This window comes from Methylomonas fluvii (assembly GCF_014850975.1).
GTDB lineage: Bacteria > Pseudomonadota > Gammaproteobacteria > Methylococcales > Methylomonadaceae > Methylomonas > Methylomonas fluvii.
The window spans coordinates 1,035,722-1,497,094 of the sequence record NZ_JACXST010000003.1 but is presented as its reverse complement, the minus strand read 5'-3'; the positions used below and the strand labels follow the sequence as shown (position 1 = coordinate 1,497,094).

Annotated in this window: 413 protein-coding genes, 2 tRNA genes and 6 pseudogenes (2 of these 421 only partly in view); 228 read left to right on the top strand and 193 right to left on the bottom strand. The window is 51.9% G+C overall.

Annotated elements, in window-relative coordinates:
- A protein-coding gene (locus EBB_RS24405) for an RNA methyltransferase (protein WP_192396231.1) crosses the window boundary here: on the bottom strand, window positions 1–455 show its 5' portion. The gene continues 271 nt to the left of window position 1, outside the view; the window shows 455 of its 726 coding nt (coding positions 1–455); the start codon lies at window positions 453–455; its stop codon lies off the left edge, out of view.
- A 90-nt stretch (window positions 456–545) separates the two neighbouring features.
- Between EBB_RS24405 and EBB_RS24400 the strand changes: the two genes are divergently transcribed.
- The 3 genes from EBB_RS24400 to EBB_RS24390 all read left to right on the top strand — a co-directional run bounded on the left by EBB_RS24400 (window position 546) and on the right by EBB_RS24390 (window position 3,288).
- Window positions 546–1,340 carry an inositol monophosphatase family protein gene (locus EBB_RS24400; protein ID WP_033155453.1) on the top strand — a complete coding sequence of 265 codons (795 nt, stop codon included), beginning with the start codon at window positions 546–548 and terminating at the stop codon, window positions 1,338–1,340.
- An 86-nt stretch (window positions 1,341–1,426) separates the two neighbouring features.
- The gene (locus EBB_RS24395) at window positions 1,427–2,335 is read left to right on the top strand and encodes an NAD(P)-dependent methylenetetrahydromethanopterin dehydrogenase (protein ID WP_192396230.1); all 909 of its coding nucleotides are present in this window, start codon (window positions 1,427–1,429) and stop codon (window positions 2,333–2,335) included.
- A 47-nt stretch (window positions 2,336–2,382) separates the two neighbouring features.
- Window positions 2,383–3,288 carry an NAD(P)-dependent methylenetetrahydromethanopterin dehydrogenase gene (locus tag EBB_RS24390; RefSeq protein ID WP_192396229.1) on the top strand — a complete coding sequence of 302 codons (906 nt, stop codon included), beginning with the start codon at window positions 2,383–2,385 and terminating at the stop codon, window positions 3,286–3,288.
- A 43-nt stretch (window positions 3,289–3,331) separates the two neighbouring features.
- On the opposite strand, the gene EBB_RS24385 is transcribed toward EBB_RS24390, so the two are convergent.
- Window positions 3,332–3,970, bottom strand: coding sequence for a response regulator (locus EBB_RS24385; protein WP_192396228.1), 639 nt, complete (start codon window positions 3,968–3,970; stop codon window positions 3,332–3,334).
- Between the two features lie 163 nt (window positions 3,971–4,133).
- Here EBB_RS24385 and EBB_RS24380 point away from each other — a divergent pair, with 163 nt between their 5' ends.
- On the top strand, window positions 4,134–5,843 hold the full coding sequence (locus EBB_RS24380) for a proline--tRNA ligase (protein WP_192396227.1): 1,710 nt from the start codon (window positions 4,134–4,136) through the stop codon (window positions 5,841–5,843).
- Window positions 5,844–5,914: 71 nt separating this feature from the next.
- Here the strand turns inward: EBB_RS24380 and EBB_RS24375 are convergent, their stop codons facing one another.
- Window positions 5,915–6,085, bottom strand: a complete 171-nt coding sequence (locus EBB_RS24375; RefSeq protein WP_192396226.1) for a rubredoxin — start codon at window positions 6,083–6,085, stop codon at window positions 5,915–5,917.
- A 236-nt stretch (window positions 6,086–6,321) separates the two neighbouring features.
- Entirely contained in the window at window positions 6,322–7,626 is a 1,305-nt protein-coding gene (locus tag EBB_RS24370; RefSeq protein ID WP_229427638.1) for a DUF3422 family protein, read from the bottom strand.
- A gap of 1,089 nt (window positions 7,627–8,715) precedes the next feature.
- On the opposite strand from EBB_RS24370, the gene mepK reads away from it, so the two are divergent.
- A complete protein-coding gene (mepK, locus tag EBB_RS24365) occupies window positions 8,716–9,693 on the top strand; it encodes a peptidoglycan L,D-endopeptidase MepK (RefSeq protein WP_192396224.1) in 978 nt (325 codons plus the stop codon).
- Window positions 9,694–9,758: 65 nt separating this feature from the next.
- On the opposite strand, the gene EBB_RS24360 is transcribed toward mepK, so the two are convergent.
- From EBB_RS24360 to EBB_RS24350, 3 genes are all read right to left on the bottom strand, one after another.
- Window positions 9,759–11,534 carry a L,D-transpeptidase family protein gene (locus EBB_RS24360; protein ID WP_225587741.1) on the bottom strand — a complete coding sequence of 592 codons (1,776 nt, stop codon included), beginning with the start codon at window positions 11,532–11,534 and terminating at the stop codon, window positions 9,759–9,761.
- Window positions 11,535–11,739: 205 nt separating this feature from the next.
- Window positions 11,740–12,414, bottom strand: a complete 675-nt coding sequence (locus EBB_RS24355) for a transaldolase family protein (protein ID WP_192396222.1) — start codon at window positions 12,412–12,414, stop codon at window positions 11,740–11,742.
- Between the two features lie 62 nt (window positions 12,415–12,476).
- Window positions 12,477–12,725 carry a Rho-binding antiterminator gene (locus EBB_RS24350; protein ID WP_192396221.1) on the bottom strand — a complete coding sequence of 83 codons (249 nt, stop codon included), beginning with the start codon at window positions 12,723–12,725 and terminating at the stop codon, window positions 12,477–12,479.
- A gap of 78 nt (window positions 12,726–12,803) precedes the next feature.
- On the opposite strand from EBB_RS24350, the gene EBB_RS24345 reads away from it, so the two are divergent.
- Window positions 12,804–13,979, top strand: coding sequence for an acetyltransferase domain-containing protein (locus tag EBB_RS24345; protein ID WP_192396220.1), 1,176 nt, complete (start codon window positions 12,804–12,806; stop codon window positions 13,977–13,979).
- A gap of 544 nt (window positions 13,980–14,523) precedes the next feature.
- Here EBB_RS24345 and EBB_RS24340 read toward each other — a convergent pair.
- From EBB_RS24340 to EBB_RS24325, 4 genes are all read right to left on the bottom strand, one after another.
- Window positions 14,524–15,663 carry a DEAD/DEAH box helicase gene (locus tag EBB_RS24340; RefSeq protein WP_192396219.1) on the bottom strand — a complete coding sequence of 380 codons (1,140 nt, stop codon included), beginning with the start codon at window positions 15,661–15,663 and terminating at the stop codon, window positions 14,524–14,526.
- Window positions 15,664–15,873: 210 nt separating this feature from the next.
- Window positions 15,874–16,239: a sirohydrochlorin chelatase gene (locus EBB_RS24335; RefSeq protein WP_192396218.1), complete on the bottom strand. Its 366-nt coding sequence runs from the start codon at window positions 16,237–16,239 to the stop codon at window positions 15,874–15,876.
- A gap of 9 nt (window positions 16,240–16,248) precedes the next feature.
- Window positions 16,249–16,866, bottom strand: a complete 618-nt coding sequence (locus EBB_RS24330; RefSeq protein ID WP_192396217.1) for an SOUL family heme-binding protein — start codon at window positions 16,864–16,866, stop codon at window positions 16,249–16,251.
- Between the two features lie 24 nt (window positions 16,867–16,890).
- Window positions 16,891–17,307 (bottom strand): thiol-disulfide oxidoreductase DCC family protein, encoded by a 417-nt coding sequence (locus EBB_RS24325; RefSeq protein ID WP_192396216.1) that lies wholly within the window; start codon window positions 17,305–17,307, stop codon window positions 16,891–16,893.
- A gap of 1,210 nt (window positions 17,308–18,517) precedes the next feature.
- On the opposite strand from EBB_RS24325, the gene ppgK reads away from it, so the two are divergent.
- From ppgK to EBB_RS24305, 4 genes are all read left to right on the top strand, one after another.
- The gene (gene ppgK, locus EBB_RS24320) at window positions 18,518–19,261 is read left to right on the top strand and encodes a polyphosphate--glucose phosphotransferase (protein ID WP_192396215.1); all 744 of its coding nucleotides are present in this window, start codon (window positions 18,518–18,520) and stop codon (window positions 19,259–19,261) included.
- 522 nt (window positions 19,262–19,783) lie between these two features.
- Complete coding sequence (locus tag EBB_RS24315) at window positions 19,784–20,251, top strand: (2Fe-2S)-binding protein (protein WP_192396214.1); 468 nt, start codon at window positions 19,784–19,786, stop codon at window positions 20,249–20,251.
- A complete protein-coding gene (locus EBB_RS24310; RefSeq protein ID WP_192396213.1) occupies window positions 20,248–22,602 on the top strand; it encodes a xanthine dehydrogenase family protein molybdopterin-binding subunit in 2,355 nt (784 codons plus the stop codon). The genes EBB_RS24315 and EBB_RS24310 overlap by 4 nt, the downstream gene beginning before the upstream one ends.
- 127 nt (window positions 22,603–22,729) lie before the next feature.
- The gene (locus EBB_RS24305) at window positions 22,730–22,900 is read left to right on the top strand and encodes a hypothetical protein (protein ID WP_192396212.1); all 171 of its coding nucleotides are present in this window, start codon (window positions 22,730–22,732) and stop codon (window positions 22,898–22,900) included.
- Between the two features lie 64 nt (window positions 22,901–22,964).
- On the opposite strand, the gene EBB_RS24300 is transcribed toward EBB_RS24305, so the two are convergent.
- Window positions 22,965–23,810 carry a PA4780 family RIO1-like protein kinase gene (locus tag EBB_RS24300; RefSeq protein ID WP_192396211.1) on the bottom strand — a complete coding sequence of 282 codons (846 nt, stop codon included), beginning with the start codon at window positions 23,808–23,810 and terminating at the stop codon, window positions 22,965–22,967.
- A 315-nt stretch (window positions 23,811–24,125) separates the two neighbouring features.
- Here EBB_RS24300 and EBB_RS24295 point away from each other — a divergent pair, with 315 nt between their 5' ends.
- The 4 genes from EBB_RS24295 (at window position 24,126) to EBB_RS24280 (ending at window position 29,338) form a co-directional block, all read left to right on the top strand.
- On the top strand, window positions 24,126–25,661 hold the full coding sequence (locus tag EBB_RS24295) for a phytoene desaturase family protein (RefSeq protein WP_192396210.1): 1,536 nt from the start codon (window positions 24,126–24,128) through the stop codon (window positions 25,659–25,661).
- A gap of 12 nt (window positions 25,662–25,673) precedes the next feature.
- Window positions 25,674–27,257 (top strand): aldehyde dehydrogenase family protein, encoded by a 1,584-nt coding sequence (locus EBB_RS24290; protein WP_225587873.1) that lies wholly within the window; start codon window positions 25,674–25,676, stop codon window positions 27,255–27,257.
- Complete coding sequence (locus EBB_RS24285; RefSeq protein ID WP_192396208.1) at window positions 27,257–28,756, top strand: phytoene desaturase family protein; 1,500 nt, start codon at window positions 27,257–27,259, stop codon at window positions 28,754–28,756. The genes EBB_RS24290 and EBB_RS24285 overlap by 1 nt, the downstream gene beginning before the upstream one ends.
- A gap of 168 nt (window positions 28,757–28,924) precedes the next feature.
- Complete coding sequence (locus tag EBB_RS24280; RefSeq protein ID WP_192396207.1) at window positions 28,925–29,338, top strand: RNA recognition motif domain-containing protein; 414 nt, start codon at window positions 28,925–28,927, stop codon at window positions 29,336–29,338.
- 29 nt (window positions 29,339–29,367) lie between these two features.
- Here EBB_RS24280 and EBB_RS24275 read toward each other — a convergent pair whose 3' ends face one another.
- The 6 genes from EBB_RS24275 to EBB_RS24250 are packed head-to-tail and all read right to left on the bottom strand — an operon-like array spanning window position 29,368 to window position 38,997.
- Complete coding sequence (locus EBB_RS24275; RefSeq protein WP_192396206.1) at window positions 29,368–31,032, bottom strand: diguanylate cyclase; 1,665 nt, start codon at window positions 31,030–31,032, stop codon at window positions 29,368–29,370.
- Window positions 31,033–31,037: 5 nt separating this feature from the next.
- Entirely contained in the window at window positions 31,038–31,484 is a 447-nt protein-coding gene (locus EBB_RS24270) for a response regulator (protein WP_192396205.1), read from the bottom strand.
- Window positions 31,474–33,660, bottom strand: a complete 2,187-nt coding sequence (locus tag EBB_RS24265; RefSeq protein ID WP_192396204.1) for a CHASE domain-containing protein — start codon at window positions 33,658–33,660, stop codon at window positions 31,474–31,476. The genes EBB_RS24270 and EBB_RS24265 overlap by 11 nt, the downstream gene beginning before the upstream one ends.
- Window positions 33,657–35,843 carry a PhnD/SsuA/transferrin family substrate-binding protein gene (locus EBB_RS24260; protein ID WP_192396203.1) on the bottom strand — a complete coding sequence of 729 codons (2,187 nt, stop codon included), beginning with the start codon at window positions 35,841–35,843 and terminating at the stop codon, window positions 33,657–33,659. The genes EBB_RS24265 and EBB_RS24260 overlap by 4 nt, the downstream gene beginning before the upstream one ends.
- A gap of 47 nt (window positions 35,844–35,890) precedes the next feature.
- Window positions 35,891–38,302, bottom strand: coding sequence for an ABC transporter permease (locus EBB_RS24255; RefSeq protein ID WP_192396202.1), 2,412 nt, complete (start codon window positions 38,300–38,302; stop codon window positions 35,891–35,893).
- A complete protein-coding gene (locus EBB_RS24250; protein ID WP_192396201.1) occupies window positions 38,299–38,997 on the bottom strand; it encodes an ABC transporter ATP-binding protein in 699 nt (232 codons plus the stop codon). Before EBB_RS24250 ends, EBB_RS24255 begins: the two co-directional genes overlap by 4 nt.
- Before the next feature lie 88 nt (window positions 38,998–39,085).
- On the opposite strand from EBB_RS24250, the gene EBB_RS24245 reads away from it, so the two are divergent.
- The gene (locus EBB_RS24245) at window positions 39,086–39,658 is read left to right on the top strand and encodes a methyltransferase family protein (RefSeq protein WP_225587740.1); all 573 of its coding nucleotides are present in this window, start codon (window positions 39,086–39,088) and stop codon (window positions 39,656–39,658) included.
- 43 nt (window positions 39,659–39,701) lie between these two features.
- Here EBB_RS24245 and trxB read toward each other — a convergent pair whose 3' ends face one another.
- Window positions 39,702–40,658 (bottom strand): thioredoxin-disulfide reductase, encoded by a 957-nt coding sequence (trxB, locus tag EBB_RS24240; RefSeq protein WP_192396200.1) that lies wholly within the window; start codon window positions 40,656–40,658, stop codon window positions 39,702–39,704.
- Window positions 40,659–40,829: 171 nt separating this feature from the next.
- On the opposite strand from trxB, the gene EBB_RS24235 reads away from it, so the two are divergent.
- From EBB_RS24235 to EBB_RS24225, 3 genes are read left to right on the top strand one after another with little or no spacing between them, the layout of a single operon-like run.
- A complete protein-coding gene (locus EBB_RS24235) occupies window positions 40,830–43,136 on the top strand; it encodes a DNA translocase FtsK (protein ID WP_192396199.1) in 2,307 nt (768 codons plus the stop codon).
- Window positions 43,137–43,141: 5 nt separating this feature from the next.
- On the top strand, window positions 43,142–43,336 hold the full coding sequence (locus EBB_RS24230) for a hypothetical protein (protein WP_192396198.1): 195 nt from the start codon (window positions 43,142–43,144) through the stop codon (window positions 43,334–43,336).
- 15 nt (window positions 43,337–43,351) lie between these two features.
- Window positions 43,352–43,612: a SemiSWEET transporter gene (locus EBB_RS24225; protein ID WP_225587739.1), complete on the top strand. Its 261-nt coding sequence runs from the start codon at window positions 43,352–43,354 to the stop codon at window positions 43,610–43,612.
- A gap of 14 nt (window positions 43,613–43,626) precedes the next feature.
- Here the strand turns inward: EBB_RS24225 and EBB_RS24220 are convergent, their stop codons facing one another.
- Window positions 43,627–43,818: a hypothetical protein gene (locus EBB_RS24220; protein WP_192396197.1), complete on the bottom strand. Its 192-nt coding sequence runs from the start codon at window positions 43,816–43,818 to the stop codon at window positions 43,627–43,629.
- A gap of 98 nt (window positions 43,819–43,916) precedes the next feature.
- Here EBB_RS24220 and cobO point away from each other — a divergent pair, with 98 nt between their 5' ends.
- From cobO to EBB_RS24180, 8 genes are all read left to right on the top strand, one after another.
- Window positions 43,917–44,453 carry a cob(I)yrinic acid a,c-diamide adenosyltransferase gene (cobO, locus tag EBB_RS24215; protein ID WP_192396196.1) on the top strand — a complete coding sequence of 179 codons (537 nt, stop codon included), beginning with the start codon at window positions 43,917–43,919 and terminating at the stop codon, window positions 44,451–44,453.
- Window positions 44,454–44,515: 62 nt separating this feature from the next.
- Window positions 44,516–44,923, top strand: a complete 408-nt coding sequence (locus EBB_RS24210) for a ketosteroid isomerase-related protein (protein WP_033155416.1) — start codon at window positions 44,516–44,518, stop codon at window positions 44,921–44,923.
- Window positions 44,924–45,029: 106 nt separating this feature from the next.
- Window positions 45,030–45,392 (top strand): hypothetical protein, encoded by a 363-nt coding sequence (locus EBB_RS24205; RefSeq protein ID WP_192396195.1) that lies wholly within the window; start codon window positions 45,030–45,032, stop codon window positions 45,390–45,392.
- A gap of 356 nt (window positions 45,393–45,748) precedes the next feature.
- On the top strand, window positions 45,749–46,069 hold the full coding sequence (locus EBB_RS24200) for a cold shock domain-containing protein (protein ID WP_192396194.1): 321 nt from the start codon (window positions 45,749–45,751) through the stop codon (window positions 46,067–46,069).
- 67 nt (window positions 46,070–46,136) lie between these two features.
- Window positions 46,137–46,772: a DedA family protein gene (locus tag EBB_RS24195; RefSeq protein WP_192396193.1), complete on the top strand. Its 636-nt coding sequence runs from the start codon at window positions 46,137–46,139 to the stop codon at window positions 46,770–46,772.
- A gap of 18 nt (window positions 46,773–46,790) precedes the next feature.
- Window positions 46,791–47,861 carry an AI-2E family transporter gene (locus EBB_RS24190; protein ID WP_192396192.1) on the top strand — a complete coding sequence of 357 codons (1,071 nt, stop codon included), beginning with the start codon at window positions 46,791–46,793 and terminating at the stop codon, window positions 47,859–47,861.
- Between the two features lie 8 nt (window positions 47,862–47,869).
- On the top strand, window positions 47,870–48,643 hold the full coding sequence (locus EBB_RS24185) for a DUF3530 family protein (RefSeq protein WP_225587864.1): 774 nt from the start codon (window positions 47,870–47,872) through the stop codon (window positions 48,641–48,643).
- 24 nt (window positions 48,644–48,667) lie between these two features.
- Complete coding sequence (locus tag EBB_RS24180; RefSeq protein ID WP_192396190.1) at window positions 48,668–48,904, top strand: TIGR02647 family protein; 237 nt, start codon at window positions 48,668–48,670, stop codon at window positions 48,902–48,904.
- A 7-nt stretch (window positions 48,905–48,911) separates the two neighbouring features.
- On the opposite strand, the gene EBB_RS24175 is transcribed toward EBB_RS24180, so the two are convergent.
- Window positions 48,912–49,277 (bottom strand): DUF6164 family protein, encoded by a 366-nt coding sequence (locus EBB_RS24175; protein WP_192396189.1) that lies wholly within the window; start codon window positions 49,275–49,277, stop codon window positions 48,912–48,914.
- Window positions 49,278–49,352: 75 nt separating this feature from the next.
- Here EBB_RS24175 and EBB_RS24170 point away from each other — a divergent pair, with 75 nt between their 5' ends.
- Window positions 49,353–51,056: a fused response regulator/phosphatase gene (locus EBB_RS24170; RefSeq protein WP_192396188.1), complete on the top strand. Its 1,704-nt coding sequence runs from the start codon at window positions 49,353–49,355 to the stop codon at window positions 51,054–51,056.
- A 5-nt stretch (window positions 51,057–51,061) separates the two neighbouring features.
- On the opposite strand, the gene mutM is transcribed toward EBB_RS24170, so the two are convergent.
- The 4 genes from mutM to EBB_RS24150 are packed head-to-tail and all read right to left on the bottom strand — an operon-like array spanning window position 51,062 to window position 54,181.
- Window positions 51,062–51,877, bottom strand: a complete 816-nt coding sequence (gene mutM, locus EBB_RS24165; RefSeq protein WP_192396187.1) for a bifunctional DNA-formamidopyrimidine glycosylase/DNA-(apurinic or apyrimidinic site) lyase — start codon at window positions 51,875–51,877, stop codon at window positions 51,062–51,064.
- Window positions 51,878–51,884: 7 nt separating this feature from the next.
- On the bottom strand, window positions 51,885–52,508 hold the full coding sequence (gene hflD, locus EBB_RS24160; RefSeq protein ID WP_192396186.1) for a high frequency lysogenization protein HflD: 624 nt from the start codon (window positions 52,506–52,508) through the stop codon (window positions 51,885–51,887).
- 1 nt (window position 52,509) lies between these two features.
- The gene (locus EBB_RS24155; RefSeq protein ID WP_192396185.1) at window positions 52,510–52,947 is read right to left on the bottom strand and encodes a rhodanese-like domain-containing protein; all 438 of its coding nucleotides are present in this window, start codon (window positions 52,945–52,947) and stop codon (window positions 52,510–52,512) included.
- 28 nt (window positions 52,948–52,975) lie between these two features.
- Window positions 52,976–54,181 (bottom strand): EAL and HDOD domain-containing protein, encoded by a 1,206-nt coding sequence (locus EBB_RS24150; protein WP_192396184.1) that lies wholly within the window; start codon window positions 54,179–54,181, stop codon window positions 52,976–52,978.
- Window positions 54,182–54,301: 120 nt separating this feature from the next.
- On the opposite strand from EBB_RS24150, the gene EBB_RS24145 reads away from it, so the two are divergent.
- From EBB_RS24145 to EBB_RS24135, 3 genes are read left to right on the top strand one after another with little or no spacing between them, the layout of a single operon-like run.
- On the top strand, window positions 54,302–54,511 hold the full coding sequence (locus EBB_RS24145; RefSeq protein WP_192396183.1) for a heavy-metal-associated domain-containing protein: 210 nt from the start codon (window positions 54,302–54,304) through the stop codon (window positions 54,509–54,511).
- Window positions 54,512–54,566: 55 nt separating this feature from the next.
- A complete protein-coding gene (locus tag EBB_RS24140; RefSeq protein ID WP_192396182.1) occupies window positions 54,567–56,816 on the top strand; it encodes a heavy metal translocating P-type ATPase in 2,250 nt (749 codons plus the stop codon).
- A 9-nt stretch (window positions 56,817–56,825) separates the two neighbouring features.
- Window positions 56,826–57,383, top strand: coding sequence for a Uma2 family endonuclease (locus tag EBB_RS24135; protein WP_192396181.1), 558 nt, complete (start codon window positions 56,826–56,828; stop codon window positions 57,381–57,383).
- A 44-nt stretch (window positions 57,384–57,427) separates the two neighbouring features.
- Here EBB_RS24135 and EBB_RS24130 read toward each other — a convergent pair whose 3' ends face one another.
- Genes EBB_RS24130 through EBB_RS24115 form a run of 4 tightly spaced genes read right to left on the bottom strand, consistent with a single transcriptional unit; the run spans window position 57,428 to window position 61,628 of the window.
- The gene (locus EBB_RS24130) at window positions 57,428–59,044 is read right to left on the bottom strand and encodes a methyl-accepting chemotaxis protein (RefSeq protein WP_192396180.1); all 1,617 of its coding nucleotides are present in this window, start codon (window positions 59,042–59,044) and stop codon (window positions 57,428–57,430) included.
- Between the two features lie 15 nt (window positions 59,045–59,059).
- Window positions 59,060–59,641: a hypothetical protein gene (locus EBB_RS24125; protein ID WP_192396179.1), complete on the bottom strand. Its 582-nt coding sequence runs from the start codon at window positions 59,639–59,641 to the stop codon at window positions 59,060–59,062.
- Window positions 59,642–59,652: 11 nt separating this feature from the next.
- Window positions 59,653–60,159: a cytochrome c3 family protein gene (locus EBB_RS24120; RefSeq protein ID WP_192396178.1), complete on the bottom strand. Its 507-nt coding sequence runs from the start codon at window positions 60,157–60,159 to the stop codon at window positions 59,653–59,655.
- A 2-nt stretch (window positions 60,160–60,161) separates the two neighbouring features.
- Window positions 60,162–61,628 (bottom strand): hypothetical protein, encoded by a 1,467-nt coding sequence (locus EBB_RS24115; protein ID WP_192396177.1) that lies wholly within the window; start codon window positions 61,626–61,628, stop codon window positions 60,162–60,164.
- 371 nt (window positions 61,629–61,999) lie between these two features.
- On the opposite strand from EBB_RS24115, the gene EBB_RS24110 reads away from it, so the two are divergent.
- The 3 genes from EBB_RS24110 (at window position 62,000) to lpxB (ending at window position 65,261) form a co-directional block, all read left to right on the top strand.
- Window positions 62,000–62,938, top strand: a complete 939-nt coding sequence (locus EBB_RS24110) for a Gfo/Idh/MocA family protein (RefSeq protein ID WP_192396176.1) — start codon at window positions 62,000–62,002, stop codon at window positions 62,936–62,938.
- A gap of 12 nt (window positions 62,939–62,950) precedes the next feature.
- Window positions 62,951–64,048 carry a DegT/DnrJ/EryC1/StrS family aminotransferase gene (locus tag EBB_RS24105; protein ID WP_192396175.1) on the top strand — a complete coding sequence of 366 codons (1,098 nt, stop codon included), beginning with the start codon at window positions 62,951–62,953 and terminating at the stop codon, window positions 64,046–64,048.
- A 61-nt stretch (window positions 64,049–64,109) separates the two neighbouring features.
- On the top strand, window positions 64,110–65,261 hold the full coding sequence (gene lpxB / locus EBB_RS24100) for a lipid-A-disaccharide synthase (RefSeq protein WP_192396174.1): 1,152 nt from the start codon (window positions 64,110–64,112) through the stop codon (window positions 65,259–65,261).
- A gap of 71 nt (window positions 65,262–65,332) precedes the next feature.
- Here the strand turns inward: lpxB and tgt are convergent, their stop codons facing one another.
- Window positions 65,333–66,442 carry a tRNA guanosine(34) transglycosylase Tgt gene (gene tgt, locus EBB_RS24095; protein ID WP_192396173.1) on the bottom strand — a complete coding sequence of 370 codons (1,110 nt, stop codon included), beginning with the start codon at window positions 66,440–66,442 and terminating at the stop codon, window positions 65,333–65,335.
- A 298-nt stretch (window positions 66,443–66,740) separates the two neighbouring features.
- Between tgt and EBB_RS24090 the strand changes: the two genes are divergently transcribed.
- Genes EBB_RS24090 through EBB_RS24070 form a run of 5 tightly spaced genes read left to right on the top strand, consistent with a single transcriptional unit; the run spans window position 66,741 to window position 76,964 of the window.
- Entirely contained in the window at window positions 66,741–67,841 is a 1,101-nt protein-coding gene (locus tag EBB_RS24090; protein ID WP_192396172.1) for a response regulator, read from the top strand.
- 7 nt (window positions 67,842–67,848) lie between these two features.
- Entirely contained in the window at window positions 67,849–68,769 is a 921-nt protein-coding gene (locus EBB_RS24085) for an ATP-binding response regulator (protein ID WP_192396171.1), read from the top strand.
- 17 nt (window positions 68,770–68,786) lie between these two features.
- A complete protein-coding gene (locus tag EBB_RS24080; RefSeq protein ID WP_192396170.1) occupies window positions 68,787–71,108 on the top strand; it encodes a PAS domain-containing protein in 2,322 nt (773 codons plus the stop codon).
- Window positions 71,105–73,753, top strand: coding sequence for a PAS domain S-box protein (locus EBB_RS24075; protein ID WP_192396169.1), 2,649 nt, complete (start codon window positions 71,105–71,107; stop codon window positions 73,751–73,753). The genes EBB_RS24080 and EBB_RS24075 overlap by 4 nt, the downstream gene beginning before the upstream one ends.
- A 52-nt stretch (window positions 73,754–73,805) precedes the next feature.
- Window positions 73,806–76,964: a response regulator gene (locus tag EBB_RS24070; RefSeq protein ID WP_192396168.1), complete on the top strand. Its 3,159-nt coding sequence runs from the start codon at window positions 73,806–73,808 to the stop codon at window positions 76,962–76,964.
- A gap of 113 nt (window positions 76,965–77,077) precedes the next feature.
- Here EBB_RS24070 and bfr read toward each other — a convergent pair whose 3' ends face one another.
- The 13 genes from bfr to pta all read right to left on the bottom strand — a co-directional run bounded on the left by bfr (window position 77,078) and on the right by pta (window position 91,729).
- Window positions 77,078–77,548, bottom strand: coding sequence for a bacterioferritin (bfr, locus tag EBB_RS24065; RefSeq protein WP_192396167.1), 471 nt, complete (start codon window positions 77,546–77,548; stop codon window positions 77,078–77,080).
- 234 nt (window positions 77,549–77,782) lie between these two features.
- Entirely contained in the window at window positions 77,783–78,757 is a 975-nt protein-coding gene (locus tag EBB_RS24060) for a CobW family GTP-binding protein (RefSeq protein WP_192396166.1), read from the bottom strand.
- A gap of 189 nt (window positions 78,758–78,946) precedes the next feature.
- Window positions 78,947–79,942 carry a CobW family GTP-binding protein gene (locus tag EBB_RS24055; RefSeq protein ID WP_192396165.1) on the bottom strand — a complete coding sequence of 332 codons (996 nt, stop codon included), beginning with the start codon at window positions 79,940–79,942 and terminating at the stop codon, window positions 78,947–78,949.
- Window positions 79,943–79,952: 10 nt separating this feature from the next.
- Complete coding sequence (gene folE2 / locus EBB_RS24050; RefSeq protein WP_192396164.1) at window positions 79,953–80,741, bottom strand: GTP cyclohydrolase FolE2; 789 nt, start codon at window positions 80,739–80,741, stop codon at window positions 79,953–79,955.
- A 43-nt stretch (window positions 80,742–80,784) separates the two neighbouring features.
- On the bottom strand, window positions 80,785–82,470 hold the full coding sequence (locus tag EBB_RS24045) for a formylmethanofuran dehydrogenase subunit A (RefSeq protein ID WP_192396163.1): 1,686 nt from the start codon (window positions 82,468–82,470) through the stop codon (window positions 80,785–80,787).
- A 10-nt stretch (window positions 82,471–82,480) separates the two neighbouring features.
- A complete protein-coding gene (locus EBB_RS24040) occupies window positions 82,481–83,197 on the bottom strand; it encodes a DUF1826 domain-containing protein (RefSeq protein WP_192396162.1) in 717 nt (238 codons plus the stop codon).
- 10 nt (window positions 83,198–83,207) lie between these two features.
- Window positions 83,208–83,993, bottom strand: a complete 786-nt coding sequence (locus tag EBB_RS24035; protein ID WP_192396161.1) for a ZIP family metal transporter — start codon at window positions 83,991–83,993, stop codon at window positions 83,208–83,210.
- On the bottom strand, window positions 83,990–84,259 hold the full coding sequence (locus EBB_RS24030) for a hypothetical protein (protein WP_225587738.1): 270 nt from the start codon (window positions 84,257–84,259) through the stop codon (window positions 83,990–83,992). Before EBB_RS24030 ends, EBB_RS24035 begins: the two co-directional genes overlap by 4 nt.
- A complete protein-coding gene (zigA, locus tag EBB_RS24025; RefSeq protein ID WP_192396160.1) occupies window positions 84,228–85,445 on the bottom strand; it encodes a zinc metallochaperone GTPase ZigA in 1,218 nt (405 codons plus the stop codon). Before zigA ends, EBB_RS24030 begins: the two co-directional genes overlap by 32 nt.
- Before the next feature lie 82 nt (window positions 85,446–85,527).
- Window positions 85,528–87,558 (bottom strand): TonB-dependent receptor, encoded by a 2,031-nt coding sequence (locus EBB_RS24020; protein ID WP_192396159.1) that lies wholly within the window; start codon window positions 87,556–87,558, stop codon window positions 85,528–85,530.
- A gap of 287 nt (window positions 87,559–87,845) precedes the next feature.
- Window positions 87,846–89,051 (bottom strand): acetate/propionate family kinase, encoded by a 1,206-nt coding sequence (locus EBB_RS24015; protein ID WP_192396158.1) that lies wholly within the window; start codon window positions 89,049–89,051, stop codon window positions 87,846–87,848.
- A 24-nt stretch (window positions 89,052–89,075) separates the two neighbouring features.
- The gene (locus EBB_RS24010) at window positions 89,076–89,603 is read right to left on the bottom strand and encodes a DUF2380 domain-containing protein (protein WP_192396157.1); all 528 of its coding nucleotides are present in this window, start codon (window positions 89,601–89,603) and stop codon (window positions 89,076–89,078) included.
- Window positions 89,600–91,729 (bottom strand): phosphate acetyltransferase, encoded by a 2,130-nt coding sequence (pta, locus tag EBB_RS24005; protein WP_192396156.1) that lies wholly within the window; start codon window positions 91,727–91,729, stop codon window positions 89,600–89,602. The genes EBB_RS24010 and pta overlap by 4 nt, the downstream gene beginning before the upstream one ends.
- 250 nt (window positions 91,730–91,979) lie before the next feature.
- Between pta and EBB_RS24000 the strand changes: the two genes are divergently transcribed.
- Complete coding sequence (locus tag EBB_RS24000; RefSeq protein ID WP_192396155.1) at window positions 91,980–92,624, top strand: FHA domain-containing protein; 645 nt, start codon at window positions 91,980–91,982, stop codon at window positions 92,622–92,624.
- A 4-nt stretch (window positions 92,625–92,628) separates the two neighbouring features.
- Window positions 92,629–93,018 (top strand): PilZ domain-containing protein, encoded by a 390-nt coding sequence (locus EBB_RS23995; protein ID WP_192396154.1) that lies wholly within the window; start codon window positions 92,629–92,631, stop codon window positions 93,016–93,018.
- A 23-nt stretch (window positions 93,019–93,041) separates the two neighbouring features.
- On the opposite strand, the gene EBB_RS23990 is transcribed toward EBB_RS23995, so the two are convergent.
- The 5 genes from EBB_RS23990 to EBB_RS23970 are packed head-to-tail and all read right to left on the bottom strand — an operon-like array spanning window position 93,042 to window position 97,212.
- Window positions 93,042–93,521: a protein disulfide oxidoreductase gene (locus EBB_RS23990; RefSeq protein ID WP_192396153.1), complete on the bottom strand. Its 480-nt coding sequence runs from the start codon at window positions 93,519–93,521 to the stop codon at window positions 93,042–93,044.
- The gene (locus EBB_RS23985) at window positions 93,521–94,255 is read right to left on the bottom strand and encodes a M48 family metallopeptidase (RefSeq protein WP_192396152.1); all 735 of its coding nucleotides are present in this window, start codon (window positions 94,253–94,255) and stop codon (window positions 93,521–93,523) included. Before EBB_RS23985 ends, EBB_RS23990 begins: the two co-directional genes overlap by 1 nt.
- Window positions 94,252–94,923, bottom strand: a complete 672-nt coding sequence (locus tag EBB_RS23980) for a transglutaminase-like cysteine peptidase (RefSeq protein WP_229427636.1) — start codon at window positions 94,921–94,923, stop codon at window positions 94,252–94,254. Before EBB_RS23980 ends, EBB_RS23985 begins: the two co-directional genes overlap by 4 nt.
- Window positions 94,910–96,814, bottom strand: a complete 1,905-nt coding sequence (locus EBB_RS23975) for a bifunctional diguanylate cyclase/phosphodiesterase (protein WP_192396151.1) — start codon at window positions 96,812–96,814, stop codon at window positions 94,910–94,912. Before EBB_RS23975 ends, EBB_RS23980 begins: the two co-directional genes overlap by 14 nt.
- Window positions 96,815–96,819: 5 nt before the next feature.
- On the bottom strand, window positions 96,820–97,212 hold the full coding sequence (locus EBB_RS23970) for a group II truncated hemoglobin (protein WP_033155379.1): 393 nt from the start codon (window positions 97,210–97,212) through the stop codon (window positions 96,820–96,822).
- 125 nt (window positions 97,213–97,337) lie between these two features.
- Here EBB_RS23970 and EBB_RS23965 point away from each other — a divergent pair, with 125 nt between their 5' ends.
- On the top strand, window positions 97,338–98,006 hold the full coding sequence (locus EBB_RS23965) for a Bax inhibitor-1/YccA family protein (RefSeq protein WP_171695947.1): 669 nt from the start codon (window positions 97,338–97,340) through the stop codon (window positions 98,004–98,006).
- 195 nt (window positions 98,007–98,201) lie between these two features.
- Here the strand turns inward: EBB_RS23965 and EBB_RS23960 are convergent, their stop codons facing one another.
- Complete coding sequence (locus tag EBB_RS23960) at window positions 98,202–98,342, bottom strand: hypothetical protein (protein WP_155931185.1); 141 nt, start codon at window positions 98,340–98,342, stop codon at window positions 98,202–98,204.
- 364 nt (window positions 98,343–98,706) lie between these two features.
- On the opposite strand from EBB_RS23960, the gene EBB_RS23955 reads away from it, so the two are divergent.
- A complete protein-coding gene (locus tag EBB_RS23955) occupies window positions 98,707–99,273 on the top strand; it encodes a globin family protein (RefSeq protein WP_192396150.1) in 567 nt (188 codons plus the stop codon).
- A gap of 121 nt (window positions 99,274–99,394) precedes the next feature.
- Here the strand turns inward: EBB_RS23955 and EBB_RS23950 are convergent, their stop codons facing one another.
- The gene (locus EBB_RS23950) at window positions 99,395–100,774 is read right to left on the bottom strand and encodes an L-serine ammonia-lyase (protein ID WP_192396149.1); all 1,380 of its coding nucleotides are present in this window, start codon (window positions 100,772–100,774) and stop codon (window positions 99,395–99,397) included.
- 255 nt (window positions 100,775–101,029) lie between these two features.
- On the opposite strand from EBB_RS23950, the gene EBB_RS23945 reads away from it, so the two are divergent.
- The gene (locus EBB_RS23945) at window positions 101,030–101,392 is read left to right on the top strand and encodes a hypothetical protein (protein ID WP_195880907.1); all 363 of its coding nucleotides are present in this window, start codon (window positions 101,030–101,032) and stop codon (window positions 101,390–101,392) included.
- A 126-nt stretch (window positions 101,393–101,518) separates the two neighbouring features.
- Here the strand turns inward: EBB_RS23945 and glnA are convergent, their stop codons facing one another.
- Both glnA and EBB_RS23935 read right to left on the bottom strand, forming a co-directional pair.
- The gene (gene glnA / locus EBB_RS23940) at window positions 101,519–102,928 is read right to left on the bottom strand and encodes a glutamate--ammonia ligase (RefSeq protein ID WP_192396147.1); all 1,410 of its coding nucleotides are present in this window, start codon (window positions 102,926–102,928) and stop codon (window positions 101,519–101,521) included.
- Between the two features lie 164 nt (window positions 102,929–103,092).
- Window positions 103,093–104,316 carry a porin gene (locus EBB_RS23935; protein WP_225587737.1) on the bottom strand — a complete coding sequence of 408 codons (1,224 nt, stop codon included), beginning with the start codon at window positions 104,314–104,316 and terminating at the stop codon, window positions 103,093–103,095.
- Window positions 104,317–104,877: 561 nt separating this feature from the next.
- Here EBB_RS23935 and EBB_RS23930 point away from each other — a divergent pair.
- From EBB_RS23930 to EBB_RS23910, 5 genes are all read left to right on the top strand, one after another.
- Window positions 104,878–105,216, top strand: a complete 339-nt coding sequence (locus EBB_RS23930) for a P-II family nitrogen regulator (protein WP_020485491.1) — start codon at window positions 104,878–104,880, stop codon at window positions 105,214–105,216.
- Between the two features lie 22 nt (window positions 105,217–105,238).
- Window positions 105,239–106,642 carry an ammonium transporter gene (locus tag EBB_RS23925; protein WP_101055169.1) on the top strand — a complete coding sequence of 468 codons (1,404 nt, stop codon included), beginning with the start codon at window positions 105,239–105,241 and terminating at the stop codon, window positions 106,640–106,642.
- Window positions 106,643–106,823: 181 nt separating this feature from the next.
- A complete protein-coding gene (locus EBB_RS23920; RefSeq protein WP_020485493.1) occupies window positions 106,824–107,162 on the top strand; it encodes a P-II family nitrogen regulator in 339 nt (112 codons plus the stop codon).
- 157 nt (window positions 107,163–107,319) lie between these two features.
- Window positions 107,320–108,588, top strand: coding sequence for an ammonium transporter (locus EBB_RS23915; RefSeq protein ID WP_192396456.1), 1,269 nt, complete (start codon window positions 107,320–107,322; stop codon window positions 108,586–108,588).
- Window positions 108,589–108,672: 84 nt separating this feature from the next.
- Window positions 108,673–109,437: an inositol monophosphatase family protein gene (locus EBB_RS23910; protein WP_192396146.1), complete on the top strand. Its 765-nt coding sequence runs from the start codon at window positions 108,673–108,675 to the stop codon at window positions 109,435–109,437.
- Here the strand turns inward: EBB_RS23910 and EBB_RS23905 are convergent.
- Window positions 109,416–110,630, bottom strand: a complete 1,215-nt coding sequence (locus tag EBB_RS23905) for a glycosyltransferase (protein ID WP_192396145.1) — start codon at window positions 110,628–110,630, stop codon at window positions 109,416–109,418. The two genes, EBB_RS23910 and EBB_RS23905, sit on opposite strands and share 22 nt — an antisense overlap.
- 356 nt (window positions 110,631–110,986) lie before the next feature.
- Between EBB_RS23905 and EBB_RS23900 the strand changes: the two genes are divergently transcribed.
- Together EBB_RS23900 and EBB_RS26800 are read left to right on the top strand one after the other, a co-directional pair.
- Window positions 110,987–111,493, top strand: coding sequence for a Calx-beta domain-containing protein (locus EBB_RS23900; protein ID WP_192396144.1), 507 nt, complete (start codon window positions 110,987–110,989; stop codon window positions 111,491–111,493).
- A 305-nt stretch (window positions 111,494–111,798) separates the two neighbouring features.
- Window positions 111,799–112,712 (top strand): annotated as a pseudogene (locus tag EBB_RS26800) (autotransporter outer membrane beta-barrel domain-containing protein).
- A gap of 72 nt (window positions 112,713–112,784) precedes the next feature.
- Here the strand turns inward: EBB_RS26800 and rpe are convergent.
- From rpe to EBB_RS23870, 4 genes are all read right to left on the bottom strand, one after another.
- Window positions 112,785–113,456 (bottom strand): ribulose-phosphate 3-epimerase, encoded by a 672-nt coding sequence (rpe, locus tag EBB_RS23885; protein ID WP_020485499.1) that lies wholly within the window; start codon window positions 113,454–113,456, stop codon window positions 112,785–112,787.
- A 105-nt stretch (window positions 113,457–113,561) separates the two neighbouring features.
- Entirely contained in the window at window positions 113,562–115,952 is a 2,391-nt protein-coding gene (locus tag EBB_RS23880; RefSeq protein WP_192396138.1) for a sensor domain-containing protein, read from the bottom strand.
- 20 nt (window positions 115,953–115,972) lie between these two features.
- Window positions 115,973–116,674 (bottom strand): response regulator, encoded by a 702-nt coding sequence (locus EBB_RS23875; protein WP_192396137.1) that lies wholly within the window; start codon window positions 116,672–116,674, stop codon window positions 115,973–115,975.
- A 28-nt stretch (window positions 116,675–116,702) separates the two neighbouring features.
- Window positions 116,703–121,823 (bottom strand): AAA family ATPase, encoded by a 5,121-nt coding sequence (locus EBB_RS23870; protein WP_192396136.1) that lies wholly within the window; start codon window positions 121,821–121,823, stop codon window positions 116,703–116,705.
- 97 nt (window positions 121,824–121,920) lie between these two features.
- Here EBB_RS23870 and EBB_RS23865 point away from each other — a divergent pair, with 97 nt between their 5' ends.
- Window positions 121,921–122,487, top strand: a complete 567-nt coding sequence (locus tag EBB_RS23865) for a thioredoxin family protein (RefSeq protein WP_192396135.1) — start codon at window positions 121,921–121,923, stop codon at window positions 122,485–122,487.
- Window positions 122,488–122,612: 125 nt separating this feature from the next.
- Here EBB_RS23865 and EBB_RS23860 read toward each other — a convergent pair whose 3' ends face one another.
- Complete coding sequence (locus EBB_RS23860; protein WP_192396134.1) at window positions 122,613–124,193, bottom strand: methyl-accepting chemotaxis protein; 1,581 nt, start codon at window positions 124,191–124,193, stop codon at window positions 122,613–122,615.
- Between the two features lie 213 nt (window positions 124,194–124,406).
- On the opposite strand from EBB_RS23860, the gene EBB_RS23855 reads away from it, so the two are divergent.
- From EBB_RS23855 to EBB_RS23845, 3 genes are read left to right on the top strand one after another with little or no spacing between them, the layout of a single operon-like run.
- Window positions 124,407–125,444, top strand: a complete 1,038-nt coding sequence (locus EBB_RS23855; protein ID WP_192396133.1) for a YjgN family protein — start codon at window positions 124,407–124,409, stop codon at window positions 125,442–125,444.
- Window positions 125,445–125,446: 2 nt separating this feature from the next.
- Entirely contained in the window at window positions 125,447–126,460 is a 1,014-nt protein-coding gene (locus EBB_RS23850; RefSeq protein WP_192396132.1) for a M48 family metallopeptidase, read from the top strand.
- A 49-nt stretch (window positions 126,461–126,509) separates the two neighbouring features.
- Window positions 126,510–126,923 carry a Dabb family protein gene (locus EBB_RS23845; protein WP_192396131.1) on the top strand — a complete coding sequence of 138 codons (414 nt, stop codon included), beginning with the start codon at window positions 126,510–126,512 and terminating at the stop codon, window positions 126,921–126,923.
- A gap of 55 nt (window positions 126,924–126,978) precedes the next feature.
- Here EBB_RS23845 and EBB_RS23840 read toward each other — a convergent pair whose 3' ends face one another.
- The 8 genes from EBB_RS23840 to amrB all read right to left on the bottom strand — a co-directional run bounded on the left by EBB_RS23840 (window position 126,979) and on the right by amrB (window position 135,611).
- The gene (locus EBB_RS23840; RefSeq protein WP_192396130.1) at window positions 126,979–127,533 is read right to left on the bottom strand and encodes a cytochrome b; all 555 of its coding nucleotides are present in this window, start codon (window positions 127,531–127,533) and stop codon (window positions 126,979–126,981) included.
- Window positions 127,534–127,641: 108 nt separating this feature from the next.
- A complete protein-coding gene (locus tag EBB_RS23835; protein ID WP_192396129.1) occupies window positions 127,642–128,271 on the bottom strand; it encodes a bifunctional 4-hydroxy-2-oxoglutarate aldolase/2-dehydro-3-deoxy-phosphogluconate aldolase in 630 nt (209 codons plus the stop codon).
- A gap of 90 nt (window positions 128,272–128,361) precedes the next feature.
- Window positions 128,362–129,807: a decarboxylating NADP(+)-dependent phosphogluconate dehydrogenase gene (gnd, locus tag EBB_RS23830; protein ID WP_192396128.1), complete on the bottom strand. Its 1,446-nt coding sequence runs from the start codon at window positions 129,805–129,807 to the stop codon at window positions 128,362–128,364.
- Window positions 129,808–129,949: 142 nt separating this feature from the next.
- Window positions 129,950–131,770, bottom strand: a complete 1,821-nt coding sequence (gene edd, locus EBB_RS23825) for a phosphogluconate dehydratase (protein ID WP_192396127.1) — start codon at window positions 131,768–131,770, stop codon at window positions 129,950–129,952.
- 104 nt (window positions 131,771–131,874) lie between these two features.
- Window positions 131,875–132,585 (bottom strand): 6-phosphogluconolactonase, encoded by a 711-nt coding sequence (pgl, locus tag EBB_RS23820; protein WP_192396126.1) that lies wholly within the window; start codon window positions 132,583–132,585, stop codon window positions 131,875–131,877.
- 31 nt (window positions 132,586–132,616) lie between these two features.
- A complete protein-coding gene (gene zwf, locus EBB_RS23815; protein ID WP_192396125.1) occupies window positions 132,617–134,083 on the bottom strand; it encodes a glucose-6-phosphate dehydrogenase in 1,467 nt (488 codons plus the stop codon).
- Window positions 134,084–134,287: 204 nt separating this feature from the next.
- Entirely contained in the window at window positions 134,288–134,845 is a 558-nt protein-coding gene (amrA, locus tag EBB_RS23810; protein WP_192396124.1) for an AmmeMemoRadiSam system protein A, read from the bottom strand.
- Complete coding sequence (gene amrB / locus EBB_RS23805; protein ID WP_192396123.1) at window positions 134,832–135,611, bottom strand: AmmeMemoRadiSam system protein B; 780 nt, start codon at window positions 135,609–135,611, stop codon at window positions 134,832–134,834. Before amrB ends, amrA begins: the two co-directional genes overlap by 14 nt.
- A gap of 154 nt (window positions 135,612–135,765) precedes the next feature.
- Between amrB and amrS the strand changes: the two genes are divergently transcribed.
- Window positions 135,766–136,848 carry an AmmeMemoRadiSam system radical SAM enzyme gene (amrS, locus tag EBB_RS23800; RefSeq protein ID WP_192396122.1) on the top strand — a complete coding sequence of 361 codons (1,083 nt, stop codon included), beginning with the start codon at window positions 135,766–135,768 and terminating at the stop codon, window positions 136,846–136,848.
- A gap of 16 nt (window positions 136,849–136,864) precedes the next feature.
- Here the strand turns inward: amrS and EBB_RS23795 are convergent, their stop codons facing one another.
- Window positions 136,865–137,659 carry an EAL domain-containing protein gene (locus EBB_RS23795; protein ID WP_223146912.1) on the bottom strand — a complete coding sequence of 265 codons (795 nt, stop codon included), beginning with the start codon at window positions 137,657–137,659 and terminating at the stop codon, window positions 136,865–136,867.
- A 328-nt stretch (window positions 137,660–137,987) separates the two neighbouring features.
- Between EBB_RS23795 and EBB_RS23790 the strand changes: the two genes are divergently transcribed.
- The 9 genes from EBB_RS23790 (at window position 137,988) to EBB_RS23750 (ending at window position 150,696) form a co-directional block, all read left to right on the top strand.
- Entirely contained in the window at window positions 137,988–138,815 is an 828-nt protein-coding gene (locus tag EBB_RS23790) for an OmpA family protein (protein ID WP_192396121.1), read from the top strand.
- 23 nt (window positions 138,816–138,838) lie between these two features.
- Entirely contained in the window at window positions 138,839–139,387 is a 549-nt protein-coding gene (locus tag EBB_RS23785; protein WP_051669630.1) for a V4R domain-containing protein, read from the top strand.
- Between the two features lie 33 nt (window positions 139,388–139,420).
- A complete protein-coding gene (locus EBB_RS23780) occupies window positions 139,421–139,834 on the top strand; it encodes a roadblock/LC7 domain-containing protein (protein ID WP_033155353.1) in 414 nt (137 codons plus the stop codon).
- Window positions 139,835–139,854: 20 nt separating this feature from the next.
- Entirely contained in the window at window positions 139,855–140,304 is a 450-nt protein-coding gene (locus EBB_RS23775; protein WP_192396120.1) for a roadblock/LC7 domain-containing protein, read from the top strand.
- 285 nt (window positions 140,305–140,589) lie between these two features.
- Window positions 140,590–143,052, top strand: coding sequence for a TonB-dependent siderophore receptor (locus EBB_RS23770; protein WP_192396119.1), 2,463 nt, complete (start codon window positions 140,590–140,592; stop codon window positions 143,050–143,052).
- A gap of 221 nt (window positions 143,053–143,273) precedes the next feature.
- Entirely contained in the window at window positions 143,274–143,792 is a 519-nt protein-coding gene (locus EBB_RS23765; RefSeq protein WP_229427635.1) for a TOL_0243 family YfiR-like periplasmic protein, read from the top strand.
- Between the two features lie 3 nt (window positions 143,793–143,795).
- Complete coding sequence (locus EBB_RS23760; protein WP_192396117.1) at window positions 143,796–147,095, top strand: PAS domain S-box protein; 3,300 nt, start codon at window positions 143,796–143,798, stop codon at window positions 147,093–147,095.
- A 6-nt stretch (window positions 147,096–147,101) separates the two neighbouring features.
- On the top strand, window positions 147,102–149,804 hold the full coding sequence (locus EBB_RS23755; protein WP_192396116.1) for an EAL domain-containing protein: 2,703 nt from the start codon (window positions 147,102–147,104) through the stop codon (window positions 149,802–149,804).
- A gap of 52 nt (window positions 149,805–149,856) precedes the next feature.
- The gene (locus EBB_RS23750) at window positions 149,857–150,696 is read left to right on the top strand and encodes a class I SAM-dependent methyltransferase (protein WP_229427634.1); all 840 of its coding nucleotides are present in this window, start codon (window positions 149,857–149,859) and stop codon (window positions 150,694–150,696) included.
- Between the two features lie 23 nt (window positions 150,697–150,719).
- On the opposite strand, the gene EBB_RS23745 is transcribed toward EBB_RS23750, so the two are convergent.
- From EBB_RS23745 to EBB_RS23730, 4 genes are all read right to left on the bottom strand, one after another.
- Window positions 150,720–152,729 (bottom strand): TOL_0244 family TonB-dependent receptor, encoded by a 2,010-nt coding sequence (locus tag EBB_RS23745; RefSeq protein ID WP_192396115.1) that lies wholly within the window; start codon window positions 152,727–152,729, stop codon window positions 150,720–150,722.
- Window positions 152,730–153,182: 453 nt separating this feature from the next.
- Window positions 153,183–153,866, bottom strand: coding sequence for a Fe2+-dependent dioxygenase (locus tag EBB_RS23740; protein ID WP_192396114.1), 684 nt, complete (start codon window positions 153,864–153,866; stop codon window positions 153,183–153,185).
- Between the two features lie 3 nt (window positions 153,867–153,869).
- Complete coding sequence (locus EBB_RS23735) at window positions 153,870–154,580, bottom strand: PepSY-associated TM helix domain-containing protein (protein ID WP_192396113.1); 711 nt, start codon at window positions 154,578–154,580, stop codon at window positions 153,870–153,872.
- Between the two features lie 118 nt (window positions 154,581–154,698).
- Window positions 154,699–156,891: a TonB-dependent receptor gene (locus EBB_RS23730; protein WP_192396112.1), complete on the bottom strand. Its 2,193-nt coding sequence runs from the start codon at window positions 156,889–156,891 to the stop codon at window positions 154,699–154,701.
- 434 nt (window positions 156,892–157,325) lie between these two features.
- Between EBB_RS23730 and EBB_RS23725 the strand changes: the two genes are divergently transcribed.
- Both EBB_RS23725 and EBB_RS23720 read left to right on the top strand, forming a co-directional pair.
- Window positions 157,326–157,535, top strand: a complete 210-nt coding sequence (locus tag EBB_RS23725) for a hypothetical protein (protein WP_192396111.1) — start codon at window positions 157,326–157,328, stop codon at window positions 157,533–157,535.
- Window positions 157,536–157,587: 52 nt separating this feature from the next.
- The gene (locus EBB_RS23720) at window positions 157,588–157,833 is read left to right on the top strand and encodes a hypothetical protein (RefSeq protein ID WP_192396110.1); all 246 of its coding nucleotides are present in this window, start codon (window positions 157,588–157,590) and stop codon (window positions 157,831–157,833) included.
- Window positions 157,834–157,899: 66 nt separating this feature from the next.
- Here the strand turns inward: EBB_RS23720 and EBB_RS23715 are convergent, their stop codons facing one another.
- From EBB_RS23715 to EBB_RS23675, 9 genes are all read right to left on the bottom strand, one after another.
- Window positions 157,900–160,008, bottom strand: a complete 2,109-nt coding sequence (locus tag EBB_RS23715; protein ID WP_192396109.1) for a peptidase domain-containing ABC transporter — start codon at window positions 160,006–160,008, stop codon at window positions 157,900–157,902.
- Window positions 159,995–162,757 (bottom strand): M16 family metallopeptidase, encoded by a 2,763-nt coding sequence (locus EBB_RS23710; protein ID WP_192396108.1) that lies wholly within the window; start codon window positions 162,755–162,757, stop codon window positions 159,995–159,997. The genes EBB_RS23715 and EBB_RS23710 overlap by 14 nt, the downstream gene beginning before the upstream one ends.
- Before the next feature lie 471 nt (window positions 162,758–163,228).
- Window positions 163,229–163,633 (bottom strand): hypothetical protein, encoded by a 405-nt coding sequence (locus EBB_RS23705; RefSeq protein ID WP_192396107.1) that lies wholly within the window; start codon window positions 163,631–163,633, stop codon window positions 163,229–163,231.
- Window positions 163,634–163,725: 92 nt separating this feature from the next.
- A complete protein-coding gene (locus EBB_RS23700) occupies window positions 163,726–164,019 on the bottom strand; it encodes a hypothetical protein (protein WP_033155337.1) in 294 nt (97 codons plus the stop codon).
- A gap of 224 nt (window positions 164,020–164,243) precedes the next feature.
- Window positions 164,244–164,450, bottom strand: a complete 207-nt coding sequence (locus EBB_RS23695; protein WP_192396106.1) for a hypothetical protein — start codon at window positions 164,448–164,450, stop codon at window positions 164,244–164,246.
- A gap of 442 nt (window positions 164,451–164,892) precedes the next feature.
- On the bottom strand, window positions 164,893–166,041 hold the full coding sequence (locus EBB_RS23690) for a cupin domain-containing protein (RefSeq protein ID WP_192396105.1): 1,149 nt from the start codon (window positions 166,039–166,041) through the stop codon (window positions 164,893–164,895).
- 8 nt (window positions 166,042–166,049) lie between these two features.
- Window positions 166,050–167,294 (bottom strand): HlyD family secretion protein, encoded by a 1,245-nt coding sequence (locus EBB_RS23685; protein WP_192396104.1) that lies wholly within the window; start codon window positions 167,292–167,294, stop codon window positions 166,050–166,052.
- A gap of 660 nt (window positions 167,295–167,954) precedes the next feature.
- Window positions 167,955–170,165: a TonB-dependent siderophore receptor gene (locus EBB_RS23680; RefSeq protein ID WP_192396103.1), complete on the bottom strand. Its 2,211-nt coding sequence runs from the start codon at window positions 170,163–170,165 to the stop codon at window positions 167,955–167,957.
- A 353-nt stretch (window positions 170,166–170,518) separates the two neighbouring features.
- Window positions 170,519–171,490: an SH3 domain-containing protein gene (locus tag EBB_RS23675; protein ID WP_192396102.1), complete on the bottom strand. Its 972-nt coding sequence runs from the start codon at window positions 171,488–171,490 to the stop codon at window positions 170,519–170,521.
- Window positions 171,491–171,579: 89 nt separating this feature from the next.
- On the opposite strand from EBB_RS23675, the gene EBB_RS23670 reads away from it, so the two are divergent.
- Both EBB_RS23670 and EBB_RS23665 read left to right on the top strand, forming a co-directional pair.
- Window positions 171,580–171,756: a hypothetical protein gene (locus tag EBB_RS23670; RefSeq protein WP_192396101.1), complete on the top strand. Its 177-nt coding sequence runs from the start codon at window positions 171,580–171,582 to the stop codon at window positions 171,754–171,756.
- On the top strand, window positions 171,747–171,956 hold the full coding sequence (locus tag EBB_RS23665) for a hypothetical protein (protein WP_192396100.1): 210 nt from the start codon (window positions 171,747–171,749) through the stop codon (window positions 171,954–171,956). Before EBB_RS23670 ends, EBB_RS23665 begins: the two co-directional genes overlap by 10 nt.
- Window positions 171,957–171,971: 15 nt before the next feature.
- Here the strand turns inward: EBB_RS23665 and EBB_RS23660 are convergent, their stop codons facing one another.
- From EBB_RS23660 to EBB_RS23580, 17 genes are all read right to left on the bottom strand, one after another.
- Window positions 171,972–172,787, bottom strand: a complete 816-nt coding sequence (locus EBB_RS23660) for a heme ABC transporter ATP-binding protein (RefSeq protein WP_192396099.1) — start codon at window positions 172,785–172,787, stop codon at window positions 171,972–171,974.
- Window position 172,788: 1 nt separating this feature from the next.
- Window positions 172,789–173,883: a FecCD family ABC transporter permease gene (locus tag EBB_RS23655; protein ID WP_192396098.1), complete on the bottom strand. Its 1,095-nt coding sequence runs from the start codon at window positions 173,881–173,883 to the stop codon at window positions 172,789–172,791.
- Window positions 173,880–174,782: a heme/hemin ABC transporter substrate-binding protein gene (locus EBB_RS23650; protein ID WP_192396097.1), complete on the bottom strand. Its 903-nt coding sequence runs from the start codon at window positions 174,780–174,782 to the stop codon at window positions 173,880–173,882. The genes EBB_RS23655 and EBB_RS23650 overlap by 4 nt, the downstream gene beginning before the upstream one ends.
- Window positions 174,783–174,936: 154 nt before the next feature.
- Window positions 174,937–175,473 (bottom strand): HugZ family pyridoxamine 5'-phosphate oxidase, encoded by a 537-nt coding sequence (locus EBB_RS23645; protein ID WP_192396096.1) that lies wholly within the window; start codon window positions 175,471–175,473, stop codon window positions 174,937–174,939.
- An 82-nt stretch (window positions 175,474–175,555) separates the two neighbouring features.
- The gene (locus EBB_RS23640; RefSeq protein ID WP_192396095.1) at window positions 175,556–176,557 is read right to left on the bottom strand and encodes a ChuX/HutX family heme-like substrate-binding protein; all 1,002 of its coding nucleotides are present in this window, start codon (window positions 176,555–176,557) and stop codon (window positions 175,556–175,558) included.
- 122 nt (window positions 176,558–176,679) lie between these two features.
- Entirely contained in the window at window positions 176,680–177,420 is a 741-nt protein-coding gene (locus tag EBB_RS23635; protein WP_192396094.1) for a PEP-CTERM sorting domain-containing protein, read from the bottom strand.
- Between the two features lie 146 nt (window positions 177,421–177,566).
- Window positions 177,567–177,815: a hypothetical protein gene (locus tag EBB_RS23630; RefSeq protein WP_192396472.1), complete on the bottom strand. Its 249-nt coding sequence runs from the start codon at window positions 177,813–177,815 to the stop codon at window positions 177,567–177,569.
- An 11-nt stretch (window positions 177,816–177,826) separates the two neighbouring features.
- On the bottom strand, window positions 177,827–180,367 hold the full coding sequence (locus EBB_RS23625; protein WP_225587735.1) for a TonB-dependent hemoglobin/transferrin/lactoferrin family receptor: 2,541 nt from the start codon (window positions 180,365–180,367) through the stop codon (window positions 177,827–177,829).
- A gap of 266 nt (window positions 180,368–180,633) precedes the next feature.
- A complete protein-coding gene (locus tag EBB_RS23620) occupies window positions 180,634–180,864 on the bottom strand; it encodes a hypothetical protein (RefSeq protein WP_192396471.1) in 231 nt (76 codons plus the stop codon).
- Complete coding sequence (locus EBB_RS23615) at window positions 180,864–181,988, bottom strand: PepSY-associated TM helix domain-containing protein (protein WP_192396093.1); 1,125 nt, start codon at window positions 181,986–181,988, stop codon at window positions 180,864–180,866. Before EBB_RS23615 ends, EBB_RS23620 begins: the two co-directional genes overlap by 1 nt.
- Before the next feature lie 12 nt (window positions 181,989–182,000).
- Window positions 182,001–184,202, bottom strand: a complete 2,202-nt coding sequence (locus EBB_RS23610; protein ID WP_192396092.1) for a TonB-dependent siderophore receptor — start codon at window positions 184,200–184,202, stop codon at window positions 182,001–182,003.
- A 265-nt stretch (window positions 184,203–184,467) separates the two neighbouring features.
- Window positions 184,468–184,890, bottom strand: a complete 423-nt coding sequence (locus EBB_RS23605) for an ExbD/TolR family protein (protein WP_192396091.1) — start codon at window positions 184,888–184,890, stop codon at window positions 184,468–184,470.
- A complete protein-coding gene (locus EBB_RS23600; protein WP_192396090.1) occupies window positions 184,890–185,630 on the bottom strand; it encodes a MotA/TolQ/ExbB proton channel family protein in 741 nt (246 codons plus the stop codon). Before EBB_RS23600 ends, EBB_RS23605 begins: the two co-directional genes overlap by 1 nt.
- Before the next feature lie 3 nt (window positions 185,631–185,633).
- A complete protein-coding gene (locus tag EBB_RS23595; protein WP_192396089.1) occupies window positions 185,634–186,419 on the bottom strand; it encodes an energy transducer TonB in 786 nt (261 codons plus the stop codon).
- An 82-nt stretch (window positions 186,420–186,501) separates the two neighbouring features.
- Window positions 186,502–186,672 carry a hemin uptake protein HemP gene (hemP, locus tag EBB_RS23590; RefSeq protein WP_223146911.1) on the bottom strand — a complete coding sequence of 57 codons (171 nt, stop codon included), beginning with the start codon at window positions 186,670–186,672 and terminating at the stop codon, window positions 186,502–186,504.
- 58 nt (window positions 186,673–186,730) lie between these two features.
- Window positions 186,731–187,012, bottom strand: a complete 282-nt coding sequence (locus EBB_RS23585) for a hypothetical protein (protein ID WP_225587732.1) — start codon at window positions 187,010–187,012, stop codon at window positions 186,731–186,733.
- A 426-nt stretch (window positions 187,013–187,438) separates the two neighbouring features.
- A complete protein-coding gene (locus EBB_RS23580; RefSeq protein ID WP_192396086.1) occupies window positions 187,439–188,314 on the bottom strand; it encodes a LysR substrate-binding domain-containing protein in 876 nt (291 codons plus the stop codon).
- A gap of 284 nt (window positions 188,315–188,598) precedes the next feature.
- Between EBB_RS23580 and katG the strand changes: the two genes are divergently transcribed.
- Entirely contained in the window at window positions 188,599–190,821 is a 2,223-nt protein-coding gene (gene katG / locus EBB_RS23575; RefSeq protein WP_225587730.1) for a catalase/peroxidase HPI, read from the top strand.
- Window positions 190,822–191,135: 314 nt separating this feature from the next.
- Here the strand turns inward: katG and EBB_RS23570 are convergent, their stop codons facing one another.
- Window positions 191,136–191,786: a DUF2076 domain-containing protein gene (locus tag EBB_RS23570; protein ID WP_192396085.1), complete on the bottom strand. Its 651-nt coding sequence runs from the start codon at window positions 191,784–191,786 to the stop codon at window positions 191,136–191,138.
- Window positions 191,787–192,253: 467 nt separating this feature from the next.
- Between EBB_RS23570 and EBB_RS26250 the strand changes: the two genes are divergently transcribed.
- The 4 genes from EBB_RS26250 to EBB_RS23550 all read left to right on the top strand — a co-directional run bounded on the left by EBB_RS26250 (window position 192,254) and on the right by EBB_RS23550 (window position 198,929).
- Entirely contained in the window at window positions 192,254–194,419 is a 2,166-nt protein-coding gene (locus EBB_RS26250) for a sensor domain-containing protein (RefSeq protein WP_192396084.1), read from the top strand.
- A complete protein-coding gene (locus tag EBB_RS23560; protein ID WP_192396083.1) occupies window positions 194,346–194,909 on the top strand; it encodes an EAL domain-containing protein in 564 nt (187 codons plus the stop codon). The genes EBB_RS26250 and EBB_RS23560 overlap by 74 nt, the downstream gene beginning before the upstream one ends.
- 117 nt (window positions 194,910–195,026) lie before the next feature.
- The gene (locus EBB_RS23555) at window positions 195,027–195,656 is read left to right on the top strand and encodes a biliverdin-producing heme oxygenase (RefSeq protein WP_192396082.1); all 630 of its coding nucleotides are present in this window, start codon (window positions 195,027–195,029) and stop codon (window positions 195,654–195,656) included.
- Between the two features lie 24 nt (window positions 195,657–195,680).
- Window positions 195,681–198,929, top strand: coding sequence for a bifunctional diguanylate cyclase/phosphodiesterase (locus EBB_RS23550; RefSeq protein WP_192396081.1), 3,249 nt, complete (start codon window positions 195,681–195,683; stop codon window positions 198,927–198,929).
- Between the two features lie 417 nt (window positions 198,930–199,346).
- Here EBB_RS23550 and EBB_RS23545 read toward each other — a convergent pair whose 3' ends face one another.
- The gene (locus EBB_RS23545) at window positions 199,347–200,360 is read right to left on the bottom strand and encodes an IS110 family RNA-guided transposase (RefSeq protein WP_192392543.1); all 1,014 of its coding nucleotides are present in this window, start codon (window positions 200,358–200,360) and stop codon (window positions 199,347–199,349) included.
- Between the two features lie 228 nt (window positions 200,361–200,588).
- Between EBB_RS23545 and EBB_RS23540 the strand changes: the two genes are divergently transcribed.
- Both EBB_RS23540 and EBB_RS23535 read left to right on the top strand, forming a co-directional pair.
- Complete coding sequence (locus EBB_RS23540) at window positions 200,589–201,305, top strand: YebC/PmpR family DNA-binding transcriptional regulator (protein ID WP_171695887.1); 717 nt, start codon at window positions 200,589–200,591, stop codon at window positions 201,303–201,305.
- A gap of 204 nt (window positions 201,306–201,509) precedes the next feature.
- Window positions 201,510–201,665 (top strand): hypothetical protein, encoded by a 156-nt coding sequence (locus EBB_RS23535; RefSeq protein ID WP_165385973.1) that lies wholly within the window; start codon window positions 201,510–201,512, stop codon window positions 201,663–201,665.
- A gap of 151 nt (window positions 201,666–201,816) precedes the next feature.
- Here the strand turns inward: EBB_RS23535 and tfpB are convergent, their stop codons facing one another.
- On the bottom strand, window positions 201,817–203,598 hold the full coding sequence (gene tfpB / locus EBB_RS23530) for a type IV pilus assembly ATPase TfpB (RefSeq protein WP_192396080.1): 1,782 nt from the start codon (window positions 203,596–203,598) through the stop codon (window positions 201,817–201,819).
- A 236-nt stretch (window positions 203,599–203,834) separates the two neighbouring features.
- Here tfpB and EBB_RS23525 point away from each other — a divergent pair, with 236 nt between their 5' ends.
- Window positions 203,835–204,800, top strand: coding sequence for an MlaA family lipoprotein (locus EBB_RS23525; RefSeq protein WP_192396079.1), 966 nt, complete (start codon window positions 203,835–203,837; stop codon window positions 204,798–204,800).
- Window positions 204,801–204,947: 147 nt separating this feature from the next.
- Here the strand turns inward: EBB_RS23525 and EBB_RS23520 are convergent, their stop codons facing one another.
- A complete protein-coding gene (locus EBB_RS23520) occupies window positions 204,948–205,238 on the bottom strand; it encodes a hypothetical protein (protein ID WP_192396078.1) in 291 nt (96 codons plus the stop codon).
- A 316-nt stretch (window positions 205,239–205,554) separates the two neighbouring features.
- Between EBB_RS23520 and EBB_RS23515 the strand changes: the two genes are divergently transcribed.
- Window positions 205,555–205,944 (top strand): hypothetical protein, encoded by a 390-nt coding sequence (locus EBB_RS23515; protein WP_192396077.1) that lies wholly within the window; start codon window positions 205,555–205,557, stop codon window positions 205,942–205,944.
- Window positions 205,945–206,007: 63 nt separating this feature from the next.
- Window positions 206,008–206,805, top strand: a complete 798-nt coding sequence (locus EBB_RS23510; protein WP_192396076.1) for a flagellin — start codon at window positions 206,008–206,010, stop codon at window positions 206,803–206,805.
- A 108-nt stretch (window positions 206,806–206,913) separates the two neighbouring features.
- Here EBB_RS23510 and EBB_RS23505 read toward each other — a convergent pair whose 3' ends face one another.
- Window positions 206,914–209,625 (bottom strand): cation-translocating P-type ATPase, encoded by a 2,712-nt coding sequence (locus EBB_RS23505; RefSeq protein ID WP_192396075.1) that lies wholly within the window; start codon window positions 209,623–209,625, stop codon window positions 206,914–206,916.
- 194 nt (window positions 209,626–209,819) lie between these two features.
- On the opposite strand from EBB_RS23505, the gene EBB_RS23500 reads away from it, so the two are divergent.
- On the top strand, window positions 209,820–210,977 hold the full coding sequence (locus EBB_RS23500; protein WP_192396074.1) for a hypothetical protein: 1,158 nt from the start codon (window positions 209,820–209,822) through the stop codon (window positions 210,975–210,977).
- A gap of 36 nt (window positions 210,978–211,013) precedes the next feature.
- Window positions 211,014–211,979, top strand: coding sequence for a magnesium/cobalt transporter CorA (gene corA, locus EBB_RS23495; protein WP_192396451.1), 966 nt, complete (start codon window positions 211,014–211,016; stop codon window positions 211,977–211,979).
- A gap of 58 nt (window positions 211,980–212,037) precedes the next feature.
- On the opposite strand, the gene EBB_RS23490 is transcribed toward corA, so the two are convergent.
- Window positions 212,038–212,583: a peroxiredoxin gene (locus EBB_RS23490; protein ID WP_192396073.1), complete on the bottom strand. Its 546-nt coding sequence runs from the start codon at window positions 212,581–212,583 to the stop codon at window positions 212,038–212,040.
- A 315-nt stretch (window positions 212,584–212,898) separates the two neighbouring features.
- Between EBB_RS23490 and EBB_RS23485 the strand changes: the two genes are divergently transcribed.
- The 4 genes from EBB_RS23485 to EBB_RS23470 all read left to right on the top strand — a co-directional run bounded on the left by EBB_RS23485 (window position 212,899) and on the right by EBB_RS23470 (window position 218,680).
- On the top strand, window positions 212,899–216,162 hold the full coding sequence (locus EBB_RS23485) for a bifunctional diguanylate cyclase/phosphodiesterase (RefSeq protein ID WP_192396072.1): 3,264 nt from the start codon (window positions 212,899–212,901) through the stop codon (window positions 216,160–216,162).
- Window positions 216,163–216,281: 119 nt separating this feature from the next.
- Window positions 216,282–217,259 (top strand): FtsH protease activity modulator HflK, encoded by a 978-nt coding sequence (hflK, locus tag EBB_RS23480; RefSeq protein ID WP_192396071.1) that lies wholly within the window; start codon window positions 216,282–216,284, stop codon window positions 217,257–217,259.
- Complete coding sequence (hflC, locus tag EBB_RS23475; protein ID WP_192396070.1) at window positions 217,256–218,221, top strand: protease modulator HflC; 966 nt, start codon at window positions 217,256–217,258, stop codon at window positions 218,219–218,221. The genes hflK and hflC overlap by 4 nt, the downstream gene beginning before the upstream one ends.
- Before the next feature lie 105 nt (window positions 218,222–218,326).
- Entirely contained in the window at window positions 218,327–218,680 is a 354-nt protein-coding gene (locus EBB_RS23470) for a hypothetical protein (protein WP_192396069.1), read from the top strand.
- Window positions 218,681–218,699: 19 nt separating this feature from the next.
- Here the strand turns inward: EBB_RS23470 and EBB_RS23465 are convergent, their stop codons facing one another.
- The 4 genes from EBB_RS23465 to EBB_RS23450 are packed head-to-tail and all read right to left on the bottom strand — an operon-like array spanning window position 218,700 to window position 220,941.
- A complete protein-coding gene (locus EBB_RS23465) occupies window positions 218,700–218,873 on the bottom strand; it encodes a rubredoxin (protein WP_192396068.1) in 174 nt (57 codons plus the stop codon).
- A 17-nt stretch (window positions 218,874–218,890) separates the two neighbouring features.
- Entirely contained in the window at window positions 218,891–219,394 is a 504-nt protein-coding gene (locus tag EBB_RS23460; protein ID WP_192396067.1) for a YqiA/YcfP family alpha/beta fold hydrolase, read from the bottom strand.
- A 23-nt stretch (window positions 219,395–219,417) separates the two neighbouring features.
- Complete coding sequence (locus tag EBB_RS23455; protein ID WP_192396066.1) at window positions 219,418–219,633, bottom strand: DUF2905 domain-containing protein; 216 nt, start codon at window positions 219,631–219,633, stop codon at window positions 219,418–219,420.
- A gap of 15 nt (window positions 219,634–219,648) precedes the next feature.
- Window positions 219,649–220,941, bottom strand: coding sequence for a hypothetical protein (locus EBB_RS23450; RefSeq protein WP_192396065.1), 1,293 nt, complete (start codon window positions 220,939–220,941; stop codon window positions 219,649–219,651).
- A gap of 382 nt (window positions 220,942–221,323) precedes the next feature.
- Here EBB_RS23450 and EBB_RS23445 point away from each other — a divergent pair, with 382 nt between their 5' ends.
- From EBB_RS23445 to EBB_RS23410, 8 genes are all read left to right on the top strand, one after another.
- A complete protein-coding gene (locus EBB_RS23445; protein WP_192396064.1) occupies window positions 221,324–223,081 on the top strand; it encodes a L,D-transpeptidase family protein in 1,758 nt (585 codons plus the stop codon).
- 68 nt (window positions 223,082–223,149) lie between these two features.
- On the top strand, window positions 223,150–223,521 hold the full coding sequence (locus EBB_RS23440; protein WP_192396063.1) for a hypothetical protein: 372 nt from the start codon (window positions 223,150–223,152) through the stop codon (window positions 223,519–223,521).
- Between the two features lie 168 nt (window positions 223,522–223,689).
- Window positions 223,690–224,154, top strand: a complete 465-nt coding sequence (locus EBB_RS23435) for an SRPBCC family protein (RefSeq protein WP_192396062.1) — start codon at window positions 223,690–223,692, stop codon at window positions 224,152–224,154.
- Between the two features lie 91 nt (window positions 224,155–224,245).
- A complete protein-coding gene (locus EBB_RS23430; protein WP_192396061.1) occupies window positions 224,246–224,788 on the top strand; it encodes a hypothetical protein in 543 nt (180 codons plus the stop codon).
- A 308-nt stretch (window positions 224,789–225,096) separates the two neighbouring features.
- On the top strand, window positions 225,097–228,729 hold the full coding sequence (gene nifJ, locus EBB_RS23425; protein ID WP_192396060.1) for a pyruvate:ferredoxin (flavodoxin) oxidoreductase: 3,633 nt from the start codon (window positions 225,097–225,099) through the stop codon (window positions 228,727–228,729).
- Window positions 228,722–229,735 (top strand): dihydroorotate dehydrogenase-like protein, encoded by a 1,014-nt coding sequence (locus tag EBB_RS23420; RefSeq protein ID WP_192396059.1) that lies wholly within the window; start codon window positions 228,722–228,724, stop codon window positions 229,733–229,735. The genes nifJ and EBB_RS23420 overlap by 8 nt, the downstream gene beginning before the upstream one ends.
- Window positions 229,736–229,744: 9 nt before the next feature.
- Window positions 229,745–230,104, top strand: a complete 360-nt coding sequence (locus tag EBB_RS23415) for a DUF4186 domain-containing protein (protein WP_192396058.1) — start codon at window positions 229,745–229,747, stop codon at window positions 230,102–230,104.
- Window positions 230,105–230,117: 13 nt separating this feature from the next.
- Window positions 230,118–231,548 carry a glutamate-cysteine ligase family protein gene (locus tag EBB_RS23410; RefSeq protein WP_192396057.1) on the top strand — a complete coding sequence of 477 codons (1,431 nt, stop codon included), beginning with the start codon at window positions 230,118–230,120 and terminating at the stop codon, window positions 231,546–231,548.
- Between the two features lie 157 nt (window positions 231,549–231,705).
- Here the strand turns inward: EBB_RS23410 and EBB_RS23405 are convergent, their stop codons facing one another.
- Together EBB_RS23405 and EBB_RS23400 are read right to left on the bottom strand one after the other, a co-directional pair.
- A complete protein-coding gene (locus EBB_RS23405; protein WP_223146909.1) occupies window positions 231,706–232,062 on the bottom strand; it encodes an Imm51 family immunity protein in 357 nt (118 codons plus the stop codon).
- Between the two features lie 93 nt (window positions 232,063–232,155).
- A complete protein-coding gene (locus tag EBB_RS23400; RefSeq protein ID WP_192396056.1) occupies window positions 232,156–232,713 on the bottom strand; it encodes a hypothetical protein in 558 nt (185 codons plus the stop codon).
- Window positions 232,714–232,775: 62 nt separating this feature from the next.
- Between EBB_RS23400 and EBB_RS23395 the strand changes: the two genes are divergently transcribed.
- From EBB_RS23395 to EBB_RS23350, 9 genes are all read left to right on the top strand, one after another.
- Complete coding sequence (locus EBB_RS23395) at window positions 232,776–233,816, top strand: M14 family metallopeptidase (protein WP_192396055.1); 1,041 nt, start codon at window positions 232,776–232,778, stop codon at window positions 233,814–233,816.
- Window positions 233,817–233,919: 103 nt separating this feature from the next.
- A complete protein-coding gene (locus EBB_RS23390) occupies window positions 233,920–235,290 on the top strand; it encodes a hypothetical protein (protein WP_192396054.1) in 1,371 nt (456 codons plus the stop codon).
- Between the two features lie 9 nt (window positions 235,291–235,299).
- Entirely contained in the window at window positions 235,300–236,781 is a 1,482-nt protein-coding gene (locus EBB_RS23385) for an N-acetylmuramoyl-L-alanine amidase (RefSeq protein ID WP_192396053.1), read from the top strand.
- A 236-nt stretch (window positions 236,782–237,017) separates the two neighbouring features.
- A complete protein-coding gene (locus EBB_RS23380) occupies window positions 237,018–238,160 on the top strand; it encodes a response regulator (protein WP_192396052.1) in 1,143 nt (380 codons plus the stop codon).
- Window positions 238,161–238,209: 49 nt separating this feature from the next.
- The gene (locus EBB_RS23375) at window positions 238,210–242,136 is read left to right on the top strand and encodes a PAS domain S-box protein (RefSeq protein WP_192396051.1); all 3,927 of its coding nucleotides are present in this window, start codon (window positions 238,210–238,212) and stop codon (window positions 242,134–242,136) included.
- A 350-nt stretch (window positions 242,137–242,486) separates the two neighbouring features.
- The gene (locus tag EBB_RS23370) at window positions 242,487–243,413 is read left to right on the top strand and encodes a LysR substrate-binding domain-containing protein (RefSeq protein ID WP_192396050.1); all 927 of its coding nucleotides are present in this window, start codon (window positions 242,487–242,489) and stop codon (window positions 243,411–243,413) included.
- Window positions 243,414–243,644: 231 nt separating this feature from the next.
- Entirely contained in the window at window positions 243,645–244,160 is a 516-nt protein-coding gene (locus tag EBB_RS23365; RefSeq protein WP_192396049.1) for an RNA polymerase sigma factor, read from the top strand.
- A 68-nt stretch (window positions 244,161–244,228) separates the two neighbouring features.
- Window positions 244,229–245,440, top strand: a complete 1,212-nt coding sequence (locus tag EBB_RS23355) for a FecR family protein (RefSeq protein WP_225587728.1) — start codon at window positions 244,229–244,231, stop codon at window positions 245,438–245,440.
- Window positions 245,441–245,826: 386 nt separating this feature from the next.
- Entirely contained in the window at window positions 245,827–248,343 is a 2,517-nt protein-coding gene (locus EBB_RS23350) for a TonB-dependent siderophore receptor (protein ID WP_192396048.1), read from the top strand.
- 1,216 nt (window positions 248,344–249,559) lie between these two features.
- Here the strand turns inward: EBB_RS23350 and EBB_RS23345 are convergent.
- Together EBB_RS23345 and EBB_RS23340 are read right to left on the bottom strand one after the other, a co-directional pair.
- Entirely contained in the window at window positions 249,560–250,981 is a 1,422-nt protein-coding gene (locus EBB_RS23345; protein WP_225587726.1) for an Nramp family divalent metal transporter, read from the bottom strand.
- 122 nt (window positions 250,982–251,103) lie between these two features.
- On the bottom strand, window positions 251,104–252,066 hold the full coding sequence (locus EBB_RS23340) for a helix-turn-helix transcriptional regulator (RefSeq protein WP_192396047.1): 963 nt from the start codon (window positions 252,064–252,066) through the stop codon (window positions 251,104–251,106).
- 322 nt (window positions 252,067–252,388) lie between these two features.
- Between EBB_RS23340 and EBB_RS23335 the strand changes: the two genes are divergently transcribed.
- Both EBB_RS23335 and EBB_RS23330 read left to right on the top strand, forming a co-directional pair.
- Complete coding sequence (locus EBB_RS23335) at window positions 252,389–252,847, top strand: hypothetical protein (protein WP_192396046.1); 459 nt, start codon at window positions 252,389–252,391, stop codon at window positions 252,845–252,847.
- 9 nt (window positions 252,848–252,856) lie between these two features.
- On the top strand, window positions 252,857–253,417 hold the full coding sequence (locus EBB_RS23330; protein ID WP_192396045.1) for a PEP-CTERM sorting domain-containing protein: 561 nt from the start codon (window positions 252,857–252,859) through the stop codon (window positions 253,415–253,417).
- Between the two features lie 99 nt (window positions 253,418–253,516).
- On the opposite strand, the gene EBB_RS23325 is transcribed toward EBB_RS23330, so the two are convergent.
- Window positions 253,517–253,723 carry a DUF1289 domain-containing protein gene (locus EBB_RS23325; RefSeq protein WP_033155285.1) on the bottom strand — a complete coding sequence of 69 codons (207 nt, stop codon included), beginning with the start codon at window positions 253,721–253,723 and terminating at the stop codon, window positions 253,517–253,519.
- Window positions 253,724–254,142: 419 nt separating this feature from the next.
- Here EBB_RS23325 and EBB_RS23320 point away from each other — a divergent pair, with 419 nt between their 5' ends.
- On the top strand, window positions 254,143–256,542 hold the full coding sequence (locus tag EBB_RS23320; protein ID WP_225587725.1) for a TonB-dependent receptor plug domain-containing protein: 2,400 nt from the start codon (window positions 254,143–254,145) through the stop codon (window positions 256,540–256,542).
- Between the two features lie 348 nt (window positions 256,543–256,890).
- Here EBB_RS23320 and EBB_RS26245 read toward each other — a convergent pair.
- A pseudogene (locus tag EBB_RS26245) lies at window positions 256,891–257,484 on the bottom strand (transposase); the annotation flags it as partial.
- 214 nt (window positions 257,485–257,698) lie between these two features.
- Here EBB_RS26245 and EBB_RS23305 point away from each other — a divergent pair.
- The 11 genes and pseudogenes from EBB_RS23305 (at window position 257,699) to EBB_RS23255 (ending at window position 271,197) form a co-directional block, all read left to right on the top strand.
- Window positions 257,699–258,643 (top strand): substrate-binding periplasmic protein, encoded by a 945-nt coding sequence (locus EBB_RS23305; protein WP_192396041.1) that lies wholly within the window; start codon window positions 257,699–257,701, stop codon window positions 258,641–258,643.
- Window positions 258,644–258,679: 36 nt separating this feature from the next.
- Window positions 258,680–259,345, top strand: a complete 666-nt coding sequence (locus tag EBB_RS23300; RefSeq protein ID WP_192396040.1) for an ABC transporter permease subunit — start codon at window positions 258,680–258,682, stop codon at window positions 259,343–259,345.
- A gap of 7 nt (window positions 259,346–259,352) precedes the next feature.
- Window positions 259,353–260,099, top strand: coding sequence for an amino acid ABC transporter ATP-binding protein (locus EBB_RS23295; RefSeq protein ID WP_192396039.1), 747 nt, complete (start codon window positions 259,353–259,355; stop codon window positions 260,097–260,099).
- A gap of 17 nt (window positions 260,100–260,116) precedes the next feature.
- Entirely contained in the window at window positions 260,117–260,953 is an 837-nt protein-coding gene (locus EBB_RS23290; RefSeq protein ID WP_192396038.1) for a class I SAM-dependent methyltransferase, read from the top strand.
- A gap of 48 nt (window positions 260,954–261,001) precedes the next feature.
- Window positions 261,002–262,963, top strand: a complete 1,962-nt coding sequence (locus EBB_RS23285; RefSeq protein ID WP_192396037.1) for a hypothetical protein — start codon at window positions 261,002–261,004, stop codon at window positions 262,961–262,963.
- 2 nt (window positions 262,964–262,965) lie between these two features.
- Complete coding sequence (locus EBB_RS23280) at window positions 262,966–264,210, top strand: hypothetical protein (RefSeq protein WP_192396036.1); 1,245 nt, start codon at window positions 262,966–262,968, stop codon at window positions 264,208–264,210.
- Complete coding sequence (locus EBB_RS23275) at window positions 264,207–264,962, top strand: hypothetical protein (RefSeq protein ID WP_192396035.1); 756 nt, start codon at window positions 264,207–264,209, stop codon at window positions 264,960–264,962. Before EBB_RS23280 ends, EBB_RS23275 begins: the two co-directional genes overlap by 4 nt.
- A 186-nt stretch (window positions 264,963–265,148) precedes the next feature.
- Window positions 265,149–267,035 carry a hypothetical protein gene (locus tag EBB_RS23270; RefSeq protein ID WP_192396034.1) on the top strand — a complete coding sequence of 629 codons (1,887 nt, stop codon included), beginning with the start codon at window positions 265,149–265,151 and terminating at the stop codon, window positions 267,033–267,035.
- Window positions 267,036–267,040: 5 nt separating this feature from the next.
- Window positions 267,041–268,372: an OmpA family protein gene (locus tag EBB_RS23265; protein ID WP_192396033.1), complete on the top strand. Its 1,332-nt coding sequence runs from the start codon at window positions 267,041–267,043 to the stop codon at window positions 268,370–268,372.
- Window positions 268,373–268,672: 300 nt separating this feature from the next.
- On the top strand, window positions 268,673–270,019 hold the full coding sequence (locus EBB_RS23260) for an IS5 family transposase (protein ID WP_225587194.1): 1,347 nt from the start codon (window positions 268,673–268,675) through the stop codon (window positions 270,017–270,019).
- Window positions 270,020–270,171: 152 nt separating this feature from the next.
- A pseudogene (locus EBB_RS23255) lies at window positions 270,172–271,197 on the top strand (IS630 family transposase).
- On the opposite strand, the gene EBB_RS23250 reads toward EBB_RS23255, so the two are convergent.
- The 10 genes from EBB_RS23250 to chrA all read right to left on the bottom strand — a co-directional run bounded on the left by EBB_RS23250 (window position 271,129) and on the right by chrA (window position 280,400).
- Entirely contained in the window at window positions 271,129–271,689 is a 561-nt protein-coding gene (locus EBB_RS23250) for an EAL domain-containing protein (protein ID WP_225587723.1), read from the bottom strand. The pseudogene EBB_RS23255 and the gene EBB_RS23250 sit on opposite strands and share 69 nt — an antisense overlap.
- A 46-nt stretch (window positions 271,690–271,735) precedes the next feature.
- Window positions 271,736–273,082: an IS5 family transposase gene (locus EBB_RS23245; protein ID WP_225587194.1), complete on the bottom strand. Its 1,347-nt coding sequence runs from the start codon at window positions 273,080–273,082 to the stop codon at window positions 271,736–271,738.
- A 97-nt stretch (window positions 273,083–273,179) separates the two neighbouring features.
- Window positions 273,180–273,572, bottom strand: a complete 393-nt coding sequence (locus EBB_RS23240) for a hypothetical protein (RefSeq protein ID WP_192396032.1) — start codon at window positions 273,570–273,572, stop codon at window positions 273,180–273,182.
- 298 nt (window positions 273,573–273,870) lie between these two features.
- Complete coding sequence (locus EBB_RS23235) at window positions 273,871–274,332, bottom strand: c-type cytochrome (RefSeq protein ID WP_192396031.1); 462 nt, start codon at window positions 274,330–274,332, stop codon at window positions 273,871–273,873.
- Window positions 274,333–274,367: 35 nt separating this feature from the next.
- The gene (locus tag EBB_RS23230) at window positions 274,368–275,078 is read right to left on the bottom strand and encodes a cytochrome b/b6 domain-containing protein (protein WP_192396030.1); all 711 of its coding nucleotides are present in this window, start codon (window positions 275,076–275,078) and stop codon (window positions 274,368–274,370) included.
- Between the two features lie 18 nt (window positions 275,079–275,096).
- Window positions 275,097–275,990, bottom strand: a complete 894-nt coding sequence (locus tag EBB_RS23225) for a dienelactone hydrolase family protein (RefSeq protein WP_192396029.1) — start codon at window positions 275,988–275,990, stop codon at window positions 275,097–275,099.
- A gap of 158 nt (window positions 275,991–276,148) precedes the next feature.
- The gene (locus EBB_RS23220) at window positions 276,149–276,559 is read right to left on the bottom strand and encodes an ExbD/TolR family protein (protein ID WP_171695287.1); all 411 of its coding nucleotides are present in this window, start codon (window positions 276,557–276,559) and stop codon (window positions 276,149–276,151) included.
- A complete protein-coding gene (locus EBB_RS23215) occupies window positions 276,559–277,335 on the bottom strand; it encodes a MotA/TolQ/ExbB proton channel family protein (protein ID WP_192396028.1) in 777 nt (258 codons plus the stop codon). The genes EBB_RS23220 and EBB_RS23215 overlap by 1 nt, the downstream gene beginning before the upstream one ends.
- A 20-nt stretch (window positions 277,336–277,355) precedes the next feature.
- A complete protein-coding gene (locus tag EBB_RS23210) occupies window positions 277,356–278,165 on the bottom strand; it encodes an energy transducer TonB (protein WP_192396027.1) in 810 nt (269 codons plus the stop codon).
- An 858-nt stretch (window positions 278,166–279,023) separates the two neighbouring features.
- Window positions 279,024–280,400, bottom strand: coding sequence for a chromate efflux transporter (chrA, locus tag EBB_RS23205; RefSeq protein ID WP_192396026.1), 1,377 nt, complete (start codon window positions 280,398–280,400; stop codon window positions 279,024–279,026).
- 466 nt (window positions 280,401–280,866) lie between these two features.
- Here chrA and EBB_RS23200 point away from each other — a divergent pair, with 466 nt between their 5' ends.
- The gene (locus EBB_RS23200; RefSeq protein ID WP_192396025.1) at window positions 280,867–281,229 is read left to right on the top strand and encodes a hypothetical protein; all 363 of its coding nucleotides are present in this window, start codon (window positions 280,867–280,869) and stop codon (window positions 281,227–281,229) included.
- 46 nt (window positions 281,230–281,275) lie between these two features.
- Here EBB_RS23200 and EBB_RS23195 read toward each other — a convergent pair whose 3' ends face one another.
- A complete protein-coding gene (locus tag EBB_RS23195; protein WP_192396024.1) occupies window positions 281,276–281,875 on the bottom strand; it encodes a hypothetical protein in 600 nt (199 codons plus the stop codon).
- Between the two features lie 165 nt (window positions 281,876–282,040).
- Here EBB_RS23195 and EBB_RS23190 point away from each other — a divergent pair, with 165 nt between their 5' ends.
- Window positions 282,041–282,181 (top strand): hypothetical protein, encoded by a 141-nt coding sequence (locus EBB_RS23190; RefSeq protein WP_192396023.1) that lies wholly within the window; start codon window positions 282,041–282,043, stop codon window positions 282,179–282,181.
- Window positions 282,182–282,277: 96 nt separating this feature from the next.
- On the opposite strand, the gene EBB_RS23185 is transcribed toward EBB_RS23190, so the two are convergent.
- From EBB_RS23185 to EBB_RS23175, 3 genes are all read right to left on the bottom strand, one after another.
- On the bottom strand, window positions 282,278–283,138 hold the full coding sequence (locus tag EBB_RS23185) for a carbon-nitrogen hydrolase family protein (RefSeq protein ID WP_192396022.1): 861 nt from the start codon (window positions 283,136–283,138) through the stop codon (window positions 282,278–282,280).
- A complete protein-coding gene (locus EBB_RS23180) occupies window positions 283,131–283,736 on the bottom strand; it encodes a GNAT family N-acetyltransferase (protein WP_192396021.1) in 606 nt (201 codons plus the stop codon). The genes EBB_RS23185 and EBB_RS23180 overlap by 8 nt, the downstream gene beginning before the upstream one ends.
- A 125-nt stretch (window positions 283,737–283,861) precedes the next feature.
- Window positions 283,862–284,170 (bottom strand): DUF6156 family protein, encoded by a 309-nt coding sequence (locus tag EBB_RS23175; protein ID WP_192396020.1) that lies wholly within the window; start codon window positions 284,168–284,170, stop codon window positions 283,862–283,864.
- 278 nt (window positions 284,171–284,448) lie between these two features.
- On the opposite strand from EBB_RS23175, the gene EBB_RS23170 reads away from it, so the two are divergent.
- The 3 genes from EBB_RS23170 to EBB_RS23160 all read left to right on the top strand — a co-directional run bounded on the left by EBB_RS23170 (window position 284,449) and on the right by EBB_RS23160 (window position 287,852).
- A complete protein-coding gene (locus EBB_RS23170) occupies window positions 284,449–285,804 on the top strand; it encodes a (Fe-S)-binding protein (protein ID WP_192396019.1) in 1,356 nt (451 codons plus the stop codon).
- Window positions 285,805–285,808: 4 nt separating this feature from the next.
- Entirely contained in the window at window positions 285,809–287,515 is a 1,707-nt protein-coding gene (locus tag EBB_RS23165) for an AAA family ATPase (protein WP_192396018.1), read from the top strand.
- Window positions 287,516–287,660: 145 nt separating this feature from the next.
- Entirely contained in the window at window positions 287,661–287,852 is a 192-nt protein-coding gene (locus tag EBB_RS23160) for a hypothetical protein (RefSeq protein WP_192396017.1), read from the top strand.
- 558 nt (window positions 287,853–288,410) lie between these two features.
- On the opposite strand, the gene EBB_RS23155 is transcribed toward EBB_RS23160, so the two are convergent.
- The 5 genes from EBB_RS23155 to EBB_RS23135 all read right to left on the bottom strand — a co-directional run bounded on the left by EBB_RS23155 (window position 288,411) and on the right by EBB_RS23135 (window position 292,050).
- Window positions 288,411–289,010, bottom strand: coding sequence for a hypothetical protein (locus tag EBB_RS23155; RefSeq protein ID WP_192396016.1), 600 nt, complete (start codon window positions 289,008–289,010; stop codon window positions 288,411–288,413).
- A gap of 43 nt (window positions 289,011–289,053) precedes the next feature.
- The gene (locus EBB_RS23150) at window positions 289,054–289,809 is read right to left on the bottom strand and encodes an N-acetylmuramoyl-L-alanine amidase (protein ID WP_192396015.1); all 756 of its coding nucleotides are present in this window, start codon (window positions 289,807–289,809) and stop codon (window positions 289,054–289,056) included.
- 173 nt (window positions 289,810–289,982) lie between these two features.
- Entirely contained in the window at window positions 289,983–290,249 is a 267-nt protein-coding gene (locus tag EBB_RS23145) for an RnfH family protein (RefSeq protein WP_223146921.1), read from the bottom strand.
- A 4-nt stretch (window positions 290,250–290,253) separates the two neighbouring features.
- Entirely contained in the window at window positions 290,254–290,691 is a 438-nt protein-coding gene (locus EBB_RS23140) for a type II toxin-antitoxin system RatA family toxin (RefSeq protein ID WP_020481596.1), read from the bottom strand.
- On the bottom strand, window positions 290,692–292,050 hold the full coding sequence (locus EBB_RS23135) for a sodium-dependent transporter (protein ID WP_192396013.1): 1,359 nt from the start codon (window positions 292,048–292,050) through the stop codon (window positions 290,692–290,694).
- 100 nt (window positions 292,051–292,150) lie between these two features.
- On the opposite strand from EBB_RS23135, the gene smpB reads away from it, so the two are divergent.
- The 14 genes from smpB (at window position 292,151) to EBB_RS23065 (ending at window position 304,860) form a co-directional block, all read left to right on the top strand.
- Window positions 292,151–292,636 carry an SsrA-binding protein SmpB gene (smpB, locus tag EBB_RS23130; RefSeq protein WP_020481594.1) on the top strand — a complete coding sequence of 162 codons (486 nt, stop codon included), beginning with the start codon at window positions 292,151–292,153 and terminating at the stop codon, window positions 292,634–292,636.
- Between the two features lie 5 nt (window positions 292,637–292,641).
- Entirely contained in the window at window positions 292,642–293,208 is a 567-nt protein-coding gene (locus EBB_RS23125) for a hydrolase (protein ID WP_192396012.1), read from the top strand.
- Between the two features lie 15 nt (window positions 293,209–293,223).
- Entirely contained in the window at window positions 293,224–294,249 is a 1,026-nt protein-coding gene (locus tag EBB_RS23120; RefSeq protein ID WP_192396011.1) for an FAD:protein FMN transferase, read from the top strand.
- Between the two features lie 52 nt (window positions 294,250–294,301).
- Window positions 294,302–295,063, top strand: coding sequence for a DUF2231 domain-containing protein (locus EBB_RS23115; protein ID WP_192396010.1), 762 nt, complete (start codon window positions 294,302–294,304; stop codon window positions 295,061–295,063).
- Between the two features lie 119 nt (window positions 295,064–295,182).
- Window positions 295,183–295,803, top strand: a complete 621-nt coding sequence (locus EBB_RS23110) for a phosphoribosylanthranilate isomerase (protein WP_192396009.1) — start codon at window positions 295,183–295,185, stop codon at window positions 295,801–295,803.
- Between the two features lie 5 nt (window positions 295,804–295,808).
- Window positions 295,809–297,011 carry a tryptophan synthase subunit beta gene (trpB, locus tag EBB_RS23105; protein ID WP_192396008.1) on the top strand — a complete coding sequence of 401 codons (1,203 nt, stop codon included), beginning with the start codon at window positions 295,809–295,811 and terminating at the stop codon, window positions 297,009–297,011.
- Window positions 297,008–297,811 carry a tryptophan synthase subunit alpha gene (gene trpA / locus EBB_RS23100; protein WP_192396007.1) on the top strand — a complete coding sequence of 268 codons (804 nt, stop codon included), beginning with the start codon at window positions 297,008–297,010 and terminating at the stop codon, window positions 297,809–297,811. The genes trpB and trpA overlap by 4 nt, the downstream gene beginning before the upstream one ends.
- 24 nt (window positions 297,812–297,835) lie before the next feature.
- Window positions 297,836–298,777: an acetyl-CoA carboxylase, carboxyltransferase subunit beta gene (accD, locus tag EBB_RS23095; RefSeq protein WP_192396006.1), complete on the top strand. Its 942-nt coding sequence runs from the start codon at window positions 297,836–297,838 to the stop codon at window positions 298,775–298,777.
- A gap of 11 nt (window positions 298,778–298,788) precedes the next feature.
- A complete protein-coding gene (gene folC, locus EBB_RS23090; protein WP_192396005.1) occupies window positions 298,789–300,054 on the top strand; it encodes a bifunctional tetrahydrofolate synthase/dihydrofolate synthase in 1,266 nt (421 codons plus the stop codon).
- Between the two features lie 11 nt (window positions 300,055–300,065).
- On the top strand, window positions 300,066–300,908 hold the full coding sequence (locus EBB_RS23085) for an SPOR domain-containing protein (RefSeq protein ID WP_192396004.1): 843 nt from the start codon (window positions 300,066–300,068) through the stop codon (window positions 300,906–300,908).
- Window positions 300,909–300,950: 42 nt separating this feature from the next.
- On the top strand, window positions 300,951–301,469 hold the full coding sequence (locus EBB_RS23080; protein ID WP_192396003.1) for a CvpA family protein: 519 nt from the start codon (window positions 300,951–300,953) through the stop codon (window positions 301,467–301,469).
- Between the two features lie 12 nt (window positions 301,470–301,481).
- A complete protein-coding gene (purF, locus tag EBB_RS23075; RefSeq protein ID WP_192396002.1) occupies window positions 301,482–302,993 on the top strand; it encodes an amidophosphoribosyltransferase in 1,512 nt (503 codons plus the stop codon).
- Window positions 302,994–303,004: 11 nt separating this feature from the next.
- Complete coding sequence (locus tag EBB_RS23070) at window positions 303,005–304,195, top strand: O-succinylhomoserine sulfhydrylase (RefSeq protein ID WP_192396001.1); 1,191 nt, start codon at window positions 303,005–303,007, stop codon at window positions 304,193–304,195.
- An 86-nt stretch (window positions 304,196–304,281) separates the two neighbouring features.
- Window positions 304,282–304,860: a PilZ domain-containing protein gene (locus EBB_RS23065; protein ID WP_192396000.1), complete on the top strand. Its 579-nt coding sequence runs from the start codon at window positions 304,282–304,284 to the stop codon at window positions 304,858–304,860.
- A gap of 140 nt (window positions 304,861–305,000) precedes the next feature.
- Here the strand turns inward: EBB_RS23065 and grxC are convergent, their stop codons facing one another.
- Both grxC and EBB_RS23055 read right to left on the bottom strand, forming a co-directional pair.
- Window positions 305,001–305,255 (bottom strand): glutaredoxin 3, encoded by a 255-nt coding sequence (grxC, locus tag EBB_RS23060; RefSeq protein WP_033158647.1) that lies wholly within the window; start codon window positions 305,253–305,255, stop codon window positions 305,001–305,003.
- 43 nt (window positions 305,256–305,298) lie between these two features.
- Window positions 305,299–305,958 (bottom strand): class II aldolase/adducin family protein, encoded by a 660-nt coding sequence (locus EBB_RS23055; RefSeq protein ID WP_192395999.1) that lies wholly within the window; start codon window positions 305,956–305,958, stop codon window positions 305,299–305,301.
- Between the two features lie 45 nt (window positions 305,959–306,003).
- Between EBB_RS23055 and EBB_RS23050 the strand changes: the two genes are divergently transcribed.
- From EBB_RS23050 to EBB_RS22995, 12 genes are all read left to right on the top strand, one after another.
- Window positions 306,004–309,375 carry a mechanosensitive ion channel domain-containing protein gene (locus tag EBB_RS23050; protein ID WP_192395998.1) on the top strand — a complete coding sequence of 1,124 codons (3,372 nt, stop codon included), beginning with the start codon at window positions 306,004–306,006 and terminating at the stop codon, window positions 309,373–309,375.
- Window positions 309,376–309,459: 84 nt separating this feature from the next.
- Window positions 309,460–309,918: a transcriptional regulator NrdR gene (nrdR, locus tag EBB_RS23045; protein WP_064037024.1), complete on the top strand. Its 459-nt coding sequence runs from the start codon at window positions 309,460–309,462 to the stop codon at window positions 309,916–309,918.
- On the top strand, window positions 309,908–310,999 hold the full coding sequence (ribD, locus tag EBB_RS23040; RefSeq protein WP_192395997.1) for a bifunctional diaminohydroxyphosphoribosylaminopyrimidine deaminase/5-amino-6-(5-phosphoribosylamino)uracil reductase RibD: 1,092 nt from the start codon (window positions 309,908–309,910) through the stop codon (window positions 310,997–310,999). The genes nrdR and ribD overlap by 11 nt, the downstream gene beginning before the upstream one ends.
- A 4-nt stretch (window positions 311,000–311,003) precedes the next feature.
- Window positions 311,004–311,264, top strand: coding sequence for a hypothetical protein (locus EBB_RS23035; protein WP_192395996.1), 261 nt, complete (start codon window positions 311,004–311,006; stop codon window positions 311,262–311,264).
- A gap of 37 nt (window positions 311,265–311,301) precedes the next feature.
- A complete protein-coding gene (locus EBB_RS23030; RefSeq protein WP_192395995.1) occupies window positions 311,302–311,958 on the top strand; it encodes a riboflavin synthase in 657 nt (218 codons plus the stop codon).
- Window positions 311,955–313,067, top strand: coding sequence for a bifunctional 3,4-dihydroxy-2-butanone-4-phosphate synthase/GTP cyclohydrolase II (ribBA, locus tag EBB_RS23025; protein ID WP_033158642.1), 1,113 nt, complete (start codon window positions 311,955–311,957; stop codon window positions 313,065–313,067). The genes EBB_RS23030 and ribBA overlap by 4 nt, the downstream gene beginning before the upstream one ends.
- Before the next feature lie 62 nt (window positions 313,068–313,129).
- Window positions 313,130–313,606 carry a 6,7-dimethyl-8-ribityllumazine synthase gene (gene ribH / locus EBB_RS23020; protein ID WP_192395994.1) on the top strand — a complete coding sequence of 159 codons (477 nt, stop codon included), beginning with the start codon at window positions 313,130–313,132 and terminating at the stop codon, window positions 313,604–313,606.
- Window positions 313,606–314,049, top strand: coding sequence for a transcription antitermination factor NusB (nusB, locus tag EBB_RS23015; protein ID WP_192395993.1), 444 nt, complete (start codon window positions 313,606–313,608; stop codon window positions 314,047–314,049). Before ribH ends, nusB begins: the two co-directional genes overlap by 1 nt.
- A complete protein-coding gene (gene thiL, locus EBB_RS23010) occupies window positions 314,049–314,981 on the top strand; it encodes a thiamine-phosphate kinase (protein WP_192395992.1) in 933 nt (310 codons plus the stop codon). Before nusB ends, thiL begins: the two co-directional genes overlap by 1 nt.
- Window positions 314,965–315,477 (top strand): phosphatidylglycerophosphatase A family protein, encoded by a 513-nt coding sequence (locus EBB_RS23005; protein ID WP_192395991.1) that lies wholly within the window; start codon window positions 314,965–314,967, stop codon window positions 315,475–315,477. The genes thiL and EBB_RS23005 overlap by 17 nt, the downstream gene beginning before the upstream one ends.
- 176 nt (window positions 315,478–315,653) lie before the next feature.
- Window positions 315,654–316,484, top strand: coding sequence for a heme-binding protein (locus tag EBB_RS23000; RefSeq protein ID WP_192395990.1), 831 nt, complete (start codon window positions 315,654–315,656; stop codon window positions 316,482–316,484).
- A 119-nt stretch (window positions 316,485–316,603) separates the two neighbouring features.
- A tRNA-Met gene (locus EBB_RS22995) sits at window positions 316,604–316,680 on the top strand.
- Between the two features lie 132 nt (window positions 316,681–316,812).
- Here EBB_RS22995 and EBB_RS22990 read toward each other — a convergent pair.
- From EBB_RS22990 to EBB_RS22975, 4 genes and pseudogenes are all read right to left on the bottom strand, one after another.
- A pseudogene (locus EBB_RS22990) lies at window positions 316,813–317,745 on the bottom strand (IS5 family transposase).
- Window positions 317,746–317,941: 196 nt separating this feature from the next.
- On the bottom strand, window positions 317,942–318,220 hold the full coding sequence (locus EBB_RS22985; RefSeq protein WP_192395989.1) for an addiction module antidote protein: 279 nt from the start codon (window positions 318,218–318,220) through the stop codon (window positions 317,942–317,944).
- A 2-nt stretch (window positions 318,221–318,222) separates the two neighbouring features.
- Window positions 318,223–318,522 (bottom strand): type II toxin-antitoxin system RelE/ParE family toxin, encoded by a 300-nt coding sequence (locus tag EBB_RS22980; RefSeq protein WP_192395988.1) that lies wholly within the window; start codon window positions 318,520–318,522, stop codon window positions 318,223–318,225.
- Between the two features lie 46 nt (window positions 318,523–318,568).
- A complete protein-coding gene (locus EBB_RS22975) occupies window positions 318,569–319,540 on the bottom strand; it encodes a tyrosine-type recombinase/integrase (protein ID WP_192396447.1) in 972 nt (323 codons plus the stop codon).
- Window positions 319,541–319,609: 69 nt separating this feature from the next.
- On the opposite strand from EBB_RS22975, the pseudogene EBB_RS22970 reads away from it, so the two are divergent.
- Window positions 319,610–321,222 (top strand): annotated as a pseudogene (locus EBB_RS22970) (IS3 family transposase).
- Window positions 321,223–321,405: 183 nt separating this feature from the next.
- On the top strand, window positions 321,406–321,888 hold the full coding sequence (locus tag EBB_RS22965) for a FlhC family transcriptional regulator (protein ID WP_192395987.1): 483 nt from the start codon (window positions 321,406–321,408) through the stop codon (window positions 321,886–321,888).
- 1,191 nt (window positions 321,889–323,079) lie between these two features.
- Here EBB_RS22965 and EBB_RS22960 read toward each other — a convergent pair.
- A tRNA-Ser gene (locus tag EBB_RS22960) sits at window positions 323,080–323,169 on the bottom strand.
- A 75-nt stretch (window positions 323,170–323,244) separates the two neighbouring features.
- Between EBB_RS22960 and EBB_RS22955 the strand changes: the two genes are divergently transcribed.
- From EBB_RS22955 to fae, 5 genes are all read left to right on the top strand, one after another.
- Complete coding sequence (locus EBB_RS22955; RefSeq protein ID WP_192395986.1) at window positions 323,245–324,345, top strand: ATP-grasp domain-containing protein; 1,101 nt, start codon at window positions 323,245–323,247, stop codon at window positions 324,343–324,345.
- A gap of 5 nt (window positions 324,346–324,350) precedes the next feature.
- A complete protein-coding gene (gene mch, locus EBB_RS22950; protein ID WP_192395985.1) occupies window positions 324,351–325,334 on the top strand; it encodes a methenyltetrahydromethanopterin cyclohydrolase in 984 nt (327 codons plus the stop codon).
- 88 nt (window positions 325,335–325,422) lie between these two features.
- Window positions 325,423–326,325, top strand: a complete 903-nt coding sequence (locus EBB_RS22945) for an ATP-grasp domain-containing protein (protein ID WP_192395984.1) — start codon at window positions 325,423–325,425, stop codon at window positions 326,323–326,325.
- Window positions 326,319–327,185: a triphosphoribosyl-dephospho-CoA synthase gene (locus EBB_RS22940; RefSeq protein ID WP_192395983.1), complete on the top strand. Its 867-nt coding sequence runs from the start codon at window positions 326,319–326,321 to the stop codon at window positions 327,183–327,185. Before EBB_RS22945 ends, EBB_RS22940 begins: the two co-directional genes overlap by 7 nt.
- Before the next feature lie 85 nt (window positions 327,186–327,270).
- Window positions 327,271–327,786, top strand: coding sequence for a formaldehyde-activating enzyme (fae, locus tag EBB_RS22935; protein WP_020482207.1), 516 nt, complete (start codon window positions 327,271–327,273; stop codon window positions 327,784–327,786).
- Window positions 327,787–327,842: 56 nt separating this feature from the next.
- Here the strand turns inward: fae and EBB_RS22930 are convergent, their stop codons facing one another.
- Window positions 327,843–328,526: a HisA/HisF-related TIM barrel protein gene (locus EBB_RS22930; RefSeq protein WP_192395982.1), complete on the bottom strand. Its 684-nt coding sequence runs from the start codon at window positions 328,524–328,526 to the stop codon at window positions 327,843–327,845.
- Window positions 328,527–328,546: 20 nt separating this feature from the next.
- Between EBB_RS22930 and EBB_RS22925 the strand changes: the two genes are divergently transcribed.
- The 5 genes from EBB_RS22925 (at window position 328,547) to EBB_RS22905 (ending at window position 333,266) form a co-directional block, all read left to right on the top strand.
- Entirely contained in the window at window positions 328,547–329,542 is a 996-nt protein-coding gene (locus EBB_RS22925; protein WP_192395981.1) for an ATP-grasp domain-containing protein, read from the top strand.
- A gap of 9 nt (window positions 329,543–329,551) precedes the next feature.
- On the top strand, window positions 329,552–330,598 hold the full coding sequence (locus EBB_RS22920) for a hydantoinase/oxoprolinase family protein (RefSeq protein ID WP_192395980.1): 1,047 nt from the start codon (window positions 329,552–329,554) through the stop codon (window positions 330,596–330,598).
- Between the two features lie 79 nt (window positions 330,599–330,677).
- Window positions 330,678–332,051, top strand: coding sequence for an aminodeoxychorismate synthase component I (pabB, locus tag EBB_RS22915; RefSeq protein ID WP_192395979.1), 1,374 nt, complete (start codon window positions 330,678–330,680; stop codon window positions 332,049–332,051).
- Window positions 332,048–332,614, top strand: coding sequence for an amino acid kinase family protein (locus EBB_RS22910; protein ID WP_192395978.1), 567 nt, complete (start codon window positions 332,048–332,050; stop codon window positions 332,612–332,614). Before pabB ends, EBB_RS22910 begins: the two co-directional genes overlap by 4 nt.
- Window positions 332,607–333,266 carry a DUF2959 domain-containing protein gene (locus EBB_RS22905; protein ID WP_192395977.1) on the top strand — a complete coding sequence of 220 codons (660 nt, stop codon included), beginning with the start codon at window positions 332,607–332,609 and terminating at the stop codon, window positions 333,264–333,266. Before EBB_RS22910 ends, EBB_RS22905 begins: the two co-directional genes overlap by 8 nt.
- 1 nt (window position 333,267) lies before the next feature.
- Here the strand turns inward: EBB_RS22905 and EBB_RS22900 are convergent, their stop codons facing one another.
- Complete coding sequence (locus EBB_RS22900; protein ID WP_192395976.1) at window positions 333,268–333,702, bottom strand: DUF6694 family lipoprotein; 435 nt, start codon at window positions 333,700–333,702, stop codon at window positions 333,268–333,270.
- A gap of 115 nt (window positions 333,703–333,817) precedes the next feature.
- Here EBB_RS22900 and EBB_RS22895 point away from each other — a divergent pair, with 115 nt between their 5' ends.
- Window positions 333,818–335,557: a GTPase gene (locus EBB_RS22895; RefSeq protein ID WP_192395975.1), complete on the top strand. Its 1,740-nt coding sequence runs from the start codon at window positions 333,818–333,820 to the stop codon at window positions 335,555–335,557.
- Complete coding sequence (locus tag EBB_RS22890) at window positions 335,538–337,121, top strand: GTPase (protein ID WP_192395974.1); 1,584 nt, start codon at window positions 335,538–335,540, stop codon at window positions 337,119–337,121. The genes EBB_RS22895 and EBB_RS22890 overlap by 20 nt, the downstream gene beginning before the upstream one ends.
- Before the next feature lie 591 nt (window positions 337,122–337,712).
- Here the strand turns inward: EBB_RS22890 and EBB_RS22885 are convergent.
- On the bottom strand, window positions 337,713–338,183 hold the full coding sequence (locus EBB_RS22885; protein ID WP_192395973.1) for a hypothetical protein: 471 nt from the start codon (window positions 338,181–338,183) through the stop codon (window positions 337,713–337,715).
- A gap of 333 nt (window positions 338,184–338,516) precedes the next feature.
- Between EBB_RS22885 and EBB_RS26240 the strand changes: the two genes are divergently transcribed.
- The gene (locus EBB_RS26240; RefSeq protein ID WP_225587721.1) at window positions 338,517–338,855 is read left to right on the top strand and encodes a hypothetical protein; all 339 of its coding nucleotides are present in this window, start codon (window positions 338,517–338,519) and stop codon (window positions 338,853–338,855) included.
- A 92-nt stretch (window positions 338,856–338,947) separates the two neighbouring features.
- Here the strand turns inward: EBB_RS26240 and EBB_RS22875 are convergent, their stop codons facing one another.
- From EBB_RS22875 to EBB_RS22865, 3 genes are read right to left on the bottom strand one after another with little or no spacing between them, the layout of a single operon-like run.
- Complete coding sequence (locus EBB_RS22875; protein WP_192395972.1) at window positions 338,948–340,453, bottom strand: cbb3-type cytochrome c oxidase subunit I; 1,506 nt, start codon at window positions 340,451–340,453, stop codon at window positions 338,948–338,950.
- Window positions 340,454–341,059, bottom strand: a complete 606-nt coding sequence (locus EBB_RS22870; protein ID WP_192395971.1) for a c-type cytochrome — start codon at window positions 341,057–341,059, stop codon at window positions 340,454–340,456.
- Window positions 341,052–341,390 (bottom strand): hypothetical protein, encoded by a 339-nt coding sequence (locus EBB_RS22865; protein ID WP_192395970.1) that lies wholly within the window; start codon window positions 341,388–341,390, stop codon window positions 341,052–341,054. The genes EBB_RS22870 and EBB_RS22865 overlap by 8 nt, the downstream gene beginning before the upstream one ends.
- Window positions 341,391–341,500: 110 nt before the next feature.
- On the opposite strand from EBB_RS22865, the gene EBB_RS22860 reads away from it, so the two are divergent.
- Window positions 341,501–341,947, top strand: a complete 447-nt coding sequence (locus tag EBB_RS22860; protein WP_192395969.1) for an Rrf2 family transcriptional regulator — start codon at window positions 341,501–341,503, stop codon at window positions 341,945–341,947.
- 44 nt (window positions 341,948–341,991) lie between these two features.
- On the opposite strand, the gene EBB_RS22855 is transcribed toward EBB_RS22860, so the two are convergent.
- Genes EBB_RS22855 through EBB_RS22845 form a run of 3 tightly spaced genes read right to left on the bottom strand, consistent with a single transcriptional unit; the run spans window position 341,992 to window position 346,713 of the window.
- Window positions 341,992–342,630, bottom strand: coding sequence for an MBL fold metallo-hydrolase (locus EBB_RS22855; protein WP_192395968.1), 639 nt, complete (start codon window positions 342,628–342,630; stop codon window positions 341,992–341,994).
- Window positions 342,631–342,689: 59 nt separating this feature from the next.
- Entirely contained in the window at window positions 342,690–343,880 is a 1,191-nt protein-coding gene (gene odhB / locus EBB_RS22850) for a 2-oxoglutarate dehydrogenase complex dihydrolipoyllysine-residue succinyltransferase (protein WP_192395967.1), read from the bottom strand.
- A complete protein-coding gene (locus EBB_RS22845; protein ID WP_192395966.1) occupies window positions 343,870–346,713 on the bottom strand; it encodes a 2-oxoglutarate dehydrogenase E1 component in 2,844 nt (947 codons plus the stop codon). The genes odhB and EBB_RS22845 overlap by 11 nt, the downstream gene beginning before the upstream one ends.
- A 139-nt stretch (window positions 346,714–346,852) precedes the next feature.
- Between EBB_RS22845 and EBB_RS22840 the strand changes: the two genes are divergently transcribed.
- Window positions 346,853–347,548, top strand: a complete 696-nt coding sequence (locus tag EBB_RS22840; RefSeq protein WP_192395965.1) for a DUF2914 domain-containing protein — start codon at window positions 346,853–346,855, stop codon at window positions 347,546–347,548.
- A gap of 62 nt (window positions 347,549–347,610) precedes the next feature.
- Window positions 347,611–347,928 carry an H-NS histone family protein gene (locus EBB_RS22835; protein ID WP_192395964.1) on the top strand — a complete coding sequence of 106 codons (318 nt, stop codon included), beginning with the start codon at window positions 347,611–347,613 and terminating at the stop codon, window positions 347,926–347,928.
- A 9-nt stretch (window positions 347,929–347,937) separates the two neighbouring features.
- Here the strand turns inward: EBB_RS22835 and EBB_RS22830 are convergent, their stop codons facing one another.
- The 4 genes from EBB_RS22830 to nadB all read right to left on the bottom strand — a co-directional run bounded on the left by EBB_RS22830 (window position 347,938) and on the right by nadB (window position 353,304).
- The gene (locus tag EBB_RS22830; protein WP_192395963.1) at window positions 347,938–348,714 is read right to left on the bottom strand and encodes an alpha/beta fold hydrolase; all 777 of its coding nucleotides are present in this window, start codon (window positions 348,712–348,714) and stop codon (window positions 347,938–347,940) included.
- Window positions 348,707–349,723, bottom strand: a complete 1,017-nt coding sequence (locus tag EBB_RS22825) for a M14 family zinc carboxypeptidase (RefSeq protein ID WP_192395962.1) — start codon at window positions 349,721–349,723, stop codon at window positions 348,707–348,709. The genes EBB_RS22830 and EBB_RS22825 overlap by 8 nt, the downstream gene beginning before the upstream one ends.
- A gap of 14 nt (window positions 349,724–349,737) precedes the next feature.
- A complete protein-coding gene (gene olsF / locus EBB_RS22820) occupies window positions 349,738–351,459 on the bottom strand; it encodes a bifunctional ornithine lipid synthase OlsF (RefSeq protein WP_192395961.1) in 1,722 nt (573 codons plus the stop codon).
- A 189-nt stretch (window positions 351,460–351,648) separates the two neighbouring features.
- Window positions 351,649–353,304, bottom strand: a complete 1,656-nt coding sequence (nadB, locus tag EBB_RS22815; protein WP_192395960.1) for an L-aspartate oxidase — start codon at window positions 353,302–353,304, stop codon at window positions 351,649–351,651.
- A 127-nt stretch (window positions 353,305–353,431) separates the two neighbouring features.
- Here nadB and rpoE point away from each other — a divergent pair, with 127 nt between their 5' ends.
- The 11 genes from rpoE to EBB_RS22760 all read left to right on the top strand — a co-directional run bounded on the left by rpoE (window position 353,432) and on the right by EBB_RS22760 (window position 364,436).
- Complete coding sequence (rpoE, locus tag EBB_RS22810) at window positions 353,432–354,022, top strand: RNA polymerase sigma factor RpoE (protein ID WP_192395959.1); 591 nt, start codon at window positions 353,432–353,434, stop codon at window positions 354,020–354,022.
- Between the two features lie 10 nt (window positions 354,023–354,032).
- Window positions 354,033–354,539 carry a sigma-E factor negative regulatory protein gene (locus EBB_RS22805; RefSeq protein ID WP_192395958.1) on the top strand — a complete coding sequence of 169 codons (507 nt, stop codon included), beginning with the start codon at window positions 354,033–354,035 and terminating at the stop codon, window positions 354,537–354,539.
- Window positions 354,540–354,543: 4 nt separating this feature from the next.
- Window positions 354,544–355,488: a MucB/RseB C-terminal domain-containing protein gene (locus tag EBB_RS22800; protein ID WP_192395957.1), complete on the top strand. Its 945-nt coding sequence runs from the start codon at window positions 354,544–354,546 to the stop codon at window positions 355,486–355,488.
- A gap of 43 nt (window positions 355,489–355,531) precedes the next feature.
- Complete coding sequence (locus EBB_RS22795) at window positions 355,532–356,935, top strand: DegQ family serine endoprotease (protein WP_192395956.1); 1,404 nt, start codon at window positions 355,532–355,534, stop codon at window positions 356,933–356,935.
- 289 nt (window positions 356,936–357,224) lie between these two features.
- Window positions 357,225–357,365 (top strand): hypothetical protein, encoded by a 141-nt coding sequence (locus EBB_RS26235; protein WP_225587719.1) that lies wholly within the window; start codon window positions 357,225–357,227, stop codon window positions 357,363–357,365.
- A 40-nt stretch (window positions 357,366–357,405) separates the two neighbouring features.
- Complete coding sequence (locus tag EBB_RS22785) at window positions 357,406–358,662, top strand: hypothetical protein (RefSeq protein ID WP_192395955.1); 1,257 nt, start codon at window positions 357,406–357,408, stop codon at window positions 358,660–358,662.
- Window positions 358,655–359,719, top strand: coding sequence for a hypothetical protein (locus EBB_RS22780; RefSeq protein WP_192395954.1), 1,065 nt, complete (start codon window positions 358,655–358,657; stop codon window positions 359,717–359,719). Before EBB_RS22785 ends, EBB_RS22780 begins: the two co-directional genes overlap by 8 nt.
- On the top strand, window positions 359,706–360,440 hold the full coding sequence (locus EBB_RS22775) for a hypothetical protein (RefSeq protein ID WP_192395953.1): 735 nt from the start codon (window positions 359,706–359,708) through the stop codon (window positions 360,438–360,440). Before EBB_RS22780 ends, EBB_RS22775 begins: the two co-directional genes overlap by 14 nt.
- A gap of 184 nt (window positions 360,441–360,624) precedes the next feature.
- Complete coding sequence (locus EBB_RS22770; protein ID WP_225587718.1) at window positions 360,625–361,152, top strand: hypothetical protein; 528 nt, start codon at window positions 360,625–360,627, stop codon at window positions 361,150–361,152.
- Window positions 361,153–361,512: 360 nt separating this feature from the next.
- Window positions 361,513–362,787 (top strand): cyclic di-GMP phosphodiesterase, encoded by a 1,275-nt coding sequence (locus EBB_RS22765; RefSeq protein WP_192395951.1) that lies wholly within the window; start codon window positions 361,513–361,515, stop codon window positions 362,785–362,787.
- Window positions 362,784–364,436, top strand: a complete 1,653-nt coding sequence (locus EBB_RS22760) for a PAS domain-containing sensor histidine kinase (RefSeq protein ID WP_192395950.1) — start codon at window positions 362,784–362,786, stop codon at window positions 364,434–364,436. The genes EBB_RS22765 and EBB_RS22760 overlap by 4 nt, the downstream gene beginning before the upstream one ends.
- A 421-nt stretch (window positions 364,437–364,857) precedes the next feature.
- Here the strand turns inward: EBB_RS22760 and EBB_RS22755 are convergent, their stop codons facing one another.
- Entirely contained in the window at window positions 364,858–365,340 is a 483-nt protein-coding gene (locus EBB_RS22755) for a hypothetical protein (RefSeq protein WP_192395949.1), read from the bottom strand.
- A gap of 676 nt (window positions 365,341–366,016) precedes the next feature.
- On the opposite strand from EBB_RS22755, the gene EBB_RS22750 reads away from it, so the two are divergent.
- Both EBB_RS22750 and EBB_RS22745 read left to right on the top strand, forming a co-directional pair.
- Window positions 366,017–366,817 carry an Lcl C-terminal domain-containing protein gene (locus EBB_RS22750; RefSeq protein ID WP_192395948.1) on the top strand — a complete coding sequence of 267 codons (801 nt, stop codon included), beginning with the start codon at window positions 366,017–366,019 and terminating at the stop codon, window positions 366,815–366,817.
- Window positions 366,818–366,926: 109 nt separating this feature from the next.
- Window positions 366,927–367,244, top strand: a complete 318-nt coding sequence (locus tag EBB_RS22745; protein WP_225587717.1) for a four helix bundle protein — start codon at window positions 366,927–366,929, stop codon at window positions 367,242–367,244.
- Window positions 367,245–367,479: 235 nt separating this feature from the next.
- On the opposite strand, the gene EBB_RS22740 is transcribed toward EBB_RS22745, so the two are convergent.
- Window positions 367,480–367,902 carry a hypothetical protein gene (locus EBB_RS22740; RefSeq protein WP_192395946.1) on the bottom strand — a complete coding sequence of 141 codons (423 nt, stop codon included), beginning with the start codon at window positions 367,900–367,902 and terminating at the stop codon, window positions 367,480–367,482.
- A 9-nt stretch (window positions 367,903–367,911) separates the two neighbouring features.
- Window positions 367,912–368,217 carry a hypothetical protein gene (locus tag EBB_RS22735; protein ID WP_192395945.1) on the bottom strand — a complete coding sequence of 102 codons (306 nt, stop codon included), beginning with the start codon at window positions 368,215–368,217 and terminating at the stop codon, window positions 367,912–367,914.
- A gap of 201 nt (window positions 368,218–368,418) precedes the next feature.
- Here EBB_RS22735 and EBB_RS22730 point away from each other — a divergent pair, with 201 nt between their 5' ends.
- A complete protein-coding gene (locus EBB_RS22730; protein ID WP_192395944.1) occupies window positions 368,419–369,042 on the top strand; it encodes a hypothetical protein in 624 nt (207 codons plus the stop codon).
- A gap of 81 nt (window positions 369,043–369,123) precedes the next feature.
- Here EBB_RS22730 and pntB read toward each other — a convergent pair whose 3' ends face one another.
- Window positions 369,124–370,512, bottom strand: a complete 1,389-nt coding sequence (gene pntB, locus EBB_RS22725; RefSeq protein WP_192395943.1) for a Re/Si-specific NAD(P)(+) transhydrogenase subunit beta — start codon at window positions 370,510–370,512, stop codon at window positions 369,124–369,126.
- Window positions 370,513–370,522: 10 nt separating this feature from the next.
- Window positions 370,523–372,079 (bottom strand): Re/Si-specific NAD(P)(+) transhydrogenase subunit alpha, encoded by a 1,557-nt coding sequence (locus tag EBB_RS22720; protein ID WP_192395942.1) that lies wholly within the window; start codon window positions 372,077–372,079, stop codon window positions 370,523–370,525.
- 158 nt (window positions 372,080–372,237) lie between these two features.
- Between EBB_RS22720 and EBB_RS22715 the strand changes: the two genes are divergently transcribed.
- The 4 genes from EBB_RS22715 to EBB_RS22700 are packed head-to-tail and all read left to right on the top strand — an operon-like array spanning window position 372,238 to window position 375,762.
- Window positions 372,238–373,164 carry a GGDEF domain-containing response regulator gene (locus EBB_RS22715; protein WP_192395941.1) on the top strand — a complete coding sequence of 309 codons (927 nt, stop codon included), beginning with the start codon at window positions 372,238–372,240 and terminating at the stop codon, window positions 373,162–373,164.
- A 3-nt stretch (window positions 373,165–373,167) separates the two neighbouring features.
- Window positions 373,168–374,094: a hypothetical protein gene (locus EBB_RS22710; RefSeq protein WP_192395940.1), complete on the top strand. Its 927-nt coding sequence runs from the start codon at window positions 373,168–373,170 to the stop codon at window positions 374,092–374,094.
- Window positions 374,091–374,768, top strand: a complete 678-nt coding sequence (locus EBB_RS22705; RefSeq protein WP_192395939.1) for an HAD family hydrolase — start codon at window positions 374,091–374,093, stop codon at window positions 374,766–374,768. Before EBB_RS22710 ends, EBB_RS22705 begins: the two co-directional genes overlap by 4 nt.
- Before the next feature lie 34 nt (window positions 374,769–374,802).
- On the top strand, window positions 374,803–375,762 hold the full coding sequence (locus EBB_RS22700; protein ID WP_192395938.1) for a beta-ribofuranosylaminobenzene 5'-phosphate synthase family protein: 960 nt from the start codon (window positions 374,803–374,805) through the stop codon (window positions 375,760–375,762).
- A gap of 8 nt (window positions 375,763–375,770) precedes the next feature.
- Here EBB_RS22700 and soxZ read toward each other — a convergent pair whose 3' ends face one another.
- Both soxZ and EBB_RS22690 read right to left on the bottom strand, forming a co-directional pair.
- Window positions 375,771–376,082 carry a thiosulfate oxidation carrier complex protein SoxZ gene (gene soxZ / locus EBB_RS22695; RefSeq protein ID WP_192395937.1) on the bottom strand — a complete coding sequence of 104 codons (312 nt, stop codon included), beginning with the start codon at window positions 376,080–376,082 and terminating at the stop codon, window positions 375,771–375,773.
- A gap of 1 nt (window position 376,083) precedes the next feature.
- Window positions 376,084–376,542: a thiosulfate oxidation carrier protein SoxY gene (locus EBB_RS22690; protein ID WP_192395936.1), complete on the bottom strand. Its 459-nt coding sequence runs from the start codon at window positions 376,540–376,542 to the stop codon at window positions 376,084–376,086.
- Between the two features lie 122 nt (window positions 376,543–376,664).
- On the opposite strand from EBB_RS22690, the gene EBB_RS22685 reads away from it, so the two are divergent.
- Window positions 376,665–376,859 carry a hypothetical protein gene (locus EBB_RS22685; RefSeq protein WP_033156590.1) on the top strand — a complete coding sequence of 65 codons (195 nt, stop codon included), beginning with the start codon at window positions 376,665–376,667 and terminating at the stop codon, window positions 376,857–376,859.
- Window positions 376,860–376,956: 97 nt separating this feature from the next.
- On the opposite strand, the gene EBB_RS22680 is transcribed toward EBB_RS22685, so the two are convergent.
- From EBB_RS22680 to nagZ, 3 genes are read right to left on the bottom strand one after another with little or no spacing between them, the layout of a single operon-like run.
- On the bottom strand, window positions 376,957–377,697 hold the full coding sequence (locus EBB_RS22680) for an S-methyl-5'-thioinosine phosphorylase (protein WP_192395935.1): 741 nt from the start codon (window positions 377,695–377,697) through the stop codon (window positions 376,957–376,959).
- Window positions 377,694–378,239: a hypoxanthine-guanine phosphoribosyltransferase gene (locus EBB_RS22675; RefSeq protein WP_192396445.1), complete on the bottom strand. Its 546-nt coding sequence runs from the start codon at window positions 378,237–378,239 to the stop codon at window positions 377,694–377,696. The genes EBB_RS22680 and EBB_RS22675 overlap by 4 nt, the downstream gene beginning before the upstream one ends.
- Window positions 378,232–379,248 (bottom strand): beta-N-acetylhexosaminidase, encoded by a 1,017-nt coding sequence (gene nagZ / locus EBB_RS22670; protein ID WP_225587716.1) that lies wholly within the window; start codon window positions 379,246–379,248, stop codon window positions 378,232–378,234. Before nagZ ends, EBB_RS22675 begins: the two co-directional genes overlap by 8 nt.
- Window positions 379,249–379,310: 62 nt before the next feature.
- Here nagZ and EBB_RS22665 point away from each other — a divergent pair, with 62 nt between their 5' ends.
- Entirely contained in the window at window positions 379,311–379,718 is a 408-nt protein-coding gene (locus EBB_RS22665) for a flagellar basal body-associated FliL family protein (protein WP_229427632.1), read from the top strand.
- 500 nt (window positions 379,719–380,218) lie between these two features.
- Entirely contained in the window at window positions 380,219–381,295 is a 1,077-nt protein-coding gene (locus EBB_RS22660) for a PA0069 family radical SAM protein (protein ID WP_192395933.1), read from the top strand.
- 7 nt (window positions 381,296–381,302) lie between these two features.
- Here EBB_RS22660 and EBB_RS22655 read toward each other — a convergent pair whose 3' ends face one another.
- The 4 genes from EBB_RS22655 to EBB_RS22640 form a co-directional block, all read right to left on the bottom strand.
- On the bottom strand, window positions 381,303–381,674 hold the full coding sequence (locus EBB_RS22655) for a hypothetical protein (protein ID WP_192395932.1): 372 nt from the start codon (window positions 381,672–381,674) through the stop codon (window positions 381,303–381,305).
- Window positions 381,671–382,033 (bottom strand): NifB/NifX family molybdenum-iron cluster-binding protein, encoded by a 363-nt coding sequence (locus EBB_RS22650; protein WP_192395931.1) that lies wholly within the window; start codon window positions 382,031–382,033, stop codon window positions 381,671–381,673. Before EBB_RS22650 ends, EBB_RS22655 begins: the two co-directional genes overlap by 4 nt.
- A 156-nt stretch (window positions 382,034–382,189) precedes the next feature.
- The gene (locus tag EBB_RS22645; protein ID WP_192395930.1) at window positions 382,190–383,584 is read right to left on the bottom strand and encodes a DUF6513 domain-containing protein; all 1,395 of its coding nucleotides are present in this window, start codon (window positions 383,582–383,584) and stop codon (window positions 382,190–382,192) included.
- Window positions 383,581–384,117 carry a flavoprotein gene (locus tag EBB_RS22640; RefSeq protein ID WP_192395929.1) on the bottom strand — a complete coding sequence of 179 codons (537 nt, stop codon included), beginning with the start codon at window positions 384,115–384,117 and terminating at the stop codon, window positions 383,581–383,583. Before EBB_RS22640 ends, EBB_RS22645 begins: the two co-directional genes overlap by 4 nt.
- A gap of 226 nt (window positions 384,118–384,343) precedes the next feature.
- Between EBB_RS22640 and EBB_RS22635 the strand changes: the two genes are divergently transcribed.
- Window positions 384,344–385,945, top strand: coding sequence for a nucleotide-binding protein (locus EBB_RS22635; RefSeq protein WP_192395928.1), 1,602 nt, complete (start codon window positions 384,344–384,346; stop codon window positions 385,943–385,945).
- A 9-nt stretch (window positions 385,946–385,954) separates the two neighbouring features.
- Here EBB_RS22635 and EBB_RS22630 read toward each other — a convergent pair whose 3' ends face one another.
- Complete coding sequence (locus EBB_RS22630) at window positions 385,955–386,656, bottom strand: ComF family protein (RefSeq protein WP_192395927.1); 702 nt, start codon at window positions 386,654–386,656, stop codon at window positions 385,955–385,957.
- Between the two features lie 68 nt (window positions 386,657–386,724).
- Between EBB_RS22630 and bioB the strand changes: the two genes are divergently transcribed.
- From bioB to EBB_RS22580, 10 genes are all read left to right on the top strand, one after another.
- The gene (bioB, locus tag EBB_RS22625; RefSeq protein WP_192395926.1) at window positions 386,725–387,714 is read left to right on the top strand and encodes a biotin synthase BioB; all 990 of its coding nucleotides are present in this window, start codon (window positions 386,725–386,727) and stop codon (window positions 387,712–387,714) included.
- The gene (bioF, locus tag EBB_RS22620) at window positions 387,714–388,874 is read left to right on the top strand and encodes an 8-amino-7-oxononanoate synthase (RefSeq protein ID WP_192395925.1); all 1,161 of its coding nucleotides are present in this window, start codon (window positions 387,714–387,716) and stop codon (window positions 388,872–388,874) included. The genes bioB and bioF overlap by 1 nt, the downstream gene beginning before the upstream one ends.
- Complete coding sequence (gene bioH / locus EBB_RS22615) at window positions 388,871–389,632, top strand: pimeloyl-ACP methyl ester esterase BioH (protein ID WP_192395924.1); 762 nt, start codon at window positions 388,871–388,873, stop codon at window positions 389,630–389,632. Before bioF ends, bioH begins: the two co-directional genes overlap by 4 nt.
- On the top strand, window positions 389,629–390,417 hold the full coding sequence (bioC, locus tag EBB_RS22610; RefSeq protein WP_192395923.1) for a malonyl-ACP O-methyltransferase BioC: 789 nt from the start codon (window positions 389,629–389,631) through the stop codon (window positions 390,415–390,417). Before bioH ends, bioC begins: the two co-directional genes overlap by 4 nt.
- Window positions 390,414–391,109, top strand: a complete 696-nt coding sequence (gene bioD, locus EBB_RS22605; protein ID WP_192395922.1) for a dethiobiotin synthase — start codon at window positions 390,414–390,416, stop codon at window positions 391,107–391,109. Before bioC ends, bioD begins: the two co-directional genes overlap by 4 nt.
- A gap of 54 nt (window positions 391,110–391,163) precedes the next feature.
- Window positions 391,164–391,559 carry a bacteriohemerythrin gene (locus EBB_RS22600; protein WP_033156576.1) on the top strand — a complete coding sequence of 132 codons (396 nt, stop codon included), beginning with the start codon at window positions 391,164–391,166 and terminating at the stop codon, window positions 391,557–391,559.
- 253 nt (window positions 391,560–391,812) lie between these two features.
- On the top strand, window positions 391,813–392,943 hold the full coding sequence (coxB, locus tag EBB_RS22595; RefSeq protein ID WP_192395921.1) for a cytochrome c oxidase subunit II: 1,131 nt from the start codon (window positions 391,813–391,815) through the stop codon (window positions 392,941–392,943).
- 53 nt (window positions 392,944–392,996) lie between these two features.
- Window positions 392,997–394,613, top strand: coding sequence for a cytochrome c oxidase subunit I (gene ctaD / locus EBB_RS22590; protein ID WP_192395920.1), 1,617 nt, complete (start codon window positions 392,997–392,999; stop codon window positions 394,611–394,613).
- 155 nt (window positions 394,614–394,768) lie between these two features.
- Entirely contained in the window at window positions 394,769–395,311 is a 543-nt protein-coding gene (locus EBB_RS22585; RefSeq protein WP_192395919.1) for a cytochrome c oxidase assembly protein, read from the top strand.
- Window positions 395,312–395,322: 11 nt separating this feature from the next.
- Complete coding sequence (locus EBB_RS22580; protein WP_192395918.1) at window positions 395,323–396,198, top strand: cytochrome c oxidase subunit 3; 876 nt, start codon at window positions 395,323–395,325, stop codon at window positions 396,196–396,198.
- Window positions 396,199–396,261: 63 nt separating this feature from the next.
- Here the strand turns inward: EBB_RS22580 and EBB_RS22575 are convergent, their stop codons facing one another.
- Window positions 396,262–396,519, bottom strand: a complete 258-nt coding sequence (locus EBB_RS22575; RefSeq protein WP_192395917.1) for a twin transmembrane helix small protein — start codon at window positions 396,517–396,519, stop codon at window positions 396,262–396,264.
- Window positions 396,520–396,608: 89 nt separating this feature from the next.
- On the opposite strand from EBB_RS22575, the gene EBB_RS22570 reads away from it, so the two are divergent.
- The 6 genes from EBB_RS22570 to EBB_RS22545 are packed head-to-tail and all read left to right on the top strand — an operon-like array spanning window position 396,609 to window position 401,978.
- Window positions 396,609–397,352 carry an SURF1 family protein gene (locus EBB_RS22570; RefSeq protein WP_192395916.1) on the top strand — a complete coding sequence of 248 codons (744 nt, stop codon included), beginning with the start codon at window positions 396,609–396,611 and terminating at the stop codon, window positions 397,350–397,352.
- Entirely contained in the window at window positions 397,345–397,932 is a 588-nt protein-coding gene (locus EBB_RS22565; RefSeq protein ID WP_192395915.1) for a redox-active disulfide-containing membrane protein, read from the top strand. The genes EBB_RS22570 and EBB_RS22565 overlap by 8 nt, the downstream gene beginning before the upstream one ends.
- Window positions 397,933–397,936: 4 nt before the next feature.
- Window positions 397,937–399,901, top strand: a complete 1,965-nt coding sequence (ftsY, locus tag EBB_RS22560; RefSeq protein WP_192395914.1) for a signal recognition particle-docking protein FtsY — start codon at window positions 397,937–397,939, stop codon at window positions 399,899–399,901.
- A gap of 19 nt (window positions 399,902–399,920) precedes the next feature.
- Window positions 399,921–400,577 carry a cell division ATP-binding protein FtsE gene (gene ftsE / locus EBB_RS22555; RefSeq protein ID WP_192395913.1) on the top strand — a complete coding sequence of 219 codons (657 nt, stop codon included), beginning with the start codon at window positions 399,921–399,923 and terminating at the stop codon, window positions 400,575–400,577.
- 2 nt (window positions 400,578–400,579) lie between these two features.
- Complete coding sequence (ftsX, locus tag EBB_RS22550) at window positions 400,580–401,542, top strand: permease-like cell division protein FtsX (protein ID WP_192395912.1); 963 nt, start codon at window positions 400,580–400,582, stop codon at window positions 401,540–401,542.
- Between the two features lie 4 nt (window positions 401,543–401,546).
- Window positions 401,547–401,978 (top strand): YcgN family cysteine cluster protein, encoded by a 432-nt coding sequence (locus EBB_RS22545; protein WP_192395911.1) that lies wholly within the window; start codon window positions 401,547–401,549, stop codon window positions 401,976–401,978.
- 93 nt (window positions 401,979–402,071) lie between these two features.
- Here the strand turns inward: EBB_RS22545 and EBB_RS22540 are convergent, their stop codons facing one another.
- The gene (locus tag EBB_RS22540) at window positions 402,072–402,431 is read right to left on the bottom strand and encodes a hypothetical protein (RefSeq protein WP_371741626.1); all 360 of its coding nucleotides are present in this window, start codon (window positions 402,429–402,431) and stop codon (window positions 402,072–402,074) included.
- A gap of 1 nt (window position 402,432) precedes the next feature.
- A complete protein-coding gene (locus EBB_RS22535) occupies window positions 402,433–402,618 on the bottom strand; it encodes a hypothetical protein (RefSeq protein ID WP_192395910.1) in 186 nt (61 codons plus the stop codon).
- A gap of 566 nt (window positions 402,619–403,184) precedes the next feature.
- Between EBB_RS22535 and EBB_RS22530 the strand changes: the two genes are divergently transcribed.
- Window positions 403,185–403,724, top strand: coding sequence for a copper resistance protein NlpE (locus EBB_RS22530; protein WP_192395909.1), 540 nt, complete (start codon window positions 403,185–403,187; stop codon window positions 403,722–403,724).
- 102 nt (window positions 403,725–403,826) lie between these two features.
- On the opposite strand, the gene EBB_RS22525 is transcribed toward EBB_RS22530, so the two are convergent.
- Window positions 403,827–404,363, bottom strand: a complete 537-nt coding sequence (locus EBB_RS22525; protein WP_192395908.1) for a gamma carbonic anhydrase family protein — start codon at window positions 404,361–404,363, stop codon at window positions 403,827–403,829.
- Window positions 404,364–404,443: 80 nt separating this feature from the next.
- On the opposite strand from EBB_RS22525, the gene EBB_RS22520 reads away from it, so the two are divergent.
- The 4 genes from EBB_RS22520 to EBB_RS22505 all read left to right on the top strand — a co-directional run bounded on the left by EBB_RS22520 (window position 404,444) and on the right by EBB_RS22505 (window position 408,404).
- Window positions 404,444–405,454, top strand: coding sequence for an SPFH domain-containing protein (locus EBB_RS22520; RefSeq protein WP_192395907.1), 1,011 nt, complete (start codon window positions 404,444–404,446; stop codon window positions 405,452–405,454).
- Window position 405,455: 1 nt separating this feature from the next.
- The gene (locus EBB_RS22515) at window positions 405,456–406,127 is read left to right on the top strand and encodes a TFIIB-type zinc ribbon-containing protein (protein WP_192395906.1); all 672 of its coding nucleotides are present in this window, start codon (window positions 405,456–405,458) and stop codon (window positions 406,125–406,127) included.
- Window positions 406,128–406,608: 481 nt separating this feature from the next.
- Window positions 406,609–407,811, top strand: a complete 1,203-nt coding sequence (locus EBB_RS22510) for an AAA family ATPase (protein ID WP_192395905.1) — start codon at window positions 406,609–406,611, stop codon at window positions 407,809–407,811.
- A complete protein-coding gene (locus EBB_RS22505) occupies window positions 407,808–408,404 on the top strand; it encodes a DUF4276 family protein (RefSeq protein ID WP_192395904.1) in 597 nt (198 codons plus the stop codon). Before EBB_RS22510 ends, EBB_RS22505 begins: the two co-directional genes overlap by 4 nt.
- Before the next feature lie 899 nt (window positions 408,405–409,303).
- On the opposite strand, the gene EBB_RS22500 is transcribed toward EBB_RS22505, so the two are convergent.
- The 6 genes from EBB_RS22500 to EBB_RS22475 all read right to left on the bottom strand — a co-directional run bounded on the left by EBB_RS22500 (window position 409,304) and on the right by EBB_RS22475 (window position 416,761).
- Window positions 409,304–409,876, bottom strand: a complete 573-nt coding sequence (locus EBB_RS22500; RefSeq protein WP_192395903.1) for a chorismate--pyruvate lyase family protein — start codon at window positions 409,874–409,876, stop codon at window positions 409,304–409,306.
- 3 nt (window positions 409,877–409,879) lie between these two features.
- Window positions 409,880–411,967, bottom strand: a complete 2,088-nt coding sequence (recG, locus tag EBB_RS22495; RefSeq protein WP_192395902.1) for an ATP-dependent DNA helicase RecG — start codon at window positions 411,965–411,967, stop codon at window positions 409,880–409,882.
- Between the two features lie 40 nt (window positions 411,968–412,007).
- Window positions 412,008–412,403, bottom strand: a complete 396-nt coding sequence (ridA, locus tag EBB_RS22490) for a deaminase RidA (RefSeq protein WP_192395901.1) — start codon at window positions 412,401–412,403, stop codon at window positions 412,008–412,010.
- Window position 412,404: 1 nt separating this feature from the next.
- Window positions 412,405–414,588 (bottom strand): RelA/SpoT family protein, encoded by a 2,184-nt coding sequence (locus EBB_RS22485; RefSeq protein ID WP_192395900.1) that lies wholly within the window; start codon window positions 414,586–414,588, stop codon window positions 412,405–412,407.
- A gap of 5 nt (window positions 414,589–414,593) precedes the next feature.
- Window positions 414,594–414,833 carry a DNA-directed RNA polymerase subunit omega gene (rpoZ, locus tag EBB_RS22480; protein WP_020482113.1) on the bottom strand — a complete coding sequence of 80 codons (240 nt, stop codon included), beginning with the start codon at window positions 414,831–414,833 and terminating at the stop codon, window positions 414,594–414,596.
- Between the two features lie 476 nt (window positions 414,834–415,309).
- Window positions 415,310–416,761, bottom strand: a complete 1,452-nt coding sequence (locus EBB_RS22475) for a M48 family metalloprotease (RefSeq protein WP_192395899.1) — start codon at window positions 416,759–416,761, stop codon at window positions 415,310–415,312.
- Between the two features lie 127 nt (window positions 416,762–416,888).
- Between EBB_RS22475 and tusD the strand changes: the two genes are divergently transcribed.
- The 7 genes from tusD (at window position 416,889) to EBB_RS22440 (ending at window position 421,741) form a co-directional block, all read left to right on the top strand.
- Entirely contained in the window at window positions 416,889–417,278 is a 390-nt protein-coding gene (gene tusD / locus EBB_RS22470; RefSeq protein WP_026604410.1) for a sulfurtransferase complex subunit TusD, read from the top strand.
- 7 nt (window positions 417,279–417,285) lie between these two features.
- Window positions 417,286–417,642, top strand: a complete 357-nt coding sequence (gene tusC / locus EBB_RS22465; RefSeq protein WP_192395898.1) for a sulfurtransferase complex subunit TusC — start codon at window positions 417,286–417,288, stop codon at window positions 417,640–417,642.
- A gap of 91 nt (window positions 417,643–417,733) precedes the next feature.
- Complete coding sequence (locus tag EBB_RS22460; protein WP_192395897.1) at window positions 417,734–418,318, top strand: PilZ domain-containing protein; 585 nt, start codon at window positions 417,734–417,736, stop codon at window positions 418,316–418,318.
- A gap of 41 nt (window positions 418,319–418,359) precedes the next feature.
- Window positions 418,360–419,349 (top strand): bifunctional biotin--[acetyl-CoA-carboxylase] ligase/biotin operon repressor BirA, encoded by a 990-nt coding sequence (birA, locus tag EBB_RS22455; protein WP_192395896.1) that lies wholly within the window; start codon window positions 418,360–418,362, stop codon window positions 419,347–419,349.
- Window positions 419,346–420,086, top strand: a complete 741-nt coding sequence (locus EBB_RS22450; protein ID WP_192395895.1) for a type III pantothenate kinase — start codon at window positions 419,346–419,348, stop codon at window positions 420,084–420,086. The genes birA and EBB_RS22450 overlap by 4 nt, the downstream gene beginning before the upstream one ends.
- A complete protein-coding gene (locus EBB_RS22445; RefSeq protein ID WP_192395894.1) occupies window positions 420,083–420,838 on the top strand; it encodes a hypothetical protein in 756 nt (251 codons plus the stop codon). Before EBB_RS22450 ends, EBB_RS22445 begins: the two co-directional genes overlap by 4 nt.
- 390 nt (window positions 420,839–421,228) lie before the next feature.
- Window positions 421,229–421,741, top strand: coding sequence for a hypothetical protein (locus tag EBB_RS22440; protein WP_192395893.1), 513 nt, complete (start codon window positions 421,229–421,231; stop codon window positions 421,739–421,741).
- 170 nt (window positions 421,742–421,911) lie between these two features.
- On the opposite strand, the gene EBB_RS22435 is transcribed toward EBB_RS22440, so the two are convergent.
- From EBB_RS22435 to EBB_RS22415, 5 genes are all read right to left on the bottom strand, one after another.
- Window positions 421,912–422,547 carry a hypothetical protein gene (locus tag EBB_RS22435; RefSeq protein WP_192395892.1) on the bottom strand — a complete coding sequence of 212 codons (636 nt, stop codon included), beginning with the start codon at window positions 422,545–422,547 and terminating at the stop codon, window positions 421,912–421,914.
- A 238-nt stretch (window positions 422,548–422,785) separates the two neighbouring features.
- The gene (locus tag EBB_RS22430; protein WP_192395891.1) at window positions 422,786–424,936 is read right to left on the bottom strand and encodes a c-type cytochrome; all 2,151 of its coding nucleotides are present in this window, start codon (window positions 424,934–424,936) and stop codon (window positions 422,786–422,788) included.
- 687 nt (window positions 424,937–425,623) lie between these two features.
- Window positions 425,624–427,153: a tetratricopeptide repeat-containing sulfotransferase family protein gene (locus EBB_RS22425; protein WP_225587715.1), complete on the bottom strand. Its 1,530-nt coding sequence runs from the start codon at window positions 427,151–427,153 to the stop codon at window positions 425,624–425,626.
- A gap of 219 nt (window positions 427,154–427,372) precedes the next feature.
- The gene (locus EBB_RS22420) at window positions 427,373–428,188 is read right to left on the bottom strand and encodes a VPLPA-CTERM sorting domain-containing protein (RefSeq protein WP_192395890.1); all 816 of its coding nucleotides are present in this window, start codon (window positions 428,186–428,188) and stop codon (window positions 427,373–427,375) included.
- Window positions 428,189–428,250: 62 nt separating this feature from the next.
- Window positions 428,251–429,108 (bottom strand): hypothetical protein, encoded by an 858-nt coding sequence (locus EBB_RS22415; protein WP_192395889.1) that lies wholly within the window; start codon window positions 429,106–429,108, stop codon window positions 428,251–428,253.
- A 927-nt stretch (window positions 429,109–430,035) separates the two neighbouring features.
- On the opposite strand from EBB_RS22415, the gene EBB_RS22410 reads away from it, so the two are divergent.
- The 7 genes from EBB_RS22410 to EBB_RS22380 all read left to right on the top strand — a co-directional run bounded on the left by EBB_RS22410 (window position 430,036) and on the right by EBB_RS22380 (window position 440,053).
- The gene (locus EBB_RS22410; RefSeq protein ID WP_192395888.1) at window positions 430,036–430,527 is read left to right on the top strand and encodes a TlpA family protein disulfide reductase; all 492 of its coding nucleotides are present in this window, start codon (window positions 430,036–430,038) and stop codon (window positions 430,525–430,527) included.
- Window position 430,528: 1 nt separating this feature from the next.
- Window positions 430,529–430,768: a DUF4266 domain-containing protein gene (locus tag EBB_RS26575; protein ID WP_192395887.1), complete on the top strand. Its 240-nt coding sequence runs from the start codon at window positions 430,529–430,531 to the stop codon at window positions 430,766–430,768.
- On the top strand, window positions 430,755–434,090 hold the full coding sequence (locus EBB_RS22400) for a DUF3570 domain-containing protein (protein WP_192395886.1): 3,336 nt from the start codon (window positions 430,755–430,757) through the stop codon (window positions 434,088–434,090). The genes EBB_RS26575 and EBB_RS22400 overlap by 14 nt, the downstream gene beginning before the upstream one ends.
- 421 nt (window positions 434,091–434,511) lie before the next feature.
- Window positions 434,512–435,309, top strand: coding sequence for a hypothetical protein (locus EBB_RS22395; protein WP_192395885.1), 798 nt, complete (start codon window positions 434,512–434,514; stop codon window positions 435,307–435,309).
- A gap of 623 nt (window positions 435,310–435,932) precedes the next feature.
- A complete protein-coding gene (locus EBB_RS22390; RefSeq protein WP_192395884.1) occupies window positions 435,933–436,850 on the top strand; it encodes a hypothetical protein in 918 nt (305 codons plus the stop codon).
- Window positions 436,851–436,979: 129 nt separating this feature from the next.
- Entirely contained in the window at window positions 436,980–439,238 is a 2,259-nt protein-coding gene (locus EBB_RS26570) for a cytochrome c peroxidase (RefSeq protein WP_192395883.1), read from the top strand.
- Between the two features lie 92 nt (window positions 439,239–439,330).
- Window positions 439,331–440,053 carry a VPLPA-CTERM sorting domain-containing protein gene (locus tag EBB_RS22380; protein WP_192395882.1) on the top strand — a complete coding sequence of 241 codons (723 nt, stop codon included), beginning with the start codon at window positions 439,331–439,333 and terminating at the stop codon, window positions 440,051–440,053.
- Here the strand turns inward: EBB_RS22380 and EBB_RS22375 are convergent.
- The 3 genes from EBB_RS22375 to EBB_RS22365 form a co-directional block, all read right to left on the bottom strand.
- Window positions 440,050–440,340, bottom strand: a complete 291-nt coding sequence (locus EBB_RS22375; protein ID WP_192395881.1) for a hypothetical protein — start codon at window positions 440,338–440,340, stop codon at window positions 440,050–440,052. The two genes, EBB_RS22380 and EBB_RS22375, sit on opposite strands and share 4 nt — an antisense overlap.
- Window positions 440,289–441,635: an IS5 family transposase gene (locus EBB_RS22370; protein WP_225587194.1), complete on the bottom strand. Its 1,347-nt coding sequence runs from the start codon at window positions 441,633–441,635 to the stop codon at window positions 440,289–440,291. The genes EBB_RS22375 and EBB_RS22370 overlap by 52 nt, the downstream gene beginning before the upstream one ends.
- Before the next feature lie 134 nt (window positions 441,636–441,769).
- Window positions 441,770–442,165 (bottom strand): hypothetical protein, encoded by a 396-nt coding sequence (locus EBB_RS22365; RefSeq protein ID WP_192396470.1) that lies wholly within the window; start codon window positions 442,163–442,165, stop codon window positions 441,770–441,772.
- Window positions 442,166–442,180: 15 nt separating this feature from the next.
- On the opposite strand from EBB_RS22365, the gene EBB_RS22360 reads away from it, so the two are divergent.
- Window positions 442,181–442,333: a hypothetical protein gene (locus tag EBB_RS22360; protein WP_192395880.1), complete on the top strand. Its 153-nt coding sequence runs from the start codon at window positions 442,181–442,183 to the stop codon at window positions 442,331–442,333.
- A 10-nt stretch (window positions 442,334–442,343) separates the two neighbouring features.
- Here EBB_RS22360 and EBB_RS22355 read toward each other — a convergent pair.
- Window positions 442,344–443,615, bottom strand: a pseudogene (locus tag EBB_RS22355) (IS256 family transposase).
- An 899-nt stretch (window positions 443,616–444,514) separates the two neighbouring features.
- Here EBB_RS22355 and EBB_RS22345 point away from each other — a divergent pair.
- Window positions 444,515–445,624: a hypothetical protein gene (locus tag EBB_RS22345; protein ID WP_192395878.1), complete on the top strand. Its 1,110-nt coding sequence runs from the start codon at window positions 444,515–444,517 to the stop codon at window positions 445,622–445,624.
- A 123-nt stretch (window positions 445,625–445,747) separates the two neighbouring features.
- On the opposite strand, the gene EBB_RS22340 is transcribed toward EBB_RS22345, so the two are convergent.
- From EBB_RS22340 to EBB_RS22325, 4 genes are all read right to left on the bottom strand, one after another.
- Complete coding sequence (locus EBB_RS22340) at window positions 445,748–446,719, bottom strand: 2-hydroxyacid dehydrogenase (protein WP_192395877.1); 972 nt, start codon at window positions 446,717–446,719, stop codon at window positions 445,748–445,750.
- Window positions 446,720–446,775: 56 nt separating this feature from the next.
- On the bottom strand, window positions 446,776–447,627 hold the full coding sequence (locus tag EBB_RS22335) for a hypothetical protein (protein ID WP_192395876.1): 852 nt from the start codon (window positions 447,625–447,627) through the stop codon (window positions 446,776–446,778).
- A gap of 137 nt (window positions 447,628–447,764) precedes the next feature.
- Window positions 447,765–448,301 carry a hypothetical protein gene (locus tag EBB_RS22330; RefSeq protein ID WP_192395875.1) on the bottom strand — a complete coding sequence of 179 codons (537 nt, stop codon included), beginning with the start codon at window positions 448,299–448,301 and terminating at the stop codon, window positions 447,765–447,767.
- Between the two features lie 337 nt (window positions 448,302–448,638).
- On the bottom strand, window positions 448,639–449,805 hold the full coding sequence (locus tag EBB_RS22325) for an aminotransferase class V-fold PLP-dependent enzyme (RefSeq protein ID WP_192395874.1): 1,167 nt from the start codon (window positions 449,803–449,805) through the stop codon (window positions 448,639–448,641).
- A gap of 207 nt (window positions 449,806–450,012) precedes the next feature.
- On the opposite strand from EBB_RS22325, the gene EBB_RS22320 reads away from it, so the two are divergent.
- The 4 genes from EBB_RS22320 (at window position 450,013) to EBB_RS22305 (ending at window position 457,582) form a co-directional block, all read left to right on the top strand.
- Complete coding sequence (locus tag EBB_RS22320) at window positions 450,013–450,966, top strand: HpcH/HpaI aldolase/citrate lyase family protein (protein ID WP_192395873.1); 954 nt, start codon at window positions 450,013–450,015, stop codon at window positions 450,964–450,966.
- A 146-nt stretch (window positions 450,967–451,112) separates the two neighbouring features.
- Complete coding sequence (locus tag EBB_RS22315; RefSeq protein WP_192395872.1) at window positions 451,113–452,330, top strand: malate--CoA ligase subunit beta; 1,218 nt, start codon at window positions 451,113–451,115, stop codon at window positions 452,328–452,330.
- 25 nt (window positions 452,331–452,355) lie between these two features.
- Window positions 452,356–453,243: a succinate--CoA ligase subunit alpha gene (gene sucD / locus EBB_RS22310; protein ID WP_192395871.1), complete on the top strand. Its 888-nt coding sequence runs from the start codon at window positions 452,356–452,358 to the stop codon at window positions 453,241–453,243.
- 118 nt (window positions 453,244–453,361) lie between these two features.
- Window positions 453,362–457,582, top strand: coding sequence for a DEAD/DEAH box helicase (locus EBB_RS22305; RefSeq protein ID WP_192395870.1), 4,221 nt, complete (start codon window positions 453,362–453,364; stop codon window positions 457,580–457,582).
- Between the two features lie 142 nt (window positions 457,583–457,724).
- Here EBB_RS22305 and EBB_RS22300 read toward each other — a convergent pair whose 3' ends face one another.
- Window positions 457,725–458,054 carry a hypothetical protein gene (locus tag EBB_RS22300; RefSeq protein WP_192395869.1) on the bottom strand — a complete coding sequence of 110 codons (330 nt, stop codon included), beginning with the start codon at window positions 458,052–458,054 and terminating at the stop codon, window positions 457,725–457,727.
- 173 nt (window positions 458,055–458,227) lie between these two features.
- Complete coding sequence (locus tag EBB_RS22295; protein WP_192395868.1) at window positions 458,228–459,508, bottom strand: NAD(P)/FAD-dependent oxidoreductase; 1,281 nt, start codon at window positions 459,506–459,508, stop codon at window positions 458,228–458,230.
- Window positions 459,509–459,632: 124 nt separating this feature from the next.
- Between EBB_RS22295 and EBB_RS22290 the strand changes: the two genes are divergently transcribed.
- Window positions 459,633–460,832: a cation:proton antiporter gene (locus EBB_RS22290; protein ID WP_192395867.1), complete on the top strand. Its 1,200-nt coding sequence runs from the start codon at window positions 459,633–459,635 to the stop codon at window positions 460,830–460,832.
- Between the two features lie 15 nt (window positions 460,833–460,847).
- On the opposite strand, the gene EBB_RS22285 is transcribed toward EBB_RS22290, so the two are convergent.
- Window positions 460,848–461,373, bottom strand: the 3' end of a protein-coding gene (locus tag EBB_RS22285; RefSeq protein ID WP_192395866.1) for a phytoene desaturase family protein. Its footprint extends 1,028 nt past the window's final position; the window shows 526 of its 1,554 coding nt (coding positions 1,029–1,554); its start codon lies beyond the right edge, outside the window — the gene reads right to left on this strand; the stop codon is at window positions 460,848–460,850.

The window sequence follows — 461,373 nt, the reverse complement described above, 5'->3', positions numbered from 1 at the left end:
ACAACTTGCACTGCCGCCGCCAAGTTCAGCGAGCTATATTCTGTATTGCACGGAATCCGCAACAAATAATGACATAAGTCCAATTCATGGTTTTTTAATCCAGAGTTCTCACGGCCGAACACCAAGGCTATATTTTGCTCCGGCAATGCACCCACCCATTTTTCGGCAGTTTGCCTGGCAGTCAAACTTGGCCAGCTGATGGTTCTATCGCGTGCGCTGGAGCCCAATACCACCTGGCAATCGGCAATAGCATCTTGCAAAGAATCGAAGACAGTTGCCGATCTAAGTACATCGTCAGCCCCAGATGCTCTGGCCGTGGCATCGGCATGCGGAAAGCATTTTGGAGATACCAAGCGCAGTTGATCCATCTGCATATTTTTCATGGCTCTAGCCACCGCGCCGATGTTGCCGGGATGGGAAGTCTCCACTAAAACCACTTTAAAATGTGATAGCAATGCCCGGCCTCTGCGGCTAAAAAAGCAGCGATTCTAGCAAAATTTGCTATGCTATCCGAGTTTTCTAACTGCTCATTTTCAATTCGATCTATGCACCCGATGCTTAATATTGCCGTCCGCGCAGCGCGGAACGCCGGCGACCTAATCCAACGCTCTTCACAAAATATCGAGAAACTCACTATCGATCAAAAAAGCCGTAATGACTACGCTTCCGAGGTTGATCGGGCCGCCGAGCAGGAAATTATCAAAGTCATTCGCGCCGCATTTCCCGACCATGGCATTCTGGCCGAAGAAAGCGGCGAACATAAAGGTAACGACTACACCTGGATAATCGATCCTTTGGACGGCACCACTAATTTTTTACACGGCTTTCCGCAATATGCCGTGTCTATCGCGTTAAAAAACAAAAATAAACTCGAGTTGGGTGTGATTTACGATCCCAGTCGCGACGAACTATTTACTGCCGAACGCGGCGGCGGGGCGATGTTGAATAATCGCAAAATCCGAGTGACCAAACAAAGCAGTATGCGCGGCGCCCTGATTGGTACGGGTTTTCCGTTTAAAACCATGGAAAACATAGAGCCCTATCTAGGTATGTTCAAAGCCGTCTGCGCAGATTCTGCCGGTATCCGCCGCGCCGGAGCCGCCGCGCTGGATATGGCTTATGTGGCCTGCGGTCGTCTGGATGCGTACTGGGAAATCGGCGTTAAGGAATGGGATATTGCCGCCGGGGTATTGTTGGTTCAGGAAGCCGGCGGTGTCGCCACGGACTTTTCCTTTAATGACAAATACTTACAGTCCGGCAATATCATTGTTGGTAACCCCAAGATGCACCAATTGATGTACCACGCCATCGAGCCGCATGTGCCGGCGCGCTTAAAATAATGCGCAATTCGGCATTTAGCCTAGAATTGTTATCGTCTTGCCTTTTCTTTTATACTTACCGGCTAATCAAATTATAAGAGGCCATCATGGAAAAACCCTTTATCCTGCACATGCTGACTACAGCCAAGAACTTAAGCCCGTTCGACGTCAATATGGCGATGGACGCCGGCTGGATTTCAGCAATCCCCTACATCAACGTTGAACCCAGCGAAGTCAGGGGCTTGGTCCAAGATGCTATTTTTTCGCGCAGCCCGAAAGGCCTGTTGCGCACCGCCATCTTTATTGGCGGCCGGGAGACCAAGCAAGCAATGGATATGTTGAAAATGGCCAAGAATTCTATGGTCCCGCCTTTCGAAGTATCAGTATTCGCCGATCCTAGCGGCGCGTTCACTACGGCAGCCGGTATGGTCGCAGCAGTTGAAAAAGAATTGGCTGAAAAATTCGACACCACCTTGGAAGGTAAAAACGTGATCGCTCTGGGCGGGACTGGTCCAGTCGGTCAAGCGGCTGCGGTGATTGCCGCTCAAGCGGGCGCTAAAGTCAGAATTATCGGTAGGCAACTCGATAAAGCCGAGCGCACCGCAGAGCTATGCAGCGAAGAATTTGGTGACGGCAAAATTACGGTGCTGGCAGGCGCAGACGCGGATAAGGCCGAATACATGAAAACCGCTGATGTGGTTTTTGCAACCGGTGCGGCCGGCATCGAATTGCTCAGCACCGAGTTAATCTCCAAAGCTGCGCAATTGAAAGTAGCCGCCGATGTCAACGCGGTACCGCCAGCCGGTATTGCCGGTGTGGATGCGTTCGATAACGGCAAACCGTTAGCCGGATCCACCAGCGGTGCGGTAGGCATAGGCGCACTGGCGATAGGCAACATCAAATACCAAGCGCAAAGCCGTTTGCTGAAAAGAATGCTGGAAAGCGATCAACCGCTATTCTTACATTTCGAACACGCTTTTGAAGTCGCTCGCGAATTCATCAAATCGTCTAAGTAATTAGCTAAGCTCCCCAAAGTCTGCCTATCACAGAGGGTAAGGTAAAAATGGCAAAACGCAGCATACTTCACATGTTCGACCCGATGCCAAACAACAGTCCGTTTGACATTAACATGGCACTCGACGCAGGCTTTGATGTGCTGATGCCGTATTCCAACGTCAAATTGGAGACCATTCACAATTTGACCCAAGATGCGATTTTTTCGCGTAGTCCTTCGGCCAGTAAAAAAACCGCGATCTTTATCGGCGGCAGGGATATGGGCATGGCTATCGATATGTTGCAAGCCACCAAGCCGGCCATGGTGCCGCCGTTTGAGGTTTCAGTATTTGCCGATCCCAGCGGAGCTTGCACCACCGCAGCAGCTTTGGTGGCGTGTGTGGAAAAAGCGCTGAAACAATATCATGGCAAGGAATTGAAAGGCAGCAAGGCGGTTGTGTTCGGCGGCACCGGCCCGGTCGGTATCGCTACTGGCGTGATAGCGTCGTTGCAAGGCGCGGAAACAATCTTGGTGGATCACTTATCGATTGATTCCGCAAAAGACGCAGCCAAACAATACAATCGGCGCTTTGGAGCCACCATGAGCGGCGGGGTTGCTAGCAATGACGAGGAAAAGGCCGCGTTAATAGCGGATGCAGATTTAGTATTCTGCACGGCAAAGGCTGGTATTCGAGTTATCAATGCGGCCGTTCTGGCGCAAGCCAAGCAGTTGAAAGTAGCTGGTGATGTCAATGCCGTACCGCCTTCCGGCATAGAAGGCATAGGGTTAAATGATTTATCGGCACCATTAAGCTTGGCAAATCAAGCGACAAATGCGGTCGGTGTCGGTGCGCTGGCGATAGGAAATGTTAAATATCAGCTACAACATGAATTGTTGAAAATGATGCTGGAAGCTGAAAAGCCGGTCTTTCTGGATTTCCGGGAAGCCTTTACCAAGGCCCGCACCTTAGTCTGACTATTCTAGGGATGTGCGGCAAACAACCGCACATCCCCGATCATTAAATGGCATCAAGATAATTAAATTTGACCGCCAATCTGGTCAATTCCACATCGTTTTTTATATTCAACTTGCGATACAAGCGATAGCGATAAGTATTGATGGTCTTGTCGCTCAGTTGCAAAGCCTCCGACATTTCCTGAATACTCCTACCACGCAAAATCAGACGCACCACTTCAGCCTCACGCTGGGAAAGCTGTAAAAAAGGCGACACATCCGCGCCTGGCAAAAACTGAAAAGCCAAATTACTGGCCACATCCTGGCACAAGTAGCGCTTGCCGGAAATTACCGATTTAATCGCCGCCACCATTTCGCTGACTGGCGAAGCCTTGGATACAAAGCCGACCACACCCAATTTCAGCAGCTGTTGCGGTATGGGGCCGTCGTTATGCACTGATAAGGCAATGATTTTAACCGATGGCCGCGATTGCAGTATGCGCCGGCACGCTTCAAACCCGCCTATGCCGGGCATATTAATGTCCATCAAAATGACGTCAGGCGGCTCTTGCTCGACAATCCGCAAAGCCTCCTCGCCACAATTACATACGGCGACCACCACAATATCCTTTTCAGCTGCCAACAAAGCTTCTATGCCGCTTCTGACAAGCTCATGATCATCAACCAGCAATACTTTAATCATAACTTCCTTTTTCTGGGGCTTCTATCAGGTCAAGTTTCCCAAATTTCATCAACAACAGCAATGCTAAAAGTTAGTAGGATAGACCCAAATAGCGTCGTTGATTCGTGGTTTTGGCGTTTAGCCGTTAAAATAGCGGTTTTGATAAAACAACCTCAGGGCCAATATGCGCACTTCCCAATTTCCTCTTAGTACCGTCAAAGAAATACCGGCCGACGCCGAAATAGCCAGTCATAAGCTGATGATACGCGCCGGCTTGATCCGCAAACTTGCCGCCGGCGTCTACACCTGGCTACCGTTGGGTTTGCGGGTATTGCGTAAAGTTGAGCATATTGTACGTGCGGAAATGAATAAAGCGGGTGGCCTGGAAGTGCTGATGCCGGCCTTGCAACCTGCGGAGCTATGGCAAGAAACGGGACGTTGGGAGAAATACGGGCCGGAATTGGCGCGGCTGAAAGATCGCCACGACCGCGAATTTTGTCTGGGCCCGACGCACGAGGAAATTATTACTGACCTCGCTCGCCATGAGTTGAAAAGCTACAAACAGCTGCCAGTAACGTATTACCAAATTCAGAGCAAATTCCGCGATGAAATCCGTCCGCGTTTCGGGGTTATGCGCTCGCGCGAATTTATCATGAAAGATGCTTACTCGTTCCATCTCGATCAGGAATCGTTACAGGCGACTTACGACGTAATGTATCAAGCCTACACCAACATATTTAACCGGTTTGGTTTAAAATTCCGGGCCGTGATAGCCGATTCCGGCTCAATTGGCGGCGCGGTTTCCCACGAGTTCCATGTGCTTGCCGAATCCGGTGAAGACGCGATAGCCTTTTCCACCGCCAGCGACTATGCCGCGAATGTCGAAAAAGCCGAAGCTCTGATGCCGGAAGGGGCACGCGCCGAGCCGACTCAAACTAAGGCTTTGGTTGATACACCAAATCAACATAGCATCGAAGACGTCAGCCAATTTTTTAAAATCGATGCCAAGCAGTGTCTGAAAACCTTGATTGTCAGAGGTGAGGACGCCAGCTTGGTTGCCCTGCTGCTGCGTGGTGATCACGAATTAAACCCGATTAAAGCCGAAAAAATCGATGGTGTACTGTCGCCATTGCAATTTGCCAGCGATGAAGAGATTCTCGGCGCTTGTCGCTGCAAACTCGGCTCGATAGGTCCTATCGGCCTGAGCATAAAGATAATCGCTGACCGCAGCGTTACGCTGATGTCCGACTTCATTTGCGGCGCCAACCAAGACGGCAAACATTATCAAGGTGTCAATTGGCGGCGCGATTTAGCTTTGCCGGAGCAGATTGCGGATTTGCGCATGGTGGTCGAAGGCGATCCGAGTCCGGACGGCAAAGGGCAAATTACCATCGCTAGAGGCATTGAGGTGGGGCATATTTTCCAGCTAGGTACCAAATACAGCGAAGCGATGAATGCCGCGATTGTTAACGAAGCCGGCAAAAACCAGATCATGATCATGGGATGTTACGGCATCGGTATTTCAAGAGTGGTCGCGGCGGCCATCGAGCAAGGCCACGATGAGCGCGGCATTATCTGGCCTAACGAACTGGCGCCATTTCAAGTGGCGATTTGCCCGATGAATATGCATAAGTCTGATCGTTTGATTGATACGGTCGAGAAAATCTATAAAGATTTAACGGATGCCGGTATCGAAGTGTTGCTGGACGACAGAAAGGTTCGAGCGGGATTCATGTTCTCGGATATGGAGCTGATCGGCATTCCACACCGGATTGTCATCGGGGACCGCGGCCTGGATAGCGGTACCGTCGAATATCAAGGCCGAATGGACAAAGAAAGCCAGAATGTTGAATTCGACAAACTCGTCGATTTTATTAAGAACAAACTCGCATAGCTTCCGTCAGATTAATCAAACGAAAAAGGGCGCAAATCGCGCCCTTTTTTATTTACTGCGCTAGACGCTTATTAACGTACCAGAGTAAACATAGATTTTATCGCACCGCATTTAGGGCAGCCCCAATCTTCTGGAACATCTTCCCAACGTGTGCCAGGGGCCACGCCGTTGCGCGGATCGCCCAACTGCTCGTCGTAAATGTGGCCGCAGGTTTTACATTTGTATTTTCTATACTCTGCCATTGATAGATTCCTCGAATTGTAATCATGGGTTAAAGAAAGCCCGGCGATTGTAGCCGATGCTTCGCTCACAAAAAACCACGAAGATTTGGAGGGGATTGTTAGGGTTATCTGAAAGTTGTCCTGTCGGGCTTAGCTTGTCGACTCTTAAAGCGATCTAATGGCATGATTTTGATAAATATTATTTTATCCTGTTCAACACTGGGCCGATTTAGGGCGTGCCTTCAATGGAATGGTATTCATTCCGTGGTATTGGCAATGATCTTGTGAATTCGTTTAGTGCTTATGCCGATGATGACCAAAATAAACGGAATCGATGCGCCTTCCACCAATTCGGCGTCCACATGCCATCCTAAACTGTGCAACGCTTCGGCGATTTTGCCGATCAGGCTTGCTGCGTAATAGGTAATAGCTACCATCGAAATGCCTTCCACCATTTGTTGCATGCGTAACTGCATTTTTGCGCGCAGGGCCATGGAGGATAACAGGCCCTGGTTTTGCCGCTCGATAATAATGTCGACTTTGGTGCGTAACAACTGGCTGGCATTGCTGACGCGTTCGGAAACCAGAGTGAAGCGGTGGGATACGGAATTGCAGGTATGCATCGCTGGCTCCATGCGCCGTTTCATGAATTCGCCCAAGGTTTGAATGCCCTGAATCCGCACTTCGCGCAAGTCTTCCAGGCGTTGGCCGACCAATTGGTAGTAAGCGCTGGCTGCGGCAAAGCGAAATTGATGAGTGGAAATATGGTTCTCCACTTCAGCCGCCAATGCCGTTAACTCATCCAGCAGTTTGGCGTCATCGTTGTCCGGCTGGGTCATCGAATTAGTAATGGTATACAGCTGCCGATCAGCTTTTTTTAATTCCGGATACAGTTTACGCGCGATCGGAAACGCCAACAGAGCCATCACGCGGTAAACTTCAATATCGAACAAGCGATGCAGCAAGCGGCCAGCCTGCGCGGTTCTCAAGTTTTGATTAACCACCAAGAAACGGCTAAAGCCATCGACATGAATCCGGAAATCGGTAAATACGGCTGCCGCGCCGCCAGTTACTTTTGAGCCGACGATTGGGTTGCCGGCAAAGTAGGTGGTTAACGGGGATAAATCCATTTCATCCTGATAATTAACTTCCTCTGCGGAAACGATGCTGGCGTGTGCCGCAACAATCACTTTTCCGCTGATCTGCGATAACCAATCGACCGGGACTTTTTTTAAAGCAGGGGCTGCAAATGGCTCTGTGGCTATGTCATAGGCATAAAAGCTATAGGTACTGAATTCGCCGTGTTGCTCCCAACTCATCTGAAAAGCGTCAAAGCTGGCGCTAAAGTGGTCTGCATCCAGGTCGGGTGGTGCAGTTCCAAACCGTTCGCAAAGCGCTTTCAAATGCCGACGTTCCTGCATTTTTTCGTCGCTTGATAACGACAACGCTAGGTAACTGGCTCTGACGGGCAAGCTGAGAATAGACGAGGCCCTAGCATGGACTTCGTTATGTAATATAAATCGTTGCGGATGATTTTCCGGGATTTGAAATAGAGTAGTCACAAGTAAATTGGGTAGCATCAAAGGTTAGCGTATATCGCTTTTGCCGATGAATATAACGTAGAGACGGGTAGGTTGCCACTGCCTAAGCGAATGCGGGCAATGGGCTATAAAAAACCTGCATCAGAACTTGCTGACGCTCATATCCAAATGTCCTGATAAAGCGGCTTGTGCCAAGCTAATGACTGATATGGGTTAGGTGTCGAGATTGCTAAGTCTACTGCTGTTGGCACAGGCCGGCTATTGGATCGCGATGCTTCACGAGTTTGAGTAATCGGTAGCGGCTTTTATGTCCGCCGTTGCGTATTACTCCAATTTGGTGAATTTGCTTACAAAACTGATTTGGCAGTTTTGTCCTGTTATTCCGGATGCAAAACTCCTTTGATGATGTAAGTAAGAGTCGTACATTGCGCTGCCATCGTGCGAATGAAAGTTTATAAAAGGGTCGTAGCCTTTTTGGGAAAAAAAGGAATGACAGAGCTGTTGAGACAGTGTCAGTTGATTTTGGGGTTTAATTAGTTTTTCCATGTCGTTCTCCAATGATTTGCAGTCGAGATACCATACGCTTTCTAGCAAAAAGCTTCTGTGACAAGCGGTTCGTAGTTAAAAATATTTTGTGTTTTTATCAAAAAAATGGCAAGAAAACAGCTCTATTCACAAAACTGGCGCTTTCGTTTTACGGGGTAGTTTGTCTTTACCGCTCATATTTAGCGGCTTAATTTTCAAGTCAGCTTTTACGCTACCATACGGGCAGGAATTGAGTATTTCGACATGGTGGGGCTTGAGTGTATTGGCATATCAAAGGGGTTAAATTGTTCGCGTTTGTCGGCTATTGCTGGTGTTTTTACAGCGGTCGGTAAAATGCTAACAGCGCGAATAGTAAGCGGAGAAAGCGAGATTTTAAGCGGTATTGAGTGGCAATTTGATGCGGATTGAATGTTCGCAAACGTCTCCTTTGCAAGTAATCCTTGTGGCAAAATGTCGGCAAAAGCGAATTTGAAATGTGACAGAGTGCTATAATTACAAAAGCCCGTTAGGCATTAGCCTTCGGAATCATCACTATCCGAATGATGTTGAATCAGGAGATTATGGATGCTGAGACATAATTTAGAAAATCAAGACAATAAGCAAGACGACGTAGAGCTGTCTCGACGCAGCTTCTTTGGGCGCTTGGCTGTTGGTGCGGTTTTATCTATTGCGATGCCCGGCGTAGTTCATGCTGCGAAAAGCGTAGCGGTAAAAGCGGATAAAAACCATCGATTGGAGAAGTCGGCAAGGAGCGCAGTGCGCTTGCCTAAACATGGAGCCATTCAAGCGACCAAGGCTGTTCGTCAACCTGGCAAATTAACTAAAAGTGCTGGCGGCAACAACCTTAGACCTGTTTCTGGCGAGCATGGACGCCTGCATACCGCCCATGCAGAACGCCGCTCCCTGCATGAATCTCGCGTACGAGATATTTATACCGGCAAAAAGCAACACGTAAACACGGCGTCCTACCATGCCAATCGACATGGTAATCAGGGCGGTAGAGTGCAGTCTATTATTCAGCCGGCGCCAAGAGAATCATTCATGGAGCCTAGCCAAGATTCGTTGTTCTTGGCTGATCACGGGCGTTTTGCGACTCACCGGGCCTTGGCTTTTCAAAATCCGCATACTGGGGACAAATTGAGCCTGACGTATTTTGAAAGAGGTCGCTACCTTAGCGATGCCTTGGATGAAATCAGCTTTTTGTTGCGCGATTATCGCACCGACGATGTGCATCCCATCGATCCGGAGCTATTGGATCAGTTACACGATTTGAAACAAATTTTGGGTTTAAATCAACCCTTTGATGTTATCTGTGGTTATCGTTCGCCATTGACCAACGCTAAACTGCATGCCGAGAATTCCGGTGTGGCGAATAATAGCTTTCACATGCATGGTCGGGCAGTGGATATTCGCATCGAGCGCTTCGATCTTCGGCGTATTCATAGTGCGGCACTGGCTATGCACCGTGGCGGCGTTGGCTATTACCCTGAGTCAAACTTTATCCACCTGGACACCGGAACCTTTAGAACCTGGAAGTTATAGAGTCGTTCGCTCATAAAAAAAGCGCCATTTGCGGCGCTTTTTTTATGTCTGCTCGATTTTCCGGCTTATGGATTGGTTCCGACGTCTGTACTTTTGCTCATCACTAATTGATTATTTGGTGTCGAACTGGCCGTCGTCGGCGCATGGATTTTGTCCAAGGCCTTTTTAAGCTGCTCGTCCTGGCCATAAACGTCCGGGTAGAAACGTAACTGGTTTTGATGATCGACAAATGTAGTGCCGTAATAAAACAGTACCGGTACGGCGCGTTTTAGCGTCACGTGCCGGGTTTTAGGGGCCGACATTGCTTGCTTGATAGATTCTTTGTCCCAGCCGGCCTGATCGCCCAAGACAAATTCGGCTAATTGTTCCGGCGCCGATACCCGCACGCAACCATGGCTTAAATCCCGACGTGGGCGGTTAAATGCGGCATGGCCGGGGGTGTCGTGTAAATACACATCGGCGGTATTTGGAAATACGAACTTAACCCGTCCTAACGGATTTTTCTTGCCAGGCCGCTGGCGTGCGCGCAAATAACTGCCACCGCCTTTCTCGTCACTGTTTTGGTGTCTTACCAGTTCTATTTCCTGGCTGGCTAAATAGCCTTGGTTATTGGCTGCTTTTGGCAGAATTTCTTTTTCATAAATAGTTTTTGGAATGTTCCAGTAAGGCATAAATTCCAAATATTTCATTTCTTCCCAAAGTACCGGCGTTTGGTTGCTCGGGGACTTACCGACTACTACTTTCATGTTCAGCGGGTTGGGATCGTCAACTGAATTGAACGCCCATAGCTCAAATGCCGGGATGTTAACCACAATCATCGGCCCGTCGGTGGTGTCCGGAATCCAGCGCGCGCGTTCCATGGCTAGTGCGAGCTGGGCGATTTTTTCGCTCGAAGATTGATTGAATAATGCCGCAGTGGCCGAGCCAATCACGCCATCGGCCGTTAAGCCTTGTTGTTGCTGAACTTTTTTGACGGCGGCAACCAAATCGTTGTCGTAAGTTTTACTATCGGCGGCGCTATTATTGTCCAGTAAGCCCATGTCCCGTAGCCGTTGGCGCAAATGCACGATATGCGGATGTTTATCGCCGGGACGTAGCATTTTGCCGGGCTTGAATTCCTGAGCCCCGGTTTGATTTCCCAACTGCTGCAAGCGGGTGAAAATTTGTTTGAGTTGTTGGTATTGCTTGGTTTTAGGCTCAAACTGACCGACTACCTCGGTCAATGTTTGCGCTGCCAAGTATTGTTTCAACAAGCCAGCCAAGTCCAAAGTGGGTTTGGGGGCGATGTGTACCGGATACTCAACATCGCGCGGATCCACTTGCCCGTGCCGCAAATCGTGTAGATAACGCACCAAAGACACGGTCAAAGCCACATCGTATCCCGCAACGGCCGCACTATCGGGATTTGGTTCATTGATCAGCTGCTTCAGGTGGTCAACATCATAATTGGCAGGATTCAGCGCATCGTTGGATGCGTTGTTTAATATGCTCAACAAATCGTTAAGGTTTTTTTCCGAGCGATTTGCGGTAAACCAGATCGGTTGAAATTGAGTACTCAGATAGATTTGGCTAACAAGCTCGCTAACGCGGCTAAAATCGGCGCGTAACAACAGGGGGTGTCTTTTACTTAGCAGAATGGCGCCAATTGGATTGTCGGCGGGGATAGGATTAACGACTTCGGGAACGCTGTTTATAGAAGGCAGACTGGTTTCCGGCACTGTAGCCGGCATATCTGCGCTCCATGCCAGCTGCTCTGTTCCCGCATAATAAATACAGGCCGCCAACGCTAACCTGGCATACCTATGGCGCGAATTTCTTAGGGCGTGCGATTGAGTTGTCATGGTTACACGAATAGGGTTCGGATTTGGTGTTTATTGTATGCTTTGCGGTTAATACAGGCCGAAAAGCTAATCAATATAATATTAGTCTAATTGTACCCTGTTATGACAACAATTGACGCGAAAAGCTTGCCAAAGCTTTGTAATGTGCGGTATCAGGAGAAGGGCGAGTTTGTTTACAGAGTTCCCCACATCTCCTCACTCCACGTTAGCTTTCAAAAGACAGTTTATCGGCAAATGCTGCTTGCCAGTCGTGGCTGAATTTCTCAACGGCGGTGTCGGTAGCTGGAGTAGTCAAGATTTGCTGAGCAATGTCCAGCGGTAAGGTCACTGCACCAGCACCAAGTTTTAACACCTGCAAAACCTGATTGACGTTTTTGAAGCTGGCAACCAAAAGTTTGCTGGGCAATTGGTAGCGGTCGATTAAAGCCTGTAAATCGCTGACTACAGCAATCCCGTCAAAGCCTTGATTGTCGATCCGGTTGAGATAGGGCGCCAGGTAGTCCGCGCCATGCAGCGCAGCAAGCATCCCTTGCTGGACGTTGTAAATCGCAGTGGCTAATAGCGGGATATTATCTTTTTTCAGCTGTTTGATAGCACTCAAACCAGCAGCATGCGCGGGTATTTTGACGATAATGTCCAACGGCAATTCATGAAGTTTATGCGCTTCCGCAATGATACCGTCAACCGAGTTACTAAGCACTTGCACATGAAACCGCGCCTGTGGGCCGATGATGTCTGTCAGCGCGGGCAGCAGTTCCTGTAGACCTATACCGCTGGCCGCCATAATCGACGGATTGGTGGTAACGCCCGCCAAGGGCAAAGCTGGGCAAAGGTTTTTGATGCCGGCGACATCGGCGCTGTCTAAATAAATTTCTAACATGGAACAAGGCGTCTAGTTTTGCGGATGAAAGCGGCCAGTATAACCACTGCTGTTGCTTATCTTTAGAAAATTACCTCCGTAAATCGCGCGTTCGATGTGAGTACTTGCAGTTTTGCCAGTTGATCCAGCGCGATTTTCCCGGCGGGACTATCTTCTAACAATAGAAATTCGTGTCTTTCTTCGGTCACTACATTTAATGCTCGACCCTCGACGATTCTTTGGTCCTTTAATGTCAATCTAACCTGATAGCCGTAAAGACAGGCAATTTCGACATAGTCGTGCAAATCGCAAGCGATCCGTGATTCGCTCATGGCATCTCCCCTTGAGTTTTTTGTTCATAGATCTTACCCTCGGCGTTTTCGATAGCCAATCATCTGGGGAAAATTATTTTGAATAGCGATTCATCTTCAAGACGCTTTGCGTCTATCGACATTTTGCGCGGCTTGGTCATGGTATTGATGACCCTGGATCACACTCGCGATTTTTTCAGCGACAGTCATTTTAGCCCCACCGATCTGGATAAGACCTCAGTGGCCTTGTTTCTGACCCGTTGGATCACGCATTTCTGCGCGCCGGTGTTCGTGTTTTTGGCCGGTACCAGCGCGTATCTGTGGCAGAGTCGTAGGGGAGCGGATGCACCGCTGAGCCGGTTTCTGCTGGAGCGTGGTTTGTTGCTGTTGGTTTTGACCTGCACCGTGGAAGCCTGGTCGTGGAATTTTCGCGCCGACCTGCGGCATATTGACGGCGGCGTGTTATGGGCAATTGCCTGGTCGATGATCGCCTTGGCCGGGCTGGTGAAGTTGCCGTTGGCTTGGTGTGTGGCCTTCGGTGCGGCCATGATAGTGGGGCATAATGCCTTCGATGCCGTCAAGCCTACCGAATTGGGTGGTTTTGGTCCCTGGTGGGCCGTGTTGCATACCGGTGACGATGTGCCGTTCGGTGACGGCTGGCTATTAAATCCTTATTATCCGTTGATTCCGTGGATAGGGGTGATGGCGGTTGGCTTCGGTTTTGGACAGTTATTGATTAACAATGCCTGGCGCAAACGGCGCCGGCTGTTTGCTTTAGGTCTAGCCCTGATGGGGTCGTTTTTGGCTTTGCGTTTCAGCAATGTTTACGGCGACCCCAAACCATGGCAAAGCTATCCGGACCCGGTGTTTAGCGTATTGTCGTTTATCAACTGTCATAAGTACCCGCCGTCCTTATTGTATCTGTTAATGACCTTGGGGCCGGCGTTGCTGGTCTTGGCGCTTACTGAGGGCAGGTCGGTGGAACGCTTCGGTGTTTTGCAAGTATTCGGCAGGAACCCATTATTGTTCTATCTGCTGCACTTGTACCTGATTCATGGTCTGGCAGTATTGGTGGCAGTGGCCACAGACGGACCGGTATCGGCAATAATCAGCGGCGGTATTTGGTCGCCGGAGCTGCCGCAAGACTACGGCTATGGTTTGCCGGTGGTTTATGGTATTTGGGTGTTGGTGGTGCTAACGCTGTATCCGGTTTGCCGAAGTTTTGAAGCCTTAAAAGCCCGCAAGCCTGATTGGCGTTGGCTCAAATACCTGTAATCTGCGTGGCGTATTTTCACTAGAAGAAGGCTGACCATCTGCGGCCGCAATTTTCCATTGAGTTTTCCCGGCAAGTTTGCCAGCCGCCAAATAGCTGTGCCCCGTGCTCTATAAAATTTTAAAGCGTTATTAAGACGGCGTAGTTTCCTTATTCTGCTTTTGTTTGTTCAACTGAGTTAAAAAATAGCTTTGATAATTCCAGCCGGGACGAGGAGGTGGTGGTTGGTGAGCGAACGGCATGATAAACCTCTGGTGGTGCATTGATTAGGGATAAAAGTGCTCCCGCCGGCTCAGCAACGATGCGCTCTGTTGCTTTGATCGAGCTGGCGGGAGCATTAACTAGGAAATATTGAAACTAATACACTGCGAGCGAGAATCTACCAGCGAAAAGCCGACAAGCAAGAGCGGGTAAGATTTTACTGCGATGAAATACAGTCCAATATGTATCGCCGTTCTGTCGATAAAGTGACTGACGGAACAGCGATGCTTCCTAGGTTTATACACTCACCAATATGAACGGCTGGCGAGCGGGGATTGAATTAACTTAAGCCGCAGCGAAGCCGTCTATCTGCTCGCGGGGTATCTGCAGGCCTATCAGTTTTTCCACCAGGCGCAAGGCCTGATATTCGTCTTGCGACACCAGCGAAACCGCCTGGCCGTTTTGTCCAGCCCTGCCGGTTCTACCGATGCGATGCACATAATCGGCGGAAGAGCGTGGCAATTCGAAATTAACCACATGCGGCAATTGGGCGATGTCGATGCCGCGTGCTGCCACGTCGGTAGCCACCAATACGCGAATGTCACCGGCTTTGAAACCGGCCAAAGCGCTGGTTCTGGCGCCCTGGCTTTTGTTGCCGTGTATCGCCGCGGCCCTAATATTGGCGGTGTTCAGCTTTTCGGTGAGTTTATTCGCGCCGTGCTTGGTGCTGGTAAACACCAGTACTTGTTGCCAATCTTTGGTTTTGACCAAGTGAGTTAACAGCGCGGTTTTGGCGGTTTTACTGACCGTATAAACCCGTTGTTCAATGGTCTCGGCAGCGGCGTTTTCGACAGCCACTTCAATTTTGACCGGGTCGACCAGTAAGTCGCCGGTTAGCTTGCGAATGTCCGCAGAAAAAGTCGCGGAAAACAAAAGGTTCTGGCGTTTTTTCGGCAGCATGGCCAGAATTTTGCGGATGTCTTTGATAAAGCCCATGTCCAGCATGCGGTCGGCTTCGTCTAGCACCAACATCTCCACCTTATCCAATTTCACGGCGTTTTGACTCACCAGATCCAGCAGACGGCCCGGTGTGGCGGTCAAGATGTCCACGCCGCCGCGTAAACGCATCATTTGCGGATTGATCTTCACACCGCCGAATACTACTTCCGACTTTAAGCGCGGTTGCTGATGCGCGCCATATTTAGCAACAGACTCTGCAACTTGCGCGGCCAACTCGCGGGTAGGGGTTAGGATCAGTGCGCGCACAGGCCGATTGCGGCCATAGTCGGTTTGCGCCAAACGATGCAAGATCGGTAAGGTAAAGCCGGCGGTTTTGCCGGTGCCAGTTTGCGCGGCGGCGAGTAAATCGCGGCCAGTTAATACGGCGGGTATGGCTTTACTTTGAATAGGGGTAGGGGTGGTGTAGCCGGAATCGGCAATTGCTTTAATTAAAGCCTCGGATAAACCGAGATTGGAAAATGGCATTAAGGATCTCAAAGGGGAAAAATAAGGGGAGAAATCTGTGTTCGGCAGTGCTGCTGTCGCGATGTCCGCCCGGGGACTAAGGGAATTACATATTGAAGATGAACTTTCAGAGCGCAGTCTATCACGGTTAATGGTTTAAGGTTAGGAAACCCGTGTTAGCTTGATTGGACGGTTGTTCGCGGTGGTGAAATTGATCTGCAAAAGCCGTGTTCAAATAGCCAAACTGGCTAGATCGAGTACTATCCCGCGGATTTTTTCTGCCGCGCCCAAATGATTGGCAATGCGTATGTCGATTTGCGGATGTATATCGCGAATCCTTTGCACTTGTTCGGGAATATCGATGCTGACGTGGCGTCCTGCCGACAGGAAATAAGGCATTACGACAATCTGCTGCGCGCCCTGGGCTATTTGTTGGTGTAAGCCTTGCGCAATAGTGGGTTCGGCGATTTCCAGAAAAACACAGTCTATTGCGGCGAAGCGAGTAGTCATCAGCCGTAGTTTTTCTATCAGCTCGCGAATCTCACGATTGGAATCCTCCCGACGGCTGCCGTGCGCTACCACCAATAAATGTGTCACTGGACAGCCTTATTCGATGTCAATATGAATTTCGTTGCGACGCAGGGCTGGCAGCGTCCAAGGCGGGTCGTATGCTGCCGAACGTGCGGCAGATAGGGAAGTGAGCTGTTGTTGTTTGATCCAGGCCATCAGTAGTTGGCTTTTTTCATTGATTTTTTCCAAAGTCAGACTGCCCGAGTAGCGCAACACCGCGACTTTTTTTGCGGGTAAAGCTTTTATAGTCACTTGGGGATCGATTGGCTTGGGTAAGGTTTCCAGGCTATAGCCGGCCGGCATCACAAAAGCCATCGTCCATTTATTATCGACTGCCTGATGCAACACTGGCGCGGTCATCGCGATGTGTTCGCCGGCATTTTCTCTAAACACCGGGGCGGTCATGGCCATCTGTTGCTTTTGCTGATTTCCACCAAAAATATAGCCAGCCAAGCGATTGAAACCGATGTTGCCGGCTTGCGCGTAATCGGCGTCGATGACGGTTTCGGCAATCAGCAAGGGTAGATATCGCCTGATTTGCACGTCTCCCTGTTCCGAGAGTAATTGGTATTGCGGTTCTGCGCTGCTTCTAATGCCCATCACCGTGCATCCAGTCAAAATCAGGCTGCCGAGTAGTGCTAAGGGGTTTTTCATATAAATCAGTCTCGTCAAATAGAGTCATGTTTTTCCATGACCGGAGCGAATACTGCAACTGGCATCTTGGCAGGGTTTGGCGCCGAACAAGGTGCCGAAACGTAAACGGTGCCTGGCAAACCATGCATACAGACGGTCAAACAGCGGTTTTAGCAGAGGCCAGCGGGTAGGCGCCATCAGCCATCCCAAGCCGACAGCGCTGTAAGCAGCGTAAAACACCGGCATGCCCTTGATTAGGCAGCCATCGGCATTCACGCCATGAATTTCAGCCATCAATTCGTCCAACGATTTGCCATAGTGCGCCGGATTAAAACCCTCGGCACGAATATCTTGCAAACCCAGTTTGTTTTGCTTGTTTCGCGACTGCAACCAGGTCACTTCCCTCCTGCAAATGGGGCAGCGACCGTCGTAAAGTAGCGTTAATTCGTGTTGGCTATTCATGAGGCTGTTTCGGGAAGTGGTGCTAGCGAGTTTGTTTTATCCCGGCTGGCAACTCAATAGCCCTGCAGGTCTGTATTGATTTGTTTTTTTATTTTCACAATGTTTGCGCAGCTTATATTCGCTCCGGCAAAAAAGTCCCCTCGCGATGCGTGACTCGCGCAGTCGGCGAGAAACTCGCATCGAAGGGGATTGCGGGCTATGTAGCACCCCTCTGAGGACGGAACGTGTGTCAGGAACCAACAAATTTAGCACTCCGCAATTTACCAGCAGATGTGGTGGAAGCAAGGGGGCGAATGCTAAAAAAGGCAGGGTGATCTCGCCACATTCCCGCTTTCTGGGCGGCAGTGACAAAAACGATGTTGATAGGCTATTCCAGCGATAGTTCCCGTTTTATTGTTTATGAAAAGGGAATTATGAATAACTTAAATGGCTAATTGTAAATTTTCGACAGGGGATTATAGTGAAGCCGTAGTTTAAAGCCACTGCAAACGGTTGATGCGGAGCAGATAAACACTTCAGGTAGGCCTAGGAAAAACGTTTTTGCCTATGTTGACTGCTGGTATTTGGAACTTTTCGATGGTTGAGTTTGTTATATCTAGGCTGTCGTTCGCTGCTGCGACTGTCTTCAGTACTTTGATTTTTGTTGGACCCGCTAGTGCTTTATGTTTTATGTGTGACCTCCCTCGTAAGCAGTGACTCCGGCACTGCACATTCTATAGCCTCTATCGTGGTATTCGGTAGAGGCTTTTTTTTACCTACATGACGGACTATTTGCTCCGTACGTGGTAAATCGCGTAGCCGGCAAAAAACATGGTTAAAAGGTAAATTGTCACTGTAATCATTTTGTACTCCTGGTTATCTTTATTGTTGTGCGGCATTTATAACAGAAATCCGGGTAAATAATCCGGTAATTGCTTTGGCGACAGTTTTCGCGCGTTAGTGTTGTCGGCGGTGATCGCGGTTTTCCACAAAAACTGTGGATAAGCTTGTTGGTATGCTGGTAAAAGTCAGCGCAAGTCGCTGTATTTAAGCAGGCGCTCGCAAATTGGCTAATAATTGATCACGGTTACTTGATTGACCAAGTTCTCAGCGCCGGAAATCGATGGCTACGAGCTCGGTTTGCCGATCACGTTGACGGAAATTTTTCTGAGCCCTTAGCCGCTGTTCGCCTAGAATGTCCAATCTGCATGGCAAACTTTCAGGATATTTTATGCAAATTCTTGGTGTGGATATTGGCGGTTCGGGTATTAAAGGTGCGATTGTCGATACCTTGACGGGTGAACTGGTGTCCGAGCGGCATCGGATCGATACGCCGCAACCTGCAACCCCCGAGGCGGTAGCGGCGGTGCTGGCGCAATTGGTATTGCATTTTGGCTGGACTGGCCCCATAGGTTGCGGTTTTCCGGCAGCGATTCAACAGGGCGTGGTGCGCACGGCCGCGAATATCTCCAAGGCCTTTATCGGCACCAATATCGATAAATTGTTTTCAGAAGCCACCAACTGTGAATGTCACAACTTAAACGATGCCGACGCGGCAGGTATTGCGGAAATGCATTTCGGCGAGGGCGCCGGCCAAAAAGGCGTGGTTCTGTTGATTACCATCGGCACCGGTTTGGGGACCGCGCTGTTTACCGATGGCAATCTGCTACCTAATACGGAGCTGGGTCATGTGTATTTGGAAAATGGTCTGGAGGCAGAGCGCTTCGCATCCGATGCCGCCCGTAAACTGCAAGATCTGGGTTGGAAAGCTTGGGGCAATCGCTTCAGCATTTATTTGAATACGATGGAAAAACTGTTCTGGCCCGATCTGATTATTTTAGGCGGCGGTGCGAGTAAAAAATTCGATAAATTCAAAGAACAGATAGGCATAAAAACGCCGGTCAAGCCGGCGGCTTTTTTAAACCAGGCCGGTATTGTCGGCGCGGCTTTATTTGCTAAATCGAAAGTTGCCTGATCGATGGGGTTTAAGGATAAAACCAAAGGGCAAAACAAGCACTTTTCAAGTAGCGCTAATATTTTTTACCCTCGATAAATTCTGTTTTCAAGTCACCTTGACTATCGAATTACCCGCGGTAAGCTGGTTTTCATGAGGTTGCTGGCAGTGAAAAATTCATTTTTTCCGTGAGAGCAATCAGACAAGATACTCGGCAGCCTCATATTTTCCATATGTAGTAAAAGCTAATTTTCTGACTTCTTGCCTTGCAAGCTTGTTGGAGATTAGTGCAAATCATGGGTGGTGCTGGTGACGCAAGCTTCTAGGTCGGGAGATAGCTAGAGGCCCGTCATCAGTATCATTCCTGGTGGTAGCAATATCCCACAACACCCCGCAATCCACTCTTCTGGCTATCTATTATTTCGATGCAAAGCGTCTTTACGCCCCAATCCTGCCCGTGTACCATGCTGCGAACTATCGCGCCGATGTTGTTGATGGATGTGCCGGCGCCGTTATCAACCGCCGACTGAAGCGAGAACACTCATGACAACGCTCAATATCAACGGTAAAAGCCGCAAGATAAATCTGCCCTCTGACACACCACTGCTTTGGGCGCTGCGCGACCAATTAGGGTTGACCGGCACCAAGTACGGTTGCGGCATGGCAGTGTGCGGCGCCTGTACGGTGCATATCGACGGTGAGCCAACTCGCGCTTGTGTCACGCCTATTTCGGCTGCGGTGGGTAAAAAAATTGTCACTATCGAAGCCATAGAACAGGATCAGACCGGTAAGAAAGTCCAGGATGCTTGGTTGAACCTGGGCGTGCCGCAATGCGGCTATTGCCAGGCCGGGCAAGTGATGGCCGCTACGGCCTTGCTCAAAAACCATCCGCAACCCAGCGATGCCGACATCGATAAAGCCATGAGCGGCAATCTATGCCGTTGCGGCACTTATCCGCGGATTCGCGCCGCGATCAAGCAGGCCGCCGGCTTGCCGGAGGTGCAATCATGAAAAACGCAGCCGAATTTCTGCAAACCAATACCGAGCAAAACGATACCGACGATTATTTGATCGACAACGTCAGCCGCCGGACTTTCATCAAGCAGTTCGCCTTGAGCGGCTTTGTGTTGGCCGTTGGCCTACCTACTTTGCTCAGAGCGGACGAAGCCGCCGCGCCGGCAGCCTCCGGCAAGTTTGGCGCCGATGCAATGCCGCACGGTTGGGTGGATAATCCTTTGGTTTTTGTGGCCATCGCCGCCGACGGTGCGGTAAGCATCATCTGTCACCGTTCCGAGATGGGGCAGGGCATACGCACCAGCTTGCCGATGGTGGTGGCTGATGAGCTGGAAGCCGATTGGTCCAGAGTGCATGTCGTGCAGGCGCCCGGCGACGAAAAACGCTTCGGTAATCAAGACACCGACGGTTCCCGCAGCATGCGCCACTTTTTCATGCCGATGCGCCGAGTCGGCGCGGCTGCCAGACAAATGCTGGAAGCTGCGGCAGCAGCGCGTTGGCGCGTGCCGGTAACAGAAGTCCGCGCCGAACAACACCGGATACTGCACATCCCCAACGGCAAAACCTTGGGTTACGGTGAATTAGCCAAAGCGGCGGCGAAATTGCCGGTGCCAGACCGCGACAGCTTGCGTTTGAAGAATTCGACGGAATTTCGTTACATCGGTAAAGGCCGGCAAGGCATTTACGATGGCCGCGATATTGTGTCCGGACGCGCCATGTATGGCATAGACACCCAGTTGAAAGGTCTGCTGTACGCCGTTGTGGCGCGGCCACCGGTATTGGGCGGCAAGGTTTTAAAATATGACGCCAGCGCCGCGCTGAAGGTGCCGGGGGTTGTCAAAATTGTGGAACTGCCCAGCAGTCCGCCACCAGCCGAATTCAATCCCTTGGGCGGCGTCGCGGTGATTGCCAGCAATACCTGGGCGGCTATTCAGGGCCGCAACGCCTTAAAAATCGAGTGGAATGACGGCGAACATGCCAGCTACGATTCACTAGCCTACAAAGCCGAACTGGAAGCCGCCGTCCGCCAACCAAGCAAAGTGGTGCGCCAGCAAGGCGATGTCGATGCCGCATTGCAAGGCGCGGCCAAACGCCTGGAAGCGGAATATTATTTACCGCATCTCGCTCAGGCACCGATGGAGCCGCCGGCAGCGACGGCCCGTATCAGCAAGGGCCATTGCGAAATCTGGACTTGTACCCAGGCACCGCAATTAACCCGAGATAAGGTTGCCAAATGGCTGAAACTGCCGGAAGACAAAGTGACGGTGAATGTCACGCTGTTGGGCGGTGGATTCGGCCGTAAATCCAAGCCCGATTACGTCATCGAAGCGGCCTTGTTGTCGCAAGCGATGCAAGGCAAACCGGTGAAAGTGACCTGGACCCGCGAGGACGATTTGCATCACTCTTATTTCCACACGGTGTCCTTGGAGCGTTTGGAAGCGGGTTTGGATGCGCAAGGCAAACCGGTAGCCTGGTTGCATAGAACCGCGGCACCGAGCATTTCATCTACTTTCGGACCGGACAGCAAGCAACAGATGCCGGTGGAATTGGGTATGGGTGTAATCAACGTGCCGTTTGCTATCGACAATTTACGCATCGAAAATCCGCCGGCCGCGGCGCATACCCGTATCGGCTGGTTTCGCTCGGTATCCAATATTCCGCACGCGTTTGCCGTGCAATCTTTCGTTGCTGAAATGGCGGCGGCAGCGGGACGCGATCATCGGGATTTTCTGCTGGATTTAATCGGCCCGGCGCGGCGTATCGATCCGACCAATTTGGGCGACACCTGGAATCACGGCGAATCGCCCGCGCTTTATCCGGTCGATACCGGCCGGTTGCGCCGCGTCATCGAAACGGTCACCCGCGAAGCCAGTTGGGGCCGTCAGCTACCCAAAGGCCAAGGCTTGGGGCTGGCCGCGCATTACAGTTTTGTGACTTATGTGGCTGTCGTCGTGGAAGTGGCGGTGGATGAGGCCGGCAAATTAAGCATTCCTAGAGTCGATGTGGCGGTGGATTGCGGACCGCAAGTCAATCCGGAGCGGATTCGTGCGCAGATCGAGGGCGCTTGCATCATGGGTGTCAGCTTGGCGACGCTCGGTGAAATCAGTTTTAAAAACGGCGCCGTGCAGCAAGACAATTTTCATGCGTACCAACTCACGCGCATCGACGACGCGCCGCGTGAAATCAAAGTACATCTGCTGCCGCCTGCGGAATTCGATACACCCTTGGGCGGGGTGGGCGAGCCGGGCGTGCCGCCGATTGCCCCAGCACTATGCAATGCCATTTTTGCGGCAACCGGACAGCGGATTAGGCAGTTACCGATAGCCGATCAGCTGCTGAAAGACTGATAAGTTATGTGTATGGCGGTGAGCTGAATTAGCTCGCCGCGCCCGTTTAAAGCTTTGGTAAAACCGGTCGATAACCGGATGCCAGCCGAAACATGGCGGGTACTATTCAATCAAGAGGAGATATATCATGTCATCCGTATCGGGAGTAGGTTCATCACCGTATTTCCCTATCACCAACCAAGCGAAACAGCCCGCAGCCAATCAGCAAGCAGCAACGCCGCCCGTGCAAGCGGTTGTGAAAGACACAGATGGCGATAATGATGCAAGAATAGGCAGCAAAATCGACACCTATGCCTGATAGCGTTAGCGGTGCCAAGCAGTAAGAAAAAGCCGGGTAACACCGGCTTTTTCTTTTTCAGGGGCTATGGGGTTTGTAGAAAACGCTGCTTGGCTTCGTTGTCTTCGCGAGCGGCGTCTATCTCACGGATCACGCTACGCAGATCGGCTGGTTTATTACTGTCTTCGAAATGTCCGGTTAGGTTGGTTTCCGGATGCAAATCGCCGCTTTGATACAGCTTCCACATTTCCTTACCAAAATTAGTTGTCAACAATTCCGGCGCGAACTGGCCGAAGTAGGCGGCCATATTGGCAACGTCGCGCTCCAGCATTGCGCGGGCATTGTTATTGCCGGCCGCGTCCACCGCTTGCGGTAAATCGATAATCACCGGACCGTCACTGCCGACCAGTACGTTGTATTCCGACAAATCGCCATGCACCAGACCATCACAAAGCATGCGCACGATCTGGCCGATCAGAAAGGCATGGTATTCGCGGGCCAGCTCTGCCGGCATTTCCAGATCGTTCAGTCTAGGCGCCGGGTGGCCGTCGGCATCGGCGACCAATTCCATCAACAGGACGCCGTCAATGAAATTATAGGGTTTCGGCACTCTGACGCCGGCATCCGCCAGGCGATATAAAGCCGTCACCTCGGCGTTTTGCCAAGCCGATTCCTGTTCTTTACGGCCATAGCTACTGCCTTTTTCCATCGCGCGGGCGCGGCGGCTATTGCGCACTTTGCGGCCTTCCTGGTAAAGCACGCTTTTTTTAAAGCTACGCTGGTCGGCTTCTTTATAAACCTTGGCGCAGCAGATTTCCGCGCCGCAACGCACCACATACACGGCTGCTTCCTTGCCGCTCTTCAGCGAGCCTATGACCTCGTCGATCAGGCCGCTATCGATTAGGGGTTCAAGTCTTTTCGGTGTTTTCATACTGCCTATTATGCCGCGCTCGCACGAATATCGCGCAAAACTTCCGCCAATCGATCCACTTTTAGTGGCGAGAATAAGCTTTCTCGTTTTTTTGGGCTCAAATCAATAACCGGCGATTCAAAGACCATCCACTGAATCGCTGTTGAATTCTCTGTGGCTCCAACCTTAGGTTAAATCGGGTTTTTCGGGCTTGCGTAGGGTCTGCGGGTGCGGGTGGTTTTACTTTGGTGTTGGCGAATAGGTCGCTTTTTGACATTTTGCTGTTACATTAGCGCTTTTATAAAACGACTCGGCAAGCACCGCTCATCTCATATCATGGCAGATTCAAAACATATCATCATCGTTGGCGCCGGCCCCGGCGGCTTGTGCGCCGGCATGTTACTCAGCCATCGCGGCTTTAAAGTTTCCATTTTTGACAAACATCCCAACGTCGGCGGCCGCAATCGGGCTATCACGATGGATGGCTTTACCTTCGATACCGGCCCGACCTTTTTATTGATGAAGGGCGTTTTGGACGAAATGTTTGAGTTGTGCGGCCGGCGCAGCGAAGACTATATGCAGTTTATGCCGCTGAGTCCGATGTACCGGCTGTTGTATGACGACCGCGAGATTAATGTGTTTTCGGACCGGGAAAACATGCGCGCCGAATTGGAACGGGTTTTCGACGAAGGCAGCGCCGGCTACGAACGTTTCATGGACAACGAACGCAGCCGCTTCAATCGTTTGTACCCGTGCATTACCCGCGATTACTCGAATTGGTCTTCGTTCTTCTCGCTGGATTTGATCAAGGCTTTGCCCTGGCTGGCGTTTCCAAAAAGCGTGTTCAACAACCTGGGCCAATATTTCGATAAGGAAAAAATGCGCCTGGCGTTTTGCTTTCAATCCAAGTATCTGGGCATGTCGCCGTGGGAGTGCCCGGCTTTGTTTACGATGTTGCCGTACCTTGAGCATGAATATGGCATTTACCATGTGGCCGGCGGTTTGAATAAGATTGCGACGGCGATGGCGCAAGTGGTGACCGAGTCCGGCGGCGAGATTCATCTGAATGCCGAAATCGCCTCGTTGATCGTTGAAGACGGCGCGACCAAGGGCGTGAGGTTGCAAAACGGCGAGGAAGTGCGCGGCGACGAAGTGATCGTCAATGCCGATTTTGCCCACGCTATGACGCATTTGCTGGAACCCGGCACCTTGCGCAAATACGATCATCAGGAATTACAAAAGCGCGAGTATTCCTGCTCGACCTTCATGCTCTATTTGGGCCTGGACAAACTATACGATTTGCCGCATCACACCATCGTATTTGCCAAAGATTACCGCACCAACATCCGCAACATCTTCAGCAACAAAACCTTGACCGAGGACTTCTCGTTTTACGTGCAAAACGCCTCGGTCAGCGATGCCAGCCTGGCGCCGGCCGGTAAGTCGGCCTTATACGTGCTGGTGCCGATGCCGAATAACGATAGTGGCGTTGATTGGCAAGCCCATTGCGCCGATGTGCGCGAGCAAGTGCTGGATACGCTGGGCGCGCGTCTGGGTTTGAGCGATCTTCGTGAGCATATCGAATGCGAAAAAATCATCACTCCCGGCACCTGGGAAAGCGATGAACACGTTTATAAAGGCGCGACGTTCAGCCTGTCGCACAAGTTCAGCCAGATGCTGTACTGGCGGCCGCATAACCGCTTCGAAGAACTGGATAATTGTTATCTGGTCGGCGGCGGCACCCATCCGGGTAGCGGTTTGCCGACTATTTACGAGTCGGCGCGGATTTCCTCGAATCTGATTTCCCGCAAACACCGGGTGCAGTTCAAGGAAATTCAACAAAGCGCCTGGCTGAAAAAAGCCAAGGGCTAAGCGGTGGCGACGATGCAGGCCGTTTCGCCGGTCGATGGCCGGGTGCTGGGCGACTTTCCGGTTAGCGATGCTCAGGCGATTCAGCAGCAGATGCTTGCTGCGCGTGCTGCGGCGCAAATCTGGGGCAGGCGACCGGTAGCCGAAAGGGCGAAAACTCTAGCCAAGCTGGTGCCTTTATTAATGGCCGAGCTCGACTCGATTTGCGAGCTAATCAGCCTGACCACCGGTAAAGTCCGCACCGAAGCCCTGTTGGGTGAGATTTACCCGGTTTTGGATTTGGCCCGCTATTACCAAAAGCACGCCGCCAATATCCTGTGCTATCAAGGCATTCCCACATCACCCTTTGCCTTTCCCGGCGCCACTGCCGGCATCGAGCGGCGGCCCTACGGCGTGGTGGCGGTGATTTCGCCGTGGAATTATCCGTTTCAACTGTCGGTCGGGCCGATGTTGACGGCCTTGTTTGCCGGCAATGCGGTGATCCTGAAACCCTCCGAATTAAGCTTGCCGGTTGGGCAGCTGATTTTCGATTTATTCAAGCAACTGGATTTACCAGGAGGCTTGGTGCCGTGGTTGATCGGCGACGGCGAAACGGGTGCGCAACTGATCGATGCTGGTCCGGATTTGGTGTTTTTTACCGGTGGCCTGAATAGCGGTAAAGCCGTCATGCAGCGAGCCGCGCAACACCCGATTCCGGTGTTGCTGGAATTGGGCGGCAAGGACCCGATGCTGGTATTCAACGACGCGGCATTGCAACGCGCGGCCGATGCAGCCTTGTACGGCGCGTATTGCAACAGCGGCCAGGTCTGCGTTTCGGTGGAGCGCTTGTATGTGCAGCAGGATTGTCACGACGAATTTTTAAGCTTGTTGCTGCAAGGCGTCGGGCAATTGCAAGTCGGCCACGGCCCGCACGGCGACTTGGGCGCGATGACCAGCGAGAGGCAAATTGCACTTGTCGAGGCGCATTACCAGGACGCCATCGCCCAAGGCGCGCAAGCCTCCGGGCCGCTGGAGCGGCAGGGTAATTACCTTAAACCCGTCGTGCTATGGAATGTCCATCACGGCATGCGGGTAATGCGTGAGGAAGGCTTCGGTCCCTTGCTGCCGGTGATGGCCTTCAGCGATGAAGCCGACGCCATCGGTCTGGCCAACGATAGCGAGTTTGGTTTGAATGCCAGCATCTGGAGCCAGGACATAGCCAAAGCCGAGCGGGTCGCCGGCCAACTGCAAGTCGGCAATTGGGCGGTCAACGACGTTATCAAAAATATCGGCCATCCCGGTCTGCCGTTCGGCGGCGTGAAAAAAAGCGGCTTTGGCCGTTATCACGGCGCGGAAGGTTTGCGCAATTTCACCTATCCGGTCGCCGGCATGACCAGTCGCAGCCATTTGCCCAAGGAACCTAATTGGTTTCCGTATTCGGAGCAACGCTACCAGGATTTCAAAGGCTATATGGACTTTGTCTACGGCGAGGGTTCGCTGTGGCAACGCATCAAACGCAACTGGCCAGCGTTGCAAGCTTTTCGCGAATATTCAGCGTTCGATTTAACCCAGCGCTGGCAAAATCTTAAATTACTGTTGTCATGGAAACGGGACTACTGATGAAGCAAAACAATAACAATAAACGCGTCGTGGTGATCGGCGCCGGTTTGGGTGGTTTATCCGCAGCGATTTCTTTAGCCAGCGAAGGTTTTGCGGTGGAATTGGTCGAGAAGAACGACAAGGTCGGCGGCAAACTGAACATCATGACCAAGGATGGCTTCACTTTCGATTTGGGACCGTCGATTCTGACTATGCCGCATATCTTCGAGGCCTTATTTAGCAAAGTCGGTAAAAACATGGCCGATTATGTCGGCATCGAAAAAGTCGAACCGCACTGGCGCAATTTCTTCGAAGACGGCACGCACATTGATTTATGTGAAGACCCGGAAAATCAGCGCCGTGAGCTGGACAAACTGGGGCCAAATACTGCTGCCGAGTTTGCCAACTTTATGGCCTATTCCAAAAAACTGGGTACTGAAACAGAGGCTGGCTACTTCGCGAAGGGCCTGGATACCTTCTGGGAATTGCTGAAGTTTTACGGCCCTATCCGTGCCTTGAATTTCGACGTATTCCGTTCGATGGATCAGGGCGTGAAACGCTTTATTTCCCATCCCAAACTGATCGATATCCTGAATTATTTCATCAAATACGTCGGCTCTTCGCCTTACGATTCGCCGGCTTTGATGAATTTGATGCCCTACATTCAATACGAATATGGCTTGTGGTACGTGAAAGGCGGCATGTACGGCTTGGCGCAGGCCATGGAAAAGCTGGCTATCGAGTTGGGCGTAACCATCCGCTTAAACAGCGAAGTTGAGGAAATTCAATACCAAGCCGGTAAGGCTACCGGCATTAAACTGCAAGGCGGCGAAGTGCTGGCTGCGGACATCGTGGTGTCGAATATGGAAGTGATTCCAGCTATGGATAAGCTGCTAAATAGCTCGCCGGCTGAATTGAAAAAGATGCAGCGCTTCGAGCCGACCTGTTCGGGCTTGGTGTTGCATTTGGGCGTCAATCGGCTGTATCCGCAGTTGGCGCATCATAATTTCTTTTATTCCGATCATCCGCGCGAGCATTTCGACGCGGTATTTCATAGCGGCAAATTGTCGGACGATCCGACGATTTACCTAGTCGCGCCCTGCAAAACCGATCCCAGTCAGGCGCCGGCCGGTTGCGAGATCATTAAAATCCTGCCGCACATCCCGCATATCAACCCGGACAAACCGCTGACCGCCGACGATTATTGGGCGCTGCGCGAACGGGTGCTGGTTAAATTGGAGCGCATGGGTTTGACCGATTTACGCCAACACATCGTTACCGAAGAATACTGGACGCCGCTGGATATTCAGGCCAAGTATTATTCTAATTTAGGCTCGATTTACGGAGTGGTTTCGGATCGCTGGAAAAACCTGGGCTTCAAGGCACCGCAACGCAGCAAGCAATTAAGCAATCTGTATTTCGTCGGCGGTAGCGTCAATCCGGGCGGCGGCATGCCGATGGTGACCTTGTCCGGGCAATTGGTGCGGGATAAGATTTTGGCGGACCTGGGGCAGGTTTAGCCCCAGGCAGACAAAAAATTCGGATTTGCATAAGCCGGTTAAATTTAAGCCTACACTTATGCGGCGTTTGCATAGCCTGGGGTTAGCCCGGTATAAACGCATTCGGGCTGGAAGAGCTGTATTTATGCGCTTTTGGCTTATTTCTTATGCCTACTGTTAGCTAGATTTATGCTGCTTTTTTTTCGGAATATCCCGGCACCGACCCGGCCCAACGAATTGTATTCTTACGTGGCGATGGCTGTCAGTGAAGATTTAATAGAACAGGCCAAGCAAGTAATCACCGTCGACGTGATGGTGATTCGGGACAAGCGCAGCAATCAGCTCGAGCATCACGGCCTGGTGTCGGTGAATTCGGATGAAGCCGGCATTCGTGCTATCAAGAATCTGAATAGCCTGTTGTTTAACGGCTGCGAGGTTTTGGTGCGAGTTTACAAGCAGCGTGACGTCAAAAATGACCGGCGCCGCACTGGGTTGCCGGTGCCGCAGGATATTATCGACAAACGCATTCAGGATCGGCGTCGCGGCGCTAGCGTGGAAATTTATGTCGATTTTTCAAATGTGTTCTATCCAATCACGCTTTAAAGGCGCTTTGCCGTTTGGGCATTAGACCGCTAAAGCCAGACGCGCACGCAGTTCCGGCCATTTTCCTTAGCGGTGTATAGCGCTTTATCGGCCTTGGTCAATACGCAATCGGCCGTACCACTATCGGCATGCATTAAGGCAATCCCGATACTGACGGTTATCGGAATTGTATGCTTATCCATAAGCAACGGTGTATCGGCCAGCACCTTACGTAAACGTTCGGCAATGATCATGGCGGGTTCGGCGTCGGTCTCAGGCATGAATATCGCGAACTCCTCGCCGCCAATCCGGCCCACCACATCGATCTGACGCAATTCCGCGCGCATAATGCCGGCAAAGTGCTGCAACATCGCGTCGCCGGTGGGGTGTCCGTAACCGTCGTTAATCTGCTTGAAATGATCCAGGTCCAGCATTAATACCGCTACCCGGTGATTATTGCGCTTTACCCTGGCAAATTCATTTTCCAGACGGGCCATAAAGTGCCGACGATTTAAAAAACCGGTCAAGCCGTCGGTCGTTGCCAATTCCCACAGTTCGGTTTGCATCCTTTTACGTTCGCTGACATCCTGCTTAACGCCGACGAAATGGCGTATGCAGCCTTGCTGATCCGTGACCGGGGAAATTACCAGCTCTTCGTCATACAGTTCGCCATTTTTACGCCGGTTGACGATTTCGCCGCGCCAGGTGTTTCCCGACAGTATGGTGTCCCATAAATTGTGATAAAAGGCCGGGTCTTGCTTGCCGGATTTGACCAGTTCGTTGGGCCGCATACCGATAGCTTCGTGGCGGCTAAACCCGGTCAGTGTTTCAAAGGCTTTATTGGCCCATTCGATATTAGCATTGACGTCGGTAATCACTACACCGTGTTCCACCGTTTCCAGGGCTGATACCAGTAAGTGGTCGCGCAACTCCGACGCCTTGCGTAAGCTGATGTCCTGATGGATACCCACCGCGCGTATCGGTTGACCATGAAAATCCCACTCCAGCACGCGGCCGGTATCGTGCACCCAAACCCAATGGCCATCCTTGTGAAGTAAGCGATGTTCAACAGAGTAAAGGTCGGTTTCGCCGCGCAAATGCGGTTCCAGAGAAGCTGTGACTAACGGCCAATCATCCGGATGCACCAAGCGTTTCCATATGTCTATATCGGATCCGACTTCGTCAAGCGTGTATCCCAGCATCGAGGCCCAGAGGTCGTTGTAAATCACCTTTCCGCTGGGAATATGCCAATCCCATAAACCCAGATTGGCGCCCTGCAAGGCCATGCCCATCCGTTGTTCGGACTCGTGAAGCCGTTTTTCCAAGCTGATCCGAGTCAGCGCGTAGCGTATCGCCCTGACCAGGCTGTCGGTATCAATGTTGGTTTTGATCAGATAATCCTGCGCGCCGCAGTCCAGAGCCTTTAGAGAAAATTCGGTATCGTCGTGCCCGGTCAGCACGATAATCGGCAGCACTCGGGTCGCTTTGCGGATGCGTCTGACGGTATCCAAGCCGCGCGAATCCGGTAGGCTTAAATCCACCAGGACCACATCGATCTTTTGTTGGGCTATGATTTGTTCGCCATCCGCCAAATTTTCGCGCCAGATCAGTTCGAAACGCAGATTAGGCGAGGCACGCAAATATTGCCGAACCAGGTTGGCATCGCCCGGTTCGTCTTCAATTAATAAAACGCAGCAATTTGTCGCTTCAGTCATAGTGATTACTTGCTTGGTAAGCGCACGACATTGAACCAATAGCCTTCGATTTGCCGAACAGCCGCGATAAATTGTTCGACATCCACCGGTTTGGTGATGTAACTGCTGGCGCCAAGTTGGTAGGTTGCCACTACGTCGCGCTCAATATCGGAAGTGGTCAGGACAATGGCCGGGATGCTGGAGAAGTCCGGTTCCGACTTGATTTTAGCCAGAAGCTCGCGGCCGTTCATGCGCGGCATATTCAGATCCAGCAAGATCAAATCCGGGCGCGGCACGTCGGCATAGTCGGCGCCTTGCCGCCGCAAAAACGCCAGCGCTTCGACACCGTCCCAGACATGATGTAAATTGCAACGCACCCGGTTTTCCTTGAAACTCATTTTCACCAGATGGGCGTCGGCGGGTTCGTCTTCCACCAGCAACACATCGAACAGCGGCGTTGATTTATCCGTCATGCTTATTTCCTTCGATATTGGGTAGCTCGAACACCACTGCCGTACCGTTCTGCGCGGTACTTTCTATCCAAATTTTGCCGCGACAACTGCTGAGGATGCGGCGGGCTATCGACAAACCGATACCGGTGCCGGCCTCGTTGTCGCGATAATGCAGGCGCTCAAAAATTTCGAAGACCCGTTGCCGGTATTCCGCATCGATTCCGTCGCCGTTATCGCGCACATAATAACGATTTACGTCCAGATCGGATACGCCGCCAATTTCGATGTGTAAGGGGTGTTTAGGATGGGCTGGCTTGCCGTGCTTGAGGGCATTGTCCAAAAGTAATCTAAAAAGCTCGGCCATGCGGGGAAGATCGATATAGGCATGCGGTAATTCACCGACGCTGACGCTTGCGCCGGCAATCGCTATCTTGTCCGCAAATGCTTGGATAGCTGCTTCTGCAGCGGCTTTGGCGTCCACAAGAGTTATTTTGTCGCGGGCTTGATCGGCGGTGACATAAAGTTGAATGTCACGTACCAGACCGAGTAAACGCTGGGCGTCGCGTTCCAGATAATCCAGGCTGCTATTAATGTCTTCGTCGCCTAAAGCTTCCGGATACGCCTTTAATGAGTTGCGCAAGCGTTGCGTAAAGCTGCCGAAGCGGCGAGTTGGCTCCATCAAGTGATGGGCGGAAATTTCCGCGAAACGGCTCAGATCGGCGTTGCTGGTTTCCAAAGCCATGCGAATTTGTCTGGGTTCGGTAATGTCGATGCATGAGCCGATGTAACCGACGAATTCGCCGTGGTCGTCGTAACGGGGAATGCCGGTGTCGAGCAACCAGCGATATTCACCATCGTGGCGTTTCATCCGATATTCCATGCTGAACGGCTGCTGTTTTTCAAAGTGTTGGCTGTAGTGGTTTAGACAAAACTCCAGATCATCCGGATGTACCGTTTCTGACCAGCCATTACCCAATTCTTGTTCAATACTGCGCCCGGTAAAGTCCAACCAGACTTTGTTGAACCAGTAACAGAGCTTATTGGGTCCGGACAGCCAGATTAGCACCGGCGCGGAATTGGCCATGGCCCGGAACCGGCTTTCACTCTCCCGCAATTCGGCGGTCATACTCTGTGCCAGGGCCTGCGCCCGGCTGCGACTGTTCACTAATTGCCAGGTTAGCAAACTTAGCAGCAGGCTGAGGCTCACACTACTGCCGGCGATAATGAATGGCTTGTCTTGATCGACACGCGCTTGGAAATTTGCTTGAGCATGAATGAATAAGGTCCACGGGTGACAAGCCAGCACGATTTGTTGTTTGCGCGTCAATGTTGGCGGGGTATTGGCCGGCGGTGCCGCGCCGTACATGCGGCTTTCTTCGTTTAAGGTTTCTCCGTCGAATATTTCCAACCCCAAATCGCTTTCCAGTTCGCCGCCAATCCCGGCCATTAAGTCCTTGGTGCGGAATGGCGCGTAAACCCAACCCAGTAGATTGGTGCGGCGCTGCTCCAGCGTGTCGTGCGGCACGTCCTTTTTATAAACTGGCAGGTACATTATAAAACCGGCTTGCACGTCTTGGACGGTCTCCTGCAATAAGATTACTTTGCCGCTGATGCCCAGGCTGTTGTTGTCGCGGGCATAGCTCATCGCGCGGTTTCGAGTTGGCTCAGAGAACATGTCGAAACTGAATGCGCGTAGATTGCGGCCGAAAAACGGTTCCAGATAAATGACCGACGTGTAAAAATCCCGCTCGCCGACGGGATGGATGTCGTAATCGGCGAAGCCCTGTTTGCGCATCTGGGCAACATGCCGGTCTTTCTCGGTTTTCGGTATCCACAGGGAAAAGCCCACGCCCTGGATGCCGGGAAAGCGTTGGTCAAGGTTCAGTGCGGATACATATTCCCTATATTCGCTGCGTTCTACCAGCCCTGATGCCGCAAACAACCCCCTGGCGCCGTATAACATTTGCTCGTAAGTTTGTAATCGTTGCTCAATACTTTGCACCAATTGCCGGACGCGGAAATCGAAATAGAGCTGGCGTTCGTGTTCCAAGTCTTCAACCGCAATCAGCCAAGCCTGGTAACTGGTCAGCAATGTAATGAGCAGGACTGCTATCGTCAGCCAGTGGCTGTAATACCGCGGTTTGCTCAGGCTTGAGCGTGGCAGGGCGCCAACCGAGGTTTCTGGGTGCTTATTCATGCCGGCTGACTGTCGGTTGCGGGGGTATAGCCCAAGGGAATTTCAAACGTAAAACAGGAACCCTGGCCTTCGCCGGCCGAATCCACCCAAATTTTGCCGTTGTGATGCTCGATTATCCGCCGGCACAAAGCTAGGCCCATACCGGTGCCTTCGAAACGCGTGCGGGCTTGCAGGCGGCTGAAGAACTGAAACAGCCGATCAAATTGCCCGGGGTCTATACCGATGCCGTTGTCGCGCACGCTGAGCCGCCAAAAGCCGTCGCCGACCTCGGAGTTAACATCAATAATGGGAGCTTGGTATTCTTGGCGATAGTGCAGCGCGTTAACCAGCAGGTTTTGTAGTAAGCGGCTCAGTTCGTCGCGGCTGGCATACAGGATAGGCCAATCGCCTTGGCAACGGATGTTGGCTTGGCATTGTGCCGCCATGGGTTCGACGAACTGCAACACTTCATCGCGGATCGCGTCGCTGGCAATCCAGGATTTTTGTTGGGTCTTGCGGCCGACGCGCGAATACTCCAACAGCGAGACGATCATCGCATCCATGCGTTTGGCGCCTTCCAAGGCAAAATTCAGATTTTGCCGCGCGTCTTCATCCAATGACTCCCTGAGATTGCGTTCCAAAAATTGCAAATGGCCGGAGACCATGCGCAAGGGCTGCCGCATATCGTGGGAGACGCTGTAAGCGAATTGTTCCAGATCGACATTGGAACGCAACAAAGCATCGTGGCTTTGCCTTAATTCTTGTTCTATCTGTTTATGTTTGTCGATATCGACGTGCGTACCCAGCATCCGTTGCGGTTTGCCTTCCGGTGAGTGCGCTACCACCATGCCCTTGGCGAGTATCCACTTATAGCGTCCATCCTTGCAGCGCATGCGAAACTCCACCCAATACAATTTATTCTTGCCGTCGAAGTAGTCAGACAGGGTTTGCAGCACCCGGTCGGTATCGTCCGGATGCAGGCTGGCGCGCCAGGCATCGAAGTTATTGGCGAATTCATCCGGTTGATAACCCACCATCGATTTCCAGCGCGGCGAGAAAAACACCTCGCCGCTGACGATGTCCCAATCCCATACCCCTTCGTCGGCGCCTTCCAGGGCAAATTTCCAGCGATATTCGCTATCCGCCAGCCGTATATTCTGTTCGCGGACTCGGCGCCGTTCCGCCACCAGATAACGGTTTACCCAGAACAAACTCAAGCTGAGCAACACAACCAGCATGACACCGGCGCTGAGTGCCAGTATTGGTGTAGGGTAGCGTTGCCAAATATCCGTCAATGTGAATGACGGAACGGCGTCGAACGGCTTGGCGCGCACGTTCCGTAGTAATTGTTCCACCGAATTGTAATCGGCCGGGATGGTGAAGCCTTCAATCCCCGGAATATGGTCGGGGCCCATCAGAAACAAACTACCGGCGACTTTTTTGGCCAGCGCGCGGTCTACGTTGGGCATGGCTAAAAACGGCCACTCGGGATAAAGCGCAGTCGATAGCAGCTTGAAATCACTAGAGGGTTGGGCGTTGAGGATTTTGATTTGCCGCAGATCAAGCTTGCCATTTTTGGCCAAATCCTCCAGAACCCCGGTGCGGACAAATCCTATATCGGCTTGCCCGGACAATACGGCGGCCGTTACCGCATCGTGCGGCATACCTGTGATGACCAATTGGGATGCCTTCACTATGTCTATGCCGGCTTGGGCGGCTTCGTAAGCTTGCATTTGAAAGCCGCCCAGGGAGTCTTGACTGGTAGCGGCGATTTTTTTGCCGCGCAGGTCGTCGAGCGCGTTCAGATCCGCGCGCTCAGCCCGCGCAAAGATCACGCCGCCGAACTTATCCTGAGAGCCGCCGTTCTCGTGTCTGAGCAATGTCGCCAGCGGTGCTGAAAAACTGTGTTGATAGCTAATATGGACATAGTGGCCGGGATTGGTCAGCAAAAAGTCCAATTGTTTACTGTCCACTCTGGCTTCCAGTTCGTCGTAGTTCAAAGCTTCGACGACGAATTCGCGCTCCGGTATGGCCTGGTGCAAGATGCTGCTCAGTGCTTGCCATTGTTCCAGGGTTTGCGGCTTGGGCCGATAGGCCAATACGCCGATGCGCACCGGTGCGTCGGCCAGCGCTGTAAAGCTGGCTAGCAAGCAACAGCTCAGTAGCAGAAATTTAATCCGGTTAATCAAAGCGTTTGTAATCATTAATAAACGGTCACTGCTCATTTAGGTAAAACCCAATACTACGCTGTTCAGTGTCCCAAGCATTCTCTAATGCTTAGGCGGGTTGCCTTGCGCGCCGGCCAGAAGGCGGCTATCCAGGCCACTGCTAACATAATCATCAGCCAGTACAGAATAGCCCACAGGTCGAAGCGAAAATCCAGTTGTATGCCAAGCATAGTTCGTCCGAGTTGTTTCGCTAGCGGTTCGGCGGCCAGATATGCCAACGGAATACTCAGTAACCAAGCCATGCCGCCATGCAGCAGGCCTTCCAGTAAAAACATGCGGAACACTTTTTGGGAGGGCGCGCCGATGGCGCGTAATACGCCAATTTCGCGAATGCGCTGCAACACGCTAATTGCCAAGGTGCCGGACAAACCAATGCCGCCGACCGCCGCAATCATGCAGGCCAGGCCCAGCAGGGTGTTCAGTACTGATTTGAACTGGTTGCGGGTAAATTGGCGTTGTTCCAGTTTGGCAAGTGTGGTGTAAACATCCAGTTGTATGTCATGGTCCTGAAACTGTTGTTGCAAGTTGCGTAGGTAGTCGGCCTCCTGATGCGGGTCAGCGACCGGCGCATCGAGCAGTGCAAACGATGCCATTTCCCGGTTTTTGGTAATAACTCGCAGGGTTTCCAATGGTGCATAGACCGGTTCCACCGCATAGCTATTGCCGGCCAACCAACGATAGACGCCTATCACTTGCCATTTCTGGTGATCGGCGCCTAGCGCGACGTCCAGCATATCGCCGGCTCGGACAGCGTTCAGCGCGGCCGTATCCGCACTCAGCACCATTACGCGCTGGCCGGCGTCGCTGGCTTGCAACCAGCGTCCGGATTCAATCAGCGGTTGATACATGGTCGAGTTTGCCGGCAATGCCAGCATCTGCAGGCCCAGGCTGCCTTTTTGCGGCAAAGCTAGGCCGTCCTTGGCAATTTGTATGCTGGATCGTTGCCAGAATTCTATTTGTTCCGTGCCGGGCACCGCTGCGGCGATGTCGCGAATTGTTTGTTCGGATTGGTCTTGGGTAAAGCCGAGCCGCACGGCATAACGGCTGCGGGCCATTTCCCGATCCAGCGTTAAGTTCAGCGAGGCGATCAGGCTGGTCAACACTAAAAACATCACACCGGCGCAGACCAATACGCTTTGCGTCAAGACCAGCCTGGCTTTGCGGCGGAACAAATTCCCTAAGGCTGCGGCCGATAAAGTTGGCAGAAAGCGCGCGCCGAACTTCTCTATTAGCAGATCGCAACGGTTGTAGCCAAAATCGGCGCCCACGCCGTAACTGGCGATTGCCGCACGCACCGTCATGGCCGCACCGCGCAGAATTGGCGGCAAACCCGCCAGCAAGGGCGCCAGCAGGCCACCGAGCAGCATGTAATTGACGGCGGGCACGGACACGGCAAACGCGCCGCAATCGATATTGAATAAAGCCAGCAGTCGGCAGGCACTGAAGTAAGCGGCGGCTAGGGCGGGTGGTACGGCGAAAACGATCGCCGCCAACGATAAAAATAGGATTTCCAACAGGTACAGTTTGGCAATCGTGACGGTCTTGGCGCCCAGCGCTTTCATGACGCCGATCTGGTCGGTTTGCTGGGTAATGTGAGCCGATACCGTGTTTAAAATCAATACGCTAGCCAGGGCTAACGAGACCAAGGCCATGATTTGCAGCACACCGTTGATCCCGGCTAAAAACGGCCGGCCCCAATGTTGTTCCGGGTCTTGCAACAAGGTGACGTTGACGCTGATATGCCGCTCGCTCAGCAGGCTACGAATGTGCCCGGCAACACTGCGAGCGGCCTCGCTGCTGTATGGTTCGGCGATTTGCACCAACAATTGCCGGAAACTGTGTGCTGGAATGCCGAATTGGGCGGCTTGGGCGGCGCCGGCAAAAAAATGCACTTGGCCGCCGAATTTGGGCGGTTTTACAAAGGGATGGCGGACGATACCGCCGATAGGCCAGGTTTGCGGCCCTTGGGTGGTTTCGAATTCAATGTCGCCGCTTGGTATGCCGCTGGACAGGGCCGACAGGTTTTCTATCGCTACTTGATTAGCGCTCGGCCAATCGCCGGATTGCAGCGCGGTTTTGTCGAAATGTTGCTTGTCGTAGTTGGGGCGGATAATTAGCGTACCCAATTGCCAGTCGGGCTCGCCGGGTCGGCGGAAATGCACGCTCAACGGCGTCAGCGTATCGACGCCGGCTACGCCAGGTATAGCCTTGATGGGCTCCAACACACTGATGTCGGCGTCATTGCGTAAAATTAGATTGATATGCGACGGTTGCGATTGCCGATGTGCGGCATCCATTTTGCTCAGCAGTAAATCGATCATGCCGAATAAAGTCCCGACACAACAGACGCCGACGGCGATGCTGATAATCGCCAAGGCAGTGCGGCTTTTGGTCAGCCATAAGTCGGCCCAGACTTTATGCCAAAGCGTATTCACCTGCTGCCTACCGGCTGACTGTCGGCGTGGATTCGTCCGGAACGAATTTCCAGTTTGCGGCTGGCGGCATCGGCTAGGGCCTCGTTGTGGGTGACCATCACCAAGGTTTTGCCTTGGTCCCGCAGATGCGCAAACAAATCGAACACCGAATCGGCGGTGGCGGCATCCAGATTGCCGGTGGGTTCGTCGGCGACGATCAGCGGCGGGTCGTTGGCCAGCGCGCGAGCAATCGCCGCCCGTTGTTGCTGGCCGCCGGACACCTGGCTGGGCAAGCGCTCCGCCGTATCGGCCAGGCCGACCAGTTCCAACAAATACATGGCCCGCTCACGGCGCTGTTGCTTGTTTAACGAGCCGAGAAAGTCCATCGGCAGCACTATGTTTTGCAGCAGATTCAAGGTAGGCAATAACTGGAAAAATTGAAACACGATGCCAACATTGGCGCCGCGCCAGATGCTGAGTTTTTCGTTGCTGAGTGTTTGCAGCTCCGTGCCGTTGACGATGACTTGGCCTTGGCTGGGATGGTCGATGCCGGTCAGCAGGTTTAATAAGGTGGATTTGCCGTTGCCGGAGGGGCCGACGATGGCCACGAATTCGCCGGGGTAAATATCCAGATTGATGTCGTGCAATACGGTTTGCAGCGTGCCGGCTTGCGGATAATCCTTATAAACCTGTTTCAGTTCGATGATCTTTTTCATAACAGCCGGCAAATTGCGGTATGTTACACGAGGCGCGGGTATCCTGGCATGCCCGTCATTCCACGCACACTGCGCCGGAGGGCGATTAATGACATCGGTACGGATTTTGTGGCTATTGCTGTGCTTGGTTTGGATGGCGGCGGAAATTGGTTTGGCTCGCCGTACTGCGCTGCAAGCCGGGCCGGTCGTGAATACGGAGCGGCGTTCGCAACGCATCTTGTGGGGTAGCGTGCTACTGAGTCTGGCGCTGGCATTGTGGTTTAAAAATCTAGCGTTGGCGCCAATCGCCCTGAAGTATTTGCCCAGACAAATCCTGGCAATGCTGTTGTTTGCCGCGGGGCTTTACCTACGTTATCGGGCCGTCATGCAACTGGGCCGGTTTTTCACGACCAACGTGGCGATACAGCAAGAACACCGGCTGATAAAGGGCGGGCCTTACCGCTGGGTGCGGCATCCGGCCTACACCGGTTTGTTGATAGCCTTATTCGCCGCGGGTGTGGCGATGGGCGATTTTATTGCTTTGGCATTATTGCTTATGCCGACGGCATGGGCGTTTATTCGACGCATCGAGATTGAAGAACGGATGTTGCTGGCGGAGTTCGGTCCGGGTTATGCCGATTTTTGCCGGTCTACTTGGCGGCTATTGCCTTTGATATATTGAAAACGTATTGGGGCGGTCTTAACCACCCCAATCGGGGACAAGCCTAGCCGGTTAATTCGTCCAGATATTTTTCTACATCCAAAGCCGCCATACAGCCGGCGCCGGCTGAGGTGATGGCTTGTTTGTAATGTGAATCCATCACGTCGCCAGCCGCGAACACGCCGGGAACGCTGGTTGCAGTAGCGTTGCCATGAATGCCGCTGTTGACGACGATATAGCCGTGCTCCATTTTCAATTGGCCGGTAAAAATATCGGTGTTGGGAGTGTGGCCGATGGCGATAAATACACCGTGCACGTCCAGATCTCTGGTGCTACCGTCCTGCGTGCTCTTGATACGCAGACCGGTGACGCCCATGTCGTCGCCCAGTACTTCGTCCAACTCGTGATTCCATTCGATCCGCACGTTGCCCGATTTGGATTTTTCGATCAGTTTGTCCGACAGGATTTTTTCGGAACGGAATTTGTCTCGTCTGTGTACCACAATCACCTCGGAGGCGATGTTGGACAAATACAGTGCTTCTTCCACAGCAGTATTACCGCCGCCGATCACCGCGACCGGTTTGTTCCGGTAGAAGAAGCCGTCGCAGGTGGCGCAGGCGGAAACACCTTTGCCTTTGAAAGCCTCTTCGGACGGCAGACCCAGATATTTCGCCGAAGCGCCGGTGGCAATGATCAATGCATCGCAAGTATAAACGCCGGCATCTCCGGTTAGCGTAAACGGTTTTTGCGACAGATCGGCGGTATGGATATGGTCGAAAATGATTTCGGTATTGAAGCGCTCGGCATGCAAGCGCATCCGTTCCATCAAGTCCGGGCCTTGCAAGCCTTCCACGTCGCCGGGCCAGTTGTCCACTTCCGTGGTAGTGGTCAATTGGCCGCCTTGCTGCATGCCGGTGATCATCACCGGATTCAAGTTAGCGCGCGCGGCGTAAACGGCTGCGGTGTAACCGGCCGGGCCGGAACCTAGGATTAAGAGTTTGCAATGTTTTGCGGCAGCCATTATGTCGAGTCTCCATGCGGGTTAGGGTAGGAAAATTATAAGGGCATTCCCCCCGCGATAAAACCGATTTACCAACGGGTTTTTAAAGGCGTGGCCGGTTAAGCTAATGTTAAATCGATTTACTTCATCTATAATCATGTTTTGTGACGCTTTTATTGTGAGCCGACAACTATGGTTGCTGTTGTGGAAGAGAGAGCCGCGCGAGGCTATCGCGAAATTGCATTACTCGGTCTTTCGAGTTGTGCGCTGTTTTTTTTAATTGCCCTAGTCACATTTAATTCCAACGATCCGGGTTGGAGTCATAGCACTTCCTACCAATCTATCGGCAATGCCTGCGGATTGTTCGGCGCCTGGCTGGCGGATTTTGCGCTGAGCTTCCTGGGTTTGATGGCCTACCTGATCCCGATTGTGATTTTTTGGTATGGCTACATGCTTTATCAAGGTTCGAATCAGCCGCGGGGCAACCAATGGCTGATGGTGGCGCGCTCGGGCGGTTTTATCGCCACGATGATTTCCGGTTCGGCGATTTTGTTCATGCATTTGCATTTTCTACGCACTAAGATGGATTTGCCGGAGAGCCCCGGCGGTATTTTGGGCCGGGAAGTCGGCGACGCCTTGGTGCATCTGTTAGGCAATTCCGGCTCAACCTTGCTGTTGCTAGCCATTTTTATGACCGGCGTTACCTTGTTCACCGGTTTGTCCTGGCTAATGGTGATGACCTTGATCGGCAAATGCGCGATGACGGCTTGCTCGGTCGTGGGCCGGCAAGCGGTTGCCGCGCCGGAACGCTACCGATCCGAAAGAGCCGTGCGCCCCGAGACGGTGAAGGACGCCAAAAAGCCACGCAATCAGCCCGAAACCAAAGCCGAGGAACGCGCTAAAAAGCCGCAGATTCAAGTGTTGGAAACCGCGCAAGCTTCGGCGGCCGCCGCGGTTAGGCCTCTGCGCCGAAAAGACAGCAAGCCGGTCGACGACATGGAGCCCGGTGCTTATATCAACGCCTTGCCCACCTTGTCTTTGCTGGACAAGCGTGAAATCAAAGTGAAACGCTATTCCAAACTTGAGCTGGAAGAAATTTCCCGCCAAGTCGAGGACGTATTGCAGGATTACGGTATCGCCGCCGAAGTGGAAGCGGTATTGCCGGGACCGGTGATTACGCGTTTCGAATTGCGTCTGGCGGCCGGTGTGAAAGTCAGCCGTATCAGCAGCCTGGCCAAGGACTTGGCGCGCGGCCTGTCGGTGACCAGCGTGCGTATCGTCGAGATTATCGAGGGCAAATCGGTGATTGGTTTGGAGATTCCCAACCAAGAGCGGGAAATGGTTTCGCTACGCGATTTGCTGGTGTCGGACGAATTCGAGCGGGCTAAATCCAAGCTCAGCATTGCGATGGGCAAGGACATTTCCGGAACGCCGGTGGTGGCCGATCTCGGCAAAATGCCGCATGCGCTGGTGGCCGGTACCACGGGTTCCGGTAAATCGGTGGCCATCAACACCATGATTCTGAGCTTGCTGTACAAGGCCAAGCCCGAAGATGTGCGAATGATCATGATAGACCCGAAAATGCTGGAGTTGTCGGTGTACGAAGGCATTCCGCATTTGCTGACGCCGGTCGTTACCGATATGAAAGACGCCCAAAACGCCTTGCGTTGGGCCGTGGCGGAAATGGAGCGCCGCTACAAATTGATGTCCAAGGTTGGTGTGCGAAATCTGGCCGGTTATAACCAGGCGGTCAGGGAAGCGGAAGCGGCCGGTCAGCCGATTCGCGATCCTTTATTCCGGTCGGAAACGCCGGTAGCCCTGGAAGATTATCCGCTGCTGGACACGCTGCCCAGCATCGTCATCGTCATCGACGAGTTGGCCGACATGATGATGGTGGTCGGTAAAAAGGTCGAGGAACTGATCGCCCGTCTGGCGCAAAAAGCCCGTGCCGCCGGTATTCACTTGGTATTGGCGACGCAACGGCCATCGGTGGACGTGTTGACCGGCTTGATCAAAGCCAACGTACCCACGCGGATTTCCTTCCAGGTGTCGTCGCGGATCGATTCCCGGACCATTATCGACCAAGGCGGGGCGGAAGCCTTGCTGGGTAACGGCGACATGTTGTTCCTGCCGTCCGGCACCAGTATCCCGTTGCGCGCTCATGGTGCGTTTGTGGACGACCATGAAGTGCATCGCGTAGTGGAGTTTTTGAAGAAAACCGGTCCGACCAATTATTTGGACGAAATCACCCAGGAACGTACCGATAGTGGCGAAGTCGCCGGTTTGGATAGCGAGGACAGCGAGTCCGATGCGTTGTACGACGAAGCCGTGGCGTTTGTCACCGAATCGCGCAAAGCGTCCATCTCCAGCGTGCAACGCCGCTTCAAGATCGGTTACAACCGCGCGGCGCGCATCATAGAGGACATGGAAAACGCCGGCGTGGTCAGCATGCCGGAAACCAATGGCTCCCGCGAGGTACTGGCGCCACCGCCGCGGTAATTGGGATGAGTATTGTCATTATTGCTTTGCTGGTCATCGCAACTGTTTCGGGCTTAGGTGGCTGGTGGTACAGCTCGAAACAGACCCTGGAAACGCCGGTCAGGATAATGTTGTTCGTTGGTTATTTTTGGCTGTTGGCTTTCGCGCAATTCCTACTGATAGCCCTGAGTTATTTTGGCTGGCAGCGACTTGCAAACTGATTTTTCGGCATAATTATGATCCCCGACCTGATCGGCTATTTGGCGGCAACCTTGACGACCGCCTCTTTTCTGCCGCAAGCAATCAAAACCTTCAAAACCCGCGATACGGAGTCCTTATCGCTAGGCATGTACAGCATGTTTACGTTAGGGGTGTTGCTTTGGTTAATTTATGGTATCTATTTGCTGAACATAGCGATCATAGTGGCCAACGCCATTACCTTTTTGCTGGCAGCGGCTATTTTGGGCTTTAAAATTCACAATCTGCTGCGTAAATGAAAATGCCGTATCAGTCATGTCTTCCAGAGCTTCCAGCCATATCGAAATAAAAGCCAAAACTCCGCCGCCAATGACAGCAGTGCTTTCATGGAGAAAATTCGCCCGAATACCGGGGTTTCGAAGTCTGTTTTTGGGAGCACCGGTTTGTTTAACTTTGGTTTTTCTGCTTTGCGCCAGCGGGCTCCCTTTACCTGATAGATTGTCATACCCCATTCTTGCTTCTGTCTCTTAGCGGCTACTAAGTTGTTACAATGCCCGGCCAACTGAACAAGCGGCTGCTAAATCGGCCAGAGAAGCATAATTAATGAAAACCAGAGATAGAAGGCACGGTGTCGTACTGGTACACACCGGCGAAGGTAAGGGAAAGTCCTCAAGTGCGTTTGGCATGGTATTCCGCGCCGCCGGTTGGGGCATGAAAGTCTGTGTGATTCAATTTATCAAAGGCCAATGGCAAACCGGTGAGCAACGCGCTGCGACGCGATTCGAAGAAATCGAATGGCACGCTTTGGGTGACGGTTTTACCTGGGATACCAAAAATCCGGAGCAGGATATAAAAACCAGCCGGGAGATTTGGGAGTTTGCCCAACAAAAAATTCTCTCCGAAGAATTTGATTTGGTGATCCTCGACGAAATCAATTACTGCTGCGGCTATGGTTGGATAAGTGGTCAGGAAATCGCCGATTTTATTAAAAACGACAAACCGGCCTGGCTGCATCTGGTAATGACCGGCCGGAATGCGGCGCCGGAAGTGATTGAAGCTGCCGACACGGTCACCGAGATGACCCGAATCAAACATGCTTTTGCCGCCGGCATCAAAGCCGAGCAGGGCGTCGAATTTTAAGCTGAAAAAAAACCGGTCTTCTGGCAGAATTGCCGGTTTTTAATCTAGGCATCAAGACCACTATGCAACAAGCAAAAAAACTTATCGAACAGTACTATCAAGCATTCAACAGCGGCGACATGGATACCTTTCTGAGCTTGTTGACCGACGATGTGGTACATGACATTAACCAGGGCGATCGCGAGCAAGGCAAGGCCGCTTTTGCTGAGTTCATGAAAAAAATGAATCACCACTACAAAGAACAGTTGGTGGATATGGTGATCATGGCTAACGAAGATGGCACGCGCGGTGCGGCCGAATTTGTGGTGTTGGGCGAATACCTGAACACCGACGAAGGCCTGCCGGAAGCCAATGGTCAAACCTATCGTTTGCCGGCCGGCGCGTTTTTCGACATCCGTGACGGTAAAGTAGCGCGCATCACCAACTATTACAACTTGGGCGATTGGATCGCACAGGTGGATCCGCAGTAAGGCTTTTGTCTGGCGCATTGCCGATACCGGTCAATTGGCATAGAATCCGAAGGGTGACAATTCGGATTCGCCGAAAAAAATAACTACAAAACAGAGGAGAGCAATAATGGGTGAAACACAGAAATTGATGATCGCTGTCGTGGGGGTGTTTGTAGCCGGTTTTATCATGGTGGGCGTTAGCAAGGATCAATCCAACGAGGAAAAAGAGGCAGCTTCGCAAATTCGTACGCTGGTGGCTATGCAGGAAATGGCTACGCAAAAATGTCCTAAATTGATCGAAAACAAAACCGGAACTCAGGTTTATTTTCCGTCCAAAACCGATACGGACAAAACCACCTATGTCACGATGGAATGGGTAGGCGAGAAAGACTCCAACTTCAAAACCGCATCCTGCACCTTGCATTTGGCATTGGGAGGCGTCTCGAAGCTGATTATTGATGACAAGGTTTTGATTGATAAGAAATTTTAATTAGAGGCGGCGTTTTGCGCGATAGCTGGAAACGTCGTCTTGTCTCCAATCGGATCGGTTAGCGGTGAAAGCTATCGTTAGCCGATTTGTCAGTGTTTTTCTGAATATCGACGCCGGGTGTGGTCGTCGTCTTCTTCGCAAATTAACCATCCAAACAAAACCGGCAATACCGTCGACCGTGTGCCTGTCACGTTGGCAGGTAAAACAGCTAACGCATCATAGGAGGGGATGTTAGGTTCGCCGGGAATCGCAAAGTCAGGTGGCGTAATCGATCAGAAGCGCGCAGGCCGGGTTTGATGTTTTCGGGATGTTTCAGACTAAATACACAAAAATAATAATTAACTAGAGGTGAAAAGATGGCGGATACGACCATCCTGAAAGGTGTTTTAAAAACCTGGAAAGACGATAGAGGTTTTGGCTTTATTCAGCCGGATAACGGCGACAAAGATATTTTTGTACATATTTCCTCTTTAAAAGGCATGGCCCGCCGTCCGGTACGCGGCGATGTGTTGTTTTATGAAGTCGCCCGCGACACCGGCGGTAAATTAAAAGCCGTGAATGCCCGCATCGAAGGCGTGGCTTACGAGCAAAAATCCGCCAAGCCTAAACTGTGGTTGTGGCTGCTGGCGTTGGTGCTTGGTTTGGTAAGCGCAGCGGTAGCGGCTTATTTTTTATAACGCGCCGAAAAGCTGTCATTGGTAGCAGATACTATTGACCGAGATTTTTTAACCAAAAGAGCAAAACATGGACTGGCTACACTATTTAACCGACATTCTGCTGCACATCGATAAACATTTGGCCAATATCATCAGCGACTACGGCACGCTGACCTATGCCATTTTGTTTTTGGTTATTTTTGTCGAGACCGGTTTCGTAGTAATGCCGTTTTTGCCCGGTGACTCCCTGTTATTTGCCGCCGGTGCCTTCGTGGCGATGGATGCTTTCAATTTGCCGATATTGCTCGGCGTCTTGGGGGCGGCGGCGGTGCTGGGTGATACCGTCAACTATTGGATAGGCCGCAGCATTGGTCTGCGCGCTTATTCGCTGAGTTGGGTAAACCGTGAACATCTTGACCGCGCCCAGGCGTTTTACGATACCTACGGCGGCAAAACTATCGTATTGGCTCGCTTTGTGCCTATCGTTCGCACTTTTGCACCGTTCGTGGCCGGGATAGGGAAAATGCCTTACAGCACTTTCATTTTGTATAACATTATCGGCGGAGTGGCATGGGTGTTGATCTGCGTGTTTGCCGGCTATTTCTTCGGCAATATTCCGCTGGTGAAGAAGAACTTTGAGTTAGTAGTGTTAGGCATCGTGCTGATTTCGATCTTGCCGATAGTCCTGGAAGTTTGGAAAGCCCGTAAACAAGCCAAGCACTAAGGTCGCATGATGGTAGAGATGAACGATTCGCAAAAATGGTTTGTACTGGCATTTATATTGGCGTTCGGCGGCCTGTTGTATGTATTGGCGCCGGTGCTGATGCCTTTTGCGTTTGCGGCCATTCTCGCCTACCTAGGCGATCCGGTCGTGGATAGGTTGGAAACTTTGCAATTCCGCGGTTGGCGTTTAAATCGGACGCTGGCGGTCGTGGTGGTTTTTTCCGGCATCATTTTTTCGATAGCGGCGTTGTTGATCGTCATCATTCCTGCCCTGGAATATCAAATCAGCGAATTCATCGACAAACTGCCGTCTTATTTAAACTGGATAAACAAATCGGTCGTGCCGGTTTTGCAAAAATATCTGGGACGCACGATTAGACCGTTGCGCGAAGATCAATTGATTAATCTGATCAAGAGTCATTGGCAAGACGGCGACGGCGTTGCCGAGAACCTGATTCAATCGGTCTCCCATTCCGGTGCGGTGATCGTTGGTTGGGTGATGAATCTGGTCTTGATTCCGGTAATTACCTTCTATTTACTGCGCGATTGGGACGATTTGGTGGCGCGGATTCACGATTTGTTTCCACGTCGCTTTGCCGGGACCGTCGCCAAACTGGCTAGCGAAGCCGACGTGGTGTTGGGTGCTTTCATGCGTGGCCAGTTTTATGTGATGCTGGCGTTGGGCGTGATATACAGCGTCGGCTTGTGGTTGGTGGATCTGGAGTTGGCCTTGGTGATAGGTATGCTGGCCGGCTTGGTCAGTTTCGTACCGTATATGGGCGCCATCACCGGTATCGTCTTTGCCTGTATCGCAGCCTTGCTGCAATTTCAGGATGCGATGCATTTGCTGCCGGTGTTGATGGTTTTTGCGGTGGGGCAGAGTATGGAAGGCATGCTGTTGACGCCGTGGTTGGTCGGAAACAAAATCGGTTTACACCCGGTAGCAGTGATGTTTGCCGTGCTGGCTGGTGGACAACTGTTTGGGTTTTTAGGCGTCTTGTTGGCCTTGCCGGTGGCGTCGGTGATTATGGTGCTGTTGCGGCATATCCATGAGCGTTATACCTTCAGCGGTTTTTACAGCAAGGGTTAGTGTTTGCTATGCGCAATGCGTCGTTATTCACGGCATTATTGCTAGTTTCGACATCGGTGTTTGCGACCGATAGCCGCAGAGAGCAGGACTTTGCGACAGCCATTCAGCAACAATTGTCCATGGGGCAGGCGATTTGGTTAAAATCCGCCGACAAAACATTTCTGGCGATCTTCACGGAAGCCGAAAAGACCGACAATAGCCAGGTGGCAATCGTACTGCACGATATGGGCGAACATCCCGATGCCAAGCCCTTGATCCATCGCTTGCGAACCACGTTGCCGATGCATAATTGGGCTACGCTTGCCTTACAAATGCCTGTCAGGGAAAGCGGCGCGCAGGCTGAAGACTATTACCCGCTGTTCGAAGAAGCACATGGACGCATTGATGCGGCTGTGGAGCATCTGCTGAAAAACGATGCGAAACATATCGCGATTGTCGGCTACGGCATGGGCGCTTTGATGGCCGCATCCCGCCTAGCCGATAAACCCAATGACGTGGCGGCGCTGGTATCGATTAGTTTGCCGTTGCCGCCAACGACCGCAACACAGGCGCAAAGCCTCGATTTGATTAAAAAAGTGCAATTGCCTTTTTTGGATGTGTATGCCGAGTTTGATTTAGCGGCAGTGCTCGATAGCGCCCGGCAACGGCGTATGGCCGGCAAGGATAATCCGGTGTATCGGCAGATAAAAATGGATGGCGAGGATCACGGCTATCAACAAGATTACGATTTGCTTGTAAAGCGCGTATACAGTTGGCTGACCACGACGGTCAGCGAAGATTAATAATTATTACAAAGGGTGTAACACATGCTTTTAACCGACGAATTGGTCGCGGAAATTAAATTTTTATCCTTGTTCAATCTGGAGTCCGTACAAGAAGGTGTCAAGGTGCATGGCAATGCCGAGCCGGTATTGATTGCGGCGGCGCAACGTCTGTTCGACAAAGGTTTGGTCACTCAACATGACGGCGGGTATTTGACCGACCTGGGTATAGAAGTGGCGGAACACGCCCAGCGGATGCTGACGATATTGCTGTCTAACTAACAACGATTCAGAGGCCCAGTTCAAACAACCATTTCAAGGACACGTAAAAAATCAGGGCAATGACCAGGCTATAGCCGAGAAATCGGATGGGTTTGTTCAGATTGTGGCGGAAAAAGCCCTGGTGTTCGCCTTGCGCCTTTAATTGCCGGTAAAGTGCGCGTTGGTTTATGGCGCGTTCTTGTTGGTATTCGTTGAATAATTGTCTGGCTTTATCGATGTCATCGTGTTGATAAAGCCAGATAGCCGGCATGGAAATGCCCCAGTTGCCTGCTGACGTTTCGTAAAATTCAATATCGTTGTCGGCCAGTAACTGTCGAACATCGTCCGCTTCGTCCGTGGGTACGCCTCTTAGCGAGAAAAATAAAATCGTCATAGCCAGCCGCATGGTGTTAGAAGCGCAGATTATAAATCAATAAGCGTTAATAGAGAGCCGAGCACTATCTTCAGAATGAATCATCCCAGCCCATTTCCACTGCCTGCTCAAACCTCTGTTGTTTTGCTGGAGGATGCTGGAGCAAACCCAAGTGCGGATAGTTTGCAGGGCGCGCTGCGCGCGCAGGATTTTCGCTGCGCGGTAGCGTCGAGTGCGGAAGAGGTGACGGAGCTGCTGACAAATGCGCCGGTGGATTTACTGATTATTGCCTGTCGAGATTGGCCTTGGCGGCAGGTAGCCGATATGCGCGATGCAGTGTATTCTTACTTACCCATCATACTGATTGCCGATGATTTAACCGACACGCTGCTGGACCATTGCGCCGCGGTTGAGATCGACGCAGTCATTTGTCGACCGGTCAATCAGCATTTATTGATGTTAAAAATACGGTCGTCGTTAAAACTGCGCATGTTGTATCAACACGAGCACGCGCAAAAAACGCAGTTGCTCGACTATTGGCAGATATCCGACCTGGAACATGAAGTCGCGGCCAAACTGTTCAACGATGTGTTAAAAGCCGACTTTCTGGAAACTGAAGCCGTGGAAGTGGTGATGTCGCCTATGGCCTTGTTTAATGGCGATTTGGTGTTGGTTGCCAAAACGCCGGAAAATCATTTGCATGTGCTGTTGGGCGATTTTACCGGCCACGGTTTGTCGGCATCGATAGCGGCCACGCCGCTGGCCGATATTTTCTATGGCATGACGCGGAAAGGTTTCGATATTAACGAAATCGTTACCGAGATTAACGCCAAACTGTATCGGATGTTGCCGATTAACCGCTTTTTGGCGGCGTCGGTGGTGGCGCTGTATCCCGAGTCGTCGTCGATGAAAAGCATTACCTGCGGGCTGCCAGAGCATTTTTTAGTCAATCATGCCGACAACAGTTTTTTGGCGATACGCTCTTTGAATATTCCGCTGGGTATTCAGCCTTCGATTGACATCGAAGAACAACTGCATCGGGTAAGCGAGAGCCAGCGTTTATATTTGCTCACAGACGGTATTTTTGAGGCGGAAAATGCCGAAGGCGAGCTTTTCGGCGGGGAACGCATTCTTAAGGCTATCCGGCAAAGTAAATCCGACGACATCAAAAACTTGCAGGCCAGCCTAGAGGCTCACACTGGTGGTGCGATTCAGAAAGATGACAATACCCTGGTTATATTGAGCTGTGCGGTCGATAGCGTACCCTGGGGGCGTCGAGAAGTGCGGCCGCCCCGGCAGCGGATTGCCGCGACGGCCTGGAAGCAGGTGATGGAGTTTGACATCGATAGTTTGCGCCTGATCAATCCGGTGCCGGTTATGGTCAACACCGTCATGGAAATCCAGGGTTTACAGAATTATCGCCAGGATATTTTCATGATAGTCAGTGAATTGTTCGCGAATGCGCTGGACCATGGCGTGTTGGGCTTGGATTCCGCTTTGAAGAGCAGTCCGGAGGGCTTTATGCGCTTTTACGCGATGAAGGATGAGCGCTTGCAACAGCTCCAGCGCGGCAGAATCCGCTTATCTTTTATCCATCACGCGACCGAGTGCGGTGGTCGCTTGATCGTTAAAGTCCTCGATAGCGGCAATGGCTTCGATTGGCGGCGGCGCAGCCGCGTGCAGAAATGTGATGAGGCCTACTGCGGTCGCGGCATTATCATGTTGGAGACTTTATGCAGCAGTCTGGTTTATCACGGTTGCGGCAATCGGGTAACCGCCGTTTTCGATTGGCAGCATTAACGGGTTTAGCGTTGGCAATTGCCGCAATAGTAGCTGGCGCGTTGCCCAATTTTGAGTTGCTGAATCGGTTCCTCGCAGCGCAGACAGGCTTGTCCGCCACGACCGTACACATTTAAAGATTGTTTGAAATAACCGGGTTTGCCCTCGGCATTGCTGAAGTCGCGCAATGTGGTGCCGCCTTTATCGATGGCTTGTTGTAATACGGTTTTGATTGCCGTCACCAAGGCTTCGCACGCCGATGTATCCAGTTCTCCGGCGGAGCGCATCGGTTTGACGCCTGCTAAGAACAAGGCTTCACTGGCATAAATATTGCCTACCCCCACCACGACATGGCTGTCCATAATCAAGGATTTGATCGGTACGGCGCGGTTTGCCGCGCGCTGCCGCAAATAGTTGGCATCGAATGCCGTCGAGAGCGGTTCAGGCCCCAGCGTCGCCAGCAAGGGATGTAACATCGGGTCTTCGGCAGTCCATAAGGCCGCGCCGAATCTGCGCTGATCGTTAAAGCGCAGTACCGTATCGTCGGCAAAAATGAAGTCGATGTGGTCGTGCTTGCGAACGGCTTGCTCGGGCGTGGTGATGCGCAAATTCCCCGACATGCCCAGATGCAGGATCAGCGTACCGCGCCCCGTGCCGAGCAATAAATATTTACCGCGCCGTTCGACAGCGTCCAGGCGTTGGCCCGGCAAATCGGTAGTCAGGGACTCAGGAACCGGCCAACGCAACTGCGGATGACGCACAATCACGGCTTTAAAGGTTTTGCCGGTAATATGCGGCGCTATGCCGCGCCGACTGGTTTCGACCTCGGGTAATTCCGGCATGATTGCGTCAGATTTGGGTGAGTAAAAACTGGGCTTCGTCCTGGATTTTTTTACGGAAGAACAATAACTTCCAACGGCTACCACCGCATTGCCGCCACAATAAAGTGGCGCGTATGCCAGCCAACAGCAGGGCGCGTATTTTATTTACAGTGCTTGGGTTGCCCAGATATTGCTGATCGCCTTGCACCATGATCCGCGGCTGCAGAGTACTGATTGTGTTGTGATACACATCGGCCAGATTGGCCAGCACATTTTCATGCAGCACGCCGAAATGTTCGGCTTGAGCTTGCGCCTTGCTGATGCCGGCCTGTATGGTTTTTTGCATGTCCGGCTGTTTGTTCAACTGCTTTTGCAAATAGACAATCTGTGCCGCGTATCGGGCCTGTTCCGGACTGGCCAGCACTCGGCTGCCGAGTTGGGTCGTGAGTTGTTGTAAGCCGTGTTCGATACCGATCAAACCACCGTACACATCGATCACGCTGTCCGCGTCTATTTTCAGCAAACTAGCGATGCTGGCTTCCAGCGCGGCGTTTGGGCAAGTGCCGGTGCCGGCAAGCTGATGTACCAAGGAGCAGGCCTGGGCGATGCCGGCTAGCGCGATGGTTTGGTTACTGAGCGTTTTCAGGGACATATTACTTACAGGCTTTAGTCAAACAATCGGCTTTAACCGGGTGGCCGTTTTTAATCCATGACTGGATACCGTTGGATAAATGATAAACATTTTTCATGCCCAACTGCTCGGTGAGGATTTGGCCGATCTTGCCGCTCCGGTTTCCGGAACGGCAGACCAAAATAACCGGTTGCTCGGGTGACGATTTCAGTTTTTCTAAATCGGCTAACCATTTTTCCTGGTCGAAGTGGCCGTTGCCGTCAAAGGATTCCAGTTTTTGGCTGTTGGCGATGACACCGGTCGCTTGCCATTCCGGCGCAGTACGCACATCCACGACCAGCGCATTGTGGTTTTGCTGCATATTTATTAGTTGTTCCGCCGTTATTTTGCCGAGTTCGGTGGCGTAAAGAGGGGTGGCGAACAGACAGGCTAGCCAGAATAAAGTCAATCTCAGTGTCATGGTGATGTCGGTATTTTAGGTAAATGGCTTAAGCGGCCAAGAAAGGTAATATGCGGGTCGCCCACCAATCTATGCTCTCCAGATAAATATTGGCGATGCGCTCGGGACTAATCTCGCGAAAGGTGGTAAGTCCGGGCTCCCAACGCTCGTAGGCGATGCAGAATTGTAACGCTTCCCCGGCCTTGCCGCGATAATTCAAAACCGCGTTATCAATATCTTCCGCCAGCGGCAATTGCTCCATTACTTTGGTTACCGGTATGTCGAGCAGGCTGTCCAGTCCGGAAAGCATGCCAATCAAAAAATAATGTTCCTGATCGTCCTTAAGTTCGCGCGCGATCAGTTCGCACATTTTGGCGCGGATCAACACGTTCTGCAGCACCGAGGATGATTTTTCCGACATGGACGATAAGGTCAGAATGTTCACCCAGCGTTTGATCTCGATCAGTCCCAGGCAAGCTATGGCGTGCTGAATGGATTCGATTTTTTGCGGCAGGCCAAAAAACGCGGAATTTAAATAATGAAGCAATTTAAAACTCATCCCGACGTCTTGCGAGATAATCTTGCCGATTTCCGCAAAACTGGCGTCCGCCTTGTTCACGGCCGACAGTAATTGGATGGCGGCGGTTTGGCTGACGCCCAGCCGTTTACCTTCCACAATATTGGGTTTACTGAAGAAAAAGCCTTGAAACAGCTCGCAGCCCCACTCGCGCAAGGTTTCAAACTCCTGATGCGTTTCGACTTTTTCCGCGAGCAATTTGAGTTTATAGGGTTTTAGCTGTTCAATCAGTTGCCGGGTGCCGTCCAGGCCGTCCGCCATCACATCCAGCTTGATAATGTCGGCAAACTCCAGCAACGGCAGCCACTCCGGCGACAAGACGAAGTCGTCCAGCGCGATGGTATAGCCCAGTTGCGATAATTCTTTCAGGTTGGCGACAATGTTGTCATCGATGGCAACGCTTTCCAACACTTCAATGACGATGCGCTCTTTAGGTAAATGCAGCGGCGTTTTATCGAGTATGTTTTGCGTGGTGAAATTAATGAAGGCTTTGTGGGGGCCAACCAGTTCGTTCAGGCCGATTTCCAGCAGCGTATCGGTAATAACTTGATTTGTGGCGTTGGCGGCACCATCTTTCAAACTGAGATCGAAATCTTTACCCCTGAATAAAATCTCGTAGGCGAAAGTGTCCAGATGGCGGTCCAGTATTTGCTGTCGGCCAATCAGAAAATCTGTCATTTATTTACGGGCTCCCGATCATTGCACTATCATGCGAATAGGTCGCGCCTTATACCATGTTCAAACAGTTTAAGTCGAGAATGGCCGGCCAGTCTTAATTTCAATCATAAGGAGATCAACATGTCCGAATCAGCAACGTTAACAGTAAGCGGTATGAAATGCGGCGGTTGCGAGAGCAGCATCGTCAGTAAAGTATCGGCGATTGCCGGCGTGGTAACGGTGCAGGCCTCGCATAAAGACAAACGGGTCGAGGTCGAATTTGATCCGGCGCAAACCGACTTGGATGAAATCGAAGACGTTATCGTCGACGCCGGTTTCAAGGTCGAATAAAACCGCATCGGCGTTTGCCTACGGATCAACACGATATTGCTCGGGAATCCTCATCATGACTTTAGATCAATCGACTAATCAGCAGCAGGAAATACGCCTTTCCATACTCGGCATGCGTTGCGCCGGTTGCGTTAGCGCGGTGGAAACAGCCTTGCAATCGGTGCCGGGGGTTGCGTCCGTCGCCGTCAATTTTGCCGACCACTCTGCCACCGTCGGCGGTGATCCCGATCATCAAGCCATGAAGCAGGCCTTAAAATCAGCCGGCTACGATGCGGCGGTGATGGAAGGGTTGGAAGACCCGAGCGAAGAGGAAAAGCAAGAAGAAGAGCGTTATCGCGATTTGCTGCGCAAGGCTGGAGTGGCCGGTGTATTGGGTCTGCCTTTGATGCTGGGCGCACATCTCGACTGGTTCCCAGTGATGGGCAGTGCAGCCGGCACGGTGTTTTGGTCCGAGGTGGCCTTGCTAACGTTGGCGGTAATGTTTTATTCCGGCGGGCATTTTTTTCATAGTGCACTGAAATTGCTGCTCGTTAAGCAAGCCAATATGGACACCCTGATCGCACTGGGTACCGGCTCGGCGTGGTTGTATTCGTGTATTGTTATCGATTATTCCAGTCAGCTGCCTTCGCTGTCCGCGCATGCATACTTCGAGGCCTCGGCAGTGATTTTGGCGTTTATCAATCTGGGCAGTGCGCTGGAAACTCGAGCGCGGGGTAAAACCTCGGCGGCGATACGCGCATTGATTGGTTTGCAACCCCGCACCGCTCGGGTGGTGCGCGAGGGCCAAGAGATTGATATTCCTATCGAACAAGTTGGTCTGGGCGAAACCTTACGGGTTAGACCTGGTGAAAAAATCGCCGTGGACGGGGTGGTATTGGAAGGCCACTCGACTATCGACGAATCCATGCTCACCGGCGAATCGATGCCGGTTGAGAAAATGGAAGGCGCCAGCGTCGCCGCCGGTACCATCAATCAGCAAGGCAGTTTTTTATTCAGCGCGACGCGCATCGGCCGCGATACGGCTTTGGCGCAGATTATTCAAAGTGTGCGGCAAGCGCAGAACAGTAAACCGGCGATTGCCAAACTGGCCGACAAGATTTCCGCGGTCTTTGTCCCCATCGTGGTGGTTATTTCCGTTTTGACTTTTCTAATCTGGCTAAGCATTGGTCCCGATCCGGCTATGGGTTACGCATTTGTTACGTCCATGACGGTATTGGTGATCGCTTGTCCGTGTGCGTTGGGTTTGGCGACGCCGATTTCGGTGATGGTCGCGGTCGGCCGTGCCGCGCAAATCGGCATATTGATACGCAAGGGCGAAGCCTTACAAAGCGCGGGCAAGCTGACTTGTCTGATTTTGGATAAGACCGGCACCGTCACCGCCGGTAAGCCCAGTCTGGCTGAAGTGATCGCTTTTGGAGATGTCGACGAAGCTCAGGTGTTGCAGTATGCCGCCAGTCTGGAATCGGGCTCCGAACATCCCTTGGCCGCAGCGATACTGGCGGCCGCCGAACAAAAACAGCTTAAGTTGGAGAAGGTCAGAAAATTTCAGGCAGTGGCCGGGCATGGTATCGTCGGCCGAATTGCGGATCGGCAATGCCTGTTCGGCAATGCCGCGTTGCTGGTGGAGCATGGCATCGACGATAGTAAGCATCGCGATAAAATGGCCGAGTTGGCGTCAAAAGGTCAGACACCGATGTTTTTGGCGGTGGAAAATTCGGTGGTTGGCATTGTCTCTGTGGCCGATCCGATTAAACCCGATTCCGCGGCCGCGGTACGGCAATTACGGCAACAAGGTATTCGCGTGCTGATGGTGACGGGCGACAACGAGATCACCGCACGAGCCATCGCCGCGCAAGCCGGAATCAGCGAAGTCCGAGCGCAAGTCTTGCCGCAAGACAAAGCGGCCGTAGTCGAGGCTTTGCAACAGCAAGGCGAAATTGTCGGCATGGTCGGCGACGGTATCAACGACGCGCCAGCTCTGGCGCAGGCCGATGTCGGTTTTGCGATCGGTACCGGTACTGATGTGGCTATCGAAAGCGCCGACATCGTGTTGTTGCAAGGCTCGTTGTTAAAAGTATCCGAGGCGATGGCGCTGTCGAAATTGACCGTTGCCAATATCAAGCAAAATCTATTAGGGGCGTTTTTTTATAACACCATCGGCATTCCGGTTGCCGCCGGTTTGCTGTATCCGTTATTTGGCTTGTTACTTAACCCGATGATAGCTGGCGCGGCGATGGCTATGTCATCGGTCACGGTCGTCAGCAACGCCAACCGTTTGCGCTGGATTAAATTGGATGTTCAGTAGGAGCTAAGAATGAATAGCGTACCTAAATTGTCGGTACAAACCTTCAGTGTCGCCGACTATACGGGATGGCCGGACGACGAACGCTGGGAGTTAATTGACGGCGTTCCTTACAACATGAGTCCTGCGCCGAGTATCAAGCACCAAAATGTGGTGATGACTATTGCCGCGAAGTTAAAAGCCGAGTTGAAAGGTAAGCCCTGCAAACCTTTCATAGCACCCGTGGACGTTATTCTCTCCGAACATGACGTCGTGCAACCGGATTTGTTAGTGGTCTGCGCCCTGGAAAAAATCGGCGAAAAAGCCATACACGGTGCGCCGGATTTGGTGGTAGAGGTTTTATCCCCCAGCACGGCGCTGAAGGATATGCGTGAAAAGAAAGCGCTCTACGAGCGTGCCGGTGTGAGGGAGTATGTGGTGATCGACCCGTTGGAAAATTATGTGCAACGTTTTTTTCTGGGCGCGGACGGCCGCTATGCCAATGCCGACGTTTTTGGGGTTGAGGAAGATTTGCCCCTGTTGAGTTTGCCGGAGTTGATTCTGCCCTTGGCGGAGGTATTTGAGTTGTAACGCGCTATGGGCTTGCAGCCAAACCAAATAGCGCGCTGGGTTGCTTACAGTTTGAACTGGGAAATCGTGGTATGTAAATTACCGGCGATTTTTTGCAAATGATGGGCTTCTTGCGCGGTTTGCTCGGCGTCCTTCGAGTTGTTGATGGTGACGTCATTAATTGAATTGATGTTTTGATTAATGTGCTCGACGACGATTTTTTGTTCTTTTACCGCGTCGGAAATATGCGTGTTCATCGTGGAAATTTGCGCCACCATGCTTGAGATATTATCCAGCAACTCGCCGGTACTTTCGATGACTTCAACGGTCTCCTTTGCCTGATTTCGGCTTTCCGACATGGCTTTCACCGCTTCCCGCGAGCCTTGCTGTAAGCGTTCTATCATCGCTTGAATTTCATGCGTGGAATCCTGGGTTCGGCTGGCCAGTGTCCGCACCTCGTCCGCCACTACCGCAAAACCACGGCCTTGTTCGCCGGCTCTGGCGGCCTCAATGGCGGCATTGAGCGCCAATAAATTGGTCTGGTCGGCGATGCTCTGAATCACATCCAGCACCGAGCTGACATTCACGCAGTTTTGCTCGACATTACCGATTACGGTGCTGGCCCTGTCGATATTGTTAGACAGCGCATGAATAGATTGCACGGTATTGGTCACCACCGCCTTGCCATTGTTGGCGGCCACGCTGCTTTTCTGCGCCGTTTGGGCGGCGTTAGCGGTGTTGTTGGACACTTCGGTCACTGTCGCGGATAGTTCCGTTACCGTCGCCGCGACCTGGTCCGTGCCCATCTGCTGTTTCAAAATATCCTCTTGCACCCGCTCGGACATTTGGCTTAAGCGGTTCGAGGCAGTGTTTAATTGATCGGATTCCTTCGCCACTTGCCGCATCAAGCTGTGTAACACGCTTAAAAATTCGTTGAACTGGGTAACGATAATGCCGACTTCGTCGCTGCCTTCGTGCGGAATGCGCCGTGTCAAATCGCCGCCGCCCTGTCTGAGCAGATACAGCGATTTTTGCAGCGCGGTCAATGGCGGTTCTATTTTGAAATAAAGCATGCTCAAACAGACCATCACAAACAGTAGCAACCCGATGGAAAACGCAATGCGCGATAGGCTGTAATCGTGCAAGGACGAACTTAATTGTTGCTTGGCGAGTGCAAGCTCCCTGTCAAGTTGTTCAGTAATTCTGATTAATTCTTCGGTCAGCGTAGCGGCTGTATCGTCAAGACCGGAGACCGGCGCTTTCATGGTGACGGTGCCTGCTTCGGTTCCCAACTTAATATAATCCCACGCCATCTTTACGCCGGCATCGTGCATTAATTGAATTTCCCGTTTCAATGTTTCGACTTGCGCGCGTAATGCCGGGTGAGATTGTTCGGCTTTGTCCAGATTTAAAAATGCAGCGTCCAGGTTTTCTTTGGCTTCGGCAAAGCCGCCGTCATCATGCGTGGCGCCGACGTCGGTCAGAAATTGTTGAATCTGCACTACATGAAAACGCACATGAGACAAATAATCTGAGGTGTTTTGTTTCTGAGTGGCTGCCTGCAAGTTTTCATCTATGGATTGAAACGCGTGCCACAGAGACAACACAAACAATAGATTGGCAAATGCCAAGGCGGAAGCAATTAAGATCAGTGAAGATTTGATCGAGGTATTTTTAAACATGAGATTTGATGATAATTATTTTTCAAGTTTTTCTAAATCAGTCACCAACGCCGCCATTGCCGAAACGGCATGGTGCTGAGCTTCTGACAGCGCGTCGCCGTTGTTTAAGGCGTACAAACCGATCTGCCGGTTGAGTTCGGCAATCAAACGTGCGCGGTGGTCGCGGCGACTGCGTAGTTTGGCAACCATATTCGAGAACGACACCGCCAAATCCTGTAGCTGATCGTGTTCCCGCAAATGTGTGACGGTATCGAGCTTGCCGTCGCCGACCTCTTGACAGAGTGTTTCGAAGCGATATAAGGGGCCGGCGATTTTGTGCGAGGCGTAGAGTACAGAGCTCACGGCGATGCCGCCTGCAATTAAAATGGCCACCAAGTTGCCGATCAAAATCGATACACCCAGGCGTTCCGCCGCATTAACGATATTGGCGTGCGCCGATTGGGATTGGGCTTGCAGATCGCCGCCGGTCATCCAATAAATCAGTAGGGCCGAACATAATCCGGCCAGTAATATCAGTGCAAAAGCGCCGAGGATGAAACGGCCTTGAAAATCCTTTTTGATAAAAATTTGGCGACGTTTGGTAACGGTATTGTTCATTTTCAGGAACCTTAGTTGACGTTGTGACAAGTTAAACAGAGCTCGCCGTCGCTGTTGTTACGGCGGAGTAAAAAGCTTTTTTTCAGCCTTTCGGCGTTCATCAGTTTATCCATGAAACTGTGGCTGGCTTGCGGCCGGTCGCTATCCAGCTTGCCGTGCGTGTAGTGGCAGGTCAGACAGGTAATGTCGTTTTCCTCGTTAAGCGGCAAGTCGGCGGGTACCGGAAAGTCGATATTCAAGCCCACTTTGTGGCCTTGGTTGGGATTATGGCACGAGGAGCACATGGCTACGCCGTCCTTGCTAAAGGTGGCTTGATCGGCTGTTATGTTTTTGCTGTGTAAAATGCCGTCCTCTTTGATTTCCGGCGTCGTGGTATGGCAATTACTGCACCCCGCTTGCGGCGATTGCTTGGAAATAAGGTGCGGATTGTCGTCGGCGGTATGTGCGCCGCTGACGAACAATAACAAAAGTGCGCCGGTGCCACCGGCCAATAAGTATTTGTATGGGAGCTTGTTCATAGTTAAAAAGACATGACGATTTGGGCTATGCCCAGTTTTCTGTCGAAATAACGCTCGGCTGTTTCCGTGCCCAACGAATCGTTGTATTCAAATTTGACCCGCAAATGATCGCTAAATTTATAGTTAAAGCCCAGGCTAAGCATGGAAATGTCGTTGATTGCCACGGTGCTGCCATCGAAGTCCAGGCCAAGGTCTTGCGAAGGCTGCCAGCGGCTGTAGCGGGCGAACGCCACGATCGGCTGTTTGCTTAGGCTTTCCAAATCCACGGTCAGCGTGGAGTGGTAGCCCACTTGGTGGCCCTTGCCGAACGGGTTGGTGTTTGGATCGGGGATGATGACAGGCAAGGGGTTACCATCCACGTCTTGTTCCAAAAACACCTGTTGATGTGCGTTCAGCAGCATGAATTCGTTTTGTAAACGCCACATGCCGTAGCCGATACTCAGATCCGCGCCGTAAACGGTATTACGGATGCGGTTTTCGCCATCGAACTCGCTCAGATGGGAGACACCTATTTCAATACCTTCCGGATTGGCGTTGTGGATCTTGTAGGTATTTTGTCCCATAGCCAAGCCGACCCGGCCGCCGACGGTATGGCCGTCGTTGGCGTACAGCGCGTCAGTCCAGAATACCGAGTAGTTGAATATATCCCAGGCCCCGTAGGAACGAATACCGTCGGCATTGTAGCCGCCCAGTTGCATGCGGGAGGTGGTCAACGGCGCGGTAACGGTGATGCGGTCCTTGTTGGCGAAGTTTTGGTAATCGTTGCCGAACGGTAAGTCGAAGCGGCCGGCCTGGATGTGCAGACCTTTGTTATTGAAAATCCGGCCACGCGGCGGGATACGATCGTTAAACATATGGTAGTCGACTAGTGCGACGGCGATACCGGCCATCGTGCTGCCGCCACTCAACGCGCCGGGGCCGCTGTTACCGCAGAATACCGCACCGGGCGCACCATAGTCGGCGTTGGATGAGTTGCCGCATAACACTAAAGCCGAGCTGGCACCGAAATGGTCATCATGTACATAGTCCAGGTCCAGTTCCACCGAGCCAACGCTGAAAGTTTGATCCGTGGAATTCCCGGTTTTGGCGTTGATGTCGAAAAAGCCGCTCATTTGCAGGCCGTTGGCTTCGGCCGCTTCTTTTAAGGCAGTAATTTTTTTGTCCAGAGCCTGGAGTTTGGTGTCCACGGTTGGCTCAGGTTTGCCGTTCGCAGCAGTTTTTACCGGTGCCGGAGCTGGTTCGCCGGCCTTAGCGACTGCCGGGCTTGGCGTTGCCGCTATAGCACTGCTTCTTTCTTGTTCCAGTTGTTTGATACGGGCTTCCAGTTGTTCGATTTTCTGGTCTTTTTCCTTCAGCACGCCTTGCACAATCTGGCGGATATGTTCGTCTTCCGCAGCGGTTGCATGCGCGTTGGCGTGGGCTGCCAGGCTGAGCAGGGCGATAGCTATTCGCTGGTTTCTTAGGTGCATATCTGTCTCTGGGTGTAAGCTTAGGACTACATTTGTTTCAGAATCTTCGTATCCAGGCAAGGTTAGTTGCTTTTGTTGGCATTTCAAGTTGAAGTATGTGGCTGGCCTTATTCACCCGGCCCTATTTATTCCCGGTGCCACGTTCGGGCTGAGTTCGTCAAAGCCTGGGGTGGTTTGTCTTTCGATAGACTCACTACCCACAAGGGCACAAAGGCGAATGGTATTTGAGGGCCGGGTTAATCATTCGCCGATCCGTTTGTGAATGATGGTGCAGCTTATTCAACACAGAATCTGATGTTACAATGAACGGTTTTATGCCCGGCGCGCGTCTGTCAATGGCTGGGAAACCGCGAATCAAGCTTAGGTCGTTTATGAATAAACTGAAATGTGCCGTGATAGGTGCCGGATATTTAGGAAAATTTCATGCGGAAAAATACGCATCGTTAAAGGATTGCGAGTTGGTGGCGGTGGTTGACATCAATGCCGAGGCGGCGCAACAAGTTGCCGAAAAAAACGGCGCTCAAGCTTTGACGGATTACCATGAATTACTCGGCAAAGTCGATGCGGTTAGCGTTGTGGTGCCCACCAGCTACCATCACAGCGTCTCCAAAGACTTTCTGAATGCCGGTGCGCATGTGTTGGTGGAAAAGCCGATCACCGTTACCGTGGAAGAAGCCGACGAACTGATTGCGATTGCCAAGGAAAAAAACGTCATTCTGCAGGTCGGACATTTGGAACGATTTAATCCGGCCGTGCGCGGTTTGGAGAAAATGGAAGACAAACCGCTGTTCATCGAATCGCATCGCTTGTCGCCGTTTAATCCGCGCGCCAACGACGTTAGCGTCGTACTGGATTTGATGATTCACGACATCGACATCATCATGGCTCTGGTCGATTCGGAAGTGGAAAAAATCGACGCCAGTGGTACCGCAGTGTTGACCCAAGGCACCGATATCGCCAACGCCCGCATTACCTTCAAGAACGGTTGCGTAGCGAATGTCACCGCCAGCCGCATCAGCATGAAAATGGAACGCAAGATGCGCATGTTCCGCCCTTGTTCGTACATCTCGGTAGACTTTCAGAACCGGGTTTTGATCAAACATAAGACCGGCGATAAAGAAATGTTTCCGGGCATCCCGGAAATCGTCACCGAGGAATCGGTATTTGAAAGCGGCGACGCCTTGCTCGATGAAATTAAACATTTTGTCAATTGCATCAAGACCGGCGAAAATCCGTTGGTTCCCGGCGAAGCAGGCCGTAAAGCCCTGGCTACCGCGATAGAAATCACTAAATTTTTAATCCATCGATAAAGGGCTGACACTATGATCCCCATGGTCAATCTGCAAGCGCAGTATGCGGAAATTCAAGATGAAATCGTCGGCGGTTTCACCGAAACCCTTAACAACTGCGCGTTTATCCTGGGGCCGAATGTACAGGCGTTCGAGAAAGAAGCCGCTGCCTATCTGGGCGTTAAACATGCCATCGGCTGCGCGTCGGGTACCGATGCATTGCATTTAGCCTTACTGGCCGAAGGCATAGGTGCCGGTGACGAAGTCATTACCAGCGCGTTTACCTTTATCGCCACCGCCGAAGCGATCAAATATGTCGGCGCCAAACCGGTGTTTGTCGACATCGATCCGGGCACGTTCAATATCACTCCGGAAAATATCGAAAAAGCCATTACGGCCAAAACCAAGGCGGTGATGCCGGTGCATTTATTCGGCCAACCCGCCGATTTGCCGGCGATTAAAGCGATTTGCGATAAGCATGGTTTGAAACTAATCGAAGACTGCGCGCAATCCTTCGGTGCCACCGTCTACAACAAGCAAACCGGCAGTTTCGGCAATGCAGCCGGTTTTAGTTTCTTTCCCAGTAAGAACCTGGGCTGCTTCGGTGACGGCGGTTTAGTGACGACCGATTCCGACGCGACCGCCGCCAAGATCAAGCAATACCGCAATCACGGGTCGGACGTCCGCTACTACCACGACGTGATAGGCTACAACAGCCGACTGGACGAGCTACAGGCGGTAGTATTGCGCGCCAAATTAAAACGCATCGATCAATACAACTCAGCTCGTCGCCATGCAGCGCATTTGTATTCTGATCTGATGGCCGATTTGCCGTTGACTACGCCGTATGAAGACGGCATTGGTGTGCATGTCTATCATCAATACACCTTGTTGTCTGACCGCCGCGACGAGGTGATGGCAGCCTTGCAAGCGCAGAAGATTGGCTGCGCCGTCTACTATCCGGTACCGCTGCATCAACAGAATGTGTTTAAAGAAGAGTGTGCCGGCCTTTCCCTGCCGGTTACTGAGTCAGTTGCGGCGCGTTGCTTCTCTTTACCGATTTGTTCCAATCTGAGCGACGATACCGTCAAGCAAATTGTCAGCGTGATTCGCGGCGTTTTCCAAGCGTAAATTCCAAAACACGTTAATGTAGGGTGGGCTAAGTACAGCGTAGCCCACCAACTGTTCCCAAATGACCAATCAATCTGCCTACACGGTGCTGTTTAGCGCCGGCGAATCCTCCGGCGACCAACACGCCGCCAATATGTTTCTGGAGCTGAAAAAGCGCTGCCCGGCGATGCGCGGCATAGGCATGGGTTGCAGCAAAATGCGCCAGGCCGGTATCGACGTGCGCTACGATTCGGCCGGCATCGGCGTGATCGGTTTGGTGGAAATTTTGAAGCACTACGGCGAGATCCGCCGCGCATTGAACTTACTGAAACAAATCATTCGCGATGAAAAACCGGATTTACTGGTTTGCGTCGATTACAAGGAATTCAATTTAAGATTGGCGCGTTTTGCCAAGAGTCAGGGCGTAAAAGTGCTGTTTTACGTCAGCCCACAGGTTTGGGCCTGGCGGCCGGGCAGAGTGAAAACTTACGGCAAGGCCATCGACATGATGGCGGTGATTTTTCCGTTCGAGACCCGCTATTACGAAGCCGAAAATGTCCCGGTCCGTTATGTGGGCCATCCCTCGGTAGATAAGGTCCATCCGCAGCGCAGCCGGTCTGAGGATTTCGAGTTGTTCGGCCTGGACCCCAATCGGCCTGTCGTCGGCATACTTCCCGGCAGCCGAGGCAACGAGATCAAACGCATCCTGCCGGTGATGCTGGCGGCGGCGGCTATATTGGCGGCGCAGCGACCGGAATTGCAGTTTGTCTTGCCGCAAGCCGATTCGATCAGCGATGCGGCATTGGCCGCGCATTTCGGAAACACTTCGCTAGCCGTTAAGGTGATCAAACAGCAGCCTTATGATGTCATCCAATGCTGCGACGCGGTGATGACCACTTCCGGCACTGCTTCGCTGGAAATTGCCTTACTCGGCGTGCCGATGGTCATCGTTTACCGGCTGGCTGCGTTTAGCTATTGGCTGGGTAAGCGCTTGGTAAAAATCCCATTTATCGGGCTGCCGAATATCATTGCCGGCAAGGCCATTGTTAAGGAGTTGATCCAGGAACAACTGACCCCGGAAAGTTTGGCCGCCGAGATTCTGCAACTGTTGGGCGACGGCGAATATCGGCAGCGCTGTATTTCGGCGTTGCAGGCCGTCAAACACCAGCTTGGCGAGGGCGGCGGCTCAAAAAATATGGCGCAACTGGCCTTAGAGATGTTGGGCGGTGCCTAGCCGCTCAACACGGATAAAACATCCGGTGGCTTGCCGGCAAACCACCGTATTTTGATGCGTAACGGCTGCTTTTAAAGCGGTCCGCGGCTGTCGCGCTGGTCGTAAAACGCAGCAACAAATTCATCGAAAGTCTGTCCTTCAATGGCGTCCCGCAAACCTTGCATCAACTCCAAGTAGTAGTGCAGATTGTGGATGGTGTTGAGCCTGGAGCCCAGCATTTCCTTGCACTTGTCCAAGTGCTTTAGATAAGAGCGCGAGTAATTCCGGCAGGTGTAGCAACTGCAATCTTCGTCCAAGGGCCGCGTATCAAATTGGTATTGCTGGTTGCGGATTTTGATGACGCCGTGGCGGGTGAATAAATGACCGTTGCGGGCGTTGCGGGTCGGCATCACGCAGTCGAACATGTCGATGCCGCGCCTGACGCCTTCCACTAAATCTTCCGGGGTGCCGACGCCCATCAAGTAACGGGGTTTGTCCACCGGCATTTTCTGGTGGATCGCATCCAGCGTCGCTAGCATTTCGTGCTTGGGTTCGCCGACCGACAGGCCGCCGATGGCATAGCCGTCAAAGCCGATATTGGTCAGACCTGCTATCGATTCTTCGCGCAATTGCGGATACATACCGCCTTGCACGATGCCGAATAAAGCGGACGAGTTGCCTTCGTGCGCGCGCTTGCTGCGTTCCGCCCAACGCAAGGACAAGCGCATGGAGTCAGCGGCTTCTTGATAGGTGGCCGGGTATGGGGTACATTCGTCAAAAATCATCACGATATCCGAGCCGAGATCGCGCTGCACCTGCATCGATTCTTCCGGGCCCATGAAGATTTTGCTGCCGTTGACCGGCGATTTAAACGTCACACCTTGTTCGCTGATTTTGCGCAATGCACCTAGACTGAATACCTGAAAACCGCCGGAGTCGGTCAGAATAGGCTTTTGCCAGCGCATGAAGTCGTGTAGGTCACCGTGGGCTTTCATCACCTCCATACCGGGTCGCAGCAGCAAATGAAAGGTGTTGCCGAGAATGATTTGTGCGCCTAGCGCGTTTAAATCTTCCGGGGTTAGCGATTTTACCGTGCCGTAGGTGCCGACCGGCATGAAGATCGGTGTTTCCACCACGCCGCGGGCAAAAGTCAGTTGGCCGCGGCGGGCGTGACCATCGGTGGCTTTGAGTTTGAATTCCATGCAAATCCGGCAAATGAAAAAAGGCGGAATTATCGGTCCTTTTCGTTCCGCAAGCCAGAGGAGTTGTCGTTTTGAGTTCAATAAGCGAGAGTAGTGGCTTTTGTCCCCTGAGAAAACTTGTTGGTGTTGGATTGTGTTATAAATTTGAGGCACTAGCCGCAGCTTTTCTATCGAAATACCTAACGTTCGGAAATTCCGTTTATCATCGGGATATTGTTCATTTCACTATATAAGCTTGCAAAATTGATGAATTTTCTTCAGGCCATAACAACAATAATCGGCCGTTCTCGGGAGAAGTATGTTGGATACTAAAAGCAAAACCATTTTGGTAGTCGATGATTCTCCGGAAAATCTCACCGTCATCAGCGAATTACTGCAACCGCAATACCGCGTGCGAGTCGCTACCTCCGGGCAAAGAGCGTTGCAGATGGCCGCCAATCAGCCTTATCCCGACTTGATTCTGCTTGACGTGATGATGCCGGGCATGGACGGCTACCAAGTCTTCGAGCATCTGCGCGCCGATCCCATTACGCGCACGATTCCGGTGATATTCGTCACAGCGATGGACAGCATGGAGTCCGAGCTGCATGGATTGGATGTCGGCGCGGTCGATTACATTACCAAACCCATTCTGCCGCCCATCGTTTTAGCGCGGATCCGCACCCAGCTGGAGTTAAAGCAGGCCAGAGATTGGTTGCGCGACGAAAACACCTACCTGGAAATGGAAATAGCGAAAAGGATGAGCGAAAACGAGTTGATCCAAAAAGTCAGCATTCGCGCCTTGGCGCATCTGGCGGAAATTCGCGATCCGGAAACCGGCAACCACATCCTGCGTACCCAAGGATACGTGCAGCATTTAGCGCTTGCATTGCAGAGCCATCCGCGTTTTTTCGCGACATTGACCGATCATTACATCGAATTGCTGACGCGCTCCGCGCCGCTACACGATATTGGTAAAGTCGGTATACCGGACGCGATCCTGCAAAAGCCAGGTAAACTCACTCCCGAAGAATGGGCGGTGATGAAGACCCACGCCAAATTGGGCAGCGATGCGATAGAAATGGCCGAACGGGATGCCACGCGCTCGGTGGAGTTTTTGATTTTGGCGAAGGAAATTGCGCATTGGCACCATGAAAAATGGGATGGCAGCGGCTATCCGGAGGCGTTGGCCGGCGATGCCATTCCGGTCTCCGCGCGGATTATGACATTGGCGGATGTATTCGACGCCTTGATTTCCCGGCGTGTTTACAAAGAGCCCATGGCTTTCGCTGAAGTCAAGGCTATTATTGCTGAGGGTCGTGGTCGCCACTTTGATCCGGATATAGCCGATGCATTTTTAGCGGATTTCGATTCATTCTGCGCTATTGCCCAACGCCATCTCGATTCAATCCCGGAGTAAGTGAGTCATGACGCAACACGCTCGTATATTGTTGGTTGAAGACGAGGAAATCATCGCAATCATCATCCGGGATTTACTCGCCGCCGAGGGCTTTCAGGTGACGGTTTGCGCCAATGGCTGCATTGCCTGGGAAACATTGCAGCACGACCGGATGGGCTACGACTTGGTGCTGTTGGACCGGGGCTTGCCGGGGATGAATGGTATGGAATTACTGCGATTGATTAAGGGAGATCGTATTTTGGCTGCCATGCCAGTGATTATGCAGACCGCCCGTAGCGACAAAAGAAGCATCCAGGAAGGGCTGAGTCAGGGGGCGTATTACTATCTGACCAAACCGATTCAACCGGAAATCTTGATCGCCGTCATCAATGCCGCACTGCAACAACGCCGTGAGTTGCAGGAAATGTCCGAAACAGTGAATCGCGCCGGGCGTCCTTTAACACTAGTGCATTCCGCCGTATTTCGTTTTCGCGATCTCGATGAAGCGAAGGTGTTGAGTCACTGTTTAGCCCAATCCTGCCCGGAGCCGGAACGCGTAATTCAGGGTTTGCAGGAGTTGATGGTCAATGCGGTCGAGCACGGTAATCTGGGGGTTTCCTATGCAGAAAAAGGTGAACTGATGCTGGCGGGAGTCTGGCTGGAGGAAATTCAAAGACGTTTGACACTCCCGGAATTCAGCCGGCGTTTTGTTACTGTGCATTTCCAGCGTCTGCCGGATAAGCTGGTGTTTACCATTCAAGACCAGGGTGATGGTTTCGATTCCCAGGACTTCCTGGATTTTTCCCCGGAACGGGTGTTCGATTTGCATGGCCGCGGTATCGCGATGGCCAGATTGATGAGCTTTGATCGTCTGGAATATCAAGGTAACGGCAATACGGTAACGGCTGTGGTCAACGGCGTGTCCTTTTTGTGCGGCTTCGACAATTAATTAGACTTTGCAAGCCCATGCTGTCGAATAACGATCCATCAAACTCAGCGCAGGTCAGCCGCAAAAGCGTCTTAGCCGTCGTGCTGGTATACGCCATCTTCGCCGCCAGCTGGATTTTGGTATCGGACCAATTGGTACACCACTTATTCAAAGACCCGGACCAGCTTACGCTAGCCAGTATGCTGAAAGGCTGGGTTTATGTACTGGTGACTTCTCTATTACTCTACGGTTTGATGCGGCGCTGGTTTGGCCGAAACAGCGAACCACAAATCGTTCCCCCGGCACCGCGAAGCCAATTGTTGTCGCTGGGCTTATTGATAGTCGTGATTCTGGCTTTGATGGCCGCCAGCGCGGCGCTGACCATCGAGCAACACACCCAAGAAGAGTTCGGCAGGCTGCAGGCGGTCGCCGGCCTCAAGTCCAGGCAAATCAGCGACTGGCTGACTGAACGGCGCGGCGACGCGGATTTTATCCAAACCAGCGAATTTATCATCGACTTGTATCACCGCTGGCAGATTGATGGGGATCTGCAAAGCGGCGAACGCCTGCAAGGCCGGTTGGAACAATTTCGCAAAAGCTGGGGAGTCACGGCTATCAGTCTGCTTAGACCTGATGGCGAACGCTTATGGCGCTCCGCGAAGGCCCCAGCCACTCTGTTGCCGGAGCCGCTGAAGCTTGTAGAGTTGTCGACAAAATCTAGGCAAATCCAATTAGTTAATCCTTACAGAGATGATAGCGGGCGCGTCCTGCTGGATTTGGTCGTGCCGCTGACAGCGCAGCCGATAGCGCCGCCGCTGATTGTTTTACATATCGATCTCAGTGAATGGTTGTTTCCGGTTCTGGAGAGTTGGCCTGTGGCGAGCGGCAGCGGCGAAACCTTGTTGTTTCGGCGTGCCGGCGATGACATTCTCTATCTGAATCCGCTGCGTTTTCGCCCGGATGCGGCAGCTTCGCTGCGTCTGTCGCTTAACACGCCGAACTTGTTGGCCGGTAAGGCGCTGCAAAGTCAGGTCAGCCTCGACAATATCCTGGAAGCCAAGGATTACCGTAATGTCTCCGTCATCGGTTTGGTACAGGCCATCAGCGGCACCGACTGGCTGTTACTGACTAAGTTAGATAAAGTCGAAATCTACACCAAGGCCAGAAGCGAAGTCGTCTGGATTATTTGCGTCGGTAGTTTGACTATTTTTATCGTCTGCGCCGGTTTTTATCTGTTGCGGCAGAGTCAGAGCCTGGCCTTGGCCACGGCGGTGCAGAAGGCGCAAGCGGAGCGTCTGCGGGCGCTTGATTTATTAGCCGCCATCTCCGATTTATCGGTGGACGCGATCTATGCCAAAGACCTTGACGGCCGGTATATTTTGTTCAATACCGCCGCCGCTAATTTTGTCGGCAAGCCGGTCGAGGAAGTCATCGGTCAGGACGATAGCGCGCTATTTCCTCAGCACCAAGCCGAGCGCATAGAAGCGTTTTGTCGCCGGGTAATGGCGGAAAATATCACGTTGACGGATGAAGAAGTGCTGGATACACAATTCGGATTGAGAACTTTCCTGAGCACCAAAGGCCCTTTGTGCGATGCGAACGGTAAAACCGTCGGGGTGTTCGGTATCTCGCGGGACATTACCGAACGTAAACAGGCCGAGCTGAAGCTGCGCGAGAGCGAGGCGCGTTTTCGCGGTTTGGTAGAGCAGTCACTGGCCGGCATTTATATTATTCAAGACGCACGCTTTGTTTACGTGAATCCGGGGTTTGCCGCGATTTTCGGCTATCAGCGGACTGAGGATATTGTCGACGGCAAAACAGTGGCTGATCTGGTCTGTCAGCAAGACAGACAGATGGTGTTGGAAAATTTGCGCCGACGGACTGATGGCGAGATTGAAGACCTTAACTACCGCTTCGAAGGCTTACACCGCAACGGCCAAACCATTGACGTTGAAGTACATGGCCGTAGCTTCGTTTATAAAAATCGGCCGGCGGTGATTGGTTTTATTCTGGATGTCAGCGCCCGTAAAGCCGCCGAAGACCAACTCAATCTCCAGGCCGCGGAATTAAAGGCGCGGAATGATGAATTGGAGCGGTTTAATCGGGCCATGGTCGGCCGCGAGCTGGATATGGTGAGTTTAAAGCAGCAGATCAATGAGTTGTCTGTTGAACTTGGTCGCCAGCCCCCTTATGCATTGGCGTTTCTATCAGCCCAACTCGAAAATACTGTTGGTCATGCTTCTGCTGAAGCTCACGCCGAATCCGCCTTGGACCCTCTCAAACCGAGTGTAATACCAGTAAGCAATGCGGACGGGTTGATGGGCGGCGACACATCGGCTGCGGAAGAAGACCGTTTATGAGTATCCGCGAGCTGCCAGTGGGCGATTTTTCCGCGTTGGTACGCTCCCGTTACCGGAGCAGTCATAGACTCGCCTATGTGTCGGCGGTGGTTCTGGTATTGGCCGCGCTGGCAATCCGTCTGAGTTTGCCGGCATCTTTTGGCGAGCGCCCGATGTTGCTGCTGTTTTTATTTCCGGTGATCGTGAGCGCCTTGTTCGGCGGCTTGGGGCCTGGATTATTGGCTACATTAATGTCGGCCATTGTGAGTAGTTTTCAACTGTTGCCTCCGTATCGCAGCTTGGCAATTGCCGGCCCTTACGATGTTGTGCAATGGACGTTATTGATTGCCAATGGCGTTTTAATCAGCCTGCTTAGCGAATTCCTGCTTCGGACTCGGCAACGCGAAAATGCTCACTGGCAACAATTGCTGGACACGCGGGATCAGCTGCGGGTTAGCCAAACCTTATTCCAGACCACGTTCGAACAAGCAGAGATAGGCATTTGTCTATTGGCGCCGGACGGGCACTGGCTCAAGGCTAACCGCCAATTTTGCGAGATAGTGGGTTATAGCCTGGAAGAATTGCTGAGCAGAAATTTTTCGGACATTACTTATTGGGAGGATTTTGGCGATTTGTCGCAGATGCCGACAGGTGAAGGTGAAATAGATAGTTTTTCCGGAGACAAGCGTTTTATCCGCAAGAACGGCAGTGTTGTCTGGATTAGATTAAGCGCTTCCGCGGCGCGTAAACCGGATGGTAGCCCTGAGTGCTTTATCTTGCTCATGGAAAACATTGAGCAGCGTGAACAAGCGTTACTGGCGCTACATGAAAGCGAGATGGCTTTGAAAGTCGCCCAGCGTTTAGCCGCCCTGGGCAGTTGGGAATGGGACTTGCGCACCGGCGAATCGAAGTGGTCGGAGCAGATATACCGTTTGTTCGGCCGCGCCCCTCACTTACCGCCAGCCGGCTACGACGAGGTTGGCCGGTATTTTAAGCCCGAGAGCTGGCAGCGTTTGCAAGCTGCTGTAGCTCAGGCTTGTAGCGACGGTGTGCCGTACGAATGCGAGGCGGAGTTGCAGAACGATGGCGAACTACATCGCTGGGTACTGGCCCGCGACGAACCGGTCCGCGATGAGCAGGCTAACATCGTGGCTTTGCATGGCACCGTGCAGGATATTACCCCACGTAAACAGGCCGAACTTGCGCTGCAAGAGGCGCAGCGGGCGGCCCTCGAAAAACAGCGCGAGGCCAGGCTAGCTGCGCTCAATTTGATGGAAGATGCGTTGGCGGCCCGCAAAGCGCTTGAAGCGGCGAATGCGTCGCTGCGCGAAAGCGAAGAATTTAAGCGGGCTATTTTGGATTCGGTGAGCGCCAACATCGCCGTGCTGAACCGCGATGGGGTGATTATCTCTGTGAATCGACCCTGGCAGGAGTTTGCTGAGGATGATGCCCTGGCATGCGGGCAATCCGCTGATATTTGCAGCATAGGCACCAATTATTTGCAGGTTTGCCGGCTTGCATCGGGCCCGTATCGGCAGGGATCGCTGGCGGTATTCAACGGATTGTCGGCGGTGTTGGAAGGCCGGCTTCCCCGCTTCAGGTATGAATACGCCTGCCATTCCGCGCAGAAGCAGCGTTGGTTTGCCATGGTCGTCACACCTTTGGGATTCACGGAAGGCGGCGCAGTGGTTTCTCACACCAATATCACCGAGCGTAAATTGGCGGAAATGGCCTTGGTCGAAAGCGAGGAGCGTTTACGTCTGGCCCAAAGTACTGCCAACATCGGCATCTGGGATTGGCATATTGATAACGACAAAGTGCAATGGACTCCGGAACTTGAGACGATGTTCGGTTATGCGCCGGGCACTTTTTCCGGAGACTACTCGGCTTTTTCCCAGCGCGTGCATCCCGACGATTTGGCCGAGCTGGAGCATTTTCGAGATTCAGCGCTTGCCGCGCATCGGACTTTTGATTTTGATTTTCGGGTGCAAGCGGAGCCGGGACGTTTCAGATGGCTAAATTGCAAGGGCGGAGCCAGTTACGATGATATGGGCCGGGCGCAACGGGTATTTGGGGTTTGTATCGATATTACCGAACGTAAAAATACTGAAAACGAACTCAAGCTCTGGGCGCAAGCATTCGAAAACGCCGAGTTCGGATTGGCGATTGCCGACGCGCAGAGCAATTTGTTCTTGGCGGTGAATCCGGTATTTGCCGCGGAACGCGGTTACGCCCGAGAAGAGTTGATCGGTAAACCGGTCATGACGGTCTATCCGGCCGATTGGGTCGAGCAGATCAAACAGCAGATCAATATTCTGGATACGACCTGTCACGGTGTATTTGAGGCGGAACATCAACGCAAAGACGGCAGTCGTTTTCCGGTGATGATAGACGTGACTATTATCAAATCCGGCGACGGCAAATCCATCAGGCGTGTGGCGTATGCTTTGGATATTAGCGAGCGCAAAGCCGCCGAATCTGCTCTGCGCGAGCAAACTGACGCCCTGCAGCGTTTCAACCGGGCGATGGTCGGCAGGGAAATGGACATGATCGCGCTGAAACAAACCATCAACGAGCTGTCCGGGCAGTTGGGACAGGAACGCCCCTATCCGCTGGCGTTTGTTGAGCAGGCCGGGACAAACCCGGTCCGGAATGTTCCGCGATGAAGCGCGCCCGGTTTGCGTATTACTTAGCCGCCATGACGATCGTGATGGGCCTATGAATCCTGAATTGAAATTACTGATTATCGAAGAATTACAGGCCGATTATCTGGCGCTGGTGCAGCACGTGCAGCAGAACGGCCTGAGTGTGGAATGCCGGCAGATAGATAGCCACACGGCGCTGGCGCTGGCTTTGCAAGGCGACTGGGATTTGGTGCTGTCGGATTACACGGTGCCGGGAATGGATATTCGCGATACCTTGCAATTCATTCAAACGCACAGTAAAGATTTGCCGGTTATTCTGGTATCCGCCAACGTGGGCGAAGAAGTCGCGATGGAGTTGTTGCGGCTGGGTATGGTCGATTTCGTGTTCAAGGACAATCCGGTCCGTTTAGTGCCTTCCATACTTAGAGCTGTCGAGGAACGCGATCAACGCCGGATAAGGCGTGAAGCGGAGCTGGCCTTGCGGCAAAGCCAGGAACAAGCGCTGTTAGAGCAGCATCAGGCGCAACTGGCGGCTTTGAATTTGATGGAAGACGCCATCGCAGCCCGCCAACGCGCGGAAGCCGCCGCGGAAGCCTTGCGCGCGAGCGAACGGCGTTTAATGCTGGCGCAGGAGGGGGCGCATGTCGGGATTTGGGATTGGGATATTGTCAATGATCGCGGTTATTGGTCGCCGGAATGCGAGCGTCTGTATGGCTTGGAACCCGGCAGTGTGCGTTTCAACGCCGACTGGCGGGCAAGGGTGCATCCGGACGATCAGCATTTGATTGATGCGCAGTGGAAAAGCCGCATTTTGCGTGGTGAGGCGTTCGAGGTGGAGTTTCGCTATATTTTGCCGTCCGGCGAAACTCGTTGGCTGAGCAGCAAGGGCCGTGCGCAATACGACGCGGCGGGTAAACCGGTCATGCTGTTTGGGGTCAATCTGGATATTAGCGAACGCAAACAAACCGAACAGCAACTGCGTAAGCTGGTGCAGGCGGTGGAACAAAGCCCGGCCAGTATTATCATCACCAACCTGAACGGCGACATCGAATACGTTAACGAGGCATTTTTGCAGGTCAGCGGCTACCGGCGCGACGAAGTCATCGGTCGCAATCCGCGGCTGTTGCAATCAAAAAAAACCCGGCCGGAAAATTATCGGGCCTTGTGGTCCGCGCTAAGCAGTGGCCAGACCTGGAAAGGCGAATTTATCAATAAACGCAAGGACGGTAGCGAGTATGTGGAATTTGCCATTATCGCGCCAATCCGCCAGGCCGACGGCAGCGTTACCCATTTTGTCGCGGTACAGGAAGACATCACCGAAAAGAAACGCGTGGCGCTGGAACTGGACCAGTATCGGCATCATCTGGAAGATTTAGTCGCCAGCCGCACGGCCGAACTGGAAGCGGCGAAACTGTTGGCGGATACCGCCAATCAAGCCAAGAGCGCCTTTTTGGCCAATATGAGTCACGAGATTCGTACGCCGATGAATGCCATCATTGGTTTGACTTATTTGCTGCGGCAAAGCAGTCCCAATCCGGAACAAAGCGAGCGTTTGGACAAAATCGATGGCGCCGCCCAACATCTACTGTCCATCATTAACGACGTGCTGGATTTATCCAAGATCGAAGCCGGACGGCTGGAACTGGAGCAAACCGATTTTTCTCTGGCGGCGGTATTGGACCACATTCGTTCCATTATCGCCGAGCAAGCGCGGGCCAAGGCTTTGAGCATAGAAGTGGATGGGGAGGGCGTCCCGCAATGGTTGAGCGGGGACCCGATGCGTCTGCGCCAAGCCATGCTCAACTACGCCACGAATGCCGTGAAGTTTACCGAACGCGGTTCGATTCGGTTGCGGGCGATGGTACAGGAGGAAACCGCCGTGGGTCTGCTGCTGCGCTTTGAGGTGAACGATTCCGGAATCGGTATTGACGCGGACCAGCAAGCCGGTTTATTTCAGGCTTTCACCCAGGCTGATGTATCTACCACCCGCAAATATGGCGGGACAGGCTTGGGCTTGGCGATTACCCGTCGCCTGGCGAATATGATGGGCGGCGATGCGGGCGTCGATAGCGTACTGGGCCAAGGCAGTTGCTTTTGGTTTACCGCCCTGGTTCAGCGCGGTCACGGCGTCATGCCTTTACAAACCAGTGAAAGACCCGCCGACGCGGAAATGACCTTACGCCGAGATTACGCCGGCGCTCGTCTGCTTTTAGTGGAAGACAATCCGATCAATCGGGAAGTAGCGCTGGAGTTGTTGCACGGTGTGGGATTGGCTGTGGACACCGCCGAGAACGGCCGAATCGCCCTCGAAAAAATCGGTGAGAACGCCTACGATCTGGTGTTGATGGATGTACAGATGCCGGAAATGGACGGTTTGGAGGCTACGCGGGCGATACGTGCGCAGCCGAGCTTTACCGGCTTGCCGATTTTGGCCATGACTGCCGCCGCGTTTGAGGAAGACCGGCATGTTTCGCTCGCTGCGGGTATGAATGATTTTGTCGCTAAACCGGTGATTCCGGAAGATCTTTATGCGGCCTTGTTGCGCTGGTTGGCGCCGCGTTCTGATCCGCGTCCCCTTAGGTCCGATAAAGCGGAAGCAGGGCGCTTTTCGCCAAGAACAGCGTCAACGGACGATACCGTGCCGTCGGTTTTGCTAGCCATCAGCGGTCTGGACACCAGGCAAGGCCTTGCTGTAGTGAAGGGCGACGTGGATAAATATCAACGATTGTTGAGCATGTTTGCCGATGCCCATAATGAAGACTTGAAACAAGTTCAGACCTACTTGGTGGATGGCAAATCCGAGGAAGCAAAACGCATCAGCCACTGCTTAAAAGGCGTTGCCAGCACGCTGGGTGCCAAACAGGTCGCTGATTTGGCGGCTAAGTTGGATCGGGCGATAGCCGAGAGCAGCGATTTGGCGGTCTGCATGGAGTTGGCGGCATTGTGTGATAGTGAATTGACGCATTTGGTCCGCGCTATCCTGGATTTACCTTCCCAACCGGCAACCAGTGACGCGGATGAGGAAATTATCGATGCGGAAAATATGCGCCAAGTCGTGGCCGCACTGGCCAGTCTGCTGGCAATTGGCGATGCGCAAGCCAGCCGCCTGGCGCGCGAATACGCCGTGTTGCTACGGTCAAAATTGGGGGCTGCGTATCCGGATTTTGCCAGACAAATCGAGGCTTTCGACTATCAAGCCGCTTTATTGCTTTTGCAAGCTGCGGATTTGTGAGGCTGGCCGCTAGGTTAGTTTTCGAACCTTTGGGTTTTTCACCGTTAGCGGCAGGCACAAAAAAGCCGCAGTAGCTAAAAGCAACCGCGGCTATTGCTGTGCAAAGTGCTGAGTCAGGACATTTGCGATTGCAGATAATTTGGCAAACCAATCATGTCGATCAAGCTCAATTGTTTTTCCAGCCAATGCGCATGATCTTCCTCGGTGTCGTCCAACATCACTTCCAGAATTTCCCGGGTTTGGTAATCGCGCACGGTTTCGCAATAGGCGATGACTTTGCGCAAATCCTTAACCACTTTATATTCGACCGCCAGATCGTTTTTCAGCATCTCAGGGACGTTGGTGCCGACCGCTAGCGGTTCGCGTTTGGATAAATCCGGCGTGCCTTCCAGAAACAAAATTCGCTTGATTAACGCATCCGCATGGTTGGTTTCGTCTTGAACCTCGTGATTGATGCGTTCGTATAATTTGTTGAAGCCCCAGTTTTCATACATCCGGGAATGAATAAAATACTGGTCTATAGCGGTCAGTTCGCCCGCCAGCAATTCGTTTAAGTGAGCTATGACTTGTTTGTCGCCTTGCATATGCCGCCTCCCGGATAAATTTGCTAATGCCCTGGGCTATGGTAATACAAAATGCCGCCGGATACTGGGTTTGCGTGGATTCCCGTTGTGCTGCTTTCCACCAGTTCGACGATGACTTCGCCTATCTTAGTTAAATTTTTATCCGGATTTTGGGTGACATGGCTTTGTTCCTTAACCGCTTGGGCGATGTCCGACAGTTCAGGACGAAGGGTATTTAATAGCAGGCTTAGTAAATCAATGCAGCTTGATGGCGTTACCGCTTAGGAAAGGCGCAAAAGCCTTGTTTAGATCCGTGGCGAGTGCCGTTGGCTCGCCATTAACGATGAATACCAGCCGGCCGCGGCCGTCGTCGCTTGCTCTGGCGCTTAATGGAATAGGCGGATACAGTCTAGTGCCGGCTGCCTGAATCACCATAGGTTCGGTTTGTTCGGCAAGATAAACCAAGCCTTTGATGCGGAGTAAGTCTTGCGGATGGCGGGTCAGCAACTCTTGAAGGAGAGTTTGCAGTTGTTGCCAGAGCATAACCTGTTCCAGATGCAGCGATATGCTGCGAAAGTTATGTGCCGGTAATGGGGCGTCATTTGGCAAGCGGCGCAAGCTTGGGCCAGCGTTAGTCAGCAGGCTAGCCGCGAGAAAGTCTCCTGTCGTCAGTCTGGGCGTGGCTGGCGCTAGCATTTGCAAGCGTGTTGCCAGTGCGGCTTGCTGACCGGCATTGCTTACGTCGGCATGGGTCAGCAATAAAGTATCGGCCCAAGCCACCTGCGCCCGCGCTTCGGCAAAACTATCCAGCTGTGCAGCACCCGAAGGTATGGCTAAGGTAGTGATGACAATTTGCAAACGATAGCGGCTAGCCAGCCAGCGCTCGCGCAAAAGCGTATCCAGAATCGGTTCCGGGCTGGCGATGCCGCTGGCCTCGATAATCATGCGTTCGAAGGGTTTGCTTGCCGCTTGCTCCCAGGCCATCCACAGGTTTTTTAACGTAGGCGCCAGCGCGCCTTTGACCTTGCAGCACAGACACCCGCCGGACAGCACCGTCAGCGGCAGATTTTGGTCTGCCAACAAATCCTGATCGACCGGTATTTCGCCGAACTCGTTTATCACCACTGCGGTCTTTACCCCATCCGCCAGCAGCCGGTTTAACAAGGTGGTTTTACCGCTGCCGAGGAAGCCGGTGAGAACGATGACGGGGATTTTGTCTGGATCGGGCATTTTCAATTAGTCGCCGCTTCCTTCATGAAAGGCTGTGCTTACGAGGTCCGAGTGAATACAAATTAAACTTACCCATTCGGGCCGGTTATCTGTAAAGGCGAATTATGCCTGTTTTTTGAACCGGAACGTCAACGACAACTGCTGACTGGCCTGCTGCCCAGTGACCAATAACCCATTCAGCGACTTTATCTAAACGCCTACCCGGCAAGAAGCTAATGCCTCCAAGATATCCTCTTTAGGTAAGTTGCGACCGATAAACACCATACTCGATTCCCGCGCTTCATCGGCTTGCCAGGGGTTGCCGAAAGTCTCGGTCATCAGCATATGCACACCTTGATAAATCACTTTTTGTTCACAGCCGGCGATGTTGAGAATGCCTTTGTAGCGTAACAAGTCGTTGCCATAGTCGCGAATCATGATGTTCAGGAATGCCAGAATGCGCGCAGCATCCAGGGCGTGGTCGGTACGGTAGACCATGGAACTGATGTCGTCTTCGTGTTCGTGGCTGACCTCTTCCAGAAAATCCGGCTCGATTTTCAGAATGTCATCCAGATTGAAGCCGTCTATATCCAGAATATCGCCGAGTTCGGTCTGGCCGAAATGCACGTGTTTGATCGGTGCTCTGGGGTTCATGACCCGGAGGCGGGTTTCCAGATCCCGAACAATTTCCGGCGCCTGGAGATCGGTTTTCGATAGCAGAATGCGATCGGCGAAGCCGACTTGTTCTTGTGCCTCGTGGTGTTCCTCTAACTGGTGGTGGGCATGTACGGCATCGACGACGGTGACGATGGCGTCCAGCTTGAAGTTTTCGGCAATGTTTTCGTCGATGAAAAAGGTTTGCGCAACCGGGGCCGGGTCGGCCAAACCGGTGGTTTCGATGATGACGCGTTCAAACAGCAGTGCTCCGGATTCCCGTCCGTCGCTGAGTTCGCCAAGGATACGCACCAAGTCGCCGCGAACGGTGCAACAAATACAGCCGTTATTCATGGTGACGATTTGTTCGTCGGCTTGCAGTAAAAGTTCGTTGTCGATACCGGCTTCGCCGAATTCGTTTTCGATCACGGCAATCCGCTTACCGTGGTCTTCGCTGAGAATTCGGTTCAACAAAGTGGTTTTGCCGGCACCGAGAAAGCCGGTGAGAATGGTCACCGGTACGGGATAGTTGCGTTTGGGGTTGGCGTTCATGGAGTCTCCGTTAGAATGGGGAATTGACACGCTGTATCAGTGCATACGCTGAATGGTTATGGATAGACTCGAAGTTTTCCGATTCGACGCTGTAACTGATTATCCGTGGCTCTGCGTTCAAGCGGGCGGCTACATCGCGCACCATGTCTTCGACAAACTTGGGGTGGTCGTAGGCGTATTCGGTGACGTATTTTTCGTCCGGGCGCTTTAACAGGCCGTAAATTTGCGAGGAGGCTTCGGCTTCCACCAGCGTGATCAGTTCTTCAAGCCAGATAAACGACTTGGCCTCTACAGTCACGCTGACGTGTGAGCGTTGGTTATGGGCGCCGCGTTCGGAAATCTCTTTCGAGCAGGGGCATAGGCTGGTGACCGGCACCACCACTTTCACTTTGATACGACAGGAGCGGGTATCGATTTCGCCGATAAAACTAACCTGGTAATCCATTAAACTGCGGACGCCGCTGATCGGTGCCGCTTTATCGATAAAGTACGGAAAACGCATTTCGATATAACCGGACTCCGCTTCCAGTTTGGCTAGCATTTCTTGTAGCATGGCCGGGAACGAGGCGATACTGATTTCCCGATCGTGATTGTTCAAGACTTCCACAAAGCGCGACATATGTGTGCCTTTGAAGTCGTGCGGCAAATTGACGTACATCGCAAAATGCGCGACGGTGCGTTGTTCGCCGCTACTTTTATCTTTCACTCTGATCGGGTGCAGAATGTCTTTGATGCCGACTTTGTCGATGGCAATACGCCGCGTGTCCGGGCGGCCTTGAATATCTTCGATAGGCGTCATGCGTTTATGTTGATTGTCCAGGATTTTTGAGTTCGTCCGCTTATCAGCCGTGCAACCTAAACCGAGGGTGTTCGGCGAAGTCGGCATCGTTGATGGCGAAATTGTTAAGTTTCAAACTGTAGAACCGGTTGAAATGATCTTGCACCGTCCGCGTGATGCGGGCATCGTAATTGGGTTGCAGCATCTGGGCTCGGCCGTTTGGTCGCGCCACGACCGCTCCATCTTGCACCACCAATTCACCGTTTTTAAACACTAGAGCGGCATTGGCGAACATGGCAGCGACATTGGTTTGAGGATGGCCCGTAAATGCACCGGTGAGTGAATCACACCTGCCAATACCCGCCGGGTCGTAGACGGCGATGTCGGCTATTGCCCCCGGCGCTAGATGGCCGCGATCATGCAAGCCCAATAGCTTTGCGGCAGCACTGCGGGTCATGGTTGCCATTTCGTTTAAGGTAAATTCGCGCTTGAGCTTGGGCAATAAGGTCATCGCCAGCGCCTCTTGATTTAAGCCTGCCATATAGGCTTGGCGGTAATCGGCGTCCATCAACAGTCGAATCAATTCGGGGTAGGCGGTAAACGGTGCGCCGTTCGGGTGGTCGGTGGTAAAGAATAAACGCTCCGGGGCTTCGGCCAGCAAAAACAGCTCCAAGCCGATGGCCCATTGCAAGGTGTTGACGAAACTGGCTTCCCGGTATCGGTAGGGCACCACGCCGCCGGAACCTTCGCACTCGGCGTCCCACATTACCCATTTATTGGGGCTGGCATCCGCGTGGCGGCTATATTGGGCGATGACATCGCCGGAAATGGTCACGGTCTGGCCGAACAGAACCTGGCCGACATCCATGGTGATATTCGGATGGCGGTTGAAGGCTTCCAGTAATTGTGCCGCTGCCGAGGAAAAGCCCTTGGCTCCGTCCTTGCCGTAGGCGTAAAACTGCACGTGGGCCAGATGCATAGGCAAACCTTGTGCGGCTGCCATGGTGGCGACGATGGTATCGACATTGCCTGCCATGCCCAGGTTATTGCAATGTACGTGCACCGGATGGGGGACGCCCAGTTGGCAAACGGCTGTTTGCAGGGTTTGCAGAATTTGCCTGGAGCTAACACCGTAGTCGGGGACGATGTCGTCAAGATCGAATTGGCGGGCGTTGCTTTTAAAGGCGTTGGCACCGCCGGCGTTGATAACTTTCAAGCCCAGCGCGCGGGTGGCGTGTAAAGTCCAGGCTACGTAGTCGTTGATTTGGTTTTGGCTGGCTTTGGCTCGCATCAGTCGCAACAACAAATCGTCGTTACCCAGAATGGCCAGGGCGGCGGTATCCAGGATGGGTATATCGGCCATCTGCAAATGCACGTCTAAGGCATTGACCGGCAACATGGCCGGTTCGACCACCGTGGTGTAGCCCATGCGCGCGTAGCGGTAGCCGCTGTCGGTGGTCGACCATTTCGCGGTACTGAAGGGATGACGCAAGCGTCGCGCCATGTGATTTCGGTGTTGTTCAGGCAACAACAGGCGCGCAGTGTTAACGTTGCCGCCGGCAATATGGCTGTGAATATCCACCGCGCCGGCCATGACAATCCGGCCGGATACGTCGTAAACCTGGTCGAACTTGGCGTCGGGGCCTGGGTCCGCTGTCATCACGCCGTCGCGGATATACAGGTCGCCTGGTTCACCTTGCTGGTTTTGCTCGGGATCGTAGAGATGTCCGCCTGCTAGTTTAATCAGCAATGCCCGGCCCTCACAGCATGTCCAGCGTCAGCACCAAACGCCGCGGCTGCACCGCCATTGGCGTAGGGGATCGGTGCACAAAACCTTGGCCTTCGTTACCTTCCCAGGCTTCACCTTTCATCAAACCTACCGCATAGGCGGGCATCCGCCGAATGGCGGTTTGGTCGGCGATCAAGCCGGACTGCGCATCTTCCAAGCCACCACTGCCCATACCCAGTTTTCGTCGATCCAGCGCATATTCTGGCAGCCATTCGGTGCCGATGCCGCCATAGCTACAAATCATCCGCGCGGGCACTCTATCCACATGAAAGCGTGGACACATGGCGGTTTTCAGAGTGCGTAGGCGCAAGCCGGTTTGCTTGAGTTCGAATAGCTCGCAGAACGCCGTCGCCAATAGTTTGATGTCTGCCAACCATGTGTGATAACCATCGAGTTGGCGGGCTTGTGGCCACAGGGTTGTAAAATTGAAGTCTGACGGATTGACCGGCTGACTGAGTTCCAAAGTGCCGAATTGCTTCAAGGCTTGACAGATAAAGCGTTCAATCGTGATAGGCAACGGTCTTTCTATTAAGCAAAAAATCACGCCGTCCTCGTAGATGCGCGTCAAATCCACGAAGTTTGATGAGATGACGGTTCGGGTCGAAGGCCGATACGAAACAGGCTGGAAGAGTGCAGGGCCGGTGAGCGGTGACAGGGTCGATTGACGAAAGGGTACGCGAGCAAACACAAAAAACTCCTTAACTAGCGATCAGGAACTGTTCGAAAAATACGATGAATTGCATAAACACAATGCCGAAACCAAACGCGGCGGTTTGTCCGCTCAGGCTGGGAAAGCTGCAAGGTTCGTGTAACACCGGAATCAGATCGGAAGCGGCGATATAAATAAAGCCGCCGGCAGCGATGGGTAACAACAGCGACAAGGAGGATTCGGCTAACTGGCTGAGGAATAAAGTAAAAATAGCTCCCGGTAAAACGGTTAGCGAGCAATAAAAGTTGTAGAGTACGGCTTGCTTGGGTGAATAGCCGCCGCGCAGCAGGGCGCCAACATCCCCGAGTTCCTGAGGGATTTCGTGGGCAATAATGGCTAAGGTGGTGGTCAATCCCAGGGCCGGATCGGCCAGAAAGCTGCCGGCAATCAAGATGCCGTCGACGAAGTTGTGTATGGCATCGCCGATCAGATTCATTTTAGCCAATGGCATGATCTCGCCACCGCTTGGTGTGGTGTCGACGTTATGATCGTGCCGCCAGCGCACCAATTTTTCCAACACAAAGAAACCGAATACACCCACCAACACCGTCAGACAGACGTCGCTGACGCTGCCGTGGCGGTCTATAGCATCGGGGATCAAATGAATGAAAGCATCGCCCAGGAGTACGCCGACTGCCAGCGCGACTAGATAGGGCACTACCCGATGCAAGACCTCGGGTTTCAACCATAGTGCAAATACACTGGACAACGAGCAAAGGCTGACGGCAAGACAGGCCGCAACGGCGCCGGCAATAGTGCTGAGAGCGATAGTCATGTGCGATGGGGTGCCTGGGATTTGAGCGAGTGGTATGCGTGCTGGGAGCTGTAAATAAAGCTGGCTAATTTGTCCGGTAAAGCATGGGTGGCAAAATGCGCCAGCATGAACCCCAACACAGTCAAAAACAGTTTGGATAGCACGCGTTTAGCGGGCGGCCTGTCAATCAAGGGCAAGATAATGGTCAGAATAAGCAACAATTCAATGCCGATGATATGCAGATAGCGGTCGAGGCTAGCCATCGGCAAACCATTGCGGAAATTCATCTTGATAGTGTCGCCAAACTGCTGGGCCGGCTGCCAGTTCGACGTCGGTTAACAGGCACTCGTCCAACTCACGGCGCACTTTATCGGCATCGAGGTTTTGACCGATGAATACCAGTTCTTGGCGGCAGTCGCCGTAGGGTTCGGTCCATTGTGACTGGATATCCAGCAGATAGTCTTGCGGCCATTCCTGGCGAGGCACTTTAGCCCACCAGCGCCCCGCCAAACCATGGTGCATCACGCCGCCCGCTTGTGACCAGCTGCCGGCATGATCCGGGCGCGACGCCAGCCAGAAAAAGCCTTTGGAACGCAACAATGTGCCGTTATCCCACTCGCCGTGGTGCAGATGATCATAGAAACGCTGCGGATGAAACGGGCGCCGGGCGCTGTAAACGAAGCTGCCGATGCCGTATTCCTCAGTCTCCGGTTTATGCTCGCCACGCAATTCTTTTAACCAGCCTGGGGCTTGCTCGGCTTTTTCGAAATCGAACAGGCCGGTGTCGAGTACTTTGTGTAAATCGACCTGACCCATCACGATAGGGAGGATTTCCGCGTCGGGGTTGAGGCTGTGCAATACCGCTTTTAGGTTGATAAGCACGTCGCTGGCGATCAGATCAATTTTGGCAATTAGAATGACATTGGCAAATTCGATTTGATCGACCAGCAAATCGGCGACGTTACGTTCGTCATCTTCGCCGAGTGACTCGCCGGTTTCTTTTAAACTCAAGGCTTCCAGGTAATTGCGCATAAAGTTGACCGCGTCCACCACGGTCACAAGCGTATCCAGGCGGGCATGGTCGGACAAACTCGCCCCGGTTTCATCGCGAAACGTGAAGGTTTCGGCAATCGGCAAAGGCTCGGCAATGCCGGTGGATTCGATTACCAAGTAATCAAAGCGGCCATCCTTGGCCAAGTTGCCGACCTCGGACAGCAAGTCCTCGCGTAGCGTGCAGCAAATGCACCCGTTGCTCATTTCGACCAGTTTTTCCTGGCCACGATTTAGTTGTATCTCGTTCTTGACCGTCGCCGCATCGATATTCACCTCGCTCATGTCGTTGACGATCACGGCTACTCTTAAATTCTCCCGATTGTTGAGGATGTGGTTCAACAAGGTGGTTTTACCGGCGCCCAGAAAGCCGGACAGCACGGTGACAGGGAGTTGTTTGGCTGGTGCGCGTTGAAAAGTCATGGTGTTTTAGATGTTATATTGTAGCGTTTGGGTGGTCAAAAAAAGGCGCTGTCTATAAAAAACAGCGCCGTTTTCAGCGGTTTTAATAACTGACTCTAAAGCCCACTTCCGCTCCGCGCCCTGCTTCCGGGGCAAAATTTCGCAAGTACGATGTCGAGTTGCGGATATTTTGATCCAGCAAGTTGTTACCTTTGGCGAACACCATCAGTTTGGCGTCTTTATAGGCCTGAACCTGGTAGTTAGCGCCCACATTCAGCAAGAAATAGCCGGCGGTGGAAGTTTCGAAATCGCCGGCATGGGGCTGGGATTCTGCTCGGGTAAAGCGCAGATAGGTAGATAATTTGTCCCGGTTGAAATCCAGTTGCAGGCCGTAGCGCAAGGGCGGCATGCGCGGTACGTCACTGCCATTGAGAAATTCGCCGCGGGTGTAGTCGCTGAATAAAGTCATCTCCAATAAGCCAACCTGGTTTTCCATCATGGGCATGATCAGTTTGGCTTCATAACCTTTGAAGATGGCGTCGTGTTGTCCGCTGGTAACCAAAGGCACACAATCCGCTACGCAAGGATTACCGTCTTGATCGACGAATTCGCCACTGCGTTGTTGAAAAATATAATCGCTGGCCCAGTTGTGGAATAAGTCGAATTCGGCACGCAGCCAGTCGGCTTTGAAGCGGTAGCCCAAGTCCAGGTTGTAGGAGGTTTCTTCTCTTAAGCCCAGGTCGCCTCTGTCGTAACTGCGGGTGGCGTCATGGTAGCCGTCAGACAGCAGTTCTTGGACCTGCGGAGCTCGCGAGGAGCGTGTCACTGCCAGGTTCAGGCTATTGCGATTATCCAGCTTCCATACAGCAGAAGCCGAAGCACTGACAGGAGTGTAGCTAAGATTGGCGAAACCGTCCGGGCGAATATCGGTTTGTTCGACGCGCGTGCCTAGTTGATAGGTCACCGCACCAATATCGAACGATTCCACGGCGAACACACCGTAACTGGTGATGTCCGAACGCGGGACGATGCTGTCGCCGGTGAGTTTTTCGATCGCATTAAAATCGCTGGCTTGGGCTTGAAAACCCACCACGCCCCGCAACGGTCCCAAGTCTTGGTGAGCCATTTCCATACGGCCTTCGTAAGACTGATTGGTGTAATAAGCGCCGGGCTCGCCGTTGGCAATTTCGGTGTGTTGGTAATCGGTGTATCCAAGCCGGGTGCGCAAACTTTTCGCGAAGCGGAACGGGTTGTTCAATTCGCTCTTAAAGTCGTATTTGGTTTGCCGCATCGCAATGCTGACGGTTTCGTCGCCGGTGCCGTCGGGCGCGATGGCGTAATTGTTGTTCAGGTTATTAATCGATACGCCCGCAAAACCGGGGGCGCCGATCCAGGATAAGCCGGCTGAGCCACTGATGGCTTCGGCGCCGGTGTTGTTCAGATAGCCTTTGGGGTTGTCGACAATCGCCAAGCTGGGATCGGTTATGGCAACTTTAGCGGTGTCTATGCCGCTGCCGCCGATGTCCAGATTGTTGCGGTGGCGGTAGAAGCCGTCTAGGTGGTAGGCAATGTTGTCCTTGCTGCCCTCGACTTTCATGGTGGTGCTGGTTTCATCGGAAGTGGAATCGAAGCGTTGCTCAAGCGCGGCACCTACCAGCTTGTCGAATTGGCGGCCGGGGATACGGTTATCAATGACATTGACCACGCCGCCCATCGCGCCGCTGCCGTAGAGTAGGGTGGCCGGGCCGCGCAGGACTTCGATGCGCTCGGCCAGCAGCGGTTCGACGCTGGTAGCGTGGTCGGGGCTGATCGCGGAGACATCATTGCTGCCGATACCGTTGCTCAATACCCGGACTCTGGGGCCGGCTTGGCCGCGAATCACCGGCGTACCGACGCCGGGGCCGAAGGATTGGCTGCTGATTCCCAATTCGCTTTTTAACGTATCGCCGATGCTGTGGCCGGTTTTCATCCGTAAATCATCGTCGCTCAACACGGTGACCGGAACGGCACTGTCGGATTTTTTGTCTTGTAGCGGTGCCGTGACGATGATTTCGTCCATGGCTTGAATCGCAAGTTCTTCGGCCAGCAAAACCGGCGATGGCAGCATTAAAATCAGGGCAGCGGTTTTTTTCATGAGAAGTAGAGCGGTCAGGAATGATGTGTAAAGATGTTATATTATAACGAATGCGGATGCAATATTATCGCATTTGTTTTTACATCGTCTTGTGGCGGCTTATTTGATGATTTGCGTTTGATGTGTGGTGAAAACATCAAACTGAAAGTAACAATCCCGAAGGGCGATACGGATTGCTTTCGAGATCATAGGGTTGAAATGTTACGGAACTGTTTCTTTGAGCTACGGAATGAAATACTAATTCCTGGCGGTGTTGATAACACTGAGTAATATGCGCCTACGCCCCTCTAATTTAGGGCGCGTGGCTCTTCCAGGCATTGCTGGGCCTGGATTGCAATTTCCAGCTCCTCGTTCGCGGCAATCACCAATATCGCCACGCCGGAGTTGGCTGGGCTGATGCTGTCACAAGGTCTCACCGGTTTTTGGTTTCTTTCCTGGTCTAAGGCAATGCCAAAGATTTGCATCTCCAGGCAGACGTGTTCGCGCAGCCAAGCATCGTTTTCACCGATGCCGCCGGTAAAGACCAAGGCATCGACCCGGCCCAGCACCGCAAAATAAGCGCCGATGTATTTTTTGATGCGATAGGCGTACATCGCTAACGCCAGTCTGGCGAGATCGTCACCGGTTTCTGCCATGCGGTGTATGGCCCGCATATCGTTTTCGCCGCAAACGCCTTTACAGCCGCTTTCTTTGTTTAACAAGGTTTCGATAGCTTCGTTGGACAAGTTCAGCGTGCGGCTCAGATAAAAATGGATTGCCGGATCAATGTCACCGCAGCGACTACCCATCATCAAACCTTCCAGCGGCGTCATGCCCATCGATGTATCGATGCTCCGGCCGTTTTGGATGGCGGTGACGCTGGCACCGTTGCCAAGGTGCAAAGTGATCAGATTGATTTCCGACAACGGTTTGCCAAGATAGTGCGCGGCTTGCTCGGCAACATAGCGGTGCGAGGTACCGTGGAATCCATAACGTCGCACACCATGATCCGCGTAAAGATGTTCGGGTAGGGCATAGCGATAGGCATAATCCGGCAGGGTTTGATGAAACGCCGTGTCGAATACCGCCACTTGCGGCGTATCGTCCATTTGCCGGATGGCTTCCTCGATGCCCAACAGATTGGCGGGGTTATGCAGCGGCGCCAGTGGGATCACTTCGGCAATGCGCTGCATCACTTGCGCGTCGATTAAGGCCGGTTGGCGAAAATGTTCGCCGCCATGCACCACACGATGGCCAATGCCGGCCAGTTCGTGGCGGTCGGTCAACACGCGGCAGACGGCTAGTGTTTCGAACAGCAGTTGCAAGGCTTGTTGATGATTGCGGCAGTTGATTTCGTCGTGTATCCGGCCGTTTTGCGCCAGCGAATAACTATGACTGGCAGCATCTTCGCCGATGCGCTCGATGATACCGGCGATCAGTACGGAGCGATCTGACATGTCGAATAAGCTGTATTTAACCGAGGAACTGCCTGCGTTGAGCACCAGAATTTTCATGAATATCTCGAAAGGCTGAAGCGATTAATGTACAAGCTTCGCCGGTGGCGGTGGGCTGTAGCGGCGATCCAGATCATGGTCGATTTTAGTGGTCAGGCTTTCCACTGCTTTGATGGTAAGGCTGGCGTTGGGGCCTTTGGATTCGGAAATGTAATCGCCGATCAATTTGCCATCGGCTACCTTGATCAAACGCCCCATCAGATAAGCGAATAAAAAGCTGGGTTTGTGTAGCCTCCCTACCAAAATGTAGTCGGCGTGGTAATGCTTGCCCAGTTGCGCGGCGGCGTCGGCATGGTCGAACAAATAGCCGACGCCGCTGTTAGCGGCCTGCTGTGCCTGGCCCGGTATGGCTACGACCACGTAGCCGGCGCGGGCTAATTCCTGTTCCAGCAGCGGCTTGATCGACGCGGTTCTTTGCAATTCAGCGGGTACGCCCGGTGCTAGCGTCAGGTCTTTCAATTCAAAATCCAGAACGGCGATGCGGGTCTGCGCCAGTGAATTAAAGCTCAGCATGCAAAAGAGCAAACTGCTTAATAGGGTTTTTTGCATCATGTTTTGTCGGCTTCCTGGGCTTGAATCGCGGTGATGACGACCGTATTGACGATGTCTGTGACTGTGCAGCCGCGGCTTAAATCATTGACCGGTTTGTTCAGGCCTTGCAGGATAGGGCCGACGGCAATTGCGCCGGAGGAACGCTGCACCGCTTTATAAGTGTTGTTACCGGTATTCAGGTCTGGGAAAATCAATACTGTGGCGCGGCCGGCGACGTGGCTGTCGGGTAGTTTGGTTTTAGCGACGCTGGCGTCCACGGCGGCATCATATTGCATCGGGCCTTCCAACTGTAGGTCGGGACGTAGGCTTTGGGCGATTTTTACGGCGTCTCTGACTTTATCCACCGCCTCTCCCTTGCCGGATTCGCCGGTGGAGTAGGACAGCATGGCAACCCGCGGCTCGATGTTGAACATGCGCGCCGTTTCGGCGGCGTTAATCGCGATGTCGGCTAATTGCGCTGCATTGGGGTTAGGAATCACCGCGCAATCGCCATAGACCAATACGCGATCTTCCAGGCACATGAAAAACACGCTGGAAACAATGGATGCGCCGGGTTTGGTTTTAATGATTTCGAAGGCCGGACGAATAGTATGTTGCGTCGAATGCACCGCGCCGGAGACCATGCCGTCCGCATAATCGAGATGGATCATTAATGTGCCGAAATAGCTGGGATCGGCCATTAGATCGAAGGCGGTATCGTAAACGATGCACCGATGTTTGCGAGCTTGGTAATAGGTTTCGGCGAACAATGGCCGCAAATCCGATTTAATCGGGTCGATGATGTTGACGTTGTCCATTTTCAAGGCCATGGCCTGAATTTTCTGCCGGATCTCGGTTTCGTTACCCAGCAGGGTGATTTTCACGACATCGCGCAGCAGCAAAATCTCCGCCGCGCGCAGAATCCGCTCTTCATTGCCTTCCGGTAGCACGATATGTTGCTTTCTGGCTTTGGCGCGCTGCAACAGATCGTACTCGAACATCAGCGGCGTAATTTTGTGGGAAACTTTGCTGCACAGCCGCAGCCGCAGTTCCACCATATTCATGTTACTTTCGATTAATCCCAGCGCGGTGGCAATCTTCCGGTCATCTTGCGAATGCAGGCGGGCGGTGACCTGGCTGACCTGCAAAGCCGTGGTGAAGGTGTCGGAATCGACGCCGAGTACCGCGAACGGCGTACCGCCCAAGCCATCGATTAATTTTTGCACTTGGGGGGCAGGTTGTTGATGGCCGGTCAATATCAAGCCGGCAATCTGCGGATAGTTGCTGGAGTTGTAGGCCATCAGGCTGGCCATGATGATGTCCGATCTATCGCCAGGCGTGATGATCAAGTCGTCGGTTTCCACATAATCCAGAAAGTCCGGTACCAACATCGCCGCCACTTTGTAGTGATATACCTCTCGGCTCATGGTTGCGCTTTCGCCGGAAAACACTTTGGCACCGATTACTTTGGCGATGTTGCCGACGGTGGGTTTTTCCAGGGACGATTCGGCAGGCACCACGTACACCGGAAATTCGTTGGAATGATTCAAGCTGTGGCGCAGGCTGGCAATTTGATTTTGCGCGACCCCGATGATGACAGTGGCCAGCGATTCGCAATCGTGCTCGTGCATGGAATGTTTCAGGCTGGCCAAACCATTTAAAATTTGTTCGTCGCTGCGATTTTCGCCCTGCATAACAGGCATCATCAGGCAGCCCAAATTGTTGGCGACATCGGCATTGAAATCGAATTCAAAAATGGCATTGCCGTGTCGATAGTCGCTGCCGACGCAGAGCACATGGTCGCAACGGGCCTTCAACGCTCTATATTTGGCCAGAATGGTTTTCAGCAGTTCGTCGTACTGTTCGTTTGCCAAGAGCTGCCTGGCTTCCGCGCTGGTACAGCCATACATGGCTTCGTAGGGTGTGGAGAGCTGATAGCGGTGGCTAATGAATTGAATCAAGTCGTCTTTGTCGGTATCGCTTTGAATAATGGGCCTAAAAAAACCGATATTGTCCGCGTAGCCGGATAACATTTCGATGATCGCCAGCATGATCAAGGATTTTCCGTTACCCTCGTCGACGCCGGCAATATAGATGTCTTGCGAAATCAAAGGCTCGCTTGGTGCATGGGGCTGAGTTGGATTCATGATCGATGACTTAATGTATTGATGGGAAAGTCTAACCGAGGATGTTGCCACATGGCGGGCCGGTTGGCGACTGTATATTTTTATTTATTCGGGCACCGCAGAGGTATTGGATGCATGCAAATAGTCTTTGGCTATCATAGGTTTGGATTTATAAAATAATGTAATATCAAAATAATTATTGATTAATCTGCAAGCTTGGCTTTAATGGCTATACTACTAGCCGGGCGCAGGGATTACTTGAACAACAGAGATGGCGAAATTTACCGTTTATTTTAAAGACAATGCAATCCATACAGGTGTTTTTGATTCTGGTGTAGTGCATATTGGTCGTGATGAAACCAATGACCTAGTGGTTGATAGTCTTGCCGTTGCGCCCGCGCATGCCGTTGCCGTGATTAAAGACGGCAATTGCGTTCTCAAGCAATTAAACGAAAAGTTTCCGCTGTTGGTCAACGATCAGCACACCAAAGAATGGAGCTTGCAAAACAACGACATCATCAACATCGGTAAGCACTATATCGTTTACAACACGACCGACGAATTTTCGGAAAAAGTCCTGGTATCCACGCCAGCCGACTTTGGCGATGCCGACGTGCGGGCCTTAAATGAAAAGCTGGAAGATGCCGTTAAATCCCCCGAAGCCAATTTGCAAGTGTTGAATGGCATGCATATCGGTCGAATTCTGCGCTTGAAGAAAGCTATGACGCGCCTGGGCCACGAAGGTGCGGGGGTTATTGTGATAGCCAGACGCAAGGACGGTTATTTCCTTTCCGCTCTGCAAGGTCATGAGGGCCTGGCGATTAACGACGAGCCCCTGGGCGACCGCACCGTGCAGTTGCAACGCAACGATGTGATTGTCGTTGATAGTACCTCAATGCAATTTTTCTTGGATTAAGCGCATGACATTTGAAAAAAACGATGATAAACGCCGTTTTCACAGGATTTTTTACCATACGGGCGCTGTGTTGACCGGTTCGGGTCAAACCTATCCTTGCAAAATTATTGATCTGTCCTTGCGCGGTTGTCTGTTGGATTGTGAGCAGCCCTTAGCCGGTCACACTGATGCCTTGTATACCTTGAAATTCGATTTATCCGAAGAAATCAGTATTAGCATGGAAGTGGCGGCAACCCATGCCGATGCCAATAGGGTGGGTTTTAAATGCGTGCATATCGATATAGACAGCATTTCCAACTTACGCCGATTGGTGGAACTTAACCTGGGCGATAGCGAGTTGCTGGAGCGGGAGTTGGCGGCCCTGGGTGATTTGGCTGAACAAGCCGATCATTAATCCGGATTGTTACCTCGATAAAGTCAGCTCAATCCAGTCAGCCAAAGTCTAAAACGCATACCCCATTCCGACGTATAGCCTACTGTCGTAAAGACAATTTCACCGGCGCCGTTAATAAAAAATACGGCCGGTACGCCCCTAATCCCATAGCGTTGACCGATATTGCCGCTGTTGTCGTTCACAACTGGCCAGTTCAGTTGTTTCTCGTTCAGATAGTTCTGTAATGTGCCGTCGTCGCCGGAGCGCACCGCTACCGTCAATCCCGGATAATCCCGCATTATGTTGCTGATACTGCTCTGCATGCTTCGGCATATCCCGCACCATTCCGCCCAGAAATACAACACAGCCGGGCCTTTACTTATGCGTGGCATAGGGTTTTCGCCGGTCAGCGTGGATTGAACTATAGGCGGTGGCGTACCGCTGACTAAATCCTGATGGACCAGAAATTGCCCCGCAAAGATAAATAGCGCTGCAAATATATAAAATCCCAACTTTTTTAGCATTACAAGCCTTGCATCACGCTGGCACCGTGTTGTTTTAGCCAGAGCCGGCGTTGCTTAAAGTCGGGTAGGTGTTCGCCAACCAATTGCCAAAAAGCAGGAGAATGATTTTTGTGTTTGATGTGGCAAAGTTCGTGAACTAACACGTATTCCAAAACTGCGGCGGGAGCCAGCATTAGTAGCCAATTCATATTGATGTCGTTTTGCGGACCGCAGCTGCCCCAGCGGCTTTTTTGGGTTTTGATGCGGATGCTGCGCGGAAACAGGGCAAAGCGCGGTGCGTGTAGATCGACCCACTGCTGGACATGCTGTTTGGCCTGGTTTTTCATCCAGCGGATCAACGCTTGCTGGATCAGTGCGGAGTATTGTTCATCGGCAATCCCAGCCGGTAATTTCACCCAAAACATCTCGTCGTTCAGCAACTCAATGCGGACCGTTTTGGCTTTGCCGGTGGTAATTTTTAGCGGTAAGCGGCGGCCTTGGTAAGGCACCTGCGCGCCATCCCGATACTCGCTTGGTGCTAGCTTGGGGGCGGCGGTTTGCACTCTGCCGGCAACGCGTTTTAGTGCGGCTTCTATCCAGTCTTTTTGGGCATGCACAAAATCCTGAATGCGCCGTTCGGACACTTTCAGCGGGGCTACCACTTCTATTTTGTCGGCAGTGACCACGATACGGGTGTTTTTGGCCCGACTGCTGCGGCGCAGATTGTAAGTTAACGGGGTGATTTGCTTGTTCAAAAAGGCGATTCCAGCATTCTTAATTTAAGCTCGGTCCACATGCTTAAGCGGTCCGAACCCCCAACATGTTGCCCGGAGCCTTTGCTTTTGGCAAGCCATAAGCCGGTACCGTTAAAGCTGTAAACGGGCTGCAAGTCGCTGCGCTGCGTAGCGGGGACTATGCTCGGCTTCAGATTGTCCAGCACCAAGGGTACTGCGCGCGGCGAGTCGAAATAGGTCAGTACCATATGCGCCTGATTCAGTTCCAAAGCCTTGACGTAGGTAATCCGCAGTTTACTTTCATCGACGCCCATTTCCACTAAGGTAAAATATTTGGCGATGGAGTAATCTTCGCAATCGCCGGCGCCTTTAGCCAGAAACTCGGTTGGCGCAGCCCAGTAATCGGTTTTTTGCCACAGGATAATATCGTCAACAAACTCGATGTTACTGTTGAAAAAGTTATTCACCCGTTCCAATTTCTCCGCTTCAGGCCAGCTCTTGCCGTTCTCGATCAAACTTTGCCAGTCCACAAAACGTTGCTTGGCGGCCGCACCGTATTTTTTTTCGACTCTATCCAGCAGGCTCTGATCGATTAACAGGCCGGCTGCCAGCGCAATGCCGAAACACAAGCTGAAGGCGATAATAGCTATTTTGGCAGCGTTGAGTGCGCCCTGATTAACGGCTGGCACCGACGATTCCTATCGCCTTTAAGCGGCGATAATCCTTATCCGATTGCACGTTTTCCGCCAAGATCGAAATATCCAGCAATGTGGAAATTTCTTGCATGGTTTGCACGAACGCGTGTTTTTGCGAGGAACTGTCGATGCCGTTGCCGATGTCGCGGGCCAGGCGAATAAAGTCCGGTTTCAGGCGTTTGACCAATTCCGCCGACATGGATTGGGTTTCGAAGCGCTTTATCATCACCCGCGCGCCCCAAGAATGTGCGGTCTCGATGAAGGCCTGATAGGCGTCTATATCCTTGACGACGGCATAAGCGGACAAGCTGAATACCAGTTTTTTGGCTTCCGCCGGATTTTGTTTGATCAGTTTTTCCAACCAGAGCCGGAAATCGCTGTTTTTGATGGTGCGGGTTGATACGTTGACGGCGATGGCGTGTTCAATGTGATTGTGTCGAATATGCTCCAACGCGATGCGAATGACGCCTTTATCCAGGTCGACAATTTTGGCGAATTTTTCTGCTATCGAGATGAACGGGCCGATAGCCACCAGGCCACCCTGTTTGTCATGCACCTGAATGAAAGCTTCTTCCATCAATAGCTCGCCGCTACTGAAGGCGGCGATCTGCCCGATATACCAAACCGAGTAACCGTCGTTATCGATGCAGTCGAAGACCAAGTCTTTCCAGGTGGCAATATCACGAGCAAAATTATCGCCGGTACGGATGAAATAACTGTTGGCGCCGATCAGATGCGCTTGTTCGTAAGCTTCGTGGGCGGCTTCCAATAGAATTTCGGTGGTCAGCAGCGGATTGAACGCAACCACGCCGATGTGGGCCAAGTCGGTTTTTTGGTAACGTTCGCCCAATTCCGTCACTTCGTTGCTGAGGGTTTTCACCAACCCTTCCAATTGTTCCGCATTCCCAATCTTCAGCACGAGTGCAAATTCGGCGCCGTAGAATCGATAAGCTTTGCCGGCTTGTGCTCCAGCCAGATCGGCAATTTTTTCCAGGATGGCGGCAAACGCTTGTAAGAATTGATCGATCACGTCGCTGTCGCGCTCTTTGACCAGATCAACCAGGCTATCGATTTTGATCAAAACCACAAAGGCATCGGCGTCTTCCAATGCCAAATTTTTCATGTCGGTTTCGAACACGGATTTTTTATACAGACCGGTCAAGTCATCGCGTAACAGGCTGGCGCCCATTTGGTCCAGCTTGCCATGCAACGCTGCTATTGTGGTTTTGATTTTATGCGACATCGTATTCATCGATGCCGCTACATTGCGCACTTCGCGGGTCCAGGGTAAGGCTTCGATATTTTCAAAACGGCCATCGCTGATCTGCTGGGCCAGCACATCGATTTTTCTTAGCGAGGCTAATGTGACGCGTAAAAGCAGTGCCAGCAGGACGATGGAGAACAAAAATGCCGCCAGCGAATAATAAAACCCGGATTTGGCTTGTTCATACAGTTTTAAATAGGCGTAGCCGGAGTTGACTGTCACGTAGATCACGCCGCTCATATTCCAGCCCGAGCTGATTTCGCTTTCGGCGGTGGCCGATGTCATTGGCAACAGTTCAGTAAACCAGTCCGGCACACCTTCTACACGTTTGTCGCTGCTCAGCGCTACCAGTTCTTTGTTGTCGGCGTCTACCAGCCTGATTTCCTTGTAATAACCCATATCAAAAATGGCGCTCATCATGGTTTTAATCACCGGATCGTGGTTATCGACCATGTAAGGACTGAGCGATAGACCCAGCGAGGTGGCGGTATCCTGGGCGTGATTCTTCGATTCGCCTTCCAGATAGTCCTTGATGTTGTTGACGCTCAATGCGAAATTGACGCTGAAAATCATCAAAAACAGCGCCGATATCAGGATTAACAATTGTTTGGATAATGACATTTGGCTCAGCTTCCCGTGGCTTCTTGATTGATCATATGCGTCGCGAGTTGTTGTAAGGCGGTGCGGATGTTTTCGCGCAGGCGTGGGTCTGTCTCAATTTCATCCAAGGCTTTGTTCATGCATAGCATCCATTGATCGCGCTCCGATTCGCCAATCTGAAACGGAAAATGCCTGGCGCGCAGCATGGGATGGCCGAATTCTTCGATAAACAAATTAGGGCCGCCCAGCCAGCCGGAGAAGAATTTAAATAATTTGTCTTTGGCACTTGCCAGGCTGGGGGCATGCATGGCACGGATACCCTGGGCTTCCGGCAGAATATCCATGTAAAAGTAGAATCTGTCGACCAGGCTGCGCAACGCATTCTCGCCGCCGATTAACTCGTAGGGGGTGGGGCTCATTACCTATTAACCTCGTATGTGCAATTTCTTTAGGTATACTAGCAGACGGTACCGACAATGCCTTGAAACTCCAGGGCAGTTGCGCGGTCATAGCATTACTTGTAACTTTGAGAGGATAACTGATCATGCGTTTAAATACTGCAACTGCTCGTTCGGAAGCCGGCATACTGGCGACCAATAAGGTTTTAAAGAATACTTATTTATTGCTATCGATGACGCTGCTGTTCAGCGCTGCTATGGCTGCGGTAGCCATGACGCTGGATTTGCCGCATCCGGGCTTGATAATCACCATGGTAGGCTATTTCGGCCTGCTGTTTTTAACCACCCGTTTCAGTAACAGTGCTTTGGGCTTGGTGTTCGTGTTTGCATTGACCGGTTTCATGGGGATGACCTTGGGGCCGATTTTAAACATGTATATACACGCGTTCAGCAATGGCCATGAACTGATTTTAACCGCACTGGGCGGTACTGGCGTGATTTTCCTGGGCTTATCAGGCTATGCCTTAACCACCCGTAAGGATTTTAGTTTTATGGCTGGCTTCCTGATGGTGGGCGTTCTGGTAGCGTTCTTCGCGGGTTTGGCTGCGTTACTGTTCTCGGTACCCGCGCTGTCGTTGGCGGTTTCAGCGATGTTCGTATTGTTGATGTCCGGTATGATTTTGTATCAAACCAGTGAAATCATCCATGGCGGCGAAACCAACTACATTTTAGCCACTGTGTCATTGTACGTGTCCATCTACAACCTGTTCACCAGCTTGCTGCAATTGTTGGGCGTATTCGGTGGTAACGACTGATAATTCCGTCAATTACACTGTCGCTGAGTGTTGGAGCAACGCGAATTGACTAAGCGACTCTGACAAATGAAAAATGCCCCGTCGGGAAACCGGCGGGGCATTTTTTTTGAGTATGGGCATTCAAGCTGGGTGAGTGCCGCGACGGGCTGGTTTTCGCCTGTTACTTAACCGGTCCGCAACGATGTACTGGCCGTTTTAATGTTGTTCGGGGCTATACCAAGCTTCAGCTGCCATTTTGTACATTTCTTGAAAAATGACTTTCAATAATTGAAAAGCTGAAATAGCTATCAGCGCCCCGATAGTGACTCCGGCCATAGCGACAAGTGCAATTTTCATAATGCCTCCTCTTTTGATCGAATAAAGTGTGAACAGCGTCTTAAAAAATCCCGCTTCGGGCGCGATTTTCCTATGTTAAACAAGGATTTCAAGTGGTTTTTAAACGACAACTGTCGCGCGATTTTTCAATGTTACGTATCTTCAGAGACTTAACATTGGACCTTAATGTTGTTTGCTAAATTTTTTTTTTCAGAGGCTATGTCTTTACCTCGCGGACGCTGATTTTTGAAAAACGTTTAAACGGATATTATCGGATCGGACTTATACTCTGGTGCTGCGGTTAATAGACGCAAAAGGGACCTACTCATGCGGTATTTGACTTAAGCAAATAAGCTGGTTAACTACAATAAAGGGGGATAAAACGATGAACAATAAACTATTGCCAAAAATTGACGAGAGCCTGGTGTCCAAAATCGTGGATATTTTCTATTCCAGCATGCTCGATGACTATCGAATCAACCGGTATTTTTATTCTAGGCCCATAGAAGAGCAAACCAAACCGCTGAAGCAATTTGTAAACGCTTTGCTCAGCGCACAGACAGTCGAGCCTAAAAAACTTTCCGAATTGGCTGATGATTATTTTGCGGCGGCGTTTGCCAGAGGGAACGCCAAGCCCAGTTTGGTCAATAATCGAGACTTTGCGTTTTTGGAGATGTTCGTTACGGGCGATTTAGTCGGTAGCGACGAGAAACCCCATTTGACCCTGCTCTGTCCCGGCCATTCCCATTTTTTAAGGTTACAGCCGATTGACGATAACTACGATGTGATTTTGGAACTGTTGCAAAACAGCCTCAATCAATTGCAAGTTCCGCGGGAAACGGCTGACCAGATCATGGCATTTGCTGCTTCCGGCCGGGACGGGATTCTTGGCAGAGGTCAGGCTATCTATGACGATGGGGATATAGCGACCGATTTTCGAACACATGGTTAACTTTACTATGGTCTAAAGTTCGGAAATTGCTGAACGTAGCTGTTTCGTTTGGGCAGGTATTTTGTCAAACGCGCCAGTGTTAACGAATCTACAAATCTTGGGCTTGACTAAACCTGAGTTATCAGCATTCAATCAAATTCACCGCCAAACCGCCGCGTGAGGTTTCCTTGTATTTGGTTTTCATGTCCGCACCGGTTTCGCGCATGGTTTTGATTACCTTGTCCAGTGAAACAAAATGTTTACCGTCGCCGCGCAGGGCAATTCGCGCCGCGTTGATAGCCTTTACTGACCCCATCGCGTTGCGCTCGATACAGGGTACCTGCACCAAACCGCCAACAGGGTCGCAGGTCAAGCCCAAGTTATGCTCCATGCCGATTTCAGCGGCGTTCTCGACTTGTTCGGGCGTGCCGCCCAATACTTCGGCCAGCGCGCCGGCAGCCATAGAGCAAGCGACGCCAACTTCGCCCTGGCAGCCGACTTCGGCGCCGGATAGCGAGGCGTTTTCTTTATACAGGATCGCTATTGCGGCGGCTGTCAGCAAGAAGCGAATAACTCCTTCTTCATTCGCGCCATCGCAAAAGCGCCAGTAATAATGTAATATCGCTGGGATGATGCCGGCAGCGCCGTTGGTGGGAGCAGTTACGACCCGCCCGCCGGAGGCGTTTTCCTCGCTGACGGCAAGTGCAAATAAGTTTACCCATTCCATGGTTCCCACCGGCATGCTCGGGGTTTGCCGGGGGATTTCGCCGCTCAACTGCCGATAGAGATTGGCTGCTCGGCGTCTGACTTTCATTCCGCCCGGCATAACCCCTTCTTCGTGCAAGCCTCGTTCGACGCAGGCTTGCATCACCTGCCAAATGTTCAATAATTTCTGGCGGATTTCCTCTTCACCCAGCCAGGCTTTTTCATTGCTCAGCATCAAATCGCTGATTGATTTGTTATGCGTCGCGCACAGTTTTAGTATCGCTGCACCCGTTTTGAAAGGGTAGGGTAGGCAGGTATCGTCATTGCTCAGCCTGTCTGCAGCGGCCGCCGCGTCGGTCACGACAAATCCGCCCCCTACCGAATAGTAGTCGCTTTGCAGCAGTTCGGCGCCGTTTGCGCCGAATACGCTAAAGCGCATGCCGTTGGAGTGATAGGGGAGTACTTTACGTTGAAACAGCAAATCGGCTTTCTCGTTGAACGGTACCGGGTATCGTTGCAATAGCCTAACTGCTCCGGATTCGCGGATTGTGGCCAGGCGTTGTGGAATGATGGCGGGGTCAATCAAGTCAGGTGCTTCGCCTTCCAGGCCAAGTAATACCGCTTTGTCGGTGCCATGGCCTTTACCTGTCGCACCAAGCGAACCGAATAATTCGATGCGCAGGCGCTGTACTTCATCAATAAAACCTCGCTGTTCCAGATTATTGACAAACGTCATTGCTGCCCGCATGGGCCCAACAGTATGAGAGCTGGAAGGTCCGATACCGATTTTAAAAATATCGAAGACGCTGATAGCCATAATTATCGCCTAAATAGTGCTGAGGAAAGTGTGTCTGGAATAAAGGGGCTGCACCCCTTCAGTTGCAAAGCAATTAACATGCCTCCGTTGCGAGATTATAAACAGCATATAGAATCGAATGGGCAGGAGGGGTATTCCAAACTAGACTTATCGGTAAAGGTTGCTTGCGAAAACAAACTAGGTGCTGGTTTTTTCGGTGCACTCCGAGTGAATCGATCCGCGAATGTCTTTCTTTTAAACCAATGGAATCCGGCCGTGAAAATACTATTTTTAATAGGCTTTAGCATATCCGTATTTTTACCGGTTTGTCAGGCGTTGGCCGAGCCAATGAAATGTGTGGTCGATGGAAAAACGTTGTATACCGATGATCAGGCGCGGTGTGCTAAAGGAGCTATCAAACCAATTAATGGCAGCGTAATAATTTCATCTTCTCCAAAGGGCGTGCCGCGCGCCAATAATAATGCCAAGCCAGCGCTTGAAGTGCCGTCCGGCCTTAATGGTATTCTTCAGCAATTTGGTATCACTGAAAAGGAACTGGAGAATGGCTGGCAAACCGTTATGGAAGCCCATAAGCGGGGCACATGGAAGGCGCCTGAATTGCCTGAGGATGACAAATAGCTGTTCTTCAACACACCAAAAAACGGCATGGGCGTGAGTCGTGCGCCAGGGCATAAAAAACCCCGCGAAGCCGATGACTTGCGGGGCTTTGGGATAGTCCGGGCCCGTTAAGAACGGGCTTAACTATTAAAGGCTGTAATACATATCCAGTTCAACTGGGTGAGTGCTCATGCGTAGACGAGTCACGTCTTCTTGTTTCAGTGCAATGTAGCCATCGATGACGTCGTCGGTGAATACGCCGCCACGAGTCAAGAACTCGCGATCTGCATCCAGAGCTGCCAAAGCTTCGTCCAGAGAGAAAGCAACTTGTGGAATCGCTTTTTCTTCTTCTGGCGGCAAGTCGTACAAGTCTTTATCCATCGCTTCACCTGGGTGAATCTTGTTTTGGATACCGTCAAGACCCGCCATCAACATGGCAGAAAACGCCAAGTATGGGTTAGCAGTTGAGTCTGGGAAACGTACTTCGATACGGCGACCTTTAGGGTTGGTGACGTAAGGAATACGGATAGACGCAGAGCGGTTACGCGCTGAGTAAGCCAGCATCACAGGCGCTTCAAAACCAGGAACCAGACGTTTGTAGCTGTTGGTTGATGGATTGGTGATAGCGTTTAATGCTTTAGCGTGTTTGATGATACCGCCGATGTAGTACAGCGCGGTTTCAGACAAGCCACCGTAAAGGTTGCCGGTAAACAGGTTCACGCCGCCTTTGGCCAAAGATTGGTGAACGTGCATGCCGCTGCCGTTGTCGCCAACCAGTGGTTTGGGCATGAAAGTAGCTGTTTTGCCGTAAGCGTGAGCGATGTTAGCGATTACATATTTCAAGCCCAACACTTCGTCGGCTTTTTTAACCAAGGTGTTGAATTTAACACCGATTTCGCACTGACCAGCAGTTGCCACTTCGTGATGGTGTACTTCAACAGTTTGGCCGATTTCTTCCAGAACCAGGCACATGGCAGAGCGCATGTCTTGGAAAGAATCGACTGGCGGCACGGGGAAATAACCGCCTTTAACGCCTGGACGGTGACCGATGTTGCCGTTTTCGTAAACTTTTTCAGAGTTCCAGCCGGCTTCTTCTGAGTCGATTTGGTAAGAGCAGCCGCCCATGCTGGTGTTCCAGCGGACGTCGTCGAAAATGAAGAATTCGTTTTCAGGACCAAAGAACGCGGTGTCGGCGATTCCGGTAGATTGCAAATAGGCTTCAGCGCGTTTGGCGATAGAGCGTGGGTCACGAGCGTAACCTTGCATATCTTTCGGTTCGATAATATCGCAACGTAAGATCAGGGTTTTGTCGTCGAAGAAAGGATCGATGACCGCTGTGCTAGGGTCTGGCATCAGAATCATGTCCGATTCGTTAATGTGTTTCCAGCCGGCGATGGACGAACCGTCGAACATGTTACCTTCTTCAAAGGTGTCTTCGTCGATGCTGTGCGCTGGGAAAGTAACGTGTTGTTCTTTGCCGCGCGTGTCACAGAAACGGAAGTCGACAAATTTTACGTCGTTTTCTTGGATTAATTTCAAAACGTGATCAACAGACATTAGTGAGGGTCTCCGTGGGTTGTAGTTGTTTTGGTTGATAAGCTAAACGTTTTAACAATATCATCAAATGTAGTAAAGAGCTATAACAAACAAGGCCTCCAGAGGGCTTTTAAGTCAATGGAGGCTTATAGGTTTATAACGATAAATTTGCTTAGGCTAGCAACTTAAAAAGTGATGACCACGTCCGCAGTAACCAAAAATTGGTTGTGGCGTGTACCGTTGTCGAACGCTTTAGCATTATCGGTAAAGTCATAACGCACGTTTGGACGCAGGTTCAACCATTTTGCCGGTTTGTAGCTTAAGCCGGCTGTCACGGCGTAATAACCGCTAGCTTCTTGAAATGGTACGTAGTTAGCGCCGTAGTTGCTGCCGCAAGCGAAATTGTCGCCTACAGTGCCAGCCGCTGCGTAACAACGGCCTGGGCCAAGCACTCGGATGCCGTTATGATCACGGAACCATTCTGCGCGCAGACCGGCTGAGACTTTGTCGTTGACGTCATAAATCAAATATTGGTTGACGCCATACCATTCGGCGTCTTCCCTGCCGTCTGGAAGCCCTGCAAGGCTTGCGTTCCCGGTCCAGATATTATTGGCAAAACCGTGATCGTGTTGAATGATGTAATGCAACTTGTCGGTGAAATTGTGCTTGCCGACGATGCTGTACATGGCCCATGTGTCTTTGCTGTTTTCGGAGCGTTCGCCAGCCGTTGAAGTAATAGCCAGAGATGTGCCGGCGTCGTCGCTTGTCCAGGTTACCCCACCCAACCAAGCCCAGTTGCCCAGGTCTCTGTCCCAGTTGCCGTCCCAGCCGCCCGAGTTGCTTCCGGTAACTGCACCGCCCATTACTGTCCAATTCGGATTGAATGCGTAGGTTGCGAGTATGCCAGTATGGGTAAATGGTTCGCCATATTGCATAGTGTAGGGTTTGGTGATGAAGAAGTTATCGGGAGCGGTAACTACTTCGTAACCGATTGGAGTATAAAAGTGTCCGGCTTTGACTGCGATACCATTACCGAATGGGAGGTTAAATTCGGCGTATGCTTGTGGTAATGCCAAGCCGTAGAAGCGTTCCCCGTGTCCGCTCAAATTCAGATCCCAGTTGCCACGGTCACTGTCCGCTAGGGTGCCGGGGTCGAATCCGAATGAACCGTAAGCTTGTGTAAACGCGGCATCGGTACCGTACATCACATCGACGCGACCGCCGATGTCGAAAGAGTCGCCGTTCACATTGATAGCTTTTTGCAAATACAGATACAACTGGTTGAGTTGCAATTCACCGCTACGGTCGTTGAATGTCACTGGGCCGTTAAAACCGTCACCGTTGCTACTCATGTTGGCGCCGACGCTACTGTTCAGCCAGCCGCCAACCTTCAGATTATGATCGGTCATGAATTTCGATGCGTTTGGGTCAATCCCCGCTGCACCCAGTAGTCCGGATGCTTCTGTCCAGCTGTCCGCGCTAGCGGAGGCACTGCAAATCACCATTAACCCGGCTAAGCAAGCGCGGCTGTGTGATTTTGTTAACGTTGTGTTGTTTCTCATGGTGGTTATCCCCTTGGTTCAGTGACTACTGAAGATTATTTAGCAGTTTTTAGGCCATATTCGATTTATTAAAAATCAATAAGATAGGCGGCATATGTAGGCTAGTTCATGATTCGCAATGGTGCAAATTCTTTTTGTTGCACCAAAGTAATGCAGTGTTGCTATGTTGCGACAACGCCCCGTTTATTCTTAAAGCAAACCACTGAAACTGGCAGATCAAGGCCTGTAGGGTGGTATTGAGTTGCAATGGTGCAATCCAAAATGCGTTGCACTGCTTTGGTGCGATTCTGTTGTCCTTTTAATGGATGTGTTTAATAAAGCTTTAAAAATCATGGGAATAAATAGTGGCATGCATCATGCTTTGCTTGTTTCGGGAATTTATTAACTCAAGCAAAGAGGTGTTGAACTATGAAACTGATAACAGCGGTGGTTAAGCCGTTTAAGCTAGACGACGTGCGTGAGGCGTTGTCGGATATCGGTGTATCTGGCGTGACGGTTACTGAAGTAAAAGGCTTTGGTCGGCAAAAGGGCCATACGGAACTGTATCGTGGTGCCGAATATGTGGTGGATTTTTTACCCAAAGCAAAAATCGAGGTAGCGGTTGCGGATGCTTTGCTTGAGCAAGCCGTCGAAGCGATTGTGAAAGTAGCCAATACCGGGAAGATCGGCGATGGCAAAATTTTTGTAACCGATCTGGAGCAGGTGGTTCGGATCAGAACCGGCGAATCCGGCGAAGAAGCTCTTTAATATGAAGATGGGGAAACCAACAATGAAATATTTAACAGGCATGGCGCTGTTCGCGCTGTTTGGACTCTCGGGCATGGCGTTTGCGGAAGAAGTGGCGGCACCGGCCGTGCAAGCCACCGTTAACAAAGGCGATACCGCCTGGATGATAGTTGCCACCGTACTGGTTGCGTTAATGGTAATACCTGGCTTGGCCTTGTTCTACGGTGGTATGGTGCGTGCTAAAAACATGCTGTCTATCTTGATGCAGGTCTTTGTGATCTTTTCGTTGACGGCGATTATGTGGGCGACCTTCGGCTACAGCGTCGCGTTTACCGAGGGTAACGCCTTCTTCGGCGGTTTCAGCAAGGCATTTTTGAAGGGTATTACCCCGGATTCGATGGCGGCCACTTTCAGCAAAGGGGCTTATGTGCCGGAGTTTATTTATGTAGCGTTCCAGCTGACATTCTCGGCTATTACGCCGGCCTTGATCATCGGCGCATTTGCCGAGCGGGTTAAATTTTCAGCGGTGCTGTTGTTTACCGTGATCTGGTTTAGTTTCTGCTACTTACCGATGGCGCATATGGTTTGGTACTGGGCAGGCCCTGATGCCTATACCGATGCGGCCGCTGCGGAAACTGCCGGTGCGACTGCGGGCTTTTTATTCCAAAAAGGCGCCTTGGATTTTGCCGGCGGCACCGTGGTACATATCAACGCAGGTATCGCCGGCTTGGTCGGTTGCTTAATGATAGGCAAGCGTATTGGTTATGGTAAAGAGTTTATCGCACCGCACAGCGTGACCATGAATATGATAGGGGCATCCTTGTTATGGATAGGCTGGTTTGGCTTTAATGCAGGTTCCAACCTGGAAGCCAACGGTCTGGCGGCATTGGTTTTTGTCAACACATTGCTGGCGGCGGCCGCGGCAACGCTGGCGTGGATGGGTGCGGAATGGGCTGTGCGCGGTAAACCCAGTATGTTGGGTGCTACCTCAGGCGCGGTGGCCGGTTTAGTTGCGATTACGCCTGCTTGCGGCTGGTCAGGGCCGATGGGAGCTATCGGTTTGGGCTTAGTAGTCGGTGCAGTATGCTTCTGGTCGGTAACCTTTTTGAAACACGCGATGAGTTACGACGATTCGCTGGATGCGTTTGGTGTGCACGGGGTGGGCGGTATTATCGGCGCCTTGGGTACTGCTGTGGTTGCTAGCCCTGATTTGGGTGGTACCGGCGTCTGGGACTACGTCACCAACGCAACCTTGCCTGACTACAGTGTGCTTACCCAGCTTGCCAGCCAAGCTTGGGGTGTAGGCATCGCCATCGTTTGGTCCGGCGTGGTGTCCTTCATTGCCTTCAAAATTGCCGATGTGGCTCTTGGTCTGCGGGTTAGCGAAGCGACTGAGCGCGAAGGTCTGGATGTCACCGAGCATGGCGAAACCGCTTATCACGTTTAGGGTTGAAAGCTGCGGTTAACGCGAAAAGAAACGGGTGGTCGGCGATGGCTGCCCGTTTTTGTTATCATGAAGCACTACTTTGGTGCTTTTGCTCGGGTAAATTGTAGGTTCTACCGGAATTATTTATTATGGTGGCAACAGTGACGAAACAGCTTTTTAATCATTCGAATTTGGGGATAGCATGAAATTAATTACAGCGATTATCAAACCATTCAAGCTGGACGACGTCAGGGAAGCCTTGTCCGAGATCGGGGTGGCGGGTGTAACGGCAACCGAAGTAAAAGGCTTTGGCAGGCAAAAAGGCCATACCGAGTTATATCGTGGCGCTGAGTACGTGGTGGATTTTCTGCCTAAGGTCAAGCTGGAAATTGCAGTTGCGGAACACGTTGTCGACCAAGCCGTGGAAACCATCGTCAAAGCCGCCAACACCGGCAAAATTGGCGACGGTAAGATTTTTGTGACCAACCTGGAACAGATTATCCGTATCAGAACCGGCGAGACCGGAGAAGACGCTATCTAAGTCTTCAACAAAAAATAAAAAGCAGTAGAACATCAAAAATCGCCCTGGTCTGCGCGTTATTCGCAGACCAGGGCGATTTTGTTGTTTATAGACTGCTTAAAAATAACAACACACCATCATCTAGTGAAAGACAATGACAACAATAAAAAGAACGCTGATGCTGATGGCATACAGCTGGATGTTGCCTCAGCAGGCCTGGGCCGAAGGCATTAACCAAGCCAATACCGCTTGGGTGTTAACCTCTACTGCACTGGTTTTATTCATGACCATTCCTGGTCTGTCGCTGTTTTACGGCGGTTTGGTCAGGAGCAAGAACGTGCTGTCGGTACTGATGCAATGTTTTGCGATTACCTGTCTGGTATCACTATTGTGGCTGGTCGGTGTTTACAGCTTCGTATTTACCGATGGCGGCAGCTGGCAGCAGTTTTTGGGGGGCGGCAGCAAGATTTTTTTGCCGGACATGAACACGCAAAACGTGATCGGCGATATTCCGGAAACCGTGTTTTTCATGTTTCAGATGACTTTCGCGATTATTACTCCGGCCTTGATTGTCGGCGCGTTTGCCGAGCGGATGAAGTTTTCGGCCATGCTGTGGTTTAGCGGGCTTTGGTTAATCGTGGTGTACATGCCGATTTGTCACTGGATCTGGGGCAACGGCTGGTTGGCGGCGATGGGTGCGAAGGATTTTGCCGGTGGGATTGTGATTCACGTCAATGCTGGGGTGGCATCCCTGGTGGCCGCGTTGGTGCTAGGACGCCGCAAAGGTTTTCCGACGGTGGCGATGCCGCCGCATAATATGACCATGGTGGTGACAGGCGCCGGTATGCTCTGGTTCGGCTGGTTTGGATTCAACGGTGGTAGCGCGTTAAAAGCCGATGGCAGTGCCGGCATGGCGATTGCCGTGACGCATATCGCGGCGGCTGCCGGTGCTTTAACCTGGATGACGATTGAATGGCTGCGTTTTAGTAAACCCAGTGTGTTGGGTATCGTCACCGGGATGGTCGCCGGCTTGGGCACCATCACACCGGCGTCTGGCTTTGTCGGGCCTATTGGTGGTTTGGTTATCGGTATTGTGGCTGGCGCGGTGTGTTTTTACGCCACGCAATTCGTCAAACGCCGTTTAAAAATCGACGATTCTTTGGACGTATTTCCGGTACATGGGGTCGGCGGTTGCGTTGGTTCGATTTTAACCGGCGTGTTCGCTGCTGAAAGTTTCGGCGGCTTGGGATTAAACGGCGTTACTATCGCCGAGCAAGTCGGCGTACAAGCGCTAGCGGTTTTAGTGACGGCGGCCTGGAGTGCTTTATTCAGCTATGTTTTGTTGAAACTCATTGATGCGTTCATCGGCTTACGCGTCAGCGAAGATGAGGAGCAGCAAGGTCTGGACATCGTGCTGCACGAAGAAACCGGCTATCACAATCTGTAACCATTAGCGGTTAAAATCTACGCTTTTCATAGCGGGCAGGGCGGATAGCCGCATTGCCCGCATCTCTATAACATCAGGAAAATCATGCCCATCACTCTCGAAGCTTTAGAACCCATCGTCCGCGCGGCCGGCGACGTGGCGATGCGATATTTCAACGATCTAGACTCTCTGGCGATTAACAAAAAGAGCGCTCGCGACCTGGTCACCGATGCCGATGTCGCGGTGGAAAATTATCTGAAACAATCGCTCAGCGAGCACTGCCCGGAATACGGCTTTTGGGGGGAGGAAAGCGGCCAAACCGCGAATCAAACCAGCCGCTGGATCGTCGATCCGATTGACGGTACCCATTCTTTCTCCAAAGGCCAATATTTTTGGGGGATCAGTGTGGCTTTGGAAATCGACGGTGAATTGATGATGGGTGCGGTTTACGGCCCGGCGTTGGATGATTATTACTGTGCGGAAAAAGGCAAGGGGGCCTGGAAAAACGGCAAACCTATCCGGGTCTCGGATGAAACCAGCCTGGCCAGCAGTATGGTATCTACCGGTTTTGCCTGCCTGCGCCAGTATTTGGAAGATAACAACCTGCCGCGTTTCAATCGCATCGCCCAAGCTACCACCGGCCAACGGCGCTTGGGTTCGGCCGCATTGGATTTATGCACGGTTGCGGATGGCCAGGTCGATGCTTTTTGGGAGCAGGAACTCAATCTTTATGACATTGCCGCGGGCGTGTTGATAGCCAAAGAAGCAGGCGCAACCATTACCGACTTTAAAGGTAACCCCGGAGTATTTCCAAAGCAGGTCTTTGCCACAAACGGCAAAATTCTCGATCAGCTATTGCCTTTGATGTAAGCGTCTTTCATCAACATCTCGCAGCGTTTGGCAATATCGATAGCTTGTTGTGCGGACGAGAAGCCGGCGTATTTTCCTGCAAACTGTTGGGCGGCCTGGGTGTGTTTCGAATTGCGCAATAGCTCAGTCAGGGCTGCCTTGTAGTTGAGATTTTTGTTTTCTGCACTGATATAAGAGCCCACGCCCAGAGCTAAGATATTTTGGGCGCTTATCAGTTGTTCCAGCTGAGAAGGCAATGTCAGCAAAGGTTTTCCGGCCAACAAAAACGCCGATACTGTTGCCAAGCCGCCATGGCAAATGCCCAGATCGCATTGATTAGCGGCCGCTGAGATGATTACGGGATGTGGTGTTATGTGCAGATTGGCGCTGCTGTTTTTCTCTATGAAAGCGGGCGTTGTGCCGGGGATATGCATCAATATCGACCAAGGCGACGCCCGCAACTGTTTTAACAACACTTCCAGGCCGGGATATTCCGGCCGTAAATAGACGAATATTTTTTCGGCTCCGACGCTAGGCCAAATCGGCTCGATGCCGTCGGTTTGCAAAATATTCGGTCCCCAATAGTTTGCTGTACGCCACTGTCGATAATGGTCCAGTTCCGGAAACGTGCAGATAAAGTCATCCGCAAGCTCGAACAAGTCCGCCAAAATCCTTAGTGGTGGTGTATTCAAACACTCTAAAACGGAGTTAGTCGTGCTTAACACCTGGCTTTCTACAGTGCTTAAGGCCTTATCGCTAACACGCATCCAGGGGCGAATATTGGGCATCGGACTGATGCGCGGCGGCGAAAAAAAGCCGGTGCCGAATCCCGCTCTAGGCATGTCAAATTTGCGGGCAGCTAGTAAGGCGGTCGGTGCGTGGTCGCATATGATCAAGTCAGGGGCTACATGGCGATAAAGGGATTGCCAGGCTTTTACTCGGGTTAACAAGCCGGTTTTATCGGCAAATCCCGCATTTTGTAGAATTCCCGGATAACTGGAGGCTGGCGTTTGCGGACGATTGTCCGGCCAGCGTATCGGGGCTTGTAGGTAACAAAAGTGATCCTCAGCTAACAAAGTGTCGGCGTATTCCAAATCTTTAAGCGCGAATATGACCTCGTGCCCGAGTGATTTCAGCTGTCGGGCTACGGGCAGGAATGCGGCGGTATGGCCGTAGCCGGCCCCTAATTCCCAGCAATACAGAACTCTAGCCATGGCGGTGTATTGGTATGCCAAATTGTCGAGATTGGAATTTGTTTAAAACCTTCAGGAATAGCTTTTGTTGAAACAAATGGTTTAAGAATTTATGCGTCAGCATTTATCTGGGGCCACTATGGCAGTAAATAATAGAAATTAGACTGTTTGCTTATGATTGTGACTCATCGATAGTATTCAGTGCCATAATTAGCGCACAAGGTTTTTATTCTTTAATTGCGCCGTATCTACCCTGCTAAATTCTCATGATCTTACCTATATTACATTCAGAAAAGTTATCAGGTTTATGCGGACGAATGGCAATGCCACCGATGTCTTCGCGCCAGTGCCTAAACCGGGCAATTCGCCCCCTTGCATTGAGTTCCAAGGAAGTGCTGCTGGCAGCGGCGGCCGCTTTATCTTTCGCGCCATTTTCAGTACAAGCTTGGACTCTGGATTTTTCTTCAAGGTCCTATAACTTTAACGAAGCGGATGGTGCTGTTCAGGTTAACGTTAGTCTGGCTAACAGCTCCGGCGATTATGGCGGTTGCACCATAAGCGGCGATGTAGTCGCGGCCGGTGGCAGTGCAACCGCAGGCAGTGACTACAATATTTCGGGTGGCAGCTTTTCTTTTAACGTCCCCTTTATGTTTGGCGGGGCTCATTCCGATAGCGCGCCGGTATTTATCAATATTATCGACGATACATTGGTAGAAAGCACTGAAACTGTGACCTTATCTCTTCAGAATGTAACGCCAAGCTGTACTGGTGATTCGGTGTCGGCGGGCGCGTCAGCGGTTGCCAATATCGCGGACAACGACGTTGCTCCGCCCCCACTACCCCAACGACGCCGACAACTCCTACATCGCCGACGCCCAACTTAAGCGCTGATCCGACCTTTACCCCCAATCAGCAAGCAATTTACGAAGGTTTAACCAGTGCTTGCTCGGGAGCGAGCGGCGATTTATTGGCCCGCTGCAATGAAATAAACAACGCCGACCTGAATGCGGTGATTCCAGACGCGGTGGCCGCGCAAGGTGCGGCGGCTGTAGATTTTGGTTACAAGCAATTTTCCGTGGTGCATGGCCGCATCGTTAATCTACGCAACTCCCAACAGCAAAGCGCCTCCTTGCTCGGTTATTCCACCATTAATATCAACGGCGAAACCATACCGGTCGGCAAGGCGTTGATGACGGCACTAGGCCCGGCGCGCGGCGGGGCGGCAGGCGACGATCCAAACGACCAACCGTTCCGCGATAGCCCGTTAGGTTTCTTTCTCAAAGGTCAATTCAATGTCGGCGAAAAAGCCAATACCAGTAGCGAACGAGGATTCAAAGCCGACAGAAAGGCCGTTACCTTCGGTCTGGATTACAGTTTTATGGATGAATTGGTGTTGGGTGCGGCTTTTGGATACGGCTCTACCGATACCAATTACAATTTGAACAGCGGTAGTATGTCGACTGATGCGTACGAGTTTTCGTCGTATGGCAGCTATTTCCTGCCGCAGTCATTTTATATCGACTGGATCATGAGCTATGCGCTGCATTCCTTCGATATCAATCGGCGCATTCAATATACCGGATTCGACAATACGGCTACCAGTAGCGCTAATGGCGACCAATACGGCTTTAGCTTGGGGTTTGGCAAAGATTTTGCGCTGCAAAGTTTTGTTATCAATCCCTATGTAAGGCTGGATTACAGCAAAACCGAAGTGGATAGCTATCAGGAAAGCGGCGGTGGCGGTTTGGCTATGGAGTTTGCCGGCCAATCTATCGATTCGGCGACATCGACTATCGGCGGTCAAGCCAGTAACGCGATCAGCACCTCTTGGGGGTGTTGTCGCCCGGCGTGCGCTTCGAATGGGTGCATCAATATCTGGACGAAAGCCGTTTGATTCAGGCGCGCTTTAGTCAGGCGGCTGCCGGTGCCGGCAGATTCAGCGTAAAAACCGATACGCCGGATCGCGACTATTTCAATATCGGTACGTCGTTGGCATTGAGTTTGCCGGAAGGTCGGGCGGGCTTTTTGCGATACGAATACCGCTTAGGGCAGGCCTATATTACCGATCACACTATCGAGTTGGGAGCGAGAATTCCGTTTTAAGGAATTTGCAGCGAATGATTTGGGGAAGGGGCCGCTCCGGGACATCCCGCAGCGGCTGTCTTTAATTCAGACTTATTTGGCGGCAGCCAATTCCGCGCGCATGTCGTCGATGACTTTTTTGTAATCCGGTTTGCCGAAAATAGCCGAGCCCGCTACGAAAGTGTCTGCGCCGGCTTCTTTAATTTCCCGAATATTGCCGACGTTTACGCCGCCGTCGATTTCCAGGCGTATATCAAAACCGCTGTCGTCGATAATTTTTCTGGCTTGGCGCAATTTATCCAACGCGGATGGAATGAAAGATTGGCCACCGAATCCGGGGTTGACCGACATCAACAAAATCATATCGACTTTGTCCAGTACGTGTTCCAGGTAATGCAACGGGGTGCCTGGGTTGAATACCAAACCAGATTTGCAACCCAAATCTCTGATCATTTGCAGTGAACGGTCAATGTGTCTGGAGGCTTCGGGGTGGAAGGTGATGTAGCTGGCGCCGGCTTTAGCGAAATCCGGAATGATGCGGTCTACCGGTTCCACCATCAAATGGACGTCGATTGGGGCGGTTACGCCATGCTTACGCAGCGCTTCGCAAACCAAGGGACCGATAGTCAGATTGGGCACAAAATGGTTGTCCATCACATCGAAATGCACAATGTCTGCGCCCGCATTTAAGACATTCACAACTTCTTCGCCCAAGCGTGCGAAGTCTGCGGAGAGTATGGAAGGTGCAATCAGATTGTCAGCCATCTTTTGATCCTTTTGGTGAGGTTAAAAATCGGCATTATAACTTTTTTCCGGCGTTTGGCTAAAACAGTGGATTGATTGCACACTTTAGGGTCGCCGGCGCGTGTTTCAAGCCGACACGACGGGCTCAATATTCTTGCTAAGAGCGTAGTCGGTCAGAAATTTTTCAAATTCCGCTATCGGCAGCGGTTTGCTGACCAGATAACCTTGGTAAAGATCGCATTGCCGGCTTTTCAGAAAAGCCAGTTGCGCGGCGGTTTCCACCCCTTCGGCAACCACTCGCATGCGTAGCGTCTTCGCCATGGCGATAATCGTCGCGGTGATTTCCATATCGTCGGTGTGTTGGGGAATGTCTTCAATAAAACTTTTATCAATTTTTAAGACATCCAACGGGAATAGTTTCAAATAAGCCAGTGACGAATAACCGGTGCCAAAATCATCAATGGCTAGATGCACACCCAAGCCGTGCAGCTTGTGCAAAATTTCGATAGCTTCTTTTTCGCGCTTCATCAACGCGCTTTCAGTGAGTTCGAGTTCCAGGCAATCGGCTGGAAAACCGGTTTCTGCCAAAACCTTGGCCACCACATCGCTAATGTCGCTATGCAAAAACTGTTGCGGCGACAGGTTAACCGCCAGTCGCAAGGGCGGAAAACCGGCTTTTCGCCAGCGCTGGCCGTGGAGACAGGTTTCTCTCAATACCCAATTGCCGATACTGGTAATCAGACCGGTTTCCTCGGCAATCGGGATGAAGCGCAGCGGTGGTATCAGTTCGCCGCTGGCAGTCTGCCAGCGGACCAAGGCTTCGGCGCCGATAATCGCGCCATTCTCGATGCAAATTTGCGGTTGGAAAAACACCCGCAATTCGCCTTGCTCGATAGCTTGGCGCAGGCGGATTTCTATATCGATACGTTCACGAGCGGCGCGCGTCAAATCTTCCGAGAAATATTTGAAACGGTTACGGCCCTCGTTTTTGGCTTGATACAAGGCCGTATCGGCTTGTTGGATCAACTCGTCCGGCGAAGCGCCGTGTTCGGGAAACATGGCGATGCCGACACTGACGCCGATGCGCACTTCATGGCCGCTGGGTAGCCGCCAAGTCTGGTTCAAGGCATTGATGATTTGCGTGGCCACATGCGCGACGGTTTCAGGTTGGTTGACTTCCTCCAGCAACACCACGAATTCGTCGCCGCCCAGTCGGCAAATAGTGTCGCTGGTACGCAGCCGGCTAGTCAGGCGCTCGGCGACCATTTGCAGCAAATCGTCGCCGGCCAAATGGCCGAAACTATCGTTAACGTCCTTGAAACGGTCCAAATCTAGCATTAACACCGCCATCTTGTTGGCCTGGCGGCGGGCTTTCTCGATGTTGTGTTGCAGGCGCGACAGGAACAGCATGCGGTTGGGCAATTTCGTCAGCGGGTCGTGGTGGGCCAGGAATTCCAGTTCCATTTCCGAAGCCTTTAACTTGGAAATGTCGGCAAACACGCCCACGTAATGGCTGATCTCGCCCTTGCCGTCACGCACGGTGCTGATGCTCAACAATTCCGGATAGACTTCGCCGCATTTGCGGCGATTCCAAATTTCGCCTTGCCAATGATCCGTTGTGGCAATATGGGCCCACATTTCCCGGTAAAAATCGGCGTTGTGGCGGCCGGAACTTAAGATGCTGGGGCTATGACCGATCACATCCCGATTGTCGTAACCGGTGATGTTGCTAAAGGCTTTGTTGACCATCGTGATTCGGCGATGAGCGTCGGTAATCATCACGCCCTCTCGGGTGCTTTCGAATACGGCGGCGGCTTGCCCCAAGCGCTCTTCGTTGGCTTTGATGTCGGAAATATCGGTAATGGTGCCGACATAACCGCACAATCCGCCCGCTTCGTCCAGTTCCGGTTCTGCGCGTCCCACCACCCAGCGCACGCTGCCGTCCGCCAATAGAAAACGGTATTGCATATTGAAAGGCTGCAAGGCGGATACGCAACGCTGCCATTCGGCAATCACGGATTCGCGGTCTTCGGCAAGCAAACCGGCTATCCAGCCGCCACCGTGTGAATCAATAAAATGCAAGCCGGTGATTTCGCACCAGCGGTGATTGACGTAGTCGCATTCGCCTTTTTCGTTGGTGCGAAAAATGCCGACCGGGGCAATTTTCGATAAGGTATGGAAGAGTAGTTCGCTTTCCTGCAACGCGATTTCCGCTTGCTTACGGGCCGTGATGTCGCGCAGTCCGATGACATAGGCCGGCGCGCCCTCCCATTCCAGTGGCGTGGAGCGCAGTTCCGCCCAGGCTATGCCGCTGGGACGAATCAGGTTGATGTCTTGAAATTGAATTTTGTCGGCGGAAATCGGAATTGCCAGGGAATGGCCGATCAGGCTGCCGCGTTCCAGTAATTGCTCTGCTGCTTGATTAGCATAAATAACGACGCCTTGCGGGTCGACCACCATTACGCCGTCGGTAATGGTGTCCAGGATCAGATTGAGTTGTTTGAGTGTTTGTGGCATTTAGGGGTTACGACCGGGTATCAAACGATTACTGTCTGCACACCTGTACCAGCATTTTGTGTCGTGATGGCCGCCATCACCGACGACATTCGGGAAAGATCGCCGAGCAGTTTCAACACCGGTTCCGGCAGGTCGCGCACCAGCATCGGGGTGGCAAAGATTTCTTTTTCCAGTGCCTTTTCCGGCATGCCCAATACTTCGACCACGTCGAATACCCAATGCCCCGGCTCGTATATCCCGGCCAGCACCGCGCTGATTTGCTCGACCAGCCTGCGGGTTTCCGGATTCAGCGACACCACGTATAAGGTCAAAACCAGCTTATGATGGTTGGCCCGGCGTTCTTCATGAATTTTGGCGATGTGTACCACTTGGGCGATATTGCGGATTTGCGAGGCCGACAAGGGTTTGCTGGCCAGTTCGAATTGCAAGCCTTCTTCATGGGCGTCTTTCAGTTGGTCCATAAATTCGGCGGCAAAGGCCGTGACGATATAGACGTTCAAGCTGGTGTCTAATGCCTTCAGGCGGCGTAAGGTCTCCACGCCATCTATGCCGGGCATGCGTAAGTCCAGAAATATCAAGTCGGGGCGATCGGTTTCCACCATGGCGATACCTAGCAGGCCGTTCTCGGCTTCGCGCACGCGATAGCCTTCTTCTTCCAGAATCAGCTTGAAGGCGCCGCGTACCGCCGGGTCGTCGTCAATTACCAGAATGTTGTTTACCATCGCCTGTGTCTCTATTCGTTAACAAATACTAAAAGTGGGGGAATTTTAACCGGATGCGGCAACCTTCGCCAATGCGGCTTTCCACGGCTATCGAGCCATCGGCATCCTGAATCAAACGGCGGGTGACGGATAAACCCAGACCGGTCCCCTGGCCGGGCGGTTTGGTGGTAAAGAAAGGATCGAACATACGGCCTTGTACCTCGTCGGGAATGCCGGGACCATTGTCTTTTATATTCAACTCTAGCATTTTTTCTGCACAGCGGACGCTGATTTCAATTTCGGGGTGCGCAATACCGCCTAGCGCATCGCGGGCATTGATCAATAGATTAACCAGAATCTGTTGCATGCTTTCCGCCGTGCAGGCGAGTTTGGGTAAGTTCTCCGGTATCTCGGTGCGAACTTGGATAGCGGTTTTGCGCAATTCGCCCTCCAGCAGCAACAAGGTTTGGCCTAAAACTTCTTCTAGCGAGCAACTGCCGGTTAGCGTGGTTTTTTGATGCATGAACACCAGCATATTCGACACAATGTTTTTGATGCGTTGAATTTGCTGCAAGGCTTGCGCCAGTACTTGCTTGGATTTGGCGTCTTCAGTGCGGTCCGAGACAAATTCCACAAAGTTCATCACGCCCATCAGCGGATTGTTGATCTCGTGGGCGACGCCGCCGACCAGCGTGCCCAGTGCCGACAGCTTTTCCATTTGCAGCATATGATCCTGATTTTCTTGCAATTGTTTGTAAGCCTGGCGAGTTTGTTCCAGCAGACGGGCGTTTTCCAAGGAAATGGCCGCTTGTGCAGTCAACAGCTCGGTCATGCTGATTTTTTCCGGGGTGAATACGCCCTCGGATAGCCGGTTTTCCAGGTAAAGCAGACCAATCAATTCGCTTTGCTTGATCACCGGCAAACACAATACCGAGCGTAAACCAAACGCTACGACCTCGGGTGCATTTTGAAACTCGCCTTCGCTACAGGCGTCGCTCAGCACAACTTTTTCGTGGGTGCGTTGCACATAATTGACGATGGCGTGGCAGATGCCGCGCACCTTGTTCAAACTGTAATAATGCTTATGTATCGTGCGCTTTTTGCCGACGTGCTGCTCGGCGGCCACCAATAGTTCGTCGTGTTGTTTGATCAACAAATAACCGTGCTGAGCTGCAGAGCTTTCCAAGACCACGGCCATGATTTTTTGCATCAATTGGGTCAAATCGATTTCTGCCGATAACGCCAACGCCGATTTCATTAAATAGCTGATGTCCAGACTAGGTAAGGTCGTGGGAGCGGGCTGAGGTTTGACTATTCTGGCGCCGGTCTCCGGACTGACGTATTGATGGCGCTCCTGCAACTGGTTGTTTTTTGCATCGGCACGGCATAAGCGGTAATGGCGGCGGGCTTCGCCGTAATACAGTTCCGCGTCGCCCAAGCGGTGCTTCAGCAACAGATCTGCCAGGGTTTCGTAAATATGGCCCGTCAGCAGGCCATAGTTCTGTGCCAATGACAAGGCAATGGCATCCATATACAGGTTGCGCGCGTCGCGGTATTGGCCCTGCTGTCTGGCAATCTCGGCATGGATAAACATTAGGTAGGGTTTCAGCAAGGGGCCGAGTTGCCCCCACGCTTCCAGTTGCGTAAGCAAGGGCGCAATTTCGGCATCAATTCGCGCCGCATCCGTTTCCGACCGCAGCAGGTTCAATATCCGAAACACATACCAAAGACGTTTCAAAACATTGTCGGTTAAGCCGTGCAAATAGTTTTCCACGGCCTTCAGCGAGAGTGCCGCCGCGCTATAGTCGCCCAGGTAATATTGGGCAAAACCCAGTAATGCGAAGTAACTGCCGGTAGCGGCAACATAGTTATTGGCCTGCCAGTCAGCCAGTGTCGCTTGCATATCGATCGGGCGGTAATCGGGCTTCATCGGTAATATCCAGCCGGCCAGCACCGCCTGGGCCAGGCCTATTGAAAACGACAACTGGTTTTTGCGGGAAAATTGCAAGCATTCATCGGCCGCTTCTTCGACCCAGCGCAGGTTTTTACCCTGGGCCATTAGATTCCACATCAGCGGGCCGTAGGATAAACCGGCGTTGTATAAGTCGCCGCAGTTCTTGCCGGACTGAATGGCTCTGTGTGCATAATCGACAATATCGGCGGGATGGCTGCGTGAGTGCATATTGCACCAGACGATGCCGTTCATGCCCCGGGTGGCGCCAAAGGTGTTGGGATATTTGGCGCACAAATCGTGCGCCAAATCCTGGTATCGAAATGCCTGGTCGAATTTGCCCTGTTCGCCCAGATTGAGGCCCATGATGGAAAACGAATAAATCACCGATTCGTCCATGCCGCCTTCCAGGCAGTGCAAGGTGGATTGGGCGGCCGACAGATAGAGCTGTGCTACCAAGCCGCACATGTACAAATCCGGAATCAACTCGCTATAAAAAGCCAGTTCGATTTTGCTTTGCCGCTGTTCGGTAAACGGCATGTTCAGAATTTTTTGCCAGACATTGTCTTGCTGCTCAATGGTCAGCATCAGACTTTCCATGCGTTGCCGGGCTTGTTCGGGATCGTCGGGAATGGATTTGTTGAAATAAGCCAAGCCACGGTTGGCCGTGGCGATAGCTTGCTTAAAGTTGCCGAATGAGGACAGGGAAGTGGTCTGATCGGCCAACGCCTCGGCCTTATCCAGGTCGCTGACGGCATGCTCGATCAGTCGATTCAGCAAGGCTTCCGAGCTGTCGTAGCGGCCGCACATCAAATCGGTTTTTGCTAAGCGCTGATAAATTCTAAACGTCAGCGCGTAGGCCGTTTCCCAACAATCCGGCGGCAAATAATGGTGGGCCTTCAGGAAAAATTCGTTAGCGGCATCCCCGGCCAGCGCATCCAGGGCTTTATTGCCGGCATTGAAGTTGATATTCACCAGCCAGTAGGCAGTTTTTTCGTCCAGATCATCCGGGCAACCCTGATTGAGATGGGCGGCGATGGTGAATAAATTGTCCAGGCTGACCAGCTCGGCACCCGGCGGCACCGCCGACAGCAAGCGATTGCCGATACGCCAATGGATGCCGGGGCGCGCCGTTGTGGCAACTTGCTGCAATACCGCTTCCTGCACCCGGTCATGGACAAATTGCAGGTCGGCTTTATTTTCCAGTATCAGTCCCATGCTTAATACCGGTTTTAAATCCTCGAACAGTCGCTCAATGGGCTTGTCCAGCACCAGCCCGACATCCTCGGCTGTAAAGCGATTACCCATGCAGGCACAATGGTAAAGAATATCTAAAGTCCGGCTGGGCAGTTTACGCACTTTGGCACTGAACAGCTCCACCACGCTGGCCGGCATTTGCGTGTCGCGGATGCGGTTCATATCCCATTGCCAGTGTTGATTGGCGTCGATGCTGAGTAAACCTTCGTTGTACAACCAGGCCAGACTTTCACTGACGAACAGCGGGTTGCCTTCGGTCAGGTGGGCGATAAAGTCGGCCAAATTGGCGGTGGCGTTCAGCGACGAATCCAGAATGTAGGCAACCATTTCGTGGCAATCGGCGTCGCTGAGTTCGGTCAAATGTATCTCGGCCAGCGGGCCGGCGTTTTCTCGCACGCTACGGATCAGTTTGGTCAAGGGGTGGCCGCTATCGACTTCGTTATGCCGATACGCGCCCAGCAAAAATAGATAGGGGTGTTCGCGGTGATTGGCGAACAGGTTTTGCAAGAAATCGAAGGTGGCGCTGTCGCACCATTGCAGATCGTCGATGAATAACACCAAGGGATTGTCCTCGCTGGCCAGGCAAGCCAGGAAGCGGCCGAACAGATTATTGAAACGGTTACGCGCTTCCACCGGCGGCAAGGGCGGAGCCTCAGCTTGCGGGCCGATGATGAATTCCAGCTCCGGCAGCACATCAATGATGGCTCCGCCGGCGTTGTCCAGCGCGTCGAGAATTTTTGCGGACCAATCATGCACTTGGGCGTCGCTTTCGGTCAGAAAGGTGCGTATCAGGTTACGCAAGGCCTGGATCAGCGAACTGTAGGGAATATTTTTTTGGTATTGATCGAACTTGCCGGAGCTGAAATAACCGCGATTTTTCACCAGCGGCTTTTGGAGTTCCTGAATCAATCGGGTTTTGCCGATGCCGGATAGACCGGAAATAAGCACCGAACGAAACCGGCCTTGGGTCACCTCGCTGTATTCCCGACGAATGAGCTCGGCTTCGCTTTGGCGGCCGACCATTTTCGAAATGAAAACCACCCGGCGGCTGCGGTCGTGTTGGCCTATGCCAAAATTCGATACGCTGCCGGTGGTTTCGTGTTCTTTTTGGCAGCGCAGCAAATCGGCCAGCAAACCGGAGGCACTTTGATAGCGTTTTTCCGGTTGCTTCAAAATCAATTTGGCGATGATTTCGCTCAGCGCATTGGGAATGCCTGGACTGATGTCGTGGACTTTGACGGCTTCCTCGGCCAGATGCGAGTGAATCAGTTCCAGCGGATCGTCGGAAAAAAACGGCAGTCGGCCCGTCAGCAGTTCGTAGAACACGATACCCAGCGAATACAAATCGGTGGAGAAATCGACCCGGTAGTTGATGCGTCCGGTTTGCTCAGGCGAGGTATAGGCTAGGGTGTTGCGGACAAATTCCGGATCGTAAATGAAATGACTGACATCGCGGATGTCCAGCGGCGTGATGAAGTCGGTCAGGCGCAGATTCAAGCTGCCGGATTGCACCAAAATATTGTGCGGTTTGATGCCGCCATGGGTAATGCCGGCATCGTGCACCGATTGCAGGGTATCGGCCAAGGAGCAGGCCAGCGTAAAAAAATCGCTCAGATTCACCGCCTGTTGTTGAGCGATCCATACATTCAGCGGTTGGCCGTTGAACCAGGGCTGGACAATGAATTGATCACCGTCGTTGGATTCCAAAGCCAACGGCGTGCAGACGCGCGGGTCGTGCAATACTTTCAGACGTTCGATTTTTTGCCGCAGGTGCCGAGATTGGTCGTCCCAACTGGATAACAGTTTCAGGCATTTAACCACCAGCGGGTATTCCGGCACGTGTTTGTGATAGCCCTTATAAACCGTGGCTTGCAGGCTTTCGCCCAGTTTATCGGTCAGCACATAGCTGTCCAGTTGCGGAGCGTTTTGGAGCGGAACGGTTCGGGTGCTTATGTCGATCATGCGCTGGCGAGTGGGAAAGTTAAGGCAATTTTCGCGGCAGTTCCGGGGGTGGGCTGTTTTATAATTCTAGTCTTGTTTTGACTCAACAGGATTAGCCATGGCCGCGACAGCCTCCACTATGCTGCCTCTGGGCAGTATCGCCCCAGACTTTTGTTTGCCTGATACCGTAACCGGCCGCGACTATGCCTTGCAGGACTTGAAAGGCGAACGCGGCACCTTGATTTTGTTTATTTGCAACCATTGCCCGTATGTACTGCACATCAAAGAGCAGTTGATTGCTATTGCCCGGCAATACGCGGCCGCAGGAATTTCGACGGTGGCGATCAGTGCCAATGACATCGAAAACTATCCGCAGGATGCGCCGGATAAGATGCAGCAGATGATGGCGGACTGGGGTCATCCGTTTGCCGCGTATTTGTACGACGAATCGCAGGCGGTGGCCAAAGCCTACCAGGCAGCCTGCACCCCGGATATTTTTCTGTTCGATGCCGATTTGGCCTGCGTTTATCGGGGGCGTCTGGATGGCGCCACGCCGAAGAACGCGGTGCCGGTAACCGGCGAGGATTTGCGCCATGCCTTGGACAATTTGTTGGCTGGAAAGCCTATCGATGCGGCACAAATTCCCAGCATCGGCTGTAACATCAAATGGAAACTGGCGGAGTAATGACGGTAATCCGGAACAAGTTGGCAATCCTGTAAAAACCGCCGCTCAGTTTTTTGAGCGGCCTGCGCAGGGGGGCATTCAGGCCGCTAAATTATTGCATTCAGCCTAAGCGGCACCGTGCGTTTTTAGCGTGGTACGTCGTCGAATTGTTCAACCAGCATGTCCAGTTCTTTGCTGAGTGCCGAGACACCGCCGCTGGCCGTACTGGCATGAACCGCATGCTCTGTGGTTTGTCTCGATAAGCTGCCGACCGCTTCTACCGTTCTGGAAATTTCTTCGGAAACAATATGTTGCTGTTCCGCGGCGCTGGCAATCTGCACGATCATGTCGTTAATGATATTGACCGACAGTGTGGTTTGTTGCAGCGATTCGGTGGAGTTTTTTCCGTGTTCCGCGCCGGTTGCCGCCATTTCCCGGACTTTAGCCATTTCCTGTACGGCGTTATTGACGCCGGAGCGCAGGCCGTCGATCATTTTGTGGATTTCCTCCGTGGATTTTTGCGTGCGTCCGGCCAAGGTTCTGACTTCGTCGGCCACGACGGCAAATCCCCGGCCTTGTTCGCCGGCGCGCGCTGCTTCGATGGCGGCATTCAGTGCCAACAGGTTAGTTTGCTCGGCAATCCCTTGAATCACATCAAGGACGCCGCCGATTTTCTTGCTGTGATCGGCCACAATTTTAATCACTGTTTCGGCTTGGCCGACCGCGACCACTAAGCGGTCTATCATTTGGATCGTATTGTTGACCCGCGAAAGCGTTTCTTGCGATTGCCGATTGACATCATTGGCGGCTTGAGCGGCACCGGCGGCACTGCGGGCGACCTCGCTGACGGTGGCGCTCATTTGGTGTATCGCCGAGGCAATCTGTTCGATTTCCGCCAGCTGCCTATCCATCGCTACGCTAACTTGGCTGACTGCCTGGTAGCTCGTATCGGCTTTGCCAGCCAGGGGTTCTGTGGCTTGAGTTAGACGGCGTATGATGGTTCGGGATTTGGCTTTTAACAGCTTCACCGCCAACAATAATTGTCCAACCTCGCCGCCATCAGCGGTGTAAATCTGCTGCATCACCGGATTGTCGATAACTCGGCGCGCTTCTTCCGCTGCGTCTTTTAAAGGTTGTAATACCAGCCAGATCCAGGCATAACCGGCCGCTAAGGGCGCGGCGAAGATTGCTGTCGCTAAGCCAAAACTGCATGTTTCGGTCAGGTATAGGCTGATGGCGGACGCTAATTGAATCAGTGCAAAACCGCTGGCCAGTTTGCCGGATAAGCCTATGCGGCTCAAAGGCGAATCAATATTTTTGCCGTTGTTCAGTTTTTCGTAGACAGTATTGGCGCGGGTTACAGTGGCTATGTCCGGTTTAACTCGTACCGATTCGTAACCGACGATTTTGCTATTTTCGAAGCGTGGTGTGACAAAAGCATCCACCCAGTAATGGTCGCCGTTTTTACAGCGATTTTTGACAATTCCCATCCACGGCCGGCCGCTCTTCACGGTTTGCCACAAATCGGCGAATGCGGCGGACGGCATGTCGGGATGGCGAACGATGTTATGGCTCTGGTTTAACAGCTCTGCCTCGCTAAAGCCGCTAGTCTCCAAAAAATCTTGGTTGACATAATTGATCTTGCCGGCGGGATCTGTCCCGGACGTGATGGTGGCCGAAGCTGCGTAAATCAATTCACGTTGGGTAATGGGTAGGTTTTTTCTCATTTTTATACCGGGTCAGCAGAGATAGAAAGGTAAGTTCCCACGCAAGCGCTGGCTGACTTGTCTGCACCGCTATTGCCGGCGAAGTATAAAGGGCTTTACGGCGATTGCAAAAACCGGTCCGTGGCTAGCCTGTGTTATCCGAAGGCCGTTTTTATTGTTAGATAGCGGCGATGCACTATGCTTGCAACGGAAAAACCTAAAATGAGGGTGGAAATGGCAGAACATCAATCACGGCAGTTGCAATTTAGCGGTAGCGGTGGCGAGTATTTCCGGATTTGGATCGTCAATGTCTGCTTGAGTATTGTCACCTTGGGCGTTTACTCAGCCTGGGCCAAAGTCAAACGTAATCAATATTTTTATCGCCACACTACCCTAGCCGGCGCGGGTTTTGACTACCACGGTGATCCCAAGGCGATCTTGAAAGGGCGCATCGTCGCTTTTCTGTTGTTTGCTTTTTATACCTTGGTCGGTGAATTTGATCGGGTTGCAGGTTTGGCAATTTTGCTGGTGATCGTATCGGTGATGCCCTGGCTGTTGATGCGTTCGCTCCGTTTCAGAATGCATAACACCAGTTACCGGGGCTTACGTTTTGCTTTTCATGGCAGCACCGGCGCGGCGTATTTCAATTTTCTGCTATTGCCGGTGTTATCGGCGTTGACTCTGGGGGCGCTGTGGCCGCTGGCGCAACAGCGCATGGCCCGTTACACCCGGGAAAACAGCACTTATGGTAACGAGTTTTTTAAATTCTTTGCCGGCAGTGGCGCCTACTACCGCATCTATCTGATGACGATATTCATAGGCGTGCTGGTGTTTGCCGGCCTGATGGCCAGCGTCATGTTGCTCGGCAGCAAGGAGTTGATCCCGGTCGAGGCGGAGCAATTGGTGGCGATGAGCGTCTTGGTAGCCGCGATAGGCACCTATCTGGCCTTGTTTTTACTGGCTTATCCCTACGTCGCGGCGCGTCTGCAGAATTTAGTCTGGAATAGCACGCAATTGGGTCCGCATGGTTTTCAGGCCCAGCTGCAAGCGCGGGAGATGCTGGGTATTATGTTGGGCAACGTACTGCTGACGTTGTTGACCTTGGGGCTGTACAAGCCGTTCGCCGATATTCGCTTGGCGCGGTATCGTATCGAGCGCGTCGCATTATTACCGCGCGGCAGCATCGACGAGTTTGTGGCTGGTTTACAGACAAATACTTCCGCCGCCGGCGAGGAAATGGCCGAGATGTTTGATTTTGATATTGCCTTGTAAAAATGTGGCTCACGGCTGTTTACTACGATGGGCGGCAAGCCCGGCCACATCCGGTTACCCTCTGTGTGGAGGGCGAGAAACTGTTGTTGCAGGGTCGGGACATTGTCCGTCGTGAAGCTTTAGCCAGTCTGAAAATTCCGCCGCCGCTCGGCAGCACGCCGCGCCTGATTTTGTTCGCCGACGGCGCCCGCTGCGAAGTCGCGGACCGGCAAGGCTTTGCCGAGATGTTGCAGGATGCAGGTAGTAGCGCGGTGGCGGGTATGGAAAATAGTTGGTGGTATGCGTTGGCGGCGTTGCTGTTAACTCTAAGCCTGCTCGTTGTTGCGTATTTGTTTGGATTGCCTTACGCGGCGCGGGCGGCAGCGGACCAAGTGCCGGTTTATTTGCTGGAACGGATGGATACGCAGTTTTTCGCCAGCCTTGATCAAACCTTGTTGAAGCCCAGTACACTAAGCGCGAAACGTCGGCAAACCATTCAGGATGGCTGGCAGCGCTTGGCTTTGCCGCCGGGTGAGGATCGATCGGCCAATATTGAATTTCGCGCTAGCCCGGCATTGGGCGCCAACGCTTTTGCGTTGCCTGGCGGCAGCGTGCTGCTGCTGGACGACTTGGTGAGTTTGGCGAGCAACGACCAAGAAATTTTGGCGGTGCTGGCCCACGAAATGGGCCATGTGCACGAAAAACATGCCTTGCGGCAGATGCTACAGGCTTCCGTGATAGGCTTGGCGATGGCTTGGTACATTGGCGATGTCAGCAGTCTGCTGGCTGTCGCGCCGACTGTATTGCTGGAAACCCGCTATTCGCGCGATTTCGAACGCCGCGCCGACGCTTTTGCTGCGGAGCTGTTGCGCGCCAACGGTATTCCGGTCAGTCGGCTCGCGGATATATTGGAAAAACTGGAGGCCGCCCATCAAACTGCAGTAGCGAAACAGCCGGTAGAATCGGTCGAAGCTATGGATTATTTATCCAGCCATCCCAATACCGAGGAGCGGATCAAACGCTTGCGCGGTTTGTAAAATGCTCGGCAGCCGGATTAATTGATATGTATCAGGAGAACAAAACACCATGAAACGTCTTTATGTCCTCGCGCTGGCGGGGCTGATGGCCGCCGGCGCAACCGGTTGTGCCTATACTGCCAAGCCTGATCCGCAGGCGCAAAATCGCAAAGTGCATCACGTGGTTATCGTTTGGTTGAAACGAGCTGGAGACGAACAACTGCGGCAACACTATATTCAACAGAGTGAAGGCTTGGCAAAATTGCCGGGCGTGCTGGCTTACACTGTCGGTACGCCGGCGGCGATTAAGCGCGGACGCGCGAATACGGCCTTAGATGATAGCTATGACGTGGCCGTATCCAGCATTTACGAAAGCCAGCAGGCATACGAGGCGTTTTTGCAGAATCCGGAATATCTGCGTCTGGCGCAACAGGAGCTGCGGCCCTTGGTAGATAAATATAAGGTTTACGATTTTATCGACTAATGACGTCGTTACCAGCCGTTTCCCGGATTTGTAGGCAGGAATGGCTGGAACAGTATCAATCTTGCTTTTTCAGCGCCGGCAGCATGTGGCTTAAGGTGTTGTCGCGCTGCACGTAATGATGAAATAGTACCGCCGATACGTGTAAGCCAATCAGGTAATAGCCAATCACTCCGCCGGTTTCGTGTATTTCTTTGATCGTTTTGGCTAGTTCCTTGTTTTCGGCGATCAGTGCCGGCAACTCCAGGCCAAAAAACGGAATGGTTTTACCGGCCGCGCTTAATGCCAGCCAGCCGGCTATCGGCATTCCCAACATCAATCCATAAAGCAATAGATGCACCAGACGTGCTGCCTGCCGTTGCCAGGCCGGCGGTTCCGGCAATATGGCCGGTGTGGGGCCGGCCAGACGGAAACCCAGTCTCGGCAACAGCAGCATTAACACCAATAAACCCAGCATAAAATGCAGGGCTTTCATGGTTTCACGCGGGTCGCTGCCTTTGGGGAACAACTCGCGTAGTTCGATACAGGCATACCCGGCTGCCATCACGATAAAGGTCAGCCAGTGCAAGGCAATCGTCATCGTGCCATAGCGTTCGTTTGCTTGGTTTTGCATCGTTAATTACTCCTTTTTGCCAAGAAAATGATAATACGCCGATTTTGCAATAAGCCGATTTGTCGAACGATGCCCGCGACTGGGTGATTTAAAACCCTAGCGATGGGTTTACTTTTTCAACGCGGAGGCTTCTGCGGCGCGGCGGGTGATTTCCGCCCAATCGCCGGCATCTACCAGCTCCGATGGAGCCATCCAGGAGCCGCCGACGCAGGCCACATTGCTTAGCGCCAGATATTCCACCGCGTTTTTCGGATTCACGCCGCCGGTCGGGCAGAAGGTCACTTGCGGTAACGGGCCGCCGATGGATTTCAGCATCGGGATGCCGCCCGCCGCTTCGGCCGGGAAAAACTTCATCGCGGTAATGCCTTTGTCCATCAAACGCATTACTTCGCTGGGCGTGATGACGCCAGGCAAAATCGGCACGCCGGAAGCCAGAGCCGCATCCAGCAAGCTGTCGGTGACGCCGGGGCTGACGATAAATTCCGCGCCGGCGTCAATCGCGTTTTTCAGTGTTTGGGTATTGATGATGGTGCCGGCACCGACAATCGCGCCCGGTACTTCGGCTTTGATGCGGCGGATGGCGTCCAGCGCTACGGGCGTCCGCAAGGTGATTTCCAATACTTTCAATCCACCTTCCACCAGCGCGCGCGCCAGCGGCACGGCTTGTTCCAGTTGATTGATTACCATCACCGGCATTACCGGGGAGGTGGTCATGACTTCTTTTATAGTTACGGTCATTTGTTATTTTCCTAATGTGAGTGTGCTTGGAAAACCCACGCCGTGAAGCGTGCGTGTTTGACAAAACGACTACGGTCTAATGGGTAAGCCCTAAACCGTATAGGTTGTCGATGCGGTTTTGCCGCCGTGTCCGGTCCAGTCGGTATGAAAAAACTCGCCTCTGGGTCGGTCGATGCGTTCGTACGAATGGGCGCCGAAATAGTCTCTTTGCGCTTGCAGCAAATTGGCTGGCAGACGTTCGGTGCGGTAACCGTCGAAATAGGCCAGGGCAGACGAGAATGCCGGCGTGGGAATGCCCAGTTGGATGCCCAAGATCACCGCTTGACGCCAACCTGCTTCGGCTTGCTTCATCGCTTCGACGAAGAAATCGGCCAGCAGCAAATTTTCCAGATCGGGATTTTGCTGGTAAGCCTGTTTGATGTCGTTCAAAAACTGGCTGCGAATAATACAGCCACCGCGCCACATCAAGGCAATGTCGCCGTAATTCAGAGTCAGTTGGTATTCCTTGGCGGCTTCGCGCATCAGCCGAAAACCTTGCGCGTAGGAAATGATTTTAGAGGCGTATAGGGCCTGGCGAATGGCTTGAATCATCGCCGCTTTGTCGCCGCTAAATTGGGTGCTGGTTTTTGGCAAAGCTTGGGCCGCGCGGATGCGTTCGTCTTTTTGTGCAGACAGGCAACGGGCGAAGACCGACTCGCCGATCAAGGTCAGCGGGATACCTAAGTCCAGTGCATTGATGCCGGTCCATTTGCCGGTGCCTTTTTGGCCGGCGGTATCCAGAATGCTGTTCAGTAAAGGTTGGCCGTTGTCTTCTTTGTACGCCAGGATATTGGCGGTGATTTCGATCAAATACGAGCTTAATTCGCCTTGATTCCATTCGGCAAAAATCGCCTGCATCTCGTCGGTGCTCAAGTTCAACCCTTCAGCCAACAATTGATACGCTTCGCATATCAGCTGCATGTCGCCGTACTCGATACCGTTATGCACCATTTTGACATAGTGACCGGCGCCGTTATCGCCGACCCATTCACAGCAAGGGTCGCCGTCGACATGAGCGCTGATGGCTTGGAAAATCGGCTTGACGGCAGGCCAGGCTGCTTGATTGCCGCCGGGCATGATGGATGGGCCGTGGCGTGCGCCTTCTTCGCCGCCGGAGACACCGGTGCCGACGTAAAGTAGGCCTTTTTCCTGCAAATATTGAGTGCGGCGGTTGGTGTCGGTAAACAGCGAATTACCGCCGTCGATGATGATATCGCCGGCTGACAGCAAGGGTAGCAAGTCGTCTATGTATTGATCGACGACAGTACCTGCTTTGACCATCAACATCACCTTGCGCGGCGACTCCAGGCTGTTGACCAGTTGTTCCAGGGAATGCGTACCGATGACTTGGGTGTTTTTGGCGGGACCGTCGAGAAACTCATCGACTTTGCTGGTGGTGCGGTTATACACCGCCACTTTGAAACCGTGGTCGTTCATGTTCAGAACCAAATTCTGTCCCATGACGGCCAAGCCGATTAAACCAATATTTGCTTTCATGTGTTTGCCTGCTGTAAACGTTGTCGTTGTGGGGTGATGACACAATGTTGCTTAATTCTGGTTTCAAGAAAGTCGTCCTTCCGCGGGAAGGACGGATTTGGCAAAGTGAAACTAAGACGGCATTGCTTAAAACGTGTGAATATCAGTCTACGAAAAACAGATTGGTCGCTCCGGTTTCCGAGGTGGATGCGTTTGCCCGCATCGCGCCAAACAGTTCGCGACCCATACCAAAATGATGGCCGGTGGCGCTGTTCGGCGTTGGCACTCTAGCATCGAATTCGGCTTGATCCACCTGGACGTTGACTTCGCCGGTTTGGGTGTTCAGCGCGATGATGTCGCCGTCGCGGACTTTGGCCAGTGGGCCGCCGTCTATGCATTCCGGCCACATGTGGATCGCCGACGGTACCTTGCCGGACGCGCCGGACATTCTGCCGTCCGTGACCAAGGCGACATGAAAGCCCCGGTCTTGCAATACGCCCAACACAGGCGTCAATTTATGCAGTTCCGGCATGCCGTTGGCTTTTGGGCCCTGGAAGCGCAACACCACGATCACGTCTTTTTCCAGTTCGCCGCGTTTGAAGGCAGCCACCACGTCCAGTTGGTCGTCGAATACCATCGCCGGCGCGGTAACCACCTGATGCTTTTCCGCGACTGCGGAAATTTTCGAGACACCGCGGCCCAGGTTGCCGTGCATCACGTGTAGGCCGCCGCCCGCAGCGAAGGGGTGTTCCACACTGCTAATCACGTCCGGATCCAGCGAAACCGCTGGCCCTGCTTCCCAGCTGAGCCTGCCGTCGTTCAGCGTCGGCACTTGGCTGTATTGCGCCATGCCGCGCTGGTCGCCGATGGTCAAAATGTCGCCGTGCAGTAAACCATGCTCGAGCAATTCCTGAATCAACAAGCCCATGCCGCCGGCAGCCTGGAACTGATTGACGTCGGCCGGGCCGTTCGGGTAAATCTTGGTCAATAACGGAATGGCTTTGGATAGATTATCGAAATCGTCCCAGTTGATGATAATGCCGGCCGCGCGGGCGATGGCGATCAAATGGATGGTGTGATTGGTCGAGCCGCCGGTGGCCAGCAAGCCGATAATCGCGTTGATGATGGCTTTTTCGTTGACGACGTGGGCAATCGGCCGGAAGTCGTCACCCAGCGCGGTGAACTTCAACACTTGTTTGGCAGCGGCTTTGGTTAATTCGTCGCGCAGCGGGGTGTAAGGGTTGACGAATGAACTGCCCGGCAAGTGCAGGCCCATGATTTCCACCATCATCTGATTGCTGTTGGCGGTGCCGTAGAAGGTGCAGGTGCCAGGGCTGTGGTAGGCTTTGGATTCCGATTCCAGCAGTTCCTTTTCGCCGACTTTGCCTTCAGCGAATTTTTGCCGGGTGCGGGATTTTTCCTTATTGGAAATGCCGGTGGTCATCGGCCCGGCCGGCACGAAAACGGCAGGCAAGTGGCCGAAACTCAAAGCGCCAATCAGCAAGCCGGGTACGATTTTGTCGCAGACGCCCAAATACAGAGCGGCGTCGAACATGTTGTGGCTCAAGCCGATAGCGGTGGATAACGCAATCACGTCGCGGCTGAACAGCGATAATTCCATGCCCGGCATACCTTGCGTCACGCCGTCGCACATGGCCGGCACGCCGCCCGCGAATTGGGCGACGCCGCCGGCTTCGCGCACCGCCTGCTTGATCAATTCCGGATAGTGTTGATACGGTTCGTGCGCCGACAGCATATCGTTGTAAGCGGAGATAATGCCGACGTTGGCTTTCACGGCATGCGACAGAGCGTCTTTTTCAACCGCCGAACAGACGGCAAAACCGTGGGCCAGATTGGCGCAAGGCAGGTTGGTGCGTTGCGGGCCGTTGGCAATAGCGGCGTCGATGCGGGCCAAATAAGCAGCGCGGCTTTCCCGGCTACGTTCCACCACGTCGGCGGTCACTTTTTCTAAAACAGGATGCATAAGCTCTCCAGGGCAGCAGATAGGTGGTGTCGACGCGCCGAACGGCGTTTTGGAATCGAGAGTGATCAGGTTATGCGCGTCTAACCCACCCTAAAATTAAGCGGCTAAGGTGCCCAGTACAATTCCACCGGCACGTCTTCCTGATTCAACAAGGCCCGGATCGGCATGTCCTCTACTGGGCCCGGTTTCTGGGCGCTGTTGAATACCGCCAACTTATCTTCGCCGGTAAACAAAATCACGATGCGTTCCGACTTTAATAAGGCGCTGCGGGTGAGGGTCAGGCGTTCCGTATTGGCACCGGTCACTTCGCTCTGAATGGCGGTAATGGCCGCGGTCAGATTTTGATTGTCCTCGCTCAATGCGTTGGCCAGCCCTTCAGCGTGCGGAAACAGCGAAGCAGTATGGCCGTCCGGGCCCATGCCGACGATGCTCAGCGTGAAAGGTTGCGGCAGTTTGGCGTAACGGGCTTCGGTTTCGGCCTGACCTTGCTTGGCCTTGGCTGCCGGGGTTTTCATGCCGATAAACTCAACGTTTTTGGCGTTGTTGATTAACAGGCTGCGGCGAATCAAAGCTTCGTTGCTGGCGCTGTGTTGATTGTCCACCCAGCGTTCATCTACCAATGCCACCTTGATTTTTTTCCAATTCAAATCGGATTTGGACAAAGCTTCATAAAGCGGGGCAGGGGTGCTGCCGCCGGACACCAATAAAGTGGCTTGACCGTGTTTGCTGACGGCTTCGGACAAAACATCCTGGCATTCGGCAACCAATGCGGTAAACAGGTGGCTACGTTGTTCGAAAAAAAATTCTCTAACCATGTTCGTTGTTCTCGTGATGGATACAGATAAATTACTCTTCCCAGGCACGGCCGTCGCGGGCCAATAATGCCACGGAGGCAATCGGCCCCCAGCTGCCAGCCGGGTAAGATTTTGGAGCACTGTGGTTTTGCGCCCAGGCGTCTTGGATCGAATCGACCCAGGCCCAGGCTTGTTCGATTTCCTCGCGGCTTAAAAACAGTGTCGTGTTGCCGCGCAGGGCTTCCAGAATCAGTTTTTCATAGCCGCCGAAGATACTGTTTTTCTTGAAGGTTTCCGAAAAACTCAAGTCCAGCTTGGTTTGTTGCAATTTGATATTACCGTCGATACCCGGCACCTTATTCAACATCACGACGTCCACGCCTTCGTTGGGCTGCAAATGAATCACCAATTTGTTGGCCGGCAAATCGCGGAAGCTGTCTTTGAAGATATTGTGCGGCAATTGTTTGAAGTTGACGACGATTTCGGTACGTTTATTGGGCATGCGTTTGCCGGTGCGCATATAAAACGGTACGCCGGCCCAGCGCCAGTTGTCGATGTCCACCCGGATCGCCACGAAGCTTTCGGTGGTGCTTTCTTTGTTGGCACCTTCCTCTTCCAGGTAACCCGGCACCGCCGCACCTTTAATGAAGCCGGTGGTGTATTGGCCGCGCACGGTTTTTTCCTCGACATTACGCACGGTAATCGGCCGCAAGGCTTTCAACACCTTGATTTTTTCCATGTGGATGCTTTCCGCTTCCAGATCGGCTGGCGGTTCCATCGCTACGAAGGTCAGAATTTGCAGCAAGTGGTTTTGCAGCATGTCGCGCAGCTGGCCGGTTTTATCGAAGTATTCCCAGCGGCCTTCGATGCCGATGTCTTCACCCACTGTGATCTGGATATGATCGATGGTGTTGTGGTTCCAGTTGGTGGTAAAAATGGAATTGGCGAAACGCAGGGCCAGCAGGTTCAATACCGTTTCTTTGCCCAGGTAGTGGTCGATACGGTAGACCTGATCTTCCTGGAAGACTTCTTCGACGACGTCGTTGATCTCCTTGGAAGACTTCAAGTCGTGGCCGATGGGTTTTTCCATGACCATCCGCGATTCGGCGGTCAATACGCCGCAGCTTTGCAAACCCTGGCAGATGCTTTTGAATAGAAACGGCGCCACGGCAAAATAGTTGACCATCACCCGTTTTTCCGGATCGACCGCAGCATTCAACTGCAGATATTGCTCCGGTTGAGTCAGGTCGATTTTTAAGTACGATAATCTTTGCGACAGCCGGTCCCAGATTTCGGTGTTTATCTCTTTGTTTAAGAACGATTTCAGGCTGTTATGCGCAACTTGGACGAAGCCTTCGCTGGTTTCATCCAGCCGATCAACGCCGATAATGCGGGTATCGGCTTCCAGCAAATTGGATTTTTCCAGACGATACAACGAAATCAGTAACTTTCGTTTCGATAGGTCACCCAATGCGCCGTAAATCACCAGGTCGCAAGGTTTGTAATTTTGATTTTTCATTAGTGATACCAGGAATGAAGAAGAGGGTTGATCGGCTTTGGCATGTCGATTTCAGCGCGCAAAATAAAGGCGCGTTGCAGGAAACTCTGGGCCCGGATCAGTCGAAAATACCGCTATTATAATGTTCGTTGCCGGTTTGGGACAAGATCAAAGGCCGCCAGGGCAGGATTTACTTGGGTTGGCGGCGCTCGAAACGCTTGATAGTTAGCCGAACATCTCGGTGGTATAGCGATAGGCTTGTATCGTGTCCGACCAATAGGCCGCGGGTAAACCGGCCTTTTGTTTTAGGTGTTGTAAAAACTGGGTGGGATCGGGTAAATCCTCCCACACCGAGGGCAGAAAGGTGCCGCGCCGGCCGCCTTCCTGCAAGATGATGCCGTCTATGCCGGGGCGAAGTTGCGCGATAAGATCCGCTTCGGATTTAAATGTCAGCGCTACGGCGGGGCTAAGCACGGAAATATGTAAATCAAGATCGGCCAGTTCACCAGCGGCCAATGGTGGAAAGCGCGGGTCCCGGAACGCTGCCGCAAAAGCATTTTCGGCCACATCGTCCGCTAGAGGTCTTACCGCTTCCAGCATGCCGATACAACCGCGCAATTGGCCACGGCGTTCCAGCGTGACGAAAGTCGCGCGGATTTCGCGCAATTCCGCTGGATAAGCATCCAAATCGACCGGTAACGGCCGACCGGTTTGCAAGCCATGGGCTATGGATTGCCGGGCTAGGGCCAGCAAGCGATTTTGCCAGGTTTCAGTCAACGACATAGGCACCGTATCCCACCACTTGCTGTTTGTTGCCGGCCGTATCGCCGGAATTGCGCAGATCTATGGTTTTAATAGACAGGCCTTTTTGTTTCAGTAGCTTCAGCAAGCCATTGACCGGCACCTTGCCGCAGGCGGCCTCGCCGCAAATTTCATTGTATTGCAACTGCTCTATCATCCGGCTGGTCGCTTGATCCAGACGTTTGGCGGTGTCGTAGTCGTGGTAATGGCTGAGATCGGAGCTGACCACCAGCAAGGTGTCATCGCCGCCCCATAACAGCTCCAGAGCCTGGCTGACTTGTTCGGGACTGGCGTCGCCGGCCACGATGGGGACCAGCGTGAATTGCTGTAAAACCGATTGCAGAAACGGCAGATGCACTTCCAGGCTGTGTTCCAGGGTGTGGGCTTGCTCGATGTATTCCACAAACGGCAACCTCAGTAAGGTTTCGATAGCGACTTTATCTACCTCAACATCACCGAGCGGGGTGGTGTAAGCCTGAGTTCTACTGACTGCCAAGCCGCGAAACGCCACGCGATGCGAAGGGCCGATCAATACCACGCGGGTGATGGTGGCAGCTGCCGGCTTTAAACGGGCGTAAGCGCTAGCGGCTATCGGCCCGGAATAAACGTATCCGGCGTGTGGCACGATCATGGCTTTGGGCACTTTGCCGGTGGGACGTACGTCCTGCAAATAGCCGGACACCGCGTCATGGAGTTGTTGGGGGTGGGCCGGATAAAACTGTCCTGCGACGGCGGGTTTTCTGTTCATGCGCTGATCCTTTTTTAAAGTTTTAATACGATCAGAGGCCGGGCGATAGCTGCGCATCAAAAAATTGAATACCCCGCTCGCCTAGGGTTTATTCTACTGCTAACTCTCGCCGATAACGACCCGATTTTTAGCTTGGGGTTCAAGGAGCATCGCCATGACTACTTTACTCAGTGCGGATACCGCCGCCACCCGTTATTGGCATGTCTTGGCCGACGGTAAGGTGCAGTGCGACTTGTGTCCGCGCTTTTGCAAATTGCATGAAGGCCAACGCGGCTTGTGCTTTGTGCGGCAGAATCTGCATGACCAAATCGTGATGACCAGTTACGGCCGCTCCAGCGGTTTTGCTATCGATCCCATCGAGAAAAAGCCGTTAAACCATTTTCTACCCGGCACGCCGATTTTTTCTTTCGGCACCGCCGGCTGCAATTTAGCCTGCAAGTTTTGCCAGAATTGGGACATCAGCAAGTCGCGGGAGATGGACACGCTGATGAGCCGGGCCGAGCCGGAAGCAATAGCCCGAGCCGCACTGGAGCACGCTTGCAGCAGCGTCGCCTATACCTACAACGATCCGGTGGTTTTCCACGAATACGCCATCGATACGGCTCAAGCCTGTCGGGAGCTGGGTTTGAAATCTGTGGTGGTCACGGCCGGTTATGTCTGCGCGGAACCCCGCGCCGAGTTTTACCGCTACATGGACGCGGCCAATGTCGATTTAAAAGCCTTCTCCGAAGATTTTTACCACAAGATCACCGGTGGCCATCTGCAAGCGGTGCTGGAAACGCTGCAGTATTTAAAACACGAAACCCCGGTTTGGTTGGAGTTGACCACACTGCTGATTCCCGGCGCCAACGATTCCGAGACGGAATTGGAAGCCATGACCCAATGGGTGGTCGAGCATCTAGGTCCGGATGTGCCCATGCATTTCACCGCGTTTCATCCGGATTGGAAAATGACGGATACCCCGCACACGCCGCGATCCACATTATTGCTGGCGCGCGGCATTGCCTTGAAAAATGGCGTGCGTTACGCCTATGTTGGCAATGTTCACGACAAGTCGGCGGAGAGCACTTATTGCCACGGTTGCGGGAAAATTTTGATCGGCCGCGATTGGTACGAATTATCCGATTGGAATTTGGACGCCGCCGGTAACTGCCGGTTTTGCGGACGTTCTTGTGCCGGCGTGTTTAACCCTTTACCCGGCGATTGGGGCGCCAAGCGCCGGGCGGTCAAGTTTTAAGGTAGCGGGTTTGCCGTTAAGACCAGGCGTCCGGATTGATTTGGCCGATAGCCTGAAATGTCGGTTTGCAGAACAGGTAGCCTTGAAATAGCGTGACGCCGCAGCCCAGCAGAAAATCTCGCTCGGCCTTGGTTTCAATGCCTTCCGCCAGCACTTCGATGCCCAGTTCGCGGCAGATTTGCACAACCCCGGCGACAATCGCCTGCTTGGGCTTGCTGAGATTGATGTCGCGCACCAAATCCATGTCCAGTTTCAGCACATCCGGCTGGAATTCGGCGAGCAGGTTCAGACCGGCGTAGCCCGCGCCGAAATCGTCGATAGCGGTTTTAAAACCGAAGCGCCGGTATTCGGTGAATATATTAATTAAATGCGGACGGTCGGAAACATCCTCGCCTTCGATTACTTCGAAAATGATGCGGTCCTTGGAAAAGTTGTAGCGATGTGCCGCTTCAAAAGTCGAGCGGATGCAGGCTTCGGGTTGGTAAACCGCATTCGGCATGAAATTAATCGACACAAACTCTTGGATACCCAACCTCGCTGCGCCTTCCACGGCTTTAATCCGGCAGTTTTGGTCGAAGCGATAGCGGTTGGCATCGGTGACTTTGGCTAGTATCGATGCGGCCGATTCACCGTTAACGCCGCGCACCAGCGCTTCGTGGGCAAAAATGGTTCGGGCAAAAAAATTGACGATGGGTTGATAAGCAAAACTAAAGTCGAAATCCAGTTCCTCCAGGTCTCGGCAACGGTTACAACTGGGTAGGTCGGTATTGGTGTTGGTCTGTGGGGAATTTGGCGCGGTTTTTTCTGGCATAACGGATTCTCGAAATCGATGTCAGGATGTTGGTCATCCTTGCTTGAGCAGGCTTGCTTTCCTTGCAATCGTCAATATGCAGTGTAGCGAAGTTGATGCGAATCATCATTAAATTCGCAAGTTTTCGATTACTGGATCAGGTCGGTTTCAGGGTTCACTGAAGTAGTTCAGTGTCAAATCCTAAGATTTAATTATTTGAACCAGCATCAATTTTGATTCTGCAGGGAAACTTGCATATGATAGCCCAACAAATTTAAGTCGGTGCCTGCTCACACTATCCCTGCAACTATTCAGCAGGCTTCTGGCAAACGGAACTTAAGGGAATTCCATGAAAAAACCTCGATCACTCGATCACGACGGCCTGGATGGCATTATTCCGTCTACGGACAAAGCGCGGAAGAGTGCCGGCGACCCGCAAGGCAAATCAGACAAAACCTTTAAAAAACCCTTGCGCCGACATGTGCCGTGGTTGCTTGGCGTGATGGGTTTGCTGGCCGTGGTGGCGGTATTAGTGCCTGATTTAGCGCAAAAGCCGGCAGCCATTAGCCAGACCGTAGCCTTGAATAAACAGGCAACACCAGTCATCAGTCCTGAGCCGGCAACCCCCGATACCCAAGCGCCGAAGCCCTCAACAGAAGCGGCTCCAACCTTGCTTGCCGAGGCTAAACCGGATCAATCGATTGCTGCGAATCAAGACGCGCAACAGTCGGCATCCGGCAATGACAATCCGCAAACATCGGACCCGCTGCCTGAGTTACCTACTGAGCCGACGGCGGCGGGTATTCCCAAAGCCTCACCGGATAGTGCGGCGCAAACCTCTGGCGCGCCGTCTTTTACCGTGTATTTCAAATTTGATTCCAGCAAATTAACGTCGGAATCAGCAAACAGCAGCAACGAACTATTGAGCGCCGCCAAAGGCTGCCAAAAGCGGATAAAGCTGACCGGACATACCTGCAATTTGGGTAGCGATGCCGCCAATGTGCAGTTGGGCTTGACGCGGGCCAATGCCGTTAAAAAACTGTTGGTCGCCAAAGGTATCGGCTCAACAGCCATCTTCACCGCATCGGAAGGCATGAGAAATCCGGCGGCGCCGAACGATACCAAAGAGGGCCAGGCCTTAAATCGTCGGGTCGCATTGCAGTGTGTGGATAATTAACCGAATTGAAGAGGGTAGACGCCATGATACAAAACAGTAAATCAGATTATCAGATAGCCCAGCAGCAAATTCTCGACGGTATTATTTCCGGCGAGTTTGATATCGAAAATCGGAATGACCTGGGCCCGCTGATTCCCATTCGCTTGTTTCAAGCCTTGCGCATGGTGGCTTTGGGTTCCAACGTAGAAGACATATTAGGCCAGGGGGCGCCGTCGCTGGTTTATCACTCCGGCCAGAGTTTGGGTTTGGCGATGGGCCAAATTGCCGCTGCCAATATCGATAAAGACCTGGAAACCTATGTCGGCAAAATCAAATTGCTGTGCCGGCAGCTCAGTATCGGCCTGGTGGTGCCGGATAAAGTGGACTTGTCCGCGGGCGTGCTGGAGTTAAGGGTGGACGAATGCGTTTCCTGCGCCGGTATTCATCATGTGTCGGCGCCTATTTGCCATTTCGAAGCCGGCATGGTCGGCGGCATCGTCAAAACTTTTTTCAATCGTAATGTGAAGGCCACCGAAACCAAGTGCAACGCGCTGGGCGACAAGACGTGTTTAATCCGCGTCGATTTACTGTAGGTTGATAATTATTAAAAGCAGCAGGAGAGCAACATGAGTAGTAATGTCCAATTTCTCGATCCGCGAAAATCTCAGAACAACGAAATAGATTCCATCTTGCGCAATCTGATGAACATCCAGGGCGTGTCGGCGGCTGCCATTGTCGATAGCGACGGCTTTGTCACGCATATCCACCGCGATTTTGAAATCAACACCGACGCCATCGGTGCCTCGGTCCAGGTCGTGTTCGGCGCGGCGGCCAAAGCGGCGCAACACGTCGGTCATCATTTGACCAATATGGTGATCTGCGAAAACAACGACGGTTACATTTTATCGACGCCGATAGACGCGGGTTTTATTCTGGCTCTGGTCACCCAACGGGAAGCATTGTTGGGGCGGGTGCGGTTTGAATTGAAAGAAACCATACCGGTGTTGAAAAAACTGTTCACCAGTTATCTGGCCAATTAACCGCTGCCTAGAGCCTGAATATGCATTGGTTTGAATCGCAGTTGGCGCAGTTGGATACGCTCGCCGACGATTATCTCGCCGCGCGCCGACAACCTGCGGCCGACATCGTCAATGTCAGCGAAGCCACCCGCCTGAAGCGCGCGGCATTTATCGACGCCGTGCAGTCTGTGGTGGATAAAGTGGTCAAGATCGAGGGCGTAAGCGCTTGCGCAGCCTACCATGACGGCCTGATTCTGGCCCAATCCGCGGAAGCGTCCAATATGGATGCGGATGCGTTCGGGGCGATTATTCAGGAAACCATTCGTGCTGCACAGCACGGTGAAACCTCGCTGGGTCTGGGCGAGATCGAGCAGATCGTCATTGTCGGTGCTGTCAACAAGCTGGCAATGCTCAGCGTCGGGCCTATCATTTTGTGTATTTCCAGTCCCAAGGGTGTCAATCTGGCCTCTGTGTTGAGTCAGGCTAAATAGACGATGGCAAGTGTATCCAGCCGTCGTGTCTTCCTTCTCGCCCGGTTGTTGCGAGAAACCCCATCCCCCAGATCGTAGAAATTGCCCTCCGTTACCAACTGAACTAAGCTGTTTAGTGAACGGCGGGTGTTGTCCCGCGGTTTCAAAAAAATAACTAGATCTTCGCGTTATTAACCCGGCCGTATTGATCGCGGGTATGCCGTCCGGGCTGAGCTCGTCGAAATCCAGGCGGGTGTAAGTAATGTTTAAGGGCCGGGTTAATAAATCTCACTGGGGGGATGCAAAATGAAAGACTGTGGGTCTCAATTTGGCGTCGGCTGGTCTATCGGACTGGTTTTTGTGTTTAGTGTGCTGCGCCAGCCCTTAACGATGGCGGCGGAACCCGGCGGCGACTTCGAAGCCGATTCCCAGGCTGGCCGGACGTTTTCGACTGATTTGAAAGCGGCTGACGATGCTGTTATCGACACCCGTCTTTCCGAACAGGCCGATGAGGCCGGCAGGGAAGTGGCGGATATGGATCTGCTGGAGCTGGTGAATGTCAAGGTGTCGCCGTTCGATGTGTCTTCCCAGCTTGATAGCGGCTACCTTGCTTCGAATTCGGTGTCCGGCTCCCGTTTCGATGCACCGATCAGCGACTTGCCGTTTGCGCTCCAAGCCTTTACCGAGTCGTTCATCAAGGATCAAAAACCCCGCGATATTTTCGACATAGCCCGCTATTCGCCGGGAGTCACTTACCGCAGCAACGACTTCAACGAAGGCAACGCCAACTTGGCCATTCGCGGCTTTGCAGTGGGTTCTCTGGCCGGCGGCAATATTCACACGTTGCGCGACGGCGTCCACGGTCCGTCCATTTTGGATTTCACCAATATCTCGCGGCTTGAAGTGGTCAAGGGGCCGGCGTCGTTTCTATACGGTCAGGTCGCGCCCGGCGGTATCGTCAACGTCATCACTAAAAATCCGCAGCGCCGGTTTGCCGCTAACGCGGATGCACGTTACGGCTCCTACGGGCAGTACCGTTTTGATGTTGACGTGACGGGACCGGCTACAAAAAACCTTTTCTACCGGCTGGCGGCTTCCTACGATCAGGATATGCATTACTGGGAACCGTATGATGCGCATTCCTGGAATATCTCGCCTTCTTTACTTTGGCAACCCAGCGACCGCCTGAGTGTCTCGTTAAAATACGAAAACTTCGAAAAGATCGAAGAGCCCCAGCTGATGCAGAAGCCAGGCTACAGCACTCAGGTCGGCGTATTGCCCTCTGCCGCCGATCCCAACCTCTCAGCCGTCGATGTGCCGGGCTTGCCCGACAATTGGAACAGCATGGCCTACAGCGACTACCGGCATAGCAACACCCATAACCTCAGTACCTGGATAGACTTTAAGGCCGACGAACACTGGAATCTGCGTACCGGCTATTCGCATCTGGAATACGATGTCGATGCGTTGTTTACCGGTAACTTAGGTATGAGTAATAACACTACGTTAATGCAGGGTCGCCGGGTCAGGCAGCAAGTCTATAGCAATCGTGACGACACGATAGAACTGCAAGGCGTGGGCAAGTATGACCTGGGCTTCGCCAGTCTGCGCTTGCTGTTGGGCGGTCAATACATTGACCGCAACTTCCATCGTGCCGCCGGCCAGGCACCTAACGATCCGGCCTTGGGCAGCAATCCCACCGCTTCGCCCTTGCCTTTGTGGGATCTCGGCAACCCCAGCACCTGGAACCGCCATACGGCGATCCCCTTATCCCGGCTAACGACAAGCCTTACCGACGAGAATGTGAACGCTATCGACAAATCGGTCTACGGCAGCTCTACCTTCGGTTTTTTCGATGACCGTTTGCTGTTGTTGAGCGGTTGGCGCTGGACATCAACAGAAAGCCAATACACAAACCGCCAGACCGGCCAAGCACAAGGCGCCACCGCAAGCGCGGTCACGCCCCAATACGGGCTGCTTTTCAAGCTGACACCCGAATGGTCCTTGTTCGCCAGCTATGCCGAATCGTTCGTGCCCGGCACCTTCCCGGCCAACAATCTCGACGGTAGCGCGTCGATTCCTAAGCCTACTGAGGGCTGGGGCTATGATGTCGGTATTAAGGCGGACTGGTTTGACGGTCGTTTGTCCGGCACGCTGACTTACTTCGAGATCTTAAATAAAAACATCGTCAACGATATGGCGTTGACCAATTCTGCCGGCGGCATCACCATTTACGGTCTGCAAAGCGGCGAACAGCGTTCCCGGGGTATTGAATGGGACGCCACGGCTAAACTGACAGACGAATGGCAACTTTATCTGTCCTACAGCTACATGGATGCCAGGATTACCGAATTCAGCGGTCGGGACGATGCCATCCTGGCCCAAGATCCGGGCACGCTCGATGCGGCGGGACTGGCTAACTACAAGAATGTCAATCGCTTCCACAACGCTCCGCTGCAAATGAGCGCGCCGCATCTCGCCAACCTATGGACACGTTACGACTTTAGTGTTGAGGCGTTGCGCGGCTTACATCTGGGCGGTGGCGTCAATTTGGTCTTCGATCAGACTTTGTTACCCGATAGCCCGGCTAGCTCCCGGCAAACTTATGCTTTGTTGAACGCCCTTATTGGTTATACCTGGGAAGTGGGAGGGCATAGTATGAGCGTGGACCTGATGGGCAAAAACTTGCTTGACGAACAATACCGGCCTTCGCAAAGCAGCCGTAGCAGGCCCCGTGAGTTGATGGTCAACTTTTCGGTGAAGTTCTGAGCAGGGGCTAAGACTATGACTCTGGCCGACTATGGGTACTGTTTCGCTGCGGCAAGCCGGTGCGCCTTGGGCGTTGCCGATATGGACATTTATGCCGGATGTGTTAGGCAAGGGGTAAGGTTTTGAACGCGAATTCAAATCTGCCTTGCGAACACTGCGTGGGTAATAGGGTATGTGCAAGGCGTAAGGCCAGGGTGGCTCTTTGGCTTGTTGCGCTGCTAGTGTCGAGTTTGGCAGTCGGCCAGGAGGTAGTAGTCGATAACCCCTATAAAGTAAAAGCGGCCTTTCTGCGCAATTTTGCCCATTACGTGGTTTGGCCGAAACAGGCGCTTCCCGCCGGAAATGCGCCTTGGTGTATCGGTGTTCTGGGACCCGATCCGTTTGGCGATATTTTAGAAACCACCTTGCGCGGACGAACGGAGCAGGGCCGTGGCTTTGTCATTGTTCGCGCCGCCACGGTGGCAGAATTGCCGCCATGTCAGATTGTTTTCATGGCTTATGCGGATGCCGCAAAGCGGCGCACGGCGCTCGCGGTGTTGAAACAGCAACCGGTCCTGACGGTCAGTGACGAGCCGGAATTCTTGCCGGATGGTGGAGTCATAGGATTTCAAGTGACGGATAGGGTGCGGATGAGCATCAACCTCGATCAAGCCCGAGCGGTTTCCTTGACGATTCAGACCAAAATGTTGGAAGTGTCCAGTGAGATTTTGGAAAACGGCGAGATGCGCCGAATGAGATAAATCATGTCCATCCAAGCCACTATTTACAACAGACTTGCCGCTGTGCTGTGGGGGGCGGCGCTGTTGGCGTTTGTGTTGGCTGTAGCCGGGCTGGCGCTGTTTCACAGCATGACCTTGGAACAGCGCGTCCGGCAGATCATGGAACCTTACGCGCAGTTGGTTGCTGTGGGTACAGAGGCGGCGGTGGCTTTCGAAGACCCCTCTCGGGCCCAGGAAGTTTTGGATACCTTGCGCGCCAATCCGCAAATTCAAGAGGCGGATATTTTTTTGGATGGCGGAAGGATGCTGGCCAGCCTCAACCACACCGCCTCTGAGCCGCCGCGGAGTGCATCAACCTTAGCCGATGGCATTTATCTAAACCACGATACTGCGGAGTTGCTGCAGAGTTTAGGCAAAGGCGGGCGCCTGCGCATCGTGATGGGTTTGGAGCAATTGAGCCAGCAAACCCACCAGCTGCTCTGGTTATTCGGTGCCGGCATGCTGGTGCTGTTGGCTGCTACCTTAGGGCAACTGGCGGTGCTGCGGCGGACTATCATTCAGCCGATTGCTTCCTTAACCGTTGCGGCGGAGCGGGTTCGGCTGTCCGCCGACTACCGGCACCGCGTTCCTGTCGTCGGCACCGATGAATTAGCGCGTTTGGGGCAAAGCTTCAATGCGATGTTGGAAGCGGTTGAGGAACGTGAAATGGCATTGTTCCGGCTAAACGTCTTCCACCGCACGATTTTGGATAATGCGGCCTACGCGATTGTCTCTACATCCGCAGACGGCACTATCACCAGCTTCAATTTAGCCGCGGAGCGCTTGTTGGGGTATACGGCCGACGAGTTGATAGGCAAACAAACGCCGGCACTTTGGCACGATGCAGCCGAGATTCAGCAGCGTGCTCAGACCTTATCTGAGGAACTGGGCGTCTTGATTCCTCCCGGATTCGAAGTCTTTACGGCGCGTTCCCAACGACATCTACCCGAAGAAAACGAGTGGACTTTTATCTGCAAAGACGGGACACGCGTGCCGGTCAATCTTTCTATAACGGCCTTACAAAGAGAGGGCGGCGCCATTAGCGGGTACGTCGGCTTGGTTTATGATCTGACTGAGCGGAAACAGGCGCAGCACCAACTACAATTGCTGACTTATGCCCTGGATCAAGTGAAGGAATCCATATTCCTGATGCCGGGGAACGATCCGAAATTTCTTTATGCGAATCAGGGTGCCGCCAACCGATTAGGCTACAGTCGAGATGAGCTTACCCGCGGTATGGGGGTGTTCGATATTGATCCCAGCTGGTCGCCGGATGTGTGGGACGGATTTTGGCCAACGTTGGCCGTGAGCCGGCAGATGCAATTTGAAACCCATCACCGGACGCGTGATGGCCGGGTTTTTCCGGTGGAAGTGACGGGTAACTGCTTTGAGTTCGATGGCAAGACATACAACCTGGCGATTTGCCGGGATATTAGCGAGCGCAAAAACGCCGAGAAATTGTTGTCGGAATACGCCGCGATTATTGAATCCACCGAAGATGCCATCATCGGTAAAACCCTGGATAGCCTGATTACCAGCTGGAACAAGGGCGCGGAACGTATGTTTGGCTATAGGGCCGACGAGATCGTCGGTCATTCGATTGCTATTCTAATTCCCGACGAATGCCAAAATGAGGAGCGGGAAATCCAGGATAGAGTTAGACGGGGAGAATCGATCAGGCATTATGAGACGATCCGCCGCCGCAAGGATGGACAATTGATTGACGTTTCGGTAACGGTATCGCCGTTGCGAAATTCGCAAGGCGAAATTGTCGGGGCTTCCAAAATTGCCCGCGATATCACTGATCGCAAACGCGCAGAACATGAACTGATGCGCTACCGAAATGAATTGGAAAATACCGTACAGCAACGTACGGCTGAACTGCTGTTGGCTCGCGACGCCGCCGAAGCGGCCAATAAAGCCAAGAGTGTATTCCTGGCTAACATGAGCCACGAACTGCGCACCCCGATGAATGCCATTCTGGGTTTTTCGGCCATACTGCTGAAAAACTCCCGGCTGCAGGACAGTGATCGCGCCAACGTCGAAATTATCAATCGTAGCGGCGAGCACTTGCTGAACTTGATTAATGACGTGCTGGAAATGGCCAAGATAGAAGCGGGGCGCGTCCAATTGGAAGACGCACCATTCGATTTGGGGGAAATGGTGCTTGATGTGATGAAGATGATGCAGGTACGTGCAGCCGAGAAAAACCTGCAAATAGTTATCGATCAGTCGTCGGCATTTCCGCGCTATATCATCGGCGACCAGGCCCGCTTGCGCCAGGTATTGATCAATCTGGTGGGCAACGCGTTGAAATTTACCCAGCAAGGCGGGGTGGTAATACGCTTGTCCACCAAGAACAACGCCATCGCCCATCTGTTGATTGAAGTCGAGGACTCTGGTCCTGGTATTGCCGCTGAAGACCAAAAGCACATTTTCGAACCGTTTGTGCAGATAGGGCGCCTGGCCGACAACAAAGGTACCGGGTTGGGTTTAAGCATCACCCGGCAATTTGTGCAATTAATGAAGGGCTCTATTAGCCTGGAAAGTGCACCGGGACAAGGTTCGCTGTTTCGCATCGATGTGCCATTGAAACAGGCGCAGGCAGCCGATATCACCGATTTGTATCGATTGGAAGAACGCATGGTTCTGGGGCTGATACCAGGGCAGGATAATTATCGGATTCTGATAGTCGAAGATCAGCTGGAGAATCGATTATTGCTGGTGAATCTGATGGAGGCCGTGGGCTTTCAGGTTAAGGTGGCCGAGAATGGCGAGTTGGGCGTGGCATGTTTCCAAAGTTGGCAGCCAAACTTAATCTGGATGGATATACAGATGCCGGTCATGGATGGTTTGGAAGCAACCAGAATCATTCGAACCTTGCCGGGTGGTAAACAGGTGAAGATAGTGGCTGTGACGGCGTCGGCTTTCACCGAGCAACGGGCGGATATCATGGCGGCCGGTATGGACGACTTAATCTGTAAGCCTTTCCGGGCCAGCGAAATTTACGACTGTCTAACCCGGCTATTAGGCGTGCGCTATGTTTATGCAGACTCACCCGCAATGATGCCGGAGGACGTGATTTTGACGCCGGAGATGCTGTCGGTCGTGCCGCCGAATTTACACGAGGATTTGCAGTTGGCGGTGAATAATCTGGATAGTGAGCGCATAGGCGGGATTATTCAACAGATTGCGGCGTACGATCTGCGGGTGGCCGCGGCATTGACTCGGCTTGCCGAATCTTATGAGTATCCGACTATTCTTAATCTATTGGGAACTAACTAAAACATCATGGTAAATGCAGGCAAAATTCTGGTCGTTGACGACACTTCGGCGTCTTTGAAGTTGCTGTCGGATCTGCTTAAGGCCGAAGGGTATGAGGTGCGCTCGGCGATAAACGGTGAGCTGGCTGTTAATTTTGCTACCGCCAATCCGCCTGATTTGGTGTTGCTGGATATTCTGATGCCGGGTATGGGCGGCTTTGAGGTTTGCCGTCTGCTCAAAGCGCATCCGGATACCCGCCATGTGCCGATTATTTTCATCAGCGCGCTGTCGGACCCGGAAGAAAAAGTCCAAGGCTTTGAGCTAGGCGCGGTGGACTTTGTCACCAAGCCGTATCAACGTGAGGAGTTGCTGGCCCGCGTGCGCACACATTTGGAAATCGACCGGCTACGCAATCATCTGGAAGAATTGGTGGAAGAGCGTAGCCACCAACTCCTGGATAGCGAGAAAAAGCTCAGGGCCAGTCTGAACGATCTGGTGGCAGCCCATAGCCTAATGAGCACCTTGCTGCGCACTATTCCCGATCTGGTCTGGTTAAAGGATTTGCAGGGTGTCTATATCAGCTGCAATCTGCAATTCGAACGCTTATACGGCGCCAAGGAAGCCGACATCGTCGGCAAGACCGATTACGTGTTTACCTCCAGGGAACTGGCCGATTTTTTCCGGGAAAATGATCGCAAAGCCCTGGCTGCCGGCAAGGTTTGCGCTAACGAAGAATGGCTGACTTTCGCTGATAACGGTTACTACGGCTTGTTCGAAACCCTGAAGACACCGGTGTTGAATCAGGACGGTAAACCGATAGGCGTACTCGGAATTGCCCGCGACGTGACCGAGCGTAAAGCGGCAGAAGCGAAAGTTCAACGCCACATGCAGCTCTATGCGGCCTTGAGTCATTGCAATAAAGCCATCGTACACAGTGCCGACGAAACCGAATTGTTCCTGAAAATCTGCCGCGCCGCCGTGGAGTTTGGCGGTATGAAAATGGCGTGGGTTGGCTTGTTTGCCGCCGATCAGTGCTCGATACGCCCGGTCGCCAGTTTTGGGGAAGGTGCGGAAGAGTTGGCTACTATAGATATGTGCATGGATGCCGACAGCGCTTTCGGCCAAAGCCCTACCAGCATTGCGATTCGCGAACGGCGCCCTTGCTGGTGCCAGGATTTCATTAATGATCCGATCACCGTGCCATGGCGACAACAAGGTTTACGCGCCGGCTGGGCCGCGTCGGCTTCGTTGCCGTTACTCAGAAACGACAGGGTGGTCGGCGCATTCGTACTGTACGCTGACGAGGTGAACGCCTTTGACGATGCGGCGCGCGACCTGTTGGTCGAAATGTCCATGGATATTAACTTTGCTTTGGAGAATTTCAGCCGCGCGTTGGCTCAAAAACAGGCGGAAGCGGAGATCGAGCGTTTAGCGTTTTACGATCCGCTAACCAATCTACCGAATCGCCGTCTGCTTTACGATCGCCTGCAACAAGCCATAGTCACTAATGCCCGGCATGATAAGCATGGCGCCGCCTTGTTTATTGACCTGGATAACTTCAAAGCGCTCAACGATACCAAAGGCCATACGATTGGCGATTTACTGCTGATCGAGGTTGCCCAACGTCTCCGAGAATGCGTGCGCGAAGGCGATACCGTCGCTAGGCTGGGCGGCGACGAATTTGTGATGATATTGAACAGCCTAAGCACGGACGAAACCCGCGCGTCTGCACATACCAAAATGCTGGCGGGTAAAATCCTTTCTGCCATTGATCAGCCTTATTCGTTGCAGGGATACGATCACCATTGCTCGGCCAGCATGGGTATCTGCATGTTTCGCAATCAACATATTACGGCAGAGGAATTGCTGAAATACACCGATACCGCCCTTTACCAAGCCAAACGCGGCGGCCGTAACAAGCTGCTGTTTTACGATCCGGTCATGCAGGCTGCTTTGGAAACCCGCGCGGTATTGGAAAGCAATTTGCGTGTGGCACTAAGCGAGCAGCAATTGGTGCTGTATTACCAGATGCAGGTCAACCGTGCCGGTCAGATTCTTGGCGCTGAAGTTTTGATACGCTGGCTCCATCCCGAGCGCGGTTTGGTTTCGCCTATGGAATTTATTCCACTGGCCGAGGACACTGGCTTGATCTTGCCGATAGGCAAATGGGTGATGGACTCGGCTTGTGCGCAGCTCAAAGCCTGGGAAAACGATCCGCTTAAGTCTGAGTTACAGCTTGCTGTAAATGTCAGTGCCCTGCAGTTTCATCAGGATGATTTCGTTGAGCAAGTGCGGCTTGCGCTGGCGCGCTGCGACTTGAGTCCCAATCGGCTGAAACTAGAGCTCACCGAGAGTTTGGTGCTGGATGACATTGACGATGCAATTGTGAAGATGCAGCAACTGCGTGATTTTGGCGTGCGTTTTTCTATGGACGATTTTGGCACCGGCTATTCGTCGCTGAACTATCTGACCAAGTTACCGATAGACCAATTGAAGATCGATCAGTCCTTCGTGCGCAATATTACGGTATCTCAAAGTGATGCGGTGATTGTGCAAACCATCATCGGCATGGCCGATAACTTGGGCATCGAAAGTATCGCCGAAGGCGTTGAAACCGAAGAGCAGTTGACTTTCTTGGAACGGCAAGGCTGCCAGTTATATCAGGGCTACTTGTTCAGTAAGCCGATACCGTTGGCTGATTTTGAAGCGCTGTGTATTAAAAAGCCGTAATCTTTTGGATTGCCTCGAATATAAGCCAAATGCGGAGAGGGCTGAAGCGACTGTGATTCGAATACTGCTTGCCATGGCGGTTATCGCCGCGCTGGCTGCCTGTTCGGCGTCGGAGGAAGCCCATTCCTCATCGACTGGCACCGAGTCGGTAATGACACTGGAAACAGCGGTTGCCAGCAAGTGGCGCGACCCTGCCAACGCCGCCCGCGACAAGTGGCGGCATCCGTTGCAAACGTTGACGTTTTTCGGCGTGAATCCCCAACAGACTGTGATTGAAATTACGCCGGGTTATGGTTGGTACGCGGAGATTCTGGCGCCCTTACTTCGGGAAAACGGTCATTACATCGCCGCGGTGATAAACCCTGATAGCGCCGTTAAAGACAGCGCCAAAAACTATTATGCAAAACAGGTGAACGCGCTTGAGCGCAAATTGCGTGCTGCACCATGCCTATACGGCAGTCCGGAGATTCGGCTTTATGACGAAGCTAGGCCGATGTTTGGCGCACCCGCTTCAGCGGATGTGGTGCTGACCTTCCGCAATGTCCATAACTGGCGGGAAGCGGATAGCGTGGCTTTGATGTTCAAAGGTTTTTTCGACGTGCTTAAACCTGGCGGTACGCTGGGGCTGGTTGAACATCGGGCAAACGGCGACGTGGCGGACGACGATTTCTCGGGTTATATCGGCCAAAACCAGCTGATTGCCTGGGCTGGTGCCGCTGGCTTTGTGTTGCAGGCTGCCAGTGAGATCAACGCCAACCCGGCCGACAACAAAGACCGCGAGGGCGGCGTGTGGCGCTTGCCGCCGGCATTTGGCCTTGGCAGCAAGGATAGGGATAAATACGCCGCGGTCGGGGAAAGCGATCGAATGACGCTGCGGTTTTTAAAGCCTTAAGCGAGCGGTTCGAGACCGGAGGCTTAAAACTCCCAAACCACTTTGCCGTAAACGCCGCGTTGCACTTCGGCTGCTTGGGTGAACGTTTCCTGAATGTATTCCAGATGTTGGTTGTCCAACAGGTTTTGGCCGACCAGCGATAATTCGACGGCTTGATTCAGTTTCCAGGCCAGGCGTAGGTCTAACGTGGTGTAGGCTTTAATGTATGCCGGCCCGCTAAGGGTAAAGGCGCTGGCGTTGTCCACATATCGCAGCCAAGCATCCAGGGTGATGTCCGGTATGGGATTGAGCATCGCGCGCAACGAGGTTTTGTGCTGCGGCGATACCGCTTCCTGATAATAAGGATTGCTGGTCAGCTCGGTTTTCAACACGCTATAACTCAGGTCCCATCGCCACCAATCCAGCATTTTCCAAACTACTGCGGTTTCCACGCCATAGGTTTTGCCCTTGCCGGTATTGTCGATAATCAAAGGCTGTTTGATAAAAAACGGCACATTTGTTGGGTCTATCGCGCCAGGATGATAGGAGCGCAGCTTTTGATAATCGTTATAAAACAACGATACGTCCAAGGAGAAGCTGTTGCTGGGGGTGTATCGATAGCCGGTTTCATAGGCCAGCACCTCCTCGGATTGGTAAGCGTTGGAACCGGTTACCGCGAGGGCGAGCGGTAAAGGTGTGCTGTTGGGGCTGGTAAGCGGCGGCACGACTTGGCCGATTAACTCCATATGTGCATCCACCCGCGACGGAATGCGCACGCCTCGGGAAATAGCCGCCCACAGCCGGTGATTGGGGTCCGGTCCCCACAGCAGGCGGGCGGTGGGTTGCACTTCGATGCCGGTGTAATCGTTATGCTCCAGTTTGGAACCTAGCGTGAGCCATAACTGCTCGTCCACCAAGGTCAATTGGTCCTGCAGGAAGGTACTGAAATAACTCTCGCCGCGCTGAGGTGGAGTGAAGTTAACTAAGGTCTGCTTAACTTGGTTTTCTTTGGTATAGGTATACCGATAACCCGCTCCCCAGATGATGTCATTCCAGTCGTTTAGAGCAAAGCGGTGTTGAAAATCGACGTCGCCGGTATAACGCTCTTCTTCAATAAAACTTTCTCGGCGGTCGTAGCTGTCAAAGTACAGTTGTAGGGCGTAATTTGACGTATCAGAGATGCGATGTTGTAGACGGCCAAGCAAGTTGCCGCCGGTGGCTTGCACCTGGTCGGCAATTGTTTCTCGATAAGGCGCGGTGAACGTAGCTAAACCGATTTGCTGGTTTAGATTGCTATGATAAACATCGCCTTGCACGGTGGCGGAGTCGGCGGCCGACCAGTCTGAGTCTATGCGAAAGCCGCCTTGCATTTTGCTCCAGGCATCGCCGGCTGGCTGACCGTTGGCTCTGCTGAGCGTGTCACGATCAAAACCTTTGAGATAGGCGCGGCCGCTGGTGTTTTCGTTTAGTTTGCCGCCATAGCGGAATGCACCGAATCCGCGTTCCTCGCTACCGCCGCCGGCGCTGAGTAAGCCGCCTTGGGTATCGGCGGCGTGTTTGGTGATGATGTTGATTACGCCATTTACGGCGTTGGCTCCCCACAGCGCGGCGCCGGAGCCGCGAATCACCTCGATGCGCTCCACATCTTCCAGCATCACATCCTGCATTTCCCAATACACACCCGAGAAAGCCGGTGTGTAGATATTTCTACCGTCGATCAGCACCAGTAATTTATTGGAAAAGCGGCCGTTAAAGCCGCGCGAGCTGACGGCCCATTTGTTGGCGTCGATACGGCCGACGTCAATGCCGGGAGCCAGACGCAATGCGTCCGGAATGTTAGTGGCGCCGGCGCGTTTGATGTCGTCGTTGCTAATGACAAATACCGCAGCCGCCGCATCGCCTAGCGCTTGGGTTTTTTTTGAAACGGATGTGATTTTTACCGATAGCAGTTCTTCTAAATTCAACTCGGTTAAATCGGTATCGGCCGAAGCGATCTCCGTATGAACAGCCAAACACAGCGCGCCTATCCAAACGGGGTAAAAGGTATTTTTCATTCTGTAGCAAATGGGGCATGGCAAGAGACAGCGTGTCTCTCGGGTTAAATCTTCAGTTGCAAATGTAGCTCAGCATTGATTTATCACAATGTTTTTGTAGCATTTATCCATTTTACTTTGTTAGGGGCTTAAAGGTGCTGGCCATTCCGGCAGCGAGTGCCTGTCCGGACTTTATGGATGGGGCGAAGCTCGCCATCTATGGCGCTGGATGTCTGCTCTTGTGCCCTCAAGTATCATGCTGTCCGCCTTAATGGAAATAGCGAACGCAAGGCACTTAAAGGTCGGCTCAATAGGTCAATCTGTTGGCTGACAGAGTGTTCTGCTTCTACAGGTGCGATGGAATGTGGGGCGCGTGAGAGTCAAGCAAATAGGGGAGGAGGGCGATCCCTTTGGCCGCTTTCGAGGGATGACGATACTGGGTCTATAAGAGCCGGATAAACCAACAGGCGGTTTTCACACCTCCGCCCACATCCTTAGCAGGTTGTGGTAACAGCCGGTCAGGTTGACGGTCGGGTTGTTGTCGCCCTGAGTATTACGCAATTCCAGGATAGCCATATCCATTTCAAATAACAGGCGGCGGCGTTCGGTTTCCCGCACCATGCTTTCCAGCCAGAAGAACGAGGCCAGCCGCGCGCCCCGAGTCACCGGCTCGACCCGGTGCAGGCTGGAACCGGGATACAGCACCATGTCCCCTGCCGCCAGTTTCACGGCATGCTCGCCGTAAGTATCTTCGATGATTAGTTCGCCGCCGTCGTAGCTGTCAGGGTCTGCCAGGAAAACCGTCGCCGATAAATCGGTGCGCACCCGTTCGCCGCTGAGCGGGCAATGACGGATGGCGTTATCGATGTGGTTGCCGAAGGTGTTGTGTTCTCCGGCATAGCGATTGAACAGAGGCGGGAAAATCTTTTTCGGCAGCGCCGCTGACAGAAACAGGGGATTGCGATTCAAGGCGCCCAGCAAGATGGCACGGGCAGTCTGACTTTGCTCGGTTTGCTCCGGCAGTTGCCAGTTGTGTTTGACCTGTGCCGACTGACTGCCGGCAGTGATGCGGCCATCCGCCCAGGGCGCGTCGGCCAGAATATCGCCGAGCTGTTGCAGTTCGGCAGGGGAGAGGACTTCCGGAATTTGGATCAACATGGTCTAACCCGAGATGGCTTGCAAGGCAAAAAACACCGCCAAACTCATGGAGCCCAGCCCCAAACCGGCGGCGGCCAAACGGTTGCCGTGCAGCCTGGTCCACAATAAAGTGCCGGTCAAGGCTAGCAGGATCAGGCCCCCCGCCAAGGTATCCACCAATAAGACCCAGCCCACGCCCATGCCAGTGCCTTTGTGCAGGTTGTTCAAAGTGGTCAACAGGTTGGCATCGCCTTGCTTGACCGTGACAAAGGCGTTGCCTTCCCAATAGTCGGCAGACAACAGTTTTTGCGGATTGCGCACGTTGATCTGCCAGGAGGCCGGCTGTTGAACCGGCTGATTGTTCCAGGTCACGGTTTTACCGGGTTCCTTGCGGATTTTGGCATGGGAGGTATCAACGGCCAGCGTTTCACCCAGCCAGGCTGCCATTGCTTTTGGGTCCCTGGGGTGCGGTTCCGGCAAGGCCAGCTGGATTTCTTTTTGTTCCATGCGGCCAATCGGTATTTTCAAGATGTCACGATGATTCATTAAAATCCCGGTAAAGCCGAACAGCAAGCCCAAAGCCGCGCCCCACAGCCCGAACCAGGCATGGGTGCGGCGCAGCCATTTCAGAAAGGCGCCGCGCGCTAGGCTTTTCGGTAAAAACAAGTAGCCGCCGTTGGTTTTCTTGGGCGGGCGGTTGGCTGGCGTCAATAATGAGTCGGTTGCGGTGTTCATGAGTCGGGTTCCAAAAGCGGGCTATGGCAATTGCAAATAAGGGGGTTGCGGATTGTGTAGAACGGTTAAACCTTCTCACTAACGGTGGATGTTGTTTAACCGTTCAGACACGCAGAGTTTAGTATTTAAAGCTCACCGTCAACTGCCCGGAGACCGGCGTACCGGGCAAGGCTGAGTTGGTTTGCCCGGATTCGTAATAGACGGTATCGGTCAGGTTGAACACGTTGAGCTGCACATCGTAATGTTTTTGGTGATAAGCCACCACCGCATCCAGGCGGGCGTAACCCGGTAATACCGCTTCGTTGACGCTGTCGGCATAGCGGTGGCTGGCGTAGTACACGCCGCCGCCGACTTCCCAGTTGTCGGTTAAGTGGTAGGTGCTCCAGGCCACGCCGCTATGTTCCGGCACATTGACGGCGGTCATGCCTTCATAGGATTTCAGCAAGCCGCTGACCGAGCCGGTGGCCGTGGTCGTGGACTTGGTGATTTTCGAATCAAGATAGGCATAGGTCAACGAGACGTCCCACTTCGGCAGCACTTCGCCGGCCAAACCGGCTTCAAAGCCGTCGGTACTTTGCTCGCCTGCGAGGATTTGCAGATTGGCATCCAACGGCGAGGTGGTGCGGGCATTGGTTTTTTCCAGTCGGAACAACGCGGCGGTAGCCGACAACTTGCCGTCGAACAGTTCCCATTTGCCGCCGATCTCATAATTATGATTCTGCTCGGCTGGTAGGTTGGCGTTGTTGGCTGAGAGGCTGAGACTTTCCGCGGACGGATTGAAAGATTTACCGTAGCTGAAATAGTAAGACTGAGCCTTGCTGGGCTGCCAGACGATGCCGCCGCGCGGGCTCCATTGATCGACGCTGCTATTGAAGTCCGCGCTGCCTATCCGATCGGTCTGTTGCGCTTCGAACACGTCGTAGCGGGTGCCGGCCAGTAATTTCCATTCCGGATTGATCTCGAATTGATCCAACACATAACCCGCGTAGGTTTGGGCTTGGGTCAGGCGATCCGTGGCCAGTGTACCGCTGAAGTCGTAGGCCAAGCCGGTGGTGCTGGCGGTAAGGCGCGGATTGAATATCGACACCCGGCTGACGCCCGTCGAGTTTTTGGATTTGTAATCGTATTCTTCCCAACCGAATTCGCTCCCGAACATCAAAGTATTGTTAAAGCCGAACAAGGGCTTTTTGTAGACAAAATCGGTTTGGTTGTAGACGTTTTCCTGGGTGTTTAGGCGCAAGGCTTGCGAACGGGCGCTGGTGCCGGCATCGGCGCCGGTGTATGCCGCCGCGCCGGAATACAAATGCGTCAGGTATTTGCGTTCGTAATCGCCGTAGCGGATTGAGTTTTTCACCGAAAAATCCTGGTTGAATCGGTGGGTTAACGCCACCGTAGCCACGTTGACATCAGTGTCCATCATCCGGTTATCGGTAAAACCGTAAAAGGTGTTGATGGGCACGCCGGCCGGCCGGCCTTGGTACATCGGCACGCCGTAATCGAACACGCCTTCATCCTGTTGATGCAACAGGTTTAGCGTTAAATCGGTATCGGCGCTGATGTCCCATTTGAATGACGGCGCGATGCCCCAGCGGTTGCTGTAGTTGTAGTCGCGGTAGGAATCGGCATCCTGATACATCACGTTCAAGCGGGCCGACAGGTCTTGATACTTGGTCTCGGCGTCGATAGCGGTGCGTTTAAAATCGTACAAGCCATAAGTAAAGCTGCCGTTGATTCCGGTTTTACCGGTCGGCTTCTTCGCCACTTGATTGATCACGCCGCCGGTGGCGCCGCGACCGAATAAAATTGACGATGCGCCTTTCAGCACTTCGGCTCTTTCGATGAAAAAGGTGTCTCGGTTGTATTGGCCGTTGTCCTTGACCCCGTCCAGATATTGGTCGGAGCTGGCCGCAAAGCCGCGTAAGGTTATCGAATCGCCGGTGCGGCCGCCTTCGCCGGCGGCAATGGTCAGGCCGCTAACGTTGCGTAAGGCATCGCGCAGGTTGAAGGCGTTTTGCGACTCTATCAATTCTTTTTTTACCACGCTGACTGATTGGGGAATGTCGCGCAGCGCCATCTCGGTTTTGCTGCCGGTAGTGGAGGTTTCGGCTTTGAAACGAATGGCTTGTTTTTCGCGGTTGGCTTTGACCTTGACGTCTTCCAAAACCACTTCTTGATCATTGTTGGCCGCTACGTCGGCGGCCGGGTCGGCGGCGAATGCCGCCCCGCTCAGAGCCGCGCCCAGCGGCAATAAAGCCCCCAAGCGCCACTTGGCAGGGGTGTTTTTTTTCGTGGTTGAATGGTTTGCAGACATAGTATTCCCGTAACTGAATAAATAATGCTGGCTGCCTGGCTGGGAATGCTGGGTGGCTAAGATTTTACGAACCGACCGTTATTCTCCGTCGGTTATTGATCGCTATTCGAGAGATGCGGCTGCAAGAAGCCAAGAAATAAGATCATTCTCAAATAATAACGATTCTCATTTTATTTTTTTTGAGGCTAATGTCAACTCCGGAATTTGCGTGCAGACTGTTTCCCAATTCGAAATCAAAGTTTGGATAGGCTTACATCTTTAAGAGCATTCCAGCCGTTTCGGGCGCTCGATAGCCTAAAGGCTTGCGGAAATTAGCCTTACGGCTGCAAAAGAAACGGCGAATTAACGGCTGAAATTTCAAGGGGAAGAAATACTTTACTTTTCAAATGAGAATAATTATCATTTGAAGCAGATTATAAATCGGCTGCCGTGACGTGAAAAGATTATTCCCCTTATTTAGAGAACCTGAGGCTGTGCGCTTGGCAATCGCTCCAGAAGTTTTGGCGGCGTTGGTCGAAAAAGGCGAAATCCATGCCACGGATTTCCGCTGTCTTGATTTAGGGTCGAAACAAATCGTTTGGAAAATGTTCTTGTCTCAAGCAAAAGCCAAGCTCAGTCGTGGTTTAGCGAATCCCGAGCTTTAGTGCGCTTAAAAGTTTTTACCCAATCCCTGACGATTTTTGAAGGAGTAAACGTATGAGCAACAAACCCTGTACCCACGAATGTTTGGCGGCGACGCCGTTAAGCAAGGTATTGATTTGCCGGGAATGCGGCGTCGTCCACCTGCACTTGCAGAACATGTCCGTTCGCCTGGAAGTGGCCGACTTCCTAAGCTTTGCCGACACCATGGCCGAAGCCGCACACCAGGCCAGAGCCGGTCAAAAAGATAAAAGCAAACGCGCCGGATTTACGGTTGTTAAATCCAGCACCAGGCTCAATTAGCGAAACTGCACTTGCCGGAAAATCCCCCGGAGGTTTGCCTAAAATAGTGGGATGGCGGAATAGCCTTCAGAAACTACCCATTCTGCTTTCGCTGTATATGCTGGCATCCAGAGAGACGACTCTGTCGGCCATGCCTATGGTTTCCGGCCGATGGGCGATAGTTAAGCGGGTGATGTTTAACGAATTGATTGCCAAATTCACCTTCCGCTCTGTTTCGACATCCAAATGGCTGGTCGCTTCGTCCAGGACCAGTACCGACGGCACTTTGTAGAGTGCCCGCGCAATGATAAGCCGCTGCTTTTGCCCGCCGGAAAAACTGCTGCCCATGTCGCCAACCTGGGATAGATAACGCATGGGCAGAGCCTCGATTTCGTTATCGATGCCGGCGAGTTGCGCGCTTTGTTTCAGCAGTTCGAAATTGGTTTGTAAATCGAATCCGGAAATATTTTCCTGAAGGCTTCCGGAGAATAACTGGTCTTCCTGCAACACCGCCCCCACCAGCCGGCGCCAATTGGCCAATCCGAATTGGCTTAAAGGCATGCCGTCGATTTCGATGACGCCCTCGGTCGGTTCCAGCAGACCCAAGCAGAGTTTGACCAAGGTGCTTTTTCCGCAACCGGATGCGCCGACAATGGCAATGTGTTCGCCGGGTTGGATGGCTAGATGCAAATTGCGAAATACCCACGGCATATTCGCGCCGTAGCGAAAGCCCAGGTTTTTAAACTCGATGGTGGGACTGAAATCCTTTCGGTTGATGACCTTGTCCGCGGCACAGCCGTCGGTCTGTTCTTTTTCGGCCAAGACAATATCGGATAAACGCTCCACATGCAGGCTGACCATGCGCATCGACATCAGGTTGTCGATCAGCCGTTGCATCCGCGATGTAAAGTCGTCCTTGTAGGAGATAAACGCCATCAGCATACCGACGGTCAGAGTGTTGTCCATGACCATGGTCGCGCCGACCGCCAGCACGGCGATGGCTTCGGCGGCAAATACCGTGCTATAACCAAGTGAAAATCCCAGTGACATTTTTTGCGCGCCGATGCGTTTATTAACGCCGGCGACGAACAAATTCAGCCAGCGTGCCCGGCGCTGTTCTTCCAAACCCGCCAACTTTGTGGTGTGAACGGCCTGAATGCTTTCCAGAAAATGACTTTGCGCCTTGGCTTCGTGCGCTAAAGCTTCATCGGTCAATCGATGATAAATCCCATGGGGCAAAACGCGGATCAGCAGATAGGCCAATACGGCGGCGACGGCGAAAGCGCTCAGCGTGGGGCTGTACAGCAACATCACCGCCAGGACAATTAAACCGAATCCGCCGTCCAAGACCACTTCCACTAGTTTGCCGGTCAGCGTCTGTTGAATAGCTTGCATCGATTGAAACCGGGATACGATATCGCCGGTATGCCGTAGTTCGAACCAATGCACGGGCAGCCTTAACAAATGGCCGATAATGCGGCCGGCCCATTGCAGATTGAATTGCGTCGCCAGCACGATGGCCAGCCAGCTTCTAACGGCTTCCAACACGATTTTAATCACGGCAATCAAGGCATAGGCCAAGGCTAATACCAACAGGAAATCCCGGTCGCCGGACACAATCGCACCGTCCACGATCCATTGGGCAACTATCGGTGTCAGCAAGGCGAATAATTGCATGGCAACGGCCAATACCGCGATTTGTACCAAGCTCCGGATCAGGCCGTCCACCTTGCCGACCAGTTTAGCGAGGGGAATACGCGACCTCGGCGTTATATGCTCGAACGCCGGCGCAGGCGTTAGTTCCAAGGCCACGCCGGTAAACAGGGTGTTGACTTCGGCTATAGACAGCTCCTTTTCGCCCTTGGCCGGGTCGTGGACCAGTACCCGGCCGCGCGCCACTTTTTTTAGCACGACAAAATGGCTCATTTGCCAATGCAAAATACAGGGGAGACTGAGTTGGTCGAGTTCCGCCAATTCCAGGCGTAGCGGTCTGCATGAAAATCCCAATGCCGCCCCGATACCGACCAAATCCATCAGCGTGGAGCCGCGTAGCGACACCGCATACTTGGCGCGCAAGTCGCTCATGCTGTGTGCGGCACCGTGGCAGGCGGCGACATAGCCTACACAAGCCAAGCCGCATTCGGCCGCGGTGGTTTGCAAATATGACGAATGGTGCGAGTGCTTAAGGTGCTTCATTGTTGGTATCGACAAACACTTCCAGCAACTGATCGGGGTTGATGTGGCGGGCAATCGCCGAATTCACCTGAGCGAGCGTCAAGGCTTCAACGCGGGCATTGATGTCGGCGTAGTAGCGCATGTCGCGGCGTAAGCGTATTAGCAGATTCAGCTTAGCAAACAGCTTGTCGCGATCCAGCTTGCTTAGGTCGTGGCGATGGCGCCAGGTATCTTTCGCGCTATCGAACTCCGCGGCGGTGAGGCCGTCTTTGACCAGCAGTGCCAGTTCCTCGTGCACGGCTTTGGCGAGCTGTTGCCGCAGGGCCGGCGCATAGCTTGCGCTGATGCTAAGGGTAGCGCGCGGTTCGAAGGCGGAAGCGCTGATCTTGCTGGCCACGCCGTAGGAAATGCCCTCTTGTTGACGCAGGCGGCGGCCGAGGCGGGATTGAATCGTATCCTCGCCCAGCGCGACATTCATCAGCATTAAGGCCAGGGCGTCAGTCTCGTCCGCTTGCAACGGCTGTCTGAGCTGTGCCGTGTAAATACCGTGCGCGCCATCGGCTACTTTAATGACATGCTGGCCGGGCGCCAATGCGGCGTAAGGTTGCGGTGGCCGCTGGTAGGCCTGCTTGCTGAGCCAGGGACCTAACAGGCTTTCCAACTGCCGGCGTGTTGCGTTGGCATCAAACTCCCCGGACAGCAGCAACTCTCCATTCGCGCCGTAATAATCGGCATGGAAGGCTTTTACATCGTTCAATTCGATGCGTTCCAATGCAGAGAGCGCTTCGGCCATGCCGGGCTCGCGGCGGATGTCGCCGATAGGGTAGGGGCTGGTGAGTGCGGTCAAGGCTTCTTCCGCGACAACTTGCGGTTTGGTGCCCTGGCTTTGGTAGGCGACACGCAACTGATTGCCTACTTCCTTAAGTCCCTGCTCCGGCAGTGCCGGATGACGAAGAACATCGATCAGAACGCCCAGAAATTCCGGCAACGATTGAGCGGGCAGATCGAAGCGAATCGCCAAACGGTCCTCCATCGGCGTCATCGACAAGTGAGCATCCAAACCAACCAAGCGATCAAACAATTGTTGCCGATCTGAACTGGCTGAACCGTGCGCCAACAGGCTGCCGGTGAGGTCCGCCAAAATACGTTTGCCAAGCATGCTGTCCGCCGTGCCCATGCGCAGATTCCACTGACCCTGCACCCGGCCGGTCGGCATGGGCTTGGGCCAGAGCGCAACCGCCAGCGACTCGTTAATGCTAAAGCGCTCGATTTGTGCATCCAGGGCCGCCGCCGGCGCGTCGTTAGCCGCTATGCCCGCGGTTTCCGGCGAGCTTGCCGGCGCGGACGCGGGGGATGGTTCGGCGCTTGTGGCGTGCGATACAGCCGATTGTTGATCCGTCATGACATTCGCCGCATGCCGACTGCTCATCAACTGGGCCACCGGGAGACCCTGCTGGAAAAGCGTTTTGGCGGTTTGTTGAATCTCCGCCAAGGACATTTTTTGGGCCGCGTCTATGCTCTCGAACCACAGCCGCCAGTCGCCGAGGGAGGCAAATTCAGCCAATCGGTAGCCAAAGGCGGCGGCTTGAGATTGCACGTGTAAAGCCTCGTTGCGGATCAAGTTTTTGGCACGTTCCAGTTCTATTTGCGTGAACGCGGTATCGCCCAGCGACTGCAACTGTTTTGCTAAGGTAGTTTGGAGTTGTTCCAACGCTTCGCTATCGGCTGTCAGCGGGAGCGCGGTTACCTCGAATGCACCCGCATGGCGCAATAGCAAGGGCATAGCCGAGACAGAGGCTGCCTGTCCGGCGCTAACCAGCGATTCATGTAAGCGACTGGCCGGCGAACCGGCCAGCAGCCCGCTCATTAGGCCCATGGCCGCTATTTGCTTGGCATCGACCGAATTCGGTAACGGATAAAATAATGACAGGGAAGCAACATCGCCGTCGCCGCGAAAACTCGTTTGCGGGTCGCCGCTCTCCCGCCCGGACGCCGCCTGGAACGCGGGTGGTGGTCCGATTTTAGGCGATTTAATCTCACCAAAAAAAGCGTCCAATTGCTTCCAGGTTGCGGCCGCGTCAACTCGGCCGGTAATGACCAACAGCGCATTGTCGGGACGATAGTGTGTCCGATAAAAAGCCCGGACGTCGTCGATGGCGATACCGCGTAATTCAGTTTCGTTACCTATCGGCGGACGTAAATAGGGGGTAAAGCGCGTGACAACCAGCAGTATTTGTTGCGCTAATTGTTTCTGATGATTGCTATCGCCAAGCTCCTTTTCCCGCAAGACGACGGGCAATTCCCTGGCAATATCCGTTTCCGTAAGCGTCAGTTTATGCATGCGCAAGGCCTCTTGTTCCAGCAACCAGTTCAGAGTGGGCTGGTCGCTGGAAAAGGCCGTGTGGTAGATAGTGCGGTCGAAATGGGTATTGCCGTTATAGGCAATGTTGCGGCGCGCCAGCTCGCTCACCAGCGAATGATTGCCCTGCGTCGTCGGCGCGTTAAACAGCAAATGCTCCAGCAAATGCGCAAGGCCCGACTTCCCTTCGGGATCGGCGAGCGAACCGCTGAAATACACCAGCGTCACCGCTGTTTGCTCGGACTTGATATCGGGAACCAACACGGCCCGGAAACCGTTCTCGAATCGCCGTTCGACTGCGCCGTATTTCTCGGTGGCGCTGTTTGTATTGTTTTCCGTGGCGTGCCCGGTCACAACGTTGACGAGAGTTAGTATTAAAAATGCTATTGAGGTCGAGCAGGTACGATTCATGGGTAAGATTCCTTTCTATGGTTGGATAAATGGATTAAGCGCTCATCAGTTTTGGAAAGTGCGCGGGCATGAGAACTAAAAATTCGTCAGATTTTGTTTCTATAATCGGACGGAACTAAAAAACTCAATTTTTGAAATAAGACCATGCAACTAAAAGAATTGCAGTGGAATTAAGCGCATGAAGCAAAAACTGTATTCTGTTAATTTTGTCTTCGGACTTGCCCAAGGTATTTTTAACCAACATCTCTAAAGAAATACAGAGTGCCATCACAGAAAAATACAAGCTAACAATTAGGTAAATCATTTTATTAAACCGAAAACGATAAATTGTATATTCCTGGTCGTTTCGAATAGCGAAGCGATTCCGAGGAATGGAGGTCTCAATTTCGTCCGATTAAGTTTTACTAATCTAATCTACGGTTTTTTCCGAGATGTTCAATTGATATTTCGTCGAAACGGTTTATTTGATGATCAAAATCTCCGATAAATAACAGAGATAATGCTCAGTAATAAAAATATCCCCGAGATTAGAACAATATTGTCATGCAGGGCTTTGTCTTGTGTAACTAGCTCTGAAACTGCCCCGGCACAAATAAATCCTGCCACTAAGTAAGACGTTATATCGCGTCGATACCCGAATTCGGCGGTTTGTCTTCCCGAGAATAGTCTTTCGATGTGGTTTTGGTTTTTCTTAAAATAAATAAATCCTGCCATCAATATAGAGCATAAGGCGATGTACAATGCGATCGCTTCCTCGCTATCGAGATGAGAAGCAATATTCTCAGTAGTCTTTGGGAACACGAGTATTAATACAGCAAGCGTCGATAATAGGGCGATAACCGACGCGATGATAATCAGAAATGGGTTATATTTCATGAGTAGTACCGATGATTAATTTAATACTGCGCCGCTAAGAAAGACTCAAGAGAGTGAGAGAGTCTTTCTTTGGTGCCCCTTTGTCGAATATATTAACTACCGTCCCCATCCTCTCCACCTAGCAAATTACTCAATACGCTTTGAATCGGTGTGTGTTGATTAAGATATTCACCAATTGTCCAGCCCGCTAGTCCGGCAGCGGTTACTGCCGAAGCCGCCACGCCAAAATATCCGGCGGCGGCTATTTGCTGTGCTGTTGTCAACCCGGCCCATTGCGCCATGCCCATACCCACACCGGCACCTAAAGCGCCGGCAATTGCTAGAGTATCTGCTTCCGATAAGCCGCCACCAACGAGTACCATCTCAGTAATTGTCAATTCACGCATATTGCTCTCCTTAGATATATTTTGACTGCATTGAAATATAAGTTTAAAAATAGGTTTTTCTATGTAGCTATGAGTGGTGAAGTATATTTTTCAAATTACGTTTTCATAATTTGATATACGCTTCATGTAAAAATGCAGATTTCTATATCAGTAGTCTACCTGCCGTTCCTAATATAAAAATATAAATAAATATCCATTCAATGCGATTTAAAGTCTTCATCTTGTCATTCACCATCGCCTTCTTCTCCAAGCTGTGTGTTTGTGATATTGCTTGTGTGAAGTGCATTTACGACCTTGTCTAAATTTTGTGCAATGAACTTTTGAATATCGGTGTTCTCGTTCAATATTTCACCTAAGGTATATCCTATCTTAAAAGCAACTCCTAAATATCCCCATCCCTTAAACGTTGTAAGCGCTATTCTGGCATCCATAAATGGATGAATTTCAGATGGGGAATAAAACCACCGCCGACAACAGACATTTCAGTAATAGTCAATTCGCGCATATTGCTCTCCATTTTTATGATATATAGATTACAGGTTTTGTTTTTAGTGAAAAAAATATGAAAAAAAATCGGTAATCCCCTAAAATTAATTTTTATAATATAGTCTGGAACTAAAGTAAATAAACTCATAATTTATACAGGCGGTTAGAATAATTGCTAAAGCAGTTCTTTTCAATTTTGTTAAATTTGGTGTTGGCTTTGCAAATATGTGTATTGACAAAATTGCGCAAATCACCGCCAATGAGAGGCCAAAAATGGGTAAATAGATTTGATTAATTGGTGTCATAATAAAATCCAGTTTTTGGTTGACTATTATTCTCCTTGTGATCTTTGGTATGGAGATTTTAAAGTGTCATTTATTTAGCGCTCTAAAACCGCTCAATAAGGTCGAGTGTCGATAATTTTTTCAACAGTTGATTCTCCTTATCGGACAATTGCTTGGTACTTTTATTAGCCGGCGAGTTATCGGCTGAACTGATGCCGGCAAGAAAATCGGCACTCTCGGTGTCGAGATTTATCTTAAAGCCGTTGGCTAATAAAGTCTTCTGATCGTTGGATATTGGTAGGAACGAGTTTATTCGAATTTTATTGCGCGGAAGGGCGGTGTTGTCCGATATACCGGTCGGAGACAAACTGCCAATATTAAATCGCGATTTAACTCTTTGTTGTTCCGTATAAGCGATGTAAAAATTATGGAGATTTTCCGGTTCGGCTAGCGCGCTTTGTAATTGCGGAGTAAAACGTTCAATGAGACCCGTTGTATTTAGATAAGGGTTGATAGACCTCCGGCTTTCAATGCGGTCCGGTAATTGATTGCCGCATAGCCAAAGCAGATAATCCAATAATTTGGGCGGGAAGGTGCCTATGGCGATATGAAACGTCTCGTCGCCGGGGATGGGCAGGGCCTCGTGCCACCAGCCTCTTGGGATATACAACAAATCCCCGGCCGCCAATACCGTATCCAAGACCGGTTCCGTGGGGCATTCCGCTTTATGGTTTAGGCTGGTTTGATGGTTTAAGGGCAATTCAAATGTGGGTTGATAGAGGCGCCATCTTTTGCGTCCGATCAGTTGCAAGGCGAACACGTCGTGGGTATCCCAATGTTTGCCAAACGAACCATCGCCGCCGAATGCCGCATAGGCATTGGCGTTGGTCTTTTCGCCGACGAATTGCGCGACGTCCATGCAATAGTCGTTAATTTCCGGGAGGTAGAGCTGTAGTTTGTTTAATACCAAGGTCGCGCCGTCCGTTAAGTAGCGGTACAAAATGTCTTTGACGATACGTGTGCGTTGTTCGCCCAGTTCCCAATAGGGCTCGGTGTAGCGGCCTGGCTCGACCGGGCCATCTTTAAATAACTTAATTTGCGTATTGGCGTTTTCCATGGCGTAAAGCGCCTGGTCGATATGCTTCCAGCTTAAAGAGTTCTCGGAAAGCACTTGGCGCTTCAGCCACCACCCGCTTTGGTAATGCGCGTTGAAAAATTGTGTTCTATCGATGCCGAAATGAATCAATGACATAGTGTTCCCTAGTTATATTTGGTTAATCCGTAAAGCGGTTCGATCATCCATTCGATTAAGCGCCGCGTATCTTGTTCGATGTCCGCCTCCACGATCATGCCCGATACCAGCCGTTTCGGTTCGCCGTACACCGAGGCAAACTGCGAATCGAGTTTTACTGTGACGCGGTAATAATCGTCCGGTGGGGAATTGGCGAATAAATTCGGTAAGGTCTTTGATGAAACCGGATTTTTCGAGACGGTTGCGACTGTTCCGGAATACTGGCCGAACTTTTGATAGGGATAGGCTTGGTAACGCAAACGTACTTTCTGGCCTGATTCGACAAAGCCGATGCCGCGCGTGGTCACGTACAATTGCGCGGTCAGTTCCGCGCCATCGCCAAGCAAGGTTGCCAAGGTATCCTTATCCGAAATTTGGCCGGGGTGCACGCTAATACCGGTGACCATGCCGTCAATTGGGGCGACGATAGCCAATTGGCTTTGAATATGGGTTTCCTGGATTTTTTGGCGGAGTATGCTTAAGTCTTGGTCGATATTGGCTATGCTGATTTGGGTTTTTTCCGGGGCGATGCGTTTTTCATCCTCCAGCTCCAGTTTTTTTCGCGCTAGTTCGTCGTAATCCCGCTTTAAATCCGATGCTTGGGCACGTAATAGCGTCAGGTTGTCCAGCTCCTCGTCCAATTTATCCTTCGCAATAAAGCCGGATGCCGCCAGGCCGCGGTGCTTATTCAGGCGCTGCTCCGCCAGGAGCAATCTTTCCTGATGCTGATTTATCTGTTGCTTGGCGTCGGCAATCGATACCTGTATTGCCGCCAACTGTCTGGATAGTGCCGAATTATTTTTGTCCTGCAGGGTGCTTACTTGGCGCTTTTCCCGGAGATTTGCTTCTTCTTCCGCGCGCAGTGCCGCTTCAAGCTGATCGGCGTATCGGGCTCCGCTGGCGTCCGACCGGTTTGTGAATGAAGAAAGGTGGCGTTCGTCTCTTAACGTAAATAAGGTGTCTCCGGCATGAACCGTTTGGCCTTCTTCAACATGAACGGCCGAAATAAGCCCTGGCGCGGGCGTGGCAATAATAATCGCGCCGCCATTCGGGACCAACATGCCGGTAGCGTTGGTTCGTTTGGTGTAGGACGCAAAGCTGATAAATAAAACGGTGATAGCGATAAGCGTTAATACAATCCCGAATACCAGCCACGACGACCAGGATCTCGCCAGCAGGATATCGCCTTCCAAGCGTCCGGTCTGCGCTGCCATGGCTTCTGCGCGATAAAGATTCGTCGAGAACATTCGTCCTGCCTATCGAATTTCGATGTTTGACAGAAAGGCGTTTCGTTGGGCCGCTTAGGCTATAAACCCGGCCTTATTAATCCCATGTGCCCCGTCCGGGCTGAGCGCGCCGCAGCCTGAGCTGATTGGCCCTTCAGTACCAAAGGCATGGAGGCTAACGGTGTTTAAGGGCTGGATTAATAACGTAGAGCTAAAAATCAGCTGTTGGATGGCGTTTGCGGCTGTAGTGAGAAAGCTGGAAACGAAATGGCGGTTAGCGAAAAAGGATATGGTCATAAGGTCCCCTGGATGAATTGATTAGCACCGTGAGGGCTGGCTAGTCAGGAGACATGGCTGGCAATACACCTTCTGCGTGAAGGCTGAGTGGACTTTAAGAAAATCGCTGCTATTTGTCAACTCATCTTTTATGTAGCCCGCTAGGGATTTTAGGCTGACCGGGATATTTAATCATTCGTTGTCAGGACGGCGCAACGGGATCGATTATTCAACTGACCCTGTTTACCACGGGTATGCCGTTTGCGCTGAGCGCGTCGAAGTCCAGGCCGGCGCGCCCTTCGACAGGCAAACGGCATTTTAGGGCCGGGTGAATAGACTATTCCGGCGGAACTCGCCCGCCGGAATTGCCGTTTACCAGTTGTAACGCAAACTCGCCAACACGTTGCGGCGGTCGCCGAAATAGCACGAACCTTCTCCGCAAGTCGTCACGTACTTGCGGTCGAACAAGTTACTGATATTCACGCCCAGCCGGGCGCCGCGCAGGCGGCGGTCCAGTTTGCCCAATTCGTAATGCACCGAGGCGTCGATCAGCGTGTACGATGGCGCTTTTTGGCTGTTGCTTAAATCGCCGTAATTGCTGCCGGTATAGCGCACGCCGCCGCCCAGGCCCAGACCGGCCAGCGCACCGCTCGGCTGGGTGTAATCCAGCCACAGCGAGCCTTGGGTTTCCGGCGTGTAGCTCAAATTCTTGCCGAGTTGGTTGGCCTCGTTGGTTTTAGTAACCTGGCTTTCGATCAGCGCCAAGGCTGCGGTAACGTCCAGGCCCATCTCCAGGCGGGCCTTGCCTTCCAGCTCGATGCCGCGCGAGCGCGCCGCGCCGGTCTGGATGCTGTAACCGACATGGGCCGGGTCGGGGTCCGGCGTTACCACGTTTTGCTGGGTCAACTCGAATGCGGCCAGGGTAATCAAGGCGTTGACGCCGGGCGGTTGGTATTTGACGCCAATCTCGTATTGCTGGCCGGTGGTGGGTTTGAACGGCGTGCCGGCGAAAGTGCTGCCGGCGGCCGGTTCGAACGACTCGGAATAATTGAAGTAGGGCGCGACGCCGCTATCGAACAAATAACTTAGACCGGTGCGGTAGGTAAACGCGGCGTCGTCCTGGCGGCTGCTGGCGTAGCGGGGCTTGGCGTAATCGATGCTGTCGGTATCCGCATCGTAATAGTCGGTGCGCAAACTGGCGTTGCTGGCCCAGTCGTAGCGTACCCCTATCGTCGCGATCCATTGCTTCCATTGGATTTGGTCCTGGCCATACAAGCCGATCTGGTCCTGCTGCTGGTTAACCAACGTCTCGATTTGCGGCGCGGCAAACGGCTGGTCGTACACCGGGCTATACATATCCAGATCGCTGGGGAAGCCGAAACCGCGCTGGCGGTCGCCGCTGATCTGGCGAAAATCCAGACCCAGTAACGCCTTGTGGAGCACGTCGCCGGTGGCGAAATCGGCTTGGGCGTGGTTATCCAGCGTAAAAGTGCCGGCCTGGTCGCGGTACAGCCCCGCCAGCCGGCTGACCGTGCGGTAATCGACCGGTACGCCGTCGTCGTCGGTGACAAAACCCAGCGCAAACGTCACCGGATAGTCGCTTTTGACGTCGGCGTAGCGCAGATTTTGCCGCACGGCCCAGTGCCGATTGAAGCGGTGTTCGAAGGCGTAACCGACCGCGAATTGTTCGCGCTGGTAGTGGTCGAAACCGGGCTCGCCAAGGAAGGTGCTGGTCGGCAGTTGGCCGTTGGGATTACCGAGCACGCTGCCTTGGTAGGGCAGAAACTGCATGGTGTTGCCGGCGTCGTCTTTTTGGTAATGGCTCAAAAACGTCAACGAGGTGTTGGCGTCCGGCTGCCAGGTAAAACTGGGCGCGACGAAATAACGGTCGTCCTTGCTGTAATCGACTTGGCTATCGCTGCCGTGGCCCAGCGCGGTCAAGCGGTATAAAAATTTACCCTGTTCGTCGAGCGGGCCGCTAAAATCCAGCGCCCCCTGTACCCGGCCGAAGCTGCCGCCCAACATTTGCAGTTCGTGAAACGGCTGCGCGGTCGGCCGCTTGCTGACCATATTGATCAAACCGCCGGGCGGGTTCTGGCCGTACAACACCGATGCCGGTCCGCGCAACACTTCGATACGCTCCAGGCCGTAGGGATCGATCCGCAGATTGGCGTAATTGGCCCCGGCCAGCCGGGTGCCGTCCAGATACTGCGGGGCGTCGAAGCCGCGCAGATTGAAATAATCGTCGCGGGTGCTGGGGCCGAACATGCCCGTCAACAAGCCCGGCGTATACGCCACCGCCTGGGTGATGTTCTGCGCAGCCCGGGCCGTGAATTCGGCATGGTCGATCACGCTGATGGCCTGCGGCGTTTCGAGCAGCGGCGTATCGGTTTTCGACCCGGCCGTGCTGCGCTTGGCGACGTAGCCGGCATCCGCCTCGGTTTTGCCTTGCGCTTTAACTTCCACGGTCGGCAGGGTCGTGTCGCTGTCGGTTTCGGCGGCATATGCGCCGGGTTGGCTGTGTAAAAACAGGATTGTCGCGGCAACTGCCGGCGCGACACCGTGCGCTTTGGTCAATGACATGGCTTGCTTCACCTTGGGTCAATTTAATAGGTTAGGCTGCCTGGCACGGGGCTGGGTGGCGGTGGTTGGTTGTTACATCGTTGTTTTCTCGGTTTTTATGGCTGGATGCGTGCTCGGGGCAAGCTATGGGTTCTCACGCGGAAGCATGGAAACCGGAGAAACAAAGCCGCAGGTTGGTAGCGGCCGATGTTCGTTGCCCAGGCTTTCCGCCGTCCGGCCGTAGCGTGCGGTGAGGTAACGAACAGCACGGAGGAAAGTACGTCGTTTCCCGAACGGTGCGGTTCGCAAGCTAACCGGCACCCTACGTCAGCGCGTGTTGCTGGCCGCGTGGATTTGCATTGTTAGGGCATTCATCAAATTGCCTTTAGATATCGAGAAAACACCCAGCCGCGCACGAAAACACCGCTCTCACTATCTTGCCAACTTATGAGCGACCACTTTCGACCTTTTTCAATAACTTCCACAACATCCCCAAGAAATAACACACCAATGACATCGGATGTATTTGAGTTGACTCTTCTAATATTTAAGGACTTGGCGGATACGATCCTAAAAGATCTCAAGTATGATTTTTCGTTGAATGTACTTGCTATTGTTTTGGATACTTCTTTTACAACCAGCCTTTTTTCATTGCTGCTTAGTTGTTCTTTTATGTAGTAGTCAGCGATCGGATTAGCTACGGACAATACTAGCCCAACAATTAGGGGGTAAATTAGCCAAGCAAGTACTCTCTGAAAAATAGGGTCTTTTAGAGACCGAATTTCAAGTATAAGCCTGTCTACATATTGATCAAAGACATAAGTTCCTTCATTAAGAGCATTGCTGATAACTCTCTGAGCTATTTCCTGAACTTGTTCTTGAGTAACTAACTTCGAGTTAACGGATATCAGTCCGTCTGAAGTTATCTCGATATCTGAGCCACCATCAAGCACTGAAGCCCATCTGTCATTGGATAGCCCATTAACTAAATCACCCAACGATCTTGCAGCCTTTATAGCTTCTCGAAGTTCTTTCATCGGGTCGCGCATCTGCATCGCCGTCAATGACTCCCGAAGCTCCTTCATCGGGTCGTGCATCTGCATCGCCGTCAATGACTCCCGAAGCTCCTTCATCGGGTTGTGCATCTGCATCGCCTTCAATGACTCCCGAAGCTCCTTCATCGGGTCGTGCATCTGCATCGCCTTCAATGACTCCCGAAACTCCTTCATCGGGTCGTTCATCTGCATTGCCTTCAATGACTCCCGAAACTCCTTCATCGAGTCATTGTTCTGCATTACATTCATTAATTCCTTAAGATTCTTTTTTGAACGATCATCGTTGTCCATGGTGCGTCGTTGAATCCCTAGCTAATAACTAAACAGTTTCCGGATATCACCAAGCAAATACCCATTTTTGCAATAACTGATGGGTTAGCATGAAATTTTCCTTTCTGCATGCCATCCGGCAATCAAAGCTTATGACCGTTAACGGTGTAATCGGCGTCATTGAATCACTGGATCCACCGTTTGCCGCCGGGCCAGTGTCCACTACCAGTTTATTCGATTTTACTTCCAATAACACCATCGCCATGTCGGAAAAACTATGGCATTGATTCGTAAGGTGCCGCCCTCCGTGGCGGCGTTGTTAACGTCTTTCTCCAAATACGCTAAACCGAGTATTCCGGGTCATCGAATACTTGCCGTATGGCTGACTATTAACCAGGCCTTGTTGATCGTGGGTATTGCGTTCGAGCTGAGCTCGGCTAAGCCGGCCGGTGTGCCCTTCTACAGGCTCAGGGCTAACGATATTTGAGGGCCCGGTCAATACTCATTGCTCCTGAACGCCAGGCGCGGCCTGCCGCCGCGGAATCACCAACGGCGCCGCCGGGATTTGCGGATGACTACCGATGCTGACCGGGTACGCGAACACTTGCCGGATCAGCTCGCTGTTCAAGGTTTGCGCCGGCGTGCCGATGGCGGTGAGCCGGCCTTGGTGCATCAGGGCGATGCGGTCGGCGTACAATGCGGCCAGGTTCAGGTCGTGCAACACCGCCAGCACGCCGGCTTGTTGTTGGTCGGCGAAGCGGCGGGCGATGGCCAGCACCGCGTGTTGGTGGGCCAGGTCCAGCGCCGAGGTCGGTTCGTCCAGCAACAAATAGCGGTGCAGCGGGTCTTGCGGCTCCCAGATTTGCGCCAGCACCCGCGCCAGTTGCACCCGCTGGCGTTCGCCGCCGGACAGCGTGGTATAGATGCGCTCGGCCAGATGGCCGGTATCGGTCAGCGCCAGCGCCTGTTCGGCGATGGCCTGGTTTTGCGCGGTACTGTGGGTTTTGCGTTGCGGGCTGCGGCCCATCAGCGCCACGTCGCGCACCGTGAAGCGGAATGCCAGCCCGGCGCTTTGCGGCAACACGCCGCGCAGCAAGGCCGCCCGTTGCGGCGGCCATTCCGCCAGCGGTCGGCCGTTCATCAATACTAGGCCGGCGAACGGCACCAATTCGCCGCTGATGGCCCGCAGCAGGCTGGATTTGCCGGCGCCGTTCGGGCCGGCCACGGCCAACACCTCGCCGGGGCGCAGTGCCAGCGTCACGCCGTCCAGCAAGGTTTTCGCGCCGGCGCGTAAGGTCAAGGCTATGGCTTGCAGCATGTCAGTGGCCCATCAATTTTTGGCGGAACAGCAGCCACAGAAAACACGGACTGCCGAGCAGGCCGGTGACGATGCCGATTAGGATTTCGGCCGGCGCCGCCAAGCTGCGGGCCAGGTAATCGGAACCGATCAGCAGCAAGGCGCCGAGTAGCGCAGATGAAGGCAACAGCCAGCGGTGGTCCGGCCCAAACGCCAGCCGCAATAGATGCGGCACCACCAGGCCGACGAAGCCGATCACACCGGACAAGGCCACCGCCGCGCCGACGCCGAGCGCGACCAAGGCCACCACGCCGGTTTTGATGCGTTCCACCGGAAAACCCAGATGGCCGGCTTCGGCTTCGCCGAGCAGCAAGGCGTTCAAGGCATCGGCCAGCCACGGCAACAGCAGCAGATTGGCGAGTAAAAACGGCGCGCCGATGGCGACGCCGTCCCAGCCGGCGCCGTTCAGGCTGCCCAGGCTCCAGAAGGTCAAGCTGCGCAACTGGTCGTCGTCGGCCAGATAGACCAGCAAGCCGGTGGCTGAGCCGGCCATCGCGTTGATGGCGATGCCGGACAACAGCAGCGAGGCCACGTCCAGCCGGTCGCCGCTGTCGGCCAGCCGGTACACCAACCAACTGACCCCAAAACCGCCGGCGATGGCCGCGACCGGCAATAAATAGGCACCGAACGCGCCGGCCAGCGCCCCGAACAGGCTGTCGCGCAAGACGATGACCGCCACCGCGGCCAGCGCCGCGCCGCTGGAAACGCCGATCAAGGCCGGATCGGCCAGCGGATTGCGGAACAAGCCCTGCATCGCCGCACCGGATGCGGCCAAGGCGCCGCCGACCAATAAGCCCAACACCAGGCGCGGCGCGCGAATCTCCAGCAACACTGCTTGCTGGTCGGCGCCGAACCGCCAGGGCAGGGAGATACCGAAGCGGTCGGTGACGATGGCGGCGGCCTGGCCGGCCGAGATCGCGACCGCGCCGCTGCCCAGCGCGGCCAAGGCGGCGACGGCCAGCAGCAGTGCCAGCAGCCAGCACAGGCCGGCGCGAGTCAAGGCCGGTTTTAGCCGAAGACGCGGTCCGGCTGTCGCGGCCTGGACATGGACGGTCATAGCCCGTCACCTGCGTCGGCGGCGACTGCCGGCTCGCCGTGCAGTTGTTTGGCCAGATCCAACACGGCTTGGCCGCTGTGCAAGCCAAAGCCGAGCAGCGCCAGGGTATCGACGACCAAGACTTTACGCTGCCGGCCGGCCGGGGTTTGGGCGATGCCGGCTTGTTGGTAGAACGCCTCCAGGCCGCCGATGGCGTTGGCGGCCACGTCGGTTAACAGAATCACGTCCGGCGCAGCGGCGACCATCGCTTCCGTGCCTATCGGTTTGTTGCCTTGCAGCTCGCCGGCGGCGTTGGCGGCGCCGGCCAGCGTTAACACCGCGTCGGCGGCGGTGCCGCGACCGGATGCCAGCAGTGCGCCGTGGGCCACCGCCATCAAAAACAGCACCTTGGGCTGATCGCCGCGTTGCGCGCGCCACTGCGCCAAGCGGTCGAAGTCGGCTTGTACCTGGCCGGCCAGTGCCAGGCCTTGCTCGGGTTTATCCAGCAACGCGGCGACGGCGCCGATTTTGGCGGTGATGCCGGCGGCGGAATAGTCTTCGGCCAGCGTTTCGATACGCACCCCGGCCGCGCGCAATTGCTCCAGCACCGCCGGTGGTCCGGCGTGGGCGCTGGCCAGCAGCAGGTCCGGGCGCAGCGACAGCACCCCTTCAGCCGACAAGCTGCGCATATAGCCAACTTGCGGTAGCACCTTGGCGGCGGCCGGCATCAGGCTGGTGCTATCGACTCCGACCAGGCGCTCGGCGCCGTCCAGCGCGTAGACGATTTCGGTCAACGCGCCGCCGACCGAAACGATGCGGCTCGGCCCGGCGGCATGGGCCGGCGCGGCGGCGGTTAGCCAAAGGAGGGCCGCGCATGCGGCTCGCGCCAGTTTATGGCTTAGGGATGTGGTCTGTTTCATGTTCGGTTTTTCGTTTGATTTTTAATCCGGCTCTTAAATACCCGTTCCCGCTGTCGAGGGGCGTTCCACCTAGGGCTTCGACAGGCTCAGCCCGAACGGGATACCGGAAACATGCAGCCGGATTTTTAGGCTGCTTGGTCGTGGCCGGTCCGCCTTACGCCGGCGCTTCAGCCGGTTCGCGGGTCTGGTGGCCGACGTCGTTGACGTGGCGGATTTGTGCCAGATCGTCGCCTTCTATCGCAAATGCCTTGGCAAAGCCTTGCACGAAACTGCCGCGCTGCGGACTGAGGCAAAACAGATGAAAGTCCTGCATGTTTTGTAACTGTTTCATGAAGGCGCCGAATTTTTCTTCGAATAAAACCATGATGTAGGCGAATGCTTCGGAATCGCGGTCTATTTCGCCGGCCGAGCAGTGGTAGGTCACGCGCTGGCGGGCGAACAAATGCGCGGCTTTGTCCTCGTCCTCGACGAACAGCAGACAGACTTTGCCGTTGGCCAGCAGATTGCGGGTATGGGCGGATAGTTCGCTGACGTACACGTAATATTGGCCGTCGTGGCGGATATAGGCGGCGTAACTGGCTTCGGGCTCGCCGGAGCCGCTGACCGTGGCCATAAGCACGGAGGAAAATGTTTGCGGCAGCGCGGTATAGGCTGCTCTGACTTGTTCGAGATCGATGGTTTTGTGGTTCATGCGGGTTTCCTGTTTTGAGGGTATAAATAAAATGTAGTGGCTTATGGACCTAGGTAGAGACGCAAAATTTTGCGTCTCTACCCTAAACAGGCCCTATGACCGGCAAGGCCAATAGCAAGTCGCGCCACAAAGCACTTTCTCCGTCGGCTTCGTCGAATTGGCCGACAATGGTCAAGATGGTCTGCTGGTTTTGGTCACGAACCAGCAGGCCGGTCAAATCCCGCTGCTTGTAAGTGAGTTGGACGATGTCCGCGCCGGCCACGGCCATTTCGTTAAGGTGCAGATTGAAACCCTGATCCAGGACATTGAACCAGGGTCCGGTAATTTTCAGGTTTTGAATCGGGCCGTCGTGCAGTTGCATCGCGCCGGGATTGCCGACCAGCACTTGTATCGGCAACAGTAGTTCCGCCAGTTGCCGCATGATCTCGCGTAGCGCCGGCGTGGCAATCCGGCCTGCGAGAACAGCCTCGGGCGTGTGGGCAAGCAGCAAGCGCTGCCAGTGTTCCGGTAAATCCTGTGATGAGGCGATGGCGCCAAGCGCCTGCTTGGTGCCGTCGGTGGGTGGTGCCAGATAGGGCGACTGATCGTCGGCACGAAAGATGTCGACCAAGCGCCGGTAAAGGCCGGCATCGGCATGTTCGGTCAGATAGATCTTATGCACCGCTTCGCCGGTCGTGTCGAAAAATTGCAGGCTGTGGCGCGGGCCGAGATGGGTTTCTTCAATCACTGCGAAACTCGAATGCCAAACGCCGATCGATAGGCACAGTTCGATATGGTGTCCGGTAATCAGGATAACGTCGCCGCATGGACATATATCCTCGTAGAACCCGGTTTTTTCGTGCACCGCAAAAGCGTTGCGGGTCAAGGCCATCACCGGAGCCAGCGTGCCTACCGCGCCCAGCAGTGCGGGCCAGTGTTCCCGCAAGCGGGTGACCCGGTTGCCGCAGTCGGTTGCCAGCAGTTCGGCTTCGCTGACGCCCAAAGTCGCCGCGGCATCGCGAATCCGCATATGCGGATGATCGGCGCGCAGGTCTTGCCACGCTTGTTTCAAAGTGTCCGCAATCGATACGGGATGTTTAGTCATGGATTTTGCCATTACGCTGAGCTCCGTTAAGCGAATGCACTGCGAGTTTCCAGGGCAGCGCAGGTTAGGGACTTTGCAGCCGGGCCACGCGACCCGGCTGCAAAGCGTTTACAGGCCGGCGCTTATGCCGCCAGGCCTTTCTTACGATTTAAACCCAGCAAACCCATTAAGCCGGCGCCGAACAGCCATACTGCGGCAGGCAGCGGCACGCTGGTTACGGGATCGGCGCCAGCTGCGTTCGGGCCGATATCCAGCGCAACTTGCGCTAAGCTCAGGCTAGGATCGTCGCTGCTGAAGGTAAACTGGTAAACCGATGCTGCGTCGGACAAATCCCAATAAGCTAAATACTGCTCAAACGGTACAGCACCGAACGAGCTAGGATAGGACGTATCGTAAAATGTTTGCGCGGTGAAGGTGGGCGCCACGCCATTCAGCAGTATGCTTGAGTAGTCGGCCGGTATTCCCCAGGTTTCGAATTGCAGTACAGCGCGCAAAGGCCCGGAGGCCACGCTGCCAGCTATCGTGGCGGCAAACTCTTCGATAACGCTGAAGCTATATAAATTGCCCGACCCGGCCGCGAATGTGCCGGCGTTCCAGCCGATATTGGCGTCGGTGGTGCCGGCGCTGCCAACATCCGGCGCGGCGGTGCGGGTGCCGGGGTAGGAGCTGTCGACGAAGGTGTCCCATTCCGCGTACAGCGTGCCGGTGTCGCCGCGATCCCAACCGCCCCAGGCGGCTTCGCTCGGGGTGTCGAAGCCGTAGCCGGCCGCGTAGGGATCGGGATCGTTGGTGTAATCGGCGTTGGCGATGCCGGAAACGGCCAGCAGGCTGGCGATCAGGGTCGATTGATGCAGGTATTTCATGGGTAATGTCCTTTAAATGAAGTTGAACGCAGCTCTTCTTCAGGAAGACGGTGCGTGGGTATTGCCGTATATACGATCCGCCGCTTCGACCCCGAGCCGGCGATCCGCGATGGCTGACGCCATCGGCGGTGGCGGATGGGAAAAACTCATGAGGCTTGGTCCGGGCCCGCTTGCTCGCGCGGCGGCGCGGCGGCTTCGGTCGGCGGCCGGTAGCGGGATTGGAAATCCACGACATAGCGGTATTGCTTGCCGCAATGCAGGATGACTTCCTTCTGGCCGCGCTTGAGCAGGCGCATTTCCACGCGCAGTTCGCCGAAACCGTCGTGGTGCAGCAGTTCGTCGAACAAGGTTTCCAGTTGTTTTTTAGGGCCGTGGGCCCGGTGGCTATGATTCATCGTGGTTCTCTTCAATAAGCGATTTTCAGCGTGACGCCGAGATTGCGGCCGGGCCGGGAATAGCGGTCGCGAATGTCGGCATTGGCGAACGGACCCAGGCCGCGGTGCGGATTGCTTTCCTGGGTGTCCACGTCTTCCCAGTCGATGTAGCGGCTGTCGAAGACGTTGAACACGCCCAGATTCAGGCTGACGTGCTGGTTGATGCGGTAATAGGCGTTGAAATCGACGACGCCGTAACCGCTGGTCAAATAGCTGGCGTCGGCCGGCGCGGTGGCCGCCTGCTTGGGGCCGACCAGGGTCAGGATCAGTTCGCCTCCCCAATCGCCGGCCGTTGGGTCGTAACGCAGGCCGAGCACGCCCTTCATCGGACTGATCTTGCGCAGCGCGACATCGTCGCTCCGGCCGCTACGCAGATTCGTGCCTTCGGTGTAGGAGCCGCTGAGCAGCAGGCTGGTGCCGGATAGTTCGGGCCAAAACCAATCCAGAAAGACTTGGCTTTTGAATTCGACGCCTTGCAAGCGGATCGGGTCGGGGCTGTTGACGGTTTGATAGGTCAGGTATTGGCAGCCGCTGCTTTGACTGCATATCGTCGCGTCGTACATGAAGTCCTCGTAGTCGTTGCGGAACAAGGTCGCGTCGAATTGGCCGGCGCCGCCCTGGCCGCGCAGGCCGACTTCGGCGCCGACGCTGGTTTCCAGCGTCAAGGCGCTGTTGGGTATCGTGGTGTAGCCGAACGCGGCGTTGGTAAAGCCCAGGTTGCTGTCGCTGAAATTGGGGCCGCGAAAGCCGTGGGCGTATTGGCCGTGCAACGTGAAGACGCGGTTCAAATGCAGCAACGCGCCGAATTTGGGTAGGAAGGCTTCGGCGTCCTTAATGGTCGGCACGATGGGGGCCGCGCCTTCCGCGACGGCCTGGGCCGAGGCTTTTTCGAACAGGTAATCGCTTTGCGGCAATAGCCGGTAGTACTCCCAACGGCCGCCGGGGATCAGTTCGATGCGCCGGTCGAACAAACTTATCGTGTCCTGCACATAAGCGCCGGCCTTGGTTATGGTGCTGAGCGGGAAATCGCGGACCGGGAATTCGTCGGGCAATATCGTATGGGTGACGGTACCCTTGCCGTTGCCGCACTCCGGGGTGACGCCGCCCTGGCGCGGCGGACGCGGTTTGCCGGTCAGGCAGGTCAGGGTGCCGTCGCGTTGCTGGGCCACGCTGTTTTTACTGATTTGGCCGCCGTATTGCAGGTCGTGTTCGGCGGCGGCGAACTCGAAATGCTTGTCCAGCCGCAGTTGTCCGCCGAGGTCCTCGTTGTCGAAATCGAAGATACGCTCGACCAATACATGGCCGTTGGCGTTGGAAGTCCGGTCCTGAAAGGTGGCCTGGCGGGTGGCCGAGCGTTGCGTGTAAAACTGCCAGAACACTTGGTCGAACAGCGGCGTTTGCACGGCTTTCAGGGTGTGGTCCAGCGCCAGCCGCCAACGCGACTGGTCGTCGTCGGTCAACATCCGGTTGACGAAGCGGTTGCTGATGTCCAGATTCTGGCCGTACAACGCGTCGGTATCGGATACTTTGTTCAGCCATTCGCCGCTGACCCGCAGCACGTTGTCGTCGTTGAAGCGGTAGAGCAATTTAGCCAGCAGGTTGTAACCCTGATTGTCTTGCGGGCTGGGCAGGGTGCGCCGCTCATCGCGGCTGTCGATGCCGCCTTGGTTGTCGGTTTCGTTGCCGTGGCTATGGGTGAACACCGCCAATCCTTCCCAGCCGCCCAGCGCGCCGGCGGCGGTGCCGGTTTGGCTGAATTGGTTATCGGTGGTGTTGTAATGCAATTTCAGGCCGGTATAGCTGGATTTGCCGAATACCTTTAAATAGTCTCGCGGGTCCTTTGTGACGAAATTGACGGTGCCGCCCAGCGCGTCGCCGCCGTAGGCCGCCGGGCCGCTGCCGCGCACAATCTCGACCGCTTTCAGCGCATCCATGTCCACCGCGTTGCGGGTCGAGTTGGCGAACGAGCCGATGCCGAAGCTGTCCGGCAGGCGCACGCCGTCGATTTGCATCAATACTCGGTTGCCGCCCAGTCCGCGTATCGTGAAGCCGGTCGAGCCGAAGCGTTGCGGGTTGCTGCCGACGTTGACGCCGGGTTCGTAGCGGATCAGGTCCTTGATGTCGCGGACCATGCGTTGTTCTATCGTCGCCGCGTCTATCGTCGATTGAGTGCCGGGCACGGCGGCCTTCTTGACGTCGGCGGCGGATTTGACCGCGACGGTCGGCAATTCGATGTCTTCCGCCGTGTCGGTGGCAGGCGCCTCGGCCACGGCCGTGCCGGCCAGCAAGCCCATCAGCGCGCCAAGCAGCGCGCCAAGCAGCGCCCGCCGGCAAGGGGCGCGATACGCGAAGCAGATTGCATCGGGGCGGCGCCGTGGCGCGATTGATCCGGCCCTAAATTGTTCGAACCCTTGGTACCCTAAAGGGCATGCACGCCAAACGCAGCGGCAGTGCTCCGGGCGGGCTTGTCGAAGCGCCAGCCGTCTCTCGAAAGGCGCGAGGCGAACGGACATCAAAATGTCTCGAGGCCCGATTGCGAATATTGAATCAGTCGGTTTGGTTGCCATGGCATACAGTGGTTACTGCTGGCTGCCTGGCACGACGGCTAGGGGGGCTGGCGGGTTAATTTAATCAATTGTTGTTTGGCGTTTCCGCTGTGGCGGAAATGCCGGTTTTTTCAAATCACCTTGCTGGGGACATAAATTCCAATAATTGTTTGCTTGTTCATCCCGATATTTGAGAAAGAGGGGGTAGGAGGAGATTCTCTAAACCCATCCCCTCACTCCCGTTTGTACCCATCCGGTCCTTTATCACCAACACAGGCGGTACTCTTCGACGGCCAACATCCCAGGCCGCAAACCGCCGCCGGCAAACCCAACAAGGCCCAGGACGCGGCATCCCACGCGCCGTCGCCAATCAATGCCGCCGCCAGTCCGGCCGCGCTGGCCAAACCCAGCGCCAGTGGCAGGCGCCAGATTTGCCAAAACGTGCGCCGGCTGGCGGTCCGCATCAGGCCGCCGCTCCGGCAACCGCTGGAAGCCGCCAGCGCCGCAGGGCCAGCCATAAATACACGCCGCTGACCAGCACCGCGATGGCGATCAAATCCAGTACCAGCCACAGGCATTTCAGCGGCAGGCCGCCGTAATTGCCGAAGTGCAGCGGTTTGGACAGCAGCAAGGCTTTGACGTAAGCCGGCAGTTCGCGTTTTGCCAATACTTCACTGGTCGCCGCGTCGATCACCACCGGCGTCAGCAATTGGCTGGTCAGCGGCGTATTGCCCTGCAGGAAGGCGACGAACTGGCGCGGGCCGGCGAATTCATTGCCGGGGAAGGCCATAAAGCTCAGGGCCATGTCCGGCGCGGCGCGTAAGGCCGCCGCCAGTGCCGCGCCGGCCCGGCCTTGGCCGTTGACCGGCGCTTGGCCCTGGTAAGGCGCCAGCATCGCCGCCAGTTCGGTGTCCTGCCAACGCTGAAAAATCGGTTCGGCCACGGTGTTGACGACGCCGGTCAAGCCGACCATGGCCAGCCAGACCAGGGTGGCGATACCGAGCAGGTTGTGCAAATCCAGCCAGCGCAGCCGACTCGAACCGGCCCGGCGCACACTGCCGAACGGCAATTTAGCCATGTGGTAGTGGTACAGCACGGTGCCGGAGACCAGCGACGCCAATAGCAGCAAGCCCATCGCTCCGAGCAGCAGGCTGCCGGGCAAGCCGGCGAACAAGTCGTAATGCAAGCGAAACATCAGGTTGATAAAGCCGCTGTCCAGCGGAACCGCGTGCAAAAACTCGCCGTTGCGGGCGTCGTACAGATAAAACGCACTCACGTCGCTACTGGCCGCGGTTTTACCGAGCCGTACCGACCACAAGGCCGGCTCCTCCGCGTCGCCGACCAGAAATTGCACGGTGTCGCCGGGTCGGCGGGCCAAGGCATCGGCGACGATGGCGTCGACGTCGGCTTGGCGCTGGTCGTCAGGCCGTTGGGGCGCCGCGATATTTCGGCCTAGCGCCAGATCGATTTCCTCGGCAAAAATCAACGGCAAGCCGGTCAGGCACAACAGCAGCATGAACAGCGTACAGACCAGGCTGGTCCATTGGTGGACCCCATACCAAACTTTGAACGTTGATCTGGCGGACATGTTTACCAACCCTTAGAAACTGTACTTGACCGAACCGGTGATCACCCGGCGCATGCCGTAAGAGGCAAAGCCGTCGGCCGGACTGCCGTAATCGAAGGCCGACGTCACGTGTTCCTTGTCCAGCGCGTTTTGCAGGTTGAAGGCCAGTTGTAGCTGCTTCCAGGTGTAATGCAGACTGGCGTCGAACAACACGTAACTCGGCACCTCGCTGGTGTTGCGGCCGTAATAGTTGTTGCCGTACGAGGTGCCGATGTATCGGGCGCCGCCGCCGATGCCCCAGCCCTTGGCCGGGCCGTTGGCTAAGGTGTAATCGGCCCATAGCGTGGCCTTGTGGTCCGGCACGTACTCCAGACGCTCGCCGACTTCGCTGGCAAACGAGCTTTTCGTGACGGTGGCATCCAAATAACTGTAACTGGCCGTCACATTCAGGCCGTTATCCAGACTGGCCAAGCCCTCCAATTCGATACCGCGCGAATGGGCGCTGCCTTTCTGCACGTTCTGGAAACTGGTTGGGTCGGTGGTCAGGTAGTTGTCGCGGGTCAGGTCGAAATAGGCCAGGCTGACGAAACTTTGCTGGTTCCTGGGTTGGTATTTGACGCCGAATTCGTATTGTTCGCCGGTTTCCGGCTGGAATGTTTGCCCGGTCAAGGCGTCGCGGCCGAGCGCCGGCAGGAAGGAGGTGGCGTAGCTGAAATACGGCGCCAAGCCATTGTCGGCCAGATAAACCAAGCCGGCGCGACCGGTCGCCTTTTCATCCTGCTGGCCGCTGGCCGATCCGCCCAAACGACCGGTGGTGGCGCTGTCGGCCAGATCGTAACGGCCACCCAAGGTCAGCCGCCATTTTTCGGTCAGTTTAATTTGATCCTGCAAATATAAGCCGATCTGGTCCTGCACCGAGACGTCGTTTTGGTAAGGCGACGCGGCCGGTACCGCCGCGCCGTAAACCGGCGCGTACAGATCAAGATTCGGTGCGCTACCGAACGGCAACACATAGATCGCGTCGGTATGTTGAAAATCCAGGCCGGCCAGCAAGGTTTGGGCAATAGGCCCGGTCGCCAATTTCAATTCGGCTTGGTTGTCCAGACTAAATCCCTGCACGCGGCCGTCAATTTCGTAATAGTAGCGGCTGATGGTGCGTTGGTCGGCCAATAGCGCCGCCGTGTAAACGCTGCGCGCGTCCAGTGTATTGTCGTAATATCGGGTGTTTTGCCGAATCGCCAGTTTGTCGTTAAAGCGGTGTTCGAATAGGTAACCGACCGAAAACTGTTCGCGATCGTATCGATCGACGCCCGGTTCGCCGGTGAAGCGGTTGCTGGGCAGTGGTCCGTTCGGATTGCCGAACAAGGTCCCGGCCGCCGGATAGCGTTGCGACGGCTGGGTTTGGTCTTGCTGGTAATGGCTTAAAAAGGTCAGCGTGGTCCGTTCATCCGGCTTCCAGGTCAGCGACGGCGCCAGATAAATCCGGTTGTCGTCGATAGCGTCGACTTGAGTTCCGCTGTCGCGGCCCAAGGCCACCAGCCGGGCCGCCAAGCTACCGGGCCGGTCCAGCGAACCGTGCAGATCCAGCTCGCCTTGCAAGCGGTCGTAGTTGCCGGCCTCGAATTTGATGTCGCCGCCGAAGGCGCCGAAGATCGGCTTCTTTGAAACGAAGTTTACTAGGCCGCCGGCGCCGGCTTGGCCGTACAGCACCGAAGCGGGGCCGCGCGGTATCTCGATGCGCTCGGCGCCGAACGGCTCCAGGTTGTAACTGACGGCAAAGCCGGGATTGACCAGCTTTAAGCCGTCCTGAAACAGGCCGGTCTCGGTCACGTCGAAACCGCGCATTTTTAAATAAGTGGTGCGAGGTTCGAAACCGAACGATTCGCTTTGCACGCCCGGCGTGTAGCGCAGGGCTTCAGCGATAGTGCCGACGTTTTGCGCTTCCAGTTGGTCGTCGGTGACTACCGACACCGACTGCGGCGTTTCCAGCAGTGGGGTGTCGGTCTTGCTGGCGGCGCTGGAGGCGGCCGCCACGAAGCCGACGTCGCGGCGTGTACTGTGCTCTTTGACTTCGACAACGGGTAGGGTGACATCCTTGTCGGCCGACGAATCCTTGTCGGTATCCTTTGCCGCGGCCGGCGCTGGGCAGAGCAGCGCGGCGGCCAGCGGCAGCGCCGCTATCAGTGCTCGGGAGTCCGCCGGCTCGTGCCGGCGGTGGGAATTGGGTTGGGGCATGCGTGCTCCGTCGGGTTAGCAATGTCGTTAACGTCATGGCTACCTGGCGGGGGCTGGGTGGCGGGTTTGTTCGTTACCCGTCGGAAAACGGGTAGCGTTTTTTGTTTCCGGTTTTGGGATGTCCGGCAGACAGGGGCTTTACTTAGTTACCATGACAAGGCGGCATCCTTGCCTGACCTATCTGCCAGACGTCCCAAAGCCGGCGAATTTTTTTGTATTTATGACCCCGGTCATACAAGTTGGCAAAGCGCCGGGGTTTTAAGCGCTATTTTTTCTCCGGCTCGGACACGAAACCGATCTTACTGACCCCGGCCTTGGCGGCGTCCGCCAGGGTTTCGGCGACGAAGTGGTACGGCACGTTTTGATCGGCGCGAATATGCAGTTCCGGTTGCTGCGGCGCTTGGGCGATTTCCGCCAGCCGTTGATTCAAGACCGCGCGGTCGATTGGCTCCTGGTTCCAGAATAACTGGCCTTCGCCGTCCACCGACAGTGCTACCGGGTCGTCGCTGGGCTGCTGTGGCACGCTGCTGGCTTTGGGTAGATCGATTTTCACCGCATGGGTCATCAGCGGCGCGGTGATCATGAAGATCACCAGCAGTACCAGCATCACGTCGATTAACGGGATCATGTTGATTTCGGCGACGGTGTGGCCGCCGCCCTTGTTTTGATCGAAGCCGCCGAATGCCATTAGTGTTCTCCGGTGGCGAAGGCCAGTTCGACGCCGGCAATAGCGGCGGACGGATCGCTGGCGATGGTGGCGCCGGTGGTCAGGAACGCAAACAAATCGTGGGCGAAGCCGTCCAAGCGCGCCAGCAACAAGCGATTGCTGCGCACGCAATCGTTATAAGCCAACACCGCTGGGATCGCGACTGCCAAACCTAAGCCGGTCATGATTAGCGCCTCGCCGACCGGACCGGCGATTTGGTCTAAACCACCTAGTCCGCCTTGGCCGATGTTGACCAGGGCATGGTAAACACCCCAGACCGTACCGAACAAACCGATAAACGGTGCGGTGCTGGCGATGGAGGCCAACGCGGTTAAGCCCCATTCCAGCTGCGCGGTTTCCTCGTCGATAACCCGGCGCATCGAGCGGGTGAGGAATTCCGCCGTCGAGCCGGCCTGTTGCAAACCGTGGCTGCCGTGGCGGGCATGATGTTGCGAGGCGGCCAGCGCGTGGCGGGTCAGATTGGAAAACGGGTCGGTTTGGGCGCCGTCGGGCAAGTGGCCGGCTACGTCGCTTAGCGTCTCGCTGGTCCAGAATTTCTGTAAAAACAATTCGGCGCGGCGGCGGACCTGGATGGCGTGCCAGGCTTTGACGACGATGAAATACCAGCTGGCGACCGACATGATGATTAGCAAGCTGAACAGGAAGGCGCCGACACTGTCGGTTTGCGCCAGGAAATGGTCGAGACTTTGATTGAGTGCCATGATTTATCCTTCGAGAGAGAATGAAACGGGAACCACGACCCAGGCGGAAACCACCTGGTCGCCGCGGCGAGCGGGGACGAAACGCCATTTTTGGACGGTTTCCTGGGCGGCTTGATCCAGGCGTTCGTGGCCGCTGGACTTACGCAGCGTGACTTGCTCGACCGCGCCGTCGGTATTGACCAATACCCGCAGCAATACCTTGCCTTGTTCGCCGAGTTGCCGCGATGCGCTGGGATAAGCCGGGGCCGGGTTGTTCAAGTAGTCGGCGTTCAGGTTGGGCAAAGTCATCGGCGCCGATGCGGTTTCGCTGGTGCTGGCCGAACTGGGTGCCGGGGCTGGTGCGGACGTTGCGGCTGTTGGCGCGGGTTCTGATCGAGGCGGTTCCGGCGTCGGTTCGGGGGCTGCCATTGCTGCCGGTGCGTGACTGGCGGTCGAGACGAGATTGGGTTTTTTAACCGGTTTGGGCGGCGTTTTGGGTTTACTGACGGTTTTTTCCGGGGTTGGCTGGGCTTGTTGTACCGGTGGTTTGGCCGGTGCCTGTTGCGTTTGGGTGTCGCCTAGCCACTGCACCATGATAGGTTGCGGCGGAGTAATAGGCTGCGGTTTCTCGCTGTTCGGCATGAGGCCGAACCAGGCTAAATGTAGGCCAAGGGCGATGAGAAAGCCCAGGCCGCGTTCGTTATATTCGGCTTTTTGTATTGTGGCTATCGATTTATACGGCCCTTCGCTGGCTACGAGGCGCATGGGGGCCAGGCAAGCAAGCTGGCGAAAACTGGCGGTCGGTAACATACAGGCCTCTCGATTAACGGATCTGAAAACGATTGGCTGGCTACCCTGAGGTTGGCTGGCTAGTGTTGTCGGGTGTTGCAGTTTATTTGGTCAAAATTAATTTGCCGTTACTGGTAATGCGTAAGCGATATTCGTCACCCTGGTGTTCGATGACAATTTCGTTTTGGGTGCCGAACAATAAACGGCTATTAAGGCGCTGCCTGGCTTGTGGTATTTCCGGTGGCGTGTCGGCGGTTAACGGGTCAAGTCGCATTGGGTTAGACGGATTTTTCATAAGACTAAAAATGATGACGAATAAATGCCAAACCCGCTCAATGCGCCGCTACCGGCTGCTGGCGAGCTGTTTTTCGCTCTAACAACAGGTTGGTGACTGTTTGCCAGTGTTCCAGCAATTGCAGATACATGTCCCGGCTGGAAGCACTGTGTTCCAGTTCCGGATGGCTCAGTAACCGGCCCAATTGCTGTACGATCAGATGTGCAAGCTTGGGGTTGTGATGGCCGTTGATGAATTGGGTCATTAACACGCAGGTCGCGGCATGAATTTGCGCCACATCGCGGCTTTTCGGCGCGCCGATAGAGTTGTCTTCGAACATGATGACCTCGGGTTGCATAAGTTAGAAAATAAATTGCCGCACACTGGATAACTTAGGAGGCTGTGCAGGTGCGGCAATGACAGCACGAGAGAAGACTGTCGGATACAAATGATAATGATTATCATCTTCTTGTCAAGCAAAAGTATTTTGCTGTTAGTGGTTTGGGAATTTGTCAGGAAGCGATAGGCAGGGCCAATGCTATGCGGAATGCGATAGAAGTGTTTTGTTTGCGGTAAATGATTTGAGAATACGGCTGCAAATGGCAGCGCAAGTCGCCACCTTGCGTCCGGCTGATAGCGTGGATTCCGTTTTTATTAACCCGACCCTATTTATTGCGGGTATGCCGTTCGGGCTCGTCGAAGCCCAAGCGGGTGTACCCTTCTCTACAGGGTCAGCTGTATTCAACGGCCGGTTTAATATTTAGCTTTAGGGCAGCGGTTTATAAGCCAGCAGTCCGGCCAGCGTTTCCAGTAGTTCGCTACGGGGATGATTCTTGATCCAGACCAGGGCGATTTGCCGGCTGGGCCGTTGACGGATTTTGATATAACGAATGTCATTATCATCCGGCTGCACGGCGACCGAAGGCATCAGCGTCACACCGACGCCGTTTTTGACCATGAAACGCAAGGTTTCCAGGCTGGATGCCCGGAAGTCGTGCTCCACAAAGCGGGACGGATGGCATAATTTTAGCGCCTGATCCCGTAAACAATGACCCTCATCCAACAACAGTAGATTTTCTTTGGCCACCGTGTTCAGGTCAATTTCCGCCTGCTCAGCAAGGGGATGGTCGGCGCATACCGCCAGGGTGAAAGGGTCTTCGAACAAGGTTCGCGATTCCAGGTTCGCCTGTTCGACAGGTAAGGCCAGCAAGGCCGCATCCAGCTTTTTGTCGAGCAGTAAAGCTATGAGAGCGTTGGTTTTTTCCTCGACCAGTTGGAGTTTCAGCTCTGGGTAATGTTGCTTGATGCGAAAGACATATTCCGGCAACACGTAACTTGCCAGCGAAGGAAATGCGCCCAACGACAGCATGTTGCGATGCCGGTCACTGGCGTGGGCGGCGATTTGGCGAATGGAGCGCGCATCGTCCAGTATGCGGCGGGCGATCGGTAAAATTTCCCGACAAGTTTCGGTGGTTTCCACCGCATTTTTTTCGCGCAGGAACAAATCCACGCCTAAATAATCCTCGAGTTTCTTGATCTGCGTGCTCAACGTAGGCTGACTAATCGAACAATGCTCAGCCGCTTGGCTGAAGTTTTTCAATTCCGCTACGGCCACTAGATAGCTTAAATCCCGCAAGTTCATCGACTGTTATCCGCTGTTGAGTTAAGTGTTCCGAAATCGCACCCGAACCGGAATCATACCAGCTCGGAAGCGCCTATTATTGACTTGGCCTATCGGCCCATCGAGGAAATCAATTTCAGTTTGCGGGCAATCTCCCGTTGAATATGTCCACCGATCCCGTTTTTTCTGAAGGGACAGGGTGCCGATGCAACTAAATGCCGCTACAGTTAATCCCTTGCGGTCTTTAAAACAAAAAAACAACGGCTGGTTTTATCTTAAATCACAACAAGGAACAGAGGTGCACCATGACAAGCAAACAAATTTTCCTGGCATCCACATTGGCGCTAGCCATATCAACGGCGTTGACCCCCACAACTGTGCTGGCCGAGCCGGAACCGACTATGAACAGTTTCTGGTGGCCGGAGCAACTGAATCTGCAACCGCTGCGGCAGAGCGCCGCCGAATCCAACCCCTTGGGCAAAGCCTTTAATTATGCCGAGCAATTCAAAACTCTGGACTTGAAAGCCGTGAAAGCAGACATTGCCAGCGTGCTGCATACCTCTCAGCCCTGGTGGCCCGCGGATTATGGTAACTATGGGCCGTTTTTCATTCGCATGGCCTGGCATAGTGCCGGCGTCTACCGCATTTTTGACGGCCGCGGCGGAGCATCCGGCGGTCAGCAACGCTTTGAGCCACTGAATAGCTGGCCGGACAACGTCAATCTGGATAAAGCCCGCCGCCTGTTGTGGCCGGTTAAACAAAAGTACGGCGCCAAACTGTCCTGGGCCGACCTGATGGTGCTGGCGGGCAATGTGGCCTTGGAAGATATGGGCTTCAAGACTCTGGGTTTTGCCGGTGGTCGCGCCGACGATTGGGAGGCAGAAGTGGTCAATTGGGGTACCGAAAAGAAATTTTTGGCTGACGAGCGCCACGACGGTAAAGGTGATTTGGCGAAACCGCTGGCCGCCGTGCAAATGGGCTTGATTTATGTCAATCCGGAAGGTCCAGGGGGCAATCCTGACCCCTTAGCCGCCGCCAAACACATCCGCGAAGCATTCGGCCGGATGGCGATGAACGACGAGGAAACCGTGGCCCTGATCGCCGGCGGCCATACCTTCGGCAAGGCGCATGGCGCGCATAAACCCGATGAATGCGTGGGCAAAGAGCCCGCCGCTGCCGGTGTTGAGGAACAAGGTTTGGGCTGGGCGAATAAATGCGGTGCCGGCAACGGTGTCGATACCGTCAGTAGCGGCCTGGAAGGCGCCTGGTCGACCAACCCTACGCGATGGACCCACGACTATCTGACCTGGCTATACACTTTCGATTGGCAACAAAGCAAAAGTCCGGCCGGTGCCACGCAATGGATACCCAAAGACGGCAAGGGCGATAACTTTGTACCGGATGCCCATGATCAGAGCAAACGCCATCCGCCGATCATGTTTACCACCGATATTGCTTTGAAAATGGACCCGGATTACCAAAAAGTTTCCAAACGCTTTTTGGATAATCCCAAAGAATTTGAGGCGGCTTTCGCCAAGGCCTGGTTCAAGCTGACCCACCGCGACATGGGGCCCAAGGCCCGCTATGTCGGTGCGGAAGTGCCGGCTGAAGACTTCATCTGGCAGGATCCTATCCCCAAAGCCGATCATAAATTGATTGATGCTAAGGATGCCGGCAAATTGAAGGCAGCCGTCTTGGCTGCGGATCTGACGATTCCCGAGTTGGTAAAAACGGCCTGGGCGTCCGCTGTCACGTTCCGAGGCACCGATATGCGCGGCGGCGCCAATGGCGCACGGATTCGGTTAGCGCCGCAAAAAGACTGGGAGGCCAATGATCCGGCCGAACTAGCCAAAGTGCTGGCAAAATTGGAAGCCGTCCAAACCGAATTCAACCGCTCCTTGAAAGGCGGTAAAAAAGTGTCGCTGGCCGATGTGATCGTGCTCGGTGGCTCGGCGGCGGTGGAGGAGGCGGCCAAAAAAGCCGGTTACAAAGTGCAAGTGCCGTTCAAACCGGGGCGGATGGATGCGGCGCAAGAGCAAACCGACGTCAATTCCGTGGCGGTGTTGGAGCCCAAAGCCGACGGTTTCCGAAATTACTTTGGCAAAGACAATGCGCATTCGCCGGCGGAAATTCTGGTGGAGCGCGCGAATTTTCTGACCTTAAGCGTGCCGGAAATGACGGTGTTGGTGGGCGGCATGCGCGCCTTGGATGCGAACGCCGGCCATGCTAAACACGGGGTGTTCACCAGCCATCCGGGTACGCTCAGCAACGACTTCTTCGTTAATCTGCTGGATATGTCCACGAAATGGACCAAGTCAGCTAGCGAAGGCATTTACGAAGGACGGGACCGGGCCAGCGATCAAGTTAAATGGACCGCCACGCCAGTCGATTTGATCTTCGGTTCCCACTCCGAGTTAAGGGCGGTGGCGGAAGTCTATGCCTCGGCAGATGGCAAGGAAAAATTCGTGCAGGATTTTGCCAATGCCTGGGCTAAAGTGATGGACTTGGATCGATTCGATAAACGCTGAGCTTGGCTTGCAAGGCACCCAATTTGGCCGAGATTGGGTTAAGTTGGGTGCCTTGCGCAAAACGCCTTTCATCGTCAATTTATACCCGGCCCTATTTATCAGCAGTATGCCGTTCAGGCTGAGGCCGTCGAAGCCCTGGCTAGTGCGCTCTTCGACGGGGCGAACGGTATTTAAGCGCCGGGTTAATAACAGGCTAGTTTCAACCCGCAAACACGTCAGTTTGTGCCAAGTGGCACCCGGGTCTCTCACAGGAAAAGTTAAAAAAAGGGCAGTCCAAAGACTGCCCTGAGAGGGAGAACTCAAGGTGAATTAAATTAAATCCAGTCGGAATTGTCGCTGTCGTCCGGCACGCTGTAGTCTGCGTCGCTAAGTGAAAAATCGTCACTATTCTCCAAATTGGCTTGCTGGATGGCGTCGTCGCCGTAATAGTTGTTGACCACGGTTTGTTCCTGAGCGCCGCTGTGTTCGCCCATTGCTTGCTGGCCCCAGGCGCTGGAGCCGTGATGCCCCATCAGACTTTCAATGCCTTGGAATAAAAACGAACCGGCGACGACACCCGCTGCCGTGGTCGCGACGTTGCCCAAAAAACTGCCACCGGCGCCACCACCGAAAAAGCCGGGCGCTTGCGCCGAAGCGGCGCCGCGTTGCATTTGATAATTACCGGCACCGGGCACCGCTCCGCTATTGTTGGCAGGTTGAGCCCAGGGATCGTTACCGAGAAATCCACCACGTTGTGGGCTTGCACCGGCTTGCAATTGATTTTGCAACTCGGCGATTTGCGCTTTAGCCGCAGTCAAAGCTTGATCCTGCAACAAGGCGCGTTGCACCAGCAGATACGCGGCATCGGGTTGTTTGGCAACCTCATCTCTAATCAACGCTTCGGCTTCGGCATCTTTTTGCGTGAGCTTTACGTCGTTCAGTTGATTCAGAAACTGGCTGAGCTGGTTGCGTTCCTGTGAATTCATTCAATAACTCCTATCGTGAAGATATAACCCGGCTAAAGGCCGGCATGGGCAAAGACTGCAAAATGGCTGCAAAGTTTCCTTAACAGTTGGGTGCGGTTTAGGAAGTTTCAATAGTCCGGGTGAAATAGTTGATGGCGTATATTGCTTCTTTCGTGCTGCGAAGAGCAACGCATTCAATCGCTGCCGTTCCTTTTCGAACTGCGCGATAGTCTATGTGCCGGAGCCTTGCGCTTTTAGCTTTGGCATTACAAATTTCGGAATATTCGTTCCCGTAATCGCCGGGAAAGGGTCGGGGAGAGGGCATCACAAAAACCAAAATTTTAACGGCGATGACTATATCGCCGTTAAAGCAGCCAGCCGAAAAACAGCATTGCCTGTTAGTCCGGTTAGCGTACAATCCAGAGTGCTTCGCTAGTCGTTTCAAACCTAATTCAGTCGTTAGTTAGTAGCCGGCCGCTAAATCATACGTGATCAGTAATCCGAACAAACAAGCAGCAATTCAAGCGGCACAGCTTCGGCAACTGTTTGCGGCAAGCAATGTGTCATTGATCAGCAGTACCCTGCTGACGGCGATTCTGGCGTATATGCAGCGCGACATGATTGCGGCCCCCGTGGTTCTCAGTTGGTTGACGCTGATCGTGTTGGTGGCGGTTTCCCGCACTTTGCTGGTCAAGGCTTATCGATCCGCCGTACCGGAAGTGGGCGAAAGCACTCGGTTCTGGTTGAAAAGGTTTCGGCTTGGGGTGTTGGCCGTGGGCTTGGTGTGGGGAGCGGCCGGTTTTCTGATGTTCCCTGTCAACAGTTCGCAACATCAGCTCTTTTTGGTTTTCATGCTGGCAGGCTTGTCTGCCGGCGGCGTGGTGGCCTTTTCCGCCGATCTGCTCAGCGCGGTGCTATTTTCTTTGAGCTCGCTGCTGCCCATCATCGTGCGCTTGTTCATCTCCGGCAATGGATTGTTTGTGGCGATGAGCGTGGCAGGGTTTTTATACCTGTGCTTCATGGTGATCAGCTTGCGTCGCATCAATCGAAGCATCACCGAGAATATTGTCTTGCATCTCGACGCCGCGGAAAGGGAAGAGGCTATGCGTATCAGCGAGCAGCGTTATCGCTTGTTGCTGAAACATTCGCCCATCGGTATTTTTCATTACGACACCGATCTGATCGTTACTTACTGTAACGAACCGTTTGCCGCTATTTTGCAGAATACCGTCGATAACGTCGTCGGATTGGATATTAAGGGTTTTAAAGACGATTCAATACTCGCCGCTTTGCATCAGGCGTTGAACGGTGAAAAGGTGAGTTATGAAGGCGATTTCAGGCCGGCGCTGGATGCCGCGGGTATAGTGATAGACATGACCTGCGCGCCGTCGCGCGATGGCGCCGGCAAAATTGTGGGAGGTATTGCGATTATTCGGGACATCAGCGAGCGTAAGCAGGTGGAAGAAATGCTGCGTATCAGCGCCATCACCTTCGAATCGCAGGCGGCGATGATCGTCACCTCTCCGGATGCGGTGATCCTGCGAGTGAATCGGGCTTTTACCGCGCTGACCGGCTACGAAGCGGAAGAAGTGTTGGGGCAAACGCCGCACATACTTGACTCCGGTCGGCACGACAAGGGATTTTTTACCGCCATTTGGACTTCATTACAGGAAACCAGCCACTGGCAAGGTGAAATCTGGAATCGGCATAAGAATGGCCTGATTGTTGCCCAATGGCTGACCATTGCCGCCGTAGTCGCACCCGATGGCCGCATTACCCATTACGTCGGTACATTTTCGGATATTACCGAGAACAAGGATGCGGTGGCGGAAATCCACCGTTTGGCGTATTACGATCCTTTAACCCATTTGCCTAACCGGCGTTTGCTGCAAGATCGTTTGGGCCAGGAGTCGGTCGCCGGCGCCCGCAACGGCTTGTATGGCGCCATCCTGTTCTTGGACCTGGATAATTTCAAGACGCTTAACGACACACGCGGCCATGATGCCGGTGACCAGTTATTGGTCGAAGTGGCGCGGCGTTTACGCACTAGCGTGCGCGAATGCGACATCGTCGGCCGCCTGGGTGGTGATGAGTTTTTGGTGTTGCTCTCAGATTTGAGCGCCGATGTCGAGCTTGCCGCGATGCAAACCAAGCAAGTCGGCGAAAAATTGCTGGACGCGTTGGCGCGTCCCTACGGCGTAAACGGTTATGAGTTCCATTGTTCGGCCAGTATCGGCATTCGCTTGTACCGCGATCATGAACTTGCAGAAGAGCTATTGCGGCACGCAGATCTTGCCATGTATCAAGCTAAAATAGCCGGGCGCAATACCGTGCGCTTCTTCGATCCGAGCATGCAGGCGCTGGCCACTGCCCGTGCCGATTTGGAAAAAGATTTGCTCTTGCTCTGGCTCATCAGCAGTTCAGGCTGTATTTTCAACCGCAGATTTATCGAAACCATGAGGTGGTGGGCGCCGAGGCGCTGTTGCGTTGGCAGCATCCGCAACGCGGCTTGGTGTCGCCGTTGGAGTTTATTGCCTTGGCGGAAAAACCAGTCTGATTTTGCCGATTGGCCAGTGCGTATTGGAAGCCGCCTGCACGCAACTGAAGCAGTGGGAGGGACATGCGCATTCACGGCAGTTTCGGCTGGCCGTTAATGTCAGTGCGCGCCAGTTTAGAGCGGCGGATTTTGTCGAGCAGGTGCGACGGGTGTTGGATAGCCATGGCGTTCAACCGGACTTGCTGGAACTGGAGCTGACCGAAAGTCTGGTACTTGAGAATATCAACGACACGATCTTGAAAATGCACGCACTCCGAGAGATGGGCGTGCGCTTTTCGTTGGACGACTTCGGGACCGGATACTCGTCGTTTTCCTATCTGACGCAGTTGCCGTTCGACCAGCTAAAAATTGACCGCTCCTTTGTGCATAACATTGGTGTCAAAACCAGCGATGCGGTGATCGTACAAACCATCATCGGTATGGCCCACAATTTGGGGATAGACGTCATTGCCGAAGGCGTCGAAACCGAAGCGCAACGCTTGTTTCTGGAACAGCACGGCTGCCATGCCTGCCAGGGGTTTTTGTTCAGTAAGCCGGTGCCGATAGAGGAGTTTATGGCCTGGAACCGGCGTTTGCCCAAGTGTTAACCCCGTCTGTAAATGTAGCCGCTCTGGCTATCAGGCATGCACCTGGCCTTCCGCTGAATTGTTGGTATATTCCCGTTCACTGCTGTTTTTACTAAATTGGGTTTGCCGAGGCTCCGAATGAAATCGTCCGATACACATCCGCATAATTCCCGGCAGGCAGTCCGCGAGGCGTTAAAAGGCGCAACCAATGACTATCATAACCGTTTAAATCAACACAGTTTGCTGGTCGGAATCACCCAACCAGACTATTCGCTGGATAAATACCGAAAGCTGCTATCGGCTTACTACCATCTCTATCAGGCTTTGGAAGACAGTTTAATTGCCTTTCAGGCTTCTCAAGACTGTCAATTCGACTATTCTCAACGCCTTAAGCTGCCCTGGATTTGCCGCGATCTGGCTTTTTTGGGAATAGACCCGCTCAAGGCATGCAACATAGCTGAAAACGCGCTGGCACCGCAGGTAGCCAGTATGGGTGAATATACCGGGGTTTTATACGTGATCGAGGGATCGATGTTGGGCGGACAGCTTATTTCGCGTAGCCTAGAGGCAGACCATGGCTTGAGCGGCGAGACCGGTGCCTGCTTTTACCGCGGCTATGGTCAGGAAACCGGGCCTATGTGGCAAGATTTTCTGCGGTTTGCGGAAAACCTTGCCGGTGATGATAACCAGCGCTTGGCTGCCGAGCACGCCGCCTGCCAAACCTTTCAATTCTTTATTCAGGTGTTGGATGATTATGCCTATTCGTAAGTTACATGTTCTCCGTCTTGTCTAATGGGGGATATTGATCAGCAGGCGTTGCAACAGGCGCTGGAAAAGTGCGCGGCAGAGCCTATTCACCAAATCGGGCAGATTCAACCGCACGGCGCCGTACTGGTTCTGGGCGCCGAACATCCTTACCCGGTGTTACAGGCCAGCGCCAACGTTAGTGAATTTTTCAGCGAATTGACCGGAGATGTGTGCGGCAAATCGCTTCAAGAGTTGGTCGGCGAAAAAACTGCCGGGCAAATCGAGCAAATGTTTCAATCGGCGCAGAGTAAAAATACTGCCGCCGGGAAACTCAGCATCTCCCAATGCCACGGCCCTCTTGATCTACAGGCCCATGCTTATGTGAGTGACGGGCTATTGGTGCTGGAGCTCGTGCCTGATCACGACGCCGACCAGGAAGGGCGATTGTCCGAATGGCTAATGGAAATGCAGGAATCATTGCTGCGATACGACGCGAATAGCGATTTCTCCCGCTATTTCGATGATGTCGCGCTGTTGGTGCGGCGGATGAGCGGCTACGATAGCGTGATGATCTATCGGTTTGACTCTAATTGGAACGGGCAAGTGATCAGCCAAAATAGCGTGGATCATGCGCCGTCCTATCTGGGGTTGCACTTTCCGGCCAGTGACATTCCGCCACAAGCACGGCGGCTATATACGTGTAATCTGGTACGCTTGGTTGCCGATATTGATGCCGAGCCTGTACCGATTTTACCTGGCCTCAATCCCGTAACAGAGCGGCCGTTGGATATGACTTACTCGGCGTTGCGCTGTTTGTCGCCGATACATATCCAGTATTTGCGCAATATCGGTGTGCAGGGTTCGATGGTGATTTCCTTGCTGCAAAACGGCCGATTGTGGGGATTGATAGCATGTCATCACTTCACGGCAAAACGCGTGTCGATTGCCCAACGCGAAGCCGTGACGTTTATAAGCCGGATGGTGTCGTCGAAATTATCGTCGATTGAGGCCTTGGAGCAGTACAACTGCGTTGCCAGTGCTAACCATGTGATTGGTGAGTTGCTGAATTATATTTTTACCGATCACGAACAACTGGTCCTGCAGAAGTTATTGCCGCAGTTGATGGCGTTGCTGGATGCAACCGGGATAGTAGCTGTGGTGGAAGGTAAACGGCATGTTTATGGCGAGGTGTTGAAGCCTGCAGATCTAGGGGCCTTATTGCTCTGGCTGGGCGAACAAGCCAGCGGCCAGATATTTAGTTCTGATCATCTTGCCAATGATTTTGTACCGGCAGAAAAATACCAGGATATAGCCGCAGGGATATTAACCACACCGTTGCCCGGCGATATGCGCAATGTCATAGTTTGGTTCAGGCAGGAAAAGCCGCGTACCGTAAATTGGGCGGGCAAGGCCGAGAAAGGCTTGGTGATGGATCAAAACGGAAACTACCAACTGACGCCGCGCCAATCATTTGAAATGTGGACGGAACTATGGCGGGGTCGCAGCGAACCTTGGTCGCATGTGCAAATTGACATTGCCCGGATGTTGGCGATGACCTTGCCCGAGGGCTTGGCGCAAAAAAGCCGGTTGGAGCAAGCGCTGAGACAGCAACAGCTATTGGACGCGGAGCTGCGGATTGCGGCTACCGCTTTCGAGTCGCAGGAAGGCATCGTGGTTTTGGATGAGAATCGCTTGATATTGCGGGTAAACCACGCCTTTACCCGCATTACCGGTTACCTCAGCGACGAAGTAGTAGGTAAGAATCCGCGGGTATTGGAATTGGATTTGCAGGGTGTGGGCTATTACCAGGAGATGTGGGAAAGGGTCAATAATTCAGGGGGCTGGGAAGGTGAGATTTTTAGCAAACGTAAGGATGGCGCGGTTTTTCCCATGCACTTGGCCGTCAGTGCGGTGAAAGACCCGACGGGTTGCATCAAAAATTATGTGGCCACATTTGTAGATATTACCTCTATTAAAGCCGCTGCCGAGGAAATTGAGCGCTTGGCGTTTTATGATCCGTTGACCGGGTTGCCGAATCGCCGATTACTGCAAGATCGTTTGAAACGAGCGCTGATTGCCAGTGCGCGTAGCGGGCGGGAGGGGGCCATCCTATTTATCGATTTGGATAATTTCAAAACTTTAAACGACACCCTCGGTCACGACATGGGCGATTTATTGTTGCAATTGGTGGCGCAACGCTTGGTGGCTTGCGTGCGCGAAGGCGATACTGTTTCGCGCCTGGGTGGGGACGAATTTGTGGTGATGTTGACCGATCTGAGCGATGAAGTCCTTGATGCCTGCGCGCAGACCGAAGTGATAGCGAATAAAATCCTCACTGCCTTGACGCAAGCCTACCGGCTTGCCGACCACGAATATCGCAATTCGCCCAGTATCGGTGCCGTGTTATTCAACGACCAGGATTCAGACATAGAAAGCTTGCTGAAACAAGCCGATATTGCCATGTACCAGGCCAAGAAAGCCGGGCGGAATACCATACGTTTCTTCGACCCGGCCATGCAGGCCAGTATCAATGCGCGGGTCAAATTGGAGGCGGATTTACACGGTGCTTTAGCGAATAAGCAATTCCAACTGTATTATCAGCCGCAAGTCTCGCAGGGGTTGGATATTATCGGTGCTGAAGTCTTAATTCGTTTTCAACATCCCGAACGCGGTTTGATTTCACCTGCTGAGTTTATACCGTTGGCCGAGGATATCGGTTTGATTGTGCCGATAGGGCGTTGGGTACTGGAAACCGTTTGCCGACAACTGAAGATTTGGGAAAGCAGCGCACATACTCAACATTTGCAGTTGGCAGCAAATGTCAGTGCGCGGCAGTTTAGGCAAACTGATTTCGTCGACGTGGTGCGGCAAATCATTCGAGAGAGCGATATCAATCCGAATCGGTTGAAATTGGAGTTAACTGAAAGTCTGGTGCTGGACGATATTGATGAGACTATCCGCAAAATGCATGCGCTAAGGGAAATTGGCGTGCGTTTTTCAATGGATGATTTCGGTACCGGGAATTCCTCGCTATCCAATCTCAGAAAACTACCGATCGATCAATTGAAGATTGACCAAAGCTTTGTGCGGGATATTTCTATCGATCCGGACGATACCGTGATCGTCCAAACGATTATTGCCATGGCCAATAATCTGGGTTTGGACGTCATAGCCGAAGGAGTGGAAACCGAAGCACAACGTCAGTTTCTGGAAAATCATGGTTGCCATACATTTCAAGGCTATCTCTACAGTAAACCTTTGCCGTTAGATGGTTTTGAACGCTTGTTACCCTAAGGGTTCTTAACCCGTTGAGGACGGATTTGATTAGAGCCTTATATGGACTCCTCCCCAATTGCCAGCCAAGATTCCCAAAAATAATGTTTCCAACAGAGATCGAGATTGCAGCCATATATTCGGTCTCTTGATGAAGGTGCTTGATTGACCTTCGGACCCTGATGAATCTATCCGCGCGCTTTTTCCACTAACACCTTAACGGTTTCTAAAGAACCTATGCGCTAAACGGGATTTAAAAGCACCGGTCTGACCTGTTGAATGTCATCACTTTTGAGTGACTTGCCTCCGCAATCTGTTGAACTCGTTTATAGCGTTTGCATCACCGGATTGAGAGTTGTCCACGCTTTGCCCGACGCCGGAACCCTTCTCTCGTGTGGAGGCGTTGGGCAAAGGGTGGGCAACTCGGACATCACTCAATCAAGCCACTTGGGCCGCATATTCGCCAGAGCCAGTGGCCAGTGCCCAGATAATCCGGGCATTCTTGTTAGCTAAGGCCACGGCGGCCTTGTTGAAGCCTCGCCGTTCGATTAAGGCTTGTAGCCAGCGGCTCAACGGGTCGCTCTTGTCGCCGCAGTATTTCAATACCGCCCGGGCGCCGTGGATCAACAAGGTGCGCAAGCGCCGATTACCCCGTTTGCTGATGCCGAGCAAGACTTGGCGGTCGCCGCTACTATGCTGTCTGGGCACCACGCCCAAACTGGCGGCGTAATCACGACTGGACGTATAACCTTTGCCATCCCCCACATCGGCGGCGGCCAAAGTGGCGGTGAGCGGGCCTATGCCCGGAATGGCAATCAGACGTTTGCTCAAGGCATTTTGCCGGCACAGCGCTTCGATCTGCCGATCCATAGTTTTGATGGCCTCATCAATCGCCACCAGGGCTTGATACTGTTCGGCAAACAGCGCGCGGCTGAGCGTCGACAGTTGCTTCTCGGCATCTTCCAACATCAACGGCAACTGTTTTCTGACCTGATGGGCACTTTTCGGCAACACCAGCCCGCGCTCGGCCAAATGCCCGCGAATCTGATTGATCAAGGCCGTACGCTCCTCGACTTTGCCTTGGCGAATGCCATGCACCATGGCCAGGTCTTGTTGTTCCATGTTTTTAATGGCCACCGTACGTTTGTTCGGTTGCCGCGCCGCCGTAAAGATCGCCTCGGCATCGTTGAAATCGTTTTTGTTGCCCACCACGAAGGCTTTCACGTAACGGGCGTTCAATAGCACGACCTCATGACCCAGTGCTTGGAACGACCGTGCCCAGTGGTGCGAACCACCGCAGGCTTCCAGCGCGATCAGGCTTGGTGGTAGTTGAGCTATGAATTCCAGGAGTTCCGAGCGCTTTAGTTTCCGCTTGATCGCTTTGCCCTCGAGCATCATGAACAGATGAAACACTTGTTTTGCTATATCCAAACCCACTACGTTACGATTCATTTCGGACTCCTCTTTGTCCCGTTTAAATTTTCGGGTGCATTGTGACACCGCTAGGGGTGAGGAGGAGTCCATGTCATCACCTTAGAGCTGGCTGGATTAGTTTTGGGGCGCGTCTAAGCATCATTGTAGAGTCGGACCTGGCATATGCCGGTCAAAAAATTCCCACAGTAAATACTTATCTGTAGAATCGCGGTTTTTTTGCCAAGCGATCCGGGGAGCAAAAGTCGAATGGGTAGAGCGTATCAAAACCGTAAAGTGTCCATGGCCAAGACGGCTGACGCCAAGGCCAAGGTTTACAGCAAATATGGCCGTGAAATCTATATGGCTGCCAAATCCGGCGGTATTGATCCATCCGGCAACTTGACCTTGCGGGGTTTGATCGATAGAGCCAAAAAAGACCAAGTGCCTACTCACGTCATCGAAAAAGCTATCGATAAAGCCAAGGGCGGTGGCGGGGAAGATTTTGCGCCAGCTCGTTATGAGGGTTTTGGGCCTGGCGGTTGTATGGTGATCGTCGATTGCTTGACCGATAATCCCAATCGCACGTTTGGCGATGTGCGGCTGTGTTTTACCAAAACGAAATGCAAGATCGGTACGCAAGGCGCTGTCAGTCATATGTTCGATCATTCAGCAATCCTGGCGTTTAAACACAACGACGAGGATGCCGTACTGGAAGCCTTGCTCAGTGCGGATGTCGATGTGTCCGACATCGAAAACGAAGATGGCAAGTTGACCGTGTTTACCCCCCATGCCGACTACGCGAAAGCCAAGCAGGCCTTGACGGATTTATTGGGCGAGATCGATTTTGAAGTGGATGAAATTCAGTTTATGCCTAGAAGTGTTACCCCTATCAGCGGCGACGATGTGGTGATGTTCGAAAAATTTTTGGATATGTTGAACGACCTGGATGACGTGCAAAATGTTTTCCATGATGCCGAATATTAAGGGCAAAACCGTTCGGTGAATTGGGTATTGGATTCAGGAACCTTAGGGTTCCTGAATTCATTACAACGCTGTGCCATTGCTTGTTTTAGCGTGATAATTCGGATATTGTTTCTAAATGTAAAACAAATAATGCGTATTCAATGGCATTGTTAATGAATTATATCTATCTTATAGTGTAAGCGTGTTTATTACGGAGTAACAAAAATGAATGACTTACAAAAAGATATTTTGAACGGTTTGGCTTTTATCACCGGCGTGATTGGTTTTATGTCAGGCGAATTTATTCTTTCATCGGCATTATTTGCTTCAACGACTGTTGCGAGCAACATCAACGTAAATCGGAAAAAACGCCAGGATTGAGCTGGCTTAGTATAGGGCGGTTATATCGGCCTATATCGCTTTAGCAGGGAAATAATGCATCGGCTTAGGCCGGTTTTTCCGGAGCCTGCTGTCATCTTCTCGGCTTTATCTTAATCTAGGCGATCAATAAATTCGCATTTGATCGACAGATTTAAAAATCTATCCGTTCCGGCGCCACCCGCAACACTTCCTCAATGGTGGTAATGCCGGCGGCAACTTTTTCCGCACCACTTAGCCGCAACGGGCGCATACCTTCTCTGATCGCTTGGCGTTGCAGCAACAGTGTGTCGCAGCCTTCCACGATCAATTTTTGCAGGGTCGGCTGGTTTTCGAAAATTTCGTAGATGCCGATACGTCCGGCAAAGCCGGTATTGCGGCAAGTCTTGCAACCAACAGCCTTATAAATTTGCTTAGGGGTAGCGACTTTAAACGGCGCGACCAATGCCTGCCACTTTGCTTGGTCTACGGTTGTCGCGGTTTTGCATTGCCCACATAGCACCCTTATCAAGCGTTGCGCCATTACCCCCAATATGGTTTGCTGAATCAGATAGCCTGGCAGGCCAAGATTTAACAAACGTGTCACCGCAGCTGGCGCACTATTGGTATGGAGAGTGGAAATCACTAAATGTCCGGTCAGCGAAGCTTGCACGGCCATTTCCGCCGTCTCCAAATCGCGAATCTCCCCGACCATAATAATGTCCGGATCTTGCCGAAGTAGGGTGCGAATCCCACTGGCGAAATCCAAACCGATATTGGCCTGAGTCTGCATTTGATTGAAAGCCGGCTCTATTTGCTCGATGGGGTCTTCCACGGTGCACAGATTGATTTCCGATGTGGCCAAACGCTTTAGCGTGGAATACAAGGTGGTGGTTTTACCGGAACCGGTCGGGCCGGTCACCAGAATAATACCGTGGGTCTGGTTGGTCATCCGGTTCCAAATCGCCAGCTCCTGTTTATTAAAGCCCAACTGCTCGTAATCGCGCAGTAAGACTTCCGGGTCGAAAATTCGCATTACCAGCTTTTCGCCAAACGCAGTTGGCATGGTGGAAAGCCTTAATTCTATCTCCTTGCCGTTGCTATTTTGGGTCTTGATCCGGCCGTCTTGCGGCAGGCGTTTCTCGGCGATATTCATCCGGCCTAAAATCTTCAAGCGGCTTAACACCGCATTCATGATCGGCATCGGTAGTTGATAAACCTTGTGCAGAATGCCGTCGATCCTGAATCGCACATTGCCTTGCTGGCGGCGCGGCTCGATGTGAATATCACTGGCGCGCTGGTCGAAGGCGTACTGCAACAACCAGTTGACCAGATTGACCACATGCTGATTGTTCGCGTCCAGATCGGCGCTTTTGCTCAGCTCAACCAATTGTTCGAAGTTTTGGCCTTCTGCGGCGCGACCGTCGTTATGCGTTTGTGCGCCTTTCAGCGATTTGGAAAAGTTATAAAACTCGTCCAGATAGCGTTTGATTTCGTCTGGATTGGCAAACACACAGCGAATCTTGCCGTGGTGCATCTTCGCCAGGTCGAGTTGCCAGGCACGGATGAAGGGTTCGGCGGTGGCTACTACGATTTCATCGGCGTCGATCTTGATCGGCAGAATATTGTAATTGCCGGCGTAAGCCTTACTGAACAAGGCAGTGACCGTAGGTACGTCGATTTTCAGTGGGTCGAAATAGTAGTAAGGCATAGCCAGCTTTATGGCCAGCCATTGGGTCAAGTCTTCTTGAGTCAATGGGGTGCCGAGCTGGCTTTGGTCGGCGAGTTCGCACTCGGCTAACACCTTTAACGGATGCTTGTTGAGATTGATTTTGGCGACCGCGTACTGCCGGCATTTTTCGACATCCTTAGCGGATAACATGCCGTCCTCTTCCAGCCACTTCACGATCTGGTTGATGTCCAGCTTTCTGTCTTCGGATTTGTGTTCTTCCCGCATGCGCCTGGTTTGCTATGATATATGGGTTTAGTCTAGCCAAATATGCCGGATGCTGTGTAGATTTAAAGCTCGGCGGTGGAATTTTTACGCAGAGCATGGAACACTGCGAAAAAGCAAAGTGAGACGACGACAAGGGCTATAATAGCGAATCGATTCTTTAATGCTGGGGTAGCTTAAATCTTAACCCTATACAATTAAAGCTTCCAGAAACAAACTACTTTCAGGATTTTTAAGCGATGTTTACCCAATTGCATCCAGGCAAGAACCGGGCACTTTTGATACAAGTGTGTTTATTGACCAGTGCAGTGCTGCTGCCCGGATGCGCGAGTACTGAAAAGCGTGACGAGCTTTCGGTTTATGAGGCAGGCCATGCTGATCCTTACGAGGGATTTAACCGGTCCATGTACGGGTTTAACATGACACTGGACAAATATTTTTTTAAGCCGGTTTCTGATGGTTACAAATTTATTACACCCGATTTCATGGAAACCGGCGTCAATAATTTCTTCACCAACTTGAAGGGTATTAACGTGGTGCTCAACGATGTCCTTCAGGGTAAATTCCAACAGAGTGCTTCTGACGCCGGACGCTTTTTAACCAATACCACCATTGGCGTGGGTGGGTTAATAGATGTCGCCAGCGAAGTCGGTTTAAAAAACAACGTTGAAGATTTTGGGCAAACTTTGGCCGTGTGGGGAGTTGGGCAAGGTGCGTATTTGGTGCTGCCGGTTTTTGGACCCACCACTATTCGCGATGGCGGCGCGGGCATCCTCGATAGAGCCGCTAACCCAGGTACTTACTTGCCGGGCACTGGTATTCTCGAGGGGATTAATGATCGTGCAAATGCCGAAGGGGCGTTGAACTTTATCAATGAGGCTGCCTTAGACCCCTATGTGTTTACTCGGGAATCGTTCCTGCAATATCGGCGCAATTTGGTCAACGACGGTAAAAGCGACAGCGCGAACTATGATCTGGATATTGATCACACCGTTGACGCTGCGGCTGAACCTAAGCCCAATAGCTCGGAAGTTCTCAAGCCATCGCTAGACACCACGAACAAGACCGAACAGAGTGGGTCACCGTCCACTCAGCCTGCCGTCGGCGCTACTGCTGATACCAATGCCTTTGACAACATGCTGCAATCGTTTGAGGAAGCTTCAAACAAGCTCGATAAACTGAGTAAACACAGACGTAGAAGGTGAGATTAAGACCTGGGTAAGGCCCACTATGCGGCTTTATCCAGGTAAGCTCTTTTGAGTGTTTAGTAACTGAGAGAGCCTTTTTTTCCTCAGATCTACGCAGCAAAGCCGCAGCGGTAATCAGAGGTTTGTTGTTTACGCGAATTTGATCTAATCGGATGGTGCGGAATTCTCGGATACAGATTGCTTTGCGGTTTGCCGCTTTTTCCTGACAGCATAGAAGTAGGTCATGCCGGAAATGGTGCCGCATACCGTAGCTAATTTATCCAGAATAGGCGCGACGGTTACTATCAAAGGTTCATCGACCAGCCCCAACCACACGCCAAAAGCGCTTAGTCCGGTCGGCGTGGCTATTGTCGCCGCGACAGCCGATAGCCCGGCAATGATGCCTGTCGCCATGGCGACATGTTCTACCCTAGTGGCAATAACTTCGTGGTTCATGTGGATTGCGGGCGTATACGGTGGATTAATCGCAACCGGGTTTCCCGGCGGCTGAGCAGAAAAATCGCCTGCATTTTAGTCAGTTTCGAGCTGCTTGTCAGCGGGAGTGGCTAGCGAATGCTGGCGAAGATTGTCGGCAATCGTTGGCGTTATCGGACTGAGGTTTCTTTGCTGTGCTGAGCGCAGGCAATATCCGAAATTGGTGTTTGACATTCTTCTGAACCTGGAGTAATACGTCGTCCTATTGGAGTGAAACTGCATGTTCATTCCGAAACCTGCCGCCAGCCTGCGGTGTATTCAGGGAGTTTAGATCGCTATGTCTTCCCTAACTGTTTCCAGTGTTAATCAATCCGGCTTTCAACAGTTGAGCGCACTGACGGCCAAAAGAAATGCGGATCAGGCCGAGCAAATGGCGCAAGCCTTGAGAAAACAGGCGGATACCGTTCAAGCCCAAGCCGACCAATACGCAGCCAAAGCCCAGGCGCTCGATTCCCAAGCCAGTAAGGCCAAGGTGAACTCTGACGCTGCACACTTAAGATTGAATCTGTCCAACGCTTTTCAAGATGCGGGCGCGCAGTTAACTAAGACTATTCAGAACGCCGAGGTAAGACCGTCTACCTATTCGCAAACAGTGGCGGGTATAACGACAACTTCTGCGGCTGATGACAATAAAGCTGTGGGGAGCTCAATAGACATCGTTGCTTAGCCTGATTCTCGTTCAGTTAGATAAGCAGTAGAGTTCGTAAAATACAGTAAGCGAGGTGACATTATGTTGTCGTCAATCAATACCACCAGCCTGGATAAATCCCAAAGTCTGATCCAAACCAGTATCCAGCGCCTTAGTTCCGCGAAGCGGATCAATTCGGCCGCCGACAACCCTGCCGGGTTGGCAATTACCGATGCCATAAGCAGTCGCTTGGGAGGGCAAAATCAAGCAATCGGCAATATCGGCAACGGTCTGTCGCTTACGGATACAGCCGGTAGCGCATTAACTCAGGTAACCGACAATCTGCAACGTATCCGTGAATTGACGGTGCAAGCCGGTAATAGCTCTTTGTCGGCCGCTGATCGGCAAAGCATTCAGGACGAGATCAACGGCTTGGGTAAAAGCATTGATGGTATCGCCGGCAACACCCAGTTCAACGATCAAAAGCTGTTGGACGGTAGTTTTTCCGGTCAATTGCAAATCGGCCCCAATCCCGGCGATACCCTTGGCTTAAGCCTGGGTAATGTATCCAGCACAGCCCTGGGTGTGTCGGGATTGGATGTATCAAGCGCTACAAATGCGTCCAATGCGCTGGATACTATAGATAGTGCGATTAAAAATGTCGGGAATCAGCAGAGTAACTTGGCAAGTACCGCTGCCGGCTTGAATTCAAATCTGGCGAATCTAAGCAGCAGCTATCAGAATCTGGCCGAGACCCTCAGCCGTATTCAAGATACCGACTACGCGCAAACGGCTGCTGACTTGAATAAGGGAAAGCTGCAAAACCAGGTGGCTAGCTACGCGCTCAAGCTATATCAAGACAATCAAAAAGCCGCATCCGCGTTGTTAACCGGAATCTGAATACCGCGTGATGTGAGCCTGCACATCAGGTTTTGATTGCTTGGGATTGCTCTATCGCTATTCAGCTGCGTTGCCGCACCTAAGGTTTAGCCTAGCGGGCGTGATTGCTTAGTGACGACTCAGTAAGCGCTTACGCAATTTCAACGGTTTTACCAGAACAGGAAAAAGCGCGAAGCGCCGCACCAGCCATTTTCTGAATTCTTCCAGCATTAGCATGCCGAGCACAAACGGCAAGGTAAACAGCCAAACGCCGGCGTCTATCGGTGCAGTGCCGAACAGCGCGTTGCCCCAGGGCGTGTAGACAATCGTCAGAATCAACGCAATTTCCAAAGCAATGCCGGACAGGATCAGTTTATTGTCCAAGAACGATGTGGCTAACAGGCCGCGTTGCCGCTGTTTACAGATAAACACATTAACGATCTGCATCATGATGATCGCGGTCAGGCAGGCGGTAGTGGCTTGCAGGTAGAGCGGGTTATGGCTGGACAATATCTCGCCATAATCCCAGCCGCCGCGATGCAACACAAAAAAGAATGCAGCCATTGCCGCGAGGGCTTCCAGCAGCCCCAGGAAGCCGTAGGCTCTGGCCAGCAAGCGCCAGTCGATCAGCGTTTCCTTGTAAGAGCGCGGCGGTTTGTTCATGGCGGATGCATCCGGCTTTTCCACGCCCAAGCCCAAAGCCGGCAGCATGTCGGTACCCAAATCCACCGCCAAAATTTGGATGATGGTCAGTGGCAGCGGAATTTTGCACAACACAAAGGCCAGGTAAGGAATCAGTTCCGGGATGTTGGAGCTGAGAATATAGGTGAGGAATTTGCGGATGTTGTCGAACACCGCGCGGCCTTCCTCAATGGCGGCAACGATGCTGGCAAAGTTGTCGTCCAGCAAAATCATGTCGGCCGCTTCCTTGGCGACATCGGTACCCGCCATACCCATGGCGATGCCAATGTCGGCTTTCTTTAAGGCTGGTGCATCGTTGACGCCATCGCCTGTCACCGCGACCACATGTTTCTTGCGCTGCAAGGCATCCACGATCAGCATTTTCTGGTCGGCGCCGACCCTGGCAAAAATGATTTCCGGCGCATCCAACGCCACTTGCAACTGGCTTGCTGTGAGTTTTTTTAATTTGTCGCCGGTAATCACTTTGGGATTATCCGATTCGATCAGCTTGATCTGCCGGGCAATCGCTACCGCAGTATGCGGATGGTCGCCGGTGATCATGATGACTTTAATGCCGGCGATATGGCATTGAGCAATGGCATCAGCGACTTCCGGCCGCGGCGGATCTTCCAAGCCCACCAGGCCGCTGAAGATCAAGGCTTGTTCCGGCTCGGCTTCGACAGGGGCTGATAGGGGCCGATAGGCAAACGCCAGCACGCGTAATCCTTGGTCGGCCATGGTTTTTAGAGCGTTTACCAGCTGTTGACGACCGGCGTCGCCGAGAGGTTCTACGTTACCGTGAATCACAATATGCCGGCACAGCGGCAGTACCATTTCCAGCGCACCTTTGCAAAACAACATTTTGCCTTGTGGTGTATCGTGAATAGTCGACAGGCGTTTGCGGTCGGTATCGAAGGGCACTTCGCCGATTTTCGGGTAATCGACGCGCATGCCTTGCTCATGTGCCATGAACACCAATGCCAGTTCCATCGGGTCGCCCAGCAAACCTTTGCCTTCCACGTGTTTCAGGCTATGGCACAAAGCCGCGTTGGCTAAAAAGGCGGTGTGATGTTGCAGGCTATCGCTGCCCAATTGCTCGGGTTGCCAATATTGATTATCCAGAAACAGTTGCTTAACCGCCATGCGGTTTTGGGTTAGCGTACCGGTTTTGTCGGTGCAGATTACCGTGGTCGAGCCCAGTGTTTCCACCGATGGCAGATTGCGGATCAAGGCATTACGTTTGGCCATGCGCTGCGTAGCCATCGCGAGCGACAGCGTGACGGTGGGTAGCAGGCCTTCCGGCACGTTGGCAACGATGATGCCGATCGCGAACATGAAGTTTTCCCAAAACGTCAGGCCGATGAATTGCCCAATAAAGAAAAACACCACCCCCAACAGCAGGGCCAGCAAAGCCACGAAACGGCTGAGCCGGCGGATTTGCAGTTGCAACGGCGATTGGCCTTTGACCGTGGTTTTCAATGTGTGGGCAATTTTGCCGAACTCGGTATGCATGCCGGTAGCAAACACCAGTGCCTTGCCTTCGCCGGCCACCACCGAGGTGCCGGCCAGTAAAATGTTGCGGCTTTGGCTGATGTCCTCGACATCCGACGCTTGCGCATCACGTCCCTTGGGCAGTGATTCGCCGGTGATGGTGGCGTTGTTTACCCGTAAATTGAATGCTTCCAGCAGTCGGCAATCAGCCGGCACGTTATCGCCTTCCTGCAATACCAGCAGGTCGCCCGGCACCAGTTCGTCGGCAAATACCAAACTGAGCTCGCCGTCGCGGATTACTTTAACTTGATGCGGCAGCAGCTTTTGTAAGGCGGCGATTGCTTGCTCGGCTTGATGGCGTTGCCAGAACGAGAAACAGCCGTTGATCGCTATGACGCCCAGCACCGCATAACCCAAAGTTGCCATGCCCTCGCCGGGTTGCCGGGATTCCGCGAAAAACGCCAATCCGGCTGCCAGCCATAAAATCAAGGCAAAAAAGTGTAGAAACTCTTGCACAAACGCCAACAGTGCCGATGTCTTTTGGCTTTCTTCGATACGGTTGAAACCAAATTCGTGTAAACGGCCTTCAATGACGACATCGGCCAGGCCGTTCATGCTGGAGCCTAAACTGCCCAGAGCTTCTTCGGGGCTTAGATGGTGAATTTTCATGCTCGTAATCCGATTAGCGAACTAGGTTTGGCAGTTTAAAACGAATCGGAGTATTTCCGGTATGCGTCGCGGTGCGTCCATCATCTTACTTGCGTTTTGGAGGGCGTAGCAGGCAAACTCTCTCATTTTTGGTTTGGACAGAAAAGATGAGCCTGAATTGCCGCTATTCTCTCGCGCCTTTCGCCGCTAGGTACATGGCTGTGTTGGTTTTATGTGCTTTGCAGGGGTGCTTTTCGCCGCTGGCGCTGGACAGGGCAGTGGTCGAATACGACAAGGTTACTACCGATATTTTGTCGAAACAGTTGCTGCTGAATATCGGTCGAGCCCATCAGCACCAACCCATGCATTTCACGGGTGTTTCAAACATCGCCGCGACCTTTAATTTTCAATTTAATGCTGGCGCCACGCCGGCCTTTACCGGTGAAGTCGGTTCGGTGATGACGCCGGTATTTGGCGGGACGATGTCGGAAAATCCGACTATCAGCATTGTGCCGATTGAAGGCGAGGAGTTTACCCGGCGCCTGTTGACACCGTTTCAGGAAAACAAGCTGACTATGTTGTTGAGGCAAGGCGTGGATGTGGATTTGGTGCTGCGTCTGCTTGCCGGTGAACTGCGGCTGAACGGCGGCCAGCAGTCCGGCGTGTATTTGAATCAACCTGCGGACGGCGACGGTTATCGTTTGTTTCGGCAAGCTGTGCTGCATTTGTCCGCCATCCAGGATAGTCATAAGTTGTTTGTGGAACCGTTGATATTCAATCGCAGCTGGAGTCTGCCCGCCGAATCGCTAAACGCCGAGCAATTGGCTACTTTACAAAAAGACTATAAAGTTGAGTTTAACGCAGAGCAAAAGCAAGTGACCTTAACTAGGCGGGTGACCGGGCGGATAGTATTGACCAATTACGATCCCGCGACCCTGAGCAACGACGAGCGTTTAGCTTTGCATGACGAAGCTGACCGAGGCGCGGAGAATGATGTCAGCGTCGATATTCGCTCCGGTTATCCGGGCGGCGAATGGCCGCTGCACGGTGTATTTCGCTTGCGCAGCTTTCACAACGTGTTGAATTTTATCGGACAAACGATAAACGATGATCCGGAGTACCCCGTAGATAAGCATCCGCGGACGCCTTCGGTGAGCGAGAACCCGGTACACACGCTGGCCTTGTTGGTCGATGAAGACGAGCCATCAGCAACCGAGATTAGCGTGCGCTTCGGCGATTATTATTATGCCTTGCAGCCGGAAACCGGCTATCAATGGAATCGGGAAGGTTTTAGATTGTTGTGTCAAATTTTTCAAATGACGATGACCGATTTGGCGCGTAAGGGTGCGCCGGAAATCACCATTTCCAAATAAACGGGAGACATTTTGAGCGAAACTATCAACAAAAACATGGTAATGCGCTGTGTGGCCTATCAAAAAGGCCTGGGCATCGGCGACGTCACCATTGAAGACATCAGCGAAGTATTGCTGAAAGACGATACCTTTATTTGGTTGGGCCTACGCGAGGCGAATGCCGAGATATTGAGAAAAATTCAGCTGGAGTTTGGTTTGCACGAGTTGGCGATTGAAGACGCTTGCGCCGCGCACCAGCGGCCGAAGATCGAGGAATACGGCGATTCCTTGTTTATCGTGTTGCATACGGCAGAATTGATCGAGAAAAAAGTGGAATTCGGTGAGACGCACATTTTTATGGGGCCGCGTTTTGTGGTTACCGTGCGCCATGGCGCGTCGCAGAGTTTGAGCAAGGTGCGTGAGCGTTGTCAGGCCATGCCCCACCAACTCAGCAAGGGACCGGGCTTTGCCTTGTATTCGATTATGGATTTCATCGTCGATAATTACATGGTGGCGATAGCCGGCCTGCAAGACCGCTTCGATGTGCTGGAATCCGCGATATTTCAATACCGGCCCAGCCGGCAAACCATGGAAGACTTATACGAGCTAAAGCGCGAATTATTGCTGCTGGAGGGGGCGATTAATCCGGTGATAGACATTTGCAATGAGTTGATGCGCTTTCATGTTGGCCTGATACACAAGGATGTCAGAGTATATTTCCGCGACATCGCCGATCACATCAAACGCGTTGATCAGGCTATCCACGGCATGCGCGAGATGTTGCTGGCGGCGATGCAGGTGCATCTGACCTTCGAGACCGTGCGGCAAAACGAGGTGGTCAAACGCTTGGCCGGTTGGGGGGCTATTTTAGCGATACCGACCATGGTATTCAGCTGGTACGGCATGAACTTCCGGCATATGCCGGAGTTGGATTGGCCTTATAGTTACCCCTTGGTAGTGGGCAGTGTGGCGGTATGCAGCTTGGCTTTGTATTGGCGTTTGAAGCGGGCAGGGTGGTTGTGATCTGTAACTAAGCTGAGGGACGCCCGGCTGGGTTAATATTTATACGCTCAGCTTCGGATTAGTTCTCGCTCGCCTGCAATTGCTTCAGCGTTTCCGCGACGCGTTTGGCATCCAAGGCCGGGTCTACATCGTCATCGATACGGCGTATGGTTAAGTTGGGATCGACGATAAAGGTCCAGCGTTTGGCCATATTCAATAAGGGCATTTTTACGCCGTAGGCTTCGCTGACTTTGGCATCCGCGTCAGACAATAATGTGAAGGTCAGTTTGTGTTGCTGATGAAATGCCAGCAGATCCTGGACGTCATCCGTACTAATCCCGTAAACCTCGGCATTTTGTTTGCGGATCAGTTCGATGGCGTCGCGGAAAGCGCAAGCTTGCGCAGTGCATCCGGGCGTACCGGCTTTGGGATAAAAATATAATACCGTCCAACTTTTCCCGCGCCGAGCGGCTAAACTTACTGGGTCGCCAGCGTGCGCTGGCAGTTGAAATACCGGTGCCGATTGGCCAACTTGCAGGGGAGCCGAGTTTGCTGTCATCGAAAACGTTAGCAAGGCGAACAGCATGAAGACCAAGAGCCTGAATGTAAGAGTGGATTTTTGCATGCATGATCTCCCTTAAGCGGTTTACGATAGTGAAGTACCGAATGTTTTTGTGTTTATCTATAATCGCCAGTATGCCGCAAAAAGCCCCTTACACAATGGTGAATAGGTACTTGCAGTGATTCGTTTGGATAAGCCCGACATCCACTTTCAACAGATAAGCCCAATGGTTCGGGCGTCCTGACCGAAAACCTGAAAACTTTAGTGTTATGGTTCACCTAATATTTCACTTATATTACTCGTGGTTTTCGGCCGGTTGTTTTTTAAGTTTTTGGCAGGCTGGTGTCTATTTTGGAGTCGAATAACGGAATAAGCAAAATGACGCGACCGTATTACTTTTCCCGGTTTTCTCGAATTCTATGGCTGAATCTGGCCATGTTTGTGATTTTCGCCATCGCATTCGCAGTTTACGTGCGCGCCGAGAAGCAAATTGATCGCGCCAACGAAATCCGTTTAGCGTCACACTTACTGGCCGATGAGTTTCGGCAATCGTCCAACGATCTCTCCCATGTGGCGCGCAGTTATGTCGCGACCGGCGATCCGGTTTACAAACAATATTTTCAACAGATTATCGACATTCGCGACGGCAAATTACCCAGGCCGGAAAAGTATCACGACATGTATTGGGACTTGGTGATTGCGAATGCTCATCCTGCGACGCAACCAAGCGCTCAGTCGGTGGCATTGCTTGAGTTGATGCGGCAAGCCGGGTTTTCCGCGCCGGAATTGGCGAAAATGGCCGAAGCCACGGCCGATTCCGTTGTGCTCATCCAAATAAAGCGCACGGCGATGGACATGGTCGCTTCGAATCAGGGAATGCCCGACACCAAATGGCATCAAGCCAATCTGATGCTACACGATGCGACTTACCATCGAGCAAAAGCGAAAGTCATGCAGTCGATCATCGACGCCTTCGAATTGATGGATCTGCGCACGCAACAGAGTGTGATTGCCAGAGCGCGTATTGCCTTTTGGTTGCGGGTGGTGTTTGTGGTTTTCGGGGTTATGTTGGTATTGACGCTTTGGCGGGCATATCGGACTTTACACGCAATATTGGGTGCTTCGGTCGATGAATTGCACGATCAGATCGTTCGTTTGGGTAGCGGCGATTTTTCCGCCAATATTTCAGTCAGCAAAGGCATGCGCAACAGTGTGTTGGGCTGGCTGGCGGAAACCCAGGCCAGTTTGGCAAGCGTTGAAGCCGCGCGCCGCATCGCAGAGGCAAGAAATCTGCGATTGACGCAATTGTATGCCGCGCTAAGTCAATGTAACCAAGCCATCGTTCGCTGTACCAGCGAAGCCGAATTATTCCCGCAAATCTGCCGCGACGCGGTGATATTTGGCGGCATGAAAATGGCCTGGATCGGCATGCTTGACCAAAACAGCCAAACTATCAAACCGGTTGCCTGTTATGGCATTGGCATTGAGTACCTGGATGGCATTGAAATATCAATTGACGAGAACCTGCCGACCGGGCGCGGGCCAACCGGTACGGCAGTAAGAGAGGACAAGCCATATTGGTGTCAGGATTTTCAACATGACCCGGCCACCATAGCCTGGCATGCGCGTGGGGCAAAATTCGATTGGCAGGCTTCCGCTGCCTTACCCTTGCATCGAAATGGTAAGCCGGCTGGCGCGTTTATGCTGTACGGCGATGAAATAAATGTGTTCGACGATGCCGCGCGCAATCTGCTGTTGGAAATGGCTATGGACATCGATCATGCCATCGGTGGCTTCGAGCGGGAGGCCGAGCGCCAGCAAGCACAACAGATGGAAAGTTTACGGGTGTTTATGTTGGAGCGACTCAACGGTAACCTGCAGTTGACGGATATTTTGCACGATGCGGTTATCGAACTGGAAATTCTGCTGGCAGGTAGCCTTTGTTCGATTTTGCTCGTGGATGATGATGAACGTCTACGGATAGGCGCAGCGCCTAGTCTTCTGGATTTCTACAATCACGCGATCGATGGTCTAAAAATTGATGCCGGGGTGGGATCGTGCGGGAACACCGCGTACACCGGGCAAAGAACGATTGCGGAAAATCTTGCCAAGCATCCTTTTTGGCAGGCTTTTCTGCCGTTGGCAGAACGGGCGGGTTTGGCGGCATGCTGGTCGGAGCCGGTAATCTCCGCCGGTAAAAAAGTGCTAGGCACCTTTGCGATTTATCATCGTCACCCCGCGGTTCCCAGCAAACATGAATTGCGCTTGCTGGAAATGGTGGCGCATTTCGTCGCCCTGGCTATCGAACGTAAGCAGGCGGAGGAGCACATTTATTACTTGGCCAATTACGATTCGCTCACCGGCTTGCCGAATCGCAGTCAATTGGACGATCATTTGAAATATGCATTGAGTTTGGCCAAACGGAGTAACGGCCACTTAGCTCTGATGTTTCTTGATCTCGATCATTTCAAAAATATCAACGATACGTTGGGGCATAGCGTCGGCGACGCGCTATTGGTGGAGTTAGCCAATCGGCTTTGTGCCGTGTTGCGCGAAGAAGATACCGTGACCCGTTTGGGTGGCGACGAATTTATTTTCCTGTTACCGGGTACCGATGCCGGTGGGGCGGCGAATGTCGCGCAGAAGCTTCTAGATGCGATAGCCGAACCTTACCGGATTGAGGAATTCGATTTGACGATGAGCGCATCGATCGGCATAGCCTTGTATCCGGACGATGGCGAGGACTTGGAAAGCCTGTCCAAAAGTGCCGATGTGGCGATGTACCGAGTCAAAACCGATGGCCGGCACGGTTACCGCTTTTTTACTTCGGAAATGCAAGCCCGCGCCCAGCGCAATCTACAACTCGTCAATGCCTTATGCCATGCCTTGGACCGCCAACAATTGCATGTTTATTATCAACCGCAGGCGGATATTCATAGTGGGCGGGTGATTGGTGCGGAAGCCTTGTTGCGCTGGCGGCATCCCGAGTTTGGTGTGGTTTCACCGGCTGAATTCATTCCGGTGGCGGAAGATAGCGGGCTGATTCTGCCTATCGGTGAGTGGGTGTTGCAAACGGCGGTGCGGCAAGCGAAATCGTGCCTTGATCAGGGGCTGGGGCCTTTGATCATGGCGGTGAATCTATCGGCTGCTCAATTTAGCCATCCGGCCTTGCCGGAGATGGTGTCGCGTATTTTGGAAGAGGAGGGCTTGCCGCCCGAGTATTTAGAGCTGGAGTTGACCGAAGGGGTGTCGATGCAAAAACCCGAAGCTGCGATTGCGGTGATGAATAATCTGCATGAGCGTGGCGTACGGATGTCTATCGATGACTTTGGCACCGGTTATTCGTCGTTGAATTATCTGAAGAAATTTAAGGTATACAAATTAAAGATCGACCAATCTTTTGTCCGCGACATCAGTACCGATTCGGAAGACAAAGCCATCGTCATTGCGATGATCAGTTTGGCAGCCAGCCTGGGCTTGCGGACCATAGCTGAAGGTGTGGAAACGGTTGAACAGTGCGAGTTTCTGCGCGAACAGGGCTGTCAGGAGATTCAAGGCTATTTATTTGCTAAGCCGATGCCCAGCGACCAATTTGAGCTGTTTTTGCAGCAAAGCGTCATCGATTCCACTAAGGTGTTTTGACTAGAGCACAAATTGACGAAAGGGTGGACCGGGTCCATGCTTGTCTACTGAATTCGGAGGTGCAGGTGACTTGTGATGCCTTGCATCCTGATTTTTCGCCGACTTAACGGAGCCCGCCCTTGAACGACGTCAATCCCATTTTTAAAAATCTGCCCGATTCGCTGCCGATTTCGCCGTTGGCCATACTGATTACCATCACTGTGTTGGTCGGCGCGACGATGTCGTTTTACAGCATCCCCGCCGAGTCAGAGGGTATCGTGTTGCGCTTTGGCGAATACATCGAAAAAGTCCCATCCGGCTTGCACGCCAAACTGCCGTTCGGGGTGGACAGCATTGTTACCGTGCCAACTCAGCGTCAGCAGAAGCTGGAGTTTGGCTTTGCCACGGCAGGCTTCACCAACCCGGACCAAAGCGGGGATGAACCCGCGTTGGAAAAGTCGATGGTAACCGGCGATCTGAATTCGGCGCTGGTGGAGTGGATCGTGCAATACCGGATCACCGATCCGGAAAAATATCTATTTGATGTCCGTGACCCCGGTTTGACCTTGCGGGACATTTCCGAAGCGGTGATGCGGGAAGTGGTCGGCGATCGCACCGTTGATGAAATTATCACCATCGGCCGGCAGGAAATTGAGGAAACCGTACTGGCGCGAGCACGCCTGTTGGCGGAGCGCTATCAATTGGGGGTGTCGATTAACCAAGTACAGCTAAAAAACGTTAACCCACCCGAACCGGTACAACCCTCGTTTAATGAAGTGAATCGCGCTCAGCAAGACCGAGAGAATGTCATCAATCTGGCTAATGGCGAATATAACAAAGCAGTGCCGCGTGCGCGTGGTGAAGCCGATCAGAAAATTCGCGCCGCAGAAGGTTATCGATTTAAACGGATTAACGAAGCGGAAGGCGATGTCACCGCTTTCAATCAGGTGCTGGAACAATATTTGAAAGCCCCGGAAGTGACCCGCGCGCGGATTTATCTGGAAACCATGGGCGAGGTGTTACCGCAAGCCAGCCAGCAAATTATTGTCGATGACACCGTGCAGCAAATATTGCCGATGTTGCCGTTCCCCGGTCAGGCAGCGGGAGTAGTGAAATGAATTTATCGATAAGAAATTGGCTGTTAATCGTCATTTCGGTTTTTTTGCTGTGGCAATCGGTGTTTACTGTCGATCAAACCGAGCAAGTCATCATCACCCAATTCGGTAAACCGGTCGGCGAGCCGATTACCGATCCTGGTTTGCATTTCAAAATCCCGTTTACTCAGCAAATTAATAGCTTCGATAAGCGTTACCTGGCCTGGGATGGGCCGATGGTAGAGATGTCCACCAAGGACAAGACCTATGTGCAGGTCGATACCTTCGCGCGCTGGCGCATCACCCAGCCCATGCAATATTACTTGCGCTTACGTGACGAGCGCAGCGCGCAGTCGCGTTTGGAAGATATTCTGGGTAGCGAGACCCGCACTGCCATCGCCCGCCACGAATTGATCGAAGTGGTGCGTTCGGACAAAGATCGCAAGCCTTTGCAAGACGAAAGTTTGGGGCCGTTGACCGGCGAGGACACCATTGGTGTGCTGCGGCCAATTCGGGTGGGGCGGGCGGCAATCGAAAAAGACGTATTCGATGCGGCCGCACCTAAGTTGGCGGAGTTTGGTATCGAATTGCTGGATGTGCGCTTCAAGCGCATCAATTACAACCATCAGGTTTTGGAGCGCATTCATCAACGGATGATCAGCGAACGCTTGCAAATTGCCCAGCGTTTCCGCTCGGAAGGCGAGGGCGAGGCGGCCAGGATTAATGGTACTCGGGATCGGGATCTCAACGAAATCGAATCGACCGCTTACAAACGCGTGCAAGAAATTCAAGGCGAAGCGGATGCCAAGGCCACCGAAATTTACGCCAAGGCCTATGGGCAAAAGTCCGAGTCTGCTGAGTTTTACAAATTTTTGAAGAGCATGGAAACCTATCGCAAAGTGATAGACGGCGACGCCACCATAGTGTTGTCCACCAACAGCGATTTATTTGGCCTGTTGAAGCGGGTGGAGCAAAAGAATCGTTGATGCCCGCCAAAACAGCGCTGCTGTTTATATCGCCAATAAGCAAAAATTAAGCTGGTGACGGCAAACTTTATCGCAAGCAAATAATGATCTAACAGGAGGTTTGCGATGTTAAAAATAACAACAGTTATTGTGTTTGGTTTGTTGGTGTCGTCGGCTGCGTTGGCCGACCATGAGCAATGGGGGCATCACCATGGCCACCATCACGGGCATTATCGGCCAATATACCGAGAAGAAGTGATTTATTATCAACCCGCCCCGGTCGTTGAGTATGTGCCGGCTCCCCGGTATTACGCGCCACCACCGCCACCGGCTTATTACGGTTATGACCAGCGTTCGCCGCAAGGCTTGTTGGGTGGGATGGTCGGTAGTGCGATGGGCTATCAGTTAGGAAATGGCGACCCGATTGCCGCCGGCATTGGTGCGGCCGCCGGGGCTTTGCTCGGTAACGGTATGTACTGAGATTGCCTGATCGGAGCGCTCAATATTCCAGCAACTTGAAAAAACTTTTCGGCGCGCCGCAAATCGGACAATCCCAGTCGTCGGGGATGTCCTCCCAGCGGGTGCCGGGTGCGATGCCGCTATCTGGGTCTCCCTTGGCTTCGTCGTAAATGTGCTCGCATTCTTGGCAATGGTATTTTCTGTAATCGCTCATTGGATTTTCCCTCGGTGTTAAGCGGTGCAATCGCCGAGAAATCGTTCGAAAGCTGTCGCCATTATTGGCAATATGCTTAATAAGCGGTGGTCGGCATCCAAGATATGCAGGCGCGCGTGATGCTCTCGGCAGAAGCGCCAGGCGTTTTCCGGTGGTACCACATCATCTTGCCAGCCGTGAAAGACTTCAATGTTGGCGGTGCTAGTCTTAAATTCGGTACGAGCGTATCCCGGTAAATAGAACGCCGGCGCAATCAAAAACAAGCCCTTCGGCTTAATGATTTCCGCGGCGACAGTCGAAACATAAGCGCCCATGCTGGAACCCACCAACACTATCGTTTCATATCCCGATACATCGAGCGCCAATAGCTGTTGCACGCGCCAGTCCGGATCGTTGCTGGCTTGATAATCCGGGCTTATAAACGTAAATCCCTGGCCTTTGGCGACCTCCGCCAATGCCAAGGGCTTTTCGCCCCAGGGAATACTATCCTTACCGTGGTTGTATATGACCAGTTTGCTCATGATTTTTCTCGCTGTTCGAAAGCTCATTTTCTGAAAAATAAATTGACTAGTAACGTGATCAGCACGCTGACCACAATCATCGACGAAATCGGTATAAACACGAAGCTAGTTTTATTCTGAATCCGAATATCTCCCGGCAGTTTGCCGAACCAATTCACCAACCATGGGGCGTAATTCAGAACCAAGCCGAGTACCAGGATGGCCGAGCCGATAGTAATGAGTGCTTTGCCGGGTTCCATCTCTTTTCCTGTGTGTTACGGAATCACCACCACTTGCGCGAAACCGCCGCCCGGCGTGCGAAAGTTGGTGGTTTGACCTTGGTAGAGGCGGGCGCAGAGCAATTGGGTTTGGCCTTGATAGACATAGTGGCGTAAATCCAGTTTCAACTCGCCGGCGTCGAGATGGCGTTCGCTGGGTTTTACCAGCGTCTGCGCCACATAATCGTGTTGCAAAATATCCTCGAAAACGCGCCGGGTCAGTTTATCGCCCCGATACGCGGCTTTGCTGCCATAGCCTTTGGCGGGTTTGAAAAATAGCTGTTTACGTTCCGCCCAGAACCAATCGGCATTCTGCGCATCGACCAGCACCGTGTGGGCGATACCTTCTCGCAACAATGTTCGAGTATGCTCGTCGACGCCGATGGTGCGCAGAAAGTCGTCGTTGCCCAGCCAGACCAGATTCCTTTTGTCGGCATACAGTGCATGATTTCTGGGGTGCGGCGTCAGCACGGCCGCACCGGCCAAATAGGCTTCCCGTAAAGCCTGACATTCAAGCGATTCCAAGCCAAAGTCGGTCAAGCGGTTATAAACCAAGTCGATTTGCAGATCACCGTGCCACAGTGCGCCGTCGCGATAGTTCAAGGCCTCGGGATCGCAGATCACCGTTTCGATTTTCTGTTGTTCGAACAAATGTTTAAACAACAGAAACTCCGGCCACAGGTATTGATTTTCTGGGTCTTCATCGACAATGGCAATGCTGCGCAGCGGCGCTACTAAGCCACGCTCCGCACTCCACTCCCGGTAAAACATGTCAATAAATAAGGTTTCGGCTGGCTGAGTATCCTGACCAGACAACTTGATTGTGCCAGGCTGCTGGTTGCCGACGATTTCGCAACAGCTGTTTTGCGCGCTAATCAATAACGCATTAATCATTGCGCCGCCAGCATTGGAATTGATTTCGATCAGTTTTGGGCCGTCGGCGCTCAGATGAAAGTCGTAGCCTAGAAATACGCCATGAGCTTTAGTTAAAAATCGTGCCGCGTCCGGTGCGTATCGCAGTACCTGTTGTTGATACGCCGGCAAGGCAATCACGCGTTCCAGCGCGGCGATGATCGCCAATTGTTGGTCCAGGCAAGCTTGATCGATAAACACCGCAGACTCAGCAAACAAATTCGGCCGCTCCTTCGCTATCATCCGATACAAATCGCCGTTTCCGTCCAATCTATTCAGTTCGCGACGCAGCGCTGCGCGATTTAGCGACGAGCAGCGGCAATCGCTATTCAGCTGTTCGGCGTTAGGGGTTTGCTCGGGTTCTGGATGGGGATGCATGAAAACGATAGGCGTGGATGGGTGGTCGAACAGAATTTACGCCGTTATTCTAGCGCGATATGCTAGTCCGTTAATCGGTAAATTCTTATACAGATGCCTGTTAAATCGGCAAAAATCATTTACAAACAGGTGGTTGGGTTTATTTTGTTAGCTAGCCGACATGCTGATCGACATGTTCTGAACAGCTAGATTCAAACTTGTGAAACTTCAGCCTGCACGGTATTTTGCCAATAGCATGATCGCTTTAGCTGAAATTTCATAGGCCGCAGCAATGATCAGTGAGTTGCATGGCATTAAGCCCTTTTTGTCCGGCGGAACTAGAACTTGAGCGCGTATTTTGTCAATATGACACCCTTTGTCCGAATTTGAACTTGCAAAAACCATGACGCAGCAAGCCGTATCTCACACCAATCAAATAGCAAAGCGCAACTTTCCACCGTATCTGCTGACGGTACTGATGCTGTTGTATGTTTTTTCGCAATCCGCCAGTAGCCAAAGCCCAGAGCCTGCTGTTGGGCAAGCCATACAATCGTTACTTGCCAGTAAACAGCAGCCTTTATTGACGCAATCCGATTTTTCGCAGTATAGCGATGCGCTGAAACAGTTGTATCAGATGAATGCCAACCAACTGATTTGGTTGGGGGAAGGTCGTGTCGCGAAAAATCGCGAAGACGCTTTGAGCTTGCTAAGCAATGCCAAAGTCGATGGTTTAAATCCGGACGTTTACGAAGTCGAGCGTTTGCGCGGCTATATGCAACAAGCCGCTGCGCTGCCAAACACTGCCACAACGCAGTTGGTCTCTTACGACGTGGCTTTGTCGATAGCGCTGGTACATTACGCGCATGATCTGCATATTGGCCGGGTTGATCCGCGCGACTTCGATTATCCCGCACAGTTTGCCGCCAAATCGGCAAGCGAGGTCGCGGTATCGCTGAATCAACATATTCAACAACAGTCCCTTACCGAGCTGCCGGCGGCGCTGGCGCCAAAATTAAAGCAATATCAGCAGTTAAAGACTTTGTTGGCCGCTTATCGTCAGCAAAATACCGGGGCGCAGAAGCCAAAACTGCTTTTGGCGAAATCGCTGCGCCCAGGCGAGCAAGACGCGCAATTGCCCGAGTTACGCCGGCGTCTGTCGGAGTTGGGCGTACTGAAAGCGGAAGACGTTGTCGGTGCCGGCAATACGGAAACACTTTACGATGCGGCCGCGACGGAAGCAGTGCAACGCTTACAGCAGCAACAAGGCTTAAAAGCCGATGGGGTGATCGGTAAACAAACCCTGGCCTTATTGAACCAAACGCCGGCCGAAAAAATTGCGATGCTTGAATTAGCCATGGAGCGTTTGCGATGGATGCCGGATTTGCCGGAAGGACCGAGGATATTTGTGAATATTCCGGCGTTTCAGTTATGGGCTTTCAGTTCTCGCGACGATCAACAACCTTTGACCATGAAAGTCATCGTCGGCAAAGCCGAGCAAAACCAGACGCCGGTGCTCTGGGAAGAGATGAAATATCTGGAATTCATGCCTTATTGGAATATTCCGAAAAGCATTATGGACAAGGAAATGCTGCCGAAACTATTGAGTGATGAAGAGTTTCTGGCCAATCAGGATATTGAATTGGTGGGACGCTATGCCGACGACAATGAAGACGAAAACCAGGACAGCATCTTCGACGAAATCAAGAGCGGGCGGGTTCGCGCCAGGCAGCGACCCGGCAGCAACAACCCCTTGGGGCGGGTGAAATTTATTTTTCCGAACAAAGCCGATGTGTATTTGCACGATACGCCGGGCAAAGCCGCATTTAATCGCGATCGCCGCGATCTCAGTCACGGCTGCGTCAGAGTGGCGGAGGCTGAAAAGCTGGCGGAATTTGTTCTGGGCGACCAAGCCGAGTGGGACCAACAAACTATACAACAAGCCATGGCCGGGCCTAAAACCCAGCGGGTCACGCTTAAAAAATCGATACCTGTATTGTTTTTTTATACCACTGTCTTTGTGGGCATGGATGATAAACCGCGTTTTTACCCGGATATTTACGGTCAAGACCAATTGTTGCAAACCGCTTTGAGCAAAGCCGCTAATCCGGGCGCTAAACAACAATTGGTCAGTAAAGCGCTAAATGGTGCCGGCGGCGGTTAACGGGGTTCAGTTTTAGCGGTTTTGGATTATGCTGTTATCCGGAGTGTGGTTTTTTAGGAGACAGGGATATGACGCAAGCAAAAATAGTAAACCAGGCGGTTACCGAGAAAGTTAAGAAGTCGCCGACGCGCAAAGGCAAGAAAGTCAGAATGGCGCCGCCGACCAATGGCGAGATTTTGGTCAAGGGTGTGGTGATGGGTATCGTAATTTCCGGGTTGACGCACGCGAGCAAAAGCATCACCCGCGCGCTGATCCGCCATCCGCTTGCCTTATTCTCCGGTGGTTTGCTGGCCGGCTATCTGGCGCATAAACATCGCAAGGACATCATCGTACTGGGTAGTCGCACCGCAGTGGAAAGTCGAAATTTCGTGCTGAGACAACGCGAAAACCTCGGCGATTTAATTGCTGAAATCAAGGAAGAAAGCGGCAAGACTCTATAACCTCCGGTGTGTTTGGGTTTACCCGCATCTTGCCTCTCCCGCGAGTGTTCTGATTTCCGGACTGCCGCGTCCCTTTGGCTGCGGTGCATAAGCAGCACTACCGCAAAATTTTTTTTACGGTAGATTGCTGGCTATCGTATTAGCTCAACATCGTTGTCCGCCAGTATCATGAAAATTTACCACATCCACCGTCAGCAAAGCTTGGCGCTCAGTCAGCAGCAGGCTTGGGCTTTCTTCTCGTCTCCGCACTATTTAAATCAAATTACGCCGGAGTTTTTTCATATCGATATTACTTCGCCGGTGCCCGAGGATATTTACCCCGGCTTGTTGATCCGTTATCGGATGAAGGCGGTTTTGGGAGTACCCATGTCCTGGCTGTCGGAAGTCAGCCACTGCGATAAGCCCAATCGCTTTGTCTATCAACAAGCGGTCGGTCCATTTGGATTCTGGAGCCACGAAGTGTGCCTAAGACCTTGCGAGGAGGGCATCGTATTGGAAGACATCGTGTTTTATACGATGCCCTTCGGTTGGCTGGGGCAATTGCTGCATGGCTTTATCGGCGATAAGTTGCAGCGTATTTTTGATACGCGCCGTGATTATCTGCAAGCAAAGTGGGCTGTTGACAAGCCTTAGCGGATTCAATTTGGTATCGGTTTGGCAGTTGACTTTTTTTATCTGCAGGCATCTAATCAAGGCTTGCACATTCAACCTGAAGGAGACGAATATGGCTCAAGACAAAGGTTATTTGGATCAATCCGGCAATCAAGTGGTTGCCATCGTTAAAAACTTGGACCGCGATGTCGAACGCGGTGAAGATACCGTCATGTTGGGATATGGCTTGGTGTTGCTGGCGCCGGCTTTCGCCCCCTTGTTGCCGCCCAGTATTCTGTTGCCGCTGATGGCCATTGCCTTCGCGGTATCGGCGACTGCGGCGCGACTGCATTTTTACAAAATGGCTCGCAAGCTTTCGGTTTCCTTGGATGAACTGGAAAGTCGGGATAAGCAGACTTTTAAGCCGATAACCGACGTATTCGCCGAGCATCCCCAGCAAACCCTGGCTGTCGCTTTTAACCCGTTAAAAAATTTGAAACGCAGCGCGAAAAGCATAATCGGTGGCTTGATGATCAACCCGTTTTGGGGGCCGATTTTTTATATGTTGGGTGTGCAGTTTGTCGAGGATAAACAATTGGTCGTGCTGAATAAGGCCGTGATTGCAGTCGAAGATAAAGTCATGCCTATCGTACTGCGTGACGACTGGGCTGAATAAACGCAGGGTTTGCGAATGTTGGGCGGCGGATAAGCCGTTGAGGGAGGAATTAATCAGCTTGAGATTATGGGTTTTAGGTTATTGTTTTTGGCGCCAGCCATTGCCCAAAAGTACAGTTATGCACAGAAGTTGTGGATAAACTTGTGGTCAAATCGTGAGCAAATAAGCCAAACGCCCGTCCTATTTGGGACATCTTTAAATTGACTAAAAATTAGTCAGGCAATTTTTGACTATGCTTAGAGCATCATAAAAAGAGCCGTCGGCTTTGCCCGACGGCTCCCCGTTTTATTTCCTGAAAAGGTTATCCCATGCAAAAGCAAACCCTCACCATAGACGGCAATCAGGCTGCGGCCAGCATTGCTTATAAACTCAATGAAGTGATCGCAATTTACCCCATTACCCCGTCCTCGGCGATGGGCGAATGGGCCGACGAATGGGCATCCCGCGATCAACCCAATCTCTGGGGTACCGTACCTCGCGTAGTCGAACTGCAAAGCGAGGCCGGCGCGGCCGGCACGATTCATGGCGCGCTGCAAGCCGGTACGCTGGCTACCACCTTCACCGCCTCGCAAGGCTTATTGTTGATGCTGCCGAATATGTACAAAATCGCCGGCGAACTGAGCCCGACGGTGTTTCATATCGCCGCCCGTTCATTGGCTTGCCAGGGCTTGTCTATCTTTGGCGACCACAGCGATGTGATGTCGGCGCGGATGACCGGTTATGCGATGTTGTGCTCCAACTCGCCGCAAGAAGTGCAAGACTTAGCCTTGCTGGCGCATGCCGTGGCTTTGCAAAGCCGCATCCCGTTCATGCATTTTTTCGACGGTTTCCGCACTTCACATGAGGTTGCCAAAATTGTCGAGATCGACGACAGCATCATTCGAGCGATGATCGACGACAGCTGGGTTAGCGAGCATCGCGGCCGGGGCTTGACGCCCGATAAGCCGGTGCTGCGTGGTACCGCGCAAAACCCGGACGTGTATTTTCAGGGCCGCGAATCGGTTAATCCTTACTATGCCGCATTGCCGGAGATTGCTCAAAAAACCATGGACCGGCTAGCCGGTTTGACCGGTCGTCAATATCGCTTGTTCGAATACGTCGGTTCGCCGGAAGCGGAGCGGGTGATTATTATCATGGGCTCCGGCGCCGAAGCGGTGGAAGAAACCCTGGAGTATCTGAATCGCCAGGGCGAAGCGGTGGGCTTGTTGAAAGTGCGCTTGTTCCGGCCGTTTTCACCGCAGCATTTGATCGACGCTTTGCCGGCTAGTTGCCGAAAAATCGCGGTTTTGGATCGCACCAAGGAGCCTGGTGCCGACGGCGAGCCTTTATACAAAGATGTATTGGCTGCCGTGGCGCAAGCCTTCAGCGACGGCGAAAAATTTACCAGCCTACCCAGAGTGGTGGGTGGCCGCTACGGCTTGTCGTCCAAGGAGTTCACGCCGGGCATGATCAAGGCGGTTTACGACGAACTGAAAAACGCGAAACCGAAGAACCACTTCACGGTGGGCATTCATGACGATGTTAGCCACAGCAGTTTGGATTGGGACGCGACTTACCGCACCGATATCCACGATCAAACTTTCCAGGCCATGTTTTATGGCTTAGGCAGCGACGGCACCGTCGGCGCCAATAAAAACACCATCAAAATCATCGGCGAAGAAACCGATTTATTTGCCCAAGGTTATTTCGTTTACGACTCGAAAAAATCCGGTGCGATTACCGTTTCGCATCTGCGCTTTGGTCCAAAGCCGATACGCTCCACCTATTTGATCGGCGAGAATGACGCGCAATTCATCGGCTGCCATCAAACTGTGTTTCTGGAACGCTACGACATGCTGGCTAATGCTGCCGACAAAGCGGTGTTTTTGTTGAATAGTCCGGCGTCGGTCGATGAAGTTTGGAATACCTTGCCGCGCAAGATGCAGCAGCAAATGCTGGATAAGAAAATTAGGTTTTATCTGATAGACGGCCATGCGGTGGCGGAAAAGTCCGGGATGGGCAAGCGCATCAACACCATCATGCAGACCTGTTTTTTTGCCATTTCCGGGGTGTTACCGCAAGAACAAGCCATAGCCGCAATTAAACATGCCGTGCAAAAAACTTACGGCAAAAAAGGCCAACGTATCGTCGATTTAAACTTCAAAGCTATCGACGAAACGCTGGCCGGTCTGCGCCACGTGCCTTTACCGAAACAGGCCGACAGCGGTTTTGATATTGCCGCCTTGATTGCGGATAGCGCGCCCGAATTTATTCGTCGCGTCACTGGCGAAATCATCGCCGGCCGGGGCGATGCTTTGCCGGTCAGCGCGATGCCGGCCGATGGCACTTTCCCCACCGGCACGGCGGCTTACGAAAAACGTAATCTGGCGTTGGAGATTCCGGTTTGGGAAACCGATCTGTGTACTCAGTGCGGTAAATGCCCTATGGTATGCCCGCACGCGGCGATCCGCAGCAAAATCGTGCCCAATGAAGCCTTGAGCAATGCGCCCGAAACCTTCAAGCATGCGGCGATGCTGGGTAAGGATTTTCCTGCCGGCCTGTCGATTAGTTATCAGGTGGCGCCGGAAGATTGCACCGGCTGCGGACTTTGCGTGGATATTTGCCCGATTCGCGATAAATCCAACGCCAGCCGCAAGGCCTTGAACATGCGCCCGCAAGCGCCGTTGCGCGAGCCGGAAAGCCAAAACTGGGGTTATTTCCTGTCCTTGCCCGAATACGACCGTCGGCTATTGAAAACCAACACCATCAAGGGTTCTATGGTGCTGCAGCCCTTGTTCGAATTCTCCGGCGCTTGTGTTGGCTGCGGCGAAACCCCTTATGTAAAACTGGCTTCGCAGCTCTTCGGTGATCGCATGGTGATAGCCAATGCCACCGGCTGTTCGTCGATTTACGGCGGCAATTTGCCGACCACGCCTTGGACCAAAAATGCCGAGGGCAGGGGGCCAGCCTGGAATAATTCCTTATTCGAGGATAACGCCGAGTTCGGTTTGGGCATGCGAGTGGCTATAGATAAACAAGCCGAGCATGCGGCCGAGTTACTGGTGTCGCTACGAGAAACCTTGGGCGGCGAATTGGTTGAAGCAATTTTACAAGCCGACCAATCCGATGAAGCCGGTCTTTACGAACAGCGCCAACGCGTCGCTGAATTGAAACAGCATTTACCCTCGCTGAAGCAACCTGCCGCGCAGGCCCTGTTGCCGCTAGCGGATTATCTGTGCAAGAAAAGCGTTTGGATTATCGGCGGCGACGGTTGGGCTTATGACATTGGTTACGGCGGTCTGGATCATGTGCTGGCCAGCGGCCGTAACGTGAATATCCTGGTGCTGGACACCGAGGTGTATTCCAATACGGGCGGCCAAACTTCCAAGTCCACGCCGTTGGGTGCCGTAGCCAAGTTCTCGGCCGGCGGCAAAGCCACGGCCAAAAAGGATTTAGCCTTGTTAGCCATGGATTACGGCAACGTCTACGTCGCCCATGTGGCCTACGCCGGCAAGGACACGCAAACCCTGAATGCCTTCCTGGAAGCGGAAGCCCACGATGGGCCGTCCATCATCATTGCTTACGCGCCTTGTATCGCGCACGGTGTGGATTTGTCCAACAACCATAGACAGCAAAATCTGGCGGTGAAAAGCGGGCATTGGCCGTTGTTTAGATTCAATCCCGGCCGCATCCAGCAAGGCAAGAATCCGATGCAACTGGATTCCGCAGAGCCGTCCGTGCCGTTACGCGAATTCGTGATGAGCGAAACCCGCTTCAGCATGCTCTGGCAAAGTCATCCCGACCACGCCGAAGCCTTCTTGAAACAGGCGCAACAAGATGTGAAAAACCGCTATCGCTACTACCAACAACTGGCCGCGCTGGAATGGAGCGATGCTACCAGTGTCGCCGCTGCCAAAGCGGCACTAAAAGCCGATCTTGCCCAGGAGAGCCAACATGGTTGATTTAACGACAAATTATTTGGGCCTGAAATTGACGCATCCTTTGGTGCCTTCAGCATCGCCGCTGAGCAAGGACTTGGACAGTGCGCGTCGGCTGGAAGATGCCGGTGCGGCGGCCATAGTCATGTCGTCCTTGTTTGAAGAAAAAATCGAAGCTGAACAGCAACAGATGGAGCGGTTTTTTTTCGGGCAAGGCATCGGTTACGGCGAGGCCGATTCCTTTCATCCGGTGCCTGAGCAGATTTTGACTTACCAGGAACAGTATCTGGAACATCTGCAACGCCTGAAAAGCAGCTTGAAGATTCCGGTGATTGCCAGCCTGAACGGTATTTCCCAGGGCGGCTGGATCGAATACGGCCAAGCCTTGCAACAAGCCGGGGCCGACGCGCTGGAATTGAATATCTATCATCTGGCCGCCAATGCCGATGAAAGCAGCGAAACGGTGGAAAACCGCTATCTGGATATTTTGCAGGAATTAAAAAGCCGGGTGAGTGTGCCGCTGACCCTAAAACTCGGTCCGCAATTCAGTTCGCCGATTCATTTTGCCCAACGCCTGGAAGCGGCCGGTGCCGATGGTATTGCGATATTCAACCGGTTCTATCAGCCGGATATCGATCTGGAAACGCTGGAAGTGGTGCCGAAACTGCAATTGTCTACGCAAGCCGAAGCCTTGCTGCGTATCCGCTGGACCGCCTTGCTTTATGGTCGGGTGAAATTGTCCCTGGCGGTAACCGGAGGGTTTCACCAAAGCGCGGATGTGATCAAAGCCTTGCTGGCGGGCGCGGACGTGGTGCATCTGTGCAGTGTATTGTTGGCGCAAGGCGTGGGCAAACTCAGCGAGATTCGTGCGGAGCTGGAGCAATGGCTGATCGAACACGAATACGAGTCCATCAACCAACTGAAAGGCAGCGTCAGCCAACAACACGCCATTGATCCCAGTGCGTATGAGCGTGCCAATTACATCCATGTGTTGGACAGTTACACGCCCTCTGCCGGCGTGTTGAGATAACGAAATACCGTGCGGGATTTGGATGAACTATTTGCCGGCTTGGCTAAATCCAGATTCCGCAGCCAATTTCGTTTGAATGCCAAAGACCGGGATTATTTGCGCAGCAAGGGCCTGGAAACGGTATTAAGCCATGCCAGAGATTTTGTCGAAAAACGCTTAGCCGCCGCCGAGCCGCGCAATGACGGTAAACAAACCCCATTTCGCGGCCATCCGGTATTTGTGGCGCAACACGCCACCGCCTGCTGCTGTCGGGGATGCCTGGAAAAATGGCATAAAATTCCGCAGGGCAGAGCGTTATGCGCCGAAGAGCAAACTTATGTGTGTGCGGTGCTGGAACGGTGGTTAAGGATTGCCACTCCGCCGGACTAAGAGCGCAAATGTCATGGGCCAAGAAATTCGTGCCGCAATCTATCGAGATGCCGACTTTCAGCGTTTCCGCGAGCGCCTAGCCGCAGAAACCGAACTGCTCGGCAGGCTGATTAACAGCCGCGCCTGTTCGGGAGCCGAGCCGGTGGCCGGTTTTGAAATCGAAGCTTGGTTGCTGGACGACGACATTCGGCCGGCACCGATGAATCAGGACTATCTGCACTCTTTTGCCCACCCTATGGCCGGTCCGGAACTGGCCAAATTCAATATTGAACTGAACACGCCGCCGCTGGCGTTGACCGGCGACGTGTTCAGCCGCATGCATCAGGATTTACAAAGCACTTGGGAAGAAGCCGAACAGCACGCCCGGCAACTGGATTTGCATTTGTTGGCGATAGGCACCTTGCCAACCTTGCGGCAAAGCGATCTGCATTTGGGCAATATGTCGGACATGAATCGCTACCGGGCCTTGAATCAACAGATTTTGCGCTGCCGAGGTCGGCCGATTGTGCTGGATATATGCGGGCATGACCATCTGAAAATAGAGCATCACGATGTGATGCTGGAAGCCGCCACCACCTCGTTTCAGTTGCACATTCAGTGTCCGTTGAGTATTGCTCATCATGTGTATAACGCCGCTATCATCGCCTCGGCGGCGATGGTGGCGTTGGCTGCCAACGCGCCGTTTTTGTTTGGGAAAGACTTGTGGGCGGAAACCCGCATTCCGCTATTCGAGCAGGCCATTGCGACCGGCGGCTATGCCGGGGCCGCCGACGGGCCCTTGCACCGGGTCAGTTTCGGTTCCGATTTTGCCCGGCATTCGATCCTGGAATGCTTTGTCGAGAACCAGCAACATTTTCCGATCCTGTTGCCGGAGTTTTTCAACGATGTGCCGGAAGCGTTTCAGCACCTACGCTTACACAACGGCACGATCTGGCGCTGGAACCGGCCGCTGGTGGGTTTCGATGCCGACGGCACTCCGCATATCCGCATCGAACACCGCAGCCCCGCCGCTGGACCTACCGTGTTAGACATGATCGCGAACGCGGCGTTTTTTTACGGGTTGGTGAAAAACTTGGCTGACGAACGCCAAGCGGGCAGGGCGGATTTATCCTTTGCCCAGGCCAGGGACAATTTTTATCAGGCGGCGCGGCATGGCTTGGCTAGTCATATCGTTTGGTTTGGTGACCATAAACTACGGTTAGCCGCGCTGATAGAGCAGGAGCTATTGCCGCGTGCCGCCCAGGGATTGCAGGCTTTAGGCATCTGCACTGCTGATCGTGAGAATTATCTAGCTGTAATTCGCCAACGGCTTGCCAATCAACAGACCGGCAGCTATTGGCTGCGGCGGTTTATCAAGGAGAATCCGGGTGAATTTAAGGAGCTGACGCGGGCTTATTTGCAGAGGCAACGCAGTGGGGAAGCGGTTGCCGGATGGGGGATATGAATAAGCACAACATCATTGTTCCCATGCTCCGGCGTGGGAACAGGGTTTCGACGCTCCAGCGTCCTGGTGCGCACCGCTGGAGCGGTGCGGGCTGCATTCCCACGCCGGAGCGTGGGAATGATGAAAACACGATAAACAAATGATCTACGCCAGTCGATCAATCAAGTTCAGCCCGTGACAGCAAATCTCGAAGTACCTCTTCATTGTGAAAGGCCAATGACATCGCTTTTCCGAGACGTTCCAGCGCGGAACGCGATCCTTGCGTGGAAAACATTCCCGCCTCCGGATCGAAATCGAGCTCATCTTGTAAATCGGGCAGTTGTTCGAATAGTATGACTTGAGCAATTGAGTTCCAGTCGTAGCCGTTTCCGTTCCAGCCTTCGTCGGCCCGCTCGTCAAATATATGAGTTTTCTCAACCATATGCTGGTCGGAAAGTATTAGAGACCGGTATTCTCCCGAATCCAAAAGGATAAACGGCACATAGTTAATCTTGTCTGTCTTATCTTGTTCCACAATGACCTCTTTGTTTTTACTGATGAATGCCTAGGGAAAGGTCTCTGGTGTGATTGGCAATATCGAATTGCAGATCTATATCGTCGGATAATTTTATCGGTAATCAAACATGCGTGGGCTAGCTTCAAAAACTCGCCTCGCAATCTTTGGTGTATCCGCGCCCAACCGAACAAGATCTCGTGCAAGGTTTGGAAATGCCTTTAGATCGTACTGGAATTCTTTAACCTCATGCGTTTCCGGATGTGTTTCGAGCCGAATGAATGAATATACTCCGTTAACAGGGGGCGAATCAGAGAGTGCGCCGTGAACCAAATCATGGCGAGTTTGGGTAAGCGCCTCAAAATTGCCAAGAAGGTCTTCGATTTCATTGCGGAACGCTGCCAAAGAAGGTATCAGCGAAGTACACTCTTTTACGAAAGTGATTTTTTCACCAAGCTGCTTGGGCATTCGCTTTCTCTTAGGCAAGTTGTTACCGCCGTATTGTAGGAAAAGCGTGTTAACTAGCAATTTCAGCGATTGCTCGCAGTGCCCCCATTGGACAACAACGAAACCTATTTGGCTGTACAGGGCGTCCTCTTCATCTTCTCTGGGTATATTCATACTTGATTGTTGATCATCAGTTAAATTTGTCTGATTAAGTTGATATTGCACGAAGTTTCCGGCATGTTGGTGTCGCCGTACAAAAATTATGAAACTAGATTGAACCATTAAGCATGAAGCCGATTTTACCCGCCACCCAGCCTATAAGACAATTCAACAGCCTGCCCGGCGGCTTGCTGGATATTTCGGTAAATGCCCTACACACCCTAATCCCCGAACCAACCTTATTCCACCTCCCCAGCAAACGCCCCGAAACTCTGTTCGTCTCGGTGCTGCTGCATGGCAACGAATCCACCGGCTTTCTGGCCGTGCAAAAGCTGCTGCAAAAATATAAGTCTCAACCCTTGCCGCGTGGCTTGACGTTATTTTTCGGCAATACCCAGGCGGCGCGTTTTAACTTAAGACGGCTAGACGGCCAGCCGGATTTCAACCGCATCTGGCCCGGCACAGCGTTACCCGAGTCGCTGGAAACCCTTTGGGCGGCGCAGATTTGCGAAATCATGCGCCGGCGCGGTGTGTTTGCCAGTGTGGATGTGCATAACAATACTGGCCTGAATCCGCATTACGCCTGTATCAACAAATTGGATCAGGATTTTCTGCATCTGGGCGCACTGTTCGGCCGCTTGCTGGTGTATTTCACCCATCCCAAGGGCACGCAGTCCAGCGCGTTTGCGGAGTTTTGCCCGGCGGTGACTTTGGAATGCGGCCGGCCCGGCCAGCCGCACGGCACCGAACACGCCTTTCAGTTTTTGGACAGTTGTCTGCATTTACACGAATTTCCGGCGCAGCCGATTGCGAAGCAGGATGTGGATATTTATCACACCGTCGCGCAAGTTACCGTCGCCGACGAGGTCAGTTATAGCTTTAGCGACGCTACTGCCGATCTACGTCTTGATCCGGAACTGGAAAGTCTGAATTTCACGGAGATTCCGGCCGGTACCGTGTTGGGCACAACCGACTGTCCACGGATGCCTTTGATTGCCAAAGACAACCACGGTAAGCCGGTTACCGAGCAATTTCTGACTGTTATGGATGGCCAAGTGCAAATCACCCGGCCGACGATGCCGTCCATGTTAACCCTGGACGAACGGGTCATCCGCCAGGATTGTTTGTGTTATCTGATGGAGCGCTTGGCTGCGGAGACTGGCATTTGAGTTTGTGCTGCGGAGGGAATCGTTAAAGCCAAATTCCTGGACGCCGCCTTTGCGGGAATGTTAGATTCATTCGGCCGCAACGGCCTTCCAAAGGAGAAAAATGATGTTGAAGTCACTGGACGTGTTACTGGGTTTATCGGTGGTGATGTTGATCGTCAGCATGGCGGTGACCTTAATCAGTCAGGGCATTTTGAATTTACTGGCCAGCCGCGGCCGCAATCTGCGCACCGGCCTAGCCGACTTGCTGGAATTGCTGGATGCCCGATTTTCCCGAACAGAGGCCGAGGCCATCTCCGCCTTAATCCTGACGCAACGGACTATCGGCGGCCGCTGTCGCTGTCGATTACCGGTATGGCTGCAGTTTTTTCAGTTTGGTGAAGTGATCCATCGCGAAGAATTTATCAAGATTTTGTTGGATTTGGCGGCTGGCTACGATGTATCGATCAAAACCGACTTCGAACAGATCAAAGCCAGGCTAGCCAATAAAACCATCAATGTCGGCCAAGCCACGGAAGCCCTGGAAACCAAACTACTGGCATATCCCTTGTTTTTTAAGCGCCTGGGTATTGAAGCTTTGCTTGCCAAGATCAAAAAAGAAAAGGCCGAAACCAAAAAACAACAATTTCAGCAGTTGGAGAAAATCGTCGCCGGACAAATCGATCTGCTGGACAAGTTGAAATCCGTATTGCACGACAGTGGTATCGAAGATCCGGCCGCTACCTTAAAAAACGCGCGGATGCTGGCGCTGGAATTTGAAAAATCCAACCCGGAACTGGCGCACGACGTGCGCGAGGCAAATGCCTTGTTACAAGAAGCATCCAGCGATTTTCTGGCGAAAATTTGTTTGAATTTCGACCATTTGCTTGACCGTGTCACTGTCAGATTTACCGCCACTACCCGCGTAGTCAGCGTGATCAGCGCCGCCCTGGTAGCGATTGCGTTGCAGTTGGACACGGTGAATTTGATCAACCGCTTGTCCATGGACGAGCAAATGCGCGCGGCCTTCGTGGAATTGGCGCCCAAACTAACGGAAGATCCGCAAATAAAGGATGCGATTCAATCAGACGATGCAAAAGTTAGCGGAGAGCAGGATGCCGAAACCTCGGCAGACGAAACTGTTACAGTCAAAGAACGCATCGATCTGGCAAAGCAAAAGTATTATCTGAATTTTCTAGCGGAACAGGGTTTGATCAGTTTGCCTGTTGATCGGGAAAGTTGGTGCAAGCATTGGAAACTGGTGAGTATTCCCGGTTTGATCCTGTCGATTTTTCTACTCAGTCTGGGCGGGCCGTTTTGGTATAACGCCCTGAGTAAGCTGGTGCAATTGCGCTCCGGCCTTGCCCGCAAGGATGATGAGCAGAAAGCTATTCGCCAAACCACGCAGGCCTCGGGCAGTGATCCGCAAACCTCCGACACTTCGCCAACGCCTAATCCGTTACAGGGCGAACGTGGCGATATGAAGGCGCAGGGCTGAGGAGGCCGTATGGACAAGCAATGGATAGGCTGCGCGCCGGGTAATTTTCGGATCGGCCGCCCGGCAGGCTTCAAGCCGGAGATCATAGTTTTGCATACGATTGATAGCAGTCTGGAGAATGCTGCTATCTGCTACAACAAACCGGGCACGTTGCAGTCTGTGCATTACGCCATCGGCAACAATGGCGAGATTCATCAGTATGTTCAGGAGGCGGACACCGCCTTTCACGCCGGCTTGGTGGTCAATCCGGCCGCCGAATTTATCAAGCAGCGGCCCAACGCCAATCCCAATTTTTTCTCGATTGGTATTGCCCTGGAAGAATCTGTGCTCGGTTCGCCTACAGCGGCGCAATGGGCGGCATGCTCGAAATTGCTCCGTGAGATTGCCGACCGCTGGCATATCACCGTCGATGGGGATCATGTGTTGTCGCATAGCGCGATTCGCGCCTCGGTAAACTGTCCCGTTGCCGGTATCGATATTGCCAAGCTGATTGCAACAGCGGTGCCAGATCCGGCAGCCACTTTAGTGGCCGGCAAGCAAATCGGTTTGCTGAGTAAAGTAAATCTCCGCAGTCGCGCGTCTGTCGGCGCACCGGTAGTGCGCGTCTTGGATGCCGGCAGTAAAGTCGAGATCCTCAGCTTTACGGCAGGTGATGTGGTGTCCGGCAACGGCTATTGGTATCAGGATAAGGACAATTGTTTTTTCTGGGCGGGGGCCACAGATCGGCCGAATCCGCAGGTATTGCTAACGCCGAACGACGGCGAGGCGAGTACCGATACGATGCCGCTCCGTGATCAACCTGCCGTTACGGTCGCAAGTTTGAATATCAACCGCTCCCGATTCCGCTTGCCGGCTGGGCAGTTTTTTCCCGAGCGGCCAAAGAAAGATCTGATTGTTTTGCATTTCACTGCGGGTTCGTCGGCCAAGTCCGCCTTCGATACCTGGATCGGCGATACGCAGCATGTCGCGGCAGCCTATTTGGTGGATGCCGACGGCACGGTCTATGAAGTGTTTGACCCGACGCAATGGGCTTATCATCTGGGGGTGAAGGGGTTTAACGGACGGCTGGATCAACGCTCAATAGCGATAGAAATTGCCAATGTCGGGCCATTGCGACCAGCGCAGGATAATCCGGAAGTCTTGAATTGGTGGCCGCCGCGTCGGGGCCAAACCCAGTTATTCGGTACACAATACTGTGACAAAATCCAAACCGACAAATATAGGCAAACCAGCTATCGGGGCGAGCAGTATTTTGCTACTTTTCCTGCACAGGAGGTGCAGGCGATTCGCTTATTACTGAACGATTTATGTGAGCGATTTTCCATACCGAAAACCTTGGCCCCCAAAGCCAAGCAATTTGAGCGCGATCTGGATTTTTTCCAGAGCTATTCCGGCATCGCCAGTCATGTGAATTTTCGCAACGATAAATGGGATATAGGCCCGGCCTTCGATTGGGCGGCGTTGGCTATTGCCAATGCGCGCGACGCCTGATTCGAGTTTGGCTACGCCAATGCCTGGTTGGTGATTAGGTATTTGTGGCTCCTTATCACAAGCTTATTGTCACAACCGATGCTGCCGTCACAGTTCTGCCCCGCTGCCGCCATGAATGTTCTCCGCGGCTGTTAAGATGATTTAAGTAAGCGGTCGGGCAATTTTGGTCCCGACCGCTATGCTTACTTGGCACACTCTATCGCCGCATCCGCAAATCCAGCAACCCAGGAAATATCATGCCCGAAAAACCATTCTGTATTTTTGTAGTGGATGACGATGCTCTGTTGCGTTTGGTCATAACCGACCAATTGCAGGGGCATGGCTATCAACTCCACGAGTTTACCAATGGCGAGGAATGTTTGGCCGCCATGGATTTGGCCCCCAATCTGATTTTGTTGGATATTGAAATGCCGGGCCTCAGCGGTATCGAGGTATGTCGGCAGATTCGCGCCGACGGCAATGACGATGTGCAGGTCATGTTCGTGTCCGCGCACGACGATCTGGAGATTTTGCTGACTGCGTTTGATGCCGGCGGTAACGATTTTATTCCGAAAAACGCCAAAAAAGACGTGCTTCTGCGCAAGGTCGATTTGGCTATCGAAGCCGAGCAGCAAAAACGGCAACTGCAATCGCAATTGTCTTACGCACAAAAAACCGCATTTACCGCGATGTCCAGTTTGGGCGAAACCGGCACGGTATTGCAGTTTTTACGCACATCGTTTCAATGCGTGACGTATCAGGAATTAGGTAGTTTGTTAATCGAGACCTTGCAGCAATACGGTCTAAACGGTTTGGTGAAATTGACTGATACCGTGAACGAATATGACTTTAGTCCGGAAACAATCTGTACGCCGCTCGAAGCATCCATCCTGACTTACGTGGCTAAGCTGGGCCGGATTTATCAGGCCGGTGATCGCTTGGTGTTTAATTTTCCGCATGTGACGCTATTGGTGACCGGCCTGGATACCGACGATCCGGATGGGATTGGACGATTGCGCGATCACTTGGCGATACTTGCTGAAGGTGCCGGTGCCCGTATCGAAGCCATGATCAGCGAACAACAACGTCTACAGGAAGCGAATGCCCGCTTGGAAGGCGTGAAAGAATTGACCGATCTATTGATCGAGATCGAGACCAATCAACAAAGCAATCACTCGCAGATGGTGAATTTGGCCGAACAGCACAAAATGAACATGGAAAGCGCTTTTATTCATTTGGGGTTGACCGATAGCCAGGAGTTTTTGCTGCACGGTTACGTGGACGAACTCACTTCGCAAATGGACAACTTGTTTGAAAACGATAACAAGCTGGCCTTGCGGCTGAACCAAATTGTCGAAAAACAAAAAGCCTTGCTGTTATCGGCCCAGCATAGTCGCTAAGGACCTGCCTGAATCGCTACCGATCTAATATTCGCACCGAGGATTGCCTATGCAAGCTTTGTTTTCGCCCGCCGTGGCGCTAATGAATCGATTGAGTTTCAGCAAAAAGTTTGTGGTGATAGGTTTTCTGTCGCTGCTAGCGGTAGTCGTGGTGTTTTACAGTCTGTATCAAAGTCTGAATCGGGTAATACTGGACTCAGAGCGCGAGCTGCAAGGACTGTTACAAATCAAGCATATTACGCAGACCATGCAATCTGTGCAGCAGCATCGGGGCGTCACCGTGGCGGTGCTCGGCGGCATAGAGAGTTTACGCGATAAAATTGACGTATCGGAAGCCAAAGTCGGTGCGGCCTTATCGGCTTTGGAGCAAACGCTTGCGGCGGATTCGTTGACCGCTGCTGCATACGCGGATATAAAAAACGATTGGGAGCAACTCCGGCAAAACGCCGCCAATCAGAGCATTCAAGAAAGCTACCATTTACACAGCCGTTTGGTAGAGAAGTTATTGGATTTAGAGGAACTGATTGGCGAGGAATCCTTGTTGTTCACCGACTCCAATCTGGATTCCTATCATCTGATCATGCTGGTAACCGAGCAAATGCCAAAGGCCCTGGAGGGCGTTGCGCAATTGCGTGCTTATGGCATTGGGATACTGACCAAAAAGCAGATTAGCGCTCAGGAAAAAATCGAAATTTATCTGATTAAGGACAGAATCGAATCCGGCATCAGGGTCATTGAAGAAACGACCCATGACTTTAAGCGCTATAAACCGGAACTGCACCCGATACTCGCCACCACCAGGGAAAATATTGTCAACGCAGCCAGTCTGATTACTCAGCATGTCATTGCCGATATTGTTGAGGAAAAATTCTCCATCAATCCGGAATACTTTCATTCGACCGTTACCTTAGCGGTGGATACAGCATATGCGGAAATTTACGACAGCTTTATACCGGCAGCCGAACAACTGATCGAGGCCAGAATTGGCGTGGCGAAAACGACGCTAGCGCTGAGTATCGGCATCCCCGGCTTTATATTTATGCTGATCATTTATTTTGCGATTGGCGCCCATCTTGCGGTGAGCCAATACGTGGAGAGGCTGGCGAAAGCCGCAAACGCGTTTGCCGGCGGCGATTTTCAGCAAAGAATGCCGTTAACCATGCGTGATGAAATCGGGCGGGTTGCGGAGAGTTTTAACGAAATGGCCGATGGCTTTGCTGCACTATTAACCGCGAGGCGCGAGGACGAGATCCGCATCCGCAGTATTGTCGATACTGCTTTGGATGCTTTGGTGCAGATGGACGCCGATGGTTTTATCAATGGCTGGAATCGCCAGGCCGAACAGATATTCGGTTGGCCGGCCACCGAAGTCTTGGGCCGCTTGTTGCATGATGTGATCATTCCGGAGCGCTACCGGCAAGCCCATCAGCAGGGTATACGGCGCTATTTGGATGCCGGGCGCGGAACGCTCTTGAACCAGCGAATTGAAGTGGTGGCGCTGCACCGTGACGGGCATGAATTTCCGATTGAATTGGCCATCACCCCTAACAAATTGGCAAATGCTGTGGAGTTCAGCGCCTTTATCAGAGATATTTCCGCGCAAAAACTGGCGATACAGACTTTGCAAGCCAGCGAACAGCGCCATAGGGCGCTGTTCGAATCGTCGCGGGATGCGCTGATGACTCTTAGTGCCAAGCGCGGATTTATCTCGGCCAACACCGCTGCAATCAGCCTGTTCGCCTGCCGGGACGAACAAGAGTTTTTAGCGCAAACCCCGGCTTCATTGTCGCCGGAATTTCAACCAAACGGCCTATCATCCGCCGAGCTGGCCAATGAAAAGCTCGGGCAGGCCATCGCCGGTGGCTCGGTGACCTTCGAATGGCTGCACAAACGCTTAACCGGCGAAACTTTTTACGCCGAAGTGCAACTCAGCCGGGTGGAGATCGACAACGAAATTGTGCTGCAGGCCACGGTGCGCGACATCAGCGAAAAAAAACGTGCCAAAGCGGCACTGATGACCAGCGAAGCCAGGACCAGAGCGGTACTACGGACCATGTCTGATGCGGTTGTGTTGATTGATAACAAAGGCACCATGCTGTTGGTTAACGATGCCATCAGCGATTTGTTCGGCTATGAAGAAGACGAGTTGTTGGGGCAGAATGTGAAGATGTTGATGCCGGAGCCTTACCATTCCGAGCATGACGGTTATTTGAGCCGGCATCTGGACAATACCAAGGAGCGAGTGGTTATCGGCCGGCGAATCGAAGTGGAGGGCAAGCGTAAGGATGGGCTGCTGGTGCCGATTGAGTTGAGCGTCAACGAATTGATGGACGATTTTGGGAGCACTTACATTGGTGTCATGCGCGATATTAGTCATCGTAAGGCGGTAGAGCAGGCGCACGAAGCCGCGCGTTTGGAGGCGGAGCATTTGGTGCACATGAAAAGCGAGTTTCTTGCCAATATGAGTCATGAAATTCGTACACCATTAAATGCCATTATTGGTTTGGCCAAAATGAACCTGCGCGATAATGCCGGGCGGAATATACAGGAAAACAGCGCCCGTATTTACGATGCCGGCATGCACTTACTTAGTGTGGTCAACGACATCTTGGATTTCTCCAAAATTGAGGCCGGCAAGATGACCTTAGACGAGCATCCGTTTCGTCTGGATGCTCTGATAGAAGATGCCATCAGTCTGGTGGATATGCGTGCCAAGGAAAAGCAACTCGATTTAATAGTGCATCGTCCCCAAGATTTGCCGGAATGGGTGACTGGCGACCCGTTGCGCTTAAGGCAGATTTTGGTCAATTTATTGTCAAATGCCGTGAAATTTACTAATCATGGCTATGTCAGCCTGGAAATTTATCGGCAGAAAGATATGACGGACATCAGCGTGACGGACAGCGGTATTGGTATGACCGCCGAGCAGATTGGCCGCCTATTTACCGCTTTCCAGCAAGCGGATAACTCTACCACCCGTAAATTCGGCGGCAGCGGTTTAGGGTTGGCGATTAGCCGGGATCTTGCCAACTTGATGGGTGGCGATATTGTCGTGAAAAGTACCTTGGGGGCAGGTAGCAAATTCACTCTGAGTGTGCCGCTGCCGGCGACGGACGCCGGTGTCGAGCATTCTGCGGATTACCACCAAGACAAAGGCGGACGCTTGCGCGGCTTTAAAATATTGGCTGCGGAAGACGTCGCTTTAAATCGCTTGGTGCTCGAGGATTTGCTGAGCCACGAAGGCGCGCATGTGACTTTTGCGGAAAACGGTCAACAGGCGCTGGATCGTTTGGAGGAAGTTGGCTATGCCGGTTTCGACGCGGTGTTGATGGATATTCAGATGCCGGTGATGGATGGCTATCAGGCGGCGCGGCGTATTCTGGAAATCGCGCCGGATTTACCTATCATCGGTTTGACTGCTCACGCCATGCCGGAAGAACGGCAGCGTTGCTTGGAAACGGGCATGCGCGATCGCGTTACCAAACCCATCGATGCCAACGCCCTGGTCGGTGCGTTGCGGCAGCACGTGTCTATCAGCAAAGTGTCTGACGACGCCAGCGGAAAAGCTGGTGCCGCCGCGGTAATTGAAATTCCGGAAACGGCAAATGAGGCTGTAGCGGCAGTAGCGACCGAAGGCTTGATCGATTGGGAGGCCTTGCAACAGCGTTTTGACGGTCGTCAGGCATTTATAGACAAGTTGATCGACAACGCGTTGGATGGCGCGCAGCAGGCGAATGTCGATAAACTAAAACTGGCCGCCCAGCAGCGCGACTATGTCGCAATTAAATTTGTCGCGCATAACTTGAAAGGTTTTGCTGGCATTTTCGAGATTGAGAAAATGCAGCGTTTGGCGCAGCAGGCCGAGTTGGCCGCCAAGGATCAAGCCGACGAGGCGATTGTATTGGCGGAGAGTTTGGCGAATGCGCTGGAAACAATTCTGGCGGAGTTGCATAGTAAACGGACTGTCGCAGGTTAGGGCAACTCCGAAACTATTTTTGCCATTAGCTAATTCGTTCGCAGCCTAGAGGACTCAATCAGCGCTAAAGTGACTGCGAGTGCTCGGGGTGGGTGGCGAAAAAAATGGCGGGTTTATGCAACCCGCCATCAAAACATCCCTGTCGCTAGGAGGAGGTCTGCCTCTCACTAACAAAAGCCGACGAAATCACCTGGTTGATTTGTCATGTTAATGAACGGAACCTCTAAATTAAAACGATATAATGTGATTTTTATATCGAAAGAATAGATTCTCATTGCAAGGTCGAATTACAGTATAGGTTAGTAATAAAATTTTGCTTTGAATCCCGGAATTTTTTTAGGAGCACGCCTATGAATCTTAATCAATTGGAATTGCTGCGAGTTTTGCAGGAAACCGATTGCAACTTGAGCAAAGCCGCGGAAAAAATGCACGTGGTGCAGTCGGCGGTCAGTCGGCAACTCCAGTTGTTTGAAATAGAAGTGGGCTCGCCGCTGTTCGTCAGACAGGGAAAAAAGCTGACGGGTCTGACGCCCTTGGGCGAAAAGATCATGGAAGAAGTTGATTTAATCAATCAGGCAAAAAAAAATATCCAACTGATTGCCGACGATTTTCTGGAGAACAGTAACGGCACGTTACGGATAGCGACTACTCATACGCAGGCCAAATATTTACTGCCGGAACCGATAGGCCGGTTTAGGCGCAAATATCCGGGCATTAAAATCTATATGGTGCAATCGTCGCCGGATAATCTGATTAATTTGTTACATCGGCACCAAGCCGACATCGCCATCTGCACCGAAAAACTGGACGAAGACGACAAATTAGTGGTTAAGCCCTGTTATCAATGGCATCACGTCGCTGTGGTGCCAATCGGTCATCCGCTGGCGGAAGGCGAAATAAGCCTGCAACGGCTATCAGCTGAGCCGATTTTGACCTACACACCTGGTTTTACCGGTCGCTCGACGATAGAAAAAGCTTTTCATAACGCCCATTTACCACTGGATATTACCTTGGCGGCGGCCGATTCCGACGTGATTAAAACCTATGTGCGTTTGGGCATGGGCGTGGGAATTATCGCCGGTACCGCTTACGAAGCCAGCAAAGATGCCGATTTGGTTGCCCTAGACCTGTCGGGCTTGATACCCAGTTCTACGACTAAGATTGCTTACCTGAAACAACTGTACGTACCCAATTACTGTCGATATTTTATCGATGAATTGCTGGCAGAAGCCGCGCGGAAGAGCCAGGAAAGAGGGGAGGGATTTGACGATTGTTAAGCTGTATGACAATGGCTTCGGGTGGCCCGTCTCTGTCGGTGGGGTGTAGCAGATATGTGTGAAATCCTCTACTTGATTAGCTTTATTTAACATAGATTAATAAATGGCTATCGGATTTGGCGTCTTGCTAATTTTCTAGCTGTTTGATTAAGCAAAATATTCCTGGTCCGGCTTTAAATTTGCTGGCAACTTTCGGTTTTAGCCCTGATACCGAAATCATTAAGCCGGCAAATGTCTTTTCCAGCCCATCAATCTCTCCAAGAGCTATACGTCAGTTGCCACGGCGAGTTGGAGACTGTGCTGTATTCGCGTGTACGCTGCCGGGAAACCGCCGCCGACATTTGCCAGGAAGCGTTCGTGCGCTTATGCCGCAGAGAGGACTTAGCTAGCGTCGGCAATCTAAAAGCCTATCTGTTCCGTACCGCGCAAAATCTGGTGATTGATTACTATCGCAGTCAAACCGTGCGCAATGCCGCTATGGTGGCGTGGCCGGACGATATGCCGCCTGAGATAGAAGACCTGCGCTGCGCGGAAACTGTGGCGCTGGGTGAGGAGGACTTGGACCGCCTGATCGAGGGCATGAGCAGCCTTTCCCCGTTATGCCAGCGGATTTTTTACCTGAACCGCTTCGAAGGCTTGAAGCAGCGCGAAATCGCCGAAACCTTGAATATCTCGGTTCGCACCGTCGAAGAAAACATCAAAAGGGCATTGCTGCAGTGTGCTAAAACCCTGGATGGATTTGAATAGCGGCTGTGGTTTAGGCCGCCGGCCTCGTCTATGATATATCTCCCCCACCGTTCAACCAGGAATTGACCATGTCCACCGAACCGATGCCGGATGATGCCGAGCGTTTGCTGGAACAGGCTTGCGCTTGGTTAAGCCAGTTGCATTCCGGTGATTTTTCCGAGATCGCGCGGCAAGAGCTGGATACTTGGCGCGCCGCCGACAGCGCTCACGAACAAGCGTGGCAACGTGCCGAAGCGCTGTGGGCCGGGTTGGGACAACTGCGTGGCCGCCGCATTATTCCCGGTGCGCAACCGTTGCCGGATGAGAGGGGCTTAAAAGCCAAAATAGATCAGGCTGCTCAGGAGAGAGGGCGGGCCGAGGGTCGGCAAAATAATGCTTTACCTGATTTTGTTCGCCTCACCCAAACTCCTGCATCCATGCCGGCGTCCCGCGAGGAGAGGGGATATTTACCGCACCCTCCGGAGGCAGCGGACGCAGCGCTCGCTGCACTGAATTCCCGCCCGCGCGCGAGTAACCGCCTCAGGGATTTTAAAGATAGCGTTGATAACAGAACGCGCAGCCGACCCCGTGGCCCTTCGTTAGGTTTGGCGGTAGCCTGCTGCGCATTGCTGGCTACCACGCTTACCGTGGTCTATCCACCGGCATTCTGGCGCGCGGACTATTCGACCGGTAAAGGTGAGCAGCGCAGTGTGACTTTGGCCGACGGTTCGCGGGTGATGCTTAACACCGCCACGGTCGTCGCCATTCATTTCGACGCTGGCACGCGCCGGGTGGAGTTATTGACTGGCGAAGCCTTTTTCGAAGTGGCTAAAAATCCGCAACGGCCGTTCGTGGTCGCTGCTGCCGGCAGCGAAGTGCGGGCCGTGGGCACCGCCTTCGCTGTAAAACTACAGTCCAAGCAAACCCAGGTCGAACTGGTCGAAGGGATTGTTGAAATACAAGACGCGGGGCAGCAACACCAAGAACGCTTGATCGCCGGACAGTCAGCGTCGATAGGCACCGACAGCATTGCCCTAAAAAACGCCGGCCATCCGGACAGCATGGCGCTGTGGCGCGATGGCTATCTGCAATTCGACGGCTTGCCGCTAAGCGACGCCATTGCCCAAATCAACCAGTACCGCCCAGGCCGCGTCGTGTTGCTGAATACGGCTTTGGCCGACAAACGCGTCAGCGGCCTGTTTCGCTTGGACGCGCTGGATCAAGCCATTGCCAGTTTAAAAGCCGCCATCCCAGCGCTGCAAATTGTCAGCATCACGCCGTATCTGGTGGTGTTGCGTTAACAGGAAAGGCTAAAGCCAACAGCAATTCCGACGGTAGGACGGGTAGAGCGCAGTGAAACCCATCATCGAGAGTTTATTCCCGCCTCAAATCATTTTCCAATTCCACCACGACACGCCTTATTACAGAGAACAAGCCGTATTTTTCTGGTTTCGATACGGCGTTTGGGAACGGGCTTGGTTAGCGATGGGTTTCGCTACGCTCTACCCATCCTACGAAACCGAGGCAAACACAGCACCGCATTAACGAAACCCCTTCAATTTGTCCTCGCCGGTTTTTTTCAATGAAAAAATCCATGATCGCCCGATGTGGGTTTTCAAAAAGTTTCCGTCTTAACTAACACCAGCCGAAATGCTGCCGTGTAACCCGACCGAAACTAGGAGTATCCATGTTCAACGCAAAGCATTGCAATCCCGCAGCCGGCAAGGGCCGGCGCCATGCCGCCAAAGCCGCGTTGCTCGCGGCGCTGATCTCGCAAACCGCTCTCGGCGATGCCGCCGGCAAACACCATTTCGACATTCCCGCCCAGTCGCTGAATCAGGCCTTGCTGATGTTCGGCAGGCAAAGCCAGCAGCAACTGATGTACGGCACCGACATTGCCGACAACTTGCTCAGCCGCGCGCTACAAGGCGACTACACCGCCGACGAAGCAATCAGGATTCTATTAGGCGATGCGCCGTTACAGGCCGTGACGACCGGCGAAGGGGCTATCACCTTGCAGCCTCGGCCGGGGGACATGCACAACAAACTCAGTCCGGATACGATGGCACCAGTGATGGTGACCGGCAAAGCCGTTTACGATATTACCGATCCCACTAATCCCAGCTATAGCCAGTCAACGGCATCGACTACCAAGACCGACACGCCGATCATGGAATCACCGTTTTCGGCCAAGGTCATCACCAAACAAATTATGAAGGATCAACAAGCGGTGCGGCTGGATAAAGCGTTGGAAAACATCAGCGGCGTGTTGACTAGTCAAAGCGCGGCCGGTATCGGCGGCGGCCAAAGTTCGATATTCATCCGCGGTTTTCAAACTTACGAATATTACCGCGACGGCGAGCGGATCAATAACGGCTTTTTGGTAAATGGACCGCGCGAAACAGCTAACGTCGAGCGCGTCGAAGTTCTTAAAGGCCCGGCATCCATACTGTATGGACGGATGGAACCGGGCGGCATGGTCAATATAGTGACAAAAAAGCCGTTGGCAACGCCTCACTATTCGCTGCAACAGCAATTCGGTTCGTTCGATTTCTACCGTACCACGGTAGATGCCACAGGTCCGGTCAATAAGGATAGCGACTTGTTGTATCGGGTTAATCTGGCCTATGAGAACGGCGGTTCGTGGCGGGAGTTTTTGAATAACGAGCGGGTGTTCTTCGCGCCGAATTTTCAATGGGACATCAGCGACCGCACGAAGTTAAATTTTCATTTGGAATATCAGCATAGCAACGATCCTTTCGACAACGGCTTGTTTGTCATGCCCGGCAGCAACCGTCCCATCAATCTGCCTCGCGAGCGAAATCTGGCGGAACCCGGCCCCGGCACGGAATCCGAAACCATCGCCACGGGTTACGACTTGACGCATGCTTTTAACGACAATTGGAGTATTCATCATCGTTTCGATGCATTTTTATTGCCGCGTGCCGATAACCCGCCGCAGGTAAAATTTGCCGGACCAATCGCTTGCGATACGGTGACCTGTCTGACGGGGCAACAAACCTACGAGGCCCGTCGGACACAGGAAAGTTACTATTCGACTTTGGATCTGACTGGCAAATTCGATACCTGGGGCTTGCATCATACGGTATTGGTAGGCGGTGACTATCAGCGCGTGCAGGACGATACCGAGTATTTCGGTTTTAATTCCAGCGACACTCTTCCTCTCAATGCTTACAACCCGGTACATAGCGGAGTGGATGCCGGTTTGTACAACAGGCCGAATGTTTGGGGTTCGGCCGGTTTCGTCGAGGAATGGGGCGGATTTTATACCCAGGATCAAATCGAACTGCCTCAGCATGTACATCTATTGGCGGGATTTAGATACGACACCGTCAGGAAAAATGATTGGAATCAGATCGGATTAAATTTTGGCACGCCGTCGTACTTACCCTATGCCAATACCGTGCAGGTGGAAGAGGCGGTTAAACCACGTTTTGGCCTATTGTGGCAACCGATACCGGAAGTCAGTTTGTACGGAAATTATGTTGAAAATTTCGGTATAACCAATGGCCTGACGACGAACAACTCGCCGTTGCCGCCCACTTCCGCGCAACAATGGGAGGCTGGCATCAAGACCGAATTGTTCGATAGCCGTCTGACAGCGACGCTGGCGTGGTTCGACATCACTAAACAAAATATCGCCACGCCCGATCCCAATCCAATATTGGCGCTGTTGGGGTTTAACAAGGCCGTAGGCGAAGTCCGCAATCGAGGCATCGAATTCGATGTATCCGGCGAGGTATTGCCCGGCTGGAACGTCATCGGCAGCTACGCATATATCGATTCGCAAATTACCAAGGACACGGCGTTGATCGGCGATGAAATCACCAACGGTAATCAAGGTCATCGTCTGTGGAATGTGCCGCGCAACAGCGCCAGTTTGTGGAATACCTACGAAGTTCAAAGCGGCGATTTACGCGGTCTGAAAGTCGGCGGCGGGATGTCCTTGCGGGATCAGCGGGAAGGCGATAATGCCAATAGCTTTCAACTGCCCGGCTATGCGTTGGTCAATCTGATGGCCGCTTATAGTTGGAAAGTCGGTCCTACCAAGCTTACGACGCAACTGAATGTCAATAATCTTCTGGACAAAATGTATTGGGATAGCGCTGCCAACAACTCGTCCAATGGGGTCATGCCTGGTGCGCCACGCAGCTTCTTAGGTTCGGTGAGAGTGGAGTTTTAGTATGGTGAAGCTCTTGGCGGGCCAGGGCTGCGAGCCAGATTTTTATATCCCCAAGCGGCTTTGGAGGGACCGAAAGTTTATGCGCGCAAGCCGCGTAAGGCGGAAGCCAGTAGGCGTTCCGCCGTATGCCGATCATGACTCACACGGATGTGAGGAATGCAGACATTGCTGGGGCAAAGGTCGGTTTATTCGCCCAGCCCCAGCTCTATTTATAGCAAATCAATTGAGTTCAATTTCGGGACGGTTAGGCAGTGTAGGGCCTGATTTTTGCCGGGAGACATGGACCTCAAGCCTTGTAGCCTGGCGTGAATGGAGTTTTGCTATTCGCAAACGCTTCGCCGGCTTGGGCGCAAACCAAAATGCCTTGCCCGCAAGGCTTTTAGCTTGGTTCGCGAGGCTATGGTGGCTCGTTCCCAAGCTTAAATGCCTGGCAAGGTTAGCAAATGACTGCGTGCGCAAGCTTAGTTGCCTTGAGCGCAAGGCTTTTAGCTTGATTCGCAAGGCTATGGTGGCCCGTTCGTAAGCTTTAACCCGCGTAAGGCGGAAGCCGGTAGGCGTTCCGCCGTATGTCGATCATGATGCTCTAATTTTCCTTTGTGGGTATGCACATTTCGGTGGTTAAATGGTGAAACTTATCGGTGTGATTTTATTGGATCTATGGAGGTACTAATGAACAGGCTCCCTGCTAACTTTCCGCTAATAACGCACCTAGTCAGTGAAACCTGGTTACCCTGGCTAGTGTTTGCGGTGTTATTCCTAATGGATTTGCTGATGGGATTTCCGGTTTAACCCGATCTTGTCGGATTCGGTTGTAACTGCGTAAGTTGGGGTGAGGCGCAAGTCCAAACTACGCTCTGTTCAGATGGTCTCGTTCGCTGAAAATCTTGGAAACGGAGCGCCAGCGAAGTGAAGATTTTTAGTCCCCGATAGCCGTAGCGCCGGGCGGGTTTTCGCAGCGAAGCGGAGAAAACCTGCAAGGCATCGCGACACGGCGTCAAGTCATGCGAGAGCCTAAGTTTCGACCCCATGTTGGGTCGGAACGAGGTGACGCGGACGAATCGGGGCGCCGCAGGCATAAGCGGTCGCGTGATTTTTGCCGATTTTTTCCTGCTGGGAAGCTCGAAAAAATCTTTCGGCAAAAATAGCGACTCCCCGGATGCAGCTATTCAGGTTCCGGCTGTGACCGAAAGTTCGTTTGGTTCTCATCACCTTCGGCTCAAAGTTTAAGCGTGGCCTTTAAATACAGCACTGCCAACAGCAAATACACCACAAAGCTCAAACCCAACAGCCAAGGCTTACCTTTAGGCTTGGCCCATGCCGGCAAATGCGGCGGCAGCATTTTGTGGTTGAGCAGATACAGCGCCACCGGAAACATGATGGTACCGCCGAAGCCGATGATCGCGCTGGTCAATATTAGCGGGCCGGGGGCGTCGAGTTGCATGGTCAGGGAGGTGATGACCGTCAGCAAACCCAGAAAGATGTAATACCAGCGCCGGGCCGGCAGACGGCGGCTTTTCGGAAACAAGGTCAAAATAATGTCGGTCTGGATACGGCTGACGGCGTCGGCGGTGGCCAGCCAGGTGTCGGTTAAAAACGCCGCCGCCACCACCAAAAACAGTAAGCGGCCGATCTCGCCCCAACTTACTGCAAAAAACTGACTTTGCACCACCGCCAGTTCGTATTCTTGCGGCAGCAAACCTTTTGGGAACAACAGCGCATAAGCCAGCAGACAGGTCATCAGCGTGGTGAGCAGATTGCCGATAATGCCTACCAAAATGTCTGCGCTTAAAAACCGCCGCCAGGTAGTCCAGTTTTTTGCGCTTTCCGCTTCGTCAGCCGGCAGAAAACCGTCGCTCAATACGGCTTCTTCCGCGCCGCCCAAGCCGGTGATACGGCCTACCAGGCCAGCCATGCCGGCGCCTTTGTCACGTAACCAGTAGGAATAAAACAAAATCCAGAAGCCACCGAGGCCGGCGAAGGTGATGGCCGTTAATAATTTGCTGGCATCGCCGCTGTCCCAGGGGCGTGGCATTTCGCCAACCGGGCCGAGCAGGCCCAGGCTAAATTCCGGCAGTGCCTTTAACACATCGCTTTGCAAGCATGCGGATAACAGCCCCACCACGGTGACCACCGCGACCAGTTTCATAAATCGCTCAATCAGGGTGTAAACCACGCCGCTGGCGAGAATCGCCGTCACGAACACCGCAATCGAGGCGTAGCCCCAAAACAGGCTTTGCCCGCGCTGGGTCCAGCCGGTCGGCCAGTGGGTCAGTTCCGCCATCGCCGTGCCGCCGGCCGAAGCAAAGGCACCGAACCACAAGAACGACACGGTCATCAACAGCCACAAAAAAATCCCAAAGCCGCGATGCAAGCGAATAAAACCGTGGAAGATACTTTCGCCGGTCAGCATGGTGTATCGGCCGATTTCCAGGTTTAACGGATATTGCAGCAAACAGGCCGGGACCAGCAGCCATAAAAAGGTCAGGCCGTATTTGGCGATCATGTAAGGCCACCAGATCAGCTCGCCGCTGCCTTGCGCTAGCGCCATCCACACCACGCCCGGCCCAAGTGCCGCCCACCAACCGGGGAAGGCTGGGACACTGTGGCGGGGGAGGGATTGCAGGTCGGCGTTGTTCATGGTTTGCAAAAATGAAAGCTTTGTTGGAAAAGCCACCATTTCCGCAAATTTGCCTGGATTTGGCAAATCCGTTTAACAATCCGTTAGATCGTTACGGGTGGAAATTGGAAAAGCAGGGGTTTTCAGCGTTTCTTGGAAATTTGTTTGGGAGACACGCCGAAATATTTATTAAAAGCCAGGCTGAAGTTACTGGCGTGCCTGTAACCCACCATCTCTGCCACCAAGCTGATAGGTTGCCGAGTTGATGCCAATGCCCGATAAGCATGCTGCATCCGGATCTCGGTCACTACGCCATAAGGGGAGTTATTAAAATAATGTTGGAATAGATTTTTTAACTTGAATGGGGTGATGCCTAGGGTTTTTGCCAGCTGTTCCAGCGACGGCGGATCTTGGTAATGCAGTTCGAGGATCTCGCGGGCCTGGTCCGCCATGCGTCGGCTGGCTTTATCGAATTTGGAATAGCCGTATTTTTCGGGTCGGCAGAGTCCGCTAAGTTCGTTAGCCAGTATCGTCATAACATGGCCGTTTAACGCCAGTGGCGCCAAAGGGTTGCTGAGATCGCAGCCGAGCAATTGCCGGGCAGCAATCATGCTTTGAGTATGGCTGGGTCGGCTGCTTAACAGTTGCAAGGCATTTTTCTGGAAGAAAAATGCCGATTCATTTTCACCCAAATAGCGGTCAATCCAACGCTTGCCGATTGAAAAACGCAATTGCTTTATGGGTTTATTTGCTTGGTATTGGCGTTCGCCGTTACTGCTGTCGAAACTGGTAATCGTGGTACGGCCTTCGCTGAATGTTAGCTCATGCCGTTTGCTGTCGATGAAGCGGGTATGGCCGGTTATCCCTAGCGTCACAACCAAGCGCGGCTCGCCGAAATCAATTTTGCTGGCTATCGCCAGATCGTGCCGCGGTTGATAAGTTGTTTCTATGTAACTTAGGGACGGATCGAGCTGGACAATGAGCGACCTACCTTCACCGAGCTCAGCGGGCAAGGACTGACGCCAGCCATGCTGTTGCGGAACACGCAGCATAGGCAACTCGTTACTGTTCAGCCTTTTGTATCCCGCCTTGTTTGTGTCGGTCATGTCCTAAAGTTTCCTTGGCCTGGAGAGTTTGCCCACCTGGGTTAGGCATACGACTTACTTTTACAATAATTTGTGACATAACACTAATTTTTAGCATAAATCAGTTTGAAATAGCCGGCTTGACCGGACGCAGGGACTGATTTTTTTTTCGTATCTTGTTGTTTTGTAGGTTTTATTAAATCGGTGGCATAAGGATTGATAGATATTTTTTGGGTTGCTTCCCTATGTAAACCTTAGCTGGCGCGGACGCGGATTTTGCCAGTTTGGATAGGGGGTAGTTCACCAATCACAAAATAACTATCAAGATTTTCGAGAGGACACGATGAATAACGTTAAATATCTAATGCTTGCCGCTACGCTGGCATTCACCAGCCAAGTTCAAGCCGCACCAGGTTGTAGCGCCGCTAATTTGAATGGCAGCTATGTGCTATATCAAAACAGCGTGGCGCTGGCTAATCTGCATACAGGACGTTGTGAGATTACGATTCTTAACGGCGTCGTTGGAGGTTCTTGCGCATTCACTACCACGCAAAGCGGGGTGATCACACCGGGTTTCGCCGGCCCGGTCAGCGGCACCGCCACCATGAACACCGATTGCTCTGCCGTGGCGCAACTAGACTTCTCGCCGGCGCCAAACGTCACCGTGCAATCATTCTTTGATTTGCAATTTACCCCGGACAAACAATCATTTATCGGGCAGTGGACCAATAATTTCGGCTTACTGGGCACTTCCGCCGGTACCCGTTTCTCTCCGTTCCTGCCCTCCACACCTGCGCAATAAGGTCTGATGATGACAACTAAATCTTTAAAGCTGGTCTTGGCGGTTGCTGCCTGGCTATTGGCGCCCGGCGCGAACGCGGCGGTTTACAATTTTGTGCAAACCGGTTTTGACGACGGGGCGACGATTTCCGGTAGTTTTACCGTCAATGATGCCAATAACTCCGGGCAGATTAATGTGGGAAGTGCCGTTTGGGGAATGAATTTCAACGAAATATCGGCATTTTCTTTATCGTTTTCCGGTAACTCTATTGTTGGTGCGTTCACCCACAATCTGGCCGAATTATCGGTAATGGTTTACAACCTCGGCAGCCCTTACCTTGGCGACGAGATCCACGGTGCGCAACAGGAACTGATAGCCACCAACTATTTTGGCACCACCGGCTTTGATTATTACAGCGGCATGGGCTTTGGCGGCTTCGGTGGCGCGGTATTCGATAAAGCCAGCAACGCGACATCTTATAGCTACGACTTGGTGTCGGTAACCCCGGCCGCCGTGCCGGTTCCTGGGGCAATTTGGTTGTTTGGAACGGTGCTGGCGGGAGTTGTCGGTATGAAGAAGCGTAAAGCTTGATTGCCAGTTGCAAGGCTTGGATAGCAAAAACGCCCGCTAAGGGCGTTTTTTTTGACTGACCGTTTCTTAGTGATGTGGGTCGCAATCAATTCGCAACGGTCAGGCGGTTTTTTGCAGCTTTTTCAAAATGCTTTTACTGATCCGTTCCACAAAGTCTTCGGGATTTTCGTAGTCATGCTCTCGGATAAACTCCACGACCGATGTCACCAATTTTTTGGTGTCGGTGATTTCCTGGTGCGATCTGCCGCAACCGCCGCAGTGGGTGCCTTCGGATGTGCATTGGTCGATACAAGGTTGGTATTTCATAGAGTGTTCTCAAAGGTTAATGGCTAAATGGTGATTATTGTAAGTGGCGGCAGCGAGTTACCGCAAAACTTAACGCCAACATCGGCTCTTTGGCTTCCCATATGGGATAAATTGCTGCTGACGCTATTTTGATAATTATCGTCATTTCAATATAAGCGATTGAAATTAATCAACTATTCTGTTAAATAACATAGTTCAATAACTTGAATTAAATAATTCTAATATTACAATGTAGTTTGCTTTGATTTGGTATAGCTCATTGGCAAACTGACGCTTCCGGCTGCTGCCGGTTTTAAAACTGTTCGATCAGTTTACAGATTTCCAGCTTTTTTGACGGTTTCAAGGGCGGAAAGGTCTTAATGATCGTTGCTCGTGCCAATAGCAAATTGAAGCTATTTTTGACTTTTGAGAGGCGAATTATGGAAAAAATCAGCACAGACAATCAGCAAACGGTCCGGCATGCTCCCTCGTCAGTAACAACAGGTCTCGGCTTATTGGGTTTGTTGGCGACTGGCATGCTGCCTCTCGGCTTTACCTCGGCGGTTAACGCCGATGACACAATCGAAAACTCTCTGGTTGATGAAGTGGTACTGGAAAAAGTCATCGTCACCGACAAGTTTCCCGGGGTAAAGGCCTTAAACGCTTCAGATATGGAAGCGGATATTCTCACCAGCAAGCGTGCGGCGGTCAGCGATACCGCCAAACTGCTGGAAGATACGCCGGGGGTGAGTTTATACGGTGCCGGCGGCGTGTCCAGTTTGCCGGTGATCCACGGCCTGAACGATGACCGGGTGAAAATCGACATCAACGGCATGACGCTGACCTCGGCTTGCGCCAATCATATGAATCCGCCGCTGTCGTATATCGATCGCAGCAATATCGGCAAAATCACCATTTTGACCGGCGTAACGCCGGTGAGCTTGGGTGGCGACAGTATCGGCGGCACGATTTCTGTGCAAACGCCCGATCCGGTATTTGCCGAGCCGGGTAAGGATATTTTACTGGACGGCAGCGTGTCCTCGTTTTACCGCAGCAACGGCGATGCTTTTGGCGGCAGCATTGCCGCCGGCGTGGCGACGCAAAATGTGCGATTGGACTATACCGGCTCGCACACCGAGAGCATGAATTACAACGACGGCAACGGCCAGATCGTCAAATCCACCGCTTACGAGAACCAAAACCACTCGGCAGCTTTATCCTTCAAAACCGACAAACACCTAGTCGTGATTCGCGGCGGTCAGCAGCATATACCGTTCCAGGGTTTTCCGAATCAGCGGATGGATTTGACCAATAACGACAGCATCTTCGGCAATATCATGCACAAAGGCAGTTTTGATTGGGGTTCGCTGGAGAGCAAATTCTATTTCGAAAGCACCCAGCACAGCATGGATATTGGCGAAGACAAACACAGCCAGTTTCTGGATGGCACGGCCAGCGGCGGCAGCTTTGCGCCGCCCAATGATCGGATGCCGATGGAAACCCGTGGCCGCAACCTGGGGTATAAAATCCAAGCAGAAATTCCGTTCAACAAACGCGACACCTTCCGCATCGGCAACGAATATCACAGCAACAAAATCAACGATTACTGGCCGGCGGTCCACACTAATACCAGTATTGCCGCCAATAATACCGATGCCCGCAGTGCCTATTGGATGATGGCGCCGGAAGCCTATCTGAATATCAATAATGGCGAACGCGACCGGGTGGGTTTTTTTGGCGAGTGGGAAGCCAATTGGGACGCCAAATGGCGCAGCTTGTTGGGTCTGCGCTACGATCACACCACCACGAATATCGGTGAGGTTCAACCCTACAACCCAAATTTGATCAACACCGGTCCGACTCGTACCGTGGATAGAGCCGGGGCGATTACCGCGCTAAACGCCGCCAACGCCTTTAACGCCCGCGACCGCGAGCGCAGCAACGACACCTTTGACGTGACCGCTTTGGTGCAATTTACTCCCAACGACATGAGCCAATACGAATTGGGATATGCCCGGAAAAACCGCGCGCCTAATTTATACGAGCGCTATGTATGGGGCGCGCGCAATATGGATATGGCGATGATAGGCTGGCATGGCGACGGCAACGGCTACGTCGGCAATATGGACTTGACCGAGGAAACCGCGCACACCGTCAGCTTGACCGCCGCATTCCACGAACCGAAAAACAATCTGTGGGAACTGAATGTCACGCCGTATTTTACCTACGTGAACAACTTCATTGATGCGGACCGCTGCGTCAGTGCTTCCAATGCGGCGGCGAGCGGGTGCAAAGCCACACCGCAAACCGCCACCAACAGCTTCGTCTATCTGCAATATGCCAATCACGACGCCAGACTGTGGGGGATGGATGTGTCCGGCCGGACGCGGATTTACAAAGACCCAACCGTCGGTGAGTTTGCCGCACATACCACGATGAGTTACGTGCGCGGCGAGCGCATGGACGGCGGCAATCTTTATCACATGATGCCGTTCAACATGAAGCTGAGCTTGGATCACCGTTTGAGCAGTTGGCAAAGCGCAATAGAAATGCAATTCGTCGACGGCAAGGACGATGTGCAGGCCATACGCAACGAAACCGAGACAGCGGCGTATATTTTGTTAAATGCCAGAACCGGCTACGAGTGGGGCAAAGTGCGTTTTGACGTGGGTCTGGATAACGTGCTGGACAAGCAGTACTACCATCCTTTGGCGGGTGCTTATTTGGGCGATCGCTACGGCATGAATCCAACCGCAGCCGCCAATGTCACCGTACCCTGGGGCAGAAACATCGCCGGGATGGGACGTTCGGCGTTCGTGGGCTTGACGATCAAGTTCTAAGGCCGTGTGTGAGAATTAGTGGAAATTGATTGAACGAAGCCATTTGATTGTTGTGTCACGACCTAGGTGGGTTTTGACACAATGATTGGAAAATCGCGGGCTTTTAGCCTTAATCGGTATTCATCTTTGCGGCATGGTGTTGTTGTGACTTTGGGGGGGGCAAGTCTCGGCCAAAAACTGCCGGTCGCGACTGGCCGCTTTGGGGCAATGAATATGGAAAAATGAATTTGGCAAAATCTTGAAAGAGGGGTTGTTGAAAAACTGCCATTGATTAGGAGCAACTCGCGCTAAGCGAACACCAAGGAAGGCCAACTAAGTTTTGTCGTCCTCGCTCTTCTTGTACAACTAGGCTTTGGGGGTAGTGATCGATGCGTGTGTATAGTTGCTGCACTTTTCGCCTTTTATGCCCTTTGGATATTGAAGTCGACCATGGGATTACGGCCGCCGTGTTCCGGCGGCGTCGAACCGTCTTTCTTGACGAAACTCTTGTGCGAAGCCAAGGCTTGGATCAGCATGCCGTCCACCGAAAAATGCACGTCAGAGATCAGTTTTTTCCATTCGGCCAAGGCCAGTATCCGTTCGAAAAACAAACTACTGATATATTCGTTCAGCAAGCGGTCGCGATTGGCGCTGAAGGTAGAGTGATCCCATACGGTGTCGCCCATCGTCAAGCCGACGAACCAGCAGTACAGTAAGTCGAAATCAATATCTTCCACCAATTACCGTTCCGAACGAATGGAAAACAGCACTTGCAATAGACTACGCGCAGCAAGCGTACCGGAGGGATCATCCCGGCCACGCCGGGCGTAGATTGTGTTGAAGTGTGGCGAGCAGCAGGTCGACGACTTTACGCAACTTGCGAAGCGGATGCTTTTGGGGAATCCGGCTTTCCACAGTTCGATAACTGTAGAGTTCTTCTTGAGTGATGTCGGTGCCGCGCATAGGGGAGATACAATATATTGGATATAGAACGATTTTATCATATGGAACAGTGTCTTACGACTTGTCTGCACGTCTAGCGCAACAAATTAATGCGACTTGCGCAGGAGATAAAATCAACCGCCTGCTAAAAAACCAGTAACTATCCGATCAGGCCTGAGGTTTTACACAAGAAATCAACATATAATCAAACAAGCAATCAACATTGAGAAATTTTATGAAACAGACCAATCTCTTCACAGTTTTGCTTTCCGTATTGATGGGCGCAATAATCGTAGTCAGTACCATCAGGATGATTTCTACAGGATTTATTACAATTAATAACTTGGACGTCAGGACTTCTAACACTGCTGGTTTTGGTTCAATCGAAACGTCTGGCGACAACTCCAAAATCGCTTATGAAAAAATCATTCAATCCGGTGTAATTCGGTGCGGCTATGTAGCTTATCCGCCTGGACTCATTAAAGACCCGAATACGGGGGAAATCACTGGTGTTTTCCCCGAGGTATTGGAAGAAGCCGCCAAAAATCTTGGTCTAAAGGTGGAGTGGACGGAGGAAGTTGGGTGGGGAACGATGGTCGAAGGCCTTCAAACCAAACGATATGACATTATTTGCTCTCCTGTTTGGCCGCTCAGCCAACGAGCAAAAGTAGCGGACTTTACCCAACCGATCTACTTTGGGGGAGCTGAGGCATATGTTCGGCAAGGTGATGACAGATTTGATGCGAATCTAGAAATTCTTAACAATTCAAAATATCGCATAGCGACAATTGATGGTGAAGTTACAGAGGCAATTGCGCAGAGAGATTTCCCTAAGGCAAATAAGCTTTCACTTCCACAGCTTACTGATATATCGCAAGCGTTGTTGAGTGTGGCTGAAAAAAAAGCGGATATTACCTTTGTAGAGCCTTTTGTCGCTTATGATTTCATCAAAACTAACCCAGGGAAAATTCGTCCTGCTCGTCCAGGTAAACCAATTCGTCTCTATGCGAATACCATGATGCTTCGTCAGGACGATACAATTCTAAGGCGAACATTAGATAATGTTATTGACGAATTAGTAAACAACGGATTTGTTGATCAAGTTCTGAGGAAATATGAGCCTTTCCCCGGAGCATTTTATCGTCGTGCACAACCATTTGAACTGGTTAAATCAGAGTAATCAACTTTGTCGGATAAGAGCTTATTAATATAGTATATGGGCATTTTTCAGATCATCATAGACTATCAGGAAGCTTTTCTAAAAGGCCTTTGGGTTACGGTCAAACTTTCGGCTATCATCTGGAGTGTTGGGATTTTTCTTGGCGGTTTGTTAGGAGTTATTGCGGCGCGTGCCCCAGCAACAGTGGGTTTATTTGTCTCTATCGGAGCATTTTTCCTTTCGGGTCTTCCAATTCTTGTTCTTCTTTTTTGGCTTCACTACCCTTTACAAGCCACACTTGAGATCGTAATAGAACCGTTTATTACTGCAGCTTTTGCGCTATCGATTGTAAACACGTTTGGGGTTGCACAAGTTGTACGGGATGCAAGCATCGATTTTCCTCAACAATATATTTTGGCAGCAAAAGTTACTGGTTTAACTTCGCGCCAAGCTTTGTTTCATATCAAGCTACCTATCCTACTCAGGCAATTGATTCCAATATTGCTGAATTTGCAGGTTGTCATGTTTCAATCAACATTATTTGCTAGTTTGATTTCTGTTGAAGAGATTTTTCGAGTTGCTCAGCGCATAAATTCGATGATTTATAAACCAGTGGAGATATATTCTGCATTAGGTATTTTCTTTCTGTTGATATGCCTTCCTTTAAATGGATTAGCGTTATGGCTGCGATGGAAATATACTAGAAACATTTCTGAAACATAATCAAGCTATGCTTAATTGCCGCAATATATACAAATCTTATGATAATAACTCAGTGCTTTCTGACGTATCTATTGAATTAGATGATGGAACAATTACTGCGCTGATTGGACCTAATGGTGCCGGCAAATCGACTCTTCTACGTATTCTCGCTTGCCTAGAACCACCAAATTCCGGAACGCTAACCATAGGAGACAAACAAGCGAATTATCCACTCGATATGTGGTTCAGAAACTTGCAACCATGGCCCAAAGTTACGGCGGTATTTCAGCAACTCTTCCTATGGCCGCATTTGACGCTTCGAAAGAATATTCTCTTACCTCTCGAATTAAAAAAAAACTCATCAGCAAATGATATTGTTAACGAGATTATTGAACAATTTGATATGGCTAGCTTTATTGACCGATACCCAAACGAAGTATCGGGCGGACAAAAGCAACGTGTCGCTTTAGCACGAGCTCTTGCTTTGAAGCCAGATTATCTTCTCCTTGACGAGATAACATCGGCTTTGGATGTAGAACAGGCAGCAGAAATCGTCAAACACTTAAATAATCTTAAAAATGATGGGATGACTATATTATTGATTACGCATTATCTTGGATTTGTCCGTCGCATGGCAGATAAAGTGATTTTTCTCGAAAATGGATGTATTCGTGAAAGTGGCAACTTTGAGATTTTAAATAATCCCCAAACGCCTGCTTTAATAAGTTTTATGAATGCATTCTCAGAACTAGAAGCCCTTCAGAATAATATTTAGACTATATGGGTAGTATCATGAATGATGCAGAAAAGCGTAGAAAGTTTTTTTACGCAATGAAAGAAGCAAATATGTATGATGAAACCATTGAATGGGTCGCTCCGCATTATTGTTTAATGCACGAAATGATGTTTCAATTGGTTGAAGAATCGCTCGGTGATGAGTTGGTTAGTAACGACCAGAATATTATTGCTCTTGACATTGGTTCAGGTACAGGAGAAGAGGCAATAAAACTTTTAGAAAAGATACCTACACTAAAACTCATTGGAATTGATCTATGCCAACCTATGCTTGATATATTTCAAGAACGAGCCGATGAGTTACGTATTGATAGGAATAGATATAGGTTAATAGAAGCTGACATACTTGAAGAAGAAATACTAAATAAAATTCAATGTCAAGCAAAGGATAGCTTTAACGTCACAAAATTTAATTTAGTCATTTCGGCTTTCACCATCCACCATTTTTCTTCTGACGAAGATAAAAATGAATGCGAAAAAGAAAAGGTATTTGGTTTAATTCATAGCCTTCTCAAAGATGGTGGCGTGTTTATATTGGGCGATCTATTTAACTATAAAAAAGAATCAGCGATTTTGACTGATACAATTGCCAAATGGGAAACAAATTGGATTTCAGATAATTTTGAGAGGGAAGCAAAATCAGCAGATGACATAGATTCTGAACGAGCCATGAAACTTCGTGAATTAAAGAATGCTTGGGTTTGGCATTATCGGTGGGAAAATAAACTAGATAGCATGACTAGGCAAATGGAGGTGCTTAAAAGATCTGGCTTTACGGAAGTCGGAAATCCCTTTCGATACTGGCAAGTCGGATTGCTTTGGGCTAAAAAGTGAGTGTAAATCTACGATGCTAAGATCAACTTAATGCCAACGGAATAATTAATGGAAATTGAGAAATTTGCCATAGAATTGGAAAATGCATTAAATGATTGGAGAAAATGTCCAAAAGAAGAATATGAAGCGGTACTTGTTGCGACCACTAATAAAATCGCTTGTGCTTTTAATGTGCTTGGAGGCGCATATGGAATAGCCAATATGGGGACGAACTCATTTGAGCTATGGAGGCATTATCCTGATACCAAAGACAAAGACGAAAACCTATTTCCTTATCTTCCACTAGACGACTCCATACTTAAAAGTCCACCAAAAGAGTCCATACTTGAAAAATTAGTTTCATACCTTAATACTAATGATAGGGACTCAGGGAAAAAGCATCCTTTAGAAAAATTATATTCCAATTGGATACATAATTTATTTCAAATGCAACGAGATAAGCAGGTTATCAATGATGCAGCCGCTCCAGTTTTAGTCCCTGAGTTTTATCGGAAAATTGAAGAGGAACCATTTACGTATGTTAACTCTGCCGACATTGTTGCCAAATTAAAAGCATGGCTTGATATTTGGCGGTATGCAGCAGTATCAACAAATGGCTTAAAAGCTACTTCAGAACGAGCTAGGGACAGGCGTAATAAATCGGCGTATGAAAAAACACTTGATAAAAACTTGATCGACATTATTCAGCAGGGCTGGAAAAAGGCGGGTGAAAATAAAGATTCAGAGTTTTTCTGCTTACCAGAGTATTTCTTCTTTATTGATAATACGCAGAATGACATCCAATCTTTATGTAGCTCCGTAACGGTCAAAGAAGTTTTTGATGCGCTAGAAAGAAAAGATAATGTCCCAATTGAAAATAATTATCGAGATAACTCGAATAATTACCTTATTAAGGAAATACTTCTCTTACATGATGACGCTCTTTTTCCTGTAATACCTTATTTATTTTTAAATATTATGGATATACGGAAGTTTGGCCACTGTGTGGTACCAATATTACATTCGCCCAAGTTTCCAATCGAATATACAATGCCAAAAAAACCTGGACAAATTACAAATCCAGAACCTAAAATATCTACTTGTGGCATTGTTTTTTTAGGAACAGTACAAGAGAGCGGGCATATCGAAGATGATATTGGCTTAATTAAGCTATTTATGCAATTTGCAAGTGCACCTTTAGCAGATACCGTATATTACGGTAATTATCAGAAAAGCAGATTAAAGTCGCAAGCCTTTCGGGATATTTTTGATAACATCACGCATGAATTATCAAATTTACAATCGTTTCTAACAAATGATTTTTTAGTCAAATTTTCGACAGCTATACCAAGTGGATCTGATCAATTTGGACGATTAGAGCAAAACCGTAACCAAATGGTTAGAACGGAAAACTGGCAACTAATAATGGCTCCGAAAATATATAAGTCAGTAGCTGATAAGTTTACTCTCTGGACTGGAAAGGGTTGGTTTAACCGTGTTGAAATTTCTACACCAATGCCTTTGATTGATGCACTTTACAAGCTTACTGAGGTTATTGCTTCAAGCCATGTTGCGAAAACGTTTTCTTCTATTGACGTTGTTGAATCTTCTTTTAAAAGAGATATTGATGATTTATTTTTGAAACAAAGTGAAGCTCTATTCAAGAAAATACAGTCTCTTATCCTATGTGATTCACGTTTATACTGGATACCACTCAAAAGTGAAGGTTCCGATATAGGATTTGCAAGGTTGTTCAGCGCAAGTCTTTCGAATGCTCTTGAAAAAACTGAGGATCTGAAATCCTTAAAATTTGACTATGATAAAGGCAATATTTCATTTCTGATGAAAAATCATGCGACTGAGCCAGGCAAAAAATATGATGGAGGCACAGAGGCTGTTATTCGTTATCTAGTTCAAGTTTATGGCGGAGATATTGATAAAGTAATCTTTGATTATGATTCTGAATGTAATAATTGGATAACGGCTTTTTCCATGCCTGCAGAATTTATTAAGTGGCGTCAGGAGAGTTAATAATGAAATTCTATATTGTTGATGATTACGCAGAGCGTGCAAAAACATTTATTACTGAAATCAAGAAGCGCCGCGCCCATGAAGTTCTTTGGCTCAGACCAGAGTTAGCTGATAATATAAAACTAGATTTTCCCGCCACAGATGATGAACAACGAATTGACTCAAAGGAAGGGCTCATTAAATTCATACAATCTAAAGCTAATGAAGACATATCTATTTGGATATGGGATGTAGAACTCATTTTTCCGCATGAAAAAATTAATAATTCTGACTATGACCTTGGCACCGACCTTCAAAAGGCTTTGTTCGGCTTGCTCGAAGTTGGACATATCATGGATTTAATAAGCAGCTCAACAGCTACCGGACTTATTGTTCAAAAATGGACTCATCAAAAAAATGAAATTGAATCTCGGCTCAAACAATCGGAGAAATCATGGAATCTACTTTTTGATGATCAGCGTACTAGATGGGTAAATGACATTTTAGACCAATGTCTAGCAGCGACAACACCAAAAAAAATATCAGCGTTATGGAACAAGCCAAATTGGAAAAATCATTTTTCGGACGCGGGAGAAGGTCTGCCCCATATATTTTCAGACCAGTTATGGGAAAAATTTCTGCCTGTAATCACTGAATGCCTGGGTATGCAAAAGTTGCCGGACCCTATTGCCAGAATAATTAAGGAAAATTTTGAAGGATACTTTGAAGCACTGAAAACATTGATTGGCGGCCATGCAAAATGTCATGTAGAAAGCGGTTATCTTCCATGTATCGGTGTTCTCCCAATCTTATTCCTAAGGTCTGCCATACAAAGTGGAAAATGGAATGAAAATGAACTTAAAAGATTGGCTACTTACTTCAGGCTTGAAAAATCCTGTAGGGAAGTTTTATTGTGTAGTGAACATCAGTCAAAAGATCATATTCGTGCTTGGCTAGGCCTTATCGCAGATCGCCTTTTCCCGCTTCTTGTTGAAAATCATGAACGCGATGGAAAAGCAAATATATCGAATTGTGAGATAAAGGCAGGTAATTCCAAATTTTTTAGAATTGTTTACGATGAGCCTTGGTCGAAATTAGTAGAAAAAATGCACAATTTTTCCTCTGAGGGTGGAAATACCTATGAGTTACTTAGAGCTCTTGTGTTCCATCTTGGCGATTGCGGAGAAAAATTGGGAGTTGATGCTCGTTCCATAGTGAATGTCAGAGTCATTGATACCAGAACGGAAATAGAGTTTCGCGTCTCATGATTTTATTATTTGACATTACCAATCCTGACAGGGCATACAAGGCAATTAACACCGATATCGACATTCTTCGTTGGCACGATGACGGTTGGAGAGATATAAATGGTCGAGAATTCACTATTTGTAACACTGACGATACAGATGCCAATAATTTAATTTCAGCTTACAAATGCTGGTTCTTAGTCCACGAATCCGATTGGGCAAGTTTTTCCACCTGCGAGTGGCCAGACATACTCAAAGATAGACCGGTAGTCCGTTTTTCTGCTGGGGATTTGTCTGCTGAACTTGAGGAGGGGAATTGGGTTCGCTATAGATCCGTTTCTGCTACAGAACCATTTACAAAAGAAGAGTTGATCTCCCTTGAAAATTGGGTATTAAAGGGCTGCTCTAATGAAAATAAACCATGGTTATTATTTGATAGCAAACAGCTCTACCTATCAGGTTTGAATATTATTCTTCAATTAGCTCAGCATGTATTATCTCAGCATATTATCGATCCATGTCCACACCAAATAAATAATCTAACCAAACAAGGTTTGAATGTGATTAGCAGAGAATGGTGGTACAAACGATTAAGTAAAGAGAGCGATTTTGATGAAAAAATCAAAATTGAATGGACAAGAAGAAAGGGCTGCTCCCTTTCAAATTCAAATGAACTGTTCCTGTTTCTAAACTGGGTGAGAAATGAAGGTTACAATTATGATTTCCAATCGAACTATACAAAGCTTTTGGAAGAAGTAAAGAGTGCAATTTGAATTTATACCAGATTCAAATTAAGACTGTGTTTTACAAAAAAAGCCAGTATCTTAAATAGAATACAAACCCCTGATTGTTTTCGTTTTCAGCATGTAGCGAATATCAATTTCTATCGCAGGAATGATTTAGCTCATTAATTCTAATATATAATCCGATGAATGTGTGATTGAAATATAACGGCAAACTTGATCAATAAAACCATGTCGCATTATCTCATTTTGGCCCAATCCGAAGTCACCGCCCTTGCGTTAGGGGGGTGGTTAGAATTGCTTAACGAACCTGAGCTACAGCCTACCGATCCTAAGTGCATTATCTGGGATCGCGAGTATTATTCTGGCGGCGAAGGAGCCGTATTGGCTTATGAATATTTGGCGAGTGCTATTGAATGCGTGTCTGGCGGTAATGAAGGAAAGATTCCGTTAAATGAAATCGTGGTTTTGGTTGATACGGTAAGGCCGAAAGCCCTAAGCGCAATTGCCGAAGGAATCACTTGGGATAACCTGATTGCTATGCTGATTTTGACATTTCCTGAGATTCACTGGGTTTTTGGGGTGATACTAGGAAGCTTAGAGGATCTAAACGAACAAGAAGAGCATAAAGCTAAGTTTTTAGTGGCTGAACATTCTCTGCCGAGTTTACTTTCCTGCCCAAGAAGAGACGCCATATTCGATTCTTTGGAATTACGGCAATGGGTAAAGGATTGCACGGTTAAATTTGATAAGGGTAATAACCTGAATCTTCCGAATCGAATGCACAAAGCTGCGGCAATTGAAGATGAAAAGAGCTTTGCTTATTTTCATGGTTACACCTCTTTTCGTTATGGGTATCGCACGGATGTCGTTACTTCTTGGACCTTGATGTCGAAATTGTTCAACGATGGACAAAATGACAAAGGGCATGGCTTCGAGCTTCTTCTTGAGGATATGAGTCTTAATTTTCCTGATAAGCCTCTAAACAAAAATATACTTGATTTTGATATTGACAATGATAAAAAACAAGGCCGGGCATACCATTTTCTAAGACTCCATTCGGCATGCAAAATACACGAAAATTCTAAGTTCAGGATTCTAATAACAACAGGCCAAGATATGCCTTGTCACGACACTCTAAAAAAAAATCTCATTTATTTAAAAGAACACAAAAAAGAAGGTTGTGGACGAAAAGTATTAAAACCGTCTGGCGGCATGATGGATCTCTGGCAGAAGGCGGGACTGTTCAGGTTTCTTCGGGAAAAGCTAAATAGACGTGGAAACGCCAAGGGTTTCTTTTGGCCACCTAGGCTACTTACTCCAGATGCCTTTGCTGAGGGGATCGGACATGGCGCCCCCGGAAAACTTATGTTGATTGCCGAAACCTTGTTAAACCGCGCATTAGAAACACTACCGAAAGCCAATACAGTCCAGGACTTCATCCAAGGTGCGGTATTGGCGACAGAGGCGGCGGAACTTCTCAGCGGCATGACACCTACCATGACTTTACAGGCATTGGTGCTAAAGCATGAATTCGAGGCCAGAGCGGAATGCGCATTCGTGGGGGTTGGCTATCATTTCGACGTTAAAACCCGCGCCGATGAAATCGAGAATGAAGTTAACGCTATTGCCGTAAGGTTTGCAAAGAATAAACGGCGAGAATCAGAATTGCACTCGCTCATCACCATTATGAACCGCTTGGCCCAAGTTTTCCGCGAGGCTGGACGTTTCGAGGAGGAACACGAGTGCATGGTGCGAATGCGCCGCTGGCATCGGCATTTGGTTGGTTTGAAAGTAACTAATCCATTCCGTTTATTAACCAACGGTATCTTGTGGTATGCGGAATTTCTTCTAGCATCTTTCCCTTTATTCATGCTTGTGATTCTATTGTGGCTCGGCGCTTCATGCATGGCTTGGTGGTTCATAGATGGAAGTTGGAAGGCCGCTATTTCTGGAGTATGGAGCGCTTTCTTTTCTGGCACTGCCGCACCCGATAAATCGTCTTGGTCTTTAATTGGAATTACCTGCATAATTGTTGCGTCTGGATTTTTCCATCTGGGCGTATTGGTAGCTTATATTTATTCTTTGATTTCTAGGAGATAATCGCTATGTCTGGAAAAAAAGCAGCATATTGGCTTATTTTCTTGGCTGGCGTTTTAATAGTTATTGGTCAAATTATTCTTACGAACTATAGCGGTCGTCTTCAGTTCTTTGGCCAATTGTTTATTGCGTACGCAATAGTTTGTGGTTGGTATGTATTGGTTTTTCATTGTCGCTCGAGGTTTTTTATTGCAATTGTTGGTATTTTGGTATTAAGCGCTTGGCTTTTTAATAAGGTCTTTGAGTCTATCAATCATCTTGCGCTGACTAAAGAATCTGCTTTCATTATCGCAGTGGCTATCTTTGCGTGGCTAGCTATGTCGTGTTATGTGCTCGGTCTTCTCAAGGATTGCCTGTCAGAAGGCGATGAAAAAGCGAATGATGGCACGGAATACTGCTTTGCAAATCACGGTGCTGAGCCAACTACGAGGAATCGAACACAATTTTTTATATTCCTTGCCATTGTTTTTAGTATTCTCGGCGTTTACGCTTGTCTAATTGCCCCATTTAAACAGTGCCCTCTCGCAAATGGTGACGGACATTCGGGTAACAATCAAGGCGCAAGTTTTACAACACCAGGGGTCTACCCTGCATCAAAACCGATCGAAGCTGTACCCAAAATCTCTGGTTTGCCTTCGGAACCGGTTAGCCCTCCACATGCGTCGACACCTCCATTGGTTAATAGCGGCTTCTTGGGTATACTGGCCGACATGGCTCTCAATGCTATAAAAGCAGCAGAAAGTAAAGAGTCAGATGCTTCTTCGCTTCCCTCAGTTGCGGCAACGGAATTCATAAAGGGCTTTTCTAGCGAAGCCGGAAAAGCCCCAGTGAGTCTATTCAGCGACCTAATTAAGGCAGGATTCGGCAAGAATACCGATAAGGACATCAGCAAAGAACGGGCTGAAATATCCTCGGCCATTCTGCGAGTATTGATCAATGACAACCCTTCTTTGGCGCCACCAATATTCCTTTCCTGTCCTGAGAATAAAACCACTGCGCGCCCCCCCTTGAGTGAACAAATATTGTTCGATACTAATGAATCCAAACTTTCCAGGTCGGCAGACCATACCATTGATATCATTCGCACTATTGCACAAGCTCACCCTACTTCAATTCTACTCCTTTCAAGCAATACCGACACTACAGGGTCAGCCGCACGAAATCGTACCCTCACAAAGCAACGAACTGATGTTGTTAGGGAGCGACTCATATCCTATGGAGGCATTGAACCAAGTCGCATCTTTTCGTCAGACCTAGCAACCCAGTCTCTTCCCGTTATTACTGCACCGAATATGAGTGAGCCGCTTAATAGATCAGTGATTATCAAGGTAAGGGACTGAGCTTTAATATGTTGTTTGTAGCACGTCACGAATGTCCGGTTCAGGGAAGCATGAAATCACATCCCGCTGGCAGTTATGGGTCGTTTGCGTCGAAAAAGCCCCGACTCTAAAAACGCGCTGCACGTCGTCTACCCCGGTCGGGCCGGGGTAGCTAACATGGTGGTTAATTAGTCGCCCCTGAAAAGCCACAAATTCACGGCTAAAGCATTGAAACACAATAAATAATTGAAGAAAAAGACGGGCAATAATTGCAAGAAATTAGTAAAATAGATATTAATTTCTTGCAAATTTTTATCGAAAATGAAGCCAAAATCCCAAGAAAGTAGCGGCCAAATCGATCTATTCAACACACCACTGGCCGACCTGTTGAATCCGAAGCATGAGCTTTACCAACTGGCAAATTTGATCGATTGGAAAGTACTGGATGATGCGTTCGGTGAATTTTTTACCGAGAACCAAGGCGCTCCGGCGTTGCCAACGCGTCTTATTGCCGGGCTTCATTACCTCAAACATGCGTTTGCACGCTCGGACGAAGCGGTCGTGGCACAGTGGCTTGAAAATCCCTATTGGCAATATTTTTGTGGCGAAGAGTATTTCCAACACCAGATACCTTGCCACCCCACGTCACTGACCTATTGGCGAAAACGGATCGGAGAAGAAGGTTGCGAGTGGATGTTATCGGTGACGATCCAGGCTGGCGTAGCCAGCAAGACCGTGAAGAAACAGGATTTTGAATCGGTGACGGTTGATAGCACGGTGCAAGAGAAAGCCATCACGTATCCGACCGATGGAAAATTGTATGAACGCTGTCGCCAGCACATGGTACGTCTGGCTGAGCAGCATGAGATTACACTACGGCAGAACTACAACCGCAAAGCCCCCTATTTGCTGATGATGGCGAACCGGTACAGTCATGCCAAGCAAATGAAGCGCAAACGCAAAATGCTCAAACAGCTCAAAACTTTGGTGGGTCGGGTTTACCGAGATATCGAGCGCCAATTGACGGATCAATCCGATGCAGTCAAATTGGCTTTTAAAGAGACGCTAGAGAAAACCCAACGGATTTTGAACCAACAACCCCAGGATAAAAACAAGCTGTACAGTTTCCACGCCACGGAAGTCGAATGCATTTCCAAAGGCAAAGTCCACAAGAAGTATGAATTCGGCGTCAAAGTGGGCATCACCGTCACCAACAAAAGTAATTTTGTGCTCGGCGCCCGCAGCTTTTCCGGTAATCCCTACGATGGACACACCCTGGAATCGTGTCTGGAACAGGCGGAGATTCTAAGCGGTACACGCGCAAAAGAAGCTTTTGTGGATTTAGGATACCGTGGTGTCGAGGTCCCGAACGTGACCATTTACAAAGCCCGGCAAAAGAGAGGAATAAACACCCGGCGACTCAAACGCGCCCTCAAACGCCGCAATGCCATCGAACCCGTCATCGGGCACCTCAAAAACGACGGATTGCTGGGCCGCAATTACCTGAAAGGCGAACTGGGCGATGCCATGCATGCCATCTTATGCGGTGCTGGCCACAATATCCGTATGATCCTCAGGCAGTTGAGGATTTTTTTGCCTCATTTTTGGAGACCGCCATGTCGGATTTTGGCGCGGCCATTGAGCGCGCCGTTTTTATTGTCGGCCTGAATGCTGGTGTTCGGAAAATATCGGCTTTTTCAGGGACGACTAGCTAAGCCCGCTTTATGCGGGCTTTTTTGTGCCGATTGCTTTGAATTAGCCGTTGGCGGCAGATACTGCTCTTAAAATAAGTTAAGCCATATTCATGGGATAATAGACCCATGAAATGCAAACGAGATTCCGACGGTCGAGAAATTGACCATCATACCCTGCAAGTGATGCGTCAGCAGGCCGTGAAAAACGGGCAGACTGCGGCCAGCGTAGCGGCAGCGATGGGCGTCAACATCCGCACGGTGTTTCGCTGGCTGTCAGACTTTGCGACCGGGGGGCAAAATGCGTTGCTGACCAAGAAGATTACAGGTCGCCCGCCGTTGGTCACACCCGACGAAATGCGCTGGATTGCCGAGATGGTGCGGGATAAAACGCCCTGGCAGATGAAACTGGAGTGTGGCTTGTGGACCTTGTCGTTGATAGGCGAAGTCATTTACCGCCAGTTTGGTAAACGTCTGACCGCGCCAAGCGTCGGGCGGATCATGCGGTTGCTGGGGTTTACGCCGCAAAAACCTTTATATCGGGCTTGACAGCAAGACCCAGTTTTAGTCGAAAAGTGGCAGGCAGACGAGTTTCCTGCCTTGAAAGCCGAAGCCAAACGCACCGGCGCGGTGATTTATTTTGCTGACGAAGCGGGCGTCCGTTCTGATTTTCATGCCGGCACCACTTGGGCGCCGGTCGGACGAACACCCATCGTGAAGGCGACCGGGCGACGCTACGGTTTGAATCTGATCTCGGCGGTCAGCGCGCGGGGCGATTTTCGCTTCATGGTGCAGGAAGGCAACGTCACCGCCGAGGTGTTTGTCGAATTCTTGAAGCGCCTGCTGCGTGGTGCCGAACAGCCGATCATTCTGGTCGTCGATGGACATCCGATTCACAAGGCCAAGATTGTAAAGACCTTTGTGGACCAGCAGCAAGGCCGGTTGAAATTGGCCTTTTTGCCACTGTATGCGCCGCAATTGAATCCCGACGAACAGGTCTGGGGCTATATCAATCCGCGCGTCGCCAAGCAAATGCCGGAAAATAAAATCGAATTAAAGAAACTCGTTCAATCGGCCATGCACCGATTACAGAAACTCCCGCAGGTCGTTAAATCTTTCTTTAGGCACCCGGAATGTCGATATGCCGGCGAGTGACAATACTTTCTTTATGAGCAGTAATTCGACGCTTCGTTCGAAATAGTCTCCCTGTACCAGATCAAAGCCGGTGTTACGAGCCAATGCGGCTGTGCGTTTGTCGTCTATTTGCAGTAAGAAGCTTCGGCTGTTGATCGATCTTGCCAAACTGCTTAACTGTTGGAGTTTTTCCAGGAGTTTATTGTCGCGGATACGGTCCAGCTTCAGCGCCGAGATGCCGACGAAGTCGGGCGCTGCGCGAGTAATTAACTCGAAGGCCGATTTTTCCAGCGAGTGATAATCAAACTTCAATGCTAGTTGGTAACCGCGGCGTTGATAATTTTGCAAGCCTCGCAGCAGCAATTGATAAAAACCGGCATAGGCGTTGTTTGCGGCCAGCGTGATGGCGACGTTGGCGGTTTGTAAGCCGCAGGCCACGATCACTTCTTCAAAATAAGCGCCATGATCTTCCTTGACACCGAGAATATGCCGCGGATCGACTTCCAGAAACAATAATTCGTCGTCCCTGAAAAAGCCGATATTTTCCGAACACCAGCATTCAGGCCGACAATAAAAACGGCGCGCTCAATGGCCGCGCCAAAATCCGACATGGCGGTCTCCAAAAATGAGGCAAAAAAATCCTCAACTGCCTGAGGATCATACGGATATTGTGGCCAGCACCGCATAAGATGGCATGCATGGCATCGCCCAGTTCGCCTTTCAGGTAATTGCGGCCCAGCAATCCGTCGTTTTTGAGGTGCCCGATGACGGGTTCGATGGCATTGCGGCGTTTGAGGGCGCGTTTGAGTCGCCGGGTGTTTATTCCTCTCTTTTGCCGGGCTTTGTAAATGGTCACGTTCGGGACCTCGACACCACGGTATCCTAAATCCACAAAAGCTTCTTTTGCGCGTGTACCGCTTAGAATCTCCGCCTGTTCCAGACACGATTCCAGGGTGTGTCCATCGTAGGGATTACCGGAAAAGCTGCGGGCGCCGAGCACAAAATTACTTTTGTTGGTGACGGTGATGCCCACTTTGACGCCGAATTCATACTTCTTGTGGACTTTGCCTTTGGAAATGCATTCGACTTCCGTGGCGTGGAAACTGTACAGCTTGTTTTTATCCTGGGGTTGTTGGTTCAAAATCCGTTGGGTTTTCTCTAGCGTCTCTTTAAAAGCCAATTTGACTGCATCGGATTGATCCGTCAATTGGCGCTCGATATCTCGGTAAACCCGACCCACCAAAGTTTTGAGCTGTTTGAGCATTTTGCGTTTGCGCTTCATTTGCTTGGCATGACTGTACCGGTTCGCCATCATCAGCAAATAGGGGGCTTTGCGGTTGTAGTTCTGCCGTAGTGTAATCTCATGCTGCTCAGCCAGACGTACCATGTGCTGGCGACAGCGTTCATACAATTTTCCATCGGTCGGATACGTGATGGCTTTCTCTTGCACCGTGCTATCAACCGTCACCGATTCAAAATCCTGTTTCTTCACGGTCTTGCTGGCTACGCCAGCCTGGATCGTCACCGATAACATCCACTCGCAACCTTCTTCTCCGATCCGTTTTCGCCAATAGGTCAGTGACGTGGGGTGGCAAGGTATCTGGTGTTGGAAATACTCTTCGCCACAAAAATATTGCCAATAGGGATTTTCAAGCCACTGTGCCACGACCGCTTCGTCCGAGCGTGCAAACGCATGTTTGAGGTAATGAAGCCCGGCAATAAGACGCGTTGGCAACGCCGGAGCGCCTTGGTTCTCGGTAAAAAATTCACCGAACGCATCATCCAGTACTTTCCAATCGATCAAATTTGCCAGTTGGTAAAGCTCATGCTTCGGATTCAACAGGTCGGCCAGTGGTGTGTTGAATAGATCGATTTGGCCGCTACTTTCTTGGGATTTTGGCTTCATTTTCGATAAAAATTTGCAAGAAATTAATATCTATTTTACTAATTTCTTGCAATTATTGCCCGTCTTTTTCTTCAATTATTTATTGTGTTTCAATGCTTTAGCCGTGAATTTGTGGCTTTTCAGGGGCGACTAATTCGTCGAGGTGTGCTTGCGGCAAATAATTCAGCATATGCACGGCGCGCGACATCCGGTCGAAGTTGATGATGGACTCGACATTAGTTTGTTCGGCCTGGGGCTGGGCCAGGTATTGTTCCAGCTCGCTGCTTGGTATCGTTTGTTTGTGAATAGTGGACACGTTCAGTTGCGCGATGTGACCTATAACATTGGCCGTGCGCAAAGTCTGGCGCAGCGGCGACAATCTGCTGCCGATGCAGATGGGGCCGAATACCCCGTGCACAGCGCCGTTGTCCAGCACAAACGGCCGTAAGCCGTTATTGTGTTCCTGCTCAAGTCTATCGTTAAAATATTCGACTAATTGTTGTAAAGGCATGAGTATCTGTCCAGTAAGTCCCTAATAACGGATGTTTTGCTAATAGACGCAGAGGGTAGCGAAACCAACTCATTAAATAAAACGATAATATTTGAAATTAATATGCCTAAATTAGAAGTGCAGCTCCAAAGCTAGGGATGCCGATTTTTAGGAGAGTGGTCAACCTGAACGAGCTGGTGTTTCTATTCGTGGTTTAGAAATGGGACTCGTCCGAATAGGGTTCGGACAAGTCCCGACAAGCCGAATTGCCGGCTGGAAATGTCTTAACGCTGGATTTTGGCCTTCTGAGCCGATGGAATTATTCGCGAACCCGAATTAAGTCGTGGCAGCTTTTGCAGGTAGCGCCGACTTTGCCGAACTGCGCTTTAACTTCCGCGGCATCGCCATTGGCCGCCACTTTTTGCAACTCGTTGGCTTCCTTGATGAACGTCGCTTCGATTTCTTTCACTTCGTCCTGCTTTTCGAAGAATTCGGGCTTCAGACGGGTCGGTTTCCAGCCGGTGCCTTTATCGGTGCCAGGGCCGTAAAGGCTGAGCAGGCCGGAATTGGCTACTGCAGCCACGGCATTCGCGGCCGCGATCACCTGATCCTTGTTGAAGGTTTCCGGATGGTCGGCTGCTTGGGCTTTGATTTTCGCGGTATTCCAGCCTAAGAACGAGTAAGCGGATTGGCGGAAGCGAATCTGGTCTTCCACATCGCCGGCTACGGCCGCCGTCGTGACAGCGCCCAGCGCCAGTGCGACTATCAGTTTCAATTTCATGGGTTAACTCCTTGTGGTTGTAGAAAATGTAACGTTTAAGTTTTTGGATGGGCCGTAGCCCTTTGGAAACTGGCCAACGGCGCCAGATAATTCACAAAGCCGCCGCTCCACACACTCCAGACCACCGTCACCGCGATCAACAAGGTGATCACGAAGCGGAACGGTCCTACCGGTTTGATCGGGGAGGGCGCCAGGGATTTGGGCAGTTGTTTTTTGCCGGTCAGCATGGCACCGACCAGATTGGTTTTTTTCAGGCGTTGGTATAGGACAATCGCGCTGACATGGACGGCTACCAAGCCCAGCAGGATATTCACCGCGTAAATATGCCAGCCGCTCAGTTTGTCGCTGAGCTCTTTGTCTATGCTATGAAACAGCGGGCCTTCAAAAGCAATATCGTCGTTGGCGAATAAGCCGGTGACAGCCAGAAAACTCAATGCAGCCAGCAAAGCAATAATTGCTATGGCACCGGCCGGGTTGTGGCCTACGCCTTGCCATTCGCCTTTGACGTATTCCACCAGCCTGGAAAAGGTCGGAAAGAAATTGGCGAAGCGAGCGTGGGTGGTGCCAATAAAGCCCCAGATCAATCGAAATACCAACAAGCCCAGAATCAAACTGCCGAAGCGGGCATGCCAGTCGGTCAGATTGCCGCCCAATTTGCCGGTGGCGTAAGCGCCGACCACGGCTACTACCAGCAACCAGTGAAACAGGCGTAATGGCCAATCCCAAATATGCACTTCCACTTTCATTGAAATCCTCCCTAGGGTTTAACTGTCGCGCAGATAAGCGTTGAAAAAACTGATGGTTCTATCCCAGGCCAGCTTGGCGGTGGCGGCGTCGTAGCGTGGGGTGGTGTCGTTGTTAAAGCCGTGTTGCACACCTGGATAAGTGTGGGCTTCGTAATTGACGCCGGCTTTTTGCAAGGCCGCTTCATAGGCCGGCCAACCGGCATTGATGCGGTCGTCGATGCCGGCGTAATGGATCAGTAACGGGGCTTTGATTTTTGCGACCTGATCGGCGGCGGGTTGGGCGCCGTAGAATGGTACGCCGGCCGCCAGATCCGGCAGCCGGGTGGCCAGGAAATTGACGATGCCGCCGCCGTAGCAAAAGCCTACCGCGCCGAGCTTGCCGTTACTTTGCGGCAGTTTTTTGATGGCTTGCGCCGCCGCCAAAAAGTCGGCCTGGGTTTTCTCTTTATCCAGTTTTTGGAACAATTCCCGTGCCTTGTCTTCGTCGCCGGGATAACCGGCCAAGGTAAACAACGCGTCCGGTGCGAAGGCTATGAAATTATCCAGCGCCAGACGACGGGCGATGTCTTGGATATGCGGATTCAAGCCCCGGTTTTCGTGGATAACCAGCACCACCGGCAGTTTGCCAGCGGCTTTGGCCGGTTGCACCAAGTAACCGCGAATCTTGCCGTTACCGTGTGGGGAGGGGTATTCCACATACGTGGCTTTGATGCGCGGATCGTCGTCGGCGACTTGTTTCGCTTCGGCGAAACGCGGATTCAGCGCTTCCAGCAGCGCTTCGGCGGTCAGGCCGAGCAAGGCATATTTAGGTACGGATGATAAAAAATCCCGCCTGGAAATATCGCCGTGCACATATTTGTCGAAAGCTTGTAAGGCTTCCGGATGAAATTCTTGAGCGGTCTTGCGCGCCATCCTGCAGTTCTCCTAAAGGTGTGTGCCTAAACCCAAATAAACCGTGGACGCAATGGCTGCATTCCTGGTTTTGGTGTGGTTCGGGTTGTTTTTGTGCTCCGGCGTTTGGCGCCGTGATTAACTAGCCGGGCAAGCTCGTTACCCGGCCGGATCATGATTTATTGCGGAACCGTCAGAACCGACAGCTTGGTGACGCCGGCGCGTTCGATGGATGACATCACCTTGGCAACGATGCCGTATTGCACCGCGTCGTCCGCGTTCAGATTTAACGCAAACTCCGGATTGGCCGCCAGGCGGTTTCTCAGTTCGCCTTCGATGATTTCCAGCGGAAACTCCTGTTTATCGATGTAGATTTTGCCTTGCGCATCGACACTCAGGTAAGACGCCTGTTTGTCATCCGGTGGCGCGGTTTCCGCGGTTTTCGGCAGATTGACGTGTACGGCTTGGGTTAATAAGGGCGCGGTGACGATAAACACCACCAGCAGTACCAACATCACATCCACCAATGGGGTGACGTTGATTTCGCCCATGACGTCATCGCCGCCGTCTTCTTTAGTATTGAATGCCATTATGCGTGCGCCTCTTTCGCGATCAATTCTTCATGGGTATCTTTGAGATTGGATTTTTTGCCGCCGCTGACATCGGTCAAACGTGCGGACGCTGCTGCCGCTGCCGGTTTGCTGCCGGCGCGTTCGATGATGAACGAGCTTTTCAGAGCCAAATGCACAAAATCGATGGCAAAATCATCCAAAAAGGCCCAAACCACTTTATTGCGGCGGATGAAAAAGTTGTAACCCACCACCGCCGGCACCGCGACCGCGATACCGACTGCGGTGGCGATCAACGCTTCACCAATAGGACCCGCAACGACTTCCAAACTGGCCGAGCCGGTTTTGCTGATATTGGTCAAGGCACCCATGATGCCCCAGACGGTACCGAACAAGCCGACGAACGGCGAGATACTGCCGATGGTCGCCAGCACCGCCAGACCGCTTTCCAGCGAGCCGCGCTCCTTTTGCATTTGCTGACGCAAGCGTCTGTCCAGCAACTCTTGCCTGTCCCAGGTGTGTTCCAAATCGTGAGTAGAGGCGCCGCCGTCGGTTTCGATCAATGTCGAAAAACCGATGCCGGCGACTCGGGCAGCCGGGCCATCCTGGTTTTCCAAATGCGCGGCCGCCTGGATATTCGGAGCGCTCCAAAATTCCTTGTTATAGCGACGGTTGTGATACGAAATACGGATGTGTTGTACGCCTTTGATCAGGATTAAGCCCCAGGTCACGACCGAGGCGGCGATTAAGGTATTCAGGGTGCCATCGACGATGACGTTGGTTGCGATATCAGACATTTTTGATCCTCAAAAAATAATTACAATTTAAAAGTGAATGGAACCGTGGTGTAGCGGGCAATCGGCGTGTCGCCGCGCTTGGCCGGTACGAAAGACCACTTAAGAACGGCTTTGACGGCAGCATCGTCCAGGACTTTCTGGCCGCTGGATTTGCTGACGGTCACGCTATCGGTGGTGCCGTCGGGCAGCACGTGTACTTTCATTACCACTTTGCCTTCCCAGCCGCGTTCTTGCGCAACTTCCGGGTATTCGGGTAGAGGGTTGTGCAGGTAGGCCGCGTCGGCTACCGGTTCGGTGATTTTTTCTTCAACCACTGGCGCGGGAGGCGCTGGCGGAGCCGGTGGGGCGTTGTCTACTACCGGCCCTTCAACAGGCGCCGGCGCAGGTGCTTCCTCAACAACTTTGGGCACCGGTTGGATTTTTGGCGGCTTTAGCGGTACGACCTTGGGTTTGGGCGGTTGCGGTTTAACTTTTGGCGGCGGTGGCGGCACCGGTTTTGGTTGCGGCCTGGTCAGGGTGATCTGGACTTTGGTCTCTGGTTTGATGGGCTCGACAATTTCTTGCTCAAACGCTGCGCCACTGAAATGATCGACTACCGTATTGTGGATAAAGATTGTTAGTGCGCCGATTAATAGAAAATCGACCCATTTGTGATCGCGGGTTTCGGTGACGTACTTAAAATCCCCCAAGGCCACTGCTACGCGCGAATGCGTCAAACCTTCTGGCAACTGAGCAACAGGCGATTTTAATGAAACCACCTCTGCCGCGTCCCAATCCGCGGGGGCTCCCGCCGGTACCAGTTTATTAAAAGTTGCTAAAGGACTACTCATGCCAATGTTCCCCATTTCTTAAATATAAAGGCCATATTCCCCGTTGTGCCGCGTAAAGTAAGCGATTGTTTAAAATGATGAATAGGCTTTGATCGGTGCTATTGATTTCTAATAAAGCACGAGCTGTGCCAGATTGTCGGATAGTGTCGCTATGTCTGGCTTGGATGGAGAGTTAGAACGCTAAGTGATTTATTTATCGATTGTTTTTCAGGGCAAACGCCGGGCGATGTGCCAGCGGATAGCTAGGAGTTTCCGCGGGTATTTAATCCCGCATTGCTTGCTGAGCACCAATTTCACAGGTCTTGTGTTTAAAGGGTGTTTGCAGGGCAACAGTTGTTGAGTGGCAGAGTTGCCTTAGCCGCAAACGACAACTTGCGTTGAGTGTGGAGTGGGCCTAAGTAAGCCGGCGAGGACGCGCAACTGTCGGCTTGCGTCGCCAATGCCGACAGCTACAGAAAATCTTTGGGTTTGGTCGGAGCTTTCGTCCGCCGCCAATTCCAATACTTGCGACAAGCTTTGGTAGGCGGTTTGGGATTGCAATTATTGCCGTTCCGCTTGTTTATCGTGCAAGTTGCGAGTGGTAAGCACCACCGCCAGACAAGCGATAAGGGAATATCGAAAAAACTTTCCACATAATCGAAAGAGCGCTGGATTTTCTGGGCCAAGCTGGCTTGTTCAATTAAAGTTAAGCTCCAGACCGGCCTGCCTGATGTAGCGGTATACCCTGGCGCTATCTATCACGCGTATTCCGTTCGGGCTGAGCTCGCCGACGCCGAGGTTGGGGCGCCCTTCGATAAACTTATCCTCAGGCTCAAAGGCTAACGGTATGTAAGGGCGGGGTTAATAGTTTGCCGGCAGCTACAAGTTTACGCCGTGGTGGCTTAGCCATGGCTTTAGTAAACTCAATAGCAGCCCGGCTGTACCGCTACCGACAATGACCGGAATAACCCCGGCTTTGTAGCGAAACAAAGCCAGTATGGCGGCCAGCCCAATTACCAGAGCGACCTTATCCGCCACGTCTTCAAATCCCTGGGGCCAGAAGACGTGATAGGCAAAGAATACGGCCAGATTTAAAATGACACCCACCACGGCGGCGGTAATGCCGGTTAATGGTGCGGTGAATTTCAAATTGTTGTGAGTCGATTCCACGAGCGGTCCGCCGGCCAGAATGAACAGAAAGCTGGGCAGGAAGGTGAAGTAAGTCACCACAGTTGCGGCTAGCGCGCCCGCTAAAAATATATGCTCGCCGCCGAATAGCGTCTGGTTCCAGCCGGCGACGAAGCCGACGAAGGTGACGACCATGATTAGCGGACCGGGCGTGGTTTCGCCCAAGGCCAGACCGTCAATCATTTGTGTTGGTGTCAGCCAGTGGTAATGTTCCACCGCGCCTTGGTAGACATAAGGCAACACCGCATAGGCGCCGCCGAACGTGAGCAGGGCAGCTTTGGTAAAAAACCACCCCATCTGCGTTAATGCGCCGTCCCAGCCGTACTGAGTGCAAAGCCAACCGAGCGCACATCCCCAAAGTCCCAGACCGATTAAAGCCAGCCTGACCAGCTTACCGGTGTTGAAGCGGGCGTGCTCAGGTGTAGGCGTGTTGTCGTCTATCAATGCCGTGCCGAAATGTGGGTTAGATTTGCCGTGACCGCCGCCCAAATTAAAATATTTGGGAGCCAGTTTACCGCCAAGCGCGCCGAGTAAGCCGGCGACGAACACGATTAGCGGAAACGGTATTCGCAACGCAAAAATAGCCAGAAACGCTAGGGCGGCGATTGCCCATAACAAAGCGTTTTTCAAGGCCCGTGAGCCGATCCGATACGCGGCAAACAATACAATCGCGGTCACGGCGGGTTTTATGCCATACAGTATCCCGGCCACGGCCGGTAAATGCCCGTAAGCCATATAAACCCAACCCAAACCGATTAGAATCAACAAGGATGGCAATACAAACAAGCCGCCGGCCATGATGCCGCCCCAGCTGCGATGCATCAGCCAGCCAATATAGGTTGCTAATTGTTGGGCTTCCGGGCCGGGCAGCAGCATGCAGTAATTTAAGGCATGCAGGTAACGGCGCTCCGAGATCCAGCGCTTATTTTCTACCAGATCCTGATGCATGATGGCGATCTGCCCGGCGGGACCGCCGAAGCTGATAAAGCCCAGTTTCAGCCAATACCAAAAAGCTTGTTTCAAACTCACTGGTGGCGGTGGATTGCGGGATGCCTGATTGTCGTTCATCGGTCTGTTCCTGAGACGGCCTTAGAAAAAGTGTCGAAATTATTTCCCGGTTTTGATCGGCGAAGCAAAGCCGGCTTGCCATGAATTTGCCTGGTTTGGTGCGTGTCTTCGTCGCTTGGCATCAATTATGCTCGAAAATTTATGAGATTTGTTTGTCAACTAATTGACTATCATAAGAAAAATTTTGCAACTAAGCGTTTTAAAATTCGCCACGCAACCGGTATCGGGCTATTATTAAACCCGTTTCCAGGGTTGTATTTGCAGCCTGGTTCGCAGTACGGAATTAAAAATGTGTTAAGCGATCAATGCTTAGTTAGGAACGCATTTGCTATAGCGGATTGTTAATCGTCAGGGTAATTTGGCCGCTACCGGCAGATAGCTGAGACCGAGCGGGTTGGACAAGCTTCTTTAACAGGAGGGTTTGTTCACCGTGTTCATAATGCCAACTTTGGAACAGGAGGAAATCATGAAAGCCCATGATTTTTCGTTTCTAAAGCAGTCCAAACCCATTTCCGCTGTCATTGGCGGTTGGCTAGTTATTTGTGCGCTAAACGTCCTCGCGGATGCGCCGCCACCGGTAAGTTTTGAAACGCCATCCGCGTTAATTCTGACCCCTTCGGATCAAGCGCTGACAGCCGATGCCACTGATAGCTCGAATCTTTTGTTAAGTAATGCCGGGCGAAGCACGGCAAACCTTAAACCGACTGAAAAACGCAAAAGCCGGCCGGTGAACTTGGGCTGCGGTGTCGATGTAAACCAATTCCCCAGTGAAGACAATTCCTTGTCCAGTCGATTGGTTGGGGCATGCGATTTGAAGCTTCGTTACTGAAATTAAGTATCTGTTGGTCGGACAAGATTCAGGTCTGGAAATGCGCTTAGCCGACCAAATGCTGGATTTGCTGACTGGTAATCGCGACGGTATTTAATTTGCGGATTTGCGGTTCGATGCCGTCGAAATTGCCGCGAAATTCCATCAGGCGCAATTCGGCTTCAATATCGGCTACTTCCAGCAGGTTTTTCAGCAGCCTATCCTGCATTTCCCGCAAGCCGCGGTGCCGGCCGAAATAACCTTCCAGGCACTCGCCCACCAGCATGAATGCTGCCGCAAACACCGTCAATACTGCAAAAGCCAGTACCAACTTTGGGATACCCTGAGTTAATGCCGCTATCAATGCGCCCGCCGACACGGTGGCGATGGTGCTGCCGATCAGACGCAAGCGCACAGAGCCTCGCAAACGCGTGTTCAGCAAATTATAAACACTCAAACACTCCTGTCTGACCAGGCCCTTGGTGCTCATGGCTAAATCGACCAGTAGTTGGGATTGCGACGCACTGTCTTGCCCGATTAATTTTCCGGGCCTGAGGGTTTCGGTGTAACCGGGGTGTTTCGCGCAAATTTGATCCAGCAATTCCGGTCTTAACCTGCTCAGCAGGTTGACCAGAGCCTGAATATCTAGAGCGATTGAGTCAAGCATGCATATCTCCACCGGGGCGTGTAAATGGATAACTGCCCGATAATAACCGGGCTTTGGCTATTGCGGGCACTGATTTTTTAGCATTGCGCAATTTTAGGAGAATTGGCGCAAAAACCAAGGAGATAAGCTTTGTTAAACCAGCAGCCTTATGCATGAAGGATTAACATGTCAATTAATCGCCGTTTTGCTGGGGTGAGCGCGGAGGAAGAATGGTTTCCTGATTCGCAAGCTGTTTTAGCAAAATGCCTTGCGCGCCATCGTCATTTGGGCATTACCCTGGTGCACAAAAGCAAGCTTAAATCCTGACAGCCTCGCTAGCCCTCTACTTACCCTTCCGTCGGATTATTGAATGCACACTCTTGTGCGTTTTAGTAGCTTTCCGTCCGGAAGGGCTTTGAGCGCCTAGTGGCAATCGAATTGCTTAGGCCAATCCCGGTAATTAAACACCTGACCTTCTTGACGCACGGTATCAACTGCGGCCAAATCCAGATCAGCGTAAACCCATTGCGTCTGGTTATATTCGCCTATCGCCAGAATGCCATTGTTGGGAAAGCCACGATCCACCGGTGTGTAAATCGCCGCCGCGCCGCAGTTGATGTCTACCGCTTCCGACCAATCGGCGTTACCCACCAATGAGGCTTGCACTACATAACATTGATTTTCCAAAGCACGGGCTTGGCAACCGATGCGCACCCGGTAATAACCGGCCTCGGTATCGGTGCAGCTGGGCACCAGAATCAAAGTGGCGCCGCGCTCGGCTTGCTGGCGGGCGTAATGCGGAAACTCGCTGTCGTAACAGATATTGATCGCCACTTTGCCGAACACCGTGTCGAACAATTTAATGTCCAGGCCGCGGGAAATATGCCATTGCTCGTTTTCGAAGCGGGTCATCGTCAGTTTTTCCTGATAACCCACATCGCCTTGCGGGGTGAAGAAATAGGCGTGATTGCGAAATTCGCCGCTGTCGTGTTTTACCGGATAGGTACCGGCCTGAATATAAACCCGATGCTCGGCGGCCAGGGTTTTGAACAAGTCCAGATATTTCGGCAGCAGGGTTTGTAACGCATCCAACTGGCCGTTCAAGGACGAATACACTTCCTTAGGAAACAGGGACGCCAGTTCCATGCAGGCATATTCTGGGAACAGCAGAATGTCGGCCTTATTGTCGGCCGCTTCCTTGACCCAACGGCGGGCCTTGATTTCAAAGTTTTCCCAGGTTTCCAGGAAGCTGATGTCGTATTGGGCGCTGGCGATTTTAGGCATTGCGGTCTTCCTTCAGCCAAAATGTCATCGGTTTGGCGGTTTCTGCGACGTCGTCGAGATCCTTCCAGGTGTAGGTGGTTTTCAACTCGGGATGTTTGAAGTAGCCGCGCTTGTTCCAGAAAGCGTCCAGCGGTACGTAATCGGCCGGCCGGCGCGGGTGGTCAAGCGGGCGCTCGACGCAGCAGAAGGTGATATGTTTGAAACCACCTAAATCTTCGGCATGGGCTTCGCGTTGTTCGAAGAAGCGCACGCCAATACCGAGGCCGCGATAAGCCTTGTTCAACACCGATTCGCCGCAATAAAACACCTCGTCGGGGTTGTAGCCGTTTTCGACGAAGGGTTTTTTGACTTCGTCGGTTTCATATTTCAACGGAATGGCTGTCGACGCGCCGATGATGGCGTCGCCGTCGAACGCCAACACGATGACGCTTTCCGGGCAGTTTATGTAAGTTTGCAGGTATTTCTTCTCGTACTCGTAATCGCCGTCATACAGATACGGGAAATCCCGGAACACCTCAATGCGCAGGCGCGCCAGTTCCGGGATGTATTGAATCAAGGCGTCGCCGCTGAGGCGCTGGATGCGGATGTCTTTGCTCATGCTGGTTTGCGGTTGAATGAAAACAAAATGTCGGTCGCCAAGCTTAAGGCGGGAGTGGCATATTGTATTGTAGGCAGTGGCGGATTGCCTATGGCAAAGGTTGATGAATCCATTCCACCAGCCAGCTAATCGAATTTCAAAGTTGCTCCCGTTTCGTCGAAGCGTAACAGGTCGATCTCGCCATCCGCGTCCGTTATTTCCGCTGCGGCTAGCATCCCGTTAGCATGGTAGGTGTAGACATGGCGCAATTCCACTTCGCCGTAGACCAGTTTTTCCAGTAGCATCAGACGTTGCTCGGCATCGTAGCGGCCGCGAAAATAGGTGTTGCGGTTTTCCAGATGGCTTGCATCTTCCAGTTCGTTGACCAGTTTCAACGGTAATTTCACGCCGCTATAGCTGATGAAATAGCGGTACTCACAGTTTCCCAATTCCACTTCGATTTTCCCAAGTCAAAGAAACTAATTTCCGCAATATTTGTGCCGGAATAAGTGGGCCGAATTGTCAGGGTTTCTTGCCGGTTTAAGCGGATAACGCTGTGGTAAATCGTTCGCTATGGGTCTTGATTGTCGGATTTGCTACATGGCGGGTTAAGTAACGGAGGCTTGGAAATGTAACAACTGCGCCAATGACAGGGCGGATACGCATGGCGCATCCGCCAAGCTTGTCTGGCTTCGTTTTTGCTTGATCCAGGTTTTTAAGCAGCTTGGTGCCTATGAAACTGTTTCTGGATTGGTCGTCTTATGAAAACGCCGGGATGGGCGACGCCTATGCCGATATTCCCAAGCACGGCGCCGATTTCGCCAAGGCCGTGGCGGTTTGCATCGGTAGCCGGCAATGCGAGCGGGATGCTAAAGGGGTGATGTGCCCAAGCTTTAGGGTGACGCAAAATGCCGGTTTGTCGCCGGGTGGCCGGGTCAAGGCTCTGAAGGCCGCGTTGAATGCCGACAACGAAGACGCATTTTTCAATCGGGACCTGGCCGAAGCCATGGCCTTATGCGTCAGCTGCAAGGGTTGCAAACGCGAGTGCGAAAACGAAGTGGATATGGCCCTGATCAAAGCCGAGTTTCTGGCGCAACAAGTAAAGCGTAACGGCGTTCCAGTACGCCGGCGGCTGTGGGCGGAGTTACCGAAAATACTGCGTTGGCGCGGACTGGGGCCTTTGATCAATTGGCGAAATCATTCTCCCATGCTGGCGCGCTTAGGCGAAGCCTGGCTGGGTATCAGTGCTAAAGTCCGTTTGCCGGAACCGGCCAAGCTACCATTTCAAGTACACACGCAATCCGAATTAAGTTTGCATCCGGAGTTGGCAGATAAACAAGTCATCTTACTGGTTGATACCTTCAATTACTACTTCAATCCCGCCGCCGCCGAAGCTGCCAAAAAGCTGTTGAATAGCGCCGGCTATCACGTACACATCGCCACGCCGTTGGCGGGTGACGACGCTGACCGCCCTTTGTGTTGCGGGCGCACTTATTTTTCCAACGGCCTGATAGACAAGGCCCGCACCGAGGCGACACGCATGGTCACGGCGCTGGCTGAACATGTTGCCGCCGGCCGCACCATTATCGGTCTGGAGCCGTCCTGCATCCTCAGTTTACGCGACGAATATTTGAAATTAGGCTTGGGCGAACCGGCGCAAAATCTGGCGGAAAAAGTCTTGTTGCTGGAAGAGTTTATCGTCCGCGAGCAAGCCGGCAAACGCTGGCCTATCGCGTTTCAAGCCATTCCTGGCGTCAACAGTTTGCTATTGCACGGCCATTGCCATCAAAAAGCCGTTGGTGCCATCAAATCGGTACGCAAACTGCTGAAACAACTGCCTGATTTGAAATTCGAATTAATCGAATCGTCGTGTTGCGGCATGGCCGGTAATTTCGGCGTCGAAGCCGAGCATTACGAGCAAGCCCAGGCCATGGCCGAGTTGGCCTTATTTCCGGCCTTACGCGCCGAACCCGATGCGCTGCTGGTCAGCAACGGTTTTTCTTGCCAGCAGCAAATCGGCAACGGCGGATTCGCCAAGCCGTTGCATTTAGCCGAAGTACTTTGTTTAGCCTTACCGTCACAGGATTGATGCCATGAAATTAACCATCGACAAACGTCATCTCGAACAACTGCTTATCGATCACCCCCGCCTGCAAAGCATCAATGAGCAATTGCGTTTTGGCACCAAGGCGCAAGTGCCTTACGATTTACTCAGCGAGGCCGAATTAGCCAGTCTGGCCGGCATTTACTTGCAACAAGGCGAAGCCTTGCAGCAGCAAGCAGCACTATTGATCGCACTGCAAGCGGCGCTGGCCGACAACAGCCATCGCTACAACGTCGATCAACTGGAAATGTTGTTGCCGGCCATTGCTAATTATTTATTGGAAGGCGGGCTGCGTGGATGGTTGTTTCATGTGCAGCCGTCCGGCAGAACCTTGGCCTATCTGATCACCCGCCTGGATTACACGCCACCAGGTGAGGAAGAAGCCGGGCGGATCTTGATCGAATTGAAAGCCAATACCAAGGGTAAAATCATGGTGGAGAGCCTGATTATTCGTAGCAAGGATCTGGCTAACAAAACCATCCCGGAGATTTTTGCCACCAAAGGTTACTTAAAAGAAACCCCGGAATTAATTGCCAGTTACGACGAAGCCTCCAGCCGCTATTTCGATTGGCGGGCGCGCTATGGTGAGCAGTTTTCCGGTTGGGGAACCGGCGAATACGCCGAGGACCCAACTGCCAGCCACCGCAGCAGTGACTGGACGCGGAAAAATACGGTGGTCATGTCCTCCGGCGGCGGGATCTGCCGCTTGGTCAATGACGAGAATATCCTCAGCGAACGGGCTCTGAGCCTGGACGCGTCCGGCGACATTCTCGGCACTTATCTGCGCAAGGCCGGTAAAAGCATGCGTTACGACAGCAAAACCGAAAGCGCGATGGAAGCCGCCAAAGCCGATGTACCCAAGGGCATGTTCACGGAAATGCCGGTGCATGGCTATATCCTGATGTTCCATCTGGAATTGCATCACCATGTTTGGGTGCATGTCGATGATACTCAGCCTTATGTGTATCAGCCGGAATTGAAGCAAAAACTGATTTTGCCGCCGGAGCAGACCGATCTGATCGACATCCTGACCGCGGAAATGGACATGCTGATGGACGACATCGTCGCCGGTAAATCCGGTGGTACCACCGTGCTGTGCGCCGGTCCGGCCGGCGTGGGTAAGACGCTGACGGCGGAAGTCTATTCGGAAATCATCAAGCGGCCTTTGTACAGGGTGCATTCCGGGCAATTGGGCTTAAACGTCGCCGAGATGGAAAAAACCTTGAAGGACACCCTGATCCGCGCCCAACGTTGGGGGGCGGTGATGCTGATCGACGAAGCCGATGTTTACATCAAAAGCCGGGCGGATAATCTGGCCTCCAATGCCGTGGTTGGCGTGTTCTTGCGGGTGCTGGAGTATTTCAACGGTCTGTTGTTTTTAACCACCAATCGGGTCGACGACATCGACGAAGCCATTATTTCCCGTTGCATTGCCATGCTGCGCTATCACGCCCCGGACCATGCTGATCGTTGCAAAATCTGGCGGGTGATGACCGAGCAATTTAGTTTGCCGGTCAAGGAAGAATTGATCGACGAGTTGGCGGCGATCTTTCCCGGTGCCACTGGTCGCGACATCAAGGGCTTGACCAAGTTGGTCGCCAAGTTCTGTCAGCAAAAACAGCTGGCACCGGAGCTGGAAGTGTTTAAGCGCTGTTCGGTGTTTAGGGGCTTGGAATTGTTGGACGAAGCCGCCTAATTAGAAAACAGCAATATACTTAGTTTTGCTACTGTTTTATTAAGTAAAACAATAAATTGCTTTTTGCGTGTATTGTTGATTTTTAATAAGCCGATATAGTGAAAGCGAGATTTCGTTTCGACCGAAACACGGTCCGGGAGGGCAAATGAAGATCGCTAAGATAGGAAATACCGGTATCGCCATACTCATCGTGGTCATGGCCGGCTTGCTGGGCGTATTACCCATGGGGTTGGTGTTTTCCCTATTGCTATTTGCGGCGTTGATACGCGGCAGCGTGATGTTAATCGACAAAGCCATAGATAACGGGGCACAGGCCAAGGAAATTGATCGGCATTAATTCCGGTTAGCATGTTTATCAACACCCTGAAGTTTAGGAAAGAAACCAATCCTTAACCGTCTGGAGGCTGGCATAAAGTGGTGCTTGGCCCGCGAGGTCGATGCTAAGCCTGAGCGCCTCGCGGGCCAAGTGACTTGCCGGTGGAGGTCCGCTCCAGCGAAGGGTTAGGCGTCTTTCGTTCTCACCGTACGAGCATTCCTTGCCATTCACCACCGGCTGGAGCGATGCTAAAGGCACCCTTCATGCGTGACCGATTCGTTGGATCAGTTGCCAGCCGAGATCGCCAAGCTCGGCTTTGAGTTCGTCTTGGCGCCTGCGATCGCCAGATAGTGCCGGATGAGTTTCGATAGCGGTTTCGCTCTGCTTGAATCTTGACTCCCTGCGCAGCCAGATTTTCCAGTCCCCCAACACTAGCGTGAGGACGTGTTGGTCTACGGGCGAAAGGAAGTAGGTGTCACCCTACTCATCAGTGCTGTGACCGACCTCAGCCTCATAGATTTGTGGAACTCCGTTCAGTTCGGCAACGCCCAGGCTGGTTGAGTGCAGGGTTAGCAGGCGCTATTGGGTGGAGGGGTTCCATAGCTGCTGTAAGTCTTGCAGGTAGGCCGGGTACGAAGTAAAGGGGCACCGTGGGAGGCGACGTCTTGCGAAATAGCAATTTATGTCGGCTTTTCCGAAGAATGTTTCGCATGTGCTCATGGCGAAGATGTCACTGTCTAGTTCGGCTGGCGCCATTGGACCGGAGGGTAGACCTCTATATTGTTGGCGCCGGCGAAGATTCTGCGACTCCTGACGAAGTGAGGCGAGTGAGAAGTGGTGTGTAACTTGGAAGAAATGTCGCAGTTCGTGGGCAACGATCCAGACAAAAAGAATTTCGTCTTCTTCGAGCGCTCTGCGCGAAAGCCAAACCATGTGATGGCATGCCACGTCCTTCATGACAGCTAGGACGTGAGATGGAACAGAATTGATAGCATGATCGCGGTTCCAGTAGAAGGCAATGTCCTTGAATTCTTCTAGTACGCCGTCTGTCTTCGAATAATCTTCGCCATCGAGGAGTACATGAGTTGGGCGGTATTCCGCCCCCACAAGGTCAACGACTCGGTTGACAAGATCAGCCCTTTCGGAATAAGAGCCGACAGGATAGGTGAGTATGTCCATCGGTGTGGTGCCGTCAGCCCAGCCTCGAACGAGGGGTTAGGCGTCATTGAGCAGCTGCAAGGCCTTCAAGCAATTGCATCGTTGTAAGATTGGGAGTGCCAGTCGCGGAACTTGGTTGGTAGTGCAACTGAAAGGCCTTCAGAATGTCCTTGGTTCCTACTGCTACAACGCCAGTCACGCCCGGTGGTGGAAAGGCTGGGTCATCGACCATCACGTAAGCCTCACCCTTCTTTCCGTACCCGTGCGGCTTGGCGTATCCGCACTGCTCGAGAAGTGCTTGAATCTGCGAGTCGCTTCCAATTTGCGTTGTTGATGATAGCTTCGGCCAAAGTCCCACACCTTGATCCGCGAGCAGCTTCCAAGGAAAGTTTTTACCCGGGTCAACCTTGCGCTTAGGTGCAACATCGGAATGCCCAACGACGTTCGCGTTGGTGATAGAGGGGTTTTCGGAAATGATTACCCTGCAGAGTTCTACCAAGGCGGCGACTTGGGCCTGTGGATAGTCGTTCTTGTTTCCGTCGAGGTTCACTATCTCCACGCCAATTGATCGACCATTTACAAGCTTCTTTCCTCTCCACATCGAGACACCAGCATGCCATGCCACCTCATCATTGTTGAGGATCTTGTAGGCAACACCGTCAGGTGCAAGGACGTAGTGGGCGCTCACCCCTCGGTATCGAAGCACGCGTAATGACGACTCGATATCCAGGGCCGTGTAGTGGAGAACCAAGGTATCCACTTTCTGAGTTCTCGCTCCGTAGCTGTCTGATTGAATTCGGGCACTCTCGATCTGAACCACTGTTGTCTCCTGAATGACGCCTAACTAAAATTAGACAACCTAAATGACGCAAAACATTGCGTCAGAACGATGTCCAAACGTTTCAAAAAATAAAAATATCCTTTCATTTCAACTGTGTATCTGCATTTGGCATTGCCTAAATTAAATGGGTTAACCATCAAATTTTACCCAAACTATTTCTGCAATCGCCCCCGCCGCGCATCCATCGGATTTTGCTTTAAAGGCCGGTAAATCTCAACGCGATCTTCTGCGCTGAGATTTTTGTCCAAATTACAAATCTGCCCAAAAATCCCCACCTTCTGCTGACTTAAATCAATTTCCAGAAACTCCCGCAAGATGCCGGAAACTTCTATGGCTTGTTTGGCGGTGGAATTCGCCGGCAAGCTGATCGGAATAAGCACTTGCCGATCCGGCATGGCGTAAGCCACTTCCACCGCTATCAAATCATCCGCCATATAAGGCTTTGGCTCGCTGGGTGAACGAGGTGACCATGGTGTTGCAGATTTGGTTGAACACCGGGCCGAAGGCTAGATTGGCCAGCATGCCGGAGATTTCAAACTCCAGATCCAGCGAGATTTTGCTGGCGTCTTCGCGCAACGGCATGAAACTCCAAAAGCCTTCTAGCGAGGAAAACGGACCGTCCAGCAAACTGATCTGGATTCGGCCGCCCTGGTCTACCTTGTTACGCGTGGTGAAGGATTTATGAAAACCAGCCTTGGCGATGTCGATTTGGCCTTCAACGATATTGCCTTCACGCTTCAATATTTTGCTGCCGGAGCACCAAGGTAAAAACTTGGGATATGACTCAATGTCGTCTACCAGATCGAACATCTGCTTTGCAGAAAACTTGACCAGGGCGCTTTTCTGTACAACCGTGATCATTTACAGCACCCCGAGTACATGTAGGAAGACGATGAATACCGCCGCCGGCGCCACGTATTTAATCAGAAATTGCCAGGCTTGAAAGCCTTGCGCAGGCAGTTCCAGTTCCTGTTCGGCATGGGCTTGTTTCATCATCCAACCGGCAAACACGGCGATGCACAAACCGCCCAGGGGTAGCATCAGGTTGGCGGTCAGGTAGTCCAGCAGTTCGAACAGGTTTTTATCGAAGATTTTAAAGTCGGACCAAATATTAAAGGAAAATACCACGGCCACGCCCAAGCCCCAGCAGGCAGTGCCGGACCAGACACAGGCTTTTTGCCTACCAATGTTTTTATTTTCTACCAGCCAGGCCACCGCCGGTTCAATCAAGGAAATGGAGGAGGTGAGAGCGGCGAAGAACAGCAACACAAAAAACAATACGCCGAATAACCAGCCACCGCTCATATGTCCAAAGGCCAAGGGCAGGGTTTGAAATATCAAGCCGGGGCCGACAGCTACCTCCAGATTATTCGCAAATACCAAGGGAAAGATGGCGATGCCGGCCAGTAAGGCCACGGCGGTATCGGCGCCGGCGATGAAAAAGGTGGTTTTGGCAATTGAGATATGGCCTGGCAGATAAGAGCCATAGACCATGATCGCGCCCATCCCCAGGCTCAGAGTAAAGAAGGCGTGGCCCATCGCGGTCAGCACCGCATCAGCGGTGATTTTGCTGAAATCGGGGCTGAATAAAAAGTGGATGCCTTGCGCGTAATAGCCGGATGCCATCGCGTAAGCGACTAAAATGATCAGGATCACAAATAAGGCCGGCATTAAAAAGCGTACGGCTTTTTCCAGGCCGCCTTTCACACCGCGCATCACTACTTGCATGGTGATGAACATAAACACGGTGTGCCAGAAAATTTGCTGGATAGGGCTGGCCATCAAATTGTCGAATATCTGCTTAACTTCGCCGCCGTCGGTACCGAAAAAGCCACCGAAAAACGCTTTGAAGATGTAAGCCATAGCCCAGCCGGCAATCACGCTGTAGTAGGACAGGATTAAAAAACCGGCGATCATCCCAATCCAGCCTAAATAGCCCCAGCGCGGATCGACTTTGGCTTCGGCAGCCAGAGATTGCATTGTATTGATGGGGCTTTGCCGGCCGCGGCGGCCCAGCATAATCTCCGCAATCATGATCGGTATGCCGATGGCGGCCACGCAGATTAAATACACCATCACAAAGGCGCCGCCGCCGTTTTGGCCTGTGATGTAAGGAAACTTCCAGATATTACCCAAACCGACCGCCGAACCGGTGGCAGCCAGAATAAAGGCGAAGCGGGAGGACCATTCGCCGTGGATGGAGGGGGTTTTATCGGTCATGTTGGAGAGCCCTTGTGTTTTTATGTCGTTATTTAACGGGTGTGTGAGTAAAATATCAAAATTCACGTTTTCAGTCAGTTTAAAAAATCTTCGCTACGTAATGGCAGCCAAAAAATCCAAGAAGGACAACAAAGCCACCGATAACACCATTGCGGTGAATCGTCAGGCTTCTCACGAATACACCATAGACGAGACTTTCGAGGCCGGTTTGGTATTGGAAGGCTGGGAAGTTAAAAGCTTGCGCGACGGTCGGATTCAGCTCAAGGAAAGTTATGTCGAGATCAGGCGCGGCGAGGCCTGGTTGAGTGGTGCGCATGTGTCGGCGCTGCTGTCGGCTTCTACCCATGTCAATCCCGATGCGGTGCGCAAGAAAAAATTGTTGTTACACAGACGTGAATTGAACAAATTAATCGGTTCCGTGGAGCGCAAGGGTTATACCTTGATTCCATTGTCGATGTACTGGATTAAGGGCCGTGCCAAGCTGAAAATCGGTTTGGCGAAAGGTAAAAAATTGCACGATAAACGCGCCGCATCCAAAGACAAAGATTGGCAACGCGACCGCGCCCGCATCATGAAGCACGGCTAATCTCGATGGCGACGCATCCTAATTTACTGGACGCAGACAACAGCGTGTTGCTGGTGGTGGACATTCAACAACGGTTGTCGGCGGCGATGCCCGTTACAGACTTGCAGCAGATGCTTATGCACGGTCAGCGTTTATTGCAAGCCGCCGGGCTGCTGGATGTGCCGGTGTTGTTGACCGAACAGTATCCGCAAGGGCTAGGGCCTACTCAAGCGGAGATTAGCGAGCGTTTGCCCGGCAGTGCCAGTATTTTCAGTAAAACCGGTTTTTCTTGTTGCGCTGCGGATGGCTTCCAACAAGCCCTGGCTGATACTGGTCGGCAGCAAGTGGTGATCATCGGTCAGGAAGCGCATGTGTGCGTGTTGCAAACCGCGCTTGAGTTGTTAAGTGCAAACTATCAAGTGCATGTAGTGGCAGATGCGGTTTGTTCACGGCAGGTCCAGCATAAAGATTACGCCTTGCAGCGCGTGCAGCAGCAGGGTGTTACGTTGAGTTGTCACGAATCCGTGTTGTTCGAATGGTTGCGGGATGCTCGGCATAGTCATTTCAAAACTATTTCAGCGCTTCTGCGCTAGTGTCACGGGGGTTTAATGCTACGGAAGGGATGGAACGCGGTCATACTGGGACTGTTGCTAATACAAGGTTGCGCGGAGCCGCTGCCGCCGTTGCATACTTTTAGCGGTTTTGCGCAAGGGACCACTTACCATATTAGCTATTGGTCACCGCAAGCCTTGGATGAGGCGCAGATCACCGCTGAAGTTGAAAAGGTTTTCCTGGATTTGGATAAAACCTTATCCAATTACCGACCTGATTCGCTAATCGAGCAGTTCAATGCCAACGCTTCGACGGATGCTCAGCCAGTCGGCGAGGAACTTGTCGCTTTGGTTAAAATCGCGCAGAACGTCAGCGCTCTGAGTCAGGGGTGTTACGATTTGACCATCAAACCTTTGTTCGAGCTGTGGGGCTTCATGGGGGATGATTTGACTATTCCCGACGATGCAACGTTACAGGCTGCTTTGGCGAATGTCGGCATGGACAAGTTGCAGCTGGTGGACGATAGTCATATGTCAAAAAAACTGCCGAATTTGCGTGTCGATGTCTCGTCGATAGCTCAGGGTTACAGCGTAGAGAAAATCAGTAATGCGCTGCAGGCTATGGGTATCCAAAACTACTTGGTGGAAATAGGCGGCGAATTGAAAGCGCTGGGTAGCAAACCGGACGGCAAGGCTTGGCGGATTGCGGTGGAAAAGCCGCTGCCGGGCGAGCAAAAAATGCATAAGGTAGTGACCCTGCCGAAAGACAGCCCAATGTCGGTGATGACTTCCGGCACGTATCGGCATTATTTTGATGTCAAAGGTAAGCGTTACAGCCACATCCTCGATGCCCGTAGCGGCGCGCCGGTTAGTCACGATTTAGTGGCGGTCAGCGTGTTTAACGAAAATCCGACTATCGCCGATGCCTGGTCTACCGCTTTGTTATGCCTGGGGCAGGAAGAGGGGATGAAACTTGCCGATGCCGAGAAATTGCAGGTGATGTTTATTCAGCAGCAAGGCACCGAGTTTTTGGAAAGCAAAACCAGAGCCTTGACCATGTCGACCCAAGTGACGATTAACTAGGCTTAGTTCTATCGTGGTAGTATCCACGCAAAACTGAATCGGGGGAGATTTTATGTGGGGTCTAAACGATCACTTGACGTTCGCCGTGCATGGTGGCGGGGACAACGGTGGAGGAGTGGCCGGCGGGGTGGAGAGCTTATTGTCCTTCCTTGAAGTGCTGGTGCGGCAATCTCCGTCGGAAAGTTTTAATAGCGTGTTGCCCGGCATTGCCGCGCTTCAGAACATTCATCCATTGCTGGTGCATTTTCCGATTGCACTGTTGACCTTGTTTTTCACCCTGGATTTGATCGGCAGCTTGGCGAAGCGCTCGGAGTGGCGGCAGATAGCCGGTGCGTTTTTGTATTTGGGCACTGTGTTTGCCGCACTTACCGTGGCGGCGGGTCTGGTGGCGGCAGGGAGTGTGGCGCATGGTGGGGATGTTCACGAGATTATGGAGCATCACGAGCATCTGGGTATCTCGGTATTGAGTCTGGCTACTCTGCTGTCGGCGTGGCGTTTGTTTAGCAAAGGGCTGATAGTCGGACCGGCTAACACGCTGTATTTATTACTGGCGACGATTTTATCCGCCTTGCTGGCGACCACCGCCGATCTGGGTGGGTTGATGGTTTATAAGCATGGTGTATCCGTGCAAGCTGCGGAGCAGGTCAATCGTGCGGCAGCGCTCGCCCATGAACACGAGGGCGTTGCGCCGCAGAATTTGCCTGCAACGTCTGACGAAACCGAAATCGAAGATTTGAATTCGGAAGATAGTCATCAGGATGAAACGACGCATGGCGCTGCCGGTCATCATCACGACCATCATCATGCGCATTAACGCATACCTGATGAGCCGCCGGACGAAGGCTGACAAGGGTCAGCCTTTTTTTATTGGCGCGGACATGACATATCGGATACCTGTGTTATCCTACGCCGCCATTTTTTATGAGGCTTTCGATGCGTACCCGCGTTAAAATTTGCGGCTTTACCCAGGTGGAAGATGCGCTTTATGCGGCCAATTTGGGCGTCGACGCGATTGGTTTGGTGTTTTATTCGCCCAGTCCAAGAAACGTCAGTATTGAACAAGCCGCAAGCATCAGTAGGGCGTTGCCAGCTTTTGTTAACGTGGTAGCCTTGTTCGTCGATGCCGAGCCGGCTTTGATCCGCGAAGTATTGAATAAAGTGAGAGTGGATTGCCTGCAATTTCATGGCGATGAGCCTGCTGAGGATTGCCGGATTTACGATAAATCGTATATCAAAGCCATTCGCATGCAACCCGATACCGACGTCGTCAGCTTGCAACAGCAATACCACGATGCGGCCGGATTACTGTTGGATGCTTATCATCCGGGCGTGCCAGGCGGCAGTGGTAGCAGTTTTGACTGGGATTTGATTCCAAAGGCCCGCAGTTTGCCTATCATTCTCGCGGGCGGATTGATGCCGGAAAATGCCGGGGAAGCGATTAAAGCGGTAAAACCGTATGCACTGGATGTCAGCAGCGGTGTTGAGGCCGGGAAAGGCATCAAGGATGCGGCGAAAATGGCTGCTTTCATAAGAATAACTAATCAAGCGACTTGAGAACTATGACAGATAGATACGATATGCCGGATGCCCGGGGCCATTTTGGGCCTTACGGCGGTATTTTTGTAGCGGAAACGCTGATGCCGGCCATAACCGAGCTGAACGAAGCCTACCAGCGCTATACGCAGGATCCGGAGTTTATTGCCGAGCTGGATGCGGATCTCAAGGACTATGTCGGTCGGCCGTCGCCGCTATATCATGCGGAACGCTGGAGCCAGCATCTGGGTGGTGCGCAGATTTATCTGAAGCGCGAAGATCTCAATCACACCGGTGCGCACAAGGTTAACAACACCGTTGGTCAAGCTCTGCTAGCTAAACGCATGGGCAAGACCCGCATTATCGCCGAAACCGGCGCCGGTCAGCATGGTGTTGCCACCGCGACTGTTGCGGCCCGTTTGGGCTTGGAGTGTGTGGTATACATGGGCGCCGTTGACGTAGCCCGCCAATCCTTAAATGTTTATCGCATGAAGTTGTTGGGCGCCACCGTGGTGCCAGTCGAGTCAGGTTCCAAAACCCTGAAAGACGCACTTAACGAAGCCTTGCGCGACTGGGTTACCAATATCGACAATACTTTTTACATTATCGGTACGGTTGCTGGTCCGCATCCTTATCCTGCCATGGTCCGTGACTTCCAGGCCGTGATAGGCCGGGAAGCGCGCCAGCAATGCCTGGATCAAGCCGGCAAATTACCCGACGCCTTGGTCGCTTGTGTTGGCGGTGGTTCCAACGCTATTGGTTTGTTCTATCCGTTTATCGACGATGCCGGCGTGAAGATGTATGGTGTCGAGGCTGCCGGTGACGGAATTGAAACCGGTCGCCATTCCGCGCCGTTATCGGCCGGTAGACCCGGCGTATTGCACGGTAATCGTACCTATCTGATGGCCGATGACGACGGTGAGATTATTGAAACCCATTCGATTTCCGCCGGTCTGGATTATCCTGGCGTCGGTCCGGAGCACGCCTGGTTGAAAGACACCGGCCGAGCCCAATATCCCAATATTACCGACGACGAAGCAATGGCTGGCTTCCACGCCTTAACCCGTATGGAAGGGATTATCCCTGCTCTGGAATCCAGCCATGCGATGGCTTATGCAATGAAACTGGCGCCCACCATGCGTAAAGATCAAATTATCATCATCAACCTGTCCGGACGCGGCGATAAAGACATGCAAACCATTATGCAACGCGAGGGCATCAGTCTATGAGCCGTTTAGCGAACAAATTTGCTGAATTGAAAGCCTCCGGGCGCAAAGCCTTGATTCCTTTTATCACAGCCGGCGATCCTTATCCGGAATTTACCGTACCATTGCTGCATGAAATGGTGGCCGCAGGTGCCGACGTGATCGAGCTAGGCGTGCCTTTCTCCGATCCGATGGCTGATGGGCCTGTGATCCAACGTGCCAGCGAGCGGGCTTTATCTCATCATGTTGGCTTGCGGAAAGTGTTGAGCATGGCCATGGAGTTTCGCAAAACCGATCAGGACACACCGTTGGTATTGATGGGCTATTTAAATCCGATAGAAATCATGGGTTACGAAGACTTTGCGAATGCCGTGCAGCGCGCTGAGGTTGATGGTGTATTGACGGTGGATTTGCCACCTGAAGAATCCGAGTCTTGTGTTCGCATGCTGCGCGAACGCGGCATCGATCAAATTTTTTTATTAGCGCCGAACACCAATGCCGAACGGATCCAGAAAATGGATGCGGTGGGCAGCGGTTACCTGTATTACGTGTCTCTGAAAGGCGTCACTGGTGCGGGTCATCTGGATACCGCCGATGTCGAAGAAAAATTGCAACTCATTCGCCAGAATACTGCACTGCCGGTAGGTGTTGGTTTCGGCGTTAAAGATGCCGATACAGCGAAAACCATTGCCGCGATTGCCGACGGCGTCGTGGTGGGTAGCGCACTGATCAGTAAAATAGAAGCGAATCTCGATGATCCTCAGCAAGCCAAGCATGAGATCATCACTTTATTGAAATCCATGCGCGCAGCCATGGATGTTTAAGCTTTCAAGCGGAGATTACACCGAATGAGTTGGTTTGAAAAACTGGTTCCCTCTGCCATCAGAACCGAATCGTCGCAGAAGAAAACCACCGTGCCGGAAGGCTTGTGGAATAAATGTCCGCGTTGCGATGCGATTTTGTTTAACGCCGAGCTGGAGAAAAACTTAAGCGTTTGCCCGAAATGCGATCACCATTTACGCATTTCGGCGCGTAAACGCCTGAATATCTTTTTGGATGAAGACGACCGTCAAGAAATCGGTGCTGGACTAAAACCGAGCGATCCTCTGAAATTTAAGGACAGCAAACGCTATAAAGATCGGATTAGTCAGGCTCAGAAACAAAGCAACGAGAATGATGCGTTGGTGGTGATGAAGGGCACGCTAAAAGGTGCCGGTATCGTTGCGGCGGCGTTTGATTTTGGTTTCATGGGCGGCTCTATGGGATCGGTGGTTGGTGAGCGATTCGTGCGCGGCGTGAACGAAAGTTTGCGTTTGGGTGTGCCGTTCATCGTCTTTACTGCCAGCGGCGGTGCCAGAATGCAGGAGTCTTTGTTCTCACTGTTTCAAATGACCAAAACCAGCGCGGCCTTGACCAAACTGGCCGAAGCCGGAATTCCGTATATTTCCTTCATGACCGACCCCACCATGGGCGGTGTTTCCGCCAGTTTGGCGATGTTGGGTGATATTAACGTGGCGGAACCGGACGCTTTGATCGGGTTTGCCGGCCCGCGGGTGATTGAGCAGACGGTGCGGGAAAAATTGCCGGAAGGTTTCCAACGTAGCGAATTTCTGCAGGAACACGGAGCCGTAGACATGATCGTTGATCGCCGCGAGATGCGCGATAAAATATCCAGTATTCTGGCTATTATGTGCGCCGGTAGTAGCAAGGCCGACGTGGTCGAAGTGATTGCCAACATCGAGCCATTAAGCAATCAGGGTGAGAGCGATAATCCGCAGCCTCAGGAATAAATACGGTCGAAATGACACGTTTTGATTCGCTGCAAGCCTGGTTGGAGTGGCAGGAAAAACTACATCCTCGGCCTATCGATTTAGGGTTGGGAAGGGTTGCCGGCGTATATCGGCAGCTTAATCCCGAACAAAAAAAACCGCTAACCATCACCGTTGCCGGTACCAACGGCAAGGGTTCTTGCGTAGCGTTTCTGGAAGCGATCTATCGCGCTGCGGGCTACCGGGTTGGCGCTTATACATCGCCGCATATTTTGCGTTATAACGAACGCATTCGTATTGATGGGATACCGGTCGAGGATGCCTTGATTTGCGATGCTTTCACCCGCATTGATGCGGCGCGCGGCGAGACCAGTTTGAGCTATTTTGAGTTTGGCACGTTGGCTGCTTTGAGTATTTTCGCCGAGGCGGATCTGGATATTCAGTTACTGGAAGTCGGTTTGGGCGGCAGACTTGATGCGGTGAATATCGTTGACCCCGATGCAGCGATTGTGACGACGATAGCTCTCGATCATGTCGATTGGCTGGGTCATACCGAAGAAGCCATTGGCCGGGAAAAAGCGGGCATTTTCAGATCCGATGTCGCAGCGATTATTGGCGATGCGCAAGCGCCACGCTCAGTCGTTGAGGTGGCTGAGCAAGTGGGAGCCATTGCGCTGCAAATGGACAGCGAATTCAGTTATCAAAAACAGCGCGATAGCTGGGAATGGCACTCTGCGGATAAGCAGATAAACGGCTTGCCGGCACCGGCGTTTAAGGGCGAACACCAATATCGAAATGCTTCGGCGGCGATAATGGCTATAAACACCCTTCAGCCTATATTAGCAGTCAGTGACAATGCAATTCGGCAAGGCTTGGAAACTGCCCAGCTATCAGGGCGTTTTCAGTTGATTGCCGGCGCACCGCGAATTTTGCTCGATGTCGGGCACAACCCGCAGGCTGTGCAAACATTAATCAACTATTTGTGCGAATACTTCCCCGAGATCAGAATACATGCAGTTTTTGCGATGATGCGGGATAAAGATATTGCCGGCGTATTGAACATGATGCGCGACAGAGTGACCACGTGGTATTTAGCGCCACTTGCTAATCCTCGCGCTGCAACTCCGGATATGTTAGAAACCATTTTTCAGCAACAAGGCCTGGATAATGTCCGTAGCGGTTTTACCGATTTTACCGAGGCATTTCAAGCCGCCCGGCAAAATGCCGGACAGGACGACTTGCTTTTGATTTTTGGTTCTTTTTTTCTAGTATCCGAATATTTATCGAAATTTTCTTAGAGGTGATCAGAATGGATCAAGAGTTAAAGCAACGATTGATTGGTGCGGCGGTGATTACCGCGTTGGCGGCGATTTTCGTGCCTATGTTATTCGACGACCCGATTGACGAAACCGGCAAAAGTATCAATGAACTGAAAATCCCCGAACTGCCTGCCAAGGCTCAGGATGTGGAAATCATGCCTTTGCCGGAAAAAGTTGAAGAGGTAGCGGAAACTCTGCCTGCAGCGAATGTACCCAGACAAGCGGTGAAAGTGCTGGAAGAAGGCGAATCGGAAGCCGAGTTGGAAGTGCCCAAGCCCCAAGTTAAATTGACCGCCAAAGAAACCGCTCCGGCGCCACGGAGCCTGCCGGCCGCCAAACCCGCTGCTGCACAGGCTGCGGCTGCTGCACAAATCGATGAGGAACCTGCTGAAGCGGAAGATGTGCCGCCGGCAGTCCTGAGCAAACCAAGCAAATCGCCGGCACCTACCATCCAGCCTTTGCAAGCGGTGAGTCCAACGCCGAAAGTGCTTAAGCCGGTTAACAAATTACCTGAACCCAAAGCAGAGGTAGCGGCAATTCCCGCTCAGGCGCCAGTGCCTAACGCGATCGGCAAAGCGCCGGCGGCCGCTGCCGAGGACAACAATCGCTGGTATTTGCAAGTGGGTACGTTCAGTCAAAAACCCAACGCCGTGAGTTTGCAGGATAATCTGAAGCAACAAGGTTTCGCCGCGTCGGTTAGAGAAGTTGCCAGCGATAAAGGTACGGTGTTTAAAGTGCGCATAGGGCCTATCGTCGATAAAGCCAAGGCCCAAGCCGTGAAGGCAAAGTTGGCGCAAATTAACGTCAACAGTTTTGTTTCGGCGGACGAATAACCCTTTGCCAAAGTCGTTTTGTTTGATTTAGCCGGCTAGACTATGTTGGATTTTGTACCCTGGGCCAAGTTGCTGTGGGTCGATTACGTCGTTATTTCCATTATCTTGATTTCGGCGATAATGGGCCTAATGCGCGGATTTATTAAAGAAGCGTTTGCCTTGGTGCTTTGGATGGTGGCGGTTTGGGTGGCAACGCAGTACTGCCGGGATGTTTCGGTACTGCTGCAATCCACCATTAGCTATCCTTCGGCCAGAATCGCTGCGGCATTCGCGTTGCTGTTTTTCGCCACCTTGATTTTGGGTAGTTTAATCAGTTTTTTGCTGAGTCAGCTTATCGAAAAAACCGGCTTGACCGGTAGCGATCGTCTGCTGGGTATGTTATTCGGTATTGCCCGCGGGGCGGTACTGGTTTCCTTGTTGGTGATGCTGGCCGGCTTAACGCCGTTGCCGGAAGATCCCTGGTGGAAACAATCCCTTCTCATTCCTCCGTTCCAAGCCTTGGCGGTGTGGTTGAAAACCCACATGCCGACTGGTTTGGCGGATTACATCCATTATCGATAACTTGGGTCTGCTATGTGTGGTATTGCCGCTATTGTTTCCAATCAAAGTGTTAATCAGGATTTATACGACGCCCTGACGGTACTTCAGCATCGTGGTCAGGATGCCGCCGGTATCGTCACGTGCGACGGTAGCCGTTTGCATTTGCGCAAGGATAACGGATTGGCGCGGGACGTCTTTTCCAGCAAGCAGATGATGAAGTTGAAGGGCAATATGGGCATCGCTCATGTACGCTATCCGACCGCCGGTTGTACCAGTTCGGCGGAAGCGCAGCCTTTTTACGTGAACTCGCCGTTTGGCTTGACGCTGGCGCACAACGGCAATTTGACCAACACCGAAGAACTGAAATATCAGGTATTCATGGATGACCAGCGCCACATCAACACCGATTCGGATTCGGAAGTGTTGCTGAATGTATTCGCGCATGAATTAGCGCAATTCGGCAAGCTCAAATTGACTGTGGACGACGTGTTTCAAGCGGTTAGCTCGGTACATAAGCGTATTCGCGGTGCTTACGCGGTAGTCGTGATGATTGCCGGTTTCGGCGTATTGGGTTTCCGCGACCCGCATGGCATTCGGCCCATTGTGTTCGGCAAACGCAAAACCGAGGATGGCACTGATGATTACATGATTGCTTCCGAAAGCGTGGCGCTGGACGTGCTGGATTTTCAGTTGATACGTGACATAGAACCGGGCGAGGCTGTGTTTATCGAAGCGGGCGGCCAGTTGCATACCCGGCAATGTACCGAATTGGTCGATCATTGCCCGTGTATTTTCGAATACGTCTATTTTGCTCGGCCGGATTCGATCATCGACAATATTTCTGTGTACAAAGCCAGAATGCGGATGGGCAGAAAACTGGCGGAAAAAATTCAGCGGGAATGGCCGAACCACGACATCGACGTGGTGATTCCGATTCCGGATACCAGCCGTACCGCCGCGTCCCAGATTGCCCACGACCTGGGTGTGAAGTTTCGCGAAGGCTTTATGAAAAACCGCTATATCGGCCGGACTTTCATCATGCCCGGGCAAAAAATGCGTAAAAAATCGGTCAAGCAAAAGCTGAACGCCATTTCGCTGGAATTCGACGGCAAGAATGTATTGCTGGTAGACGATTCCATCGTGCGCGGCACGACTTCCGAGCAGATTATTCAGATGGCCCGCGATGCCGGTGCCAAGAAAGTGTATTTTGCGTCTGCGGCACCACCCGTACGTTATCCCAATGTCTATGGCATCGATATGCCGGCTGCGCATGAGTTAATTGCGCATGATCGTACCGAGGAGGAAATTTGCCAGGCCTTGGGCGCGGATAAGCTGATTTATCAAAGCCTGGACGATTTGATTGAAGCGGTCGGTAGAGGTAATCCGGACATCAAGCATTTCGATACCTCGTGCTTCAGCCACGATTACATTACCGGCGATATTGACGATGCTTATTTGGCGCGCATTGAAGCCTTACGCAATGACAATGCCCAGGAATTGCGCAACAGCGGCAGTTTTATCATAGAGATGCAGGTTGCAAAGTAACAGGACCCGAAATGAGTGAATTTGATTGGCAAGACTACGCCCCGGAAACCTTGGCCATCCGCACCGGGCATAAGCGCACTCACGAAGACGAACATAGCATCCCGATTTTCGCTACCTCCAGCTATGTGTTCAAATCGGCTGAGGAAGCGGCACTGCGCTTTACCGGCAAGCAACCCGGCAATATCTACTCGCGTTTCACCAACCCAACCGTCAGCGCGTTTCAGGAGCGCTTAGCGCATCTGGAAAAAGGCGAGCGCTGCCTGGCGTTTGCGTCGGGCATGGCGGCGATTATGGCTGTGGGTATGGCTCTGTTGAAGGCCGGCGACCATGTGGTCTGTTCGCGCAGTGTGTTCGGCAATACAGTGCTGACTTTCCAAAATTATTTCGGCAAGTTTGGCGTCGAGACCGATTTCGTCAGCTTGACCGATCCGGCGGCTTGGGAAGCGGCGATTAAGCCCAATACCCGATTTCTGTTTCTGGAAACACCTTCCAATCCGTTAATCGAAATCGCCGACATTCGGGCCATAGCCGATATAGCACATCGGCATGGTGCGCTCTTGGTGGTTGATAACGTGTTCTGCACGCCGATCTTGCAACAGCCATTAACTTTGGGCGCCGATTTGGTGGTGCATTCCACGACCAAATACATCGATGGCCAAGGGCGTTGCGTCGGCGGTGCGGTGGTGGCTAACGAAGAATTGATCGAAAAATACGTGTATCCCTATCTGCGTACCGGCGGTGCGACGATGAGTCCGTTCAATGCCTGGGTGTTTTTGGGGGGACTGGAAACGCTGGCTTTGCGTATGAAAGCGCATTGCGACAGCGCTTTTGAACTGGCCAAATGGCTGGAGCAACAACCGGCCGTAGCCAAGGTGCATTACCCTGGATTGCAATCCCATGCTCAGCACGAGTTGGCTAAGCGCCAGCAGACGCATTTCGGCGCAGTGGTCAGTTTCGAATTGCAAGGTGGCAAAGATCATGCTTGGCAACTGATTGATTCGACACGCATGTTGTCGATTACAGCGAATTTGGGCGATGTTAAAACCACCATCACTCACCCGGCGACCACTACACATGGCCGCTTGAGCCCGGAAGCCAGAGCCGAAGCGGGAATCAAAGACAGCTTGGTAAGAATTTCGGTGGGTTTGGAAAATATCGATGACATCAAGGCCGATTTGCTTAACGGACTGACAAATTGCTGATGGTGCGGGTCGGTAAAGCCTGCTGTCGCGCCACGTAAATCCAAAATTAAGCTATCTTTGACCGACGTTATAGAGAGATTGCGATCATGTTTCAGGATAGAAAAGAGTACCGAAAAAACTTTAACGCGGAAGGCCAACTGTTTGTGGGTGGCGAAACCTTGCAACTGAATTGCTACGATGTGTCGCTGAAAGGCGCGATGGTTGAAGTCAGTCCTGGCGACTTGCTCACCACTATCCAGGATTTTGAAGCGTTGCTGAACGAAGACCGGCAAGCTGAAATATTTGTCGCAGAATTGATGTTGGCCGGTGAAGTCGACATTGTTTGGGTTAAACGGGAACGCAACCGCCTCATGATGGGCCTGGAGTTTCGGGATGTCGTACACAACGCCCACAAGCTCTGGCGCAAGCGGTGCGGCTACCGCAAACTGGAAGCGTTTAAAGCCGAATTGTTTATCGACAAGGAGCGCTTTAGTGTGGAAGGTGTGAATCGTTCGGTACAGGGTATGTGCCTGAAATTAACCGGTCATCATCCCTGTATTAAGGTCAACGCTCCGGTTAAGCTGTTGGCTACCGAGCTGGGATTGAGCGCTTTGGGCAAAGTGGTTTGGGTAGAGAGCAACGAACTGGTCACCCGCCTCGGTCTGCAATTGGTGATCGTCAAATAAGGTGTGGTTGGCCTGCTTGCCGTTGATTCATGCACTTTAGGCATTTTTGCCCCGGCATTACTCTACGCAAATATCACAAGCCTGTTTATTATTGGAGCCGTTTAGTCAGAAACGAGTCCAAAAAGCCATGTCAATGCTGCTTAAGCGTTTAGTAGCGGATCCAGTTCGTGGCTCATATCCAGTGCATGCAAATCATCAAAACCGCCTATATGCCGCTCGCCGATATAGATTTGGGGTACCGTGCGACGTTTGGTTTTTTCCATCATTTGCTGACGTAGTCCAGGTTCGGCATCCACATTGATTTCCGTATAGCCGACGCCTTTGCGATCAAAAAGTTTTTTTGCCATGGTGCAATACGGGCAGAGCTTCGCGGTGTAAATGATAATTTCCGGCATGAGAAAAAATTAATAAATGCTAATGAATGAAGGTATTCTAAAGCTACGGCCGGTTTTGCTCAATAGCCACGGCCTTGGCGAGTTCCTCGATTAATAAGCAGGACGCCTCGGGTAGGGTTGCACCAAACGCCACAATCCCGTCTGCGTGGCCGAGCATGCTGAATAATCCAGTTTTTTTCAGTCTACCTGAGGCAAATAACTCGGCAACGGCGTTGGCCATTTCCGGGGTGCCGTAGGGCACGTCTGCCGCAGTAAAAGCCAGATTCAGCCGGTTGGTCTGCAACCATAACTCCGGGCAGTGCACATGTATCACGGCGCTAATCGCTGGGTGTTGACGATAAACGCTGGCGTGGGTGAGTGCTTCCGAGGACGGTTGAGATAAGCCTTGCGACTTGATGGCATTATGTTCCGGCGATGCACTTTCGATCAGCGCATAGTGTTGTTTTTTAAGAACCGGCAAATGTCCGGTTTGAGTGCCGGAGATCAAAAACTCCTGACCACCACCGCGAGCTAGGCGTCGACTGATGTTGCCAAATCCCAGTCCAGCGTATTTTTCGGCTATTTGCCCAATCAGTCGCAAGCGATAAAACAGGCTGCGCCAGGCGTTGAGTTCGCTGATATCGATGTCCGCCGCGAACTCGCCATGCTGATGATCAAGGTGATATTTAATAACACCTTCCAGTTCGCTCAATCCGTTTTCCATTCTTATAATGTGTTTTTAAGATTTATTTTGTTATCCAGCCAACGCATGAAACCTAATTTTTTAAGACCCGGCTTTGCCTTTTGTTTGCTGTTTTTGTTGATCAGTTTAAACCTTGCGCACGCTGCAAATCAAAACCCGGCCAACAAAACGCTGTCGCATACCGATATACAGCAACGTATTCAAGTCATCAAAGATAAGCAGAATCTGCCTGAAGAACAGAAAAACCGGATTTTGGCGGCGTATCACGAAAGTGAAGATAACCTCAACGAATTGGAGGCACAGGACGCACAAGCCGAATCCTTCAAGCAGGCTTTAAACAGCCTACCGATAGAAGTGAAGCAATTGGCAAGGCAAATAGCTGAGGCCGAAAGCAATTTAAAAAATAGGAAGTCCGAGAAGCTGGTAATTTTTCCGACGGATGAGTTGGAGCAACGTCTGCTTATCGAAAAAACCAAGCTTAGCGATTTAGACGCCGAAATCAGCCGTATCGAAGCGACTTTGGGCGAATTGAACAGCCGGCCGCAATGGATTCGGGAAAAAGTCTCCGAAATCAAGAGCAAACAGACTTCCAGTCAGCAGGAACAGCAGAGTTTGGCATCCAGGGCTGACGACAATCTTTATCAAAAAGAGGCCAGGCAGATACAACTGGATAGCCGGATTCGTCTGTTAAACAGCACGCTGAAAACGCTGGAATTGGAAAATCTTAGTAATCCCTTGCAACTGCAAGCTAACAAGGATCGTGTACATCTGTTGACTCTGCAACGGGAGCAGCAGAGTTTACTAATTGCTGACCTCGATAATTTCTTGCTGGAGCGGCGCCAACAGGAAACTGATAAAGAGCAGGCAGCATTATTGCAGGCCGAGAAGGACGCGGAGGGCAAACATCCGTTGATTCGGGCTGCCACGAAAGAGAACATGCAGTTCAACCGCAGTTTGCAGGAAATCAATAAAAACATGGAGCAGTACTCGCTCCAAAAAAATGAAATAGACGTTCGATATAAGCAGCTGGAGAAAGATTTTCAGAGCGCCGAGCAAAAAATCAGCCTGGCGGGCTTAAGTCCTGCTTTGGGCAATTTACTGCGCGAACAACGCCGTAATTTGCCGCAACGCAAACAATACGGCACTTTGAGTGAAGAGGTTCAAAACCAGATTGCCTTGACCAGCCTGGAAATGTTCAAGTTGGACGAGGTCAAAAAAAATCTGGTCGATATTAACCAGGTGTTGCTGACGCGCATTGCCCAATTGCCGGCGGAGACGGACGAGTCGGAAAGGCTACGGGTGCGTACCGAGTTACGCATGTTGTTGAACGACCAGAAAGACCTGGTGGCAAGACTGGCGAGTGGTTATAGCGACTACGGCCGGCTCTTGGGTGATGTCGATTTCAGTTTGCAGCAAATGTTGAGTATCGCCGATAAATTTAGCGGCTATCTGGATCAGCGTTTATTGTGGGTGCCTAGTGCGCCGGTTATCGACAAACATTATTTTCAGGAAATTTTTTCCTCATTGCTATGGTTCATGAGTCCGAGCAATTGGCTAGGTGTGGCGACGGCTTTCTGGGATGGCATCAACCATTTCCCGCTCCTGGTATTGGTGGGTTTGGGTATCGTAATACTCCATTGGCGTTTCCGGGTTCGAATCAAGCAGCAACTCGCCGTGCTGTTAGCAAAAAAAGCTATCAATCACAATTTTGGCGATATTGTTTCCAGTCTGCTTTATCTGTTATTGATGTCTCTTTACGGGGCCTTGTTGATGGCCTGGATTGGTGGCGTGCTGATATTGAACGCGCGCGCCGATTTTTTCAGTCATTCGTTCGCCGCCGGTTTAATCGCTTCGGCCTTGTCATTGTGCCTAGTGCAGTTCTTCTATCGATTGTTTAGGCCGCGAGGTGTCGCGGATACCCTGTTCCATTGGTCTGATCACGCTATTTTGTTGTTGTACACGCAAATGAAGTGGGCCCGATTCATACTGGTGCCCTGCGTGTTTCTTATCGCAATGACCGGTAGTGATCTGTTCTCCGAACACAGTTATGCATTGGGCCGAACTGCGTTGGTCGTGATGATGGCAACGATGGCCTATTTGTTTCACCGTCTGATGCACCCGCAGTCGGGATTGGCAAAGAACTGGTATTTGCAATCGGAAGGCTGGATTAGCCGCTTGCGTTATGTGTGGTACGCAATTGCGGTGTTGGTACCCTTGGTAATCATCGGTTTTGGAGTGACGGGCTATTACCAAAGTGCGCTGGAACTGCAAGGCAAGTTGATAATGAGCTTGCGTTTGATCTTTCTCACCGTATTGTTCCAAGGCTTGGTATTGCGTTGGTTGCGCAATACCGAACGCAAGCTAGCGTTGAAGAATGCGGAAAAAAAACGCAAGCAGGTCGAGCAAGCCGCCGTTAGCAGCGCTAATCTGGAAGGGGGGTATCCTGTCGAGGAGCAGTTGCTGGATATTTCCAAAATTAATCAGCAAAGCCATAAGTTGTTGACCACGGTGGTCATGGTGATCATGTTGGTCGGTTTCTGGATGATCTGGAGCGATATTTTACCGGCCTTGACGGTATTCGATCAGGTGGTGCTGTGGCAGCATAGTGAAATGGTGGACGGCAAGGAAATATTAGCGCCCATTACCTTGATCAATCTATTGATTTGTTTAGTGTATAGCGGACTGGCTTTTATATTTGCCAGTAACTTTCCGGCTCTGGTCGATTTGATAACCGCCGGCAAGTTCGCTATGACCGCCGGTAGCCGTTACGCGCTGATTCAATTGGTGCGCTATTCACTGATTACCGTGGCCTTTCTGGCGATTGCCAACGAGCTTGGCGGTAGCTGGTCGCAAGTGCAGTGGCTGGTAGCTGCGCTGTCAGTAGGTTTAGGTTTTGGTTTGCAGGAGATTTTCGCGAACATGGTATCGGGTATTATTTTGCTGTTCGAACGACCGATTCGGGTCGGAGACACCGTGACTGTCGGCGATGTCACGGGCCGGGTTAGCAAAATACAAATGCGGGCGACGCATATTGTCGATTGGGATAGAAAAGAGTTGGTAGTGCCGAATAAAACCTTTATTACTGATCAATTGATCAACTGGACATTATCGGATACCGTCACCCGGGTGGTGGTGCCGGTCAGCGTGGCCTACGGCACCAGCGTGGCGATGGTGGAGGAAATTCTGGCGGATGCGGTAAAAAGCGTAGAGCAAGTGCTGAGCGATCCGGAACCGATGGTAATCTTTATTGGTTTTGGTGATAGCGCCCTGCAGTTCAAAATTAACGTATTCGTCCGCGAACTCAGCGATAGGACGGTGGTTACCCATCGCCTGCACACGAAAATATACGAAGCCTTGTTGGCCCACCATATCGAGATACCTTTTCCACAACGCGACGTGCATATCCGCTCTGTCGCGAAAGGGATATTGAACGAATGAGGCGAGGTTTATTAGCCGATTTCAATATAAAGCCATTCTGTAATAAAATGGCCGCCCTTTGAACCTCGATTTGGCTCTTTAACTATGCGTTGTCCGTTTTGCTCAGCACAAGATACTCGGGTAATCGATACCCGCTTGGCCGACGACGGCGATCAAGTCAAACGCCGCCGCGAATGCGTGGCCTGCAAAGAGCGGTTTACTACCTTTGAAGTGGTTGAATTGACCTTGCCGCGTATCATCAAACGCAACGGCGCCCGGCAGAGTTTCGACGAAGCCAAGCTACGGGCCGGCATGCAGCGCGCCCTGGAAAAACGCCCGGTACAAGTAGACGCCGTCGAGGCCGCGCTTAGCCGCATTAAAAAAGCCCTGACGGCAAAAGGCGAGCGCGAGATTCCGGCTCGCGAATTGGGTGAACTGGTGATGCAAGAATTGCAAACACTCGATCATGTCGCTTTCGTGCGCTTCGCCTCGGTGTATCGCAGCTTCCAGGATGTCTCCGAATTCACCGCGATGATCGAAAATCTGCAAAAGCATGACGCCTAGCCAAGACGCGGCCTATATGGCGCGTGCCGTCAAATTGGCGGAGAACGGTAAATACACAACCGACCCCAACCCGCATGTGGGCTGTGTGTTGGTCAAGGACGACAAGGTGATTGCCGAGGGTTGGACACAACGCGCGGGTTTTGCCCATGCCGAAGTCGATGCGCTGGCCAAAACAGACAACGCACTAGGTGCGACAGCTTATGTGACGCTTGAGCCTTGCAGCCATCACGGTAAAACCGGCCCTTGCAGCGAGGCATTAATCGCTGTCGGCATCCGTCGAGTCGTCGTGGCGATGCAGGATCCCAATCCCCTGGTGGCTGGCCGCGGTTTGCAAAAACTCCGCGAAGCCGGCATCGAGGTACTGGTCGGCGTCTTGCAGCAGGAAGCGGAAAAGCTAAACCAAGGCTTTTTTAAACGTATGCGGCAGGGTTTGCCCTGGATACGCAGCAAGCTGGCCATGAGCCTGGACGGCCGCACCGCGCTGGCCTCCGGCGAGAGTCAATGGATTACGTCCGCCCACGCCAGGCAAGACGTCCAGATTTGGCGGGCAGCCAGCAGCGCCATTGTCACCGGCATCGACACGGTGTTGTACGATGATCCGCAATTGACTGCACGTGTGGATTTCGATGCGGAGCAGCCGGTCAAAGTGGTGCTGGATTCGCAATTACGTATGCCTTTATCCGCCAGGCTGTTAGAAAATGCAGTAGAAGTTTGGATTATGACCTGTAGCGACGACGCGCTAAAACAGCAGAAATTACGCGACGTGGGCTGCAAAGTCTTTCGAGTCGAGGCGCGGAATGGGCGTGCAGACTTGGCGCAGGTTTTTAAGTTGCTCGCCGAGTTACAAATCAACACGGTTTGGGTGGAGGCCGGGGCCACGCTGAACGGTGCGCTGCTCGATAATGGACTGGTCGATGAATGGTTGATTTATATGGCGCCCTGTGTGTTGGGGGATCAAGCGCGCGGCCTGTTCAGTCTGTCGGGCATGCTGACCATGCAAGATAAAAAAAGCCTGCGCCTGCTCGAAGCCCGGCAAATTGGACCGGATTTGAGATTACGTTATCAAGCAAACACCGATTGAAACGATGAAAACTATTATTGTAATGACATTGGTAATTGGCCTGCTGCCTGCTTGGGCGACGGCGGATGAGGACGATAAGCCGGAAACCAGCACCTTGCAGATTCAAGGCGGCAAAGTGATCGGCGAAAAGCACGAAATCGAAGTCTACGATTATCATAGCGGCACCTATCAAACCTTTGATGTTTATCGTAAGTCAGCCGAGTCGCTAAAGAAAGACCCTGACCCCCAAACGCCAAAGCAAACCACCGAGCCCGCGCCGCGCTAATCGTAACGGACATTTTTACCTTTTTTGAGTGATAACCATGTTTACCGGGATAATTTTAGCCATCGGCAAAATCAAGGCCATCCAGCCTAAAGGCGGCGATTGCCGCTTGATTATCGATACCGGCAAGTTATCGCTGCGCGAATGCGCCTTGGGCGACAGCATTGCGGTGAACGGTGTTTGCCTAACCGCCGTGGAGTTGGGCGAACATTATTTTTGCGCTGATGTCTCCAACGAAACTTTATCGCGTACCACCTTAAAGACTGCAACTACCGGTACGCCGGTGAATCTGGAGTTGGCGATGACGCCGTCCAGTCGCTTAGGCGGGCATATTGTCAGCGGTCATGTCGATGGTATCGGCAAAGTGGTCGAGAAACAGGCAGACGGCCGCTCGATCCGTTTTAAATTTAAAGCGCCGGACACGCTGGCTAAATACATTGCCGAAAAAGGCTCGATTTGCATTAACGGCATCAGCCTGACCGTGAACACAGTTGATGGCGCTTATTTTTCCGTGAATATCGTGCCGCATACCTTGCAAGAAACCACCTTAGGCCAAACCGAAGCCGGCAGCGAGGTGAATCTGGAAGTTGATTTGCTGGCCCGCTACTTGGAACGCCTGATGAAAGGGGAAGCCGCCGCTTACAGTCAAGGCGGCGTCACCGAGGCCTTATTACAAAACGCAGGCTTTATTAAATGAATAGCATAGAAGAAATCATAGCCGACCTTCGTCAAGGCAAGATGGTCATCATCATGGACGACGAAGATCGGGAAAACGAAGGCGATTTGTTGATGGCTGCGGCATTTGCCCGGCCGGAAGACATTAATTTTATGGCCAAATACGGCCGCGGCCTGATTTGTCTGACCTTGACCCGCGAACGCTGCCAACAGTTGCGTTTACCGTTGATGGTCAGTGACAACAATACGCCCTATACGACCAATTTCACCGTATCGATCGAAGCGGCTACCGGCGTGACCACCGGTATTTCCGCCGCTGACCGCGCGTTGACCGTGCAGGCTGCGGTGGCAAAAAATGCCCAGCCGAGCGATCTGGTACAACCCGGACATATTTTTCCATTGATGGCACAAGCCGGCGGCGTATTAAACCGGGCTGGTCACACAGAAGCCGGTTGCGATCTAGCAAGGCTCGCCGGTGTCGAGCCGGCAGCCGTGATCGTGGAAATTCTCAACGACGACGGTTCGATGGCGCGCCGGCCCGATCTGGAAGTGTTTGCCGAGCAGCATAATCTGAAAATCGGCACCATCGCCGATTTGATTCACTACCGCATCAAACACGAAAACACCCTGGAGCGGATCAGCGAATGTGTTTATCCCACCGAATTCGGCGATTTTAGATTGTATGCCTACCAGGATTGTAACGACGACAATGTGCATCTGGCTTTGGTGATGGGCGATGTGGCCGGCGACGAGCCGGTGCTGGTGCGGGTCCACGCTCGCAACTTGATCGACGATTTATTGTTTTCCAAACGCAGCGATTGCAGTCTGCCGGTGCGGGAAGCCTTGAAAAATATCGCCGAAGCCGGGCGCGGTGTTTTGGTGATCATTCGTCAAAAAGAAAACAACAAGGATCTGGTGGAACTGATCCATGCCTACCAAATGCAGGATCATGGCGTCAAAAACAGTCAGGATTTAAGTGCCGATTCGGACTGGCGCACCACTGGCGCTGGCTCACGCATCTTGTCGGACTTGGGCGTGCGGCGCCTGAAGGTGATGGGGGCTCAGAAAAAATACATTGGTTTGTCCGGCTTCGATTTGGAAGTCGTCGAACATATCGATTCAACGCATTAATATAGGGTCGATTCATTCGACGCGTTTTACACCATTTTAATCATTCAACAACAGGTAAACACATGGCAGCAGTCACTACTCTGGAAGGCAACTTTTCCGCGCAAGGCGGCAAGTTTTGCCTTGTTTCTTCACGCTTCAACAGCTTTATCGTCGAACAATTGGAAGGTGGTGCGATCGATGCCTTGGTGCGCCATGGTGCAGATAAAGATGACATCACTCTGGTCAAGGCGCCGGGCGCTTTCGAGTTGCCGATGGTGGTGCAACGTATTGCGGCTACCAAAAAATACGATGCGATTATCGCTTTGGGCGCAGTCATTCGCGGCGGTACACCGCATTTTGAGTATGTAGCCGGCGAATGCGTGAAAGGTATCGCTCAAGTGGCCTTGCAATACGACGTACCGGTGGCGTTTGGGGTGTTGACCGTAGACAGCATCGAGCAGGCTATCGAACGTGCCGGCACCAAAGCCGGCAATAAAGGCGCGGAAGCAGCGCTGTCGGCGATCGAAATGGTCAGTCTGTTCAACAACCTGGGTCGTTAATGAGTCAAGCAAAAACCAACGCCAGAAAGTGCGCGGTACAGGCGCTGTATCAATGGCAAATGTCCGGCGAGAGCCTGATCCGTATCGAAACATATTTTCTGGAAGAAGAGCATCTGAAAGGCGCGCAAAAAACCTATTTCAGCGAATTGTTTCATGGCGTACCGAAACAATTGGATGTGATCGACGCGGCCCTAGCCGAATTCGTCGATAGGCCGGTGGAAAAAATCGATCCTGTGGAACGAGCGATTCTGCGCATCGGCGCTTACGAACTGATGAACCGCTTGGAAACGCCCTATAAAGTCATCATTAACGAAGGCGTCAATCTGGCCAAGGACTTCGGTGCCGACGGCAGTCATAAATACGTCAACGGCATTCTGGATAAAGTCGCGCAGAAACAGCGTGCCGTTGAGATTGCCGCCAAGCGGGCGAAATCTCAAAACTGATGGCAGTCGCCGAATTCGATCTGATCCGCCGCTATTTTGCGGTGCATGCCCCCCTGCATCCGTTCAATCAATTGGGTATAGGCGACGACTGCGCGTTACTGAACCTGCCGGCCGGCCACCAATTGGCGGTCACCGCCGATACGATGGTCGAGAATGTGCATTTCTTTGCCGATGCCGATCCTGAATTGCTGGGCCATAAATTACTGGCGGTTAATCTCAGTGACTTGGCGGCCATGGGTGCCGAACCATTCGCGGTCACCTTGGCTTTGACTTTGCCTAAAGTCGATGAAAGCTGGCTGGAAGCGTTCTCTCGAGGTTTTATCAATCTGGCGCGTCAGCACAATGTCGATCTGATTGGCGGCGATACCACATCCGGACCGTTGACTTTGACGGTGCAAGCGATGGGGGCGGTGCCGCAGGGCAGGGCGCTGTTGCGTTCCGGTGCCCAGGTTGGTGATTTGATATACGTTACCGGTCAGCTCGGCAATGCCGGCTTGGGTTTAAAAATTAAACAGGGTTATGACTGTGCTGATCCGGGTTTGGCTTTGCGTTGCTTCAACCAGCCGCTACCGCGAGTGAGCGAAGGCTTGGCGCTACGCGGCATCGCCAATGCCTGTATCGATATTTCCGACGGATTAGCCGCCGATTTGGGGCATATTTTGCAGCAAAGCGGCGTCGGTGCGTGTTTGCGATGGGACAACTTGCCGCTATCTGCTTCAGTGAGAGAGTTTATCGATCACAGCGGCGATTGGCGCATGCCCTTGATTGCCGGCGACGATTACGAATTGTGTTTTACGGTGCCGGCAGATTGTTCTCAAGCATTACCGTCTGCTATTTGTGTGGGGATTATCGAGGCCGAGCCGGGTTTGCGGATGCATAAGGCAGGGTGCGTGGGTGCATTCGAGGTGAAGGGTTTTGAGCATTTTTCTTAGAGAGCATTATGGCAATGCACGTTTGACTGCGTTACAAATCGTCAAAGATCCCACCTTGTTTCTGGCGTTTGGTTTCGGCTCTGGGTTGGCTAAGAAAATGCCCGGTACGATGGGCACGCTCGCCGCGATTCCGCTATATCTTGCTCTGCTGCAAGCCAATGAATGGATTTATCTGTCGGTCACGCTGATCAGCGTTTGCATCGGCATCTGGATTTGCGGTCAAGCGGCTAAAAAATTGGAAGTCCATGACTTCGGCGGTATCGTTTGGGATGAAGTCGCTGGATTTTTGATTACGATGATTGGAGTGACCTATTCCTGGCAGAGTTTAGTGGCCGGTTTTGTGCTGTTCCGCTTTTTCGACATCGTCAAGCCCTGGCCGATCAAATGGCTTGATAAGCACGTGCACGGTGGTTTCGGCATTATGTTGGACGACGTGGTGGCAGGAGTTTTTGCTGGCTTGATTATGCACTTCTGGTTTGATTTTCCGGCGAACTGAGTTAACGATTGTTTTCGTTCAACAAGCCAGTGGTTTTGGGGGCATTGTTCTCATTTGACCCATGATAATTCATGCGACTAAAATCCATGCCGGTTTGGGGATTGGTTGCGTGCAGCGGTGCCGCAAATATTAAGCTTCAAACCTAATAACAATACAAACAATTAGGAGGACTTTTTATGAATACAAGATGGTTATTCGCTGCTTCACTTGTGATGCTGACTAGCGCTGGTGCGGCAATTGCCGATAAAGATAACAATAAAGGGGTGGGGCAGGCATGTAGGGGCTTGCCTAATCACGCCATATTGAAAGCAGCACTTGACGATGCAGTGAGTGCGGAGGAAAGCGGGCTTAATTTGCATATGTGGGCCACTTTAGTCAACCGTGACGGCGTAGTTTGTGCCGTAGCGTTTTCCGGCACCCATCGGGGGGCACAGTGGCCGGCCAGTCGAGTTATCTCAGCGCAAAAAGCCAATACCGCCAATTCGCTCAGTCTTGATTCTTCTTCTGATTCCGCTGGCTCCGGCAACCCCAACGGTTTGGCGTTATCGACAGCGAATTTATATTCAGCCGTGCAACCTGGTGGTAGTTTGTTCGGACTTCAAGAGAGCAATCCAGTTGAAACGAGCGTTGCTTACGGCGGAAACCCAGGGTTAAACGGTACTCCTCAAGATCCTATGGTAGGGTCAAGAATTGGCGGCGTTAATGTATTCGGTGGTGGCCTGGGCTTGTATTCAGTCGGAAAAACGCTGGTCGGTGGCGTCGGTTTAAGCGGCGACACCTCTTGTGCCGATCATAATATCGCCTGGAGAGTCAGACATAATCTGGGGCTTGACCACATTGTCGGCGTCGGGGGAGTGAGTGGCGATTCACAGCGTCCTGATAATATCATTTACGACATTGCTGCCAATCCGAAAGGAGGTACCGGAATTAGCGCAGGAGGTTTCGGTCATCCAACTTGTTTAAATACCGATCTGAATACAGCGGCTTTGCCTGCCGGCCAACCCTAATCATCCGCTGTAAAAGCAACGGCAGCCAGATAAGGAACTTATCTGGTGACATTATTTAACAAATAGCATGTTTATTGCTTGCTAAATAATTTAAGGTCTGTATAATAAGCCAAATCAATCGCGGGGTGGAGCAGCTTGGTAGCTCGTCGGGCTCATAACCCGAAGGTCGTAGGTTCAAATCCTGCCCCCGCTACCAGACAAATTAAAGGCTTAGGTTTAACGACCTAGGCCTTTTTTGTTGCCTGTAAGTTTCTGGTAAGCAAATGGCTTTGTTGCATAAACCCAATAAGAGCCAAATTTCCCCTTACCCCAAATCCGCAAGACGGATTTAGGGCATGGCCACAGTCATCGGCGTCCCCAGTTGGGTAAACCGATTGAGTAATGCCACTCGAATTTGTAATTCGGCGACTTGGCTGTTAAAGAGCCTAGCATTAACGCGTTCACCCAACAATTTGAAGCAGCGCATCTTGGTTTCGACCAAGCTGCGTCGATGATAGCCGCTCCATTTCTTCCAAATTGCTCGCCCCAATTGCTGTATGGCCCGCAGGGTTTCGTTTCGAGCTTTGGCGCCTGCGGTGTTTTCTTTCCAGGGCTTGCCGTTTTTGCGCACAGGGATAATGGCCTCGGCGTTCCGTTCGGAAATTGCGGTATGAGCCTTCTTGGTGTCGTACGCGCCGTCACCGCTGACAGACTCTATGCGTTTATTGGCGGGAATTTGATTCAGTAACGCCGGCAGGACTTGGGCATCCCCCTCGCGATTGGACGTCACCTCAATAGCTCGGATTTCCAGGGTTTCGGCATCGACACCCAAATGAACCTTGCGCCACTGACGACGATACTCGGCGCCGTGCTTCTTGGTTTTCCATTCGCCTTCGCCCAGCATTTTTACGCCGGTGCTATCGACGAGCAAATGCAAGCCTTTCGGCTTAGGGCGATAGGAAATGCAGACCTGTAAGCGTTGCTGGCGGCGACATAACGTCGAGTAATCCGGTGTCGACCAATCGAGTCCCGACAGTTTCAACAGACTCGCTACCATTCCACTGGCTTGACGCAACGCCAATCCGAACAGGTTTTTGATCATCAGGCAAAACTGAATAGCGGCATCGGAAAACTTATCTGCCCGACCTTGCTTGCCAATGCTAGGTGCTAACCACTCCATCTCTTTATCAATCCACAGTAATAGCGAGCCGCGTTATTTCAAGGATCGGTTGTAGTCTCCCCAGTTCGTGGTTCGGTATTTGTGCGGTTGTGGCTTTGGCATCCGGGCGATTACTCACATAACATGGGGATAACATTGGGTTTATGCAACAAAGCCTTAGACCACTACAGATTGCCGTCGTCGGCCGGTGAAGGTTCCGGCGTTCGCCCGCTAAAGCTAGGCGCAGCAAAAAGGGATATTGGCGGTGTTCAGACTTGCTACGCCTCAATGTTTGGTGGGGTGGTCTCGTGCTGGGCCATTACGACACTACCAATTTACAGCCAAGGGCCTCAACAATCTTAACGATAGTTTCAAAGCGTGGGTTGCCATCGTCGGCCAAAGATTTATAAAGACTGGCTCTTGTGACACCGGCTTGTTTGGCAACTTCGGTCATACCTTTGGCGCGGGCAGCAGTGTTTAGCGCATGGATAAAATCGGACACATCGCCGTTGGCTGCGGTTTCACGCAAAAAGGCTTGAATATCCGCTTCTGTCTCCAGGTGTTCGGCAATGTCGAACGGGGTAATGGTTTCACTCATAGTCAATTCTCCAGGCTTTTCAAAATGGTTTGGGCTTTTTCAATATCCCTGTCTTGGCTGGATTTATCGCCGCCGACTAACAACAGAATTACCTGTTGATTGCGTATCGTGTAATAAACCCGAAGGCCAGCACCAAAGAAGCAACGCAGTTCAAACAAATCGGCAGATAAAGGTTTGTAATCACCGAAATGGCCGTTTTCCATTCGTGCTAACCGCGACAGTAATTGGTTTTTGACCGTTCTGTCTTTCAATCCAAATAACCATCTGTTAAAAGTTTGGGTGCTCTGCAATTCGTATTTCATGGATTAATGTATCTTAAAGGAAACACTTGTCAAGTGATTATGGTCGCTATTTGACGACGCGCAACCCTTGCATCTGCTCAGCCTGAGCAAACTCGATACCGGCCTGTTCCAATATCCAAGCCTCATACTTGCCGTGCCAGATAGCCAGCAGCTCAAGCGGGCGGGTTTTGTAGAGCTTTTCGGCGGTGGCGTTGGGTTTGTGGCCCATGATTTGCGCGACGACGCCAACCGGCATTTCAACCCATTCGGCCAAGCTGGCAAAGGTGCGGCGTAAGCCGTGCAGGGTGACATGTTCCAGGCCAGCAGCATCAAGGGCGCGATTGTGGGCAATACGAGGTTCGGCCAGCTTGCCATCTGCGGCCGTGGGGCTGCTGAATACCCATTCATTCCGGCGAGGCAAAGCGATAACAAGGCTCGATAAATAAGGCGGCAAGGGAATCATCCGGCCTTCATCGTCTACCTTATCCTTTAACCACATGGCGGCTAATTTAAAATCAATGTCCGACCACTTGAGTTCGGCTAATTCTTCACGGCTGGCGCCGGTCAATAACAGGCCTTGCAGATACGGGGCAATCACCGGATTGCTCAGATTTCGAACCGCGTTAAACCAGTCTGCCAGGTGGGCGCGTTGCAGCACGTCAAACTTTTTGGCTTTCCGGTTTGGTACTTTCTTTCTAAGGTCCTGATTTTCGACTGCCTGAGCATCGATTAGCGAAGCATATTCCTTATGCTGGCCGCACCAGCGCCAGAATGCACGGAACATTTCGAAACCTTGGCGGGCGTTGTTGGCGCGGCTTTGTGCTTCCTGCTTTTGCCAGTCGGTAAGGGTCTCAGCGTTTATATCAATCATGCGCAGTTGTAGCAGGGGATAGAGAACGCCTTGCACGGTTAAGCCTATGCCGCGCTTTTTGGGTTGTCCGCCAGCTTGTGACAGGTTTTGATGGTCTCTCAGGTGACGTTCGCCCCAATAGCCTGTGTTATTTGCAAGATATTCATTCCAAGCAGATTGAACGGTAATGCTGTTGCCCCCTGAGTCAGAATAGTTGTCGCCTCAAATTTCCATTCCTTTTGAAATTTGAGATGAACCATGAGCCGTTCCAAAAAGCAGTATTCTGATGCATTCAAAGACCAAGCGTTGGCGAAAGTCTACAGCCGGGGCAACCGATCCATTCAAACGGTTGCCGATGAATGAAACCTGAGCATACATACCCTAAAAACCTGGATGAGCCACACCTCCTCGACCGATCACCGTCCTGTCACAGCCAAGTCCGCCCAGCGGCCTCAAGATTGGCGGCCCGAAGAACGTTTGCTGGCCCTCCAGGAAAGCCATAGTTTGAGCGGCGAGGTGCTGAATGCCTGGTGCCGGGAGCGTGGCGTATTTACCCATCAACTGGCGCAGTGGAAAAGCGAGTTTTGCGCCTCAGCCAGGTTGCGTCCTGATCGCGAAGAAAGCCAGAATCTGCGTAGCCTCAAGGCCGAGAACCAGCGTCTGGCACGCGAACTCCAGCGTAAGGAGAAAGCACTAGCCGAAGCCGCTGCCTTGTTGATCCTGCAAATACCCACAGGGCACAAGAAAAGGTGCGGGCGCTGTTGGGTGGGCGCGGTCGAATGACCTCCCTTCCGCAGCGCCAGCAGCTGGTCGACTCAGTCGCCGAAGCCACGGCGGCCGGTGCTCGCCAGGACCAAGCCTGTGCCGTACTGGGCCTGAGCCCGCGCACCTTGCAACGTTGGCAGGCCGGGGAAACATTGACGGAAGACCGCCGGCCGCAACGGCACTATACGCCGTCGCATGCCTTGAGCGATGCGGAGCGGAGTCACCTCTTGGTCGTCGCGAATTCGGCTGAGTTTGCCGATTTACCGCCCAGCCAAATCGTGCCGCGCCTGGCCGACCAAGGGATTTATCTGGCGTCCGAATCGACCTTCTACCGCATTCTGAAAGCCGCAAGGCAACTGAAGCACCGCCGTAGCGAGCGCCCCAGCCAGCCCCGTACCCAGCCCAAGGCGCTGACGGCCACCGCGCCGAATCAGCTCTATAGCGGGGATATCACCTATCTGCCGGCGGCGGTCAAAGGCCGGTTCTACTATCTCTACCTGTTCCTGGATATTTTCAGTCGGCAGGTCGTGGGTTGGCAGGTGTTCGAGGCAGAAAGCGGCCAATTGGCCAGCGAGCTGTTACGGGACATCTATCAGCGCGAAGACCTGCGGCCCCAACAGGTCGTCCTGCATTCGGATAATGGCGGCCCAATGAAAGGCGCCACGATGCTGGCCACCCTGCAACGGCTCGGCATCATGCCGTCCTTTAGCAGACCGGCGGTCAGCAACGACAACCCCTATTCGGAATCGTTGTTCAAAACCTTGAAATACCGTCCGCCATACCCGTTGCAACCGTTTGCCGACTTAACGTCCGCCCGGCACTGGGTGGCTGATCTCGTGCAGTGGTATTTATGACCTTCAGGTTACAACCACGAACACCGCCACAGCGCCATCGGCTTCGTGACCCCGGCGCAACGCCATGCCGGCTTGGACCAGGCCCTGCTTGCTCAACGCCAGGCGTTGTACGAACAAGCCAAGGCTCAAACCCCCCGGCGCTGGAGCCGACAGACCCGCCGCTGGAACCGCGTCCATACTGTGTATCTCAATCCCGATCGGACCGATACGCAACACACGTCCAACACCACAATCCAGGAGGCCGCCAGCTAGGGCAATATAGCCGCATGAGTTTTTGCATTGAGGCGACAACTAGCTTGAAATTTTCCGAGTCTGGCTGGTTATGCTTTGCGACAAGACTTTCGAATCATTTGTTTGCGCACATCAATGCCAAACAGCGTAGCGGGATTGATGTTTTGCTGACTTTAAGAGGTGACGAGTAGTGGAGGCAAAAGGATGATCAAAAGGCTAAAACAGTATGAATTGGCTGTTGGATTGATTCAACGCCAAGCTAGAATTGCAGTCATTATCAGGGAAACCGCCATTTATAAAGATGTGATAAAAGCAACTTATAAAGAGTTACTCGGCCGCCCTGGCAGTCCTGGTCCGATCAAGGAGTCGATTCGTGGATTAACTCACAACCTGTGGCGTTACAAGGAAGCTACGCTCTTCGCCAAGATATTTCGATCGATTGAAAACGAAAATATTCAGGGTGGCATCGATAACGTCATTCAGGCATTCGACTTTTTCAAAATCTCCTTGCCCAATAGCAGCCTGGATTTCACCACGGCGTGGTTGGTGGCGCGAGATCTGAGAAATAACCAGTTGCGGTTGATTTCATGCCATCAGTGCAGTTCGCCCGTGTTGATAATCGTGGGCAGTGAAAAATCATTAGAGCGGTGTTGTGTCTGTAAGACCAGTTTGAAAACCGATCCTTAGATTCTGTATTTATAACATTCTATGTTTAGAGTCGACCAATCACCTTTTTAAAATAAAGAATTGGTTGGCTGGCTGACGTGAAATAAGGACTATCGCCCCATTTTTCCAATGATTATGAGGTTAATAAACATAAGTAAATTGCCCGAAACTGGTTTTCTGCGTTTGAAACAAATTATTGGTGATCCAAAGGCCAATCCACCCATTTATGGATTGCTGCCCATGAGTAAATCATCCTGGTGGGATGGCATCAAAAAAGGCATCTTTCCTAAGCCGTTTGACAGATCCCCGGTCACATGAAAATTAGGCTCTCACCAAGCCACTGGTGGACCGGAGCTATCTTCTAAGCGGGGCCAGCCAAATCCAGGGTTTACCAAGAGCGAACTGACATTACGGTATAAAAATCAGATTGGTTTGCCGATCAAGTCATCTATTTGCAACACTTGCTTATGGCCGACATTCGCAAGCATGTACCGTGATTTCTAAGGTCCAAACGTCCATCTTGGCAATATTGGTTTCTGTCACCAAACTTAGTTTGTAAATTCCTGATGGCAGCTTTGCTGGAGTTGACGCGTCCATATTTCCAATTCGATTAATCTTGGCTTTGGTGTTGCGAGTGCGTTGCAATGTACGTACGATTACGATCAGCATACTTTGGATGAGATTCACGGTATTGACGCCAATAATCGGGATTGCTCTATCCAGGATTGTTGAGGCCGTTGTTGATTCTCTTGATAATCAGGGTCTGTTTTCAGTTTGTTAAGGCGCCATTGTCGTTTACGATGCTGTTTGCACGAAGGCGCTGAGCAATAGGTTTGGAGTGGAACTTGTTGAGGTGGTTGAAAAGACTGGTCTCAAGCGAGGCATTGTTTAATCGCCATTGAAGGCTCCCTACACAAAAATGCTGAGCCCAATCCAAGGAGTTAAAAGATTGATATGAGGCCGTGTTGTGACTGATTTATTTCTGAGGTCGTAGCTGTGATTTTGTTACGGCACGGATGCTCTTCGCTTTTCGAGGTTTGACTCATATCATGCGTGGAGTCAACAAACAGGAGGTAATGGTCTTGTAACAAATAAAGCTGACTGACAAGAAATCAGTGACAGTTATTAGAATCAGAAGTAGGGTAGGGATGAGGGTAGAAAAAGCAAAGGCCTTGATAAATCGTTATTTATCAAGGCCTTAACTGAATATTATGGCGGAGAGCTAGGGATTCGAACCCCAGGAAGGGATAAACCTTCAACGGTTTTCAAGACCGCCGCTTTCGACCGCTCAGCCAGCTCTCCAACAGCCGCGTATTATTACAGAAAATAATTTAAAATCCAGCATTTTTTGCCGGACCACTTTCATGTTGCAGCCGAATGCAATCTTCTTTAGTGCCTAAGTGTTTGTTAGTGATTGCCAAATCGGCGCGGATGTTGGTGCAAATGTGCGTCGATTCCGGGTGCGAAGTGGTGGCTATCGATTGTTTCGCCGATAGCGATACTCGGCAAATGGCAAAGCAGACGTATCAGGTGGCGTCACTGGCCTGGGATGATATTAGAGCTGCTGTAACAGCGGTTCGTGAGGTTCATGGCTTGGGCGAATTGGTGTATGGCAGCGGTCTGGAAACTTATCCGGAAACCTTGAGCTGTCTGGAAAGGGATTGGCGGATTATTGGGAATTCGGCCGCTACTTTTCAACGGGTCCAAGATAAACATGATTTTTTTGCCCGACTCGATTCGTTGTCCATTCGGCATCCGCCGGTGATGTTTACAAAGCCTGAGGATGATTTTGACTGGTTGTTAAAGCCTTGGTGCGGCGAGGGCGGCTTGGGGATTAGGCGCAGTAATAATGACGAGTTTGCCGACGGTTATTGGCAGCGTTATATCGAAGGCCGTTCGATGTCCGTGTTGTTTGTCGCGAGTAGCGGCGGGGTTGAGCTGATCGGTTTTAACGAGCAGTGGGCTGCAAAGTCGGATGGCGGGCAATCGTTTCTGTTTGAGGGGATTGCTAGTCATGCCAAGGTTTCTAGGTCTGTTCAGTCTGAAATTGCCGATTGGTTGGATAGGCTTGTTAATGTCTATGGATTGCGCGGTTTAAACAGCATGGATTTTATGCTGCGTGCCGGCAAATGTTATGTGTTGGAAATCAATGCGCGGATTTCCGCTAGTGCCCAGCTTTACGGCAAATCGCTGCTATTGAAACATCTGCAGGCTTGCCAAAACAGCCGGGATACTGATGTCGGATTATCGACGGAGCCGAGCGCTTATCAGATAGTTTATGCGCAAAAAAAAGTGACGATTCCCGAGCGTCTGGTGTGGCCGGACTGGGCGGTGGATAGGCCGAATCCCGGCGCAATTGTTGCCACGGGCGAGCCGATATGCAGTATTATTGCCACCGGAAAAAACTCGGGGCAGGTGCTGGATAATCTGCATCGCCAACAACGCATCCTTGCAAATCTTTTGGAAACAGGTCTTTAAAAATCATGCAATACCAGGCAAGCGTCAATAAATTTTCCCAGCCCTTGGTTCAACAACTGCTGGATAACGCGGATAAACTACGGTTGGGTATCGAAAAGCTGGAAAACGGCTGCACTATTATCGACGCCGGTATCAAAGTACCGGGCGGTCTGGAAGCCGGCCGGATTATTACCGAAATCTGCATGGGTGGTTTGGGTGCCGCAACGATCTCGCAAAGCCCTTACACCAGCAATTGGCCGCTGACCATTAACGTCCATGCCAGCAATCCGGTATTGTCTTGCTTGGGTAGCCAATATGCAGGTTGGAGTTTGTCGCACGGCAAATATTATGCCTTGGGTTCCGGGCCGGCGCGGGCAATGGCGACCAAATTGAAAGACGGCGCGGTCGAGCCGGTGGAAGAACTGTATAAAGAGCTGGAATACCGCGATAGCGCCGAACAAACCGCGTTGGTTATTGAAAACGACGCCTTGCCGCCAATCGAAATCGTCGAGAAAGTCGCGGCGGCGTGCGGCGTATCGCCGGCCAATTTGACCATCATCGTCACGCCTACCAGCAGTTTGGCCGGCGGCGTACAAGTAGTTGGTCGGGTGTTGGAAGTGGCGATGCACAAAGCCCACGCTCTGCACTTTCCGCTGGAAAACATCGTCGATGGTTCCGGTAGCGCGCCGATTTGCCCTCCGCATCCGAATTTCGTCAAAGCGATGGGTAGAACCAATGACGCTATTTTATTCGCCGGCCAAGTGCATTTGTTTGTAAAAGGCAGCGACGAAGCGGCGGAAAAACTGGCGAATGAATTACCAAGTTCAACGTCCAAAGATTACGGCAAACCGTTTGCCGATATTTTCAAAGCTTACGAATACGATTTTTTCAAAGTCGATGCGATGTTGTTCAGCCCGGCCAGCGTGATCGTCACTGCGGTGGAATCCGGCAAAAGTTTCCGCGCCGGTAAATTGGATAATGCCTTACTCGATCTTTCGTTCGGCGCTTAATTCGCTCTAAGTCTCTTCGACAGCTAACGGGTTTTGCGTTGCAAAGTCCGTTAGCTTGTTTCGTTAACTTCATTCGTAACACATTCCTTTGCGCCGAATTGCAATAATTACCGACGACCCCGGTTGGCACGGCAAGCAGTTGTGCTTGGCTTTTGCCGAGCGTGGCTATGTCGCCGAATACGTCTCGCTAACAGCCTGCAAATTGCAGTTAACCGTTGCCGACCTACCCATTATTATTCCGGGTTTTGAGCAGCAATTGCCGGCGGCTGTGTTTGTGCGTGGCGTGCCCGGCGGTTCGCTGGAAGAAGTAGTGTTTTATCTGGATGTTTTGCATGCCTTAAAAATACTGGGTGTACCGGTCTATAACGATGCCGGCGCGATCGAGCGCAGCGTCGATAAAGGCATGACCAGTTTTTTGTTGCAACATGGCGGTTTGCCGACCGCAATGACTTGGGTATTGCGGGATAGGGACGAAGCCTTGGCGATTGCCGAACAACAGTTGCGCGCAGGCTATTATCTGATCAGTAAACCCTTGTTCGGTTCGCAAGGCGAGGGCATTCGGCGTATCGAAAAATCCACCGATTTGTTGTGGCTGACCAGCAGTCGCGGTATCTATTACTTACAGCGCTTTGTCGAGTGCGCTGGTGATGGCTATTCCGATGTGCGCGTGTTCGTGATCAACGGCAGGGCAGTCGCTGCCATGCGTCGGCGTGGTATTTCCTGGTTGAACAATGTGGCTAGAGGCGCGTCTTGCGAATGCATCGAGTTGGAATCTGATTTAGCTGAGCTGGCGATTGCCGCGGTTGCGGCCTTAAAAATGGATTATGCCGGGGTGGATGTGATTCAGGATGCCGACGGTTGTTACCGAATTATTGAAGTGAACAGCGTGCCGGCCTGGAAAGGCTTGCAAAGTGTTTGTGATATTAACATTGCCGAATGTTTGGTTGCTGATTTGCTTGATCGATATTGCATGCCGGAAAAAGCATGTTGAACAGGCAGCAATTGATGGACGCTTATCTGCAAGCTTGCGAAACCGAGTTGCAAGCGTTCAAGCCTGGAAATGTCAGTGTTTATAGTGCCGCCGACGATATGACGGTTGAGGATTTTCGTGTCAGCGCCCAAGTTAGCAGTGAGCCTATCACCGATCCGCAGTACAGTTTGGGCGAAAAGATTTATTACGCAGTCAAGGCAACCCGCGAGGCAGTGGCTTGCAATACCAATTTGGGTATTATTTTGCTGTGTGCGCCTTTGTTGCAGGTGGCTGCCAGCCTAAAAAAGGGCGAAAGCTTGCGCGATGGTTTACGGCTATTGCTGGAAAATACGACTCGCGAGGATGCGGATTGGGCTTTCAAGGCTGTCACCTTAGCTGCGCCGGCCGGTTTAGGTGAATCCGCGCAGCACGACGTCCAAAAACCGGCGGATGTGACATTGACCGAGGCCATGGTTTTTGCCGCTGACAAGGACAGAATTGCGCTGCAATACGCAACAATTTTTAAAGACGTTTTTGATTTCGGCGTTTTACGATATAATCGTGCTTTCGTTTTGTCTGGCGATTGTGCTTGGGCTACGTTAGCGGTTTTTGCCGCAATGTTGGCTCAATATCCCGATAGTCATATTGAGCGGAAGTATGGAGAGCGGTATTCAGAGTGGATCAAGGCTGAGATGCATAAACTCGATAGAGCGATGCAAACAGCTTGTGAGCCTGAAGAGCTTTTGCCAGCATTGTATGATCTGGACAAAGCTTTTAAGGCACAAAGGATCAATCCGGGTACAACAGCTGACATAACTGTAGCGACAGTACTGGTGGTGCTTCTGGAACAACTTATCGGTGAAGGAACCGGTGGGTTATAGAGGGAACTAAGCAGAAACTACAATCTTGAGACACGAAAGTGTCTATTTTTTTGGTTCAATCTTATCTTTAGGGGATAAATTTAAAATGGCAAAAATCAATAACTTGCGCGTTGGCGAATCTTTGGTTGGTGAAGGCAACGAAATTGCTCACATCGATTTGATCATCGGCCCACGCGGCTCAGCAGCTGAAACTGCTTTCGCAAATGCTTTGACAAACAACAAAGACGGTTTCTCTACTCTGTTGGCTGTTGTTGCTCCTAACCTGTTGGTTAAACCTGCAACCATCCTGTTCAACAAAGTAACCATCAAAGGTGCAAAACAAGCTGTTCAAATGTTTGGACCAGCTCAACGCGCTGTTGCTATGGCTGTTGCTGATTCCGTTGAAGACGGCACTATCCCTGCTGACGAAGCTGACGATTTGTTCATTTCTGTTGGTGTTTTCATCCACTGGTTGGCTGAAGACGATGCAAAAATCGAAGAATTCAACTACAAAGCCACCAAAGAAGCTATCGCTCGCGCGGTTGCTGGCACTCCAACTGCTAAAGAAGTCGTTGCTGCTAAATCTGGTGCAAAACACCCATTTGCTGCTAACAACGTATAAGTTTTTAGTTTCAAAGGCTGTCGAAGATACCCCGGCTTGCCGGGGTATTTTTTTGCCTAAAATTTTTCCAGAGTGGCGGCGTCGATATTGCCGTTGTGCAGGGCGCTGGCCAATAACACAGCGGCAATGCCGATAGTTTTCAGGCGCATGAGATCGTTTACATCCCTAACCCCGCCAGCCGCGACAAAATGTTTATCGGGATGAGACTTGCAAAGCTGGCTCAGTTTCTCAAAGTCCGGACCCTTATTGCTGCCGACCAAATCCAAGGTCATCACCACATTAGTTTCAGGCCACAGTTCAGGGCTTTCCAGCCACCCCGGATGACCCAAAACTTGGTTATGTTTAAAATCCAGCGATAGGATGAGATCGGTATTTTTTAACAATACGGGTAGTCGTTGTGATTCAGTACCGATGACCGTCTTACAGTTAATTACACGAGTCGTCATAGTCAGGGTTTGATAGCTACTGCCCTTATCCAGCCAAAATTCCTTGTTTGGATGTTGGCTAAACAAGTTGTCGATGGCCTCGTCGTGGTTTCCTTGGCCGCCGATTGCGTCGAGATCTGCGATATAAAACTTTGGAAATGGATACAGCTTTAATAAACTCGTCACGACTTGGTTTACCTCGCTGCTGTCGCATATTGACGAGGTGAAATGTACGGGTTGATAGCGGCTGCGGTCGCCGCCGGCGGCGTGGACCACCAAACCGTCTTTCAAATCAATGACTGGAATAATCTGCATAAGCCAAGCGAGTTTTAGAATTGAGAATTCTGATATTTGAATTTATTACCGGCGGCGGTTTGGTCGGGCAGGCATTGCCTGCTTCGCTGGCGACGGAAGGCAGCTTGATGTTACAGGCTTTAGTCGCCGAACTGAAGTGTCTGGACAATCTTCAGCTATGTGTGCCCTTGGACAAACGTTGTGCCAAGCCGGATATGCTGTCGCCAGCCGAAATTGTAAAGGTAAGCGCCGCTTGCGACATCTTTGCACTGTTGCGGGACTTACTGACGCAAGTCGACTTGTTTTGGCCGATTGCACCGGAAAGCGACGGCATGCTACAGAGTTTGGCAGAATTGGCTATTGCCGCGAATGTCGAAGTTTTACTATCCAATCCCGCAACCTTGAGCGTATGCGCCGACAAGTACGCGACTTATCAAGCGTTGAAGAAACGGGAGATTCCGGCGGTGGCAACTCATCTGCTTAGCGAAGTGGAGGAGGGTGTCGGTTTAGCGGATAAGCTTGTCGTCAAAATTGCCGATGGCGTTGGATGCCTTGATAGTTTGCAAATCGATGCCGAGCAGTTGCAAGATACTATTGGTGAATTAACCGATCCGCACCTCTATGTGTTACAGCCTTATATTGACGGACAGGCTGCCAGTTTGTCTTGTTTGTTCAAGCATGGCCAAGCTTGGCTTATCTGCTACAACCACCAGCAAATCGTTTTGCAGCAAGGCCGATTTAGTTTGCAAGGCTGTTTAGTGAATGTACAAACCGATAAGCTAAGTTTTTATCGGAATTTGGTAAGCGAAATTGCCGATGCGCTGCCTGGCTTGTGGGGCTATGTAGGGATTGATGTTATTGAAAATGCCGAGCTAGGTCCGCTGGTGTTGGAAATTAATCCGCGTCTGACCAGTTCTTACGCCGGCATCCGGCAAGCGACCGGGATCAACGTGGCCGAACAGGTATTGCGCCTGCGCCATGCCGAGCCGGTGTTACAGCCGTATCGAAATGAAACAGTTCAAATCCATATCAATTAAAAAAGCAAAATGAACAAACAGATTGCAGGTTGGGACATCGGCGGCGCGCACGTCAAGTTGGCATTGCTGGATGCATCCGGCCAAATCGTGGCAGTCGCTCAACAAGCTTGTCCGCTGTGGAAGGGTGTGGATTATCTGCATCGCACGCTGACGGATTTGGCGGGCCAATTCGATTCGCAACAGTACCGACATGCGGTGACGATGACCGGCGAACTGGTGGATTGCTTTACCAGTCGTGAGCAAGGCGTCAATGCCATCGTCCGGGCTGTTTGTGAACAATTCAATGCCGAGCAGGTATCGGTATTTGCCGGCTTGCGCGGCTTTTTGCCGGCAGCACACTTTCAGCCGGCCGATTGCATGGACATCGCTTCCGCTAATTGGTTGGCCAGTCTGCTATGGGTGGCCAAGCGCCTGCCAAATGCCTTGTTTGTGGATATAGGCAGTACCACGACCGATATTTTGTTGATCGAAAATCACCAGCTTAAGGTGCAAGGCTTTACCGACTATCAGCGCTTGGTTTCCGGCGAGTTGGTGTATACCGGCATTGTCCGCACGGCGGTAATGGCGATTGCCCAGGATGCCGAATTCAACGGCCAACCGATGGGGTTGATGGCCGAGCATTTCGCGACCATGGCCGACGTGTATCGCCTGACGGGGGAATTGAACGAAGCGCACGATCAGTGCGACACCGCCGATGGCGCGGAAAAGTCTGTGCTGGCCAGCGCCCGCCGCTTGTCGCGGCTAACCGGTTACGAGTTCAGCGATAGCGATCACGCGCTTTGGCTGGCATTTGCCGGGCAGCTCAAAACCAAGCAAACACAGAAAATCAGCCAAGCTTGTCTCAAGCAATTGCAACGGGCGGCAACCCGATCGGCGATTACATTAGTCGGTGCCGGTGTCGGTCGCTTCTTGGTGCGGGACATTGCTGCGGATTTGGGCGTCGAGTATCTGGACTTTACCGATTTGCTGCCATCAACCGCTAAAACCCATGTTATTGATGCCGCCGACTGTGCGCCGGCCGCCGCAGTGGCTTATCTTGCTGGCGGGTTTGGTTAAAGCCGGCTGCTGGGGTAAAATCGGTATATTGCAAATCATGTCCTTGCGGCACATTCCGGCCGCTTAACAGCACTTCTTAATGCCTTTAGCCAAACCCATCAAACAATCACTGCCTTATTTTCAAGACAGTGCAGCACTATTTGCCCCGCTGGCGCAGCAGCCTTGGGCAGTCTTTCTGGATAGCGCCCAGCCGCACAGCCATCAGGATAGGTTCGATATTATCGCTTACGGCCCAGTCGTAACCCTGCGAACACGTGGCAAAATTACGCTTATAGAGCGAGATGGCGTGATTAGCGAAAGTACCGATGATCCTTTTGAGTTGTTGAAACAACAGTTAGGTACGTCCTTAGCCAGTGTTGACGGATTGCCGTTCAACGGTGGCGCAATTGGTTATTTTGCGTATGATTTGGCCAGGCGCATCGAGCGTTTACCGGCGATGGCCGACGATGCGGAAAATCTGCCTGAGATGGCGGTGGGCATTTACCGCTGGGCGGTGATTGTCGATCACCAGCATCGGCAAAGCTGGTTGGTCAGCGTCGATTTGCCGGAAAGCGAGCAGCAAAGACTAATCAGCGAATTCAGTGCGATTTCTACACCCGCTGAGACTGCGGAATTTAAAGTGCTGCAAGCGCCGCGCGCCAATATGGACAAACAGGCTTACGCCGCGGCTTTTCAACGCATCAAACATTATTTGAAAGAGGGTGATTGCTATCAAATCAATTTGACGCAGCGCTTCGAAAGCCCTTGCCAAGGCCAGCCATGGCAAGCGTATCAAATATTACGGCAGATCAACGCCGCGCCATTCAGCGCCTATCTCAATTTCCCGGATGTGCAGGTCTTAAGTTCGTCGCCGGAACGCTTTTTAAAAGTCACCGATGGCGCGGTGGAAACCAAACCCATCAAAGGTACCCGACCGCGCCGGAGTGATTGGGAAGCCGATCAGGCACAGATCGAAGACTTGGTGTCCAGCACCAAGGACCGGGCTGAGAATGTGATGATCGTCGATTTACTCCGCAATGATTTGGGTAAGAGTTGCAAAAAAGGTTCGGTGTGGGTGCCTAGCTTGTTCTCGGTGGAAAGCTATACCACCGTGCATCACTTAGTCAGTACCGTGACGGGGTTGCTAGCGGAAGGCCAACATGCCATTGATTTATTGCGTAGCTGTTTTCCGGGCGGCTCGATTACCGGCGCGCCGAAGATCAGGGCGATGGAAATTATCGAAGAGCTGGAACCGCATCGGCGCGGCATTTATTGCGGAGCGATTGGGTATATCGGTTTCGATGGCAATATGGACACCAATATTGCGATTCGTACGTTGGTCCACAATCGTGGCACGATACGTTTTTGGGCTGGCGGCGGTATCGTCAACGACTCAGTGCTGGACGAGGAATATCAGGAATGCTTTGATAAGGCTGCCGCCTTATTGCAGTTACTCAAGCAGTTTGGTGTATGACGTGTGTGATCAAGTTGGGTGGCAGCTTGCTGGAAACAGCGGCCTTGCCGGCTTGCCTGGCGGCCATTGCCAATCGCGCCGGCCCCATTGTGATTGTGCCCGGCGGCGGACCGTTTGCCGAGCAAGTACGCACTGCGCAAGGTCAGTGGCATTTCGACGATGAGGCCGCGCATCGCATGGCGATTCTGGCGATGCAGCAAATGGCTTTGTTGATGCACAGCCTGATGCCCGAATTTGCTATCGTCGCTGATGCGGCAAGCTTACTTCGCTCATCACAAGTAAAGCCTATTCTGATCTGGTCTCCGCAAGTCGAGCAAGTGGATAAGGCCAATATCGTTGCCAGTTGGGATGTTACTTCAGATAGTTTGGCGGCCTGGTTGGCTGGCTTTATCGAAGCTGATGAGCTAATTGTCGTGAAATCGGCGCAGATTCCTGAGCACCTGAGTTTGCCAGACTTACAGCAGCAAGGCATCCTGGATACCGCTTTTCAACATTTCACCACCCAGGCTAGTTACAAAATCACCGTAATGAATAAAGACCGCTTCCTGTCCCACCATGATTAATTTTATTAAAGCCATACTGAACAAGCGTTTGCGCAAGGCTTATTATCAAAGCCGGGAATCCTTGCTGGGCCATCAAAAACGCGACATCGTGGTGATGCAGGTCGGGCAGGCGTGCGAGAGTTTGAAGGACAGCCGTGATCAATTCGTTGATGCCCTGGATAAATTCAAAAGCATCGTCAATGTGAAGGATAGTTCGCTTGAGCAGCGCTATCAGCAACTCAAACGCCGCTACGACCTATGCAAGGGTAAGGCCGAGCAAGTCAGTCAAAAAATTCAGGTGGTGGAAGAGATTAGCGAAGCCTTGTTCAACGAATGGGAAGCCGAACTGGCCTTATACAGCAATCGGGCCTTGAAGGCGCGCAGCCAGCAACAACTTAAAAAATCCCGGCAGCAATATGCCCGTTTGTTAAAAGCCTTACAGAACGCAGAAACCCGTATGCATCCGGTATTGGCGGCGTTTCAGGATCAGGTACTGTTTTTAAAACACAACTTGAATGCCCATGCCATCGCGGCACTGAGGCATGAATTTATGGAAATGGGTGTGGATATTTCGAGGTTGATCGAGGTGATGGAGAAAACCATCAGCGAGGCCAGCCAGTTTGTTGCGGTTCTGGTGGAACAGAAACAACTGCCGGCCCCGGTACGTAAATAACTTACATGGCGTGCATTTTGTAATCGACCCGTGCCGGTGGATTTTTGTCACGTTGGTCAGGGGTTTTCTTACGGTTTTGATCAATACGTTCTTGCGAGTATTGGGAAATCATTTGGTCCCAATTGGCGTATTTTTCATAGTCTTTGCTGCCGGCCGCTTTGCGTTTGGCAAACAACTCTCTGCCGGCTTCTACCAATTGTTCCGGTGTCTTGCCGTCGATAGCGTCCAAAAACTCCTTGTTATTGCGGATTTCATCGCGTAAGGTCCAGAAAGACACTTCAAACTCGATGCGTTGGTCCAGCGGCAATTTTTCCTTGATTTGACTGATTGATCGATTGACGGTTTTTAAACTGCTACCGTTGATTTGATTGCTTTTATTACAACCAAGCAACAGTGCGCAGGTTAAAAAAACCAAAACAGTTGACGCTTTTCTCATGATGCAGCCCCCCAGTGGCTAAATGAACAAACCCGAATTTTGTATTTATAATGGTTGCAACGCGGGTTACCAAACAAACCAAATTACTCGGTAATTAAAAACACAAGCTTACCACATGCTGGAATTTATCCAACTTCTCAAACAGCGTTATCAAACTGTGCTACAGCAGCTGGATAAAAAAAATCCCCAGTACCTGGATTATCAGCAACGTATCGAACAATTGTTGCACGGCGAAGCCTTTATTCGCAAAGGCGAGCTGCTCGACAACAATCCTGATTTTCCGCTGCAAATCGCCGTTATCGGGCCGACGCAGGCCGGTAAAAGTTCTGTGGTCAATCTGCTGTTAAATGCCAACGCCGCCGGTGTGAGCCCGCTGGCCGGTTACACGGTGCAGGCCCAGGGTTTTTGCCATAGTCTGACGCCGGATGACTGCGACGGCATGCAGCATTATTTCGGCCGCTTTCAGCGTTTGGAGCAAACTGAATTACGCCCTGGGCGATACGACTGCTATTCGCTTAGTCCAAGCCCCGGGGCTTCAGCTTTGTTGCCTGCCTGTGTCTGTTGGGATACGCCGGATTTCGATTCGATAGACGCCGCCGATTATCGGGAAGGTGTGATCCGCACGATTGCCCTGGCCGACATCGTGGTATTGGTAGTAAGTAAGGAAAAATATGCCGATCAATCGGTATGGGAAATGATGAAAGCCATCGAGGTTTTCCAGCAGCCTACCTTGATTTGCGTGAATAAACTCAACGAGGGCAGTGAGCCGGTGATTTTGGATTCGCTACGGCAAAAGTGGTTGCAGACCCGTCATGCCCCTTTACCTACTGTGGTGCCCTTATTATTTCAAAAAGCCCCGGCCGCGCCGAACTGGCCGCAATCGGCCTCGCAAGCCTTTAGCGAACTGGCGAAAAAAGTCACTCGTCACAAACATGTTGCTCGCCAGCAGCAATTACTCAGTCGCTATTGGTTGGACTGGCTGCAACCGGTATTTGCCGAACACCATGCGCAGCATCATTGGCAAACCCTGGTCGATCAATCACTGGCGCAGGCGGTTAAGGAGTACCAGCGCGATTATCTTAACCATCCGCATCATTACGAAACCTTTCAAAACGCCTTATTAAATTTGCTGACTCTGCTGGAAATCCCCGGCATCGCCAAAGCGCTGGGCAAGACACGGCGGGCGATGACCTGGCCGTTTCGTAAACTATTTGCCCTGGGCGGCGGCACACCTATCAATCCGAATCAGGAACTCGGGGTGCTGAATCAGCTAGGCGAACATCTCCTGATTCAAATTGCCGACCGCTTATTGGAGAAAACCGAAACCGAGCCGGCCGATAGCCGCTGGTGGAAAGAAACCGCGATGGCGCTGAGACAAAAACGCGGCGATTTATTACAGATTTACAGGCAGGCGGTGACGGACTATCACAGCGATTTTCAACAAGATGTAGAAGCCTCGGCGCAGCGTTTATACGTAAAGCTGCAAGAACAGCCGATGATTTTGAATAGCCTGCGCGCCACCCGGGTTACCACCGATGCCGGTGCTTTATTGCTGGCGATTCAGGCCGGCGGCATCGGCGTCCACGATTTGGTGCTCACGCCATTGATGCTGACCATTACTTCCTTACTGGCGGAAAGCGCCATCGGCAGCTACATGCATAAGGTCGAAGCCGAATTAAAACAGCATCAGCTCAACACAGTGAAAACCGCGCTATTCGAGGCCTGCCTGAAACAGCGCCTGTATTTGTTGCCGCAAGGCGTGCTGTCGCCGACCCGCTTTAATATCTCCGAACAACAATGCCACACCGCGGAGCAGGCGCTGAAAGAGAAGAAACATGGCTTACGATTACTCTGAATTGCTGACTCAAGCCCAGCAATGGGCCGCAGCCGCGCAAGCCGAAGGCCGATTGAGCGCGGAGCGGGCACAATTATTGACAACGATGGACGCGCGCAGCACGGAAACTTTATTTGCAGCGAGTCAAACCGACCCGCACACCAGACCCTTGATTGTGGCGTTCATGGGCGGCACCGGCGTGGGCAAAAGCAGCTTGTTAAATCGTTTGGCGGGGCAGGCGATTGCCCGAGCCGGCATTGAGCGGCCCACCTCGCGGGAAGTGACCTTGTATCACCACCAAAGTCTGGCGATTAATAAATTGCCGGCCGGCCTGCCGCTGGACAGCATCAAGATTAGCCAGCACAACGATGCGGCCAATAGCCATATCGTCTGGATTGATATGCCGGATTTCGACAGCGTAGAACTTGGCAACAAGCGCCTGGTATTGGAGTGGCTGCCGCATATCGACGTTTTACTCTACGTAGTCAGTCCGGAGCGCTACCGCGACAACAAAGCTTGGCAATTGCTGCTGGCCGAGGGCGCGAAACACGCCTGGCTGTTTGTGATGAATCAGTGGGATCGTGGGCAGCCGGTGCAATACGACGATTTTAAACAGCAGCTGGGTAAGGCCGGTTTTACCGATCCTTTGATTTTTCGCACCAGTTGCAGCGAACCAGACGGCGATGAGTTCGCCGCGTTGCTGGAACAGTTGCGGCAACTGTCCGGTAAACACAGCGTTGCGCAACTGGAACGGCGCAGCGAGCAATTGCGCCGCCAACATTTAAAGCAGACCTTGCAGCAATTGGCGGACGATTTTTCCGGCCAAGATTATGTGCAATGTCAGCAAAATGTTGAGGCGCTTTGGCAGCATACCGAAGCCAGCTTGCAGCAAGGTTTGGCCTGGCCGATCAAACAGCTGGCGCAATTCTGGGCGGAGAACCTGGGCCAACCAGCGGACATCAAGCTGTGGGACGACTGGGCGCAGAACCGCCTGAACGATTTGCTGGACGAACTGGTTCTGCAAGCGGCGCAAGCCAACATCCCCAGCAAACCCTTGAAAGCTGCGTTGCAATTTGTCCGCGATAACACCGAGAAAAATCTTACCGCCCAAACCGAGTTGGCCGGCCGACAGGCTTTATTGCAGCCCGGCAACGGCGCTCAGCGTTTTTTGCTGAGATTCACCGCGATCTGCGAAACTGTCTTGCCACTGGCGGCGATGGGCGCAGTCGGCTATCAGGTGTTTTCCGGCTACTACCACAGCGCCGCCGACGCCACCGCTTATTTGGGCACTGACTTTGCGGTTCACAGCGTGCTGTTGATCGGCCTGAGCTGGTTGATCCCATTTTTCCTGCACAAAAAAATCCAGCCGTCCTTGCAGAAAGCGGCGTTGAAAGGTCTACAGAAAGGTTTGCAGCAGGCTTTAACGGCGGTGAGGGCGGAAATCAAACAGGCTTTAAAGGCCGAACAGCAACACAATGAATTGCTGCAACAGCAATTACAAGCGCTGCTGTCCAAATGCAGCGTCGAGCCGACCGTGGCTATAGAGCAGGGGAGTTTGTTGGGCAGAGTGTTGTTGGCGGAGTGAAACTTCGGGGTGGCTTGTAGCTGGTTTCGATAACGCCCAAGAAAATTTCTCCATTGTTTCAGTCACGAACTAGAACGTTGGAGTTAATTTGTCCAATGCTCAAGCTCTGAGCTGCAATGATCGAGTAATTTTCTTGAATCATCGAGATCAGAGCTCGAATGCCCGAGAAATTTTCTCCATCATTTCACTTCCAACCCAGAGCATTGGAGTTATTTTGTCCAATGCTCGAGCTCTGAACTGCAACGACCAAGAAATTTTCCTGGATGATCATGCTTCGAGCTCGATCGTTCGAGCTCGGAACTAAAAAGTTGGAGTTATTTTGCGCAACGGCCAAGAAAAAGGCTAGGCTGCTACGAAAAATGAGTGGAATAGATATGGATCAGCTAAGAGTTGACCTTGATTTATGCAAAGTCATCGATCTTTGGAGGGCAGCTATCGAGACTAATTTTTCGAAATTGGTGAATTCTCCGTCTCGGCCAATTACCGACTGTCGCGCTTTCCAAGTCAATGACAGGTAAAATCTCAAGAACAGCCTTTCACCGTGTAGCTGAAGGGCTCGCGGCGAAGCGCAGCTTTTCTTTGACGGAGGGCTTAGGCATCGCCGTGCACTGGATAGTAGATCGGTGAAATCTCAACGGCGAACGGCTCGGCGAACTGAACAACGCGGCGCTTCTTGAAGAGCCTTTGTTTTGTGAATGTGTATGGCACATAGATAAAGCGAGAGTACCCCGGGCCTTCGAGGTGAACGCGCAGACCGTCACGGGACGGTGCCGAATACTCATCCGGGATATCGACATTCGCGGCGAGAGCCACTCCTGCATGCTCGTTGCGCTCGACGCCACGGAGAAATGCCTCACCGAGAAGTTGATAGATTTCCGTTGGAGAAGGCTTCTCTTCGCCGTTGTATCCACCGACGCCAGCAACAACGCCCTGAAAGGAAAGCGTCGCACCGAACGGATAGAAGTCGCCAGAATCTTCGAGCATGGTGCGTGCGAAGCTCATGCAATAGATGAGCATCTCGTGCAACTGTTCTGGCGTAGCATGCATATGCTTTTGATTCAATGCCTATCTAGTAATTAGAAAGTTTCTGCATATCACTGACTGAGATGCAATAGTGGCCGGTAATAATTAAATTGCTGTCATTGAATCACTTACAGCGACAGGCAGCAAGGGGTCGATACCGCCAACCCAATGATTCCAAAAGCAAGGATTCAACCACTATAACCCTATGGTGGAATGCGCGGCCCGTTGTGTTAACAAAATTAGCGGTTGCTTTCGAGCGGAATAGGTAGCCGTTTCAGATAAGAATGCGCTCTGCGGGTCCGTTATTTTCCTGTAGTCTTCACTTCCCTGATTTTGGTATATCTCTTGCTGCGTAGTTAACCGAGCCTTGAAATGGTGGGGAATTTAAACATTTCCTGTCGCCTTCGTAACATTGCTCAAGCTCGAATGTTCGATGGCCGACAGCCGCTCGGTCGAATGAGTGGTCTGGTGGTTTCAAACGAATATCCGCATAATAAATTTCAAGAGGATAAAACCATGGCAGAGTTTTTTATTGAGATAAGCGCGCAGGAAAATGGCGACCATCTGATTCATAAATCCAGCTGCTCTTTGCTGCCGGCTAAAGAGGCTATTTATTATCTGGGTTCGATCAGCAGCGTGACCAGTGCGGCGAAGAAGGCCGGTGAGAGATTTGCCAAGCCAACCGCTTGTTCGCAATGTTCTCCGGTTTGAGATAAAACCGTTATAAGGCGAATACGGCAGTGTATTCGCCTTAAGTCTGTTAAGACCAGGTGGCTTGCCAAGCGGCAAGCCACACCGTTGATTTATTGGGCTACTGCTTCGCTGTCAATCACTGCCGCGGGCCGTTGTTCGCCTTTGCCGATTTCCAATAAATCCCAGAACAACAAACCGCCGCCAGCGGCTGTCATCAAACCAAATACCATGCGCCAGACCATTGCTTGCATAAACCAGGGATGATTCTGTGCGGCGAAATAGCCGGCCCAGGTGGAGCCTTCCACCGCGCGTTCGATAAACGATTGTTCGTAGCCGGCGATCAACAATGCCACCGTCATACCCATCACGCCCAGGTTTAATAGTACCGCTGCGGTTTTCCAGCGCCAGCCATTGGCAAGCTCACCGCCCATCCAGACCTTACCGCGCGCTTGCTGTGCCGCCAGATAGAAAAAGGCAATGTTGATGGTGGCATAAGCCCCGAAGAAAGCTAAATGGCCGTGCGACGCCGACCATTGGGTGCCGTGGGTATACAGATTGATTTGCGGCAGGGTGTGCATAAAACCCCAAACGCCGGCGCCGAGAAAATTGCCAAAAGCGTGGGCGATGATCCAGGCCAAAGCCGGGTGGTTGCTGTTTTTGAAACGATGCGCGCCAGCATCGTATATTGAGTGCACCACCATCGCCACCAAAGGGATGGGTTCTAGCGCCGAAAAGAAGCCGCCGATGGTGAACCAGTATTCTGGTGTGCCGATCCAGAAGTAGTGATGGCCCAAGCCCAAGATGCCGGAACCGAACATCAACGCCACTTCGATATACAGCCAGGTTTGTACGACTTTGCGGCGCACGCCCAGCAATTTCATCAAGCTCCAGGCCATGATGCAGCCGACCAATACTTCCCAGGTGGCTTCCACCCACAAATGAATCACCCACCACCACCAGTATTGGTCGATGGAAATATTGGTCACATAAAACATGCCCGCCAGATACAAGCCGGCTAGCGCGACCAGGTCCAAAGTCAACACGCCGGCGATGCCCGACCATTTGCCCTTGGCAAAGGTGGCGGCCACGTTATAGAAAAAGGTCAATACCACCACGACGATGCCGATGTCGGCCCAGCGTGGTGCTTCGATATACTCGCGGCCTTCGTTGATCAACCACAACGAGGTGTCGGTGCCGCTGCCGATTTGAATCAACAAATACACCAAGACCACCACGGTGACGGCGCCGGTCAATATCCAGAACGCCAGTTGCCCCCATTTCAGGCCGACGATTTCGACGCCGCTTTCCTCCTCTAAAAACCAGTACACCGAACCAAGAAAGCCATACAGCATCCATACCACCATGGCATTGATGTGCACCATGCGGTTGACGTTGAAATCCAGGATTTCGTACAAAAAGCTGGGGAAGATGAATTGCAGACCGGCCAACAGGCCGAACAGCAATTGTGCCATGAACAGCACCATCGCCACGGTAAAGTAATGCACCGCCAGTTTTTGGCCGCCGCTCAGATGGGGATTGGCCATGAGCTCGGTATGGCGCTGCTTACAACCGGCCCAGCAGTTCGCCGCTTTTTTTTGATAAGCTTGTAAGGTCATTTATTTATCCTCTTCGCCCAGCGCGATGAAATTGTGCGGGAAGCCATTGGTGTCGATAGACGACATCCATTTCAGGAAAGCCACGATGGCTTCCGCTTCGGGTGGCGTGATGTCCAGATTGGGCATCTTGCGGTTGGAGCCGTAGGTGCGGGCATTTTTTTCCGGGTCCAGCAGGAAATTCACCATCATTTGTTCGCGCGATTCCTTGGCCCCCCAGCCTTGGTCCAGCCAGGCTTTGGTCAAATCGGGCGCGTAATAGGCGCCGTTGCCGAGCAGGGTGTGGCAGTTCATGCAGTTTTTGGCTTGCACGGTTTTTTTGCCGTGGTCGACCAGTTTTTCCGCTTCTTCTTCGCTGAGGGTTTTGCCGAACAACGGTGCGTCCTCACCGATGGTGGGTTGGTAGCGCTGCTTGGCTTTGTCGAAGCGGTAGCTGATGTCTTTGTTTATCACGCTGTAGGCGGGCACGCGCGGACCGCCGGCACTGATTTGTTTCATCGAATCGAAGCTTAAAATAACCAGCAGCACAAAAGACCCGCCGGTCACCCAGATCGCGGTTTTTTTCCAGAATGTTTCCGACGCCCAGCGGGGCGGACTTTGCTCAGTCATGATGATCTCCAGATTGATGAGAGTGGTGAGTATCTGCATCGTGCGTCGCGGCGCACAACTTCCAGATAAAACGCGGCATCCAGCCGTAGCCGAGTACCATTAACAACGACAGCAGCAGCCAATAATCGTTAAAATGATTGACGTAGCTGAACACGCCAACGCAAATCAGCAATGCGGCGTAGATTAACCAGGCGGCAAACTCGAATTTACGGTGGCCGCTGATCTTGGACCAGGCATACAACGCGGCATACACCGTAGCCAGCAAGATGATCAACGCCGCACTGAAAAAGCTCAGGAAAAAATCGGATAGGGCAACGGGTTCGATCAACATTAAATTTTACCGCCGGACAGTTTTATAACATGCGTTAAAAATGCAACTTTAAGCAAGTGTAGGCGTCATTAACATTTATTTCAAATACGGCTTTTACCAAATTCAACGACATGCAATTGACTGCACATACCGATTACGCGCTGCGCGTACTGATTTATCTAGCTATTAACACTGAAAAACGGGTGACAATTACTGAATTAGCCGATTTTTTCGGCATTTCCAGAAACCACTTGGTCAAGGTGGTACACAAACTGGGCGTAAAAGGTTTTGTGCTGACGGTGCGCGGCAAAGGGGGCGGCATTTGTTTGTCGCGGCCGGCGCGGGAGATTAGTGTCGGCAATGTGGTACGGGAAGTGGAGGGGCACTTTCAGATGGCCGAATGTTTTAATCCCAAAAAACAGGGTAGTTGTGCGCTGGAGAAGGGGTGCGGGCTGATAGGGCTGTTAGGCGGCGCTGTAGAGCAGTTTTTACAGACTTTGGACAAGGCGGTTTTGAGCGATTTGGTGAGTCAGCCTTCGGCAGAACAATTCGTCAGCCTGACCAAATTGGAGCGCTAGTAGTGATGATCGCGCCGTCTGGCTTTTGATTGCTGAGGAGACCGTTAACGATAGGCTCCGACATAAGGATTGCTGCGCATTTCAGCGCCAAATGTAGACATTGGGCCGTGACCGGGGATGAATTTCACGTCATCTCCCAAAGGCCAGAGTTTTAACTCAATGGAATCTATCAAGGTTTGATGGTCGCCTTTGGGAAAATCGGTACGGCCTATCGAGCCTTTGAACAACACATCGCCAACCAGCGCCAGGCGCTGTGCCTCGCTGAAAAACACCACATGGCCGGGTGTGTGTCCCGGGCAATGAATCACCTGTAACACCTCGTTACCCACCTTAACCGTATCGCCGTCGTTCAGCCAACGCTGCGGGGTAAAACTCGCCGATTCCGGAAAACCGAACATCCGGCATTGCTGCGCCAAGGCCTCGATCCAGAAGTTATCTTCAATTTGCGGGCCGATGATCGGCAACGAGAGTTTTTTAGCCAACTCCGCCACGCCGCCGACATGATCCAGATGGCCGTGGGTGACCAGTATCGATTCCAGTTCCGCACCCTGCTTTTTGACTTCCTTCAACAATACATCAAGGTCGCCGCCCGGATCGACCAGCGCAGCTTTATTGGTTTGTTCGCAGACCAGTAAGGTGCAATTTTGTTGATAGGCGGTAACGGGGATGATGGTGTAGCGCATGAAATCAATGATGGCTGGCTGGTGGACTCCCGCTTGCGCGGGAGCGAAGGAACAGTAAGTTAGATATTCAGCAATAAATGTGCAGGCGCTTCCAGACACTCTTTGATGATACCCAAAAATTGCACCGCTTCCTTGCCGTCTATCAAGCGATGGTCGTAGGACAAAGCCAGATACATGATAGGCCGAATCACGATTTCGCCGTTTTCCACCACTGGCCGGTCCTTGATGGCGTGCATGCCTAAAATCGCGCATTGCGGCGGATTCAAGATGGGTGTGGACAACATGGAACCGAAGATGCCGCCGTTGGTAATGGTAAAGGTACCGCCGCTGAGGTCTTCGACGCTGATTGAGCCGTTGCGGGCTTTGTTACCGAAATCGTGGATACCTTTCTCGATGCCGGCGAAATCCAATTGGTCTGCATCACGCAAAATCGGTACGATCAAGCCGCGCGGTGTGGTGACGGCGATGCCGATGTCGTAGTAGCCGTGGTAAATGATGTCGCTGCCGTCAATGGAAGCGTTAATTGCCGGGAAGCGTTTTAAGCCTTCAATCGATGCCTTGACGAAGAACGACATGAAGCCCAGCTTGATGCTGTGTTTGGTTTCGAAACGATCTTTGTAGTGATTGCGCAGATCGATGACGGCACTGAGATTGACTTCGTTAAAGGTGGTCAGCATCGCCGCGTTTTGCTGCGCTTGCAGCAAGCGTTCGGCTACTTTGGCACGCAAGCGGGTCATCGGCACCCGCTGCTCCGGTCTCAAGCTGGCGACAGCTGTGGCGGACAACGGCGAGTGGGTTTCCGTTGCCGGCGCTGGCGCGGGAGTAGGAGCAGGTGGCGCGTCTTTCGCTTGCGTGTTTAAGAAATCCAAAACGTCGGTTTTCAGAATCCTGCCATGTTTGCCGGAGCCGGCGATGGCTTGGGGATCAAGATCCTTTTCGGCAACCAGTTTGCGAACAGAAGGGCTAAGCACGGCTTCTTCGGCTTTTTCGGTTACCTGAGCCGGTTTGGCCTGCTGGGCGTCCAGTTTGGCGAGTAGTTGGCCGCCGACCACGGTTTCGCCGTCTTGTACCACCAGTTCCAGCAGAGTTCCGGATTTGGGGGCCGGTACTTCCAGAATGACTTTGTCGGTTTCGAGATCAGCCAGATTGTCGCCTTCGTTTACCCATTCGCCCGCCTGTTTGTGCCATGTGACTAAGGTGGCATCGGATACGGATTCGGGAAGGCTGGGGACCAGTATTTCAAAGCTCATGTGTATTTCCTTCGTTGCTGCCATAGAGTGCGGCGTTTACCACGGCGCGTTGTTCATTAAGATGGGTTTTGTAATTGCCGACCGCCGGTGATGCTGAGGCGACCCGGCCCGCGTAAGTGATCGGGATATTCTTGTCTAGCAAATCGAAAAAATGGTGCTTGCTTTGGTACCAGGCGCCTTGGTTTTTCGGCTCTTCCTGACACCAGACAATATGCTCGACATTGGGGTATTTGTCGATTTCGCGTTTGAATTGTTCGTTCGGAAACGGGTAGAGCTGCTCGATACGAATAATCGCGACATGGCGCAGTTGCTCCTGATCTAGGCGGCGGGCCTCCAACAAATCGAAATAGACTTTGCCGGCGCATAAGACTATGCGCGTGACGTGGTAGGGATCGATATCGTCCTGTTCGCCTATCACGTTCAAAAATTCACCGTGGGTCAAATCGCTCAGCGTCGATACTGCCAGCTTGTGTCGTAGCAGGCTTTTCGGACTCATGACGATCAGCGGCTTACGATATTGGCGCAACATTTGCCGGCGCAGCAAATGAAAAATTTGCGCCGGAGTGGTGGGGACGCAGACTTGGATATTGTGGTCGGCACACAGCTGCAAATAACGCTCCAGGCGAGCCGAGGAATGTTCAGGGCCTTGGCCTTCAAAGCCGTGCGGCAGCAGCATGACCAAGCCGCTGAGTTTGCCCCATTTGGTTTCACCGGATGAAATGAATTGGTCGATGACCACTTGCGCGCCGTTGGCGAAATCGCCGAATTGCGCTTCCCAGATCACCAATTTATTCGGTTCGGTGGAGCTGTAGCCGTATTCGAAACCCAAGACGCCGGCTTCCGAGAGCAGGGAGTTAAAGATTTGTGCGCGGCCCTGATTTTCGCTCAAATGTTTCAGCGGGATGTAGTTTTCACCGTTGGCCTGATTCAGCAAAATAGCATGGCGATGCGAGAAAGTACCGCGGCCGATGTCCTGGCCGGTCAATCGCATGTCATATTTTTCGAGTAGCAGCGTCGCATAAGCCATATTTTCCGCAAAGCCCCAATCCATGGGGATTTCGCCGGCCGCCATTTTATTGCGGTCATCCATGACTTTGGCGACTCTGGGGTGTAGCTCAAAACCCTCCGGCAAGCTTTGCAAGCGTTGGTTGCAGAACTGGAGATGCTCCAAGCTAATCGAGGTGTCGGCGGGCGTGTCCCAATGTTTGTTTTGATAGGGTACCCAGCGCGCTGAGTATGAGTAAACATTGTTTTCGATAATCGGCCGCGACACCGGTTGACCTTCGTTGAGCAGTTGTTGGTAATCCTGCTCCATTTTCTGCACCATGTCCTCGGTGACGACGCCTTCCGCAATTAATTTCTGCGCATAGATTTGCGGGGGCGTTTGGTGGTCGCGGATGGATTTGTACATCATCGGCTGAGTAGCCGCGGGTTCGTCGGCCTCGTTGTGACCATGACGGCGATAGCAAATCAAGTCGATCACCACATCTTTATGAAAGGTGTTGCGGTAATCCAATGCCAATTGCGTGATGAAAATCACCGCTTCCGGATCGTCGCCGTTGACGTGAAATACCGGCGCCTGAATCATGTTGGCAACGTCGGTGCAATATAAGGTGGAACGTGCGTCGAACGGGTTGCTGGTGGTAAAACCGATTTGGTTGTTGATGACAATATGTACGGTGCCGCCGGTGGAGAACGCTCGCGTTTCCGACATGTTCAAGGTTTCCATCACAATACCTTGGCCGGCAAACGCGGCGTCGCCGTGAATTAATATCGGCAGGATCGCGTCAAAACCATCCGGGCCGTGCCGATCTTGGCGGGCTTTTACCGAGCCTTCCACCACCGGATTGATGATTTCCAAATGCGAGGGGTTGAAGGCCAGCGTCAAGTGGATGGGGCCACCCGGTGTGGCGATATTGGACGAAAAGCCTTGGTGGTATTTGACGTCGCCGGTCAGTACGCCGGGCGAGGACGTGTGAGTGCCCTCGAATTCGCCGAACAATACCGCCGGGCTTTTGCCCAATATATTAATGAGTACGTTCAATCGGCCGCGGTGGGCCATGCCGATGACGATTTCCTTGCCTTTATGTTCGCCGGCGCGTTGGATTAATTCGTCCAGTACCGGAATTAAAGACTCGCCGCCTTCCAGTGAAAAGCGTTTTTGGCCGACATATTTGCGGTGCAGGAAGCGCTCCAAGCCTTCGGCCGCGATCAACAACTTTAAAAGCCATTGGCGTTTTTCCGGGTGGCTGCTGAAATCCGGTTTTGCGCCTTCCAGTTTATCCTTGATCCAACGCTTCTTCTCGTCATCGACGATGTGCATGTATTCGCTGCCGATGCTGCCGCAGTAAATCTCGTTAAGCGTTTGAATAATAGCTTTCAAGGGCAAACGGTCTACGCCGCACAAACCACCGGTGTCGAACAGTGTGCTCATGTCCGCATCCGTCAAACCATAATATATGGGTTCTAAGTCGGCGGGGATGCTTTGCGATTGGCCAAGCGGGTTGTTTGAGGCTATCTGATGGCCTTTGACACGGTAATGATTGATCAAGCGGGCTACCGCCGATTGCTTCTTGACGCTTTGCTCGGTAAAGCCCTGCATTCTGGCCAGTCTGCCTGGTTCCGCAATCGCCAACTTTTCAAAGCGTTCCACAATCACACTGTGCGGCGTATCTACGGTGGCGCCACTGCGAATGTGGTCGAAGCGCTGTCGCCAGCTTGGGCTGATGGATTCCGGATTGCTCAAGTACTGTTCGTACAAGTACTCGATGAAGTGGGCGTTGCCTCCGTACAATGAGGAGGACTCTTCGAATTGTTTAAGCAGGCTACTCATGCAAACATCCAGGTTTTCGGCAAGTTGAGCCGATTATGTTAGAACTAAAATGTTATATTACCAAGGACAATGTGTCGTAACGGGCTAGTGCATCAAGTGATTCCAGTTTCATTTGGTTGATTCAATATCGGGAAAAAACATGGCTGATAATAAAGTAGTTATCAAAATTAATTATGATAAGAAACATCCGGGCATAAACACGGCGCCGCAAACGGTAACGGTTTGGCATATTCGCAGGATACTGGTTGCGGTTCTGGTGTTAGTTTTGATGCTAATAGTATTATTTTCATGGTTTGGTGGCGGCGACGAAGATAGTGATACTCAGATCGATACCACGGAAAAAGTTCAAAAATTTAATACACCGGATGCTGAAATGGTTGAGCGGCAGGAGCCTCCGGTATTAGAAAAGCCAGTGCCGGCGATAGTGCGGCAGGAATCGGCTAACGCAGAAAGTGTTAAAAAAATCGACAGTGTTAAAAAGCCGGCTGCGGTTATATTGGACCGCAAGATTATCAGAGCATCTTTAAATACCGAGCCGAAGGATGGTGAACCCGGCGAACCGATTAAGTCGCCGCTGAGAGTTATTCCTAACCAATCCCGGGAAGTTTTTTATTTTAGTGAGATAAAAAACATGAAGGGCAGATCTTTGTTTCATCGATGGTCGCGTAACGGTCAAATCGTGCATCAAAAACAATTGGATATGAAAGATAAAATAACCAAGGTATGGTCTAGTAAAACCTTGTCTGCCAAAGATAAAGGCGAATGGCAAGTTCAGTTGACGGATAAGAAAGGCAAGGTATATTCCGAAGTCAATTTTTCAGTAAATCCCGAATAATAGTTTTATTTAGAAACGCTGGGTGATAGAATTGATTGCGTTTTTTGATTAACGAGGAAAATATGACTGACTTTAATAAACTATCCGAAGCCGAATTACAGGCTGTTATTGATAATGCCGAAAAAGCATTAAAAGAAAGACAATCCAGTAAACGTAAGGAAGTTATTGCGCAAATTAAGGAATTAGCGGCTTCTATCGGTGTAACGGTCGATATTCAAGACGGCGAGAAGAAATCCGAAAGAAAAACCGGTAAAGTGGCGGCTAGATACCGTAGTCCTAACGATGCGTCCTTAACTTGGTCTGGTCGTGGATTGGCGCCGAAATGGATGCAGGAACTACTGGCCTCCGGTCGCGATAAAGCCGAGTTCGAAATTAAATAATCTTCGGATTTAAACCGTTGGCTGGTTCATCCAGTCCTGCAAGCGGTTTGCCACCCAGGCTCCATCGTCCATACATAGATCATGGCCCGCCCACGGGTGCTTGAAGATGTCGATTTGCCATTTGTTATGAATGGCGTCGGAACAAGCCGGTGCGACTAATCGGTCGCCCCGGCCGTTCAATATCAGCAACGGCGTCTCGGGTTTTCTCTGACTAGGCCGATAGCGTGCCGCTGCTTTCAACTGTCTCACACAATTCGCAAGACTGATCGGCCGAAGTTGCTGTATGGCGGTCCAGGCCTTGGCCGTTTCCGCGTAGAGATCTTGCCGGTTGCTAACCAGCTGAAGGATTGCCAGTTCTCTGTTATACAAATCCCTTTCCAGTAATAATTGAAAAAACTGCGGATAGCTCTGCCAACGCATGCGCCGATAAAACGGGCTTAAGCCTGCAAAGCTGGTATTGACCAGGGCGGCAGCGGCGATGTCGTGCGGATAGCGCTGCAACCACTCCCAGGCTACCATGCCGCCGAGCGATAGTGCGAGTAACGTTACCGGCTTTGCCAGCAAGCCATAGTCTAAAGCCTGGCCGCGGACTTGTGCCGTTATCGCTTCGATGCTGTCCGGGCTAGATTCTTGGTAGTACCGGCCGGTGCCCGGCAAATCGATAGTACTGACGGTTGATTGCGGAAAAGCCTGCTGCAATAAATCCGGAAAATTTCCCCAATGTGTAGCCTCTCGGCATAGGCCGCGCAGTAATAACCAATGTTGCCCGGCTGCTGCTTCAGGCATACCAGAAATCCATTGCTTGTTGCCGATTATGCTCTTGCTGCTGGCTGGTTAGTTTCGCCCATTTTTGCGGATAGAGCAGGCTGCGATACAAGAAATCGAATAAGGTCAGATGCCGACGCATAATGCGCTGTTGGCGATGCGGCAACAAGGGGTGAAACAAGCCGTGACGTTGAAACAAATGCGTCGGGCTTTTACGCAGCCACAGCCAGGAGCCCATCTCCAGCGTCAAGGGCAGAAACACGCGTTGTCTACCGTGCCGGTTGATAAAGTCGTCGTAAAGATAATCCCATAAATCGCCGCTGATGACGTATTCCTGGCTCATGGGCTCTATTTTATAAAAATGATGCGGGTAGCAGCGATCAAACAGTTGTTTTAAGCCGTACGCTTCGGCGATGCCTGGAAACGGAGTCTGGCAGGACGCATACGGAAACCACAATCTATCGTGTATCCCAAACCCAGAATGCAGATCGATAGCAATCGATAACGGGGCATTGAACAGATGTTGATGTACTACCCAGCACAGCGCCTGGGCTTCTTTTTCCATTTTCGATTCATCGCCGCGATACCAGGGCAGTTTGGCGCTGAACCGCTGGCCGCTGTATAGCCGGGTATTGCCGATACTTTCGATCGGCGAATTGCGCATCAAATCCACGCCATGGCCGTTGCAGCGCGTGCCCCGATAGACACCCACCGGGTTGACGATGGGCACAAATACCAGTCGCGAATGCTGCAAACGAGCGTTAAATTCCTCATCCCAATCCAATAATTGCAGGATGGTTTGTAAGTAAGCCAGTATGACTTCCGAGCCGATTTTCTCTAGGCCATGCACGCCGCCGAAAAACGCCAATACCGGGACGTCCGGGCTGTTTGAGCCCAGACTGAGGCAATGGATGGGAAATTGCGTGTCTTTGTAGTTTATTTGCTCGACGATCTCGCAATGGGCGCGGTCGCCGAATTGCCGGATCAGTGCTTCCAACTGATCCAACTCCGGAAATGAACGATTTTCCATGAATTCGCGCCAATCTACCCGGCCAGTGATTTTTCAATGTAGCGCTGTCTTTTCTTGGGTGCGATTTTATCGACCTCCACCATGATCAGGCCGTCGATACAATTGTTAAAGTCCGGGTCGATATTGAAGGCGACGAAATGGCAGCCTTTATCGACGCATAATTCCACGTATTGTTTATAAAGTGTAGGGACTTTGACGCCCAGTTTTTTCAGTTCGCTATTCAATATTTTGAAGCTGGTGGAGTAGTCGGCACTGAATTCGGTGGCGGCAAATGCCTTGCCCTGTTGCGAAATCACGAACGGTGTTCTGGCTTTGGTGTGCTGTAAATCGGAGGCAAATTGCTGTTGATAAAAGCCGATAATCAGCTCCTTGGCGGCTTGCGGATAAGCATTGCTGATGCTGACCGGGCCGAATAAGTATTTGATGTCCGGCCGTTCGCGCAAATACGCACCTATGCCGTACCAAAGGTAATCCAGGCTGTGTTGCCCCCAATAACGTGGTTGGACAAAGCTGCGGCCCAATTCAATGCTGTAGGGCAGATAAGCTTCAAATTCGCTGCGTAAATCGAACAGGGTTTGCGTATAAAAACCGTCCACGCCGTGGCTGGCCATAATCGCCGAGCCTTCTCCAACTCGATACGCGCCGACTATTTCCAGATCGTTGTCATCCCACAGCACTATGTGGCTGTAGTAAATGTCGAATTTGTCCAGATCCAATGCCAGTCCGGTACCTTCCTCGACCGTTCTGAAGGTCAACTCGCGCAAGCGGGCGATCTCCCGCATCACCGGGCAATCGTCCTGAAATTGGTATAAAAAGATCTTTTTGCCGTCGCGGGTTTCGCCAAGCAGACGCGATTGGTACAAGGCTTTCTTCACCGCTTTGGTGTCGGAAGGATGCACCACCGTGGCGACGGTCTCGAATAGTGCCGGCTTGTTTTTCTTGCCCAGGTTTTGCACGTGCTTGCGAAAGCGTTGACTAAGCTGTTTGTTGCTTTCCTCGCTATCGGCAATAACTTGGTAAGGTACCGGCGCGCCGACCATGAATTTAATTTCCTGGCCCTTCTTGTTGAACATTTCTTTCACCAACAACATCGTGCCCAGTGGCTTGTAAAGTGTCGAAGCGCTATAAAACAAGGCGGAGTTCTTGGCTTTAATAAAGATCGGCAGGATAGGGCACTGCGCCCTGCGGGCCAGTTTGATAAAACCGGATTGCCAAGCACCGTCGCGGATGCCTTTAGGGGTGATGCGCGACACTTCGCCGGCCGGAAAGAAAATGATCGCTTCTTCATGTTCCAGTGCGTCCAGCATCACTTTATAAACGTCTTTCAGTTTTTTCTTGTCGGATAACACATCGACCGGGAGGAAGATCGATTGCAAGGGCTCCATGTGTGACAAGACCCGGTTGGCGACGATGCGCACGTCGGGTCGCACCGAACGAATCAGTTTCACCAAAGCCAAACCGTCCAGCGTGCCTATCGGGTGATTGGCGACGATCAGCAAGCGGCCTTCGGAAGGAATGTTGTTGTAAGAATCGTTGCTGACTTGATAATTGAATTTGAAATAATTCAATAATTTGTCGAGAAAGGCGAAGCCGCGTAGATGTTGGTTTTTACGGATAACGTCGTTGAAATCGTCTTCGTGGATCAGTTTTTTTAAAGCTTGTACGACCAGCTTATTGTCTTTGCCAAATTTAAAGTCGGGATAGGTTTCTTGCAGAATGCGTTCAGCATCGATCATCGCTCAGTGTCCTGGAAAAAGGAGTATGGCGGGGGATTCTAGTGAGCGAATATGTCAGAAATATGTCAGTCCGCAGGCTGAAAAAGAATGGCAGGCAATGGTGGGGTATGCGCGACGAAGTGCTCTAGGCTGGCTATAAAAATCCCCTCCCGAGCGAGAGGGGGTTTATGGCGCTATCGATGGCGACAATCAGTGAGCTTTCTGAGCGGGTTTTTCCGGCGTCAGCACCGTGTTTTGCGGCGGTTGGCTGTGGTCCAGATCCGGATAGTCCTTGGTGTAATGCAAGCCTCGACTTTCCTTGCGCTGTTGCGCGCAACGGATAATCAGCTCGGCGACGATCACTAGATTGCGTAGTTCCAGCAGGTCGCTGGTGATGCGGAATTGGCCGTAGTATTCGGCGATTTCATCTTTCAGCAACACCAGGCGGTTCATGGCGCGTTCCAGGCGTTTATTGGTGCGAACGATGCCGACGTAATCCCACATAAAACGGCGCAATTCGTCCCAATTGTGAGCGATCACCACTTCCTCATCCGAGTCCCCGACTTTGGATTCGTCCCAATCCGGCAGCGGCAGCGGTTCCGGCAATTGTGCAAAATTGCGGCGAATGTCCTGATTGGCTTGTTCGGCGAACACTAAGCATTCCAGCAATGAGTTACTGGCCATGCGGTTGGCGCCGTGCAGTCCGGTGCAGGCGACTTCACCAATCGCGTAAAGGCCGGGGATGTCGGTGCGGGCGTTGGCATCGGTCAATACGCCGCCGCAAGTGTAATGCGCTGCGGGTACCACGGGAATCGGTTGCTGACTGATGTCGATATCCAGTTCCAGACATTGCGTATAAATAGTGGGGAAGTGCTTTTGAATGAACTCCCGCGATTTGTGGCTGATGTCCAAATACACGCATTCGATACCGTGTTTCTTGATTTCGCTATCGATGGCGCGGGCGACGATGTCGCGCGGCGCCAGTTCCATGCGCTCGTCGTAACGGCGCATGAAACGTTCGCCGTCGGGCAGGATTAAATGTGCGCCTTCGCCGCGTACTGCTTCACTGATTAAAAACGAACGCGCAGTGGGGTGGTACAGGCAGGTGGGATGAAATTGCATGAATTCCATATTGCTGATTCGGCAGCCGGCCCGCCAGGCCAACGCAATGCCGTCGCCGCTGGAAATGTGTGGATTGGTTGAATACAGATAAACCTTGTTAGCGCCGCCGGTCGCCAGCACGACTATTTTCGCGGATATCGATTTGATGCTGCCGGATTTACTGTCCAACACGTAGGCGCCGCATATGCGTTGTTCGTTTGCCCCCAACTTGGTGGCGGTGATCAGCTCGACGACATTGTGGTATTCCAGGAGGGTGATATTCGGGTGCGCCTGCGCGCGCTCGATCAACGACAGCGAGACGGCTTTGCCGGTGGCGTCATCGGTATGCACGATTCGGCGATGCGAATGGCCGCCTTCACGGTTTAAATGCAATTGTTTGGCGCCGTCGGCGTTAGGCTCTTCGGTAAAGTTCACGCCTTGTTGACGTAGCCATTCGATGCTTTGCCGGCCCTGAGCGACGGTGAGTCTGACGATCTCCGGGTCACATAAGCCCGCGCCGGCGATCAAGGTATCTTCGATATGCGATTCTATAGAATCGTATTCTTCGTCAAATACCGCGGAGATGCCACCTTGGGCGTAATAAGTGCTGCATTCGGTCAGTGCGAATTTGGCGAGCACCGCCACCTGGTAAGTATCCGCAAGGTGAAGCGCAAGACTCAGTCCGGCGCCGCCGCTACCGGCGATAAGGATGTCATAATAGGAATCAGCGGTATTGTTAGGTTGGTTTGCTGTCAGTGTGGTCAACTTTGCGGCCGGATGAATAGTTTTAGCGTTTTTGAATAATATCTGGTTTTAATCTTGCAGTAATTTTTTTTGTGTTGCCAGAACTAATGAGGTTTAATTCTGTCCACTTCAATACCAAAATAGCGCAGTGAACGAACAAGAAACGAATACCGAAGATCTGGATCAAGAGCTGGTGCGCCGTGTGCAGCAAGGCGATAAATCCGCCTTCGATCTTCTGGTGATCAAATACCAGCACAAGATCGTCCACTTGGTGAACCGGTACGTCAAGGATCCGAGCGAAGCTCAGGATGTGGCGCAGGATACCTTTATCAAGGCTTACCGGGCTTTGGGAGATTTTCGCGGTGACAGCGCCTTTTACACGTGGTTGTATCGCATAGCGATTAACACCGCCAAAAACTATTTGTTGTCGCGTTCGCGCCGCCATTTTGATTACGAGATCGATGTTCAAGACGCCGAACAAGTAGAAAACGCGCCGCAACTTAAAGATATAGAAACGCCGGAAAATTTGTTGATGAATGAACAAATCGTGGCGGTCATTAAATCGGCTATCGAGAGGTTACCAGAAGAGATGCGGATTGCCATTACGCTCAGGGAGTTTGAAGGGATGAGTTACGAAGAAATCGCGGAAGCAATGGATTGCCCCATCGGGACGGTACGCTCGCGGATTTTTAGGGCTCGCGAAGCCATAGACCAAAAATTAAACCCATTGCTCGACTAAAGGTGTATCGATGCAAGAACAACTTAACGAAAAACTTTCCCAACTGATAGACGACGAACTGGATAGTCAGCAGGCACTGTCGCTATTGCAGACTTTGCAGAACGACGGCTTGCTGAAAGACAAGTTGCGTCGCTATCAAATTGCCAGTCAGGTAATGAAGAGTGGCGAATATTCTCACGTTAGCAGCGATTTTGTGGACAAGATTCACGAACAGATTAGGCAAGAACCTACCTACTTCTTACCCCGGAATAAGTCGGCGATAAATTGGCAAAAAGCCGCTTTCGCGATTGCCGCGTCGGTGGCACTGGCCGTCGTGTGGGTCAGCAGTAAAGTGGATAAGCAAATGCATAACCCGCTAGGCTCGGTCGAGATAGTGGCTCAAGGTAAAGACGCATCAGCCGAGGAAATGCATGCTCGATTCAAGGATTATCTGGAAGCTCATGACAACGCGATGTATGTGAATAGCGTGCAAGCGGGGCAACCCTACGCACGGGTGGTGGGCTATCGGCAGGAATAAGCGCGTGAGAGTTTTAAAAGCTTTTTTGCTGTGCGTTGTTTGTCAAAGCGCTTTTGCCGATAAGGATCATATTACGGCGCGACAATGGCTGGATAACATGAACCGGGCGATGAAAACCCTCAACTATCGGGGTACCGTGATCTTCATGAAAAACGGTCAGCTCGATACGATGAAATATCAGCATAGTGTTGAAAACGGCGTCGAACAGGAGCGTTTGGCGTCTTTGAATTCGCCGATGCGGGAAGTGACACGTAAATCCAACGAAGTGACCTGTACATTCAAGGAAACCAGTCAAAAAGTGGTCAACCACCATCCGCTGGATAGCTCGTTTATCGTCAATTTGCCGCAGAACACCGCTAACCTGGAAAAAAATTATCAATTAGTTTTGTCGGGTCAGGAATCCATCGCAATGTTGCCGACGCAAATCGTCAGTGTTGAGCCTACAGATGCGTTGCGCTACCCGAGAAAAATCTGGGTGGATACCCAGCATTTTTTGCCGCTGAAAGTCGAAGTTTACAATTTGGACGGCAGCATCCTGGAGCAAGTAGTCTTCACCGATTTAATGACCGACACATTAGCCGAGCCCCATGCCGGCAATGTAGACGACAACAGCTTTCATGTCAAACATATCCACACCGCTCAAGCCGAACCGTTTGAAAACGCTACATTCGTATTGAAGAATTGGCCAGCTGGTTTTGAGTCTGTGTTTTTTATTCGCAATTCCATCCAGCAATCTCAGAAAGCTGTAGATCACTTATTGATTAGCGACGGTTTTTCTACCGTGTCGGTGTATCTGGAAGCCAAAGAATCGCAAGGTATGAATGGTTTGCACAGCCTGGGTTCTGTCAATTCGTTCAGTAAGGTGATTGGCGATACCCAATTCACTGTACTGGGTGAAGTACCCGCCAAAACAGTCGAGCTAATTGCTGACGGCATAGCGCTGCGTTAGCGTGTCCTTTTTGTAACAAATCAAATGTATGAGTGGAGATTACATGCTTAATAAGCTGTTTTATGGAGTTTTGATATTTTTAACGGCGATTGATGCAAGCTATGCGCAATTGCCCGATTTTACCGAAATGGTTAAAACCAATGGGGATGCTGTGGTCAACATCAGCACCACCCAAAAGGCTGCTGATCCGCAAGCGAGCGTCGATCAACAGCAAATGCCTGAGGATATGCCTCCGGAAATGGAAGAGTTTTTTCGGCGGTTTTTCCAGGGGCCGGGGCGCGGTAGCTCGCCACGGGAGACCAACTCGCTGGGCTCCGGATTTGTGATTTCCAAAGACGGATACGTCCTGACCAACCACCATGTGGTGAACAACGCCTCCGAAATTGTCGTTAAATTGAAAGATCGCCGCGAGTTGATTGCCAAGCTGATCGGCTCCGACGAAAGCACGGATGTGGCCCTATTAAAAGTAGAAGCGAAAGATCTGCCAGTAGTGGAAGTCGGTTCGCCGGAGCAATTGCAAGTGGGCGAGTGGGTGCTGGCCATCGGTACGCCGTTTGGTTTTGATCAATCTGTCACCGCCGGTATCGTCAGTGCCAAAGGACGCAGTCTGCCGGATGGTAACTATGTACCTTTCATTCAAACCGACGTTGCCATCAACCCTGGCAATTCAGGCGGCCCCTTATTTAATATGCAAGGCAAGGTGGTAGGGATTAACTCGCAAATCTATAGCCGTTCCGGCGGCTATATGGGCTTATCGTTTGCCATACCTATCGATGTGGCGATGAACGTAGTCGACCAAATCAAAAGCAAGGGTAAAGTATCGCGCGGCTGGTTGGGCGTACAAATCCAGGATGTAACCCGGCAGTTGGCGGAGTCGTTTGGTATGGACCGGCCGCACGGTGCCTTGGTATCAAAAGTTATTCCAGGTGGGCCTGCGGAAAAAGCCGGGATTCAAATTGGCGACATTATTGTCGAGTTTAACGGCCAAGTCATCGAAACGTCTGGTGAATTGCCGCCTAGAGTGGGTATGACGCCTATCGACGAAAAAGCCAAGGTTAAAATTATTCGCCAAGGCGATAAGCAGGATCTTAGTGTGAAAATTGGTTTGCTGCCTGCGCAACCCTCCTCTTTGGCTAACGGGCCTGCGGCTGCCCCTGAAGTGGCCGTGAACCGTCTGGGCTTGGCCGTGGCCGATTTAACCGCCGAACAACGTCAACAATCACAGGTGGAAAAGAACGGTGTAATAGTTCAAAAAGTTAACAAAGGTATTGCGATGGATGCCGGCATTCAGCTAGGCGACATTATTTTGCGCATTCAAAATAATGTCGTGCGCGATGCCGCCGAGTTTAATTCCATCGTCGCGAAATTACCGGTTGAAAAATCGATAGCACTTTTGGTACAACGTAACGGCAGTCCGGTGTTTTTAGCGTTTAAAATCGAGAAATAATTGAGGTAACTCAATGTCTATCGCCAGCCATGTAACGCAATTGATCGGCAATACGCCGTTAGCGAAATGACATGAAGTTGTGTTGGAAAACTCCGCGACTGTGCTGGCAAAGTCGGCATCACAAAACCCCGGCGGTGCGGTTATAGACAGAATCGATCTGGCTATGATTTAAGCCGCCGAGAAAGCGGGGCGCTTGCTAAATACGACTCTATTGTCGAGGCCCAGCAAATTGTCAGGCAGTCCTGGGCGCCATGTCCAGGGTTGCCGACCTGATCAAAAACCGTAAGCTTTGGATTTTGATGTGATAGCGGTGGCGCTAGTCGAAACTCCGGCCATCTCCGGCGGTGTGCGCACCGCACAGATGGGCGTGGGGAAAACCGTGGTGACCATTGTTCATGACACCGGCGAGCGCTATTTAAATATGAGCTAACGCCGTTTTATCCCGCATTCTGCTGGAGCAAAAAATAATAATGACAAATCCCAGCATCAAAATCCGTTCTACCGGACTCGGTTATTTTATTAACCGCATTCAAACTCTGTTTGTTAGCATGTTGCGTATCTGGACGATACCCATCGTTCTGATGCTTAGCCTGTCGTCCGGCTTTACGACCTATTACGGTTTATCGCATTTCATCACGCCCTGGATTGCGTTGGTGATTACCGTCGCCATTCAATCCATCATCGTTATCTGTTCTTTGGAAATGGCCGGCATTCATTGGAAGGCCAACAGGATGCGCTACTTTACCGTGGTAGCGTCTTTGGCGGTGGCGATTGCTGCTTCGGTGACTTTTTCCTATTTCAAGTTTTACGAAATATCCGAGCAGGAAACGCTGCATATCAACAGGCTGAACGAGTTAAGGCAGCAAACTAAAAATTATCTGGATAGTATTCTGCAAGTTAAAAGCCAGATGCTGCATCAACAAAAACTGGATCTGGAAAAAGCCTCGCTGGATGCCAGCCAAGCCTATTTCGGTACGCATAATCAAATTGGCCCCGGCTATAAAAATCAGGTAGGCGAGGGGCCGTTCTGGCGCCATTACAATCAGATATATCAGGAAAAAAAGCAGGCCTTACAACAGCAGGAACAAGCTTTTCAGGCCTTAGACACCAATATCCGGCTGCTGGAAAGTAATCTGAATCAGCTAGATGTGACCAACGACAAGGAAGCCACTTACTCGCAATTTTTGAAGAATTATCAGGATATTCAACTCGGCGTGAACCAACTGGCCAGCAGCATGGGCTTGTCTTTACCCGACGCGCCCTTGCTGATGACCTATAAACAATTTGTTGAGGAAGTTAAACCCTCTTTTGCAATGTGGCGCGGGTTTTCCTGGTTTGCCTTTGCCTGCGCGGCGATGGTGGATTTTTTCACCGTGTTACTGTCTTATCGCTTGGAATTTACCGCACCGGGACCGTTAACGATCCAGGAAGAAGAGCTGGTGTTTGAATGCCTGCGACAATTTACCGAGTTCCGGATCAACGAGAACGATGAACTGGAAATGGTCATCGAAAAATCCGACTTGGAAAAAGCCCGCCGTTACTCGGATTGGTCGCGGATGTTTGTGGTCGGCTTGCTGCTCAGCCGCGGTTTCTTGCGTAAAGTAGACGATAGAACCGTGGAGTTTGCGCCGAATCTTTACCCGCTGATTGCGGAAAAAATGTCCGACAAAATCGCCGCGCTTAAACAAAAAGCCGCTGCCGCTGCCGGTGTTGTTAGCCATGAATAGCGCGGGCACCGAATTAGAAGTCTGGCTGGCCGGCGGCGATTTATTTGAAGAGTCGCTTGCCGATGCAGCGGAACAATGGATCGCTGGTTTCGACGCCGATCGGCAAGTGGTGCAGCTAAAACTCGGGCCGTATAAAAAACTCTTTTTGCGGCCAAAGAAATTCGTCAAACGCTTTTATCATCATATCCACCCACTGACGATAGAAACCTGGCAATACCGGCGGCAGCTGAGTATGTTCGACGATTTTTGCACTGTAGATTTGGCGTTGGATTTACGCTTTCAGGCCACCCTGGCTTACGTGCTGAAAAACAGCGAAATGCTGCCCACGATTAATCAACACATCAAGCAGTTGTATGCCGACATAATTGACGATGTGGTCAATCTTGAGTTGCAAACGCTGGCTGACGGCAACTGGATTCAAATCGGTCTAATAGACACTGAGAAACGTATTGCGCTGGCTATTAACCAGGTGTTAATGCAACAGCATATTCAATCGCAAGCGCTATGTAGCCTTACCGCCAGCTTTAACGAATTTCCGAACGTGCAGTTGGGTCGCGACAGCGTTTATCTGAACGTGTTGAAAAAGACTTTTGAGTTGAATGAAGAGCGCACCCGCGAGCTATCCCGGCAGCAGCGGTTGCTGGAGGAAGAGGAAATACACGAAAAGCGCCTGCAACTGGAACATTTGCGTCGCGTATCGGATCTGGAATTGCAGATACAGGCCCAGGAAGCGGAAAAACAGCGGCGCTTGCTGGAAGACAAACAAGATCAGCTTACTCAGCAGTTGGAACTTGAGAAGCGTTTGTATGCCGAACAGCTACGCCACGAAAACGAGTTAAAGGTCATGCGTCTGGAAGCGGAGTTATTGGCCCAGGAAACGCAGCAGACCAGGCAACGGCTTGCGGAAAGTCAGCTACTCTCCGAACAATTGACCCATCAGGCGGAATTGCACGATAAAAAAGTACTTGCCGATATTCGCTTGCAGCAACGCACGCAAAGCTTATGGCAAGAGCATAGTTCAACGAACGAAACAGGGAGTGACCATGCACAGCAATAAATTAATAAGTGTAAGTTATCGGCTGTTGGTTTTGCTTATGACCGCGTTACTGGCGGCTTGTAGCAGCACACCGCGTCCGCTGCAATTCCGCACGGAAATCGATTCGTTAGTCGCCGTTAGCGCGCCGCAAAGCAATTTGCGCTTTGTGGTGTTGCCGGGCAATGCCGGCGCTAATGAACAGGATTTGCAGTTTATCGAGTTTAAAACCTATATCGAAAAAATCCTGGCCAATCGCGGCTACAGCAAGGCCGGTAGTCTGCAAGACAGCAATTTGGTGATGTTCCTGAGTTATGGCGTCGGCGCGCCGGAAGTGCATCAATTCACTTACGAAGTACCGTTGTGGAACGATATGGGCTATTACTATCCGTACAGAATGTCCAGATTTTACAACGGCTATTATCCCGGTTTTGGTTGGGGTTACGGCGGCTATTCGCAACGGACCGAATCCTACACGACGTTCCGGCGCTATCTGGTGTTGGAAGCCTGCGATAAAGAAGCCTATTTGCAACAGCAGCAACGCAAACAGCTATGGAAAACCAGCGTGCAAAGTAACGGTTCCAGCAACGACTTACGTCTGGTGTTCCCGTATATGGCAGCGGCCATGCAAGCCTATTTAGGTACTAACACCGGGCATATGATCACTGTGGATATTGACGAAACCAATACCTTGGTGCGTAGTCTGCTAGGCCCATATCAACCCAGCACACCGCAGCCGCGCTAAAAATTGGATTTGGTTTTTCGCCTGCTGCTGTGCTGCATTGCAGGCAATATATTGACAACACCTGATCGCGGATACAGACTGAGGGTACCCCGCCAAGCCAGAGAATGAATTTGATGTTCAGTATCCAATTGGCCGAGCCGAAAGTTTAGGGATGAAAGTTAACAATAATAATCAGGAGAGCAGCATGAAAATAATCGTTTTGGGATTGGTCCTGGCTTTCAACAGCTTGGCTGCACACGCTGCAAAATTCGGTCTGGAGCCTGGCGATGCGGTACTGACCAATTGTCACGAGATTTATACCCGAGGCGTGGTTAAAGCCAAGGTTGATGACGGCTACACCGTGCATTTTCCCAAGAACGCCGGGCCTATCCAGTGTCCGCCGTTTCGTTGGCATGCCGAGTTCGTGTTGCCGTTTCAATCGGTTTCGGAGTATCGCCTGAAGTTTTTGGGGGGCTTAAAACGCGATATTGTCTTTCAAGTGGGCGAGCCCGTGACTTTTCGGGTCGATACTGATAGGCGCGTCGTCAAAACCAAAGCCAGCATCGATATTGACGCACAGATTACCGACATCAGCAGCAACGGTGCGATAGCCGTGAAGTTAATTAGCACTGATCCGGAAGCGGCCGCGACATTTTGGCAATGGATAGGCGGCAATTATGTTGATTTACGGCATAAATATTTGGAACTGGAACGGGATAAAAGATCCCGCTAAATTAAGCTAAACACCTTCAGGTAATTGCCAACGTAAGCGCTGGCAATTTTAGCGATCTTCTAATGGAACAACGTCTGGACGCAGAAGGTGGGGCACACATGGCTCAATTGCCTAGGGGCTGGGAGAATGACTTGTTATTCAGTTCCCGGGTTTTTGATTGAAGTGAGTTCAACTGAACTTGACTCTTGGTTTGCTTATTTTCCTTATTTCCCCTACGCTTCCGGTCAAACTGACTGAGGCGGCGTCTTCCCTATGAAGATGATCGCAAAACCGGGAGTGGCTGGGGGCGGCGTATGGGTAGAGACGGTATGAATTCGACATTTTTCCATCTGACAAAAGTTGATCGGACTGTCAATCCCGATGCAAGATGACGTCAACATTACCATGGATCAGCTTCGTATCGGGTTGTATATTCATCTCGATCTCAAGTGGTTCGATCACCCTTTCTCGTTCAGCCATTTCAAGATAAAAAACGAGGCACAGATCAAGACCCTTCAGGGTCTTGGGCTAAAGTCGATTCGTTATGATCCGGCCCTCAGCGATGTCAGTCCGCTAGCTCAAAAGGCACAGCCGATACAGCAGACACCTGCAGAAGCCAAGCCGGATATTTCGCCGGCATTGGCGACCAAGCTGGAGCTAGTCGAGCGAATCCAGCAACAGCGAGAGGCGGCGGCACGGATCGAAAATGCCTTTATCGATACCGCTAAAACGATACACGGTATCGAGAAAAGCCTGTATACCATGCCGGCGGAGACTTTGCGAAAGGCGACACAATTGGTGGACCAAATTGTCGACTCGCTGCTTTGCGCGCCGGAACTTGCTATACACGTCATGATCGGCAAGGCGGGCGACGAGGAAATGTATTACCACTCCTTGAATGTCACCATGCTGTCCCTGATGATGGCCCGAGACATCCAGTTGCCCCAAGAACTGGTCGGCAGCGTGGGCATAGGCGCACTGTTTCACGATATTGGCCATAAGGAAATTCCGACCAAAATTCTGATGAAAAAGGAGCCGCTTAATCAGGCGGAGCGGCATTTATTTGAAATGCATTGCCAGTACGGCGCGGAAATCGGCCAGCGGCTGGGGTTGGCGCCTGCTGTGGTGACCATCATCCGCGAACATCACGAATGGTTCGATGGGACTGGCTACCCCAATAAACTGAAGGGTGAGGCCATCAGTTTGCTTTCCCGGATTGTCGTCATTGCCAACCATTACGATGAACTTTGCAACCCGGCGAATATTAACGATGCGCTGACACCTCATGAGGCTCTGTCGACGATGTTCGCCAAGTTGCGCAACAAATTCGATCAGAAACTGCTCCAGGTCTTCATCCGTTGTCTTGGGGTTTATCCGCCCGGCACCATCGTGCAATTTTCCAATGGGGTGATCGGCATGGTGGTCACCGTCAATACCCTCAAGCCGATGAAACCGCTGGTGCTGATATACGACGCGGATATTCCCAGGGATGAAGCGATTCTGGTGGACATGGCGTGCGAAGCGGATGCGAATATTGCGAAGGCGATCAGGCCGGCGCAGGTTCCGCGGGAAATATACAACTATCTCAGTCCACGCAAACGGGTCAATTATTACTTCGATCCGAGCCAACCCGGCCAGGAGCAAAGCGCCAGATGAGCAGTCTCGAACATCTGATGATTGATTACAGCCAGCATATGATGCTGCTGGTTGAACCCAGTGAGTTGCGGATCATCGTTGCCAACAAGGTCGTGGAGAAGATGCTGGGCTATTCGGAAGACGAATTGCTGGCCATGCCGATCACGGCTATCGAAAGTTCCTTGCAAGACGTGTTTTATTGGGAGGACGTCCGTAACGGACTATATCTCGATATCGAAACTCAGGACGGACTGTACCAATGTGCCGATGGTTCGATGCTGACGATGACCAAATCCGTCAAAGTCATTGATCATGAAGGAAGCCCTCTGATTTTGGTACAGGCCAGGGATGTACAGAACGAGCACAAGGCCGAGGATGCTCTGGCCCAAATATTGTCTCAATTGCGGGCAACGCTGGAATCGACAGGCAACGGCATTCTGGTTATCGATTGGCATGGCAAGATCGCCAACATGAACCGCCAGTTCAGCAGCATGTGGGGCATTTCCGACGAGTTGCTGCTGGAGAGGGAAGAAGCGGATATTCTCGAGTTCATTGCCGGGTTGGTTGCCGAGCCGGAAGTCTTTCGTATGCGCCTACAGGAGCTAGTCGGTAACAGCGAAACCGAAGATATCCTGAGCCTCAAGGATGGCCGGATTTTCGAATGCAGATCCCGGCCGCAATATCTAGGCGAGCACATCATTGGCCGCGTCTTCGGCTTTAACGATATTACCGAACGCAAACGGGCCGAGGAAGCGTTGCGCGATTCCCGAGACGAACTCGAAGAACAGGTGCGAAAGCGCACTGAATCGCTGCAAATGGCGAATACCCAATTGCTGGCCGAGAAGGCACGTCAAGAGGAACTCATCAGCCAGCTTGAAGAAACCCAGATGCAACTGCTGCAATCCGAAAAAATGGCTTCGATAGGCCAGCTCGCCGCCGGTGTGGCTCACGAAATCAATAATCCCATTGGCTTCGTCAACTCCAATTTAAGCACCTTGCAGGAGTATGTCGATGGCATGCTGGCACTGCTGGCGGCTTACGAACGGATCGAAGGGTCGTTGGTGAATGAAGCGTTACAAAAAATTACCCACCTGAAGCAGGAAATTAATATCGGCTATCTGCGCGAAGATATCGGCGACCTTCTGGCGGAGTCGCTCGACGGCTTGCAGCGAGTGCGGCGCATCGTTAAGGATCTGAAGGATTTCTCTCACGTCGGCGAACTGGAACAGCAATCGGCGAATCTTGAGGCGGGTCTCGACAGTACGCTGAACGTGGTGTGGAACGAGATCAAATATAAAGCCGACGTCGTAAAGGAATACGGCGGAATCCCCGAGATCAACTGTATCGCGTCCCAGCTCAACCAAGTGTTCATGAACCTTTTGATCAATGCCGTACAAGCCATTGAGGATCACGGCCTAATTACGATTCGCACCGCTTATGATGAGCAAAGCGTCTGGATTGAGGTGGAGGATACCGGCAAGGGCATCAAGCCCGAACAGCTTGGAAAAATCTTCGATCCGTTTTTTACCACCAAATCAGTTGGCATGGGCACAGGCCTGGGCCTGTCCTTATCCTATGGGATCGTTAAAAAGCACAATGGGCGAATAGAGGTGAAGAGCGAACTGGGGAAGGGCACGTGCTTTCGCGTATTTTTGCCGCGGACTCGCTGACAGGCGATCCACCATTCTGCCGTTATGAGGGCGTAAGAAATTTTTGTCTATTCCCACAAACAAATGGCGAACAGCTGTTGTGTGCTGAGGAATGTTTCTGGGAGTAGAGTCCGTGATTACGTTTCCAATCAGCGGCGCTCGAGTTCTTTTCTCCATCAATCAAGCTCGAAACTGCAACGCCCGAGAAAATTTCTTGAATGATCGAGCTCAGAACTCAATTGGCCGAGAAATTTTCTCAATCGACCGAGCTCTGAGCCAGAACGTCCGAGCTATTTTCTCGATCATTCTCATTCATAGCTGCATCGTTCAAGTTCCGAGCTAAAACGTTGGCGTTATTTTGTCCAATGATCGAGAAAAAAGCTTGGCCGTTGGACAAAATAACGCCAACGGCCAAGAAAATAAGTCAATTTAGCGTATCGGCTTAGTGAGTGGCGGGTGTTGTGGCCGCAGCCGTCGAGCTGGTCGATTTTCTGGCGAAGCGCCGGCTCAAACCGTCTAGGTGTTGTTCTAAGGCGCCATTCTTGCCGGCCAGTTTCGCGGCTTGATAAACCAGCAAGGTCTGGCTGTAAGCATCGCTGCCCGCCGCCAAAAAGGTATCCTCCAGCCGGCCTTGCAGCTGTCCCAAGGCTAAAACCAGCGGCTCCAACTGCCGGACTAAAGTCACGTCGCGTTGATATTCGTCCAAGTCAAAATTTCGCGGCAAGATGCCCGGATTTTGCACGGCCAACACCAAACCCTGATCCACAAACGCCCGGCTCTTGTCGCCCAACTTAGGCAAGGCCCGGCGCTCGTCGGCGCTTAAATCGATTAAAAACGGTAACAGGTTTTGAATTTGGCCGATCAAACCCATCACCGCGTTCTGCTGGTCGGCGGAGAGTTCGCCCTTGACTAAATCGTTGTTCATAATCGCTCCTTGTCAAAAAATTGATACTAGGATTCACGCCGATGCAATCAGAAAATGGTTTGAATCCCAGTAGTGCAAAGGGATAGTAGCAGGATGGCGGTCGCAGTACGCTTAAACTGCCTTTTTCGACAACCGGCAGGCAAAACATAATGTGTAAACGGCTATCATGATTCGCCTTTAGGTTGCTGGCTGAGTTTAGTTGAAAAACGGCACTGATTCAAACCGACTGCAACCGGAGCTGCAGGGCTATATTTTTTAGCCGGCTTAAATGTGATTTTAATGTCTGATGGTCGTTTGATAGTTATTCATGCCAAATGCTCGAGTTCGGCCACTTTTAGTCATTGACTGATTACAATTCCTCCGACAAAAATCAGGCGTCAAAGCTGACGCTCCCCTTGAGTTTCGCGCTGTCCTCTTAGTACAAGGGTTGTCAGCCTTGCTTACTAGCCCGTGTCAGTTTATCCAAATTGTTGCAACGACATGAAACTTGACCTGCTTCACAAATTTTGATATACGGTCCTCACCTGACGGAGGCTAGTTTGCTGAAAACTCAGCAGTTAACACCAAACTCCAAGCGTTTGGAGTTAACTGCTACGCCAAGGCAAAAGGCTAACACAAAGCCCTAGGGGTTAGAAAGTTGGCAAAATCATTAACCTTATCGGTATGGAGAATGGATATGCATATTAACCTACCCTTTCTGGCCGCAGGCCTAGTACTGAGTTTGACCACCACTAATGCCGAGGCTGTCTTAACCCCTTACACCTCTGCCGGTCAAAGCCTGGTGTACAGTAGCGTCAGCGACGTAACCTGGACCGGCGATGCCAATCTGCTGGGCGCCATGGAAGCCAGCAGCCCAAATCTGGTCAGCACCATCATCAACGCCATAGGGTCTGTTACCGACACATCTAATGCTTATGACATCCCGGCGAATAGTGGCAGCCACGCACTGAGCACGGCCGACTTCGGTGCAAACGGTAGAGTCAACTGGTTTGGCGCCCAAGCGTTTGTCAGTTATCTCAACACCATCATCTACGCCGGTTCCAATCAATGGGCCTTGCCAACGGCGGGCGCTAATCCGCAATTAAGCTACAACCAAACCGATAACCAATTCGGGCAACTGTACTATAACGAACTAAACAAACTGGCCCCTTCGTATCCGGGTTACGGAGGCCCCTTTGGTATTTTTGGTGATGGTAGGTGGGGCACCGCAGGCCCCGCAGGCCCCTTCAGCAACGCCCAAAGCTCTGCGTACTGGTCTGTTACTGAGGTTGCACCTAATCCTAGCCTTGCATGGATCTTCTTTACCTACGATGGCTACCTGGACCGCTACTTTAAAAATGACGAGAACCTCCAGTTCTTCGCATGGGCGGTTAGTCCCGGACAAGTGTCCGCCGTTCCGATACCAGAAGCGGTGTGGCTTATGGGTAGTGGATTGTTGGGGTTGCTGAGTTTGAAACGACGCGGACACGCTGGATAATTCGGTCATTTGGGTGATTGGGTGCTTTTTTGGGGGGAGCCCCAAGCGTTTTTTTGTGGTATCGCTAGTTATTGGACGTTACGAGCACTTACATATTTACCGTGATGCTTTGGCATTAGCAATGCATTTTGAGCAAGGCGTGATGAGTTTTAGCCGTTACCACAAATACACCCCGGGCAGCGAATTGCGAAACGTCAGCCGTAAAGCCGTCACCCTAATCATCCGGGCCAATTGTCATAGCAATAAACAAGCGGGCTTGGTGGCATTCCGCGATCATCTAGAAGAGTTATTGCTGTTGATCCGTATTGCCATAGAAGTACGTGCTTTTAAAAGTTTTATTGCCTACAGCGACATCATCAAGCTGACGGTCAAAGTTTGCAGAAAGAACGAAGGCTGGCTGAAAAACTGGTTGCCGGTGGATCGATGAGTTGCGGATAGGAGTTTAGATAGAACTTCTGGGATCAAGGGGCTATTGTAAGAGCTAAACCAGCCGTTCACTGGAAATGAGTGTCTGACTCCTTAGGGTCGTTAACGCCAGTCTGCCAACTTCATGAGCCGAATAATTCCAATGCGGTCACGTTCAGACTTTTTATTAAAATTTACCTAGTTATCGCCATTCATCTCAACTAGCCCTAACTAAAGTCAGAAGAATAGGGGCAGCGTTACGGCAAAGCCCTGATCATGCGAGAGCATATCGCATAATATTCGCCGCCTTCCCAGGCCAGGGTAACCAAGCTAACCGCCTTACTATCAGTATCATTAGTTGGATCGGTAATGAGTGATTGTTGTGTTTGCCAGTACCAGTTGACAGACTCGACCGATTTGGTGCAATCGCCGAACGGCGATACGACATCACCGAATAAGGTTTCCGCTTTTGCCCGCAGCGATTTCAACAATTCCGAGAGTTCTTCCCGCTTTAAATTACTTTTTAACACCATGCCGTCTCGGGTCATATCTTGAGCATCGGTAAAAGCATTCAGCCAAGTTTCCGCATCGGCTTTACCCGGTGCTTTAAACGATAAATAGTTGTCGGCATGGGTGGGGGCACAAAAGGCCAGCGTTGATCCTAATAGCAGTCTTTTCATAATGTCTCGTTAATAGCTTGATGATTTAGTTTGGGTTGCCGTTTGCATTTGGTTGAAAACCTCTAACAGCTGGGCAATCTCTTCTTCCGTTGACCGAGAGGCGCTTTGTGGCTTGCCCTGGATTTTTGCTTCGGTCCAGTCGACGGCTTCGCCTGATCCCCAGGATAGCAGCGAGGCCAAGGTAAATACCAGCAAACTGCGTGTCGTGCCACGGGGCAAACCTTGCTTATCCAGCAGAGTTTGGGCACGCTTGGCCACCCAGATGAATACGAGGGTGGTAATAATCAGGTTCCAGATAGATGGTAAGGTAAACAAATTCACTCCAACTTTTTAACTTGTGGCAAAACCAGCCGCTGCTCAATTTGTTCAGGGTTTAGGCCACTAGCGCTTTTATCCTTCAGACATTATTACCTGAAGCATAACTTGCTGCTTCGCCATAATGCTTTTGGGCAATATGATCGATAACGACCAGGTGATAACCTTACGTTACTCGCATAACTTATAGGTATCTGAAAAATGAAAAAACTGACTTCGGCTCTTATTCTGGCTGGCTCAATGTCTTGCGCGCAAGCATCTACATTACTGACCAGCACTTTTACTGCCGATAACGCCTTTGAAGAGTACATCAGCTCCAGCGCAACCTCAATTAGTAGCGCTGCTATCCTAAGCGGCAACAATTGGGGCAGCACGTATTCTTCGGTGGACAGCTTAACTCCCACGTCCGTTTCATATCTGATTTTAAAAGTCACCAATCAAGGTGGTCCGGGTGCAGCATTGGGTACTTTTACTCTGTCGAATAGCGACTATTTATTCGGCAATGGCGCAAATACTATTTCAACTGGCGATACCGGCTGGAGTATGTATGTAGATTCGCTGGCGAATCCGGCATCCCCGATTGTCGTAGAGGGTGCCAATGGAATATCGCCCTGGGGCTTCCACTCGGGTATTGATTCCAACGCGCAATGGGTCTGGTACTATAACAGTATCAATACCAATGGCGCAGGAGCATGGGGAAGTGATAATAGTACCGTTTATTTGGTCACTTCAATTACGCCGGCGGCTGTACCGGTGCCTAGTGCGATCTGGTTTATGGGTACCGCATTGCTGGGTTTCCTGGGCCTGAAACGTAAACAAGTCTAATCTTATTCGTCCTTTGCGGCTCCCCAGTTTGAGGTGGCCGCCAATTAACTAAATTGGCGGCCACTGATGGGATTACTTAGGTTACCCCTGCAACGCCTTTAACAAGCCCTGCAATTTGTCGTTGGCATCGCCGAACAACATGCGGGTGTTGTCATGCACGAACAGCGGGTTGCCGACGCCGGCGTACCCCGATGCCATCGAGCGTTTCAAGACGATAGTGGCAGCACCTTTCCAACATTCGAGCACCGGCATGCCTGCTATCGGGCTGTTAGGGTCGTCCAGGGCTGACGGATTGACGATGTCATTGGCGCCGATGACGATGGAGACATCCACATGCGGAAAGTCTTCGTTGATCTCGTCCATTTCAAAGACGATGTCATACGGCACTTTCGCTTCGGCCAATAAGACATTCATATGCCCAGGCATCCTTCCGGCGACCGGATGGATGGCAAACCGGACTTTTTTGCCGCGACCGGTCAGCAATTTGGTGATTTCGTTGACCGTGTGCTGTGCTTGCGCAACGGCCATGCCATAGCCGGGGATAATCACGATGTCTTTGGCGTCCAGCAGCAGTTGCGCGGTTTCTTCCACTTCAATGGGCTGCACGTCGCCAACCACTTCTGCCGCTTCACCGCCTGCGCTACCAAAACCGCCGGCAATCACGCTGAGAAAGTGTCGATTCATGGCGCGGCACATGATGTAACTCAGAATCGCACCACTGGAGCCGACCAAGGCGCCGGTGACGATCAGCAAGTCGTTGCTGAGCATAAAACCGGTCGCGGCCGCTGCCCATCCCGAATAGCTGTTTAACATTGATACTACCACCGGCATATCCGCGCCGCCGATGGCCATCACCATGTGTACCCCAAATACCAATGCAATCACAGTCATAATCGCCAGCGGCAGCATGCCGCCACCGCTTTCCGCCGCACTTAAAAAGCTGCCGCCTAATATCACGGTAACGACCAACATGGCCAGATTCAACCAATGCCGCGCGGGCAGCAAGATTGGCTTGCCGCTGATGCGACCGCAGAGTTTGCCGAAGGCGATGACCGAACCGGAAAATGTCACCGCACCGATAAAAATACCGATGTAGGTTTCCACTTCGTGGATGGTTTTTTCGGCGCCGACCAAACTGTTGGAGTGATCCATGGCGTTGGCGTAGCCGACCAATACCGCCGCCATCCCAACCAAGCTGTGCATCAGTGCCACCAGCTCCGGCATTTGCGTCATTTCCACTTTGGCGGCGGCTTTGGTGCCGATGAAGCCACCGATCAGCAAGGCAATCGTGAGTATGACGTAGGCGGTCACACTGCCGCCGAATACCGTGGCGACAATCGCAATCGCCATGCCGGTCATGCCGTAGTAGTTCCCGCGCCGCGCCGTGTCCTGTTTGCTCAGGCCGCTGAGGCTGAGAATGAATAGAATCGAGGCTGCGATGTATGCCATCGTAACTAGACCGTTTGACATGTAGCTCTCCTTATTTTCTAAACATTTCAAGCATGCGGCGCGTCACCAGGAAGCCGCCGGCAATATTGATGGATGCGATCAGAATCGCCACTGCGGACAAAATGCCGATTATCGAGTCAGGCGAGGACACCTGCACCAGAGCACCGATGACGATGATGCCACTGATGGCGTTGGTCACGCTCATCAAGGGTGTATGCAGCGACGGCGAGACGTTCCAAATCACTTGGTAACCGACAAAACAAGCCAACACAAACACCGTGAAGTGTGACAAAAACGACGTGGGCGCTGTCGCACCAACGGCGAAGAACACCAGCGCCGCCAAGGCTATCGGCAACCATTGCTTTATCGGTTCTGGTATCAAAGATTTGGTTTCCACAGCGGCCGCCGCTTCGCTTGCTGCCGCTTGTTTGGGTGCTGCGGATAGTTTGGGCGGTGGTGGCGGCCAGGTGATGTTGCCTTCCTTGATCACGGTGGCGCCGCGAATGACCTCGTCTTCCATGTTAATGACGGTATTACCGTCTTTGCCAGGGGTGAGGTCGGTCAACAGATGCCGCAGATTGGTGGCGTAGAGCTGGCTGGATTGATTAGCCAATCGACTGGGCAAATTGGTGTAACCGATAATGGTCACATCGTGCTTTACCACCACCTGGTTTTTCTCGGTCAATGCGCAGTTACCACCTTGTTCGGCTGCTAAATCCACAATGACGCTACCGGGTTTCATCGACGCCACCATCTCGGCGGTGATCAGTTCGGGAGCGGGTTTGCCGGGGATCAAGGCGGTGGTGACGATAATGTCCACTTCCTTGGCTTGTTGGGCAAACAAAGCCATCTCGGCTTCGATAAATTCCTTGGACATGGTTTTGGCGTAACCGCCGGTACCTGAGCCGTCTTCCTGAAAGTCCAGCATCAAAAACTCGGCGTCCATACTCTCGATTTGTTCTTTCACTTCCGGCCGGGTATCGAAGGCGCGGACGATAGCGCCCATGCCTTTCGCAGCACCAATCGCAGCCAGACCGGCTACACCGGCGCCAATGACCAAGACCTTGGCGGGCGGGATTTTCCCGGCGGCGGTGATTTGACCAGTGAAGAAGCGGCCAAAATGTTGCGCGGCCTCCACGATGGCTCGATAACCGGCGATATTGGCCATGGAACTCAGGGCGTCCATTTTCTGGGCGCGGGACATACGCGGCACGCTGTCCATTGCCAGCACCGATACCTTTTTCGTGGCCAATTTTTGCATCAGTGCTTCGTTTTGCGCCGGCCAGATAAAGCTGATCAATTGTTGGCCTTCGCGCAGCAAATCGGCCTCATCGAGTGCCAACTGCGGATGAAATTCGGGAGCGCGGACTTTCATGACAATATCGCTCTGTTGCCATAATTCCTGCGCCGAGGCGACTACTTGCAAGCCGGCCGCGCGATAAGCGTCATCGGAAATATTGGCATTGTCACCGGCGCCGCTTTCCACCAGTACTTCAAAACCTAGTTTGATGATTTTTTCAGCGGCCTCGGGCGTGGTAGCGACGCGTTTTTCGCCGTCGTGAACTTCTTTTGGAACACCGATCTTCATGATTTCTCCTAAGGTTTGGAGGGGAATAACGGATTGTTGGTAGGCTGAAAAGCCAGCGGGCGAGGATAGGGGATTGAATCGGTTTTATCAATTGTTTTCTGTGACTTCAACTAATTACGCTAGAATCCTAGAGTCTGCTTAAGCCAACTAGAAGAACAATGAAAATATTGGTGGTCGATGATAGTAAAGTGATCCGGCAGCTGGTTGCGGAATGCCTAAAAGAAATGGGGCATGCGGTGTCCTATGCGGAAAACGGTTCCGAAGCCTTGCAATATGTCGCCGACCAAGACGTGGATTTGATTTTGATGGATGTGGAAATGCCCATGCTGAGCGGTTTTGAGGCCACGAAAGCCATCCGCGAGCTAAAAAAGGCCGATTGGTTTCCCATCATTTTTTTTACGATGCACGACGATGATGAGTCGTTCGTTAACGGTATTTTGGCCGGCGGCGACGCCTATCTGCCTAAGCCGCTGAATCCTACCCGTTTGCGATTGACAGTGATCGCGATGGAGCGGATTTATGTGATGCGGCAAAAACTGCAAACCACCCAGCGGGAATTGCAGGCCGCCAATCTGGAATTGGAGCGTTTATCATTGCGCGATCAATTAACCGGCTTGGGCAATCGCCGCCATTTCGATAGCAATCTTGCCATGCAGTTTGCGCTGTCCCGCCGCAATAAAGCGCCGTTGTCTTTGATTATTTGCGATATCGATTACTTTAAGAAATACAACGACGCCTTAGGGCACCCGCAAGGCGATGGGTGTTTAATTGCAGTAGCGAAAGTTCTCACGGAGCAATTGGCGCGTAGCAGCGATCTGATTTGCCGCTACGGTGGTGAGGAGTTCGTGGCAATACTACCCGATACGGATTTACAACAGGCCCGTGCACTCGCTGAAAGTATTCGCCGGCAAGTTTTTGAAAAAAACATCGTTTACGGCGACACTGAGACCCTGTGTGTTAGCCTGAGTTTGGGCGTGGCTACCTATGTCGGCCAATATAGAACCGCGCTGGAGATGCTGGAAGCGGCAGACGCGGCTTTGTACAAGGCCAAGCAAAGCGGTCGTAACCGCGTGGAAGTCAATTAAATCGTGTATCGAGCCAAAGATTTTATAGAAACTGCGGAAGGATTGATTTTCGCGGTCGTTGTTCAGGGCCAGGAAAATGGGAAGGTCTTATGTTTTCTGCGCTACCTCTGTGTGGTGGGCGTTTGGCGCAAGGTTGACACCGCAGTGGCGAACCAACATCTTGCGCAATATTCCCCACAGTATCTGCATTATTCGGCGCTGCTTGATGCACATTTACACGCCGTGCCCAGCGCCGCTATTGTTCGGCATTATCAACCTCAAAAAATATTGCAAAGTTTGTTGGCTGAGGAGCCCGGCGATCCGGTATTGGCCGATTTGCACAAACTGTGCTGCTTGTTGCAGGACAATGGCTTGGCACTTAACCGATTCGGCGTGACCGGCTCGCTGCTGGTGGGGATGCAAAAACACAGTTCCGATATTGATCTGGTGTGCTACGAGCGTGGCGAGTTTCATCGTGCGCGCAATATCGTCCAAGCCTTGATTGCCGAAGATCGTTGCCAGGCATTAAACGATGAAGATTGGTTGGAGGCTTATCAGCGGCGAGCCTGCGATTTTGCCTTTGACGAATATGTCTGGCACGAGCAGCGCAAGTACAACAAGGGCATGATCAATGGGCGTAAATTCGATTTGTCGCTGGTAGTTTCCGACCCGGAAGCACAAGACAGAAGCTATCGTAAACTGGGTTTTGTCACTATCGACGCCGAAGTGTGCGAAGACCAATTCAGTTTCGATTATCCCGCTCGGTTTGCCGTCAAACATCCGCAAGTTGATAGCGTGGTGTGTTTTACCGCGACTTACAACGGCCAGGCACAAATCGGCGAAAGAATTCGCGTGGCCGGACAATTGGAAGTTGATCAAAGTGGATTGCAGCGCATAGTAGTCGGTTCGAATCGGGAAGCCATAGGCGAGTTTATCAAGGTCATCCGGTGACAGATCGGCATTGGCGGGCGGTCATTTTTGATATGGATGGTCTGGTTTTGGATAGCGAACCGACTTATGTTCAAGCTTGGCGTGCTGCCGCCGATGAGCTTGGTTTTGCGATGCCGGCTGAATTTTGGGATAGCTTGTCCGGTTGCTCCGGAAAAATAGTGACTCAGCGTTTGCAGGTGCAGTGTGGGCTTGGTTTCAATCTGGACAAGTTTCAACAATTGAGTAGCGATTATTGGCTAGCGCACGTGCAGCAACACGGTATCGCCGTAAAACCGGGATTTTTTGCCGTGTTGGAGGTATTGGCTCAGTACCCATTGCCGTTCTGTCTGGCCACTAATAGTGCACTGGCAGCGGCGCAACAGTGTCTGGCCTGGGCTGGATTGACGGATGTTTTTTCTTATATTGTTGCCGGCGATATGGTCGCCGCGGCAAAGCCGGCGCCGGATATTTTTTTGCGCGCTGCCGCAGAACTGGCACAACTGGTTGAGGATTGTTTGGTGCTGGAGGATTCGCCGACAGGCGTCCGCGCCGCTCTGGCCGCTGGAGCGGCCTGTATCTTCGTGCCGTCATTACAGCCGGTGGATGCCTGGGCTGTCGAACACGCCGATTTTCTCATGGACGATCTACACCAAGTGGCTGATTTTATCTCGGCCCGCCAACATCATCCGCTATAATGCCGGCTCCTTACTATTTGACGGAATCCAGGTGGTGAAAGCGCGGTACCAATCAGTGACGGTCATAGCACCGGCTCGCTTGCATATGGGCTTTATCGATTTAAGCGGGGCGTTGGGGCGGCATTTCGGTAGCATCGGTTTGGCGCTGAACGAAATCAATACCAAACTCATCATAACCGCCGCGGATAGCCTGCAAGTCAGCGGTCCGTCCGCTGAGCGCGCCCTGAAATGTACTCGGCAATTTTCTCAGCTGCTGGGCGTTTCCGATGCACTTAATATCATTATCGACCATGCCATTCCTGAGCACATTGGCTTAGGGTCCGGTACGCAAATGGCTCTGGCTGTCGGTGCCGCGTTGAATGCTTTTTACGGTTTGGGTCTGTCGGTGCGGGAAATAGCGCAACTCTCTGATCGCGGTGCGCGTTCCGGTATTGGTATCGGTATCTTCGAAACAGGCGGCCTGGTGGTGGATGGCGGTCGCGGACCGGACACCAAAACCCCGCCCATGATTGCACAAATGGCTGTGCCGGAAGACTGGCGCTTTATTTTGGTGTTCGATCAGCGCGGCCAAGGTTTGCATGGCGAACAGGAAGTCAGCGCCTTTCAGCAATTGCCGCCATTTCCGCAAGCCCAGGCCGAGCGCTTGTGTTACTTGCTATTGATGCAGGGCTTGCCGGCTTTGGCTGAATGCGATCTGGATAAGTTCGGCGAAGTGATTACCTCGCTGCAACAGGCGGTAGGGGAGCATTTCGCGCCGGTACAGGGTGGGGTGTTTACCAGTCCGGATGTCGCGGCGGCAATGGCTAGTCTGGCCGAGCAAGGCGCGGTGGCGATAGGCCAGACCTCTTGGGGGCCGACCGGCTTTTGCGCGGTTGCTAACCCGCAACGGGCTGCAGAGCTGCTGGCGCAGTTGGAACGGGACTTCGCCGCATCACCCCTAAGTTTTTTGGTGGCCAGCGCCCGAAATCAGACAGCGGAAATTAGGGTCAATTAGCGGGTACCTTAGTCGAGCGCGTGTTCCGCGTGATCTTTATTTTGTTTATTGTCAGTCCATTCGGCACTGAGCCTATCGCCGCTATTGCCGGCTTTTAATCTAAACGTAAAAAACGGATTTTTGGCGATACTGCCGGCCATGTTGGTGGTTAGTATCAGTTGATCGTTGAGCTTGACCTGTAACTGCTCAATGAAATGCGCCGGAATCAAGTCACCGTTGGCATCGCGATTGCGGCCGTTTTCCATCGGATGCGTGATCAGCAATTTAACTTCCGTATAGCCGTCACGCCGTTGGCTTCTGATTTTTATACTGTTAGCCATATCAACCTGTTCCGCAACCGCCGCGCATCACATTGACCCAGCGGCTGGTGCGTAGTAGCGCCCCTTTGTATTCCGCAAGCAAAATCACGGTGCAAGATTCGGCTAATTTAATACGTGCCGTGAGCTGGGGTGCGATGAGTGGCGTGAGTTCAAATTCCGCCAACAGCGGCGTGGGATTTTTATCGGCGAATAGATACAGTTTCTCTATGCCTTCCAGTTCGCTAGCAATGCTGACCGGCACTACCGCGCCATCTTCGGCAATCTTGGGCAGGATCAAATTGAGTTTATCGCTATTAATCACCGTTCGCTGATCGATAAGTTGTGCGTAGAGGGTGATGAAGTCGTCGGCGGCAAAATGTTTTGCCAATCTCTCGGCACGGACGTTTGCGGATTTGCCGGTCAATAAAGCCCCGGCCAGCAAAATACCGGAGTGCTGTAAAAATAGGCGCCGACTAGGCATAAAATTTAATAACCATAAAAAGTTTGATGTATATCAAAAAATTTAAGCCTCGGCTTGTTATCTTTTGCCCCGTTGAAATTTTTTCAGCACCACCATCACAAACAACAAAAGGAAGGTACAAAATGAGTGAAGTACAAGAAAAAGATAATTTCTGGCTCTATATCGTCATTGCTGTCGTCTTGGCGGCTGGCGCTGTACTGATGGTAAAAAATGCCGAGCATGACAAATATGCTACCGCGGCAAAAAATATCGCCGAAGACTCCGCCAACTCAGCTTATCGCAATGATGTACTTCACAGCGGTGGCACGAAAAGATAAGCGCTTTGCAAAGGTTCGGGAAATGTAATCTGCGTTTCCCAAATTCGCGGATTTTGGCGGGGCATCCGGGCCTCGTCAAAATCCGTTTCCGTTTCTACTAGTCGTTGAATAATGCCGTTGCTTTCAGTAAAGCGATGGCATTGGCCATGCCAACGTCCAAATTTTTCTCGATCTCGGCCATGGTGATTTCGCCCTCGACCACGCCTGCCGCCCAATTGGCAACCACCGAGATATTGGCATAAGCCAAGCCCAATTCCCGTGCCAGCGCGGCTTCCGGCATGCCGGTCATGCCGACCAGGTCGCAACCGTCGTTAGCCATGCGTTTGATTTCGGCAAACGTTTCCAGCCTTGGCCCTTGGGTACAGCCGTAAGTGCCTGAAGAGGTGATGGAAATGTCTGCCTGTTGCGCGGCTTGAATAATTCTTGCGCGTAAAGAGGGTGTATAGGGTTCGGTGAAATCGATATGCGTGACGTGTTCAAGATCGTCGGCAAAAAACGTATGTTCCCGGCCGTAGCTGTAGTCGACCAATTGATTGGGAATGGCAATAACCGCAGGTGCCATCTTTGCGCCGATGCCGCCAACCGCCGCGACGCCGATAATCTCGGTAACGCCTAACTGTTTTAAGCCCCAGATATTGGCTCGGTAGTTGATTTTGTGCGGCGGGATTCGATGCGGGTTGCCGTGTCTGGCCAGGAACACCAATTTTTTCCCATTAAGTTCGCCAAGCAAATAAGGCGCAGACGGCTCGCCGAAAGGCGTGGTCAAGCGTTCTTCACCCGTAATGGTAAGTGCTTCGATTTGGGTGAGGCCGGTGCCGCCGATGATAGCTAATGTCATAGTACTTCCTTGCAGGCAAATACGCCTGGCGCATTTCTCAGATAACCCTTGTAATCCATGCCGTAACCAAACAGATAATGATTAGCGACTGTCAGGCCGATAAAGTCGGGCTCGATAGGTTTGGTGATTTGCAAATCTTTGTCGAACAGCGCTGCGGTATAAATGGCGCCGGCACCTTCTTCTCGACAATATTCGACGATAGCGTGCAGCGTATGGCCCTCGTCGAGAATATCGTCCACCACCAATACTGTGCGGCCAGCCAGCGGTGTAGTCGGTTTGAATAGCCAATGTATATCGCTGCCTGAGGTGGCGTTGCGGTAACGGCTGGCGTGGACGCTGTCCAGATTCAACGGAAAGTCCAGGCGCGGCAGTAATTTGCCGGTAGCGATGATGCCGCCGTTAATAACGCACAACACCAAGGGATTACTGTCTTGCAGTTTATTGGTGATCGCCGCGGCCATGCTATCCAACGCCGCTTCGACTTCCTCGGCGCTGTGCAGCAGCAGCGCTTGCTGTTTAACAATGCCGATTTCTTCAAGCATGGGCTTCATAAAACTCCGTGATTTGTTTGGAAATGGTTTGCCATTTGTCATTTTTCGCCAGGGCGTCTTTATCGAGCTGGCATTTGCCGCGCATCGCTTGCAGGCGTTGTTCGCGTTTGCTGTTTTGGCTGATAGGCAGTTTATCCAGCACTTGCTCGGCCGCTGCCGAATTATTGCAAACCAGTAGCATGTCGCAGCCAGCCTGTTGGGCAAGGCCGGCGCGTTCAGTGAAATCGCCTATGCTGGCGGCGCCTTCCATGCTCAGATCATCACTGAAGATCGCGCCGTCAAAGCCAAGTTCGCCACGCAGAATGGTCTGTAACCAGAAGCTGGAAAAACCAGCGGGGTAGCGGTCCACTTGCGGATAAGCTACATGTGCCGGCATGATGGCTTCCAGACCTTGCGCTATCAGTTGTTTGAAAGGTAGTAAATCTTGCCTGCGGATGGTTTCCAAGTCGCGCTCGTCGACCGGCAAGGTCAAATGCGAATCCAGCGCCACCGCGCCGTGGCCAGGGAAATGTTTGCCGGTGGCCGCCATACCTGCGCTGCGCATGCCTTGGCGAAATGCGCCGGCCAGTTCTGCGGCTAATTTTGCGTTTTGGGAAAATGAGCGGTTGCCGATGATTTCACTGACCCCGCAATCCACATCCAATACCGGCGCAAAACTGAAGTCCACATCCACCGCCAGTAGTTCGCTGGCCATCAGCCAGCCGGCGGCTTCCGCCAGTTCGGGTTGTTCGGCGTATAAAGCCGCCGCCGGCAGGCGGGTAAAGCCGTTTTGAAAGCGTTGCACGCGGCCGCCTTCCTGATCGACAGCAATTAAAATGTCGCCCTTGCGTGCGGCGCGGATCTGTTTGATCAAATCGGCGACTTGCCGAGGATTGTCGTAATTTCTAGCGAACAGGATTAAGGCACCGGTATTGGGGTGAGCGATTTTTTCTTTGTCCAGCGCGCTGAGGCTGTGGGCCTCAATGTCGATCATGACCGGGCCGATAGCTTGTGGTTTCATGGTGATAAATGGTGAAAATGGAATATACTTTTGGTCTAACCGTCACATTATATGAGGAAACCGTGCGAACATTTATTTTGTTGATCAGTTTGATGCTGTTACCGACGATGACTTGGGCCAATTCCGGCGAGAAGAAAGCCGATGAGAGCGCAGGGCCGGTTATTGAGTATGTGGAGATGAAACCTAAGTTCACCGTCAATCTGGCCGAACCTAAAAAATACCTGATGTTAAACGTACAGTTACTGGTGGAAGGTGCCGATCACTTGGAAATTATCAAAAAACATATGCCGGTTTTACGTCATGAGATGATCATGATGCTGAGCGGCACGAAAAGCGCCGACTTGCAAACCATGGAACAGCGTGAAGCGTTGCGGATGAAGACCAAACAATTGATCACCGATATTTTGACCAAAGCGCAAAATAGTGACGGTTTTCGCGATGTGTTCTTTTCGGAGTTTTTGATCAATTAGCGGCCTTGAAAAATCTTAGGTTTGAACAAAAAAGCTTGCAGCGATGCGAGCTTTTTTTTGCACTGTCATTTTCGATATTAGTCTGAATCTTTTACTAAGCCTTAGACCTGCCAGGACGCGGTTGCCTAATGACATGTGCGTAAGGCTTCGAAAAATCCATGAAGCTTGGATTCGCGTGGCGGTCGGCGCTCCCGTTTCAATAGGTAGCCCCGCCAGAATGAGTGTGCCAGTGAGGACGTTTTGTTAGCAACCGACGTTGCCGCCGATTTGGTAGCAGATAACTCTAGTTTAATACGGTGGTATATTTGGTCAGCGGCTTTCTCATCGTTTGTCTGGCCTTCGTCTGGTAGGTGTTCAAGAGCCGCTTTAAGGTTAGACGCGGGGCAGTAAAGCCAATGTCGGCTGGCAAAATGGTGGCAAAGTCTCAGCGACTATCTGGAGAGTCGCACGTGCTGAGTATAATCCCTTGACCTAATTGTGTATTGCTTGCAGATGATGCTATGTCTAAGCCATTAATTTACAAAGGTCGCGCCAGTATCAGTAATGTCGCTGGCCGCTTTGAACGGCAAAGTACTGTGGCCGAAGACGACGGCTGGGGCAGTTTGGATGCTGAATTGCCGCCCTTGCCGACCGAAGTCATCATCGATAGAAGCAAATCGGTGATTACCTACAACGATTCGCCGGATATACCGTTCGATAGGTCGATAAATCCGTATCGCGGCTGTGAGCATGCCTGTATTTATTGCTTTGCCCGGCCGACCCATGCCTACTTGGGCTATTCCGCCGGTCTGGATTTCGAGAGCAAAATCCTGGTCAAGCCTGACGCTGCGCGATTGTTGCGCGAAGAGTTGGCCAAACGCAGTTATCGCTGCGCGCCGTTGGCTTTGGGTACCAACACTGATCCTTATCAACCGCTGGAACGGCAGCAGCGCATCATGCGGCAAATTTTGGAGGTGTTGGCAGAGACGCGGCATCCGGCTAGCATCGTCACTAAATCGGCCTTGATAGAACGCGACATTGATATTTTGGCGCCAATGGCCGGGCAGGGTTTGGTCTCGATTTATCTTTCAATTACGACGCTGGACAGAACGCTGGCGCGCGCTCTGGAGCCGCGCGCCGCCGCGCCGCAACGCCGTTTACAGGCTGTAGCAAAACTACGGGAAGCTGGCATTCCGGTGGGGGTAATGCTGGCGCCACTGATTCCGGTGCTGACCGATTACGAACTGGAAAGCATCGTCAGCGCGGCTCATCAAGCTGGCGCGCAAAGTGTGCAATACATCCTGCTGCGCCTGCCGTTGGAAACTGCGGATTTATTTGCCGAATGGCTGCAACAAAACTACCCTTTAAAAGCCGAGCACGTAATGAATCGGGTGCGGGATAGCCGGGGCGGCAAAGCCTATGACTCGGCGTTTCATCAACGCCAAACGGGCGGCGGCAGTTACGCCGATTTGATTGCGCAGCGCTTCAAGGTAATCAGCAGAAAGCTGGATTTAACCGGTTCGCTGCCGGCGTTGCGTAGCGATTTGTTTCGTCCACCAAACTTGGGAGGACAGCTGAGTTTCGATTTTTTCGATTGAACGCGACTTAGGCTTCCGTTTCTTCTGTATCCCGGCGCTCCAGCAAGCCTTGCTCGCGGATCATGGCTTTAAAGCCTTTCATCACCGGCCGGGAAATTGCGGTTTCCGCCATCAGGCGTTTTTCGTAAATCAGGTTTTTCAAAGCTTCGTCGTCTTGGTTGGCGCGGGCCGTAGCGATCAAGGGATGCAAATCGGCTTCCAGAATTTGCCCTGGTAAGTGTTTGACGCAGTCGTACAGTAGTGCCATCACCAGTTTTTCGGTTGGCCGCATTTTGCACTTGCCGTCGATGATTTTCAGCATCACAGTCACTGCGCAATCGATGTGGATAGGGCTTAATGGATGGTTAGTCACCCAGTTCTGAACATGCTCGGGCGTCATCCAATCTCCTCGCCGGCAGCGGTGCGTTTTGCATAATCCAGCAAGGATTCCTCGACCGCCGCGTACGCGTATTCAGAAACCGCGCGCACGCCGATAGCGTGGACTTTTGCGGTGGGGCCGTCGCCAATGCGCGCCACGAATACCGCATAACAGTCTTTAATGGTTGCCAAAATGCCGGGCATGGCCGACTCGTCGGCATGCTGGCCCAAGCAGTAATTAGCCACTTCGCGGGTTTCCAATAATTCGCAACCGGCTTCGGAGACGCAATAGATGGAAAACTTCGTGGCATGGCCGAAATGTTCGTTGATGGAAATGTTGTCCTTGGTGGCGACGGCCAGTTTTAACGGAAACTCAGGCATGTGGGTGGGCTCGTTCGGGTGAAAGGGGTTTAGCCAAGATGCAAGCAAGACCAATACCAAATAAACTGAGGCCGAAATAGCGGGGTTTTGGCGAGACTAACGCAAAGCCGCATTGAGGCTTTGTCGAGTTTACGACAAGCGCAGTCGACAAACGGCTTAGTCTTCGTGCTTTTTTAAGGTGCTGCCGGCGGGTTTGAAGGTATGTAAATCCACCGCCGGCTCGGTGCCTTGCGCTGCGCAGCCCCAGGTTAATTGCTGATCCTGGGTAAAGCGCTTGCCCAACTGCCAGGCGATTTCGGCGCGCGCGAGTTCCACGCCCAGATAAAAGGCGTGGCCGCCGTCGGTTTCTACGTGTAGTTTCGGGTATAGATCGAACGGGTCGTGCGCGGTATACAGGCCGTCGCGGTTAAACACATGAATGCCGTCGCTGCTGACCTGGATGCGGTAGCTGGGGTCTTTGATTTCCGCTGCCAAACTTTCAATTTCCGCGCGGCTGTTCAAAAAGGGCGAGCTGTCATGCACGGTCAGCAAATCCGGCGCGATGTGCTTGGGCAGGGTGTTGTGCTGCTTGGCTGTGTACATGATGCGGCGGGCGCTGTCGGCTTCCTTGATGGCGCGGCGCGCGTGCCTACTCACTTCCGTCGCCAAAATATGATTGATGTTCAGCTCCGAACAAATCCCCAACAACATCGCGTTGATGCCGGAGGTATCGGCGTGGGTCAGTTCGGTGAGATTGCCCACGCCCATCATCATTTCCACCTCCGGATAGCGGCGGCGGAATTCGTGATTGCGAACGATGGAATCGGTGAAACCGAAGTGGATCGGATCGAGGATAGGATCGACGATGAACGCGCGGTTTTTACGCTGCAAGATCGCGATAGCCGCGTCCAACGTGTCCAAGTCGCCATGGGTGTCCGGGATTAAAACCGGCGTGGTCGCTACCTCGTCGGCAATCCATAGACTCTTGGCGGTCAAGCTCAGCATGTAATCGGCGCCGGCTTTACCGCCGGCCAACAAATCGGCGTCTTCCAGCGAATCGATACTTACGGTGAAGCCTTCTTGTTTCAAGGTGCGGATGCACTCGGCCAGATGCGGAAACGGCGTGCCGGGCAGGCAGCCGATGTCGATGACGTCGGCGCCGTTGGCTTGATAGTAATAAGCCCGCTCAATCACCTCTTCGACGCTGATGTTGGGTGCGTCGGTGATTTCGGCGAAAATTTTGGTTTGGTATTGGCTGAGGTCGTAATGCTGAGCGGCTAGGCCAAAATGCTGCGGCAAGTCCTTGATTTCCTCCGGACCGCGTTCGAATGGCACACCAAAGTGTTGTGCTAATGCGTCAAGATCGCCGCGGCAACGTCCCGGTAAGATCACCCGGTCTGCGCCTTGGGCGTCGGGCATACGCCTGATAAGCATGTCGCTCGTAATCAACGCCGCCACCGTCACGCCCATCACATAGACTTTGTATTGAAAGTCCGGCTGCATTTTTTCCAACACCTGCCGGACTTGTTTTTCCGCCAAGCGCCCGGTGACGAATAGAATGCGCTCGGTCATAAACTGGCTAGGCGGTTGTTGACGGCGACGATTAGCTGCTCGACATCATCAACCACTTGGGTATAAGGAAAAGTGCGGATTTTATCGGTGGCTTCCAAATCGATGGGGCGCGGATACACCATGAATTTTTTCTTGCCGGGTGCGGTGGTTTCAATCTCCGGCATGGTGTCGCAGGGGTAAACGATGCTGGGTACGCGGCATTTGCCGGCTTGGGAATACAAGTTGGTGACCAATGAATCGGCGATGCCTAGCACGCATTTGGCGATGGTATTAGAGGTGGTGGGGGCCATCACAAAGGTGTGGTAATAGCCCTTGTAGAATAAACCGACCGGAGGCGCCGAAGCGGCTTTGTCCCGATACACCGGCATCTTGGCCCTGACGTCGTCCAGGCGGATACCGTACATTTTCAATACTTCCTCACCGGCCTGACTCAAATACAAATCAACGTTGTCCAGCGTCAGCATAAATTCAAGACATTCTTCAATGTAGTGTCCCGAGCCGGTAATGGCCCAGGCGAGACGCGGGGTGGTCATGGTATCTGTATTAGTTTTGTGGAAGCGGCATTATACGTGAAGACGGCGGCTAATCGACCATTCGCCGGCGATACGGTCCGGCCTGTCGGCTCGTGTATCGGCATACGCCGTATGATTTATGGTATGAATTCATGAATTTGTAAGATAGGGCTTACAATATCGCCCGAATTCGGCTGGTTTGGTTTGCCGATCTATACGCGACTAAATAGCCTATTTCATTGCCACCATGGACAGTTTATATATTTCAGAACAAGCCCCATCAAAACCGCACATTATCGTGTTTGCCGGGGCCAAGAGCGGCGTCGGTAAAACCAGTGTGGTGGCTAATGTAGCGGCGGCAATGGTCTTGCGCGGCAAACGGGTTTGCGTAGTCGATGTCGATACCGGTTTGTCCAATATCAACACTTTGCTCGGGCTGCGGCCGGCATATCGTTTGGAGCAGGTGTTACGCGGTGAAAAAACTATCACTGAGATTTTGCTGAAAACCGGCGACGATGTTGGCGTCGTGTCAGCTGCGCAACTAATGGGCGGTGCGCCTGTCTCCGCCGAGCAGATACATAGGCTGACGGCTGCATTGGCGGATCTGGAAACACAATTCGATTATTTTTTGATCGACACGGCTGCGATGCATACCGAAACGCTGTTGCGTTTTATCGAATTGGCGCAATCTACTTTTTTAGTAGTCAGCGGCGATCCTGCGGCGCTAACCGATGCCTTTGCGCTGCTGAAGTCTTTGAATACTCGCCAATATTTGGGCAGTCTGCGCGTCGTGGTCAATCAGGCTGTGGATTACCCGGCTGCGACTGATACCTATCGGCGGTTTGCCGCCGTGGCGGAAAAATGCTTGAAATTGAAAGTGGAGTACGGCGGTTTTGTAATTCGTGACGAGAATCTGCCCAAAGCGGTGGCTTTGCAAATGTCGGTAGTGGATTTAGCTGTCAATTCCCCGGGAAGTCGCTGTTTGTTGGCGCTGGCGGACAATATTATCAAGCACATCGGTGGCGAAACCGCAGGCACCGGGTTGGTGGAATACTGGCAAACGTTGTTAAGCGCTACGCCGAGCAGGCAAGTTGTCGGCGATGATGCCGATGCTGAGCCGGTAAGTGCGCTAAATCCTGCTGATAAAGTGGAAATGAGCATCAGTGAGTTGAGTCGGAGGTTGTTGTTGGCGATGAAGCAGCAACTGCTCGATCAACCGGCATTGGAACGCTTTATCGGCGAATTTGTAGAATCTTACTGTGAGCAATTCGGCCGTTTTCCGAATGCCTTCAAGCCGCTGTTTTATCGTTGGCTGGAAACTGAAAATTATGCCGAGCCCAGATTGATTGAATTGGTGGCGACCCTGGAGGCTTTGCATGCGATGCGTTATCAACGGCCGATGTTCAGCCTGGAAGAAAACGCGGCACGATTGGTCGCGCAGTTACAAGGGCAGCGAGAACAGCATAAAAACTTAGTAGAACAGTTATGCGCGGCTTATCGGCAGACTTTTCATGAAGAGGTGTTCGATGCCGAGCAGGTGTTGCTGGAACGCATGCAAGCCGAGGATTTTACCGAGCAGCGCTTCGAGGAATTGCTGCAAAAATTCCGGGACGGCTTTCAGACCCGCTTTAAGCGGCCTTACCAAAGTCAGCACGAACTGGCGCTGGCATCGGCGGTCGAGGCTTTAAATGTCATGGGCGTCGATCAGCAAAATTTGCACGATGAAATGACGATGTTGATGCACGGTTTTCAGCTGTTGGGTTCGCGGCGGGAAAAGTTACTGACTACTCTCAACGCCTTGCAAAACGCCGGTTTGCCGCTCGCAGCCTCGGCCGCCCGGGATAATTGAGACAGTGCTTTAGGCGCGGGCGCAAACCCAGACATCGACTTTGCCGACTCCGGCTTGCTTTAGTGTGGCAGCTAGCGCCGAGGCAGTAGCGCCGGTGGTCATGACATCATCAATAATTGCGATATGTTGAAACGTCAGGGGCTTGATAATCTTGAAGGCCAAACGCATGTTCTTTAGGCGCTGCTTGGCCGGTAAGCCGGTTTGATGGCCGGTGTCACGCTGGCGAACACAACTGTCTAAATCCAGTGGAATGCGGAGCTGTCTGGACAAATGCCGGGCAATTTCTATCGACTGATTGAAGCCGCGCTGCCGATAGCGCTTGGGATACAGCGGTACGGGTAACAGGCAATCCGGCAACTCCGCAGTATCGGAGATATGTTCGGCCAGCAAGGCCGCCAGTAGTCGAGCATTTTTATAATCGTTGGCAAACTTCAATTGTCCTACCAAATAACGCATCTGGCTTTGATATAAAAACGGCGCATAGGTCTCGTCGAAGGCCGGCGATTTCTTCAGGCATCGGCCGCAGAGTTGTGGTACATCAATTGTGGTCTCGAAGTGCTCTCCGCAACGATAGCAGCAAGACAGGTTGCGCGGCAGGTCCGTCAAGCAGCCCAGGCACAAATCCAAATCGCCGTGCCCCGGACTGCCGCATAACACACAACGTGGCGGCAGCAATTTCTTCTGTATAATGTTCAGCCAGTTGTTTACCATAATTTTAAATATAGGTTGATAAGTCGGTGCTTGCCACGGATTTGTCCTTAATCTCGGAGATTATCAGAATGTCTGCAAGCCAGAAACCCTTGGAATCAATGGCCACCATCCGTCACGACTGGCAGTTAGCCGAAGTCGAAGCCTTGCTGGCGCTGCCGTTTAACGACCTGATTTATCAGGCGCAAACTGTACATCGGGTGTATTTCGATCCGAATGAGGTACAGGTGAGCAGTCTGTTGAGTATCAAGACCGGTTCCTGCTCAGAGGATTGCGGTTATTGTCCGCAAAGCGCCCGTTACGACTCCGATTTAAATCCGGAAGCCTTGATGCCGGTGGATGCAGTATTAAAAGCCGCGCAACAAGCCAAAGAACAGGGCGCATCGAGGTTTTGTATGGGTGCAGCCTGGCGCAGCCCTAAAGACCGAGACATCGAACGGGTGGTGGAAATGGTGCAGGGCGTCAAGGCGTTGGGCATGGAAACCTGCGTCACGCTGGGCATGCTTAGCGATAAACAAACGCAAGCCCTGAAAGACGGCGGCCTGGATTATTACAATCACAATCTGGATACCTCGGAAGATTACTATTCAGAAATCATCACTACCCGTACTTATCAAGACCGCCTGGATACCTTGGAGCGGGTGCGCGATGCCGGCATCAATGTTTGTTGCGGCGGCATCGTCGGTATGGGCGAATCGGAAACCGACCGCGCCAAGTTACTGTTGCAACTGGCGAATATGCCCAAGCATCCGGAAAGTGTGCCTATCAATATGCTGGTGCAGGTGGAGGGGACGCCATTGCATGGCACCGAAGCGCTGGATCCTATCGTGTTTGTCCGCACGATTGCCGTTGCCAGAATTTTAATGCCGCAATCGCGGGTACGCTTGTCGGCAGGACGCAAGGCGATGAGCGACGAGATGCAGGCTTTGTGTTTCCTGGCCGGCGCCAACTCGATTTTCTACGGCGAGAAACTGCTGACCACCGATAATCCCATGACCAACCACGACCAGCAGTTGTTCGAGCGCTTGGGAGTCAAAATGGGCGGTTCCAGCTACGCCTAATGGCCAACAATTTCTACGATTTTGCCGGCGAATTGCGGCAACTGGAGCAAGATAACCTGTATCGGAGCCGGCGAGTAGTCGATGGTCCGCAAGGCATCATGCTGAATGTCGATGGTCGGCAGCTGATCAATTTTTGCAGTAACGACTATCTGGGGCTGGCCAATCATGCCGAGGTGGCGGCAGCATTTAAAGCGGGCGTGGATCGCTACGGCGTTGGTAGTGGTTCTGCCCATCTGATTTGTGGGCACAGCGCGGCCCATCATGCGTTGGAAGAAGAATTGGCGGCTTTTACCGGGCGGGAGAGAGCCTTGCTGTTTTCCACTGGCTATATGGCCAATTTGGGGGTGATTTCTGCTTTGCTGGGGCGTGGCGATACGGTGCTCGAGGATAGGTTGAATCACGCTTCTCTATTGGATGGCGGCTTGCTGTCACGGGCGCGTTTTCAGCGCTATCGACATGCTGATTGCGAAGATTTGCAGACTAAACTCGCTGCTGCTAACGGGAAGCCTTTGTTGGTCAGTGACGGCGTGTTTAGTATGGATGGCGATTTGCCGCCGCTACCCGCCATGGTTAAGTTGGCCGAACAACATCATGCCGGCTTACTGATCGACGATGCCCATGGTTTTGGCGTACTCGGTAAAAATGGCGGCGGCGTCGTCGAGCATTTCGGTTTGAGTCAGGATGATGTACCCATTCTGATGGGGACTTTGGGCAAGGCATTTGGGACCTTCGGTGCCTTTGTGGCGGGTTCTGAGGATTTGATCGAGATGTTGATTCAAAAAACCCGGAGTTATGTGTTTACTACTGCGCTGCCGGCGGCTGTGGCCGAGGCGACTCGTGCCAGTTTGCGGGTGTTGCAAAGTGAATCCTGGCGCCGCGAACAGCTGCAAAATTTAATCGGGCGTTTCCGAAAAGGTGCGCAGCAACAAGGCCTGCAACTAATGGACTCTTTTACCGCGATTCAACCTGTTTTAGTTGGCGACAGCGGCCAAACCGTGGCGGCCAGTCAGCGTTTGCTGGAGCAAGGATTTTGGGTTAGCGCGATTCGGCCGCCGACCGTGCCGGCCGGTGCTGCGCGTTTGCGGATCACGTTTTCTGCTCATCATACCGAACCGCAAGTTGATGCGTTGTTGGAAGCTTTGGCCAGGGCCTTACCATGACCGGAATTCATCGAGAAATATATGGTCAGGGCCGGCCGCTGGTGATGCTGCATGGGTGGGCGATGCATAGCGGCATTTGGCGAGAATTTGCCAGGCAACTGGCGCGCTATCGCCAGGTGATTTGCCTGGATTTGCCCGGTCACGGCCGCAGTGCCGGTTTGGATGCATATGACCTGCCGGCAATTACGTCCGCTTTATTTGACGCAATTCCGGTCAATCGTTTTAGCGTGTTGGGTTGGTCGCTGGGTGCGACGGTAGCTTTGGATATGGCGGCGCGCTGTCCTGAGCGCGTAAAGTCCTTGTTTTTGTTATCCGGCAATCCTAAATTTGTTAAGACTGCTGATTGGCCGGGAGTGAGGCCGGAAGTGTTGGATGGTTTTGTCACCCAGCTTAGCGATGATACAAAATTGACTTTGCAACGCTTTTTAGGTCTGCAAGTACAAGGCTTGCCCGAGAGCCGGCAGTTGTTACAGCAATTACGCTTGGCCGTGCAGGAGTGCGATGCGCCGGCGCTCGATGCGTTGCAGGGTGGTTTGCAAATTCTGAAAAATAGCGATTTGCGCAAGTCCGTGGTGGGCTTGCGCTGTCCGATCATCGTAATGCAAGGCGATAAAGATACTTTGATTCCAGTGCAAACCGGGCAAGCTGTAAAAACTTTAAATACGCGCGTCAAACTGCATCTCCTGGCAAATGCCGGACATGTGCCGTTCTTGTCGCATGCCCAGCAGCTATGCGACATCGTAGCTGCGGCTGAATGAGTTTTGCCGTGTTGGATAAAGCCAAAATTAGGCGTTCGTTTGCAGCGGCGGCTGGAAGTTATGATTCAGCGGCGATGTTGCAACGCCAGGTGGGATTAGCTCTGTTGCAAAAATTTCCGGTGCAATCCGCACCGGGCTGGGTGCTGGACGTTGGGTGTGGTACCGGTTTTTTGACGCGATGTTTGCCGTTAGATGGTCTGAATCAGTCTTGTTTGGCATTGGATATTGCATTGCCCATGCTGCAAGCGTCGCGACGGAACAACGGTGTTTTACCGGTCGAATATGTTTGTGCCGATGCCGAAAAACTACCTTTTGCGGATAACAGTCTGCAACAAGTTTATTCGAATCTGGCCGTGCAGTGGTGTCAGGATTTGCCGTCGGTGTTTGCCGATGTGCGGCGATTATTGCGTCATGATGGGCAGCTGGTGTTTTCAACTTTCGGTCCGGAAACCTTAAGAGAGCTGAAAGCAGCTTGGACAGGTGTCGACGATTTTGCTCATGTGAACGATTTTTATAGTGCGGTGCAGATTGGCGGTTTCTTACGGGCTGCCGGTCTAGCGCGGGTCGATGTGGAATCTGTGATGTATCGTTTATCTTACCCCTCGGTACTGGCTTTGATGCATGAGCTAAAAGACCTGGGGGCGCATAATGTTAGCGATGCCAGAAATCGGCGGCCCACCACCCGTTCGCAATTGCAGCGCATGATGCGGCACTACGAAAACGGCATGGTAAACGGCGAAATAGTGGCCAGCTATGAAATCATTTTCGTGCGGGCAAGGTTATGAAATCCGCGTTCTTCATTACCGGTACGGATACGAACGTCGGCAAAACCTGGGCGACGATTGCCTTGATGCGCTGCTTGCAAATGCAAGGCTTGAGTGTGGTGGGAATGAAACCGGTGGGCGCCGGCTGTGAATGGCATGACGGAATGCTGAAAAATTCCGATGCGCTACTGATGCAGCAATACGCTTCAGTGCCACTGGAATACTCGCAAATCAATCCCTACGCTTTTGAAGCGGCAATATCCCCGCATTTGGCTTGTGGTGCTGTTGATGTTTCAGTGGATGTTATTTCGGATGGCTATACCCGATTACAACAACGGGCTGATGTGGTGCTGGTCGAAGGGGCGGGTGGTTGGTATTCACCAATGAGTGGGGTTTTGGAGAACGCCGGTCTGGCGCAAGCCTTGCGTTTGCCGGTGATTCTGGTGGTGGGTATCAGGCTGGGTTGTATCAATCACGCGCGCTTGACGATGTCGGCTATACGGCAGAGCGGTTTGTCCTGCGCCGGTTGGGTGGCAGTGCAAATTGATCAGGCGATGCCGGGTTTTGACGGCAATCTGACTTATCTGCGTGAGTGTCTGGATGCACCTCTGTTGGGGGTTTTGCCGTTTTCGGCTGCCGGCGATTTTGACTTGTTGGCGGCTAAATTGAGTTTGCCAAACTGGCAAAAAGTTGATGTAAATCAAAAAAAATGAGGAACAGGTGTTCAAAATGACGACTCCATTACAAAAACAACCAGGAGACGTTATATGGCTTTAATTACTTGGACTGCGGCTCAATATGGCACTAATGTCGGATTTGCCGACCAAGAGCACCAAACCTTGTTCGGTTTGCTGAATAAACTGTACGATGAAGCAACGGGCGGCGCGGCGCGCGCAACCGTTGGCGCTTCGCTGGATGCACTGATTGCCTATGTGGTCGATCACTTTGCTCACGAAGAAAAGGAAATGGTGGCAAAGGGCTTTGCTGGTTATGACAGGCACAAAGCCGAGCATGAAGCGTTGATCGGTATCTGCGCCGATTTGCAGAAAAAATTCCATGCTGGCGAAGCCGAAGTTACCGAAGACGTGGGGCAATTGGTCAAAAGTTGGTTGGATAGCCACATTCCTAAATTCGACATGGCGTATTCTGAAGCATTGAAGTAATGACAGCATAAATCTGTCTCTATTACGCAACAAAAGGCTTGGGAGCAGCGATGCTCCCAAGCCTTTTTTATGTGTATTTTTTACAAACGGGAAAACCTCTTCTGGTTTGTGGGTGAGTCATGGGTTAAAATTGCCCAGTTAATTTATGATAATTATCAGTAAATGGAATTGTTCGCCGGTTAAATGGTCTTGCGACGATATTACGAAGATATAACGCATACAAGTTTATAACTACCAATGGGGAGGCTGCTCCGTGAAGAAAACAAAGCAACTGCTCGCTTGTTTAGTCCTGATGGCTTTAGGCTTGGGGACTGCGCATGCGGACTATACACTCAACCTGATGAAGGGCGTGACGCAACTCAGTAACGAGCTCTACGATTTGCACATGCTGATTCTGTGGATCTGCGTGTTTATTGGGATCGCGGTGTTCGGCACTATGTTTTACTCGATTTATCATCATCGTAAATCAAAGGGCCATAAAGCCGAGCAGTTTCATGAGAATACGACTGTTGAGATCATCTGGACCATCATTCCCACGCTGATTCTGGTGGGTATGGCGATTCCTGCGACCAAAGCCGTGATCGATTTGGACAAGGTGCAGGACTCAGAGATGAGTATCAAAGTCACTGGCAAACAATGGTATTGGGAGTACGAATACCTGGATAGCGGCGTGCATTTCGAAAGCCATTTAGACGAGGCCAGCGAAAAAACCCACAGGGACAGTTCCATGGATCCGCGTAATGTCCCCAACTACTTGCTGAACGTCGATAAGCCGCTGGTGGTGCCGGTTGGTAAGAAAATCCGCTTTCTGTTTACTGCTGGCGACGTGATTCACTCCTGGTGGGTGCCTGATCTGGGTTGGAAAAAAGACGCAAACCCAGGTTTTATAAACGAGGCTTGGACCTCAGTCGATAAACCCGGTACTTACCGTGGTCAATGTACTGAGCTATGCGGTCGAGACCATGGCTTCATGCCAGTGGTGGTGGTGGCGATGGAACAGGATCAATACGATGCCTGGATGAAAGCGACTCTGGAGAAACAGAATCAAGCCCCTGACTTGAGCGACCAAACTCGCAACACGCTGATGGCAAAAGGTGAATCTGTTTATCTGAAAAACTGCGTGGCTTGCCACCAGATCGACGGTAACGGTATCTCCGGTTGGTTCCCGGCTTTACGCGGCAGCGCTAAGGTCACCGGTAATATGGACCAACTGATTGGTTTTATTCAGGCAGGTACGAGCAAAATGCCGGCCTTCAAAAAACTGCCGGATGACGAATTGGCCGAGCTGATCACTTACATCAGAAACGCGCCGGCATTGGGTAACAACGTGGGTGATGAGATTCAGCCTAATAAAATCACACCTAAATGGGACGATGATGAGTAATTCACTGATTTTCGCAATGAACTCATTTTCTAATTTTTGCTGAGGTATAGAGTATGACTGCTGTCGTAGCTGAACATGATGATCATCACGATCACCACGATCACGGCCCTGAGAAGGGCGTTTTACGGTGGATATTTACCACCAACCACAAAGATATAGGCACCTTGTATCTGGTATTCGGCCTGGCAATGTTTTTTGTCGGCGGTGCCATGGCATTGGTTATTCGCTCCGAATTATTCGAGCCTGGTCTGCAATTTGTCGATCCAAACTTCTTTAATTCGATGACCACCATGCATGCCTTGGTGATGGTGTTCGGCGCTGTCATGCCGGCGTTCGTCGGCTTGGCCAACTGGATGATTCCGATGATGATCGGTGCACCGGATATGGCCTTGCCACGGATGAACAACATGAGTTTCTGGATGTTGGTGGCCGGCGTATTGTTGTTGGCCAGCACTTTGTTCATGGAAGGTGGCGCGCCATCGGGCGGTTGGACTTTTTATCCACCCTTGGTTTTCCAAAACGGCAAATCCTTTCCGTTCGCTATTTTCTCTGTGCATTTGTTGGGTATCTCATCCATCATGGGTGCTATCAACGTGATTGCCACCATTTTCAATATGCGCGCGCCTGGCATGACTTTGATGAAAATGCCATTGTTCGTCTGGACTTGGTTGATCACCGCGTTCTTGTTGATCGCTATCATGCCGGTATTCGCCGGTGCGGTAACTATGCTGTTAACCGACAAATTCTTCGACACCAGCTTCTTCGATGCGGCCGGCGGTGGCGATCCAGTGTTGTACCAGCACATTTTCTGGTTCTTCGGTCACCCTGAAGTGTACGTGATGATTCTGCCGACCTTCGGTGTGGCGTCTACCATCATTCCGGTATTTGCCCGTAAGCCGCTGTTTGGATATGCCTCTATGGTGTATGCGACCGGTGCGATTGCCTTCTTGTCTTTCATCGTTTGGGCTCACCACATGTTTACCGTGGGTATGCCCGTCGCCGGTGAGTTGTACTTTATGTACGCCACCATGCTGATTGCGATTCCGACCGGCGTAAAAGTGTTCAACTGGACCGCCACGATGTGGAAGGGTTCCATGACCTTCGAAACGCCAATGCTGTTTTCGATTGCGTTTGTCGTGCTATTTACTATGGGTGGTTTCACCGGTTTGATGATGTCGGTAGCGCCGGTGGATTTTCAATACCACGATACCTATTTCATCGTTGCCCACTTTCACTACACCTTGGTGCCTGCGTCCATTTTCATCCTGATGGCTGCCGGTTATTTCTGGTTGCCTAAATGGACCGGCAATATGTACAACGAGAAAATCGGCAGACTCCATTTTTGGTTGTCAGCGGTATCGGTTAACATCCTGTTCTTCCCGCAACATTTCCTGGGTTTGGCTGGCATGCCGCGTCGTATTCCCGATTATGCCATTCAATTCGCGGATTGGAATATGGTGTCCAGTATTGGTGCGTTCATATACGGTTTTAGCCAACTGTTGTTTGTGTACATCGTCATCGACACCATCCGTGGTGGGACCGGTGAAAAAGTGAGCGACGAGGTTTGGGAAGATGCTAGCAAACACAGTCTGGAATGGACCGTGCCTTCGCCTGCGCCTTATCACACCTTCAGCACACCGCCGGCTAGAATCCCTACCGAGCATTTTTAAGGCTTGAAATGAGTGACTGAAATAAGCCATGTCATTTGACATGGCTTATTGGGTAATGAAATGGATACAAAAAAGAAAAACATTTTGACGGCTTTGGTGTTGTTTGCGGTGGCCTTTACGATATACGTATTTGCGGTTATTAAGGCTATCTCGCAATGAGCGACGATATTGGGCAAAAAAATATCAAGTTGGTCCGTAAGCTGGCGCTTGTTGCAATTGCAATGTTTGGTTTTGGTTATGCTCTGGTGCCGCTTTACGATGTGCTTTGCGATTTAACCGGTTTGAACGGTAAAGTTGAAGGTCAAGCGGTTCAGGAGACGGCGTATCAGATGGATAAAAATAGGGAGGTGACTGTCGAGTTTCTCACGTCCTTAAACGAGTCCACTCCGATGTTGTTTCGCTCAGAAGTGAAAAGCATGAAAGTGCATCCCGGTGAATACTACACCGTTAATTTTTATGCCAAAAATACCACTAACAAGCCGATGATTGCCCAAGCGATACCCAGTATTACGCCGGGCTTGGCAGCAGAGTTTTTTAAAAAAACCCAGTGTTTTTGCTTTACCGAACAAACTTTTGCAGCAAACGAAGAAAAAACCATGCCGGTTCGTTTCGTTGTAGAACCGGCGTTACCCGAACGTTATAAGACCGTCACGCTTGCATACACTTTTTTTGATAACACTAACATCAGTAAAAAATAGAGGGGAAGGATATGTCTACACACGATAGTTATTACATACCGCATAAAGCCGTATGGCCGGTTTTGGCTACCGGCGGTTTGATGATGACGCTGGCGGGGTTTGCTAATCATCTGAACGGTTCGTCGATCGGTTCCGGCATGATGTTGACAGGCTTCGTTATTTTTTTAGTGATGCTGGGTTTGTGGTTTGCCTTGCAGTCCACCGAGAGCGAATCCGGTATGTACAACCATGGCGTTGGCATTTCCTATCGGATGGGCATGATGTGGTTCATTTTTTCCGAAGTCATGTTCTTCGCCGTTTTCTTCGGCGCGCTTTGGTACACGCGTAATCTGTCGGTAGCTTGGTTGGGCGAAACCGGCTTTCCAAGTGGGCCTGGCCGTTCGACGCACGATACTTTGTGGCCGGCTTTCCAATCAGTTTGGCCTACCAACGGTCCCGGTAAAGTAGGCGGTGATTTCGAACCCATGGGCGCGTTTGGTTTACCGTTCCTGAATACCCTGTTGCTGTTGTCTAGTGGCGTAACCTGTACTTGGGCGCATCACGGTTTGTTAGCAAAAAATCGCGATCAGCTGATCAAAGGTTTGATCGCTACCGTGGGTTTGGGCTTTTTGTTCGTGGGATTTCAAGCAACTGAGTATTACGAAGCCTACCATGAAATGGGTTTGACTCTGGGTTCCGGTATCTATGGTTCAACCTTCTTCATGTTGACCGGTTTTCACGGTTTCCACGTTTGCGTCGGTGCAATTATTTTATCCGTAGTGTTGTTCAGAAGCTGGAAAGGTCATTTCACACCGGAAAACCACTTTGCCTTTGAAGCAGCCGCTTGGTACTGGCATTTTGTCGACGTGGTCTGGTTGGGTCTGTTCGTGTTTGTTTACATGATGTAACAACGGTTAACCACAAAGAAAAAAGCGCGTTCTGTGCAGATCGCGCTTTTTTTTTGTCGACTCTTAAGGGTTTGACGTTGTTGGCGGGTTTTGACTGGCATGCATACGGGCACCGATACCGTGAGGCTGAATCAGGCCGCTGGCGTAAGCGATGAACAGCAGAATGAACAAAGCCAGCGAAAGGCCGATACGCACGGTCAAAGCCTTAGCAGTCTTCGCCGAATCGCTGTCTTCCTTGTGTTTGACAATATGAAACAGCGCGGAACCAAGACTAATGACGATGGCCAGAAATGCGACGATAGTAAGCGTTTTGATAAGCATGGCGGCGTTAGTAAATAAAAAAAAACCAGCATTCTCGGCGATTCGGGTACGCTTGCCAATAGCGCATCTTCATACTGGAGCTTTCATATATGATCAAATTGACTACGAGCGGTATCGAATTTCGTTGTTCGCTAGCAGCGCTGAGCGGATACCTGCTGTTATTCAGCTTATTGTGCAGCTTGGGGTTTTGGCAGTTGAATCGAGGCAAACAGAAGACGATTTTGCTGGCGCAACAGCAACAGGCTAGCAACGCTGAAGCCTTGGATATAACTCGGCAAGTCGGAATCGATAGCGAAGTTTTACGTTACCGGCCCGTTTTAGTGAGCGGTCATTATGATGCGCCGCATCAAATTTTGATTGATAACCAAACGCTGAACGGCAAACCCGGCTACCTGGTTTTAACGCCGTTTTTGCCCGATAGCGGTCAGCCTGGCATATTAGTTAACCGGGGCTGGGTGCCTTTAGGCGCTTCCCGTGAAGTTTTGCCGGACATTGGTATCAGCCTAGTGGCGCAGCAAGTACGTGGCAGAATCAACCGTTTTCCTGAGCCAGGTCTGAAATTAAAAGGCGCGGAAATTCCGGGGGAAACTTGGCCGGTTAGAGTGCAAGTAATAGATAGCCAACTCTTGGCGGATAAGTTGGGATATGCGTTGGCCGATTATCAGATCGAACTCGACTCTGCGCAGCCCGATGGCTACCAACGGCAATGGAAGATTGCTGTGGCAATCCCACCTGAAAAACATAGGGCCTATGCAGTACAATGGTTTGGTTTAGCGCTGACCTTAACAGCCCTATTTATTTGGATTAGTAGTCGAAAAATACACCGTGGATAATCAATATAAAAAAAACCGTATCACCATCATAGTGATATTCGCCATGTCCATCGTGCCCTTTGGGTTTGCGTGGTTTTTGGCGAAAAATCCGGACATTGTTAAGCTAGGCACCAACAATGGCGTGCTGATTACGCCACCGCAAATAACCTCTGCCGACGAGTTTTCCGGCTACGATACATTTTCCGCGCAAAACATGCAGGAGTTAAAAGGCCATTGGGTGTTGGTCAACCCTGTGCCGAGGGATTGCGGGGAAACCTGTCGCGATGCCTTGTATAAAACCCATCAGCTGTCATTGATGATGGGTAAGGATATTGCCCGGATTCGCCGCTTGGCGGTGTTGTTTGATAAAACTTATCAGCTGCCGGCGGAATGGCGAGATGACGGTCGCTTATTAAAAGCCTTGCCAGCCACGTCCTTGCAGGAAAAGTTAACACAATTAAACGCGCAGCCGTTGCCGGAAGGCATGCTAATCATCATGGATCCGCTGGGAAATCTGATGATGCAATACGCACCGGGCTACGATCCTTATCAAGTCAAAAGCGACTTAAGCAAGTTACTCAGAATTTCACAAATCGGTTAGAAATATGTTCAGAAAATTAACTCTGTGCTGCGTGTTGTTGGCGCTGCTCGTCATATTGGTCGGCGCCTATGTCCGCCTTACCCACGCCGGCTTGGGTTGCCCGGACTGGCCTGGCTGTTACGGCAAGGCTTTCGTCAGTGACAGCTCGGAATTTAAAGCCGATGCGGCTGCCGGATTTCCGCAGTATGCATTGGATACCGCAAAAGCTTGGAAAGAAATGGCTCATCGCTACTTGGCTGGCGGCTTGGCGTTGTTAGCGTTGGTTTGGTTTGGGCTGGCGTGGAGGGAAAAACCGCGTTCGCCTGCAGTCATGCTGGCTACTTTGGTATTGCTGTTGATAGCCGGGCAAGCCGGTTTGGGCATGTGGGCGGTTACATCCGGCACGCGACCCGGCGTCGTAACAGCGCATCTGTTAATGGGTTTTTTCACGTTTTGGACGCTGAGCTGGAGTTATCTACGACTTAATCCGGCTGCCGAGTTAAGGCCGGTTCGTAGCGGCCCGGTATTATTTACCGGCTTGGCGATGCTGGTTTTACTAGGCCAAATTGTGCTGGGCGGTTGGGTCAGTAGCAACTATGCCGGCTTGGCTTGTAGCGATTTTCCGCGCTGTAACGGCGAATGGTTGCCGGGCGGCGATTATCTGAGCATTTTGGATCTGTTCAGGGACAGCGGGCTATCGGCCGATGCCAAAATGGCGATTCAAGCGCTGCATCGGGTCTTGGCGGCCGTTACTTTTCTGGTGCTCAGCGCTTTGATGTTGTCGGCTACTTCGGAACGTTATCCAAAACCGGTGCGGTCGGCGGGAAATATCCTCAGTCTGCTGTTATTGGTGCAGATCGCACTAGGGGTTTTTAGCGTCAAGTACCAACTCCCATTGGCCTTGGCTGTTGCGCATAATGCGTTTGCGGCCTTGTTGATGTTGCCATTGCTGGGAATCTTGTTTTATAGCCGATATAGCTCAGGAGTTGAGGACGAGAGCTTGGCTATCGAAGCCACTGAGGCTGTTACCGCTGAACAGGTACCGGAACTACTATCGGCCAGCAGCGAAGATTCTTTGTATCTGCGTTTAACCACTCAGCTGAAAAGAACCAGAACCGGCTTAGGCGGCGTGCTGAGCAGCTTGGCATTCGGGCAAAAAGCGGTTACCAAAGAATTATTGGCGGACATAGAAGCCCAGTTGTTAATGGCCGATTTGGGTATCGAAACGACCACGCAACTGATTAAGCAACTGACCGATAGTTTAGAGCGTGATCAGCTCAGCGACGGCCAATTATTGAGCCAAACCTTGAAGCAAAATTTGTTAGCGATGCTGGAACCGTGCAGTTTGCCGCTGCAAATTCCCAAGCAGGATGGGCCTTTCGTGATTCTGGTGGTGGGTGTTAACGGGGCCGGCAAGACAACTTCGATAGGAAAACTGGCCAAACGCCTGCAACAACAAGGCCATAGCGTGATGCTGGCGGCGGGCGATACCTTCAGGGCGGCAGCGGTGGAGCAGTTGCAAACTTGGGGCGAGCGTAACGATATTCAAGTCGTGGCGCAGCATACCGGAGCCGATTCCGCGTCAGTGATTTTCGATGCCTTGCAGTCCGCCAAAGCTAAAGGGATTGATGTGTTGATCGCCGATACCGCCGGCCGTTTGCATACTAAGTCCAACCTGATGGATGAATTGAAAAAAATCAAACGCATCATGACCAAGCTGGACGAGTCCGCGCCGCACGAGGTGTTGCTGATACTGGATGCCGGCACGGGGCAGAATGCCTTGTCGCAGGCTAAACTATTCAACGAAGCGGTGGAACTGACCGGCATCGCCTTAACCAAGCTGGACGGTACGGCCAAGGGCGGGATTATTTTTGCACTAGCCAATCAACTGCATATCCCCATTCGTTTTATTGGTGTGGGTGAGCAGATTGACGACTTACAGGATTTCAATGCGCAAACCTTCGTCGATGCTCTATTTGTTCAAGAATGATGCGTAACAGACTGATCCCATGTTGAGATTCGAACACGTAAGCAAGCGCTATCCCGATGCCGGCGAAGCCCTGACCGATGTCAGTTTTCACTTGCATCGGGGTGAAATGGCATTTTTAACCGGCCGTTCCGGCGCCGGCAAAAGCACCTTGCTAAAGTTGATTGCGATGATGGAGCAATGCACGCGCGGCAGCGTCTTGCTGGATGGTCAGGATATTACGCGCATCGGAGAGCGGAAAATCCCCTATATGCGTCGCAACCTGGGCCTGATTTTTCAGGATTACAAATTGCTGAATGATAGAACCGTGTTTGATAACGTGGCCTTGCCATTGGTCGTCTCGGGTTATAACCATCAGGAAGTGGCGCGGCGGGTGCGGGCATCTTTGGATAAGGTGGGGCTGTTGGGTAAGGAAAAAAAACATCCCTTGGCCTTGTCTGGTGGCGAGCAACAACGCGTTGGTATTGCCCGAGCCATAGTCAATAAACCTAAATTAATCCTGGCCGACGAGCCCACGGGTAATCTGGACCCGGATCTGTCCGCCGAAGTGATGTTCATGTTCGAACAATTCAAACAAGTCGGGGTGACAGTGTTGATAGCGAGCCACGATATTGAGTTAATTAATCATCTCGGCCATCGCGTGTTGACGCTCGATAAAGGCCATTTGGTTGTGAGTTGATGATGAAACGGAATCACCGTAAACAAGCCGGCAGCAGGCTGGCGGAGTTATTTCAGGCGTATTTGCTTAATCATGCCCACGGCCTGTTTTCCAGCCTGGGGCGTTTGACCCGCACGCCGTTTACGTCTGCCATGACTATCTTGGTGTTGGCTATCGCTATTTCCTTGGCTAGCAGCTTTTATATCGTCGTGGCCAACATTCAGCAATTGACCGGCAATCTGGAATCCAGCAATCAGATGTCCTTGTTTTTGCACGACAACATTACCGACGCGGCCGGGCAAAAACTCGCCGAACAAATCCAGCAAAACGGTAGTGTCATGGAAGTTAAATTCATCAGCAAGAAACAGGCGTTGGAGGAGTTCAAAGCCAATAGCGGCTTCAGCGATGCCTTGAATGCGCTGGAACGTAATCCCTTGCCGAGCGTGATTCAAGTAGTGCCGAAAAATGCGCTCGAAAGTAACGAAGACATCGAGAAATTGATGTCTGATTTTAAGCAATTCCCGCAAGTCGATTTCGTGCAGGTTGATATGCAGTGGGTGGCGCGCTTGCAAACCATCATGTTGATAGCCAGCCGCGGTGTGATGTTGGTCAGTCTGCTGCTGGGTTTCGCGGTAACCTTCATTACCGGGAATACCATTCGTCTGGAATTGCAGAATCGCCAGGACGAGGTGTTTATTTCCAAATTGGTCGGCGCTACTCATGCTTTTATTCAGCGGCCATTTTTATACACCGGGTTTTGGTTGGGTTTCATCTCGGGTTTTCTCGGCTGGTTGATCATGACGATCATGCTATTGATCCTGGAAACGCCGGTGGAGAAACTATCGACCTTGTATAACAGTTCATTCGATTTACTGTTTTTGAGTTTCTCGGAGTTTATTTTGCTATTGATGATTTCGTCCGTGTTGGCAGTGCTCGGTTCCTGGGCAGTCTTGCACTATCAGCTGCGGCAACTAAAACCGCAATAAGCCTATGAACTTTTGGGAAACTAAGACCCTGGCGCAAATGAGCACGGAAGAGTGGGAATCGCTGTGCGATAACTGTGGCAAGTGTTGTTTGAATAAGCTGGAGGACGAAGACACAGGCGATATTGCCTTTACCAGCGTAGCCTGTGATTTGATCGATTTGGAGACCTGCCGTTGCACACGTTATAGCGAGCGTTGCACGTTGGTGCCGGAGTGTATCGATTTGAAGCAGCACGATTTCGCCGAGTACAACTGGCTGCCGTCAACCTGCGCGTATCGTTTGTTGACTGACGGTGAACCGTTGCCCAACTGGCATCCCTTGATTACCGGGACTAGCGAATCTGTGAAAGAGGCTGGCGTGTCTATCGGCAGTTATGCGATTAAGGAATCGCAAGTCACCGATCTGGAAGATCATATTATCGAATGGTTGCAGCCCTGATTCAGGCTGACTGGGCCGCCGGTCAACTTCGTTTTCCGGCGGCTTCAGGTGTGGAAAAGCCGGGATTGCCAATCCCTTGAATGGGCTTTTAGCTTATCCTTTGCCGGGTAACATACCTACCGTACCCGGTTTAATCCGTTTGCAACTGACTACGACATCTTCCTGACGGCATTTTGCTTCCTGTGGGTTGCTGCAGGTGTCGCAAACCGTATTGCCAGTGCTTTTTACCTCATCGACATGCCAGCCGTAACCTTGGGATTGGCAGAATTTCTTGCTGAATCTATCGATATTGTAGCTTTTGGCAGCATTTTCCTTCGCTTTGCTCTCTACTTGGCAGTGCTCGGGTGCCAGAGTGTTCGCCATGATGTCTCGATAAATATATTCGGTAGCTTGGACGGGGCTGGTCAACAATAAAGAGGCTAACAGGGTGCCGATAAAAGTTATTTTCATCATATTAATCCTCGCGGTTGCTGATGACGCGGATGTTCATTAACCGATGCTCTTCGGCAAGTTGATCCTTGATCGGAGCAAATTTTTCGTTTTCGCTCATTTTTACCGCCAGGATGGCGCCAACAACAACTGCGGTAGCCAGCACCACATACAACACGAAGTTATCTTTTTCTTGTTTTACTTCTGTCATGGTTTTACCTCTTATAATAATAAATCGGCCAGTGCCGAACCGAATTTGTATTGAAAAACCTGTTCGCCCTATAACGGGCCGGCACTGATTTGACGTCAAACTTAGCGACTTCTTCGATACCTAAAGCATGCTCGCGCCGTCGAGCCAGATCGAATATTTCGCTGAAAGCGTTGAATGCATCAGCCAGGAATTGCGTTACACCTCCATGTAAGTAGCTCCGGATTGAAAGCGTCTGATATAGGCATTTCCGGTCTACTTCATGGTAGCGAATCGAAACAATAAAAGAAATAAGCGAGCTTGTCAAACAAATATCGTATCAATATTATGCGTTTGCCGTGGTTTTCGCAAAGACTGTCCGTAAATAGCGTTTGGATTTTGCGCTATCATCTGCTCCCCCAATCTGATCAGGCGCGATAAAAGCCGACGGCTCTTTATTTGAAAAGTCTGGAAAACGGAGCGTATATCGGCGATAAAATAATCGCGAAGTTGAAATTGGCGATTATCCTGGTAGTCTTCGGCTCTGTTCTTGTCGAATTACTTTACTCACAGAAATAGAAGAATCTCATATGCAAACATTGACTAGAAAAATTAAAAAATATGCGACGGTGATTTTTTTAGGTGCATTGCTTCCGGCGCTCAACCCGGCTTGGGCCGAATCCGATAAGCAACTCCAGGAAAAAACCCTCAAAGCCCGGGAATTGATTCATCAGAAAGACATGGACCATTCCGCGCACACTGATCTCGCGGACAAAACTGAGGGATTTCGCGGCGTGTTTTACGGTTATTTGCCCTGCAAGGAAAAAGATTGTGATGGTTTCAAAATGACCTTGTCTTTGAAACAAAAAAACAATTACTTATTGGTCACTCAATACGCAAAAGCCTCTTCCAGAGAGTTTTACGAGAAAGGCAAGTACGAGTGGGATGATAAAACCCGCATACTGTCGTTAACCTCCAATAAAAACGATCTGAATCGAAAATTTAGCATCAAAGACGAAGGAACGCTGATACAGCTGAATAGTGACGGTACGCCCATGCTCGGCGACCAGGACGACTACACGCTGGCAAGAAGCGATAAATCAAAGTCGCGGGAAGTGCACATTCATTAAGCTCTTCCCGGAAGGGTCTAGCCGGTTTTAGGTGACACCGGCTAGTTTTACAAGATAGGCTGTTGGACGCAAAACGCCTATACAGCCTAGATAGTGTGAAATTTACTCTGATTCGGCTAAATAGTCGTTCTTCAACTTGACGTAATGTTTGGCGGAATATTTCAAAAAGTCTTTTTCCTCGTCGGTAAGTGCCCGCATCTGCTTGGCCGGAGCACCGACGTATAAATAACCGCCTTCCAATTTCTTGCCAGGCGGCACCAAAGCGCCGGCACCCAACATCACATAATCCCCCAACTCGGCATCGTCCATCACAATTGCGCCTATACCTATCAGGCAATAATCGCCAATGGCACAGGCATGTACCACGGCGCGATGGCCGATAGTAACGCCTTTGCCTATAGTCAACGGATGGCCTTGCGGCGAATAGTCGCCGGCGTGGGAGACGTGCAATACCGAGCCGTCCTGAACATTAGTACCGGCGCCGATGGTGATGGTTTCCACATCGCCGCGTATCACCGTGCTTGGCCACACCGAGACATCGTCACCGATTTTCACATCACCGATCACGACCGCTGCTTCGTCGATATACACGTTGTTGCCGACCTTAGGTTGTTTGCCTTTATATCTTCTGATTGCCACCACAACTCCTGTTTTTTGCCATACTTAAACCACGATGTTACGCAATTAATCAATTCTTCTCCAGTCCAGCGAGGCTAGTAATGGCATTTTTAGACGGTATCAAACGGCAATTACGTTCGGTTATCGAATGGGAAAATCCCGACCCCGATCTGTTGTTGGCGCAATGGACTGAAAACGGCGACGAAATCAAAAATGCCTCCAAATTAATCGTCGGTCCGGGGCAGGGCTGTATTTTTGTCTATCAGGGCCAGGTCAAGGCGATTATCGACGAACAATGCATGATCAATTTAGAGACCGATAACGTACCGTTTTGGACCACAATCAAGAAATTCATGCGGCTTTTCGAGAGCGAGCATAAGGTGGGGATTTATTTCTTTCGTAAAACCAAGATTCTCGATCAGAAATGGGGCACCACCTCGCCAATTAAATATCAGGACCCCAAATATCATTTCCCGGTCGCTTTAAAAGCTTATGGCAACTACAGCTATCAGATCGCCGATCCCGGAGATTTTTTCGTCAATATCGTCGGTAGTCATAACCAGATGCGTATAGACGATTTTCGCAACATTCTTTCCGCGCGGATCATCAATCCCATTTCGGATTATCTGGCGGAATGTCAGCATAGTTTTGCCGACATCGACGCCAACCGTGACGAAATAGCCCGAGGCATAGCCATCAAACTGGCCATCGTGTTTCGCAAACTGGGTTTTAATATTAGCGATTTTCGTATCGAAGGTACTGATTTTGATGAAGATACCTTGCGCCGCATCAATCGTATTGCCGATCTGACCGCTGAAGCGCAAGCCGCGCAAGCGGTGGGTTTGGATTATGCCAAGGTGCAACAGCTGGATGCCTTACGCGACGCCGCTCGCAATGAAGGCGGCGGCGCCGGGCTTGGTATGGGAATGGGTGCCGGCATCGGGCTGGGGCAAAGCATGGTGCAATCGTTGGGTTCTGCGACCAATCAGGCCGCTGCCGATAGCAATCAAACTGTCGCCAAGTTGACCGAATTGAAGCAGCTATTCGAAGCGCAGCTGATAACCGAGGCAGAATACGCCGCCAAGAAACAACAAATATTGGACAAATTTTAGCATGGCCAACTGCAGCAGTTGTTCCGCACCCTTACCCGCCAACACGCAATATTGCAGTTATTGCGGGGTCCGCAATGACATTGATCTGTTAGGTAAGCATGACTATCAAGTCATTGATGCCACCAGCGAACGAGTTTGTCCGGAATGTGAACAAAGCCTGCAAACCATAAGTCTGGATGCCACAGGTGCCTTGCATATCGAGCGGTGCGCCAACTGCTATGGCTTGTTTTTCGATCCCGGTGAAATAGAAACCTTGCTGGATAGCGCGGTAGCGCCGGTGGTGACTGTCAATTTGGAGCTGCTGAGCAACATCAACCAAGACCGCTATCCGAAAAATGCCACCGTAAAATACCTTAAATGCCCGGTGTGCCAGGTGTTAATGAATCGGGTGATCTACGGCTATCGCAGCGGCGTCATTATCGATCAGTGCAGAAGCCATGGTATTTGGCTGGACGGCGGACAAATCAGTCATCTGCTGGAATGGAAAAAAGCCGGCGGCCAGATTTTGAATCAGCAAAAAATTGCCGCCAAACAAGAAAAAGCCAGCTCCGAGCAATTCAAAAAAGCCTTTCGGAAAGACTATTCCCGCCCGCAACAAAGCTATGGCGAACCAAGCATCGACGGCGATTTAGTGGCGTCGGTAGCCGAAGTGATATTCAAGATATTTGAATGATGCATATTCCTTATTAAGCCTGCCATCCACCCAGTCGTATTGAAAAACGCAGTGGGTCAGATGGGAATGGGGTAGTATTGACTGGCGGCTTTTAGAGTTGATGAATTGGCGTAATCGAGCCGTCGCTGCCAGCATGCAATAATTTACAATGGCAAGGAAGGACAAATAAGCTGTCATTTAAAAATGTATGCGCACGGATCTAGTGTAATTGCGCATTTCGAGGTCAACATTCTTTGGTGTACTTTGTCGTTAATCTGAGCCATGTGGTTCGCTAGGTTCCGTCACATTTATATGCGGGCGGATTAGAGACTTCCCCAATAACAGCTCTGGTGCTAGATGGAATACAACAAGGCGCAATCGGTTTATGTCACTGTGAGCTTGAATGCCTTCGATACCGTGCACCGGAAAAATCAGGCGTTCAATTATCTGGACTGACCAAAACGTTCGATTGACGTTAACATAATATAGGGAACCTAACTCCATGGCCCATGCCAGTATCACCCGCATCGTATTACGAAACTACAAAAGTATTGGTTATTGCAACGTAAAACTGGACCAACTCACCTATTTAGTAGGGGCAAACGGTTCCGGTAAAAGCAACTTCCTTGATGCCTTGCACTTGGTAAGAGATGCCTTAACAAATTCGTTGGACAACGCATTAAATGAACGCGGAGGCCTGTCGGAAGTACGCAGGCGTTCAATGGGCCATCCAAATCATTTCGGTATTCGTCTGGAGTTTTCACTCGCTACTGGGCAAAAAGGACATTATGCATTCAATGTCGGAGCACTTTCTGGTCAAGGCTATAAAGTGCAAACCGAGGAATGCGTCTTGGAAGGTATCGGTAAAGGTCCGTTTTTCCAGATCGATAAAGGTAAACTGCGCAACAGTAGCGAGGCGACGTTCCCCTCGGTAACCTCTGATCGCTTAGCCTTGGTTGCCGCTTCCGGCTTGACCGAATTTCGTCCGGTTTTCGACCTGTTCACAACCATGGGGTTTTACAATCTAAACCCCAAATTAATGCGCGAACTGCAAAAACCGCAAGAGGGTAAATTACTAAAGCCGGTTGGCGAAAACATCGCTAGTGTCATTGGACACTTAGAAAAAGTATCTCCGGAACGTATGACCATTATCCAGGAATATTTACAAACCGTCGTACCTATGGTTCATGGCGTCGAACGTAAGCCCATTGGTCCGATGGAAACCCTCGAGTTTCGTCAAGACATGGCCGGAGCCAAACATCCCTGGCGTTTTCTGGCGCAAAACATGTCTGACGGCACCTTAAGGGCATTGGGAATATTGGCTGCACTATTTCAAGGTAATCGGGATTACGCACCTACCTTGATTGGCATCGAAGAACCGGAGACAGCTTTACATCCGGCTGCAAGCTCAGCTTTGCGCGAAGCGTTGAATCGGGCTTCGCAAGAAACTCAAATCATCGTCACCAGCCACAGCCCGGATCTGCTCGACGATCTGCAATTAAGCGCCGATTCTTTATTGTCGGTGGTTTCCGAAAAAGGCGAAACCCGGATCGGCCCCGTCGACGAAGCCTCTCGGCAAGCGATTCGAGACTCGCTGTTCTCTGCCGGCGAGTTGCTGCGCCTCAATCAACTAGCTCCCGACCGCAAACAACTGGAAGCGCAAGAACAAAAACAAACCGATTTATTTGGAGACAGCCAGCCGTGATCAATGTGACTGCGATTGTGGAGGGCGATGGTGAAGTCATCGCTTTACCAGTCCTATTAAGGCGGCTCAACGAGTGGTTAACCCCAGACGTGTATGTCGATGTAAGCTATCCGATTCGTGTTCGCCGAGACCGCTTCCTAAACAAGGACGACGAATTTCGCCGCCACCTCAGCCTTGCCGCCAACAAATGCGGCGATAAGGGCTGGATATTGATCTTATTCGATGCAGACGATGACTGTCCTGCCGACCTAGCTCAAGAGATTTTGCGGCGTGCCCAAATTATCGTTCCTCACCGTAAAATTTCTGTTGTGTTGGCAAACAGGGAGTACGAGGCCTGGTTTATCGCAGCCGCTGAATCGCTACAGGGAATTCGAAGCTTCAACTATGATCCGGCAAAGGCCGTCGATCCTGAGCAGCCGCGCGATGCCAAGGGCTGGATAAAGGCTTGTATGGCCAACCGGTCCTATGGCGAAACTACCGATCAACCGGCGTTTTCCGCGCAAATAGACTTGCAGTTAGCGTTTGATCGTAGTCGCTCGTTTAGAAAGCTTTGTAGCGAATGGAGCAAGCGGTCAGAGGTTCCTAGCCCTTAGAATGTGGTAAATAACGTGCAACGCATCGTTCAAGATCGGTGTGGTTCATAAAACCACATCCCCTTATCTACGTCGGCTTTTTGCCGAGGGTTACCGGTCATGATTCTTTTAATCGGACTATAGGTTTGGGTGAGGCAAGGAGCCCCAACATCAAGGCCGGCTCGAGTTTTCAATATCGATAGCTGTTTGTGCTGGATTGACGTCTCGCTGTCGGGGTTTGGTGGGTAAGCGGAGGCTAGTTGTGTGGGGTTTCTGCTGTGAACCGACGCTCTAATATTTTGTACCCCATCTTGGGTCAATCGTTCTTGATTGAAATCTTGCAAGGCAATTTGCCGGCCTCGAAAGGCTAATCGGCTTGCGCGCAAGCTTGTGTAGCTTTGCGTTTACAGCGATTTGGCGCGCGCGAATAGCTATTTACCTTGCGGGCCAGCTTATTCTGGCTGGCGATTAAAGTGATTTGCCATTGACGAGCACCATTTTGGCTGGCGCGCTGGCTTATGCAGGTTTGCGATGGCAGCGACTGGCTGGTCGCGAATGGCCTTTTGGCTTGCAGATATGCCGAAATGCTTGGCGTTCAAGGATAAAAGGTATTCGGGCATAGCGAAAAGCTGATCTCGATAGTCTTGCTGCCAAGCGGCTTAGGCATTTTGCCAAGCCGTCTTCCGCAGCCGCCTGCGAATTTCGCTACAAAGCAATAAGCTATTAGTTTGGGAAGGAATCGGGGATTCACAGCCGATACCCTCGATTCTGCTGGCGCTGCAGGCTACGCAAGTTCAGCTCAGTCGAGCAATCATAAACACTATCTGGCGGCTATCCGAGTCACTGCGCGGCGGCCGGCTTTGGCCGGCCTCCAGCCCAATCCGTGGTGATTTTGTAATCGGAATACGCAAATAAACGGCTCAGGAATTGGCGTGAGCTGCCAATACCGCAGGTAAAAAAAACTCCGCCACCAATAGCGGTTGCCGATGGATCGCGTAAACCGTTCGCCGTCCCCAAATAGCATCGTCAACACCAACCGCTGCTTGCAGACCTGACGACCAAATACCCGTATCAGCCCGGCTGAACTGTCTCTGGCGGCGTTCCAAATCCGGATAGGCGAAAATCACTTCACCCAAGGGCCGAGTGCCGAGATGGGATAAATTGCGGTGGGCGATTTCGATAGTGGGTTCGGGCAGGATGGTGCGGGCCAGCACCAAGGGCTCGCCATCGGCATGCAACAACACTTCGCGGATCAATTGATAGCGGCAGGGCGGCAAGTCCAATAGTCGGCATTCATCTATAAAAGCCGGCTTCCAGCGGTGGAATAACACTTTTACGCCGAAGCGGTTGCCGTGGATGCCGCGCAGACGTTTGGTCAGCGAGCCGGTTTCGTTGAGCCAGGATTGCAGATCGTTCGGCAGTTGCCGTTGGCTGCTTTGTTCGTGGCTTTTCCAGATGGGTGGGCGGCTGAATAGAAAACTTTTGTCGGGCAAGCGTTAAACCTCGGCGTAATGGCGGCTATGGCCGATCCAGCGTTGAATCAGCGGTTGAATGGCGTTGGGGTGTTGGCGATGAATCAGTTGCGCGGCGGCGGGGATCAGCTCTAGCAGGTCGCTGTCGCGTTCAAGGTCGGCAATTTTAAACTGAATCTGCCCGGTTTGGCGGGTGCCCATCACTTCGCCGGGGCCGCGCAGTTCCAAATCTTTTTCGGCGATCACGAAGCCGTCGTTGCTTTCTTTCAGGATGGCTAGGCGTTGCTTGCCGGCTTGCGAGAGCGGTGCTTGATACAACAGCAGGCAATAGCTGTCCTGATTGCCGCGGCCAACCCGACCCCGCAATTGGTGGAGCTGCGACAAGCCCAAACGTTCCGGGTTTTCGATGATCATCAGACCGGCGTTGGGTACGTCCACGCCTACTTCGATGACGGTGGTGGCGACTAATAAATCGCAATCGCGATTTTTAAAAGCCTGCATCACCGCGTCTTTTTCGGCCGCTTTCATCCGGCCATGTACCAGACCGACACGCACATTCGGCAGGGCTTGGCATAGATAGGCGGCGGTTTTCTCGGCAGCCTCGCATTGTAGAACCTCGGATTCCTCGATCAAGGTGCAGACCCAGTAGGCTTGGCGTTGCTGCGCCACCCAATGCTCAATGCGGCCGATGACTTCTTCCCGGCGTTCCGAGGAAATCACGCTGGTGGCGATGGGTTTACGGCCGGGCGGCAGCTCGTCGATGATGGAAATATCCAGGTCGGAATATTGCAACATCGCCAAGGTGCGCGGAATGGGCGTGGCAGTCATGATTAATTGATGTGGCCGTAAGCCGCCATGCTGGCCTTTTTCGCGCAGAGCCAGGCGTTGATGGACGCCGAAGCGGTGTTGTTCGTCGATGACGATCAAACCCAGCTTATGAAAATGCACGCTGTCTTGAAACAGCGCGTGCGTGCCGATCACGATATTGGCGGAGCCGTCGGCGAGCGCATCCAACGTGGTTTGCCGGGATTTGCCTTTCAATTGGCCGGTCAGAAACAGCACTTGGTGGCCGGTTTCGGCGAACCACAGGCTGAAGTTGCGAAAGTGTTGTTCGGCTAATAGTTCCGTGGGTGCCATGATCGCGACTTGATAACCCGAGTTCAGTGCCAGCAAGCTTGCCAGAGCTGCCACCACGGTTTTGCCGGAACCGACGTCGCCTTGCACGAGACGCAGCATGGGTTGCGCTTGGCGGCAATCGCTTTCGATCTCTGCGCTAACCCGTTGTTGCGCAGCGGTCAATTGAAACGGCAAGCCTTTCAGAAATACTTGTTTGGCGGCCTGGTTTATGTCAAAAACCGGCGACTGCCAGCTTTTATAAGCCAATTTGCCTTGCAGTAGCGCCAGATGGTGGGCTAAAAACTCTTCAAAAACCAGGCGTTTTAATGCGGGCAGGGAGCCGCCGTTGATGATCTCTGCCGACAAATGCGGCGGCGGATTATGCAGGGTTTGTAGCGCATCGCTCAGGCAAGGGTAGCCGTGCTCGATCAACAACTTAGCCGGTAGCCAGTCAGTAATAGCACTGTCGCTTGTTAAACATAGTGTTAGCGCCTGTTTGATAGCTTTACGGAGCGCGGATTGGGAAATGCCTTCAGTCAGCGGGTAGACCGGCGTCAGCGTGGTTTCTAGTAGTTGCTCGGCGGCAGAAACGATTTTGTATTCCGGATGTATCATTTCCAGGCCGTTGTAACCGTAACGGATTTCGCCGAAACAGCCGAGCAGGGTGCCGGGTTTTAGCTGCTGGCTTTGTTGTACGCTGAAATGGAAAAAACGGATCGATAAACTGCCACTGTCGTCGGCGATGCGGCAAATCACGCTGGGGCGTCCGCGCTGGATGCTGTCAGTAAATTCTACGGTGCCGCAAACCAGGGTGGTCATGCCTGGCATCAGCTGGGAAATGGGCGCGATACGGCTGCGATCCTGGTAACGCAAGGGCAGGTGGAACAACAGATCTTGTAGGGTATGGATGCCCAGTTTTTCCAGGCGGGCGGCGGATTGGGAACCGATGCCTGTCAAGGTGGTGACAGGCTGTTTATGCGGTTCCAGATGACTCATGAATCAATAAATAAGGCGAAAAAACGCCTCGTTGTTTTGATCAGTAGTATTCGTTGCGTAACACCATCACGCCGTCCATTTCCACGCCAACGCCTTTGGGTAATGCCGCCACGCCTACTGCCGCACGAGCGGGGTAGGGTTGGCTGAAGTATTCGGCCATGATTTCGTTGACGATAGGGAAATTGCTTAAATCGGTGAGAAACACATTGAGTTTGACGATGTCGTTGAAGTCACCACCGGCAGCGTCGGCGACGGCTTTCAGGTTATCGAATACCCGGCGGATATGCACGGCGATGTCGCCGTCCACGACTTGCATGGTTTCGGGGTCAAGTGGAATTTGTCCGGATAAATAAACCGTCTCGCCAACTTTGACGGCTTGCGAATAGGTGCCAATCGCTTGTGGGGCCAGAGGTGTCGAGATGATTTCCTTGTTCATGCTATGCCTTGATGCGGGTAATTTTTAAAACGATGGAGAGTTTTTTCAGCTTGCGGATGATATTGGCCAGATGCACGCGATCCTTTACGGCTAAGGTCAGCAAGTCCACCGAGACCCGATCATCCTGACTGACCACGGTAATGTTTTCGATATTGGAATCCATGCTGGAGATGGTCGAGGCAATGGTGGCTAGCGAACCGCGTTGGTTTAACAGCTCGATGCGGATTTCAGCGGGGAATTCGCCGCTGGCTTCGGGGCTCCATTCCACATCCAGCCAGGTAGTCTGTTTTTTTCTGACTTCGTTGCTGTTACGGCATTCGTGATGATGGACGACTATGCCCTTGCCGGGGTTGAAGAAGCCGATAATCGAGTCACCCGGAATCGGCCGGCAGCATTTGGCCAGGCTGACGACGATGCCTTCGGTGCCTTTGATAATTAAAGGGGTTTTATGCGTGGATTCGTTGTCGTCGAGTTTGACCGCCGCGTTCACGTCGGTTTGGCTGATGCGTTTGGCCACCAGGAAGGGCATGCGATTGCCCAAGCCGATGTCTTCCAGCAACTCGTTCATGGAGTGTTTTTTTAATACCTGCAACACCTGAATGATACGGGTGTTATCGACATTTTCCAGCTGAATGTTCAGGCTTTGCAGCTCTTTTTCCAGCAGGCGACGACCCAGATTGATCGCTTCTTGCTGGTTGAAGTTTTTCAGGTAAGCGCGGATGCAGCTGCGGGCCTTAGCGGTGGTGACGTAGTTTAGCCATAGGGGATTCGGTCTGGCCCAGGTGGCGGTAATCACTTCCACCGTCATGCCGTTTTCCAGCTTGGTTTGTAGCGGTACCAATTTTTTGTCGATGCGTGCCGAAATGCAGGCGTTACCGACGTCGGTATGCACCAAGTAGGCGAAATCGACGATGGTCGCGCCGCGCGGTAGTTTGATGATCTTACCCTTGGGGGTAAATACGAAAACTTCTTGCGGGAACAGATCGACTTTTAAGTTATCAATGAATTCCAGCGAATCACCGGCAGATTTTTGGATCTCCAGTAAATCGCGTAGCCACTCATTGGCACGGGCCTGGATGGTCTCACTTTTATCGTTGTCGGATTTGTATAGCCAATGCGCGGCAATCCCCGATTCCGAAAGGCGATGCATTTCGTGGGTACGAATTTGAATTTCGATAGGTACGCCGTAAGGGCCTATCAATATCGTGTGCAGCGACTGATAGCCGTTGGCTTTCGGTAAGGCTATGTAGTCCTTGAAGCGGCCCGGGACGGGTTTATATAAATTGTGCACGCAGCCTAAAGCCCGATAACAGTCGTCGACCTGATGGCAATAAATGCGGAAAGCGTAGACATCAAAGACATCGGTAAAGGAAATCCGTTTGCTGAGCATTTTTTGATAAATGCTGGCGATGTTTTTTTCGCGGCCCGCCACTGCACCGTCTAAGTTGGATTCGTTTAGACGATTTTGGATGGCATTTTGGATGGTGTCGATGATTTCCTTGCGGTTGCCGCGCGATTTTTTCACGGCATTATTGATGGCCGTGTAGCGGTTGGGGTACAGCGCTTTAAAGCCCAGAGACTCCAGCTGATGCCGAACGTCGTTCATGCCCAGCCGATTGGCGATAGGGGCGTATATTTCCAGCGTTTCCTTGGCGATGCGGCGTTTTTTATCGACCGGCATATTGCCCATGGTTTGCATATTGTGCAAACGGTCGGCGAGTTTGACGACGATTACCCGCAGGTCTTGCGCCATGGCAAGGAACATTTTTCTGACGTTTTCCGCTTGCGCTTCGGCGCGGGAACGGCTATCGATTTTGGAGAGTTTGGTTACGCCATCAACCAGTTCGGCCACTTCGACGCCAAATTGCTCGCCCAGTTGTTCCTTGCTGATAGGGGTGTCTTCTATGACATCGTGCAGAATGGCCGCCATGATGCCATGGTGATCCATGTGCATGCTGGCCAGTGTGATCGCCACGGATACCGGATGGCAGATATAGGCTTCGCCACTTCTGCGGAATTGCCCGGAATGAGCGGCCGCGCCGAAATGATAGGCGCGGATCACATCGTTGATTTGTTCTTGGTCGAGATAGCTGCGCAGGATCTCGCAGAGCTGGTGAAGAAGTTTTTCTTCAGGATGCTCGATAGCAGGTAGCGCTGGTGCGGATTTGACAGCTATCTCGGGCATGGGCGTTAGATTTCCAGATGGGTTTCCGAAACGTATCCCGCGCGATGCAAACGGTCGATATTTTCTTCGTTGACAAAGCCGGCGGCAATTTCACGAAGTGCCAGCACAGTGTCTTTGTCTTTGCCGCGTGGAATGAATTCATCGGCGCCTTTTTCCAACTGCCGTGCTCTTTTGCTGGCGAGTAACACCAATTTGAAACGGTTTTCAACATTTTCCAAACAATCTTCAACGGTAACGCGTGCCATTATTAAACCTTATCTGAGTTTGCGGGGGATCTTTGCCCGGTAGACTGTAACAGTATCGAGCGGACAAGGTTGAATTATAAGATAAATGGCGCACTTAGGCCAATCGAGGCTGCAAGCGGCTAGGTGGAGAAAGTAAAACGACAGGCAATAAAAAGCCCGCTATACGCGGGCCCGTCCTGTTTGTTGTAATTATTATTGTTATTGTGTTGGACGCCTGCCTTAGGGCAGTTTAGTCAAGCAATTACTATTTTATAGTTATTATTATCAGCCGTTTTACAGGCTGTTTCCCTCCCCCCCTCAAAGATGCAACCCGTTAAGGTTGAATGCACTCCGTATTCAAGGTGGGCGAAGTGTATTTTAAAAAAAACCGGGTGTCCAACAAAAAAAGCAGTTTTATTTCGGGAAATAGTTTTGCCACGAAATTAATTTTCTTAAACAAAAACTTAGCTCGTATCAGGTTTTTCTAATGCTTGGAATTAGCGTTCCATTCGGCGCGATTCTTCCTCGCTGAGAAAGAAATTTAGCCGTTCGTTGAGGATGGCCTGTAGTTGAAAGCTGAGATCAGTCTGTTGTTTTGCCAATCTGATTTGCATGATGGCCGCTTCGGTTTCGCCGCTGGCGTAATAGTATTCGGCCATGTAACGATGCGATTCCCCGGGCTGTTTGAGGTCGGCAAAAATCTGCGCGAGCAGTTCGTAATAATACGGCTGGTCTTTCTCGCTGTCCGACAAGCTTTGTAACACTTGTTTTGCACGTTGTGGTTGAGCGTTCTTGACCAGGCTACGGGTATATTGAATTTTTAGAGCGTCATTGCTGGGGAAGGTGTTAATCGCTTTCTCAAATAATTTGCCGGCCTTTTCGTATTCGTGCGCATCCATCGCTGTGCGGGCCAGTGCCGATATATATTGCGGTTGCGACGGGTATTGCTCGGTGAGCTTTTGAAAAATTTCGCTGGCTGCGGCGTATTGTTGATTTTCCAAATATACCAAGCCCATGCCATAGCGGGCGACAGCTCGTTGCTCGGGAGTGCCTTGCATTTCGAGCGTGGTGAAATGCTGTAGCGGCGTGCGTTTGTCCTGCGCAGTCAGCACGGTAAGCTTGGCTTTGGTCAACAAATACGCTAATGAATCCGGATATTGCCGGTAAGGATAGATTTCCGCTCTGCCGCGGGTGTCGGCCACCCGATTTTCGGATACCGGGTGGGTTCTTAAAAATTCAGGTACGCCCTTGCCGTAATAGCGGGTCGATTGCTGTAAGCGTTCGAAAAAAGTCGGCATGCTACGCGGGTCGTAATTGGCGCCGGCCAGGGTTTGCATACCCACCCGATCCGCCTCTTTTTCGTGGTCGCGGGTAAAATCGATTTGAAACTGAATATTGCCGGCTTGGATTGCCATTAAAGCCGCTTGCCCCATGTTGGGTGACTGGGTGCCGATTAAAATCGCCGCTAATGTGGCGGCGACGGTCGGAATCGACAGCTTGCTGGCTTTTTCAATGGACCTATATAAGTGGCGTTGAGTGACGTGGGCAATCTCGTGAGCCATTACCGATGCCAGTTCGCTCTCTGCTTCGGTCAACAAAATCAAGCCGGAATTGACGCCGATGTATCCACCTGGGCCGGCGAAGGCGTTGATATTGGGGTCCATCACGACAAAAAAGTGGAAGGGATTGGACGGCGTGTCGCTGTGGGACGCTAATTGCCGACCTATGCTCTGGATGTACTGCTGGATTTCCACATCCTGATTAATCTCGGTTTGTTGATGCAAATTACGAAAAAATGCTTCGCCGAATTCCTTTTCCTGAGCGGGGGAAATGATGGCGCCTGCTGAATCGCCCATGTCCGGCAGTTGGATTTTTTCGATGTCCAAGGCTCGCGGCGACGGACAAAACAGGATCAGGCCAAGGCTGAAAAAAAGAGGCTTAATTGTCATGGAAGCTCGGACTGGAAGCGGTAAATTTGGTTCAATGGTAAAACAATGCGCGGCAAAAACGGGCAGCTTGAGTGTGCTCGTATTAAAATACGCTGAGTATTGAATTTAACAATTATTTTACAGCGCGATGAAATATGCCGTACAAGTTAATGCCAGCCCTTACGCCAGCAATGCCGGCCTGAACGCCTATCGGTTCATTCAAGCGGCGTTGGCGGCCGAGCACCAAATTCTGCGAGTATTTTTTTACAAGGAAGGTGTCTATCACGCTTTCCGTTATGCCCAGCCTCCTGAGGACGAATTCTCGATTACTCGACATTGGTCGGCTTTGGCTGAGCAATATGGTGTGGATTTAGTGGTATGCATCTCGGCGGCGCAGCGCCGGGGTTTATTGTGTCTTGATGAGGCTGCACGGCAGGGTAAGCAGGATGACGACACGGCGCCAGGGTTTCGGATAGCCGGTTTAGGACAGTGGCTGGAAGCGACTTTGCTGGCTGACCGCAGTATTGTTTTCGGTTAACTGTGCCATGAAACGCTATCTATTTATCATGCGCCGCTTGCCTTACAGCGGTGGTCATCTGCAAGAAACTCTGGATGCGATTTTGACTGTCGCGGCCTTTGATCAGCACGTCGCCTTACTCTTTGTCGACGATGCCGTGTGGCAATTAAAAAATCAGCAGCAACCTGGCGGATTAGATTTAAAGGATACCTCGGCAATTTTTCAGGCCTTGCAAATTTACGACGTGAACGATTTGTACGTAGAAGAAGAATCTTTGCAGCTGGCCGGACTCACATCCACGGATTTAATCTTGCCTGTCGTCAGTCTGCCGCGTGTCGAAGTTAGCCGCTTGATGCATCGTTATGATCTTATTATTTCCGATTGACGCTGCGGAGTTAAACAGTTGAAGCCGCTTAAGCTAAAATTCTTTATTCGTAATATTTACCCCACTTAAGTAGACCGAGGACGAGCACACCATGGCGGATGAAATTGAAGAAAAAAGGCGTTATTTCCGAGTCAACGACACGATAAATCTGCTGCACAAAGTCATCGACAAAAAAAATGTCGACGCCTTGAGTCATGTTTCTAATGATGTATTGGGCAATTGTTCATTGACCTCCGCCTTGGACGTGTTGGCGCAGGAAGCGCGCATGTTGTCGCCGCGCCTGGAAAGGCGCGATCCGGAAATGTTTGAATATTTGAAGATCATCGACACCAAAATCAACTTGATTGCACAGGCGATCAGCGCACAGAGTGAGGAGTTTTCCGAACACGATACCCGCGATGTCAGTCTCAGCGCCACCGGATTAGCTTTTAGCAATGAAACACCCATAGCGGTTGGCGAACTCCTGGAACTGCGGATGCTGCTGACCTCGTGTATGGCGGTGATCGTGGCTTATGCGAATGTCGTCCAGTGCAAGGATATTTCAGCAGAGAGCCCGGAGCGGCCCTTTTCTATCTGTGTCGAGTACGTCAATCTCACTGAAGACGATAGAGAGCTTTTGATCAAGCATGTCGTCAAGAAACAATTGCAACAATTGCGTGATAAAAACGAATTTTAGCTGCGTAGTTCAGCTTTACAGCGCGTTCGACAGGTTGGCGATTGATCTCTCCTAAACTTAAACAACTTTTACTTGTCCTGGCGGACGGTCAATTTCACTCGGGGACCGAATTGGCGGGCTTATTGGGCGTGAGTCGTTCCGCGGTATGGAAACACTTAAGTGCGTTGTCCGAATTCGGTATCGACTTACTAGCGGTATCGGGCAAAGGTTATCGCTTGCAACACCCTTTACAGTTGTTGGACGAACAACAGATTGATCTGCACTTGGATAGCCACGCAAGATCCTTGCTGGGTGAACTGGAAATTCACGACGAGATTCACTCTACCAACACTTATTTATTGGACAGGGCGCGGCAGGGCGTTGGCATCGGCTCTGTCTGTCTGGCCGAACGGCAAACCGCGGGGAAAGGGCGGCGCGGCAGATATTGGGTTTCGCCGTTTGGTCACAATATTTACTTATCGATTTTGTGGCGTTTCCAGGGCGGGCCGACTGCGATCAGCGGGTTGAGTCTGGCGATTGGGGTAGCGGTAATCCGCGCGTTGCGAGGTTTCGGGATTGTTGATGTGGGTTTGAAGTGGCCGAACGATATTTATTGGCGACAACGTAAATTGGCCGGGATTTTAATAGAAGTCTCAGGAGAAACCAGCGGACCGTGCCACGCGGTGATAGGTTTGGGTTTAAATGTGTATTTGCCGGCGCATGAAGGTCAGGCCATCGAACAGGATTGGGTCGATTTGCAGGGTATTTTGGCGGAGTCGGTTCATGGTAAACGCAATCGGCTGGTGGGCGAGTTATTGAATCAGTTGTTACCCGTGCTGGGGGATTACGAGACCCGTGCGCTGGGGCATTATCTCGACGAATGGCGTGGCTACGATTGCATGCAAGGCAAACAGGTCGATATTTTTATGCACGAGCAGAGCGTTAGTGGCGTGGTGGCGGGCATCGACGATCAAGGCCTGTTGTTGCTGGAACTCGCCGATGGCCAAACCCGCGTGTTTGCGTCCGGCGAAGTCAGTTTTCGGCGCTTATGATTTTACTGGTCGATATTGGCAACTCGCGTCTGAAATGGACTCAGGCAGAGGCTGGTGTGCTGAAACCGACGATTTTTATGGATTACCGGCAGGCGGATTTTCCAGAACGCTTGCGTGAGTTTTGGCTGAGTATCCCCGCACCCAAGCAAGTGGCTATGGCGTCGGTATCGGAAAATGCTCTTACCATTTTGTTGGTAGATATGGCTCGGGCGCTATGGCCCGGTGTAGAGCTGATCATGCCTCAGTCTTCGCAAACGGCTTTTGACGTCAAAAATGCATACACTGAGCCGGAGAAGTTGGGGGTGGACCGCTGGTTGGCATTGCAGGCGGCGCATCGTTATTATCCTGGGGATACCTGTGTTGTCGATTGCGGCACCGCCATCACAATAGATTTCATCGAGAGCGATGGCAGGCATCTGGGCGGCTTAATCAGTCCAGGGTTGTTTTTGATGAAAAAATCCTTGGCAGACAATACCGCCGCGCTGCCGTTTAGCGAAGACCAGGCAGACACAAGCTTGGCGATTGTCACGGCGGCAGCTATCAATAACGGTACCTTGTTAGCGGCGGCTGGTCTGGTAGAGGCGGCCTTGGCGCGCCAGCCCAAAGCCTATCAGTTAGTGTTGAGTGGCGGCGATGGGGATATGTTAGCGCGACATCTGGCCGTTCCAAGCATAGTAGACGGCGGTTTGGTCTTTAAAGGTTTGCTCAACTATTGCCGAAATGAAAACGCCTCATGAAAGCGCTGTTTTTTTTGTTATGTCTGCTGAATGTGTTGTTTTTTTTCTGGAAGCTACATTTTGGTGCATTGACGCCATCGGTCGAGCCAGTCAGCAATATTCCGGCTTTGCTAACGGTTGGCGAGAGAGAACTGGCGCGGCGTGGAGCAAAAATTTCTACTTATCTGGACAATGCCGCTGCTGAATTGCAAGCCAAGCAAGTGACGGATATTCTGCAGCGCTTGAATCCGCCCCAAGTTGTTTTAATCTTCAAAACAAGCCCTCATGCGCCTAAGCCAAGTGTTTCCAATATACAAAAGCTCGAGATCCGTCATTGCTACGAGGCTGGACCGTTCAGCGATCAGGAGGCGTTGCGGCGATGGGCCAATACTGAGCATTTAACTGAGTTCAAAGCTGTAAACAAGTCAACTATTGTCTCTTCGGATTTTCAGGTTTATTACCCGGCTGGAAAAGATGCCGAACAAACCCGTATCAATAAAATGATGCTAAAGGCCAAAGGATTTAACGATGTCTGGCCGGTAACCGATGGTGATATCAAAGGGGCAATATCGCTCGGTGTGTTCAATGAGCGGCAGCGCGCCATGCTATTTAAAAACCAGTTAGCCGAGCAAGGGGTAAAAGCGGAAATACGGCAGCGCAATAAACTCCGGGATGAATTGTTTATTCGGTTCGTCGGGGCCAAGGGCGCTATTTTCAAAAATGTTGGGTATTCGCGTCTGGCCGATTTAGATTGTGGCAGTGCGTTGAAATAAGTGCCCGACGCTGGCCGCATTTGTTCGATGCTATGACGGTCGTTGAGCCGGATGAGGCAAATTTAGTTTCATCCGGCTTTTTTATGTCCGAAAAATTACCTTGTCTCAGTTCAAAACGCGTAACGCACCGATTTGGTGACTTTTTTAAGCAAAAGGCAAAAATCACTCGTAACGTGTCGGTAATATTTACACTTTGCAATTGTGGTGGATGCAACTTATTGAAAAAAAACGTTTTTAATTGTGGCATTATATTTGCTTTACCCTGTGCGGGTGGGTGTTTGTATATATCCGCCCCCCTTCTTAGTTGGGATTGAGGAACAATTTCGACTAAGGAGTAAGGTGGTCAAAAGGATGACCAATTGTTAACGTTAATTTAAATGGGGAATATCCATGAAAACGCTTTTATCTTTAAAACTTTGGCTTGCTGTTTGCCTATTTGCGGTTTCGACTGTAAGTTCGGCAGGCATCATTTGGGAATCTACTGACGGCGATAGCAATTTTATCTCCTTCGGCTCTAGTGCATTCCCATTTACTTCAAGTGACACCTTCGGTATCTTTTCTGCTACCGCTGATCTGGCTATTGATGCACCTGTTTACACTTTTAACGGTGTAGGCAGCTTTGCCTCTGCTAGCCCTTTCAAATTGGGTCTGTTGACAGCGAGCGGTTGGGTTAGCGAAGCTGGTAACTATGAATTGGGTGCCCCTAATACGTTCTTGTTGACCTTTGTAAAACCAGGCGTAGTCACCAGCAACTTGAGCTTTCTGTTTGGATTCGATCTGAAAGCCGCTGCGAATCAAAACCCTGTCACTAGTGTACCTCTCCCTGCATCGGTATGGTTTATGACAAGTGCTTTGATGGGCTTCCTGTATACCGGTCGTCGTAAAGCGGCCGTTCAAGCTTAAAATTTTTTGAGCTTTTTAAACCGGATGGAGTCGTTCTCCATCCGGTTTTTTTATGTCTGTTGAAAATCTTCGAGTCTATACCTCTAAATTCTCACGATGGCGGGAGCTTTTAAACCGCGTAGTGGATCATTGTGTCGTTGGGCTCCCGCTTTCCCGGGAGCGATGAACAATTAATAGTCTTTCTTCACTGCTTTTCTGCTCAAGAACACGCCGACAGCGCTACCGAATAACCAAATGGGTGCGGGTAGCGGAACTGGCTGAACAGAGCCTGACACGGGTTTGAACGACACTAATTTCAACAAATCGCCATTCAGAAAATCGTTGTTTGTCGCCAAGGTAAAGTAACCGGAACTAGTCGGTGCGTAGGAGCCGGCTTTGGCGTAAAGGTTAAACTCACCCGCGCCGCCGTCCCATCTAGCGCTTTTCCCCCAACCGCCGCCTTGCGTCCATTGGCCTATCAATTGTTGGCTAAAGTCTAGTGTTTCGCCAGCGCTATCCCAGGTGGCAAAATCGAAATCCGTCATCTGAAATGTGCCGTTTCCTAAGCCTCCCGTGGCGTTGGACACGGTTAATGTGAAAGCCTTGATTGCGTCATTGTTGCTGAAATCGAGAAAAGCCGAGCCTGGATTGGGAATGAGTTGCTCATCCAGGCTGATAAGGCCTTGCGCAGTGGCGGCGTTTCCGAATGCTAAGCCGCTGTAATCGAGACTGAACGTAACTATTGCGGCGTGAGCGTTGCCGGCCGCGCATAACGGGATAAGTGCGGTCAGGCCGGTTTTAAAAAATTGTTTGAGTTGCTTATTCATCGTTGTTCTGGTTCATATTCAAAAGGAGATTACGCCGGCTCAGCGGGTAGGGCAGTTGCCGGGCTAGTGGGTTTTGCAAAACCAGCCTTTAAATTCCCTGGCGTTGCTACGCCCGTAAAAACTGGAATCCGGTTCCTCAACTGGGCGTTGGCTAACCCAGGAGAGGCTTTGTTTAAAGCTTAGGTGAACGACTTGCCGAAATGCCGGGACTGGAACATGTCCGTCCCGGCCGTGGCGGCTAACCGCCGCTGACTATCATGCCCCGTGCCTGATTCTTCAGGTTTATAGCGTTTTGCATCAGTGTCGAGCGGTTTGGATAAAGCTTATTGGTTGCTTGTGTTTCGTAATAAAGTGCTTGCTGCAGTTTGTCTAGCGCATCCGGATAGGGATTGATGACAGCTTCCTTGAGTACGTCGATAGCATCCTGAGTATCGGCAATCGCCAATTTCAAGGTTTTAACGCTTTGATCGCCGCTCAACGCAATGGCTTTTTGATCTAAAAGATTAGAACTGCGGATGTTTTCCAGCACGTTGATGGAGCGCAGAAATAAAGCGACGGCAATCACTTGCGAGGAATCCAGTTTGCCTTGGCGGTTGGCTTTGCTTGACGTAAATGCGCCCGGCGAACTGTTAAACGCATCGGAGCTGTAAAACGCTACGGTTTCTTCCAACGTGGTCACGCTGTTGTTGTGGAAGAACGGCGCGGTATCGGCGGCTTCGATCAGCGATGGCGTGTTGAAACGATTCAACCCCTGATGTCCCGCTGGGCGCGTCGTGGTGCCGGCCGGCGCTACGCTGCCGTCGCTGTAACAGGTTTCGTTAAAGTTCGGGCCGCAATCGGTTTGTAGGGTTTGTCCGAAACCGCCATCGTAGGCCAGATTAGGATCGGCCAGATGATGCAATTGGTCGCGCATACGCTCGACGCCGGTGTCGCGGGTAGGGTTGGCGTTGGTGGTGGAGCTGATGCCGCCGGCGTTGGAGTGGCAGCCGTTGCAGTTGCCGGTGGTGCCGAATAACACCGTACCGTCCGCAAGTTTGGGATTGTTTTTGGTGTTGAACAATAACAAGCCGTTTTGCACCAGCGGCGACTTGAAATACATATTGGCAAGATTGATTTCTTCACTGCGGCCTAGAGACAGCATATAAGCTTCCAACGCATCCAGCTCGGCTTCGGTAGGCAATCTAAAGTCGATGTTTTCAGCGCGAATCATGGTTTTGGGCAAATGCTGTTTAATGGCTCCCTTGGCAAAGTCTCGCAGCGACCCGCCGTCGGGTGCGCCGTCTCCAGACCAACCGATAGCATGCGTATGCGTACCGGATTGCTGCGCTTCGGGATCGTGAGCGTTGAAATAATCCGTATCCTGAGTGAATTCGCCGTTGCCGTAGCCTGGATTGACGGTTTTTTCAAAGGTTAAGGTGTTGGCTATACCCAACAGATGCGACGAGCTACGCAGTACCGGCGGCCTATCGAAGCCATCGACATTGGCCACGAATAAACCAAACTGTCTCAGTAGCGCTGGTTTTTCCAGATCGGCCAATACCGGATTGGTCTCGGCTACAAACAACGGATCGGTTTTCGGCAGCTTGGCTATATAGCTGGGATCGATGGTGTGGTTGTTGTCCGGCCTGTGGCAGGTGGCGCACGTGCGGCCGTTACCGTTAAAGGTTTGTTCGGTAAACAGCTGTTGCCCGGTGGCGATCAGTTGCGTCAGTTGTTCGGGCGAGGTGACCGCCGACGAAGTTACCGCGGCTTGTGCTGTTTTGGGTAATAAAAATTCGAACGCCGCTTGTGCGGGGCGGGCGTTCTCTTCTGTCGTTACGGCGCCTATCGTTGCCGCCGGCCAATAGCGCTCGGTGTAATATAAGCGTTGCAGTAAGCTTGGCGAGCCGAATAACAGGCCGCCGGTTTGCGGTGTCTCTCCGGTTTTGGCAATCGCGACGGCATCCATCGTAAAGCCGGTGAAGCGGTCGCGGTCCAATTGGGTTGTCAGTAAATGTGTATCTTCATGGGCCGACAATGCGCCAATTTTGATTGCTTTATCGTTTAGGTTATCGCCGGATTTGTGATTATCCAGCAGCCAAACATCGTATTGTTCTTCATTGGATAAGCCGCTGACCGCCACGCTTAATTGGCCATTCAGCAGATTCAATGCCGCTTCGCCATTGGCAGCGGTAAATTGCCGAGATTGTGCTCGCGAAAAGCCCAAGCCGACACGCAAAACCTCCAGGTTTCCTTGTTGTTCGTGTGCGGTTCTCCAGCGTTCGTAGACTTTACTTAAGGCATCGACATTGCCGTGGCCGGTGAAGGGGGTTTCCGGTTTGGGGGTAAGAGCATAGCCCAAGGCGATGGCGGCGGCAAAAGCCAAGGGAATTTTTAATTGTTTTTTCATGCTTATAATCCTGGGTTGAGCTAAATAAGGCTGATGCGGCGCACAACGACGGGATTTGATAGAAAGCACGGTTCCGGATGTTTCTGATCATGGTAACCAATTAAATTGTGTTCCAGCGCGGCATCCCCTAGGCCAAAGCAATAGCCATGCCTGATTGTGTTTTATAATAAGTTGATAGAGAAATTCTATATAAATCAATAACAAGAAATTAGTATGTTCTGATTTTATTGGCTGAGAACAAGCATCTTCGGGTCGCTAGATGATTTTTTCGATATGTCAAATTTCTAGCTTTTGGATAAGTGGGTCATATGCCCTATGTGTGCGTTATATGACACAGTCATTTAAATTAGCCGGGCTAAAAGTGCTGTAAGTTTTCGCTAAAGGGTATGTTTTAGAGGCTTTTGCTGGGAAATATTTTTTTGTTCTGCAAATTCAGGCATTATTTATCCGGTTTTTGGGGGTGAGCTCTTCCGGTGGGCGAGTTTTGGCTATTTGGCGTGTCGGAAATTGGGTTATTTACCTTAAATTCCAGGCTATCTAGGTCTTGCGGTCGGGTTGAGTGGCTTGCGACGTATCTGTGTTCAGTTGCTGTGGATTGGCTGTTCTCGGTTAATGGCTCGGAAAACCAATCGCTTTGAGTAGGCCGGGGTTCCGGACATGAATCCCCTCCCCAGCCCTCAATTAAAGCTAATTTTCGTAGCCAAACTCGTTTATAAATGCTTTCAGCTCAGGCAGGATGGGTGGGTATTCCGCCCGATAATGCTGCCAACGGCCAACTGATGATGAATATAAAGGTTGCGCGACCTGACTAAAACTGGGGCTGGCGATGTACTTGCCGGCTGCTTTTTTATGGAATTCGGCGACAGCCGGATCCCACTCCAAACCAATAAAATCAAATACCTTTCGGAATGCCGGTTCGAAATCAAATACCGCGTCTTCGTAGCGGAACTCGATGAAACGCATCGTTAATTTAGGTCTGATAGTTAGCCACCAATCCATGACTTGCGCATAAAACCGGGCAGTGCTCTCCCAGCTTAGTAATTGCACGGTTGATGGCGTCGGCAACATGGTTTGCATGAAGCAACTTAAGCAAACGTCGCGGGGATCGCGCAGCAAAAATACCAGCTTGGCGTCCGGAAAAATGCAGTTGATCAAGCCCAGATCGATGGTGTTCATCGTGGTCTTATCCAGCAATAATCGGGTACCGATGTTATTGCCGTACAAGGCGCGGGCTCGCTGCCAGTAAAACGCGCGTAGATGCAGCACGCCAGCTAAATCGAGTTTCCGTAGTTGCTCGGCGAGACTACCTTGTCCATTCGATATTCGATTCACTTCCTTCACCAACGAAATTACCAGATCGGTTTCGTCCGCGACAAAAACTTCCGGATGGGCGGCCAGCACTTCCTGGGTTAGGGTAGTGCCGGTACGCATAAAGCCCAACAGAAAAACCGGTGCCGGTTGGTCGGTGGGGAATTCGGTATTGGCCCAGCGTCCCAATAATTCGCTATCAAATTCCGACTTATGCTGTTCCAGCATTTTTGGCACTAAGCCGGCGTCTTGGCGTTTTACTTCTGCCAGGCGCGGTGCCTGTTCGGCAGCTGCATGCAAATGCGCGAAAACCCGTTCATATTCTCCAAGCTTGTCAAGGATGCGGGCCAGCTCTTTATGGGCTCGGAACCTTTCTTCGGTGGTCAATAAGGTATTTTGCAATACCTTTTCCAAGCGTTGTTTGGCTTCTTGGTTCAGACCATCGGCAGCTTCCAGAGTGGCGAGTAAAATCGCCAGTACCGGGCTGTTCGGCGCTAATTTCAATGCCTGCCGACCGGCTGCAAGGGCGGGTTTTTTCTGATTTAGACGAGAGTAGGTCAAGGCCAGCAATTGATAAGCGCGTAATTGCCCCGGATTAATTTGCACGGCTTGTTTGCATAGTGCCAACGCGCCGGGAAAGTCATTCCAATACTGCAATTGGTCGACCATATCCAGGGCCAAGCCGATGTCGCGGCTTTTGCGGGCCTTTTTTAAAAGCAGTTGCCCCGACTGATGAAGGTGCGCCAAGCCTTCCTCCCGCTGCCCCTGCCAACATAACGATTGTCCCAGGCAAGCCTTGATTTGCGGATCTTTAGGGCTAGCCTCGGCTGCCTTGGTAAACCATGCCACGGCTTCGCTGAAATTTTTCTGTTGGACGGCGGCTTGGCCGAGCTGCATGAATTGGTTCATGGTGTTTATCGCTATAAAATCGAATGACAGTTGTCTGCGGGGGCGTTTTTATTGTTAAGCGAAGTTGCAAAACTCGCTTAAATCAATTATGTGAGGTGCTTTAGGGGATTGCGGTTTGCTGTAATTTGTCTTGGCCTCCTGCCGCAGGGGTTTCAATACGTTATTGACGCTGATTATATCTTAGCCGCGCCAGCTATTATCAGGTGGTTGTGAGCATACTTAGCGTGATGTTGGCTGCCGGTTTTTTCTGGCAATCGAAATCAAGCCTAACAGTCCGCTGCCGAGTATCCAACTCGCGGCGGGAAGGGGTACTGCTGTTGGCGCATCTACGGCAATATCGTCAATTTGCACTTTGAATTCCGCGCCGATTTCGATTATATCCTCAACGCTTTGCGCGCCATGGAAATGTATCCAGACCGCCGCGACATTCGCAAAGTCTTGATTCAGTGCCAGCGTTCCGGAAAAGCCATTTTCAATGGTCTGATAGGCTACTCGGTTGCTATAGTGGGTGCCGTCGCCATTGGTCAACTCCGGGTTCAAGGCGCTGCTAAACCCTATGATTTCGTAAAAATGAATTGCCGGATCAAAACTTTCCGGTATTGGCGTTCCGCCGGCATAAGGATTTCCTTCGGCGGCGTAAGGTGCTTTGAATTGTATGCTGTGCAGACTAAACGCGGTCGAGTCTAGGGCTCTTATATAGACACCCGGTGCATCAGCATGGTAAGACACCTCGGAATCCGTCACGGAATTCAGTGCATGTAGATGCCCCCCGGTATTGATTGCTTCCGACAATGTGCCGACGACAAGACCATTCTGATAAATGCATGCCGTGGTATTGCAAGTGCCATCGGCGCCGGGGGCGGTGTTGGCGTGGCCGTAATAGGCGCCAACCGGTAGTACCGGATTCGGCGAAGCTCTATCGGGTTTTACGCCGAAGTCGACGAAGGTTGGGGCGGTAATCGCCGCGTCGGCATGGCTACTTGCTGCAAGCATTGCTAACCAAATTACCGCTAAAGCCGGTTTTGCTTTATTCATAAATATCTCCAGGTTGGGGGAAGAGGGAGTTGTAAAAGATTTAACAAATGCCGATAGTCAAATTAAGCCTCACCTCGGTCACGGAGTGTTCCGGCAGCAGTCCATATGCCTGCGAGGCCGGTGATAAATAGCCAAGCTGCGCTTGGAATCGGCACTGCCGTGGAAATATTGACGTTGTCTAATTGCATGCCGAAGCTGATTCCGATGTCCGGAACGCGGGGAAAGCCGTGGTAATGGATCCAGAAGGCACTAATATTTCGAAAGTCTTCGTTGAGCAGCAAATTGCCTTGGAAGCCATTAGCGACAGTTTGATACGCCACGCGTGTCGAGTAATTGGTGCCGTCGCTGGTCGCGCCGGCAAGGCCTGGATTCGCAGCGCTATTAAAACCCAGAATTTCCCAATATTCGTTGTCGCCTAGCAAGGCTGTGTCGTTGGGGCTAGAAGAAACTGGCTCGGGTACCAAGTACTGTCCGCCATTGCCGTCATCGTAGGCGGTATAAGTTGGATTATCGCCGTAAATAGGGTTGCCGGCATTAATCGGGGCAAAGAAGTCCATGCTATCTAGGCTAAAGGCGGAACTGTTTTTAGCCCTGATATATATGCCGGTGGAATCGGCATGATATTGAGCGCGTTTGTTCCCGCTAACTGTCGCGCTATGAATATGTTCGCCGCCTCCCTCGTAAACCACTCCCACCAGAAAACCGTCCTCCTGGTAGCATGTGCCGTAAATAGCCGAGGGGCCTGGACAGCCGCCTGTTGCAGAGTTTGCCGGAAGATCGGGTTTGCCGGCAGTTGCAGTACCTAAGGCGCTGAATCCAATCACGGTTGGTAAGGTGGGCGGCGTAATTGCTGCCAAGGACTGCGAACTCGCCAGAATAAGGCTGCTGGTAGTCAGGCAGCGAAATATCGATTTCTGCATAGTGATTTTTATCCTTGAAAAGTTTTAGAGGTATGAAAATCAAAGAACATGTCTGTCCTTGATGTGTTTTAAGGCTAGAGCTCAGTGGAATCAAACAGTGGGTCATAGGTCGCAACGTAGGATAGGCAATACGTCAAAAGCTGCCGCAATATCCGTACCATGTTCGTTAGGCATTTCGTCGGCCAACCTTATAAACGGCTGAATCAGGGAGCGGCTGAGGGCGTGCGGTGATTCAGCCAGCAAAGGTTTGAAAGGATAATAAATAAACTATGTTATATAGCGACGTATCGGCGTAATTGCGGGTGATTACTAATATTTTTAGGCTTTTTATCTAACGTATAAACCAGTATGCCAGGCAGGTTTAAACTTGAACCCAAATAATCCATTCGCCAGAAATACACCGAATTCTGACGATTTCTAATGGATGCCATTAGAGTAACTTGTTGATATTATGGCGATTCAGCCTCTAATGGACAATCTGGGTTGAATGCAGAGCTCAATGTCTGCAAATGAACGTTATTCGAATTGCTGATTGCGCATATTCGACCGTATTAAAACTGTACAACATCTCGGAGGCGGTTCCGATAGGAACACCACAATGCTTTGATTTTGCTGGTTTACTGGGCAGATTGTTACGGTTTTTAACGAACTTCGATAGGTGTATTTGTAACATGTTCACATGCCGCAACCGGACCGGTTGCCTGGTTTTTAGAGTTTTATAATTCGCAATATTATTTGTGGCATAGTATTTGCTATAAATTGGGTGTAGCAGCAAGCATGAGCTTGGCTTATCTTGAAAGATGTCGATTGTGTATTGCTTGCAAAAGTAGTCCGTAGTCTTTTCCCTGGGCCGGGAGGCGTTGGTTGTGACTGCAGGTTCAAAAAACTAAACGGCAATAACAGCAACATTATAGACATACCCAGACCATGAAATTAAAAGTTGTAGCAGCGTTTTGCCTCATAGCCCATTGCAGTATGGTGTTATCCGCAGAGATAGGAAGTTCGGTGCCGAGTTGCCCCGCAACTTCGGCGGATAGGACTACTAGGCTAGATATTTCCGCTTACAAGGGCAAAGTGGTATTGATCGATTTTTGGGCGAGTTGGTGCGGCCCGTGCCGGAAAGCGATGCCTTTTTTGAACGGTTTACGCAATGAACAACTCAAGGACGGCTTTGAAGTGATAGGAATCAATGTCGATGAAGACATTGAAGCTGCGCAAGAATACTTGAAATCCGCCGTAGTCGATTATCCGATGGCGTTTAATCCAGAAGGCGACTGTCCGCGTATCTTCGAAGTAACAGCCATGCCGTCTTCATTTATCGTCGATAAACAAGGCAAAATTCGGTTGATTCATTTAGGATTTCGCGACGAAGACAAAGAAGGGTTGCGCAAGCAGATTACCCAGTTATTGAGCGAATAAGATGTTGTTGGATAACAATCGGATTGTTTCGCTTATATGCAAAGGGCTAGCTCTGAGTGTATTGACTCAATGTTTTGGCTGTAGCGCCGTATCTCCTTGGGAAAGAGGCAATCTTGCCAAAGAGGAAATGGCGATCACACCGCATCCGAACAGGGAAGCTTTTCGAGATCATATTTTTACCAGCAAGGAAGCCTCTCAGGGTGGACATGGCGGTTCGGGGGGGGGCTGTGGCTGTAACTAAGCCCGAAAAAAACAAGGTTCTAGCTGCGCTGACATCTGCAGCGTTAGGATTGCCCGGGCTGGATAGTCATGCGGCAACGCCGACGACCCAGGCCGAGGCCAACGCGCAGTACGGCTATTATCAGGAAAGCGATAACCGAATGCGCGTAGAGGTATATCACGGCGATTTTGTGATTCCCATGTCGGATCGCCTGGAGTTTACCTTCAGCGTGGATCGGGATACATACAGTGGGGCGACGCCGTCGTTCAGCATGCCCGAGGTGATGGCGAACCAAACGAAAATAGATCAAAACCAGAATCGTGCCGATGTGATTTCGGCAGCCTCGGGCGGAGTAGATCCGACCAAGTTGGCCGGATATCAAGGTGTAATGTCATTTAAAGAACCATTCGAAGCATATACAGCCATAGGATCCCAAAGCCAACAGCTCGAATTGAATTTAATCCAGCAGGGTACCGCTGCTATAACGGCGAATACCGATCAACTGCTTACCCAGTATCAAGCTGCTAATCCAGCACCCGGTTTTCCGGCGGGTTGGGGACAGACTATTTCCAGCGCAGTTACTATCGATTTTCAGGGGGTCAACGCGGCTGTTTACGGTAAGGCTGATGCCAATACTGGCGGGTTCTGCCCGGGTGGAGCGGGGTGTTATCAACAAAATGGCATTGTAGTTGGCACAATTACCGATCCTCTAAACCCCGACGGACATCTCCATCGACAAGGCACAATTGCAGATCGTGAAATCCAATACCATGCCGACTCATCGGGCATTTATATTCGCGAATTGGATGGTAAGGCTTTTCGCGTTGCAAATATGTTTTTTAACAGTCTGCAAGCAAATGGCTCAGGCGTTAATGATGTCTGGGAAATCCTCGGTTTCAATTCGGCAGTGAATCAACACTTGAGCACGGGTGATGGCGCAAATTACGCGAATCGAGTGGCTTATCAACAAGTTGCCACCAACCATACCGGAATTTTGGCTCTTGATTCTTCGTTCTCGAATATTAATGCGCTGTGGATTCATTACAAGGGTTATATACAAGATGTGACAAATTCAGGCGCTGATTTTGAGCTACGGGTTGACGACATCAATCTTGACCCGGCGCAATTTGCCAACGCAACACCGGAACAAATTGCATGGATGCAGGCCTATAGTGCATATCAGCGCAGTCTTGAAACGGCGTCAGCATCTCAGCGTCAAGCTATTATTGATAATGCGGCCGCACAAAAGGCGGCATTCGAAAAGAGCGCCTTGATCAGTATATACCGCAATTTTCTGAACCAAGTTGTCCCGCCCAGCACTCGGGTTAAGCAAACGTTCCAGACTCAGCCGCAAGAAACCCGCACGCAACCCGTATTCGGCGCCAAATATTATTTCGATGACGCTACTTTGGGGGTTTCCGGCGGTCAATCGAACGAACCCGATTTCAACTCAAACTTCGGTTCGGTTAATTTCTTGCAGGAATTCAATAACAAACTTACCACTGTTTCGGCTGGTTATAGTTACACCCACAATGATGTTACGCGAAGCAGTGGTGGGCACAGCGATCATCATTCACAAGATCCCGGCCACAATCCGGCGATTTATCCTGAGCTTGATGAGTCTAGTGAGTCCAATGGATTCAATCTTGGTCTGTCCCAAGTACTTAATAAAAATGCATTATTGCAACTTTCGGCCAACTACACCCGGCAAAGCGGATACCTTAGCAACCCTTATAAATATGTGTACGTACGTGGCGAAGTTACTGCCGAAGAATATTATGAGATGTTTAATTCGCCGGAAACCGTAAACTGGAGTGGCATTACAAATCTGGAAATTGTCGGTATCGATTTATTCCGCGAAGTTCGTCCAAATCTGAGGAATCAATTTTCTTTCTCTACCCGGCTGAATCAATATATCCCGGCGGTCGACGCCGCTTTGCACATGGATTATCGTTATTTTCGGGATGACTGGGGCATTGATTCCCACACTATGGAAATGAAGTGGCTGCAAAAACTGCCTTTCGGTCTCACCGTTACGCCTAGTCTGCGCTATTACTCGCAATCGCAGGCCGATTTTTTCGCGCCGTATTTTTTGGCTCCGCGCGCCGACGGGATGTATTCCAGCGATTTCCGCCTTTCCGGCTATGGTGCCCTGAGCGGCGGTGTTACCGTAGCCAAGCAGTTCAATCGTGGTATCAAACTGGAATTGGGTATGGAGTATTACACCCATCAAGGTAATCTGAAATTGGGTGGGGGTGGCGAAAGTGATTACGCCGATTTTAGTTATTGGATGGCGCATGCCGGACTCAATATCGCGCTATCGGCACCAGGACAAATTTTCGGCGGTGGCGCCGGCGATCACCATCATCACCATAATCACGGCGCATCGGCCCCGGCTGGCGTGATGTTCGCGCATATGATGAATAGTGCGGACGACATCATGGTAGGTTATCGATACATGTACGCCAATCAGTCCGGCGGCATGTATCAAGGCTCGCATGCCGTCGGCGACAGCGCTGTGTTGAATTATGCTTGCGGTACAACCAGTTGTATCTCGAGGCCGACCGAAATGGGTATGCACATGCATATGCTTGATTTGATGTACGCACCTACTGATTGGCTAAATCTGATGCTGATGCCGCAGTTGATGGATATGAACATGAGCCTGGAGCAATTGCCGGGGGCGGTTGCAGAGACTGCACACGGGGCTGGGCACGAAAGTCACGGTTTGGGTGACACGCTGATGGTGGCGATGGTCAAGGTGTTCGATGCGCCCGGTCATCATGTGCATGCCGGTGTGGGCCTTAGTGCGCCTAGCGGCGATGTGGGCGTGACGCTGGATGGTAGAGACGAGCCGGACAGCGAGTTACAAGATTACGGCATGCAACTTGGCAGCGGTACCTGGGACTTCAAACCGAGTTTAACTTATACCGGTCAAATTGGTGATTGGAGTTGGGGTGCTCAACTTAGCGGTACCAAGCGTTTACAGGACCGAAATCCATCGGGTTACGCCTTGGGTGACATGTTTCAGGCCACGGCTTGGGGTGGCTATAGCGTGTCCACTTGGCTCTCGGCCACGTTGCGCGGTATTTATACCGACCAGGGCAAAATACGCGGTGCGTTTAATCGAATAAGCTCTTCGGGTGCGACGGTTGACAGTCCAGCCAACTACGGCGGTAAATTCTGGGATGTTGGCTTCGGTCTAAATCTGAACGTGCCGGATGGTGCGATGGCAGGTCACAACTTTAGTGTGGAATGGCAGCAGCCTGTCGCCGACAAATTTAACGGTTTCCAGCTGGAGCGCGAAGGTGTGTTGTCGGCTACTTGGAATTATGCGTTTTAGAAAGGCCTGGTATTTTGCCACTCAGCAAATATGTAAGTGCTTTGCCTCGGTTTTTCAGAAAATAAGTGATATGGCTCAATTATTCGATTTTTTCGCCAGAGCGAAAGCCGTGGAGCCCGCAGAACATATGATTTCCTAAGGATGGCATGATAACTGCTGTAGCTTTGTCGGGAAATCTGCTAGCTAAGCCCGCTTTCTAGGCGGAATTCCCTGATGCAAGTGCTGAACAAATCGTCGTACACCTCAAGAATTCGGTAAGCCAGGTTTTAGCCTCCCATGGATTGCCGTTGGTGGAGTGGAAAATAGATTTGACCAGCGCTTTTGAATGTAAATGTCCAATCCCCCGAAATCCGGACATTCAAACTGAATGACAGGCCATCGGTCTGTTGCGTAATGATTTTATCTGATGGAGATTTTATCGATGATGAACAAAGCTTTTACACTCAAGACCTTGGGTGGTTTATTTTTGGTTGGCACGGCGGCTTTAGCGACTAATGCTCAAGCGGCGACTGTCGATTTCCAAGGAATGACAGCGGCTACTTATGGTAACGCCAATGAAACAACTGGCGCTTTTATCGGTGGCTGTCCAGATTCCAATTGCTTCGCTCAAAACGGTATCGTAGTGGGTACTGTGGGCGATCCTACTGATTCCGGCGCTCATTATCATCGTCAAGGTACTTCAGGTGATCGCGAAGCGCAGTACCATCCGGATTCCACCGGTCTCTATGTGCGTATGGCTGATCTTTCCAACTTCAGCTTGCAAAATATTTACCTGAACGTAACCAATGGCGAGGCGGGTGGCAATTTCGTGCTGTACGGTTATAGCAATGCTATTAATAACGGCTTGCTGACAGCTGCTGGTGCTACTAGTGGTGGTGCCGGTTCAAGCAGCGACCCAGAAGGCGGTAATACTGCACCTATCGCTAGCTATGTCGTAGCTAACGATGGTACTTTCGATCAGAACGTCACTTTAAGTGACCTGTTGGCTGCCGATTCCGATTGGGGTGATATAGGCGCGTTCTGGCTGACTTTCCAGGGCTTTAATCACAGTCCAACCGTTAATTATGCGTTGGGCAGTTATCCGGATTGGGACATCCGTATTGACGATATTACGCTGGATGCGCCTGTTTCAAGCGTGCCGGTTCCTGGCGCGGTGTGGTTGTTCGGTTCCGCTTTGTTGGGCATGATTGCGCAAGGCCGCAGAAAAGCGATGATTTAAACTGGTTATTTGAAATCCTGCTTGAACTGGAGGGCAAGGCGAGTTCGTCTTGCCCTTCTTTGTTTGTAGCGGAATGGCAGTGGTGGCTATAAAGTAGCCCCTGAAAATGGCTTGCTCGCCGTTACCTGAGGGGGTAAAAATAGGGTAAATGCCAGTAAATCTATGCTGTATATAACATAGATTAATTTATGGAAAATTTACGACCAACAATGCGCTTGTTGGTAAAAAGTAAATTAGACCAAAGTCTTATAATTGTCGCGTTGACTGTGAAAAATATGAAGTCTAATTTGCAAAGGACGTTTTTTGGTCCGCTATTGATCTAACCAAAAACGGCATTATTTTGTTCACAAGTGACTGACCATACTTTCGGTGTTGGTCTTGCATTCGCATCGGCGCTCTTTGGCGCCAATTCCCGTATTTAATTAAGTGATTTAACCTGTTTTTTCTTCCTGGGGTCTGATTATTGTTGGTTAAGGCGAGGCTTTATAAGGCTTTTCGCTATGGCATCGTTTTTGCTAATTCTCGGTTGATGCTTAGCGTAAGGGATCAACAATGACCTTTTTGTCATTAGCAGTCTAGTTCAGTAGTAACTTTTTTTGGACATATTTTTTAGGATAAATCTGATGATAAGAAACACACTTGCCAAAGCTATTTCTTTAGCTATCGCTGGCGGCGCAATAACCCTCGCTGGCGTATCAAATGCTTCAGCCTCCACCACGATGTATAACACCAATAAGCCCATTACCAACGGTAATCCTACCGATGCGGCGGCCTTATCTACCGACGGCTGGACTCGCAATAACAATGGTACTAATACCGGAACCCCTTTGCCTTGGTTGGGAACAGTTGGTGCGGTAAGGCCGTTTGGCTACGAAGGCTTGTCGATTGCGAACTGGGCGGCGCATGTCACGGCTGCGGGAGATTCCTTGGAGATTTCGCAAGCCGATGCCGCGACGCGCTACGGGACTGCATGGGGTCCAGTGGCGGGTACAACGTACTTGGCTAATATCGATACAGCTAAAGGTGCTTGGTTCGATGGCTCTACCGGCTGGGCGCACAATACCGATATAGGCTTGTTCAAATCCGACGTTACCACCGAAGTATCCATCAGGTTAACGCCACTGTTTAATGTTTCCGAGCCCGATAAGTCGTGGAGCAATTTTGGTGTTACGGTTTTTACCGGCATGGATACGGATACATCCAAGGCTACAACCCCCAACTATAGTCACCATGCGGGTTGGAACGAGACCAGTTTTACCGCGGACAACCCCATGGGCACCACCGGCCTAACCTATTTGACGCATGACGCGACCGTAGACGCTACGAACGCATTGGTGTTTACCGCAGTTGCCGGACAGGTTTATTCAATATATCTAGGCGGTAACTCGGGAGAAGGTAACTTTAACCCGCACGCTGGGTATCGATTGAATCTTAGCACTGCCGCTCCAGTCCCGTTGCCTGGTGCTGTTTGGCTATTTGGTAGTGCTTTGGTCGGTTTGCTGGGCTTTGGTAAGCGCAATTCGAGTAAGTTTTCACGGTAAACGCTACTGTTGCAAGAGTGAATTCGCCGCTCTTGCAACGAGACTTGGCGACTTGGCGAGTTGGCTGTTGGTGGCAATGTTGCGGCATACTTGATCAAGCGACGGATAGGATTAATTTAGAGGCAAAAAATGAGATTAACCGATATTGTTATTATGTGTTGTTTGGTCGTGTCGCAGGCAGCAGTTGCCCATGGGCCTATGCCTATGCCGCTGCAACGTGTGCCGGTTCCGCCCGTGCCGGGACTTACCGATGGTCCAAATCCCATTGTTGTGGACAAGAATAAAGCGATCGCTTTAGGTAAAGCGTTATTTTGGGATGTCAATGTCGGCAGTGATGGCATGGCTTGCGGTTCTTGTCATTTCCATGCCGGCGCGGATAGCCGTGTCAAAAATCAAATCAATCCTGGTCAAAAAAGTACTCAAGCCAGCGGGCAAACCTTCGAAGCGTTGCCGACCGGCTTGGGTGGTCCCAATCACGAACTCAGCGTTGCCGACTTTCCGCTACGTCGATATAGCGATCCGCTAAATTCAGCGAGTCAGGTCACCTTTAATTCCGACGATGTAGTGTCTTCGGCAGGTACTTTTAGCGGAACCTTCATTAGTGCATCACAGTTTAGTGGCAATAACGATCAATGCGCCAGAGGCGCTGATCCGGTGTTTCACGTGAATGGTATTGGGACGCGGAGGGTTGAGCCGCGTAACGCGCCAACCGTGATCAACGCGGTTTTTAATCATCGCAATTTTTGGGACGGCAGAGCCAATAACGTGTTTAACGGCAGTAGTCCATGGGGCGACCGTGACCCGACGGCAGGTGTCTGGGAGAAAGTCAATGCGCGGAATGTTCAAAAATCACGCTTACATTTGCTCAATTCTTCGTTGGCCTCACTTGCGGTTGCTCCGCCTTTGAGTGATTCGGAAATGGGATGCCGGCAGCGAGTTTGGCCGGATATCGGAAGAAAGTTATTGTTAAGGCAGCCTCTACAGAACCAAAAGGTTCACAACGAAGATAGTGTGCTTGGTCCATATAGTTTGAGCAGCGCTGGAAATTTGCAGCCGGGCCTCAATACCACTTATAAAGCACTTATCAAGCAAGCTTTTAATCAGAAATACTGGTCTTACAGCGGTATCGGTCCTTTCGGGGGGCGTCCGGGAAGAGCCCCTTACGACCAAATGGAAGCCAATTTTTCGATGTTTTTCGGTATCGCATTACAGTTATACCAAGGCACGTTAATATCGGACCAGGCCCCAATCGATTTGACCGCGCGCGACCCAGATAGTTTGGAGCCTATTTGGACTAACTTAGGGTACGACCAGGAAAAAATTGATACCCTGACACGCGGGTTTGAGGCTTTTACCGGCAACCATTGTCAACTGTGCCATGGTGGGCCGACCTTAAGCATTGCCGCGGTAGCTACCAATGCGAGTTTGGTGACGCCTACGCCCGGCATGAATTACGGACCGCTTAGTCAACCTATTCCTTACGGTCCGAATGCTATCGGTGACGGTGACGGCGGCAGAATCGGCGGTATCACACCAGCCGCGAATGTTGTGACTCGGGACACTACTCGAAATGGCGCTACCAGCTATTACAAATTGATGGACTTGGGTTTTGCCAACACAGGCGTAGCGGACCCGGACTCTGATTTGGGGGTGGATGGCGTGGACGATTTTGGTAATCCTTTGTCATTTACCAAGCAATATGTCCAATACTTGCTCGATAATCCAGCTGGTGTGCTGGACTCGAGTGTGACGACTGTGCAAGCCTGCGACTTTATTAAAGCGTTGGCTGATAACGCGATACCGTTTTTCCGTTGGTTCGGCGTAGCTGACGGAATTATCGCAGATGGTAGCAAAGAGGGGCTGCTGCGAAACCAAAACTGTACCGTTGCCAGCTCGGCCTACATTCCCACAGCCGCTGCGGCTTTAGCGAACTTGACGACAGAGAAAATGAGTATTGCCACCAAGGCTGCGTTTAAAGTCCCAACTTTACGTAACATTGAATTGACTGGGCCCTATATGCACAACGGCAGCATGTCTACTTTGGAGCAAGTCCTTGAGTTTTATTCCAGAAAGGGTAACTTCAACAATGATAACAAGCATATTGTTGTCAATCAGATCGCTCTGTCCGGCCAGCCTGCATCGATACGAGCCGATTTAATTGAGTTTCTGAAAACGCTCACCGATGAACGAGTTCGCTACGACAAGGCGCCGTTCGATCATCCTGAAATTGTCGTACCGCACGGACATGTCGGGGATAATGTCGCCGTGACTCCAGGTAATCCGTTGAACAGCAACCTAGCGATAGAAGAAACCATGACCATACCGGCAGTGGGGGCGAATGGTTTACAAGACCCGATTCGGCCTTTCGATACTTATTTGGCGCCTTAGTTGTAAACAAGGTGTTAAAAATGCGGGCTGGGGCGATCGGATTTTGCGCTAGCCCACATTCAATTTGAACTTTAGATTTTAGGATTTTCAACATGGGATTTGCAAATAACGGAAGCGCTAGATTTTTTTACCCGACGGTAGTCGCAATATTGTCGGTGTTTTACGGGCAGCAGGCTCATGCGGTAAGCGTATTTAGTAATTATGCTACTCTGACGTACAGTCTTTCCTCGAGTGCGGACGGACTCGATATCGACGGATCTTTTGAAATGTTGGGTAGTCCGGACTCTTTCTTGATTGCCGACAATGGTACGGTTACGCCAAGTCACGGTGCCGGTTTGTTTCCTTTAACTCTGGACACACCCTTAAGCTTTTCTGTGAGCGGTCAAGACAATGCCGGTGAGTTTAAGTCGCAGCATTACGGCGTATTCAGTTTGACTTTTTTTAATTCCAGCACGGCTGTAATCAATGTGGATTTAACGCTGAACTATATGCTTCATGCCGCAGTTGCCGGTGAGGCTGCCGACAGCGATGTCTATCTTGACTATTACAACTCCGACTACACTTTCAGCGGTTTCGATAATCTTAACGCTACGCTTTCAGTGCCTTTTTCCGAGCAGTTTACGGTCAATGGCAGTTCTGGAGTATTTAGTTTTTCACTAAATCCCGGTGCATCGGAAACGCTTTCGGCTGACGTTAAAATTACGAGCACTATGCTAGCTTCACCTGTGCCATTGCCGGCCGCGGTTTGGTCGTTTTTAGCGGGCTTACTGGGTGTTTTGGGTTTTAAAAAACGTAAACAGCCCAACATTGCTTAAGTCGCTAGGATAAGCCGATTCATGGTTTGTAGTGCCGGATAGATCACTCTATCCGGAAGTTCCTCACCTGAAAAATAAGCCTGCAAATTCGCCAATACTTTTTCCCCATCGCACAGTACACATCGCAATCGTGGCGCTGCCCAGACGGGGGAGGAGTGCGGCCTTGTCCAGCCCTGTAACGTCCAGACATAGGTAGTCGTCCCTGAAAAAGCCGATATTTTCCGAACACCAGCATTCAGGCCGACAATAAAAACGGCGCGCTCAATGGCCGCGCCAAAATCCGACATGGCGGTCTCCAAAAATGAGGCAAAAAAATCCTCAACTGCCTGAGGATCATACGGATATTGTGGCCAGCACCGCATAAGATGGCATGCATGGCATCGCCCAGTTCGCCTTTCAGGTAATTGCGGCCCAGCAATCCGTCGTTTTTGAGGTGCCCGATGACGGGTTCGATGGCATTGCGGCGTTTGAGGGCGCGTTTGAGTCGCCGGGTGTTTATTCCTCTCTTTTGCCGGGCTTTGTAAATGGTCACGTTCGGGACCTCGACACCACGGTATCCTAAATCCACAAAAGCTTCTTTTGCGCGTGTACCGCTTAGAATCTCCGCCTGTTCCAGACACGATTCCAGGGTGTGTCCATCGTAGGGATTACCGGAAAAGCTGCGGGCGCCGAGCACAAAATTACTTTTGTTGGTGACGGTGATGCCCACTTTGACGCCGAATTCATACTTCTTGTGGACTTTGCCTTTGGAAATGCATTCGACTTCCGTGGCGTGGAAACTGTACAGCTTGTTTTTATCCTGGGGTTGTTGGTTCAAAATCCGTTGGGTTTTCTCTAGCGTCTCTTTAAAAGCCAATTTGACTGCATCGGATTGATCCGTCAATTGGCGCTCGATATCTCGGTAAACCCGACCCACCAAAGTTTTGAGCTGTTTGAGCATTTTGCGTTTGCGCTTCATTTGCTTGGCATGACTGTACCGGTTCGCCATCATCAGCAAATAGGGGGCTTTGCGGTTGTAGTTCTGCCGTAGTGTAATCTCATGCTGCTCAGCCAGACGTACCATGTGCTGGCGACAGCGTTCATACAATTTTCCATCGGTCGGATACGTGATGGCTTTCTCTTGCACCGTGCTATCAACCGTCACCGATTCAAAATCCTGTTTCTTCACGGTCTTGCTGGCTACGCCAGCCTGGATCGTCACCGATAACATCCACTCGCAACCTTCTTCTCCGATCCGTTTTCGCCAATAGGTCAGTGACGTGGGGTGGCAAGGTATCTGGTGTTGGAAATACTCTTCGCCACAAAAATATTGCCAATAGGGATTTTCAAGCCACTGTGCCACGACCGCTTCGTCCGAGCGTGCAAACGCATGTTTGAGGTAATGAAGCCCGGCAATAAGACGCGTTGGCAACGCCGGAGCGCCTTGGTTCTCGGTAAAAAATTCACCGAACGCATCATCCAGTACTTTCCAATCGATCAAATTTGCCAGTTGGTAAAGCTCATGCTTCGGATTCAACAGGTCGGCCAGTGGTGTGTTGAATAGATCGATTTGGCCGCTACTTTCTTGGGATTTTGGCTTCATTTTCGATAAAAATTTGCAAGAAATTAATATCTATTTTACTAATTTCTTGCAATTATTGCCCGTCTTTTTCTTCAATTATTTATTGTGTTTCAATGCTTTAGCCGTGAATTTGTGGCTTTTCAGGGGCGACTATGTTAGGTTACGCCTTCGTAAACGTCCAGGCCGGCGCCGGCGATGCGCTTAGCCATCAAGGGTTTGCTATCGACCACGTCGCCGCGTGAGGCATTTACCACTGATTGCGTCGCATAACGCCGGTATTCCCGTGATGGGGGCAATCCCGAGGCCTCGCAACACTTTGCCAAGGTATTAATGAAAAACAGTAAACCGACGCTGTCGATGCCAATACCCTGGTGGAATATGTCGAGCGCATGGGTTTTGTCGCTTGGACACGACCATCGATCAAACCCTGGCTTTACGCGGGTTTGCTCGTCGTATTGATGCTCTGCCCGGTCAGAAGGCCGCCGCCAAAACCATCTGCACGCCCTGATTGCGACGCAGGAAACCCCGAAGGCGTTGCTGTGCGATGCCAAGCTGGCGACAGTCCATTGGAAAAACGCATTAATGCGTTGGCTGCGGAAGCGATGATTGGGAGTAAGGCTGACTCACTCGGAGCTATCGTGTATTTTGAATTTTTTACCAGCATCACAGGCATTACCCAAACCAGCGCCATTGGAGAAATAGTCAAATCTGGTGTATAGGCAAATTGAATCAGGCGGCGATCTGCTGATTTTCTGCCGCTTTATCCGACTCAGTAATGACGGCAATGCCATCCTGAAACCGAATGCCGTTGATCACATCCGGTAGTTGTTTAAATCCGCGTATCTTGCGCCAACTTTTTTCGGCGGTCAGTGCCAACTGGAACACTAGGCCTAGCAGCGAATTCCGTGACACGCAGTTCTTGGTCCGCGTTGTCCGATGGCGAATGGTCGCAAAGCTCGATTCGATCGGATTGGTGGTGCGGATGTGTACCCAGTGTTCAGCGGGAAAATCGTAAAACGCCAGTAACGATTCACGGTCTTTTTCCAGAATATTGACCGCTTTGGGGTATTTGGCCTCAAAGTCACGCCGGAAGCTGTCAAAGGCTTTGCTGGCATGGTCTTTGGTTTCTGCCAGCCAGATATTTTTCAAGCCAGCCTTGGCTTTAGCCTGAATCGAATCCGGTAATGCAGCCAGCACATTCGCCGTTTTATGCACCCAGCAGCGTTGCGTCCGTGTCTGCGGCCAGGTTTCATTCACCGCCGCCCAGAAACCCAGAGCCCCATCGCCGGTGGCCAGTTTCGGCGCGTCCTGTAAACCGCGAGTCTGCAAATCTTGCAACACGCTCAGCCAGGATGCCTTGGATTCTCGATAGCCATCCGAGAGCGCCAAAAGCCGCTTTTCACCGTGCTCATTGACACCAATGATCACCAACAGACACAAGCGGTCATCTTCGCCGCGCAGGGTCGAATAAATACCGTCGGCCCACACATACACATAGCGCTGATTCGACAAATCCCGCCGATGCTAGGCTTGATAATCCTCGGCCCATTGCGCTTTCAAACGACTGACCACCGCTGGCGACAAGCCTTTCGCCTCTGTGCCCAGCAGGACCGACAAGGCGTCCTGCATGTCACCCGTCGATATACCGCGCAAATACAGCCAGGGCAATGCCGCTTCCACCCGCTTGGCCTTGCGAACATACGGCGGCACTAGCGACGAGTTGAACTTGACCCCGCCGCCAGAACGATCTCGAACCTTGGGGATTTTGACCGTCACGTTACCCACACCCGTCACGATTTCCCGCTCCGGCAAATAGCCATTACGCACCACCGTTTGTCGGCCCCGTAAATCGGTCACCTTGGCATATTCGCCCAGAAACGCTTGTAACTCCGCCTCAACGGCCTGTTGGATCAAGGCCTTAGCGCCCATCTTCAACAAATCTGTCAAAGGGTCGTTGAGCGCACTAGCGCTATCCCACTCTTTTGCATTATCTTTACTCATGGCGTCTCTCATTTTGCTGGTATTCGATCTCGACAATCTCATTTCAGCAGAGGGCGCCACCTTTCTTCAAGTCCGGCTGTACACCAGATTTAGTTATAACTCGCGCCATTGCTTTGATGGGCGAGCTGTTGTTACTACCGTCGAACCTGTCCTAGCGCGAGTGGGTCAGTTTGCCGAGCTAGATCCCAAGGCCTTTGAACCGGGCAAAAGTATGCATAAGAAAATGCCGCCATCCAAAGTGGGTAACAGGCATATTGGTTCGGCATTGTATATGCCGACTCTGAGTGCCAAATAAGATGATCCCCATATCAAAGCTTATTTCCAGCACTTGGTCGACAATTGCAGGAAACCGTTACAAGTCGCCTGCGCTATGATGCGTAAATCACTGCATGCGATTTCACGGCATGTTAAAACACGATCAGCCATTCAATAACACACGGTTTTTAAGTCACTCCGGCACCGATCATCGCTGAGTAAAAAACGATGGAATTTTGTTGACTTGGAATTGAGTATCTAACCCGCTAATAACCATTTCTATCTCTAAGGCATTTGCCGCATTTTGGGGTATTACCCACACCTAAAGTTGATGATTTTGTCTTGCATTTGGATGGCAAATCTCTCTAAGTGTGCTTGAAGGAAGCAAATTTGCACAGCCAATAACTTATAACGGAATGGGCCTGAATATTGCGGCAACTTAGTGGCAAACTTCTGCTGACCAGTTGTATCTGCGTTATATCCATTTATCAAGTTTGTAGCAAAGAAAAAAGTTTCGTTGCGAAGCCCAACAATACCTAAGTTTCACAAGCCTTTAAATCGCCACTGGAAGGGGATGAATATTTAGTTATAGCTATGCATCCCCCATCAAGAGCTGAGCGTAATCAGTAAATAAGGAAAATTTAATGAAAAAATCAAAACATTTAAATGACAATATAAAATCAACGCTAATAGTTGCGAATTTAATATTGTCCGGTAGTCAAGCTTTTGCATCACCGTATACTATTGAAGTCAATCAAACCATAACGGGTTTATCAAGCCCGGGCTTTGATAATATAATAAATCGTGGACTAGTACTTGGTGAAACTGATGATTATTTGCCTGTATTACTAGAAAACTATGGAAGTATTTTTTTGCCGTCAAAAATCACTTGTTCAGGGAAAAAATTGGTCAACTATGCCAAGGGATATATTGCTATCGGCGGATATTTTGATTGTTACAAACAAGGAACCCAAGCGCTGATCGAAAACTCCGGCACCATTGCTATAACTAACGCTGTAGGTGAAAATATCGCCTTAGATCCTCAAACAATTGGTGGACAATTTCGCCCAGCAAAGGACTATATGCCTTGGACATATATATTCTGGGGCAAAATTGATAATAAGGTTACCGGCAAATTCATAATAGACCGCAATAATGGAGTAAATCTATGCCAATCGCAGGGTTCTGAGGCGCCTGAAATAGAAAACCGAGGATATTTTGAGATTGCTCAGGGCAGTACATGCAATTTCATATCCACCAAATCTGGCAGCTACAAGCAATTTGAAGGCGAAACTAAGGTAAACGGCACTTTCGGATCACGTTTACTTGACTTCCAGGGAGGAATTCTGACCGGAACAGGTACGATATTAAAGTTTCCTGAACAATTATGGAACGCCAGTTTTAGTATATCGCCCGGCAATTCCACATCACCTTTCGGTGAATTGACGCTAACCCCTGAAATGGGTTATTCAGTATTCGGTGACGGTACACTGAACTTTGTAATTGGTGGCTTGAACAATAACAGCAAGCTGCACGTTAACGGCGAGGCTTACATTGTTGGTGGCGCCAAAATCGCCATCAGCCTGAAAAATGGCTTTATGCCTAATATAGGCAACAGTTTCACCATAATCACCGCTAACGGCATTGGCACGGATGATTTTAACCAAGCCAACCTGATTTTGCCTCAACTACCAACAGGTCGGCAATGGCATTTTGACAATGATGGCACCAGCCTAAAATTGAGTGTGATTTGATGGTTTCATATGCTTACGAGGTTTGAAACATACCTGTGAGCACCGCTTTAAGCAGTTCACAACATACCCCCCGGGGCTTTGCCGGGGATATACCTTTACCTCACAAGACTAAGTACTCTGATTTTAAGCAACACGATCCGGTATATCTTTTCCTGAGAAATAAGCCTTAAGATTCGCCACCACCTTCTCCCCCATCGCGGTGCGCGTTGCAATCGTGGCGCTGCCCAAGTGGGGGAGGAGCGCGGCGTTTTCCAGCGTCAAAAAGCCCGGATCTATGTTGGGCTCGCCTTCGTAAACATCCAGGCCGGCGCCGGCAATGCGTTTTTCTTGCAAGGCTTTGATCAAGGCCTTGCTGTCCACCACATCGCCGCGCGCGGTATTAACTAAATGTGCGGTGGGTTTCATTAAATTCAAGGTTTTTTCATTGATTAAATGCCGGGTTTCGTTGCCGCCCGGACAATGTAGCGACACGTAATCGCATTGCGGTAATAGTTCTTCCAGGCTGTCGCAACGCTCCGCCTTTAGTTCGTCAACGACGGCGGGGTCGGCCGGACTGGGCTTGAGATACAAGATTTTCATGCCAAAGCCGTGATGCGCTTTGCGCGCCATGGCTTGGGCGATGCGGCCGAATCCGACTAATCCGAGCGTGGCGCCGGTCACGTCGCTGCTCATCATATGGGTCGGGCACCAGCCGGTCCACGCACCGGCGCGCACCAGCCTATCGCCCTCGGCGCCGCGCCGCGCCGACATCAGTAACAAAGTCATCGCAATATCGGCGGTGCTTTGCGTCAACACGCCGGGCGTATTGGTGACGATTAGGCCTTGCTGTCTGGCGGCGGCAATATCGATATGGTTATAACCCACGCCAAAGTTTCCCAGAATTTTGCAGCGCTTGTTCGCGGCATTCAGCACCTCGGCCGGTAGGGAATCGCAAACGCTGGGGCACACCGCATCGTAATTTTGTAAAGCTAACCTAAATTCGTCAGCGCTCAAGGGATGGTCGTCGATATTCAATGTGACGTCGTAAAGCGCTTGTAATTTGGCTTCAACACTTGCCGGCCACCGGCGGCTCAGCAGGACTTTGGGTTTGTTCATTGGATTTCCTATCGTAAAACTTCAGGTACTTTCAGTTTGGAATCGGTTGCGAGCGATTAAGGATCGACGGCCGGGTTTGAGGTGCTTATGCCGCCATTGCCGTGATCACGGTCGTAGGCTTTTAAACGTGCCGCCCGCAGACTATTGATGCTGGCTATGTTTTCATCGTGTTGCTTCAGGGATCTTTGCCGCTGCAGGGCCAGATGTTGGTCTTTTTGCTCTTGTAAGGCCATCGCCATGGCTGGTTTTTGGTATTGCAGTTCGGCTTGGCGTTCGGCGATGTTTTGTTCTTGTGCGCGCGCGTCTGTGTTCAGACGTTTTTCCATTAAATCCAGGCCGCGAGCTTGGTTTTGCAGCTGTTGCTCGGTCAGCATTCTGGCATCATCCAACTGCTGTTGCCTGAGCCTTAATTCCATTTCCGCGCGCTTGGCTGCCTGTTCATTTTGGTATTGAGCGCTAATCTGTTGATTTTCGCGTAACGCCCGCTCTTGCTGGCTGTTTAACAACTCGGCGGCAGCAATAGACTTGTCATTTTGGATGCGCTCTAGTTCGGCTTGTTGTTTGATTTGCTGATGATTGTGATAAAGCCAAGAGCCAATTGGAAATAGCAACAAGGCGGCAATCGCTACTCGTTGCAACCATTGTGATGCGGGGTGGCTGTTAATAGCGGCGGGTGGCGATAGGTCCTGCGGTGGTAAGCGGCTGGCTGCTAATTTTCGATCATAGGCGATGCGCCGATTACTATCGGACAGGATCACAAATGCTTCTCTCGCTCGGTTCAGCGTCTCAATCGCGGAATCGTATTCGCGCTGTGAGCAATGCCGTTCAATATCCTTGAAAGCGCGATGGATTTGCTGGTCGTTGGCGGACTCGGGTATGTTTAACAGTTGATATAAGGATTTTGCCATGCGTACATCTCCCAACGCTTTGTCGTCTAATGATCGGGAGATAGTGGACTAGCCCCTGAAAATGCCGGTGCTGAATAAAGCACCGGCGGGGCGACTATAAAGAATTGAAATTCACAGTGCAAACGTCCGGTAAAAATTTAATCGGTGACGATTGCCAGCTTTTCTTGATTTCTACGCAGCATCGCTAAGGAACCCAGCATGCAACCCAATACAAACCAGGTTAACGTGGCGAGGGGCATTGCTGATAAGGACTTTTCGCTATCCGCTGTAACGGATTGCTGGCCGGGTTGAAAGTCCGCGGTTTTTTCCAGTAGGAACTGGTAACCAATGTCGGGGATAAATGACCAAGCGCCGCTACTGATGGCGGGATAGTTCATCACGGACCAGTTCACTGCTCCAATCTCGCGAGCTTCGCTGGTGTTTTCTCGATTTAATCCTGATGCGTAAATGGCTTCCATAACGCAAGTGTTGATCTCGTTGGCGCTATGGTTGCCGGTTAAACTGCTGGGTAGCCAGCACAGGCCTGGTGCTAACAGGTCGGGACTTGCTGCCAAGCTAATCTGAGTGGCATTGTTTAGCAATGTTTGGCGGTGGATTTCAGGTGGCTCGTGTTCATGAAGTTCCGCATGAGCAGGAGCGATCAGTGCTGCTAACAGTAATAGGCGGTGTCTCATGATTTTCTCCTTTGGCTTTGGAGTCAGAAGATAACTCATAAAAATATTAAGCAATAGCAATGCCTTTTTTTAAAAAAGCTTTTATTTTAACTATTTACTGATATTTGTCGTTATTTTTGGTGTAAAAAATCAGGTGTTTTTGATGTGGAATGGTGCAAAAGATGGTTGCTTTTGGTGCTTAGTGCACAAAACAAGGCTGCTTGTCTCGTGTTCTAAAGTACAGGAAAGCGGTATATCAGCCTGTTTTGGGATGTGATAAGGACTAGGGCTTAGGGGGAACTTGCTGATCGAATGACGGGTTGCCTGTTAGCAGGCCACCCGTCAAATCTAGGGGGTGTTATTTCGCCGTAGAGCGGTAATACTCGATGGCTGCAGCTACGCCGCTACCGGCTTTGATGTCAAAGCCATGATCCAGCATAGCCATTTCCACACCGGCAATCGCACCCAACAAGGAAACATCGTTCATATCGCCAACGTGGCCGATGCGGAACACTTTGCCGGCAACTTCGCTCAAGCCAGCGCCCAGCGAGATGTTGTATTTGTTGTACGCGGTGCTGATGACTTGGCGGGCATCTTTGTCGGCCGGCACCACGATGGCGGTGACGGTATCGGAATCCCAGCCTGCTTGCGCGCAAGTTTGCAAGCCCCAGGCTGCAACCGCGCGGCGCACGCCTTCGCCCAGGCGATGGTGGCGGGCGTAAACATTCTCCATGCCTTCTTCCAACAACAATTCCAAGGCTTTGCGCAAGCCGTACAGCATTGGGGTGGAAGGGGTATATGGGGTGTAGCCGTCTTTATTGGAGGCTGCCATGTCTTTCAATGAGAAGAAAGAACGCGGGAAGTTGCTGTTATCGACAGCGGCCAAGGCTTTTTGGCTGAAACCCAAAATCGCCAAGCCAGCAGGCAACATAAAGCCTTTTTGTGAGCCGGCAATGCTGGCATCCACACCCCATTCATCTTGACGAAAATCCAGGCTGCCGATTGAGCTGACGCCGTCGACGAACAAAAATGCCGGGTGGCTTGCTGCGTCCAATGCTTTACGTACGCCAGGAATATCACTGGTGACGCCAGTAGAAGTCTCGTTATGTGTCGCGAGTATGGCTTTGATTTCGTGGTTTTTATCTTCGTTAAGACGCGCCTGCAAATGATCCAAAGGAATGCCTTTGCCCCATTCGACTTGGTGGATTTCCACGTCAAAACCCAGTTTTTTTGAAGCTTCCGCCCACAAGTGGCCGAATTGGCCAAAGCGGTAAATCAACACTTTGTCGCCTTGGTTCAGGCAGTTGGTCATCGCCACTTCCCAGCCGGCGGTACCGGTGGCTGGGAACACAAAGCATTGGCCGGTTTCGGTGCGGAACACTTTTTTCAGGTCTTCCAGAATTGGAGCCAGCAATTTAGGAAAAATCGGCGAACGGTGATCTTCCATCGGCACATGCATCGCGCTCAGAATTTCATGTGGGGTATTGGTTGGCCCTGGAACAAATAGGTGATTGCGACCTGCCATCTGGTGTCTCCTTGGAATTTTGGAAGCTTAGAAAATCGCCGGATGTTGCCACAGAAGCCGTGATTCGGCAAGTCGTTTACTGGCGCAAACCTGCATCGAAGCTGACAAGCGCAATTGACATTGCAGGCCCTGAAAGTAAAATGTCACGTTCTTTAATCCATACACGGCGCGGTTTTTTAGCCGGCCAACCAACCGTAGGAAACATACATGAGTCACACTCTTTACGAAGCCAATGCCCAACGCGTGCAACGTTGCGAATTGGCGGTCCCGGGCTCCAGTCCGGAAATGTTCGAAAAAGCCCTGAAAAGCGGTGTGGACTTTGTGTTTCTCGATCTGGAAGACGCCGTTGCGCCGGATGACAAATTGCAAGCGCGGAAAAACGTGATCCAGGCCATTAACGATCTGGACTGGAAAGGTAACGGCATAACCCTGTCTGTGCGTATCAACGGTCTGGATACCCAGTACATGGTGCGCGATGTGGTTGACTTGGTCGAACAAGCTGGCGCAAAAATTGACACGCTGCTGATTCCTAAAGTCGGCGTCTACGGCGACGTGTATATGGTTGATGCCATGCTGACCCAGCTGGAAATGCAGGAAGGGCTGAAAAACAAAATCGGCATCGAATGTCTGATTGAAACCGCTCTGGGCATGGCCAACGTCGAAGACATCGCCAAGCAAGGCGCTATTGGCGGCCGCGTGGAAGCCCTGCATTTCGGCGTTGCTGATTATGCCGCCAGCAACCGGGCTCGCACCGTGAATATTGGTGGCTTAAATCCTGATTATCCCGGCGACCAATGGCATGCGGCGATCAGCCGGATGACGGTAGCCTGCCGCGCCTATGGCCTGCGTCCTATCGACGGCCCATTCGGCGACATCAAAGACCCGGAAGGCTACAAAGCCGGTGCCCGCCGTGCGGCTGCTTTGGGTTGCGAAGGTAAATGGGCGATTCATCCCTCACAAATTGCGTTGGCTAACGAAGTCTTCACCCCCCCAGCGGCGGAAGTCGAAAAAGCCAAGCGCATCCTGGCGGCCTTGCAAGAAGCCGCCGCGCAAGGTAAAGGCGCGGCCGCGCTGGATGGTCGTTTGATCGATGCCGCTTCCGAGCGCATGGCGAATAATATCGTCCGTGCCGCTGAAGCGATTGCCGCTAAAACCAAATAATTTCAATTATGTAGTTTGGGTTCACCCTAGGGCGTAAAAGCCGACAGGCGTAACCCAATACGACGGCTTGCAATCTTGGGTTAGGCTTCGCTTTTATGCCCTGCGGGTAAACCCAAGCTACATTTTTTAATTTAAGAGAGACATGCATGGACATTCATGAGTACCAAGCAAAACAGCTATTGGCCGATTATGGCGTGAAAATAGCGGATGGCGGTCTGGCCTACAGCCCGGAAGATGCGGTGCAGCGCGCCCGCGAAATCGGTGGCCACGTTTGGGTGGTTAAGGCCCAAATTCATTCCGGCGCCCGCGGCAAAGCCGGCGGTATCAAAGTTTGCAAGACCCACGACGAAGTCAGCGACGCTGCCGAATCCTTGTTGGGTAAAAAACTGGTGACTCACCAAACCGGTCCGGCTGGCAAACAATGCTTGCGGCTATATGTGGAGGCCGGCACCGACATCGCCAAGGAATTGTATTTCAGCCTGCTGATCGATCGCGCTCAGGAACGCATCGTCATGGTCGGTTCCGCGCAAGGCGGCATGGAGATCGAGGAACTGGCGGAAAACAATCCGGATGCGATTAAAAAGATCTATATCGAACCGGCCGTTGGTTTGCAGGATTTTCAAGCGCGTGAAATGGGTTTTGCCTTGGGTTTGCATGCCGACCTGATTCCACAAGCCGTGAAACTAATTCAAGGCTGCTACCGCGCCATGCGTGAGCTGGACGCCAATATGGTCGAAATTAATCCTTTGGTGATCACCGGCCATGATGAATTGATCGCGCTCGACGCCAAAATGGGCTTTGACGACAACGCCTTGTTCCGCCGCCAAAAAATCTCCGAATTGCGCGACAAAACGCAAGAAGACCCCCGCGAAATGGCGGCCGCTGACCGTGGCTTGAGCTACGTCGGTCTGGACGGCGACATCGGTTGTATGATCAATGGTGCCGGCTTGGCGATGGCCACCATGGACATGATTAAACTGGCGGGCGGCGAGCCGGCCAACTTCCTGGACGTCGGCGGCGGTGCGTCGGCCGAACGTACCGAAAAAGCCTTCCGGATGGTATTGCAGGATAAAAACGTCAAAGCCATGTTGGTCAACATTTTTGCCGGTATCAACCGTTGCGACTGGATTGCCGAGGGTGTGGTGCATGCGGTGAAGAAAATCGACATGCAGGTGCCGCTGGTCGTGCGCCTGTCGGGTACCAACGTCGAGGAAGGCCGCAGAATCATCGAGGAAAGCGGTTTGCCCATCATCACGGCAAATACCTTGGCGGAAGCCGCCGAGAAAGCGGTCGAAGCCCGTAACAAAGTCGTAGCCGGTCGCTACCAGCCTCCTGCTTCACGCGACACTGTTACATCCCTGTAAGGCGCGCAAAGGTTAAGGAACAAACATGGCAATTTTTATCGATCAAAACACTCGTATCATCGTCCAAGGTTTCACCGGCAAGATCGGTACCTTTCACGCCCAGGAGATGATCGACTACGGCTCTAACGTGGTTGGCGGCGTTACTCCGGGTAAGGGCGGACAAAAACATCTGGACCGGCCGGTATTCAATACCGTCAAGGATGCTGTCGAACAAGCCGGCGCCGAAGCCAGCATCGTGTTCGTGCCGCCGGCTTATGCCGCCGACTCGATCATGGAAGCCGCCGAAGCCGGCATCAAATACTGCGTGTCGATTACCGACGGTATCCCGACTCAGGACATGATGAAAGTCAAAATCTTCCTGAGCAAATTTCCCAAGGAAAAACGCATGGTGTTGACCGGCCCTAACTGCGCCGGCACCATCAGTCCAGGCAAATCCATGCTGGGTATCATGCCGGGGCATATCTACATACCCGGCAATGTCGGCATCGTCGGCCGTTCCGGCACCTTGGGTTACGAAGCGGCCGATCAAATGAAAGCCTTAGGGATAGGCGTATCGACATCGGTTGGTATCGGCGGCGACCCGATCAACGGCAGCTCGCACCGCGACATTCTGGAAAAGTTCGAGCAAGACCCGGAGACCAAAGTCGTGGTCATGATCGGCGAAATTGGCGGACCGCAAGAAGTGGAAGCCGGTATGTTTGCCAAAGAACATATGACTAAACCCGTGGTGGCCTACATCGCCGGTTTGACCGCGCCCAAAGGCCGCCGCATGGGTCATGCCGGCGCGATTATTTCTTCGGTTGGCGAGTCGGCGGCGGAGAAAGTTGAAATGCTGAAAGAGTTGGGCGTGATTATCGCCCCAACACCTGCGGCCATGGGCGAAACCGTGGCCAAGGTATTGGCAGGGCTGTAAGCCATCCGCTCTAAAAAAAGCCCGCTTCGGCGGGCTTTTTTGTGCCTGTTGAGTTGAGATTCTTTAGCTTGCCCTGTCAAGCTGGTAACATCCCCTCTTTTGCCGTTTTGCCGGAATCATGCAATCTTCTCGTTTAGTCGAACGCCTTAAAACTTATCGAACATTAACCCCAGAGCAACAGGTTATTATGAAGTTGCTGGCGGTTTATTACGGCTATAGTTCGCTGGTCAATTTAGCTAAATGCCTGGGCAGTTTGGGTATCAGGGAAGGCGAGAAAACGCTTAAGTCGGAAGCTGTCAAAGCCCGGTTAAAGCCGCTGATCAAAGCCGGCTTGCTGGAAGAAAACCTCAAATCCGGTGGCACCCGGTGCTGTCGAACCCTGGCGGAAGTGCTGACGCGGCAAGCGGTCGAAGACAAAGAGTTTGATTTATTCGCCGGCGCCGTACAAATGAACAATCCGCCCGGCCATGGCTACTATCGCTATAGCACCTTGGACGATTGCATCCGCGAAGCGCGCATCCAGTTTTATCGCGGCGATTACGCCAGAGTAGACGAATGTCTGGAATCCGGCGCCCACTATTTGGGCAAACTGCCACCGGTTAACGAACTTTATCTGTCGTGGTTTTTAAACCCCTTGGATGTCGCGTGGTTTACTACGCATCATCCGCAGTTATTGCTCGGGCTGGCCGGGTTTTCGGGCTTACATCAACTGCTGTATCTGTATGCCGACGAAAAATTGGATGATTTTTTACAGCAGTTATTGTTTGTTAGCCAGGGTGTGCAGCAAGAATTGTTGAACCGCGTCGCTTTGGAATTACGCTTGCTGCGAGGTGACTGGGACGCAGTCGAGCAACGGGTGGCGGATCAAAATGATCCGGAGCTGCAAGCGCTTGCTGCGACATCGATTTTTCTGCGCGGCGATTACGCGGCAGCGGTCCACCGATTCGAAGGCGCTTTGGCACAGCTGCGCAAGGTTTCCGGACAACGCACTGCCTATTTTTATGGCTTGGCAGGGGTGTTTTACCCGCTGGCTATCCTGAAAAATAATGACGCCAAACAACGCGCAAAACTCAGCACACTAATTAATCAAGCTATTAAAGCCGACAATTATTGGTTGGGTATTTATCATCAGTTGGCCTTGTTCCAGCGTTTTTTACAAGGCGACTTGTCGTTGCGGGAGCAACTGTTAAACACCGATTTGACCTATAAAATCAGTAGCGGCTATCGGGAAAGCGGCTACCCGGACACCTTGCTCACCCCGCCATTACTGCTGCATGTGTTTTTAACCCTGATCAAATTTTGGGTTAAAGCCGATCAATTCAATCATGTCACTCCCCTTAGTCAAAAGCTGTACCGGCATCTGCTGGACAACGGCTATCGTTGGCCGGCTGCGGAATTGGCCAAGATCTTTACCCATATAGAGCCGCCGCGTTCTCTGCAATGGGATTGCAGCTTTTTCGATGGCCGGCCGGCGTTGGCTGATTTGTTCGCCAGCCGCCCCGATTGGGACTTGGCATTGGACGCGTTACTAAACTTGCCCAAGGCCGAAAAAAAAGCCGACACCGCCGGGCCTATCGACAAGCCTACGCGCTTGGTCTGGTTGCTGAGTTACGACGATATTAGCCATCATCTGGACATAGAGCCGCGCGAACAAAAACAACAAGCCAAAGGCGGCTGGAGTAAGGGTAGGGCGATTGCCTTGAAACGGTTGGCGCACGAAACCAACAAGTTTGACTATTTAACCGAACAGGACATTAAGCTGTGCGCGCATATCAAGGAATACCGCGATAGCGGCTGGTACGGCAGCGGCACTTATTTTGAGTTCGACAACAGCATGCCGCAGGCCCTGCTGGGTCACCCTTTATTGTTTTGGGCCGATGCGTCCGAAGTGCGGGTGGATGTGGTCAAGGGCGAAGCCGAACTGCGAGTGAAAAAGCTGGAAGGTAGCGACAAGATCAAAATCAGCCTGGAACCCGTGCCCGGACATGAACAAAAATTCTATGTCGCCAAGGAAACGCCCACGCGCTTGCGTGTGCTAGAGTTCACCGGCGACCATCATAAAATTTTTGCGGTATTGGGCAGCAAGGGCCTGGAAGTGCCGGTGTCGGCGCAAGACCGGGTTTTGCAAACTCTGACCAGTATTTCCGGCTTGTTGACCGTGCATTCGGATATCGGCGGCAGTTCCAGCAGCGCCGAGCAAGTCCAGGCCGACGCCACCCCGCGCGTGCATTTATTACCCTGGGGCGAAGGCCTGCGCGTGGCGATGCTGATCCGGCCGTTCGCCAGCGGTGGCGCCTATTATCAACCTGGGCATGGTGGCGAAAGCGTGTTGGCCGAAATCGACGGACGCCATTGCCAGGCCAAACGCGACTTGGCTTTGGAAAAACAGCGTGCGCAAGCTGTTTTGCAGGCCTGCGATGTGTTGGAGCAGGCGGAACGCGATGGCGCCGGCGATTATTTGCTGGATCAGCCGGAACAATGTCTGGAACTACTGTTGCAATTACAGGCGTTGCCGGCCGAACAAGCCGTATTGGAATGGCCGGAAGGCGTCCGATTTCGGTTGTTGGGGCAAACCAACGGCAGCGGCTTTAGCATGCAAATCAAGCGCGACAACGATTGGTTTGCCTTGCAAGGCGAGTTGCAGGTCAATGAAGATACCGTCATCGAAATCCAGCAATTACTGGGTTTATTGAACAACCGTGAAGGCCGCTTCTTGAAATTGCAGGACGGTCAGTTCATTGCTTTGACCGAAGAGTTTCGCCGCCGCCTCGACGATTTACGCGCCTACGCGGATCTGCACGGCAAGAAAGTCCGGATCAATCCGTTGGCTGCCCTGACTCTGGAAGACTGGCAGGACGACGCCGGTTTCAAAGCCGATAAACATTGGCAAGCACACATGCAGCGCCTGCAAGAGTCGCGAGACTATCAGCCTAAAGTGCCGTCTACTTTTCAAGCCGAGTTGCGCGACTATCAAATGGATGGCTATCGCTGGTTGGCGCGTCTGGCTCGCTGGGGCGTTGGCGCGTGTCTGGCGGATGATATGGGCTTGGGCAAGACCGTGCAAGGTTTGGCCCTGCTGGTTGACCGCGCACCGAACGGCCCCAGCCTGATCGTCGCACCGACTTCGGTGTGCATGAACTGGGAAAACGAAGCCAGCCGTTTTGCGCCGACCCTGCATCCGCAAATTCTCGGTAGCGGTGATCGCCAGCGCTTGCTGGATAACCTGGGGCCTTACGATTTACTGATTTGCAGTTACGGCTTGCTGCAACAGGAACAAGTCGCCGAGATGTTAGCGAAAATCCAATTCCAGACCGTGATTCTCGACGAAGCGCAATGGATTAAAAACATTGCTACTCGCCGCTCGCAGGGGGCGATGAATCTGCAAGCCGAGTTTAAACTGATCATGACCGGCACGCCCTTGGAAAACCATCTGGGAGAACTGTGGAATTTGTTCAGGTTCATCAATCCCGGTTTATTGGGCTCGTTGGAACAATTCAATCAACGCTTTGCCGGCCCTATCGAACGTGACCGCAGCGCCGAGGCCCGTTTTCAACTGAAGAAACTGATCCAGCCGTTTATTCTGCGCCGCACCAAAACCCAGGTATTGCAGGAGCTGCCACCCCGCACCGAAATCCCGATTTATGTCGAGCTGAGCAGCGAGGAAATGGCCTTCTACGAAGCCTTGCGCCGGGACAGTCTGGCGGCATTGACTAGCGCCGATGCACCTGCCGGGCAAAAACAATTACAGATTCTGGCGGCCATCAGCAAATTGCGCCGCAGTTGCTGCAACACCTTGCTGGCGAATGCGGCAGTGGCTTTGCCCAGCAGCAAGCTGGCGGCGTTTGGCGACATCGTCGACGAATTGCTGGATAACAAACACAAGGCCCTGGTGTTCAGCCAGTTTGTCGACCATTTGCAATTGATTAAAAACTATATCGAGCAGCGCGGCATTCGTTATCAATATCTGGACGGCAGTACGCCAGCCAAAGAGCGCCAGCAACGGGTAGACGCGTTTCAGCGCGGCGAGGGCGAATTGTTTTTGATCAGTTTGAAGGCCGGTGGCGTGGGTTTAAATCTGACCGCCGCCGATTATGTGATTCATATGGACCCGTGGTGGAATCCGGCCGTGGAAGACCAGGCCTCGGACCGGGCGCATCGCATGGGCCAACAACGGCCGGTGACGATTTACCGGATGATCGCCAAAAATACCATAGAGGAAAAAATCGTCGCATTGCACAGCCATAAACGCGATTTGGCCGACAGCTTGCTGGATGGCGCTGATATTAGCGGCAAAGTGTCGGCTGATGAACTGCTGAACTTGATGAAAGGCGAAACTTAAACAGGCAACGATCCGGCTACTCGGGGATTTTTTTAAACCATGTCATTTTAAAATACGCCGCGAATACGGAGACCCAAGCTTTTGATTTTACTGCGCTCCCGCATTCGCGGGAACGCCGAACCGGGCTGAATTGCGCTGGGTTTTAATCCCGTCTTAAATTATGCTTCTTGCGGGCAATATTGCGGCTGGCTTTGTTTTGTTGATGGGTCAGTCTGGCTCGTTCTCCGGCGGTGACCACGCCGTCGGCTTTCGCGGCTGCTTCTTGACGCTCTATGCGCATTTGTTGGTGTTCCAAACGGTTGGCTTCGCGGTTGGTCAAGGCGCCGGAAGCCTCGCCCTGCTCGATTCGTCTTTCCTGATTTTCCTGGCGCTGGTCGATGCGCGGGGTTTCGATGCCGGCGAAGCAAGGTTGCGCCAAGCCAAAAAATGCCAGCAACGCGCCCGATAGTAAAAATCTGTTGATGTTATTCATGTGTGCCTCGGTAATGTCGTTATTAGGTTGCCAACGTTTTTAAACCGCTGGCGAAGTCATTTTAGCCGGCAATATTAAGCTCGCCTTAACGTCGCGTGGCTAGCCAGCTGGATCGTAGTAAGCTTTGGATATTTGGGCGTCTAATAATTGGCTGACTTAGACTCCAATCAAGTTCAAGAAATCAAATACGTAGAACTCGGTTCCTGGCCGGCCTCCAGGATTTGTTTCATACTGACCATGTCGTAACCACCGGAAAGCAGGACAATAAAGCGCTCGCGCAGCATGGGGCTTTGCCGGGAACGCAGGATGATGTTGTTGGCGTCTTTTTGTTCCAGGATTCGGTACCAGTTATAAATCATTTGAAAAATCCGCCCCATCGGTTCGCGGATGCGGGCTTCGTAATGACTGAAGCGCTCCGCACTGAAATCGTCGCCGTTGGCAAAGCCCTCCAGCACGGCGTCGGCAGCGTAAACCCCGCTGCGCATCGCCAGCGTCACCCCGGCGGAAAATACCGGATCGACGAACATCGAGGCATCGCCCACCAGCATAAAGCCGTCGCCGTGAAAACGTTCGTTCATATAGCCAATAGATGAAATGGTTTTGATGTCCATGGCTTGCTCCGCGCCTGTTAGCCACTCGTTCACGCACTCGCAGCTTTGGATGGCAGCCTCGAAGCGTTGTTGCGGCGAATCGCCCAGGCTTTTCGCAAAGCGGGTATCCAACACCGCGCCGACGCTGGTGATATTGTCTCGTAATGGAATGTACCAAACCCAGCCGCCATCAATGGTGTGGATGTCGGTGGTTACCGAGCCGTCCATCACTTCGCCGAAATTGATAAAGTCGTGCGGGTCGCGGCGAAAGCCGCCTTTGAAGTGGGCGAAATGGGCGATTTTGTTCAATTCGGGCAAAGGCCGCCGCCAGTTTAGCTTGCGGGCGATTAACGACTCGCGGCCTGAGGCGTCAATGACCACTGATGAATGAATAGGTGTGGGGTCAGAGTCATTCGGGCCGGCGCTCACGCCAATCGCTTGTTGGCCATCGAATAATACGTCCGCCACCGACCACTCCCGCCGCACCTCAACCCCGCATTCCGCCGCATGCTCCAGCAGAATTTCATCAAAGCGCGCGCGCTCCACGTGATAGGTATACGGCCGTTCAAAATACCCCGGATATTCCGCTGTCAGCAGCAACACATCGGGTTTTTGATTGAACATGCCGAAGTTTGCGCCTTGCTTGACGGTAAAACCTTCGGCTTCGATTTTTTCCGTCACGCCCAGCCGCCGCCAAAGTTCCCAGCAAGCCGGCAACAAGGATTCGCCAATTTGAAAGCGTGGAAAGCGCGAGCGCTCGAACAACACCACGCGTTTGCCGGCTTTGGCCAAGATGATCGCCGCGCTGGTGCCGGCCGGACCGCCGCCGATGACGGCGGCATCGAAACGTTCAGATTGTGACATGCTGTTTTGATGGTGGATTTAATCTTGTTCAAGCCAATGAACTACGCAATGACGCGCATCGGTTCATCGGCGGTAAATTTGCCATAATACCCGCCTTATGCGACTGACTCCAAACGATTGGCATATGAACACGACTGAAATATTTCTGATCGCCCTGACCATCATCTACAGCTTGCCCTATCTGATTTGGCGAATCGGCCGGACCGATTATTTCGCGCCCTTGGTGGTGGTGCAAATCATCACCGGGATTTTGTTGGGGCCGGGCATCTTGGGCAGCGTATTTCCCGATTATTATGCTTTTGTTTTCAACACGCAGGTCATACAGGCACTGAACGGTATCGCCTGGTGGTCGGTGATGCTGTTTGTCTGGGTGGCCGGCATTGAGTTGGATTTGCGTCAAGCCTGGCAACACAGGCTGGAAACCAGTATCACGGCGGGCTTGGCCTTGGGTGTGCCCTTGGGTTTGGGGTGTGTTGCGGCTTTGGGGATGCTGCTATTTCCGGGCTGGATGGGTGCCAAGGCCATGCCTTGGCAATTCGTCCTGGGGATGGGCATGTCTTGCGCGGTAACGGCGCTGCCGATCTTGATTTTGCTGATGGAAAAATTGGCAGTGCTCCGGCAGCCTATTGGCCAGCGCATCTTACGTTACGCCAGCATGGACGATATTGCAATTTGGGCAGTGCTGGCTTTGATTCTGTTGGATTGGGAGCGGGTAGGCCGGCAGGGCGCTTTTCTGTTGGGGTTTGCGATCAGCGCTTACGGTATTCGCAAACTGATGGCCTGGCTGCCGGAGCGTGACCGCTGGTATGTCGGCATCATCGCTCTGGCGGCGACGGGCTTTACCGCGGACTGGGCCGGCTTGCATTTTATGGTGGGGGCATTTTTGGCCGGCGCTATACTGGATGGTCACTGGTTCAATCAAACCCAGATGGATCTGTTGCGCCATCATCTGTTGCTGACGCTGATGCCAGTGTTTTTCCTGAGCACCGGCTTGAAAACCAATTGGGCCATGGGCGGCGCGGCGGTGTTTGTCGTTGCCGGCCTATTGCTGTTGGTGTCGGTGTTCGGCAAATTGCTGGGTATGCATCTGGCCGGAAAAATCTTGAAATGGCAACGCGGCGAGGCTTCGTTGATTGGCTGGCTGCTGCAAACCAAAGCTTTGATCATGATTATCTTTGCCAATGTGTTGCTGGATAAGCAAATCATTAGCAGTGAAACTTTTACCGCGCTGTTATTGATGGCCGTCCTCAGTACCATGCTGACTGTTCCGGTGGTATCGCCAAAGTTGGCGCGGATGCAGGCGCTTGTCTCGCGCGTAGAATAATTAGGTCAGACGTCCTTAGTCGGCCAGCCCTAAAGTCTTCCAAAAATCTTCTTGCTTCGCGATGCCCAGTACCGCTTGCGCGGCGAGTAAAGCCGAAACGCTGACACCGGCCACACCGCCGCCAGGCCGAGTCCAATGGCCGGTGTGAAACAAGCCGGGCAGGGCGCCGACCACGCTGGGCCGATTCGGGCCAATCTGATCCGGGGTAGGCGCAAAACCATAGGCGGAGCCGTGGCGATTCAGGGTATAGCGTTCCAGGGTGCGCGGTGAGCCGGACTCCACGACCAACAAATGGTCGTTCAGGCCGGGAAAATGCCGTTCGGCTTTTTCCAGCAAACGTTGCTGAAAGCCGCTTTTGGCCATGCGCCAGGATTCACCGACGTCAAACGGACACAAGGTGGTCAGCATCATGATGCTTTGTCCGGGTGGTGCCAAAGATGAATCGGCAAAGGAGGGTAGGGTGGCCGAAAACCAATTGCTCTGGCCGGATTGGCTGCAGACATAACTGGCTTCGTGGTCGAACGATTCAAAGAAAAACCCT

Bases quoted from the DNA above. Each gene is read 5' to 3' on its own strand.
- EBB_RS24395 (WP_192396230.1), top strand. From the start codon at position 1,427: ATGGAAAAACCCTTTATCCTGCACATGCTGACTACAGCCAAGAACTTA.
- EBB_RS23585 (WP_225587732.1), bottom strand. From the start codon at position 187,012: ATGTTCGAAGACAACTCTATCGGCGCGCCGAAAAGCCGCGATGTGGCG.
- EBB_RS23465 (WP_192396068.1), bottom strand. From the start codon at position 218,873: ATGAGCGATTACAGAAAATACCATTGCCAAGAATGCGAGCACATTTAC.
- EBB_RS23220 (WP_171695287.1), bottom strand. From the start codon at position 276,559: ATGGCATTCAATACTAAAGAAGACGGCGGCGATGACGTCATGGGCGAA.
- EBB_RS24170 (WP_192396188.1), top strand. From the start codon at position 49,353: ATGAATCATCCCAGCCCATTTCCACTGCCTGCTCAAACCTCTGTTGTT.
- EBB_RS23285 (WP_192396037.1), top strand. From the start codon at position 261,002: ATGGAAATTGAGAAATTTGCCATAGAATTGGAAAATGCATTAAATGAT.
- EBB_RS24315 (WP_192396214.1), top strand. From the start codon at position 19,784: ATGACAACGCTCAATATCAACGGTAAAAGCCGCAAGATAAATCTGCCC.
- EBB_RS23295 (WP_192396039.1), top strand. From the start codon at position 259,353: ATGCTTAATTGCCGCAATATATACAAATCTTATGATAATAACTCAGTG.
- EBB_RS24265 (WP_192396204.1), bottom strand. From the start codon at position 33,660: ATGAATAAGCACCCAGAAACCTCGGTTGGCGCCCTGCCACGCTCAAGC.
- ppgK (WP_192396215.1), top strand. From the start codon at position 18,518: ATGCAAATTCTTGGTGTGGATATTGGCGGTTCGGGTATTAAAGGTGCG.
- EBB_RS23775 (WP_192396120.1), top strand. From the start codon at position 139,855: ATGCATTGGTTTGAATCGCAGTTGGCGCAGTTGGATACGCTCGCCGAC.
- EBB_RS22920 (WP_192395980.1), top strand. From the start codon at position 329,552: ATGAACAAACAGATTGCAGGTTGGGACATCGGCGGCGCGCACGTCAAG.
- EBB_RS22900 (WP_192395976.1), bottom strand. From the start codon at position 333,702: ATGAGAAAAGCGTCAACTGTTTTGGTTTTTTTAACCTGCGCACTGTTG.
- EBB_RS23510 (WP_192396076.1), top strand. From the start codon at position 206,008: ATGTTGTCGTCAATCAATACCACCAGCCTGGATAAATCCCAAAGTCTG.
- EBB_RS23395 (WP_192396055.1), top strand. From the start codon at position 232,776: ATGAAGCCGATTTTACCCGCCACCCAGCCTATAAGACAATTCAACAGC.
- amrA (WP_192396124.1), bottom strand. From the start codon at position 134,845: ATGTCGTTGACTGAAACCTGGCAAAATCGCTTGCTGGCCCTAGCCCGG.
- sucD (WP_192395871.1), top strand. From the start codon at position 452,356: ATGGCAATTTTTATCGATCAAAACACTCGTATCATCGTCCAAGGTTTC.
- EBB_RS22770 (WP_225587718.1), top strand. From the start codon at position 360,625: ATGAAAATAATCGTTTTGGGATTGGTCCTGGCTTTCAACAGCTTGGCT.
- EBB_RS22825 (WP_192395962.1), bottom strand. From the start codon at position 349,723: ATGGAAAATCGTTCATTTCCGGAGTTGGATCAGTTGGAAGCACTGATC.
- EBB_RS23135 (WP_192396013.1), bottom strand. From the start codon at position 292,050: ATGACCGATAAAACCCCCTCCATCCACGGCGAATGGTCCTCCCGCTTC.
- EBB_RS23430 (WP_192396061.1), top strand. From the start codon at position 224,246: ATGGCTCAAGACAAAGGTTATTTGGATCAATCCGGCAATCAAGTGGTT.
- EBB_RS24130 (WP_192396180.1), bottom strand. From the start codon at position 59,044: ATGTTTAAAAATACCTCGATCAAATCTTCACTGATCTTAATTGCTTCC.
- EBB_RS23320 (WP_225587725.1), top strand. From the start codon at position 254,143: ATGGAAAAAATCAGCACAGACAATCAGCAAACGGTCCGGCATGCTCCC.
- EBB_RS23855 (WP_192396133.1), top strand. From the start codon at position 124,407: ATGGCAGAACATCAATCACGGCAGTTGCAATTTAGCGGTAGCGGTGGC.
- EBB_RS23690 (WP_192396105.1), bottom strand. From the start codon at position 166,041: ATGTCATTGATTCATTTCGGCATCGATAGAACACAATTTTTCAACGCG.
- EBB_RS24250 (WP_192396201.1), bottom strand. From the start codon at position 38,997: ATGAAAAAGATCATCGAACTGAAACAGGTTTATAAGGATTATCCGCAA.
- EBB_RS23065 (WP_192396000.1), top strand. From the start codon at position 304,282: ATGTTTCAGGATAGAAAAGAGTACCGAAAAAACTTTAACGCGGAAGGC.
- EBB_RS24105 (WP_192396175.1), top strand. From the start codon at position 62,951: ATGATCCCCATGGTCAATCTGCAAGCGCAGTATGCGGAAATTCAAGAT.
- EBB_RS23915 (WP_192396456.1), top strand. From the start codon at position 107,320: ATGCTGATGGCATACAGCTGGATGTTGCCTCAGCAGGCCTGGGCCGAA.
- EBB_RS23085 (WP_192396004.1), top strand. From the start codon at position 300,066: ATGGATCAAGAGTTAAAGCAACGATTGATTGGTGCGGCGGTGATTACC.
- EBB_RS23265 (WP_192396033.1), top strand. From the start codon at position 267,041: ATGTCTGGAAAAAAAGCAGCATATTGGCTTATTTTCTTGGCTGGCGTT.
- edd (WP_192396127.1), bottom strand. From the start codon at position 131,770: ATGCATCCTGTTTTAGAAAAAGTGACCGCCGACGTGGTGGAACGTAGC.
- nifJ (WP_192396060.1), top strand. From the start codon at position 225,097: ATGCAAAAGCAAACCCTCACCATAGACGGCAATCAGGCTGCGGCCAGC.
- EBB_RS23860 (WP_192396134.1), bottom strand. From the start codon at position 124,193: ATGAGAAAAAACCTACCCATTACCCAACGTGAATTGATTTACGCAGCT.
- EBB_RS23340 (WP_192396047.1), bottom strand. From the start codon at position 252,066: ATGACCGACACAAACAAGGCGGGATACAAAAGGCTGAACAGTAACGAG.
- EBB_RS23920 (WP_020485493.1), top strand. From the start codon at position 106,824: ATGAAATTAATTACAGCGATTATCAAACCATTCAAGCTGGACGACGTC.
- EBB_RS23755 (WP_192396116.1), top strand. From the start codon at position 147,102: ATGGTAAATGCAGGCAAAATTCTGGTCGTTGACGACACTTCGGCGTCT.
- grxC (WP_033158647.1), bottom strand. From the start codon at position 305,255: ATGCCGGAAATTATCATTTACACCGCGAAGCTCTGCCCGTATTGCACC.
- EBB_RS22905 (WP_192395977.1), top strand. From the start codon at position 332,607: ATGATTAATTTTATTAAAGCCATACTGAACAAGCGTTTGCGCAAGGCT.
- EBB_RS23925 (WP_101055169.1), top strand. From the start codon at position 105,239: ATGAAATATTTAACAGGCATGGCGCTGTTCGCGCTGTTTGGACTCTCG.
- amrB (WP_192396123.1), bottom strand. From the start codon at position 135,611: ATGAACAGAAAACCCGCCGTCGCAGGACAGTTTTATCCGGCCCACCCC.
- EBB_RS24080 (WP_192396170.1), top strand. From the start codon at position 68,787: ATGCTGTCGAATAACGATCCATCAAACTCAGCGCAGGTCAGCCGCAAA.
- EBB_RS22785 (WP_192395955.1), top strand. From the start codon at position 357,406: ATGACAAATCCCAGCATCAAAATCCGTTCTACCGGACTCGGTTATTTT.
- EBB_RS22860 (WP_192395969.1), top strand. From the start codon at position 341,501: ATGCAATTGACTGCACATACCGATTACGCGCTGCGCGTACTGATTTAT.
- EBB_RS22755 (WP_192395949.1), bottom strand. From the start codon at position 365,340: ATGAACAACGATTTAGTCAAGGGCGAACTCTCCGCCGACCAGCAGAAC.
- EBB_RS23645 (WP_192396096.1), bottom strand. From the start codon at position 175,473: ATGAACCACAAAACCATCGATCTCGAACAAGTCAGAGCAGCCTATACC.
- EBB_RS23280 (WP_192396036.1), top strand. From the start codon at position 262,966: ATGAAATTCTATATTGTTGATGATTACGCAGAGCGTGCAAAAACATTT.
- EBB_RS22930 (WP_192395982.1), bottom strand. From the start codon at position 328,526: ATGCAGATTATTCCAGTCATTGATTTGAAAGACGGTTTGGTGGTCCAC.
- EBB_RS24155 (WP_192396185.1), bottom strand. From the start codon at position 52,947: ATGACACTGAGATTGACTTTATTCTGGCTAGCCTGTCTGTTCGCCACC.
- katG (WP_225587730.1), top strand. From the start codon at position 188,599: ATGACAAGCAAACAAATTTTCCTGGCATCCACATTGGCGCTAGCCATA.
- EBB_RS22545 (WP_192395911.1), top strand. From the start codon at position 401,547: ATGAACTTTTGGGAAACTAAGACCCTGGCGCAAATGAGCACGGAAGAG.
- EBB_RS24225 (WP_225587739.1), top strand. From the start codon at position 43,352: ATGATCCCCGACCTGATCGGCTATTTGGCGGCAACCTTGACGACCGCC.
- mch (WP_192395985.1), top strand. From the start codon at position 324,351: ATGCAATACCAGGCAAGCGTCAATAAATTTTCCCAGCCCTTGGTTCAA.
- EBB_RS23850 (WP_192396132.1), top strand. From the start codon at position 125,447: ATGTGGCTCACGGCTGTTTACTACGATGGGCGGCAAGCCCGGCCACAT.
- EBB_RS23785 (WP_051669630.1), top strand. From the start codon at position 138,839: ATGATACAAAACAGTAAATCAGATTATCAGATAGCCCAGCAGCAAATT.
- EBB_RS24180 (WP_192396190.1), top strand. From the start codon at position 48,668: ATGCTTTTAACCGACGAATTGGTCGCGGAAATTAAATTTTTATCCTTG.
- EBB_RS22535 (WP_192395910.1), bottom strand. From the start codon at position 402,618: ATGACAGAAGTAAAACAAGAAAAAGATAACTTCGTGTTGTATGTGGTG.
- EBB_RS23670 (WP_192396101.1), top strand. From the start codon at position 171,580: ATGAAATTTTCCTTTCTGCATGCCATCCGGCAATCAAAGCTTATGACC.
- EBB_RS23905 (WP_192396145.1), bottom strand. From the start codon at position 110,630: ATGGCTAGAGTTCTGTATTGCTGGGAATTAGGGGCCGGCTACGGCCAT.
- EBB_RS23675 (WP_192396102.1), bottom strand. From the start codon at position 171,490: ATGGACAACGATGATCGTTCAAAAAAGAATCTTAAGGAATTAATGAAT.
- EBB_RS22585 (WP_192395919.1), top strand. From the start codon at position 394,769: ATGAGCGACGATATTGGGCAAAAAAATATCAAGTTGGTCCGTAAGCTG.
- EBB_RS22410 (WP_192395888.1), top strand. From the start codon at position 430,036: ATGAAATTAAAAGTTGTAGCAGCGTTTTGCCTCATAGCCCATTGCAGT.
- EBB_RS23960 (WP_155931185.1), bottom strand. From the start codon at position 98,342: ATGAAAATTGCACTTGTCGCTATGGCCGGAGTCACTATCGGGGCGCTG.
- EBB_RS23435 (WP_192396062.1), top strand. From the start codon at position 223,690: ATGAAAATTTACCACATCCACCGTCAGCAAAGCTTGGCGCTCAGTCAG.
- EBB_RS22690 (WP_192395936.1), bottom strand. From the start codon at position 376,542: ATGCCTAGTCGGCGCCTATTTTTACAGCACTCCGGTATTTTGCTGGCC.
- EBB_RS23655 (WP_192396098.1), bottom strand. From the start codon at position 173,883: ATGACCGTCCATGTCCAGGCCGCGACAGCCGGACCGCGTCTTCGGCTA.
- EBB_RS24175 (WP_192396189.1), bottom strand. From the start codon at position 49,277: ATGACGATTTTATTTTTCTCGCTAAGAGGCGTACCCACGGACGAAGCG.
- EBB_RS24355 (WP_192396222.1), bottom strand. From the start codon at position 12,414: ATGTTAGAAATTTATTTAGACAGCGCCGATGTCGCCGGCATCAAAAAC.
- EBB_RS23615 (WP_192396093.1), bottom strand. From the start codon at position 181,988: ATGTCCGCCAGATCAACGTTCAAAGTTTGGTATGGGGTCCACCAATGG.
- EBB_RS23545 (WP_192392543.1), bottom strand. From the start codon at position 200,360: ATGAATCGTAACGTAGTGGGTTTGGATATAGCAAAACAAGTGTTTCAT.
- trpB (WP_192396008.1), top strand. From the start codon at position 295,809: ATGACAGATAGATACGATATGCCGGATGCCCGGGGCCATTTTGGGCCT.
- EBB_RS24055 (WP_192396165.1), bottom strand. From the start codon at position 79,942: ATGAACGCCAACCCCAAACGCAACTATCCCGTACCGGTGACCATTCTC.
- EBB_RS22780 (WP_192395954.1), top strand. From the start codon at position 358,655: ATGAATAGCGCGGGCACCGAATTAGAAGTCTGGCTGGCCGGCGGCGAT.
- EBB_RS24310 (WP_192396213.1), top strand. From the start codon at position 20,248: ATGAAAAACGCAGCCGAATTTCTGCAAACCAATACCGAGCAAAACGAT.
- EBB_RS23210 (WP_192396027.1), bottom strand. From the start codon at position 278,165: ATGAGTAGTCCTTTAGCAACTTTTAATAAACTGGTACCGGCGGGAGCC.
- EBB_RS23525 (WP_192396079.1), top strand. From the start codon at position 203,835: ATGTTTACCCAATTGCATCCAGGCAAGAACCGGGCACTTTTGATACAA.
- EBB_RS24280 (WP_192396207.1), top strand. From the start codon at position 28,925: ATGCTGCTTTTTTTTCGGAATATCCCGGCACCGACCCGGCCCAACGAA.
- EBB_RS22290 (WP_192395867.1), top strand. From the start codon at position 459,633: ATGAACACGACTGAAATATTTCTGATCGCCCTGACCATCATCTACAGC.
- EBB_RS24060 (WP_192396166.1), bottom strand. From the start codon at position 78,757: ATGCCCGATCCAGACAAAATCCCCGTCATCGTTCTCACCGGCTTCCTC.
- EBB_RS23570 (WP_192396085.1), bottom strand. From the start codon at position 191,786: ATGAATTCACAGGAACGCAACCAGCTCAGCCAGTTTCTGAATCAACTG.
- EBB_RS23390 (WP_192396054.1), top strand. From the start codon at position 233,920: ATGTTGAAGTCACTGGACGTGTTACTGGGTTTATCGGTGGTGATGTTG.
- ribBA (WP_033158642.1), top strand. From the start codon at position 311,955: ATGAATAGCATAGAAGAAATCATAGCCGACCTTCGTCAAGGCAAGATG.
- EBB_RS23660 (WP_192396099.1), bottom strand. From the start codon at position 172,787: ATGCTGCAAGCCATAGCCTTGACCTTACGCGCCGGCGCGAAAACCTTG.
- EBB_RS23780 (WP_033155353.1), top strand. From the start codon at position 139,421: ATGAGTAGTAATGTCCAATTTCTCGATCCGCGAAAATCTCAGAACAAC.
- EBB_RS22955 (WP_192395986.1), top strand. From the start codon at position 323,245: ATGCAATCTTCTTTAGTGCCTAAGTGTTTGTTAGTGATTGCCAAATCG.
- EBB_RS23950 (WP_192396149.1), bottom strand. From the start codon at position 100,774: ATGGCTATCAGCGTCTTCGATATTTTTAAAATCGGTATCGGACCTTCC.
- EBB_RS22965 (WP_192395987.1), top strand. From the start codon at position 321,406: ATGATCAAAAGGCTAAAACAGTATGAATTGGCTGTTGGATTGATTCAA.
- EBB_RS22715 (WP_192395941.1), top strand. From the start codon at position 372,238: ATGAAAATATTGGTGGTCGATGATAGTAAAGTGATCCGGCAGCTGGTT.
- EBB_RS22980 (WP_192395988.1), bottom strand. From the start codon at position 318,522: ATGAAATACGAATTGCAGAGCACCCAAACTTTTAACAGATGGTTATTT.
- EBB_RS23630 (WP_192396472.1), bottom strand. From the start codon at position 177,815: ATGAATCATAGCCACCGGGCCCACGGCCCTAAAAAACAACTGGAAACC.
- EBB_RS22570 (WP_192395916.1), top strand. From the start codon at position 396,609: ATGATCAAATTGACTACGAGCGGTATCGAATTTCGTTGTTCGCTAGCA.
- EBB_RS22890 (WP_192395974.1), top strand. From the start codon at position 335,538: ATGGCTTACGATTACTCTGAATTGCTGACTCAAGCCCAGCAATGGGCC.
- EBB_RS24330 (WP_192396217.1), bottom strand. From the start codon at position 16,866: ATGAAAAACCCCTTAGCACTACTCGGCAGCCTGATTTTGACTGGATGC.
- EBB_RS23420 (WP_192396059.1), top strand. From the start codon at position 228,722: ATGGTTGATTTAACGACAAATTATTTGGGCCTGAAATTGACGCATCCT.
- ribD (WP_192395997.1), top strand. From the start codon at position 309,908: ATGACGCCTAGCCAAGACGCGGCCTATATGGCGCGTGCCGTCAAATTG.
- EBB_RS22395 (WP_192395885.1), top strand. From the start codon at position 434,512: ATGATGAACAAAGCTTTTACACTCAAGACCTTGGGTGGTTTATTTTTG.
- EBB_RS23000 (WP_192395990.1), top strand. From the start codon at position 315,654: ATGAATACAAGATGGTTATTCGCTGCTTCACTTGTGATGCTGACTAGC.
- amrS (WP_192396122.1), top strand. From the start codon at position 135,766: ATGACTACTTTACTCAGTGCGGATACCGCCGCCACCCGTTATTGGCAT.
- EBB_RS22720 (WP_192395942.1), bottom strand. From the start codon at position 372,079: ATGAAGATCGGTGTTCCAAAAGAAGTTCACGACGGCGAAAAACGCGTC.
- EBB_RS23450 (WP_192396065.1), bottom strand. From the start codon at position 220,941: ATGCATCCCCATCCAGAACCCGAGCAAACCCCTAACGCCGAACAGCTG.
- EBB_RS22575 (WP_192395917.1), bottom strand. From the start codon at position 396,519: ATGCTTATCAAAACGCTTACTATCGTCGCATTTCTGGCCATCGTCATT.
- EBB_RS24110 (WP_192396176.1), top strand. From the start codon at position 62,000: ATGAATAAACTGAAATGTGCCGTGATAGGTGCCGGATATTTAGGAAAA.
- EBB_RS23930 (WP_020485491.1), top strand. From the start codon at position 104,878: ATGAAACTGATAACAGCGGTGGTTAAGCCGTTTAAGCTAGACGACGTG.
- EBB_RS23835 (WP_192396129.1), bottom strand. From the start codon at position 128,271: ATGACCGTAACTATAAAAGAAGTCATGACCACCTCCCCGGTAATGCCG.
- tfpB (WP_192396080.1), bottom strand. From the start codon at position 203,598: ATGCGGGAAGAACACAAATCCGAAGACAGAAAGCTGGACATCAACCAG.
- tgt (WP_192396173.1), bottom strand. From the start codon at position 66,442: ATGGAATTCAAACTCAAAGCCACCGATGGTCACGCCCGCCGCGGCCAA.
- EBB_RS23160 (WP_192396017.1), top strand. From the start codon at position 287,661: ATGAAGATCGCTAAGATAGGAAATACCGGTATCGCCATACTCATCGTG.
- EBB_RS22580 (WP_192395918.1), top strand. From the start codon at position 395,323: ATGTCTACACACGATAGTTATTACATACCGCATAAAGCCGTATGGCCG.
- EBB_RS23325 (WP_033155285.1), bottom strand. From the start codon at position 253,723: ATGAAATACCAACCTTGTATCGACCAATGCACATCCGAAGGCACCCAC.
- lpxB (WP_192396174.1), top strand. From the start codon at position 64,110: ATGACCAATCAATCTGCCTACACGGTGCTGTTTAGCGCCGGCGAATCC.
- mutM (WP_192396187.1), bottom strand. From the start codon at position 51,877: ATGCCGGAATTACCCGAGGTCGAAACCAGTCGGCGCGGCATAGCGCCG.
- ftsE (WP_192395913.1), top strand. From the start codon at position 399,921: ATGTTGAGATTCGAACACGTAAGCAAGCGCTATCCCGATGCCGGCGAA.
- EBB_RS23195 (WP_192396024.1), bottom strand. From the start codon at position 281,875: ATGCTTGACTCAATCGCTCTAGATATTCAGGCTCTGGTCAACCTGCTG.
- EBB_RS23640 (WP_192396095.1), bottom strand. From the start codon at position 176,557: ATGACTAAACATCCCGTATCGATTGCGGACACTTTGAAACAAGCGTGG.
- EBB_RS22305 (WP_192395870.1), top strand. From the start codon at position 453,362: ATGCAATCTTCTCGTTTAGTCGAACGCCTTAAAACTTATCGAACATTA.
- EBB_RS24030 (WP_225587738.1), bottom strand. From the start codon at position 84,259: ATGAATTTCCGCAATGGTTTGCCGATGGCTAGCCTCGACCGCTATCTG.
- EBB_RS22730 (WP_192395944.1), top strand. From the start codon at position 368,419: ATGAAAAAACTGACTTCGGCTCTTATTCTGGCTGGCTCAATGTCTTGC.
- EBB_RS24195 (WP_192396193.1), top strand. From the start codon at position 46,137: ATGGACTGGCTACACTATTTAACCGACATTCTGCTGCACATCGATAAA.
- EBB_RS24270 (WP_192396205.1), bottom strand. From the start codon at position 31,484: ATGACGGATAAATCAACGCCGCTGTTCGATGTGTTGCTGGTGGAAGAC.
- EBB_RS22830 (WP_192395963.1), bottom strand. From the start codon at position 348,714: ATGCCTGAAGCAGCAGCCGGGCAACATTGGTTATTACTGCGCGGCCTA.
- glnA (WP_192396147.1), bottom strand. From the start codon at position 102,928: ATGTCTGTTGATCACGTTTTGAAATTAATCCAAGAAAACGACGTAAAA.
- EBB_RS23200 (WP_192396025.1), top strand. From the start codon at position 280,867: ATGAAAGCCCATGATTTTTCGTTTCTAAAGCAGTCCAAACCCATTTCC.
- EBB_RS24200 (WP_192396194.1), top strand. From the start codon at position 45,749: ATGGCGGATACGACCATCCTGAAAGGTGTTTTAAAAACCTGGAAAGAC.
- EBB_RS22650 (WP_192395931.1), bottom strand. From the start codon at position 382,033: ATGCCTGAGTTTCCGTTAAAACTGGCCGTCGCCACCAAGGACAACATT.
- EBB_RS23305 (WP_192396041.1), top strand. From the start codon at position 257,699: ATGAAACAGACCAATCTCTTCACAGTTTTGCTTTCCGTATTGATGGGC.
- EBB_RS23215 (WP_192396028.1), bottom strand. From the start codon at position 277,335: ATGTCTGATATCGCAACCAACGTCATCGTCGATGGCACCCTGAATACC.
- bioD (WP_192395922.1), top strand. From the start codon at position 390,414: ATGAAATCCGCGTTCTTCATTACCGGTACGGATACGAACGTCGGCAAA.
- ftsY (WP_192395914.1), top strand. From the start codon at position 397,937: ATGTTCAGAAAATTAACTCTGTGCTGCGTGTTGTTGGCGCTGCTCGTC.
- ctaD (WP_192395920.1), top strand. From the start codon at position 392,997: ATGACTGCTGTCGTAGCTGAACATGATGATCATCACGATCACCACGAT.
- EBB_RS23620 (WP_192396471.1), bottom strand. From the start codon at position 180,864: ATGCGGACCGCCAGCCGGCGCACGTTTTGGCAAATCTGGCGCCTGCCA.
- EBB_RS23345 (WP_225587726.1), bottom strand. From the start codon at position 250,981: ATGAACAACGCCGACCTGCAATCCCTCCCCCGCCACAGTGTCCCAGCC.
- bioB (WP_192395926.1), top strand. From the start codon at position 386,725: ATGTCTGCAAGCCAGAAACCCTTGGAATCAATGGCCACCATCCGTCAC.
- EBB_RS22540 (WP_371741626.1), bottom strand. From the start codon at position 402,431: ATGATGAAAATAACTTTTATCGGCACCCTGTTAGCCTCTTTATTGTTG.
- EBB_RS23975 (WP_192396151.1), bottom strand. From the start codon at position 96,814: ATGTCATTATCCAAACAATTGTTAATCCTGATATCGGCGCTGTTTTTG.
- nrdR (WP_064037024.1), top strand. From the start codon at position 309,460: ATGCGTTGTCCGTTTTGCTCAGCACAAGATACTCGGGTAATCGATACC.
- bfr (WP_192396167.1), bottom strand. From the start codon at position 77,548: ATGCAAGGCGACAAACAAGTCATAGCTCACTTAAACGAATTGCTGGCG.
- EBB_RS22485 (WP_192395900.1), bottom strand. From the start codon at position 414,588: ATGCCCGAGATAGCTGTCAAATCCGCACCAGCGCTACCTGCTATCGAG.
- EBB_RS24230 (WP_192396198.1), top strand. From the start codon at position 43,142: ATGAGTATTGTCATTATTGCTTTGCTGGTCATCGCAACTGTTTCGGGC.
- EBB_RS22460 (WP_192395897.1), top strand. From the start codon at position 417,734: ATGGCGGATGAAATTGAAGAAAAAAGGCGTTATTTCCGAGTCAACGAC.
- EBB_RS24125 (WP_192396179.1), bottom strand. From the start codon at position 59,641: ATGAACAATACCGTTACCAAACGTCGCCAAATTTTTATCAAAAAGGAT.
- EBB_RS22645 (WP_192395930.1), bottom strand. From the start codon at position 383,584: ATGACCGAGCGCATTCTATTCGTCACCGGGCGCTTGGCGGAAAAACAA.
- bioH (WP_192395924.1), top strand. From the start codon at position 388,871: ATGACCGGAATTCATCGAGAAATATATGGTCAGGGCCGGCCGCTGGTG.
- EBB_RS22435 (WP_192395892.1), bottom strand. From the start codon at position 422,547: ATGAATAAGCAACTCAAACAATTTTTTAAAACCGGCCTGACCGCACTT.
- EBB_RS23705 (WP_192396107.1), bottom strand. From the start codon at position 163,633: ATGAAATATAACCCATTTCTGATTATCATCGCGTCGGTTATCGCCCTA.
- hflD (WP_192396186.1), bottom strand. From the start codon at position 52,508: ATGTCCCTGAAAACGCTCAGTAACCAAACCATCGCGCTAGCCGGCATC.
- EBB_RS22835 (WP_192395964.1), top strand. From the start codon at position 347,611: ATGACTGACTTTAATAAACTATCCGAAGCCGAATTACAGGCTGTTATT.
- pta (WP_192396156.1), bottom strand. From the start codon at position 91,729: ATGAATCCAACTCAGCCCCATGCACCAAGCGAGCCTTTGATTTCGCAA.
- EBB_RS24115 (WP_192396177.1), bottom strand. From the start codon at position 61,628: ATGCACCTAAGAAACCAGCGAATAGCTATCGCCCTGCTCAGCCTGGCA.
- EBB_RS23050 (WP_192395998.1), top strand. From the start codon at position 306,004: ATGAAACCTAATTTTTTAAGACCCGGCTTTGCCTTTTGTTTGCTGTTT.
- folE2 (WP_192396164.1), bottom strand. From the start codon at position 80,741: ATGACGCCTATCGAAGATATTCAAGGCCGCCCGGACACGCGGCGTATT.
- EBB_RS22680 (WP_192395935.1), bottom strand. From the start codon at position 377,697: ATGACATTAGCTATCATCGGCGGCACCGGCCTCACCCAAATCGAAGCA.
- EBB_RS23070 (WP_192396001.1), top strand. From the start codon at position 303,005: ATGAGTGAATTTGATTGGCAAGACTACGCCCCGGAAACCTTGGCCATC.
- EBB_RS24145 (WP_192396183.1), top strand. From the start codon at position 54,302: ATGTCCGAATCAGCAACGTTAACAGTAAGCGGTATGAAATGCGGCGGT.
- EBB_RS22985 (WP_192395989.1), bottom strand. From the start codon at position 318,220: ATGAGTGAAACCATTACCCCGTTCGACATTGCCGAACACCTGGAGACA.
- EBB_RS23550 (WP_192396081.1), top strand. From the start codon at position 195,681: ATGGGGGATATTGATCAGCAGGCGTTGCAACAGGCGCTGGAAAAGTGC.
- nagZ (WP_225587716.1), bottom strand. From the start codon at position 379,248: ATGAAACCACAAGCTATCGGCCCGGTCATGATCGACATTGAGGCCCAC.
- EBB_RS23370 (WP_192396050.1), top strand. From the start codon at position 242,487: ATGAATCTTAATCAATTGGAATTGCTGCGAGTTTTGCAGGAAACCGAT.
- EBB_RS23685 (WP_192396104.1), bottom strand. From the start codon at position 167,294: ATGGCAGCGCAGACCGGACGCTTGGAAGGCGATATCCTGCTGGCGAGA.
- purF (WP_192396002.1), top strand. From the start codon at position 301,482: ATGTGTGGTATTGCCGCTATTGTTTCCAATCAAAGTGTTAATCAGGAT.
- EBB_RS26240 (WP_225587721.1), top strand. From the start codon at position 338,517: ATGGTGGGGAATTTAAACATTTCCTGTCGCCTTCGTAACATTGCTCAA.
- EBB_RS22805 (WP_192395958.1), top strand. From the start codon at position 354,033: ATGCAAGAACAACTTAACGAAAAACTTTCCCAACTGATAGACGACGAA.
- corA (WP_192396451.1), top strand. From the start codon at position 211,014: ATGGTAATGCGCTGTGTGGCCTATCAAAAAGGCCTGGGCATCGGCGAC.
- EBB_RS23635 (WP_192396094.1), bottom strand. From the start codon at position 177,420: ATGAAATACCTGCATCAATCGACCCTGATCGCCAGCCTGCTGGCCGTT.
- ftsX (WP_192395912.1), top strand. From the start codon at position 400,580: ATGAAACGGAATCACCGTAAACAAGCCGGCAGCAGGCTGGCGGAGTTA.
- recG (WP_192395902.1), bottom strand. From the start codon at position 411,967: ATGAGTCATCTGGAACCGCATAAACAGCCTGTCACCACCTTGACAGGC.
- EBB_RS23730 (WP_192396112.1), bottom strand. From the start codon at position 156,891: ATGTCTGCAAACCATTCAACCACGAAAAAAAACACCCCTGCCAAGTGG.
- hemP (WP_223146911.1), bottom strand. From the start codon at position 186,672: ATGCGACTTGACCCGTTAACCGCCGACACGCCACCGGAAATACCACAA.
- EBB_RS22765 (WP_192395951.1), top strand. From the start codon at position 361,513: ATGCAAGATGACGTCAACATTACCATGGATCAGCTTCGTATCGGGTTG.
- gnd (WP_192396128.1), bottom strand. From the start codon at position 129,807: ATGAAAGCAAATATTGGTTTAATCGGCTTGGCCGTCATGGGACAGAAT.
- EBB_RS23055 (WP_192395999.1), bottom strand. From the start codon at position 305,958: ATGGAAAACGGATTGAGCGAACTGGAAGGTGTTATTAAATATCACCTT.
- EBB_RS22520 (WP_192395907.1), top strand. From the start codon at position 404,444: ATGGCATTTTTAGACGGTATCAAACGGCAATTACGTTCGGTTATCGAA.
- EBB_RS22415 (WP_192395889.1), bottom strand. From the start codon at position 429,108: ATGCAGAAATCGATATTTCGCTGCCTGACTACCAGCAGCCTTATTCTG.
- EBB_RS23745 (WP_192396115.1), bottom strand. From the start codon at position 152,729: ATGAAAAATACCTTTTACCCCGTTTGGATAGGCGCGCTGTGTTTGGCT.
- EBB_RS23155 (WP_192396016.1), bottom strand. From the start codon at position 289,010: ATGGACATACTCACCTATCCTGTCGGCTCTTATTCCGAAAGGGCTGAT.
- EBB_RS22320 (WP_192395873.1), top strand. From the start codon at position 450,013: ATGAGTCACACTCTTTACGAAGCCAATGCCCAACGCGTGCAACGTTGC.
- EBB_RS23410 (WP_192396057.1), top strand. From the start codon at position 230,118: ATGGGCCAAGAAATTCGTGCCGCAATCTATCGAGATGCCGACTTTCAG.
- EBB_RS23600 (WP_192396090.1), bottom strand. From the start codon at position 185,630: ATGGCACTCAATCAAAGTCTCGACCATTTCCTGGCGCAAACCGACAGT.
- EBB_RS23125 (WP_192396012.1), top strand. From the start codon at position 292,642: ATGGCGACGCATCCTAATTTACTGGACGCAGACAACAGCGTGTTGCTG.
- EBB_RS24390 (WP_192396229.1), top strand. From the start codon at position 2,383: ATGGCAAAACGCAGCATACTTCACATGTTCGACCCGATGCCAAACAAC.
- fae (WP_020482207.1), top strand. From the start codon at position 327,271: ATGGCAAAAATCAATAACTTGCGCGTTGGCGAATCTTTGGTTGGTGAA.
- EBB_RS22675 (WP_192396445.1), bottom strand. From the start codon at position 378,239: ATGCTTGAAGAAATCGGCATTGTTAAACAGCAAGCGCTGCTGCTGCAC.
- EBB_RS23910 (WP_192396146.1), top strand. From the start codon at position 108,673: ATGCCCATCACTCTCGAAGCTTTAGAACCCATCGTCCGCGCGGCCGGC.
- EBB_RS24035 (WP_192396161.1), bottom strand. From the start codon at position 83,993: ATGACTATCGCTCTCAGCACTATTGCCGGCGCCGTTGCGGCCTGTCTT.
- EBB_RS23770 (WP_192396119.1), top strand. From the start codon at position 140,590: ATGAAAGACTGTGGGTCTCAATTTGGCGTCGGCTGGTCTATCGGACTG.
- EBB_RS23030 (WP_192395995.1), top strand. From the start codon at position 311,302: ATGTTTACCGGGATAATTTTAGCCATCGGCAAAATCAAGGCCATCCAG.
- EBB_RS24400 (WP_033155453.1), top strand. From the start codon at position 546: ATGCACCCGATGCTTAATATTGCCGTCCGCGCAGCGCGGAACGCCGGC.
- EBB_RS23955 (WP_192396150.1), top strand. From the start codon at position 98,707: ATGAACAATAAACTATTGCCAAAAATTGACGAGAGCCTGGTGTCCAAA.
- EBB_RS23110 (WP_192396009.1), top strand. From the start codon at position 295,183: ATGCGTACCCGCGTTAAAATTTGCGGCTTTACCCAGGTGGAAGATGCG.
- EBB_RS22740 (WP_192395946.1), bottom strand. From the start codon at position 367,902: ATGAAAAGACTGCTATTAGGATCAACGCTGGCCTTTTGTGCCCCCACC.
- EBB_RS22795 (WP_192395956.1), top strand. From the start codon at position 355,532: ATGCTTAATAAGCTGTTTTATGGAGTTTTGATATTTTTAACGGCGATT.
- EBB_RS23665 (WP_192396100.1), top strand. From the start codon at position 171,747: ATGGCATTGATTCGTAAGGTGCCGCCCTCCGTGGCGGCGTTGTTAACG.
- EBB_RS24010 (WP_192396157.1), bottom strand. From the start codon at position 89,603: ATGATGCAAAAAACCCTATTAAGCAGTTTGCTCTTTTGCATGCTGAGC.
- EBB_RS23460 (WP_192396067.1), bottom strand. From the start codon at position 219,394: ATGAGCAAACTGGTCATATACAACCACGGTAAGGATAGTATTCCCTGG.
- EBB_RS24300 (WP_192396211.1), bottom strand. From the start codon at position 23,810: ATGAAAACACCGAAAAGACTTGAACCCCTAATCGATAGCGGCCTGATC.
- tusC (WP_192395898.1), top strand. From the start codon at position 417,286: ATGAAACGCTATCTATTTATCATGCGCCGCTTGCCTTACAGCGGTGGT.
- EBB_RS23380 (WP_192396052.1), top strand. From the start codon at position 237,018: ATGCCCGAAAAACCATTCTGTATTTTTGTAGTGGATGACGATGCTCTG.
- EBB_RS23240 (WP_192396032.1), bottom strand. From the start codon at position 273,572: ATGCCTTTACAACAATTAGTCGAATATTTTAACGATAGACTTGAGCAG.
- EBB_RS23180 (WP_192396021.1), bottom strand. From the start codon at position 283,736: ATGAGCAAAGACATCCGCATCCAGCGCCTCAGCGGCGACGCCTTGATT.
- EBB_RS26570 (WP_192395883.1), top strand. From the start codon at position 436,980: ATGAGATTAACCGATATTGTTATTATGTGTTGTTTGGTCGTGTCGCAG.
- EBB_RS23440 (WP_192396063.1), top strand. From the start codon at position 223,150: ATGACGCAAGCAAAAATAGTAAACCAGGCGGTTACCGAGAAAGTTAAG.
- cobO (WP_192396196.1), top strand. From the start codon at position 43,917: ATGAAAACCAGAGATAGAAGGCACGGTGTCGTACTGGTACACACCGGC.
- EBB_RS23610 (WP_192396092.1), bottom strand. From the start codon at position 184,202: ATGCCCCAACCCAATTCCCACCGCCGGCACGAGCCGGCGGACTCCCGA.
- EBB_RS24085 (WP_192396171.1), top strand. From the start codon at position 67,849: ATGACGCAACACGCTCGTATATTGTTGGTTGAAGACGAGGAAATCATC.
- EBB_RS22865 (WP_192395970.1), bottom strand. From the start codon at position 341,390: ATGTTGATCGAACCCGTTGCCCTATCCGATTTTTTCCTGAGCTTTTTC.
- EBB_RS22635 (WP_192395928.1), top strand. From the start codon at position 384,344: ATGGACAGTTTATATATTTCAGAACAAGCCCCATCAAAACCGCACATT.
- EBB_RS23185 (WP_192396022.1), bottom strand. From the start codon at position 283,138: ATGCCTAAAATCGCCAGCGCCCAATACGACATCAGCTTCCTGGAAACC.
- EBB_RS23970 (WP_033155379.1), bottom strand. From the start codon at position 97,212: ATGAGCCCCACCCCCTACGAGTTAATCGGCGGCGAGAATGCGTTGCGC.
- EBB_RS23190 (WP_192396023.1), top strand. From the start codon at position 282,041: ATGTCAATTAATCGCCGTTTTGCTGGGGTGAGCGCGGAGGAAGAATGG.
- chrA (WP_192396026.1), bottom strand. From the start codon at position 280,400: ATGAACGACAATCAGGCATCCCGCAATCCACCGCCACCAGTGAGTTTG.
- EBB_RS24340 (WP_192396219.1), bottom strand. From the start codon at position 15,663: ATGCCATTTTCCAATCTCGGTTTATCCGAGGCTTTAATTAAAGCAATT.
- bioC (WP_192395923.1), top strand. From the start codon at position 389,629: ATGAGTTTTGCCGTGTTGGATAAAGCCAAAATTAGGCGTTCGTTTGCA.
- trpA (WP_192396007.1), top strand. From the start codon at position 297,008: ATGAGCCGTTTAGCGAACAAATTTGCTGAATTGAAAGCCTCCGGGCGC.
- EBB_RS23580 (WP_192396086.1), bottom strand. From the start codon at position 188,314: ATGAACTTGCGGGATTTAAGCTATCTAGTGGCCGTAGCGGAATTGAAA.
- EBB_RS23625 (WP_225587735.1), bottom strand. From the start codon at position 180,367: ATGTCCGTTCGCCTCGCGCCTTTCGAGAGACGGCTGGCGCTTCGACAA.
- EBB_RS24375 (WP_192396226.1), bottom strand. From the start codon at position 6,085: ATGGCAGAGTATAGAAAATACAAATGTAAAACCTGCGGCCACATTTAC.
- EBB_RS22600 (WP_033156576.1), top strand. From the start codon at position 391,164: ATGGCTTTAATTACTTGGACTGCGGCTCAATATGGCACTAATGTCGGA.
- EBB_RS24305 (WP_192396212.1), top strand. From the start codon at position 22,730: ATGTCATCCGTATCGGGAGTAGGTTCATCACCGTATTTCCCTATCACC.
- EBB_RS23335 (WP_192396046.1), top strand. From the start codon at position 252,389: ATGAATAACGTTAAATATCTAATGCTTGCCGCTACGCTGGCATTCACC.
- EBB_RS22910 (WP_192395978.1), top strand. From the start codon at position 332,048: ATGACGTGTGTGATCAAGTTGGGTGGCAGCTTGCTGGAAACAGCGGCC.
- EBB_RS23595 (WP_192396089.1), bottom strand. From the start codon at position 186,419: ATGTTACCGACCGCCAGTTTTCGCCAGCTTGCTTGCCTGGCCCCCATG.
- EBB_RS24220 (WP_192396197.1), bottom strand. From the start codon at position 43,818: ATGACAATCTATCAGGTAAAGGGAGCCCGCTGGCGCAAAGCAGAAAAA.
- bioF (WP_192395925.1), top strand. From the start codon at position 387,714: ATGGCCAACAATTTCTACGATTTTGCCGGCGAATTGCGGCAACTGGAG.
- EBB_RS23290 (WP_192396038.1), top strand. From the start codon at position 260,117: ATGAATGATGCAGAAAAGCGTAGAAAGTTTTTTTACGCAATGAAAGAA.
- EBB_RS23760 (WP_192396117.1), top strand. From the start codon at position 143,796: ATGTCCATCCAAGCCACTATTTACAACAGACTTGCCGCTGTGCTGTGG.
- EBB_RS24285 (WP_192396208.1), top strand. From the start codon at position 27,257: ATGAAGCAAAACAATAACAATAAACGCGTCGTGGTGATCGGCGCCGGT.
- EBB_RS23500 (WP_192396074.1), top strand. From the start codon at position 209,820: ATGGCTGTGTTGGTTTTATGTGCTTTGCAGGGGTGCTTTTCGCCGCTG.
- EBB_RS24360 (WP_225587741.1), bottom strand. From the start codon at position 11,534: ATGACAACTCAATCGCACGCCCTAAGAAATTCGCGCCATAGGTATGCC.
- EBB_RS23680 (WP_192396103.1), bottom strand. From the start codon at position 170,165: ATGTCATTGACCAAAGCGCACGGTGTCGCGCCGGCAGTTGCCGCGACA.
- EBB_RS22855 (WP_192395968.1), bottom strand. From the start codon at position 342,630: ATGCGCTACACCATCATCCCCGTTACCGCCTATCAACAAAATTGCACC.
- EBB_RS24325 (WP_192396216.1), bottom strand. From the start codon at position 17,307: ATGAATAGCCAACACGAATTAACGCTACTTTACGACGGTCGCTGCCCC.
- pntB (WP_192395943.1), bottom strand. From the start codon at position 370,512: ATGTCAAACGGTCTAGTTACGATGGCATACATCGCAGCCTCGATTCTA.
- EBB_RS24210 (WP_033155416.1), top strand. From the start codon at position 44,516: ATGCAACAAGCAAAAAAACTTATCGAACAGTACTATCAAGCATTCAAC.
- pgl (WP_192396126.1), bottom strand. From the start codon at position 132,585: ATGGTTAGAGAATTTTTTTTCGAACAACGTAGCCACCTGTTTACCGCA.
- EBB_RS22685 (WP_033156590.1), top strand. From the start codon at position 376,665: ATGAGTGAAGTACAAGAAAAAGATAATTTCTGGCTCTATATCGTCATT.
- EBB_RS23875 (WP_192396137.1), bottom strand. From the start codon at position 116,674: ATGGTAAACAACATTCTGGTAATTGACGACGACCCGGCGGTACGCGGC.
- EBB_RS23235 (WP_192396031.1), bottom strand. From the start codon at position 274,332: ATGAAATTGAAACTGATAGTCGCACTGGCGCTGGGCGCTGTCACGACG.
- EBB_RS24260 (WP_192396203.1), bottom strand. From the start codon at position 35,843: ATGATTACAAACGCTTTGATTAACCGGATTAAATTTCTGCTACTGAGC.
- EBB_RS24380 (WP_192396227.1), top strand. From the start codon at position 4,134: ATGCGCACTTCCCAATTTCCTCTTAGTACCGTCAAAGAAATACCGGCC.
- EBB_RS23720 (WP_192396110.1), top strand. From the start codon at position 157,588: ATGAGCAACAAACCCTGTACCCACGAATGTTTGGCGGCGACGCCGTTA.
- EBB_RS23225 (WP_192396029.1), bottom strand. From the start codon at position 275,990: ATGGCGCGCAAGACCGCTCAAGAATTTCATCCGGAAGCCTTACAAGCT.
- EBB_RS23035 (WP_192395996.1), top strand. From the start codon at position 311,004: ATGAAAACTATTATTGTAATGACATTGGTAATTGGCCTGCTGCCTGCT.
- EBB_RS24070 (WP_192396168.1), top strand. From the start codon at position 73,806: ATGAATCCTGAATTGAAATTACTGATTATCGAAGAATTACAGGCCGAT.
- EBB_RS23695 (WP_192396106.1), bottom strand. From the start codon at position 164,450: ATGGATGCCAGAATAGCGCTTACAACGTTTAAGGGATGGGGATATTTA.
- EBB_RS23995 (WP_192396154.1), top strand. From the start codon at position 92,629: ATGACATTTGAAAAAAACGATGATAAACGCCGTTTTCACAGGATTTTT.
- EBB_RS23385 (WP_192396053.1), top strand. From the start codon at position 235,300: ATGGACAAGCAATGGATAGGCTGCGCGCCGGGTAATTTTCGGATCGGC.
- soxZ (WP_192395937.1), bottom strand. From the start codon at position 376,082: ATGGCTAACAGTATAAAAATCAGAAGCCAACGGCGTGACGGCTATACG.
- EBB_RS24295 (WP_192396210.1), top strand. From the start codon at position 24,126: ATGGCAGATTCAAAACATATCATCATCGTTGGCGCCGGCCCCGGCGGC.
- EBB_RS23710 (WP_192396108.1), bottom strand. From the start codon at position 162,757: ATGAATCGTACCTGCTCGACCTCAATAGCATTTTTAATACTAACTCTC.
- EBB_RS24015 (WP_192396158.1), bottom strand. From the start codon at position 89,051: ATGAAAATTCTGGTGCTCAACGCAGGCAGTTCCTCGGTTAAATACAGC.
- EBB_RS22370 (WP_225587194.1), bottom strand. From the start codon at position 441,635: ATGAAGCCAAAATCCCAAGAAAGTAGCGGCCAAATCGATCTATTCAAC.
- EBB_RS22630 (WP_192395927.1), bottom strand. From the start codon at position 386,656: ATGGTAAACAACTGGCTGAACATTATACAGAAGAAATTGCTGCCGCCA.
- rpoZ (WP_020482113.1), bottom strand. From the start codon at position 414,833: ATGGCACGCGTTACCGTTGAAGATTGTTTGGAAAATGTTGAAAACCGT.
- pabB (WP_192395979.1), top strand. From the start codon at position 330,678: ATGCCTTTAGCCAAACCCATCAAACAATCACTGCCTTATTTTCAAGAC.
- folC (WP_192396005.1), top strand. From the start codon at position 298,789: ATGACACGTTTTGATTCGCTGCAAGCCTGGTTGGAGTGGCAGGAAAAA.
- thiL (WP_192395992.1), top strand. From the start codon at position 314,049: ATGGCAGTCGCCGAATTCGATCTGATCCGCCGCTATTTTGCGGTGCAT.
- EBB_RS22380 (WP_192395882.1), top strand. From the start codon at position 439,331: ATGGGATTTGCAAATAACGGAAGCGCTAGATTTTTTTACCCGACGGTA.
- EBB_RS24135 (WP_192396181.1), top strand. From the start codon at position 56,826: ATGAATAGCGTACCTAAATTGTCGGTACAAACCTTCAGTGTCGCCGAC.
- EBB_RS23275 (WP_192396035.1), top strand. From the start codon at position 264,207: ATGATTTTATTATTTGACATTACCAATCCTGACAGGGCATACAAGGCA.
- EBB_RS22760 (WP_192395950.1), top strand. From the start codon at position 362,784: ATGAGCAGTCTCGAACATCTGATGATTGATTACAGCCAGCATATGATG.
- EBB_RS23365 (WP_192396049.1), top strand. From the start codon at position 243,645: ATGTCTTTTCCAGCCCATCAATCTCTCCAAGAGCTATACGTCAGTTGC.
- EBB_RS22390 (WP_192395884.1), top strand. From the start codon at position 435,933: ATGATAAGAAACACACTTGCCAAAGCTATTTCTTTAGCTATCGCTGGC.
- EBB_RS22330 (WP_192395875.1), bottom strand. From the start codon at position 448,301: ATGAGACACCGCCTATTACTGTTAGCAGCACTGATCGCTCCTGCTCAT.
- EBB_RS22335 (WP_192395876.1), bottom strand. From the start codon at position 447,627: ATGGCAAAATCCTTATATCAACTGTTAAACATACCCGAGTCCGCCAAC.
- EBB_RS23935 (WP_225587737.1), bottom strand. From the start codon at position 104,316: ATGACCGATCATAATCTGAAGGTTGGCGGCTGGCTGAACAGTAGCGTC.
- EBB_RS24185 (WP_225587864.1), top strand. From the start codon at position 47,870: ATGCGCAATGCGTCGTTATTCACGGCATTATTGCTAGTTTCGACATCG.
- EBB_RS23470 (WP_192396069.1), top strand. From the start codon at position 218,327: ATGTTAAAAATAACAACAGTTATTGTGTTTGGTTTGTTGGTGTCGTCG.
- EBB_RS23485 (WP_192396072.1), top strand. From the start codon at position 212,899: ATGACGCGACCGTATTACTTTTCCCGGTTTTCTCGAATTCTATGGCTG.
- EBB_RS23490 (WP_192396073.1), bottom strand. From the start codon at position 212,583: ATGCAAAAATCCACTCTTACATTCAGGCTCTTGGTCTTCATGCTGTTC.
- EBB_RS22940 (WP_192395983.1), top strand. From the start codon at position 326,319: ATGTTGAACAGGCAGCAATTGATGGACGCTTATCTGCAAGCTTGCGAA.
- EBB_RS23870 (WP_192396136.1), bottom strand. From the start codon at position 121,823: ATGATCGACATAAGCACCCGAACCGTTCCGCTCCAAAACGCTCCGCAA.
- EBB_RS24275 (WP_192396206.1), bottom strand. From the start codon at position 31,032: ATGACTGAAGCGACAAATTGCTGCGTTTTATTAATTGAAGACGAACCG.
- EBB_RS22660 (WP_192395933.1), top strand. From the start codon at position 380,219: ATGTCTAAGCCATTAATTTACAAAGGTCGCGCCAGTATCAGTAATGTC.
- rpe (WP_020485499.1), bottom strand. From the start codon at position 113,456: ATGGCTGACAATCTGATTGCACCTTCCATACTCTCCGCAGACTTCGCA.
- EBB_RS23080 (WP_192396003.1), top strand. From the start codon at position 300,951: ATGTTGGATTTTGTACCCTGGGCCAAGTTGCTGTGGGTCGATTACGTC.
- EBB_RS26575 (WP_192395887.1), top strand. From the start codon at position 430,529: ATGTTGTTGGATAACAATCGGATTGTTTCGCTTATATGCAAAGGGCTA.
- ribH (WP_192395994.1), top strand. From the start codon at position 313,130: ATGGCAGCAGTCACTACTCTGGAAGGCAACTTTTCCGCGCAAGGCGGC.
- EBB_RS22325 (WP_192395874.1), bottom strand. From the start codon at position 449,805: ATGGCAGGTCGCAATCACCTATTTGTTCCAGGGCCAACCAATACCCCA.
- mepK (WP_192396224.1), top strand. From the start codon at position 8,716: ATGCTGAGACATAATTTAGAAAATCAAGACAATAAGCAAGACGACGTA.
- EBB_RS23445 (WP_192396064.1), top strand. From the start codon at position 221,324: ATGACGCAGCAAGCCGTATCTCACACCAATCAAATAGCAAAGCGCAAC.
- EBB_RS23170 (WP_192396019.1), top strand. From the start codon at position 284,449: ATGAAACTGTTTCTGGATTGGTCGTCTTATGAAAACGCCGGGATGGGC.
- EBB_RS23650 (WP_192396097.1), bottom strand. From the start codon at position 174,782: ATGAAACAGACCACATCCCTAAGCCATAAACTGGCGCGAGCCGCATGC.
- EBB_RS22510 (WP_192395905.1), top strand. From the start codon at position 406,609: ATGGCCCATGCCAGTATCACCCGCATCGTATTACGAAACTACAAAAGT.
- EBB_RS24350 (WP_192396221.1), bottom strand. From the start codon at position 12,725: ATGAGCGAATCACGGATCGCTTGCGATTTGCACGACTATGTCGAAATT.
- EBB_RS24245 (WP_225587740.1), top strand. From the start codon at position 39,086: ATGACATCGGTACGGATTTTGTGGCTATTGCTGTGCTTGGTTTGGATG.
- EBB_RS23795 (WP_223146912.1), bottom strand. From the start codon at position 137,659: ATGCCAGAAAAAACCGCGCCAAATTCCCCACAGACCAACACCAATACC.
- zwf (WP_192396125.1), bottom strand. From the start codon at position 134,083: ATGAAAAATCAAAATTACAAACCTTGCGACCTGGTGATTTACGGCGCA.
- EBB_RS23140 (WP_020481596.1), bottom strand. From the start codon at position 290,691: ATGATCACGGTTGTACAGAAAAGCGCCCTGGTCAAGTTTTCTGCAAAG.
- EBB_RS23880 (WP_192396138.1), bottom strand. From the start codon at position 115,952: ATGCCACAAACACTCAAACAACTCAATCTGATCCTGGACACCATTACC.
- EBB_RS24120 (WP_192396178.1), bottom strand. From the start codon at position 60,159: ATGAACAAGCTCCCATACAAATACTTATTGGCCGGTGGCACCGGCGCA.
- EBB_RS22475 (WP_192395899.1), bottom strand. From the start codon at position 416,761: ATGACAATTAAGCCTCTTTTTTTCAGCCTTGGCCTGATCCTGTTTTGT.
- EBB_RS22640 (WP_192395929.1), bottom strand. From the start codon at position 384,117: ATGACCACCCCGCGTCTCGCCTGGGCCATTACCGGCTCGGGACACTAC.
- EBB_RS23505 (WP_192396075.1), bottom strand. From the start codon at position 209,625: ATGAAAATTCACCATCTAAGCCCCGAAGAAGCTCTGGGCAGTTTAGGC.
- EBB_RS22840 (WP_192395965.1), top strand. From the start codon at position 346,853: ATGGCTGATAATAAAGTAGTTATCAAAATTAATTATGATAAGAAACAT.
- EBB_RS24020 (WP_192396159.1), bottom strand. From the start codon at position 87,558: ATGAAAAAAACCGCTGCCCTGATTTTAATGCTGCCATCGCCGGTTTTG.
- EBB_RS23375 (WP_192396051.1), top strand. From the start codon at position 238,210: ATGCAAGCTTTGTTTTCGCCCGCCGTGGCGCTAATGAATCGATTGAGT.
- EBB_RS23260 (WP_225587194.1), top strand. From the start codon at position 268,673: ATGAAGCCAAAATCCCAAGAAAGTAGCGGCCAAATCGATCTATTCAAC.
- EBB_RS22315 (WP_192395872.1), top strand. From the start codon at position 451,113: ATGGACATTCATGAGTACCAAGCAAAACAGCTATTGGCCGATTATGGC.
- EBB_RS23350 (WP_192396048.1), top strand. From the start codon at position 245,827: ATGTTCAACGCAAAGCATTGCAATCCCGCAGCCGGCAAGGGCCGGCGC.
- EBB_RS22750 (WP_192395948.1), top strand. From the start codon at position 366,017: ATGCATATTAACCTACCCTTTCTGGCCGCAGGCCTAGTACTGAGTTTG.
- EBB_RS22515 (WP_192395906.1), top strand. From the start codon at position 405,456: ATGGCCAACTGCAGCAGTTGTTCCGCACCCTTACCCGCCAACACGCAA.
- EBB_RS23990 (WP_192396153.1), bottom strand. From the start codon at position 93,521: ATGCTAAAAAAGTTGGGATTTTATATATTTGCAGCGCTATTTATCTTT.
- EBB_RS22340 (WP_192395877.1), bottom strand. From the start codon at position 446,719: ATGAACAAACCCAAAGTCCTGCTGAGCCGCCGGTGGCCGGCAAGTGTT.
- EBB_RS23355 (WP_225587728.1), top strand. From the start codon at position 244,229: ATGTCCACCGAACCGATGCCGGATGATGCCGAGCGTTTGCTGGAACAG.
- EBB_RS22425 (WP_225587715.1), bottom strand. From the start codon at position 427,153: ATGAACCAATTCATGCAGCTCGGCCAAGCCGCCGTCCAACAGAAAAAT.
- trxB (WP_192396200.1), bottom strand. From the start codon at position 40,658: ATGGCTGCCGCAAAACATTGCAAACTCTTAATCCTAGGTTCCGGCCCG.
- EBB_RS24385 (WP_192396228.1), bottom strand. From the start codon at position 3,970: ATGATTAAAGTATTGCTGGTTGATGATCATGAGCTTGTCAGAAGCGGC.
- EBB_RS23700 (WP_033155337.1), bottom strand. From the start codon at position 164,019: ATGCGTGAATTGACAATTACTGAGATGGTACTCGTTGGTGGCGGCTTA.
- EBB_RS22445 (WP_192395894.1), top strand. From the start codon at position 420,083: ATGAAAGCGCTGTTTTTTTTGTTATGTCTGCTGAATGTGTTGTTTTTT.
- EBB_RS24290 (WP_225587873.1), top strand. From the start codon at position 25,674: ATGCAGGCCGTTTCGCCGGTCGATGGCCGGGTGCTGGGCGACTTTCCG.
- EBB_RS22295 (WP_192395868.1), bottom strand. From the start codon at position 459,508: ATGTCACAATCTGAACGTTTCGATGCCGCCGTCATCGGCGGCGGTCCG.
- odhB (WP_192395967.1), bottom strand. From the start codon at position 343,880: ATGAGCTTTGAAATACTGGTCCCCAGCCTTCCCGAATCCGTATCCGAT.
- EBB_RS24075 (WP_192396169.1), top strand. From the start codon at position 71,105: ATGAGTATCCGCGAGCTGCCAGTGGGCGATTTTTCCGCGTTGGTACGC.
- EBB_RS24205 (WP_192396195.1), top strand. From the start codon at position 45,030: ATGGGTGAAACACAGAAATTGATGATCGCTGTCGTGGGGGTGTTTGTA.
- EBB_RS22870 (WP_192395971.1), bottom strand. From the start codon at position 341,059: ATGACTGAGCAAAGTCCGCCCCGCTGGGCGTCGGAAACATTCTGGAAA.
- EBB_RS24150 (WP_192396184.1), bottom strand. From the start codon at position 54,181: ATGACAGATTTTCTGATTGGCCGACAGCAAATACTGGACCGCCATCTG.
- olsF (WP_192395961.1), bottom strand. From the start codon at position 351,459: ATGATCGATGCTGAACGCATTCTGCAAGAAACCTATCCCGACTTTAAA.
- EBB_RS22430 (WP_192395891.1), bottom strand. From the start codon at position 424,936: ATGAAAAAACAATTAAAAATTCCCTTGGCTTTTGCCGCCGCCATCGCC.
- EBB_RS22655 (WP_192395932.1), bottom strand. From the start codon at position 381,674: ATGACGCCCGAGCATGTTCAGAACTGGGTGACTAACCATCCATTAAGC.
- zigA (WP_192396160.1), bottom strand. From the start codon at position 85,445: ATGACTTTTCAACGCGCACCAGCCAAACAACTCCCTGTCACCGTGCTG.
- EBB_RS24140 (WP_192396182.1), top strand. From the start codon at position 54,567: ATGACTTTAGATCAATCGACTAATCAGCAGCAGGAAATACGCCTTTCC.
- EBB_RS23115 (WP_192396010.1), top strand. From the start codon at position 294,302: ATGTGGGGTCTAAACGATCACTTGACGTTCGCCGTGCATGGTGGCGGG.
- EBB_RS23790 (WP_192396121.1), top strand. From the start codon at position 137,988: ATGAAAAAACCTCGATCACTCGATCACGACGGCCTGGATGGCATTATT.
- EBB_RS22450 (WP_192395895.1), top strand. From the start codon at position 419,346: ATGATTTTACTGGTCGATATTGGCAACTCGCGTCTGAAATGGACTCAG.
- EBB_RS22300 (WP_192395869.1), bottom strand. From the start codon at position 458,054: ATGAATAACATCAACAGATTTTTACTATCGGGCGCGTTGCTGGCATTT.
- hflC (WP_192396070.1), top strand. From the start codon at position 217,256: ATGAATTTATCGATAAGAAATTGGCTGTTAATCGTCATTTCGGTTTTT.
- EBB_RS22895 (WP_192395975.1), top strand. From the start codon at position 333,818: ATGCTGGAATTTATCCAACTTCTCAAACAGCGTTATCAAACTGTGCTA.
- EBB_RS22375 (WP_192395881.1), bottom strand. From the start codon at position 440,340: ATGTCGGATTTTGGCGCGGCCATTGAGCGCGCCGTTTTTATTGTCGGC.
- EBB_RS23520 (WP_192396078.1), bottom strand. From the start codon at position 205,238: ATGAACCACGAAGTTATTGCCACTAGGGTAGAACATGTCGCCATGGCG.
- EBB_RS24090 (WP_192396172.1), top strand. From the start codon at position 66,741: ATGTTGGATACTAAAAGCAAAACCATTTTGGTAGTCGATGATTCTCCG.
- EBB_RS23245 (WP_225587194.1), bottom strand. From the start codon at position 273,082: ATGAAGCCAAAATCCCAAGAAAGTAGCGGCCAAATCGATCTATTCAAC.
- EBB_RS23965 (WP_171695947.1), top strand. From the start codon at position 97,338: ATGCGTTTAAATACTGCAACTGCTCGTTCGGAAGCCGGCATACTGGCG.
- EBB_RS23845 (WP_192396131.1), top strand. From the start codon at position 126,510: ATGAAACGTCTTTATGTCCTCGCGCTGGCGGGGCTGATGGCCGCCGGC.
- EBB_RS24000 (WP_192396155.1), top strand. From the start codon at position 91,980: ATGGCGAAATTTACCGTTTATTTTAAAGACAATGCAATCCATACAGGT.
- EBB_RS23165 (WP_192396018.1), top strand. From the start codon at position 285,809: ATGAAATTAACCATCGACAAACGTCATCTCGAACAACTGCTTATCGAT.
- EBB_RS23715 (WP_192396109.1), bottom strand. From the start codon at position 160,008: ATGAAGCACCTTAAGCACTCGCACCATTCGTCATATTTGCAAACCACC.
- EBB_RS23735 (WP_192396113.1), bottom strand. From the start codon at position 154,580: ATGAACACCGCAACCGACTCATTATTGACGCCAGCCAACCGCCCGCCC.
- ridA (WP_192395901.1), bottom strand. From the start codon at position 412,403: ATGAACAAGGAAATCATCTCGACACCTCTGGCCCCACAAGCGATTGGC.
- EBB_RS22775 (WP_192395953.1), top strand. From the start codon at position 359,706: ATGCACAGCAATAAATTAATAAGTGTAAGTTATCGGCTGTTGGTTTTG.
- smpB (WP_020481594.1), top strand. From the start codon at position 292,151: ATGGCAGCCAAAAAATCCAAGAAGGACAACAAAGCCACCGATAACACC.
- EBB_RS22440 (WP_192395893.1), top strand. From the start codon at position 421,229: ATGAAAACGCTTTTATCTTTAAAACTTTGGCTTGCTGTTTGCCTATTT.
- EBB_RS23840 (WP_192396130.1), bottom strand. From the start codon at position 127,533: ATGCAAAACCAAGCAAACGAACGCTATGGCACGATGACGATTGCCTTG.
- EBB_RS22420 (WP_192395890.1), bottom strand. From the start codon at position 428,188: ATGAATAAAGCAAAACCGGCTTTAGCGGTAATTTGGTTAGCAATGCTT.
- accD (WP_192396006.1), top strand. From the start codon at position 297,836: ATGAGTTGGTTTGAAAAACTGGTTCCCTCTGCCATCAGAACCGAATCG.
- EBB_RS22530 (WP_192395909.1), top strand. From the start codon at position 403,185: ATGCAAACATTGACTAGAAAAATTAAAAAATATGCGACGGTGATTTTT.
- EBB_RS22845 (WP_192395966.1), bottom strand. From the start codon at position 346,713: ATGAGTAGCCTGCTTAAACAATTCGAAGAGTCCTCCTCATTGTACGGA.
- EBB_RS23535 (WP_165385973.1), top strand. From the start codon at position 201,510: ATGAATGACTTACAAAAAGATATTTTGAACGGTTTGGCTTTTATCACC.
- EBB_RS23330 (WP_192396045.1), top strand. From the start codon at position 252,857: ATGACAACTAAATCTTTAAAGCTGGTCTTGGCGGTTGCTGCCTGGCTA.
- EBB_RS23555 (WP_192396082.1), top strand. From the start codon at position 195,027: ATGAAATCGTCCGATACACATCCGCATAATTCCCGGCAGGCAGTCCGC.
- EBB_RS23300 (WP_192396040.1), top strand. From the start codon at position 258,680: ATGGGCATTTTTCAGATCATCATAGACTATCAGGAAGCTTTTCTAAAA.
- EBB_RS23865 (WP_192396135.1), top strand. From the start codon at position 121,921: ATGGCCGCGACAGCCTCCACTATGCTGCCTCTGGGCAGTATCGCCCCA.
- EBB_RS23230 (WP_192396030.1), bottom strand. From the start codon at position 275,078: ATGAAAGTGGAAGTGCATATTTGGGATTGGCCATTACGCCTGTTTCAC.
- EBB_RS23515 (WP_192396077.1), top strand. From the start codon at position 205,555: ATGTCTTCCCTAACTGTTTCCAGTGTTAATCAATCCGGCTTTCAACAG.
- nusB (WP_192395993.1), top strand. From the start codon at position 313,606: ATGAGTCAAGCAAAAACCAACGCCAGAAAGTGCGCGGTACAGGCGCTG.
- EBB_RS22345 (WP_192395878.1), top strand. From the start codon at position 444,515: ATGAAAAAATCAAAACATTTAAATGACAATATAAAATCAACGCTAATA.
- EBB_RS23740 (WP_192396114.1), bottom strand. From the start codon at position 153,866: ATGTTGATCCAAATTCCGGAAGTCCTCTCCCCTGCCGAACTGCAACAG.
- EBB_RS22875 (WP_192395972.1), bottom strand. From the start codon at position 340,453: ATGACCTTACAAGCTTATCAAAAAAAAGCGGCGAACTGCTGGGCCGGT.
- tusD (WP_026604410.1), top strand. From the start codon at position 416,889: ATGAAATATGCCGTACAAGTTAATGCCAGCCCTTACGCCAGCAATGCC.
- EBB_RS23455 (WP_192396066.1), bottom strand. From the start codon at position 219,633: ATGGAACCCGGCAAAGCACTCATTACTATCGGCTCGGCCATCCTGGTA.
- EBB_RS23605 (WP_192396091.1), bottom strand. From the start codon at position 184,890: ATGGCATTCGGCGGCTTCGATCAAAACAAGGGCGGCGGCCACACCGTC.
- EBB_RS24190 (WP_192396192.1), top strand. From the start codon at position 46,791: ATGAACGATTCGCAAAAATGGTTTGTACTGGCATTTATATTGGCGTTC.
- EBB_RS24235 (WP_192396199.1), top strand. From the start codon at position 40,830: ATGGTTGCTGTTGTGGAAGAGAGAGCCGCGCGAGGCTATCGCGAAATT.
- EBB_RS23540 (WP_171695887.1), top strand. From the start codon at position 200,589: ATGGGTAGAGCGTATCAAAACCGTAAAGTGTCCATGGCCAAGACGGCT.
- EBB_RS23120 (WP_192396011.1), top strand. From the start codon at position 293,224: ATGCTACGGAAGGGATGGAACGCGGTCATACTGGGACTGTTGCTAATA.